Annotated in this window: 433 protein-coding genes, 4 tRNA genes, 2 other RNA genes and 2 riboswitches (2 of these 441 only partly in view); of the genes, 218 read left to right on the forward strand and 221 right to left on the reverse strand. The window is 42.6% G+C overall.

What is annotated here, in order from left to right:
- From ACYVNW_RS03775 to trpS, 4 genes are all read right to left on the reverse strand, one after another.
- Positions 1 to 294: the start of a hypothetical protein gene (locus tag ACYVNW_RS03775; RefSeq protein ID WP_460678509.1), read on the reverse strand. The gene continues 333 nt to the left of window position 1, outside the view; the window shows 294 of its 627 coding nt (coding positions 1-294); it begins with the start codon at positions 292 to 294; the stop codon falls past the left edge of the window.
- 16 nt (positions 295 to 310) lie between these two features.
- Entirely contained in the window at positions 311 to 1036 is a 726-nt protein-coding gene (kdsB, locus tag ACYVNW_RS03780; protein ID WP_460678510.1) for a 3-deoxy-manno-octulosonate cytidylyltransferase, read from the reverse strand.
- Between the two features lie 113 nt (positions 1037 to 1149).
- Positions 1150 to 1764, reverse strand: a complete 615-nt coding sequence (locus tag ACYVNW_RS03785) for a deoxynucleoside kinase (protein WP_460678511.1) — start codon at positions 1762 to 1764, stop codon at positions 1150 to 1152.
- Positions 1765 to 1943: 179 nt separating this feature from the next.
- A complete protein-coding gene (gene trpS, locus ACYVNW_RS03790) occupies positions 1944 to 2939 on the reverse strand; it encodes a tryptophan--tRNA ligase (RefSeq protein ID WP_460680995.1) in 996 nt (331 codons plus the stop codon).
- 41 nt (positions 2940 to 2980) lie between these two features.
- Here trpS and ACYVNW_RS03795 point away from each other — a divergent pair, with 41 nt between their 5' ends.
- Together ACYVNW_RS03795 and gatC are read left to right on the forward strand one after the other, a co-directional pair.
- Positions 2981 to 3718, forward strand: coding sequence for a lysophospholipid acyltransferase family protein (locus ACYVNW_RS03795; protein WP_460678512.1), 738 nt, complete (start codon positions 2981 to 2983; stop codon positions 3716 to 3718).
- Positions 3708 to 3998, forward strand: coding sequence for an Asp-tRNA(Asn)/Glu-tRNA(Gln) amidotransferase subunit GatC (gene gatC / locus ACYVNW_RS03800; RefSeq protein WP_460678513.1), 291 nt, complete (start codon positions 3708 to 3710; stop codon positions 3996 to 3998). Before ACYVNW_RS03795 ends, gatC begins: the two co-directional genes overlap by 11 nt.
- 59 nt (positions 3999 to 4057) lie before the next feature.
- Here the strand turns inward: gatC and ACYVNW_RS03805 are convergent, their stop codons facing one another.
- The gene (locus ACYVNW_RS03805; RefSeq protein ID WP_460678514.1) at positions 4058 to 4924 is read right to left on the reverse strand and encodes a hypothetical protein; all 867 of its coding nucleotides are present in this window, start codon (positions 4922 to 4924) and stop codon (positions 4058 to 4060) included.
- A 224-nt stretch (positions 4925 to 5148) separates the two neighbouring features.
- On the opposite strand from ACYVNW_RS03805, the gene ACYVNW_RS03810 reads away from it, so the two are divergent.
- Positions 5149 to 5703 (forward strand): arylesterase, encoded by a 555-nt coding sequence (locus ACYVNW_RS03810; protein WP_460678515.1) that lies wholly within the window; start codon positions 5149 to 5151, stop codon positions 5701 to 5703.
- A gap of 1 nt (position 5704) precedes the next feature.
- Here the strand turns inward: ACYVNW_RS03810 and ACYVNW_RS03815 are convergent, their stop codons facing one another.
- The 4 genes from ACYVNW_RS03815 to ACYVNW_RS03830 form a co-directional block, all read right to left on the reverse strand.
- Positions 5705 to 6427 carry a DUF92 domain-containing protein gene (locus ACYVNW_RS03815; RefSeq protein ID WP_460678516.1) on the reverse strand — a complete coding sequence of 241 codons (723 nt, stop codon included), beginning with the start codon at positions 6425 to 6427 and terminating at the stop codon, positions 5705 to 5707.
- A 355-nt stretch (positions 6428 to 6782) separates the two neighbouring features.
- A complete protein-coding gene (locus ACYVNW_RS03820; RefSeq protein WP_460678517.1) occupies positions 6783 to 7505 on the reverse strand; it encodes a DUF72 domain-containing protein in 723 nt (240 codons plus the stop codon).
- A 14-nt stretch (positions 7506 to 7519) separates the two neighbouring features.
- The gene (locus ACYVNW_RS03825; protein ID WP_460678518.1) at positions 7520 to 7729 is read right to left on the reverse strand and encodes a hypothetical protein; all 210 of its coding nucleotides are present in this window, start codon (positions 7727 to 7729) and stop codon (positions 7520 to 7522) included.
- A gap of 844 nt (positions 7730 to 8573) precedes the next feature.
- Positions 8574 to 10448: an SPFH domain-containing protein gene (locus tag ACYVNW_RS03830; protein WP_460678519.1), complete on the reverse strand. Its 1875-nt coding sequence runs from the start codon at positions 10446 to 10448 to the stop codon at positions 8574 to 8576.
- A gap of 473 nt (positions 10449 to 10921) precedes the next feature.
- Between ACYVNW_RS03830 and fabF the strand changes: the two genes are divergently transcribed.
- Positions 10922 to 12160, forward strand: a complete 1239-nt coding sequence (gene fabF / locus ACYVNW_RS03835) for a beta-ketoacyl-ACP synthase II (RefSeq protein ID WP_460678520.1) — start codon at positions 10922 to 10924, stop codon at positions 12158 to 12160.
- A 79-nt stretch (positions 12161 to 12239) separates the two neighbouring features.
- Here the strand turns inward: fabF and aroB are convergent, their stop codons facing one another.
- Positions 12240 to 13292, reverse strand: a complete 1053-nt coding sequence (gene aroB, locus ACYVNW_RS03840) for a 3-dehydroquinate synthase (protein ID WP_460678521.1) — start codon at positions 13290 to 13292, stop codon at positions 12240 to 12242.
- Positions 13293 to 13300: 8 nt separating this feature from the next.
- Positions 13301 to 13507: an RNA-binding S4 domain-containing protein gene (locus ACYVNW_RS03845; protein ID WP_460678522.1), complete on the reverse strand. Its 207-nt coding sequence runs from the start codon at positions 13505 to 13507 to the stop codon at positions 13301 to 13303.
- 68 nt (positions 13508 to 13575) lie between these two features.
- Here ACYVNW_RS03845 and ACYVNW_RS03850 point away from each other — a divergent pair, with 68 nt between their 5' ends.
- Complete coding sequence (locus ACYVNW_RS03850) at positions 13576 to 14787, forward strand: proline dehydrogenase family protein (protein ID WP_460678523.1); 1212 nt, start codon at positions 13576 to 13578, stop codon at positions 14785 to 14787.
- A 58-nt stretch (positions 14788 to 14845) separates the two neighbouring features.
- Here ACYVNW_RS03850 and ACYVNW_RS03855 read toward each other — a convergent pair whose 3' ends face one another.
- A complete protein-coding gene (locus ACYVNW_RS03855) occupies positions 14846 to 15481 on the reverse strand; it encodes an HAD family hydrolase (RefSeq protein WP_460678524.1) in 636 nt (211 codons plus the stop codon).
- A gap of 67 nt (positions 15482 to 15548) precedes the next feature.
- On the opposite strand from ACYVNW_RS03855, the gene ACYVNW_RS03860 reads away from it, so the two are divergent.
- Positions 15549 to 15622: transfer RNA gene (locus ACYVNW_RS03860), tRNA-Ile, on the forward strand.
- 449 nt (positions 15623 to 16071) lie between these two features.
- Here ACYVNW_RS03860 and ACYVNW_RS03865 read toward each other — a convergent pair.
- The gene (locus tag ACYVNW_RS03865) at positions 16072 to 17031 is read right to left on the reverse strand and encodes a helix-turn-helix domain-containing protein (RefSeq protein ID WP_460678525.1); all 960 of its coding nucleotides are present in this window, start codon (positions 17029 to 17031) and stop codon (positions 16072 to 16074) included.
- Positions 17032 to 17131: 100 nt separating this feature from the next.
- Between ACYVNW_RS03865 and ACYVNW_RS03870 the strand changes: the two genes are divergently transcribed.
- Positions 17132 to 18235, forward strand: a complete 1104-nt coding sequence (locus ACYVNW_RS03870; protein ID WP_460678526.1) for an FAD-dependent monooxygenase — start codon at positions 17132 to 17134, stop codon at positions 18233 to 18235.
- A gap of 188 nt (positions 18236 to 18423) precedes the next feature.
- Here ACYVNW_RS03870 and ACYVNW_RS03875 read toward each other — a convergent pair whose 3' ends face one another.
- The gene (locus ACYVNW_RS03875) at positions 18424 to 19290 is read right to left on the reverse strand and encodes an SDR family oxidoreductase (protein ID WP_460678527.1); all 867 of its coding nucleotides are present in this window, start codon (positions 19288 to 19290) and stop codon (positions 18424 to 18426) included.
- 123 nt (positions 19291 to 19413) lie between these two features.
- Complete coding sequence (locus ACYVNW_RS03880) at positions 19414 to 20031, reverse strand: TetR/AcrR family transcriptional regulator (RefSeq protein ID WP_460678528.1); 618 nt, start codon at positions 20029 to 20031, stop codon at positions 19414 to 19416.
- Between the two features lie 248 nt (positions 20032 to 20279).
- Between ACYVNW_RS03880 and ACYVNW_RS03885 the strand changes: the two genes are divergently transcribed.
- From ACYVNW_RS03885 to ACYVNW_RS03920, 8 genes are all read left to right on the forward strand, one after another.
- Positions 20280 to 20840, forward strand: a complete 561-nt coding sequence (locus ACYVNW_RS03885; RefSeq protein WP_460678529.1) for a Crp/Fnr family transcriptional regulator — start codon at positions 20280 to 20282, stop codon at positions 20838 to 20840.
- 73 nt (positions 20841 to 20913) lie between these two features.
- Complete coding sequence (locus ACYVNW_RS03890) at positions 20914 to 21822, forward strand: NmrA family NAD(P)-binding protein (RefSeq protein WP_460678530.1); 909 nt, start codon at positions 20914 to 20916, stop codon at positions 21820 to 21822.
- Between the two features lies 1 nt (position 21823).
- Positions 21824 to 22738: an alpha/beta fold hydrolase gene (locus tag ACYVNW_RS03895; RefSeq protein ID WP_460678531.1), complete on the forward strand. Its 915-nt coding sequence runs from the start codon at positions 21824 to 21826 to the stop codon at positions 22736 to 22738.
- Positions 22739 to 22905: 167 nt separating this feature from the next.
- A complete protein-coding gene (locus tag ACYVNW_RS03900; RefSeq protein ID WP_460678532.1) occupies positions 22906 to 23889 on the forward strand; it encodes a helix-turn-helix domain-containing protein in 984 nt (327 codons plus the stop codon).
- Between the two features lie 114 nt (positions 23890 to 24003).
- A complete protein-coding gene (locus ACYVNW_RS03905) occupies positions 24004 to 25068 on the forward strand; it encodes an alkene reductase (RefSeq protein ID WP_460678533.1) in 1065 nt (354 codons plus the stop codon).
- Positions 25069 to 25147: 79 nt separating this feature from the next.
- The gene (locus ACYVNW_RS03910; RefSeq protein ID WP_460678534.1) at positions 25148 to 26035 is read left to right on the forward strand and encodes an NmrA family NAD(P)-binding protein; all 888 of its coding nucleotides are present in this window, start codon (positions 25148 to 25150) and stop codon (positions 26033 to 26035) included.
- 246 nt (positions 26036 to 26281) lie between these two features.
- The gene (locus ACYVNW_RS03915; protein WP_460678535.1) at positions 26282 to 27115 is read left to right on the forward strand and encodes an AraC family transcriptional regulator; all 834 of its coding nucleotides are present in this window, start codon (positions 26282 to 26284) and stop codon (positions 27113 to 27115) included.
- Positions 27116 to 27161: 46 nt separating this feature from the next.
- Complete coding sequence (locus ACYVNW_RS03920; RefSeq protein WP_460678536.1) at positions 27162 to 28292, forward strand: FAD-dependent oxidoreductase; 1131 nt, start codon at positions 27162 to 27164, stop codon at positions 28290 to 28292.
- Positions 28293 to 28421: 129 nt separating this feature from the next.
- Here ACYVNW_RS03920 and ACYVNW_RS03925 read toward each other — a convergent pair whose 3' ends face one another.
- From ACYVNW_RS03925 to ACYVNW_RS03940, 4 genes are all read right to left on the reverse strand, one after another.
- Positions 28422 to 29834 carry an efflux transporter outer membrane subunit gene (locus ACYVNW_RS03925; protein WP_460678537.1) on the reverse strand — a complete coding sequence of 471 codons (1413 nt, stop codon included), beginning with the start codon at positions 29832 to 29834 and terminating at the stop codon, positions 28422 to 28424.
- Positions 29835 to 29852: 18 nt separating this feature from the next.
- Positions 29853 to 33056 carry an efflux RND transporter permease subunit gene (locus tag ACYVNW_RS03930; RefSeq protein WP_460678538.1) on the reverse strand — a complete coding sequence of 1068 codons (3204 nt, stop codon included), beginning with the start codon at positions 33054 to 33056 and terminating at the stop codon, positions 29853 to 29855.
- 12 nt (positions 33057 to 33068) lie between these two features.
- Positions 33069 to 34202 carry an efflux RND transporter periplasmic adaptor subunit gene (locus tag ACYVNW_RS03935; protein ID WP_460678539.1) on the reverse strand — a complete coding sequence of 378 codons (1134 nt, stop codon included), beginning with the start codon at positions 34200 to 34202 and terminating at the stop codon, positions 33069 to 33071.
- A gap of 192 nt (positions 34203 to 34394) precedes the next feature.
- Positions 34395 to 34994, reverse strand: coding sequence for a TetR/AcrR family transcriptional regulator (locus ACYVNW_RS03940; protein WP_460678540.1), 600 nt, complete (start codon positions 34992 to 34994; stop codon positions 34395 to 34397).
- Between the two features lie 183 nt (positions 34995 to 35177).
- On the opposite strand from ACYVNW_RS03940, the gene ACYVNW_RS03945 reads away from it, so the two are divergent.
- The 6 genes from ACYVNW_RS03945 to ACYVNW_RS03970 all read left to right on the forward strand — a co-directional run bounded on the left by ACYVNW_RS03945 (position 35178) and on the right by ACYVNW_RS03970 (position 45349).
- Positions 35178 to 37586 (forward strand): glycoside hydrolase family 3 N-terminal domain-containing protein, encoded by a 2409-nt coding sequence (locus ACYVNW_RS03945; protein WP_460678541.1) that lies wholly within the window; start codon positions 35178 to 35180, stop codon positions 37584 to 37586.
- Positions 37587 to 37769: 183 nt separating this feature from the next.
- The gene (locus tag ACYVNW_RS03950) at positions 37770 to 39635 is read left to right on the forward strand and encodes a glycoside hydrolase family 2 protein (RefSeq protein WP_460678542.1); all 1866 of its coding nucleotides are present in this window, start codon (positions 37770 to 37772) and stop codon (positions 39633 to 39635) included.
- Between the two features lie 602 nt (positions 39636 to 40237).
- A complete protein-coding gene (locus ACYVNW_RS03955; protein ID WP_460678543.1) occupies positions 40238 to 41128 on the forward strand; it encodes a glycosyltransferase in 891 nt (296 codons plus the stop codon).
- Positions 41129 to 41228: 100 nt separating this feature from the next.
- Entirely contained in the window at positions 41229 to 42461 is a 1233-nt protein-coding gene (locus ACYVNW_RS03960; RefSeq protein WP_460678544.1) for an MFS transporter, read from the forward strand.
- A 158-nt stretch (positions 42462 to 42619) separates the two neighbouring features.
- Positions 42620 to 44026, forward strand: coding sequence for a glucuronate isomerase (gene uxaC / locus ACYVNW_RS03965; RefSeq protein ID WP_460680996.1), 1407 nt, complete (start codon positions 42620 to 42622; stop codon positions 44024 to 44026).
- Between the two features lie 147 nt (positions 44027 to 44173).
- The gene (locus tag ACYVNW_RS03970) at positions 44174 to 45349 is read left to right on the forward strand and encodes a chondroitinase-B domain-containing protein (RefSeq protein ID WP_460678545.1); all 1176 of its coding nucleotides are present in this window, start codon (positions 44174 to 44176) and stop codon (positions 45347 to 45349) included.
- Between the two features lie 95 nt (positions 45350 to 45444).
- Here the strand turns inward: ACYVNW_RS03970 and ACYVNW_RS03975 are convergent, their stop codons facing one another.
- Complete coding sequence (locus ACYVNW_RS03975) at positions 45445 to 47868, reverse strand: glycoside hydrolase family 2 TIM barrel-domain containing protein (RefSeq protein WP_460678546.1); 2424 nt, start codon at positions 47866 to 47868, stop codon at positions 45445 to 45447.
- A gap of 276 nt (positions 47869 to 48144) precedes the next feature.
- On the reverse strand, positions 48145 to 49179 hold the full coding sequence (locus tag ACYVNW_RS03980; RefSeq protein ID WP_460678547.1) for a LacI family DNA-binding transcriptional regulator: 1035 nt from the start codon (positions 49177 to 49179) through the stop codon (positions 48145 to 48147).
- 327 nt (positions 49180 to 49506) lie between these two features.
- On the opposite strand from ACYVNW_RS03980, the gene ACYVNW_RS03985 reads away from it, so the two are divergent.
- The 3 genes from ACYVNW_RS03985 to ACYVNW_RS03995 all read left to right on the forward strand — a co-directional run bounded on the left by ACYVNW_RS03985 (position 49507) and on the right by ACYVNW_RS03995 (position 53163).
- Complete coding sequence (locus ACYVNW_RS03985) at positions 49507 to 49869, forward strand: cupin domain-containing protein (RefSeq protein ID WP_460678548.1); 363 nt, start codon at positions 49507 to 49509, stop codon at positions 49867 to 49869.
- A 37-nt stretch (positions 49870 to 49906) separates the two neighbouring features.
- A complete protein-coding gene (uxuA, locus tag ACYVNW_RS03990) occupies positions 49907 to 51094 on the forward strand; it encodes a mannonate dehydratase (protein WP_460678549.1) in 1188 nt (395 codons plus the stop codon).
- Between the two features lie 137 nt (positions 51095 to 51231).
- Positions 51232 to 53163: a 7TM diverse intracellular signaling domain-containing protein gene (locus ACYVNW_RS03995; protein ID WP_460678550.1), complete on the forward strand. Its 1932-nt coding sequence runs from the start codon at positions 51232 to 51234 to the stop codon at positions 53161 to 53163.
- Between the two features lie 35 nt (positions 53164 to 53198).
- Here the strand turns inward: ACYVNW_RS03995 and ACYVNW_RS04000 are convergent, their stop codons facing one another.
- From ACYVNW_RS04000 to ACYVNW_RS04010, 3 genes are all read right to left on the reverse strand, one after another.
- On the reverse strand, positions 53199 to 55895 hold the full coding sequence (locus tag ACYVNW_RS04000) for a glycoside hydrolase family 2 TIM barrel-domain containing protein (protein ID WP_460678551.1): 2697 nt from the start codon (positions 55893 to 55895) through the stop codon (positions 53199 to 53201).
- Positions 55896 to 56465: 570 nt separating this feature from the next.
- A complete protein-coding gene (locus tag ACYVNW_RS04005) occupies positions 56466 to 57335 on the reverse strand; it encodes a YitT family protein (RefSeq protein WP_460678552.1) in 870 nt (289 codons plus the stop codon).
- Positions 57336 to 57346: 11 nt separating this feature from the next.
- Positions 57347 to 57730 (reverse strand): hypothetical protein, encoded by a 384-nt coding sequence (locus tag ACYVNW_RS04010; protein WP_460678553.1) that lies wholly within the window; start codon positions 57728 to 57730, stop codon positions 57347 to 57349.
- Between the two features lie 411 nt (positions 57731 to 58141).
- Between ACYVNW_RS04010 and ACYVNW_RS04015 the strand changes: the two genes are divergently transcribed.
- From ACYVNW_RS04015 to ACYVNW_RS04025, 3 genes are read left to right on the forward strand one after another with little or no spacing between them, the layout of a single operon-like run.
- Positions 58142 to 59386 carry a sensor histidine kinase gene (locus ACYVNW_RS04015; protein ID WP_460678554.1) on the forward strand — a complete coding sequence of 415 codons (1245 nt, stop codon included), beginning with the start codon at positions 58142 to 58144 and terminating at the stop codon, positions 59384 to 59386.
- Between the two features lie 28 nt (positions 59387 to 59414).
- Positions 59415 to 59795 (forward strand): response regulator, encoded by a 381-nt coding sequence (locus tag ACYVNW_RS04020; protein WP_460678555.1) that lies wholly within the window; start codon positions 59415 to 59417, stop codon positions 59793 to 59795.
- The gene (locus ACYVNW_RS04025; RefSeq protein ID WP_460678556.1) at positions 59795 to 60838 is read left to right on the forward strand and encodes an adenylate/guanylate cyclase domain-containing protein; all 1044 of its coding nucleotides are present in this window, start codon (positions 59795 to 59797) and stop codon (positions 60836 to 60838) included. Before ACYVNW_RS04020 ends, ACYVNW_RS04025 begins: the two co-directional genes overlap by 1 nt.
- Positions 60839 to 60906: 68 nt before the next feature.
- On the opposite strand, the gene ACYVNW_RS04030 is transcribed toward ACYVNW_RS04025, so the two are convergent.
- From ACYVNW_RS04030 to ACYVNW_RS04040, 3 genes are all read right to left on the reverse strand, one after another.
- Positions 60907 to 61269 carry a VOC family protein gene (locus tag ACYVNW_RS04030; RefSeq protein ID WP_460678557.1) on the reverse strand — a complete coding sequence of 121 codons (363 nt, stop codon included), beginning with the start codon at positions 61267 to 61269 and terminating at the stop codon, positions 60907 to 60909.
- Between the two features lie 72 nt (positions 61270 to 61341).
- Positions 61342 to 62337 (reverse strand): glycosyltransferase family protein, encoded by a 996-nt coding sequence (locus ACYVNW_RS04035; RefSeq protein WP_460678558.1) that lies wholly within the window; start codon positions 62335 to 62337, stop codon positions 61342 to 61344.
- 85 nt (positions 62338 to 62422) lie between these two features.
- Positions 62423 to 62806 carry a sensory rhodopsin transducer gene (locus tag ACYVNW_RS04040; RefSeq protein WP_460678559.1) on the reverse strand — a complete coding sequence of 128 codons (384 nt, stop codon included), beginning with the start codon at positions 62804 to 62806 and terminating at the stop codon, positions 62423 to 62425.
- Positions 62807 to 63126: 320 nt separating this feature from the next.
- Here ACYVNW_RS04040 and ACYVNW_RS04045 point away from each other — a divergent pair, with 320 nt between their 5' ends.
- Positions 63127 to 65475 (forward strand): bifunctional YncE family protein/alkaline phosphatase family protein, encoded by a 2349-nt coding sequence (locus tag ACYVNW_RS04045; RefSeq protein ID WP_460678560.1) that lies wholly within the window; start codon positions 63127 to 63129, stop codon positions 65473 to 65475.
- Positions 65476 to 65562: 87 nt separating this feature from the next.
- Here ACYVNW_RS04045 and ACYVNW_RS04050 read toward each other — a convergent pair whose 3' ends face one another.
- A complete protein-coding gene (locus ACYVNW_RS04050) occupies positions 65563 to 65724 on the reverse strand; it encodes a hypothetical protein (protein WP_460678561.1) in 162 nt (53 codons plus the stop codon).
- A gap of 112 nt (positions 65725 to 65836) precedes the next feature.
- On the opposite strand from ACYVNW_RS04050, the gene ACYVNW_RS04055 reads away from it, so the two are divergent.
- Positions 65837 to 66454 (forward strand): 7TM diverse intracellular signaling domain-containing protein, encoded by a 618-nt coding sequence (locus ACYVNW_RS04055; protein ID WP_460678562.1) that lies wholly within the window; start codon positions 65837 to 65839, stop codon positions 66452 to 66454.
- A gap of 66 nt (positions 66455 to 66520) precedes the next feature.
- Complete coding sequence (locus tag ACYVNW_RS04060) at positions 66521 to 66661, forward strand: hypothetical protein (protein WP_460678563.1); 141 nt, start codon at positions 66521 to 66523, stop codon at positions 66659 to 66661.
- Between the two features lies 1 nt (position 66662).
- On the opposite strand, the gene ACYVNW_RS04065 is transcribed toward ACYVNW_RS04060, so the two are convergent.
- The 11 genes from ACYVNW_RS04065 to ACYVNW_RS04115 form a co-directional block, all read right to left on the reverse strand.
- Positions 66663 to 67445, reverse strand: coding sequence for a DUF4350 domain-containing protein (locus ACYVNW_RS04065; protein WP_460678564.1), 783 nt, complete (start codon positions 67443 to 67445; stop codon positions 66663 to 66665).
- A gap of 591 nt (positions 67446 to 68036) precedes the next feature.
- Positions 68037 to 68630: a bifunctional phosphoribosyl-AMP cyclohydrolase/phosphoribosyl-ATP diphosphatase HisIE gene (hisIE, locus tag ACYVNW_RS04070; RefSeq protein WP_460678565.1), complete on the reverse strand. Its 594-nt coding sequence runs from the start codon at positions 68628 to 68630 to the stop codon at positions 68037 to 68039.
- A 29-nt stretch (positions 68631 to 68659) separates the two neighbouring features.
- Positions 68660 to 69415, reverse strand: a complete 756-nt coding sequence (gene hisF / locus ACYVNW_RS04075; protein ID WP_460678566.1) for an imidazole glycerol phosphate synthase subunit HisF — start codon at positions 69413 to 69415, stop codon at positions 68660 to 68662.
- A 124-nt stretch (positions 69416 to 69539) separates the two neighbouring features.
- Positions 69540 to 70289, reverse strand: coding sequence for a 1-(5-phosphoribosyl)-5-[(5-phosphoribosylamino)methylideneamino]imidazole-4-carboxamide isomerase (locus ACYVNW_RS04080; protein ID WP_460678567.1), 750 nt, complete (start codon positions 70287 to 70289; stop codon positions 69540 to 69542).
- 6 nt (positions 70290 to 70295) lie between these two features.
- Positions 70296 to 70955: an imidazole glycerol phosphate synthase subunit HisH gene (hisH, locus tag ACYVNW_RS04085; protein ID WP_460680997.1), complete on the reverse strand. Its 660-nt coding sequence runs from the start codon at positions 70953 to 70955 to the stop codon at positions 70296 to 70298.
- Positions 70956 to 71010: 55 nt separating this feature from the next.
- Complete coding sequence (gene hisB, locus ACYVNW_RS04090) at positions 71011 to 72156, reverse strand: bifunctional histidinol-phosphatase/imidazoleglycerol-phosphate dehydratase HisB (RefSeq protein ID WP_460678568.1); 1146 nt, start codon at positions 72154 to 72156, stop codon at positions 71011 to 71013.
- Positions 72146 to 73198 carry a histidinol-phosphate transaminase gene (gene hisC / locus ACYVNW_RS04095; RefSeq protein WP_460678569.1) on the reverse strand — a complete coding sequence of 351 codons (1053 nt, stop codon included), beginning with the start codon at positions 73196 to 73198 and terminating at the stop codon, positions 72146 to 72148. Before hisC ends, hisB begins: the two co-directional genes overlap by 11 nt.
- Positions 73199 to 73222: 24 nt before the next feature.
- The gene (hisD, locus tag ACYVNW_RS04100; RefSeq protein ID WP_460678570.1) at positions 73223 to 74515 is read right to left on the reverse strand and encodes a histidinol dehydrogenase; all 1293 of its coding nucleotides are present in this window, start codon (positions 74513 to 74515) and stop codon (positions 73223 to 73225) included.
- 33 nt (positions 74516 to 74548) lie between these two features.
- Positions 74549 to 75400: an ATP phosphoribosyltransferase gene (gene hisG / locus ACYVNW_RS04105; RefSeq protein ID WP_460678571.1), complete on the reverse strand. Its 852-nt coding sequence runs from the start codon at positions 75398 to 75400 to the stop codon at positions 74549 to 74551.
- Between the two features lie 237 nt (positions 75401 to 75637).
- A complete protein-coding gene (locus ACYVNW_RS04110; protein WP_460678572.1) occupies positions 75638 to 76267 on the reverse strand; it encodes a hypothetical protein in 630 nt (209 codons plus the stop codon).
- Complete coding sequence (locus ACYVNW_RS04115; protein WP_460678573.1) at positions 76267 to 76761, reverse strand: D-glycero-alpha-D-manno-heptose-1,7-bisphosphate 7-phosphatase; 495 nt, start codon at positions 76759 to 76761, stop codon at positions 76267 to 76269. The genes ACYVNW_RS04110 and ACYVNW_RS04115 overlap by 1 nt, the downstream gene beginning before the upstream one ends.
- Positions 76762 to 76885: 124 nt before the next feature.
- On the opposite strand from ACYVNW_RS04115, the gene ACYVNW_RS04120 reads away from it, so the two are divergent.
- The 4 genes from ACYVNW_RS04120 (at position 76886) to ACYVNW_RS04135 (ending at position 85340) form a co-directional block, all read left to right on the forward strand.
- Entirely contained in the window at positions 76886 to 78268 is a 1383-nt protein-coding gene (locus ACYVNW_RS04120) for a S41 family peptidase (protein WP_460678574.1), read from the forward strand.
- A 144-nt stretch (positions 78269 to 78412) separates the two neighbouring features.
- A complete protein-coding gene (gltB, locus tag ACYVNW_RS04125) occupies positions 78413 to 82939 on the forward strand; it encodes a glutamate synthase large subunit (RefSeq protein ID WP_460678575.1) in 4527 nt (1508 codons plus the stop codon).
- 3 nt (positions 82940 to 82942) lie between these two features.
- Positions 82943 to 84418 (forward strand): glutamate synthase subunit beta, encoded by a 1476-nt coding sequence (locus tag ACYVNW_RS04130; protein WP_460678576.1) that lies wholly within the window; start codon positions 82943 to 82945, stop codon positions 84416 to 84418.
- Positions 84419 to 84614: 196 nt separating this feature from the next.
- Entirely contained in the window at positions 84615 to 85340 is a 726-nt protein-coding gene (locus ACYVNW_RS04135; protein ID WP_460678577.1) for an RluA family pseudouridine synthase, read from the forward strand.
- Positions 85341 to 85531: 191 nt separating this feature from the next.
- On the opposite strand, the gene ACYVNW_RS04140 is transcribed toward ACYVNW_RS04135, so the two are convergent.
- The 3 genes from ACYVNW_RS04140 to ACYVNW_RS04150 all read right to left on the reverse strand — a co-directional run bounded on the left by ACYVNW_RS04140 (position 85532) and on the right by ACYVNW_RS04150 (position 88345).
- Positions 85532 to 86257 (reverse strand): class I SAM-dependent methyltransferase, encoded by a 726-nt coding sequence (locus tag ACYVNW_RS04140; RefSeq protein WP_460678578.1) that lies wholly within the window; start codon positions 86255 to 86257, stop codon positions 85532 to 85534.
- 90 nt (positions 86258 to 86347) lie between these two features.
- Positions 86348 to 87742 (reverse strand): arginine decarboxylase, encoded by a 1395-nt coding sequence (locus ACYVNW_RS04145; protein ID WP_460678579.1) that lies wholly within the window; start codon positions 87740 to 87742, stop codon positions 86348 to 86350.
- 273 nt (positions 87743 to 88015) lie between these two features.
- Complete coding sequence (locus ACYVNW_RS04150; protein WP_460678580.1) at positions 88016 to 88345, reverse strand: YbjQ family protein; 330 nt, start codon at positions 88343 to 88345, stop codon at positions 88016 to 88018.
- A gap of 211 nt (positions 88346 to 88556) precedes the next feature.
- Between ACYVNW_RS04150 and ACYVNW_RS04155 the strand changes: the two genes are divergently transcribed.
- Positions 88557 to 88964: a DUF2147 domain-containing protein gene (locus tag ACYVNW_RS04155; protein ID WP_460678581.1), complete on the forward strand. Its 408-nt coding sequence runs from the start codon at positions 88557 to 88559 to the stop codon at positions 88962 to 88964.
- Between the two features lie 8 nt (positions 88965 to 88972).
- Here the strand turns inward: ACYVNW_RS04155 and ACYVNW_RS04160 are convergent, their stop codons facing one another.
- Positions 88973 to 89446, reverse strand: coding sequence for a DUF4112 domain-containing protein (locus ACYVNW_RS04160; RefSeq protein WP_460678582.1), 474 nt, complete (start codon positions 89444 to 89446; stop codon positions 88973 to 88975).
- 303 nt (positions 89447 to 89749) lie between these two features.
- Between ACYVNW_RS04160 and mutS the strand changes: the two genes are divergently transcribed.
- A complete protein-coding gene (mutS, locus tag ACYVNW_RS04165) occupies positions 89750 to 92356 on the forward strand; it encodes a DNA mismatch repair protein MutS (protein WP_460678583.1) in 2607 nt (868 codons plus the stop codon).
- A gap of 96 nt (positions 92357 to 92452) precedes the next feature.
- Here the strand turns inward: mutS and ACYVNW_RS04170 are convergent, their stop codons facing one another.
- The 3 genes from ACYVNW_RS04170 to queG form a co-directional block, all read right to left on the reverse strand.
- Positions 92453 to 93475, reverse strand: coding sequence for an exonuclease domain-containing protein (locus ACYVNW_RS04170; RefSeq protein WP_460678584.1), 1023 nt, complete (start codon positions 93473 to 93475; stop codon positions 92453 to 92455).
- A gap of 204 nt (positions 93476 to 93679) precedes the next feature.
- A complete protein-coding gene (locus tag ACYVNW_RS04175; protein ID WP_460678585.1) occupies positions 93680 to 94243 on the reverse strand; it encodes a C40 family peptidase in 564 nt (187 codons plus the stop codon).
- Between the two features lie 25 nt (positions 94244 to 94268).
- A complete protein-coding gene (gene queG / locus ACYVNW_RS04180; RefSeq protein ID WP_460678586.1) occupies positions 94269 to 95195 on the reverse strand; it encodes a tRNA epoxyqueuosine(34) reductase QueG in 927 nt (308 codons plus the stop codon).
- Between the two features lie 135 nt (positions 95196 to 95330).
- Between queG and ACYVNW_RS04185 the strand changes: the two genes are divergently transcribed.
- Positions 95331 to 95720, forward strand: coding sequence for a SpoIIAA family protein (locus ACYVNW_RS04185; RefSeq protein WP_460678587.1), 390 nt, complete (start codon positions 95331 to 95333; stop codon positions 95718 to 95720).
- A 55-nt stretch (positions 95721 to 95775) separates the two neighbouring features.
- Positions 95776 to 96018, forward strand: a complete 243-nt coding sequence (locus tag ACYVNW_RS04190; RefSeq protein ID WP_460678588.1) for a hypothetical protein — start codon at positions 95776 to 95778, stop codon at positions 96016 to 96018.
- Positions 96019 to 96095: 77 nt separating this feature from the next.
- On the opposite strand, the gene ACYVNW_RS04195 is transcribed toward ACYVNW_RS04190, so the two are convergent.
- The 6 genes from ACYVNW_RS04195 to ACYVNW_RS04220 form a co-directional block, all read right to left on the reverse strand.
- Entirely contained in the window at positions 96096 to 96959 is an 864-nt protein-coding gene (locus ACYVNW_RS04195; protein WP_460678589.1) for a polysaccharide deacetylase family protein, read from the reverse strand.
- Positions 96960 to 97169: 210 nt separating this feature from the next.
- Entirely contained in the window at positions 97170 to 98192 is a 1023-nt protein-coding gene (gene ruvB / locus ACYVNW_RS04200) for a Holliday junction branch migration DNA helicase RuvB (protein ID WP_460678590.1), read from the reverse strand.
- An 82-nt stretch (positions 98193 to 98274) separates the two neighbouring features.
- The gene (locus ACYVNW_RS04205) at positions 98275 to 98805 is read right to left on the reverse strand and encodes a GNAT family N-acetyltransferase (protein WP_460678591.1); all 531 of its coding nucleotides are present in this window, start codon (positions 98803 to 98805) and stop codon (positions 98275 to 98277) included.
- Positions 98805 to 99395 carry a hypothetical protein gene (locus ACYVNW_RS04210; RefSeq protein ID WP_460678592.1) on the reverse strand — a complete coding sequence of 197 codons (591 nt, stop codon included), beginning with the start codon at positions 99393 to 99395 and terminating at the stop codon, positions 98805 to 98807. Before ACYVNW_RS04210 ends, ACYVNW_RS04205 begins: the two co-directional genes overlap by 1 nt.
- Positions 99382 to 99879, reverse strand: a complete 498-nt coding sequence (locus ACYVNW_RS04215) for an RNA polymerase sigma factor (RefSeq protein ID WP_460678593.1) — start codon at positions 99877 to 99879, stop codon at positions 99382 to 99384. Before ACYVNW_RS04215 ends, ACYVNW_RS04210 begins: the two co-directional genes overlap by 14 nt.
- Before the next feature lie 53 nt (positions 99880 to 99932).
- A complete protein-coding gene (locus ACYVNW_RS04220; protein WP_460678594.1) occupies positions 99933 to 100454 on the reverse strand; it encodes a hypothetical protein in 522 nt (173 codons plus the stop codon).
- Between the two features lie 65 nt (positions 100455 to 100519).
- On the opposite strand from ACYVNW_RS04220, the gene ACYVNW_RS04225 reads away from it, so the two are divergent.
- The 4 genes from ACYVNW_RS04225 (at position 100520) to rpmA (ending at position 103392) form a co-directional block, all read left to right on the forward strand.
- Positions 100520 to 101914, forward strand: coding sequence for a dicarboxylate/amino acid:cation symporter (locus tag ACYVNW_RS04225; protein WP_460678595.1), 1395 nt, complete (start codon positions 100520 to 100522; stop codon positions 101912 to 101914).
- Between the two features lie 210 nt (positions 101915 to 102124).
- A complete protein-coding gene (locus tag ACYVNW_RS04230) occupies positions 102125 to 102547 on the forward strand; it encodes a hypothetical protein (RefSeq protein ID WP_460678596.1) in 423 nt (140 codons plus the stop codon).
- A gap of 76 nt (positions 102548 to 102623) precedes the next feature.
- The gene (gene rplU, locus ACYVNW_RS04235) at positions 102624 to 102932 is read left to right on the forward strand and encodes a 50S ribosomal protein L21 (RefSeq protein WP_460678597.1); all 309 of its coding nucleotides are present in this window, start codon (positions 102624 to 102626) and stop codon (positions 102930 to 102932) included.
- A 49-nt stretch (positions 102933 to 102981) separates the two neighbouring features.
- The gene (gene rpmA, locus ACYVNW_RS04240; RefSeq protein ID WP_460678598.1) at positions 102982 to 103392 is read left to right on the forward strand and encodes a 50S ribosomal protein L27; all 411 of its coding nucleotides are present in this window, start codon (positions 102982 to 102984) and stop codon (positions 103390 to 103392) included.
- Positions 103393 to 103452: 60 nt separating this feature from the next.
- Here rpmA and ACYVNW_RS04245 read toward each other — a convergent pair whose 3' ends face one another.
- From ACYVNW_RS04245 to ACYVNW_RS04265, 5 genes are all read right to left on the reverse strand, one after another.
- Positions 103453 to 103878: an energy transducer TonB gene (locus tag ACYVNW_RS04245; RefSeq protein ID WP_460678599.1), complete on the reverse strand. Its 426-nt coding sequence runs from the start codon at positions 103876 to 103878 to the stop codon at positions 103453 to 103455.
- Positions 103879 to 103927: 49 nt separating this feature from the next.
- The gene (locus tag ACYVNW_RS04250) at positions 103928 to 104902 is read right to left on the reverse strand and encodes a polyprenyl synthetase family protein (RefSeq protein WP_460678600.1); all 975 of its coding nucleotides are present in this window, start codon (positions 104900 to 104902) and stop codon (positions 103928 to 103930) included.
- A gap of 30 nt (positions 104903 to 104932) precedes the next feature.
- Positions 104933 to 107077, reverse strand: coding sequence for a ribonuclease R (rnr, locus tag ACYVNW_RS04255; RefSeq protein WP_460678601.1), 2145 nt, complete (start codon positions 107075 to 107077; stop codon positions 104933 to 104935).
- An 82-nt stretch (positions 107078 to 107159) separates the two neighbouring features.
- Positions 107160 to 108869, reverse strand: a complete 1710-nt coding sequence (locus ACYVNW_RS04260) for an ABC transporter ATP-binding protein (protein WP_460678602.1) — start codon at positions 108867 to 108869, stop codon at positions 107160 to 107162.
- The gene (locus ACYVNW_RS04265) at positions 108870 to 109577 is read right to left on the reverse strand and encodes a 3'-5' exonuclease (protein ID WP_460678603.1); all 708 of its coding nucleotides are present in this window, start codon (positions 109575 to 109577) and stop codon (positions 108870 to 108872) included.
- Between the two features lie 143 nt (positions 109578 to 109720).
- Here ACYVNW_RS04265 and ACYVNW_RS04270 point away from each other — a divergent pair, with 143 nt between their 5' ends.
- Positions 109721 to 110446: a glycosyltransferase family 2 protein gene (locus tag ACYVNW_RS04270; protein ID WP_460678604.1), complete on the forward strand. Its 726-nt coding sequence runs from the start codon at positions 109721 to 109723 to the stop codon at positions 110444 to 110446.
- Positions 110447 to 110477: 31 nt separating this feature from the next.
- On the opposite strand, the gene ACYVNW_RS04275 is transcribed toward ACYVNW_RS04270, so the two are convergent.
- From ACYVNW_RS04275 to ACYVNW_RS04305, 7 genes are all read right to left on the reverse strand, one after another.
- Positions 110478 to 110882 (reverse strand): hypothetical protein, encoded by a 405-nt coding sequence (locus ACYVNW_RS04275; protein WP_460678605.1) that lies wholly within the window; start codon positions 110880 to 110882, stop codon positions 110478 to 110480.
- 57 nt (positions 110883 to 110939) lie between these two features.
- Positions 110940 to 111455, reverse strand: a complete 516-nt coding sequence (locus tag ACYVNW_RS04280) for a hypothetical protein (RefSeq protein WP_460678606.1) — start codon at positions 111453 to 111455, stop codon at positions 110940 to 110942.
- A gap of 7 nt (positions 111456 to 111462) precedes the next feature.
- Complete coding sequence (locus ACYVNW_RS04285; RefSeq protein ID WP_460678607.1) at positions 111463 to 112461, reverse strand: PorP/SprF family type IX secretion system membrane protein; 999 nt, start codon at positions 112459 to 112461, stop codon at positions 111463 to 111465.
- 2 nt (positions 112462 to 112463) lie between these two features.
- Positions 112464 to 114722 carry a hypothetical protein gene (locus ACYVNW_RS04290; RefSeq protein WP_460678608.1) on the reverse strand — a complete coding sequence of 753 codons (2259 nt, stop codon included), beginning with the start codon at positions 114720 to 114722 and terminating at the stop codon, positions 112464 to 112466.
- Positions 114723 to 114994: 272 nt separating this feature from the next.
- Positions 114995 to 117376 carry a type I DNA topoisomerase gene (gene topA, locus ACYVNW_RS04295; RefSeq protein ID WP_460678609.1) on the reverse strand — a complete coding sequence of 794 codons (2382 nt, stop codon included), beginning with the start codon at positions 117374 to 117376 and terminating at the stop codon, positions 114995 to 114997.
- A gap of 132 nt (positions 117377 to 117508) precedes the next feature.
- Complete coding sequence (gene mnmA, locus ACYVNW_RS04300) at positions 117509 to 118597, reverse strand: tRNA 2-thiouridine(34) synthase MnmA (protein ID WP_460678610.1); 1089 nt, start codon at positions 118595 to 118597, stop codon at positions 117509 to 117511.
- A 148-nt stretch (positions 118598 to 118745) separates the two neighbouring features.
- The gene (locus ACYVNW_RS04305; RefSeq protein ID WP_460678611.1) at positions 118746 to 120113 is read right to left on the reverse strand and encodes an NAD-dependent succinate-semialdehyde dehydrogenase; all 1368 of its coding nucleotides are present in this window, start codon (positions 120111 to 120113) and stop codon (positions 118746 to 118748) included.
- A gap of 227 nt (positions 120114 to 120340) precedes the next feature.
- Here ACYVNW_RS04305 and ACYVNW_RS04310 point away from each other — a divergent pair, with 227 nt between their 5' ends.
- The 4 genes from ACYVNW_RS04310 to ACYVNW_RS04325 all read left to right on the forward strand — a co-directional run bounded on the left by ACYVNW_RS04310 (position 120341) and on the right by ACYVNW_RS04325 (position 122859).
- On the forward strand, positions 120341 to 120742 hold the full coding sequence (locus ACYVNW_RS04310) for a sugar 3,4-ketoisomerase (protein ID WP_460678612.1): 402 nt from the start codon (positions 120341 to 120343) through the stop codon (positions 120740 to 120742).
- Positions 120735 to 121157, forward strand: coding sequence for a sugar 3,4-ketoisomerase (locus ACYVNW_RS04315; protein ID WP_460678613.1), 423 nt, complete (start codon positions 120735 to 120737; stop codon positions 121155 to 121157). Before ACYVNW_RS04310 ends, ACYVNW_RS04315 begins: the two co-directional genes overlap by 8 nt.
- A 27-nt stretch (positions 121158 to 121184) precedes the next feature.
- Positions 121185 to 122288, forward strand: a complete 1104-nt coding sequence (locus tag ACYVNW_RS04320; protein ID WP_460678614.1) for a DegT/DnrJ/EryC1/StrS family aminotransferase — start codon at positions 121185 to 121187, stop codon at positions 122286 to 122288.
- A gap of 181 nt (positions 122289 to 122469) precedes the next feature.
- A complete protein-coding gene (locus ACYVNW_RS04325) occupies positions 122470 to 122859 on the forward strand; it encodes a hypothetical protein (RefSeq protein ID WP_460678615.1) in 390 nt (129 codons plus the stop codon).
- A 99-nt stretch (positions 122860 to 122958) separates the two neighbouring features.
- On the opposite strand, the gene bglX is transcribed toward ACYVNW_RS04325, so the two are convergent.
- The 5 genes from bglX to hscB form a co-directional block, all read right to left on the reverse strand.
- Complete coding sequence (bglX, locus tag ACYVNW_RS04330; protein WP_460678616.1) at positions 122959 to 125160, reverse strand: beta-glucosidase BglX; 2202 nt, start codon at positions 125158 to 125160, stop codon at positions 122959 to 122961.
- A 136-nt stretch (positions 125161 to 125296) separates the two neighbouring features.
- A complete protein-coding gene (locus tag ACYVNW_RS04335) occupies positions 125297 to 126031 on the reverse strand; it encodes an AAA family ATPase (protein WP_460678617.1) in 735 nt (244 codons plus the stop codon).
- Positions 126032 to 126107: 76 nt separating this feature from the next.
- On the reverse strand, positions 126108 to 128492 hold the full coding sequence (locus ACYVNW_RS04340; protein ID WP_460678618.1) for an ABC transporter permease: 2385 nt from the start codon (positions 128490 to 128492) through the stop codon (positions 126108 to 126110).
- Between the two features lie 222 nt (positions 128493 to 128714).
- A tRNA-Leu gene (locus ACYVNW_RS04345) sits at positions 128715 to 128798 on the reverse strand.
- Positions 128799 to 128809: 11 nt separating this feature from the next.
- On the reverse strand, positions 128810 to 129340 hold the full coding sequence (hscB, locus tag ACYVNW_RS04350) for a Fe-S protein assembly co-chaperone HscB (RefSeq protein ID WP_460678619.1): 531 nt from the start codon (positions 129338 to 129340) through the stop codon (positions 128810 to 128812).
- A gap of 509 nt (positions 129341 to 129849) precedes the next feature.
- Between hscB and ACYVNW_RS04355 the strand changes: the two genes are divergently transcribed.
- The 10 genes from ACYVNW_RS04355 (at position 129850) to ACYVNW_RS04400 (ending at position 138745) form a co-directional block, all read left to right on the forward strand.
- Positions 129850 to 130740 carry an alpha-1,2-fucosyltransferase gene (locus tag ACYVNW_RS04355; RefSeq protein WP_460678620.1) on the forward strand — a complete coding sequence of 297 codons (891 nt, stop codon included), beginning with the start codon at positions 129850 to 129852 and terminating at the stop codon, positions 130738 to 130740.
- 4 nt (positions 130741 to 130744) lie between these two features.
- Positions 130745 to 131551 carry a glycosyltransferase family 2 protein gene (locus tag ACYVNW_RS04360; RefSeq protein ID WP_460678621.1) on the forward strand — a complete coding sequence of 269 codons (807 nt, stop codon included), beginning with the start codon at positions 130745 to 130747 and terminating at the stop codon, positions 131549 to 131551.
- A gap of 78 nt (positions 131552 to 131629) precedes the next feature.
- Entirely contained in the window at positions 131630 to 132406 is a 777-nt protein-coding gene (gene kdsA, locus ACYVNW_RS04365) for a 3-deoxy-8-phosphooctulonate synthase (RefSeq protein WP_460678622.1), read from the forward strand.
- A 30-nt stretch (positions 132407 to 132436) separates the two neighbouring features.
- The gene (locus ACYVNW_RS04370; RefSeq protein WP_460678623.1) at positions 132437 to 133372 is read left to right on the forward strand and encodes a KpsF/GutQ family sugar-phosphate isomerase; all 936 of its coding nucleotides are present in this window, start codon (positions 132437 to 132439) and stop codon (positions 133370 to 133372) included.
- A 58-nt stretch (positions 133373 to 133430) separates the two neighbouring features.
- Positions 133431 to 133778, forward strand: coding sequence for a DUF3140 domain-containing protein (locus tag ACYVNW_RS04375; protein ID WP_460678624.1), 348 nt, complete (start codon positions 133431 to 133433; stop codon positions 133776 to 133778).
- A gap of 129 nt (positions 133779 to 133907) precedes the next feature.
- On the forward strand, positions 133908 to 135236 hold the full coding sequence (locus ACYVNW_RS04380; protein WP_460678625.1) for a nucleotide sugar dehydrogenase: 1329 nt from the start codon (positions 133908 to 133910) through the stop codon (positions 135234 to 135236).
- Between the two features lie 187 nt (positions 135237 to 135423).
- On the forward strand, positions 135424 to 136830 hold the full coding sequence (locus tag ACYVNW_RS04385; RefSeq protein ID WP_460678626.1) for an undecaprenyl-phosphate glucose phosphotransferase: 1407 nt from the start codon (positions 135424 to 135426) through the stop codon (positions 136828 to 136830).
- Between the two features lie 2 nt (positions 136831 to 136832).
- Positions 136833 to 137618 (forward strand): ABC transporter substrate-binding protein, encoded by a 786-nt coding sequence (locus ACYVNW_RS04390; RefSeq protein ID WP_460678627.1) that lies wholly within the window; start codon positions 136833 to 136835, stop codon positions 137616 to 137618.
- Positions 137619 to 137677: 59 nt separating this feature from the next.
- A tRNA-Leu gene (locus tag ACYVNW_RS04395) sits at positions 137678 to 137759 on the forward strand.
- 140 nt (positions 137760 to 137899) lie between these two features.
- Positions 137900 to 138745 carry an alpha-1,2-fucosyltransferase gene (locus ACYVNW_RS04400; protein ID WP_460678628.1) on the forward strand — a complete coding sequence of 282 codons (846 nt, stop codon included), beginning with the start codon at positions 137900 to 137902 and terminating at the stop codon, positions 138743 to 138745.
- Positions 138746 to 138956: 211 nt separating this feature from the next.
- Here ACYVNW_RS04400 and ACYVNW_RS04405 read toward each other — a convergent pair whose 3' ends face one another.
- Positions 138957 to 139403 carry a hypothetical protein gene (locus ACYVNW_RS04405; protein WP_460678629.1) on the reverse strand — a complete coding sequence of 149 codons (447 nt, stop codon included), beginning with the start codon at positions 139401 to 139403 and terminating at the stop codon, positions 138957 to 138959.
- A gap of 68 nt (positions 139404 to 139471) precedes the next feature.
- The gene (locus ACYVNW_RS04410; protein ID WP_460678630.1) at positions 139472 to 140794 is read right to left on the reverse strand and encodes an amino acid permease; all 1323 of its coding nucleotides are present in this window, start codon (positions 140792 to 140794) and stop codon (positions 139472 to 139474) included.
- Between the two features lie 394 nt (positions 140795 to 141188).
- Between ACYVNW_RS04410 and ACYVNW_RS04415 the strand changes: the two genes are divergently transcribed.
- The 6 genes from ACYVNW_RS04415 to rplT all read left to right on the forward strand — a co-directional run bounded on the left by ACYVNW_RS04415 (position 141189) and on the right by rplT (position 146581).
- Complete coding sequence (locus tag ACYVNW_RS04415) at positions 141189 to 142535, forward strand: MFS transporter (RefSeq protein ID WP_460678631.1); 1347 nt, start codon at positions 141189 to 141191, stop codon at positions 142533 to 142535.
- Entirely contained in the window at positions 142535 to 143263 is a 729-nt protein-coding gene (locus tag ACYVNW_RS04420) for a (Fe-S)-binding protein (protein ID WP_460678632.1), read from the forward strand. Before ACYVNW_RS04415 ends, ACYVNW_RS04420 begins: the two co-directional genes overlap by 1 nt.
- Before the next feature lie 131 nt (positions 143264 to 143394).
- Positions 143395 to 145320: a threonine--tRNA ligase gene (gene thrS / locus ACYVNW_RS04425; RefSeq protein ID WP_460678633.1), complete on the forward strand. Its 1926-nt coding sequence runs from the start codon at positions 143395 to 143397 to the stop codon at positions 145318 to 145320.
- 1 nt (position 145321) lies between these two features.
- Positions 145322 to 145891: a translation initiation factor IF-3 gene (gene infC, locus ACYVNW_RS04430; protein WP_460678634.1), complete on the forward strand. Its 570-nt coding sequence runs from the start codon at positions 145322 to 145324 to the stop codon at positions 145889 to 145891.
- Between the two features lie 64 nt (positions 145892 to 145955).
- Positions 145956 to 146156, forward strand: a complete 201-nt coding sequence (gene rpmI, locus ACYVNW_RS04435; protein WP_090525627.1) for a 50S ribosomal protein L35 — start codon at positions 145956 to 145958, stop codon at positions 146154 to 146156.
- An 80-nt stretch (positions 146157 to 146236) separates the two neighbouring features.
- Complete coding sequence (gene rplT / locus ACYVNW_RS04440) at positions 146237 to 146581, forward strand: 50S ribosomal protein L20 (protein WP_460678635.1); 345 nt, start codon at positions 146237 to 146239, stop codon at positions 146579 to 146581.
- A gap of 67 nt (positions 146582 to 146648) precedes the next feature.
- On the opposite strand, the gene ACYVNW_RS04445 is transcribed toward rplT, so the two are convergent.
- Entirely contained in the window at positions 146649 to 147410 is a 762-nt protein-coding gene (locus tag ACYVNW_RS04445) for an SRPBCC family protein (protein ID WP_460678636.1), read from the reverse strand.
- A 172-nt stretch (positions 147411 to 147582) separates the two neighbouring features.
- A riboswitch (cobalamin riboswitch) is annotated at positions 147583 to 147783 on the forward strand.
- Positions 147784 to 147895: 112 nt separating this feature from the next.
- Between ACYVNW_RS04445 and ACYVNW_RS04450 the strand changes: the two genes are divergently transcribed.
- From ACYVNW_RS04450 to ACYVNW_RS04470, 5 genes are all read left to right on the forward strand, one after another.
- Positions 147896 to 149923 (forward strand): TonB-dependent receptor plug domain-containing protein, encoded by a 2028-nt coding sequence (locus ACYVNW_RS04450; RefSeq protein ID WP_460678637.1) that lies wholly within the window; start codon positions 147896 to 147898, stop codon positions 149921 to 149923.
- A gap of 19 nt (positions 149924 to 149942) precedes the next feature.
- Positions 149943 to 151025 carry a DUF5074 domain-containing protein gene (locus ACYVNW_RS04455; RefSeq protein WP_460678638.1) on the forward strand — a complete coding sequence of 361 codons (1083 nt, stop codon included), beginning with the start codon at positions 149943 to 149945 and terminating at the stop codon, positions 151023 to 151025.
- Between the two features lie 57 nt (positions 151026 to 151082).
- Positions 151083 to 151664, forward strand: coding sequence for a DUF6580 family putative transport protein (locus ACYVNW_RS04460; protein WP_460678639.1), 582 nt, complete (start codon positions 151083 to 151085; stop codon positions 151662 to 151664).
- A gap of 71 nt (positions 151665 to 151735) precedes the next feature.
- Positions 151736 to 152422, forward strand: coding sequence for an SIR2 family NAD-dependent protein deacylase (locus tag ACYVNW_RS04465; RefSeq protein WP_460678640.1), 687 nt, complete (start codon positions 151736 to 151738; stop codon positions 152420 to 152422).
- Positions 152423 to 152427: 5 nt separating this feature from the next.
- Complete coding sequence (locus ACYVNW_RS04470; protein ID WP_460678641.1) at positions 152428 to 153153, forward strand: Dph6-related ATP pyrophosphatase; 726 nt, start codon at positions 152428 to 152430, stop codon at positions 153151 to 153153.
- On the opposite strand, the gene ACYVNW_RS04475 is transcribed toward ACYVNW_RS04470, so the two are convergent.
- Positions 153150 to 153398 (reverse strand): hypothetical protein, encoded by a 249-nt coding sequence (locus ACYVNW_RS04475; RefSeq protein ID WP_460678642.1) that lies wholly within the window; start codon positions 153396 to 153398, stop codon positions 153150 to 153152. The genes ACYVNW_RS04470 and ACYVNW_RS04475 overlap by 4 nt on opposite strands.
- Positions 153395 to 154105, reverse strand: coding sequence for a DUF3291 domain-containing protein (locus tag ACYVNW_RS04480; protein WP_460678643.1), 711 nt, complete (start codon positions 154103 to 154105; stop codon positions 153395 to 153397). The genes ACYVNW_RS04475 and ACYVNW_RS04480 overlap by 4 nt, the downstream gene beginning before the upstream one ends.
- 76 nt (positions 154106 to 154181) lie before the next feature.
- Between ACYVNW_RS04480 and ACYVNW_RS04485 the strand changes: the two genes are divergently transcribed.
- The 5 genes from ACYVNW_RS04485 (at position 154182) to ACYVNW_RS04505 (ending at position 158138) form a co-directional block, all read left to right on the forward strand.
- Positions 154182 to 154658: a GAF domain-containing protein gene (locus ACYVNW_RS04485; RefSeq protein ID WP_460678644.1), complete on the forward strand. Its 477-nt coding sequence runs from the start codon at positions 154182 to 154184 to the stop codon at positions 154656 to 154658.
- A gap of 68 nt (positions 154659 to 154726) precedes the next feature.
- Positions 154727 to 155332, forward strand: coding sequence for a DNA-3-methyladenine glycosylase (locus ACYVNW_RS04490; RefSeq protein WP_460678645.1), 606 nt, complete (start codon positions 154727 to 154729; stop codon positions 155330 to 155332).
- A gap of 55 nt (positions 155333 to 155387) precedes the next feature.
- On the forward strand, positions 155388 to 155891 hold the full coding sequence (locus tag ACYVNW_RS04495) for a pyridoxamine 5'-phosphate oxidase family protein (RefSeq protein ID WP_460678646.1): 504 nt from the start codon (positions 155388 to 155390) through the stop codon (positions 155889 to 155891).
- 49 nt (positions 155892 to 155940) lie between these two features.
- Positions 155941 to 157224, forward strand: coding sequence for a kynureninase (kynU, locus tag ACYVNW_RS04500; RefSeq protein ID WP_460678647.1), 1284 nt, complete (start codon positions 155941 to 155943; stop codon positions 157222 to 157224).
- Positions 157225 to 157235: 11 nt separating this feature from the next.
- Positions 157236 to 158138 (forward strand): histone deacetylase family protein, encoded by a 903-nt coding sequence (locus ACYVNW_RS04505; protein WP_460678648.1) that lies wholly within the window; start codon positions 157236 to 157238, stop codon positions 158136 to 158138.
- Here ACYVNW_RS04505 and ACYVNW_RS04510 read toward each other — a convergent pair.
- Genes ACYVNW_RS04510 through ACYVNW_RS04525 form a run of 4 tightly spaced genes read right to left on the reverse strand, consistent with a single transcriptional unit; the run spans position 158115 to position 161043 of the window.
- Positions 158115 to 159512 carry an MATE family efflux transporter gene (locus tag ACYVNW_RS04510; protein ID WP_460678649.1) on the reverse strand — a complete coding sequence of 466 codons (1398 nt, stop codon included), beginning with the start codon at positions 159510 to 159512 and terminating at the stop codon, positions 158115 to 158117. The genes ACYVNW_RS04505 and ACYVNW_RS04510 overlap by 24 nt on opposite strands.
- A 30-nt stretch (positions 159513 to 159542) precedes the next feature.
- Positions 159543 to 160166 (reverse strand): AlbA family DNA-binding domain-containing protein, encoded by a 624-nt coding sequence (locus ACYVNW_RS04515; RefSeq protein WP_460678650.1) that lies wholly within the window; start codon positions 160164 to 160166, stop codon positions 159543 to 159545.
- Between the two features lie 24 nt (positions 160167 to 160190).
- Complete coding sequence (locus tag ACYVNW_RS04520; protein ID WP_460678651.1) at positions 160191 to 160628, reverse strand: GNAT family N-acetyltransferase; 438 nt, start codon at positions 160626 to 160628, stop codon at positions 160191 to 160193.
- Positions 160618 to 161043, reverse strand: a complete 426-nt coding sequence (locus ACYVNW_RS04525) for a DUF4442 domain-containing protein (RefSeq protein ID WP_460678652.1) — start codon at positions 161041 to 161043, stop codon at positions 160618 to 160620. Before ACYVNW_RS04525 ends, ACYVNW_RS04520 begins: the two co-directional genes overlap by 11 nt.
- Before the next feature lie 174 nt (positions 161044 to 161217).
- Here ACYVNW_RS04525 and ACYVNW_RS04530 point away from each other — a divergent pair, with 174 nt between their 5' ends.
- A complete protein-coding gene (locus ACYVNW_RS04530) occupies positions 161218 to 161427 on the forward strand; it encodes a Vmc-like lipoprotein signal peptide domain-containing protein (RefSeq protein ID WP_460678653.1) in 210 nt (69 codons plus the stop codon).
- Positions 161428 to 161458: 31 nt separating this feature from the next.
- On the opposite strand, the gene ACYVNW_RS04535 is transcribed toward ACYVNW_RS04530, so the two are convergent.
- The 4 genes from ACYVNW_RS04535 to ACYVNW_RS04550 all read right to left on the reverse strand — a co-directional run bounded on the left by ACYVNW_RS04535 (position 161459) and on the right by ACYVNW_RS04550 (position 165015).
- Positions 161459 to 163054: an ArnT family glycosyltransferase gene (locus ACYVNW_RS04535; RefSeq protein WP_460678654.1), complete on the reverse strand. Its 1596-nt coding sequence runs from the start codon at positions 163052 to 163054 to the stop codon at positions 161459 to 161461.
- A 19-nt stretch (positions 163055 to 163073) separates the two neighbouring features.
- Positions 163074 to 164042 (reverse strand): glycosyltransferase family 2 protein, encoded by a 969-nt coding sequence (locus ACYVNW_RS04540; RefSeq protein WP_460678655.1) that lies wholly within the window; start codon positions 164040 to 164042, stop codon positions 163074 to 163076.
- Positions 164043 to 164160: 118 nt separating this feature from the next.
- Positions 164161 to 164517, reverse strand: coding sequence for a DUF4174 domain-containing protein (locus ACYVNW_RS04545; RefSeq protein WP_460678656.1), 357 nt, complete (start codon positions 164515 to 164517; stop codon positions 164161 to 164163).
- Between the two features lie 39 nt (positions 164518 to 164556).
- Positions 164557 to 165015 (reverse strand): DUF4268 domain-containing protein, encoded by a 459-nt coding sequence (locus ACYVNW_RS04550; protein WP_460678657.1) that lies wholly within the window; start codon positions 165013 to 165015, stop codon positions 164557 to 164559.
- A gap of 71 nt (positions 165016 to 165086) precedes the next feature.
- On the opposite strand from ACYVNW_RS04550, the gene ACYVNW_RS04555 reads away from it, so the two are divergent.
- Positions 165087 to 166043, forward strand: a complete 957-nt coding sequence (locus ACYVNW_RS04555; protein WP_460678658.1) for an SMP-30/gluconolactonase/LRE family protein — start codon at positions 165087 to 165089, stop codon at positions 166041 to 166043.
- A 61-nt stretch (positions 166044 to 166104) separates the two neighbouring features.
- Positions 166105 to 166914 carry a M90 family metallopeptidase gene (locus ACYVNW_RS04560; RefSeq protein WP_460678659.1) on the forward strand — a complete coding sequence of 270 codons (810 nt, stop codon included), beginning with the start codon at positions 166105 to 166107 and terminating at the stop codon, positions 166912 to 166914.
- Here ACYVNW_RS04560 and ACYVNW_RS04565 read toward each other — a convergent pair.
- Complete coding sequence (locus ACYVNW_RS04565) at positions 166901 to 167593, reverse strand: class I SAM-dependent methyltransferase (protein ID WP_460678660.1); 693 nt, start codon at positions 167591 to 167593, stop codon at positions 166901 to 166903. The genes ACYVNW_RS04560 and ACYVNW_RS04565 overlap by 14 nt on opposite strands.
- Before the next feature lie 161 nt (positions 167594 to 167754).
- On the opposite strand from ACYVNW_RS04565, the gene ACYVNW_RS04570 reads away from it, so the two are divergent.
- The 5 genes from ACYVNW_RS04570 (at position 167755) to trxA (ending at position 171289) form a co-directional block, all read left to right on the forward strand.
- Positions 167755 to 168234 (forward strand): hypothetical protein, encoded by a 480-nt coding sequence (locus ACYVNW_RS04570; RefSeq protein ID WP_460678661.1) that lies wholly within the window; start codon positions 167755 to 167757, stop codon positions 168232 to 168234.
- On the forward strand, positions 168224 to 168745 hold the full coding sequence (locus ACYVNW_RS04575) for a hypothetical protein (protein ID WP_460678662.1): 522 nt from the start codon (positions 168224 to 168226) through the stop codon (positions 168743 to 168745). The genes ACYVNW_RS04570 and ACYVNW_RS04575 overlap by 11 nt, the downstream gene beginning before the upstream one ends.
- A 185-nt stretch (positions 168746 to 168930) precedes the next feature.
- Positions 168931 to 170181, forward strand: coding sequence for a DUF2130 domain-containing protein (locus tag ACYVNW_RS04580; RefSeq protein ID WP_460678663.1), 1251 nt, complete (start codon positions 168931 to 168933; stop codon positions 170179 to 170181).
- A 48-nt stretch (positions 170182 to 170229) separates the two neighbouring features.
- Positions 170230 to 170931 carry a DUF481 domain-containing protein gene (locus ACYVNW_RS04585; protein WP_460678664.1) on the forward strand — a complete coding sequence of 234 codons (702 nt, stop codon included), beginning with the start codon at positions 170230 to 170232 and terminating at the stop codon, positions 170929 to 170931.
- Between the two features lie 61 nt (positions 170932 to 170992).
- On the forward strand, positions 170993 to 171289 hold the full coding sequence (gene trxA, locus ACYVNW_RS04590) for a thioredoxin (protein ID WP_460678665.1): 297 nt from the start codon (positions 170993 to 170995) through the stop codon (positions 171287 to 171289).
- Here the strand turns inward: trxA and ACYVNW_RS04595 are convergent.
- The 3 genes from ACYVNW_RS04595 to ACYVNW_RS04605 form a co-directional block, all read right to left on the reverse strand.
- A complete protein-coding gene (locus ACYVNW_RS04595; RefSeq protein ID WP_460678666.1) occupies positions 171286 to 171678 on the reverse strand; it encodes a DUF2147 domain-containing protein in 393 nt (130 codons plus the stop codon). The genes trxA and ACYVNW_RS04595 overlap by 4 nt on opposite strands.
- A gap of 186 nt (positions 171679 to 171864) precedes the next feature.
- Positions 171865 to 172344 (reverse strand): hypothetical protein, encoded by a 480-nt coding sequence (locus tag ACYVNW_RS04600; RefSeq protein WP_460678667.1) that lies wholly within the window; start codon positions 172342 to 172344, stop codon positions 171865 to 171867.
- 46 nt (positions 172345 to 172390) lie between these two features.
- Positions 172391 to 174601 carry a penicillin acylase family protein gene (locus tag ACYVNW_RS04605; RefSeq protein WP_460678668.1) on the reverse strand — a complete coding sequence of 737 codons (2211 nt, stop codon included), beginning with the start codon at positions 174599 to 174601 and terminating at the stop codon, positions 172391 to 172393.
- 99 nt (positions 174602 to 174700) lie between these two features.
- On the opposite strand from ACYVNW_RS04605, the gene ACYVNW_RS04610 reads away from it, so the two are divergent.
- Together ACYVNW_RS04610 and ACYVNW_RS04615 are read left to right on the forward strand one after the other, a co-directional pair.
- A complete protein-coding gene (locus ACYVNW_RS04610) occupies positions 174701 to 175819 on the forward strand; it encodes an alpha/beta hydrolase fold domain-containing protein (protein ID WP_460678669.1) in 1119 nt (372 codons plus the stop codon).
- Between the two features lie 74 nt (positions 175820 to 175893).
- On the forward strand, positions 175894 to 176412 hold the full coding sequence (locus ACYVNW_RS04615) for a hypothetical protein (RefSeq protein ID WP_460678670.1): 519 nt from the start codon (positions 175894 to 175896) through the stop codon (positions 176410 to 176412).
- Between the two features lie 70 nt (positions 176413 to 176482).
- On the opposite strand, the gene ACYVNW_RS04620 is transcribed toward ACYVNW_RS04615, so the two are convergent.
- The 3 genes from ACYVNW_RS04620 to ACYVNW_RS04630 are packed head-to-tail and all read right to left on the reverse strand — an operon-like array spanning position 176483 to position 179102.
- The gene (locus ACYVNW_RS04620; RefSeq protein ID WP_460678671.1) at positions 176483 to 177508 is read right to left on the reverse strand and encodes an MlaD family protein; all 1026 of its coding nucleotides are present in this window, start codon (positions 177506 to 177508) and stop codon (positions 176483 to 176485) included.
- Positions 177509 to 177511: 3 nt separating this feature from the next.
- Positions 177512 to 178285, reverse strand: coding sequence for an ABC transporter ATP-binding protein (locus tag ACYVNW_RS04625; protein ID WP_460678672.1), 774 nt, complete (start codon positions 178283 to 178285; stop codon positions 177512 to 177514).
- 10 nt (positions 178286 to 178295) lie between these two features.
- Positions 178296 to 179102 (reverse strand): MlaE family ABC transporter permease, encoded by an 807-nt coding sequence (locus tag ACYVNW_RS04630; RefSeq protein ID WP_460678673.1) that lies wholly within the window; start codon positions 179100 to 179102, stop codon positions 178296 to 178298.
- 263 nt (positions 179103 to 179365) lie between these two features.
- Here ACYVNW_RS04630 and ACYVNW_RS04635 point away from each other — a divergent pair, with 263 nt between their 5' ends.
- Positions 179366 to 180535, forward strand: a complete 1170-nt coding sequence (locus tag ACYVNW_RS04635) for an aldose epimerase family protein (RefSeq protein ID WP_460678674.1) — start codon at positions 179366 to 179368, stop codon at positions 180533 to 180535.
- Between the two features lie 115 nt (positions 180536 to 180650).
- On the forward strand, positions 180651 to 180929 hold the full coding sequence (locus ACYVNW_RS04640) for a hypothetical protein (protein WP_460678675.1): 279 nt from the start codon (positions 180651 to 180653) through the stop codon (positions 180927 to 180929).
- On the opposite strand, the gene ACYVNW_RS04645 is transcribed toward ACYVNW_RS04640, so the two are convergent.
- Positions 180926 to 182077, reverse strand: coding sequence for an MFS transporter (locus ACYVNW_RS04645; RefSeq protein WP_460678676.1), 1152 nt, complete (start codon positions 182075 to 182077; stop codon positions 180926 to 180928). The two genes, ACYVNW_RS04640 and ACYVNW_RS04645, sit on opposite strands and share 4 nt — an antisense overlap.
- A 158-nt stretch (positions 182078 to 182235) precedes the next feature.
- Here ACYVNW_RS04645 and ACYVNW_RS04650 point away from each other — a divergent pair, with 158 nt between their 5' ends.
- The 4 genes from ACYVNW_RS04650 to ACYVNW_RS04665 all read left to right on the forward strand — a co-directional run bounded on the left by ACYVNW_RS04650 (position 182236) and on the right by ACYVNW_RS04665 (position 187073).
- Positions 182236 to 183090, forward strand: coding sequence for a pirin family protein (locus ACYVNW_RS04650; RefSeq protein WP_460678677.1), 855 nt, complete (start codon positions 182236 to 182238; stop codon positions 183088 to 183090).
- A 100-nt stretch (positions 183091 to 183190) separates the two neighbouring features.
- Positions 183191 to 184648, forward strand: a complete 1458-nt coding sequence (locus tag ACYVNW_RS04655) for an aldehyde dehydrogenase family protein (protein WP_460678678.1) — start codon at positions 183191 to 183193, stop codon at positions 184646 to 184648.
- A gap of 203 nt (positions 184649 to 184851) precedes the next feature.
- Positions 184852 to 185850 (forward strand): SDR family oxidoreductase, encoded by a 999-nt coding sequence (locus ACYVNW_RS04660; protein WP_460678679.1) that lies wholly within the window; start codon positions 184852 to 184854, stop codon positions 185848 to 185850.
- Positions 185851 to 186050: 200 nt separating this feature from the next.
- Complete coding sequence (locus ACYVNW_RS04665) at positions 186051 to 187073, forward strand: fatty acid desaturase (protein ID WP_460678680.1); 1023 nt, start codon at positions 186051 to 186053, stop codon at positions 187071 to 187073.
- A gap of 80 nt (positions 187074 to 187153) precedes the next feature.
- Here ACYVNW_RS04665 and ACYVNW_RS04670 read toward each other — a convergent pair whose 3' ends face one another.
- Together ACYVNW_RS04670 and ACYVNW_RS04675 are read right to left on the reverse strand one after the other, a co-directional pair.
- On the reverse strand, positions 187154 to 187846 hold the full coding sequence (locus tag ACYVNW_RS04670) for a DsbA family oxidoreductase (RefSeq protein ID WP_460678681.1): 693 nt from the start codon (positions 187844 to 187846) through the stop codon (positions 187154 to 187156).
- An 86-nt stretch (positions 187847 to 187932) separates the two neighbouring features.
- The gene (locus ACYVNW_RS04675) at positions 187933 to 188832 is read right to left on the reverse strand and encodes a hypothetical protein (RefSeq protein WP_460678682.1); all 900 of its coding nucleotides are present in this window, start codon (positions 188830 to 188832) and stop codon (positions 187933 to 187935) included.
- 173 nt (positions 188833 to 189005) lie between these two features.
- Here ACYVNW_RS04675 and ACYVNW_RS04680 point away from each other — a divergent pair, with 173 nt between their 5' ends.
- The 7 genes from ACYVNW_RS04680 to ACYVNW_RS04710 all read left to right on the forward strand — a co-directional run bounded on the left by ACYVNW_RS04680 (position 189006) and on the right by ACYVNW_RS04710 (position 195237).
- On the forward strand, positions 189006 to 189203 hold the full coding sequence (locus ACYVNW_RS04680; RefSeq protein WP_460678683.1) for a hypothetical protein: 198 nt from the start codon (positions 189006 to 189008) through the stop codon (positions 189201 to 189203).
- 52 nt (positions 189204 to 189255) lie between these two features.
- A complete protein-coding gene (locus ACYVNW_RS04685; protein ID WP_460678684.1) occupies positions 189256 to 190299 on the forward strand; it encodes a DUF3810 domain-containing protein in 1044 nt (347 codons plus the stop codon).
- 59 nt (positions 190300 to 190358) lie between these two features.
- Positions 190359 to 190730, forward strand: a complete 372-nt coding sequence (locus ACYVNW_RS04690) for a hypothetical protein (RefSeq protein WP_460678685.1) — start codon at positions 190359 to 190361, stop codon at positions 190728 to 190730.
- A gap of 142 nt (positions 190731 to 190872) precedes the next feature.
- Positions 190873 to 193212, forward strand: coding sequence for a TonB-dependent receptor domain-containing protein (locus ACYVNW_RS04695; RefSeq protein WP_460678686.1), 2340 nt, complete (start codon positions 190873 to 190875; stop codon positions 193210 to 193212).
- Between the two features lie 4 nt (positions 193213 to 193216).
- On the forward strand, positions 193217 to 194689 hold the full coding sequence (locus ACYVNW_RS04700; RefSeq protein WP_460678687.1) for a hypothetical protein: 1473 nt from the start codon (positions 193217 to 193219) through the stop codon (positions 194687 to 194689).
- A gap of 5 nt (positions 194690 to 194694) precedes the next feature.
- Positions 194695 to 194898 (forward strand): heavy metal-binding domain-containing protein, encoded by a 204-nt coding sequence (locus tag ACYVNW_RS04705; protein ID WP_460678688.1) that lies wholly within the window; start codon positions 194695 to 194697, stop codon positions 194896 to 194898.
- A 114-nt stretch (positions 194899 to 195012) separates the two neighbouring features.
- On the forward strand, positions 195013 to 195237 hold the full coding sequence (locus tag ACYVNW_RS04710; protein WP_460678689.1) for a hypothetical protein: 225 nt from the start codon (positions 195013 to 195015) through the stop codon (positions 195235 to 195237).
- A gap of 74 nt (positions 195238 to 195311) precedes the next feature.
- Here ACYVNW_RS04710 and ACYVNW_RS04715 read toward each other — a convergent pair whose 3' ends face one another.
- Positions 195312 to 195959, reverse strand: coding sequence for a DUF47 domain-containing protein (locus ACYVNW_RS04715; RefSeq protein WP_460678690.1), 648 nt, complete (start codon positions 195957 to 195959; stop codon positions 195312 to 195314).
- A gap of 261 nt (positions 195960 to 196220) precedes the next feature.
- On the opposite strand from ACYVNW_RS04715, the gene ACYVNW_RS04720 reads away from it, so the two are divergent.
- The 13 genes from ACYVNW_RS04720 to ACYVNW_RS04780 all read left to right on the forward strand — a co-directional run bounded on the left by ACYVNW_RS04720 (position 196221) and on the right by ACYVNW_RS04780 (position 210721).
- Positions 196221 to 196778: a gluconate 2-dehydrogenase subunit 3 family protein gene (locus ACYVNW_RS04720; protein WP_460678691.1), complete on the forward strand. Its 558-nt coding sequence runs from the start codon at positions 196221 to 196223 to the stop codon at positions 196776 to 196778.
- The gene (locus ACYVNW_RS04725) at positions 196765 to 198480 is read left to right on the forward strand and encodes a GMC oxidoreductase (RefSeq protein WP_460678692.1); all 1716 of its coding nucleotides are present in this window, start codon (positions 196765 to 196767) and stop codon (positions 198478 to 198480) included. The genes ACYVNW_RS04720 and ACYVNW_RS04725 overlap by 14 nt, the downstream gene beginning before the upstream one ends.
- Positions 198481 to 198619: 139 nt before the next feature.
- Positions 198620 to 200299, forward strand: a complete 1680-nt coding sequence (locus ACYVNW_RS04730; RefSeq protein WP_460678693.1) for a GMC oxidoreductase — start codon at positions 198620 to 198622, stop codon at positions 200297 to 200299.
- 33 nt (positions 200300 to 200332) lie between these two features.
- The gene (locus ACYVNW_RS04735; protein WP_460678694.1) at positions 200333 to 201772 is read left to right on the forward strand and encodes a Gfo/Idh/MocA family protein; all 1440 of its coding nucleotides are present in this window, start codon (positions 200333 to 200335) and stop codon (positions 201770 to 201772) included.
- A gap of 53 nt (positions 201773 to 201825) precedes the next feature.
- The gene (locus tag ACYVNW_RS04740; protein WP_460678695.1) at positions 201826 to 202395 is read left to right on the forward strand and encodes a gluconate 2-dehydrogenase subunit 3 family protein; all 570 of its coding nucleotides are present in this window, start codon (positions 201826 to 201828) and stop codon (positions 202393 to 202395) included.
- A 152-nt stretch (positions 202396 to 202547) separates the two neighbouring features.
- Positions 202548 to 203603 carry a sugar phosphate isomerase/epimerase family protein gene (locus ACYVNW_RS04745; protein WP_460678696.1) on the forward strand — a complete coding sequence of 352 codons (1056 nt, stop codon included), beginning with the start codon at positions 202548 to 202550 and terminating at the stop codon, positions 203601 to 203603.
- Between the two features lie 18 nt (positions 203604 to 203621).
- Positions 203622 to 204068, forward strand: coding sequence for a c-type cytochrome (locus ACYVNW_RS04750; RefSeq protein WP_460678697.1), 447 nt, complete (start codon positions 203622 to 203624; stop codon positions 204066 to 204068).
- Positions 204069 to 204101: 33 nt separating this feature from the next.
- On the forward strand, positions 204102 to 205358 hold the full coding sequence (locus ACYVNW_RS04755; RefSeq protein WP_460678698.1) for a nucleoside permease: 1257 nt from the start codon (positions 204102 to 204104) through the stop codon (positions 205356 to 205358).
- 17 nt (positions 205359 to 205375) lie between these two features.
- A complete protein-coding gene (locus ACYVNW_RS04760; protein WP_460678699.1) occupies positions 205376 to 206257 on the forward strand; it encodes a hydroxypyruvate isomerase family protein in 882 nt (293 codons plus the stop codon).
- A 39-nt stretch (positions 206258 to 206296) separates the two neighbouring features.
- Positions 206297 to 207175 carry a sugar phosphate isomerase/epimerase family protein gene (locus ACYVNW_RS04765; RefSeq protein WP_460678700.1) on the forward strand — a complete coding sequence of 293 codons (879 nt, stop codon included), beginning with the start codon at positions 206297 to 206299 and terminating at the stop codon, positions 207173 to 207175.
- 21 nt (positions 207176 to 207196) lie between these two features.
- Positions 207197 to 207973, forward strand: a complete 777-nt coding sequence (locus ACYVNW_RS04770) for a 3-keto-disaccharide hydrolase (RefSeq protein WP_460678701.1) — start codon at positions 207197 to 207199, stop codon at positions 207971 to 207973.
- A 142-nt stretch (positions 207974 to 208115) separates the two neighbouring features.
- The gene (locus ACYVNW_RS04775) at positions 208116 to 208367 is read left to right on the forward strand and encodes a hypothetical protein (protein ID WP_460678702.1); all 252 of its coding nucleotides are present in this window, start codon (positions 208116 to 208118) and stop codon (positions 208365 to 208367) included.
- Positions 208368 to 208564: 197 nt separating this feature from the next.
- Entirely contained in the window at positions 208565 to 210721 is a 2157-nt protein-coding gene (locus ACYVNW_RS04780) for a family 1 glycosylhydrolase (protein ID WP_460678703.1), read from the forward strand.
- Positions 210722 to 210799: 78 nt separating this feature from the next.
- On the opposite strand, the gene ACYVNW_RS04785 is transcribed toward ACYVNW_RS04780, so the two are convergent.
- From ACYVNW_RS04785 to pncB, 8 genes are all read right to left on the reverse strand, one after another.
- On the reverse strand, positions 210800 to 212356 hold the full coding sequence (locus ACYVNW_RS04785; protein WP_460678704.1) for a vanadium-dependent haloperoxidase: 1557 nt from the start codon (positions 212354 to 212356) through the stop codon (positions 210800 to 210802).
- Positions 212357 to 212364: 8 nt separating this feature from the next.
- Positions 212365 to 213309, reverse strand: a complete 945-nt coding sequence (locus ACYVNW_RS04790; RefSeq protein WP_460678705.1) for a hypothetical protein — start codon at positions 213307 to 213309, stop codon at positions 212365 to 212367.
- A gap of 27 nt (positions 213310 to 213336) precedes the next feature.
- Positions 213337 to 214656, reverse strand: coding sequence for a vanadium-dependent haloperoxidase (locus tag ACYVNW_RS04795; protein ID WP_460678706.1), 1320 nt, complete (start codon positions 214654 to 214656; stop codon positions 213337 to 213339).
- Positions 214657 to 214673: 17 nt separating this feature from the next.
- A complete protein-coding gene (locus ACYVNW_RS04800) occupies positions 214674 to 215474 on the reverse strand; it encodes a hypothetical protein (RefSeq protein WP_460678707.1) in 801 nt (266 codons plus the stop codon).
- Between the two features lie 219 nt (positions 215475 to 215693).
- The gene (locus ACYVNW_RS04805) at positions 215694 to 216245 is read right to left on the reverse strand and encodes a hypothetical protein (RefSeq protein WP_460678708.1); all 552 of its coding nucleotides are present in this window, start codon (positions 216243 to 216245) and stop codon (positions 215694 to 215696) included.
- Positions 216246 to 216339: 94 nt separating this feature from the next.
- A complete protein-coding gene (locus ACYVNW_RS04810) occupies positions 216340 to 217197 on the reverse strand; it encodes a glycoside hydrolase family 25 protein (RefSeq protein ID WP_460678709.1) in 858 nt (285 codons plus the stop codon).
- Positions 217198 to 217281: 84 nt separating this feature from the next.
- Positions 217282 to 217404, reverse strand: a complete 123-nt coding sequence (locus ACYVNW_RS04815) for a hypothetical protein (RefSeq protein ID WP_460678710.1) — start codon at positions 217402 to 217404, stop codon at positions 217282 to 217284.
- A gap of 45 nt (positions 217405 to 217449) precedes the next feature.
- Complete coding sequence (gene pncB, locus ACYVNW_RS04820) at positions 217450 to 218616, reverse strand: nicotinate phosphoribosyltransferase (RefSeq protein WP_460678711.1); 1167 nt, start codon at positions 218614 to 218616, stop codon at positions 217450 to 217452.
- 126 nt (positions 218617 to 218742) lie between these two features.
- On the opposite strand from pncB, the gene ACYVNW_RS04825 reads away from it, so the two are divergent.
- Entirely contained in the window at positions 218743 to 220302 is a 1560-nt protein-coding gene (locus ACYVNW_RS04825; RefSeq protein WP_460678712.1) for a M20/M25/M40 family metallo-hydrolase, read from the forward strand.
- Positions 220303 to 220415: 113 nt separating this feature from the next.
- Here the strand turns inward: ACYVNW_RS04825 and ACYVNW_RS04830 are convergent, their stop codons facing one another.
- The 7 genes from ACYVNW_RS04830 to ACYVNW_RS04860 all read right to left on the reverse strand — a co-directional run bounded on the left by ACYVNW_RS04830 (position 220416) and on the right by ACYVNW_RS04860 (position 224931).
- Positions 220416 to 220937: a tetratricopeptide repeat protein gene (locus ACYVNW_RS04830; protein ID WP_460678713.1), complete on the reverse strand. Its 522-nt coding sequence runs from the start codon at positions 220935 to 220937 to the stop codon at positions 220416 to 220418.
- Positions 220938 to 221168: 231 nt separating this feature from the next.
- A tRNA-Ser gene (locus tag ACYVNW_RS04835) sits at positions 221169 to 221258 on the reverse strand.
- Between the two features lie 99 nt (positions 221259 to 221357).
- A complete protein-coding gene (locus ACYVNW_RS04840) occupies positions 221358 to 222326 on the reverse strand; it encodes a YihY/virulence factor BrkB family protein (RefSeq protein ID WP_460678714.1) in 969 nt (322 codons plus the stop codon).
- A 9-nt stretch (positions 222327 to 222335) separates the two neighbouring features.
- Positions 222336 to 222743 carry an acyl-CoA thioesterase gene (locus ACYVNW_RS04845; RefSeq protein ID WP_460678715.1) on the reverse strand — a complete coding sequence of 136 codons (408 nt, stop codon included), beginning with the start codon at positions 222741 to 222743 and terminating at the stop codon, positions 222336 to 222338.
- Between the two features lie 3 nt (positions 222744 to 222746).
- Entirely contained in the window at positions 222747 to 223805 is a 1059-nt protein-coding gene (mltG, locus tag ACYVNW_RS04850) for an endolytic transglycosylase MltG (RefSeq protein WP_460678716.1), read from the reverse strand.
- A gap of 27 nt (positions 223806 to 223832) precedes the next feature.
- Positions 223833 to 224159 (reverse strand): rhodanese-like domain-containing protein, encoded by a 327-nt coding sequence (locus ACYVNW_RS04855; protein ID WP_460678717.1) that lies wholly within the window; start codon positions 224157 to 224159, stop codon positions 223833 to 223835.
- Positions 224119 to 224931 (reverse strand): PASTA domain-containing protein, encoded by an 813-nt coding sequence (locus ACYVNW_RS04860; RefSeq protein WP_460678718.1) that lies wholly within the window; start codon positions 224929 to 224931, stop codon positions 224119 to 224121. Before ACYVNW_RS04860 ends, ACYVNW_RS04855 begins: the two co-directional genes overlap by 41 nt.
- Positions 224932 to 225011: 80 nt before the next feature.
- Between ACYVNW_RS04860 and fdhD the strand changes: the two genes are divergently transcribed.
- Genes fdhD through ACYVNW_RS04875 form a run of 3 tightly spaced genes read left to right on the forward strand, consistent with a single transcriptional unit; the run spans position 225012 to position 228617 of the window.
- On the forward strand, positions 225012 to 225938 hold the full coding sequence (fdhD, locus tag ACYVNW_RS04865; RefSeq protein ID WP_460678719.1) for a formate dehydrogenase accessory sulfurtransferase FdhD: 927 nt from the start codon (positions 225012 to 225014) through the stop codon (positions 225936 to 225938).
- A gap of 10 nt (positions 225939 to 225948) precedes the next feature.
- Positions 225949 to 226305 carry a DUF7009 family protein gene (locus ACYVNW_RS04870; RefSeq protein WP_460678720.1) on the forward strand — a complete coding sequence of 119 codons (357 nt, stop codon included), beginning with the start codon at positions 225949 to 225951 and terminating at the stop codon, positions 226303 to 226305.
- Positions 226302 to 228617: an FdhF/YdeP family oxidoreductase gene (locus ACYVNW_RS04875; protein ID WP_460678721.1), complete on the forward strand. Its 2316-nt coding sequence runs from the start codon at positions 226302 to 226304 to the stop codon at positions 228615 to 228617. The genes ACYVNW_RS04870 and ACYVNW_RS04875 overlap by 4 nt, the downstream gene beginning before the upstream one ends.
- Positions 228618 to 228658: 41 nt before the next feature.
- On the opposite strand, the gene ACYVNW_RS04880 is transcribed toward ACYVNW_RS04875, so the two are convergent.
- Together ACYVNW_RS04880 and htpG are read right to left on the reverse strand one after the other, a co-directional pair.
- Positions 228659 to 229168, reverse strand: a complete 510-nt coding sequence (locus ACYVNW_RS04880) for a DUF4251 domain-containing protein (protein WP_460678722.1) — start codon at positions 229166 to 229168, stop codon at positions 228659 to 228661.
- 122 nt (positions 229169 to 229290) lie between these two features.
- Complete coding sequence (gene htpG / locus ACYVNW_RS04885; protein ID WP_460678723.1) at positions 229291 to 231171, reverse strand: molecular chaperone HtpG; 1881 nt, start codon at positions 231169 to 231171, stop codon at positions 229291 to 229293.
- A 174-nt stretch (positions 231172 to 231345) separates the two neighbouring features.
- Between htpG and ACYVNW_RS04890 the strand changes: the two genes are divergently transcribed.
- Positions 231346 to 231987 (forward strand): porin family protein, encoded by a 642-nt coding sequence (locus ACYVNW_RS04890; RefSeq protein ID WP_460678724.1) that lies wholly within the window; start codon positions 231346 to 231348, stop codon positions 231985 to 231987.
- A gap of 106 nt (positions 231988 to 232093) precedes the next feature.
- Entirely contained in the window at positions 232094 to 233257 is a 1164-nt protein-coding gene (locus tag ACYVNW_RS04895; protein WP_460678725.1) for a zinc-dependent alcohol dehydrogenase, read from the forward strand.
- Between the two features lie 79 nt (positions 233258 to 233336).
- On the opposite strand, the gene ACYVNW_RS04900 is transcribed toward ACYVNW_RS04895, so the two are convergent.
- The 4 genes from ACYVNW_RS04900 to ACYVNW_RS04915 form a co-directional block, all read right to left on the reverse strand.
- The gene (locus ACYVNW_RS04900) at positions 233337 to 234593 is read right to left on the reverse strand and encodes a nucleoside permease (protein ID WP_460678726.1); all 1257 of its coding nucleotides are present in this window, start codon (positions 234591 to 234593) and stop codon (positions 233337 to 233339) included.
- Between the two features lie 175 nt (positions 234594 to 234768).
- Positions 234769 to 235368, reverse strand: a complete 600-nt coding sequence (locus ACYVNW_RS04905; RefSeq protein WP_460678727.1) for a bifunctional nuclease family protein — start codon at positions 235366 to 235368, stop codon at positions 234769 to 234771.
- A 35-nt stretch (positions 235369 to 235403) separates the two neighbouring features.
- Positions 235404 to 236381 carry an electron transfer flavoprotein subunit alpha/FixB family protein gene (locus tag ACYVNW_RS04910; RefSeq protein ID WP_460678728.1) on the reverse strand — a complete coding sequence of 326 codons (978 nt, stop codon included), beginning with the start codon at positions 236379 to 236381 and terminating at the stop codon, positions 235404 to 235406.
- Between the two features lie 32 nt (positions 236382 to 236413).
- Positions 236414 to 237151: an electron transfer flavoprotein subunit beta/FixA family protein gene (locus ACYVNW_RS04915; RefSeq protein WP_460678729.1), complete on the reverse strand. Its 738-nt coding sequence runs from the start codon at positions 237149 to 237151 to the stop codon at positions 236414 to 236416.
- 48 nt (positions 237152 to 237199) lie between these two features.
- On the opposite strand from ACYVNW_RS04915, the gene ACYVNW_RS04920 reads away from it, so the two are divergent.
- On the forward strand, positions 237200 to 237547 hold the full coding sequence (locus ACYVNW_RS04920; protein ID WP_460678730.1) for a tetratricopeptide repeat protein: 348 nt from the start codon (positions 237200 to 237202) through the stop codon (positions 237545 to 237547).
- Between the two features lie 19 nt (positions 237548 to 237566).
- Complete coding sequence (chrA, locus tag ACYVNW_RS04925) at positions 237567 to 238766, forward strand: chromate efflux transporter (protein WP_460678731.1); 1200 nt, start codon at positions 237567 to 237569, stop codon at positions 238764 to 238766.
- 51 nt (positions 238767 to 238817) lie between these two features.
- Here the strand turns inward: chrA and dnaB are convergent, their stop codons facing one another.
- Positions 238818 to 240380, reverse strand: a complete 1563-nt coding sequence (gene dnaB / locus ACYVNW_RS04930; RefSeq protein ID WP_460678732.1) for a replicative DNA helicase — start codon at positions 240378 to 240380, stop codon at positions 238818 to 238820.
- 281 nt (positions 240381 to 240661) lie between these two features.
- Between dnaB and rlmB the strand changes: the two genes are divergently transcribed.
- Positions 240662 to 241426: a 23S rRNA (guanosine(2251)-2'-O)-methyltransferase RlmB gene (rlmB, locus tag ACYVNW_RS04935; RefSeq protein ID WP_460678733.1), complete on the forward strand. Its 765-nt coding sequence runs from the start codon at positions 240662 to 240664 to the stop codon at positions 241424 to 241426.
- Between the two features lie 143 nt (positions 241427 to 241569).
- Here rlmB and ACYVNW_RS04940 read toward each other — a convergent pair whose 3' ends face one another.
- On the reverse strand, positions 241570 to 242655 hold the full coding sequence (locus ACYVNW_RS04940) for a mannose-1-phosphate guanylyltransferase (RefSeq protein WP_460678734.1): 1086 nt from the start codon (positions 242653 to 242655) through the stop codon (positions 241570 to 241572).
- Between the two features lie 230 nt (positions 242656 to 242885).
- Here ACYVNW_RS04940 and recQ point away from each other — a divergent pair, with 230 nt between their 5' ends.
- Positions 242886 to 245078: a DNA helicase RecQ gene (recQ, locus tag ACYVNW_RS04945; protein WP_460680998.1), complete on the forward strand. Its 2193-nt coding sequence runs from the start codon at positions 242886 to 242888 to the stop codon at positions 245076 to 245078.
- Positions 245079 to 245144: 66 nt separating this feature from the next.
- On the opposite strand, the gene ACYVNW_RS04950 is transcribed toward recQ, so the two are convergent.
- On the reverse strand, positions 245145 to 247046 hold the full coding sequence (locus ACYVNW_RS04950) for an OmpA family protein (RefSeq protein WP_460678735.1): 1902 nt from the start codon (positions 247044 to 247046) through the stop codon (positions 245145 to 245147).
- Positions 247047 to 247083: 37 nt separating this feature from the next.
- Complete coding sequence (locus tag ACYVNW_RS04955) at positions 247084 to 247707, reverse strand: 7-carboxy-7-deazaguanine synthase QueE (RefSeq protein ID WP_460678736.1); 624 nt, start codon at positions 247705 to 247707, stop codon at positions 247084 to 247086.
- Between the two features lie 101 nt (positions 247708 to 247808).
- Here ACYVNW_RS04955 and ACYVNW_RS04960 point away from each other — a divergent pair, with 101 nt between their 5' ends.
- The 3 genes from ACYVNW_RS04960 to ACYVNW_RS04970 are packed head-to-tail and all read left to right on the forward strand — an operon-like array spanning position 247809 to position 249395.
- On the forward strand, positions 247809 to 248579 hold the full coding sequence (locus ACYVNW_RS04960; protein WP_460678737.1) for a hypothetical protein: 771 nt from the start codon (positions 247809 to 247811) through the stop codon (positions 248577 to 248579).
- Positions 248580 to 248584: 5 nt separating this feature from the next.
- Entirely contained in the window at positions 248585 to 248941 is a 357-nt protein-coding gene (locus ACYVNW_RS04965) for a Rieske (2Fe-2S) protein (protein ID WP_460678738.1), read from the forward strand.
- Positions 248922 to 249395 (forward strand): hypothetical protein, encoded by a 474-nt coding sequence (locus ACYVNW_RS04970; RefSeq protein ID WP_460678739.1) that lies wholly within the window; start codon positions 248922 to 248924, stop codon positions 249393 to 249395. The genes ACYVNW_RS04965 and ACYVNW_RS04970 overlap by 20 nt, the downstream gene beginning before the upstream one ends.
- Positions 249396 to 249440: 45 nt before the next feature.
- Here the strand turns inward: ACYVNW_RS04970 and ACYVNW_RS04975 are convergent, their stop codons facing one another.
- Together ACYVNW_RS04975 and lepA are read right to left on the reverse strand one after the other, a co-directional pair.
- Entirely contained in the window at positions 249441 to 250322 is an 882-nt protein-coding gene (locus ACYVNW_RS04975) for a bifunctional 5,10-methylenetetrahydrofolate dehydrogenase/5,10-methenyltetrahydrofolate cyclohydrolase (RefSeq protein ID WP_460678740.1), read from the reverse strand.
- A 108-nt stretch (positions 250323 to 250430) separates the two neighbouring features.
- On the reverse strand, positions 250431 to 252218 hold the full coding sequence (gene lepA / locus ACYVNW_RS04980) for a translation elongation factor 4 (RefSeq protein ID WP_460678741.1): 1788 nt from the start codon (positions 252216 to 252218) through the stop codon (positions 250431 to 250433).
- 68 nt (positions 252219 to 252286) lie between these two features.
- On the opposite strand from lepA, the gene ACYVNW_RS04985 reads away from it, so the two are divergent.
- Positions 252287 to 253171 carry a fructosamine kinase family protein gene (locus ACYVNW_RS04985; RefSeq protein WP_460678742.1) on the forward strand — a complete coding sequence of 295 codons (885 nt, stop codon included), beginning with the start codon at positions 252287 to 252289 and terminating at the stop codon, positions 253169 to 253171.
- 1 nt (position 253172) lies between these two features.
- Here the strand turns inward: ACYVNW_RS04985 and ACYVNW_RS04990 are convergent, their stop codons facing one another.
- The 8 genes from ACYVNW_RS04990 to ACYVNW_RS05025 all read right to left on the reverse strand — a co-directional run bounded on the left by ACYVNW_RS04990 (position 253173) and on the right by ACYVNW_RS05025 (position 260288).
- Entirely contained in the window at positions 253173 to 254711 is a 1539-nt protein-coding gene (locus ACYVNW_RS04990) for a hypothetical protein (RefSeq protein ID WP_460678743.1), read from the reverse strand.
- A 93-nt stretch (positions 254712 to 254804) separates the two neighbouring features.
- Positions 254805 to 256091 carry a DNA polymerase Y family protein gene (locus ACYVNW_RS04995; RefSeq protein WP_460678744.1) on the reverse strand — a complete coding sequence of 429 codons (1287 nt, stop codon included), beginning with the start codon at positions 256089 to 256091 and terminating at the stop codon, positions 254805 to 254807.
- A 146-nt stretch (positions 256092 to 256237) separates the two neighbouring features.
- A complete protein-coding gene (locus ACYVNW_RS05000) occupies positions 256238 to 257620 on the reverse strand; it encodes a sigma-54-dependent transcriptional regulator (RefSeq protein WP_460678745.1) in 1383 nt (460 codons plus the stop codon).
- A 238-nt stretch (positions 257621 to 257858) separates the two neighbouring features.
- An RNA gene (gene rnpB, locus ACYVNW_RS05005) (RNase P RNA component class A) lies at positions 257859 to 258253 on the reverse strand.
- A 35-nt stretch (positions 258254 to 258288) separates the two neighbouring features.
- The gene (locus ACYVNW_RS05010) at positions 258289 to 258705 is read right to left on the reverse strand and encodes a c-type cytochrome (RefSeq protein ID WP_460678746.1); all 417 of its coding nucleotides are present in this window, start codon (positions 258703 to 258705) and stop codon (positions 258289 to 258291) included.
- The gene (locus tag ACYVNW_RS05015; RefSeq protein ID WP_460678747.1) at positions 258702 to 259364 is read right to left on the reverse strand and encodes an SCO family protein; all 663 of its coding nucleotides are present in this window, start codon (positions 259362 to 259364) and stop codon (positions 258702 to 258704) included. The genes ACYVNW_RS05010 and ACYVNW_RS05015 overlap by 4 nt, the downstream gene beginning before the upstream one ends.
- A complete protein-coding gene (locus tag ACYVNW_RS05020) occupies positions 259364 to 259765 on the reverse strand; it encodes a hypothetical protein (protein WP_460678748.1) in 402 nt (133 codons plus the stop codon). Before ACYVNW_RS05020 ends, ACYVNW_RS05015 begins: the two co-directional genes overlap by 1 nt.
- Positions 259766 to 259829: 64 nt before the next feature.
- Complete coding sequence (locus ACYVNW_RS05025; RefSeq protein WP_460678749.1) at positions 259830 to 260288, reverse strand: DinB family protein; 459 nt, start codon at positions 260286 to 260288, stop codon at positions 259830 to 259832.
- Between the two features lie 43 nt (positions 260289 to 260331).
- Here ACYVNW_RS05025 and ACYVNW_RS05030 point away from each other — a divergent pair, with 43 nt between their 5' ends.
- Entirely contained in the window at positions 260332 to 260826 is a 495-nt protein-coding gene (locus tag ACYVNW_RS05030) for an FUSC family protein (RefSeq protein WP_460678750.1), read from the forward strand.
- A 55-nt stretch (positions 260827 to 260881) separates the two neighbouring features.
- On the opposite strand, the gene ACYVNW_RS05035 is transcribed toward ACYVNW_RS05030, so the two are convergent.
- Positions 260882 to 262294 (reverse strand): phosphohexomutase domain-containing protein, encoded by a 1413-nt coding sequence (locus tag ACYVNW_RS05035; RefSeq protein WP_460678751.1) that lies wholly within the window; start codon positions 262292 to 262294, stop codon positions 260882 to 260884.
- A gap of 296 nt (positions 262295 to 262590) precedes the next feature.
- Here ACYVNW_RS05035 and lysA point away from each other — a divergent pair, with 296 nt between their 5' ends.
- Both lysA and ACYVNW_RS05045 read left to right on the forward strand, forming a co-directional pair.
- Positions 262591 to 263757, forward strand: coding sequence for a diaminopimelate decarboxylase (gene lysA / locus ACYVNW_RS05040; protein WP_460678752.1), 1167 nt, complete (start codon positions 262591 to 262593; stop codon positions 263755 to 263757).
- Between the two features lie 242 nt (positions 263758 to 263999).
- Complete coding sequence (locus ACYVNW_RS05045; RefSeq protein WP_460678753.1) at positions 264000 to 265346, forward strand: GH1 family beta-glucosidase; 1347 nt, start codon at positions 264000 to 264002, stop codon at positions 265344 to 265346.
- Positions 265347 to 265413: 67 nt separating this feature from the next.
- Here ACYVNW_RS05045 and ACYVNW_RS05050 read toward each other — a convergent pair whose 3' ends face one another.
- The 4 genes from ACYVNW_RS05050 to ACYVNW_RS05065 all read right to left on the reverse strand — a co-directional run bounded on the left by ACYVNW_RS05050 (position 265414) and on the right by ACYVNW_RS05065 (position 270350).
- On the reverse strand, positions 265414 to 266568 hold the full coding sequence (locus tag ACYVNW_RS05050; RefSeq protein WP_460678754.1) for a baeRF7 domain-containing protein: 1155 nt from the start codon (positions 266566 to 266568) through the stop codon (positions 265414 to 265416).
- Between the two features lie 26 nt (positions 266569 to 266594).
- Positions 266595 to 266837 (reverse strand): hypothetical protein, encoded by a 243-nt coding sequence (locus tag ACYVNW_RS05055; RefSeq protein ID WP_460678755.1) that lies wholly within the window; start codon positions 266835 to 266837, stop codon positions 266595 to 266597.
- 139 nt (positions 266838 to 266976) lie between these two features.
- On the reverse strand, positions 266977 to 268998 hold the full coding sequence (locus ACYVNW_RS05060) for a sensor histidine kinase (protein WP_460678756.1): 2022 nt from the start codon (positions 268996 to 268998) through the stop codon (positions 266977 to 266979).
- A gap of 170 nt (positions 268999 to 269168) precedes the next feature.
- On the reverse strand, positions 269169 to 270350 hold the full coding sequence (locus ACYVNW_RS05065) for an acyl-CoA dehydrogenase family protein (RefSeq protein WP_460678757.1): 1182 nt from the start codon (positions 270348 to 270350) through the stop codon (positions 269169 to 269171).
- 75 nt (positions 270351 to 270425) lie between these two features.
- Here ACYVNW_RS05065 and folB point away from each other — a divergent pair, with 75 nt between their 5' ends.
- The gene (gene folB / locus ACYVNW_RS05070; RefSeq protein ID WP_460678758.1) at positions 270426 to 270779 is read left to right on the forward strand and encodes a dihydroneopterin aldolase; all 354 of its coding nucleotides are present in this window, start codon (positions 270426 to 270428) and stop codon (positions 270777 to 270779) included.
- Positions 270780 to 270786: 7 nt separating this feature from the next.
- Positions 270787 to 272190, forward strand: coding sequence for an FAD-binding oxidoreductase (locus ACYVNW_RS05075; protein WP_460678759.1), 1404 nt, complete (start codon positions 270787 to 270789; stop codon positions 272188 to 272190).
- 116 nt (positions 272191 to 272306) lie between these two features.
- Here the strand turns inward: ACYVNW_RS05075 and ACYVNW_RS05080 are convergent, their stop codons facing one another.
- Positions 272307 to 272756: an acyl-CoA thioesterase gene (locus tag ACYVNW_RS05080; protein WP_460678760.1), complete on the reverse strand. Its 450-nt coding sequence runs from the start codon at positions 272754 to 272756 to the stop codon at positions 272307 to 272309.
- A gap of 133 nt (positions 272757 to 272889) precedes the next feature.
- Between ACYVNW_RS05080 and ACYVNW_RS05085 the strand changes: the two genes are divergently transcribed.
- Positions 272890 to 273327: an Hsp20/alpha crystallin family protein gene (locus tag ACYVNW_RS05085; RefSeq protein ID WP_460678761.1), complete on the forward strand. Its 438-nt coding sequence runs from the start codon at positions 272890 to 272892 to the stop codon at positions 273325 to 273327.
- Positions 273328 to 273696: 369 nt separating this feature from the next.
- Here the strand turns inward: ACYVNW_RS05085 and ACYVNW_RS05090 are convergent, their stop codons facing one another.
- The gene (locus ACYVNW_RS05090; protein WP_460678762.1) at positions 273697 to 274188 is read right to left on the reverse strand and encodes a YajQ family cyclic di-GMP-binding protein; all 492 of its coding nucleotides are present in this window, start codon (positions 274186 to 274188) and stop codon (positions 273697 to 273699) included.
- Positions 274189 to 274355: 167 nt separating this feature from the next.
- On the opposite strand from ACYVNW_RS05090, the gene ppk1 reads away from it, so the two are divergent.
- The 7 genes from ppk1 to ACYVNW_RS05125 all read left to right on the forward strand — a co-directional run bounded on the left by ppk1 (position 274356) and on the right by ACYVNW_RS05125 (position 281888).
- Positions 274356 to 276404, forward strand: a complete 2049-nt coding sequence (ppk1, locus tag ACYVNW_RS05095; RefSeq protein ID WP_460680999.1) for a polyphosphate kinase 1 — start codon at positions 274356 to 274358, stop codon at positions 276402 to 276404.
- Between the two features lie 2 nt (positions 276405 to 276406).
- Complete coding sequence (locus tag ACYVNW_RS05100; RefSeq protein ID WP_460678763.1) at positions 276407 to 277288, forward strand: Ppx/GppA phosphatase family protein; 882 nt, start codon at positions 276407 to 276409, stop codon at positions 277286 to 277288.
- A 163-nt stretch (positions 277289 to 277451) separates the two neighbouring features.
- Positions 277452 to 278018 carry a UbiX family flavin prenyltransferase gene (locus ACYVNW_RS05105; protein ID WP_460678764.1) on the forward strand — a complete coding sequence of 189 codons (567 nt, stop codon included), beginning with the start codon at positions 277452 to 277454 and terminating at the stop codon, positions 278016 to 278018.
- 102 nt (positions 278019 to 278120) lie between these two features.
- Positions 278121 to 279440: a tRNA (N(6)-L-threonylcarbamoyladenosine(37)-C(2))-methylthiotransferase MtaB gene (gene mtaB, locus ACYVNW_RS05110; protein ID WP_460678765.1), complete on the forward strand. Its 1320-nt coding sequence runs from the start codon at positions 278121 to 278123 to the stop codon at positions 279438 to 279440.
- A gap of 28 nt (positions 279441 to 279468) precedes the next feature.
- Positions 279469 to 280641 carry a prolipoprotein diacylglyceryl transferase gene (locus tag ACYVNW_RS05115; RefSeq protein WP_460678766.1) on the forward strand — a complete coding sequence of 391 codons (1173 nt, stop codon included), beginning with the start codon at positions 279469 to 279471 and terminating at the stop codon, positions 280639 to 280641.
- On the forward strand, positions 280634 to 281113 hold the full coding sequence (locus ACYVNW_RS05120; protein ID WP_460678767.1) for a GtrA family protein: 480 nt from the start codon (positions 280634 to 280636) through the stop codon (positions 281111 to 281113). Before ACYVNW_RS05115 ends, ACYVNW_RS05120 begins: the two co-directional genes overlap by 8 nt.
- Positions 281091 to 281888 carry an inositol monophosphatase family protein gene (locus ACYVNW_RS05125; protein WP_460678768.1) on the forward strand — a complete coding sequence of 266 codons (798 nt, stop codon included), beginning with the start codon at positions 281091 to 281093 and terminating at the stop codon, positions 281886 to 281888. Before ACYVNW_RS05120 ends, ACYVNW_RS05125 begins: the two co-directional genes overlap by 23 nt.
- Before the next feature lie 77 nt (positions 281889 to 281965).
- Here ACYVNW_RS05125 and ACYVNW_RS05130 read toward each other — a convergent pair whose 3' ends face one another.
- Together ACYVNW_RS05130 and purB are read right to left on the reverse strand one after the other, a co-directional pair.
- Positions 281966 to 282514 carry a NifU family protein gene (locus tag ACYVNW_RS05130; protein WP_460678769.1) on the reverse strand — a complete coding sequence of 183 codons (549 nt, stop codon included), beginning with the start codon at positions 282512 to 282514 and terminating at the stop codon, positions 281966 to 281968.
- 91 nt (positions 282515 to 282605) lie between these two features.
- Positions 282606 to 283961 (reverse strand): adenylosuccinate lyase, encoded by a 1356-nt coding sequence (purB, locus tag ACYVNW_RS05135; RefSeq protein ID WP_460678770.1) that lies wholly within the window; start codon positions 283959 to 283961, stop codon positions 282606 to 282608.
- A gap of 105 nt (positions 283962 to 284066) precedes the next feature.
- Here purB and ACYVNW_RS05140 point away from each other — a divergent pair, with 105 nt between their 5' ends.
- Genes ACYVNW_RS05140 through ACYVNW_RS05155 form a run of 4 tightly spaced genes read left to right on the forward strand, consistent with a single transcriptional unit; the run spans position 284067 to position 290311 of the window.
- A complete protein-coding gene (locus tag ACYVNW_RS05140; protein WP_460678771.1) occupies positions 284067 to 284684 on the forward strand; it encodes a TetR/AcrR family transcriptional regulator in 618 nt (205 codons plus the stop codon).
- A 40-nt stretch (positions 284685 to 284724) separates the two neighbouring features.
- Complete coding sequence (locus ACYVNW_RS05145; protein WP_460678772.1) at positions 284725 to 286062, forward strand: TolC family protein; 1338 nt, start codon at positions 284725 to 284727, stop codon at positions 286060 to 286062.
- A gap of 4 nt (positions 286063 to 286066) precedes the next feature.
- A complete protein-coding gene (locus ACYVNW_RS05150) occupies positions 286067 to 287128 on the forward strand; it encodes an efflux RND transporter periplasmic adaptor subunit (RefSeq protein ID WP_460678773.1) in 1062 nt (353 codons plus the stop codon).
- 6 nt (positions 287129 to 287134) lie between these two features.
- Entirely contained in the window at positions 287135 to 290311 is a 3177-nt protein-coding gene (locus ACYVNW_RS05155; protein ID WP_460678774.1) for an efflux RND transporter permease subunit, read from the forward strand.
- Between the two features lie 79 nt (positions 290312 to 290390).
- Here the strand turns inward: ACYVNW_RS05155 and ACYVNW_RS05160 are convergent, their stop codons facing one another.
- Positions 290391 to 290912 carry a hypothetical protein gene (locus ACYVNW_RS05160; RefSeq protein WP_460678775.1) on the reverse strand — a complete coding sequence of 174 codons (522 nt, stop codon included), beginning with the start codon at positions 290910 to 290912 and terminating at the stop codon, positions 290391 to 290393.
- Between the two features lie 122 nt (positions 290913 to 291034).
- On the opposite strand from ACYVNW_RS05160, the gene ACYVNW_RS05165 reads away from it, so the two are divergent.
- The gene (locus ACYVNW_RS05165; protein WP_460678776.1) at positions 291035 to 291541 is read left to right on the forward strand and encodes a DUF4126 family protein; all 507 of its coding nucleotides are present in this window, start codon (positions 291035 to 291037) and stop codon (positions 291539 to 291541) included.
- Here the strand turns inward: ACYVNW_RS05165 and ACYVNW_RS05170 are convergent.
- The 6 genes from ACYVNW_RS05170 to ACYVNW_RS05195 all read right to left on the reverse strand — a co-directional run bounded on the left by ACYVNW_RS05170 (position 291538) and on the right by ACYVNW_RS05195 (position 301630).
- Positions 291538 to 292653 carry a mechanosensitive ion channel family protein gene (locus ACYVNW_RS05170; protein WP_460678777.1) on the reverse strand — a complete coding sequence of 372 codons (1116 nt, stop codon included), beginning with the start codon at positions 292651 to 292653 and terminating at the stop codon, positions 291538 to 291540. The two genes, ACYVNW_RS05165 and ACYVNW_RS05170, sit on opposite strands and share 4 nt — an antisense overlap.
- A 381-nt stretch (positions 292654 to 293034) precedes the next feature.
- Positions 293035 to 293442, reverse strand: a complete 408-nt coding sequence (locus ACYVNW_RS05175) for an OsmC family protein (RefSeq protein ID WP_460678778.1) — start codon at positions 293440 to 293442, stop codon at positions 293035 to 293037.
- Positions 293443 to 293483: 41 nt separating this feature from the next.
- Entirely contained in the window at positions 293484 to 293891 is a 408-nt protein-coding gene (locus ACYVNW_RS05180; protein ID WP_460678779.1) for a hypothetical protein, read from the reverse strand.
- Positions 293892 to 293909: 18 nt separating this feature from the next.
- On the reverse strand, positions 293910 to 294938 hold the full coding sequence (locus ACYVNW_RS05185) for a PorP/SprF family type IX secretion system membrane protein (RefSeq protein WP_460678780.1): 1029 nt from the start codon (positions 294936 to 294938) through the stop codon (positions 293910 to 293912).
- A 10-nt stretch (positions 294939 to 294948) separates the two neighbouring features.
- Positions 294949 to 300120, reverse strand: coding sequence for a PKD domain-containing protein (locus ACYVNW_RS05190; protein ID WP_460678781.1), 5172 nt, complete (start codon positions 300118 to 300120; stop codon positions 294949 to 294951).
- A gap of 262 nt (positions 300121 to 300382) precedes the next feature.
- Entirely contained in the window at positions 300383 to 301630 is a 1248-nt protein-coding gene (locus ACYVNW_RS05195; protein WP_460678782.1) for a nucleoside recognition domain-containing protein, read from the reverse strand.
- Between the two features lie 90 nt (positions 301631 to 301720).
- Here ACYVNW_RS05195 and ACYVNW_RS05200 point away from each other — a divergent pair, with 90 nt between their 5' ends.
- The 3 genes from ACYVNW_RS05200 to ACYVNW_RS05210 all read left to right on the forward strand — a co-directional run bounded on the left by ACYVNW_RS05200 (position 301721) and on the right by ACYVNW_RS05210 (position 305029).
- A complete protein-coding gene (locus tag ACYVNW_RS05200) occupies positions 301721 to 302149 on the forward strand; it encodes an OsmC family protein (protein WP_460678783.1) in 429 nt (142 codons plus the stop codon).
- Between the two features lie 23 nt (positions 302150 to 302172).
- The gene (locus tag ACYVNW_RS05205) at positions 302173 to 303345 is read left to right on the forward strand and encodes a trans-sulfuration enzyme family protein (RefSeq protein ID WP_460678784.1); all 1173 of its coding nucleotides are present in this window, start codon (positions 302173 to 302175) and stop codon (positions 303343 to 303345) included.
- Between the two features lie 322 nt (positions 303346 to 303667).
- Entirely contained in the window at positions 303668 to 305029 is a 1362-nt protein-coding gene (locus ACYVNW_RS05210) for an OmpA family protein (RefSeq protein ID WP_460678785.1), read from the forward strand.
- A gap of 66 nt (positions 305030 to 305095) precedes the next feature.
- On the opposite strand, the gene ACYVNW_RS05215 is transcribed toward ACYVNW_RS05210, so the two are convergent.
- Entirely contained in the window at positions 305096 to 305476 is a 381-nt protein-coding gene (locus ACYVNW_RS05215) for an SRPBCC domain-containing protein (RefSeq protein WP_460678786.1), read from the reverse strand.
- 69 nt (positions 305477 to 305545) lie between these two features.
- Here ACYVNW_RS05215 and gpmA point away from each other — a divergent pair, with 69 nt between their 5' ends.
- Positions 305546 to 306235 (forward strand): 2,3-diphosphoglycerate-dependent phosphoglycerate mutase, encoded by a 690-nt coding sequence (gene gpmA / locus ACYVNW_RS05220; protein WP_460678787.1) that lies wholly within the window; start codon positions 305546 to 305548, stop codon positions 306233 to 306235.
- Positions 306236 to 306316: 81 nt separating this feature from the next.
- Here the strand turns inward: gpmA and ACYVNW_RS05225 are convergent, their stop codons facing one another.
- From ACYVNW_RS05225 to argB, 4 genes are all read right to left on the reverse strand, one after another.
- On the reverse strand, positions 306317 to 309163 hold the full coding sequence (locus ACYVNW_RS05225) for an alpha/beta hydrolase family protein (protein ID WP_460678788.1): 2847 nt from the start codon (positions 309161 to 309163) through the stop codon (positions 306317 to 306319).
- Positions 309164 to 309265: 102 nt separating this feature from the next.
- On the reverse strand, positions 309266 to 310654 hold the full coding sequence (locus tag ACYVNW_RS05230; protein WP_460678789.1) for an aspartate kinase: 1389 nt from the start codon (positions 310652 to 310654) through the stop codon (positions 309266 to 309268).
- A gap of 85 nt (positions 310655 to 310739) precedes the next feature.
- Positions 310740 to 311555, reverse strand: coding sequence for a pyrroline-5-carboxylate reductase (gene proC / locus ACYVNW_RS05235; RefSeq protein ID WP_460678790.1), 816 nt, complete (start codon positions 311553 to 311555; stop codon positions 310740 to 310742).
- Positions 311556 to 311558: 3 nt separating this feature from the next.
- Complete coding sequence (gene argB / locus ACYVNW_RS05240) at positions 311559 to 312368, reverse strand: acetylglutamate kinase (RefSeq protein ID WP_460678791.1); 810 nt, start codon at positions 312366 to 312368, stop codon at positions 311559 to 311561.
- Positions 312369 to 312530: 162 nt separating this feature from the next.
- Here argB and ACYVNW_RS05245 point away from each other — a divergent pair, with 162 nt between their 5' ends.
- Both ACYVNW_RS05245 and ACYVNW_RS05250 read left to right on the forward strand, forming a co-directional pair.
- On the forward strand, positions 312531 to 313835 hold the full coding sequence (locus ACYVNW_RS05245; RefSeq protein ID WP_460678792.1) for an NAD(P)/FAD-dependent oxidoreductase: 1305 nt from the start codon (positions 312531 to 312533) through the stop codon (positions 313833 to 313835).
- Between the two features lie 125 nt (positions 313836 to 313960).
- A complete protein-coding gene (locus tag ACYVNW_RS05250) occupies positions 313961 to 314209 on the forward strand; it encodes a hypothetical protein (protein ID WP_460678793.1) in 249 nt (82 codons plus the stop codon).
- Between the two features lie 36 nt (positions 314210 to 314245).
- On the opposite strand, the gene ACYVNW_RS05255 is transcribed toward ACYVNW_RS05250, so the two are convergent.
- Genes ACYVNW_RS05255 through ACYVNW_RS05280 form a run of 6 tightly spaced genes read right to left on the reverse strand, consistent with a single transcriptional unit; the run spans position 314246 to position 319913 of the window.
- Positions 314246 to 314863: an FMN-binding negative transcriptional regulator gene (locus tag ACYVNW_RS05255; RefSeq protein WP_460678794.1), complete on the reverse strand. Its 618-nt coding sequence runs from the start codon at positions 314861 to 314863 to the stop codon at positions 314246 to 314248.
- Positions 314864 to 314867: 4 nt separating this feature from the next.
- Positions 314868 to 315815: an N-acetylornithine carbamoyltransferase gene (locus ACYVNW_RS05260; RefSeq protein ID WP_460678795.1), complete on the reverse strand. Its 948-nt coding sequence runs from the start codon at positions 315813 to 315815 to the stop codon at positions 314868 to 314870.
- A gap of 51 nt (positions 315816 to 315866) precedes the next feature.
- Positions 315867 to 316994 (reverse strand): aspartate aminotransferase family protein, encoded by a 1128-nt coding sequence (locus tag ACYVNW_RS05265; RefSeq protein WP_460678796.1) that lies wholly within the window; start codon positions 316992 to 316994, stop codon positions 315867 to 315869.
- A 23-nt stretch (positions 316995 to 317017) separates the two neighbouring features.
- Entirely contained in the window at positions 317018 to 318037 is a 1020-nt protein-coding gene (gene argC / locus ACYVNW_RS05270; protein WP_460678797.1) for an N-acetyl-gamma-glutamyl-phosphate reductase, read from the reverse strand.
- Positions 318037 to 319227, reverse strand: coding sequence for an argininosuccinate synthase (gene argG, locus ACYVNW_RS05275; protein ID WP_460678798.1), 1191 nt, complete (start codon positions 319225 to 319227; stop codon positions 318037 to 318039). The genes argC and argG overlap by 1 nt, the downstream gene beginning before the upstream one ends.
- 8 nt (positions 319228 to 319235) lie before the next feature.
- The gene (locus tag ACYVNW_RS05280) at positions 319236 to 319913 is read right to left on the reverse strand and encodes a GNAT family N-acetyltransferase (RefSeq protein ID WP_460678799.1); all 678 of its coding nucleotides are present in this window, start codon (positions 319911 to 319913) and stop codon (positions 319236 to 319238) included.
- A gap of 49 nt (positions 319914 to 319962) precedes the next feature.
- Here ACYVNW_RS05280 and ACYVNW_RS05285 point away from each other — a divergent pair, with 49 nt between their 5' ends.
- The 4 genes from ACYVNW_RS05285 (at position 319963) to ACYVNW_RS05300 (ending at position 322073) form a co-directional block, all read left to right on the forward strand.
- A complete protein-coding gene (locus ACYVNW_RS05285) occupies positions 319963 to 320154 on the forward strand; it encodes a hypothetical protein (RefSeq protein ID WP_460678800.1) in 192 nt (63 codons plus the stop codon).
- Positions 320155 to 320274: 120 nt separating this feature from the next.
- Positions 320275 to 320868 (forward strand): Crp/Fnr family transcriptional regulator, encoded by a 594-nt coding sequence (locus ACYVNW_RS05290; protein ID WP_460678801.1) that lies wholly within the window; start codon positions 320275 to 320277, stop codon positions 320866 to 320868.
- Between the two features lie 63 nt (positions 320869 to 320931).
- Entirely contained in the window at positions 320932 to 321525 is a 594-nt protein-coding gene (locus ACYVNW_RS05295; RefSeq protein ID WP_460678802.1) for a DinB family protein, read from the forward strand.
- A 47-nt stretch (positions 321526 to 321572) separates the two neighbouring features.
- Entirely contained in the window at positions 321573 to 322073 is a 501-nt protein-coding gene (locus ACYVNW_RS05300; RefSeq protein ID WP_460678803.1) for a 2'-5' RNA ligase family protein, read from the forward strand.
- On the opposite strand, the gene ACYVNW_RS05305 is transcribed toward ACYVNW_RS05300, so the two are convergent.
- The 5 genes from ACYVNW_RS05305 to ACYVNW_RS05325 all read right to left on the reverse strand — a co-directional run bounded on the left by ACYVNW_RS05305 (position 322070) and on the right by ACYVNW_RS05325 (position 324901).
- Positions 322070 to 323032: a YpdA family putative bacillithiol disulfide reductase gene (locus ACYVNW_RS05305; protein WP_460678804.1), complete on the reverse strand. Its 963-nt coding sequence runs from the start codon at positions 323030 to 323032 to the stop codon at positions 322070 to 322072. The genes ACYVNW_RS05300 and ACYVNW_RS05305 overlap by 4 nt on opposite strands.
- A gap of 9 nt (positions 323033 to 323041) precedes the next feature.
- Positions 323042 to 323329 carry a GNAT family N-acetyltransferase gene (locus tag ACYVNW_RS05310; RefSeq protein WP_460678805.1) on the reverse strand — a complete coding sequence of 96 codons (288 nt, stop codon included), beginning with the start codon at positions 323327 to 323329 and terminating at the stop codon, positions 323042 to 323044.
- Between the two features lie 45 nt (positions 323330 to 323374).
- The gene (gene fsa / locus ACYVNW_RS05315) at positions 323375 to 324046 is read right to left on the reverse strand and encodes a fructose-6-phosphate aldolase (RefSeq protein WP_460678806.1); all 672 of its coding nucleotides are present in this window, start codon (positions 324044 to 324046) and stop codon (positions 323375 to 323377) included.
- Between the two features lie 97 nt (positions 324047 to 324143).
- Positions 324144 to 324243: signal recognition particle sRNA small type (gene ffs / locus ACYVNW_RS05320), an RNA gene on the reverse strand.
- A 100-nt stretch (positions 324244 to 324343) separates the two neighbouring features.
- Positions 324344 to 324901, reverse strand: coding sequence for a 2'-5' RNA ligase family protein (locus ACYVNW_RS05325; RefSeq protein ID WP_460678807.1), 558 nt, complete (start codon positions 324899 to 324901; stop codon positions 324344 to 324346).
- Positions 324902 to 324974: 73 nt separating this feature from the next.
- Here ACYVNW_RS05325 and dinB point away from each other — a divergent pair, with 73 nt between their 5' ends.
- On the forward strand, positions 324975 to 326159 hold the full coding sequence (gene dinB, locus ACYVNW_RS05330) for a DNA polymerase IV (protein WP_460678808.1): 1185 nt from the start codon (positions 324975 to 324977) through the stop codon (positions 326157 to 326159).
- A gap of 47 nt (positions 326160 to 326206) precedes the next feature.
- Here the strand turns inward: dinB and ACYVNW_RS05335 are convergent, their stop codons facing one another.
- The 5 genes from ACYVNW_RS05335 to ACYVNW_RS05355 form a co-directional block, all read right to left on the reverse strand.
- Positions 326207 to 327304, reverse strand: a complete 1098-nt coding sequence (locus tag ACYVNW_RS05335) for an L-dopachrome tautomerase-related protein (protein WP_460678809.1) — start codon at positions 327302 to 327304, stop codon at positions 326207 to 326209.
- 277 nt (positions 327305 to 327581) lie between these two features.
- Positions 327582 to 328508, reverse strand: coding sequence for a sugar phosphate isomerase/epimerase family protein (locus tag ACYVNW_RS05340; protein WP_460678810.1), 927 nt, complete (start codon positions 328506 to 328508; stop codon positions 327582 to 327584).
- A gap of 148 nt (positions 328509 to 328656) precedes the next feature.
- Complete coding sequence (locus ACYVNW_RS05345) at positions 328657 to 329304, reverse strand: hypothetical protein (RefSeq protein WP_460678811.1); 648 nt, start codon at positions 329302 to 329304, stop codon at positions 328657 to 328659.
- Between the two features lie 71 nt (positions 329305 to 329375).
- Positions 329376 to 331484 (reverse strand): ComEC/Rec2 family competence protein, encoded by a 2109-nt coding sequence (locus ACYVNW_RS05350; RefSeq protein ID WP_460678812.1) that lies wholly within the window; start codon positions 331482 to 331484, stop codon positions 329376 to 329378.
- Between the two features lie 51 nt (positions 331485 to 331535).
- Positions 331536 to 331871: a MerR family transcriptional regulator gene (locus tag ACYVNW_RS05355; RefSeq protein WP_460678813.1), complete on the reverse strand. Its 336-nt coding sequence runs from the start codon at positions 331869 to 331871 to the stop codon at positions 331536 to 331538.
- 127 nt (positions 331872 to 331998) lie between these two features.
- On the opposite strand from ACYVNW_RS05355, the gene ACYVNW_RS05360 reads away from it, so the two are divergent.
- On the forward strand, positions 331999 to 332988 hold the full coding sequence (locus ACYVNW_RS05360) for a D-alanine--D-alanine ligase (protein ID WP_460678814.1): 990 nt from the start codon (positions 331999 to 332001) through the stop codon (positions 332986 to 332988).
- A gap of 5 nt (positions 332989 to 332993) precedes the next feature.
- On the opposite strand, the gene ACYVNW_RS05365 is transcribed toward ACYVNW_RS05360, so the two are convergent.
- Positions 332994 to 333419 carry an acyl-CoA thioesterase gene (locus ACYVNW_RS05365; protein WP_460678815.1) on the reverse strand — a complete coding sequence of 142 codons (426 nt, stop codon included), beginning with the start codon at positions 333417 to 333419 and terminating at the stop codon, positions 332994 to 332996.
- A 149-nt stretch (positions 333420 to 333568) separates the two neighbouring features.
- Here ACYVNW_RS05365 and rpsO point away from each other — a divergent pair, with 149 nt between their 5' ends.
- From rpsO to ACYVNW_RS05395, 6 genes are all read left to right on the forward strand, one after another.
- Positions 333569 to 333847, forward strand: coding sequence for a 30S ribosomal protein S15 (gene rpsO / locus ACYVNW_RS05370; protein WP_460678816.1), 279 nt, complete (start codon positions 333569 to 333571; stop codon positions 333845 to 333847).
- Positions 333848 to 333976: 129 nt separating this feature from the next.
- Positions 333977 to 336142 (forward strand): polyribonucleotide nucleotidyltransferase, encoded by a 2166-nt coding sequence (gene pnp / locus ACYVNW_RS05375; protein WP_460678817.1) that lies wholly within the window; start codon positions 333977 to 333979, stop codon positions 336140 to 336142.
- Positions 336143 to 336284: 142 nt separating this feature from the next.
- Positions 336285 to 336554: a hypothetical protein gene (locus ACYVNW_RS05380; RefSeq protein ID WP_460678818.1), complete on the forward strand. Its 270-nt coding sequence runs from the start codon at positions 336285 to 336287 to the stop codon at positions 336552 to 336554.
- A 65-nt stretch (positions 336555 to 336619) separates the two neighbouring features.
- Positions 336620 to 337273 (forward strand): ribulose-phosphate 3-epimerase, encoded by a 654-nt coding sequence (rpe, locus tag ACYVNW_RS05385; protein WP_460678819.1) that lies wholly within the window; start codon positions 336620 to 336622, stop codon positions 337271 to 337273.
- Between the two features lie 130 nt (positions 337274 to 337403).
- The gene (gene serC / locus ACYVNW_RS05390) at positions 337404 to 338471 is read left to right on the forward strand and encodes a 3-phosphoserine/phosphohydroxythreonine transaminase (RefSeq protein ID WP_460678820.1); all 1068 of its coding nucleotides are present in this window, start codon (positions 337404 to 337406) and stop codon (positions 338469 to 338471) included.
- A 69-nt stretch (positions 338472 to 338540) separates the two neighbouring features.
- A complete protein-coding gene (locus ACYVNW_RS05395; protein WP_460678821.1) occupies positions 338541 to 339491 on the forward strand; it encodes a D-2-hydroxyacid dehydrogenase in 951 nt (316 codons plus the stop codon).
- A 49-nt stretch (positions 339492 to 339540) separates the two neighbouring features.
- Here ACYVNW_RS05395 and ACYVNW_RS05400 read toward each other — a convergent pair whose 3' ends face one another.
- The 4 genes from ACYVNW_RS05400 to ACYVNW_RS05415 all read right to left on the reverse strand — a co-directional run bounded on the left by ACYVNW_RS05400 (position 339541) and on the right by ACYVNW_RS05415 (position 344617).
- Positions 339541 to 340281: a hypothetical protein gene (locus ACYVNW_RS05400; protein ID WP_460678822.1), complete on the reverse strand. Its 741-nt coding sequence runs from the start codon at positions 340279 to 340281 to the stop codon at positions 339541 to 339543.
- Between the two features lie 96 nt (positions 340282 to 340377).
- Positions 340378 to 341772: an MBL fold metallo-hydrolase RNA specificity domain-containing protein gene (locus tag ACYVNW_RS05405; RefSeq protein WP_460678823.1), complete on the reverse strand. Its 1395-nt coding sequence runs from the start codon at positions 341770 to 341772 to the stop codon at positions 340378 to 340380.
- A 79-nt stretch (positions 341773 to 341851) separates the two neighbouring features.
- Positions 341852 to 343678 (reverse strand): ABC transporter ATP-binding protein, encoded by a 1827-nt coding sequence (locus tag ACYVNW_RS05410; RefSeq protein ID WP_460678824.1) that lies wholly within the window; start codon positions 343676 to 343678, stop codon positions 341852 to 341854.
- A 162-nt stretch (positions 343679 to 343840) separates the two neighbouring features.
- Positions 343841 to 344617, reverse strand: coding sequence for an SAM hydrolase/SAM-dependent halogenase family protein (locus tag ACYVNW_RS05415; protein WP_460678825.1), 777 nt, complete (start codon positions 344615 to 344617; stop codon positions 343841 to 343843).
- 105 nt (positions 344618 to 344722) lie between these two features.
- On the opposite strand from ACYVNW_RS05415, the gene ACYVNW_RS05420 reads away from it, so the two are divergent.
- The 4 genes from ACYVNW_RS05420 (at position 344723) to ACYVNW_RS05435 (ending at position 348114) form a co-directional block, all read left to right on the forward strand.
- Entirely contained in the window at positions 344723 to 345685 is a 963-nt protein-coding gene (locus ACYVNW_RS05420; protein ID WP_460678826.1) for a PhoH family protein, read from the forward strand.
- A 122-nt stretch (positions 345686 to 345807) separates the two neighbouring features.
- Positions 345808 to 346749 (forward strand): phosphoribosylaminoimidazolesuccinocarboxamide synthase, encoded by a 942-nt coding sequence (locus ACYVNW_RS05425; protein WP_460678827.1) that lies wholly within the window; start codon positions 345808 to 345810, stop codon positions 346747 to 346749.
- Between the two features lie 51 nt (positions 346750 to 346800).
- Complete coding sequence (locus ACYVNW_RS05430; protein ID WP_460678828.1) at positions 346801 to 347178, forward strand: STAS domain-containing protein; 378 nt, start codon at positions 346801 to 346803, stop codon at positions 347176 to 347178.
- 24 nt (positions 347179 to 347202) lie between these two features.
- Entirely contained in the window at positions 347203 to 348114 is a 912-nt protein-coding gene (locus ACYVNW_RS05435) for a ribonuclease Z (RefSeq protein ID WP_460678829.1), read from the forward strand.
- A 72-nt stretch (positions 348115 to 348186) separates the two neighbouring features.
- Here the strand turns inward: ACYVNW_RS05435 and ACYVNW_RS05440 are convergent, their stop codons facing one another.
- Positions 348187 to 349134, reverse strand: coding sequence for an MlaD family protein (locus ACYVNW_RS05440; RefSeq protein WP_460678830.1), 948 nt, complete (start codon positions 349132 to 349134; stop codon positions 348187 to 348189).
- A gap of 25 nt (positions 349135 to 349159) precedes the next feature.
- A complete protein-coding gene (locus ACYVNW_RS05445; RefSeq protein ID WP_460678831.1) occupies positions 349160 to 350023 on the reverse strand; it encodes an N-acetylmuramoyl-L-alanine amidase family protein in 864 nt (287 codons plus the stop codon).
- A 52-nt stretch (positions 350024 to 350075) separates the two neighbouring features.
- Here ACYVNW_RS05445 and ACYVNW_RS05450 point away from each other — a divergent pair, with 52 nt between their 5' ends.
- Genes ACYVNW_RS05450 through ACYVNW_RS05460 form a run of 3 tightly spaced genes read left to right on the forward strand, consistent with a single transcriptional unit; the run spans position 350076 to position 355502 of the window.
- A complete protein-coding gene (locus tag ACYVNW_RS05450; protein ID WP_460678832.1) occupies positions 350076 to 352754 on the forward strand; it encodes a putative LPS assembly protein LptD in 2679 nt (892 codons plus the stop codon).
- Entirely contained in the window at positions 352754 to 354004 is a 1251-nt protein-coding gene (locus ACYVNW_RS05455) for a competence/damage-inducible protein A (RefSeq protein WP_460678833.1), read from the forward strand. The genes ACYVNW_RS05450 and ACYVNW_RS05455 overlap by 1 nt, the downstream gene beginning before the upstream one ends.
- Before the next feature lie 31 nt (positions 354005 to 354035).
- Positions 354036 to 355502: a dihydrolipoamide acetyltransferase family protein gene (locus ACYVNW_RS05460; RefSeq protein WP_460678834.1), complete on the forward strand. Its 1467-nt coding sequence runs from the start codon at positions 354036 to 354038 to the stop codon at positions 355500 to 355502.
- 17 nt (positions 355503 to 355519) lie between these two features.
- On the opposite strand, the gene ACYVNW_RS05465 is transcribed toward ACYVNW_RS05460, so the two are convergent.
- The 4 genes from ACYVNW_RS05465 to ACYVNW_RS05480 form a co-directional block, all read right to left on the reverse strand.
- Positions 355520 to 356305 carry a polysaccharide deacetylase family protein gene (locus ACYVNW_RS05465; RefSeq protein ID WP_460678835.1) on the reverse strand — a complete coding sequence of 262 codons (786 nt, stop codon included), beginning with the start codon at positions 356303 to 356305 and terminating at the stop codon, positions 355520 to 355522.
- Complete coding sequence (locus ACYVNW_RS05470) at positions 356286 to 357239, reverse strand: glycosyltransferase family 2 protein (protein ID WP_460678836.1); 954 nt, start codon at positions 357237 to 357239, stop codon at positions 356286 to 356288. Before ACYVNW_RS05470 ends, ACYVNW_RS05465 begins: the two co-directional genes overlap by 20 nt.
- Positions 357240 to 357527: 288 nt before the next feature.
- Positions 357528 to 358763, reverse strand: a complete 1236-nt coding sequence (locus ACYVNW_RS05475) for a homoserine dehydrogenase (RefSeq protein ID WP_460678837.1) — start codon at positions 358761 to 358763, stop codon at positions 357528 to 357530.
- Positions 358763 to 359815: a homoserine O-acetyltransferase family protein gene (locus ACYVNW_RS05480; RefSeq protein ID WP_460678838.1), complete on the reverse strand. Its 1053-nt coding sequence runs from the start codon at positions 359813 to 359815 to the stop codon at positions 358763 to 358765. Before ACYVNW_RS05480 ends, ACYVNW_RS05475 begins: the two co-directional genes overlap by 1 nt.
- Positions 359816 to 360161: 346 nt before the next feature.
- Positions 360162 to 360276: riboswitch (SAM riboswitch) on the reverse strand.
- A gap of 538 nt (positions 360277 to 360814) precedes the next feature.
- On the opposite strand from ACYVNW_RS05480, the gene mqnE reads away from it, so the two are divergent.
- The 3 genes from mqnE to ACYVNW_RS05495 are packed head-to-tail and all read left to right on the forward strand — an operon-like array spanning position 360815 to position 363387.
- Complete coding sequence (mqnE, locus tag ACYVNW_RS05485; RefSeq protein ID WP_460678839.1) at positions 360815 to 362008, forward strand: aminofutalosine synthase MqnE; 1194 nt, start codon at positions 360815 to 360817, stop codon at positions 362006 to 362008.
- 6 nt (positions 362009 to 362014) lie between these two features.
- On the forward strand, positions 362015 to 362635 hold the full coding sequence (locus ACYVNW_RS05490) for a histidine phosphatase family protein (RefSeq protein WP_460678840.1): 621 nt from the start codon (positions 362015 to 362017) through the stop codon (positions 362633 to 362635).
- 8 nt (positions 362636 to 362643) lie between these two features.
- Entirely contained in the window at positions 362644 to 363387 is a 744-nt protein-coding gene (locus tag ACYVNW_RS05495) for a menaquinone biosynthetic enzyme MqnA/MqnD family protein (RefSeq protein ID WP_460678841.1), read from the forward strand.
- Positions 363388 to 363477: 90 nt separating this feature from the next.
- Here the strand turns inward: ACYVNW_RS05495 and ACYVNW_RS05500 are convergent, their stop codons facing one another.
- The 3 genes from ACYVNW_RS05500 to ACYVNW_RS05510 all read right to left on the reverse strand — a co-directional run bounded on the left by ACYVNW_RS05500 (position 363478) and on the right by ACYVNW_RS05510 (position 364788).
- Positions 363478 to 363918, reverse strand: coding sequence for a VOC family protein (locus ACYVNW_RS05500; RefSeq protein WP_460678842.1), 441 nt, complete (start codon positions 363916 to 363918; stop codon positions 363478 to 363480).
- A gap of 61 nt (positions 363919 to 363979) precedes the next feature.
- On the reverse strand, positions 363980 to 364474 hold the full coding sequence (locus ACYVNW_RS05505; protein WP_460678843.1) for an SRPBCC family protein: 495 nt from the start codon (positions 364472 to 364474) through the stop codon (positions 363980 to 363982).
- Positions 364471 to 364788 (reverse strand): ArsR/SmtB family transcription factor, encoded by a 318-nt coding sequence (locus ACYVNW_RS05510; RefSeq protein ID WP_460678844.1) that lies wholly within the window; start codon positions 364786 to 364788, stop codon positions 364471 to 364473. The genes ACYVNW_RS05505 and ACYVNW_RS05510 overlap by 4 nt, the downstream gene beginning before the upstream one ends.
- Positions 364789 to 365060: 272 nt before the next feature.
- Between ACYVNW_RS05510 and ACYVNW_RS05515 the strand changes: the two genes are divergently transcribed.
- Complete coding sequence (locus ACYVNW_RS05515) at positions 365061 to 367253, forward strand: bifunctional alpha,alpha-trehalose-phosphate synthase (UDP-forming)/trehalose-phosphatase (RefSeq protein ID WP_460678845.1); 2193 nt, start codon at positions 365061 to 365063, stop codon at positions 367251 to 367253.
- A gap of 74 nt (positions 367254 to 367327) precedes the next feature.
- Here ACYVNW_RS05515 and ACYVNW_RS05520 read toward each other — a convergent pair whose 3' ends face one another.
- A complete protein-coding gene (locus ACYVNW_RS05520) occupies positions 367328 to 369115 on the reverse strand; it encodes a glycoside hydrolase family 15 protein (RefSeq protein ID WP_460678846.1) in 1788 nt (595 codons plus the stop codon).
- Positions 369116 to 369554: 439 nt separating this feature from the next.
- Between ACYVNW_RS05520 and ACYVNW_RS05525 the strand changes: the two genes are divergently transcribed.
- From ACYVNW_RS05525 to ACYVNW_RS05560, 8 genes are all read left to right on the forward strand, one after another.
- The gene (locus ACYVNW_RS05525) at positions 369555 to 369752 is read left to right on the forward strand and encodes a cold-shock protein (protein WP_460678847.1); all 198 of its coding nucleotides are present in this window, start codon (positions 369555 to 369557) and stop codon (positions 369750 to 369752) included.
- Positions 369753 to 369861: 109 nt separating this feature from the next.
- A complete protein-coding gene (locus ACYVNW_RS05530) occupies positions 369862 to 371115 on the forward strand; it encodes an MFS transporter (RefSeq protein ID WP_460678848.1) in 1254 nt (417 codons plus the stop codon).
- Positions 371116 to 371164: 49 nt separating this feature from the next.
- Entirely contained in the window at positions 371165 to 372082 is a 918-nt protein-coding gene (gene hemF / locus ACYVNW_RS05535) for an oxygen-dependent coproporphyrinogen oxidase (RefSeq protein ID WP_460678849.1), read from the forward strand.
- A gap of 18 nt (positions 372083 to 372100) precedes the next feature.
- Positions 372101 to 372505, forward strand: a complete 405-nt coding sequence (locus ACYVNW_RS05540; RefSeq protein ID WP_460678850.1) for a hypothetical protein — start codon at positions 372101 to 372103, stop codon at positions 372503 to 372505.
- Between the two features lie 57 nt (positions 372506 to 372562).
- Positions 372563 to 373867 (forward strand): serine hydrolase domain-containing protein, encoded by a 1305-nt coding sequence (locus ACYVNW_RS05545; RefSeq protein WP_460678851.1) that lies wholly within the window; start codon positions 372563 to 372565, stop codon positions 373865 to 373867.
- Positions 373868 to 374111: 244 nt separating this feature from the next.
- The gene (gene gyrA / locus ACYVNW_RS05550) at positions 374112 to 376685 is read left to right on the forward strand and encodes a DNA gyrase subunit A (RefSeq protein WP_460678852.1); all 2574 of its coding nucleotides are present in this window, start codon (positions 374112 to 374114) and stop codon (positions 376683 to 376685) included.
- Positions 376686 to 376697: 12 nt separating this feature from the next.
- The gene (locus tag ACYVNW_RS05555; protein ID WP_460678853.1) at positions 376698 to 377804 is read left to right on the forward strand and encodes a tetratricopeptide repeat protein; all 1107 of its coding nucleotides are present in this window, start codon (positions 376698 to 376700) and stop codon (positions 377802 to 377804) included.
- Between the two features lie 5 nt (positions 377805 to 377809).
- A complete protein-coding gene (locus tag ACYVNW_RS05560) occupies positions 377810 to 379048 on the forward strand; it encodes a tetratricopeptide repeat protein (protein ID WP_460678854.1) in 1239 nt (412 codons plus the stop codon).
- Positions 379049 to 379172: 124 nt separating this feature from the next.
- Here the strand turns inward: ACYVNW_RS05560 and ACYVNW_RS05565 are convergent, their stop codons facing one another.
- Complete coding sequence (locus ACYVNW_RS05565) at positions 379173 to 379709, reverse strand: DUF4142 domain-containing protein (RefSeq protein ID WP_460678855.1); 537 nt, start codon at positions 379707 to 379709, stop codon at positions 379173 to 379175.
- A 133-nt stretch (positions 379710 to 379842) separates the two neighbouring features.
- Positions 379843 to 382437 carry a phosphoenolpyruvate carboxylase gene (locus tag ACYVNW_RS05570; RefSeq protein ID WP_460678856.1) on the reverse strand — a complete coding sequence of 865 codons (2595 nt, stop codon included), beginning with the start codon at positions 382435 to 382437 and terminating at the stop codon, positions 379843 to 379845.
- A gap of 165 nt (positions 382438 to 382602) precedes the next feature.
- Here ACYVNW_RS05570 and ACYVNW_RS05575 point away from each other — a divergent pair, with 165 nt between their 5' ends.
- Positions 382603 to 384789, forward strand: coding sequence for an FUSC family protein (locus ACYVNW_RS05575; protein WP_460678857.1), 2187 nt, complete (start codon positions 382603 to 382605; stop codon positions 384787 to 384789).
- Positions 384790 to 384798: 9 nt separating this feature from the next.
- Here the strand turns inward: ACYVNW_RS05575 and ACYVNW_RS05580 are convergent, their stop codons facing one another.
- Positions 384799 to 385554, reverse strand: coding sequence for a TIGR03915 family putative DNA repair protein (locus ACYVNW_RS05580; protein WP_460678858.1), 756 nt, complete (start codon positions 385552 to 385554; stop codon positions 384799 to 384801).
- A gap of 3 nt (positions 385555 to 385557) precedes the next feature.
- Entirely contained in the window at positions 385558 to 386814 is a 1257-nt protein-coding gene (locus ACYVNW_RS05585; RefSeq protein ID WP_460678859.1) for a putative DNA modification/repair radical SAM protein, read from the reverse strand.
- A gap of 95 nt (positions 386815 to 386909) precedes the next feature.
- Here ACYVNW_RS05585 and ACYVNW_RS05590 point away from each other — a divergent pair, with 95 nt between their 5' ends.
- Positions 386910 to 387323, forward strand: coding sequence for an organic hydroperoxide resistance protein (locus tag ACYVNW_RS05590; RefSeq protein WP_460678860.1), 414 nt, complete (start codon positions 386910 to 386912; stop codon positions 387321 to 387323).
- Between the two features lie 175 nt (positions 387324 to 387498).
- Here ACYVNW_RS05590 and bioB read toward each other — a convergent pair whose 3' ends face one another.
- The 6 genes from bioB to ribD all read right to left on the reverse strand — a co-directional run bounded on the left by bioB (position 387499) and on the right by ribD (position 392870).
- A complete protein-coding gene (gene bioB / locus ACYVNW_RS05595; protein ID WP_460678861.1) occupies positions 387499 to 388500 on the reverse strand; it encodes a biotin synthase BioB in 1002 nt (333 codons plus the stop codon).
- A gap of 26 nt (positions 388501 to 388526) precedes the next feature.
- On the reverse strand, positions 388527 to 389876 hold the full coding sequence (mgtE, locus tag ACYVNW_RS05600; RefSeq protein WP_460678862.1) for a magnesium transporter: 1350 nt from the start codon (positions 389874 to 389876) through the stop codon (positions 388527 to 388529).
- Positions 389877 to 389957: 81 nt separating this feature from the next.
- Positions 389958 to 390236, reverse strand: coding sequence for a hypothetical protein (locus ACYVNW_RS05605; RefSeq protein WP_460678863.1), 279 nt, complete (start codon positions 390234 to 390236; stop codon positions 389958 to 389960).
- Between the two features lie 101 nt (positions 390237 to 390337).
- On the reverse strand, positions 390338 to 390952 hold the full coding sequence (locus ACYVNW_RS05610) for an IMPACT family protein (protein ID WP_460678864.1): 615 nt from the start codon (positions 390950 to 390952) through the stop codon (positions 390338 to 390340).
- Positions 390952 to 391815, reverse strand: coding sequence for an EamA/RhaT family transporter (locus ACYVNW_RS05615; protein ID WP_460678865.1), 864 nt, complete (start codon positions 391813 to 391815; stop codon positions 390952 to 390954). Before ACYVNW_RS05615 ends, ACYVNW_RS05610 begins: the two co-directional genes overlap by 1 nt.
- Positions 391816 to 391823: 8 nt before the next feature.
- Entirely contained in the window at positions 391824 to 392870 is a 1047-nt protein-coding gene (gene ribD / locus ACYVNW_RS05620; RefSeq protein ID WP_460678866.1) for a bifunctional diaminohydroxyphosphoribosylaminopyrimidine deaminase/5-amino-6-(5-phosphoribosylamino)uracil reductase RibD, read from the reverse strand.
- 34 nt (positions 392871 to 392904) lie between these two features.
- Between ribD and prmC the strand changes: the two genes are divergently transcribed.
- Positions 392905 to 393777 carry a peptide chain release factor N(5)-glutamine methyltransferase gene (gene prmC, locus ACYVNW_RS05625; protein WP_460678867.1) on the forward strand — a complete coding sequence of 291 codons (873 nt, stop codon included), beginning with the start codon at positions 392905 to 392907 and terminating at the stop codon, positions 393775 to 393777.
- Here the strand turns inward: prmC and xerD are convergent.
- Positions 393762 to 394661 (reverse strand): site-specific tyrosine recombinase XerD, encoded by a 900-nt coding sequence (gene xerD / locus ACYVNW_RS05630; protein WP_460678868.1) that lies wholly within the window; start codon positions 394659 to 394661, stop codon positions 393762 to 393764. The genes prmC and xerD overlap by 16 nt on opposite strands.
- A 39-nt stretch (positions 394662 to 394700) precedes the next feature.
- Here xerD and aroQ point away from each other — a divergent pair, with 39 nt between their 5' ends.
- Entirely contained in the window at positions 394701 to 395138 is a 438-nt protein-coding gene (aroQ, locus tag ACYVNW_RS05635; protein WP_460678869.1) for a type II 3-dehydroquinate dehydratase, read from the forward strand.
- A 3-nt stretch (positions 395139 to 395141) separates the two neighbouring features.
- Here the strand turns inward: aroQ and ACYVNW_RS05640 are convergent, their stop codons facing one another.
- Together ACYVNW_RS05640 and ACYVNW_RS05645 are read right to left on the reverse strand one after the other, a co-directional pair.
- Positions 395142 to 396176: a glycosyltransferase family 2 protein gene (locus ACYVNW_RS05640; protein ID WP_460678870.1), complete on the reverse strand. Its 1035-nt coding sequence runs from the start codon at positions 396174 to 396176 to the stop codon at positions 395142 to 395144.
- Positions 396173 to 397054: a lysophospholipid acyltransferase family protein gene (locus ACYVNW_RS05645; RefSeq protein ID WP_460678871.1), complete on the reverse strand. Its 882-nt coding sequence runs from the start codon at positions 397052 to 397054 to the stop codon at positions 396173 to 396175. Before ACYVNW_RS05645 ends, ACYVNW_RS05640 begins: the two co-directional genes overlap by 4 nt.
- A 44-nt stretch (positions 397055 to 397098) precedes the next feature.
- On the opposite strand from ACYVNW_RS05645, the gene ACYVNW_RS05650 reads away from it, so the two are divergent.
- Positions 397099 to 397710, forward strand: coding sequence for a WbqC family protein (locus ACYVNW_RS05650; RefSeq protein ID WP_460678872.1), 612 nt, complete (start codon positions 397099 to 397101; stop codon positions 397708 to 397710).
- Positions 397711 to 398838, forward strand: a complete 1128-nt coding sequence (gene corA, locus ACYVNW_RS05655; RefSeq protein WP_460678873.1) for a magnesium/cobalt transporter CorA — start codon at positions 397711 to 397713, stop codon at positions 398836 to 398838. It begins immediately after the preceding gene.
- 1 nt (position 398839) lies between these two features.
- On the opposite strand, the gene msrA is transcribed toward corA, so the two are convergent.
- The 3 genes from msrA to ACYVNW_RS05670 are packed head-to-tail and all read right to left on the reverse strand — an operon-like array spanning position 398840 to position 400725.
- Positions 398840 to 399490 carry a peptide-methionine (S)-S-oxide reductase MsrA gene (msrA, locus tag ACYVNW_RS05660; protein WP_460678874.1) on the reverse strand — a complete coding sequence of 217 codons (651 nt, stop codon included), beginning with the start codon at positions 399488 to 399490 and terminating at the stop codon, positions 398840 to 398842.
- 23 nt (positions 399491 to 399513) lie between these two features.
- Complete coding sequence (locus ACYVNW_RS05665; protein ID WP_460678875.1) at positions 399514 to 399753, reverse strand: DUF3820 family protein; 240 nt, start codon at positions 399751 to 399753, stop codon at positions 399514 to 399516.
- An 18-nt stretch (positions 399754 to 399771) separates the two neighbouring features.
- Positions 399772 to 400725: an MBL fold metallo-hydrolase gene (locus ACYVNW_RS05670; protein ID WP_460678876.1), complete on the reverse strand. Its 954-nt coding sequence runs from the start codon at positions 400723 to 400725 to the stop codon at positions 399772 to 399774.
- Between the two features lie 171 nt (positions 400726 to 400896).
- Between ACYVNW_RS05670 and ACYVNW_RS05675 the strand changes: the two genes are divergently transcribed.
- The gene (locus tag ACYVNW_RS05675; RefSeq protein WP_460678877.1) at positions 400897 to 401145 is read left to right on the forward strand and encodes a hypothetical protein; all 249 of its coding nucleotides are present in this window, start codon (positions 400897 to 400899) and stop codon (positions 401143 to 401145) included.
- Entirely contained in the window at positions 401145 to 402095 is a 951-nt protein-coding gene (locus ACYVNW_RS05680) for an aldo/keto reductase (RefSeq protein ID WP_460678878.1), read from the forward strand. Before ACYVNW_RS05675 ends, ACYVNW_RS05680 begins: the two co-directional genes overlap by 1 nt.
- A gap of 81 nt (positions 402096 to 402176) precedes the next feature.
- Here the strand turns inward: ACYVNW_RS05680 and ACYVNW_RS05685 are convergent, their stop codons facing one another.
- On the reverse strand, positions 402177 to 403088 hold the full coding sequence (locus ACYVNW_RS05685) for a hypothetical protein (RefSeq protein WP_460678879.1): 912 nt from the start codon (positions 403086 to 403088) through the stop codon (positions 402177 to 402179).
- 251 nt (positions 403089 to 403339) lie between these two features.
- Between ACYVNW_RS05685 and ACYVNW_RS05690 the strand changes: the two genes are divergently transcribed.
- Positions 403340 to 404656 carry a PQQ-dependent sugar dehydrogenase gene (locus ACYVNW_RS05690; protein WP_460678880.1) on the forward strand — a complete coding sequence of 439 codons (1317 nt, stop codon included), beginning with the start codon at positions 403340 to 403342 and terminating at the stop codon, positions 404654 to 404656.
- A gap of 3 nt (positions 404657 to 404659) precedes the next feature.
- A complete protein-coding gene (locus ACYVNW_RS05695; protein ID WP_460678881.1) occupies positions 404660 to 405115 on the forward strand; it encodes a c-type cytochrome in 456 nt (151 codons plus the stop codon).
- A 67-nt stretch (positions 405116 to 405182) separates the two neighbouring features.
- Here the strand turns inward: ACYVNW_RS05695 and ACYVNW_RS05700 are convergent, their stop codons facing one another.
- Genes ACYVNW_RS05700 through ACYVNW_RS05715 form a run of 4 tightly spaced genes read right to left on the reverse strand, consistent with a single transcriptional unit; the run spans position 405183 to position 408103 of the window.
- Positions 405183 to 405464: a hypothetical protein gene (locus ACYVNW_RS05700; protein WP_460678882.1), complete on the reverse strand. Its 282-nt coding sequence runs from the start codon at positions 405462 to 405464 to the stop codon at positions 405183 to 405185.
- Between the two features lie 44 nt (positions 405465 to 405508).
- Entirely contained in the window at positions 405509 to 406258 is a 750-nt protein-coding gene (locus ACYVNW_RS05705) for an ABC transporter ATP-binding protein (RefSeq protein WP_460678883.1), read from the reverse strand.
- Positions 406251 to 407123 (reverse strand): ABC transporter permease, encoded by an 873-nt coding sequence (locus ACYVNW_RS05710; protein WP_460678884.1) that lies wholly within the window; start codon positions 407121 to 407123, stop codon positions 406251 to 406253. The genes ACYVNW_RS05705 and ACYVNW_RS05710 overlap by 8 nt, the downstream gene beginning before the upstream one ends.
- Positions 407123 to 408103 carry an ABC transporter substrate-binding protein gene (locus ACYVNW_RS05715; protein ID WP_460678885.1) on the reverse strand — a complete coding sequence of 327 codons (981 nt, stop codon included), beginning with the start codon at positions 408101 to 408103 and terminating at the stop codon, positions 407123 to 407125. The genes ACYVNW_RS05710 and ACYVNW_RS05715 overlap by 1 nt, the downstream gene beginning before the upstream one ends.
- A 91-nt stretch (positions 408104 to 408194) precedes the next feature.
- Here ACYVNW_RS05715 and ACYVNW_RS05720 point away from each other — a divergent pair, with 91 nt between their 5' ends.
- The 5 genes from ACYVNW_RS05720 (at position 408195) to ACYVNW_RS05740 (ending at position 416790) form a co-directional block, all read left to right on the forward strand.
- Complete coding sequence (locus ACYVNW_RS05720) at positions 408195 to 409349, forward strand: methionine aminotransferase (RefSeq protein WP_460678886.1); 1155 nt, start codon at positions 408195 to 408197, stop codon at positions 409347 to 409349.
- Positions 409350 to 409389: 40 nt separating this feature from the next.
- The gene (locus ACYVNW_RS05725; protein WP_460678887.1) at positions 409390 to 410169 is read left to right on the forward strand and encodes an amidohydrolase; all 780 of its coding nucleotides are present in this window, start codon (positions 409390 to 409392) and stop codon (positions 410167 to 410169) included.
- 75 nt (positions 410170 to 410244) lie between these two features.
- Positions 410245 to 412824 (forward strand): phosphatidylglycerol lysyltransferase domain-containing protein, encoded by a 2580-nt coding sequence (locus tag ACYVNW_RS05730; protein WP_460678888.1) that lies wholly within the window; start codon positions 410245 to 410247, stop codon positions 412822 to 412824.
- Between the two features lie 291 nt (positions 412825 to 413115).
- On the forward strand, positions 413116 to 413727 hold the full coding sequence (locus tag ACYVNW_RS05735; protein ID WP_460678889.1) for an AcvB/VirJ family lysyl-phosphatidylglycerol hydrolase: 612 nt from the start codon (positions 413116 to 413118) through the stop codon (positions 413725 to 413727).
- Between the two features lie 48 nt (positions 413728 to 413775).
- Positions 413776 to 416790 carry a GH92 family glycosyl hydrolase gene (locus tag ACYVNW_RS05740; protein WP_460678890.1) on the forward strand — a complete coding sequence of 1005 codons (3015 nt, stop codon included), beginning with the start codon at positions 413776 to 413778 and terminating at the stop codon, positions 416788 to 416790.
- 53 nt (positions 416791 to 416843) lie between these two features.
- Here the strand turns inward: ACYVNW_RS05740 and ACYVNW_RS05745 are convergent, their stop codons facing one another.
- Positions 416844 to 417722, reverse strand: a complete 879-nt coding sequence (locus ACYVNW_RS05745; RefSeq protein WP_460678891.1) for a polyphosphate kinase 2 family protein — start codon at positions 417720 to 417722, stop codon at positions 416844 to 416846.
- Positions 417723 to 417832: 110 nt separating this feature from the next.
- Here ACYVNW_RS05745 and ACYVNW_RS05750 point away from each other — a divergent pair, with 110 nt between their 5' ends.
- The 4 genes from ACYVNW_RS05750 to msrB all read left to right on the forward strand — a co-directional run bounded on the left by ACYVNW_RS05750 (position 417833) and on the right by msrB (position 424742).
- Positions 417833 to 420175 (forward strand): transglycosylase domain-containing protein, encoded by a 2343-nt coding sequence (locus ACYVNW_RS05750; RefSeq protein ID WP_460678892.1) that lies wholly within the window; start codon positions 417833 to 417835, stop codon positions 420173 to 420175.
- A 105-nt stretch (positions 420176 to 420280) separates the two neighbouring features.
- Positions 420281 to 423493: a DPP IV N-terminal domain-containing protein gene (locus ACYVNW_RS05755; RefSeq protein WP_460678893.1), complete on the forward strand. Its 3213-nt coding sequence runs from the start codon at positions 420281 to 420283 to the stop codon at positions 423491 to 423493.
- An 86-nt stretch (positions 423494 to 423579) separates the two neighbouring features.
- Positions 423580 to 424200, forward strand: coding sequence for a fasciclin domain-containing protein (locus tag ACYVNW_RS05760; RefSeq protein ID WP_460678894.1), 621 nt, complete (start codon positions 423580 to 423582; stop codon positions 424198 to 424200).
- A gap of 56 nt (positions 424201 to 424256) precedes the next feature.
- On the forward strand, positions 424257 to 424742 hold the full coding sequence (gene msrB, locus ACYVNW_RS05765; RefSeq protein ID WP_460678895.1) for a peptide-methionine (R)-S-oxide reductase MsrB: 486 nt from the start codon (positions 424257 to 424259) through the stop codon (positions 424740 to 424742).
- Here msrB and ACYVNW_RS05770 read toward each other — a convergent pair.
- Positions 424732 to 425085, reverse strand: a complete 354-nt coding sequence (locus tag ACYVNW_RS05770) for a GIY-YIG nuclease family protein (RefSeq protein WP_460678896.1) — start codon at positions 425083 to 425085, stop codon at positions 424732 to 424734. The genes msrB and ACYVNW_RS05770 overlap by 11 nt on opposite strands.
- 83 nt (positions 425086 to 425168) lie before the next feature.
- On the opposite strand from ACYVNW_RS05770, the gene ACYVNW_RS05775 reads away from it, so the two are divergent.
- The 4 genes from ACYVNW_RS05775 (at position 425169) to bioD (ending at position 428204) form a co-directional block, all read left to right on the forward strand.
- Positions 425169 to 425945: an XRE family transcriptional regulator gene (locus ACYVNW_RS05775; protein ID WP_460678897.1), complete on the forward strand. Its 777-nt coding sequence runs from the start codon at positions 425169 to 425171 to the stop codon at positions 425943 to 425945.
- Between the two features lie 72 nt (positions 425946 to 426017).
- Positions 426018 to 426389 carry a hypothetical protein gene (locus tag ACYVNW_RS05780; protein ID WP_460678898.1) on the forward strand — a complete coding sequence of 124 codons (372 nt, stop codon included), beginning with the start codon at positions 426018 to 426020 and terminating at the stop codon, positions 426387 to 426389.
- A 77-nt stretch (positions 426390 to 426466) separates the two neighbouring features.
- On the forward strand, positions 426467 to 427600 hold the full coding sequence (locus ACYVNW_RS05785) for an aminotransferase class I/II-fold pyridoxal phosphate-dependent enzyme (RefSeq protein ID WP_460678899.1): 1134 nt from the start codon (positions 426467 to 426469) through the stop codon (positions 427598 to 427600).
- Positions 427590 to 428204 (forward strand): dethiobiotin synthase, encoded by a 615-nt coding sequence (gene bioD, locus ACYVNW_RS05790; protein WP_460678900.1) that lies wholly within the window; start codon positions 427590 to 427592, stop codon positions 428202 to 428204. The genes ACYVNW_RS05785 and bioD overlap by 11 nt, the downstream gene beginning before the upstream one ends.
- Here bioD and ACYVNW_RS05795 read toward each other — a convergent pair.
- The 4 genes from ACYVNW_RS05795 to ACYVNW_RS05810 all read right to left on the reverse strand — a co-directional run bounded on the left by ACYVNW_RS05795 (position 428189) and on the right by ACYVNW_RS05810 (position 434052).
- Positions 428189 to 428860, reverse strand: coding sequence for a hypothetical protein (locus ACYVNW_RS05795; RefSeq protein ID WP_460678901.1), 672 nt, complete (start codon positions 428858 to 428860; stop codon positions 428189 to 428191). The two genes, bioD and ACYVNW_RS05795, sit on opposite strands and share 16 nt — an antisense overlap.
- An 83-nt stretch (positions 428861 to 428943) precedes the next feature.
- Entirely contained in the window at positions 428944 to 429492 is a 549-nt protein-coding gene (locus ACYVNW_RS05800; RefSeq protein WP_460678902.1) for a hypothetical protein, read from the reverse strand.
- A 10-nt stretch (positions 429493 to 429502) separates the two neighbouring features.
- Complete coding sequence (locus tag ACYVNW_RS05805) at positions 429503 to 431002, reverse strand: RagB/SusD family nutrient uptake outer membrane protein (protein WP_460678903.1); 1500 nt, start codon at positions 431000 to 431002, stop codon at positions 429503 to 429505.
- A 20-nt stretch (positions 431003 to 431022) separates the two neighbouring features.
- Positions 431023 to 434052, reverse strand: a complete 3030-nt coding sequence (locus ACYVNW_RS05810) for a SusC/RagA family TonB-linked outer membrane protein (RefSeq protein ID WP_460678904.1) — start codon at positions 434050 to 434052, stop codon at positions 431023 to 431025.
- Between the two features lie 160 nt (positions 434053 to 434212).
- Here ACYVNW_RS05810 and ACYVNW_RS05815 point away from each other — a divergent pair, with 160 nt between their 5' ends.
- Both ACYVNW_RS05815 and ACYVNW_RS05820 read left to right on the forward strand, forming a co-directional pair.
- Entirely contained in the window at positions 434213 to 435100 is an 888-nt protein-coding gene (locus ACYVNW_RS05815) for a 3-hydroxybutyryl-CoA dehydrogenase (protein ID WP_460678905.1), read from the forward strand.
- Between the two features lie 54 nt (positions 435101 to 435154).
- Positions 435155 to 435445: a hypothetical protein gene (locus tag ACYVNW_RS05820; protein ID WP_460678906.1), complete on the forward strand. Its 291-nt coding sequence runs from the start codon at positions 435155 to 435157 to the stop codon at positions 435443 to 435445.
- Positions 435446 to 435502: 57 nt separating this feature from the next.
- Here ACYVNW_RS05820 and argS read toward each other — a convergent pair whose 3' ends face one another.
- Entirely contained in the window at positions 435503 to 437272 is a 1770-nt protein-coding gene (gene argS / locus ACYVNW_RS05825) for an arginine--tRNA ligase (protein WP_460678907.1), read from the reverse strand.
- 84 nt (positions 437273 to 437356) lie between these two features.
- Between argS and ACYVNW_RS05830 the strand changes: the two genes are divergently transcribed.
- The 5 genes from ACYVNW_RS05830 to ACYVNW_RS05850 all read left to right on the forward strand — a co-directional run bounded on the left by ACYVNW_RS05830 (position 437357) and on the right by ACYVNW_RS05850 (position 441252).
- The gene (locus tag ACYVNW_RS05830) at positions 437357 to 438796 is read left to right on the forward strand and encodes an arginine deiminase family protein (protein ID WP_460678908.1); all 1440 of its coding nucleotides are present in this window, start codon (positions 437357 to 437359) and stop codon (positions 438794 to 438796) included.
- An 88-nt stretch (positions 438797 to 438884) separates the two neighbouring features.
- Positions 438885 to 439505: a DUF2975 domain-containing protein gene (locus ACYVNW_RS05835; RefSeq protein ID WP_460678909.1), complete on the forward strand. Its 621-nt coding sequence runs from the start codon at positions 438885 to 438887 to the stop codon at positions 439503 to 439505.
- Complete coding sequence (locus ACYVNW_RS05840; RefSeq protein ID WP_460678910.1) at positions 439505 to 439711, forward strand: helix-turn-helix domain-containing protein; 207 nt, start codon at positions 439505 to 439507, stop codon at positions 439709 to 439711. The genes ACYVNW_RS05835 and ACYVNW_RS05840 overlap by 1 nt, the downstream gene beginning before the upstream one ends.
- A gap of 50 nt (positions 439712 to 439761) precedes the next feature.
- Complete coding sequence (gene ctlX / locus ACYVNW_RS05845; RefSeq protein ID WP_460678911.1) at positions 439762 to 440682, forward strand: citrulline utilization hydrolase CtlX; 921 nt, start codon at positions 439762 to 439764, stop codon at positions 440680 to 440682.
- Positions 440683 to 440733: 51 nt separating this feature from the next.
- Positions 440734 to 441252 carry a GNAT family N-acetyltransferase gene (locus tag ACYVNW_RS05850; protein WP_460678912.1) on the forward strand — a complete coding sequence of 173 codons (519 nt, stop codon included), beginning with the start codon at positions 440734 to 440736 and terminating at the stop codon, positions 441250 to 441252.
- Between the two features lie 78 nt (positions 441253 to 441330).
- Here ACYVNW_RS05850 and ACYVNW_RS05855 read toward each other — a convergent pair whose 3' ends face one another.
- From ACYVNW_RS05855 to ACYVNW_RS05875, 5 genes are all read right to left on the reverse strand, one after another.
- Positions 441331 to 442206: a creatininase family protein gene (locus tag ACYVNW_RS05855; protein ID WP_460678913.1), complete on the reverse strand. Its 876-nt coding sequence runs from the start codon at positions 442204 to 442206 to the stop codon at positions 441331 to 441333.
- An 80-nt stretch (positions 442207 to 442286) separates the two neighbouring features.
- Positions 442287 to 442508, reverse strand: a complete 222-nt coding sequence (locus ACYVNW_RS05860; RefSeq protein ID WP_460678914.1) for a hypothetical protein — start codon at positions 442506 to 442508, stop codon at positions 442287 to 442289.
- A gap of 56 nt (positions 442509 to 442564) precedes the next feature.
- A complete protein-coding gene (locus ACYVNW_RS05865) occupies positions 442565 to 443032 on the reverse strand; it encodes a CYTH domain-containing protein (RefSeq protein ID WP_460678915.1) in 468 nt (155 codons plus the stop codon).
- A 4-nt stretch (positions 443033 to 443036) separates the two neighbouring features.
- Entirely contained in the window at positions 443037 to 443840 is an 804-nt protein-coding gene (locus tag ACYVNW_RS05870; protein WP_460678916.1) for a CHAD domain-containing protein, read from the reverse strand.
- A gap of 18 nt (positions 443841 to 443858) precedes the next feature.
- Complete coding sequence (locus ACYVNW_RS05875; RefSeq protein ID WP_460678917.1) at positions 443859 to 444353, reverse strand: hypothetical protein; 495 nt, start codon at positions 444351 to 444353, stop codon at positions 443859 to 443861.
- A 112-nt stretch (positions 444354 to 444465) separates the two neighbouring features.
- On the opposite strand from ACYVNW_RS05875, the gene ACYVNW_RS05880 reads away from it, so the two are divergent.
- From ACYVNW_RS05880 to ACYVNW_RS05890, 3 genes are all read left to right on the forward strand, one after another.
- On the forward strand, positions 444466 to 445953 hold the full coding sequence (locus ACYVNW_RS05880; protein WP_460678918.1) for a YfcC family protein: 1488 nt from the start codon (positions 444466 to 444468) through the stop codon (positions 445951 to 445953).
- Between the two features lie 79 nt (positions 445954 to 446032).
- A complete protein-coding gene (locus ACYVNW_RS05885) occupies positions 446033 to 446401 on the forward strand; it encodes an SPW repeat domain-containing protein (RefSeq protein ID WP_460678919.1) in 369 nt (122 codons plus the stop codon).
- A 122-nt stretch (positions 446402 to 446523) separates the two neighbouring features.
- A complete protein-coding gene (locus tag ACYVNW_RS05890) occupies positions 446524 to 447384 on the forward strand; it encodes an aldo/keto reductase (protein ID WP_460678920.1) in 861 nt (286 codons plus the stop codon).
- Between the two features lie 240 nt (positions 447385 to 447624).
- Here the strand turns inward: ACYVNW_RS05890 and ACYVNW_RS05895 are convergent, their stop codons facing one another.
- The gene (locus ACYVNW_RS05895; protein WP_460678921.1) at positions 447625 to 447915 is read right to left on the reverse strand and encodes a YciI family protein; all 291 of its coding nucleotides are present in this window, start codon (positions 447913 to 447915) and stop codon (positions 447625 to 447627) included.
- 215 nt (positions 447916 to 448130) lie between these two features.
- Between ACYVNW_RS05895 and ACYVNW_RS05900 the strand changes: the two genes are divergently transcribed.
- Positions 448131 to 449297 (forward strand): galactokinase, encoded by a 1167-nt coding sequence (locus ACYVNW_RS05900; RefSeq protein ID WP_460678922.1) that lies wholly within the window; start codon positions 448131 to 448133, stop codon positions 449295 to 449297.
- A 55-nt stretch (positions 449298 to 449352) separates the two neighbouring features.
- Positions 449353 to 449883, forward strand: coding sequence for an RNA methyltransferase (locus tag ACYVNW_RS05905; RefSeq protein WP_460678923.1), 531 nt, complete (start codon positions 449353 to 449355; stop codon positions 449881 to 449883).
- Positions 449884 to 449919: 36 nt separating this feature from the next.
- Here ACYVNW_RS05905 and ACYVNW_RS05910 read toward each other — a convergent pair whose 3' ends face one another.
- Positions 449920 to 450672 (reverse strand): class I SAM-dependent methyltransferase, encoded by a 753-nt coding sequence (locus tag ACYVNW_RS05910; protein ID WP_460678924.1) that lies wholly within the window; start codon positions 450670 to 450672, stop codon positions 449920 to 449922.
- A gap of 140 nt (positions 450673 to 450812) precedes the next feature.
- On the opposite strand from ACYVNW_RS05910, the gene ACYVNW_RS05915 reads away from it, so the two are divergent.
- Entirely contained in the window at positions 450813 to 451022 is a 210-nt protein-coding gene (locus tag ACYVNW_RS05915) for a hypothetical protein (protein WP_460678925.1), read from the forward strand.
- 57 nt (positions 451023 to 451079) lie between these two features.
- Here the strand turns inward: ACYVNW_RS05915 and ACYVNW_RS05920 are convergent, their stop codons facing one another.
- The 3 genes from ACYVNW_RS05920 to gatB all read right to left on the reverse strand — a co-directional run bounded on the left by ACYVNW_RS05920 (position 451080) and on the right by gatB (position 454457).
- Positions 451080 to 451769 (reverse strand): response regulator transcription factor, encoded by a 690-nt coding sequence (locus tag ACYVNW_RS05920; protein ID WP_460678926.1) that lies wholly within the window; start codon positions 451767 to 451769, stop codon positions 451080 to 451082.
- 95 nt (positions 451770 to 451864) lie between these two features.
- Positions 451865 to 452989 carry a redoxin domain-containing protein gene (locus ACYVNW_RS05925; RefSeq protein WP_460678927.1) on the reverse strand — a complete coding sequence of 375 codons (1125 nt, stop codon included), beginning with the start codon at positions 452987 to 452989 and terminating at the stop codon, positions 451865 to 451867.
- Between the two features lies 1 nt (position 452990).
- The gene (gatB, locus tag ACYVNW_RS05930; protein WP_460678928.1) at positions 452991 to 454457 is read right to left on the reverse strand and encodes an Asp-tRNA(Asn)/Glu-tRNA(Gln) amidotransferase subunit GatB; all 1467 of its coding nucleotides are present in this window, start codon (positions 454455 to 454457) and stop codon (positions 452991 to 452993) included.
- A gap of 329 nt (positions 454458 to 454786) precedes the next feature.
- Between gatB and ACYVNW_RS05935 the strand changes: the two genes are divergently transcribed.
- Positions 454787 to 455896 carry a fatty acid desaturase family protein gene (locus tag ACYVNW_RS05935; RefSeq protein WP_460678929.1) on the forward strand — a complete coding sequence of 370 codons (1110 nt, stop codon included), beginning with the start codon at positions 454787 to 454789 and terminating at the stop codon, positions 455894 to 455896.
- 37 nt (positions 455897 to 455933) lie between these two features.
- On the opposite strand, the gene ACYVNW_RS05940 is transcribed toward ACYVNW_RS05935, so the two are convergent.
- Positions 455934 to 457493 (reverse strand): glycosyltransferase family 39 protein, encoded by a 1560-nt coding sequence (locus ACYVNW_RS05940; RefSeq protein WP_460678930.1) that lies wholly within the window; start codon positions 457491 to 457493, stop codon positions 455934 to 455936.
- 61 nt (positions 457494 to 457554) lie between these two features.
- Here ACYVNW_RS05940 and ACYVNW_RS05945 point away from each other — a divergent pair, with 61 nt between their 5' ends.
- From ACYVNW_RS05945 to ACYVNW_RS05955, 3 genes are all read left to right on the forward strand, one after another.
- Complete coding sequence (locus ACYVNW_RS05945; RefSeq protein ID WP_460678931.1) at positions 457555 to 458115, forward strand: helix-turn-helix domain-containing protein; 561 nt, start codon at positions 457555 to 457557, stop codon at positions 458113 to 458115.
- A gap of 77 nt (positions 458116 to 458192) precedes the next feature.
- A complete protein-coding gene (locus ACYVNW_RS05950; protein ID WP_460678932.1) occupies positions 458193 to 458927 on the forward strand; it encodes a heavy-metal-associated domain-containing protein in 735 nt (244 codons plus the stop codon).
- Positions 458928 to 459034: 107 nt separating this feature from the next.
- Positions 459035 to 459853, forward strand: coding sequence for a hypothetical protein (locus ACYVNW_RS05955; RefSeq protein ID WP_460678933.1), 819 nt, complete (start codon positions 459035 to 459037; stop codon positions 459851 to 459853).
- Here ACYVNW_RS05955 and aroC read toward each other — a convergent pair whose 3' ends face one another.
- Positions 459854 to 460945, reverse strand: coding sequence for a chorismate synthase (aroC, locus tag ACYVNW_RS05960; protein WP_460678934.1), 1092 nt, complete (start codon positions 460943 to 460945; stop codon positions 459854 to 459856). It abuts the gene before it with no gap.
- Between the two features lie 142 nt (positions 460946 to 461087).
- Positions 461088 to 461373, reverse strand: the 3' end of a protein-coding gene (locus ACYVNW_RS05965; RefSeq protein WP_460678935.1) for a cystathionine beta-synthase. Its footprint extends 1076 nt past the window's final position; the window shows 286 of its 1362 coding nt (coding positions 1077-1362); its start codon lies off the right edge, out of view — the gene reads right to left on this strand; its stop codon occupies positions 461088 to 461090.

Consider the following 461373-nt stretch of genomic DNA (forward strand, 5'->3'; position numbering starts at 1 on the left):
GCCACGCTCAACAACCGACATAAACATAGGTTCGCTTTTGCCGTTTTTAAATACTGCCCGTTCATGCACGTTTTTGCGCGCTACAAAATATTCTTTGACCGATTCTGGTGTTATCTTTACTTTTTCGCCTGATGGATTAATTTTATAATTTTTACTACCCATAAATGGTGTGTTTATTTCACAATGCAGGGTATCGGTTCCTGTAAGTATTACAAAATCCTTTTGTTGCGCCTGGAGTTGGCTTGCTGTGCCTATCAAGGCACCAGCGAGGAGTAATTGTTTAAAAAGGTTCATGAAATTTGTTAGGTTGTTATTGTATTTTATGTAAGTCTTCGGGCGTATCAATAGCAATCGTTTCCAGCTCGGTTTCAGCCACCTTAATGCGGTAGCCATTTTCAATCCAGCGCAGCTGTTCCAGGCTTTCGGCTTTTTCAAGGCCTGATACAGGCAAACGGGTAATTTGCTGCAAAATATCGGCCCGGTAACCGTAGATGCCGATGTGTTTGAAATAGGTGAAGTGCTCCAGCCAATTTTTCTGCTCTGCGCCGCGAACATGCGGCAAGGGAGAGCGCGAAAAGTAAATGGCTTCTTGCTGTTTATTGATAAGTACTTTGGGCGAATTGGCATTTAACAGCTCCTCTGCCGATGTTATCTTCTTAATCAGTGTAACCAACTGCACCTCGCCGGTAGTAAAGCAGGCCGCAACTTTGGTAATTTGCTCCGGGTCGATGTAAGGCTCATCGCCCTGAATATTGATGATCACATCATACTCCGGGTGGGCAGCGGCAATTTCGGCGCAACGGTCGCTGCCGCTTTGGTGGCTGCTGTCGGTCATTACGGCTTTGCCGTCAAATTGAGTTACATGATTGAATATGCGGTAGTCATCTGTGGCTACAATTACTTCGCTCAAGCTATGGCACTTTTTAGCCTGCTCGTATACCCGCTGTATCATGCTTTTACCGGCAATATCTACCAATGGCTTGCCGGGAAAACGGGTAGAGGCATAGCGGGCAGGGATGATACCAAGGATTTTCATGGGTGTTGTTTGTAGCCAGTTATTGGTGCGAGTGGCCAAGATTGAATTAGATGATGATTTAGATTTAAAAAATATAATTTCCGGCAACAGGTATCAGCTACCGGCCACTGTTATTAAAACAAACCGTGCAACTCTCGTTCTATCAGCTGCACAATGGTAGCCAAGTCTTCAGTGTTACCGGTGAAATCAAGTTTATCTTTATCTAAAATCAGCAGTTTGCCTAAATTATAACCCTCAATCCACTTGTTATATTTATCATTTAGCTTGGATAAATAATCCAGCCGGATGCCGATCTCGTATTCGCGGCCACGTTTGTGAATATTGTTGACCAGTGTTGGAATAGAAGCTTTCAGGTAAACCAGTAAATCGGGTGGCTTAATAAAGGAGGTGATGTTGTCGAAAATATTTCGGTAGTTTTCAAAATCGCGGTCCTCCATCAGCTCCATATCATACAGGTTTTCGGCAAATATGTAAGCATCCTCATAAATGGTGCGGTCCTGAATCACATTGCGGCTGCTTTTTTGGATTTCCGATATCTGACGGAAGCGGCTATTGAGGAAATAAATTTGCAGGTTGAAGCTCCAGCGCTTCATATCTTTATAAAAGTCGTCGAGGTAGGGATTGTTATCTACCGCCTCATACATCGGCTCCCAGCCGTAATTTTTGGCCAGCAGCTCGGTTAAGGTGGTTTTACCGGCTCCTATATTTCCTACAATAGCAATATGCATGTGATAAAGTTAAAAGTCAAAATTAAAAAGTCAAAAAAGAAAAGCAGCTCAGTGAATACTACGTGCTCCTTATCGCGTCATTACGAAGAACGAAGCAATCTCTATACTTGCGTTGAGACATAGTGCAGAGAGATTGCTTCGTTCCTCGCAATAACGCGTATTGATGCAAGGGCGGAGTATTAAAACTTCCTAAACCCAATTAGCTCCCGTATTTCGCGTATGGTGCGTGAGGCGCTTTCACGGGCTTTAGCGGCACCATGCTTGGCTACCTGGCGCAGGTAAGATGCATCGCCGGCGATATCATTGATCCGGTCCCGAATGGGGGCGGTAGCAATAATCATATCTTCGGCCAGTTGCTTCTTCATATCGCCATAGCGTATCTGGCATTTGTTGTATAGTTCATCGAAATGTGCATAAGTATCGGCTGATGATACCACATTCATCAAATCAAACAAGTTTTGTATTTCTTGTGGTTTGGTTTGATTTTCTGCAGTCGGGCCGCTGTCGGTTACTGCGCGCATCACCTTTTTGCGTATAACTTCAGGGGTGTCTGATAAAAATACGGCGTTGCCTTCACCTTCTGATTTTCCCATTTTACCCTTACCATCCAAACCCGGAATTTTCACCAGGTTATTGCTATAATTAAAAGCATAAGGTTCAGGAAAATACTCATTATTGTACAAGCGGTTAAAACGGTTACCAAAGGTGCGCGCCATTTCCAGGTGTTGTTCCTGGTCTTTACCTACGGGTACTTTGGTGGCTTTATGTATCAGAATGTCAGCCGCCATCAATACCGGATAAGTAAGCAGTCCGGCATTCACATTGTCAGGCTGTGAGCGTACTTTATCTTTGAATGAGGTGCTGCGCTCCAGTTCTCCCAGGTAGGCATTCATGTTGAGGTACAAGTACAGTTCGGCTACTTCGGGCACGTCTGATTGTATATATATGGTAGCTTTCTCCGGGTCGATGCCCGCCGCCAGATATTCAATCAGCACTTGCTTTACAGCGCCGTGCAGGTTGGCAGGGGTGGGGTGGGTAGTCAGCGAATGCAAATCGGCAATAAAAAAGTAGCAGTTATATTCCTGCTGCATTTTTATAAAATTTTGAATCGCACCGTAATAGTTACCCAAATGCAGATTTCCGGTTGACCGGATGCCGCTAACAACAGTTTCCATCATGCCAGCGAAAGTAAGTATTTTTTATATTTTTGGTGCCGATGAAGTTGATATTGAAAAAAGCCCACAGCCATTTCTACCGCTACAGCGTAGGCTTTTTCTTTTACCTTTTCTGGCCTTTTCTGTATTACTTCTCGCGCAAGCCCGAGCGCTATCCGGCTATGAATGTTTTTCGCAAAATCTGCGCGTTTTGCAGTTCTACCATTTCGGGTATCATTTACAAAGTGAAGTACGAAGAACCTATCGACTGGAGCCGTACTTATATTATTTGTCCCAATCATACTTCCAATGTAGATATATCGGCTATGAGCCTGATTGTGAAAAATAACTTTTGCTTTATTGGCAAAGAAGAACTAATGCACAAACCGGTTACCGGCTTGTTTTTTAAAACAATTGATATCCCGGTAAACCGAGAAAGTAAAATGTCTTCTTTTCGCGCCTTCAAAAAGGCAGGAGAGCGGCTGCAAAGCGGTATGACCATGATTATCTTTCCAGAGGGGATGATACCGGATGATTACCCACCGCAGTTGCACCAGTTTAAGAACGGGCCTTTCCGGCTGGCTATTGAACTAAAGATACCTATTATCCCCATAAGCTCCTTAGATACCTGGAAGGTACTATGGGACACCGGCCTGGAGCGGGGCAGCAGGCCCGGTTTTTGCCACATTTATGTGCATAAACCAATAGAAACTGCCCATTTAACCTTGGATGATGCCGACCAGCTGCGCGATGACGTGTTCAGCCTCATTCAGCATAAAATTGAAAGCCATGAAAATTGATAAAGATACCGTTGATAAGATAGCTCACCTAGCGCGGCTCGAAGTAACCGAGCACGAGCGCGAAGAACTGATTGCTGACATGAACGAAATCCTAAGTTTTATGGATAAGCTGAACGAAGTGGATACCACCGGCGTTGAACCCCTGGTTTACATGACCGACGAAGTAAATGTATTGCGTGAAGATGTGGTGAAGCACCCAATCACACATGAGGAAGCTTTGAATAACGCACCCAAGCAGGACGGCGATTTCTTTTTAGTGCCCAAAGTGATTAAGAAATAGAATAGAGACTTATACTAAAAGCTTTCCTAAGCTTATTATTGGCCTTTAATAAAATAAATTTATTGTTCACCCTTGCGTATAAAGCCATGATTTGCTACCTGCTCACCTTCGGCCGGTATTTTCTGATAAGCCCTGTAAAACATATACTTGTTGCCTAATTTTAAACCACTGAATACTTTACCAATTTGTTGGTTTACGGCATCGCACTCTTTTGACAGTGCCAGGCTATCTTTTAGATTTACACCAGATTTATATAACACCATTGGAAAGTAACCCTCATTCATGCCTTGAGGAAAGATGCGAAATATTTGAGGGTGTGATGCTAAACCATTAAGCGTAAGCGGAAAGGTATAATTGTGATTTAAAGCCGCCGAGAGTTGCTTGTCGAAAGCTTTATACTTTTCTTCTTCGCTATAGCGCCAAAAGCTGTTGGCTGGCTGGCTTACCAGGTTGCAAATCACCATATCATTTGCCGCAGTAGCCAGGTAGCCCTTTGCAAAATCATGCTGTGCCTGTTCAAACCAATCATCAGCATCTTTATTGTTGATGCGCATCAAGCCCACTTGTAAGGCATTTAATTTCCAGTGATTTCCGTATTTGCCGTAAATGCAGGTTAAAGCTAAATCTTGCACTTTATTGTCAAAATACCCTACAGCTACAAATTGGGTTTCGTTAGCAGCCGGAAAGCTAAAAGTATATTGGCGCTTGCCTTGGCTAGTCTTTAATACTGTACTCGCGCCGGGTTTAGCATGCTGAATATAAAACTGGTTTTTAAGCTGAAACTTCGCAGCATCAAAATTTTTACCGACTTGCTGCATGATCGCTAAAAAAGAATTAGCCCCCTTTTTTGCCAGTTCTTCACTGCATAGGGGTAACACCTGTTCGGGTTGCTGAGAGGAGAAAGCGTTGATTACCTGTAAATTCATTGCTTTTAACTCATTCTGCAATGCAATATCAATCTGCCGATCTTGTTGAACAATAAGTGGTTTTTGATTGCATGCTGTAATGGTTAAAAATACAATTGCGAAGCAGAATAAGTAGTTGCGCATGAACAGTATTATGTTTAAGCAAAAGTACATCTTATTTAAGTAATGCGAATATGTGTTTGTATTCATTAAAACACGAGCTTGTTAATAACGGTTTACTTACCATGAAATCTGTTTTATTTTTCGGGGATAGCCTGACTGCCGGTTATGGGTTGCGTAACGTGGCAGAAGAATCATTTCCGGCCCTCATACAGCAGAAGATAAATGCCGCACAATTTAATTATAAAGTGATTAATGCCGGCGTAAGCGGCGATACCACTGCGGGCGGCTTAAACAGAATTGATTACTGGCTGGCTCAACCTGTGGATGTGTTTATTTTGGAATTAGGGGCTAATGATATTTTGCGGGGCATACCGCCGCAAACAACGGCAAAGAACCTGCAGGCCATTGTTGATAAGGTAAAAGCTAAATATCCACAGGTAAAAATGGCGCTAATGGGGATGGAACTGCCATCAATTATCCCCGTGCAGTTAGTGCGTGATTTTAGTTCGATATTTAAAACTGTAGCAGAAGCCAATCACATGGCTTTCGTGCCTTTCTTTTTAAAAGGCGTAGCCGGCCAATTTCACCTTAACCTGCCCGACCGCATACATCCCACTGCCGAAGGTTACAAAATTATAGCTTATGCCGTGTGGCCGGTAATTGAAGCTTTGCTTTAAATTAAAACCTCAACAGCAACATCAGCCATACACTTGCTGCAGCAATAACGGTACTTAAAAAATTAACCCAGTTATTGCTTAAAATGCTTTTGCGTTCGAGGGTCGCACCTAATACGGAGTCGGCATAATTACCAATGATACCGGATATTGTAATGATCAGTGTATTGGTCAAAAATACAGCGGGGGTGGAGCAAGTGGCAATTAAAGCAATTATTAAAGCGCCAGCCGCTCCGAAAAGCAAGCCTTCGGTACTGATTACTCCATCCAGCCCCTTAATGTCTGTTTTAAAAGTAAGGCAATTATAAAAACGTTTACTATATGCAGCGCCTAATTCAGATGCTAATGTATCAGCAGTTGCAGAAGCCAAACTGCCGGCCAGCATCAGGTTGAAAAGGGATTTATATTCTGGAATCAAGATAGCCAGCAGGCCCGTTATGGCTGCGGTGCCGGCATTGGCCAGTACCTGGCCTGATGTTCGGGCCTCGGCATTATCCTGAGTTGTTCCGGCAAATTTGGTGTCTCGCTTGTAACGGCTAGCCAACACACTTAGGCCGAAAAAAGCGCCCAGCATGAATACACCGCTCAGGCCAGCTGCTGCATAAATTGTGGCAGCTACTAAAAAGCCGGTTATACCGCCCCCGGTGGTTAGCTTATGGGCTTTTACACTTATCAGCGCCAGTAAGAAAAGGCCTGATGCTACAATTGCAGAAGTTATGCTAATCAAAATGCTTCAAATATAATCCAACACCTTTATTTATACTAATGCATAGATGAAGTAGTGTTGAGCTCAATCCATTTGATGGTACTGCTTCAAGGTGTAATCGCTGATATAAATGATTTTATAATTAGCAGTTACGAAATGAAAGTTGGAGTGAGTAATGGTTTAATTCATCTCAATTTTCAGGAAAGATGGTAGACGTTTCACCGTCTGTTTGAGACGGCACATTTCGTTTCATCAACAACGAAAGGTTGTCGTTCAGTAATTCAGTGCTGTTTTAAACTCATAAAATAAGTAAGATGGTGTAAACGGATGCTGCCGTTCTTTGAGTGATATTTATTCATTTGCAGTCTAATTGCAATTAGTAACCGGCAACTATTTTCATTAACTCTTTTGCATTCTCAACCGCTGCGCCGCCAATATCATTGTTAAAATAAACGAATACTTGTTTTGCTCCGGTTTGTATCACACAATCAACAAAACGTTTCAATTCATCCAATGTGTATTTAGATGTGTAAAGCTGCATATTACCATGAAAACGGTAATATAGCATGCCTGTGTTTTGTACCACAGTATCTGGCAGTGTAGGATGACTCAAGCCACAAAACGTAATGTTTTGCTCGGCCAAACGCTGGTAAACAGGGTATTGCCACCAGCTCTCGTGCCGCAGTTCCAATACATTTATATAATTGTGCTCTAAATTTTGCAGAATGCGGTTGAGCCGTTCTTCAGAATAACTAAAGCTGGGTGGTAGCTGAAACAGTACAGCGCCCAATTTTTCTTCTAATCCGCTATGTACCGCATCATAAAAATTACGAATGAGTTCGTGGCTGTTGTTGAACTGGCGGTAATGGGTAATGAGTCGTGGCGCTTTTACGGCGAATGTGAATTCCGGTGGGCTATCCTGATACCATTTACGAAGGCTTTCAGCTGTAGGGGCTTTATAAAAAGTACCGTTAATCTCAACAGTGCTAAAATGCTGCTGATAATAGTTGAACCACAATCGCTGCGGTAGCTTATGCGGATAGAAGATTTCTTTCCAATGCCGGTAGTAAAAGCCGGAACAACCAATGTGCCATTGCATACCTTCAAGTGTATTTACTCCATTCCGCCGCGCGGGTGCCCATCGCCCTGCATAGGAGCGTGGTTTCTATTGGTGGTGTCTACTTTTTCAGTATCTGCCTGGGTAACGTCTCTTGGTGCCGAATCGGCAGCTGTGGTATCAGTTGCTGATTTTGTTGTGGAACTGTAGTTGCAGGCCGTAGCCGATAGAACTAACCCAACGATGATGACACAGTGTTTAAACATTCTCCTCATAAACTAATAAATAAGGATTATCCCGAAATTGTTGTTAAGAAATTTTTATCGAATAACCTTCTTGTTCAGGCGGCAGACCCGTAAAATATACAAAAACAAGTTTCAGTGGATATGTTCTGATCAGCATTTGCAGCAGTTGGTATATAAAAATTACCTGAATGCCATGTTGATGTTGCGCGCCATGGAATTGGACTAAACCGTTACTAAAAATAAAGATAGCGACAGCGCTTCGTGGTGCTGAATGCAGTAGATGGAGCTACAACTCGGAAAACCATGCAATACTCACCGCACTGGCATAAAATTGTCAGTAATTCTCAAATTATAAATCCGCTTGATTTAGGTTTCAAAATTTTAAGAAAAGCGCGTTTCAAAAGCATCTATAACTATAAAAGCCGGCTCACTAAAGTGCCGGCTTTTATAATTTCTTTTAATGCTTTATGTAGCTTAAAAAGAATAAGTCTGGATATTATCGCTCAACGAAATTGAACAGACCGAGCAAGCGTCCGGCCAAAAGCAATACATTAACGACAATTAAAATGATGATTAGCTCTGTCATAATAAATAGTTTATAATTAGGTAATGCACAATTTACGCAGGCAATTATTACTTTGCAAGTGTGAATTTCATTTTTATGAAATTTATAAACAGATTATTAATTAGTTAATAATTTGATAATTATCGCGTTTTATCAAGCGATAATTTACAGGCCCTTACTTCATATGTACTGCTTTGTTATCGTACCGTTTAGCGTTTTAAAGCAGACATATTAATCAACTAATTAAAATTAAAACGGCGCACCACCCGGCGCGCCGTTTCGAACTAACTTAATAAAACATTACTCGGTTTTCGCTTCGTTTTCTTTTTGCAACTTTTTGAACATTTCGGTACCAATTAAGGCATCTACCAGTCCATTGCCGCCTTCCTTACCACCGTTTACCAATATTTCAGGTACCAATTTAATGCCGTTGGCAGCTAAAGCTTCGGCCACACGAACGATGGCATATTGCTCGGTACCCATAGCTTCGGTTTTTTGCTTGGTTACTTCGGCCTCGGCTAAACCAATAGCTTTTATTTTTCCCGCTTCGGCGGAACCGTTTACTTCAGTAGCGGCCGCATCAGCTTTGGCAATAATAGTCTTAGCTTCAGCATCGGCACGGGCATTAATGGTGCGGTTTTCGGCATCTGCTTTTGCGTTAATGGTACGAGCCTCGGCATCACCTTTGGCAGCGGCAACTTTACCTGCGGCCATCTGGGTGTTAATTTCTACCTGCCGTGTTGATTTTACAATCTCGGGCTGCATATCGGCGCCGGCACGGGCGCTTTCAAACTCTTTACGCTCAATTTGTGCATGGCGTTGTACTTCGTAAGTATGGCGCTCTTCTTCAGCCAGTTTACGATCAGTCATGGTTTTCATTAACGCTTCTGGTGGTATAATGTCACCAATCAGCGTATCTACGCCTACCACGTTATAATCTGCCAGTACCTGGCTGATATGCTCCTTGGCATCGTCCTGCCGTTGTGAACGGTTAGTTAAAAAGCCGATCACATCGCTTTTTTGTGCCGCATTACGGAAGTAGTTGGCAATGGTAGGCTCCAGCACTTGTGATACCAGATTTTTCATCTTACCAAACCTTGCAATCACTTTAGGGGCCTCATTGCGTGGCACGTGAATGATTTGTGATACATCCAGATTAAAGGTGAAACCATCAAACGAACGCACGCTGATTGTGCTGAGGTGTTTATCCAACTCATGTGCTTCCATACGGCTGTTAGCCCAGTTAAGTACAATGTTGGTGGTAGGTACTACCTCAACACCATGGGTATAAATGTTCACCGGGTGCTTGCCGGGGTCTAAAGGTTCGTCCCATACACCTTTTTGACCTTTGCGCACAATATTGCCATGTTTAAAATGATCGCCACTGGTATCGGTACCTTCAGGCCCAACAAATGAGTTGACTACGCCTACATAACCGATAGGGATATGCATCATATCTACCTGTTCTACCATCACAAACCACGGGTTAAGGTAGTAGGTACCCGCCAATATTACATCTTCCTGCAAACCTTTTTTGCCACCAGCATGAATAAAAGCCATTGGGTCCTGATAGTTGCGGTGCCCTACCACGGAGCCACCGGCAATATCTCCTTTTTCCAAAGGCTCACCATCGAGCGTGGTAATGATGCCCACCTTATTCTCATTAATCTGGGTGATGGGTACCATCACGATATCAAACAAAAAGGTGTTGATACGATAGCTACCTGGTGTCAGGAAAGCTGCCTGCGGGCCTTTTTGTCCGTTGCGTTCTAAAAACGCTTCGGCATCCTGAAACTTGTCGCACTCCACAGGGCGGCCCAATACACGGCCGGTGTCCAGCGGCGCACCATCTTTAGCTTTTACCAGTCCGAGTTTGTTTTGCTCAATGATGGTAAAAGGCTCTAAATTAATGCTGTACTGCCACGGCCACATATGCCAGTATAAGCCCGGGGCCAGCGGTTTGGCCTGCATACCAGCTTCACCTTTGGTAGCAATAATGCGTCCGTCGGGCAGGTGCCGGTCGGCCCCATAGAGCGAGAACTTTTTGATCACTAAACCGATACGGTCATCAGGAACGATTACCATACCGAAAAATACACGCAGTACAGATTTGTACAGCAACAGGGCAGCCAGCACAGGCAATACCCATAACCAATTAAAAATTAAATCAGCCATTGTTTTAAAGAAATAAATTGAATTTTGTTGTAAACGTGCGCCTTAAGGTGTGGCGACGCGGTGCTGCAAATCAGGTATATTGTGGAACCTCAGCCTGAAATACGATATATAGATGTTGGGCGCAGGTGTTTGTTACAGGAATTTTGAGAAATATTTTATGATAATACTTGCTTCATGAAAAGTACTCTTTTGTATTGCGGATGTAGTGTCATTCATAGGAATGGCCTGTGCGCCTATGCTTCGAGTGCCTCAGCATGACAAGGTTTGTGTTTTTACAAGTACTTGAATAAGGTAATCAGTTGCTGCTAGGCACCGCAAATAATGATACGTATATCAGTTTTCTGTTACTGCAAATCACTTAATTCATTCCCTCAATAATTAAAGCACGTTACCTATATTTGGCGCGCTATTAATTTAAACGAACACAAAGCACAATTAACCGCTTGTAAAGCAGTTAAGGTACAACACGGATAATGAAAAGAGTTGTGATTACAGGTATGGGCGTGATTACGCCTGCGGGCAATACCCTGGCCGATTTTTGGTATAATGTAGTAAACGGCAACAGCGGTGCCGCGCCTATTACCCGCTTTGATAATGCCCATTTCAAAACCAAATTTGCCGCGCAGGTGCGCAATTTTAATCCGGCTGATTTTCTGGATAAAAACGAAATCAGAAGAAGCGACCTCTATGTGCAGTATGCGTTGGTGGCAGCCGGGCAGGCCATTGCCGATTCGGGTTTTGATTTCAGCAAACTGTCGCCTTTTGATGTTGGGGTGATATTCGGCTCTGCGCAGGGCGGCTTTCAAACTTTTGAAGAGCAGGTAAAGGAATATGCAGCGAATGACCATCATCCGCATTTCAATCCCTTCTTTATTCCCAAAACGCTGGTCAATATGGCTTCTGGCTTAATTTCTATCAAGCATGGCTATATGGGTATTAATTATACGCCCGTTACTGCCTGTGCCAGTGCAACTACAGCTATTATGGATGCTTACAACTACATCCGACTTGGTAAAGCCAAAATCATCATATCCGGCGGTTCTGATGCACCAGTAACGGAAGCATCTATCGGAGGTTATAATGCTTTAAAGGCATTGTCAACCCGTAATGATGAACCTAAAGCGGCTTCAAGGCCCTTTGACGTGCACAGGGATGGTTTTGTAATGGGTGAAGGAGCCGGTGCTTTGGTATTGGAAGATTATGATTATGCCATAGCCCGTGGAGCGCACATTTATGCAGAAGTTGTGGGCGCTGCCATGACGGCCGATGCCTATCATATGACCGCTACTCATCCGGATGGAGCCGGTGCTATCCAAGCCATGAAATCGGCCCTGCATGATGCCGGTTTAAATACTGATGCGGTTAATTACCTGAATGCCCATGCCACCTCAACCCCTGTAGGTGATTTGAGCGAAACCAAAGCCATTAGCGCCGTATTTGGTGGGAGCAAAAGCCTGCATATCAGCTCAACCAAGTCAACCACCGGTCACTTGCTGGGTGCTGCAGGAGCCATAGAGGCGATTACAGCTATAAAATCCGTTCAGGAGAATGTAGTACCGCCAACCATTAATACCCAGGAGATTGACCCGGCCATACCTACTGATGTGCAGATTGTAACTGGCCAGGCTTTAGAGAAAACCGTGAATGTATCAGTGAGCAATACCTTCGGTTTCGGCGGTCACAATGGCGTAGTGGTTTTTAAAAAGTTTTAATAACAGATTTAAGTAAGTATATATTAAAACAAGAAAGCCGCATTTAGCGGCTTTCTTGTTTTAATGATTTTTAGCATTGTCAGAGTGAAGCGTAGTATTTCAAACTATCACAAAGTTCTTCTTCGGTACAAATATGGTCAATTGTACAATCGCCGATGCGGGTAAGCAAAGTACAGTTTACTTCAGCACCTTTGTTCTTTTTATCCTTTTTCATCAGTCCATGAAGTATGGTATGGCAGGTATCATCCAGATAGTATTTTGGATACCATTTCCTGATCACTTCCACAATTTGATCCAAAGCTTCGGCAGACAGCGTTGATTTTTTGTGTGATAGCCAAGCTTCGCAGATCATACCCATGGCAATGGCTTCGCCGTGAGTTAAATGATTGGCATCGTTTTCCAATGAATACGTTTCAACTGCATGGCCAATGGTGTGCCCAAAGTTGAGTGCCTTACGAAAGCCCCGCTCATGCGGGTCATCCATTACAATGCGGTTTTTAATTTCCACCGAACGGTTAACCAAATCTTCGGCAGGCATTTTCGGGCCGAGCGCAACCAAGTTATTCCAATACTCAGCATCGGCAATTAAGCCATGTTTCAGCATTTCTGCCAAGCCAGATAAGATTTGGCGCTTGGGTAACGTTTCCAAAAACTCATGAGCCACAAATACCGCTTTAGGCGAAGTAAAGGTACCGATGATGTTTTTGATATGATCCATATCAATGCCGGTCTTTCCACCAACCGAGGCATCCACCTGCGAAAGCAGGGTAGTGGGTACTTGTATGAAATCAATACCGCGTTTGTAAGTTGAGGCTGCAAAGCCGCCCATATCGGTAATCACACCACCACCCAGATTAATGAGCAATGCATGGCGGTCCGCTCCAAAATCAACCAGCATTTTCCAGATTCCGATGCAGAAATCAATATTTTTATTTTCCTCGCCTGAGGCAATTTCAATCAAATCATAAGCCGGCAGCTTATCCAGTACAGGCTGTATTAAAGGCAGACAATGCTTTGAGGTGAGTTCATCAGTTAGTACAAATATTTTGGAATATTGACCTTGCTGTATAAAATCGGCTAAATGTTGTAAAGTATTTTTAACATATACCGAATAATCGGTACTTTGAATCATATCCATTTTTAAACAATCTTGATTTTTTGACCCCGGAATTCTACAATATCTCCGGCCACAACTTTCAGGCGCTTGCGATAATCTACTTCACCATTCCATTTTACTTCACCTTCGGTTACTACAATTTGTGCTTCGCCGCCGGTTTGCACCAGGTTGGTGGCTTTAAGTAATTGGATGAGCGGGATATAATCGCCTTCGAGTTTAAATTCAATCATGACAGGGGCAAAAATAAACTATTCGAAGAATAATGAGTTATCTGCTTATCATTTTCTAATTTTGCAGTATGCTCAAACCCGATGGCCCGGCTACTAAGCGGGCACCTCAAACACTATCTTTCGAAGACACTGAAGTAGCGTTCAGGCATACTTCTAACGCCGACCTGACACGTGCTTACTGGTTGTTTACAGCTATCAACAACAATATGCTGGTAAAGGCAGGTCCGCCCATTACCAATTTCGCCATGAACATTGGTTTGCCTATCAAAGGCATCATCAAAGCTACTATATTCAAGCAGTTTTGCGGCGGCGAAACTATACAGGAATGTGATTCCACCATTAAAAACCTGCATGCTGGCGGTGTAGGTACAATTCTGGATTATTCTGTAGAGGGGGAGGAAGAAGAATCTGTTTTTGATTTTACCCGCGATGAAATCATTCGTACCATCAACCGCGCCACCGGTGATCCGGCTATCCCCATCACCGTTTTTAAAATTACAGGTGTTGGCCGCTTTTGCCTGCTGGAAAAGTTAGATGCAGGTACTTTATTAAGCGCTGAAGAAGAACAGGAATGGAAGCGTGTGCAGGGTAGGGTAGAAGATATTTGCAAAAAGGCATTTACCGCCGGTGTGCCGGTAATGATAGATGCCGAAGAAAGCTGGATACAATTAACCATTGATCAACTGGCGTTGGAAATGATGCGGCGATATAACCAGTTTAAGGTAATTGTATACAATACCTACCAGATTTACCGGCATGACAGGTTAGATTTATTAAAGAAGGATTTTGATGCTGCCCTAAGTGGCGGCTTCATGCTCGGTGCCAAGTTAGTACGTGGTGCTTATATGGAAAAAGAACGCAAGCGCGCCGGTGAGCATGGCTATCATTCACCCATACAGCCTGATAAGCAAGCCACAGACGACGATTACAATCAGGCATTACGATTTTGCATAGAACACATCGACCGAATTGCTGTAGTAGCCGGAACGCACAACGAGCAAAGCTGCCGCCTGCTTACCCAGTTGATGGAAGAAAAGCAGATAGCGCATAATAATCCTCATGTGTACTTTTCGCAGTTGTTGGGTATGAGTGATAATTTGAGCTTTAACCTTGCCAACGCAGGCTATAATGTAGCAAAATATGTACCCTACGGACCAGTAAAGGCAGTATTGCCATACTTGTTTCGCAGGGCGCAGGAGAATACCGCAATTGCCGGCCAGATGAGCCGCGAATTAAGTCTGATTATCAAAGAACGTAAACGGCGGAAAAGCACCAAATAATAAACAGGCGACAAGAAACAGGTGTCAAACCCAGTCACAGTTTCTTGTCGCTTGCCTTTTACTTTAGCAGGCCGTTGCGTTCAAAGTACTTTTGCAGGGTATCAGGAGCTTTCATTAAAAAAGTGTGGATGCCCAGTTTTTCAGCAGCAGCCAAATGCTGCGGACTGTCATCAATAAATAGCGTTTCTTCGGGCTTCAGGTTATTTTCTGCCAATACCTGCCCAAATATAGACGGCTCAGGCTTTCGTTTGCCCATGAAGTGAGAGTAATATACCTTTTCAAACAAGTGCTCATTGCCATCAAAACCAAACTCACGGTTCAGGTAATCCATAATGTAGCGGTAGTGAATATCGTTGATGTTGCTTAATAAAAATGTGCGGTATTGCTCTTTCACTCTAAGTAGCAATTCATGATTGCCGGGTGCAACGCCAAGTAGTAAGCTGTTCCAAGCGGCGTCAATCTGCTCATCTGTCAGGTCTGCACGGCCCACTTTTTCGCGGATTCCGTTGCGAAATTCTTCGGCACTAATATGACCGCGGTCGAACTGGTCAAAAAGCGGGTCCTGCTGCAAGTGGCCAAAGAACTGCTCGACGTTGGCAATACCTAAATCTTTCCAGGCCTGCTGTGTTTTTTCAAAATTGATGCTGAAGATGACGTTGCCGTAATCGAATATGATGTTTTTAATATTTTGCATAATTTGCTTTCAGATATGGGCGCAAATATGTAAAATTGCACCCGGAAAGCGAAAGCAATCTGTAACCGCGCCTATAGCTCAGTCGGTTAGAGTAGAAGACTCATAATCTTTTGGTCCCTGGTTCGAGCCCAGGTGGGCGCACAACATTAAAAGCCGTTTTACAGCAGTAAAGCGGCTTTTTTCGTTTTGAACAAGTGAGTTAAGAATAGCTACAGCACAGTGAGCGCTAAATCTGTGTATGGGATTAACATAATTTTTTATTGAACTTATGTTTCCGAGTAATTATGATGTACGAAGTTGGCGTCATAAGTTATTTAAATTATGGCTACTACCGAAGCTTAAAAGTGTATGCGCATCACGTAAGGCTATACAATACTCCTAATGTAAAGTACATCGTTTATCACAAAGTAGAACACAAATTCATGAACTCTCCCGGTTTAATTTTGCGGAGGCAGCTGATTAAGCACCAGAGATAAAAGGTAAGATTATGTTTTGCTGGCTGGATAACGCACTTTGACATACTTATCGAATACAATTAAACGATATTTTCACATTAAAATATTTGAAACAAGCATTTTACGTAATTCAATTTATTTCACGCTTTGCACATACTTTTTGGGTTTCTTGCCAATGTGCTTTTCAAACACTTTAGTGAAATGCCCCAGATTTTCGAATCCCATTGCGTAACCCGCTTCAGATACTGTTAAGCGCTCTTCGCGCATTAACCGCGCTGCCTCTTTCATGCGTAAGTGCTGATAATAGTCATAAATTCCCATCCCAAATACCTGCGTGAATATTTTTCGAAGTTTGAGCTCATTCATGCCGGCAATTTGTTTCAATTCAATAATAGTGCTTGGCTTATTAAGGGAGGAAACGATCTTATGGCGCACGAGGTAAACCGCCTTGATTTCTTTTATGTTAAGTTTTAAATTTGTGATGCTTTCGCGCTTCTTTAAGTTGGTGAACAAATGGTACAGCAGTTCCATCGCTTTGGTTTTGTAATAGAAGCTTTTCATGGAAGTTGGTTCTTCACTTTTTACGATGTCGTTAACAGTACGCAGGATGTCGTCTGTCATCAGTTCCTCTATCCAAAAGTTATTGGCGCTGTCAAACAAATAGTTAAAATGTGCTGCTTCTTCCTTTAAGAAGTTCCTCAAGTACCCGGCGCTTATACTGATAGAAACGTGAGACACTTTCGTGTTTTTATTAAAATTCAGAGACTGGCGAAGTGCGTAGGGAAAGATGCGTACATAAGACGGCTCCATGGGCAGTGTTGCTTTTTGCTTATTATTTAATGCATCCACATTCTCGAAGATATTGTGAAAAATGATGCCAATGCCATCTGTAATGTCTGATTGGCCGGTTATACGTGTAAAGTCGTTTTTTACGTAAAATGAACCAAAGTGCATGGCCATATCAGGCAAAAAAGTAAATCCTTCAAAGAACAGAACCTGAACGTGTTGCAGCACGTCTTCCAATACTACCCCTACCTTATTGGTGAATTCTACTATGTTTTTGGAATTGCCATTATTATCAGCACCAGTATTCATGTTTTCGATTAAAAATAATAGTTTATGGAGTATTTTACTTGTAAAGCTACATTTAGTTTTGCTTTATAAACAATTCATGTACGCATAAATAATTGTAGCAATGAAAAAACAAGTCTTGATATCTGGAGCCAGCTTTGCAGGATTAACGCTGGCTTACTGGTTGCATAAATATGGTTATGGCGTAACAGTGGTAGAATTAGGCAAAAATCTACGAACGGCCGGCTCGCCAATTGACGTCCGCGGCGACGCGCTGAAAGTAGCCATGGAAATGGGCTTATATGACCAAATAAAAGCTAACGAGTTTATACATACTGATGAGATAGTGGGTTCAGATGACCAAACACTGGCTAAATTTGCCATCAATAGTTTGCCTGAATATTTGGGGGATATTGAAATTCATCGTGGCGACCTTGTGAAAATTATATATAAAGCTATTTCAAAAAATGAGGTCGAAATCATTTTTGGGAATAGCATATCCGGATTGACACAGCATGATGAATATGTGGAAGTATCGTTCGAAAAAGGGGAAAGTAAAACATACCACTATGTGTTCGGCGCTGATGGCACCCATTCCACCGTCAGGAGACTTGTATTTGGCCCTGAAAATGAATTTAAAAAGTTCTTGGGCGTTTATTTTGCGTTTGCTGCTGCAGATCATATTCAAACCGGCCGGCCAAAATCAACAGGTATTGTTTACCGTGAATTGGGCAAGCAGGCAGTGATCTTTCAGTTTAAAGAAGCAGCTAATGCCATCCTTGTTTTCCGTGCGCCTAAACTGGATTGGCATTACCGCGATCGGGAACGGCCTAAACAAATTTTAAAGGAATTTTTCGCTGATGATACTAATTGGAAAATCCCTGAAATACTGGATGCCATGCTTAACGCCAATGATCTATATTTTGATGAGGCATGCCAAATACAAATGCCGAGCTGGACAAACGGGAGGGTAGCCTTGATTGGTGATGCCGCTTATGCACCAAGCTTTTTTACCGGCATGGGTACCAGTTTGGCCATGCAAGGCGCAACACTGTTGGCTAAAGAGATGCACGCTAACCACGATCATCGAATTGCTTTCAAAAATTACAATGAACTATTCAGGCCGTTTGTTGAAAGCATTCATGCGCGTGTTGACCGCTCACTTAGGGTACAGTTACCCGAAACACCAGAAGAATTGCAGGCATCATTTGACGCCTGGACCAATTAGCAACCTCATAACAAGGTGCGGTCTATATGACCGCACCTTGTTATGAGGTTTAGGCATCATTTTTTACTCAATATTAGCCAACGCTTAAAGCTAAATCTTTGTGCGTAATGGTTTGTTTTGTTTAACTCTAACCGCCTCCAAGATTTACAAAAGGTCTGAAGGATCACTGCCTCCAACTTCTTGTCACTTCAATTCGCAGTTGTAAGAAATTTGTCCTTATTTTCTTTTGCAAACTCACTAAAAGAATGAGGTTGATGGCCGGTCAGTCTTAATACTTCTTCGCCAAGATCATGATCATGATTTTTGGCAACCACCTCAGCATATTGTTCAATGAGGCCATTAGCTAACCATCGCGATGCCCCGGTTGCTCTTAATAGAATTCGAAAAGCAAACGAAGGCAGATTTACGTAGCGTACTCTTTTGCCAATGGCTTCTGATATTTTTAAAGCAATCTCTTTCATTTCTAAGGTCTCCGGGCCATTCAGATAGTAAGTAGCTTTCTTGTGATGTTCTTGTGTTAAAACATGATAAGCAACTTTTCCTATATCCTGCGCATCAATATACCCCACCAATCCTTTACCACCAACTTGTGGTAAGAAGCCTTTTGATATTGGCTTAGTTAAGGTTAAAAAGTTTTGCATGAATGCCGTAGGTTTGAGTATAGTCCACGCTATACCAGATTTGCGAAGATAGTGGTCAATATGAGCATGACTTTCTGCCCAGGGTACTGATGACCTTAAATTTGCATCAGATGCAGAAACCCTTACTATATAAGCTATATGTTCTTGTTTGGCCACATTGATGGCATTGATTTCAGATTCATATTGCTGCTCGTTAGGTGGACTAACCAAAAATAAACAAGTACAGCCCTTCATAGCCAATCTCAAGCTATTTAAATCTGAAAAATTGCCCAAAACCGCGTTTATGCCTTGTTGACGCAGTTTTTCTAATTGATCTTCTTTTCGGCACATAGCACGAAATGGTTTGTTGTTTTCAGCCAGTAATTGACATAGCTTTTGTCCAATAACGCTTGTTGCTCCGGTTACTAAAATCATAAGTTGTTAGTTTTTATTATCTGTTCTGTTTTCAAATACATGATTGAATGTTTTGTACTTATGCACATTAAACTCCAATCCAAAGCTTTAAAATGACCATTAGTCACTTTTTAATAAAAAAATTTAGCTTTTCATTCCTTTTATTAAAATTTCAGCATATAGTCTAAGCAAATCTTCACGTTGAAGCTTAACAATATCTTCTATAAATACTTTCTTAGCTTCAATAAAATTCATCAGTCCCATGCAACTTCCCCAAATCATGTAAGTACAATAGGAGGGGTCTAAATCTTTTCTGATCAGGCCAGCCGACTGGCATTGAATCAAATAGTTGGAAAAATAAGTTTTCAGTTTTAAACTTATATTTAAATAATTTTGAATAGTGGTACTAAAGTCAGGCCTTTCCATATAAATAAAAAGTTCGAAGTATTTTGGATATTTCAAGTAATACTTATAGAAGGCCATTATTAAAGCTCGCAAGGCTTCCATTGAATCATTCTCTTTTTCTGTTGCAGCTTTAAAATAATCAAGCAATGTATTTAATGCTCTAACACTCACTTCTGCAAGCACATCATCCTTGCTTTTATAATACTTATAAACAGTTCCTTTGGCAAGGCCCAAATGAGCTACCACCTTATCAATTGTAAAATCCCGGGCGCCAACACTTGTCAATACATCATTAGCTGCGTTGATAATCTGCTGCTCTCTGTGCAATTTTGGGAAGTGTTTAGTTTTAGTGCCCATAGAGTGACTGTTAGTCATTATAAGACCATTCTATTGTTGATTTGTTTTATTCTTTGTCGTAAAATGCATGTGAATATACTAGTAATCGCTATGTATTAAAGCGATTACTAATATTGTATATCCTAAGCTAATTAGCTTATGGAGTTAAATTTTACAGATTATTCTAATGTAAAAATGGTAGTAATAAAAGTTACTTCTAATACGGAATTATGTAAAATACCTCATTATCTTAACAGACGAAATCAATTATGCAAGAATTAAAAGGCTATTTACGTGCAGCCACAAAATTGACTGAAGATGAATTGGCAACTGTTATTGACTGCTTCAAAAGTAAAGCTTTAAACAAGGGGCAGTTGTTGCTGAAACGCGGACAGGTAGCTATGTATTATTATTTTTTGCAAAGCGGGGCGCTGAGATTTTATCATGATCAGGATAGCGAACTTACAGCATGGATTGTTCAACCCGGAGAATTTTTTACAGAAATTTCCAGCCTGAATCCTGAAGTGCCCACACGGTTTAACATTGAAGTAGTTGACTACGCTGAAGTGTTTTACATTAGTAAAATAGATATGGAAATGCTTTACAAGCAGATACCTGCCTGGCAGGAGTTTGGCCGCAAGATGTGGGAGGGAATGGCCATCCGCATGATTGATGAGATCATCCGCTTCCAAACCATGACGGTGGAAGAACGATACCTGGAATTTTTAAAAAAACCAGGCTTTATGCAGCTTATATCCGTAAAGCAAATGGCATCTTATCTGGGCATTACCCCCAATGCCTTAAGCCGTATACGTAAAAACCTGCGCTAATTTCATTAACTACCAAATGGTAGTTCTAAGCATTTAAATGGCCTGTAGTTTTGTATTATAAATACTTAAAACTATGGATAACATTATTTTAATAGCAGGTGCCACCGGCGATTTGGGTGGTAAAATATGTAAGCATCTACTCAGCAAGAAAGCAAAAGTAAAAGCGCTGGTTAGGCCCGAAAGTGACGAAGGTAAGGTAAACGAACTACGTAGTCTTGGAGTTGAAATTATAACTGCTGATTTTAAAGACGCTGCATCCCTAACAGCCGCATGTAAAGGGGTATCATGTGTTGTATCAGCACTTGCAGGCCTGCAAGATGTAATTATCACCGCACAAAGCCAGTTACTTGAAGCTGCTTTACACGCTGGGGTACCACGATTTATACCGTCGGATTTTTGTACAGATTTTACTCAACTTGAAAAAGGCGATAATCGCAATTTCGATCTGCGCAAAGAATTTCAGTTAATTATTGATGCCAGCGATATAAAGGCCACCTCTATTTTCAATGGCGCTTTTGCATATGTACTACAGTACAACATTCCTCTGTTGGATACCAAAAGTAAAACCATTACTTATTATGCATATAAGGCCGACTGGCAAATTGATTTTACAACGATAGATGATACCGCTGCTTATACAGCATTAGCCGCATTGGATGATGCTGCGCCACGCTTTCTGCACATTGCCGGTTTCAGAATCAGCCCGAATGAACTGGCTGAATTAGCCCGAAGTATATTTGATGAGCAGTTTGAATTAAAAGGGGCTGGCACTCTTGAGCAATTTGCATCCTACATAAAAACTATACGAAGTAAAAACCCAGAAGGTGAAAGCCAATTGTACCCGCAATGGCAGCAAATGCAATACCTGTATAGCATGTTTGCGGCACACAACAACGCACTTGACAATGACCGCTATCCCGGCTTAACCTGGCAAACGGCAGAGAATGTTCTTAAAGATATAAAAGACCAATCACACGCATAAAATGGAAGCTAATTTTCAAGACGAATTACTGATAAAAAATTGGCCGGGCTTTAGCAGCCAATACATTGAAGTTAACGGAACACAGCTGCATTATGTGGATGGCGGCACCGGGCCGGTGCTGATATGCCTGCCTGGTTGGCCGCAAACCTGGTATTCTTATCATTCCATCGCTCCTCAGTTAGCAACGCAATTCCGTGTTATAGTAGTTGATATACGCGGTATGGGCAGTTCGGCAACAACGGTATCGGGTTACGACAAAAAAACAATGGCTGCCGATATTTATGAGTTGATGCGAAAACTCGGCATTGAAAAAGCGCATGTATTAGGACATGACATTGGCGGAATGGTAGCAGCAAGCCTTGCGCATAATTATACTGATGCGGTGGAAAGCCTGATACTGGCTGATGGACTGCACCCAAGCGAGGGTATGATGCAAATGAGACTGATGCCATCTCCCGGAACCTTTGGAGAAAAAATTGACAACCAGCAACCCTACACCTGGTGGATGGGTTTCAACCAGGTAAAGGGACTACCAGAAAAATTGTTGGAAGGGCGCTTTCGTTATCTACTTGACTGGCTTTTCCACTATGTAATGACAGATGATAGCAAAATGACTGACTTTGACAGAAGCGTTTACGAGGCTGTTTACAATCAGCCGGAGCGCATTCGGGCATCCAATGCCTGGTACCAGGCATTCAATCAAGATATTGCAGATGCTAAAAGTTATTCAAAGCTAAACATGCCGGTTTTAGGCATTGCCAGCAATGTTTCTTACGGGTACTATCAATATGCTTTGCCCGGTATTGCAGATGATTATCAATTAATACATTTAGAAAATACCGGGCATTACATGTTTGAGGAAAATCCGGTGGAAATCATTGAAGCCATCACAAAGCATATTTCAAAAGAGGGATAAGCGTTGTATAACTATAAGTCATTAACTTTCAGGTTCCTGCTGTATGGAGCTTGAAAGTTAATAAAAATATAATCGGTTGATATTAAAGCACGACTATCCTAGATCAATCAGGTGATTGTTCAATTTTTGAGATTAATATATCATCAGCTAAATTATATCTTTAACAGATGATATTTTCATTTTCAGCAACTCCGGGCTTTGACTTTATGAGTCAGTTTGCCAGTCACATTGGGGTAAAGATAGAAGGCGATGTATTACCAATACCCGAACAATTGGGCCGTGGTTATATCCGCCGACTATCATTTCATGCTGATTTCAAAATAACTTTGCATCATTACGTGCTTAAAGAGGACCTGGTTATTAAACGCAACGCCTCCGGACTTGGTAATGAATTAATTACTATTTTCTTCTATAGCAATGAGCAAGTGCTGGGTATTGCGTATAACGATGGGCAGGATGTTCAATTCACTGAACGCAATGAATCGGCTATACAGGTAACCTCCAATGATCTGAACTCAACCATCCGTTTTCCGCAGGGGCATCAAATTCATTACGCGGTGGTTGCTGTTACCCCTGCATATCTTAAAGCTTTATTAAAACTGAACGAACTTAATTCCACTATAGAGACCATCACTACCAGCGGCAAAAGTTTTCTTTTTTTTGAGAATATGAATGCCGAAACCAAATTGTTACTTAAAAACCTAAGTACTGTAGATATGATGAACGGTTTAAATTTGTTTTTTATACATATTAAAGTACAGGAACTGCTTTACCAACTATTTCACAAATTGGCTCAACGTGATAGCGCGGCTCATCAGAACATTAACAACGCCGATGCTGCCAGGCTGCTTCATATCCGTAACGAGGTATTAAACGACTTGAGTACCCCACCAGTATTGCCCGAATTGGCAGCTATTGCCGCCATGAGCGAAACCAAATTAAAACAACTGTTTAAGCAGTTGTTCGGTGATACCATATACAATTACTTTCAGCACGCCCGCATGGAAGAAGCTGCTTTTTTATTGAAACAAGGCAAACGCTCTGTTGCCGAAGTTGGTTACGAACTTGGTTTTACGAACCTGAGTCATTTTAGTCGGCTTTTTGAAAAGCACTATGGAGCAACCCCTAAAAAGTTTTCATCGAAATCATAGATAGCGCAAGCTAATTCCCCCATTGTCGTATCCGACTGATTTTATGCCTTTTCGCGCTATTTGCGCTATGAAATAACATCCACCTTTGCTATGTAAACAATAATACATCGCAAAATGAAAATGTTATTTAATCCTTACAGCAAAGCTGCACTACAATTAAAAAACCATGTAGTTATGGCACCTATGACCCGGAGCCGGGCCATCAATAATATCCCCAATTCGTTAATGGCCGCTTACTACAAGCAACGATCAGGCGCTGGTTTAATCATTACCGAAGGTACATCACCCAGCCCCGAAGGCTTAGGCTATCCTCGCATCCCCGGTATTTTTAATAAAGAGCAAATTGACGGGTGGAAGCTGGTTACCGATGCTGTACGCGAAAATGGTTCAAAAATATTTTTGCAGATAATGCATACAGGCAGAGTTGCCAATAGTTCGAACCTGCCGGATGGCTATCAGGTGGTTGGCCTGTCAGATATAAAGGCAACTGGAGAAGTTTACACCGACAACGGCATGTTCGAATACTCGGCTCCCATAGCACTTGATGCAGAAGGCATTCAACAGGTGATCAGCCACCACGTAAGCGCTGCAGAAAATGCTATAGCGGCCGGATTTGATGGCGTTGAATTGCATGGTGCCCACGGTTACTTGTTAGATCAGTCTTTAAACCCGCTTATCAATAACCGCACTGATAGTTACGGCGGCTCAATTGAAAACAGGAGCCGGTTAACATTGGAAATTGTGCAGAAGATAACAGTGGCTATAGGTGCAGACAAAGTTGGCTTGCGCATTTCACCATATTTAGCCACTAATGGTATGCCTGCTTACAATGGGGCAGAGATACATGAAACTTACGCGTATCTTGCCAGAGAAGTTAACCGTTTGGATATTGCTTATCTGCATATATCTAATAATCCGGGTATACCCCAGGAAACACACGAAACTATCCGCAAAGCATTCTCAAACACCATTATTTATTGTAATGGCTTTACGCCAGAAACGGCTGAATCCAAATTACAGGACGGATCGGCTGATTTGGTTGCATTTGGTAGAAGCTTTCTGGCCAACCCCGATTTTATGAGGAGGATAGAAAAAAACGCCCCCTTAAATGAGCCGGATTATAACACACTATATACGCCCGGCGAAGAAGGATATACTGATTATCTTACGTTAGATTAAGCCTAACTATTTTCCAATACAAAGAACTACATATGCCGGTTAAGCCGGCGCAAATTCAAACTTTTAAGATATAAATACCATGAAAATTATAACAACAGGCTCATTAGGAAATGTAGCCAAACCATTAGTAAAAAAACTTGTAGCCGCAGGGCACGATGTTACTGTGATTACGACTAAAGATGACCGTAAGAACGAAATTGAAGCGTTAGGTGCCAAAGCAGCCATCGGTTCAATCAGCGATGCCGCATTTTTGACCAATACATTTTCAGGTGCCGATGCAGTATATGTGATGATGCCTCCATCAATAGGGAGTGAAAATTTTGTGCAAAATATTGTAGAAGCAGGGCAGGCTTGTGCGGAAGCTATAAAAGCTGCCGGTATACCCCGGGTAGTAATGTTGAGCAGTGTTGGTGCTGATGCACCGCAGGGGACAGGGCCGGTGAGAGGAGTTCACCAGGTAGAGCAAACCTTAAAACAGTTAGATGGGGTTAATATTACAGTTTTGAGATCAGGTTTCTTTTACGTGAATTTTTTGAGAGATATTCCATCTATCAAAAGCAGGGGTATATTCGGCAACAATTATAACGGCGAGGAAAAGTTAGCGCTTACTCACCCCGAAGATCTTTCTTCAGCCATTGCAGCGGAATTGCAGCACATCGGCAATGGCTTTGAAGTTAAATATGTGGTAAGCGATATTTCAACCGGCAATGAACTGGCAACTGTGCTTGGCCAAGCTATAGGTAAGCCAGAATTAACCTGGACAAATATCCCTGACGAACAACTGCAGCAAGGGATGGTGTCGGTCGGTATGTCACCAGAGTTGGTAGGGCTTATTGTTGAGATGGGTCAGGGGGTAAGAAACGGTATAATTACCCGGCACTTCTTCGAGCAAGGCGCAAAGGTAACTGGCAAAGTAAAATTGGAAGAATTTGCTGAGCAGTTTAAGTCAGTATATCTAAATGATTAAACACATGGCATACCACATCAAATGTGGATAAAAAACTTATAGAGAAAAAGAAACAAGCGCACCTGCATTATTAAAGGTGCGCTTGTTTTTAATTGGTATTTCCGTGCAAAGCTTTAAACCATTCATCCTTCTTTGAAAGCTAAGCTTCCGTCAAAATGTAAATGCAATGTGAAAAATCAAATAACTGCATCGCATTTATATTTTGAATAATTTTGTTACTGTCTAAAAATTATCCTATTCAAATCAATGCCCCTGTCACAAGCGCCATTCAGTATACCGGCACCTGATCAACTGATACATGCGATCAAAAATATTTGGTATACAACCATCGATTTTGCCAAAGTGCCATCGTTGGGTTTTGAGGTGTTGCCCGATGGATACGCAGAAATCATATTTTATATGGATGGCACGTGCAGTATGGAGACGGATGACGGGATCAAACCTTTATCATCTCCATTTTTGACCGGCTTGTTAAATCAGCCATTAATTTTACACACAAAGGGGCAGTTGCAGGTAATCGGTATTAAGTGTTATCCCTGGGCTGTGTTTGATTTGCTGAGTTTGCCGGCCGATAAAGACGGAGTAAGAGTTTTTGAGCACCCTATTGCCACGTTGCAACCTGTACTGGAAGCACACATACAGGCAAAACGAATAAACGAGGCGCTGATTGAGGTGAAAAAGTATCTAATAGACGCGGATGCAAAAAAGATTAACAATGCAGTAGTTAACAAAGCCGGTACAGCCATGCGTAAAGCCAATGGAATGCTGCCGGTAAAAAAAATAGCTGCTGAAGCCGACGCCACCATTCGTACACTGGAGCGGAAGTTTAAACAGGCATCAGGGTACAGTGTTAAAGATGTAGCCGGATTGATGCGTTTTGAACAGGTGCGGAACCGCTTATGGCTACAGCCTGAAAGCAGCCTTGCCCAGCTGGCGCCGGAACTGGGTTATACAGACCAGGCACACCTTAGCCGTGAATTTAAGCGCTATAGCGGATCTACACCGGCGGCCTTCGCCCGCAAGGCAAAAAAAGAGCAACTGGTAATGAATGATGTTTTTGTCGCGTTTGTACAAGCTTAGATTTTTTGAATGTATGAGTTTTGCAATTCATTAATAACGCAAGACCATGCTTTTAAAACATAAAAAAGTGGCCATTATTGGTGCAGGGCCGATAGGGCTCACTATGGCTAAACTACTAACTCAAAACGACGTATCGGTAACCGTTTACGAACGCGATCAAAATGAACGGGCCAGAATACAGGGCGGCACGCTTGATTTGCACATCAATTCTGGTCAGCTGGCTATGAAAAAAGCCGGCTTACTGGAAAGCTATTATACCAAAGCCATACCTATGGGCATAATTATGGCTGATGTACAGGGCCGCATATTATCAAAAAAGCCGGTTACACCTGAAAATCAGTATACAAATCCTGAAATTAACAGGAATGTGCTGCGAAAAATGCTGTTAGATAGCTTACCCGCAAATACTGTAGTTTGGAACAGGAGACTTAATTCACTCGAAGTGCGAAACGATAAATGGTTGTTGAATTTCCACCAACAGCCTGAGGCAAGCGCAGATATGGTTATCGTAGCCAATGGCGGCATGTCTAAAATAAGGAATTATGTTACTGATGCTCAAGTAGAGGATACCGGTACCGTCATCATCCAGGGAGATATTCCGCAGCCGGAAATAAACTGCCGCGAGTTTTACAATTGGTGTAATGGCAACCGGTTGATGGCAGCGCACCAAGGCATGTCGTTAGTGGCAAACCCTTATAATAACGGTCTTTTAAGCTACGGCATCATTTTTAAAGCTCCTACAGAGTGGACTGAAACCGAAAACTTTGATTTTACAGATACAGAAGCTGTGCATGATTATCTTTTAAACCGGTTTTCGCAATGGGATGAGCGGTATCAACAACTGCTGCGTTCAACTACATTTTTTTGGGGGCTACCCACTAAAAAACTGCCTTTGAATAATGCATGGAAAACAGACCGGCCCTTACCCATCACTTTAATTGGAGATGCTGCGCATTTGATGCCACCTTTTGCGGGTCAGGGCGTAAATACCGGATTGTTGGATGCATTGATTTTGGCTGAGAACCTGACAGGTGATCAATATAATTCTATCCCCGATGCAATCAGGGATTACGAACAGCAGATGTTTCGCTATGCCGGAGAAGCACAGCTCGAATCAAGTAAAAATGAATTGGAGATGCGTGCCCTCGATTTTACATTTCAAAAGTTTATCTATTGAAGAGTGAAATGGCAATCAGTGATATCAGCTTACAAAAAAAGGGCTCTAACCATTCAAGATTAGAGCCCTTTTTATTGTGTTTAGCTCATGGGCATGAAACTCTGCAGGAAATTACAGCAGTAACTGCTATTAGTTCCAGCCGCCCCCCAGCGAACGGTATAAATCTACCGCAGCGCTCAGTTGGGCTTTTTTAATGGAGGCCAGTTCCAATTCGCTTTGCAGCACGTTGCTTTGGGCGGTGATGACTTCCAGATAATTAGCCATACCATTTTTGAATAATAGGTTGGCATTCTGTGTAGCCTGCTGTAATGTTTTGGCCCGGTTGGCCGCTATGGCCTGCTGCTGGCTCAGTTTATCCATCGCCACAAGGGCATCAGATACCTCGCCGGCAGCCAGCAATACCTGCTGACGGAATTGAATTACCGATTTTTCACGATTGATTTTAGCTACTTCATAATTAGTTTTCAGTTCGCGGTGCTGTAATAGAGGTTGTACAATGCCACCGGTAACTAAACCAAATAACGATGCCGGAATGGTAAACCAGTTGCTGGCCTTAAAAGAGTTGACACCGCCTTGCGCTGTAATAGCGAGGGTAGGGTACATGCTGGCCTTAGTGTAACCCACCTGTGCATTGGCCCGGTCAAGTTCCAGTTCGGCGCTTCTTACATCCGGGCGCCAACTCAGTAACTGCGCGGGTACCCCAGCAGCCATTTGTTGTGGAACGTTTACATCAGTGAGCCTGCGTGTGCGTACTATGGCATCGGGCAGTTTTCCGGCCAGAATACTCAGTGCGTTTTCCTGTATTACAATTTGCTGTTCAAACTGGGGGATCAAACCGGCAGCTGTCAAGCGTTGTGCTTCGGCTTGTTGTAAGGCCAGCAATGTAGCTTGCCCGGCATTGTATTGCAGTTTAATAATCCGGATGGTGCTATCATTCAGTAATACATTCTTTTTGGCAATGTTTAACTGCTCATCCAGCATCAACAGGTTGTAATACCCGTCTGATACATTGGCTACTAACTGCGTTTGTACCGCTTTTCGGGCCTCGGCGGTTTGTAGGTAAACAGCCAGCGCTGCCGCTTTACGGCTGCTGATTTTACCCCAAATGTCGGCTTCCCATGATACGGTTACCGAAGCATTGTAATCCTCAATGTGCCTGCTGCCCAAAAACTGGCTCAGGCTAATGCCGTTTAAGCTGTTGTTGGATGGCCGGTTGATGGTCGCTGAAACACCTGCAGAAACGGTAGGGACATTGCCCCATTTAGCTTGCAACAGCGTTTGGCGGGCGGCTTCAATGTTCTTAACTGCCAGCTGCAAATCATTATTGCGTGTTAAGGCGCTGTCAATGAGTGCTTGAAGCGTGTTTTCGGTAAAAAAGCTTCTCCAGGGCAGGCGGCCAACCGAACTGGTGTCGGTATTCACTTCGGCCCGGTAGCTGCTCGGTAAGTTTAAATCGGGCAGCTTTGTATTTTTAGAAACCTTACAGGCGCTGAGCAACAGCATTGCGCCTGCAATAAGGTAACTTAATTTTATAGTTTTCATTTTGGTATGAATGCGTGATTAATGCAATGAAAGTTCAGTTTGGTTTTCAGGGGTCTGTTGTCCGTTGTTACGGCCGTCCTTATGTGGTACACTAACTGGCACACCGCTGATGCGCTCCTGCAGGTGCTGGAAGATGACGAACAGTACCGGGATGATGAACAAGCCTAATACTACACCACTAATCATACCACCCGCAGCACTGATGCTGATAGAATGGTTGCCCTGTGCTGATGGACCGGTAGCTGTCATCATCGGCACCAAGCCCACAATAAAGGCCAGCGAGGTCATGATGATTGGGCGCAGGCGTAATCTTGCCGCTTCAATGGCAGCAGTAACCAAACCTTCGCGGTTACGGCGGCGCTGTACGGCAAACTCCACAATCAGGATGGCATTCTTCGCCAGCAAGCCGATGAGCATGATGAGCGCTACCTGTACGTAAATGTTATTTTCGATGCCGGTAAAGCCCAGCACCACAAATACACCTAATATACCTGTAGGAATGGAAAGTATAACTGCTAAAGGCAACAGGTAACTTTCGTACTGTGCCGCCAGCAGGAAGTATACAAATACCAAACACAGCAGGAAGATAATAGCTGATTGTCCACCTGAGGAGATCTCTTCGCGGGTTTGGCCCGAAAATTCATAGGTGACGCCGGTAGGCAGCTGAGTTTTAGCGGTTTCTTCAATCGCTTTAATCGCATCACCAGAACTATAACCTGGTTTTGGAATAGCGTTAATGCTGATAGAGTTGAACAGGTTGTAACGTGATGCTGTTTCTGAGCCATAAACGCGTTTTAATTTTACCAGCGTTTTAATCGGCACCATTTCGCCGCTGCGGTTTTTAACAAACACCCGGTCAATAGCCGAAGGGTCGGTACGGTCGGCAACATCGGCCTGCATTACCACACGGTAATATTTACCAAACCGGTTAAAATCTGATGCCTGGGCACTACCAAAATAGGCCTGCATGGTTTGCAATATATCGCGCACGTTTACACCCAACTGGTTGGCTTTTTCATCATCTACTTCCAGTTGCAGTTGCGGGTAATCGGCTTTAAACTGCGTGAAGGCAAAGGCAATTTCTTTACGCTGCATCAGTTTACTGATAAACTCATTGGCAGTACCACTGAATTTGGCCAGGGTGCCGCCGGTTTTATCTTGCAATACAAAGTCGAGCGCTTCTACGTTGCTAAAGCCTGGTACGGTAGGGAAGCTGAATACGAAAAACGTTCCACCCGGTATAGCACCCATTTTTTGACGGATGATATCCTGTATGGCGTTAATATCTTTCACCGCCCCGCGTTCTTCATTCGGTTTTAACAGCACGAAGGCTACGGCTGCTGATGGACTGTTGGAGTTGGTTAACAAGTTAAATCCATCAATGGTAGTCACAAAGCGTGCGGCAGGTAAGGCACGTAATTCTTTCTCTGCCTGGTTGAGCACTTTGATAGTTTTATCCAGCGATGTTCCTGATGGCGTAGAGATAGATATCGCTACGAAGCCCTGATCTTCAGTTGGGATGAAGCCTGATTTGGTGCTGCGTACCATGTAGATAGTAACCGCAGTAACTAATGCCAAACCGGCAATGCCTACCCATTTACGGGCAATCAGGAATTTTACGCCGCTAATGTAACGCTCTGTTAGTTTGTTGAAGCCGCCATTGAAGCCAGCTGAAAATTTTTCCTTGAAAGTTTTCGGCTTTTCACCATCAGTTTTACCATGTGAGCTTTTTAATACCAGTGCAGCCAGCGCCGGGCTAAGGGTTAATGCGTTAACCGCAGAGATAACAATGGCGATAGACATGGTAAAGGCAAACTGCCGGTAGAATATGCCCGTTGAGCCGGTCATGAAACCTACAGGCAAGAACACTGCTGCCATTACCAAAGTGATGGAAATAATAGCGCCGGTGATTTCGCTCATGGCCGATAAGGTAGCACTGCGTGCAGGCAAGTGATCGTGTTCCATTTTGGCGTGCACGGCCTCAACTACTACAATGGCATCATCCACCACAATACCAATAGCCAGTACCAGCGCGAACAGCGTAAGCAGGTTGATAGAGAAGCCGAACAGGCTCATAAAGAAGAAAGTACCTACTACAGCTACAGGTACGGCTACTGCCGGAATGAGGGTAGAGCGTAAATCTTGCAAAAAAAGCAGTACTACGATGAATACCAAAATGAAGGCTTCAATCAGCGTATGTTTTACCTGCTCAATGGATTCATCCAATGCAGTTTTAGTGCGGTAAAACTGGTTGTATTTGATACCTTTCGGGAAATCCTTTGATACCTTTTCCATCAAATGGTCAATAGCAATCTGGATTTCGTTAGCGTTAGAACCGGCCAATTGAATTACACCAATACCGATACCATCTGCACCGTTCAGGTGGGTTAAGCTGGTATAGGAGTAAGCGCCCAGTTCCACACGGGCCACATCTTTCAAGCGCAGCACCGAGCCATCAGTATTGGCCCTAATAGTGATATTTCCATATTCCTCGGGTTTGGTGAGTTTACCTTTGTATTTAATGATATACTCAAAAGCTTCGGTACTGCGTTCGCCAAATTTACCGGGAGCAGCTTCCAGATTTTTATCCTGTATGGCAGCCATTACTTCGGCAGGAGTCACCTGGTAGGCAGCCATTTGACTGGGGTTCAGCCATACCCGCATCGAGTAATCTTTAACACCGCCGAATATGGTAGCCGAACCTACGCCGGGTATACGCTTAATTTCAGGAATAATGTTGATTTGCGCGTAGTTGGCAATAAATGTTTGGTCGTACTTTTTAGGGTCTTCGGTATATATACCAATAGCGCCAATCAGGCTGTTTTGCTGTTTGGTGGTGGTAATACCCTGTTGCACTACTTCCGCAGGCAACTGGCTGGTGGCCTGTGCCACACGGTTTTGTACATTCACCGCAGCCTGGTCGGGGTTGGTGCCCTGCTTAAAGTAAACGGTTATAGCCAAACTACCATCGTTGCTGGCGGTAGAGGTCATGTAACTCATGTTCTCCACACCGTTGATGGATTCTTCTAACGACGGAGCTACGGAGCGCAGTACGGTTTCGGCATTAGCGCCGGGGTACACCGCGGTTACCAGTACAGCCGGAGGCGCAATATCCGGAAACTGTTGCAGCGGTAGTTTAGTAAGGCCAAGTACCCCCAGTATCAGCAGCAATATGGATATTACCGTTGAGAGTACCGGCCGTTCGATAAATTTCTTTAACATGATAGTGTTGAATTAGTGTGATGAGTAGGCAAGAGCAGCATTTTTAACCGGTTCAGGTTTAATAGCCTGGCCTTCCTGTAAGTGGTCAATGCCTGCAGTTACAATGCGGTCGCCGGGTTTTACGCCCGATTTAACGAGGTAATTGTTGCCGCTTTTGCCTTCAATAATTATAGGTTGTTTGCTTACCTTATTGCTGTCGCCAACAGTGTATACAAACACTTTATCCTGCATTTCAAGTGTGGCATCCATTGGTATTACATTAACGTTGTTGTGATGTAATGCTAGCTTTACCTTACCTGTATTGCCAGAGCGTAAAATGCCGCCGGCATTAGGGAAACTTGCGCGCAAAGTAATGGCCGCAGTGCTTCTATTAAACTGGCCGTCTACCATATCTACCTTGCCGGGTACAGTATAAGCGCTGTCATCAGATAAAATCAGTTCTACCGGCGGCAGGTGTTTGATTTTTTCCTGAAGGTTGTTACCAGCGTAATTGGCTTTAAAACTTACAAATTCGTCCTCGCTGAGTGAAAAGTACACGTGTACATCGTGCACATCTGATAACTGGGTAAGCGCTATCGGATCGGCCGGGCCTACTAAACTACCTTGTTTCTTTTGCAGGCGGCCTAAATATCCGTTCACGGGTGCTTTAATTAAGGTATAACCCAAGTTGATTTGCGCGGTACCTACTTCAGCCTTTGCCTGCTCCAGGTTGGCCTTGGCAATGGTTAAGGCTGCTTTGGCAGCTTTGAGCTGATAATCTGATATAACTTTGTTTTGCACCAGCGGGGTGAGTTTTTCAACTTCAAGTTGAGCGTTGGCTAAAGCACCTTCTGCTGCATGCTGCGCCGCCCTGGCATTATTCAACCGCTCGGCATAGGGGCGGTCGTTAATTTTAAACAGTGGCTGACCTTTGGTTACATAAGCACCTTCGTCAACAAAGATGCGATCAAGTGTGCCGTCAACCTGCGGGCGTATCTCTACGTTAACAGCGCCTTCTACCGATGCTGGGTACTCTTGATAAGTGGTGGGATTACCGGCTTGTACTTCCATTACCGGAAGCGCAGGCACTACGGCCTGTGGTTGCTGCGGTGGCTGTGAGCAACCGTACATCACCGCTATCATTAAAATTAATACTGAAGCTTTCATGTGTTTGTTTTTTGTATTAAGGATTGAGATTTTGTTAAAAACTGTAGTGAATAGTGAAGATGATTTAAAATTAAAGTTGGTTTTGCCTGAAAAATTTAACATTAATAAAAAAGTTAACAGTGTTAAGTGATATGTTAAAAAGTTTTATAAGCGGAAATTGCCAATTATAAATAATAAGAAAATATGTGGTTACTAACGTTTGATAGCATGTATAATGCCGCCTATAGTATCTTTAAGTACCTGCTGGTTAATATCATCAGATACGTTTTGCCTTACCAGGTTGATTGAAATTAAGCCATGAAGTACGGACCAGAACGTATAATATCTCCGGCATATTTCGTCTTCTGTAGCATTTTTTTCACCTATCAACTGTTCAATTACCTCACTAATCATTGTAGCCGGTATTTCCGATTCGGGTATTTCATTGTCAAATACACAGCAGTTTACTTCTATACCAAACATCAGTTGGTAAAGCTCTTTGTTGGCAAATGCAAAATGCCAGTAGGTGAGCCACATGGCCTCCAGCTGCTTTTCCGGTAAACGGTGCTGGTCGCGCGCTACAGTCATTTCCCGGCTCAGCATACAATAACCCATTTTGGTTAACTCCAGCAGCAGTGCCTCCTTATTGGCGAAGTACTCATAGATTACAGGCGCTGTATACTCAATCACATCAGCAATTTTACGCATACTTAATGCCTGCCAGCCTTCCTTTTTGCCTATAGCCAGGGCAGCATCCAGAATATTGGTTCTGGTTTCATCTTTCAATCGTTGTTTACGCTCTTTGCTGCCCATTTCTTACGCTGTTTAATTTATCTAACAGTGTTAAGCAAAAGTATATTGTTTTGTTTGTGATAGTTTAATTTGAATGTCATTAAATAATTAATGAGATTAGGTCTTCTAATAGGCTTCAACAATGCAACACATAGCTTAAGCCCTTACATTATAGTGTTATCATCAAATTATATATCTATCATCTTGAAAAAAATCTTACTCACTTCAGCACTGATCAGTTTGAGCGCCACCTCGCTTTTCGCTCAAAACAAAAATATCTACTACACCGGCTGGATTGATTTTAATAAAAACGGCCGGATGGACGTGTTTGAAAATCCTAAAGAGCCGGTAGAAAAACGGGTAGCCGATTTGCTGTCGCAAATGACCCTTGAAGAGAAGACCTGTCAGCAAGCTACCCTGTATGGTTACAAGCGGGTATTGAAAGATGAGATGCCAACGCCCAACTGGAAAAATGAAATTTGGAAAGATGGTATTGCCAATATTGATGAAGAACTGAACAACCTCACCTCACATACCGATGATGCACCTACTCAATACAGCTTTCCGTATAGTAAACATGCTTCGGCGATTAATATTGTGCAAAAATGGTTTGTGGAGCAGACCCGACTGGGGATACCGGTTGATTTTACCAACGAGGGCATTCACGGCCTGAACCATGATCGCGCCACCCCATTGCCGGCGCCTATTGGGATTGGCAGCAGCTGGAACAAGCAGTTGGTCTACCATGCCGGTACTATAGTAGGCCGCGAGGCCAAAGCGCTGGGATATACAAATGTGTATGCCCCTATACTTGACCCCGCGCGCGATCAGCGCTGGGGCAGGGTGGTGGAATGCTATGGGGAAAATCCTTTTCTCATCGGCGCATTGGGTACCCAAATGGTAAGAGGCATTCAGGAGCAGGGCGTAGCTTCCACTTTAAAACATTATGCGGTGTATAGTGTGCCTAAAGGCGGCCGCGATGGTAATGCCCGTACCGACCCGCATGTAGCACCACGCGAAATGTATCAGCTGTATTTATATCCTTTTCAAAAAGTAATTCATGATGCCCAACCGATGGGGGTGATGAGCAGCTATAATGATTGGGATGGCGTGCCGATTACCGGCAGCTATTTCTTCCTGACCGAATTGCTGCGCCAGAAATTTGGCTTCACTGGTTATGTGGTATCAGACAGTGAGGCGGTTGAATTTCTGTATTCCAAACACCATGTAGCCGCCGATATGAAAGGCGCAGTAAAGCAGGCTATTGATGCAGGCCTTAATGTACGTACCAATTTCACCATGCCGCAAACTTACATTATGCCCCTGCGCGAATTGGTAAAAGAGGGGAGCGTAAGCATGCAAACATTAGACAAGAGCGTAGCCGATGTACTGCGCGTAAAGTTTAGGTTGGGCTTGTTTGACCACCCTTATGTGCAAGACCCTAAAGCTGCAGACCGTATTGTACACACTGCTGCTGACGAAAGTTTTGCCTTGCAACTTAACCGAGAATCAATGGTGTTACTAAAAAACGAAAACCATCTGCTGCCTCTGAATAAAACTAAACTTAAAAATATACTGGTTACCGGCCCGCTGGCTGCGGCAGAGAGTTATGCCATTAGCCGCTACGGCCCGTCACACAACAAAGTAACCAGCGTATTGGAAGGTATTCAAAAATACGCAGGTGCAGGTATAAGCGTAAACTATGCCAAAGGATGCGATGTAGTTGATGCCACCTGGCCCGAAAGCGAAATCATTACCACGCCTCTAACTCAACAAGAACAGGCTGATATAGATGCCGCCGTTGCCAAAGCCAAAAATGCCGATGTGGTGATTGCCGTGGTAGGAGAGGATGAAAAGCAAGTGGGCGAGAGCCTGTCACGCACCGGGCTCAATTTACCCGGCCGCCAATTGCAGTTATTGCAAGCTTTGCAAGCTACAGGCAAACCCGTGGTAATGGTGATGATTAACGGGCAGCCACTTACCATCAACTGGGAAAACCGCTATCTCCCGGCCATATTAGAAGCTTGGTTCCCTGGTCCGCAAGCGGGGCAGGCAGTGGCAGAAACCCTGTTTGGCGATAACAATCCGGGCGGTAAGTTATCCATCACTTTTCCGAAGACTACCGGGCAAATTGAATTGAACTTTCCATTCAAACCGGCGTCGCAGGCCAACCAGCCTACATCAGGGCCAAACGGCTATGGTAAAACCAGCGTAAACGGTGCTTTATATCCGTTTGGTTACGGTTTAAGTTACACCACCTTTGCATACCGTAATCTTAAAGTTGAACAACTTGCAAAACATAGTCAAAGTGATGTGATTGTAACTGTTGATATCACCAACACCGGGCAGGTGAAAGGTGACGAGGTGGTACAATTATATTTAAAAGATGTAGTAAGCAGTGTAACCACTTATGATTATGATTTGCGCGGCTTCGAACGTGTGCCCTTAGCGCCAGGTGAAACTAAAACGGTGAAATTCATACTTCATCCTGATGACCTGGCTTTACTGGATAAAAATATGAATTGGACAGTGGAACCCGGAAAGTTTAAGGTAATGATTGGCGCATCGAGCGAAGATATTAAACTAAGTACTGAATTTGAGGTAGAAGATTAAATTGCTTTATGGTGCACTTTGCACTATCGCTAATCGATGTAAATAATTGTAAATGAAGGTAAAATAGATTTTTTGCATTTCCAGGCACTTGCTGCGCTGCTTTGTACGTATATATTACGGTAATAAATGATTAAACATTTCGTTTTCGAACACGTATTAATGCAGTATTTGAATTTTTGAAATATGGAAATTGCAGAAGACAATCACCCTAATTATAGTTTAACCAAAAGCCGCGAGGAGGGATTTTACGAAGAAGATCATATCAACCCTTTACCGCGTGCAGTTATCCGCCCTAATTCGTTCAGCCTGTTGGATGGAGAGTGGAAATTTGCAACAGACCCTAATAACCGTGGTCTTACCGAAAACTGGTTTGTGAGTTATGATTACCCTGGCACTGCAAATTGGCCGGGCAGTGTGGAAACACATATGGCTAAAGCACAGCCCGAAGGTAAATCATGGCAGGATAATGTAATTGTTTGGTACGAACGAAGCTTTCCGTTGCCTGAGCTGGCCGATGGAGACGGTTCGCCTCGGGCGCAGCTACAGCTTACTTTTGGTGCCTGTGGTTACGAAACCATGGTTTGGCTGAATGGCCGCCCCTTAAAAACCATTGAAGGCGAAGATATGCATGTGGGGGAATATACCTCATTTTCATATGAGTTGGACGAAGCTGTACTACAGCCCATTAACCGCCTTACAGTACGTATTGCCAGCACCATGGATGCTGATACCACTCGTGGTAAACAAGAATCATTGGTATACAAACGCGGTGGTATATGGTACCAAACCTATACAGGCGCGGTGCGTAGCGTATGGCTGGAAAGTGTGGAGCGTAACCGACTGCGTTCGCGCGTAGGCGTAGTAAGTGTAATTGAAGATAACCTTGTCCGTTTCACTCTTACCACCCGTATTCATGATCCCGGTGCTTATACCATAAAGCTGAAAGTATATAACCGCCACCAAAATGTAGCCACTGATGCACCTATCGCTACTGATGAGTATCAGTTATTATTAGAAGCCGGGGAAAAGCAGCAGCGTCTGGTCATAGAAGTACCCGATGCCAAGCACTGGTCGCCAGAGTCGCCGCACTTGTATCGTTTGATTGCAGAATTGGTGGACAGCAATGGTTACAGCGCAAAAATTGAATCGCATTTTGGTATTCGTAAAATAGAAGCGCGGGGTAACTGCATATATTTGAATAACAAATCGGTTTATCTGGATGGTATATTGTACCAGCCTGGTATTGCCAGCTACGAAGAGATCAAACGGCATATGTATGCCATGAAGGAACTGGGCTGTAATCTGGTGCGCATCCATATTGCCGGTGTAGATCCGCGTATATATAATTTGGCAGATAAGCTGGGGATGCTGCTTTGGGTAGAGGTGCCAAGCCCGCATCGTTCTACTGCTAAAAGCCGGGCCAATCACCGTGCCGAATTACTGCGAATGCTGGCTATGATTTCAACTCATCCGTCGGTAATAATCTGGAGCCTGTACAATGAGGATTGGGGGGCACAGGATATTGCCACGAATCCCGAAACACGGGAGTACATTATTGAGCAATATCATTACATGCAAATCGTTCATCCGCAGTTTATAGTGGTTGATAATGATGGCTGGCAGCACATCTCGCACGAGGGCCGCTTAAAAAGCGATTTATTAACCGTACATATTTATACGCCGGAACTGGAACAGTGGAAAAAAACGCTGGATAACCTGGTAAGCGGTCAGCAAGTGGGTGTGGCGGCATTTCCGTTAATTGTTGGCGATCCGTTCTTCTACCGTAAGCAAGTGCCGTTGCTGGTAAGCGAATGGGGCGGTTTCGGTTTCGCTGATTACGGTGGCCCGCAAAGCAAGGAAGAGCGTACTAAAGATATTGCCGCCTATAAGCAGGAACTGCGTAAACGCCCGATTGCCGGAGATGTGTACACGCAAGCTACTGATATTGAAGATGAAGTAAATGGTATTATAGATTTTACTACGGGTAAGTTAAAAGTACCGTCAGGCTTGCTTAAATCCACTAACATAAATTCTGATTCAGAGGATTAAGTCACTTTCTTGAATATCGCGCTTTTCCACCTGTTTGTGGATCAACTTGCGATGTGTAATATGGCCCGCTGCTTATTAATCTATGGGGTTGGTAAGAAGCGAGCCATATGCTTTAGTTAGCATTTGTGTATCACCTTTTCAGGTACCCGGCCTATACAATCACTGATTTAAATATTATACAGTTTTTAATTTTTAAGAAAGCTTTTTATGGGATTATTAGCACCGGAAAATACAATAACTGCGTATAAATACGCATTATAGTGGGTTTTTATACTAAAGTTTAACTCAAAAGAAAACGGGGTATAGTTTCTGTTAGATTAATCAAAATCTCTTACAAATCATTTATACCCCGTATGAAGACCCTATCAAAATCATGCCCTTCAAATCTACTATGCTTTTCACATTTACGCTGGAATTTCGTTTTTCAGCGTCCCCAACATTTGTTAACCCGTTTCGCTGGTTACTTAAATGTATACTATATTGAAGAACCTATTTTTGACGCTGAAAAAGCTTATATATCATTCTCAACACAGGAAAACAATATAAAAGTTGGTGTTCCTCATCTACCTCAGGGATTAAACCCGCAGCAAGTTAATTTTGTAATGACTGCTCTGATAGATCAGTTTTTGGCGGGTAAGGATATGGATGATTTTGCTTTTTGGTATTACTCACCTATGGCGCTTGCGTTTACTGAAAAGCACATCCCGCGTGTAACCATCTTTGATTGCATGGATGAACTTTCGGCCTTCAAGAATGCGCCTGTAGAGTTAAAAGAGCAGGAAAGAAAATTAATGCAGCGCTCTGATGTAGTATTTACCGGAGGTTACTCGCTTTACGAAGCCAAAAAGAATCGCCATGCCAACATACATGCTTTCCCGAGCAGTATTGAAAAAGAACATTTTCAAACAGCCCGGAATGCGGCCGCCGAGCCAGAAGATCAGCGTAATATTGAAGGCGTCAAATTGGGTTTTTACGGCGTTATAGACGAGCGCTTTGATATTGACTTGATTAAAGGAATTGCCGATGCCAAACCCGAATGGCAAATTATTTTGCTGGGCCCGGTGGTAAAAATTGATCCGGCAACGTTACCTCAAAACAGTAACATACATTACCTGGGTCAGAAAAGTTATAAAGAATTACCGGCCTATCTTTCCGGCTGGGATATAGCGCTTATTCCTTTTGCAATGAATGAGTCTACACAATTCATTAGTCCAACTAAAACGCCTGAATATTTATCAGCAGGTAAGCCGGTGGTTTCTACGCCTATTAAAGATGTTATCAGGCCATACGGTAATCAAGAACTGGTTTATATTGCCAAAAATTCCGAGCAATTTGTACAAGCCATCGAGCAGGAGTTAGCCGTTACCGACAAATCGAAATGGTTAGCCGAAGTTGATGAGTTCCTGGCTGACCAGTCATGGGATCAAACTGCCGAAGATATGTTATTGCACATAAATAATGCTGCAAGCCGCAAGTATTCAATTGCCAGCTAAATTACATTGATTTACATGGCTGTATATTTAATTGCGGCCATGTAAACCATTTTAAATTCAACCAGGTTCAAAGTATTACGCTTAACAACAACACAGTGCAATGGCTGAACCTAAAAGCAGAGCCGGTATTAAAGCCTTAAACTGGCTGAATTTTTTTGCGGCAGATATCAGTACCGGTGTTGGCCCCTTCCTGGCCGTTTTTCTTACCGCCAACCAGCACTGGAAAGCAGGGCAAATCGGCATTGTTTTGTCTGCCATGAGTTTTTCGGCGGTTATCACACAGTCTATTGCAGGCTATGTGGTGGGCAAAACCAAATATAAACGCATCCCTATTATCATTGCCACCATTGTATTGGGGGTATTATCTTTTTCTATTCCGTTCTTCCCATCATTTAAGTATATCCTGTGCGTGCAAATAATAATGGGAGTCGCATCCGCATTTTATATGCCTACGCTGATTGCGCTGGCAGCCTCGTTGTCTGGTAAAGGTGAGTTTGATGGCGTAATCAGCAAAAATCAAGGCTTTAACCATGCAGGTAATGTAATAGCTGCAATTTTTATTGGTGTTGTTGGCAAGTATACCCATAACGAAGGTATATTTTATTGCTTGCTTACCTTAGCGGTCTTCTGTGTGATTAGCGCATTGTCTATTCCGCAAAATCAAATCAAGCAGTCCGCTTTACCGTCTTCAGAAAATGGCAAAAAAGAAATGTCATTCAAAGAGGTATTTAAATACAAACCTCTGCTTATTTTTTTGCTTACAGCTTTCAGTTTTCATTTAGCCAATGGCGCATTATTACCACTGGTGGGGCGTGATGTTTCTTTAGGTCGTAGCTCAAATTCATCGCTTTACCTCTCGGCTTGTGTAATAGTAGCGCAACTGGTGATGGTACCGGTATGCTATATCTGTGGTAAGCAGGTGCATAAAGGGCGAAAATGGCTGCTTATTATTGCGTTTACTATTTTACCCATCAGGGCTTTGTTGTACACCGTTAGCGCAAATCCGTATTATCTAATTTCGGTTCAGGTACTGGATGGTATAGCGGCTGGTATATTCGGGGTGGTTTCAATCCTGATGGTGGCTGACTTAATGGGTGAATCAGGTTCTGCAATTTTCGCCCAAGGGTTATTGGTTACCGTGGCAGATTTGGGCGGCTCGTTGAGTAACGTGATGTCGGGTTTCATTGTAGATGCCGCCGGCTTTACTACAGCCTTTATTGTATTGGCTTGCATTGCAGCAGGTGCTTTATTGTTGTTGTGGTTAGCCGTACCCGAAACGCTCAATTTCACAGAGCAAATCCCTGAGACAGCAAGGGCTAGGAGCCAGCGGTAACGATTGCGTGAATAATAAAGCCGGATTGTTTGGTAAACTGTAGGGTCAGTATTAAATTTAGCCGGCCTGGCAACATTTACCGCCGAGCAAACCATTGCCAAACCTATGTACTGTCAACTTCAAATCATCGGTAAAAATAACCGGTTAGCTGATACATGATGAAAAACTTTTTAGACGAGAATTTTTTACTGCGAAATAAAACAGCCGAGCATTTGTACCATACCTATGCCGCTGCCATGCCGATTATAGATTACCATTGCCACCTTGACCCTGCACAAATGGCCGGTAAAATCACCTTCAAAAATCTGACTGATGTTTGGCTGCGCGGCGACCATTATAAATGGCGGGCCATGCGGGCCAATGGTATTGCTGAGGAGTATATTACCGGGAACCGTACCGATTGGGAAAAGTTTGAAAAGTGGGCAGCAACTGTCCCTTATACGTTACGCAACCCGCTTTACCATTGGACGCACCTGGAATTGCAACGTTACTTTGGCATCCATGAGCTGTTGTCGCCTGAAACCGCCAGAACGATTTATGACAGTTGCACTGAGAAACTGCAAACACCTGCATATTCGGTACAAGGTTTGGTGTCTAAAATGAATGTAAAGGTGATTTGTACCACTGATGATCCTGTTGATAGCCTGGAATATCACCGCCAATTAAAGCAGAGCAACTGGGGCACTAAAGTTTTTCCGGCCTTCAGGCCCGATAAAGCTATGAACCCCGATGATGTTGCGGCATCGAATCAGTACATTGATCGGTTGGCAGCAGTAAGCGATATTCATATTGCTGATTACAGCGATTACCTGAAGGCCCTAAAAAGCCGTCATGATTACTTCGCCCAAAATGGCTGCTGTGTATCAGACCATGGTTTGGAGCATATTTACGCCGAAGATTATACAGATGAGGAGGTAAAAGGCATCTTCAACAAAATTCGCTCAAAGGTTGAGTTAACAACTGTTGAAGCGTTGAAGTTCAGGTCGGCATTGCTTTATGAGTTTGCCTTATGGGATCATGAAAAAGGCTGGGTGCAACAATATCACTTAGGTGCATTACGTAACAACAACATCAGGGCTTTTCAATTGCAGGGGCCCGATACCGGTTATGATTCTATTGGTGATTTTAAACAAGCCATGAGCTTGTCCAAATTTTTGAATCGCCTGCAAAGTACAAACCAACTGACTAAAACTATTTTGTATAACCTTAACCCGGCCGACAATGAGTTGATGGCCACTATGGTAGGTAATTATAATGATGGCAGTGTGGCCGGTAAAATACAATTCGGCTCGGCCTGGTGGTTTTTGGATCAAAAGGAAGGGATGACCCGGCAATTGAATGCCTTATCATCCATGGGGCTGCTGAGTAAACTGGTGGGCATGCTAACTGACTCGCGCAGTTTCTTGTCTTTCCCACGCCACGAATACTTCCGCCGCCTGTTATGCAACCTATTTGGCGAAGACATTGAAAACGGCGAGTTGCCTGATGATGTGGAATGGGTCGGAAAAATTATTAAAGATATCTGTTATTACAATGCGAAAGCTTATTTCCCTTTTAATGAATAAGAACAGTTGATTAGCAAGCAGGTGTGCTCTATCTCCCGAGATAAAATGTTAGTTATCAAGCAGAAGTGACAATTTTCACTTAAACGTTTTCGTAAATTTTCATTCAGTAAACGGCATCACAGGGTATGGCAATAAGTACATTAGTGCATGAAAACCATTGCTTTACTACTTTTCTTATGGCTGGGCCAGGCTGCTGTATTTGCTGAAACCTATACTATACATACCCAACAAGAGTTCAATATGGCAACGGCTGCAGTTCAGCCTGGCGATGTCATTGTCATCGCCAATGGTACTTATACCGGCTGGAGTGTAGATGTACCCACCATAGGCACAGCAGCACAGCTCATTACAATTAAGGCAGAAGAGGAAGGAAAAGTAATTCTTACTGGTAATAGTACTCAAACCATCTTTAAGCTTACAGGGAGATATACCACTTTAAGCGGTATCACTTTTACCGCTTGTAAGCTGATTAGAGCCGATAAGCGGTCAGGCGTTTTAGTTGAGCTAAATAAAAGCACACAGTGTCGCATTACGCAATGCAGTTTTACACAAAATGAAGCAACTATACAATATACGCCTTTGGTCATTGTATCGGGCAATGGTCAAAGCAACAGGATAGACCACTGTAATTTTGTGTCAAATCTTAATAATCAGGAAGTGCAGGTGAAGGTCACTAAAGAGGATTACCCTTTACACACGCTGATTGATCATAACCTGTTCAAGGATAAAGCTCACGTCACCTGGCCCAATTCGAACGGCGGCGAATGCGTGCAGATAGGGCAGGACCCCGTACTGCTTGGCACCATAGCCCCACTTACTACCGTGCGCGATAATCACTTTGTTAAATGCAACGGCGAACCTGAAGTTATTAGCAACAAATGCTCAGGTAATCAGTACATCAACAACGTTTTTGAAAATTGCGAAGGCGAACTGGTGATGCGTGGCGGCCACGATTGCCTGATTGATAGCAACACCATTAGCGGCGGTATTGGCGGTTTACGTATAAACGGAACCGGCCATACAATAACACATAACAAAATAAGTCAGGTAAAAACCGGCATACGCCTGATGTACGGAATGGCTAAAGGCAAAGAAGAAATTGGCTTTTATATTGCAGCGGCAAATTGTACCATTAAAAACAATGTAATCGAAAATTGCACTACCGCCATCCTGGTTGGTGACAGCAAGAATGCAGATTGGACAGGTAAGTTTGATACTCAACGCTATCCTTCACGCACTACACAGGATGTGGGGCCTGCGGATAATCAAATTGCGGATAATAAATTTGCCGGTAATCAAGCTAATGTCGTTACCAACAGATAACAAAGTTTGGTAAGGTAGCTGCAGCCGTAAAAATAGCAGCAAACTTTTACCTGCCATCTCACGGGTATTGCAGCAAACTACGAACTAACCAACAATCATAGTTCAACAAATGCGGTTGGTAAACCAGGTGATTGTACACCTACTACACTTTTGCCGCCATTGTTTTTTACCTGTATCAACGCACGCCCGTTAGCGGCCTGAATTTTACGCGAGCCATGGCTTGTTCCCAAGTCGTCCATCAAAATGCCATCGCCGCTTATTGAGAAATATATCCAATTGGCTGCATTAAGGCAGGGCGTTTGTTTAGCATCTACTAACTTGACTTCTATGGTGCTTATGCCTTGCGCTGTGCTGATTGCTTTAAGCTGAAGTTGTGCCGGTTTGTTCCATTTTTTGGTTTGGTAATATTGAGTCAAAGTATCAATCACCACAGATTGGCCGCGATGTGCTATAACTTTCAAATGGTTTTCACCTTCTTTTAGGGGCACCATCCAGCGTAGGCCGGCGGCCGGATAATCTTGGCTGTTGCGCATTTTCGTACCGTAGCTCTTACCATTTACCAGTAGTTCGGCTTGTTCGCAGTTAGCGTACACTTTTATCATTTTCAATTCGCCCTCATCACCCCAGCGCACAGGCCAGTTATTACCGAAAATATGGGCCATTGGTTTTTCTGACCAGTAAGATTGTACCACATAATAAGCTTCCTTTGTAGTTAGATCACTTTGCACCACGCCTTTCTGGTTCATGTAAGGGATAGGGTTATCTGGTCGCAGTGGGGTGGAAAAATCTTTAAATGTCCAAAAAGCAGAACCTGTTAAGGACGGCATGGTTTCTTGTTCCTTTAAATGCCAATCAAACAGGTTACAAATGTAACTTTCCGTCCAGTTGCCGTCTTTAGCAGCAGTAATCTTTGTTTTGCCTTTGAGTAGTGTATCAGCCGGGTAGGCTTTGCCATGGGCGATAATGGTGCCTGGTGGGTTAACATCATCTGCTTCATCAAAGCGCCCGGCATGGCTATCGCCACCCCATTCGGCATGAAAGAAATGATTTACTTTAGGAATTTCGTCTTTTGTAAACTTTTTGTATTGAGTATACACACCTTTGTACCAGCCTGCCCAAATAGAAGGCGAATACACGTCAGGTATGTCTTTACAAAAATCGCAGCGGCGTATAGTGGTTTTACGTGATGGGTCCAATCGGTGAGCCAAATCGTTTTGCGACTTCATAAATGTCCTGATTTTCTCTTTGTCAAATTCCGGAAAGTCGCCTTCCCAGTCATTTTCGTTGCCCAGGCCCCATAAGATAATGGAGGGATGATTGTAGTGCTGCTCAATCATGTGGGTAAGCATTTGCTGCGCCTGTGCCTGGTAAGTTTCGCCGCCCAGGCCACCACGGCACCAAGGCTCTTCTTCCCAGACCAGCAACCCTAAGCTGTCGCAAAGGTTGAGTACAATGCGTGATTGTTGGTAATGCCCCAGCCGGATAAAATTAGCCCCCATGTTTTTAATTAGCTGCATCTCCTGCCTAATCATATCTTCGGTCATGGCTGCAGCCACACCGGCATGATCTTCGTGCCGATGTGTACCGCGCAACAACAAGCGTTGACCGTTTAAATAAAATGGACCTTTATCAGCAAATTCAAAGCTACGAAATCCCACTTTTTCGGTTTTGGTGTAAGGTTGATTGTTGATGGTATAATTCAGCTTGACAGTATATAGTACCGGGTGCTGGGGCGACCATAGCAGCGGGTTGTTAAGTTTAATTGTTGCCAGTGCCTGGTTTTCATTTGCAGAAGGCGCTATATTTTTTAATTGCCGAACAAGTTTACCAGCCGGGTTGTACAGCGTGATTGTACACAATGGGGCTTGATTTTGCTGCGGATTGTAAAAGCGGGCTTTAATATCGATGGTACCTGTCTTATCTTTAATATTCGCAGCGGCAAATATATCCTCAACCGAAACAGCCGGTGTGTAAACTAAATTAAGGTAGCGATAAATACCTCCATAGACGTTAAAGTCTGACAGTCGGGAAGGTATGCTCTCCACATCGCGCGAGTTATCACAACGAATCTCAACAGGTATTTTACCTTTGAATTGTTGGGTATAAGCTTGCGTCTTTTTGAAATTTTCGATAGCTTCTGTTAAATCTACAGTCCATTCGTCGTACCCGCCATTATGGGAAGCAACCTTGGTCGTATATACATAGACTTCGGTCTTTTGTCCGGCACCTTCAAAGTGCAGTAGGGTGCGTCCGTTGGTGTAGGGGTTCTTTACCTCAATTTGCGTGCGGTACCAGCCCGGTCCTTGGTAGTAATTTAAGTCAGGGTCATAAGCATCGCGGGCGTTAAAACAGTGAGGCAGGGTTACGCTTTGCCATTGCGGCACAGTTTCAGGACCATCTTTAGTAATTGGGCGTACGGCTTCCCAGATACTGCCCAGATCCTGGCGCAAAAATTCCCAGCCATTGTTTAGCCTTATGCTTTGCTGCGCAAAAGATGGTTTTGCAAGAAGAAATAGCACAAAAAATAAAAATAACCTTGCTTTGTACGGCTTCACTTTAATGTTCAATAAATACATTACCTGCCAGAGATAAATAACTCAAACAGAAAGTAATAATGTGAGTGAAATAATTGGTTTACAGCTCAAACATGCTGACTTATGTGTTCAAAAATATCAGCAATGTCTGGCTATAAGTCATCCAAAGACGGTTTTATTTACGACATCGTTTTCGAATTCGTAATGTTTTCAAGGCATAGAAGAAGGGTATCTCCTTGTAGTAAGGGGCAGTAAACTTTCTTAATTTCTGGCTGCACTGGAATCTCGTATTACCAGTTGGGTAGGCAGCACACGTGTTTCAAAATGATCAACCGGACGCTTGCGCTGAATTAGGTCAATCAGCATTTGGGTTGCGGTTTTACCTATTTCAAAACCGGGTTGATAGATAGTGCTCAGGGCAGGATTCAGTACTTCGGCCTGAGCCGTATTGGTAAAGCCGATTAGCCCGATATCCTGCGGTATTTTAACTTTTAATTTGTGCAACAAGGCCAGCGTAGTGGTTGTGATACGGTCGGAGGCAGTGAATATCGCATCGGGGCGCTCTTTCAGGCTCAATAATTCCGTAAGTGCATTTTCAATTTCTTCTGTCAGCTTACCGCCGTGGGGGCAATATTTGATGTAATCGTCATCCACCTCAATTCCTTGGTTGGTTAAAGCTTTTTTGTAACCGGCCAGTCGCTCGCCGGTAATAGAAGTATTTGCTGAGCTGGTGATATGGGCAACGCGCTGATAACCCGATTCAAGCAAGTGCGCAGTGCCCTCATAAGCACCGCCAAAGTTGTCGGCAATCACCTTATGGGTATCCAACTCATTGCTGATGCGATCAAAAAAAACAATGGGCAAGCCTTGAGAATGCAATTTCTTTAAATACTCTATATCATTCGTTTCAGTAGATAGGGAAATCAGCAGCCCGTCAATAGACCGGTAGGTGAGGTGATTAACGTTGTTTACTTCCAGTTCAAATGATTCGTGGGTTTGTGTGATAATTACATTATACCCGTTCTGATAAGCAACCGATTCAATCCCGTTTATAACCTGCGCAAAAAAATGATTATCAATAGTAGATACCACAATACCGATGGATTTGCTGTTGCCTTTCTTCAAGCTTTGTGCAATCGGGTTAGGCCGGTAATTATGAGCGTCGGCATAATCAGTTACCCTTTTTTTGGTGGCGGCGCTTATCTCATAGCTATCGCGCAGTGCCTTTGATACCGTCGATACAGACAGCTTTAACGCTTTCGCAATGTCTTTAATAGTAATCGCCTCGAAATTCATAACTGGTATTTGGCCTGCAATACTCAATGCAAAGTAAGCAGGTAAAATTGATGCTTTAAATATATGATAAATTTTGTCAATTAACCGAGGATAGCTTTGCTGTGTTAACCTTTTGCTAACCTAAAATTTATGATGTGAGGGAATGCTTTTTGAAATAAATCGTTATTGAACAAGTCAGTAAATAACTTACAAAGTTCCTGTTGATTCACACATTATTACTAAAACGTTTGCGTAAATAATACTGCCTGTAAATGTTAAATTCAACAGAAATTGCATGTAATATTGAGTGGTCTGTTGCAGGCCAGCACTAATTAAAAAACTATTCGAATGATTTCAAGTGCCTTATTTCAAGAGGGAGTGCAAACCCAATGGCAGGATGCCGCCCCGGGTATACAGCGCCAACTATTAGGCTATGATGAAAAACTGATGCTGGTAAAAGTAAAGTTAGAAGCAGGCAGCGTGGGCAGAATGCATAGCCATCCACATTCGCAATCTACCTATGTAGAAAGCGGTGTGTTTGAGATTACTATAGGCGAAGCGAAGAAAGTGATCAGGGCAGGCGATGGCTATTATGTGCCGCCTTACACCGAGCACGAATGCACTTGCATAGAACCAGGAGTGCTTATCGATAGTTTCAGCCCTTGCCGGTGGGATTTTTTATCATCCGATCACAACCAATTTACGTTATAAAACTTTAGTTTAATGATTAAAATCTATACACCTTGATATGAGTTTAGAGCAAACGTGGCGCTGGTACGGGCCTAATGATCCGGTAAGTTTGTCGGACGTACGGCAGGCCGGGGCTACAGGCGTAGTTACGGCACTGCACCATATTCCTAACGGCGAAGTTTGGCCGGTAGAAGAGATACAGGAGCGCAAAGAAGTTATTGAAGCCGCAGGTTTAACATGGTCGGTGGTAGAAAGTGTGCCGGTGCATGAAGATATTAAACGACGAACCGGTAATTACCAGCGGTATCTGCAAAACTATCGTCAAACCTTACTGAATTTGGGTGCGTGCGGTATTGATATTGTGTGCTACAACTTTATGCCGGTGCTTGACTGGACACGTACCGACTTGGATTTTCTGATGCCGGACGGTTCTACAGCATTAAAGTTTGATGCTGTTGCGTTCGCTGCTTTTGAATTGTTTTTATTAAAAAGACCGGGAGCCGAAGACCTATATCCGCAAGATGTTCAAGAGAAAGCTAAAGCTTATGCTGATCGGTTAAGCGAAAGTGAAAAAGAAAAATTGATTCGCAATATTATTGCCGGTTTGCCAGGCGCTGAGGAAGGTTATACGCTGGAGCAATTTCTTGAAGTGCTGGCCGGCTACAACGGCATTGGCCCGACTGAGTTGAAAGCCAACCTATTTTATTTTTTACAGCAGGTGATACCTGCAGCTGAACAGGCAGGTGTATTGATGTGCATTCATCCTGATGACCCACCTTATCCGATACTGGGCTTGCCACGCGTGGTAAGTACTGAACAGGATATTTTGGATATATATCATGCTGTAGATAGTTTCAATAACGGACTTACCTTTTGTACCGGCTCTTTTGGCGTTCGGCCGGACAATGATTTGCCTGCAATGGTAAAGCAATTGGGCGGGCGCATCCATTTTATACACTTGCGCAGTACACAGCGAGATGCTGAAGGAAGCTTTTACGAGGCAGACCACTTGGCTGGCGATGTGGATATGTACGAAGTAATGAAAGCCTTGCTGGAAGAACAGCAAAAGCGAAAAGCGGGTGGCAGTAAACACCTTCGCATGCCCTTCAGACCTGATCATGGGCACAAAATGCTGGATGATTTACATAAAAAGACCAATCCCGGTTATTCGGCTATTGGCCGCCTGCGTGGCCTAGCCGAACTGCGTGGCCTGGAGTTAGGAATTATAAAAGCTTTAAAGCTGTAAAGTGATGTTTCAGCCGAATGCTCAATGCATCCGGCTGAAACATTTTGTTAAAAATAAACCAATACGTTTATTGCAATTAGCCGCCCGGTTTAGCGCAATAAATTCGATGATAAACCAATTATAAAATTTTTGTCCGAATGATTAGGGCCGTAATATACTATGTGGTATTGCTGCTGCTTTGCAGCCGCATTTGTGCCGCACAACAGCCAATTGCAATCAACGGTGATTTGTTGGAGCATATTTTTGTTAACAAAGAAATTAAATACTTGGAAGATGCCGGCGACAAATTGAATATCCAGCAAATCAGCAGTTCGGCTTATCAAAACCGGTTCAAATCCAATAAAGATTTTTATCCTAAAAACTATAATCACCATTGGGCTTACTGGTACAGGGTGAAGCTAAAATTCCCAGCAAAGCTGCCTTATAACAGTAGCATGTTTGAGTTTTTTGATCAAACGACTGATGAAGTCACTGCTTACCTTCCTGAACCGAATGGCGGCTATAGAGTGGAACATGCGGGAGAAAACCTGCTTTTCGACAAACGCCTGTTTAAACACAAGAATTTTGAGTTTCTGATCACTAATCTTTCCCCGGGAGAGCATACCTATTATTTCAAGATCAAATCCAAAAACAGAGTAAATGTTATTATCGTGTATCGCACATTTAAGCGGTTCATCTACTATACACTATCTGAGTATATGATTTACGGGCTTTTTTATGGCATGATCATCATTTTCTGCCTTCACAACCTTTTAATGTACCTGGCTGTAAAGCGGCGCCAATACCTCATCTATGTATTATATATCATCAGTATTGGCCTTTATGAGATGAGTGTAGACGGGATTGGTTTCCAGTACCTGTGGCCACAATGGCCGGAATTGAATGATTATGTATACGGCATTGCCTTGTATTGCGTAAGCTTATTTGCCTTAATTTTCACCCAAGAGTTACTGCAAGTAAAAGCCCGTCATTTACGTTTGTATCGTCTCATTAACGTAGTTATGCTACTGCGTACGTTGTTTTTTGTATACTGCCTGTGTTTCAACCGCGGCATGTTTATGCTGAAATACCTGGAATTCGTGCCATTGGCATTGGCATTTTACACCGGCATCACCATCTACAGAAATGGGTTTAAGCCGGCTCGTTTTTTTGTGGTGGGATATTCGGTATTATTTACGGGATTTTTAATTAAAGGAGCGTATGTGCTTGGCATCATACGTTTCTTGCCGGCACCTGCCGGGCATTATAGTATTACCATCAGCTTTGTAATCGAAATGATATTTTTATCCTTTTCCATTGGCGACCAGATCCGCATTCTACGCCGCGATAGCGACGAGGCCAAAGAGGAAGTGATACACCAGATGAAAATTAACGGCGAACTTAAAGATACACTTAACCGCGAACTGGAGCAGCAGGTGCAAGACCGCACCCGCGAGGTGGTAGAACAGGCGAAAGATATTCATAATAAAGCCGCAATCATTGAGCAGCAGAACGAAAGCCTGCTGCAGGTCAACCTGATACTGGAGCGACAGGCTGAAGAAATATGTAGGATGAATGTACTGTTGGAAAAAGACAACACCCAGCTCAAAACTCGTATTGCCAGTGTAACTGATGCCAGGGCGCTTTCAGCTGAATTAAGCTTTGAGGAATTTTGCACTAATTATCCTGATCCGGAAGCGTGCTATAAATTTCTGGGTGAATTAAAGTGGGCTAAGGGATACCGGTGCCTGCGCTGCGAAAACACCAAATACTGCAATGGAAGGGCTGCTTACAGCCGCCGCTGTACCAAATGCGCCTATGAAGAATCGGTGCTGCTAAATACAATCTTCCATAATACCCGCATTCCCATTATCAAAGCCTTTTACCTGGTGTATTTGATGTTTAACAGCAAAGGCAACATTTCTTCGCATCAGCTTTCCGAAAAGCTATCGTTGCGGCAAAGCACATGCTGGGCTTATGCATCAAGAGTAAAGCGTGCTATGGAAGACCAACGAAAACACCGAAGGAAGGGCACTAAAACTGGCTGGGCCAGCCTGGTACTGGAACCGGAAATGTCTGTGAAAGAATAAGTAATTATGTATTTAAACAGGCGCAACATATAAATTTATAACACACGTCTTATCTGCAAGGCATTTAGCACCGGTTCTCCTTTTACAGCCTCAAAGCGGATGGTGATGCCTTTTCCGCCGATTATATTTATGGGCAGCTTCTTGCTTATTGCCCAAGCATAGCCGTATTCAGCAGCTAAATTGAAATTTTTTAATACTAACTGGTTATTCACATATACATTGAAGATACGTTCTTTAAACGCAGCCGTGTGATTGGTGGTGCCAGTGCTTAGGTTATATGGCAAATCTTTAGCGCGTCCGCCTTCCAGTTCTGCAAAGTGCAGGGTAAGTTCATACTGTCCGTCGTGCACATCCATCCGGTACTGCTCAATACCCGTTTGCTGGGTTTGGTAAACCGGGTCATTGTCTGTTCCGGCAATGGCCTTATCAGAGCCGTAACTTTGCCGGCCGTTAGCCATTTGGTAGGGGTGACCGCCAATGCTCCCCCAACCTCCGGTTTGATAAGGCTGATCGGGCTGCCAAAGCTCCTGGGTCAATTCATCGGTAAAATATCGCTTGGCTCCAAGTAAAATGTTTACTCCATTAAATTGCGCTAATTGTTCATCCAAAGTATTATACTGGCCCACAAAAGTAATTTTCAGCATATCCTGGTAAGCATGACCATCATCATTTTCAGCAGCTATCAGTACGTTACTGCCGCTATTGAAAGGTACCTGAAAGATAAACTTATGCGCCTGCGCTTCGCCCTGTATAGCTTTGCCGTTTGCAGTAAGTGTAACACTTTTCAAATTGCTGAACACCGTTACCGGCTGCAGGTAAACACCATTAGCATTAGCCGGACCGCCAACCAAAGCAGGGGAGGCAATTTTTAAAAACGGTTCTTTCAATAATGCAGCCTGGTAAAAATAATAAGGTTCTTTCAGTTTACGATCCCAGGTGAGCAGGCCTTTATTATTGATGTGTGGCATGGTTTCCTCCCGGCTTTCTGAGTTAAAGTCGGCCAAGTTCCAAACTGCGCCACCTGCCACAAAGGATCGGCTTTGTATATCCTTTAAATAAACTTCGTGATAGTAAGTGGCATACTCCACGCTCTTGTCAAACCGGATAGGTTGTACGGCATGGATGCGCTCATCGGCATCGGCGCCATATTCAGTAACCAACATTGGTTTTTGCGGTAATTGCCGGTGGTGCTGATCCAGAAATTTACCAAAACCGTTAATATCGCCTCCGTACCAGCCCTGGTACAAATTCCAGCCTACAACCATAGGTATGCTGGTTAAGCCTGTGCGGTTATATAAATTGAAATCGCCATGGTTGGCAATCATTGTATACCGATAAGGATCCTCTTTACGGCAGATACTATCCAAACTTCTGGCCAATTCAGCTACATGGTTAAAGTACTGCTGCTGTCGAGGTTTGTCGTGCTGAAATTTGGGTTTGAGCAAAACCTCATTCATGTAAGCCCAAATAACCACACTTGGATGATTGAAGTTCTGATTAATCATTTCATGCAGCATGTGACGGCAATTTTCACTAAATGCCGGTGATTCGGTAATGGCATTTACCACCGGTATTTCTACGGAAGCAATGATGCCCAGTTTGTCGCACATTTCCAGAATAGCAGGGTCTTGTGGGTAATGGGCCACCCGCAAATAGTTGCCCCCCATTTGTTTCAGCAGTTCCACATCGCGAATGTGTAGGGCTTGAGGCAGGGCATTCCCTAAATCTTTATAATCCTGATGGCGGCTGGTGCCAATGAGTTTGCAGGGTTTGCCGTTGAGTATAAAGCCGCTATCGGCATTAAAGGTAAACCACCGTAAGCCCAAAGGGTTTACTGCCTCATCCAATATCTCACCGGTTTTGTTGTTTTCTAATCGGGTAACCACCCGGTACAAGTACGGGTGTTCTGGCGACCATAACTGAGGCTGAACAATGGGTTTTAAATTCTGTATGGCTTTGATTGTCTTACCTGCGGGTACTGCTATCGTAGCTCGCTGTTCGGTAACTGTCTTACCCGAAACATCATATATTGCAGTAGTTACACGCACCTTTCTTGGTTCTGTGCTGCTATTGGTCAGGCTGTTTTCAAGCTGAACTACGGCTTGCCCGGAGTTTACTGTAGGCGTAGTAATGTGTACTCCATTACCACCATACGCCTGAGTCGCAAAGTGAATCGGGGGTGTAGTCTCCAGAAATACATCACGGTAAATGCCGCCAAAAAAAGTAAAATCAGCAGTAAGGGGCGGAATGTTTTCATTGTAACGATTATCAACCCGCACTGCAACTTCGTTCTCCTGTCCGGCTTTCAAATAGGGTGTTACATCAATTGAAAACCCTGTGTAACCGCCGTTGTGGCTGCCCGCTTTTTTACCATTGATGTAAACTTCGGCCTGCTGGTTTACCCCGTTAAAGCGCAGAAATGTTTGTTGGCTTTGTGTGGGAAGGTTCAGGTAGATTTTTTTTCTGTACCAGCCAATGCCCCGGTAGTAGGATTGTTCGTCGCTCATTACATCGGCTGCATTCCAGGTATGGGGTAGGGTAACGTTAGTCCATGATTTCACTCGCGCCAAATCAGTATACTGTTGCGAATTGGAATCCAATATAAATTGCCATTTATCATTTATGCTGATTACTGAATGTCCGCCCTGGGTTGTTTTCGCAGGCTGCGCATATCCATTAAAAGCCAACAACAAAACATAAAAGGTGAGCAGCGATAAAAATTTCTTTAACATAGTAGATGCAGACGGTAACTTAACAAAACCAAAGTAAGGGTATTGTAACTGGTCGGGCAAATAAAAAGTTTAGGCTTGTGGTGTGAGTTTATTTACAGGCCATAAATTCTTAATTGTTGATGTAAAATTAGTTGCATGACAATAAAAAACAAGTAAAATTAATTATAAGTAATTGATAATTAATAATTTGTGTATAGACTTGATGCGGTTAATGCACAATGCAAAAGTCAATGAAACTGCCCTCAGTTATTTATAAAACAATTTTGCGATACCCAGGCAGTTATTGGGTGATACGGTTTACGAACAGTAAAATAAATTTTAAATAGTTGTTAAGCAAGCTTTAAGCAAAGGCTCTTTCAATACTTATGATAGGTGTATTTAATCGCTTAATGAGATTTAAATTAGAAGTAACAAAATGACTCATCATGCAACGAGTGCTATTAATTTGATTTACCGCAACATGCTAACCTATTATGAAACCTGCTTCTCTATCAAATATGCTGTGAGAAATTAAGCATAAAAAAGCCACCTTAGGGTTAAGGTGGCCGGTACCGTTATGGTGCAATTTTATTAATGCCGTGCGCGGCGTTTTAACACACCGCCGGCTGCTTCTTTTATAGTACTGGTAAATACAAATGCTTTCTCATCGATCTCATGTACCATGTTGCGGAGGCGGCGTACCTCAAAGCGGGTAACTACGGTAAATACAATATCAACCGGATGGCTGACATCAAAGCTGTTTTTCAAAAAGCCACGCTCACCTTTATATACGGTAATACCACGGCCCAGGCCCATTACCAAGCGTTCTTTCACCAATTCGCTCTGGCCCGAAATAATGGTGACACCTGTATATTCTTCCAAACCCTCGATGACAAAATTAATAGTACGCGAGGCGGTATAATAAGTGAGTATAGAATATAAAGCAGTAGGCAGACCTACTTCATAAGCCGCAATCAAAAATATTACAACGTTAATGCCTAATATAATTTCGCTGATGGTAAAACTAATGCGTTTACCTGTGTACAGGGCCAGCACTTCGATACCGTCCAGCGCACAACCACCGCGCATGGCCAAGCCTACGCCTATACCCATAAAAACACCACCGAAAATAGAAACCAATAATTTGTCAGATGTAATTTCGGGGTAAGGGATGAACTGCAAACATAAACCTAACCCTATCACTGCCGCGAGCGTTTTGTATGCAAACTTACGGTTTACTTGGAAGGCACCCATAATAATGAAAGGAATATTGACCAGTACAATCACATAGGCAATGTTTACCTCATACAGTTCATGGATTAACAAGGAAATACCGGTTACGCCGCCATCGAAAAAGTTATTGGGTACCAAAAAACCTTTAAGCGCAAAGCCGCAAAATAAAATGCCGATAACGGTATATAAGGTGTCGGTAAGCCAATTTGGTAAGTTCAGACCTTTCATTAAGGGCAAACTTACTTAATTTTAGCTTTCAGCAAAGCCAAATGTGCTTCTTTTTTAGCCTGCCTGCGCTGTAGGGCAGTTTGAGTAAAGTATTGATGATTTTCTAAAAAGCGTATCTGCATCATGTTCCATTCATCTTCAGTTTTTAAAATGCCAGCTGTTTGGAGTTCTTTGAAAAGCAGGTTGCCGATAGTAAAAAAGTCGTCACGGCCCAGATAGTCTAAATCTGCATCGGCAAGAATTTTATCCAGGTGGCTCTTGGGTGTTTGGGGTAGGTGAGTAGCCATAATCATTTGGTATATCTGGCTGATTTCTTCATCCGTATAGTTAAAGCCCGGCAGCAGTTTCTCCACTATCAGGCACGATTCAACTTCATGATTGGCCGCTGCTTTCAAAAAGCTGGCATCATGATAGGCGGCGGAGTAAGCAATAAATTCAGTTCTTGGCTATCAATCTTTTCTGCATTGCCAAACGCTTCAGCTGCTGCGTACACATCTCTTATATGGGCAATGTCATGATAGCTTAACTGAGCGGGCAGTTCATTAACTAACTGGTTGAATATATAATTTATAGCATTCTCAAATTGTATTCATGGTTTATAACGGTCTAAAATGTCAATTGTGAGCAAAATAAAGTAAAACCGCAGCTTACAACACTAAAATCAGGCTACATGTGTATAAAAAATGCTTTTCAGGTATGCCGGAAACTGTTACCTTTAATTCGCAACTCAAAACCGTCGCATATTTATGTATTTCTTTTCATATCTGGCCGCATTTTTATTTGTAAGAAATATCAGGAAAAGCTTAATGCCTACTGACGTTTACTCCAAATGGGATAACCAACTCCGTTTAGTGCTTATCCTTTTGGTTGTGGCCTGCTTGTTTTTAGATAATTTCCTGCCCGGAGGAGTCCCAGATGTAATTGCGGGCTTTGTGTTAATGGCCATGGTAAGTTATGTTGACCGCGAAGAGGACTTTCAACAATTCAGAGCTTACGCGCAAACCCATATACCGCTGGCCGCCGTTACTATGGCATACGGGGTAGCAGTTATGGTGCTGCCTGATGTGTTAAAGCCTTATGTAAAGTTTGGACAATTTGCTATTCTGGGTGCCTTTGCCTGGATTTTTGGCCGGGCAGGTACTTTCCGTAAGCAGCAGAAGCAGGTAGAAAAGGTAACCGAGAAGAACTCGGAACTGGAAATGCTGGTGGCGGAGCGTACTGCCGAACTTACCCGTCAAAAAGATGAACTGCAGCTTACCGTGCAGGAACTGAAAGCTACCCAGGCACAACTAATACAACAAGAAAAGCTGGCTTCGCTGGGTGAACTTACCGCTGGTATTGCCCACGAAATTCAGAATCCTTTAAATTTCGTTAATAATTTTTCTGAAGTAAGCGCGGAGCTGATTGATGAAATGGAAGCTGAGCTCAATAAAGGCGATATGGAAGAAGCCATGTTTATAGCTGCCGACATTAAACAGAACCTGGAAAAAATACGCCACCATGGTAAGCGTGCCGACGGCATTGTAAAAGGGATGCTGCAGCATAGCCGTGCCAGTACAGGTCAAAAGGAACCCACCGATATCAACGCACTGGCAGATGAGTATTTGCGCCTCTCATACCACGGGTTACGTGCAAAGGATAAATCTTTCAATGCAGAAATGATCACACACTTTGATCCGGCTATGCCCAAAGTAGCTATGGTAGGGCAGGATGTAGGCCGGGTATTGCTCAATTTATTCAATAATGCGTTTTATGCCGTGAAGCAAAAGCAGCAAACCTGCATAGCGGGTTTTAAACCTACCATTGAGGTAAGTACAGTAGTTAAAAACGGCAAAGCAGTAATTACAGTAAAAGATAACGGCACCGGCATACCCGAGGATGTACAGGATAAAATCTTACAGCCCTTTTTCACCACCAAGCCTACAGGCGAAGGGACAGGTTTAGGTCTTTCGTTGAGTTATGATATTATTGTAAAAGGGCATAAAGGCGAAATTGACATCAACTCCAAAGAAAATGAGGGCGCGGAGTTTATCATTACCTTGCCACTCTAATTAACTTATAATTATATTAGCCAACCGTATGAAAATATTAGTGGTAGATGATGAAGCCGATGTGCAGCCTTTGTTTTTGCAGCGATTCCGTAAAGAAATACGCAACGGTGAACTGAGCTTTAATTTTGCCTTATCGGGCGAGGAGGCTCTGGAGTACCTGCATGCCAACCCATCTGAAGTCGTATTGATCTTGTCCGACATCAACATGCCCGGTATGAGTGGTATCGAGCTACTAGGCCATATCCGCCATGATTATAATCAGCCGCCACCACCCGTTGTGATGATGGTGACGGCTTATGGCGACGATGAGAATTATAAGCAGGCCATTGACAACGGCGCTGATGATTTTTTGACCAAGCCGCTCGATTTCAATTTATTAAAAGAAAAACTTAAAAACCTGAACGCATAATGGCCAAGATATTGGTAGTGGATGATGAAGAGGACCTGGAAGTTCTGGTTAAACAGAAGTTTCGGCGTAAAATACGCGAGCAGGTGTATGAGTTTATTTTTGCCCGTAACGGTGAGGAAGCGTTACAGCAAGTGCAGGCGCATCCTGATCTGGATATCATATTATCCGATATAAACATGCCGGTAATGGATGGTTTAACCCTGTTGAGCCATTTGCCCGAAGCCAATCCGGTGCTGAAAGCTGTAGTAGTATCGGCCTATGGCGATATGCAGAACATCCGCACGGCCATGAACCGGGGAGCTTTTGACTTTGTGTGCAAGCCGGTTGATTTTGAAGACCTGGAGCTGACCATGCTTAAAACCATTGAACATGTAAAGCAATTACAGCAAACCCTGAAAGCCATCAAAGAAAACAACATCCTCAAGATGTATGTGGATGAAAATGTGCTCAAATTTATGACGCATAAGGAGTTTGAGCAAAGCTTGCTGAAAAATGAACTGCTTGAGGCTACTGTAATGTTTATTGATGTATGCGGGTTTACATCCATTACCGAACAGATACCGGCAAACCAGGTAGTAGAACTGTTAAACGGTTTGTTTGATAAAATTGTACAGGAAATTATTGCACAAGATGGCCATGTAGACAAATTTATGGGCGATGCCGTAATGGCGGTATTCAGGGGCGATTACCATCTCGATCGAGCCATTGATGCTGCCCTGGCCATTAAAGAACAAATTAAAGGTGTGCCAGCTATTAACGCCGGTGAACGCACCTACCAACCGCAGGTATCAGTAGGGATTAATTCAGGCGAAATGGTTTCAGGTAATATCGGCTCTGCTTCTTTAAAACGTTTGGACTATACTGTAATAGGCGATACGGTAAATTTATCACAGCGGCTGCAATCGGCTGCCAAAGCTGGGCAAATTTTAATAACTGAGCATACTTATCAAAAGGCTAAAACCTCCTTCAGCTGCGAACGTATAGGAGAAGTAACACTTAAAAACAAAGCGCAACCTGTAGTGGTGTACCAGGTGCTGGAATAAGTAACAACAGTTTAAAGCGGCGGTTCAGTTTATTTGAGCCGCAGTTTTTTTTTACACTCTTGCAATGTTTATTTGCTGAATTGCCCGAAGTGCAACAATGCACCGGCAGGGTCAATTAAAAAACATTCAGCGCCCCATTCTTCATATTTAATGGGCATTAGCTTCACACCTGCGTATTTTTGTTCTAAGCGCATCTCTTGTAACCAGGTGTAGCATTGTTCTACATCTGTTACCTCAATAAGAAGCATAGTGTTGTTGAGCCAATCCTGTACATAGGCATCCTGTAAATAAAAGCTCAACTCATTGATGCGGAGGAGTGAGAATCCTTTTGACAAGGGCACCTCTGTAAATCCAAGTTCCTGATAAAATGACCTTGAAATCTCAAAGTCTTTTGAGCCAATAAAAGTACGGAGCGATTTTACTTGAATCATGCTGTTTAGAGTTGGTTACTACCAAAGTAACAACGATTAAGTAAAGAATGCAAATAGGCCACATTTAATCTGTCAATGTAGCAACTGAGCTTCTTTAAGTATAAGTTCTATAATCTGGCGTGTTTCATCCGGATAATTTACCTCTACAATACTGCCCTTATTGAGCCAGGCCTCAATCACCGGCTCATGTTTTGATTTTAGGCTCTTGATCACCGGTACCCCCATAGATTTTAATGCAGCAGCATTCAACTGCTGTTCATATTGCGTTTTCATCGGAATAACCAATACTTTCTTTTTCATGAACAAAGCCTCAGCCGGGGTTTCAAAGCCTGCACCACATAATACACCGGCTGATGAAGCCATGCTTCTGACAAAATGTTCGTTGTGTATAGGCTGAATGGTAATGTGCCCATATTTAGCCGATTTTTTATTGTGCTTACTAAATACCTCCCAGCGCACGTTTTTAAATTTCGATAAGCGTTTCAATATACGTTCATCATCATAAGCCGGTAAGTAAACGGTATAGTGGCCGTCGTTTGTTACTTTTTGCTCTCGTATTTGGCGGCGGATAACAGGTGTAAAAATTCGCTCACCAAAAGCTTTGAAATGAAAACCGTATTGTACAGTAACAGGTGCATACTGCTTCAATACCAGTTTGCCGAATAGATCACTTTGATCGGGCAGGGGGGCTGCGGCTGATAGTACAGCTGCCTGATGGCTTAAGCCAATGCAGGGCTTATTTTTTAAATAACAGGCCCATGCCGATACCGGCTCAAAATCGGTGATGATCAGATCGTACTCATCAACCGGTAATTGGTTAACTTCTTTTAAAAATTTGCGGAAGTTTGACTTATAAAAACTTTTCCATAAATCTACCCCGCCGTTTTTTCCAAACACAAACCCCATACCATGAAACTTGTACTTTACCGGAAACGGAAGTGATAAATCGCCTTGTATACCGCTTACCAATACATCCACATCAGCAGTTTCCTGTAGCAATGGCACAATATCCATTGAGCGGCTTAAGTGGCCGTTCCCCGTTCCTTGTATAGCGTAAAGTATTCTCATTGTAGTATGTCTGTTAACGCCTAAAATACAATAAACATATTAAGGGAACATTATCAGAATATATACTTGTTAAGCGTATATAACATTACTCTGCATAAGCAATGGTGCTAACCAAAGCATTGGCTTCCTGTCGCGAATCAAGGCGGGTATGCTGGATGACTACGGGCACGTCAGATGTAAATACGCTAGCATAATCTGTACCTAATGGTATTTTTTCCGGGTTGGTAAGTTCGCCAAAGCGCAGATGAAGCGTGCGTTGAGCAGGCACTGTGATTAAGTAGGGACCGGCAGGAGCACGGTCAGTAAAGTAAACCACCAGTTCAATATGCGCATCCTGCATGCCTGTATTTAAAATGCAGGCCGTTTCGTGGCTGGTAAACTCCGGCTCCGGTCCGTTACTCCAGGCCGGAATATATCCCTCGGCAATGGCCCATACTTTCTTACCTATAAACGAAGTGTTACTATTCATATTCAATTTTTTACAACCATAAGTGGTTATAATTTTAACCAAAAAAGACAGGCTATGTTTAGTTACATACTTTTAAAACCATCACTAAGATTAATAGTATAATTATTTGGATGGTTACCTGAGCGCTATTTTAGCAAAGAGAACAGTAATGTTACATGATAAATTCAAAGCCTAACAATTTGTTAATGTTAGGGTGATACCTTCGGCTTAAATACACAGTTACTGCAATGAAAAAATGTATACTTCTCCTATTTGCGTCCTTAATTATAGGGCAGTTTTCTCGGGCACAGGTGCCCGGCAAAATTAAACAGACTCATCAGGTGTTACTGCCAAACGGGTGGAAGCTGAGCCCGGCCGGACGATCTTTACCCTTGGGCGATTTGCCATTAAACTTACAGCTAAGTGCATCCGGTAAATTACTGGCTGTTACCAATAACGGACAAAGCATCAATTCAATTCAACTAATTGACCCCAAAAGGGAAAAGTTGCTGGATGAAATGGTGGTAGACAAGTTATGGTACGGCTTAGCGTTTAGTCATGATGAAAAGCACTTATACGTATCGGGCGGAAATGATAACATAATTTTAGATTTTAATGTATCAGATAATAAACTGAATCGTCCGGACACGATCAAAATGGGCTTACCCTGGCCGCAAGGTAAAATTTCGTCTGCAGGTATGGTGCTGAGTAAAGATGACAGCCGCTTGTATACGGTAACCAAAGAAGATAGCAGTGTTTATGTGATTGACCTGAATAACCGGAAAATTATAAACCGCGTACAATTACCCACTATTGCTTACACTTGTGCACTTTCGCCCAATGAGCAAAGCCTATACATTTCATTATGGGGTGGTAATGAAGTAGCTATATACAATACAACAACTAATACCTTATCGGGCTCCATTAAAACCGGTAGTCATCCCAATGAATTGGTGATGAACAAAAAGGGTTCATTACTATATGTAGCCAACGCCAACGATAATACTGTTTCCATTATCAATACGGCACAAAATAAAGTGATAGAAACTTTATCTACCACCTTATTTCCAACCACTTTAACCGGCTCTACCACAAACGGACTTGCATTATCCGGGAACGAAAAGACACTTTACATTGCCAATGCCGACAACAATTGTTTGGGTGTGTTTGATGTAAGTGTAACCGGTAACAGCAAAAGCCGGGGCTTTATCCCGGCCGGCTGGTACCCTACTAATGTAAAAGTATTGGGTAATAAGATACTGGTGAGCAATGGCAAAGGCATTACCTCTATGGCCAACCCCGAAGGACCTCAGCCTATTTCTAAATATGATAATAGCGGTTATCAGACTGGTAGCACAGCCAACAGCAGGCTGCAGTATATTGCAGGTTTATTCAAAGGTACATTGTCGTTAATTGATGCACCGGATGATAACCAGTTAAAAGCCTACACCAAACAGGTTTACGCCAACACACCCTTTACTGGTCAGAAAGCAATTACAGCCGAAGGCGAGGCCGGTAATCCTATCCCTCGGAAACAAGGGGAGAAGTCACCAATTAAACATGTTTTTTACATTATCAAAGAGAACAGAACTTATGACCAGGTGCTGGGCGATTTACCCGCCGGAAACGGGGATAAATCATTGTGCTTATTTGGTGAAAACGTTACACCAAACCACCATGCTATAGCCAATGAATTTGTATTGTTGGATAATTTTTATGTAGATGCCGAAGTAAGCGCCGACGGGCACAATTGGAGTACTGCTGCTTATGCAACTGATGTAGTAGAAAAAACATGGCCGGCCAGTTACGGCAAGCGCGGTGGTACTACCAATTACGAAGGCGGCCGCCCGGCTACGTATCCGCGAGATGGTTTTATTTGGGATTACTGTAAGCGGGCCGGCATCAGCTACCGCAGTTACGGCGAATTTGCCGATTACGGACGGGCGCATTACAAAACGCTGCAAGGCCACGTTTGTCCGCAATCACCAGGCTTCGATTTGGATATTAAAGATCAGGTTCGGGTAGATGCTTGGCAGCATGATTTTGATTCTTTGGTTCAGGCTAACTCCGTACCGCAGTTTAATACGCTGCGCATTTCAAATGACCATACCAGTGGACAAAAGAAGGGAAAATACACACCAATTGCTGCAGTAGGCGACAATGATTTGGCGATAGGACGTATCCTGGAGCATTTATCAAAGAGTCCGATATGGAAAGAGTCAGTCGTATTTATGTTGGAAGATGATGCTCAAAACGGCCCCGACCATGTGGATGCGCATCGTTCACCGGTGTTTGTGGCAGGCCCGTATGTGAAGCGCAATGCAGTTGTACACAGTATGTATTCAACTTCGGGCGTATTGCGCACTATCGAACTCATTTTGGGATTGCCACCAATGAGCCAATACGATGCAGCAGCTCTGCCTATGTACGAATGTTTTACCAGTAAGCCCAATTTCTCGCCTTATGTATGCAAGCCCGCCCGTGTGGATTTAGACCGTCGGAACGTGGAGATAAACAAAAGCAGCAAACGTTCCGAAGCCTTTAATTTTAAGAAAGAAGATGCCGTTCCCGATCTGGATTTAAATGAAGTGATATGGAAATCAGTTAAAGGTGAGAACTCTGTAATGCCTGCCCCTAAACGTAGCGGGTTTGTGTTGTTGGAGAAGAAGAGAAAAGATGATGATGATTAAGCATCTTCTTTAATAAAATAGCATGTAAAAGCGGCGGTTGATGTATTAACCGCCGCTTTTGTGAAAGAACATTTCTTATTGGGTTACCTATTTAAGGTAGGCCAGCGTTTTCTTCATTTCATCAGAGTAGATGGCAATACGGTGATTGCGCACCAGGTAAGGCACCGCATTGGTTTTTCCTGCTGATTGTACCGTTATAGCACTTAATGGTTTTGGAATACAATGTATCGATCCGGTAAATGTCATCATTGTTTACCACTCGGTAGATTACTTCATATACTATACCTTAAATGAGTATTTCATGTTTGGCTTGTTTTAAGGCATCATTATTATTTTCAGTTTGCACAATTTGCTGATGTATATGGCCGTAAAGCAGCGCCAGTACTTAATTTATGTGATATACTTGTTAAGTATAGGCTTTTATCAAATGAGTACTGATGGTATCGCTTATCAATATTTGTGGCCGCATTCTCCACACTGGAATGAATATGCTTTCGAAGTAATCAGCAAATCAGAAAAGATTTACCAGCAGGTACATACTATTGAAGAACAAAACAAAGAATTATTAAGTATCAATCAATTGTTACAAAGTCAGGCGGCCGAAATATCACGGATGAATGTGCTGCTGGCCAATGATAATATAAAGCTTAAGCGAAATATTGAGCGGGTTACTGCAGCACGTATATTATCAACCGAACTGTCATTCGAGGAATTTAATATCAATTATCCTGACCAGGATGCTTGTTACAAGTTTCTGGCAGATTTGAAATGGTCGGCAGGCCAGTTTCATTGCGTAAAGTGTCACCATACGGCTTATAAAAAAGGCAAAACGCTGTACAGACGTCGCTGTACCAAGTGTAATTACGAGGAATCGGTGTTATATAATACCATTTTTGAAAATAACCGGATTCCGATTAATAAAGCTTTCTATTTGGTTTACTTGATTTATACCAGTAAAGGCAGTATATCTTCTTATTAATTATCCGAACGCCTGGAGATACGCCAGAGTACCTGCTGGCAATATTCTAGCAGGATAAAGAAGATTATGGAAGACCATAAAGCAAAGCCCCGGCGCAACGAACACCAAGGCTGGATCAATCTGATTTTGTCTGATAAATTATTAAAGCATAATCAGCCTGCGCCAATTACGCTTCATGATGCTAATGCGCAGCATACTGACCGATAGATTATTTTTTCACCTGTTTCAAAAGCCACTCAGTTAAATCCCGCATGGCTTTATCATTAGCAAAGCCGACAGGGAGGCGGCCATTCACATATTCGTTATATAGCCAGGGATCGCCCACTGCAAATACGGTACCTTTTCCATAAGTAACAGCAACTGCAATAGGGGCACCGCCTGGTGATTTTAATATTACATGGGCTGGAGCCAGAGCTTTAATACTGCATACATCCTTCAAAAAAAGTTGTTTTGCGGTTGGAAACACTAATGTGCTGGCAATAATTGGTATGCCATCATTGAAATGCTGGTCATCAGTTACACGGTTTTGTAAATCGTTGTTAAAATGCAGGCCAAATTTAGCAGCCAGTATGTTTAAGTGATTGAGTTCTACATTGGCGCTATCATTAGCCATCATTACCAAAACACCTCCTGCTTTTACCCAGGCAGCTATCCGTTTAGCATCTTTTGATTCGATATAATTCGGTTGCGCACTCTCCTTGGCATTATCTGGATCTACAATGATGTAAATATCACTGCCTTTTAAATTTTTGAGTGTTGGCGCCGCTTCAAGTGAGGCCAGGCGGGCACCTTGTTGCTTAAAAGCTTCAGCCCATTTCGAAAAGCCGGTGTTCCCAGTATCCTCCCACAAATAATGATAACGCTCTACCTGGCCAGCGGAAGATTTACGGGTTTCGTGATTAAAATAATAATCTAAAGTTACAGTTTGAGCTGTTGCAGCGCCCGTTGCAAACAGTGCATTTAAAAGGAAAATGAGTTTTAATTTAGACATCTCAGTTATGGGTTGTGCAGCTAATTTTATAATATTATCCGCAACGCCAAATTATCATGATTAACTTCGTTTATATCATGTAGTAGCGACATAATTTGCGCAATCGTTTTCGAGTTAAGGTTGTGGTGAATTCTATTGTTAGTGATGCATTTACTATGGGCTTTATCATAGCTGGCTTCCGTAGTATCATTTACGATGTTATCAACTTATAACTAACAGCGCTCTTACAGCGTATAAAAATGCGCTTAGGCTCTCACCCCCAAGCGCACAATGCTGTTGTAATCAACATTTCAACTAAATTCCGGCCTCATGCTCAAGCCGGCTTGCGGGCGTTACTCCGCAAGTTTTTTGAATATTTTGTAACGGCGAAATTAATTGTTTAAACACAAATCAAAATAAAAGTAAGTGTAATTGTTACACAAGGCAGTGTTTGCCGTATTACCTTTATAATAGTTTAAATAAATGTCGGTGATGTTAGCTTATACATCGCTAACAGTTGAAGAAGAATATATACTTGAGATAATCTAAAATTTTATCTCAAGTATATTAACTTAATAGCTACTCGCTATGCTGAATTACAAACAATAGAGGTTATTGTTTATGCCTGCTTTCTAAATGCTTGGCAATAGTTTCTAAACTAAGGTTTTTTTCACGCAGCAATACCAGCAGGTGAAAAATCAGGTCTGAGGTTTCACCAATCATTTCTTCTTCACTTTGTGCCAGAGCGGCAATTACAGTTTCCACGCCTTCTTCGCCTACTTTTTGCGCAATCTTATTCAGTCCTTTGTTGCGCAATTTGTTTACGTAAGAACCTTCTTGCGGATGAGTGTAACGGTCGGCAATAATGTTTTCCAGTTCGAGAATGAAGTTGCGGTTATATCCGGTTTTAAAACAACTGCGCTCGCCAGTATGGCAGGTCGGACCGTCGGCTTTCACCTTAATGAGTATAGTATCATTGTCGCAATCTAAATGTATACTTTTCACATGCAAAAAGTTATTACTGGTTTCACCTTTGGTCCACAACCTGTTTTTAGAACGTGAGTAAAACGTAACTTTATTTTCTCTGCTTGTTTTTTCATAAGCTTCGGCATTCATGTAACCCAACATTAGCACTTCTAATGTTCGCTCATCCTGAATTACAACCGGCACCAAACCATCCGGCGATTTATTGAAATCAATGTTCATATATAATGTAATATTAGGGTAGGGGCAAGTTACGCCCGCACCTGTATATGATTTTCTTTTAAAACAGCTTTTAAATCAGGGATCAAAATTTCTCCGTAATGGAATACTGACGCTGCCAAAGCTGCATCTACATTGGTTTGCTGAAACACTTCTGTAAAATGTTCAACCGAACCTGCACCGCCGGATGCAATAACAGGGATACGCACCGCATCATTCACCGTTTTTAACAAGCCGTTATCAAAACCGGCTTTGGTACCGTCGCGATCCATTGAGGTGAGCAGAATTTCACCTGCACCCCGGCTTTCGGCCTCAGTAATCCAACTTAATGTTTCTCTCTCGGTAGCAATGCGGCCGCCATTTAAATGTACCTGGTCAGTACCCTCAACATGCTTGGTATCAACAGCTACTACCACAAATTGGACCCCGAAAGCTTTAGCCAAGTCGTTTATCAGTTGGGGATTACGTACGGCAGCCGAATTGATGGAAATTTTATCTGCTCCTGCATTTAACAATGCATCTGCATCGGCGAGCTCATTAATGCCGCCACCAATTGTAAACGGGATATTTATTTGCCGGGCAACGGCTTTCACCAGTTCTACCATGGTTTTACGACGCTCGTGCGTAGCGGTGATGTCTAAAAATACCAGTTCATCTGCGCCCTGTTGTGAGTAATTCCAGGCCAGTTCAACCGGGTCGCCGGCATCGCGCAGGTCTACAAAGTTTACCCCTTTAACAGTTCGCCCGTCCTTAACGTCAAGGCAGGGGATGATTCGTTTAGCTAACATAGTGTTATTTGGCTCGTCATTGCGAGGAACGAAGCAATCTCTCTACACACAATCAAAGCATGATGTAGAGAGATTGCTTCGTTCCTCGCAATGACGTTGTTTTAACTTTATTGCTTCCGCTTGTTTATATAGAAATCAATGCTTGCAAATTCCAGTTCTTCACTTCCTCAATGGTAATCCGATCTTCATAAATAGCTTTACCTACCACGCATGATTCTACCTTTATTTTACTCAATTCTTCTACATCTTTCATGGAACTTACACCGCCTGAAGCAATTAATTTAATGAAAGGCGAATGGTCTAATAGTTTTTTGTAAAGCTCTACGCCTGCGCCACCCAGTTTTCCATCTTTGTTAATATCGGTACACAAAAAGCGATAGAAACCTAAATGAAGGCAACGGTCTACATAATCCAGTAGTTTTACCGGCGAGCTTTCCATCCAACCGGAGTATTTGATTACTTCGTCTAATACATCAATAGCTACCACCACCTGGTCCGAACATTTGGTTTTACCGCAAAGCTCTGCACCCAGCTCATCTAAAAATGTAGGGTTGGTAATGGCTTGGGTACCTACAATAACACGGTGAATACCAGCATCAATTAATTCTTTTACTTTATCAATGCTGCGAACGCCACCACCATACTGTATCTGCATTTTGGTGTGTTTCACCACATCAAACAAATATTGCTGGTTGCTGAAATCGCCTTTAGCACCATTCAAATCAATTATGTGTATGAAATTGGTGCCGTTAGATTGATAACGCTCAATCATTTCTTCGAGCGTAACATCGTATTGTGTCACCTGTTCGTAGTCGCCTTCGCGCAGCCTAACTACTTTTTTATTTAGGATATCTATTGCGGGGATAATGTACATGTTTGTCTATAGTTTTGAGAAGTTAATCAGCAGGGTTTCGCCATATGTTCCGGATTTTTCAGGGTGAAACTGAACGCCGTAAAAGTTCTGGTGACCGATAGCTGCTGAAAAGTTTAAACTGTATTGTGTTGATGCTATAGTGTAATCTGTATGATGCTCAATGAAATAAGAATGCACAAAGTAAAAGTACGAACCCAACGGAATGTTTTGAAATAGTGGATTTTCCTGGTCGACGTGCACCTGATTCCAGCCAGTATGCGGAACTTTATGGTGTTCGCTATCCTGAAAGCGTTTGGTTTTAATGGGGAACAGATCTAACAAGTGTGCATCACCTTCTTCAGAATGGGCCGTCATAAGCTGCATGCCTACGCAGATGCCTAATGTAGGTTTTTTGAGTGCCCGGATAGCAGGCACCAGCCCCGTATATTCCAGTTTATGCATAGCGGCACCGGCATGGCCCACACCCGGAATAATATAACGATCAAATTTTTCAAAGTCTTCTTCCCGGTCTATCATGCCATAGGTGATGTCTAAACGATCGAGCGCGGCAGTAAGGGAAAAGATATTGCCAGCACCATAACGAATGATGCCGATAGAAGCAAAATTTGGCCCCCCGGCCCCCTGAAGGGGGAGGTTAGCATCTTTTTGGTGTGAATTGCTTTCTATATTATTCATAGATATTTTTCATCTTTTAGTTCCCCTTTAGGGGGCGGAGGGGTGTCTACAATACGCCCTTCGTGCTCGGCAATATCATTTTATCTACATCGCGCTTCACCGCCATTTTTATGGCTTTTGCGAACGCTTTGAAAATAGCTTCAATTTTATGATGCTCATTTACGCCCTCGGCTTTAACATTCAGGTTGCATTTGGCAGCATCAGAAAATGATTTGAAAAAATGATAGAACATCTCAGTTGGCATGTCGCCCACTTTTTCACGTTTAAAATCAGCTTCCCACATCAGCCAGTTGCGGCCACCAAAATCAATGGCTGCCTGTGCCAGGCAATCGTCCATAGGCAGGCAAAAGCCGTAGCGTTCAATGCCGCGCTTATCGCCCAGCGCTGTGGCAAATATTTCACCTAAGGCAATACCTGTATCTTCAATGGTATGGTGCTCGTCAATATGAAGGTCGCCTTTAGCCATTACTTCCAAATCAATGCTACCGTGGCGGGCAATCTGATCCAGCATGTGATCGAAGAAATGCAGCCCGGTACTTACCTTGGCTTCGCCTGTACCATCCAGATTTAACTTGATGTAAATATCTGTTTCTTTAGTGGTACGGCGGTGTTCAATTACACGTTCGCCCACTTTTAAAAACTCATATATTTTTTGCCAGTCAATAGTTTCTAAAGCTACGGTTTGCTGTATGGCCTGGTTCTCCTGCTCAGTAAATTCTTTGCTGCCTAAGTTACTTTTGTTATTCAGCCATATGGCTTTAGCGCCTAAGTTTTTAGCCAGCAATACATCATTTTTGCGATCGCCTATTACATAAGACCCGGCCAAATCATATAACGTTGCATCAAGGTAAGCTGTTAACATGCCTGTACCGGGTTTGCGGGTTGGGGCATTATCAGCAGCAAAAGTGCGGTCAATGTATACGGCCTCAAAAGCAGCGCCTTCATTGGCGAAAGTTTTAATCACCAAATCCTGCACCGGCCAGAAGTTCTCGTCGGGGTGGCTCACTGTACCCAAGCCATCCTGATTGGTGACCATTACCAACTCAAAGTCTAGTTCTTTAGCAATGCGCGGAAGATATTGCAAAGCGCCGGGATAAAAAGTCAGCTTGTGGAAAGAGTCAATCTGCTCATCGGCTACCTCGTTGATCAGCGTACCATCGCGGTCAATAAACAATACTTTTTTAGACTTCATGATATTGCTGTAAGGTACTGATTAATTGCTTATTTTCTTGAGGTGTGCCAATGGTGATTCGAACTGAACCTTCGCAAAGCTCCACTTTGGAACGATCGCGTACAATGATGCCGTTTTCAACTAGGTAGTTATATATGCTTTTTGCATTAGTGGTTTTAACCAGGATGAAATTGGCATCAGACGGATAAATGTCCAACACGAAATCAAATTGCGCTAAAGCTTTTACCAGGTTATCACGCTCATTTAGTGTTTCCTTAATCCAGCCGTTTACCTGTTCTACGTTTTGCAAAGCTTGTAAAGCTAATTTTTGTGTAGCCTCGTTAATGTTGTAAGGTGGCTTAACTTTATTCATCACCTCAATTACTTCTTCGCTGGCAAAAGCCATGCCCAGGCGTAAACCGGCCAATCCCCAGGCTTTAGATAAGGTTTGCAACACCACCAGGTTACCATATTCGGTCAATTCCTGAATAAAGCTTTTTTGGCGACTAAAGTTGATATAAGCCTCGTCTACCACCACCAGGCCGTTGAAGTTGGTTAATATGGTTTCGATATCTTCACGATTAATGGAATTGCCCGTAGGGTTATTGGGCGAGCAGATAAAAAGCAGTTTGGTATTTTTATCGATGGCTTCGGCAATCCCTTCCAGGTTCAGTTGGTATTCTTCTGTAAGCGGCACTTTTTTGGCAGCTACATCATTAATGTTAGCTGATACCTCATACATGCCATAAGTGGGCGGAACGAGGATGACGTTATCTGCGCCCGGATTGCAAAAGCTGCGGAACAAAATATCGATGGCCTCATCGCTGCCGTTGCCTAAAAATATGTTGCGCGGGGGCACACCTTTAATTTCGCTCAGGCGTTTTTTCACCTGATACTGCATTGGGTCCGGGTAGCGGTTGTATTGCTCCGTCAGCGGTGATCCGAAAGCGTTCTCATTGGCGTCCAAATAAACACTGGCTTCGCCTTTAAACTCATCCCTTGCCGACGAATAAGGCGTCAAGTTTTTTATATTTTCTCTTAAGAGTTGGTTAATATCGAACATGGTAATTATGTGTTATTAATACCATTAATTGTTTTGGAGTCTGATGCTCACTGCATTTTTATGTGCATGCAAACCTTCCAGTTCGGCCAAAATCTCTACCGTTGGCCCTAAGTTTTGAATGCCCTGCGGCGACAGATGCTGAAAGGTGATTTTCTTCACGAAAGAATCTACCGATACACCTGAATAAGCCCGCGCGTAAGCGCTGGTTGGCAACGTATGATTAGTGCCCGATGCATAATCACCCGCACTTTCAGGCGTGAGGTTGCCTAAAAATACCGAACCTGCATTAATGATACTTTCAGTTACCAATTGCCATTTTTCGGTAGCGAGAATCAAATGCTCCGGTGCATATTGGTTACTAAACTGCATACCAATACTTAAATCATTAACTAATACCGCGTAGGAGTGTTCAATAGCTTTAGCAGCAATCTCCGCTCTGGGTAGTACAGCTAATTGCTTTTGCAACTCTTTATTCGTTTGTGCAATCAGTTCGGCAGAGGTGGATACCAATACTGCCTGACTGTCTATGCCATGTTCGGCCTGTGCCAGTAAATCGGCAGCTACATAGGCTGGGTTGGCGGTTTCGTCCGCTAATACCAATACCTCCGAAGGTCCGGCTGGCATATCAATAGCCGTTACCGTAGTACTTTGGATAATGGTTTTCGCTTTAGTAACGAACTGATTGCCGGGGCCAAATATCTTATCTGTTTTCGGGATGCTTTGCGTACCGTAAGCCATAGCGGCCACGGCTTGTGCACCACCCGCTAAATAAATACGATCAATATTTAATAACTGCGCTACGTAAGCAATAAAGGCATTCACCTTACCATTTTTTTGTGGCGGTGAACACACCACCAATTCGTGGCAGCCGGCTATACGAGCAGGTATGCCCAGCATTAAAAAAGTACTGGGTAAAACGGCGGTACCACCAGGGATGTACAAACCTACTTTTTCTATCGGCCTTGGTTCGCGCCAGCAAGTAACCCCAGGCATGGTTTCCACTTTGTCCTCAGCCTTCAACTGCGACTGGTGGAATTTATAAATGTTTTGGTAAGCGGTTTCAAGTGCTTCTTTCTGGTGCGGCAACAGGGCAGATGCAATTTCTGCTAACTCTTCTTTGTCCAGGTAGAGTTTTTCGAGTTGCACTTTATCAAATTGTTCAGCATAATTCAGCAGGGCATTGTCGCCATGCTGCTTAACCTGTTCAATAATATTTTCAACTACACTGCGTATTTCGTTGCCCGCGTCTACATTACGCTGAATAAGCTGCTGTATGACGGCATTATCAAGCGTGTTATAATCATATATCTTCAGCATTTTTCGGTGGGGTTGATGTGAAGTGATATGGGTTTATAAAATGATCTTTTCAATTGGCATCACTACAATGCCCTGTGCACCGGCTTGCTTCAATTGGCTGATGCGATCCCAAAAGTCGCGCTCCGGTATTACGGTATGTACGGCCACCCAATCGCTTTCGGCCAGAGGTACTACCGATGGGCTTTTTACACCGGGAAGCAACGCGGTAATCTGTTCCAGATTGGCTTTAGGCGCATTTAACACCACATACTTGGTTTCCTTAGCACGTAATACCGATTGAATACGCTGGATCAGTTCAACTACCAAGTCATCATTCGCTAGTTCATCGCGACTGATTAAAACGGCTTCTGATGACATTACATCGGCAAAAGGTTTCAGTCCGTTGCTTTTCAACGTGCCACCTGTAGATACCAAATCGCAAATAGCATCACTCAAACCCAGGCCCGGAGAAATTTCTACCGAACCTGAAATGGTACGGATATCTGCTTGGATATTATTCTGCTTTAAAAAGTTACCCAAGATGGCAGGGTAAGAGGTAGCTATAGATTTGCCTTGCAGTTGGCCCACAGTTTCAATATCACTGTTGTTCGGCACCGCAATTTTGAGTGAGCACTTGCCGAAGCCTAAACGTTGCAGATAATTAACCGATACCTCAGTTTCTTGTATTACATTTTCACCAACAATACCCAAATCGGCAATGCCGTCTTGTACATATTCGGGGATGTCATCATCGCGCAGAAAAAGGATTTCGAGCGGGAAGTTGGAAACTGGTGATATTAAAGAGCTTTTGTAGTTTTCGAAGTTCAATCCGCAATTTTTAAGCAGTTCAACGGATTTTTCGTTTAGCCGGCCAGATTTCTGGATAGCAATTTTAAGTGTTTTCACTAAGAGGTGGTATTAAATTAAACTATAATAAATATAACAACGGGGGTAGGTAAGTTCGCGTAGAACCATACATCATCAATTATCGCCGCAGGGGCGATGGTGCAAATGCAGTTGATGGATGTGTAAACCGTTCATTTAATTATAGCTAACTATATTGATGAGCTGCCGCAAATATAGGCAGTATATTTATAAATCAAATACCTAAACTGCAAAGCCCTGTAAAATGTTTGTGGCTTTTTATTTTGCTCTCAATACAGGTATGTTTTGCCCGAATTGCTTCAAATCATCGCCGCTAAGCGTGGCACGCAACAGGTCGTGCTCATCTCGGCCTATGCCAACCAATATTTCCAAATCATGCCCCTGTGCGTAATACCGGTAGGGGTAAGCGCCATAAATTTCTTTACTGATATCATCTTCGGGCGCTTCGGCGGCTAAAAAAAACATGGGGCTAAGCGTTGCTGTGCCTCGCTGCCTGTAAACCTCTTTATGGTTTTGGCTAATGATGCAGTTGAACTCGATATCAGTTAAATTAATGCGGGTGATCTGCAGTTCATAGTCAACCAAACCCTGATGTGCCGAAAAACGGTATAAGTTGCCTTCATTTAAATCAGCTGGAAACCGGGTGGTATCTGCGCCCACTATCATGTAATTATTTTCCAACTTCATGCTTCCCGGGTATTGGCTTCTTCGCAGGCTGTCCACAAACAGCGGAGCGTATCGGTTTCTGTCCTGAACGATGACCTGCTTCACCGGTTCAACCTCCTTATTTAAACGGGTGATGTATTGTTCAGTAAGTTTTTTGTCGTTATAATGGCAGCTACTTAAAACAATAAACAAAACACTGAAATGCCAACGCCTAAGTTTCATTACTTAATTAAGTGTAATACCTCACTAATAGGCTGATCGCTGTTAATTAAAATTCCGGTTACACCGGCTGCTTCTCCGGCTTCTACGTCGCGTTCGCGGTCGCCAATAAAGTACGATTGTGAGGGGTCTATATTATATTGCTCAATTCCGCGCAGCAACATACCGGGTTTGGGTTTTCGGCAGTCGCAGTCGCCGGTAAAGTTAGGGTGGTGCGGGCAATAGTAAATATCTTTAAAAGTAACGCCATGCTGGGCGTAAGTATCTTTTAAATGCTGATGCATTTCGGCCAGTTGGTCTTCGGTATACCATTGTTTAGCCAAGCCGCCCTGGTTGGTGGCTACAATTAACAGGTAGCCACGGTCCTGTAATTCTTTTAAAGGCTCAAAGTTGTGTTCGAGGATATGAAAGTCTTCAAACTTGCACACATAATCGCCCATTTCCTGGTTCAGTACTCCATCGCGATCTAAAAAAACAGCTTTATTTTTTTCAGGCATCAGATATATTTATAATAATTCAAGTGCAAAAGTAACAAGTTTGAGTAAACTCATAATTTTTGATGCGAATTGATGCAACATTTGGGTTTTTTAAGCATCTTGTTGTTGTTCAACCTTACAAATCATGAAATCAATCTGTTCCGCCATCGCCATTTTATTATTTTCATTACATGTTTCCGCCCAGATCGATACTGTTAGCAACCTGAGCGATCAGCAAAAACTGTATGGCTTGAGTAAATTCTGGTCAGAAGCCGCCTATAATTTTGCCTATTTCGATCATGCCAAAATTAACTGGGACAGCGCCTATCAGGCCTATATTCCCCGGGTGCTCGCCACTAAAAATACTTATGATTATTATCGCGAAATAGAACGCTTCTGCGCTTTGCTAAAGGACGGTCATACCAATGTGTACAAACCCAACAGCTTGTACAAGAAAACCACTTATCGCACAATAGACATGATGGCCGTTAATCATAAATTTTATGTGATGGATGTGCCTATGGAATACAAGGATGCCATACCACTGGGATCTGAACTGATAAGCGTAGATGGAACGGATGCAGTAACGTATGCAAAGCAAAACATTTTTCCTTATATCAGTTACGCTGCCGAACACCAGTTGTGGAATGATGCAGCAAGAAATATGTTTTATGGTAAAGATAGCAGCCAGGTTTGGCATCTGGTGCTGCGCTCGCCGCAGGGAAAATTGATTCAACACAATTACCAGTTCCGCACTACGGCGGTTAAATGGGTAAGAAGGTCGAATGCGGCACCCTGGAAACGTTTCAACTATCAGAAAATAGATAATGTAGGTTATATCACCATCAATACCTTTGGTGATGAGAAGGTGATCGATGATTTTAAGGCCATACTGCCCGACTTGTATACCTGTAAAGGCGTTATCATTGATCTACGGGGCAATGGCGGTGGCAGTAGTAGTATAGGCGCCGAAATATTAAAACACTTTACCACAGCAAAAGGGATGACAGGCTCGGCTTGGAAAACGCGCGATCACTTGGCTTCCTTTAAAGCTTGGGGGATATATGCCTTGAAAGATACTATGCCTTACGAGAAAAGAAGCGAATGGGATAAAAAGACCATTGATGTAGCACGGGGAACCTACTGGTATAATGGCGGTAATTCTTATTACAATAATACCGATACTGCGCGCAAAATTATGGTGCCGCTGGTGATATTGCAGGGAAACAACACGGCATCGGCAGCAGAAGACTTTCTGGTGATTTTAGATGGCCTGAAAGGGCGGGCGGTAACCATGGGCCAATACAGCTATGGCAGCACCGGCCAGCCCATGAACTTTGATTTGCCGGGCGGGGGCAGTGCGCGCATTTGCACCAAGCGAGATACATACCCTGACGGACGTGATTTTGTGGGTACCGGAATCAAACCACAGGTTGAAATTAACCCTACCATTAAGGATATCATTAATAACAACGATGTGGTTATGAAAGCTGCTGTAAAGAAAATAAATGCATTAGCTGCTAACTGATATCCCTTGTTGATAAATTGTTAATTCGTAGCGCTATTTTTTGTAAAAAATTGCCATTATCCTAAAAAATTATGTAAGTATTCAAATTTAGTTTTGCTTTATTTATATTCGTAATCACACCGTCTGATTAACCTCTTATTAACCATGACACCAACTGATTGCGACCAGCAGGGCTTATACCGCCCCGAATTTGAACACGACTCTTGCGGAACAGGTTTCATCACCAATATTGATGGGCATAAGCAGCACCGTATTTTGAGCGATGCGCTTACCATGCTCGAAAACATGGAACACCGTGGTGCATGCGGCTGTGATCCGGATAGTGGCGACGGAGCTGGTGTACTCATCCAGCTTCCGCATGAGTTTTTAATGGAAGAATGTGCTAATCTCGAAATTAGTTTGCCCGAACCAGGCGATTATGGCGTAGGTATGTTGTTTTTCCCCAAAGACTCTGCCTTAAAAAAGGCTTGCCGCACCATCATTGCCAATGCAACCGAAAAGATGGGCCTGCCTTTATTAGGTTTCCGAAAGGTACCGGTTGATGCCAGTGTAATAGGCGAAACCGCCCGCCAGGCCGAGCCGGATGTGGAGCAATTGTTTATATTAAAGCCGCATCATATTACAGATGCCGAAAGTTTTGAGCGCAAGTTGTACGTACTGCGCCGATATATTAATAAAACAGTAAATGAGACGATAAAGGCAGCCGCTGAGTATTTCTACTTCACATCGCTGTCTTGCAAAACTATAATTTACAAAGGGCAGGTAACCACCTACCAGTTGCGTAAATATTTCACCGATTTAATTGATGAGCGTGTGGTAACCGGCTTCGCCATGATTCACTCACGCTTTTCTACCAATACATTTCCGTCATGGAAGTTAGCGCAACCTTTTCGCCTGATTGCACATAACGGAGAGATCAATACTTTAACAGGTAACCTCAACTGGTTTTATTCTGGCGTAAAGTCGCTGGCTTCATCATACTTCACACGAGAAGAAATGGAGATGTTGCTGCCGGTAATTGACAATAACCAAAGTGACTCTGCCTGTTTGGATAATATCATCGAAATCCTGCTGCATAGCGGCCGCTCGTTACCTCATGTAATGATGATGCTGGTACCCGAAGCCTGGGATGGTAACGAGCAGATGGACCCGGTGAAGAAGGCTTTTTATGAATACCATGCCACATTAATGGAGCCATGGGATGGCCCGGCAGCCATTACCTTTACTGATGGCCGGCTGGTAGGTGCTTTATTAGACCGCAACGGTCTGCGCCCATTGCGCTATGTAATCACCAATGATGGCCGTGTTATTGCCGCATCAGAAGCGGGTGTATTGCCTATTAAGCCGGAAAGCGTTTTGCGCAAAGGGCGTTTACAGCCCGGCAAAATGTTGCTGATCGATACAGTTAAAGGGCAAATTATCTCCGACGAAGAAATTAAAAAACAAGTAACCTCTTGCCAGCCTTATGGGCAATGGCTCGAAAATTATAAAATCAGGCTGGATGATTTGGCCGAGCCACGTTTGGCTTTTGCCAGTTTATCGCCCGATGCGGTGTTTAAATATCAGGAGGTATTTGGCTATTCGCGTGAGGATTTAGATACCATTATTATGCCGATGGCATTGGATGCCAAAGAGCCTATCGGTTCCATGGGTACAGATGTGCCACTGGCGGTATTGTCCGACAAGCCGCAGCACTTATCCAGTTATTTCAAACAATTTTTTGCGCAGGTAACCAACCCCCCAATTGACCCGATACGTGAGCGGTTAATTATGAGTTTGGCCACCTTTATAGGTAACAATGGCAACCTGCTGGATGAAGACAAGATGCATTGCCATAGTGTGATGCTCAAACACCCGGTATTGCGCAACCACCAGCTCGAAAAATTGCGCTCTATTGATACTGGCTTGTTTCATGCTAAAACACTGTACACTTATTTTAAAGCCGATGGTCAGCCTGGTTCTTTGGAAAAGGGCCTGGAGCGCTTATGCCGCTATGCTGAAGATGCGGTGGATGACGGATTTGAAGTGCTGATTCTGTCCGACCGTTCCATTGATTCGGAACATGCGCCTATTCCCTCACTGTTAGCTGTTTCGGCCGTGCATCATCATTTGATTAAAATGGGTTGCCGTGGTTCGGTAGGTATTGTAGCCGAAGCTGGCGACGTATGGGAGGTACATCATTTTGCCTGTTTACTGGCTTTTGGCGCGAGTGCTATTAATCCTTACCTGGCGCTTTCTACCATTGATACTGCCAAAGCCAGCGGCGAATTAAAGACAGATTACGACCAAAGCAAACTGCAAAAGAATTATGTAAAAGCGGTTTGCGACGGCTTGTTGAAGATATTCTCTAAAATGGGTATTTCCACGCTGCAATCTTACCACGGTTCGCAGGTGTTTGAAATATTGGGTATCAACAAAGAGGTAGTCGATAAATACTTTGTAGGTGCCGTAAGCCGCATCGGCGGTTTGGGCTTGGATGAACTTGCCCGCGAGGCGCTGTGTAAGCACCGAATGGGTTTCAGCACTTCTAAAGAGCAAGCCAAACTGTTGCCCGAAGGCGGTATATATCAATGGAAACGCAGGGGAGAGGCGCATTTGTTTAACCCCGAAACTATCCACTTGCTGCAACACGCTACCCGTAGCAACAACTACGAGGTTTACAAAAAGTATGCGGCTCTGGTGAATGAGCAAACACAAAAACATTATACCATTCGTGGCTTGCTTGATTTTGCCCACCACCGCGAACCTATCCATATTGATGAGGTAGAGCCGGTGGAAAGCATTTTTAAACGCTTCGCTACCGGGGCGATGTCGTTCGGCTCTATTTCGCACGAGGCGCACAGTCTGCTGGCTATTGCCATGAACCGCATTGGCGGCAAGAGCAATACCGGCGAAGGCGGTGAAGACCCGATGCGTTACGAGCGCATGGAAAACGGCGACTCGATGCGTTCGGCTATTAAGCAGATTGCGTCGGCACGGTTCGGCGTTACCGCGCATTACTTAACTAATGCCGATGAGTTGCAGATTAAGATGGCGCAGGGTGCTAAACCCGGCGAGGGCGGACAGCTGCCCGGCCACAAGGTAGATGCCTGGATTGCCCGCACGCGGCACTCTACACCGGGCGTAGGTTTGATTTCGCCGCCGCCGCACCATGATATTTATTCAATTGAGGATTTAGCACAACTCATCTTCGACCTGAAAAATGCCAACCGCGCGGCACGCATCAATGTAAAGCTGGTATCGAAAGCTGGAGTAGGTACTATTGCAGCAGGTGTGGCCAAAGCTCATGCTGATGTAATACTGATTGCCGGTTATGACGGTGGTACCGGTGCATCGCCTATCAGTTCGGTTAAACACGCCGGTTTGCCATGGGAATTAGGCTTAAGCGAGGCACATCAGACCTTAGTACGCAATAAACTGCGCAGCCGTGTAGTGTTGCAGGCTGATGGGCAGATGAAAACAGGCCGGGATTTGGCTATTGCCGCTTTATTAGGAGCCGAAGAATGGGGCGTGGCTACGGCAGCTCTTGTGGCAGGTGGCTGTATCATGATGCGCAAATGTCATCTCAACACCTGCCCTGTAGGCGTAGCCACCCAAGACCCGGAATTGCGCAAGCTGTTCACCGGCAAGCCGGAACATGTAGTAAGCCTGTTCACCTTTATGGCACAGGAACTGCGCGAAGTAATGGCCGAGTTGGGTTTCCGTACCATTAACGAGATGGTTGGCCGTGTACAGTTTTTAAAAGTTAAAGAAAATATTGCCAGCTGGAAAGCCCGCAAGATTGACTTAAGCGGCATGTTGCACCCGGTAACCAATGCCAAAGGCGCTACATTGTATAACAGCGAACAGCAGGATCATGGCATGGACGAAATTTTAGACTGGCAACTGCTGGAACAGGCACAGCCCGCCTTGCAGGATAAATCGCCGGTTTATGGTTCATTTGAAATTAAGAATACCGACCGTACCGTAGGTACCCTGTTATCTAACGAAATTACCAAAAAGTTCGGCGCTGAGGGTTTACCACCGCATACACTGAATTATAAATTTACAGGTTCGGCCGGGCAAAGCTTTGGTGCGTTTTCTACCAAAGGCCTGTTCTTCGAGCTGGAAGGTGAAGCCAATGATTATGTAGGTAAAGGCTTATCAGGTGCCGAGCTAGCTATCTATCCCGCAGCTAACGCCACGTTTGTACCTGAGGATAATATGATTATCGGCAATGTGGCCTTGTATGGTGCCACCTCGGGAGAGGCTTTTATCAGGGGTATGGCCGGTGAACGTTTCGCTGTGCGCAACTCCGGCGCCACGGCAGTAGTGGAGGGCGTGGGCGACCATGGCTGCGAGTATATGACCGGCGGCCGGGCGCTGATTTTGGGCAAAACCGGTCGCAACTTTGCCGCTGGTATGAGCGGTGGTTTGGCTTGGGTATATGACCCGCAGCATGATTTAACTACCAATGTCAACCCCGAAATGGTAGACCTGGATCCGCTATCACCAGCCGATGAAGAGCAGATATTAACCTTACTGCGCAAACATGCTCAATTGACTGGCAGTGAAGTGGCACAACGCCTACTGGGCCAATGGGATGCTGCAAAGCTAAGCTTTGTAAAAGTGTTCCCGAAAGAGTATAAACGAGTATTACAGCAACAATTACAAACCCTTAGCTCTAACTAAAACATGGGAAAAGTTACAGGATTTCAAGAATATAACCGTGAGTTACCGCATAAAGATGCACCTGCCGAACGTATAAAAAATTATAGCGAGTTTGTGCATCTGTATTCGCCCGAGCAGTTGAACCACCAGTCGGCCCGGTGTATGGATTGCGGGGTGCCGTTCTGCCATTCGGGCTGCCCGCTGGGCAACGTGATACCGGAGTTTAATGACGCGGTATACCGCGAAAGCTGGGAGGAGGCATATTTGATTTTGTCTTCCACTAATAACTTCCCTGAGTTTACCGGCCGTATTTGCCCGGCTCCGTGCGAGTCTGCCTGCGTACTGGGCATCAACAAGCCACCGGTTACCATTGAGGAGATTGAAAAGCACATCATCGAGATTGCTTATCAAAAGAATTTGGTTAAGCCTTCGGCTCCATTAATAAAATCCGGTAAAAAGGTGGCTGTAGTAGGTTCTGGTCCTGCAGGTTTGGCTGCAGCTGCACAACTGGCTAAGGCAGGGCACTCTGTTACCGTTTTTGAAAGGGATGACAAACCCGGCGGCTTATTGCGCTATGGGATTCCTGATTTCAAACTGGAAAAATGGGTAATTGACCGCCGCATCAAAATCATGGAGCATGACGGTGTAATGTTTCAATGCAATACCGAAATTGGTAAAGATATACCAGCTGATGAGTTACAGCGTAGTTACGATGCCGTAGTGATGGCCGGTGGTTCTACTATCCCGCGTAACTTACCGGGGCCTGGCCGTGAGTTTAAAGGTATCCATTTTGCCATGGACTTTTTAAAACAGCAGAATAAGCGGGTAGGTCATTCTGCTATTGAGGTGGAAGAAATTGTGGCCACTGGCAAGCAGGTGATCGTTATTGGTGGCGGTGATACCGGCTCCGATTGTGTGGGCACTTCGAACCGCCAGGGAGCAGCATCGGTTACCCAGTTTGAGTTAATGGTGCAGCCGCCGCAGCAACGTACTTCCAATATGCCATGGCCAACGTACCCAATGGTATTGAAAACCAGCTCTTCGCACGAGGAAGGTTGCAGCCGCCATTGGGGTATCAATACTAAAGCTTTTATTGGCGATGAGCATGGCAGCCTAAAAGCCATTAAAGTAGCCGATGTGGTTTGGGAAACAGACTTTTTGAACCGCCCCATCAAGTTTGTGGAGGTTGAAGGTTCGGAACGCGAACTGCCCTGCGATCTGGTATTTTTAGCAATGGGCTTTGTGCACCCGCAGCACACCGGAATGCTGGAAAACTTGGGTGTAGAGCTTGATGAGCGTAAAAATGTAAAAGCGGCTGAAGGCAACTATCGTACGAATGTAAGTAAGGTATTTGCCTGCGGCGATATGCGCCGTGGCCAATCATTGGTAGTGTGGGCCATCTCTGAAGGACGGGAAGCAGCCCGTAAGGTAGACGAGTTTTTAATGGGGCATTCTACTTTGGAAAGCAAGGATAATGTTAACGCTTTCGAAATGTATTAGTGTGATGGGAATTGGTTCATTAGTTCATTAGGATATTAGGTTACAGCATTGAAAAACAAGATAAGGTTTATTAAATTCGCCTTAATGAACTAATGAACTAATGAACTAATGAACTAATGAACTAATGAACTAATGAACTAATGAACTAATCCACCTTCAATAAAATAACCGTAACTTTGCGGATTATTTATTTGAGATGAAGATTCCTAAGTTTGCCGACCTGATTTTGTTTGAAGACTATAACCTGTTCGTCATCAACAAGCCGCCCTTTTTCAGTACACTGGACGAGCGGGGCGAAAGCAGCGGCGAAATCAATATACTGCGTTTAGCTAAAAACTACTGGCCCGAGGCACAGATTTGCCACCGTTTGGATAAAGAGACTTCGGGTGCACTCATCATTGCCAAAAATCCGGAAGCTTACCGCTCGGTTTCCATGCAGTTTGAGCGTCGGCAGGTGAAGAAAGTGTACCATGCGGTAATTGACGGTACACATACCTTTGAAAATCTGTTAGTGGATTTACCTATCCTGAATACCGGCCGGGGTACGGTGACCATCAGCCGGCAAGAGGGGAAAAGGGCCGAAACCTGGTTTCAGTCGTTAAGATACTTTAAGCATTATACTTTGGTAGAGTGCCGCCCGGTAACCGGCCGTATGCACCAGATACGTATACATTTAGCTACCCAGCGGGCTTCTATTGCCGGTGACGAAACCTACAAAGGCAAGCCTGTATTCTTGTCTCAGTTGAAACGCAAGTATCATTTAGGTAAAGACCAGGAAGAGCTGCCGATTATGAAACGTTTTGCGCTGCATGCTTATGAGCTAACCTTCAAGTTACTGGATGGGACTGAAACCACGATACATGCACCATACCCCAAAGATTTTGAAACGCTGTTGAAGTTGCTGGATAAGTTTGACAGTTAATACCCAATCCGTCATGCTGAACTTGTTTCAGCACTTCACATGTTAAGTATGCGTTGAACTTATCCCCTTGCTTGTCCTGAGAGGTGCTGAAACAAGTTCAGCATGACAATATTTTTCTTATCCCTCGAAGAAGAATTTTCCCTACAGTCGAAATGACTAAATGATTAAAAGTGGTAGGGTAAAGCTACACGCTAATCCTTTTCGTACATCAAAAAGTGCTGTATCGGTAAAAACTCCTCGTCGCGCACCAGGTGAAAGCCATTTGCGGCCATTTCTTTATTGGCCTGTTGAATGCTCATTTTGTGCAGTGGCTTTATCGGGATAGAAGTATCCTCAGCACGGTATTCCACCAACAATACCTTACCATGCGGTTTAAGTGAGCGGCGCAGGGCCTGCATAATCTCATGCGGGTAACGCAATTCGTGGTAAGCATCCACCATAATCGCCAGGTCAATGCTGTTATCCGGCAGGTTAGGCGACTTTTCGGTGCCCTTTACTACAGTAACATTATCATGCTTTAATTCCTTGCACCGTTTCTTCAAGAAGTTAACTGCATCATCTTGAATTTCAACTGCATATACTTTACCTTTAATTAGCTTGGGTGCAATTTTAAAAGTATAATAGCCAGTGCCGGCACCTATATCTGCCACGCTGCTGCTGTCGGTAAGCGGTAGGCTTGATATTACTTTAGCGGTGTTTTCCTCTTTGGGCCTGGAGTTACGTTCCAGCCATTCTGCACCCTCAAAATCCATCACTTGTGCAATCTCACGGCCTTTATAAATTTTGCCGGTGCCACCTCTCGAAAACAAACGGTACTGATAGGTAGTATCAGAGGGGTGCTTCTGATTGGTCTTGGTATGGCAGGCACCCAACAGCAGGGCGGCAAAAACAGGTATGAGTTGAAATTTGGGCAGCATAGTTATTAAAGTTTAAATATGCGTATTTGTTTAATTTCAGGCAAGGGCGTTAAATAAAAAAGCCTCCCAACAATTGGGAGGCTTTTTTATTTATGTAGTGTAACCTAAAATTTTCATCACCTGCTTGCTGTTCTGTTCTTCGCCAAACACCTCGAAGTTAAACGTTTCATCGCGGTTGCGCCGAATAAGCACATGTTTTGGTGAAGGTAATAAGCAGTGGTGTATGCCACCGTAACCGCTCAATACTTCCTGGTAAGCGCCGGTGTTGAAAAAACCTAAATATTGTACCTTACGGGTTTTCGGCATGTATACACTGTTCATGTGCGCTTCCTGGTTGTAGTAATCCTGCCCATCGCAGGTAATACCGCCTAAGTTTACCCGCTCGTACTCAGCATCCCAGTTATTCACTGGCAGCAATACATACTTCTGGTTCAGCGCCCATACATCCGGCAGGTTGGTGATAAATGAGCCATCCAGCATCAACCAGCGTTCGCGATCATTTTGCTGCTTACGGCCTAATACTTTGTATAAGATACCTGATGCTTCGGCTACGGTATACTTGCCAAACTCGGTGATGATATCCGGTTCGATGACATCGTACTCCGCACAAATTTCTTTAATGCGGCTTACAATCTCATTGATCATATACTCATAATCAAAATCAAACACCAATGAATCTTTAAACGGCATACCACCACCAATGTCAAGCGTGTCCAGATCCGGATTAACTTTTTTAAACTTACAGTACAGCGTAACGTACTTCTCCAGCTCGTTCCAATAATAAGGAGTATCAGATATACCCGAATTGATGAAGAAGTGCAGCAGTTTTACTTTAAAACTCGGATTGTCTTTGATTTTACTGGTATAAAAGTCAATTACATCTTCCTGCCTTACACCCAAGCGCGAAGTATAAAACTGCGAATCCGGCTGTTCTTCAGAAGCAATGCGAATGCCCAGGTTGCACACCGTGTTCATCTCAATTTCATCATCATACATGTTAAATTCTTCCTTATTATCCAGCACCGGGATAATGTTAGAAAAACCATCGTGCAGCATATCAATGATGTATTGCTTGTACTGGTAAGGCTTAAAACCGTTGCATATAACGGTGATATCCTTTTTAACCACACCTTTTTTCTCCAGCGCATCAATCATGGGCATATCAAAGGCCGACGACGTTTCAAGGTGAATGTCGTTCTTCAGCGCTTCTTCAACCACATGCTTAAAGTGGGAGCTTTTAGTGCAATAGCAGTATTTATAACTACCGCGATAGTTGTTTTTGATAATAGCCTGCTGAAACAACAGCTTGGCCTGCTGTATTTTTTTAGAAATAATGGGCAAGTAAGTGAAACGCAGGGGCGTACCATACGTTTCAATCATTTCCATTAAATTAAGGTCATGAAAATATAATTCATCATCAATAATTTCAAAACCTTCTTGAGGGAAACCCACGCTCAGATCAAGAAACTCCTGGTAACTCTGCATTCTTTAGATTTTCCGCAAAAATGTAATTTTTTATTAAGAAAATTCCTATCGGTTCTCCACATTTTTATGTACCGAATGTAAGTTTTGGAAGGTTCACTGGTATGGATGTTCATTGGTTCATTTGTTTATTAATTCATTGAGTTGAAAACAAAAGTGTATGCTCCAAATTTTCCTTAATGAACCAATGAACCAATGAACCAATGAACCAATGAACCAATGAACCAATGAACCAATGAACCAATGAACCAATGAACCAATGAACCAATGAACCAGTTACACCTGCTCCACTACTACCGCTGTGCCGTAGGCCAGCACTTCTGTAATGCCTTGTGCAATTTCGTTGGCATCATAGCGCATGTTGATAATGGCATTGGCACCTACGCTCTGGGCATGTTGGGCCAGTAACACAAAAGCTTCTTCGCGTGCATTTTCGCAAAGCTCTACATAAATAGAAAGGCGGCCTCCGAATATACTTTGTATACCGCCGGCAAAGTTACCGATAACGCTACGGCTACGCACTGTAATGCCGCGCACTACGCCTAAATGCTTTACAATTTTGTAACCTTCTAAACCTGTACTGGTGGTGATTAATGCTCTGTCCATAATGATTGTTATTTTGTTGTGATTGTTTTATTGATTAGATAGAATTGAAATGAGTTTGTTACAAGATTGATGAATGATGCGTTCTGCTACAAAGTGCTATTGCTTCGTTCCTTGCAACAGACTTTGTAGAAAACTAATTAATACATTAATTAAAGATAATCTTCAAAACAAACTTCTTACCCATTGTTAATAAATAAATTATTCACAAAATATGATCAAAAAACTATACCTCATTGTATTACTGGCACTAATAGGAAGCGGCCTCAAAGCTCAGGAGGCAGACGCCATTGTGGGCAACTGGCAGATACCCGAGCAACAGGCCCAAATACATGTTGTACGTGATGGTGATGTGTACGAAGGCAAACTTACTCATGCCACCGTAACGTTAAAAAATAGCATCAGCCTGAGCTTGCCTGCCGGTTGGCTGGGTATATACATTTTGCGTAATGTTATGTACGACAAACCCAACCACTGGCATGGCCTTGTTTATAATCCCGAAGACAAGAAAATGTATACCTGCAAATTGGAGTTGAAAGAGGATGGGCGGTTAAAACTGAGGGCATATAAAGGCATACCTTTGTTAGGTAAAACAGTGTATCTGGAAAAGTTAAGCATGTAAAGATCGGTTTATATGTGCACCCACACCCAATGCACTAACGCATAAATTAAATACAAACACAAGCCAAATATACACGCTACTATTAATAGCAATACAATCAATAATCCGGTGCCTTTGCCGCTGTGCCTGCCTTCCACATAATGTTCTTGCAATAGTTTTAGGTTGCGGTTATTGGCTTTGTAGTAAAAATCGGTTACCCAGCCGATGATGGGTATAGCGCCCAGAATAGCATCAATAGTAATATTCATCACCATTAAAATCAGCACCTTGCGGCTTACGCCTTGCTTGGCCATTACCCACACCAGGGCAGCGCCTACCACAAAACCCGATACATCGCCGGCCACGGGAATGAAATTCAGGATGGGGTCGAGCCCAAAGCGAAAGTTGGTGCCGGGTACGCGAAAGGCACTGTCAAACAAATGCGCAATGCGCTGCACCCAAGCCAGACGCCCTGTAAGTTGTATATCTTTTTGCTGCGGCATAGCCAATCAACATTTCAAGGCACTGTAAGTTTTACAGCTAACCGTTAAACAATCCGGCGCTTCACAAAAACATAAAATTGGGTACTGACATGTTTATGCCACTGCTGCGGGTGCTGCACAGGTGCTGCGCCTGCTGCGCACTGCTTCAGGGTGCTGCGCCTGCTGCGTAGTGCTGCACATGCTGCACCCGCTGTACGCAGCACTCGCGCAACACCTGTGCTATTTATCCACACCCGCGCAAATGAGTTGCTTAAAAGCTTAAATTTACGTTTTCAAAATTAAACAGATAAGGAGCAAAAGGCTTTGAGCAAGACTGCCACCAAAGAAACGCCGCTAATGCAGCAGTACAACCAAATCAAGGTGAAATATCCTGGTGCACTGTTGTTGTTCCGCGTGGGCGATTTTTACGAAACCTTTGGCGAGGATGCCATCAAGGCTTCGCGAATATTGGGCATTGTGCTCACTAAGCGCAATAACGGCTCGGTAAACAATGAACTGGCTGGCTTCCCGCATCATTCGCTCGAAACCTATTTGCCCAAACTGGTACGTGCCGGTCAGCGTGTAGCCATCTGCGACCAGCTCGAAGACCCTAAGGCCACCAAAACTATCGTTAAGCGTGGCGTAACCGAGCTGGTAACGCCAGGCGTAGCCATTAACGATACCATCCTTCAGCAAAAAAGCAATAATTACCTAGCCTCGCTGTATTTTGAGAAAACCAGCCTGGGTTTGGCTTTGGTGGATGTATCTACCGGCGAGTTTTTAACCGCTCAGGGCAACATAGCATATATCGATAAATTGCTGCAAAGTTTTACACCGAGCGAAGTGGTATACCCTAAAAGCCGCCGCCAGGAGTTTGCAGATCTGTTTGGCGACCGCTATTACAGTTATCCGCTGGATGAATGGCCTTACAGTGGTGATTATGCCGAAGAAACCTTGCTAAAGCATTTCGGGGTAAAGTCACTCAAAGGTTTTGGCATTGAAAAGCTGAGTTTGGGCGTTATGGCCGCAGGGGTAGCTTTGCACTATCTTAACGAAACTGAGCATCGCAACCTGCAGCACATCAGCGCCATTAGTAGGATAGAGGAAGAAAACTATTTGTGGTTGGACCGCTTTAGCATCCGTAACCTCGAATTGGTGGGCTCTGCCAACGAAAATGCCCGCACCCTGGTTGATGTACTGGATGAAACCTGCTCGCCCATGGGCGCCCGCCTGCTGCGCCGCTGGATTGTAATGCCGCTTAAAGACATGAAGCCTATACAAGACCGGCTAAGTGTGGTACAACACCTGATTGAAAATGAAGACCTGCGTAATGAACTGCAGGCCTGCATCAGGCAAATCGGTGATTTAGAAAGGCTGATTTCAAAAATCAGCTTGCAGAAAGCTAATCCACGTGAGGTTTGCCAATTGCGTAAGGCGCTTACCGCCATTGAAAATATTAAGCACGTATGTGAGGCGGCGGATAATCAGTCGCTCAAGGCAATTGGCAGCCAATTAAATCCATGTACATTCATTTGCGATAAAATCGGCAAAGAACTGAATGCCGAGCCGCCGGTGTTAATTGCCAAGGGCGGTGTAATGGCTTCGGGTATAGATGAGGAACTGGACCGCCTGCGTAAGATTGCCTTTGGCGGTAAAGATTACCTGATTGAGATACAAAAGCGCGAAGCAGAGCATACAGATATACCTTCACTCAAAGTGGCATTCAATAATGTTTTCGGTTATTACCTGGAAGTAACTCATGCCCACCGTGATAAAGTACCTACCGAATGGATACGCAAGCAAACGCTGGTAAACGCCGAACGGTACATTACCCCCGAACTTAAGGAATATGAGGAGCAGATTTTAGGCGCTGAAGAGAAAATTCTGGCATTGGAAACCCGTTTATACAACGACCTGCTTTATGCGCTTGCTGAGTACATTAAACCGATACAATTGAATGCCCAGCTCATCGCCCGGTTGGATGTGCTATTAAATTTTGCTACCATTTCCATCCGCAATTATTATACAAAACCGGAGATTACCGAAGAACGAATTATCGATATCAAAGGTGGCCGGCATCCGGTGATTGAAAAGACGTTGCCAGTGGGCGAGGAGTATATCACCAATGATGTTTTCTTGGATTCGGACAGCCAGCAGATCATCATTATTACCGGTCCTAACATGGCAGGTAAATCAGCATTACTACGGCAAACCGGTTTAATGGTGCTAATGGCGCAAATGGGCTGTTATGTGCCGGCTAAAGAAGCGAGAATAGGCCTGGTAGATAAGATTTTTACCCGTGTGGGCGCATCGGATAACTTATCATCGGGCGAGTCAACCTTTATGGTGGAAATGAACGAGACGGCCAGTATTTTAAACAATGTCTCAGATCGAAGTTTAATTTTGCTGGACGAGATTGGCCGGGGTACTTCTACTTATGATGGCATCTCAATAGCCTGGGCCATTGCCGAATATTTGCATAATCACCCGCAAGCCAAAGCTAAAACGCTGTTTGCTACGCACTATCATGAGCTGAATGAATTAAGCAATACCTTCAACCGCATCAAAAATTACAATGTTACAGTGAAGGAAATTGGGCAGCAAATCATCTTTCTGCGCAAATTGGTGCCGGGTGGTAGTGAGCATAGTTTTGGTATACATGTGGCCAAACTGGCCGGTATGCCGCAGAAAGTACTGAGCCGGGCAAATGACATTTTGAAGAAACTGGAAGCCGAGCGCTCAGGCGGAGAGAACATCAAAGACAGTATCAAGAAAGTACAGAAACAAGCGGTACAACTGCAAATGTTCTCGATAGACGACCCGGTGCTGGTTAAAATACGCGATACCCTGAATAATCTGGATGTAAACACCCTTACGCCAGTTGAAGCCTTAATGAAGCTGGATGAAATACAGCGGCTAATTAAAGGGTAAACAAACGATGTCATTCTGAGCAGTTGCGAAGAATCTATACATTTATTAACTTAAGTACAGGTTCTTCGTTATGGCTCAGAATGACATTTTTATATCTTATCCTTTTTTGAATTTATTGGCCAGCATTTGCAACATATCTTCGTTCACAGGCTTGGCGGGCTCTTCATCACGTTTTTTAAATGGCTTATTGTGCTGATGATGTGGCTTGCCACCTTGTTGCGGTTTACCCTGATTTTGGTGATGGTTGTTTTTGAAATGCGGCTTGTTGTGTTGATTTTGCTGTTGGGCAGGTTTGGCCGGACGGCTGTCGCCACGGTTGGCCAGCCAGCGGTCGTGCACTTCGGCCAGCTTGCGTTTGGTGTATAAGGAAAAATCGCCGTTCATCATCCAGCCAAAATAGGCTGGCTCAATGTCAAATACATCAGTTACCAATTTGCCTTTGTGCTTACCAAAGTTAAATACCTCTTCGTTTTTATCATTGTATACCATGCGGCCTGCGAAATCAACAGTGCGGTGCATATTGCTAAAATGGTGCAGCGCTTCCACATCATTAACTACCGGTACGCTGCGGTTACCCTGGCGGTCTTCCCACTCAATGTTTTCGTAGCGTTGCAATTGTGCTAAAAACACTTCCATGGTGGCGCGGGTATCAGCCTCGGCGGTATGGGCATTTTTAATGTCCTTTTCGCAGTAAAATTTATAGGCGGCCTTAAGCGTACGCTGTTCCATCTGGTGAAAAATATTCTGCACATCTACAAAGTGTCGGCCTTCAATCTCAAACGGCTCATTAGTGCGCAAAAATTCTTCCAGCAGCATCGGTATATCAAACTTATTGGAGTTATACCCGGCCAGGTCGCAGCCCTCTAAAAATGCGGCTACTTCAGGAGCTATTGTTTTAAATACAGGTGCATCAGCAATATCATCGTCATAAATGCCATGAATCAATGAGGTTTCCAGTGGGATGGGCATTTCAGGGTTCACTCTCCAGGCTTTTACCTTTTCAGTGCCATCAGGCAATAATTTGATGATGGCAATTTCAACGATACGGTCTAAACCGATCATGGTTCCTGTAGTTTCCAGGTCAAAGAAAGCCAGGGGGCGTTTTAAATTTAATTTCATTATCAGGTAAATCTCACGGGCAAAGGTCGGTAAAAAGATGTGAATATTTCAGCGTACGGAGATTTTACAAACTCAAATAATAAGATTGATCTTCTAAACCTTAGTCAACTGTGAAATACAAAATATGTCATTTTTTGATTGTTTAGGCGTTGAGAGTAGAGTTAATTTACCCTCAACAGCCTATTCAATAGCAGTATTTTAATCCTATTCTTTTGCTGCCATTGTATTTGCCGGCATAATAGAACCTGCCCTCGAAAAATATTTATACATAGAAGGGTCGCGCAGGTTAACTATGATGACACCGCGCCTCGAGCTGGCATGTACTACATATCCGTTTTGCAGGTAAACGCCAACATGGCTAAACTTTTTGCCATCGAAGTCGAAAAAAACAAGATCGCCTTCCTGTAATTCGTCTTCGTATTTGCGCTTAATTATCTGTATTTGCTGGCTTGTCATGCGCGGAATGGTGGTGCCGTAAACCTGTTGCTCCAACAAGCAGGTTAATCCGGAACAATCAATACCATCTTTACTCATGCCACCAAATTGGTAGGGGGTACCGGCCCACTGCTCTATAAAATTATACAAGCGCCCGTTTTGTATGCTGCTTTTGTCTACCTGCATTAGGGCTGCGTATTTTTCGGCAATGAAACCCTGCGGTTTCACCACCTCGCCCGGTTCGCCTTTCAGCATGGCTTTTTTAGAATGACATGCGGCCAAAAACAGCATAGATGTGCATAATAACAGTATAAACCGGCGGGGATGAGTCATGAATTAAAGGTAATAAATTGATTGATTATTTACTCAAAAACTCAATGTTCCGTTTCAGGCCGGCAAATTTGGTACGCTTTACAGCCGATTTTTTGAACACTTTTTGAAATACTTCTTGTGTAATATCTTGCCAGTTCTTGCTGTTCATGCCTAAAAGATCTTCATGAGGTTGAAAGGCTGGTTCCTGGTGGGCAATGGAGAATCGGTTCCAGGGGCAAACGTTTTGGCAAACATCGCAGCCAAACATCCAGTTATCTGTTTGATTTTTGAACTCCTGAGGGATTTCATTTTTGAGCTCAATAGTAAGATAGGAAATGCAACGGCTACCATCCACTACATAGGGAGCAATGATTGCGTCTGTAGGGCAGGCGTCGATGCAACGGGTGCAAGTACCGCAGTGATCTACAGTGGGGGCAATATCATAGGCTAAGTCCAGGTCTACAATCAGCTCGGCCAAAAAGAAGAAGGAACCTGATTTCTTGTTAATCAAATTTGAGTTTTTGCCAACCCAGCCTAAACCGGCACGCTGCGCCCAGGCACGATCGAGCACCGGAGCTGAATCTACAAAGGCCCGGCCGCTTACTTCACCAATATTGTCTTGGATATAATTGAGCAGTTGTTTGAGTTTGTCTTTAATCACTTCATGATAGTCTAATCCGTAAGCATACTGAGAAATTTTAGGAGCCAGCGGATCGGTTTGCTTTTGAGGATTGTAATAATTGAGCGCCAATGAGATTACCGATTTTGCACCATCAACCAGCAGGCGAGGGTCCAGGCGTTTGTCGAAGTAATTTTCCATGTACTGCATTTCGCCATGCCGGCCCTGTTTAAGCCATGCTTCCAACCGTGGCGCTTCTTCCTCTAAAAAGTCAGCTTGGGCAATACCGCAAAACATAAAGCCAAGGCGTTTGGCCTCCTCTTTAATTAACTGGCTGTATGTTGCTTTGTGCATGTTCACTAATACAAATATACACAACGTTTAAGGCATAACTCAATACCAAGTTGTCAGGCATCATGTGTTAAAACTTTCAACATCAAACACTGCGTACAATTATGCGTTGTAATTAAAACTTAAATATTTAAAACGATGCTTCAATTTATAAATGACTTGCCCGACCATGTAGTAGGTATACACGCCATTGGCGAAGTAAGTAAAGAAGACTATGATAAAGTGCTGGCTCCACGTTTAGAAGACTTGGTAAAGCGCCAGGGAGAGATTAACTACCTGCTGGTGTTGGAAAATACCATTTCTGATTTTACTGCCGGCGCCTGGTACGATGAAGTGAAACTGGGCTTAAAACACTTTACCAAATGGAAGAAAATTGCTGTGGTAACCGACCAAAGCGGCATACAATGGTTTACCAGTGCTTTCAAATTGATCATTCCGGGTGAAGCCAAAGGTTTTAAGTTAGATGAGTTAGACCAAGCTGTGGCTTGGGTAACCGAAAAAGAAGAGAAGAAAGAAGAAACTAAGTAAGATTTCTCTTACCGCAAGTATTCAAATATCTATTAACAACTAAATACATATACCTATGTCAACTGATCCGAAAGACCAACAAGCAACAGATAATAATAACGCAAGTGCACACAACGACACTATTGGCGAAAACACTGGAGATTCTCAATTAGAAAAAGGAAGTGAACCTGGTGTTCAGGATAAACCGGATGATACCCGTGTAAAAACGGTAACGCCTGATAATGACAACGGCGATCCGGGACCATCAACAGAGCAAGCCTCTAATAAAGGTCAGGGCCCATCAGGAGAAAACCTGTAAGATTCTAATTACAGTTTTATGCAAAAAGGGATATGAGTAAGTACTCATATCCCTTTTTGCTTTATTTAGATGGTGTGTTAAAAGCTGTTTCTAATGCTGTTGCTTAATGTTTTGGTGCTCCAATAGCCACTATCCAAAATACGGCGAATGGTCATCAGCGGATCATTAGCATCACGTTTTTCGGCTAACTGGAAAGCTGCCTTGAAGCCGCGTTTATGGAGTTCAGGCAAACCCTGCTCATTCCAAAGGCCGAAGGGATAAGCAAAGTATTCAATTTTCTTGCCGGTAATTTCTTCTAATTTTTTAGTCGGTTTATCAATCTGTGTTTCCCAGTCTTTACCCGCAAACTTTTTGAAATTGTGGTGATCCCAGGTATGGCTTTCAATAGCGTTACCTTCATCTGCCAGTTGTTTAATCTGATCCTTATTCATGTAATGCGGGCGGCCGATAGAAACCGTCATGATAAAATAAACACCTTTAAAGCCATATTTTTTCAGCTCAGGGTTGGCGATGGTAAACTGGTCGAGGTCGGTATCGTCAAAAGTGAGCATGATGGGTTTGCTGGGCAGTGCAGAACCGTATACCAGGTAGTTATATAACTGGTCGGGCAGGATGGTGTGATAACCGCTGTCGGCCAGCATTTTGATATGCTCTTTGAATGCCGCTATTTGTACAATATAATCTTTAGCGCTTTTAGAATCTGTGGCGCGCCAGTCGCGTATTTGATGCCAGCATACGATGGGCACCTGCTTGCGCGTCATCATTTCGGCTTTGCTGGCCATTTTACCACCTGTTTTTTGTGCAGGGGCATCGCTGCCATTAGCAGTGGTGGTAGAGGTTTTTGTGATGGTACTATCTGTTTTAGTTACCGTAGTAGTACCCGAATTACAGGCCATTAAACCAATGGCAGCAGCGGCAAGTGCACAAATAAATTTAGACATCTTTTAATGGACAGGTTAAAAATCTATCCTGCGAATGTACTACTATTTAGTTTTGAGGCAAATTGGAAAAGTAAAAATGTAAACATATAGCCCAATTTAGTCATTGCAAGTGATAGCGTGGCAATCGCACAAAAGCATCTGCGCTTCTATACAACAAGCGGTTGCTGCGCTATCACTCGTGCTCGCGATAACAAAACTGGTTAATCTTATTTAAAACAGCGTTTGTGCGCCGCCAGCTCTTAAAATGCCCAGGTGTTTATAGGCATTATCAGTAGCTTCACGTCCCCGCGAAGTGCGCATTAAATATCCTTCCTGTATCAGGAAAGGTTCATACACTTCTTCAATGGTACCTTCATCTTCACCAACTGCAGTGGCAATGGTTTTTACACCCACTGGGCCGCCTTTAAATTTTTCAATGATGGTCATCAAAATTTTGTTGTCCATTTCGTCCAGGCCATGCTCATCTACGTTAAGCGCATTTAAGGCGTATTGGGCAATTTCGGTATCAATTTTTCCGTTGCCTTTTATTTGGGCAAAATCGCGGGTACGGCGCAGCAGGGCGTTGGCAATACGCGGGGTACCACGGCTGCGGCGGGCAATTTCAAAAGCGCCTTCATCTGTAATGGGAGTGCTCAAAATATCAGCCGAACGCATTACAATGGTAGTAAGCAGTTTGGCATCATAATATTCTAAACGCGAGTTGATACCAAAGCGCGCACGTAACGGGGCGGTGAGTAAACCTGAGCGGGTGGTAGCGCCCACCAGCGTAAAAGGATTTAATGAAATTTGCACAGAACGGGCATTGGGGCCGCTCTCCAGCATAATATCAATTTTAAAATCCTCCATCGCCGAATATAAATACTCTTCTACTAACGGGCTCAGGCGGTGTATCTCATCAATAAATAAAATGTCACCGGGTTCCAGGTTAGTCAACAGGCCGGCCAAATCACCGGGTTTGTCCAATACCGGGCCCGAAGTGATCTTAATACCAACACCCATCTCGTTGGCTATGATATGGGATAGCGTGGTTTTACCTAATCCCGGAGGGCCATGCAATAACACATGGTCCAGCGACTCGCCACGCTGGCGAGCTGCCTGTACAAATATCTTCAGGTTGGCTAATATCTTGTGCTGACCGGTAAAATCTTCAAACGCCTGCGGGCGTAATACCTTTTCAATATCACGTTCCGTATTGGTTAAACGTTCCTTTTCAGGATTTAAATTCTCGTTCATTTACCAACAAATTTAGCAAAAAAATATGTGTATTGGTAGTATAAAAGCGATAAAGATTGTGCAGATGATTGCCTGGCAATAACTAATAAGACAGTATTTTCTTCATCAGTAAATCGGTTTGCAGATCTGCCCCCAGCAGAAAATCGTGCTGACTGAATATCTCGAAGCCTTGCCGCTGATAAAAGCGGATGGCATTTACATTATGCTCCCAAACACCCAGCCAAGTGTAGGGGCAACGTTGTTCAAGTGCTTGTTGGATGGCAAACTGGATTAAACGCTCGCCAATTCGTTGTCCTTGAAAATCCTTGTACACATAAATGCGCTGCACTTCCATGGCATTGCTGGCTTCATTCTCTGTTTGTGCTACGCCTGTGTTAAGCTTCAGGTAACCGGCAATTCGTTTATCGAATTCAGCGAAATAAAAGGCAGAACCTTCTTGTTGTAACTCTTGCCGCAAATTAGACACCGTGTATGTATCATCCATATAAGATTGTACATCCGCCGCGTTGTTGAGATGCAAGAATGCATCGCTGAATGTTTGGCGGCTGATGGCCACTAATTCGGGAATATCTTTTTCGGTAACCCGCCGAATGTGAACTTGTGCATCAGTCATTACTCAAATTGCTGCTGCAAACGCTCTAACTGATCCAATAAATCTGCTACCCTGCGGTTCTCGCGTTCTATCAGTTTCTTTTTCAAAAAGAACAATACAAAAGCCAGGTATACTAACCAGCCCACGTAAAAGCCAATCATAATATAAATCGAACTGCGACTTATAAATTCGAAACTGTAAAACATCACCCCGAAGCTAACCGCCAAGGCGTAATAGTAAAAGAAACGACCATTCATTACAGCCCTGCGTTTTTTGTACAGCTTTAGATGGCTGATGTAAGTGGGAGGGTCGGTAGTGGCATCCAGGGTAGCAATGGTTCTATAATCGCCCATCTGCATTACAATTACAATGGCAAAGCTTACAATCCATACCGCAAGCCCTATATAAGTCAGCTGGCTCTTTATTGGCATAAACAGCGCCACAGCAACAATGACCGCCATAGATATGCCAACCGCTATCAGGCCAATCAAGGTTTTACTTTTCAGCTTGTTAACTCCTTTTTTTACTTGCTTCAGCACATCATCCACCGAAAGCCTTACCTGTTTGGGCTGTCCCTGCCAAACCGATAACAAGTCGTTAAAGTCTTTCATAGTGGTTATATAAGTCGGTTAATTTTTGTTTAATGCGGTAAATTTTCACCCTCAGGTTCCCTTCCGATATACCCGAAATATCAGCAATTTCAGGGTACGGCACTTCATCCATTACCATAGTAATAATAATCCTTTCCGATTCCTCCAGCTTCGAAATACACTTGTACAGTAGAGCTACCTGCTCATTTTTTTCAGAAACCTCTTCACGCTGTACCTCCGCCAGCTGCGGAGTCAGCTCTTCCTTGGCCTGGCGCTTTTCGCTGCGCAGGTAGGTAAGGCAGGTGTTCACCGCAATACGATAAATCCAGGTAGAAATCATAGCCTGATTTCTAAACTTGTCCAGGTTTTGCCAAACTTTCAGAAAAGTTTCCTGCAACAGGTCATGTGCAGCGTCTTCATCGCCGGCATAACCGTAACACAAGCGGTAAATCTTTTTTGAATTAGCTTCAAATATTTGCCTGAAGGCATCATCTTTAGCAGCCACGGGTCTCAGTTAATTGATATAAGGTTTGATGCGCCAACTTCAGTATTGTTACGCTAAAAATTATTTTTATTAAACCAACTCAATACCTGGTCGGCTGAAGTAAGCAGTGAGTTGAATTCGTCGCGGTAATCATATTGCAAATCTTCCGGCAGCTTGCCCAGCAGGGTAACGGCTTTTTGTATCTGCCGGATGAATAACATACGCAAGGGTTTGTAGCCGGTACGCCGGTCTACGTGCTCCAGGTACTTATCGCAAAAATGAATGGTCAGTTCCAGTTCGAAAGTTTTTGAAGCGGCAAACTTGCTGTATTTATTGTTAAGCTTTAATATTTTGCGAAGCGCTTTTGCAGCATTATAGCTATGCGAAGGCAGTTGATGAAAAAGCGTATCGTTCTCTTCTTTAGCCTCCTGCAAGTATGATTGCTCATCATGTGCCTGGAACATCAGGTAAGCCAGCAGTTCTTTATTCTCTTTTTTGTATCGCGCCAGGCGTACGCATAAATCAGCTACTTGTGTAGTGCTCAGGTGCTGTAATTCCTTTTTTATTTGTTGCAGACCATAGCTGCTCTGGCTCATGTGGATATCAAATTTTGCAGCAAAATAGGAAAATATTGTAGCTTTAGCGTTTCAAAAACCAATTAATGACCAGAAATAAACTCACCATATACATTTTTGTTGCCCTTTTGGCCGGTATTATTGCAGGCTATATTTATAACATTACAGTAATTGAAACTTACAATAAAAAAATAGCGACTGCTGATGCTGCTGTAAAAAAAGCCGACCTCCAGTTACTTAATTTTAAAGATACCACCGTTGCTGATTACCGCACTGTAAAAGCCGTTCGCACCGAACAGGCGAAAATACGTAAGGAGAATGACACTGCCCGTGAAGATAAGTTAGAAGGCTTTAGTATTCTCAGCGATATCTTTTTACGCCTCATTAAAATGATTGTGGCGCCGCTGGTGTTTACCACTTTGGTAGTAGGGGTAGCCAAGGTAGGTGATATTAAAGCGGTTGGGCGTATTGGTGGCAAAACCATGCTGTGGTTTTTGAGTGCTACTTTGGTTTCGTTGCTGTTGGGCATGATGCTGGTCAACTTTTTTGAACCGGGGAAAGCTATGCACCTGCCGTTGCCAGATAGTCATTTAGGTATTGATATTAAGAAAACTGCTATATCACTACGCGACTTTATAAGCCATGTATTTCCTAAAAGCTTTGTAGAATCTATGGCTAATAATGAGATTTTGCAAATTGTAGTTTTCGCCCTGTTTTTTGGCGTAGCAACTGCAGCCATTGGCGAAAAGGGGGAAATTGTAATTAAAGCCATGGATGCCTTTGCGCATGTAATACTGAAGATAACCGGGTATGTAATGCAATTGGCGCCGCTGGCTGTATTCGGTGCAATTACAGCTATTGTGGCCAAACAGGGTTTAGGCATCTTGTCTACTTATGCTATATTCATCGGCGAGTTCTACTTCTCTTTAGTGATACTGTGGCTGGTGATTGTATTAGCTGGTTTTGCTGTTTTAAAAGGCCGGGCATTCAACCTGATAAACAGCATTAAAGATGCGATGCTGATTGCTTTCAGTACCTCTACCAGTGAAGCGGCTTACCCACGGGTGCTGATAGAATTGGAGCGCTTTGGCTGCAATAACAAGATCGTAAGTTTTGTGCTGCCCCTGGGCTACTCATTTAATTTAGATGGTTCGATGATGTACATGACGTTTGCGTCTTTGTTTTTGGCGCAGTCATACGGCATTCATTTAAGTGTTCAACAGCAGCTATCTATGCTGCTGATACTGATGCTCACCAGTAAGGGTGTGGCTGGCGTACCACGTGCATCGTTGGTAGTTATTGCCGGCACTATTGCCATGTTTAATATACCCGAAGCAGGTTTGGCTTTACTAATCGGTATTGACCCATTGCTGGATATGGGCCGTTCGGCTACCAATGTATTAGGTAATGCCATGGCTACAGCTGTAGTTAGCAAGTGGGAAGGAGAGTTGAAGGGAAGTAGCGAGCAGTTGAGCAGTTAGTTTTGAATATGATAATACAATGAAGACAGCGGCTGCCAAAATGCTGCAAATTCATTTACATTTGCGCTGCAAAAACAGGTGATAATCACCCATTCATAAATTTGACTACTTCATTTATTATAAATTCCCATGTCCGACCGCGGTAAAAAGATATTTATTATCCTCACCATTGCTGTTCCTTTTTTATTGTATTGCGTATACTATTACAGCATGATGATTGGAAACGCGCCCTATAAATTCTCTGAGTTTAAATCCATCCAGTTTCGCTATGGTACAGGTGATACCCTGCTGAACCAGTACAACTCCTTAACCGGTGATTATCAATATTTAAACAACCGTGATTCGATCATCAAATCAAAAGCTATTTTAAAGAAAGATGATTTGCTGTACCTGCACCGCAAAGCGGCCGATTTAGGTTTTTGGAACTTCCCGTCGGATGAAACCGGCGATACTACATCTATTAATGGCCGTAAGGTGCCGCGTTTTTATATACAGTTTAATTACCAGCGTAAAAGCAAAACGGTAACCTATGAACCTACGTTTAACGGTGATACTAAACTGAAAGATGCCAACCAGCAATTAATCAAAGAAATTCAAAAAATATTAAATGAAGCAGAGTCCAGAGGAAATTAACCGGGCTATTGTTTTTCAGTATTTAAATGAATATCTTTGCACCTCAAATTTTTAACAACATAATTATTTAACAACAATGTACGCAATAGTAGATATAGCCGGACAGCAATTTAAAGTTGCAAAAGACCAGTATCTTTTTGTACACCGCTTACAGGGAGATGAGGGCGCTAGTATTGAATTTGACAAAGTATTATTGGCTGAAAACGAAGGTAACTTCAAATTAGGTGCTGACTTAAACGGCGCTAAAGTTTCTGCCAAAATCGTGTCTCATGTAAAAGGTGATAAAGTTTTAGTCTTCAAAAAGAAAAGAAGAAAAGGCTACAAAAAGAAAAACGGTCACCGCCAGCAGTTCACCAAGATTGAAATTACTGGTATTACATTATAATTAAGGTTAAACGTTGAAGCTTAAGCTTCGTTAAAAACACTGATAGAAAATGGCACACAAAAAAGGTGCGGGTAGTTCCAAGAACGGCCGCGAATCGCATAGCAAACGTTTAGGTATCAAAATTTTCGGTGGTCAGCCAGCTATTGCAGGCAACATCATCGTTCGTCAGCGTGGTACCAAACACAATCCAGGTCAGAACGTAGGTATCGGCCGTGATCACACCCTGTTCGCTTTAATCGACGGCCAGGTAGTGTTCCGCAAAAAAGCTGATAACCGCTCTTACGTTTCAGTATTACCTTTCGAGGGTGCTGAAGTAGCGCAAGAAGTTGCTCCGGTTGTAGCAGCACAATCTGAAGCCGCTGCTAAAAAAGCAACTAACGGTAAAGCTGTTGTAGCTCCTGTAGCTGAAGAGGCTCCTGCCACTGAAACCGCAACTGATAGCGAAGAAGTAGTAGCTTAATTTTTAAGCTTTCTTTATAAACATAAAAGGCTTGCATTATTTAATGCAAGCCTTTTATGTTTATAAATTGGGTGGGAATTGTATCGGTACTTTGAACCGCACCCGTACCGGATTTCCATTTTGGGAAGCCGGAATCCACTTTGGAGATATTTTGATTAGCCTTATAGCTTCGGCATCTGTATCAAAAGATAAACTTTTATCAACTTTTATATCATCTAAGCTTCCGTCTTTTTCAACTGTAAAAGCTACGATAACTTTTCCTACAATATTGTTGTCTTTAGCACTTTTAGGACACATTGTATTTCGATTAATGTATTGAAAGAATACATCCATACCGCCACGAGGTTCAGCCATAATTTCAACAGGAGTAAAAACTTCTTTAGGAAGTTTCACCGCGGGTTGGTTAAGGCTTGTGTCTCCTACCTGTGCTTGTGTAGAAAATGAATTGATTATAATAATCAGCCCTGTAAAAAATAAATATTTCATTGATTGGAAATTGGGATATTGTAAGGTTAAAAATATTATAGTTTAGGCACTAATTTTCTCTCACCATCAAGCTATCTGCAAAATCATGTAAATATTGCTTTCGTTCGGCAGATAACTGTATTTGATCTAAAGCTTTAAAAGCCTTATCAGTGTAAGCTTGCATAGCTTGCTCAGCATGTTGCTTAACTTCCAAATCGTTGTAAATACTGGTAACAGCGCTTACCTTTTCGGTTGCATCATAGTTGCCGGCGTTTAGCCAGTAATTGAGTTGGTTAGCCTGTTTGTCTTTGGCTAACTTTAAGGCTTTTATTAATAAAAAGGTTTTTTTGTTAGCTAAGATATCGCCTCCTACCTGCTTACCAAACTTTTCAGGGTCGCCGTACACATCTAAAATATCATCCTGAAGCTGAAAAGCTACGCCCAGGTGTTCACCGAAGTTGCACAGTAAATCGGCATCCTGCTCAGATGCGCCACCAATCAACGCACCGATTTTTAAAGCGCCACCCAATAGCACAGCCGTTTTTAACCGGATCATGTTCAAATAGGCATCAATGCTTACATCAGCGGTTTGCTCAAAATTCATATCATATTGCTGGCCTTCACAAACGCCAACAGCAGTATTATTGAATATAGTAAGCACCTGGCGTAAGAGATGATCTTCCACCTGCATGATGAGTTTGTAGGCTTCCACCAGCATCACATCTCCGGAAAGGATAGCGATATTCTGGTTCCATTTTTCATGCACGGTAGTTTTGCCCCGCCGCAATGGCGCTTTATCCATAATATCATCGTGCACCAACGAAAAATTGTGAAACACTTCAATAGCTAAAGCAGGTGATACAGCGGTTTGGGCATCGCCGCCAAAAAGTTCGCAAGCCATTAACAGCAATACAGGGCGCATGCGTTTGCCGCCAAGCGAAAGTATGTAGGTAATCGGCTCATATAACTCGGCTGGCTGTAAGGGAAAACCTAACTCACCAACGGCTTTGTTAATCAGGATCTGAAAATCTTTTACAGTATTCATATAAAGGAACAGATTGCAAAGTGCAGTTTGTTAGCGGTCTTGCACCAAAGTGAAGTCAATCTGTTTTTTCGTTAAATCTACGTTTTTTACTTTAATCTGCACCTCATCGCCCAATTGATACACCTTCTTTTTGCGCTGACCAATGATGGCATAGTTCTTCTCATCCAGAGTGTAAAAATCGTCCGAAATATCGCGTAAACGAATCATGCCCTCGCAATTGTTTTCGGTAATCTGCACATACATACCCCATTCGGTGACGCCCGAAATTACGCCGGCATACACTGTGCCAATATGGTCCTGCAGGTATTCGGCCTGTTTATATTTTACTGAGGCACGTTCAGCATCTGCAGCTTTCTTTTCCTTTTCAGAGCAATGTTTGCTCAAAACTTCGTAATGTTCAGCATTGGCCGACTGGCCACCTTCCAAATAATGCAGCAACAAGCGATGCACCATCACATCGGGGTAACGGCGTATAGGAGAAGTGAAGTGGGTATAATGGTCAAAAGCCAGGCCATAGTGGCTGCTGCTCTTGGTAGTATAAATGGCTTTAGCCATGGAGCGGATAGCCAGATGCGTTAGTACATTCTGTTCCTTTTTCCCTTCAACATCAGTCATTAAGTGATTGAGCGATTTCGCAATTTCGCGGTCGCTTTTCATATTAATGCGATACCCAAAACGGGCAGCGAATTGAGCAAAATTACCCAGAGTTTCTGGGTTGGGTGCGTCGTGTGCGCGGTAAACAAAGGTGTACTTCTTTTTACCTTTACCTTTTTTGCTTATAAATTCGGCCACCTTCCGGTTGGCCAGCAACATGAAATCTTCTATTAGCTTGTGGGCATCTTTGCGTTCTTTTACAAACACACCGATAGGTTTGCCCTGCTCATCCAGCTTAAACTTCACTTCCTGTGTTTCAAAACTGATGGCACCGTTTTTAAATTTACGGTAGCGCAGCTTGTGTGCCAGTTCGTTCAGCTTTTCTATTTCGGTTTGAAAATCGCCTTGTTGTGTTTCAATTACCTGTTGTACTTCTTCATAAGTAAAGCGGCGATCCGAGTGGATAATGGTTTTGCCAAACCATTCGTTTACAATTTGGGCTTCCTCATCCAATTCAAAAACAGCTGCGAAGCAAAGTTTGTCTTCATGTGGGCGCAAAGAACACAAACCGTTCGACAGGCGCTCTGGTAGCATCGGTATTACGCGGTCAACTAAATAAACAGATGTTGCACGGTCATAAGCTTCCTTGTCTAAAGCGGAATCCGGAATGATGTAATGCGCCACATCAGCAATGTGAATACCTACTTCATAATTGCCATTTTTTAACATTTTGAACGATAAAGCATCGTCAAAATCTTTGGCATCATATGGGTCAATAGTAAATGTGATGGTCTGACGAAAGTCCCGCCTTTTGGCAATTTCTTCCTCAGTTATGATATCTGAAATCGCCTCAGCTTCATTTTCAACTTCCTTAGGGAAAGAAAGCGGGAACCCATATTCAGCCAGGATGGCGTTCATTTCGGTATCATTCTCCCCCTGTGCACCCAGTATGTTTTTAATACGGCCGATAGGGTTCTTTGCGCCCGGCGGCCAATCGGTGATTTGGGCCACTGCTTTTACACCGTTTTTTGCACCGTTAAGGCCATCTGCCGGAATAAAAATATCGTGCAACATCTTGCGATCGTCGGGTACGAAGATGGCAAAGCGATCGGAAACCTTGACGATACCGGTAAACTCCATTTTGGCCCGGCTAATGATTTCAGTCACTTCACCTTCTTTTCGGCGGCCTTTGCTTTTGGCATATACGTAAACTTTCACTCGGTCGCCGTGCAAAGCAGTGCGCAGTTTACGAGGAGCAATGAAGATATCACTCTCAGCCTCGTCATCGGTTATAATAAAGGCAGAACCATCGGTAGTCATGTCTACCCGGCCTTCCACAAAAGTTTTCATTTCATGCAGCTGGTATTTGCCCCGGCTACTTTCTTTTAAAGTGCCTTTCTGATGCTCTTCTTTCAGTATCTCATCAATAATGGCCCTCGATTCCTGGTCACTAATATTGAGTTTTGCAGATACCTGAATATAATTAAGCGGCTCTTTACTGCCATGCTGCTCGAACACACCGAGCACCAACTGCGAGAGTACTTGCTTAAAAGAATTATTATTGCTTTTTCTTTTCGACATAAATAGATTGTGTGGCTAATATACACATCGCAAGTGAATCTAATACGCATGCGCCATCAGGTTGTAATGCAATATAGCTTTACTATATTGTATAACCCGGAATAGAGGCAATCAGTTTTTGTGTATACGCTTTTTGCGGATGATAATATATATCATCCGGATAGCCGCTTTCTTCTATCTGCCCCTTGTTCAATACAATCACCCGATCAGAGATGTGCTTGATTACTGATAAATCATGCGATATGAAGATATAAGTGAGTTGAAACTCGGCTTGCAGTTCTTTTAGCAGGTTGAGTACCTGCGCCTGAACCGAAACATCTAAAGCCGAAACTGATTCATCACATACCAAAAACTCGGGCTGAAGTATCAACGCTCGAGCGATAACGATACGCTGCCGCTGTCCGCCTGAAAACTCATGCGGATATCGGTTGAAATGTTCGGGTAACAAGTTTACCCGCTGAAGCATGTCCAGCACTTTTTGCTTGCGCTGGGTATCATTATCATACAGCCGATGAACTTGTAATGCTTCCATTATGGCCCGGCCTACCGTAATGCGTGGGTTGAGGGAAGAATAAGGGTCTTGAAAAATGAGCTGCATATTTCGGCGCATTTTTCTCAATTCGTTAGACTTTAATTTCAGCAAATCGGTGCCCTTATATTGAATTTGGCCCGATGTGGGTTCCATTAAGCGCAGTATACTTCGGCCTAAGGTGCTTTTGCCACTACCAGATTCGCCGACCAAACCCAATGTTTCACCGGGATAAACGTCGAAGCTTACCTCATTTACTGCTTTAATATAGTCTTTCGCTTTTCCGAACAATCCTTGTTTAACCGGGTACCAGGTACACAAGTTGCTCACGCGAAGCAGGGGAGGTGCTTGATATAGCTTTGACCGTCGTTCGTAAATTTCATTTTCGGGATATAAATGTTGCTGTAACACCTGTTGCACATCCGTTGTCGCGCTGTTGTCCGTTTGATAAAAGTCGGCTACAACAGGCAGCTTTTTCAAACGTATGGCAGGCGATGGACGGCAAGCCAGCAAACCCTTGGTATAAGGGTGCTGCGGGTGGGTCAGCAATTCTTCTACCTCATTTTCTTCAATACATTCGCCTTTGTACATCACCATCACGCGGTCGGCCACTTCGCTAATCACGCCGATATCGTGCGAGATAAAAATCAGGCTCATATTGCGCTCTGCTTTTAACTTCAGGAGCAATTCAATAATAGTTTTTTGTACAGTTACATCAAGGGCGGTGGTAGGTTCATCAGCAATCAGCAACTCCGGATTGCAGGCCAGGGCCATGGCAATCATTACCCGCTGTTTTTGTCCTCCAGATAATTGGTTAGGGTAACTTTTGTACATTAACTCGGGGCGGGGGAGCTGTACTTCATTAAATAAATCAACAACCGCTTGTCGGGCGGCTTTTTTGGAGATAGATTGATGAGTGAGTAAAGCTTCTTGCACCTGGTAACCGCAGGTAAGCACCGGGTTAAGGGAGGTCATGGGCTCTTGAAAAATCATAGCTATGCGGTTGCCACGGATGCTTTGCATCTGCTTTTCACTCAAACCAAGCAAATCCTGATCGTTCAGGTAAATATGACCTGTAATTTGAGTAGTGGCCGGATTGTGCAGGCGCATAACAGCCAGTGAGGTAACAGATTTACCCGAGCCCGACTCACCCACAATGCCTAGCGTTTCGCCTTTTTTAACTTGAAATGAAATGTTTTTTACAGCATGGTAATTGCCTTCGGCGGATAGAAACCTGATATCAAGATTTTCAACCTTCAGCATTTATGCGGGTACAATGTCAATAATATCTTCGGGCATCAGTTCTTCACCTCTGAAACGTCTTAAAACCTGCGCAGTGGTAATCACATCCTTTTGGCAGTAGGTGCAAATACGGTTCAGGTCATTGTCTACCCAGTAAACATCAGCCACCATGCTGCCGTCAATATCATCTTTTGGTGTGGGGATACCAAAGATAGCAGCCAGCAGATTTAAAGAAGTATAGTTTTTAAAATCGCCGCATTTCCATAGCTCCATGGTATCCAGGTGCTGTACTTCCCATGGTTTTTTGCCGCACAAATCCAGCTGGGCAGGCAGCTTTACGCCATTAACCAGCATGCGTCGGCAAATGTAAGGGAAGTCAAACTCCTTGGCATTATGTCCGCATAAAACCAGGTTTGCCGGGCACTTAGACAGCATATCGGCAAATTTCTGTAACATCGAGCCTTCATCATGCGAAGCAAAAGAAGTAAGCCGGAAGCCTTTATTTTTGGTAAGTATGCCTACCGAAATGCAGATGATCTTACCAAACTCCGCCTGAATGCCGGCGCAGCGATAAAACTCGGCTGGTGACTCATCTGGCTGGCGTTGCTTTCGGGTTTTTTCGTCCCAAAGTTTTTGCATCAACGGCGACAGCTCATCAAAGCTGCTGTACTGCGGAACGGTTTCAATGTCCAGCACCATTACATTGTGCAAATTCAAATTTTCAAGCATCGCCAGTTAATAGTCGGGTAAAAATATTAAAAATATGCTGATTAAAGCATAATGGTGGATAAGTTGCTGTCGTTTGGAGGTAGAACCCATAATTTTGTATTTTCGGTATTTAATTAGTTGCTCGTCCATCTGCGTATTTGCCTATGAATATTACCAAGCTTTCCATCATCATTCCGGCCTATAATGAGGAAGCAACTATTCATCTGATTTTGGATAAAATTAAAGTAGTACAACTTATAAATCAGATTGCGAAAGAAGTCATCATCGTAAACGATTGTTCAACTGACGGTACGGAACAAGTTATACAGCAGTACCAAAGCAATCATCCAGATTTAAATATTCGGTATTACAAACATGAGCACAATAGAGGTAAAGGTGCAGCGCTGCATACCGGCATTGCCAAAGCAACCGGCGAATATACCATCATTCAGGATGCAGATTTGGAATATGACCCTGCAGAATATAACGACTTATTGCGCCCCGTTTGCAACGGCTTTGCCGATGTGGTTTACGGCTCTCGCTTTATGGGCAATAACCCACACCGCATATTGTTCTTTTGGCATACTATAGGCAACCGCTGGCTCACCTTTATAACTAACATGTTTGCCAATTTAAACCTTACGGACATGGAGACTTGTTATAAGCTGTTCAATACGCAAATGCTGCAAAGCCTTCATTTACGCGAACAACGCTTTGGCTTTGAGCCGGAGGTGACATTGAAGATAGCACGTATCTCCAAATTGCGATTATACGAGGTAGGTATTTCCTACTACGGCCGAACGTATGATGAGGGGAAGAAAATAAACTGGCAGGATGGTGTAAGGGCTATATGGTGTATTATTAAATACGGGCTGTTCAAGTATAAATAACAAAGGCAACTCACTGAGTTGCCTTTGTTATTTATTTAATCATTACGCCTGGCTTATTTACCACCGGCAGCTTTATAAAGTTTGACTCAACGATACTTTCGGGCAGAAAGACGAATTTCTTATCATATATTTCCTTTCCAATATAGTAAGTAAGCCAATACTCATTGGTTAAGCCGAAAGTTTGCTCATCAATGGGCTCTATTAAAGCTTTGGACTGGCCTTCGAGCACCGGAATCATGTGGCGAAGGGTAGAAGTTTTTACCTGTTCACCGTCTTTTTCGCCATAGCCTTTTGAAGTAATTAAAACATTTTCAATCGGCTCATATTTAAGGTTAATCAGGTACACATACCATAGCTTACTTTCAATGCTTTCATTCTCGAGCGCTATGCCAATGGCGATGTCTTTTACAGTATAATCAGGAATATCTTTTAACATTGATGTTATCTTTCTTTAAACGTGCGAAGATAACAATGATAGCACGACTTTGTTAAACTATGAGTTTGATTTATTAGAGAGGCAAGCCAGTTGCTCCTGAAAGTTCCTTTCGTCATTTACAGGTATCTCGCTTATGATACTGTTTTGTGAATTCAAAATCAGCCAGCTTTTAACATGAAGATTTTGAAGTTTGTCTACATCAGCACTGGTCAAACTGGCTTCAAAATTGTCATCAGCCATGCGTTTATTGTCATTTGTAGATTTTTTTGTGTGCTTAATCGTTAATATTAAATTTGAGCCATCCGCCAGTTTTGCTCCAAATGCTATAGGTTTGATATTGATGCCAGTAGTAAGTCTCAATTTAAATTTGAGTTGGGCAGCCGATGATGATGTAATATTAACCATGATCATTTTGACTGCGCTGTATGATGCCGGGGTACGCACATAGAAATACAGCTCAGGCGTGCTTTGTATCAGCTTCCCGCTTTTAGTGGTAGTTATTAGATGACATTGCGCTTTTAACGAGCAAACAATTGTTAGAAAGAGAGAGAAGGTTAAGATAAGTCTTTTCATAAGTGTACTAAAATCTTGGGCAGCGAGGCTCTGCGTTATGTGCGCCTAAACGGTAGATTAAAGATATCTCATAGGTTTCAGGCTGATAATTTAAATTACCATTTGAAGCTTTGCTATAATTTAGCCCTAAACTGAAGTTCTGATAATCGGCACCAATGTATGGAATGAGTGCGTCTTCCAAACGTGTCCATAAGCCAAGGTATAACTTGAAGGCGGCATTATCAGTGCTGTTATTTTTAAAACCATAAGCGGCGCCTATCAGCTTGTCGCGCGCTGTGGACTGCTGCATATACAAACCGCTGAACAGCACGGAAGACTGTGGACTGATATTGATTTCGCCACCGGCATGAAAGGCTGTACGTATAGCTACCGAATTGCCGGCAGGGTTAAATAATGATTGTTTTGGGCGCGGAATGTGGTACATGGATGCCCCTGCATACAAATTTACATTTTCCAAATGGGCTGCATACAGCAGTCCGGCTTGTAAGTCAATGTAACTGCTGGATGAGTTAGCGTAATTAACATTAACAGGTAAAGATGGATCAAACCCCTGCCCGTTAAACTGCGAAGCAAAAGTGAGCCTGTTAAAATCCAGATATAGGTTTGAATATGTAAGCTGTATGCCCAATGCCAGTGTCTGCCGGCCCTGGTAATCCAGGCTTTTGTGATATGCTGTTGAAGCAGAAACATAATTGCTTTGCAAAGCGCCATTTAGTGATTGCTCGAACAAACCGCTTAAACCAACAGCCCATACATCATCTTCGGGAATTGAATTGGCTAATATTTTGGCATCTGCCGACAGGCTGGTGGTTGAGTACTTGTAACCTACGTTCCACCATTGGTTTCTTTGATTGGCTGATATGCGCACGTTGCCATCGAAAAAACCGGTATTGGCAGGGTTTAAACTTAAAGGGGAAGCAAAATATTGTGAGAAGTGTGGATCTTGTGCAATAGCCCATTGGCATAAAGCGATAATGAAGGCAGTAATATATAATCTTTTCATCATCGTTATTTTAATAAAATGGAATTACCGCTACGATGAACCAGATTGCCTACATAATCATACCCTTCGGCTTCCCAGGTAAATGTATCCATAAACTGGATAGCGCCTTTATAAACACCATCCCATCCTTTATCTGCCGAAGCATCTTTAGTTTCAAAAACAATGTTTCCCCATTTGTTATACACTCTGAAGTACTTAAATTGCTGAATGCCTACAAGAAAAGGATAAAGCTTTGAGTTGGTGAGTTGCGTGGGCGTAAATGCTTTTGGAACTAATATATTGGGTATAGGTGCAAGCACCAGATCAACAGGTGCCACACTTGTGCAGCCGTATGTGTTTTCGGCCATAATGTAGTAAGTACCTGTTTTAGCTACCGCCTCCGGATGGTCTACTTTTGTAGTAAATGATGTACTGGTCCAGTAAGTGAATTTTAAATTTGGCGAGCTGCCTGTGGTAAGGGCAGGCAAGGTGATGTTTATGGTACTGGGCTGATACAATTTGGCAGGCGGTGTTACAATAAGCACCGGAAGCTTATGTATTGTTACTAACACCGGTTTAACAGTTTCGCATCCTAATGATGTGGTAGCTTTAATATAATATAAGCCGCTATCAGCAACACTTTTAAAGTTAGATAATGGAACTGTTGCTTTTTCATCTCTCCAGTAAGTTAACTGCGCAACGTTTGAACTGCCAGCGGTAACAGCTGATGCGGACAGATTAACGGTAGCCGGCAAACAAACGTCTGCAGGATTGGTAACTACCAAATTTGGTAAAGGGTTAACAACCACATGTACCGGTAGCACTGTTTCGCATCCGTTAGCATTAGTGGCCTTTATATAATAAGTACCCGAAGCAGGTACAGCGTTAGGCGTATTTAAAACTTTAGTAGTTTGTGCATCAAGCCAGTATGTTAAAACTAAATTAGCATCGCTGCCGGTGGTGATAGCAGCAGTTGTAATATCAACGGTAGATGGATAACATACAGCCGCAGGATCGGTAATTTTTAATACAGGCAATGTATAAAAGCTTACATGAACCGGCTTAATAGTGAAACAGCCCGATGATGTGGTGCCTTTTATATAATACGTACCAGTTACCGTTACTGCAGCAGGCTTTGCCAAAGCTTTAGTGCAGGCCGCATCCGTCCAGTAAGTATAAATGAGGTTGGCTGTGCTGCCGGCGGTTACTGTTGGTTGGGTTAAATCAATAGCTACTACCGGGCAAATCTGAGGCGGATCTGTAATTTTTATATCGGGCAGGGCATTAACTACAACGTTCATGGGTTGTGTAGATACACAACCGGTTTTATTACTGGCCTTAACGTAATAAGTACCGCTCACGCTAACCGCCTTTGGGTTTGATAATGCTTGTGTGCCGGCAGCATCCGTCCAATAAGTAATGGTAGCGGTCGGGTCATCAATTTTAACCAGCTTGGAGTCAGTCAGATCTACTGTTAACGGAAAACAAACAGGTGCGGGGGCATTCACAACAAAATTAAAAGGCTGATATTGCATAACGGTGCTTGTTGAAGTTGGGCAACCGTAGCCGGCAAAAGGAATGATGTCCAGATTAATGATTGTACCATCGGCAGGGGGAGTGGCGAAGGTGAATGAACTTCCGGTGCCAAGCAACTTTGATTTATCGCTGTTGTACCAGTTGTACTTGTCGTAACCAAAAGGGCCATTCAACGTAACTTTGTTAGCATTGCCACAAAACACGTTACCGGTAATCAGATTCGAGCAGTTTTCGTTGACATCAATGTAGGCGTAACCAAAGTGCCCGCCCTGTGTACAGTCGGCTGTAGTAAATTCAAGGCGCAATTTTTTACCTTGATAACCTGTTAAATTAATGGTTACCGGCGTCCATGATTTGTAAACTACACCATTAGCGCTTTTAAATCCGGGCAGGCTTGAAGTGGCCACATAATCGAATGAAGCACATGTAATATACGTGTTTGAGTTTAAGTCAAGTACTTTAGCCGTAAAACGCGGTTGCTCGGAAGCTGTATGCTGTGGATCTTCTAGTACAACCGCATATTGATAAGTAAGTACAAAGTTGTTTTGCCCGGTGGGTACAACAAAATCATAGGTTACACGCTCGGCCTGTTGACCTGAACCATTATTACCCAATTTTATTATGGAATGACTGCCATCGGGTGCTGCCAGTGGAAAGCCGCCGTAAGGATCAACTCTTTTACTATCGGTCAGAATTTCATGTATACCGTTAATTGGGCTACTTGGAGTTACATTGATTACGTTAGTCATCCCAGTACTATAAGTACTGCCTATATAACACTGCCAGTTTTGGAAACTGCCCATCTCATAACCAATATTTAAAGGGCACGAGCCAGAAGAAGTTTGTGCAAACGAAAATGTAGATAATAATAGTAAGAGTAGGACGCTTGTTGTACAGAACCGGATTAACCGGCGCCTGTATGCAGGAACTGAAATATTCATTAACGATAAGGAGGTTGTTACACGGGCCACGTTGGATGTTAGCCCGTGTAAAACTAATGAATATTTTAAATATGAAAAAATTACTTTTTCCCGGAAGCTGCCTTTTTAGCGGGCGCTTTTTTTGCAGCAGATTTTTTTGTAGCTGCAGCCTTTGCTGATGCTTTAGTTTTAGACGCAGGTTCAACATTTCCAGCCAAAGCTTTGCAGTCTTCCAACGTTAGTGTTTGCGGGTCTTTATCTTTAGGAATTTTAACGTTTTGTTTGCCGTATTCAATATAAGGTCCCCAGCGTCCGTTCAGGATTTTTACATCAGGGTTCTCTTCAAATATCTTAATTATACGCTCGCTATCGCGCTTGCGTTTTTCGTTAATAATGTCAATGGCTTGCTCCTCAGTAATATCTAACGGGTCCAAGCCTTTGGGTAATGAATAAAAGGCGCTATTGTGGCTGATGTACGGGCCGAAACGGCCTACGGCAGCTTTCATGGGTTTGTCTTCGTAAGTACCAACCAGCTTTGGCAGCTTGAATAGTTCCAATGCTTCTTCAAGGGTGATGGTTTCAAGCATTTGTCCCGTGCGCAAGCTGGCATACAGTGGCTTTTCATCTTCCTCAGCATCTCCCACCTGCACGAAAGGGCCATAGCGACCTATGCGGACGGATATTTTTTTACCGGTCTCAGGGTGAACACCGAGTTCGCGTTCGCCCCGGGCTTTGTCGGCAGTTTGAATTGTACTTTGTACCTCTTTATGAAAAGGATCATAAAACTTGCGGATCATTTCTGTCCACTCGCTCATTCCCTGTGCTATCTCGTCAAATTGCTTTTCAACGTTGGCCGTAAAATGGTAGTCAACGATGCCTTCAAAATGCTGCACCAGAAAATCGTTTACCACTGCGCCAATATCTGTAGGGAACAGCTTACCTCGTTCGGCACCCGTATTCTCGGTGCGTTCTTCTTTTTGTATGGCGCCAGCTTTTAAAGTAAACACCTTAAAGTTGCGGGTTTTGCCATCGCGGTCCTCTTTTACCACATAGCCACGGTTCTGTATAGTAGAAATAGTAGGGGCGTAGGTAGATGGCCGGCCGATGCCCAACTCTTCCAGCTTTTTTACCAGGCTGGCTTCTGTGTAGCGCGGAGCAGGGCGAGAGTAACGCTCTGTGGCGGTCATTTGCTCTAAATCCAGTTGCTGGCCTTTGTTCAATGGTGGCAACATGGCTTCTTCACCCGAATTTTTGTTGTCATCCTCTTCATCAACCGATTCGAGGTATACTTTTAAAAAGCCGTCGAACTTCATCACTTCACCATTAGCCACCAGCTCTTCTTTACGGGTTGAGATACTGATCTTGGCAGTAGTTTTTTCAAACTGCGCTTCACTCATTTGCGAGGCAATGGCGCGTTTCCAAATTAAATCGTATAAACGCTTTTCAGCTGCATCGCCATCAACCGAGTGCTGGTTAAAGTAAGTAGGACGTATGGCCTCGTGCGCTTCCTGGGCACTGGCCGATTTGGTTTTATATTTTCGCTGCTGATGGTATTGGCTGCCGTAGGCGCTTACAATTTCCTGCGCGGCACTGTTCAGCGCCAAGTCAGATAAGTTTACGCTGTCGGTACGCATATAGGTAATCTTACCAGATTCATATAACTTTTGCGCTACCGACATGGTGCGGGAAACCGAAAAGCCCAGTTTTCGGCTGGCTTCCTGCTGCAGGGTAGAAGTAGTGAACGGCGCTGCGGGCGAACGCTTTGAAGGCCGGGTTTCCAGTGACTTTACTTCATAGATAGCTTGAATGCAATCCTGCAAAAACTTTTCAGCATCTTCCTGTTTGCTGAAGCGCTCGGGCAGCTCGGCATCAAAAGCCTGTTTGCCTTTGCCAAACCGGGCTACTACTTTAAATGCAGCCTCAGCTTTAAATTTGGTGATTTCACGTTCGCGTTCTACAATCAGGCGTACTGCTACTGACTGTACACGACCGGCAGACAGTGAAGGCTTTACCTTCTTCCATAATACTGGCGACAGTTCGAAGCCTACCAGGCGGTCAAGCACGCGACGTGCCTGCTGTGCATTTACCAAATCATAATCAATCTGGCGTGGGTTTTCAATAGCCTTTACAATAGCAGGCTTAGTAATTTCATGAAATACAATCCGCTTGGTACGGTCAGCTTTCAATCCCAGGGTTTCATATAAGTGCCAGGAGATCGCTTCACCCTCCCGGTCTTCATCGGAAGCTAACCAAACCGTTTCAGCATCTTTAGCTAATTTCTTTAACTCGTTAACTACATGCTTCTTATCAGCAGGTACCTCATATTTCTGTTGAAAGTTATTTTCAACATCTATAGCATCCTCCGATTTTTTTAAATCGCGGATATGGCCATAGCTGGACTTCACTACAAAGTCTTTGCCTAAGTAACCTTCTATTGTTTTCGCCTTAGCAGGCGACTCTACTATTAGTAAATTTTTAGCCATTAATGCTGATAAATATTCTGCAAATAAAGCACAAACCAAGCCAAACCCAAATTTATTTGGATTTAAATTTGCTAAATTTTTTAGAAATTAAGTTTTGATTAAGAAATTATGAACGCTATGTGTGCAGTTTTATTACATCAAAAAACCACCGCCCAGCAGGTCATTGCCTTCATAAAATACAGCCGACTGGCCCGGCGCTATTCCTGAAACCTGATGGTCAAAATCAACTTTCACATGCTCGCCCATTTGTACAACTGTACTTTGTGCGCCAGCATCTTTGTACCGTATTTTGGTTACGGCTTGTAACGGCTCAGTGATGCTTTCGTATTTCACCAGGTTTACATTGCGTATCCAGGCCTCTTTGCGCTCCAGCTCGTCTTGTGTGCCCAGGGTAACTGTATTGGTGGCAGCATCTATACGGGTAACAAACATAGGTTGCCCCAAGGCAATACCCAAGCCTTTACGCTGCCCGATGGTATAGAAAGGATATCCCTGATGTTTACCCACCACTTTACCGTTTGATAAAATGAAATTACCCGGTCCAACACGCTCATCCAAATCTTCCACCTTATGGCGTAAAAAAGCACGGTAATCGTTATCAGGTACAAAGCAAATTTCATAGCTCTCACTTTTACCGGCCAGTTCGGTTTGTCCCATATCTAAGGCCATCTGTCTGATTTCAGCCTTGGTAAAGCTGCCTAATGGAAATTTGGTACGTGCCAGGTTTTGCTGAGATACTCCCCAAAGCACATAAGACTGATCTTTATTTTCATCCAAGCCTTTTGATACCACATAACGGCCATTATCTTGCTGGCGAATATTAGCGTAGTGACCTGTGGCTATAAATTCGCAATCCAGTTTATCGGCGCGTTTCAATAAAGCTTCCCATTTAATGTGGGTGTTACAAAGTACGCATGGGTTAGGGGTGCGGCCGGCCAGGTACTCATCCACAAAGTTGTCAATTACAAAATTGCCGAATTCGTTCCGGATGTCCAGAATATAATGAGGGAAACCGTACCCTACAGCAAGTGCACGGGCATCATTGATGCTATCCAGACTACAGCAGCCGGTCTCTTTTGAGTTGGTGCCCGATGAGGCGTAATCCCATGTTTTCATGGTAAGGCCGATCACCTCGTAACCCTGCTCATGCAGCATGATGGAGGCTACCGAACTATCAACACCGCCACTCATGGCTACCAAAATTCTACCGTGCTTACTCATTGTTTTACAAATATACATATATACTACAAAGAGCTGAAAAGCGGTAGGTCAGGGTAGCGTCAAAACGTATAATGATATAAAGCGTTCTGTTTAACTTTAAAGAAATGCAAATTGTATTTCAGGATGTTACATAGTTCAGCTGCAGCGTTTATCTAACATAAACGGTTTTTACATTCATGAACTCACGGATACCATGTGCACCCAGTTCACGCCCGTAACCGGATTGTTTGATACCTCCGAAAGGAAGGCGAGGATCTGATTTTACCAATGAATTTACAAAACATGAACCTGCTTCCAGCCGGTTTGCCGCAATGTGTTCACCGCGCTCAATGTTGCGGGTAAACACAGCTGCACCCAGACCATAGATGTTGTCGTTAGCCAGTTGTATAGCTTCCTCTTCATCGGCCGCTTCAATGATAGCAGCAACCGGGCCGAACAGTTCCTCATCAAATGCCGGCATACCTTTTCGTACATTTGTAAGCACTGTTGGTGAATAAAAGGCCGTGCCATCATTAAGGTTGGTACCACCCAATTTGCATTCGGCACCTAACTCAATCGATTTCTTCACTTGCTCATGCAAACCATCTCGCAAGTCGATTCGTGCCTGTGGCCCAACCTCTGTTTCAGCACTCAGCGGATCGCCTACTTTCTTTTGCCTCATCATCTCAACAAAGCGTTCGGTGAACTGATGTATTACTTCTTTAACCACAATAAAGCGCTTGGCAGCTATACAGCTTTGCCCACTGTTAATCAGTCGGCTGTCAACGCAGGTTTTTACTGCTAATTCTAAATCAGCATCTGCAAGTACCACGTATGCATCGCTGCCGCCCAGTTCCATTACCGTTTTCTTGATATGTTCGCCGGCTTTTTGAGCGACTTTCGAGCCGGCTGCGTTGCTGCCGGTTAGCGTTACCGCTTTAATGTGTGGATGAGCAATGACGGCCTCTACAGCACTGCTATTGATTAACAAAGTTTGGAAGACGCCAGCAGGAAAGCCGGCCTGTTCCACAACCTCTTGTATAGCCAAAGCGCATCCGGGTACATTGGAGGCATGTTTAAGCACACCGCAGTTTCCTGCCGCTAAAGCGGGCGCTAAAAAGCGGAACACCTGCCAAAACGGAAAGTTCCAGGGCATTACAGCCAGTACAACACCTAAGGGTTTATAAGTAACATAGCTTTTTTGGGCTTCTGTGGTTATGATTTCATTTTTTAAGTGCTGCGCTGCATCATCTGCATAATAGGTGCAAACCGATGCGCATTTTTCTATCTCGCTTACGCCTTGTGCAACTGGTTTGCCCATTTCGTTGGCCATCAGTTCTGCCAGTTCCTGTTTGCGGTTTTGTAATACCTGGGCCATTTGTTTCAAAAGCAAGCTGCGTTGTTCAAAACCGGATTGCTGCCACTGTTGCCATGCCTGATGCGTAGCTTCAATCTTGGCTGCAACTTCTTCGGGCGTATGTAAAGTATAGGTTTTTAGAGGTGTGCCGCTGGCTGGGTTTATGGTGGTAATTTGCATCAGTGTTATGTTTATAGTTAAAACAGATATTAAGATATAATGCAACTAAAATAGTTTGGTTTGATTAAAACTAATAGTTTTAAAGAAGGCTATTATTCAATTATTTAAACCAGTATTTGCACATGTGGAATAAAATAAGGTTGTATTACCAGTGTATTATTATGAATAAATTTTAAATTGCAGCAGTTTTTAATAACTATTCTGGTTCAAAGTACATGTCCTTGCAAATGCCCGATCCCTGTTTGATACATCTTCCGAAAATACTGGATGACAGAGGCAATTTATCTTTTTTAGAAAATAACAATCAAATCCCTTTCGATATCAAGCGCGTATATTGGATATATGACGTACCAGGCGGTGAGGCATGGGGAGGACATGCTTACCACGAAACCAGTGAACTGATTATTGCACTTTCGGGAAGTATTGATATTGTAGTGGATAATGGCCGCGAGGCACAAAAATATTCACTTAACCGGTCTTATACAGCCTTGTTCCTGCCTCCTATGCACTGGAAAACTATGCAAAACTTTTCAACCAATTCCCTGGCATTGATTGTAACCAACAACTTTTATAATCCTGATGAATACATCAGGGATTGGGAGAAATTTAAACAGATGATTCATGCCTAAGCATACTGTATTTGATTGTTACACCCTCGAACTGCATCGTTACAAAGACCGTACAGGAAATTTAACCGCCGTGGAAAATCTGATTGATATTCCATTCGAAGTTAAACGGATTTATTATTTGTATGATGTTCCCGGAGGGGAATCCAGGGGGGCACATGGTCATAAAGACTTGCAGCAATTAATCGTTGCGGCCAGTGGTTCTTTTGATGTCAGCATTAGCGATGGTGTAAATAAAAAAACGGTAAGCCTGAACCGGCCTTATATTGGTTTATTTTTAAAACCTGGTATGTGGCGCGAACTACATAATTTTTCTTCTGGTGCCATTGTACTGGTTCTGGCATCAGGCTTATATAATGAAAATGATTATTTAAGAAACTATCAGGAATTTTTAGACTACAGGAAAACGCTGGGTTAATCCCGGATATTGATTAATATTATTACTATGCTTCCTTTCGTATCATTCGAACATTCGAACCAACAAATTAAGGCAGAGATTTTAGCGGCATTTGAAAGCTTTTTTGATCAGCGCAGGTATATTTTAGGCCCTACGGTTGAGCGCTTCGAACAAGAGTATGCTGCCTTTAACCGGGTAAATGCCTGTGTAGGCATCAGCAATGGTTTGGATGCCCTGCACATTGCTTTGCGGGCTGTAGGTGTTACCACAGGCGACGAAGTGATTGTACCTTCCAACACTTACATTGCTACAGCATTGGCCGTTTCCTATACCGGCGCAACCCCGGTGTTTGTGGAGCCGGATATGCAAACTTATAACATCACGGCTGCTGGCATTGAGGCGGCAATTACGCCTAAAACCAAGGCCATCATGCCCGTTCATCTTTACGGGCAATGCTGTGAGATGGAAGCCATTATGGCCCTGGCAGAAAAGCATAACCTGTATGTGATTGAAGATAACGCACAGGCACAAGGGGCAAGCTACAACGGAAAGCTTACCGGTAGTTGGGGCCATATTAATGGCACCAGTTTTTACCCGGGCAAAAACCTGGGCGCATTAGGCGATGCAGGTGCAGTAACCACTAACAATGCAGAACTTGCCAAACAGGCAGCTACACTGCGTAATTACGGCTCTCAGCAAAAATACCATAACGAGGTAATTGGTTACAATATGCGCCTGGATGAATGCCAGGCTGCATTTCTATCAGTAAAACTTAAATACTTACCCCTGTGGACCGCGCAACGCCAGCAGATTGCCGCCTGGTATAACGAAGCTTTGCAAGGCATTGCCGGACTTACCCTGCCTGTAATTGCCCCCGGTGCAACACACGTATACCACTTATATGTAGTGCGTTTGCAGGAGCGTGATGCATTGCAGAAGCATTTAGCCAATGCAAATATAAACTGCCTCATCCATTACCCAATTCCGCCCCATTTACAAGGTGCTTATGCAGATTTGGGATTTAGTAAAGGCAGCTTCCCGGTGGCTGAAGAGATAGCCGATACTTGCCTGAGCTTACCCTTATGGCCAGGCATGCAGCAGTCTGACGTAAAGTTAGTAGCAGATGAGATCAGAGCTTTTATGAAAGCTTAAAAAGCAAGATGTATAGCAACGGGTTAAAATTTTTAGACAAAATAGCTTACTATTTGCGCTGCTAACCGCAAACCAGTAATAATATAAACAGGTACATTTAATAGTAGTGTTGCCTGTTTTAAAACTGAATAGGCTTATATTTCGTTTATCTATTGCTCCCGTAGGATGAATGTAACTTGTTATGAATAGAATTTACTTGCTTTTATTTTTGTTAATTGGTTTCACCAGTTGCCGAAAATCAATAAAGGCACCAGATACTATTGAGAATAAATCTGTGCCTATACAATTCACCGCATCTGCATATGATGCAGCCGCGACGCTGAACGTGCAGATATACGACAACAATACAGGGCATGTATATTACACCGGTACCACATCTACCAATAGCTACTCGGGTGCTACAGATATACAGCAAGGCACTACGGTTACTTTTGTGGTATATTCAAGTGGTGTTACCAATATTACTTCGCAAATAGCTAACAATAATTCAGTGGTGGCTACAGGTAACTATAATGCCGCCCAGTCGCAAGGGCAGGATCCGAAGCTTGTTTTGTATTATAAAGTTCCTTAATTGTATTAGTACCAAATGGATTGGTAGTAATAAATTTTACTGCTAACAACAAAGCCCTTGCTCAATTGCAAGGGCTTTGTTGTTTTACAAGTTATTCGCTTATTCCGTAAGCTGGAATTTTATTTTTTGTTCACCAGCGTGAATATAAAAGTCACCGGCCTCAAGATGCATTTTTCCATCGGCATCCGGAAAGCTCAGATCGCGAATTGGGTCAATTTCAAAGCGGTAAACTACTGATTTACCCGCTTCAATTTGCTTCTTCTCAAAGTATTTTAACTCTTTCATCGGGCGTGAAATAGAAGCTGCCGGATCACTGATGTACCACAAAACGGTTTCTTTACCAGCCATGCTGCCAGTGTTGGCTACTTCAACTTCGGCCACCAGCTTTTGGGTCTTTTTAATAGTTGAAGCGGATAGTTTAACCGGACTGTATTGGTAGGTAGTATAACTTAAGCCATAACCAAACCAATACAGCGGGTTGGTAGATATATCTTGGTATTTACCTGAATTTGGTCTGGCGCTTTGGCGCATATCATAGTAAATTGGTATCTGGCCTGTAGACATAGGGAAGGTGATGGGTAATTTACCGCTGGGGTTAATGCGGCCTGATAGTATACCGGCTACAGGTGTACCACCGGCAATGCCAGGTTGCCACATTTCCACAATGGCATCAGCTTTAGGCTCCAGTTGCGATAAATCCAACGGGCGGCCATTTGATAATATCAAAACAATAGGTTTGCCTGTACTTTTTAAACGGGTTAGTAATTGTTCCTGAATAGCGGGCAGGGCGATAGTAGAACGTGAAGTGTTCTCACCGGTCCAGGCACGTTTTTCACCCAGGCATAAAATAATAACGTCTGATTTTTGTGCAGCTTCTGCAGCTGCTTCAAAACCCTGCTGGTCGTTTCCTTCAAAATCGCAGCCTTTGGCGTAATTGAGGGTTACTCCGTTACCAAATTCTTTTTGCAAACCTTCAAACACAGATTCTGCTTCGGCAGGGCGGCCCTGGGCATTCCATGCACCCGAAATGTTTTCCTGGTCTTTTGCAATTGGGCCTATGATCGCAATCTGCTTTAAATTATGCTTAAGGGGCAATGTTTGATTGCTGTTTTTCAACAACACCATCGTTTCTTCAGCCATTTTCTGCGCCACCGCTCTGCTCTCGAGTTGAAGGTAACGTTGCGACTCCTGTAATTCCTGGGTGTATGGATGTTCAAATAGGCCTAACTGAAACTTGATGCGCAAAATTCGTTTCACGGCATCATCAATACGGGCAATGGTTACTTTTTTGTCTTTAACCAACTGCTCCAGGTTTTCCTGGTACACACGGTCGCTCATGTCCATATCCACCCCGGCCATTAGTGCTTTTTGGCCAGCCTCTTTACGGTCGGCAGCTACGCCTTGCGGAATTAGTTGTTCAACCGAACCCCAGTCTGACACAACGAACCCTTTAAAGCCCCAGCGGTTCTTTAGTATCTCTGTTAAAGTATAGTAATTGGCCGATGCAGGTGTACCGCTGATATCATTAAAGCCGCTCATGATGGTTACCGCGCCCGCTTTAATACCTGCAAGGTAAGGCGGCAAATAAGTTTCCCACATGGATTGCGGTGATACATCAGCATAATGATAATCACGGCCTCCTTCAGATAGGCCATAGCCTACATAATGCTTCAGGCAGGCAGCAATGCTGTAGGGGTCTGTTAAACTTTTGCCCTGGTAACCTTGTACTGAGGCCGCAGCAAAACGGCCGTTAGTGTATGGGTCTTCACCATAGCCTTCCATTACCCGGCCCCAACGTGGGTCACGTGCTACGTCAATCATAGGAGAGAACGTCCAATCGATACCCGATAGCTTGGCCTCCTTAGCTGCAACAGCACAGGCCTGTGAAGCTAAATCCGTGTTGAAAGAGCTGGCTTGGGCAATAGAAACCGGGTATAGGGTGCGAAAGCCATGTATCACATCATACCCAAACAAAATAGGAATGCCCAGGCGCGATTGCTCTACAGCTTTTTTCTGTATCTGGTTTCGATAAACCGGATCGGAGCCGAAGTAGATTAATGAGCCAATAGCATCGGGTATAGCTTTAATACTGGCCTCCACATTATTCACGTTATTGTTACTGCCAGCGGTTGCCTGGGTAAGCTGCAACACTTTTTCGTGCAAGGTCATGCGGCGCAGCAAATCCTGCACACGGCTTTCCACCGGAGCATTTTTGTTTTTGTAAGCGGGCAGCGGGCTTTTTTGTGCAAACATGGGTTGCACGGCCAACAGCAGGAGGGCAGAGAGCGTAATTTTTTTCATCAAGACAGATACAATGGGTTAGTACACTGCAATAGCAGGCGGTGCCAAAAATATAAAATCAATCGAGATTATAAGGCCCGGTGTAGTAGCTAAAGCAAACTAATTATAATTCATTTTTGCGCCGAAAATACAACTCTTATCCGTTCATAAGATGATGCAGGTACAATGCCGGATTGTTTAAAAAAGATTTAGTGAGTGTATAGTGCTCTGTTTCCTGATAGGTTGTTTCGTGTACGCCGGTATCATCAAACTGATAGATGGTAGCGTTGGGGTAGCAAATTAAAATAGGGGAGTGCGTAGCAATTAAGAACTGCGCACGGCCGCTTTGTTCAAGCTGATGGATAATGGACATGAAGGCCAATATACGGGCTGGTGACAAAGCCGCTTCTGGCTCGTCCAGAATGTAAATGCCAGAGCTAAATTGATTATTGAACAATGCCAGAAAAGATTCGCCGTGCGATTGCTCATGCAGTGGTCGGCCGCCATAAGCTTGCATGAGTCTTGGATCGCTCATCGCCAAATCATCAATGTATGAGGCGAAATTAAAAAAGCTCTCCGCACGCATAAAAAAGCCATCGCTGATGCGGCGAGGTGTCCATTGCAGTTTCAGGTATGTAGCCAATGCAGATTCATAACCATCAAAACGGTGGCCTGTATTGAGATTGTGGTTACGGTTACCACCTCTTAAACTAAATCCACATTGCTCTGCAATACCTTCCAGCAATGTGGATTTACCTGAGCCATTTTCGCCCACAAAAAAAGTAACATTACTTCTCAGGTTCAGTTGTAACCCCTTATTCAGGCTCGAGACCTGCTGCAGGTAACCGCCGCTATGGAAAGGCGGAAGCGTTATTTGAGATAAAGGCGGCACTGGCTCAGCTTTATTAATATTAAGTAGCACTAATATATCAAGTTGCCATCAATTTTTTCGTCTTTTACCGACTAAATTAATTTTTAAGTTTCGCTGCCGGATTGAAATTTACTGCCCGGCCAAGTTGTAAAGTAACTGTTAAAACAGTAATCAATATAGACAAGAGCAGGGCAATAGCAAATGGAGTAAATGAAATGCCCACCCGGTAGGCAAACGTCTCCAGCCATTGGTGTGCCGTCCATAAAGCAATGGGCCAGGCTATGGCATTGGCTATTATAATTAAAACAAAAAATGGACGGCTTAAGGTTAATATGAGTTGCCGGGCGTTGGCACCAAGCACTTTCCGGATGGTCAATTCCTTGGTGCGTAAACGTATGGACTGCGCTGCCAGTGAGAAGAAGCCCAGTGATGCAATGCTTACAGCCAATACCGAGAAAAAAAACAGCACTGTTTGCAACTGTTCCTGTTTGACGAACAGCTGGCCGTACAATTCATCTAAAAAATGATAGTTAAAATTATCACCATCCAACTTATTTATCCCCGGCCATTCTTTGTTTAAAGTTTTAAGGATAGTTGGGATGTGCCTGTTTTCAGCATTGAACATAATTTGCGTTTTTGCAATCCCGCAATTACTGCTCATTAAATAAATAGTAGGCTGAATACCCTGCTCAAAACCATTAGCTTTAACATCATGTGTTATTCCAATAATCTTATACTGACTGCCGCAACCTTCAATGGTATGGCCAATCGGGTTGTCTATATTCAAAACTCTAGCCGCAGCTTCATTAATTATGGCATGTAAGGAATCAGATGGTGCAGCAGCGTTGAACAATTGCCCGCTTTTCAGTTTTATACTTAAGGTTTCAAAATATCCATAGTCAATCCCAACAGTACTCAGGGCATAAGGCCGACCTTGAACGTTATACTCATGCACAACCGGCATAATTCCACCCGGAACATTCGAAGCTACAGTTACCTGCTTTACGCCTTGAATAGATTTAATACGGTTTCTTACAACCTCAAATGTTTTCGGGTTATTATACAAAGCTAAATTATCAATATACAATACCTGTTTGGCAGAAAAGCCCGGATCGTCGGTTTTCATGTAGGTAACCTGCCTGTTGATTACGGTCAGGACAATCACAAACATAATGGCGAATGTAAATTGGAGTACTGTTATTCCGCTTCGTATCCAAGAAAGCTTTCCCCCGTAAGTCAACTGGTTGGCCCTGAGTACCTCAGTCGGCTTAAAACCTGCCATCATAAGCGCAGGGTATATACCCGCCAGCAGGATAAGCCCGATCAGGGCAAGTCCGAGCCGTGTAAGAATAGCAACATTGATTGATGAAAACAGCAGTTTTACCTGTAGTGCCTGGTTAAAGTAGGGCAGGCCTATAATTACCACTATAAAGGCCACAAATAACGCTACCATGCACTGCATGAAAATTTCAAGTAAAAACTGAAATGCGATGTGCTGTTTAATTACACCGTTTACCTTTTTAATACCTACCTCTTTAGAACGTTTGCCGGCCTGAGACATATAAAGGCTGGTAAAGTTCACAGCTGTTATAATGAGAATAATGATGGCTAAGGCGGCCAAACCGTTCACAATTTGGTTGTTTACATGTGAGCCATAATGCGGTTTTAAATGCAGGTTCTGCAGAGGGTCTAAATAAATAGCTGATGTATTGGGGCGGCTAATCACTTCTTTGGCTACCTCACTGGTGTCTGCCAAGGCTTCTTCACGGTATATGCGATCGATCTTTTTAGCGAGCAGCGCTACATTAGTATTGGGTTTAACCAGCAGGTACGTTTGGTAAATTTGTGTGGCGTAGCTTTGATCTTTGCCCGATGTAATATCGGGCGAGAAACCAATGCAGTCAAACTGCAAATTGGTATTGCCGGGTGCATCTGCCGCAACACCCGCCACAGGCATAGGCATGCCTGACCTTGACATCATGTTTACGGTTTTATTCTGTACAGATGCATCCCCCGGAAAAAGCACTGAAGCAGTTGCCGGTGAGAGGAGGATGGTAGGGACCGTATTTTGAGGATTCAACTGAAAACCTTTCGGCTTTACACCTAATATTTTAGCAATGGAGTAATCTGCGCCTACCCACTTCTTAATCAAAAACCTTCCGGAGGGCGTAAAAAATGGTATCTGAAACAAAGCAGTATTCATTCTTCCGGTTTCCTCAACTTCGGGGCACTGGCTTTTAATGGCCGAAGCCAGTTTACCGGGTGTGTAGGGCGAAGGGCCGGTAGGCATTTCCCGTTCAACTAAAAAAATGCGGTTTATATTTTTGTTCCAGGCGTCGTAGCTGGTTTCATTATCAATATATAAGCTCACCAAAATGAATGTTGCCAGGCCAATGGCTAAGCCGCCTATATTCAAAAAGTAGTAGGTTCTTCCTTTCAAAAAAGTACGAAACGCAATCTTAAAATCAAGTTTATTCATCATGATGAGCACTAAGGTAATTTGAATATGCCTTACCAGCTTTGTACTGGCTATTTTTGAGCCATCTTAATAATTGCCTAATCTTCAACTTTTTAAAGTAAGTACAAGTGTGCGATTTCGGACACTTGCGTTCGATTGTATTACATGATTTTTCAGTAAAGAAGTTTGTTGTTTAATGATAAGGTAATTAAACAACAAAGCCCGATACTTTCGTATCAGGCTTTGTACCCAGAGCCGGGGTCGAACCGGCACGGCCTTGCAGCCACAGGTGTTTGAGACCAGCGCGTCTACCGATTCCGCCATCTGGGCATCCGTTTCTGTCAGAAGTGGGATGCAAATGTATTTAAACTCTCCCTAATTCGCAACAAATATTTTTGCCGGTAATAAATATTTGCCACCTCATTTAAGCGGCTTTCTTTAGCTTTATCATCAAGCTGTTCATAATCAGCCGTTAGTGCACTCAGCTGACTTTGTAAATCATTTTCCACAGCCATCACTTCTGCCGAAATTTGTCCCAATTGTTCCGCGTCATCCACCTCCATTAGGCGTTCATTGATATCCATCATCTCCATTAAAAAGTCGGCAGGCAGCTGTGGCTTTGCGCCTTCGTTTACCAAATCATGCGACTTTAAAACATATTCCAACAGTTTACCAGGGTTAGATAGCGTATGGTAAGCTTTGTTGTTAATGGTGGAAAGTTCCAGTATTTCGCTTTGTTTTTCCTCGCTTTCATTGGCGTAAAAGTCGGGGTGGTACTTTTTGCTGTACTGATAGAACATTTTCTTAAGGGCGGCCTGGTCTATGTTAAAAGACTCGGGTATATTATAGAATTCAAAGTAATTGATCATCATATCTTGTAAATGATAAACGCAGTGGGTGATGTAATAATGACAAAAGGACGGCAAAGTTTATAGATATTCAAATTTTATTTTGCCTTTTGTCGATACTTGAATAGCGATTGTCAGATTGTCGACTATGACTAAAGTAAACTACATCCAAAGCTTCTTCTTGGTTTAAAGAGATGTCGAGGCTGTTTGTGATCTCAATCAAGCACTTTATGTTTTTTAAAGCTAACATTTATGAAGTTTAAGATAGTATAAGGGTTTTACCTCTATCATACTGTAGCGGCATACGTGGTTCTGAGGGATGCCAGCAATGATATAATAAGCATATGAACAAACCTTAAGTCTATTGCTTCTGCCCAAAAAGGTATATGGCGTCAGCAGATTTTCTTAACTTTGATGACAGAAACTCAAATCTTCTGGTATTGAGTAATTATATTTAATACCAGAAGAAAGTGTACACCTAAAATCATAATTGGCTGATATGATGCTGAAAAAACTAATATATATTAATTAAAATGATTTACAGCAGGCTCATCAGCGGTTTAGGTAACCAGCTTTTTCAATATGCAGTGGCAAGGCAGTTATCACTCCTGAAACAGGTGCCTTTAAAACTCGATGTTTCGTTTTATGAAACGCAAAGCCTGCGTGCTTACAAACTGAATCATTATAATATTAAGGCCGACTTAGCGACCCAAGAAGAACTGGATAGTTTTTTTTATGTATTAAGAAGCAAATCAATACCAGCCAGGCTTTACCGAAAAATACAGCGTTTAAAACCCCGTCATTTAAAGCGTAGCTTTAAAGAGCTCGAATCTTGGGTATATGAGCCTAAGCTTTACTCGGCCTGTTCAAACATATACCTGGATGGTTACTGGCAGCATTATAAATATTTTGAGCACATTGATCAGCGCATTTTTGATGAGCTCACCTTAAAAAACACGGAGGAACTAAATCAATATTCAATATTCGATAGCATAAAAAAAGATCAGCAATCGGTTTCAATTCATATACGCAGGGGGGATTATATCAGCGATCAGGATGCGTTCAACTTGCTTGGCGTAATGCCCTTAAGCTATTACAACAATGCTATAGCTCATATCAATAAAAAAGTAAAAGCTGCCAATTATTATGTTTTTTCCGATGACCTTAACTGGGCCAGTGAAAATCTGAAAATTGATGGCGAAGTTCAGTTCGTTGATATTGAAAACGGAGCAAAAGATTATTTGGAACTGGATGCCATGAGTAAATGCCGGCACCAAATTATCGCCAATAGTTCATTCAGCTGGTGGGGCGCGTTCTTAAACCGTAACCCCGACAAAATTGTAATTGCCCCCAAGCAGTGGGTTAAGCCTCAGCATATCAACAATAAGATACACATCCAGTTTCCTGAATGGATAAAACTCTAACTTAATGGAGCCTATTGTATCCGTAATCATTCCATACTTTAACGCAGCCAGCACACTGCCAGAAGCCGTGAACAGCGTAATGGCTTATCCTGATAAGTCAGTTTTCGAAATTATTATTGTGAATGATGGTTCTACACAAAGCATCGATTTACAAGTGTTAGAAGATATGGCTCGGCAGGGTTGCCGGGTGATCCACCAGGAAAATAAAGGCCAGGCCGCAGCCCGAAACGCCGGCATAAAAGTGGCCAGAGGCCGTTATATTCTATTTTTAGACAGTGACAACAAAATCAGGCCGGCCTATATCACAAAAGGAATTGAAGTACTGGATGCGCATAATGATATAGCTGTGGTATACGGGAAGCCTAATTTTTTTGGTGACACTACAACTCCACGTTTTACAACTGCAGCATTTGATTTACACAAATTGCTGGCAGGTAACTATATTGATATGTGCGCAGTGGTGAGGAAATCGATTTTTGAACAAATTGGCGGGCTGGACGAAAACCGTGAGGTGGGGCATGAAGACTATGATTTATGGATCAGAATTGCAAAAGCGGGTTGGAAACTGCATTTCATTGATACCGAGTTGTTCGATTACCGTATCAGCAATACTTCTCATTCAAGCGAATTTCAAAACCAGGAGAAGTACCTTAAAATGATGCAGTACCTGATGGCCAAACACGCCGACATTTACCTGCAATGCTACCGGGAGTTATACGAAAAAGATGTTTGGAAAAAGCAAAGACCTTTCAAAAGCTTGTGGTATCATATCAAGAATAAATACCTGAGTTCTGGCGAAGGGAAGCAATAAACGCGCACACACTACTACTTAAAACATCGTTTTAACAGAACGCATTATAATTAGCATATTTGCGAATTAATTATCATTATGCTGTTTGAACAATTAAGGCAAAAGCCATTTTTTATATTAGGCCCCTGTGTTATTGAGAACCAGGATTTATTATACACTGTAGCCGAAAAAGTAGCCGAACTTGGCGAAAAATACCAGGTGCCGGTAATCTTTAAATCTTCATTTGATAAAGCTAACCGCACATCCATAAAATCATACCGCGGGCCGGGTTTAGAAGCCGGGCTGGAAATGCTTAACAACGTTAAAGAGCGTTACCAACTACCGTTGCTTACTGATATTCATGAAAGCTATCAGGCAGCAAAAGCTGCCGAAGTGGTAGATGTGCTGCAGATCCCGGCATTTTTATGCCGCCAAACCGATTTGCTGGTAGCCGCTGCCGAAACCGGAAAGGTGGTTAATGTTAAGAAAGCACAATTCTTGTCAGGACAGGACATGTATTACCCGGCACAAAAGGTAGCTGATGCCGGTAATCCACAAGTGATTTTAACTGAGCGCGGTAATGTATTTGGTTATAATAATTTGGCTGTCGATTTCCGTAATATTTACGATATGAAAAAATTTGGTTACCCGGTGTGTATGGATTGCACGCACTCAGTTCAGCGCCCGGGTGCAGCCAATGGCACTACCGGCGGCGACCGTACCTTTGTACCAATGATGGCGCTGGCCGCTAAAGCCTTCGGCGCTGATGGCTACTTCATGGAGGTGCACCCTGATCCTGACCATGCGTTGAGCGACGGCCCGAACATGGTGAAGCTTCAAGATTTAGAGAACATCATCAAATCCTTGATTGACTAAATATCCCAGTTGCATCATAATCCAGCACACATGAAAGATATCGCTCGGCGCGTATTTGATATTGAAATAGAATCGCTCAAGCAAGTGGCTGCTGCCTTGGATGAGGAGTTTACGCAAATTATACAAGCTGTAAAGCAGGTAAAAGGCAAACTTATTGTAGCGGGTATAGGCAAGTCGGGAATTATTGGTAAAAAAATAGCCGCAACACTTTCCAGTACTGGTACGCCCAGTTTTTTTCTGCATCCGGGCGAAGCTTTTCATGGTGATTTAGGAATGGTGGGGCAGGAGGATGCGGTACTGCTCATTTCTTACTCTGGCGAAACGGATGAAGTCTTAAAAATTATTCCTTTTTTAAAGCACAACCATAACCTGCTTATCGGTATCACCGGCAACCCGGCATCCACCATTGCTAAAAACTGCGATTATCATCTGAATGTGCACATCAGCAATGAGGCCTGCCCGCTCGAATTGGCGCCTACTTCATCTACCACGGCTACGCTGGTGATGGGCGATGCGCTGGCCGTAGCTTTAATGACGGTGAAAAACTTTCAGCAGGAGGATTTTGCCCGCTATCATCCCGGTGGTAGCTTAGGCCGCAAACTGCTTACCCGCGTGCAGGATCAAATGCGAACCGAAGCACTGCCGTTTATCAATCCGGAAGCATCTTTTACCGAACTATTGCTGCGGATGTCAGAGGGACGGCTGGGCATGGTTGTGGTTGGTGATGCAACTCATGTACAAGGCATAGTTACCGATGGAGACTTGCGTCGTGCACTGTTGCATAATAGTAATATACATGAACTGCATATCCCAGAAATGATGACAACAAGTCCGGTCATTATAGCTGCAGATGAATTTGTAGCCACAGCAGAGCATCTGATGATTGAAAAGAAGATAACTACCTTATTGGTAGGTGACAATGAAGCCCGTACTGTATCAGGCGTTTACCAAATTTACAACGAGTAGTTGTTAAAGACAAACTTTCTGTTTTTCCGGTATGTTGCTTATTAAAACACAGTAAATTATGAGCACTACATTAGATGAAAAGCAGGAAAAGGAAATATATAAAGAATTTAAACACCTGGTGAATATGACGCCTGCCGCCATTGAAAAGTGGTTAAAAACTGAAGAGTCAAAAAAAGTAGGCTGGGATAGCGGCGATGGCGAATCGGTAGGGCATAAATCGGGTGAAAAGATTGTCAAGATATTGCATACGAAAGAAGCTGATTTAAAAGAAGCCGACTACAAGCATATGCAAAAAGTAAACAGCTACATCAAAAGGCACAGTGCCCAAAAACCTGATGGAGACGTATCGGAAACCAACTGGAATTACTCCCTGAAAAATTGGGGACATGATTACAGCAAAAAATAATAATAAGCGGTTAACAGCCGCTTATTTTGGTTGATGACATCCCATGGCTTTATATAACTCGTCTATCCTGCTCAAATAAACTTATATTTGCAGCTTATCTATCCAAAAAAACATAGTCTGCATTTAATAATGTTTGAGCAAACCACCCATCAGCCTTATAATACTTTTAAACATCCTGAAACCTCAAATATTGCTGTGATTGGCTTGGGGTATGTAGGTTTACCTTTGGCTGTTGAATTTGCTAAAAAGTATCCGGTGGTTGGTTTTGATACCAAAACCGAACGCATTGAAGAATTAAGCCGTGGCTTTGACCGTACTCTAGAAATTGAGATTGATGATTTAACAGCGGTGATAGGTTCAACTGTTAATGGCCTTACCTTTGCGGCAACAGCAGAGCACATTGCAGCTTGCAATATCTATATCGTTGCTGTACCTACCCCAACAGATGTTCATAACCGGCCCGATCTGACCTTGTTGAAACGTGCTACTGAAACAGTAGCCAGCGTGCTGAAAGTCGGCGATATAGTTATTTATGAATCCACGGTATATCCTGGCGCAACCGAAGAATTTTGCGTACCCATTATCGAGCAGGTATCAGGCTTAAAGTTTAATCATGACTTTTTTGCGGGTTATTCGCCGGAGCGCATCAATCCCGGAGATAAGGTGCATACACTTACCAACATTGTAAAAGTGACTTCCGGCTCCACACCCGAAGTGGCTGAATTTGTAGATGATTTATACAAAAGTATTGTAACAGCCGGTACTCACCGGGCGCCAACCATAAAAGTGGCCGAAGCCTGCAAGGTAATTGAAAATACCCAGCGCGATGTGAATATTGCCTTCGTAAATGAGCTGGCAAAAATTTTTAACCTGCTTAATATTGATAGTAATGCCGTATGGGAAGCTGCTGGCACCAAATGGAATTTTTTAAACTTCAGACCTGGCCTGGTAGGCGGACATTGCACCGGTGTTGATCCTTACTACCTGGCACAGCGTGCGCAGCAGGCAGGTTACCATCCCGAAATGATTTTGGCCGGCCGCAGGCTGAACGATGGCATGGGTACATACATTGCCCTCGAAGTGATTAAGCTGATGGTGAAGAAAGATATCGCGGTAAAAAATTCTAAAGTACTGGTGCTGGGTTTTACTTTTAAAGAAAACTGCCCCGATGTGCGGAACACAAGAGTAATTGATATACTGAAGGTATTTCAGGAATTTGAGATCAGTTTTGACGTTTATGACCCCTGGGCGAATCCTGATGAAGTAGAACAGGAATATCACATCAAAACTTTAAATGAGCCGAAACAAATGGCCGCTGCATATGATGCTGTTATACTGGCGGTGGCCCACCACCAGTTTGTACAGCTTGACTACCTGCAACTAAAGCGAAACACGCAATCAATTATCTATGATGTAAAAGGGATACTCAGTACCGAAATTGTAGATGGCCGCTTATGATTTATGCCAAATAAATACTTATTAGTTTAATAGCAATAAGTTTTGCCGCTGTTACGAAGTTGATTGATTGGGGCTATATTTGTAATGAAAATTATAATATCTACGCCGTTCATATTATAATTTAGTAATATAAGTTGTATATTTACAATCCTATACTTTAACGGCTATTGAAAGCGATCACGTATAAATGATACACAGGTATAATACATTTATTAAGGCCATCAACCTTACTATTGATTATATCATACTCAACATAAGTATGATTTTAGCTTACGCTATTGTAGGCCATACTTATCTTGTTTGGGAAAATAATGTTCACTATTTCCCTGTTGTTCTGGTTTTTAATTTAGTTTGGCTACTATCAGCTAATATAACTGGTATGTATGAGTCTGTGCTCAACCGCGACTCCATTTCCACCTACCGGTTAGTTATTAAAACCTATCTGCTTTTTGTTTCCTTTATTTGCGTTACCATCATTATTATCATAGGCATTAAAGCTTACTTCGTAACCCGTGAGTATCTGTTTTATGCCATCCTTTTATTTGGATTTTTCTTAAGCCTGTGGAAGCTCATCTTCTTAAGCATACGCAAATCCGAACGTAAGTTTTTGGGCGATTATCGCAATGTGATTATTGTAGGCAGCGGCCGGATAGCAAACGATGTTTATCAATATCTGAGTGATAACCTGGATAGGGGGTATCGCGTAGTGGGTTTCTTTGATGATGACCCGCTAACTGTTACTCATAAAGAACTTTATATGGGTAACACCAACGATTGTATAGAATTTGCGGTAACTAATGAGGTAGACGAAATATTTTGCACTTTACCAGATAGTTACGACGGCAAGATTCAGCAGCTAATGTTGGATGCGGATAAAAATCTCATCCGGTTCAAGTTTATTCCACAGTATTATAACTTTGGCCAGAAGCCAATGCAGGTACAAAGCATGGGGCACATTCCGGTGATTTCCATCCGCCAGGAGCCACTGGAGAACATGTTGAACCGTTTCACTAAACGGCTTTTCGATATTGTGTTTTCCATATTTGTTGTGGTGTTTTTGCTGAGCTGGCTGTTCCCTATACTGGCCATCATTATCAAGCTGGAATCGAAGGGGCCGGTATTGTTCGTGCAACTACGGGCTGGCCGAGATAACCTGCCATTCAAGTGCTTCAAGTTCAGGTCGATGTCGGTAACTGAAAACAAGGATGAATTTGTACAAGCTACTAAAAACGATGTGCGGGTTACCAAATCGGGCGCTTTTTTGCGTAAATCCAGCTTGGATGAACTGCCGCAGTTTATCAACGTAATTTTAGGCAACATGTCTGTTGTAGGTCCACGGCCGCATCCGCTTAAACTGAATGACAGCTATGTGGATATCATTAGCAGCTACAACGTACGGCACTTTTTAAAGCCGGGTATTACCGGCTGGGCGCAGGTAACCGGCCATCGGGGCGAAACGAAAACTACCGAGGATATGCTGGCCCGCGTAGAAGCCGATGTTTGGTACCTGGAAAACTGGTCTTTCCTGCTCGATCTGAAAATCATATTCCTTACTTTTTGGAATACCGTTAAAGGCGATAAGAAAGCGTTTTAAGTATGGCTGTATTTACAGACCAAATGCAGCGGGTTGTTGAACTGTCGCAACCGCCTCAGCGCATCATATCATTAGTGCCATCACAAACTGAACTTTTATTTGATTTAGGGCTGGAAAGCCGCATTGTTGGCTGTACTAAATTTTGCGTTCACCCAATTGATAAAACAAAGGCGCTCACAAAAGTAGGTGGCACCAAGCAGGTGCAACATAATTTGATCCGAGAGTTACACCCCGACCTGATTATTGCCAATAAAGAAGAAAATGAGCGCAGCGATATTGAAGCGCTGATGAACCATTACCCGGTTTGGCTAAGCGATATGTCTACCTGGGCCGATGCTCTGGAAATGATTGATATGGTTGGCGAACTAACATCAACGCAAACTCAAGCTCAACACTTGGTAAAAACTATTCGGCAAGAGTTTGATCATCTGTCTCGTACTGCACAAACGTTAAACGCTGTATATATGATTTGGCGTAAGCCATACATGGTAGCCGGCGCCGATACCTTTATTACAGATATGATGCAGTATTGCGGGTTCATTAACGCGGTTACTCAAAACCGGTACCCGGTTATGGATGTGGAGCAGCTTCAGGCAATTGCTCCTGATATCGTGTTATTATCATCAGAGCCTTATCCTTTCAAACAGAAGCATATTGATGAAATAAAGCATATTTTGCCCGATGCGCGGGTGATGCTTGTGGATGGCGAAATGTTTTCGTGGTATGGTAGTCGGCTGCAATATGTACCTGCTTATTTCAAAAAGCTGCAACAACGGGTATTTACATAAAATTAAAATTGCATTTGGGATTACAGCTTTAAAGCTTATCTTTGCCCCACAATCCTAATGCGGAAGTGGCGTAATTGGTAGCCGCACCAGACTTAGGATCTGGCGCCGCGAGGCGTGGGGGTTCGAGTCCCTTCTTCCGCACTAAACCGCGTTTTCATATTGAAAGCGCGGTTTTTTATTTTGCGCCAAAAATACTATCATTTTTCTTTCGAGCCAATTACCACTTAAACTAAACTGCTGTATAGGAAGGATTGATTACCTTCGTTTGAGATACCTTATGTATGATTATATTAAATGACCTACGTGGTCAGCTTGCTAACCGGCTGCATTTTATATCTTATTTTATAGCAAACAGCTTTCATCATAATTACGATTTATTGATTACCTGCTTTCCTGAATATCATGACTACTTTGCCTCCGGATTGAAGACGAGTCATCAAGTAAAGATTGTAAAACGAGGGCTGTTTCAGAAGATGATCCACAGATTGTTTAACAAACTGAGGACATTAAAATTTGTGCCGCCATATTTGAATTTTCATTCAATAGCCCAACTTGAGTCAAGACATATAGAGTTCGACATCAACAACGAGAGCTTTATTAAAGTTGCCAAAAAATCTGTTGTGCTACCTACAGGTTGGTTGTATAGAGACTACACCAATTTGAAACGATACAAAACAGAATTGAGAAGTTTCTTTTCACCGTTGCAGCAATTTCAAAGCATTGTTTGTCTTGAAAAGGAAAGAGCTTTGTTGCTCGGAGATACGCTGATTGGTGTTCACATTAGGCGCGGAGATTACGAAACTTTTAATGATGGAAAGTGGTTTTATAGCAACACGCTTTACAAACGCAAAATGGACGAGGTTTCAGCCATTTTTCCTGATAAAAATTGTGTTTTTGTAATCTGTTCCGACTGTGATATAGTTGAACAGGATTTTAAAGGCTACAACGTTTTGATCAATAAAAGAGCCGCAATTGTAGATCTTTATTTACTTTCAGCTTGCGATTATATCATTGGGCCGCCAAGTACCTTTTCCGAATGGGCATCGTTCTATAATGATGTTCCGTTGTGTTCTATCCTAAGCGCTGATCAAAAAATATCAAGAGGATGTTTTAAATCATTTATTTGATGTAGGCAGTTTTTACGACTTTTTGGTTTAAGTCCATTTTGCAAAGCAAAACTTAACACGAAGGTTGCCGCATTGCCCGACTTGAGTTTTCTATTTGTTGCAAAAGCGTAAGCCTGAAGAACGCGGCTATCATTCCAATAAGACTTCTGTTATTTTTGGCAGCCTAAAAGCAGATAGTTCGAATGATATCAGCGAATTGAAAATTTACTATCTACTTCCAATAATACCTTTTTACAATCCGCATCGCCTCTTTTTCATTTTCAGCACAAGCTTCACAAAAGGTGCCTACGCCGTTCACCGGGCCCTGATACTCCCAGGCTAATGTTTTACTGGTTTTTTTAACCGGGTCAACCACTTGTAGCTGATTACCAACGGGTGCAAAAAGCCTCATTGAATGATCAGGGAATATCACTTTAAAATATTTTTTGCCTTTATATATGGTGGTGCCAGCGTAAGTAAGCGCTATGGGCGAACCGCTATTGCCATAGGTGTAATCAATTGTAGTCCGGCGGTTGTGGTCTGCTACAAAACCGTAGGTTTCATAACCAGGCCTGCCATATTTTTTAAAAGCAAAATTAGCCACTTTTTGCGCCGAAGCCATTACAGACAAGCCGGTTAGCAACAGGAATAGCCAAAGTGACGAACGGGCAGCTTTCATAAATGAGTGAGTTAAATAGCTTACTTACAACAAGCAATGGTATGCATGTATTGTTTTCCGTTGTGAACTCAATTTAAGCCTTTGCTATACTTAATCCATACGTATACCGGCACGCTTAACATTAAGCCGATAAAGCCGTTAAATACAGCCTGTTCACCCGTGCCGATGATTGCCCACATTGAATAAGCAAAAGCCAGTAGTGACAGCGTAACTGCACCCGCCAGATTACCGGAAGCATTGGTTTTTGATTTGAGCCGTACCATCAGATATGATAGCGATGAAAACAGGTAGGGGATAAAAACCATAAATACTGCCAGCAGTAGCAGCGATTTAAACTGATCGGCCAAGCCTTTTGTATAATTCATCACCATAAATACGGAGACCAGCGTACTGTTAATGATCATGCCCATGTAAGGAACCTTGCGGCTATTCTCGCGGGCGAATAGGGCAGGGAACAGGTTATCTTTGGCAATGGCGTAGGGTATTTGTCCTTGTATCAGTATCCAGCCATTAAGCGCACCGAAAGCAGCAATGGCAATGCCTGCGCTCACCACATAACGCGCCGCCGGGCCAAACATTATTGCGCCTGCATCAGCATAAGGAGTTAAAGTGTGTTGTAATTGTTTGGCCGGTAACATACCCATTATACTGATGCTGCCCAGCAGGTAAACGAGCACAGCAATTAATAAACCCAATAAGGTAGCACGTGATATATTCTTTTCGGGATGGACCACGCTGGCGGCTGGAATAGAAGCACTTTCAATACCTACCATTGAAAACACAGTGACCGCTGCAGCAGCCGTTACTGCTGTAAACGCAGAGGTACCAGTGCTGTTGAATGGGTTAAAATTAGTTGCCTTAATCATGAAAAGTCCGCCGATGCCAATAATCAACAGGGGTAGTATCTTCAGGATAGTGGTAACGAGTTGTACCCGGCCAGATACAGCTACACCGCGAGTATTGAGCCAGGTAAGCAACCATATTGCACTCAGCCCGGTGCCAACCGCCGCCGCAGGGCTTTTGCCAATAACCGGAAAGAATGCGCTGAGTGCACTCACAAAGGAGATGACAATAGCGGCATTTGCCAGCGCAATACAGATCACGTAACTCCAGGCTACTAAAAAACCTGCAAAATCGCCAAAGCCGTGCCGGGTATAGGCATAAGGGCCTCCGGTAACCTGCGGCAATAGTTTGCTGAGATTACCAAACACCCGCGCCAAAAAAAATGTTCCTGCCGCAGAAAACACCCATCCCAGTAAACTGATGCTGCCAAAGCCGGCCAAAGTAACCGGAATCATGAATACGCCGGCACCAATCATATTACCTACCACCAATGATACGGCAGACCATAGTCCTAATTTGTTTGCAGCAGGTTGAGGTTGAGCACTCATGAATAGGGGAAATTTTTTGAGTACCGAATGTATAGAAAATATGTGACAAACCGCTTAACAGAACACATGCGTCTGCATATACACTACTGGTGTTCATGAACGTTCACGAGTGTTCACGCCTGTTCACGAGCGTTCACGCTACATAATACTTAAAGTTGGATGATATTCTTAATAGTCTTATCTACAATAAGATATGAAAGTTATATAATCAACACTGTATTTTCATCATTACTTAAACGTCATAATAAGCGTTCACAAGTGTTCACGTTTCGTGAACGTGAACACTTGCAGCGTTGCAATATGCTTCGGCATAGCTCAGCCACCTTGCACCGCTTTGAAATAAAGGAGATACATTTGAGATAACTTCCAAAAATATCTACTTTTAGCCTTCAACATGGAACAGAAAAACAATAAAAGGATGATCTGGGCATGGTCAATGTTCGACTGGGCCAATTCATCTTATAATCTGGTAATTACCTCAACCGTATTCCCGGCTTACTATAACGCTATTACTACACACAAAGTAAAAGGTAAGGAAGTGTATGATGTCAGTTTCTTCGGGCATACGTTTGTAAATACGGCCCTGTTCAGTTATGTACTGGCTTTTGCGTATCTGCTTATCGTGGTAATGCTTCCCATCTTAACTTCAATAGCCGATTATAAGGGTAACAAAAAATCATACCTCCAGATGTTTACCATTGTAGGCAGCATTGCCTGTTTAGGCTTGTATTTTCTGGAACCCAATAAACCCATCGAGTTAGGGATGATTTGTTTCGGCATAGCGGCTATTGGCTACAGCGGCGGCTTTGTATTTTACAACTCCTATCTGCCCCAAATTGCTACTGCTGACCAGCAGGATAATGTGAGTGCCAAAGGCTTTACCTACGGATATATCGGGAGCGTAATACTGCAAGTTGTGTGCTTCCTTATTATCTCATTCCCACAGGCATTTTTCCTTAAAGACGATACAGCAGGGGTAAGGGTGTCATTCCTCTTGGTAGGTCTATGGTGGATTGGCTTTTCACTTATTCCCTTCAAAATACTGCCTAAAGGCGAGCCAAATGCTGATGGCCATCAGCAAAATGTATTTACCGGTGGCTTTAAAGAGCTGGCCAAAGTATGGCGCAATGTAAAAGGTATGCCTTTGCTCAAACGCTATCTGCCCGCTTTCTTCTTCTACTCGGTAGGTGTACAAACCGTTATGCTGGTAGCTGCCAACTTCGGCGCCAAAATTTTGCACATGAGCGAAACCAGCCTGATTATTATCGTATTGATTATACAACTGGTGGCTGTAGTTGGGGCCTGGGTATTCTCCAAAATGTCGGCTAAATATGGCAATGTGAAGGCGCTTATTGCCATTGTATCCATATGGACTGTAGTTTGCATCGGCGCTTATTTCATTACCAAAGAAAGTGAATTCTATATTTTGGCTACTGTAGTAGGCGTAGTGATGGGCGGGGTACAATCGTTATCGCGCTCTACGTACTCCAAACTGATACCCGAAAACATACCTGACACTGCTTCATACTTCAGCTTTTATGATGTTACCGAGAAGCTGTCAATCGTTATTGGCTTATTTGCTTTCGGTTTTATTGAAGCCGTTACCGGTAGTATGCGCAATTCCATCATTGCGTTGGACATATTCTTTGTGTCTGGTTTGATACTGTTGTTGGCTTTACTTGCTGCCCAGCGAAAAAGTACTAATCTTGCAGCACTTAATATTGAGGAGGTAAAAGCTTAATGAAAGTTGAATTATTTGTGCCCTGTTTTATTGACCAGCTTTTCCCTGATACGGCATTTAGCACCTTAAAGGTACTCGAAAAGGCCGGATGCCAGGTGCATTACAACCCGGCACAAACTTGTTGCGGGCAGCCAGCTTTTAACGCCGGTTTTTGGGACGATGCGAAAGAAGTGGCTAAAAAGTTTATTGATGAATATGATGAAGATTCTATTGTTGTCGTACCTTCTGCCTCATGCACCGGCATGGTGAAAAATTATTATAACGATTTGTTTACTAATACTACTTCGCACAATAAATGCCGTACCCTGCAGGGCAGCATCTATGAGTTGTCGGATTTTTTGGTGAATATTTTACAGGTTGACTACTTTGGAGCTGAACTCGATGGCCGGGCCGTATATCACGATAGTTGCAGTGCTTTGCGCGAATGTCGTATCAAAGAAGAGCCCCGCCAGTTACTGGCGAAGGTGCACGGTTTAGAATTAGTTGACCTTAAAGCCAATGAAACCTGTTGCGGGTTCGGAGGTACCTTTGCGGTAAAATTTGATGCTATATCAAGCGCCATGGCTCAGCAAAAAGTGCACAACGCTTTAGATGCCGGTGCCGATTATATCATCTCTACTGATGCTTCCTGCCTGATGCATTTGCAGAACTATATTGATAAAAATGAACTGCCGTTAAAAACTATGCATCTGGCCGATGTGCTGGGCAATGGTTGGGGCAACGTGTAAACTGCACAATTTGCATTGAGACAATAAAGTCACAAATAATTATACCTTTGCCACCATATCAAAATCACTTTTGTAAGTGATGAATTTTTTAGTATATTTATTATATAACGAATCAAAAATCATAGTTGTAGATGATTAACATTACTCTTCCTGATGGTTCCGTTCGTCAGTACGACAAGGGAATCACTTCTTTGCAGATTGCACAGTCTATCTCCGAAGGTTTAGCACGAAATGTATTAGCGGCCGAAGTAAATGGCCAGGTCAGAGATGCCTCACGCCCGATTGAGGAAGATGCTCATGTCAAACTTCTGACTTGGAATGATGCTGATGGTAAATCCACCTTCTGGCATTCATCAGCTCACCTGATGGCCGAGGCTTTAGAAGCCTTGTATCCAGGTACAAAATTTGGTATTGGTCCGGCTATTGAAACCGGTTTTTATTACGATGTAGATTTCGGCGACCGCGAGTTCTCTTCTGACGATTTCAAACAGATAGAGGATAAGATTTTGGAACTGGCTAAAGCCAAAGAACAGTACATCCGCAAACCGGTAAGTAAAGAGGAGGCGATTGCCTACTTTACCGATAAAGGCGACGAGTACAAGCTGGATTTGATTAAAGACCTGCCTGACGGCTCTATTACCTTCTATAGCCAAGGTAATTTTACTGACTTGTGCCGCGGTCCGCATATACCAAACACCGGCTTTATCAAAGCGGTAAAGTTAATGAACGTGGCCGGTGCGTATTGGCGTGGTGATGAAACCCGCAAGCAGCTCACCCGAATTTACGGTGTAACTTACCCTAAGCAAAGCGAACTGACCGACTATCTGAAAATGATAGAAGAAGCTAAAAAACGCGATCACCGCAAGTTGGGTAAAGAACTGGAACTGTTTGCCTTCTCAGAAAAAGTAGGCATGGGATTACCATTGTGGTTACCCAAAGGTACCGCCTTGCGTGAGCGTTTGGTGAACTTTATGCAGAAAGCACAAACCCGCGCCGGATACGAACAGGTGATTACTCCTCACATTGGGCATAAGAATTTGTATGTAACTTCAGGCCACTACGAGAAGTACGGTAAAGACAGTTTTCAACCGATAAAAACCCCTCAGGAGGGAGAGGAGTTCTTTTTGAAACCGATGAACTGTCCTCATCACTGCGAAATATACAAAACTAAGCCACGTTCGTATAAAGACCTTCCGGTGCGCTTTGCCGAGTTTGGGACAGTATACAGGTATGAGCAAAGCGGTGAGTTGCATGGCTTAACCCGTGTACGTGGCTTCACTCAAGATGACGCCCACTTGTTCTGCCGCCCTGATCAGGTAAAAGATGAGTTTAAAAAAGTAATTGACCTGGTATTATACACTTTTTCGGCTTTAGGCTTTGATAATTATACTGCTCAGGTTTCTCTACGAGACCCGGACAACAAAGCGAAATATATTGGATCCGATGAAAATTGGGCGCTAGCAGAGAATGCCATTATGGAAGCAGCCGAAGAGAAAGGGTTGCCAACTGTAATAGAATATGGTGAGGCGGCTTTTTACGGTCCTAAACTGGATTTTATGGTGAAGGATGCCTTGGGCCGTAAATGGCAATTAGGTACCATACAGGTAGACTATAACCTGCCTGAGCGTTTCGAATTGGAATACAATGGCAGCGATAACCAGAAACACCGCCCGGTAATGATTCACCGCGCGCCGTTTGGCTCACTGGAGCGCTTTGTGGCCGTACTGATTGAGCACTGTGCCGGTAATTTCCCATTATGGCTATCGCCCGAACAATATGTGATTTTGCCTATATCTGAAAAATATGAGGATTATGCAAAAAAACTTTCAGAAGAGCTAAATATTTCCGATATTCGCGGGCTAATTGATTTCAGAGACGAGAAGATTGGAAGAAAAATTCGTGATGCTGAAATCAAAAAGATACCTTACATGTTAATTGTAGGCGAAAAAGAAGCAGCCGAAGGCACCGTTTCAGTTCGTAAACATGGGCATGGCGATTTAGGAAGCTTAACCATAGAAGAATTTAAACAACAAGTAATAAAAGAAACAACCGTATAACTTGGCATTAAATAAACCAAATTTCAGCAGAGGTCCGCGTCCTCCTTTTAAAAAGAAGGAAGCAGAACACAATATCAATCAATTCATCAGGGCTCAGGAAGTCCGTTTAGTAGGTGACAACGTAGAGCAGGGTATATTTTCGCTGCGCGATGCGTTGGCCATTGCCGAACAGCAGGAATTGGATTTGGTTGAAATTTCTCCAAATGCAGTTCCGCCTGTTTGCCGTGTAATAGACTATAACAAGTTTATTTACGAGCAAAAAAAGAAACTGAAAGAGATTAAAAACAACGCCAAGCAAACCATCATCAAAGAAATTCGCTTCGGACCTAACACAGATGACCATGACTTTAATTTTAAATTGAAGCACGCCATCAGCTTTTTAGAAGCAGGTGAAAAGGTGAGAGCTTACGTACACTTTAAAGGCCGTGCCATTGTGTACAAAGAGCAGGGCGAAATTTTGTTGCTTAAGTTTGCTCAGGCCCTCGAAGAAGTAGGTAAAGTAGAGCAGTTACCAAAGCTTGAAGGTAAGCGGATGTTTTTAACTGTAGCGCCTAAAGCAGCGAAGAAGTAGATTTGACTAAAGACAAAATGCAGGGCGGTTAAAATCCTGCATTCCATTTAAATAAATAACAGTTATGCCAAAAATGAAAACCAATTCCAGTGCCAAAAAGCGCTTTAAGCTTACTGGAACCGGTAAAATTGCCAGAAAAAACGCATACAAAAGCCACATCTTAACCAAGATGTCAACTAAACGTAAGCGTGCCTTAGGTCAGACCAGCTTAGTATCTGATGCTGACATGGGTAACGTAAAACGTATGCTTTGTATCGGTAAGTAATTCAACAAAATTTTTAACCAGGTATTAGAGTACAAAAGACCAGCACTTAAGCAGGCACTCACTACCAAAAACAAGAAAAAATGCCACGTTCAGTAAACGCAGTAGCGTCGAGAAGACGCAGAAAAAAAATCATGGACCTTGCAAAAGGTTACTATGGTTCACGTAGCAAGGTTTACACCATTGCAAAAAACACAGTAGAAAAAGGTTTACAGTATGCTTACCGCGACCGTAAAACCAAGAAAAGAGAGTTCCGCGCCCTGTGGATTCAGCGTATTAACGCTGGTGCACGCCAGTTAGGCATCTCTTATTCTCAACTGATGGGTAAGTTAGCCGCTAAAGAAATTGGTTTAAACCGTAAGGTATTAGCTGATTTAGCGATGAACAACCCTGAAGCTTTCAAAGCTGTTGTTGATGCAGTAAAGTAATTGCATAACTTATTTTTAACAGAAAAGCCGCTTGTTTAAGCGGCTTTTCTATTTTTTATACTGTATGTTATAATACGTGGTGATCGCTATTGTCAGTTACTGTGCTGCTATCACTAAACTGGTAAGGGTTTTCACCAATATCCATGTATTGCTTAAAGTTTCGTACATCATCGTCAACCATCTTTTTAAATACTGGGCTGAGGGCAGATGCTACACCTAAACCTACGCCGCCTGCAGGTGGTTGGTAAGATATGACTACGTCAATAATAGTTCCGTTTCCATCTTCGGCATCTTTAAAACGTACTTTACCGGCATTGTCAATCGTTGAGCCTTCAACCGAACTCCAGCCAATCATTTCATTAGGTTCATCCTTCACAATTTCAGCATCCCAGCTTACTTTGGCTACATTGGTAGGTAATTTCAGTACCCAGTGTGAGCGTTTCTCGTCAATCACTTCTACACTTTCCAGGTGCTTCATAAATAAAGGCAGATTATCCAGCTTTCTCCAAAATTGGTAAACTTCTTCCCGCGGTTTATTCACAGTGAATGATGAACGGATGTTAACGTTAACCGGGTCAGTGTTTACTTTACCTAAACGGGTATATAGTTCACAGTGGCCGGTAATGCCCCGGTTTAAGAGGTAGCCGCCTGCACCTAACTTTAATATGCTGCTAAATGGGCTTTTAAAAATATGGGTTAATCCTGAAAGCGCCAGTTTGGCTCCTGCTGCAATTGATACATAACGCTCGGGCCATTCTAAATTAATAGGGCCACTTTCGGTAGCTTCGGTATCTAATGCTAATGTGTTTCTAATTGCTAAATCTGCCATAGTGTTTGTTTTTAATAGGTAACTCATAAACACCCGGCAAAAGCAGTAGTTTTGTTTATCGTAAATTATTTAACTATATGGTTAATAAAAAATTTAACGATAATAAATACTATTATAAATGATAGTTTATAATTATCACCACGCTGCACTTGTATTTATAAAACCTTGTTGTACTTTTGCGCTCGCATTTGGTTCCTGATCTGCGGATCAGGATTAAAAGGGAATCCGGTGTAAATCCGGAGCTGTCGCGCAGCTGTAAGTTCCATTATGCTGATGCCCATTCTTTCGCCACTGATGTGTAACAAACAACCATCGGGAAGGCCGGGCATAAGCGGAACGAGCCAGAAGACCTGCCATGATGTATGATACAGTTCACAGCTTTCGCGGTATAGAGCTTTGGATATGAACGACCCATCTGATCAGTGTGTTTTCATTTCTGATGATTTTTGCTTTGGCGTGTACTGTAATGGCTTACAGTGTAAATAATGGCTACAGGTAAAGTGAATCAAACTCATATATTCAAGTGTTCTCCAAAGGGCCTGCTTACCTGCTTGTGCCTTGCTTTAGCTGTTGCTGCCAACGCACAAACAGACACAAGTAAAACCTTAAAGCCGGTAGTGGTTTCCACTTCTTCCATTCCTAAAGCCCCATCACTGTTACCGGTTCAGCAGGTTAAAAGCGAAGAATTTAAACAATACAGCGCTTACAATGTGGCCGATGCCATACGTAACTTCACCGGTGTAACGATTAAAGATTACGGCGGCATAGGTGGTTTAAAAACCATCTCAGTGCGCAGCCTGGGTGCCGAGCACACGGCATTGCTTTATGATGGCGTTCAGATTAACGATGCACAGAACGGGCAAATTGACCTGAGCAAGTTTAACCTAGAGAATATCAGTCAAATCAGCCTGTATAACAGTCAGCCACCACAATTATGCCAGCCGGCACGTGCTTTTGCAGCAGCCAGCGTATTATCAATTAAGCCTGTGTATCCGCATTTCTCGGCAAATAAGCCTTATCAACTTACAGCCGGCTTCAAAACCGGTTCATTCGGTTTAGTCAATCCTTATTTGCAATGGCAACAAAAATTGAGCAAGGATTGGGCCTTAGCCATAAATAGTAACTTTCAGTATGCCAATGGCCGGTATAAGTTCAAAACAACCGGAACAGGTGAAGACACCTTAGCTACCCGCTATAATACCGGAATAAAATCTATTCAAACCGATGCAGCACTTTATCGTATCAAAAATGATAGCAATACGCTGGTCATCAGGGTAAATGAAACTGCACAGAGCCAGGGTTTACCCAGCTACTACATCCCTTATGCAGCTACTGGGTCGCAGCATCTGTGGACTAATGATCTCTTTGGGCAGGTTTCGTATAACCGCCAGTGGCAAAGCAGTTTACACTTGTTGTTGAATACAAAGCTGAGCCGCAGCTACCTTCATTATCTCGATCCTGATTTTTTGAATGATATTCACCGTTTAGAGCAGTTTTATACACAGCGTGAAGTGTATCAGTCGGTTGCGCTGTCATATCAACTTTTTACCGGTTTCGAACTCGGTTATTCAACCGATTTTAGTTACGCCGATTTAAAAGCCAATAGTTATAACTATGCCCGCCCAGAGCGCTTTACTTTGCTGAATGTTATATCAGGAAAATTCAGTGCAGGCAAGTGGGTACTACAGGGAAATGTGCTCAACACTTATGTGAATGATAATGTGCAGCAGGGTAAAGCTCTACCAGCACGCTCTATTTACACGCCAGCCCTTGAAGTTGCATTTAAACCCTTTGGACAACCGAACTTTTTAATCAGGGCGTTTTATAAGAACATTTTCAGAAATCCAACCTTTAACGATTTGTATTACTCTGAAATTGGGCAGCGCAATTTAAAACCGGAGTTTGCGAAACAATATGATATAGGGGCGGAGTACATCAAAGCAGTATCAGGCGGTATACTTGATTTTGTTTCAACATCAGCAGATGTATATTATTTGAACGTAAAAGATAAAATCATCGCCATTCCCACACAAAACGCTTTTATCTGGTCCATTATAAATTACGGAAAAGTTGAAACCAAAGGTTTGAACGCAAGTGTTAAGGCGCAAACTAAAGAAATTGGAAGATTTAAATATAGCTTCTCAGTCAATTATACCTTCCAGCAGGCATTAAACACTACCGATGCCGGCGGCGGCACCTATAATAATCAGATTCCGTATACGCCCGAGCATGTGGTGAATTTAAATGCCGGGGTTATCTTTCAGCGCCTGAGCCTATATTATAACCAAATTATTTCATCACATCGTTACTACCTGAATGAGAATATAAATGATTATAAATTGCCTGGTTATACTATAAGCGATATTTCATTAAATTATAATACCCACCTGAGCACGAAGCCTTGTTACATAGGGATCGAAGTAAATAATCTGTTTAATAAGCAATACCAAGTGATACGCAGTTTTCCAATGCCAGGCACTTCCGTGCGTTTTGTATTTCAAATTACTATTTAATTCATATAACCCATTAAAAATGAAACATTTCAACAAAAAGTATTTAATCATTCTGCTAAGTGCTTTGAGCGTACTGGCTTCTTGTAAAAAAGACAAGAATAATCCCGAATCAGTTAAAACTGCAGCAGAACGGAAAGGACTCTATGTGCTGAACCAAGGTAACTTTGGTTCCTCTAACAGCACATTAACCTATTATAATTATGGCACTCAAACTTTAACAGCCGATTTTTTTGCGCCGGTGAATGGCCGGGTATTGGGCGGTGTAGGTAACGATGTTCAAATTTATGGCAGCAAAATGTACGTGGTGATGAATACTTCAAATACACTTGAAGTATTGAACCCGCAAACTGGTAAATCTATTAAACAAATATATTTCACATCTACAGGCACAGCTACCGGTCAGGGCCGCCAGCCGCGCTACGTAGTGTTCAATAAAAACAAAGCGTTTATATCATCATACGATGGTACGGTAGCAGTTTTAGATACCGCTTCGTTAAACATTGACAAGTTTATAAACGTAGGCCGCAATCCTGAGCACATGGCTGTTGCCAACAACAAGTTGTATGTAGCTAACTCTGGCGGGTTAAGTTATGCAACCGGTAACTATGATAATACAGTTTCGGTAATCGACCTGAACTCTTTAACCGAAACCAAAAAGATCACTGTGGTGATTAACCCTAACGGCTTGGTTGCTGACAAGAATGGAAACATTTATGTACAATCTACCGGTAATTACGGCAGCGTACCTAATAGTTTAACGATTATTGATTACAACACCGACCAGGTGAAAAGCTCGGCCGCTTTTGACGGAGGTTCATTATTTGTACAAGGTGATAACTTATATTGCATTACCGGCGACAAAAAAATTAAAATGATCAATACAAAAACACAGGCAGTAGCACATAATAATTTTATTACTGACGGAACTGTCATCAGCACACCTTACTTTGTTAGTGTTGATGGTGTTACCGGCGAAGTGTTTGTAACCGATGCTAAAGATTACGCCTCAAACGGCAGCATAACCGCATTTGACAAAAACGGAAAGAAAGAATACACTTTGACTACCGGAATAAGCCCGGGTAGTGTAGCCTTCTTATATTAATAAGGTGCCATTTTTAAGTTGTAAATTGATAACTTTGCAGTTCAATAAGATTAAACCATGCGTAAAATAAACCTAAGCATACCTGCTTTTGTGGCATTCGTAATTTCGGCTATAGTAGCAACCGGTGCTACACGTTTTATGAGTTATTGTGTTCCGGAGCTGAGTAACTTTACAGCTTTAGGTGCGATTGCCCTATTCGGCGGCGCCTGCTTAAACCAGAAATGGAAGCCTGTAGTAACTGTGGCTTTAGTGTTATTCGTTACTAATATTTTCATCAATTATCTGTACGTGCCCAAACTTACGTTCTGGACCAGCGGTTCATGGGCTGTGTATGTCAGCTTTATTGCCATGGTATTTATTGGCGGCTTAATGAAGAAAATTAACGTAACCAATGTAATGGTGATATCTTTAGCATCAGTGCTGCTGCATTGGCTTATCACAGATATTGAGCCATGGTTAAACAGCCCTCTTTATGCAAAAGGAATTGCCGGTTATTTTGAATCTTTAATTGCTGCCATTCCATTTGAGCGCAATATGCTGATTGCCGATGGTGTGTTTGGCGCTGTACTGTTTGGTGGTTACCAATGGTTAACCAGCAGAAACAAAGCTGTACAAATGCAAAAACCTTTAGCTGCTTAATCGGCTATTACTATACATTATTAAATAAAAAAAGCGATGAGCAATCATCGCTTTTTTTATAACTCTAAATTATGAAAAACATAGTAGTACTTACCGGAGCGGGCATCAGCGCCGAAAGCGGCTTACGTACATTCAGGGATACCGACGGCCTGTGGGAAGGTTATAATATTAAAGATGTAGCTACTCCTGAAGCCTGGCAACGCAACCCCGAATTGGTTCAGGATTTCTACAATATGCGCCGGCGCGATGTACTGGCAGCCAAACCCAATGCAGCACATGTAGCTTTAGCAAAATTGCAGGAAAAGTTTCAGGTGAATATCATTACCCAGAATATTGACGATCTGCACGAGCGGGCAGGTTCTGAAAACGTATTGCACCTGCACGGTATCATCACCCGCTCGCAAAGCAGCACGAATGCTAAATTAACTTATCCTATAAAAGGCAGCGAACTCAAAATGGGTGATCAATGTGAGTTAGGTTCACAGCTGCGTGCACACGTAGTTTGGTTTGGCGAAGCTGTACCCATGATGGAGCCCGCAATCGAACTGTGTCAGCAGGCGGATATCTTTATTATTGTTGGTACTTCCCTGGCTGTTTACCCGGCTGCAAGTTTGGTGCATTATGTGGATGATGACGTTCCGGTATACATTGTTGATCCTAAAATACCGGATGTGGGTTTACCCCAACGTTTCGTGAAAATTGAGAAGCCGGCCAGTGCAGGCGTTTCCCAATTGGTAACAGAACTCTTGGCGCAATAAAACTGATGAAGAATAAGATCAAATGTTTTTTTAGCTGGAGCGGCGGTAAAGACAGCAGCCTGGCCCTTTACCGGGTATTGCAAAATCCGGCTTATGAGATATGTTACCTGCTCACCACCGTTAATGATGCTGCCAATCGTATTTCCATGCACGGCGTGCGCGAAGAACTGCTCATGCAACAGGCTGAAAGCATTGGCATTCCACTATATCAGATCAGGCTACCGGAAATGCCCGATATGGAAACTTACGACCAGGTGATGCATCAGCATTATTTAAAATTTAAACAGGAAGGAATTACCCATGCGGTGTATGGCGATATCTTTCTGCAAGACTTAAAGGATTACCGGGATGCCCGCTTATCAGCAGCCGGAATTTCAGGCGTTTATCCACTATGGCAGCAAGATACCCGCGTGTTACTTGACGAATTTTGGAACTTAGGCTTCAGAACCATTATAGCTTGTACCCAAGCATCATTGGGTAACATAGCAGGAGAGGAGCTTACTGCTGACTTAATTGATTCATTACCTGCAAACGTAGACGTGTGTGGCGAAAACGGCGAGTTTCATACCTTTGCCTTTGAAGGGCCGATATTTAAAGAGCCTATCAAAGTGAAAAAAGGAGAAAAAGTGTTTAAGTCCTTTCAGGTGCCCAAACAACAGGATGGTGTTCATCAAAATACCCCATTGCCAGAGGTTGCCGGCTTTTGGTACTGCGACTTACTGCCTGCTTAGTAATTATAGCGTTTATAGGTTTCGCGCCAGCTTAACATCATTTCAGTAAAGCGGCTTGAAACAGATTTCAAAAAATCTTCGTCTAACAACTCAAAAACGCTGTTCACGCCGTCGGTTAAATCAAGTTCGGCTACCTTATAGGTCTGCTCAAAAACTCCTTTTTCAATTTTGATGATGTACTTCTGATTCATGCTCAAAATGGAAATTTTAAATTCCGGATGCGGGAGTTCTGCTATAATTCTCATGTAGTAGTTTTGTTTAATAAGCCATTCAATGGGTCTTTGCCGTGTAGTGTTCCCCATGCGGCTAAGGGTTTAAAACGGGCAAACATCTCTTCGCTGTACCAGCCTTCGGTTCTAGTCTTCTTTATCACATCCGCATGGTTACGGCTACGGTAAGCAAATGCCTTTACATCATCAACTGATTGCCATACAGAAAATGTAGCCTGCCGCAATACCGGCGCCTCACCAATACCTACCGAAGTAACATAGCCAGGCGCTGTGCTTAAAGGCGATGCTGCCTCATCTACATTAGCCCAGAAAGCTTTTGCCTTACTTAATTTAATGGTGGCACGGGTGAGTACCGCCACGGGGCCGGTGTAATCTTTATTATGGTTTGTACCAAAAGGCTGCTGCTTATCCCAAAGACCGTGGCTTTGTAAGGGTTCACAAAGTATGGTCCATTGCTCGGCGGTAAACCATTGCCACCAACGGGCAATAAACGAATTCTTGTTAAACCGGTTAAATGAGACTTGGTCTTTCCAAACGGCCAGCAAACCCCATTGCCGCCAGTCGGGGTTTAAATCAAAGCTGCCTTTATGTCCGCAGCCCAATAGCTTCCAAAAAGTGCAACCCCTATTTAACCATAGCGGCAGGCGGTGTAAGGCCATGGCCAGCAATGCAAAAGGTACAAATGCTTTACGATAGCGAACGATGGTTAAACTGACGAGCATTAATAAAGCGAAATAAAAGATTATTTATGAGATTACCATGTTTGCCTTTGCGCTTAAGCTATATACATTTGCATTTATGGCAGAAGATTTAACCATTTTACAATCTGCAGATAAAGCAGCACAGTATCAATCTTTGATTCCGCAGATAGAAGGCTTGTTATATGGTGAAACCGATTTGGTAGCTAACCTTGCAAACGTATGCGCTGCATTGAAAGAACAGTTCGGCTGGTTTTGGGTAGGGTTTTATTTAGTGAAGAACAATGAACTGGTGTTAGGTCCTTTTCAGGGGCCAGTGGCCTGCACACGTATTGCCAAGGGTAAAGGAGTTTGCGGTAGTGCCTGGCAGCAGGCAGAAACGTTGATAGTGCCCGACGTAGAGCAGTTTCCGGGGCACATTGCCTGCAGTTCACTGTCAAAGTCTGAGATCGTTTTGCCTTTGTTTCATGGTAATGAAGTAGTGGGTGTACTTGATGTGGACAGCGAAGAACTAAACCAGTTTGATGAAACCGACGCAAAATATTTAGCTCAAATCATTAAGTTGATTCAATTATAATTATTGAAGTCATAATATGATATTCAACAGAGCGGACAAAGTAAGTGCTGCTATCAAATCAATACTCGATGATGAAATTGCCTGAAAGTTTTTACACCAGTACCGATGTAGTCAGTATTGCCCGAAACTTACTGGGCAAATACTTATTTACCCGTTTAGATGGCGAAGTAACCGGTGGCATCATTGTAGAAACTGAAGCTTACAATGGTGTAATTGATAAAGCCTCACATGCGTATGGAAACCGCATTACCACACGCACGCAAACCATGTATGCCCATGGCGGTATTGCTTATGTGTACCTATGCTACGGCATACACGAAATGCTGAATGTAGTAACCTCCGTTGAGGGCCAGCCACATGCCGTACTCATACGCGCAGTTGAGCCAACCGAAGGTATTGATGCCATGCTCTACCGTCGCAATATGGCATTAGTGAAACCAAACATTACAGCGGGCCCGGGTTCAGTTGGTAAAGCTTTAGGCATTACCCGAAAGCTAAACGGGATTAGTTTACAAAGCAACGAATTGTGGATTGAAGACCGGGATTTGAGCTATCCGGATGAGCAAATAAAAACCGGGCCACGTATTGGCGTAGCTTACGCCGGCGCTGATGCGTTGCTGCCTTACCGCTTCTTTGTAAAAGGCAATCCATATGTGAGTAAGCCGAATCGTTAATTTTTCAATCAAAAATGCTTTTCAGTGGTTATACATCTAATTAGCATTTACGATTATGGATTACGAAAAAGACTTGAAAAAGCTGGAAACTATCGATTTCCTGCGCGATAAAATAAATGGCATCCGCAGCGGTATGCTCACTACTTTTACCACCGAAAAAGGCTTTCAAAGCCGCCCGATGGGCACGGCGGAAGTAGATGTAGATGGCAACATCTGGTTTTTTACCAATGAGTATTCCTCCAAAGTGGAAGAGATTTCGCACGAAAACAAAGTTTCTTTAACCTATTCGGACAAAGAAACTAGTTTCTGGCTGAGTATTAAAGGCGTTGCCAGTTTGGTAGACGACCGCCAGCGAATGCACGATTTGTGGAACCCCTTTATCGAAGCCTACTTTCCGGCCGGTATTGACGACCCTAAATTGATTTTATTAAAAATTGATCCGATGGAAGCCGAGTACTGGGAGGGCACCTCAAGCAAAATTGCTCTGGTGTTCCAGATGATTAAATCGGCTGTTACCGGAAAACCATCTACCGGTACTCACGAAGTAGTAGACCTGTAATTACAAAAAAGGCAGATGTTCGCATCTGCCTTTTTTGTATCATTGAATAATGAAATATCAAGATAACCTGCAGTTCGCCCAACAGCAGGATGAGCAGGATACGCTTCGTACTTTTCGTAACGAATTTTTGATACCCAAATACCAAGGCAAAGATGCTATCTACCTGTGTGGTAATTCGTTAGGATTGCAACCAAAACAAACACATAAGTATTTAAAAGACCAGTTGGAGGTTTGGCAGAACCTGGCCGTAGAAGGCTGGTTTCAGGGTGAGCAGCCATGGCTGAGTTATCATAAACAGCTGGTGCCAGCACTGGCGAACATTGTAGGCGCACGGCCGGCTGAGGTAACAGTGATGAACTCTCTTACCGTGAATTTGCATTTGCTGTTGGTAAGCTTTTACAAACCCACAGCCAAGCGGTTTAAAATTTTAATGGAAGGTGGCGCTTTCCCTTCAGATCAGTACGCGGTGGAAAGCCAGGTACGTTTTCATGGCTTTGATCCTTCCGAAGCTGTAATTGAAGTCTTCCCGCGCGAAGGTGAACACACCCTGCATACCCAGGATATTCTTCAGGCTATTCAGCAAAATGCCGACGAGCTGGCCTTGGTGCTTTTCAGCGGTATCAACTATTATTCAGGTCAGCGTTTCGACATGCCTGCCATCACCCAGGCGGCACATATGGTTGGCGCGTACGCGGGGTTAGATTTAGCACATGCCGCCGGTAATGTAGAGTTGCATTTGCACGATTGGGGCGTTGATTTTGCCAGCTGGTGTTCATACAAATATATGAACTCTGGCCCGGGCGGCATAAGTGGCATATTTGTTCACGAGAAACATTTCAATAACACTGAGCTTAAGCGCTTTGCAGGCTGGTGGGGTTATCGTAACGATACCCGGTTCAAAATGCAACCCGGCTTTCAGCCCGAGGCAGGAGCCGAAGGTTGGCAAGTGAGCACGAGCCCGATATTGTTAATGGCTGCACATAAAGCTTCGCTTGATGTATTTGAAAGGGCTGGAGGTATGTCTCTGCTCACCGCAAAAAGTGAAAGGCTGACTGGCTATTTGAGATACCTGCTTGAACAAATTTTAACCGAACACGCTGACGCTTTCAAAATAATTACACCTGATAGTTATCAAAATAGCGGCTGCCAGTTATCGCTTGTATTTATGAGTAAAGGGAAAGCAGTATTTAGTTATTTGACTGAAAATGGGGTTATAGGCGACTGGCGCGAGCCTGATGTTATACGGCTAAGTCCTGTTCCCTTATATAATAGCTTTATGGATGTGTATCAGGCGGTAAATACGCTCAAAGATGCTTTAAAAAAAACGCTATAAACCTGGGGCAAATGTTAAAAATTGCGTTCGATCCTATCTATGCTCATCCCTTGCCTGAGGGGCACCGTTTCCCGATGCTGAAATATGAGCTGATACCAGCGCAATTATTGTATGAAGGAGCGATATCAGCGGAGAATCTGTTCTCACCTAAGATATTACCTGAGGAAATGGTGTTATGGACGCATGATGCCACCTACTGGCACGAGTTGTCTACCCTAACACTTCCGGCCAAAGAACAGCGGCGTATTGGGTTCCCTTTAAACAAGGCATTGATTGAACGAGAATTACGCATAGCACAGGGCACTATTGATGGCTGCCATTATGCTTTTCAGTATCAGGTAGCATTTAATGTGGCCGGTGGTACACATCATGCCGGCAGCAACTGGGGCGAAGGCTTTTGTATGCTCAACGATCAGGCCATTGCTGCCAATTACTTGTTGCATAAAAATTTGGCTAAACAAATATTAATCGTCGACTTGGATGTACATCAGGGTAATGGCACCGCCCAAATATTTGAAAATGAGCCGAGGGTATTTACCTTTTCTATGCACGGAGAGAAAAATTTTCCATTCCGTAAAGAGAAATCAGATTTAGACGTCCCCTTGCCGGACCACATGCATGGCGACGAATATTTAGCTATCCTGTATCAAACCTTACCAAAATTGATAGACCATGTAAAACCCGATTTTATCTTCTATTTATCGGGTGTGGATGTATTGGAAACAGACAAGTTAGGCAAACTAAGCCTCACCAAAGATGAATGCGCCGCCCGTGATCGCTTTGTGTTTGAGCAGTGTAAAGCCAACAAGATACCGGTACAGGTGAGTATGGGCGGAGGCTATTCAGCACTAATCAAGGATATTGTGGAAGCCCATTGCAACACCTACCGTTTAGCCAATGATATCTATTTTTGATGTAATGGTACCAATCTCCATTTTATAAATATGTTTCTTACTCAGCAGCGTAAAGCGGACATATAGTAATATAGCTGCTACGAGCAAGCCTAAAGTTAAACCATACCAAACGCCATCTACTCCCCAGTTTAACTCGATGCCCAGCCAGTAGCCTACAGGCAACCCTACTACCCAATAAGCCAAAAAGGTAATTAAAGTGGGTATATTTACATCGCCCATGCCACGTAGTATTCCTAATCCTACCACCTGTGCACCATCAAACAGCTGGAATAAAGCAGCAATGAGCAGCAGATGCGATGCAATGCTGATTACGTTTAAATCATTGGTATAAATCCATGGCAGCAGGTGATTTGCCAGGGCGAATAATAAAGCGGTACACCCCATAAATGCAAGCGCCATATGGTAGCTGGACAGCGCCGATAACTTAAGCGTCTTAAAATCGCTGTTACCAAAAAAATTACCGCTTTTAATCGCTGCTGCGGCAGAGATTCCACTTGCCATCATATAAGTTATAGCTGCTAAACTAATGGCAACTTGGTGTGCTGCCTGAGGGATCACCCCAATACGGCCAATCATTATAGCGGCTCCGCCAAAGGCGCTTACCTCAAACAGGTATTGCATACCCACAGGCGCGCCTATCTTCAATATCTGGCGGCTTTGCAGCCAGTTTATACTTTTTGCTGCAAAGCCTTGTAAATAACTTTTAAAACGCTCAGATTTGAATACATACCAAGCCATAGCAATAGCCATTACGCAACGGTCAATCAACGTGCTATAACCCACGCCAGATACGCCCATGGGATGAATGCCGAATAGCCCTTTCACAAAAGTGACCCCTAAGCATATGTTGAGTACATTTCCCCAAATGGAGATCATCATGGCCTGTTTAGTAAAACCCAGGCCTTCGGTAAATTGCTTAAATGTATTGAACACCAGCAACGGCACCAATGACAGACCTAACAGAAATAAATAAGGTTTTGCCTGCTGTACAACTTCAGGCGACTGGTCGAGGTGGCTGATGGCATACATAGAACCGAAATAAACAATCACAAACAGAAATACGCCGCTAATAATGTTGATGAGTAAGCTGTTACTCAGTAGCTGACCGCACTCTTTATGCTCACCACGGCCGTTGTGCTGTGCAATGAGCGGAGTTATGCCATAAGAAATGCCAATGCCCAATACCAGCGTAATGATAAAGATACTGTTTACCAGCGCTACGGCCGCCAATGCTACCGTACCTGCAAAATGGCCTACAATTACGCTATCGGCAGTTTGCACCAGCGTATGGCCCAGTTGGGAAATAACCACAGGAAATGCAAGATGCAGATTGGCTTTATAATGTTCTTTATAACGTTGTAAAAATTGAGGCATAGGTTGAAGTAAACATCAGGGCAAGCTAAACTAACTGGCCGTATAAAACTCTTCTTTTTCGGTAGTATGAACGCGGATTACGCCCGATAGCACCAGGTTCACCATAATGCGCTGTGCACGCCTGCGGCTTAAGTTAAGCAAAGTACAATATTCTTTTACAGTGATGCGCTCATGGCTTTCTAAATATTCAAGGAGGGCTTTTTCTTTAGATGAGTATTCAATAAGTACACCCTCATTCTGATCCGACCGTTTAAGTACATCCACTACAATTTTACTGGCCAGCACGCTTTTGTCTTTAACCCTAATATAAACCCACCATTTGCCGTCATCGCCCAAGGCGTAATGGGGCTTGGTATCACTGGGCTCAATCTCTGCTACCAGTACTATTTTATCATCGTAATAAACCTCTTCAAAAGCTGGTTCAAGAGCAGGACGAGCGTAAAAATGGGCAGCTTTGGTAATCATGTAGCGTTCCTCATCTTCTGACTTTACACCTTTTATGGTTCCATCATCAGCCACGCCAATCAGCAAACGTCCGCCTTTGTTGTTGGCAAAAGATACCATCGTTTTAGCGATCTTCTCGCAGCTGGTAATGGTTTTCTTAAAATCTAATGTTACGCCTTCGCCTTCTGAGATGATCTTTCTTAAATTCATACGCTTTCCTCGGGTTTAAATTGGCTAAGGCCTGTAAATTTCCATCCACCGCTCCGGCTTGCTTAGTTCTGTAAAGCCAAACTGCCGGTACAATTCATGAGCATCGGCAGTGGCCAGCATAAACCTTCGCATTCCCTGCAGGGCAGGATGTTCGAGTATGGTTTGAAGCATCCACTTGGATAAACCTTGTTTTCGGTGCTCAGGTATGATAAATACGTCGCAAAGGTAGGCAAAGTTTGAGTAGTCTGTAATTACACGTGCAAAGCCAACCGTTTCATTCTCTCTATAAACGCCAAAGCATAACGAATTGTCTATGGCAATACGCAATTTTTCTGTAGTTAACTTTTGTGACCAGTACGATTCTTCTTTCAAAAATTTAAATATTGCTTTCTGGTTCAATAGTGCTTTGTCAGTTGAAATGTAATAACCCGCATGGGGTAAGCTTTCCATGTTAATGCTCATGTGTTGTAAAATTTAAGTTTCGAACATATACTTCGCTGCTTACGCTGGCACATAGCTCGCCGTTGGTGTTATATAGTTCGGTGAGATAGCTGCGAATAAATTTTCCTTCAGTATCTAATATATGTTTTGCTTCTGCTATTTGCTGCTGGTCAAGTTTAATTTCAAAATGCAAAGCAGATCTTCCCGGCTTGATGTAATGCACCTGTGCAGACTTTAACCAAACAATTACATGATAACCGGCATGTGTAAATAACTGGTGAAACAATACCGGGTAAAACGCATCAGTTGCGGCATAGATAGTACCACCAAATATGGATGAATTATAATTAATGTTCAAAAGGCTTTTGTTCAGCTTTACTTTGGCCGAAGTGAAATTCGTGCCAATATCAACTACCCATATTCTTTGAAGTAACAAGGGGGGATAAAAGCGTAAAAGCCATTTCAATATACCTGAAGATACTTTCAAAACAATAAAGTAAACATTTGTAAATAAATGGTTTAAGCGTATAGAATTGTCAATATCACAGAACAATACATAAGCACACCTGTTGAACAGATAACAAAGTAAGTTAAATTAATCTATCACGCTATGAAAAAGACCATGTTAAGTTTATTTGCTGTTGCCGCTTTAATAACGGCTACGGCAAGCAGTTGCAGTTCCGAGAAAGCAGCGGGCTCAAGTGCAGATAGTGCTGCTACAGTGGATTCGGCAAGTACCATGTCTACCGATACTACCCGTTCGGCAGCAACTGATACCGCACGCCGGGATACTACACGCAGTAATCCGCCAATACATTAATATTGGGGCCTGGTAATTAGCCAGGCCCTACTTATTTGTGTTCTAACAAACAAGTAGAATTATTTTCAAATACGTCCTTATCTTTGAAGTACAACTGCAAAGGCAGGTTACCCAGTTCCGTTAGCCTTTTTGCTCTGGTAACCACCTGGCAGTTTGGATGATGAATTAAGTAAGCTTTCAATTCCTCTATCTTCTCAATTCGTTTAACCGGCTGCTTCAAATAAAAATTGAAGGCTGGATTGTAAATCTGATAAGCAACCAATGGCTCCTGTATTTTCTTCATTTGTAAGCCTTTGCTTACAGGGTTTGAATTATATAGGTACGGATAAGCATAAAGATTCAAAACCCATGCTGTTGCAATAAAAGTGAATAAAACAGCGCTTATTGAGAAAACGCGGTGCTGATTGATATCTGCCTTTAAATACAATATAAGGGCTATAACAGATCCGACCGGCATCAATAAAAAAGCAAACCACAAACGTGGAAAGTCCATCATGCTCGGTTCGGTACGACTAAGGGTATAAATAATGGCGGGAATTACAATGCTGATGATTAATATTACCCAAAGGCTAACTTTAAACGAACGCCGGCGTTGCAATAGTTGTTTAAAATAGCAGGCTGCCACTATGCTCACAAAGGGGTAGCAAGGCATAGGATAGTTAGGTAACTGCGTTCGCGACAGCGTAAAAAAGGCGATAGTGGTGAGCACAACAATGCTTGAAAATTGCAACAGCAAATCCTTCGTGAAACTTTGCCTTACATATCGGGCTATTTGAACAATGAAAAATGTAACCGGCATCATACCCACCAACACATACAAAACCGAAAGGAGGAAAAAGCCGCCGTGCTTTTCCTTTATCCGTAGGAAACGGTTGTAATTATTTTTTACGAAGAAACCCTGGGTCCAGGCGCCATGCGTTTGAAGGTGCACGGCAAGATACCAGGGCAGGCAAATACCCAATACCAGCAACAAGCCATAACCTACCTTTAACTGCTTAAATACTGCTAAACTGAATTGCCTTTGCAAAATGAGAAAAACACCAACCGAGACTAAAGGCAGTATAAAGGCGATGGGGCCTTTGCTAAGCACACCTAAGCCCAGCAAAACATACATCAACCATAAATAAACCTGCTTGTTATAATGAGAGGTGTAAAAATTAAAAAAGCTATACCATATGCAGGTTAATATGAGTATGAGATAGGGGTCGGGCACGGCCAATCTCATTTCGAAATTTAAATGCCAAGAGGCCAGCAAAACTAAACCACTTAAAAATGCGGTGGCTGATGAGGTATGCTTTCGTGCAAACAGGTAGGTGATGATGATCAGCAACAGTCCGCACGCAGCCGAGAATAACCGGGCCGTATAAGGTGATATGCCCCAGCAGCGATAAGCAAGGCCCATAGCAAAATAATGCAACGGGGGTTTGTCGGTACGGATGTATTCATTAAAAGTAGGCACTACCCAGTCGTTACGCTGCATCATTTCGCGCGCGCATTGGGCATTTTTAGCTTCATCTAGAATGTAAACAGGCGCTTTGCCAAGATTTACAAAATAACTGATGAGGCTTAATGCAATGAGCACAAGCAGGCGTTTATCAGAAAAATATCTGATGACCGGTAAGGACATAGGTTGAGTTGAACTTTTTTTACTCGATGGTAACAGGCAATACCGCCGATAGTTTATTGCCAGTATATACTTTTCTCACCTGATACGTTTTCTTGTTTTGCGATTCGAAATAAGTTCGCACGTTAACCTCGGCCAGTATGCCCAAGGTAATTAATTGTATGCCACCCAAGAGAAAGATCAAACCCAATATTAATAAAGGTTTACCTCCGATATCATGGCCTAACAACTTCAGCACCAATAGATAAAAATTGATGATAATGCCCAGAAACAAAGATACAAAACCCATGCTGCCAAATAAATGCATTGGCTTTTGTATGTATTTACGCAAAAATACCATCAGCATCAAATCGCTGATAACTTTAAAAGTGCGGTTGATTCCATACTTGGACTTTCCGTGTATACGGGCATGGTGAGCTACATCTACCTGGGTGATACGTGCACCTTGTAACTTAGCTAACACCGGAATAAAGCGGTGTAATTCTCCGTATAATCCTAAGTTTTCAGCTATTTCGCGGCGAAAGATTTTCAATGTGCAACCGTAATCTTTAATGTATACCCCCGTCATGCGGCGGATGATAGCATTGGCAATCTTGCTCGGAATTTTACGCAGAAACATACCATCCTGGCGGTTTTTGCGGTTACCGGCTACCACGTCCCAATCCTCATCTTTTAGCTTGTTCAGCATCGAGGGAATATCATTAGGGTCATTCTGCAAATCGCCATCCAGCAATGCTACATACTCGCCGGTGGTATAATCAATACCGGCTGTCATTGCCGTGCTTTGTCCATAATTTTTACGCAGTTCTACCAGCTTGATACGATCATCAGCATGCGATATGATTTCCTTTTGGGTGCCGTCGTCCGAACCGTCATCAACAAAAACCACTTCATAATCAAGTGAAGACAAGGCAGACCTGATTTCGGCAATCAGTGGCTTGATGTTGTCTTTTTCGTTCAATACAGTAATAACCAATGAAAGTTCGGGCATACGCGTGGATTTGTAAAAACGCACAAATATAACAAAAACCACTGCTGCTTTATTGGGGTAGGTGTGATGTGTTTGTCAAATCGTTAACGAGGCTTATTATTAAGTGCTCTTGCAGCGTTTATTTATCCTTCATTTCCTGCTTACGCATTGGCATAGCGTCAACAACTGAAAAAAGTTGTTTGGCAGTTACTACCTGGTGAGTTCTTAGCTTCTCGCCGTTATCCTTCCCGATAAGTATAACAGTAAAATCTGAGCTTATATGCTTTTTGTTGAACTCTTTAGGCGATGTTGAGCGCAGGTATACTTTAACTGTAACATCTCGCTCGTTTAAACCGGTGGCGTTGCTTTTTAACAATTGTTGTTGCTGAATCAGGCTTGTATTGTTAGCCTGATCGGCGTAAATTAACAACAAGCGTTTGTTACTGAATTGAGTAGTAATGGTGAAAAGTATTGCGGTAATAATCAGCTTTGCCATAAGTTATTAACCCATGAGGCTCACGAAAGTTGCAGATCATTATTGCAGCGCTTCGAAACTGTATTTAGCCATGCTCCAAAATTCATCTAAAGCTATAATGCGGGGCTTAAAGAAGCTGATAAGCGTTGGCCAGTCGGTGCGATTGAATACGCTTACTTTTTCTATTCGGGTAAAAATTCGGCTAACTACTTTTCCGTCAGCATACGTATGCAATACCCAATTCCATTCTTCTTGTAATACATCTTGCAATACATTTTTCAATTCTTTAAACTGTTCAAAATAAAGCTCTTGCAATCCGGTATCTGGGTGAGAAATCTCAATAGCAACTTCAGCCATGTTGTCTTCAGCTACCATTCGGAAATTGATATGTTTGATGCCGGTTTTGTAATTAATCCAGTTAATCTTCAAACCATCAGCCAATGGGTGTGGTGCGATGTATTGACCGAAGGTTGTCCAGAAAGCCTGTCGCAGCGCTGATGCCTGTTCTTTTGAATACATAAAGCAAATTTAACAGTAAGCCGTTATAACAATCAGCAATTTATAATTAACGTTGTACTTTACATTCATCTATGCGTAATCTCCAAAAATTTAGTGTTGTTATACTGCTTGCCGTTGCTATCATTGAACCAAAATCAACGGTTGCGTTCTCCGCCTGCATGGTAAACCCAAGCGTTGAAAATTTTAAGGCGGCTGATACTACCGGATTATTTATCAATAACCAAACTCAACCAGAGTTGGTATCCGATCAATTTAGCTTTACGGAGGGGCCTTCGGTTGATCGGAAAGGAAACTTATACTTTACCGACCAGCCCAATAACAGAATATGGATGTATTCGGTTAGAGGAGATTTGAAGCTATTTAAAGAGGGAGCGGGGCGCTCAAACGGTACTTATATCGACCATGAGGGGAATCTTGTTACCTGCGCCGATGAAAATGACCAATTATGGGCCATCAGCCCCAAGGGCAAAGTTAAAGTGTTGATGGATAACCTTAATGGCAAGCGGTTAAATGGCCCTAACGACCTGTGGATAGACCCTCGTGATAATATCTACTTTACAGACCCATACTATCAGCGCGATTATTGGACCCGTAAGCAGAGTGAACTTGATGGACAAAAAGTATACAGGTTAGCCAAGGGGAGCACTGTTCCCGAAGTGTTAGCGGATGACCTGAAGAAACCCAACGGCATTGTTGGAACACCTGACGGCAAATATCTGTTTGTGGCCGATATAGAAGCCAACAAGACATACAAATATACCATCACCCAAGAGGGTAAGCTAAGCAACAAACAAATATTTGTCAATAAAGGCGCTGATGGAATCACGCTTGACAATCAGGGCAATTTGTATCTGGCCGGTAACGGTGTAACCATAGTTAACCCTCAGGGTAAAATTATTGCGCACATACCTGTGCCCCAACCCTGGGCAGCAAATGTATGCTTCGGGGGGCAAAACAAAAATATATTGTTTATTACGGCATCAAAAGCCCTGTACCGGTTGCCCATGAATGTGCATGGGGTGGAGTAGGTAGTTTTACCTGCTTAATGGTTCAAAATGTTTGTTTTCAATTAGTGATAACAATTTGATTATGGTTTATATACTTGTTTCTGTTATTGCAGTTATTGGCATAAGTGCATATTTTATATTCAAACGCAAAAACACACTTATTGCAGCGGTTGACACTAATATGGATTACGGGAAAGAGTTGGCTGCGCACATTCCTTATTACAGCAAGATCGACGCGCCTTTGAAAAAGCGGTTTATTGAAAAAGTGGAAAAGTTTTTGACCACCGTGAGGGTAGAGGGCATTGGTTTTGAACTTACCGACACAGATCGTATTATGGTTGCTGCCAGTGCAGTCATACCTATACTGAATTTTGATGACTGGAGTTACCCTAACCTAACCAATGTTATTGTTTATCCTGATACTTTCAATAACGATTTCCAGTTCGAAGGTGAGAATCGTAACATTATGGGCATGGTAGGTTCGGGGTTTATGAACGGGCAAATGCTTCTGTCGCGTGCGGCATTAATAAAAGGATTTGCCGGTGATTCGGGAAAGGAAAATGCAGCCATACATGAGTTTGTGCACTTGGTGGACGGAAGTGATGGTGCAATTGACGGCACGCCCGAGAACTTGATGGAACATAGCAGCACCATCCCATGGTTAAAAATGATTCATCAGGAGATGCACCGTATCGAGGCAGGCCATTCAGATATCAACCCGTATGCGTTAACTAACGAAGCCGAATTTTTGGCTGTTGTGGCTGAATACTTTTTCGAAAAGCCGGATCAGTTTAAAGTTAAACACCCTGATTTGTATGAGGCGCTGGCCAAAATGTTCAATCAGCACCCTGCAGAAGATGATACTGATAATACACCTGCTAAATCCGTGTAAGTTTAGCCAGGTACTGATCGTAACCATCATCAAATAATATTTCCGTTTGCCAGCCTTGTACGTTTGCAATACGGGTAAGTGTATCAGAATCTATATATAACCAGGTAAACCAATCCGTTTTACGCGATTTGTAGATATATTGGTAATCCACTTCACCATAATATTTATGCTTCGGTTTAGGTTGGTACCCGTACAGGTAACTCACATCGGAGGAATCTAACAGTATTTGCCCATCAGTGTTCATTAACAACTTAGCATGCTCCAAAAAACTCGATAATCCATCAAGCGTACCACTTAAACCTATTCCATTCATCAGGAGCAATAACGTATCGAAGGGGGGATTTTCATAGCTAAAGATATCAGCACAAACTGCATTGTTTACACCTCGGTCCTGCATTGTTTTTACTGAGAGTGGAGATATATCTAATGCAACCACATCAAAACCGCGCTGCTGTAGGATCAATGCATGACTTCCCGCACCGGCTCCAATATCTAATATATGACCTTTGCAGTGCTGTAAGGCCACTAATTCCAGTTCAGGCATGTCTTGCTCATTCCGAAAATAAGTAGACACCGGCATTTCTTCTTTTGAGCCATACTTGTTATTGATGAACAACTTTGCAGGTCGGTTAGCCGTAAAAAAGTCATGAATGGCCTGGCCGGTAACATCTATAAACATGCGAGCAAAGTAAATTTATTTTTACAATTTATCCCACTATCAGTTTTTGGTAACTCTTTTAACTCAAAGGAAAGTGTTTGTGAACTGTATAGATATTTTACGTTTTTTACTGTTATATTTGTTTAAGTTATAGTCAAGCCCTGATAATCAAAAACTATTAAGTGAAACTACAAACTATTGCAAAAGATTCACCTGCTTACAGTAATTTGTCGGCCACGCGTGAGATTTATGATCGCTATGGCGGTATGTTATTAGGTTACCTCACCGAGGTTTTACGCGACCGTCCGCAAGCTGAAGTTTTTTTAATTGACATTTTTAACGAGTTGCCTGCGTATTTAGACAACTTCCGTTCGTCGGAAAAAAGTGTTTGGGTGCAGCTCCAGTTATTGGCCAAATCTAAGCTGGCCAAATTTACCGCCTCGCGTACAGATTGCAATCAACTGGATGATGAACTGAACAGCCGTTGGAAACAAACGGGAAGTAACCTGGCGCAAATGAACTCCTTGCAGCGTACTGTTTTTTGTGGAATCTATTATCATAATAAATCCATTTCCACACTATCGTCAGAACTGAAAGAACCGGAGGACAGCATAAAACGTACTTTAAAAGAAGCATTCAATATCATTAAAAATGGCAGATAGCGTACAACATTATATATCAAGCGGCATACTCGAAGCTTATGTTGTGGGCTCGTTATCAGAGCCGGAAGAACAAGAGGTGATGAGGATGCGAAAGGAGTTTCCGGCAGTAAGGGAAGCCCTCAATCATTTGGAAGCCGACATGGAGGCACTGGCTATGCAAATGGCAATTCCCCCTCCGCCTGCTTTGTGGGGGCGAATTGAAGATAGTATTGATGGGTTGATAAAAACCCAGGAGGCCGAAGTCATTCCGTTCCGCAACAGGCAGGAGCAAAGGCAAGAAACGCATAACCGCAGCAATGAACCGCATTTTATCGAGGTAGAGGCGCAATCCAGCCATATGAAAATTCATAAGGCATGGCGCTGGGTGTTTGCGGCTGTATTTGTGTTGGGTAAAATATTTTTAGCTACAGCTATCTATTTTTACATAGAGAACCGCCACAATCAGCAACAAGTTCAGGAACTAAAAACGCAATTGCAACAGCTCCAACAAGTGCAGCAATTAAAGCGTTGATTGTACATAAGCATTCAATAAGGCATCAGGCAAAAGCTTGGTGCCTTTTTCATTTGACACCAGCCGAACAGCAATTACAACACGATTTAATATTCAACACCTTACCAGGTATGTTGATAACTTAAAGCTCTTCATTAACTACTTTTCCTTTAACTTCAACTTTAAATATTTAAAGGCAGCGGAGTATGGCTACTGAAGTAAAATGTCCTAAGTGTCAGCATGGGTTTCCTATTGAAGAGGTGATGACGGAAGAATACCGTAAACAGTTGCGCAATCAAATGCAGCAATACACTCAAAAAAAGGAAGAGGAGTTCAAGAAGAAGGAGGACGAATTTTCGGCTAAATACAAACAGCAGGAAGCGCAGTTTGAGCAACGTATAGCCCAAGAGAAAAGCCAGATGCAGGAGACGATGGAACAGCACCTGCGCCGCACTATTGCCTCTGATTACGAAACACAGCTGCAATTGCTGAATACTTCGGTAAAAGATGCGGAGGAAAAGTTAAAGCAGTCGCGGCAAAAAGAACTCGACTTTTTGCAAAAGGAACAAAGCCTGTTACAACGCGAGCAGGAACTCGAAATTATTACCCAACGCAAGTTACAGGAGCAGCGCCAGGAATTAGCAGAGCAGATCAGGAAACAGGAAGCAGAACGGTTTTTATTAAAGGATTCTGAATATCAGCTCAAACTCAAAGAACTTGAAATGCAGCTGGACGCGCAGAAAAAACTGGCTGATGAAATGAAGCGTAAGGCCGAACAGGGGTCTATGCAACTGCAAGGTGAAGCTCAGGAACTGATACTGGAAGAATTACTGCGCAGCTATTTCCCGTTTGATTTAGTAAATGAGGTAGGCAAGGGCATTCGGGGCGCCGATTGTGTGCAAACCGTACGAAATCAATTCGGGCAGGAATGTGGTAAGATTATCTATGAAAGCAAACGTACCAAAGAGTTTTCGCATGAGTGGATTGAGAAATTGAAAAAAGACATGCGAAACATCGGTGCTGACGTGGCCGTAATTGTAACGCAATGCTATCCGAAAGAAATGGATTGCTTTGGCGAAAAAGACGGCGTATGGATTTGCTCTTTTGAAGAAGTAAAACCGGTTTCTTACATTCTTCGCGACTGCATCATTAAAACCTCAAATTTAATTCGCTCGCAGGAGAATAAAGGCGATAAAATGCAGCTGCTGTATGATTACCTGATGAGCAATGAATTTTCGGAACAGTGGAAAGCGCTCCGCGAAGGCTTTATGAGTATGCGTATGTCTATCTTAAAGGAGCGCGATGCCATGGAGAAATTGTGGAAGATGCGTGAAAAACAACTGGAGAAAGTGTTGCTGAGTGCCACCCACATCAGAGGTTCTATAGAAGGAATTGCCGGAAGCGATGGGATAGAATTGAGCTTAACTGACGATGAAGAAGTATTGCTGATTAATTAAGATCTGTTGAGAATAAAAATAGCGAGGTACTTTATTGCATTTTTCAGTATGCTGGTTAGCTTAACTGCTAATGCACAATTTAACGATACTCTAACTCATCGCGTAAACTATGCGTCTACCGGGTCTATCAATAAGGCTGATAACGGCAGTTCTTATCTGCTGAACAACTCGTTATTATTTGAAATTAAGAAGAAAGATTTTTTATTCAACACTTCCAACAGTTGGGTTTACGGCAAGTCAAACCGTGTGTTAACCAATAATGATTACTCATCTTACCTCAATTTCAATCTGTATAAATCTTTCCCGCATTTTTACTATTGGGGATTGGCCAATTATAACACCAGCTACTCGTTAAAAATTAATGCACAGTTATTAGCTGGAGCAGGGGTAGCATATAGCTTGTTTGACCGGCCAAATGCCTATTTAAATATAAGCGATGGTATACTGTATGATCGCAGCGATTTGTATTTAACCGACTCCACCAGCAATGTATATTCTACGTACCGTAACTCGCTTCGTTTGCAGTTCAGATTTGTGGTTAAAAACATCATGACCATAAACAGTGGAAGCTTCCTGCAAAATTCACTTATTAAAGGCAGCGATTATATTATCAGAGCTAACATTGGTGTGGACTTCAAATTGCGCAAATGGTTAAGTTTAAACGCAGCATTTAATTATAACAAGATGAACCGCACACAAAGTGAAAACTTGTTGTTTACCTATGGCTTAACAGCTGACTATTACTTTTAAATAATAACCGGCAAACGCTTGTTGTAAAATTTTGTTAATCATAAAATTAAAAAACACAGCCATGGCAGCTTTTAATGAACTGATTAATTCCGATAAGCCAGTATTGATTGATTTTTCAGCCGAATGGTGCGGCCCATGCAAAATGATGGCTCCGATATTAAAACAGGTAAAGGATGCTGTAGGTGACAGCGTGACCATCCTCAAAATTGATATAGACAAAAATCCGGCAGTTGCCCAAGCCTACAATATACAAAGCGTGCCTACGCTGATGTTGTTTAAAAACGGGCAAACCAAATGGCGCCAAAGTGGGTTAGTTGCTGCTAACGATTTGAAGAATATTTTGGTAGCGAATGCTTAATCTGCCCGGGTAAAAGTAAGGGTGCGTCCTATCCATTTAAAGTGCCAGTAGCCGGTAACTTTTAGCTCGCCTTTATTATTGATATACGCAGCAGAACTCCATTTCCGGCCTGAAACAGCATCATAAATTTTGCCACCTTCCCATGAGTTTGTTTTGGGAACGTATACCATGTCTTCTAACACCGTCATACCAATGAGTTTGCGGGTTCTTAAGTTCTTGTCCGGGTTTTTGTAATCTACTCTGGTTTCAATGGGCCTCGAGGGATCATCCTTATCACTGAACCATAATATTTTGGCTTGGAAATAACTGCCATCTTTATATACCTGCACTAAAAGATTTTTCTCTGTCGACATCCATTTGCCAAGAACACGGTCGCTATCCGGCGTCATACGTTTGGCACTTGTACATAATATAAGTATTGCAGCAGTTAATAGAAGGCCTAATTGTTTAAAGTGCATAACTTACTGTAAGTGGTTTGTGATACGCTAAAATGCAATATAATCATTAAAGCGTCATGTATTGCAGTTTGTTTCAATTACAGCAAGCTTACAACGTCAGGCTATGGACAATTCGCTTTATCCGCCACTCAGGTCTTTTTCCCGAATTTCAACCAAGCCATAAGCTTTGTTAAAATTTAGGAAGATGCTGGCGCGATATAAGGTACTGTTGAAGAAATAGATGTTTTTATAATTGTCGTTGCCTTGAAAGTCCATTTGCAAACCGGATTTCTTGGCATTAGCGATCAGGTTGGTTATGTATTGAGCCGAATTGGTGGAATACCGGATGGTATGTAAAACGGTTCCATCGACCGCCTTACTGTTTTGGCCATATACTACAGTTTCTTGCTTGCCAGCCTGGGTTATTTCGAATTGATTTACGGTGAAGCCATCCACTTGTGAAATGATTTTTAACTTAAACCCTTTTGAGTTTAAGTACCCCTTGGCCTCATCTTCAGGCAGGTTAATCAGGCTCATCATGTCGGACATCATTATAGTTTGTGCACGCAGCATGAAATGACTGCCAAGCATAAGCAGCAACAGTAAAATTCGTTTCACTTCAATAAATTTCTACAAAGCTAATATACAATTGTTAAGCCTAATCTCATATAGCCGGATGAGACTCTCCGGGACGATAGCTCATTGTTTGGTGCTTTAGCACGTCCGTTTTATAAAACAGTACCTCCTTAAAATCCCCGTTGAGATAGCGTTGTGCCTGGTCAGTAAAATGTAGAGAATCACCATTGAAAGATTGCCCACCGGTAATTATGGACTTAGCTTTGATTTTCGGTCCGAACTCCACCGCAGCAATGAAGCTGTTCCCTGAGTAGCCATAGCGCTTAACAGTGTTTTGCGAGCGGCTTACAAAAGAAGGTAGCTGCCCGAATGTAGAAGCCACTGCACCAGCAGGTAAACTCGCTTTATTATCGTCAAATGTACCATCAGCTAAGCGCTGGTAACGATTAACGTCGCCCCATTTTATCTGCCAGCTACCATATTTTTGCGCTAATTGGTTTAATGCTGTTGTGAATAAAGTAAGTTGTTGTGCCTGACTTAAATTAGCCAGCAAAGTTTCAACCCTTTGAGTCTGATAAGTACCCGCCTCACTCGAAGCCGGGCGGGGCAGCAAACTAAAAACCAAAGTTCCATACTCATTAGCGAGGGTAGTAGCAATGGAGTTTGCAGAAGAATACCTCGACCAACGTTGCAGGGTATCTATTGCCGGTTTTAATTTTTGTTTTAGCGAATCGGCGGCGCTGGTGTAAGCTCTGAACAAAGGTGGCAATACGGCATCAAAAGCTGTTAAGTAATGGTCATACCCAGTACTGATCAACTGATCCAGGCTCAATTTCCCTGTACTGCTAAACAACTGTACGGCTCTTACACCCCGATAATTTTGCCCATCGGGTGCCATATAAGCGGGATATTTTTTACTTAAAGGACTGCTGCTGCCCGAGGCTGTAAAAGGAGTGGAGTTGCAATTTTGTATCCATCCGGTTTGGGGGTTTACAACCTGTACAATCTCTTTGAGCGGATGCAGACCCTGCCATTCAGTTTTTGACATGCTGCCGTCGACAGGCTGTGTCCAATCCAATGCCGGATCGCGCTTGGGCATGAAGTTGCCATACCAAAGTATAGTGTTGCCTTTGTCATCTGCGTACACCGTATTATTGGTTGTATTTTGCAGTAAATTCATGGCTTTTTTGTATTCAGCCAAATTATTGGCCTTTGTAATCAACCACGACTCCAGCAGCGCGTTGTACGAACGGTTGTTGTGCTTTAAAGCCAGCCATTTGCCATTGCGGCTGCCAAGTATGGGGCCATGATGCGTGTAATAACCGGTCTTTTGGATTTCAACAATCTGATCTTTTTCCTGTCTTACATAAAATTTAAGTTGCCGGGTTTTTACCGGTTTCAGTTGCCCGTCGTATTCATAATACCATTTGCCATTTTTCTGACTTACTTTTTCCGCATATAGGTCGGCAACGTCAGCATTGCTGCTGGTATGCATCCACCCGCAATGCTGGTTGAAGCCTTGGTAAACAAAAAACTGCCCCCATGTTACTGCGCCGTATACATTCAAGCCTTCATCGCTTACCATTTGCACCTCCGAACGAAAGTAAAACGGCACATGTGGGTTGATATACAACATAGCATGTCCGGATTTCGATTTAGATGGACTGATAGCAAAGCCATTAGAACCCACCTCCCTTGCATTTACCTGTTCCTCCAAACTCAAAAGCGGATGCGCTAAGGCACCGATTTGCATAAGTTCGCCGTTGTTATAAAACTTTTCTGTTTCAGACAGGGCAATGCCGCCTGTACTTGTGGCTGCTACGCTGCCATCTGTAAACATCAGCGCATACCAGGGCTCAAAGCGGGTGAGCACCATTGGCTTGGTTTCCGGATGTTTATAAAGGTAATAGTTTATCCCGTCGGCATAAGCATCCAATAACTTTTTAAACCATACAGGGCTGCGCTTATACTCCCGTATGGCATCCGTGCTATCGGCAATCAGTTGTAACTGAATGTCAGTATAAAGCGTGTTTTTTATACCTGCCTCAGCCTGTTTGCCTAATTGGTACAGATAATTGAGTTCAATGCCTTTAAAGTTTTCCTCGCACTGGCTGTACATCAATCCAAAAACGGCATTCGCATCGGTTTTACTGTAAATGTGAGGCACGCCCCACTGATCACGTATGATATTCACTTTCCGGGCTTGCTGTTCGTATCTTTTAATTTCTGATGCAGTAAACTTTTGTGCCGATGTAAATAGGGGTAGGCAAAGCGCAAAGCCAAGCAAAAATCTTTTCATGGTGTTTAGAGCTTAAACTGTGATGAATATAATAAAAATCAAGTCGCTAATAATAAAAAGGCGGTTTGCTCAAGTATATTTAGAAAATTCTAAAATTTTATGTCTCGCTTTATCGGCTTATTACTGCTTTTCTTGTTATCCCTACTTACTATATTTAAAGCGCCGGCTTATCCGTTTTGGATTGCAGCCATTTTTGTAGCAGAGTATGGATGGCTGTTTTTCCTGTTTACATTATTGCTGATAATTAGCGGCATATGGATACAAAAATTTAAAGTTTTGGGGACGGTATTCGGCATTTTAGCTATGCTGTTGTTTATAAGCCCGGTCATTAGAGCAGCTATTATTGCCAAAACTCTAGGCGCTGAAATGAATGCATCTTTTCAGAACAGTGGAAATGTTTCAGAGAAGGCATTTAGTATAAAAGCACTATTTAACAGTGATGCAAAGACAACTTACCATACATTTACTTACACAAAAAATAGCGATACCAGTCTGACACTTGATTATTATCAATCATCAATCCAAGGCAAACGGCCATGTGTCATCGTCATTCATGGCGGTTCCTGGAGTGGGGGAGATAGCCAGCAGTTGCCTGAATTGAATAGCGTATTGGCAAAAGCTGGATACCGGGTCGCATCTATTAATTACCGTCTTTCGCCAAAATATCGTTACCCGTCACCTCTGGAGGACACCCGGCTTGCGATTAGATATTTAAAACGGCATTGCGAGGAGTTAGCTATCGACACTAACCAATTGGTATTGTTAGGGCGATCGGCAGGAGGGCAGATTGCTTTGATGGCTGCTTATCAATCGCCAGATACCGGCATTAAAGGTATAATTGATTTCTATGGCCCCGCAGATATGGTTTGGGGCTACTCAGCGCCCGCCAATCCATTGGTATTTGATTCGAACAAAATCATGGAGCGCTATTTGGGAGGCACCTATGCACAAGTGCCACAACAATACAGAAACAGCTCGCCGCTCGAATTTGTGAATGCACATACAGTACCTACTTTAATTATACATGGCGAAAACGATGTACTGGTAGCTTATGAACATAGCCAGCGCTTAAATGCTAAATTACAGCAATATGGTATCAAGCATTATTTTCTGACTTTACCATGGGCAACGCACGGTTTTGATTATAATTTACGCGGGCCTGGAGGGCAGCTCTCCACTTACGCAGTATTGAGATTTTTAGAAGCTGTAACTCATTAGCTTCACCTGGAAATAGCTTAAAACATTTTGTAAAGATTGCTTATTACTTATGCATAAATTAAATACTTACTACCATGAAATATGCATTTGTATTAGCCAGTAACGTTTACATCAGCCACCAGCCGGTAATCAGCTATGCGGATAATGATACTCAGACCGAATTTTTGCGCGTTACTTCTTATAAACCGAATAAGAAGCATGATGCCCACCATACTGCTTTAACTATCGAAGCCAACTTTAATGTAGAAGGTGGCCAACCTGTAAAAGTGAGCACTAATGATTTTGATAACATTACCGGTTACCACACCCATGCGGCAGATGATATACTTACTTTAAGCAAAAACAACGATGTTGTATTTGAAATTCACCAACTGCCCGAAGAAGACTTTTCATCTTTGCAGAGCCATATTTATAATGAAATTGAAGCTCAGGGTGCAGATGCTGTATTTATCATTCGTGGCAATTTTTGGGTAAACGGCCATCACATTATTATTGATAATGAAAAGCTTTTTGTGGATGATGATAGTTATGCTACCGGCGTAACCAACAACCACGAAGGGGTACTACTTAGCCCTTACGGTATACTTTCATAAACAAAACTATATAGATATAAAAAAGGCTTCAGTTTAACTGAAGCCTTTTTTGTTTAAGATGTATTTGAGGTTAATTTTTTACTTTAATCTTTCTTGGTGCAATATGCATCGAATCGAGCATCTTCACTTTCTGTTCTTCTTTTTCACGTTTCTTGAAAAAGCCCTTTAACAGAAAATTATGCTGCACAGCTTCTAAATCGTCATTCAGTTTTACAGAACTTTCCTGTAGGTTGTTTAAAGTGCTTTTCAACTGCAAAGCGCTTGGGCCATCATTTAATAGTACGCCAAGTGCATTGTCGGTGCTGTTTAATTTAGAACTGGCGCGATTTAAGTTATCAACCACTGTATTGGCTTTAGCTGATGCGGCCTGAAAATTATTAGCCGAAGCTTGCAAGCGATTGAAAACTGAAGTATCAGTAAACACCTTATCTGCTAATCCGCCTCTGGTGTTCACTTTAGCGCTAAAGCGATCCAGTTGCTGCGCCATTACCTGCGTAGCTTGTGTAGTGTTCTGTAAATTCTGCACAATGCCTCTGAATTTATAGGCCATAGCCGAGTCAGTCATTAAAGCGCCAACTAAACCTTTACCTTCTACAATCTGCTGGCTTAATTTTTTAAAATTGCCCGTAATGGCTAACAGGTTTTGATTGTTCTGCTGTAGCGTTTTCATGATATCATCGGTTGATAGCATGGTTTGCGCTTTAATTAAATCACCATCCTGAATTTCAGGTGCGTCAGCGCTGCCACCATCCAGTACGATAATTTTGTTGCCGATGAAACCTTCAGAACCAATGCGGGCGCCGGTATTACGGTGAATATACTTTTGTACAGCACCATCTACGTTAAATTCCACATCTACCTGATGCGTACCCGTAAAAGAAATTTTCTTTACCGTTCCAACTTTAACCCCCGAAAACCATACATTATTACCTTTAATCAGGCCTGATACATCTGAAAAGCGGGCGGTGATATGTAATCCTTTTACAAAAGTTTTTTGCTGGCCGCCAAGGGTAAACACGCCAACTATCAAAATGGCAAGCCCGATAGCTATAAATAAGCCAACGATGGCTGCTCTTCCGTTACTTGAACTACTCATGTATTAATCAATAAAGTTATATTCATAAAAATGTTTTACTCGCTCATCGTCCGTATTAAACACCTCATCAAACGTTCCCTGGCGTTTAAACTGGCCGTCTAATAGCATTGCTATGCGGTCACCGGTGGTTTTAGCGCAGGTTAAGTCGTGGGTAATTATAATGGATGACGTATGAAAGCGTTCTTGAACACGATTAATTAGGTTGTTAATTTCAGTTGATGTAATAGGGTCAAGACCAGCGGTTGGCTCATCATACAGCATAATTTCTGGCCTTAAAATTAAGGTACGGGCAATACCGATACGTTTGCGCTGGCCACCTGATAGTTCGGCCGGCATCTGGTTAATGGTTTGCAGTAAACCTACCGCATCCAACACCCGCTCGGTCATTTCCTTTACTTCTTTGCGCTTTAAGTTTTTTTGGTTGCGCACCAACGGAAACTCCAGGTTCTCGCGTACGGTCATACTATCGTATAACGCGCTGTTTTGAAAAGAGAAGCCAATACGGCGGCGCAACTCTGTCAAATCCTGACCAGATATGTTATTCATATCATACCCCAGTACATTTACATTGCCGCTATCTGCTTTCAGCAATCCGGATATAATTTTGATCAGTACAGACTTACCAGTACCTGAACGGCCCAGTACAACCAGGTTTTCCCCTTGATGTAATTTCAGGTCGATGCCCTGCAACACATGATAATTGCCAAAGGATTTTTGTAATCCTTTGATATCAATAACCGGATTGTTGTAATCTATATTGGTGTTTTTCTTTTCCATAAAGATTATTTTATCTGAACCAGCCGGTAATTTGTACAATAATAATTTCTTCAATAAACACCAGGAACATGGCCGTAACTACTGCCGAGTTAGCAGCTTTGCCTACACCAGCCGTCCCGCTTGATGAATTCCATCCTTTATAACAGCCCACAATACCAACAGTGAAACCGAAAATGACACACTTGATAAATGACGAATAAAAGTCTATGAAACCAAGTGGCTGAAACACCTGCTGCATAAAAGTGCTGTAACTGGTACCCTCGTTTTGGGCTACGTTAAGATATCCACCCAATAAAGCTACAAAAGCTACATACATAGCCAGAATGGGGATACTTACAGTTGTGGCTAATACCCTGATACAAACCAAATACTTAAAGGGTTTGGTACCTGAAACTTCCATCGCATCAATTTGCTCGGTCACCCGCATGGAGGCAATTTCGGCACCGATACTTGAACCTACGCGCCCTGCCGATATTAAAGCGGTAATGAGCGGAGCCAAGGCACGCATGATAGCTATAGACACCAGCGAGGGTAACCATGATGTAGCGCCAAATTGTGATAACGAAGGGCGGGACTGCTTGGTAAATATCAAACCAACAATAAAACCGGTTAGCGTAATCAGTGCAAGAGAGCGAACACCAATCTGGTACAACTGCCTGATGAGTTCTCTGAATTCGTAAGGTGGGGTAAACGCCTCTTTAAAAAAACGCAAAATAAACTGATATACATCATAAACACCTGCAAAGGTATCTATGAACTTGTCTTTCAACGAGGGTTTGTTATCAGGTGCAGTTGTGCTGCTGTTTTGGTTGTCCATCAAGGGTACTGTAAATACGCGTAATATGCTGTTGTTTTGCTGTACACACTACAAATGTTGCCGAGTGTTGTTTTGCAAAGCTGTAGTACCTACGTAAAAATTGTGCATATAATTTTCGGCATAGGCATTCAGCTGCAAAAATACGCCTGTAAACGGTTTATGAAAATTAATACTGACATTTTACTGTTAAATGATGTTAACATTAAATGAGCGATGGATATTAAAATTTAACTTAACTTACACCCATCCTAAATTTAACTCAAATGAGATTGAATAAAACATTTTATCCACTTGCCGTTGCCGGAGCGCTGTTAGCGTTTTCACAAACGGCTTGCACATCCACTTCTTCCAATCAAACCATGAAAGACAGTACCACAGCGGGACAATTGCCAAAGCCTGACGGTTTTAATCAAACCAAGGAAGGTAAGAAAGTAACCTTATTTTATTTGAAAAATGCCGGCGGAGCACAAGCTGCCATTACTAACTTCGGCGGCCGTTTGGTAAGCCTGTTGGTGCCATCAGTATCGGGCAACACCGTTGATGTGGTAACCGGCTTCAATGATGTTGATGGTTACGAAAAATCTTCAACCAATTATTATGGTGCACTGATAGGCCGTTACGGTAACCGCCTGGCCAATGGGAAGTTTAAGTTGGAAGGAAAAGAATACTCCATACCGACCAATAACGGCCCCAATGCCTTACATGGAGGCAAAACCGGTTTTGACAGCCATGTATGGGATGCTAAACAGCTGGATGATCATACCCTGGAATTAACCTATGTATCAAAAGATGGTGAGGAAGGCTTTCCGGGAACGCTTACTTCAAAAGTTATATATGAATTAACTAATGATAACGCGCTTAAAATTACCTACGAAGCTACAACAGATAAACCTACGGTTTTAAACCTCACCAATCACTCGTATTTTAACCTCAACGGTTGCGGTGCAGGTACTATATTAGAACATACGCTAAAGATTGATGCTGATCAGTTTACACCTGTGGATGACAAATTAATTCCAACCGGTGAATTAAAAGTAGTAGAAAACGGACCTTTTGATTTTAGAAAGGCAGCCACCATCGGTTCAAGAATTAATGAGGGCGACCAGCAGCTCATCTTCGGTAAAGGATATGACCATAATTTTGTATTAAACAAACATACCCTTCAAATACCTGTCATCACTGTACAAGGCGATAAGAGTAAAATAAAAATGGAGGTGTATACCGATCAGCCAGGTGTGCAGTTTTACAGCGGTAATTTCATGAAAGGCGATTATACTTTCAAAAATGGAGTAAAGGATAGCCTGCGAACTGCATTCGCATTGGAAACCCAACACTTCCCGGATTCTCCGAATCATCCCTCATTTCCAACCACAGAATTGAAACCGGGCCAAACTTATAAGAGCATTACTATTTATAAGTTTTATAAGCAGTAGAAAGATATAACATAAAAAAGGGACGCTTTAATGGCGTCCCTTTTTTGTTTAGTGGTAATTACTAAACAAAATCTTTAAAAGATCATTATTACAAATACGTCAATACACAATACATATGAACGCCTACCAGGAAAAATGGATCCAAATAACAAATAATGCCAATGTGCCCAACTGGAAAATTTCTGCGCAAGGAGATGATATTTTAGTTGCTATACCCGAAACGCATAGCGTAAGCACAGTAATGGAAAACCTGCCCGATGTACTGGCTACGTTATCATTAGATATTGATTTGCCTAAAGAGCGACTTAAATTTATATTACAAAATGGCAGGGAAGTACACGAGTATGTCATTAATCCTACCGATGCAGATTTAAATACAGCCAAGCATTATTAATCAAGTTTTGCCTTAGTGGATACAGCCGCCACACATAATCCCATTACTGCAATCAGGGTAAATGAAACGCGCAAACTAAAAGCACCAGCCAGAAATCCAATGATGGGCGGCCCTGCCAAAAATCCGGCAAAGCCAATGGTTGAAACTGCTGCCAACGCCATACCGGGCGACATGGTTTTCGATTTGCCGGCTGCACTGTAAATGAGCGGCACTACTGATGATACCCCAAAACCCACCAGCAGGAACCCTGCCATTGCAGTATATAAATAAGGGAATAACACCGCTATAAATAAGCCCAATGCAGTAAGCAAACCACTTACCTGCAAAGTGAATTTTATGCCGAAACGGTGGGCAAAGCTGTCGGCTACGAAGCGGCCGGTAGCCATGGTGCACATAAATGCAGTATATCCGGCACCCATCCAGGCGCCTTGAGCCAACACAATTTTCTTAAAATAAATAACGCTCCAGTCAAACATAGCACCTTCGCATATTAATGAGCAAAAGGCAATCAGGCCGAGTTTTATCAGCGATTGGTCGGGCATCACAAAAGCAGGGCCGCTGTCTACCGGGCCTTTATCATTTGCTAATGATTTAACACTGAATACAACACCTATAATACTTATGCCCATTATCAGCATAAAATGATAGGAGGGAATGATGCCTTTACCAATCATCAAAGTGCCAATGCCCGCACCTGCAAAGCCTGCAAGGCTCCATAAGCCATGAAATGATGCCAATATTGGTCGGCTGTATAAATGTTCTGCGGCAACTGCTTGTGTATTTACCGCAATATTTACTGCGTTACTGGCAAAGCCAAATAGAACAAGGCATATAACAAGCACAGGCACAGTGGTTGCAGTTCCTAAGCCCACCAGTATAATACTATAAGCAACCAGTGCGGTTACCAGTAAATTACGACTGCCTATCTTACTGATAATCCATCCTGAAAAGGGGAGTGATAGCATTAACCCCACAGGAATGGAAAACAGTATAGCTCCTAATCCGGCATCAGATACACCTAAATGCTGTTGTATGGTAGCAATACGTGATGCCCAGCTGGCAAAGATCAGTCCGGCGCAAAAAAACATGGTGCCAACAGCTATCCGTAATACCAGTCTGTTATTTATTGCTAATGTATTTTTAGCCATGTTCAAAAGTGTATGAATTACACTAATACAAAAATAGGCAATTTGATTGACAAAGGTATAAGTTCAACAATTACATCACTTATTGTAAACACCATAAAGTTATAAAGGCACACAAAATTATCAGTTGTATGTAGCATAGATTATACTTTTATAACATCATGCGTACAATTAAAAAAATACATCAAGCGGTATATTCACCCATTGCGGATTTGGTAACTTACAGGGCGCTTCCAACCGCTTCAGTTCAATATATCGACCCTTTTTTGTTTTTAAACCATCACGGGCCGCAGGTTTACCCACCAAATAACAGCGGACTGCCCTTCGGCCCACATCCGCACCGCGGTATGGAAACGGTAACGTTTATCCTGGATGGTGATATCGCTCACAAGGATAGCAGTGGCCACGAAAGCGTAATCACCTCAGGTGGTGTACAATGGATGCGTGCGGGGCGAGGATTAATTCATGCGGAAATTTCTTCTGATGAATTCAAGCAGCAGGGTGGCCCAATGGAAATACTTCAACTTTGGATTAATCTGCCCGCCCGTCTTAAAATGTCTGAACCTTTTTACATTGGCAAGCAAAAAGCCGAAATACCGGAAATACCGCTTAGCCAAGGGAAAGTAAGGCTTAATCTCACATTTGGTGAATGGGAAGGAACTCAAGGAGCATTTAAACCAGAAATTGATATCTTTTTATGCACCATCTACATGAACGACGAAGGCGACATTACTCTTCCTGTTCCTGTTGAGCATAACATATTTTTTTATGTCATTACAGGAGAAGTAACCGTTAACGGCACTGCTGCAAAAGCATTACAATTAGTTGAATTTAACAACGATGGTAACGAAGTAACTATTAAGGCGGATGTAAACAGCGTCGTGCTATTCGGGCATGCCGAGCCATTTAATGAGCCGGTAGTATCTCAAGGGCCCTTTGTGATGAATACAGAACAGGAAATAAAAGAGGCCTACGATGATTATCGGAGGGGAAGGTTTGGTACTTGGGACCACTAATACACCAACCAGGTTATAATATAAGCCTTTAAAACTTGCTTGTTTAGAAACTCTTATCTGTTTAGTATGTTGATATTAACTAATAATTAATTATAACAATATGGAAAAGTACGCAGATTTGAATTTACAATACATAAATGGCGTTTGGCGGGAAGGCAAAACAGAAGATGTAATTGAAAACCTGAACCCTTACGACAATAGTTTAGTGAACAGTTTTAAAGCAGCAGGTAAAGATGATGTGGATGAGGCTTTTGCCGTAGCCAAAGAGGTATCAAAAACCTGGGCAAAAACTTATCCTTTGGTACGCCGCGACTTGATGCTGAAAGCTGCTGAGCTTCTATTACAGCGAAAAGACGAACTCGTCGAATGGATTATCAAAGAGGCCGGTGGCACTCATTTAAAAGCACAGGTAGAGATTACACAGTCATATAACATGCTGATAGAGGCGGCTGGGTACCCTACACGAGTAAACGGCTTAACCATCCCGTCATATACCGAGGGCAAGGAAACCTATGTATTTCGTAAAGCGCTGGGTGTAGTGAGCATGATAAGCCCCTGGAATTTTCCTTTATACTTATCCATGCGTACCATTGCGCCGGCTATTGCAGTAGGTAATACGATTGTTATTAAACCCGCATCACAATCGCCGGTTACCGGCGGTACCTTCATCGCAAAACTTTTTGAAGAAGCCGGCGCACCAGCCGGGGTATTTAACTGCGTTGTTGGCAAATCGGGTGAGATAGGTGACTATTTCGTAGCGCAGGAAGCATCAAGGCTGATTTCATTTACGGGCTCTACACCAGTAGGTAAGGGTATTGGTAAAATTGGTGGCGAGAACCTCAAAAAATTAGCCCTTGAACTCGGTGGTAATAACGCAATGATTATTCTGGACGATGCCGACGTAGACCGTGCTGTAGATTCCGCCATATTTGGCCGTTTTATGCACCAGGGACAAATCTGTATGTCAACCAACCGCATATTAGTGGCCGAGAATATTTATGACGAATTTAGAGACAAGTTTGTGAAACGCGCTGCCGCTTTACCTTTCGGTGACCCATCGGATAAAAACACCATCATCGGTCCGCTGATTGATCAAAAAGCTGTAAAGCACGTGCAGGATTTGATAGAGCGCTCAGTGCAGGCTGGTGCCAAACTCGAAACCGGCGGGAATGTACATGGCAATGTAGTAGAACCTACTGTACTTTCTGATGTGACCAAGGATATGCCGATTTTTCAGGAAGAAATATTTGGACCGGCAGTGGGCTTAGTGAAATTTAAGGACGATGCTGAGGCGCTTGATTTAGCAAATGGTACACAGTTCGGCCTGAGTGGCGCACTGCACACACGCGATTTACAAAGGGGTATACAGTTTGCCAAACAGGTAGAAACTGGTATGATTCATATTAACGACCAATCTGTAAACGATGAAATGAATACTCCGTTCGGCGGTGAGAAGAACTCTGGCGTAGGCCGTTTTGGTGGCGATTTTATTTTAGATGAACTTACTACTGTACAATGGATCAGCGTTCAGGTAGAACCACGGAAATATCCTTTTTAAATTGAGACAACCATTATTTCACAAGGGCAGCTTAATCGCTGCTTTTGTTTTTTACATACTGATTGAATACTTTATCCAACACATTAAGTTTCATAAATATCAACCACAAGGTAAACAAATGTTTTGGCTTGCCTGTATCTTACATGGCACATTCACAGCTTGTGTCTGATCTACTTAATTTGAAAAATACTTAACATCACTATATGAGTACCACTACGCAGTATTTTAAGCAAAACAAACCCTTACATAAGCAAACGATTGTTATTACCGGTGCATCAAGCGGTATTGGCCGGGCTACTGCACTGGCATTTGCCAACCACGGTGCCAAACTGGTACTGGCGGCCCGCCAGAAAGAAGCGCTCGATGAAGTGGTATCGGTTTGCGACCGCTTAGGGGCCAAAGCAATAGCTGTAGTTGCTGATGTAGGTGATGCCCAAGCGGTAAAGCAATTGGCGAAAGACGCCTGCCTGTTTGGAGGCACTATTGATGTTTGGGTGAACGTGGCCGGTATTGGTGCGTTAGGTGAATTCAATTCTATCCCGATTGAAGTGCATGAGCAAATAGTGCGTACCAATTTGTTGGGTTACATCAATGGTGCACACGCAGTTTTACCTTGTTTTAAAAAGCATGGCTCGGGTATTATCATCAATGTAAACTCGGTAGGCGGCTTTGTTGCGCTGCCGTATTCGGTAGGATATGCAGCAAGTAAATTTGGCGTTCGTGGGTACTCCGAAGCGCTGCGCGGAGAATTACAGTGCTACCCCGGAATACATATATGCGATGTTTACCCTTCGTTTGTTGATACGCCGGGACCGGCACATGCTGCCAACTATACAGGTAAAAAATTGAAGCCGATGAAACCTGTTACGCCTACATCAAAAGTAGCGAATACTATAGTCAAACTTGCCCAGGAGCCTAAAGGCAGTACTTTAGTAGGAGGGATGGCTTACCTGGCGCGTTTAAGCGCGCTGTTTGCTCCAAACATCACGCGTTTTTCGCTGGTGAAAATTATGGATTACTACTTTAAACAGGCAGAGCCGGTGCCCGTAACCAACGGCAGTATTTTTGAGCCCACAGGTGAAGATAATAAGATATCCGGCGGATACACCTCCAAAACCAAAACATCGTCTAAAGCAGTAAAAATTGCAGGCCTTGCCGGTTTTGCAATCGGCGGATTACTTGCATTAAGGAAATGGATGTAATGCTGTGATTTGCAATATATTCACTGCATTATAAAAAGATTTTCCTTTAATTTAAAAGCAGAAGTTCTACTCACTTCTGCTTTTTTTATGACTAAAAATTTTTTATTCAACTTTTTAAATGCATTTTTAGGGGACTAAACAATAAGATTAAACCTAACGCAGTTTTAACCCAATAAAACAGTAATTAATTTAATTAACTAATGGCGAAGAATAAAACCTTCAGATGGTCGGATGAGTGTGAACCGCATAAAGGCCGTACAAAATCTATAATAAAACAGCACCCCGAAATTCGTGAGCTGATTGGCCGTAATCCTTACACTTTTTTAATCATACTGGGATGTGTAGCCCTGCAGGTAGTACTGGCTTATGTATTGAAGGATGCCGCCTGGTGGATTAATGTACTGGTGGCCTACTGTGTTGGAGCCTTTGCTTGCCACACTTTGTATGTTTGCATCCATGAGTGTTCCCATAATTTGGTATTCAAAAACAAAACACTCAACCTTATAGCCGGCATGACCGCTAACTTGCCATTGTTATTACCAAGTTCAGTATCGTTTCAAAAATATCATTTAAAACATCACTCATTTCAGGGTGTTGAGGCGCTCGATGCAGATATGCCTTTCCATTGGGAAGCCCGGCTGATTGATAATTCAGCTTTTGGAAAAGCCGTATGGTTGCTGTTTTATCCTGTGTTTCAGGCACTTCGTCCATTCCGTTTAACCAAAGAGATTAAATTATTTGACCGCTGGACAGTGGTAAACTGGGTAGTTGAAATTGCTTTCGTGGCAGCGGTTGCCTATTTTTTAGGAGCAAAAGCTATTGTATTTTTATTATTGAGCTTCTTCTTTTCAGTAGGCTTACACCCACTGGGTGCACGTTGGGTGCAGGAGCACTTTTTAACCCATGGCGAACAGGAAACCAAAAGTTACTATGGCCGCTTAAACGTAGTTAACCTGAATGTAGGTTATCATAACGAGCACCACGATTTTCCATCTATTCCGTGGAACAGGTTACCAAAGATTAAGTCGCTTGGAGGTAAGCATTACGAAGATTTAGGATATCATACCTCTTACACCGGCTTGCTGTTTAAGTTTATATTCAACCGGGAACTGTCTGTGTTTTCACGTACGGCGCGTTCAAATCGCGGTAAAGAAGGCTCAGGTGCAATTAAAGCGCCTCGTACTTCATCTTTACCGAAAGATAACGTTGAAGCTGCTTTGTAAAGCCCTTTTATAAAATTAAATACAAAAGGCCTGATGTCATTACATCAGGCCTTTTGTATTTTAAGATATGATTTCAGCAACTAACACTCCCCGTCAGTTGCACACGCATTCCCTTCCTGATCTGCCTGTAAAGCAGGTAAACCCTCGGCGTAAGCTTTTTCAAGGGCTTGCAAAAATACAGCAGAAGGTTGAGCGCCCGAAACTGCATATTTATCATTCAGAACAAAAAAGGGCACCCCTCTAATGTTTAGCACTTGGGCTTCGTACATATCTCTGCGCACCGCATCAGCGTATATATTTTCAGCTAAATCTTTCCGAAGCGTATCTGTGTTTAAGTTGAGTTGTTCACCTATATCGATTAATACATTAGTATCGGCAATGTTTTTTCCTTCATGAAAATAAGCTTTGAACAACAATTCCTGAGCTTCGTTACCTTTACCATTCTCATCCGCTGCATGTGCAAATTGGTGAGCCGTAAAAGTATTGGCCACAACAGCGTCGTCCATGTGATATTCTAAACCTACCTCGGCTGCCATTTCGGTTACCTGTTGGTTAAGCTGTGCAGCATAATCTATGGTCCAACCCTTAGCTTCAGCAAGATACTCGTTGATGTTGATATTTGTATTGGTAACCAAATCAGGGTTTAACTGAAAACTTTTCCATTGTATATCTACTTCATCCCGGTGTTCAAATTCGGTCAGTGCCTGCTCAAAACGGCGTTTACCAATGTAGCAAAAAGGGCACTGTATATCAGACCATATTTCTATCTTCATTCTCGTTAAGTAAATTTGATAAAGGCTAAAGTAAGATAACTTGAATTAATAGTGGTTTTTGTAATGTAAAAATCCACTTCGGGTTTTTAAGGTATAGAGTAATGATAAATAGGTGCGTTTAAGCCCTCACTGGTGGTATAATAACTTTTGCCGTCGGGTGCAAAGCCAATAGCTTCGCCTTGCTTTTCCTGCTCGTAAGGCAGCTCCTGGGCTTTGCGCATCATGGCTTGCCATACAGGTTCCTTTCCATTACGCTTCCAGTAATATACTTTTACGTAACTCTTTAACAGAATTTGACTGCCATCTTTAGCTATATCTCCGGCTACAATCCACTTTAAGGGTTGCAGACCTTTAAAATGCAATTGGCAGCGGGGTATTAGTTTTAAAGTATCATTAGCTTTAAAATCAAGCGGGGCGGTATATACCGTTACGTTCCCGGTGCGCTTCGTTACAATATACAGCAGCTTCTCAACCGGATCAACCATCATTGCCTCCGCATCATGGGGCCGGTCAGGGTATACAAGATGTACAGGCACGGTATTAACAGTGCTATAGGTGCCTTTTGCATAAAGTTCACTTTCATCAAAACGATATACGGTGATAAACCTGCGGTTGGCACCATTGTCGCCTATATCGCCCATGTACAAATAACTTTTTCCAGCTTCCGGGCCTGGTCCAACCGCCATTTCTTCACAGTCTTGCACCCCTAATGCGCCGCCGGCAGTCCCCTGAAAGTGATAGGTTGTCTTTAAATGTCCTTGCGCGTTAATGGAAAAAAAACGACTGCTGTCGCCACTGTCATTGTGCACATAAAAGGTATTCGGGTACACAGATGAAGCTACCATATCAGAAACTTCGTTCATTTCTGCATTGTCAAGCTTGCCGGATATAGGTGGATGACCCTGCCGCTTGGTTTTGGCATAAGCAATAGCAAACCAAATTAGTGTAACAGCAATAATGATTCGTTTTTTGGGGATTCTTTTCATATAGGGTAGCAGCCTTCTTTGCATCGGGTTTTGTATAAACGAAGACTTCATAAATCTATTTTATGTTTGTATCTATCCGTGTTTTATTAACGTTAGTAAATATATACACGGTAAATTAAGTGAGTCAAAATTCGTAATTTTACTCAACGTTACTGCTCAAATTTTTTTTACCTATGGAAACCACAGCAAAACACTATAAGTTCATTAATGTAAACACTGGCAATGCCATTTACTATTATACCATAAATAGTGAACTTGATGCATCACAAACGCAGCAGCAGCTGGAAACCATTAAGGCGGAGGTAGCAGTATCAAACGGCGTTTTTTTTGATAATATATACTGGGAAGAAATCAAAGACGAGGCGTATTAATTAATTTTTTTCATCAATTCCCTTGTTTCTTCCACCGTTTAAAAAGATTGTTTTGTTTAGTATTCTGCTATCGCTGATAGCAGTGCTGTCGCGCTACCCTGCGTTTATTGAGCACTATTATACCCACGGCCTGTTTGTTTACATTTCTTCTCTGTTAAGGCTGGTACTCAATTATATTCCGTTCAGCGTTGGAGATATCGGTTACCTGGCTTTAGTTTTATGGGTTTTGTACAGTTTAATTGCTTGCATCAAATTAGCTACAAAGCGCAAATTTAAGCAGGTTGGTTCAAGGTTGCTGAATGGTATTTGGGTAATACAATTGCTTATTTTGATGTTCTACATATGTTGGGGCTTAAATTATTCGAGGTTGCCCGCATATCAGGTACTCAATCTGCGCGATACCGCTTACAACATGACTGATGTTAAGCAAGTAGCTACTCAACTGATAGATAGTTTAAACCGCAGCCGCTCCGATCTTAAAGCGGCTGACTGTCATCAAAGCAATAATCAAATCTATACCACTGCCGCAACAGCCGTAAATGCTTTGAAAAATAGAGAACTTCACCTTTCGGGCTGGAACCCTAAAGTAAAAAAATCATTATTTACACCGTTGATGAATTATATGGGCACTTCGGGATATAATAATCCGTTTACAGGCGAAGCTCAAATGAATACGCAAATGCCCTTGTTTGACCGCCCGGTCACTGCTTGTCACGAAATGGCGCATCAATTAGGTTTCGCCCGAGAAGATGAGGCTAATTTTTTAGGTTTTTTAGCAGGCATTCATTCTGCTGATGCGTTGCAGCGCTACTCAGCTTACTATTTAGCCAGCCAGGAGTTTTTATTTTACCTGCACCGGCGCGATAGTGTACAATATAATCTGTTCAGACAGCAGTTATCGCCGCAGGTAAAAGATGATTTTAAAGCTGATAGCGCATACTGGTCTAAATATGAAGGCCGGATGGAGCGCATTACGGGTATATTTTACAATGCATTTTTGAAAGCCAACAAACAACCGGAAGGTTTACGTACTTACAACCGCATGATTGTACTGACTATGGCTTATTACCGTAGGAGAAAAACAATCGGTAGCTGATAGAGGTATTACAGCTGATTATTACCTCCGCATCAATTAAGGTTACTATATTTGCCTCCATGTTACGTAAAGCAATTGCCTATGTTTTAATAACTGCGCTGTTAGCAGTTAATTGCGGGCGTTTTTTTGCGTATGCAGGCTACGAGCTAAACAAAAATTACATTACCACCAAACTTTGCGAAAATCGCAGCCGCCCATGGTTGCATTGCAATGGTAAATGTTACCTGATGAAAAAGCTGAAGCAAGCCGAAGAAAAGCAGAACAGCACAGAAAAAGAATCGCAAAAGAATCTTTTTCAAGAAGCTTTCTTTGCTGCCCAGCCTAAAGTAGTATTTTCATCACTACTTATTCAGGTGATTAACGCTCCGTACTGCGAAGCAACGCCCGAATCTGTTCCCGCCGCTATTATACATCCTCCCCAGCTTTCATAAAGTATTACCTCCAATTTCTTAATTAATGCGTCGTAACATATCAATGCAGCAGTGTTGATTGTGGTTAGGTTCTGCATTATAAGTATTTTCTATCCGCTTACTTAATTGCAAATAGTGGCTTTACTATGCCATGTAATATTTTATGAAATTATTTTTTACTTATTTGCTGCTGCTTACCGGCTTGGCCGGCTATGGTCAGCAAAATATAAAAGGTACCGTTACCGATGGTATCACTCATGAGTCGTTGGCTGGTGCCACTGTAGTATTGGTTGACACAGCACAGCATTCACAAATCTCTGCCACTACCAATACTGAAGGCCGCTTTAATTTGAACGGTCGGGGTGTTCAACTCAAAATCAGCATGATGGGTTATACTTCTGTAACCTTAAATGGCCCATTCAGAAATACATTAAACATACAGCTCAGCCCTTCGTCTTTAAGCCTTCAACCCATTGTGGTATCTGCCAGCAGGGAAGGGCAGGCCCGGCAGGATGCGCCAGTGGCCATCAGCAAAATTTCGCCAACTACCATTAAAGATACCAAAGCAACACAGGTTTATGAATTACTGAATAAAGTAGCCGGCGTAAACACTGTAAACCTGAATGCTGAACAGCACATGATGCAAATACGTCAGCCCATTACTACCCGTGCGCTGTATCTATACATGGAGGATGGGTTGCCCATCAGGCCGGTAGGTATTTTTAATCATAACTCGTTATATGAAATTAACATGGCAGGTGTGCGCGATATTGAAGTAATTAAAGGCCCAGCTTCATCATTATACGGCAGCAATGCGGTTGGCGGAGCAGTGAACTTTATTACGCAGGGCCCACCATCTGATTACGCCGGATATGTAAGCTTGCAAGAAGATAGCTACCATTACCGCCGTGCAGATGCAAGCGGAGGTTTCACCTCTGGTAAGTTTGGCTTGTACGCAGGCGGATATCTGGCCAAACAAGATCATGGCTGGCAAGATTATTCTGATTTTAACAAAAGCTCAGGTACTATCAAAACCACCTATGCTATTGATACAAATACGCACCTAACTGCTAAAGCATCGTATAATTATTTATATACCCAAACACCGGGAAGTTTAGATAGTGCGCATTTTTACAGCCAGGGATACAGCAGCAACCAAAAGTTTGCTTACCGGAAAGTTGAAGCTTTCAGGGCAGATGCCAGGCTGGATCATATTTGGAACAGCAAAAATTACAGTTTCTTAACTGTTTTTTATCGTAATAACTCTACAGCACAATTGCCCAGTTATTACATTTCAGATGTTCGGAGTACTACAGGACAGTACCTGCGTTCAACAGGACAGGTAAACGATCAAAGCTTTCACAGCTTTGGTTTGCTGGCCCAGCATCGTATTAACTTCAGCTTTCTAAATTCTCGTTTAATTGCCGGGGTATATGTGGACGACAGCCCAAGTTCATTTTACGCGAAATTTCTGAATATAAAGAAAGACGCAGCTACCAACTACTACACGGGTTATACCAATACAGATTCGTTGATTGATGACTACCGTATAAAGCTGCTTAATACCGCCGCTTATGTGCAATATGAATTACAACCAACCGCTGCCTTGCGTATAGTTACCGGCCTGCGGTATGATAGGGTTTTTTATGATTTTGACAATAATCTGCCTGCCAACCGCACCAAATACAAGCAGCAGCAAATCAACAGCTTTAATGTACTTGCCCCCAAAGCCGGCTTTACTTATAATCTCGGTAACAACAATGGTTTTTACGGTAATTTCAGTGTCGGTTTTCAGCCGCCTGAAACGAGTGATCTGTACAGTTCGAGACAGTTAAAGCAAGTAGGGCAGGCCACTTTTTATAATTATGAACTGGGCGGATGGATATCATCATTTAATAAAAAATTATACTTCGAGGTAAGCCTGTATGATATGGAAGGCCGCAACGAAATTGTAAGTGTTTTACAGCCCGATAATACTTCACAGAATGAAAATGCAGGCGCTACACGCCATAAAGGTATTGAGTATACACTAACCTATGCCCCGGCAAAGTCAATATTATTACGGTTCAGCGGTACCAATGCTCAACATACTTACATCACTTACAGCAGTACACAAACTATCGGCGGCCAAAACACTACGATATTCTACAATGGTAACCGCATGGTTAACGCACCGGCCTGGATTGCCAATGCCGAGGTTACGTATAAACCTTCTTTTTTTAGCGGCTTCAGGGCAGCATTAGAATGGCAGCATATCGGCAAATATTTTAAAGATAATGCCAACACCAAAACTTATGAAGGTTATGATATATTTAACCTGCGCACAGGTTATGAGTTTAAGGGAACAGCTGTAAAAGGTTTAGGTATATGGCTGAACATACTTAACCTCACCAATCGCCTCTATGCAACTAACGTAACCAGCAGTACCTATTCGGATACTTATTATGCGGCACCACCACGCATAACCACTTTGGGTATCAGTTATTCATTTGCTAAACATTAACACAATGGAACAAACCAAATCATCAACAATTGAAAATAAGCCAAAGTCAAGCGCTTGGGTTAAGCGTTTTTACAAATGGCACCGCATTTTAGGCCTTGTTGCATTGGTTCCGGTTATGATGTGGACGTTAAGTGGTACATTACATCCGCTCATGTCTAACTGGCTAAGGCCATCTATTCCCAATGAGGTGTTCAAGCCCAAAAGTTTAGCTCAGTTAAAATCCGATCTTACGCTTCAACGAGTACTCGAGGTTAATGGAATATCATCCATTCGAAATTTTGGCCTGGTTAATTTCAATCAGCATACTTACTATCAAATACTGTTGCCTGATAGCACTTATCAGTATTACAATGCCGATAATGCCCGCATTCTGCCGGATGGTGACAGGCAATATGCTATATATTTAGCCCGCTATTTTGCAGGTGATCAAACCTCAAAGCTGGCCAATGTAACGTTGCAAACCCAGTTTGATGATGTTTACCAACCTATCAACCGTTTACTGCCGGTATGGAAAATCAGTTTCCTGCGCCATGATGGAATGGATGTTTACATTGAAACTGCTCAAAGCCGGATGGGTACATTTAATAATAACACCCGTAAAAGCTTTCTGTCGTTGTTCAAGCAACTGCACACCTGGGGGTTTTTAGCTGCCTGGGGCGAACCGTTACGTATTGGTGTATTGTTGGTACTGGTGGGCGCCATGATATTTACATTAATCAGCGGACTTGTAATTTATGGGTTGCTCTGGAACCGGTTCAAAGCCATAACCGCAAAAAGAAAGCAAGAGGGGACACCGGATAGGCGTTTTACGCATCGCTTTCACCGGCAGTTAGGGCTCATTGTGTCTTTGGTAATGCTTACATTTACTACAAGTGCTTTTTTCCATTTGATGGTTAAGTTGCATAATTATCAAGAAGACGGTAACCACTATGCACAAACCATATCGGTAAATCATTTGAAATTTTCAAACCTGAATTTACCAGTTGCAGATAGCATGATCAGCCGCATGGCACTGGCAACTGTTAACCAGAAAAATTACTATCAAATTACTACTAAAAGCAAGCAAACGCTATATTTTGATACCCAAACCGGCACTGAATTAGCCAACGGCGATCGGTTGTATGCTGTATGGTTAGCCAATTATTATCGCAATACGCCCAATGCAACACCCCAAAACATTACCCTAACAAAGCAGTTTACAACAGAATATGGTTTCATCAATAAGCGCTTGCCTGTTGAAAAGGTAAGTTACCCGCAGCACGAAGATTGGTATATAGAAACCTCATCGGCCAAACTGGCTACAAAAGTGGCCGGCATTGACAGGGCAGAAGGATTTTCGTTTATCTTTTTGCACAAGTATTTTGGCATGACCTGGGCTGGTAAAGACGTACGCGATATTGTTTCCATGCTGACTGCATTTGGTATTTTTATGGCGTCAGTGTTTGGCTTTGCCGCATTTTTAAAAAGTAAAACTTAACAACTATGAAAAACCTGATAGTATTTATAATCATATTGATAGCTGCATCAGCCTGTCATCAGCAAAGGAAGCCTGCTGCCCGCCGCTCAGATAAAGCTGCACCAGTAGCTGCTGCAGTACAATACACCTGCCCGATGCATCCTGATGTGATTAGCCGGAAGCCGGGTGTGTGTCCAAAGTGTGGAATGGACTTGGTAGAAAAGGAGTAAAGCAGTAAATGTGAATAAGTTTTTGCTGCCCAGTGCTAATTGCTGTAAACAAAAGCAGTACACATATGTTGAACTCTAAACTTAACATTCACCAAGACATAATTTTTTGATACTATGGCAGCAAAAAAAGAAGAGCATAGCGGCATCACCGCTTACTCAGTAAAAACCAAAACTAAAAACGTACCGATGCAAGATGCGGTTATCGATGTAAAATCAGGCCGATACATTGCCACCGGTAAAGACAGTGAAGGCAATAAAATGGCAGCTATATTGGGTAAAGCCAAAGCAGAAGAGCATATTAAAAACGGCAATGCTAAAAAAGGCAGCGGCTGGAGTTAATCTTTACTATTTTGCAAATAAAAGAAAAGCGCCTGTATATTCTACAGGCGCTTTTCTTTTATTTGCTATTTTTTTTAAGAGTTTTTAATCAGAATAGTTTCCAATACTTTAGTGACGTGCTCACACCGGTCGGTAGCTTTCTCTAATGATGCGAGAACATCTGTATGCTTAATCATCTCCAACGTTTCCATTTGGTCAGACAGCAACTGATTTACTGCTTTGCTATGCAATTTGTCTGCATAATCCTCGTAGTTGCGTATGGTTTCGCAACCTGCTGCAATTGCTTCAGCCTGCTTTAAATCATGCAGCATCTGTATTACTTTCTCTAATTCACTGCAGCAATCCGAAATTACACCAGCCAGTTCTTTCGCAAAGGGTGTAATATCATTCTCTACATACAAATTAATACGCCTGGCCGAAACATCAATCATATTCGAAGTTTCATAGATAGCTAAAGCCAAATTACACATATCATTACGCTCGAAAGGAGAAACAAATGATCGGCTGGAAACCGCGTAAATCTGTTGCCTCAGCTCGCTCGCGGTTGCATTTAACCTGCTGATGTGGTTAAACATAGGGCGACGGTCTTCAGCATTATCTGTATTTAACGCTTTATATAGTAAACCGGCCATCGCCATGGTGTTGCTGGCCGACTGATTAAACAAGTTAAAAAAAACCTGATTAAAATCAGGCATGAATAAGTTCCAAATGTTTCTTTTCATAACGGCTTATATCCCGCTAATATAAAATTTCAATGTTAACTTTTTGTTAACTCGTGATATTATCATAAAAGCTTATCCTGTTTAAGCTAATTAAAGCACTATTTTAAATGTAACCAAAAACTTACTTCAAATTCTTTAATTTTTTTTGGCTTGTTTTAATGTAATATGATAAAAGTTTTTAAGTTTGAAAGTATTATAAACCTCAATATTGCGCAGGCACATCTTTCTGCTGTGTAATTTGATTTTTCATATTAAGTTTTAATGGACAGAAGAACCGCAGTACGAAATCTGGCATTGGTAATTGGTGGTGCGTTGGTATTACCAGCCTGCGACCGCAAAGCCGGTCAAGCTTCTATAGCGCTTAAGAAAGTGAATTTAGATGCCTCTGACGAAGCTTTGATTGCCGAAGTTGCAGAAACCATTATACCTAAAACAGACATACCCGGCGCCAAAGACTTAAATCTGCATCAGTTTATCATGAAAATGGTTGATGATTGCCTGAAAAAAGAAGACCAGGATGCGTTTATGGCTGGCATAAAGGATTTCAGTGCGGATGTAAAAAAGGTATACAATAAATCATTTGCTGAATTGCCGGCCAAACAACGCGAAGAATATTTAACGCGCTTTGAGCAGCCCGATCAGCCAAAGTCTAACCTGACTGCGTTTTATGGTACTACCAAGTGGTTAACTGTATATGGCTATACCAATTCTAAATTTTTCATGAATAAAGAAGTTGTTTATGAATTGGTACCCGGCCGGTACAATGGTTATTACCCTGTAAGTAAATTGAAGGAAAAACACAGATATGCCTCTTCTTAATATAGATAGTGCAAAAAATAATACCTATGACGCCATTGTTATCGGCTCAGGTATAAGCGGTGGCTGGGCAGCTAAAGAGTTAACGGGTAAAGGCCTGAAGACTTTAGTACTGGAGCGTGGCCGTGATGTAAAGCACTTACGCGATTATCCAACGACCAATATGTACCCCTGGGAGTTTCCGCACCGCGGTACCATGCCCATGGATATACAGGAAGCCAACCCTTCTATCAACCGTTGTTATGCATTCCACGAGGATGCCGCACACTTCTTTGTTAAAGATACCGAGCATCCATACCGGCAACCTAAACCTTTTGATTGGATTCGGGGTTACCAGGTAGGAGGTAAGTCGTTACTATGGGCCCGTCAAACGCAGCGATGGAGCGACTTTGATTTTGAAGGACCGGCCCGCGACGGTTTTGCTGTAGATTGGCCAATTCGTTACAAAGATTTGGCTCCATGGTATAGCTATGTAGAAAAGTTTGCCGGTATTGCTGGTAACCGAGATGGTTTAGCTGAGTTGCCGGATGGTGAATTTCTACCTGGCTTTCCTTTAAATGCGGTTGAAGATTATTTTAGCAAACATGTTAGTGGGAAATATAACGGACGGCATGTCATAAGTGCACGCTGTGCCCACTTATCGGTACCCCAAGCTATCCATTTTGAACAAGGGCGCGCACAATGCCAAAAGCGGGTGCTCTGCCAGCGGGGATGTCCATTCGGTGGTTATTTCAGCAGTAATTCAAGCACCATTCCCTGGGCAGAAAAAAGCGGTAAGATGACGCTTCGCCCATATTCTGTAGTACATTCTATATTGGTTGACGAAAAAACCGGCAAAGCTACAGGTGTGAAAGTCATTGATGCCAACACCAAGCAAGAACTGGAGTTTTATGCAAAAATCATTTTTGTTAATGCCGCGGCCTTAAATACAAACTTGATACTACTCAATTCGAAATCAAGCCGTTTCCCTAACGGTTTGGGTAATGATAGTGGTGTGCTGGGTAAATATGTGGCGTTTCATAATTATCGTGCCCGCATCAGTGCCGAACACGGTGGCCACAATGATTTAACCACAGATGGGCGCAACCCGGCTGGTGGTGGTTATATTCCCCGCTTCCGCAATGTTCATAAGCAGGAAACCGATTTTTTACGTGGATACGCCTGTGGTTTCAGTGCTTATCGTGGTTTCAAATCCGCTGAACATGGGGTAGGTGCTAATTTTAAAAATAGTTTGAATAACCCTGAACTGGGCGGATGGCGCGTAGGCTCGCACATGATGGGCGAAACCATACCTAAAGAAACCAATTTAGTAAGCCTGGATGGCAGTAAGAAAGACGCCTGGGGAATACCCCAGTTAAACATCAATATTGCTTATGATGATAATGATGAAAAGATGATCAAAGATTTTCATGAGCAAATGACGGAAATGTATACCTCAGCGGGCTTTACCAATATTCAAACTTATGACAGCAAGCAGGCTCCAGGTTTGGATATTCATGAAATGGGCGGCGTACGCATGGGTAAAGACCCCAAAACTTCAATGCTAAATGAATGGAACCAAATGCATGCCTGCAAAAATGTGTTTGTAACAGATGGTTCGGCAATGACATCTACTTCGTGCCAGAACCCATCGCTTACTTATATGGCGCTTACAGCACGCGCTGTTGACTATGCAGTTAATGAACTCAAACGCATGAATGTTTAACCAACACTTAAAATATATTCACAATTATAGGTGTGGATAAAAAACGATCAGATAAAATAAAAAAAAATGTATTTGATACATTTATAATAATTACTAATTCATACATTTAGACGAACTAACCAAAACAAACTATTTTCCTATGCCAGCAAATACTTATGATGCGATTGTAATTGGATCAGGCATTTCGGGTGGATGGGCTGCAAAAGAGCTTACCGAAAAAGGCTTGAAAACCATTGTACTGGAACGTGGCAAAAATATTGAGCATATCAAAGATTATGTGAACGCCAATAAAGCGCCGTGGGAGTTTCCTCACCGTGGTGGCCGTACCCAGGAAATGATTAAGGATTACCCTGTTTTAAAGCGCGATTATCCGCTTAATGAAACCAACCTTGATTATTGGACCAACGAAAAAGAAAGTCCCTATGTTGAAATTAAGCCTTTCGATTGGTTTCGTGGCTATCACGTAGGTGGGCGCTCACTAATGTGGGGCCGCCAGTCATACCGCTGGCACGATACCGATTTTGAAGCTAATTTAAAAGATGGTATCGCAGTAGACTGGCCTATCCGTTATAAAGACTTAGCTCCATGGTACAGCTATGCTGAAAAGTTTGCCGGTATTTCTGGTAACCGCGATGGTGTGCCTATCCTGCCCGATGGTGATTTTATGCCACCAATGGATATGAACGTTGTGGAAAAAGATGTTGCTGCACGTTTTAAGCAACATTATAAAGACCAGCGCCATTTCATTATTGGCCGTACAGCTAATATTACCGTTCCACATAATAATCGTACTAATTGCCAGTATCGTAATAAGTGCTGGTTGGGCTGTCCGTTCGGCGCTTATTTTAGTACACAATCAGCTACATTACCGGCTGCTGTAGCTACAGGTAATTTAACATTGCGTCCGTTCTCAATTGTAAAAGAAATTATTTACGACAAGAATACCAAAAAAGCAAAAGGTGTACGCATTATAGATGCCGAAAACCACAAAACTTACGAATATTTTGCAAAAATCATCTTCGTAAATGCTTCTGCGTTAAACTCAACCTGGGTGTTGATGAATTCAGCTACCGATGTTTGGGAAGGCGGCTTAGGCAGCAGCAGCGGCGAGTTGGGCCATAACATTATGGATCACCACTTAAATGTTGGCGCATCTGGCCAGGTAGATGGTTTCTTGGATAAATATGTATTTGGTCGTCGTGCCAATGGTATTTATATTCCACGCTACCGTAATTTAAATGGCGAAAAACGTGACTACATCCGTGGTTTTGGTTACCAGGGTGGTGCAAGCCGCGAGCGCTGGAGCCGTGACATTCCTGAAATGAGCATTGGCGCTAACTTTAAAGACGAACTTTCTGAACCAGGTGGCTGGACCATGGGTATTGGCGGTTTCGGTGAAACTCTGCCTTATCATGATAACAAAATCAGCTTGAGTAAAACCAAGAAAGACGCATGGGGCTTACCAGTACTCGAAATTGATGCCGTTATTCGTGACAATGAAAAGAAAATGCGCATTGATATGATGAACGATGCCAAAGAAATGCTGGAAGCTGCTGGTGTTAAAAATGTGAAAACTTACCAGGACGAAGCCGTTTTAGGTAAAGGTATTCACGAAATGGGTGGCGCTCGTATGGGCCGCGATCCAAAATCATCAGTGTTGAACGAGTGGAATCAGGTTTGGGATGCCAAAAACGTATTTGTTACTGATGGTGCGGCTATGGTTTCTTCAGCCTGTCAAAATCCATCGTTAACTTATATGGCCTTAACCGCACGTGCTGCTGCTCATGCCGTTGAGGAATTGAAAAAAGGTAACATCTAATTTCTGTTCGAACGATATTTAACAAATGAACCTATGAGTGAGAAAGAGAAAAAAGTAGAAACCAATAATTCCTCCAGAAGGGATTTCATTAAAAACAGCGCTGTTGCAGCTGCTGGTTTTATGATTGTGCCCCGCTTTGTGCTGGGTGGAAAGGGCTACACTGCACCAAGTGATAAATTAATGATAGCCGGTATAGGTGCCGGTGGTAAAGGAGAGAGCGATATTGCAGCTTTTGCAAAAAGCCCTCGTGCCGAAATAGCTTATCTATGTGATGTAGATGATCGCCGGGCTGCAAAATCACGTGCTCGTTTCCCTAAAGCTAAATATATTAAAGACTGGCGCGAACTGTTGGATAAAGAAGGTAAGCACATAGATGCTGTATCTGTATCAACGCCAGACCACAATCACGCCATTATTGCTTATCATGCTATGGCTATGGGCAAACATGTTTATGTGCAAAAGCCTTTAACCCATGATATTTATGAGGCCCGTATGCTTACCGAGGCTGCCAAAAAGTTCAAGGTTGTTACTCAAATGGGTAACCAAGGTGCTTCAAATGATGGTACCCGTCAGCTGGCCGAATGGTACGATGCAGGCCTTATTGGTGATGTGCATACAGTTTACGCCTGGACTAACCGCCCGGTTTGGCCTCAAGGTATTCCATGGCCTACAACTAAAAGCGAAGTGCCTAAGGAACTGGATTGGGACTTATGGTTGGGTACTGCACCTCAAAGAGATTATGTTGATAAACTGGTGCCATTTAACTGGCGCGGCTGGTGGGATTACGGTACCGGTGCATTAGGAGACATGGGTTGCCACCTGGTAGAAGCTCCGTTCCGTGTACTGGGCTTACAATACGCCAAGGATGTTCAGGCCAGCGTAGGTACGGTTTATGTAGATGAGTTTAAACAAGGTCACTTCCCTGAGAGCTGCCCGCCTTCAAGCCACATTACTTTAACTTTCCCTAAAACGAACAAGACCAAAGGTGATATCACCTTGCACTGGATGGACGGCGGTATTCAGCCTGAGCGCCCGGAAGAACTGGGTGCTAATGAGCGCTTTGGTGATGATGGTAACGGTACTTTATTTATTGGCACCAAAGGTAAAATGATGGCCAGCACATATTCACGCGATCCATTATTGTTGCCTACTTCACGTACCAAAGAAGTATCTGCTCCGCAAAAATACAAACGTGTACCTGGTCAGGAAGATGGCCACTACGTACAATGGGTAGATGCTTGTTTAGCCGGCTACGGTAAAATGGAAGTAAGCTCACCTTTCGAGGTAGCTGGTCCGTTAACCGAAGCTTTGCTGATGGCCAACTTAGCTGTACGCGGTCATGAGTTAAAAGGCGGTAGCAGCCTAAAGCTGATTTGGGATAATGCAAACATGCGGGTAACTAACTTTGAAGCTGCCAACCAGTTTGTAAAGCGCCAGTACCGCGAAGGCTGGAGTTTAACCGGCAAAGCATAACCAATTGTTAATCAATAAAATATTCACTCATAAATTCATTAAAACATCAACAAATGAATAGAAGAGATGCCATACAACGTGTAGCCCTGTTAATGGGTGGTACCATCATCGGTGCCGAAATGTTTATCTCCGGCTGTAAATCAACAGACGGTAAGGTAGATGACCTTTTTGATAAGGATCACGTGGCTTTTTATAACGAGGTAGGCGAAACCATTTTGCCTGCTACCAAAACCCCAGGTGCAAAAGCAGCCAATGTGGGCCAGTTTATGGCCGTTATGGTGAGAGATTGCTATGCACCTGAAGATCAAAAAACCTTTTTGACCAGCATGTCGAAGATCAATGATGCAAGCGACAAAAAATTCAAAAAGAAGTTTTTAGAAATCACCCCTCAGCAACGTACAGAAGTATTAATTGATTTGGACAATGAGGCTAAAGCTTATGCTAAAACTCAAAAGCCCGATCAGCAAAATCACTACTTCCGCATGGTGAAAGAGTTAACCTTACTGGGTTTCTTTACTTCGGAGGTAGGCTGTACCCAGGCGCTGCGTTATGTACCGGTACCTGGTAAATTTGACGGCAACTATCCTTACAAAAAAGGAGACAAAGCCTTTGCATTAGCGTAAGCTAACTAAAGTGTTACTTTATATTCGGCGCTAAATGCGCCGATCTTTAAACCACCTCTGAGCCCAATAAGTTCAGAGATGGTTTTTGCATATCTACCCTTGCTCATCATCTTTTTGTTGAGCGAGCTAATTTCGAACCTGAATAGAACTACATGGTAACTATAAAAGGCCCAGCTATATTTATTGCTCAATTCATTGGCGATCAGGCACCGTTTAACAGTCTGAAGTCTATCTGTGAATGGGCCGCCGGCTTAGGATACAAAGGCATACAACTACCCACCCAAGACGCTCGTTTTGTTGACCTGCAGCAAGCAGCCGAAAGCAAAACGTATGCAGATGAAATTAATGGCATAGTTAGCGAAAGCGGCTTGCAAATCACTGAGCTTTCTACACACCTTCAAGGTCAATTGGTAGCGGTTAACCCTGTTTACGATTCACTATTTGATGGATTTGCTCCCGAACATTTACGCGGTAACCCGCAAGGCCGTACTGAGTGGGCTATCCAACAACTAAAATATGCAGCAAAAGCTTCATCAAATTTAGGCCTGCAGTCACATGCTACTTTTAGTGGGGCCTTACTGTGGCCTATGGTTTACCCATGGCCTCAGCGCCCGGCAGGCTTGGTAGAAACCGGATTCACAGAACTGGCCAAACGCTGGTTACCCATCCTTAATGAATTTGATAACTGCGGCATTGATCTCTGTTATGAAATACATCCTGGAGAAGATCTGCATGATGGTATCAGTTTTGAAATGTTCTTGGATAAAGTAAACCAGCACCCGCGTGCTAATTTGCTTTACGATCCGTCACACCTGGTACTACAGGCCTTAGATTATCTGGAATATATTGATATCTATCACGAGCGCATCAAAATGTTCCATGTGAAAGATGCTGAGTTTAATCCAACTGGCAGACAAGGTGTTTATGGAGGTTATCAAAACTGGGTAGATCGTGCCGGTCGTTTCCGGTCGTTGGGAGACGGGCAGGTAGATTTTAAATCTATCTTCAGCAAAATGGCGCAATATGATTTCCCTGGTTGGGCAGTGCTGGAATGGGAGTGTGCTTTAAAACACCCCGAAGACGGTGCACGCGAGGGCGCACAATTTATAAAAGAACATATCATCCGGGTAACCGACCGTGTGTTCGATGACTTTGCCGCATCAGGCACTGATGAAGCATTGAACAAAAAAACTTTAGGTATTCAGTAAACAATCACTTCAACTCATATGAAAAAATTATTCATCATTTTAGCAATCAGTTCAGTGTTGGCAGCTTGTGGCCGTAGCGGCAGTGGCGACGGCACTTCTCAAAACAATAGCTACACCGAAGATCAGGGCGCAGCTGCACACCAGTCTGAAGCAGCACAAGAAACCACAATAAACAGCAACGGTACTGAAAAACCAATGAATGCCGTTAGCGAGCCAACCGACCCAGGTGCAAAATTAATTGCAAAAAACGATTGCCTTGGCTGCCACAAAGAACATGATAAATTAGTAGGCCCGGCTTATGCCGATGTTGCCAAAAAATACAAAGAATCAGACATTAATATGCTGGCTGAGCACATCATCAAAGGTGGTGCAGGTCATTGGGGCGATGTGGCTATGACTGCCCATCCTAACCTTTCACCAGACTCAGCAAAGTTGATGGTTAAATATATTTTAACCGTAAAATAATCTTAATAGCACTAACCTGTAAACCAATTAACCATGACCGCGACTACTAAGACCAAGTTATCCATCATGATGTTCCTGGAGTTTTTCATCTGGGGCGCATGGTTTGTAACTTTGGGGACCTATTTAACTAAAACCCTTAAAGCCACTGACGAGCAGAATGCAGTAGCTTATGCTACCCAATCTTTTGGTGCTATCATAGCACCCTTCATTATTGGTTTGATAGCTGATAAATTCTTCTCTGCACAGCGTATTTTAGGTGTACTTCATTTAATAGGCGGTGGTTTGTTATGGTATGCAACTACCATAACAAATTTCGATAGTTTCTATCCGATCTTGTTGGTTTACATGATTTTGTACATGCCAACGTTGGCACTGGTTAACTCCGTAGCGTTTAAGCAAATGGCTAACCCAAGCAAAGAATTCCCTCCAATACGGGTATTAGGAACTGCCGGCTGGATTATTGCAGGTTTAACCATAGGCTGGTTAGGTTGGGAGCAAAGCGGAAACCTGGTATTGACGTTTAAAATGGCAGGTACTGCTTCATTAATATTAGGATTCTTAAGCTTTACATTGCCTGATACCCCTCCGGTAAAAAAAGGTCAGAAAACTTCGTTTGGTGATATTATTGGTTTAGACGCAATCGGTTTGCTTAAAAACCGCTCTTACTTGGTGTTCTTTTTAGCCTCGGTAGCGATTTGTATTCCACTGGCTTTCTATTACAACTTCACCAACCCGTTCCTTAACGAACTGGGTATGCAAGGTGCAGCAAGTAAGCAAGCTTTAGGTCAGTTCTCGGAGCTGCTGTTTATGGCCTTAATGTCATTCTTCTTCGTACGCTTAGGTGTGAAAAAGATGCTGGCTGTTGGTATGCTGGCCTGGGTATTACGTTATGTGTTTTTTGCTTATGGCAACATCGAAGCAAATTACTGGATGCTGATTGGCGGGATTGTTTTGCATGGTGTATGCTATGACTTCTTCTTTGTAACCGGTCAGATTTATACTGATAACTTGGCTGGTGAGCGTTTCAAAAGTGCCGCTCAGGGCTTTATCACACTGGCCACTTATGGTGTAGGTATGTTAATTGGTTCATATTTATCAGGCCCGATTGTTGGCAATCATAAAACCTCTGCTACTATGCACGACTGGCAAACCATTTGGTTAATTCCTGCCGGTATTGCAGCAGTGGTGCTGGTGTTGTTCTTGTTATTCTTCCGTGATAGAAATAACATTGCAGCCAATGTTACCGATGAAACCTTAGGCGCTGATAAAGATATCCGTTTAGAAGTTTAAACTTATTGCTGCGATCTATGTCGAAACAATCAAGAAGAACGGTGATCAAGAGCGTGCTGGCTGGTACAGCCGCAGTAAGCTTAGCCGGTAAAGCAAACGCATTGGGTATTGCAAAAGAAGAGAGTAACTATGCTTTCAAAGGTGAAATGAATCAATCGGTAAGCCATTGGTGTTTCAATGAACTAACGCTCGACCAATTGTGTGTTGCAGCTAAGGGTATGGGCATCCGCGGCATTGATTTATGTAGTGTGAAGGAGTGGCCTATCCTCAAAAAGCATGGCATGGCTTCGCCCATGTGCAATGGTGCTGAGATCAGCTTAACGGATGGCTTCAATGAAAAACGTTTTCATCCCACACTGATAAAGAATTATACCGAGATGATTCCGCTGGTGGCTAAAGCTGGTCACAAAAACTTAATTTGCTTTAGCGGAAGCCGCAGGGGAATGGATGATGAGACCGGCTTGAAAAACTGTGAAGAAGGCTTGAAGCAACTACTACCCATTGCAGAAAAACATGGGGTAGTATTGGTAATGGAATTACTGAACAGCAAAAAAGATCATAAAGATTATCAATGCGACCGCCCTTACTGGGGTGCCGAACTGGCCAAACGTATGGGAAGTGAAAACTTTAAGTTACTGTTTGATATCTACCACATGCAAGTGCAAGTAGGCGACATCATACAGAACATCAACGATTTTCACCCTTACATTGCACATTACCATACCGCAGGTGTACCGGGACGCCATGAAATAGATGACACCCAGGAACTGTATTACCCGGCTGTAATGAAGGCCATAAAGGCAACTGGCTTTAAAGGCTTCGTAGGTCAGGAGTTTGTACCTCAGCAAAAGGACAAACTGGCATCATTAAAGCAAGCCGTACAAATTTGCGATGTATAAGCACAAAGCATTAAAATTATTATACTAACCATATTAACCATGACAAACAGAAGAACATTTTTAGCACAGGCAGGCTTGGCCTCGGCAAGTTTGCTGATGGCGCCGTCTTTGTTAAAAGCTGCTGCCGCGGCAACCGGCAGGCCGGGTATACAACTATACAGTTTACGCGATTTGTTACCAAAAGATGTAAAAGGTGTAATTGCTAAAGTAGCACAAGCTGGATTTAAGGAAATAGAGACTTTTGGTTACAATAAAGATAACGGCTATTGGGGCTTATCATCAAAAGAATTTAGCCAGTTGCTAAAATCACATGGCTTAACTACTCCAAGTGGCCACTATGGTTTAGACTCATTTTTCCGCGATGGTAGCCGTACTGATTTAGATACCTATATTGAAGTAGCACATACCACCGGACAGGAGTATATTATTGTTCCATCGCTTAATGAAAGTCTGATTAAAACCAAAGAGGACTTTGTACGCGTGGGGCAAAAAATGAATGAACTGGCTACATTGGTCGGTAAAGAAGGGCTGAAGATTGGTTACCACAACCACAACTTTGAATGGCATCCGGTAGATGGTACTACATTTTATGATACCTTATTGAAAGAAACCGACCCTAAGCTTGTACACATGGAGATGGATATTTACTGGGTAGTACGTGCCGGGCATAACCCTGTAGAAATTTTAAACAAGCATAAAGGCCGCTTTAAGTTTGCACACGTAAAAGACAGTAACAAACAAAACCCGAACGAAAACGAAGAAATAGGCAAAGGCGGAATTGATTTTAAAACAATCATACCGGCTGCAAAAGCGGCAGGCATTACGCACTTCATGATGGAACAGGAAAACCTGTCGGCTGATCCGTATGCAAGTTTAGCGGCAAGCGCCAGCTATATGAAGAAAACTTTGATGGTTTAATTATTTAAGCAATTGACACTTATGAAAAAACATAAAATCATTTTAGCTGCTTTATTAACAGGTACCTGTTATATGGCACAAGCACAACAGGGCGCAAAACCCGAGGATACCGAGGTTTATAAACCCGTTCCACCAGTAGTTACTCCAGGCAAAATGGCGTCTGATGCGCCCTCTGATGCAATTCAATTATTTAATGGAAAAGATTTAAGTGAATGGGTAATGACTGCCGATCGTGATAAGCCGGCAGACTGGATAGTATCAAAAGGCATTTTAACGGTAAACAAAGCATCTGGTAATATTGAAACCAAAAAGGCCTTTACGAATTACCAGTTACATATTGAATGGAGAATTCCTTCAAACATCACAGGAAAAGGACAAGCACGTGGCAATAGCGGCGTATTTTTGGCCTCTATTGGTAAAGGTGATGCCGGTTATGAATTACAGGTATTAGATTCTTATCAGAATGAGACCTATACCAATGGTATGGCCGGTAGTATTTATAAACAATTTGTACCGTTGGCCAACCCTGCCCGTAAACCAGGCGAATGGCAAACATATGATGTGATCTGGACTGCGCCAACCTTCAATACTGATGGAGCTGTTAAAACTCCGGCACGTGTTACTGTGTTGTTTAACGGTGTGTTGGTTGAAAACAATATTGAATTAAAAGGTCCTACTCAATATATTGGCCAGCCCGGCTACCGTCAACCTCATGGCCCTGCACCAATCAAATTGCAGGCGCATGGTGACAAAAGTGAGCCGCTTAGCTTCCGTAACATCTGGGTAAGAGAATTATAATATTCATATCCTATAATAAAAAAGCCTGATTGAATAGTCAATCAGGCTTTTTTATTTGCTAAGATTTTGAGTTGATTTTCTCTCGAAACATTCTTAAAACAGCTGTGGTGTAAATAATGTATCAATAATATATCTGATTGCTATGGAACTGGGAAGAGAAATGATGAAGTTATTAAGTAAAACTTACGAACCACAAACCACGATAGAGACCAAATTCAAACGTTATGATTTAGCTTTCAAGACTGATGATAAAGGAAGGCCTGTTTTATTATTTATGGGGCATAAAGATGCAAAGGGGAACATTGTAGGTGAACGTTTCGCAAGGCGGTTGAAAGAAGACGATCAAGGTATGCTGATCAAAGACCATTGGGAAAGCAAAGGAAAAGCATCATGAGCAAAATCAGTTATGTTGTTTAAAAGTAAATAGTTTTCAACTATTACTTAATTGCTAAACCAATTAGCCTGTTTGATTGTAGTATAAATAGTGACAGCAATATATAATTGCGCCGATACTCTTCTTGTTATTACAGCTTTATTGCAATGTCAGTAAGCCGGAAGGCGTAATAAAATATTGAACTATATCTATTATCTATGGAAATTTGGGGAGGGATGGAATGCACCATCAACCGCGTTGGTAGCGAATACTTCGACCAGCTGGACTATTCAGGACATTATATCCGAAACACGGATATTGCGTCTTTTGCAAATCTTGGAATTAAAAAAATTCGATATCCCGTTATCTGGGAAAAACATCAGCCGACTACAAGCACTGAAATCAATTGGCTTCCCACAGCTGAGAAATTACATGAATTGGTAGATGCCGGCATTCAACCCATAGCTGGTTTGGTGCATCATGGAAGCGGCCCTGCTTATGTAAGCTTTATGGACGATTCTTTTGCCGAAGGGCTGGCTGCATATGCATCGAAAGTTGCGCAGCAGTTTCCGTGGCTTGAGTATTATACGCCTATTAATGAGCCGCTCACTACCGCCAGGTTTTGTGGTCTCTATGGCGTGTGGTATCCACATGGGCACGATGATTATACTTTTTTGAAAGTATTGCTGAGTGAGTGCAAAGCTACTGTGCTGGCCATGCAGGCGATTAGAAAAGTTAACCCATCGGCAAAGCTGGTGCAAACCGACGATTTGGGGAAAATTCATAGCACGCCGCTTTTACAATATCAGGCAGATTTTGAAAATGAACGCCGTTGGTTATCTTATGATTTATTATGTGGTAAAGTAACGCCAGATCATGCCCTTTGGAATTATATCATTAACACAGGCATATCTAAAGAAGAGATAGAGTTTTTTATAGAGAACAATTGCCCGCCCGATATCATGGGCATTAACCATTATATCACTTCGGAACGGTTTTTAGACGAGAATACGTCGCATTACCCGCCGCATGTTATCGGCGGCAATGGTAAGCACCAATATGCCGACGTAGAAACCGTCAGAGTTGACAAAGCGCAGCCTGATGGTCCATACCGGTTAATTATGGAAGCATGGAAGCGCTATCAGCTACCTATTGCTATTACCGAAGTTCATTTGCATTGCACCCGGGAAGAACAACTGCGCTGGTTCAATTACATTTGGAAAGCCGCAAATAATCTGCAAAAAGATGGTGTAGATATGCGTGGCGTGACCTCATGGGCGCTGTTAGGATCATTTGGCTGGAACAAATTGCTAACTCAACCTAATGGTACTTACGAGGCTGGCGCTTTCGATGTAGTTTCTGGCACACCTCGTGCTACTGCCATTTGCCAAATGGTTTCAAAGTTGGCTAAAGGTGAAAGTTTTCAGCATCCGGTATTGTGCCAGGATGGCTGGTGGAACCGCGACAGCCGTATTATTTACCGCTTTAACCAGTTTTTAGACAAGCCTATTTACAAACAGGATAATTGTCCGCCACTATTAATTACAGGCAAAACCGGCACATTGGGTAAAGCATTTGCACGCATTTGCGAACAGCGTTCAATTAAATATGAACTGCTCGATCGTGAAGGGCTTGATATTACCAATCCTCTGCAAATTGAACAGGCCATACAAAGCAAGCAGCCATGGGCCATTATTAATACAGCTGGTTTTGTTCGTGTAGATGATGCAGAGGCTGAGCGCGATGCTTGCTTCCTATCGAACACAAATGGTCCCGAAAATTTAGCCATACTGTGCGAAAAATACGGGGTGAAACTGATGACTTTTTCAACAGATCTTGTTTTTGATGGCAGCAAAAACGATAGCTATCACGAACATGATTATACCAACCCGTTAAACGTATACGGGGAAAGTAAAGCAAGAGCCGAGTTATTGGTTAAAAAGCATAACCCCGAAGCATTGATTATCCGCACGAGCGCATTTTTTGGGCCGTGGGATGTATATAACTTTGCTTATGGCACAGTTAGAAGTTTGATAGCGGGTGAAGCCGTACATCCGGCTAATGATGTTTATATTTCCCCTACATATGTACCCGATCTGGTAAATACAAGTTTGGATTTATTGATAGATAACGAACAGGGAGTATGGCATCTGGCCAATAGCGGTACCATAAGCTGGACCGATTTAGCTTTAGAAATAGCACAACGCCAGCACCTGGACAAAGGACTGGTGGAAGGCGTAAACTTACAGGAGTTGGGCTTAAAGGCCAAACGCCCCAAATTCACATCCATGAAAAGTAACCGAGGTACTGTAATGCCATCAGTTGATGATGCACTTACCCGGTATTTTAATGAACAAGAAGTGTTGAAATTCTAAACACTTATAATTTAATTACCAGAAAGCCCGGTCAGAATTATACTGCCGGGCTTATCTGCTTAATCATATATCAACTAACTATTTTAAATCGGCTCCGTCATTTTGAGCTCTGGTTACGGCGTAAGCTCCAACTTTGGCCCCCGTTACTAAGCCAGCCTCACAATCAACACGAAAGTGTATACCACCGTACAGACGAGACATAGCTGCTTCATGTGCCAAATCAGTAAACTTCGTTCCGCGATCTGGCAGCAGATACGACAATACAGTTGCAGCAGCTGCACTAAAATTAGAGTGGCCTGATGTGTAAGCCGGAAAGTTGGGTACACCAGTAAGCGTTTTGATGCTGTTGTCCATCTGCGAAGGACGAGCATTAAAATAGAAGTATTTGGTATCCCAACACACAATTCCGGCATCCATCAAAGCCATATTCAACAAAGCCATGTTGCGGGCCCATCTTACCTCGCTGTAATTTTGTTTCACAAACTCATCAGCTGCAATAGCATTCCAGTGGCCGGCTGGCGTATAGGTTCCAACACCATCGGCCCAAAATGCTACCTGAGCATTTTGCTCGCGGGTAATATTTTTAGATACATTGGCTACTTCAGCTACTTCTTTTTTGAATTGCTCGGAATGAACAGATGGCGGAGCAGGTGGGCGTAACGAAATTACAGTTAAAGAATCAAACAAAAATGTTTTCACTTTGCTGAATAACGGCAGCATAGGCGGGCGTTTGGGTAACTCCAAACTCTCCCAGGCTGTTTCGCCGGTTGCGTTGGTTTGCTTAGCCATTTGCGCCCACAAGGCAGGGGTACCGATAGCTGCACCGGCGCGGTCACCACGTGCCCGGGCTACAAATTTAGCAGCTACCTGCTTACCTAAAGACTCACCTGCGTCCCAGTCGCTACGTGTATTGGCGCCTGATATCATGCGGTACATCTGCTCATCCCTTTCCTTTTGCTCGATATAAGCCACCTCGGTTGGGAAAAGTAATTTCATCATTTCAACCACCGTACTTGCAACAACGGCATCCTCACTTGGGTAAGCCGGCAAATCAGATTTCGGAATCAGGGCTTGTACATTGCTGTCGTTTTTGTAAGGAGCGGCACGATTAAATTTCTTTTTGAAGAACCAGGCAGCCACCAAAGCATCGTACTGTGCGGCACTGATATAAGCATAAGAGCGTGCAGCATACGGAGGGTTGGAAAAAGGAAACTGCGGATAGGCAAACGGGTTGGCCGCACTTGGTGCCGGATAGGTGCCATCATCATTTTGATAAGGCGGCAAGTTATACTTGGCTACCAGCTCGCGCATTATTTCATTCCATCTCAATACAGATCCGGCACTCCAATACTTAATAATTTCACGTTGTTCATTGGTGATGTTCCGTTGGTAGCCCTTGATTTCATTAATGTCGGCAATATAATTGTTGGAGGTAACTGCATCGGGCGTAGGCACGTTTAAATCGCTAAAACCAGTGAGCATTACAGGTTTCCAGCTATCCGCATTTAAATCCAGATTAGCAGGGGCCAAAGCCGGATAATTATTAACATGCTCTTCAATTGTTTTTTTACAGGAAGAGTTGAGTACCGCTGCAAGCAGCAGGGAAGATATAGCGAAGTAAAAATTTCTTTTCATAACTTTAATTAATTAGCTGATGCTTTAGTTTTCTTACCTAAATCGAATAAGTAATAAGCGCCTCCGTGGAACATGGTGCTTTGCCCCACGTTGCGGCCGGCCAGTACATAGCTGCTACCTGCGGTTAATTCTAAGCCGCTGTCAAATGAATATTTGAAGTTTACGCCTGCCGCAGTAGCGTTCATACGGTTGCTCGGAAATGGCATATCATTACGGCGAATATCAAAGCCACCATTGGAAGTATTGGTTTCTAATACCGCTTCTGCAATTAAAGATTCGCTGCGATATCCGGCACGGAAATTAAACACTGTTGCATTAGGTAAAGCTACCTGGTTACTGTAAATCATGGTTGTCGTGTAATAGGAGGTACGATCAATGGTAATATTGTTACGATTAACATATTGGCCAGAACCGGTAAAAAACAAATGATTATACTGATAGTCAACCATCGCCCTGAATTGAAAGCTGCGACAATGCAATCCAATCGACATCGGCATAAAATCGGCCACGTAATTTGTTAAGGGTAATACATAAGAGCCGATAGCATACAATGAAAATGTTCCGCTGGCCAGGCGTGTTTCCAGGGGCATCCATTTCAAGGTACCTGCCAAATCCTGAAAGCCCCGCTGGCCTGCCAGCGTACCGGCAGAGGCATGTGTGGTTACATAAGGCAAGCTTAGCATTACGTTTAGTTTATCGCTTATGCCGTAGTTAGCCATTGCCATGTATACATTTGTGTTTACGGTACCAATATTTAAATTATTACGCTTCAGGGTACCTTCCCAATAGTTGCTCCAGCTGCTGTTGCTGTACATGGCACCAGCACAAAAATAGTTTTTAGGGATCATGATGGCATCGGCGTCCGTTTGTGCAGATGCTTTGTTTATTAACGTACCCAAAAGTAACAAGCACAATACGCTTGCTTTTTTAATAGTGGATAAAGGTTTATTCATACAAGTTATTGTTTAAAATAAATTAGGTTAGTTGTAAAGTTTCAGTTTATTGATGATAAAGCTTCCTACCATTTTTCCCTGATCAGCACCCTTCAGGCAGCTGTTTTTATTATGTATTCCTCCATAAAACCGACTCATGGCTGTTTCTTCTGCTGCCTTTAAAAATGAAGGGAATTTGCGTTCAATACCCACGTACCTACGTTCGGTAGTATCCTGAAAAGAGAAGTTATCGCCAAAAATGTGTGTTAATACTGTAGCCGAAGCGCCACTAATGTCTGCATGACCTGCCGGGTATTCCGGAAAAGGCGGCGTTTGCAATAAAGGCATCCAATAGTGATCAATCATTTCGTTGATTTCAGATACCGGGCGGATGTAGCTGTAATCATATTTTGCCTGCCAGCTACAGATAAAACTATCGAATAAAGCAATTGAAGTGAGGGCATAAGCCAAAGCTGTTTTAGGTGCATCGGCTTTGGTTTGGCGGCAGGCAATGGCAGTAATACCAATCCAGTGGCCGCCGGGCGTAATCTTTTTGTTGGCAAATGTAACGTGACCGTTATGCTGGGTTACAAACGGATTATCATCCCAAAATTTAGCGACTTGCTTCTCCTCAGTTGTAAGCGTTTTGTTTTTGTGGTATACCTCTTTTGCCTGCTGATAATATACGCTATTGGTATCGGTACTATAAGCAGGTGGATGCGGCAAAGGAAATTGCTTTGAAGAATTGATAGCAAAAGGTTCCATGGTACCCCAGCAGTATTCTACGCCATCAAAATAATCGGGAGGGGTGGGGCGCCAGTCGGCTTTACCGTTATTGCCTAAATATTTGGGCTTACCGCGTGTTTGAGGATAGTTATCTACGGCAGCACGTTTCAAAATTAACTTGCCGATCTGCTCGCCAAAATTGATTGAGCGGGTATAAGTGGAGTCATCAAGTTTTTCCTGAAAGCGGGCATAAACACCGTCTTCATACTTTTTTAAAGTATCAATTGAAAAGGTGACTTTGTGTGCTACAGTAAACAATGCCTTAGTGGCTGCCAGTGCGTAGTTATATGATTTGCCTTTTTGCGGTACCGGTGGTTGGCCAAAGCCTTTTAACTGGGCAATCAAAGAAGCATACTTAGGGTCAGAATAGCGCGTGGCTTCATACGCTGCCAACGTGGTATAGCCATAAATGCGGCTGGCTACCGGTGGCGTAAATACGTCATAAATAATTACCTGGGTAAGCTTGTCCACATTGTTATGTAAAAGCTCGGCATCTGTTATGTCTGCTTTCTTTTTAGAATGACAGGCTGCACAAATACAAACAGTAATTACGGATATAAATAAGTATAAAAAACGTTTCATTAAAAAAGAATATGTGATTAAGCTATTGCTGTACGGCGGATAAAGAGTTTGGGCTTAAAGTTTTGATTATAGCGTACCAACCAAAGCGCTAAAATGCTTCCGTAACTGCCGCCACGCTCTATAAACTCAAATAATTCATAATGCGGATAAAAGAGTTCACTCAGCATTTTCCATATAAAAAATATAAAAAGTAGTGTATTTAATTCATCGAACCATACCATACCAGCAGCAGCAATTTCGGCTATACCTACCCAATAAGCAGTTTGAACTGAATTGTTGAAACCGATGGCCTGATACTGGCTAATCAACCCAGGTTTAGCAATCAGATTTAACCAGCCATGACCTAATAGTAAGAGAAATACCACCGCTTTCAAACACCATTGAACTTGCCGCGAGTTGTTTTGCGCCCACGGACCGATGGGGTTAATCAGTGAAAACCAGCCTTTAATAGACTTGCCTCCACCGCAAAGCAACAGCAATGCCAGCGGTGCACCAAAGTTACCGGCGCGTTCAAGAAATTCTGCAAATGGTTCGCCTGATAATGGCCGTAAGGAGGCTGTAACCAATCCCCAGCATACCAACCACAATGGAACAATGCGCATAGGATAAACCAGCATAATTATACCAAACGCAACGTCTGCCGCACCTACCCAGGGCATTAACTGGTAGGCCATGGTTTTGCCAATACCAAATACAGCAAAGTAGTTACACCAAACAGGTTTGGTAATAATGCCAAACGCTCCATGACCAATAAAGCACATGGCAACTGCCAGGCGCAACACAAAATACACCTTTTGCTGAGTTGTGAAGTTCAACATCGTTCATTCAATAAATTAATATAGAAAACAGCTGCTCAGGTGAGTTTAACACCCGATTCATTACAATAAGCTGTAACCCTATATACGTTTTCACTCTAATGCCTTTGCCGTAGGTCTGCTGTTAGCAGAGCAAATGCAATAGCATTTTATTATTCTGTTTTACAGATAGCAGGCAACCAACACAAATTATACTGTGTGGATATAATTGCAAATAATAAATTACCCGATCAGTTGAGGTGGCTGATCAAGGCTGTTAGTGAAACCGGTAGGTATGAAGGAGGGAACAAATGTGCTGTAAGTTTTAACCAGTATAACCGGCGGTTTAATTGAGTAGGTATAAGCAAAATGCTGATAAGCATTATAGCTGAATGTTTTTAATGTGGTAGTTGTACCCTTTTTATTTAAGGGCGTATCGCTTACCTGCCGGGCGTAAATTATATTAGCATTGGTTAAGCGGGTAGTTTTGTAATTGGGGATGCACATGATGTATAATGTATCACGTGTCATTTTCAGTTTAACATAGTTGTAGCATGAGCCGCCATTAAGTTGCACCTGACCGCTAACCGGTTCATATCCGTTCCAGTCTTCAATTTGCGGAAGATGTACAGGCACCTTTACTTCAACCAAATCATGGACATTATACAAGCCTTTGCTAATTTGCTGTTCAACAAAAGCGTCGGAGCGGTTAATGAGGTATTGGAACAGCACCATGTAGCCACCTGCGTTAAACAAGTGTACAAGTAGCAGCGCTATGGCAACTGTTTTTTTCAATACTGTAATAGTTAATTTGGGCTCGTATAATTAGTTAGCGTAAAGTTTAAAAATCCATTTCATTTTTCCAAGCAAATGAAACAAAAACATTACATCAATGTATCAGCATTTGCTGAAATGCAATGCTATCTCCCCTGAAAGCATCAAAATCAACCCGATGGTTGATACCACTTACCCGCGCGTGATCGGAGTGCTGCCAGAATTGCCAGCCTTCTGTACGACTCACTTTCAACTCGGGCTGGTTGTAATGGGCCAGCCACCACTGGTAATCTGCAAAATATCCTTTCAGATAATCCTGATAAAAACTCAGCCCGGAATAGATAATCGGTTTGGCTTGTGTGCGTTTTTCTATAGCGGTCAGAAAAGCCTGCAGTTCCTTACGCATAGCAGCAGGCGCAACGCCATCAAGCGTTTCTACGTCTACAACCATTGGCAGGTCGCCTTTTTCTAACTCAACGTTTTGCATGAAAAATCGGGCCTGCCACTTGCCATTAATGCGTGGCCTGAAATAGTGATACGCTCCGCAAACAATACCTGCTTTCGGAGCCTCACGCCAGTTACGTTTAAAATAAGGGTCAACTTTTAACAAACCTTCTGTAGCTTTAATGAAAGCAAAAGTGATGTGCACGCTGTCTTCACGCATGGTGCTTACCTTTTTCCAGTTAATGCGGCCCTGAGCGTAAGATACATCAATACCATGTATGGTGTATCGGCGGGGTATACGAATATTGAAGCTGCGATAAGTACGGTATTCAGGGTTTTCGCCAATATCTCTAACCCAGCGCCAGGCTGATACAAAAGTTTTAACTATATAGCCATAATAAAAAGGTGAAAGCAGGATCAGGAAAAAGGCTACAGCTAAACTTTTCCAGGGAAAGGTGGATGCCGTTTTCTTTTTTTTCTTAACCGGCGCTTTTCTTTTAGGGACGCTGGTAGCCGCCGGCTTTTTCACAGTTCTTGGCGCACGAGGTTTCGGCTTATCATTAGGGGGAATCACAACACAAATTTATGAAACAGATAATGGTGTGTGCTGTGGTTAACTAAATAAAATTATACCAACCACTATAAGCACAATCATCACTACATACATTAGCACTTCGGTACCAGCAAATTGCTTGTATCTTGTCCAGAATGAGTAGTCTTCCTTGGTATCTGACATCAGCCAAAGATACAATGAAAAATAAAACCTGTTGCAAGATTTGTATCAGGCAATCTCTAATATGGTTTTGGCCAATTGAATGGTTTTTTCATCCCCAGTGTACTTACCGTGCTCATCAGAAAGTTTAACCACAGGTGTCCACTCCCCATGTTCGGCATGTGCTTCGGTCATTTTAATCACAATATTCATTGGCTTCGGACCAGCATCGTTGGTCAGGCTGGTACCAATTCCGAACGACATGCCAATACGATTGCGACAATGCGCTACAATGCGGGCTACCTTCTCGTAATTTAATGCATCTGAAAAAATAATGGTCTTAGTTAGCGGATCGATACCCATTTGCTGGTAGTGCTCAATAACTCCATCTGCGAAAAGCAGTGGGTCACCACTATCATGTCGTACACCGTCAAATAGTTTTGAATACATTTTATCAAACTGCTTGAAAAATACGTTAGTGGTGTAAGTGTCTGATAAAGCAATGCCTAAATCGCCCCGATACACCTGTACCCAATGCTCCAAACCTAAAAGATTGGCCATCTTAAATCCGTAACGTGCGGCATGAAACATAAACCATTCGTGCGCATGTGTACCAATAGGCTTGGTTTGGTACTGCATGGCTAAGTGTACATTACTGCTGCCCACAAAAGCGCCTTCTCCATATTTTTTTAATGCCTCCACCACCAAGCGTTGCACCTGATAAGAATGCCGTCGACGGGTTCCAAATTCGGCGATGGTTACGCCTAAGCTTCGGTAGTTTTCAATTTTCTGACGCGTGCGTTCTTTAACTTCGTCATCAGTGATGCGGGGCAGGTGATTGAGTTCGTAATACAACTCACATATCATACTCATGAGCGGCACTTCCCATAAAATGGTACGGTACCATGAGCCCTCAACACTAACCTGTAACTGGTCGCCTTCTTGCCAGATGTTTACTTCAGAAGGGTTATACCTGTATCCTTCTAAAAAATCCAGATAAACAGGGTCTAAATAGGGACAGGTAATTGCCAGAAACCGCTTTTCTTCTGCTGTTAATCGCAAGCCGGCCATTTGTTGAACAGAATCTTGTAAGGCTTTTGCAAAACCCGGTGGAAAAGAATGCTGCCCTCTGTTGATAAATGCATAACGTGCCTTTGCACCCGGAAAAAGGCGGATGACGCCTTGCTGCATCGTAAATTTATAAAAGTCGTTATCTAAAATGGAAATTAGCTTCACAGTGGTTTATAGTTAGAGTAAAGAAGTAACCGCATTTGAGGCCAAACGGTTTGTTGGCTTAGATGGATCATTGCCATCTGAAAACTTTGATTAGGACAACTAAACCGAAATATGTAATTTGAGAGCATGAAATTTAATCGCCTTTATTCAAAATTCACAACTCAGGGTAAAACGCTTGTTTTAATAGCAGGTGCTGCTCTGCTTCATCAGACTGCTTTTGCGCAGTCAGGTAAAAATGTAATCAATTCAATGATGCAGGAAGAAACTGCTAATTCACAGCTCGAAAAGCTGGCACATGAACTGATTGACGGTATTGGCCCGCGTTTGGTAGGAACACCGCAAATGAAGCAGGCTAATGATTGGGCCGTAGCTAAATACAAAAGCTGGGGCGTAAGCGCCCGCAACGAAAAGTGGGGAGAGTGGCGCGGATGGGAGCGTGGCATATCACATATTGATATGGTTTCGCCCAGGGTAAAATCATTAGAAGGCACACAACTGGCCTGGAGCCCCGGCATGGGAAACAAAACAGTAACTGCTGAAGTAGTGGTATTGCCTGATTTGGCAGATTCAGTAGCTTACCAGCAGTGGATGAGTAGTGTTAAAGGTAAATTTGTAATGATATCAATGGCGCAGCCTACCGGCCGGCCAGATGAAAACTGGAAAGAATTTGCATTGCCATCCTCTTTTGAAAAAATGAAAGAGGATCGCGCATATATGAATACCGCATGGCGCAACCGAATTAAAAAAACAGGCTATAATGCCAGAACACTATCCATGGCATTAGAAAATGCCGGCGCCGCAGGCATACTTACCAATAACTGGTCTGCAGGTTTCGGGGTTGATAAAATCTTCAGCGCCTATACCAAAAAAGTACCTACAGTTGATATTGCTTTAGAAGATTATGGTTTACTATACCGCTTAAGCCAATCGGGCCGTAAACCAATGATTAGTATGCATACCGAATCTAGAGAATTGGGGGTGGTGCCTACTTTCAATACCATTGCCGAAATTAAGGGTAGTGAAAAGCCCAACGAGTACGTGATGCTTTCAGCACATTTTGATTCATGGGACGGTGCAACCGGAGCAACAGATAATGGTACCGGCACCCTTACCATGATGGAAGCAATGCGGCTGCTGAAGAAGTTTTACCCTCACCCTAAACGCACCATACTGGTAGGTCATTGGGGAAGCGAGGAAGAAGGATTGAACGGATCACGCGCTTTCGTAGAAGATCATCCTGAAATTGTTCAAAATCTGCAAGCCTTGTTTAATCAGGATAATGGTACCGGCCGGGTGGTGAATATATCGGGCCAGGGTTTTGCTGACGCCAAAAATTATATTACCCGTTGGCTCAATGCTGTACCCGATACAATTAAAAACCGTATTACAACAAGTTTCCCTGGTGCGCCGGGTGGTGGCGGATCAGATTTTGCATCTTTTGTAGCAGCAGGCGCCCCCGGGTTTTCTCTAAGTTCATTAAGTTGGTCATATGGTAACTATACTTGGCACACCAACCGCGACACTTATGATAAAATTGTATTTGATGATTTGAAAAATAACGCATTGTTAGCTGCCATTATGGTCTATATGGCAAGCGAAGACCCAGAAAGAGCTTCTAACACCAAAACAGAAGGCTTAAAGTGGCCAACTCCGGTGAAAGCAACCCGCAAGGGCGGCTTGGATTAAGCTATCTCATATCAACAAAAAAAAGCACTGCCATCCGCAGTGCTTTTTTGTTTTTGCCTTTCGTGTTGCCGAAGTGTCCGTAAATAGATGGGTTTATACATCTAAAGCACCGGCTATACCTGGTATGTGTACTTCATTCTCCTCAAACCATCTTGTTTTGATGCCAAGCGTTTAAGGTGATCCTGCGCAATGTTATACTGGCTGCTCTCTGCAGTTGATGAGCCGGCTTTTAAGTAATGCTGCTGAGCTTCCTTCCAGTTATGCTGGATTTCCTCGTAATTACCTAAAACAATATAAATATCGCTTTCACAAACGCCGGGAGTACGCAACGCATTATTTGCCGTCGGGTAAATGCTTTTATACATTTTTAAAGTAATCAGCAGGTTTAAATAATGAACATAAACATCCGGAAACTGCGGTTCAACAGTGATACACGTTTTATAATGATAACCGGCTGTTTGATAGTTTTTAAATTGATAGTGATATAAGCTGCCTAATTGATAATGAGCCCTGGCATGATCGGGTTCTGTATCAATGAGGTTGTTAAACAAGTGAAGAGCTTTAGGCAATTCGCCATATGTAAGCTCTTCAACCGCCTGCAGATATTTTTCGTCTGCCTGGTATAAGATGTCCATAAATATGGGATTATGGTTTGCAGATTGCTTGACAAATAAGCTGCAAACGATTAATTAATTAAATACTATAAAAAGATTACCCGCAAAGGGAGAGGGGAGGGAAACTTACCGCATGCCCAACCCCATCATCCGGGAAGACCCGATGCTGCGGTTAAATTGGATATGTGTAAATTTTAACATGAATGTATTGATTTTTATAATAAAAAAGCTGCTTGAATCAAGCAGCTTTTTTGGCGGAGAGTTAGGGATTCGAACCCCAGGAACCTTTCACAGTTCAACAGTTTTCAAGACTGCCGCAATCGACCACTCTGCCAACTCTCCGGGGACAAAAGTACAAATCCGGACTGAATTGGCAAATTTGATTTCACTTTTTTTTGAAATAATGGGAACTAAAATTTAAAGCGGCTCAAAATGAGCAATTTAAATTTTAGTATTGGCTCGAAATGCATTCGTTTTTGGCCTTTCTACCTTCACACTTCGCTTGGAAAGGTCAATGCTGGCGTTTAGTTCAAAGCCAATTAAGATGATAAATGAGTTCAAGTATAGCCAAAGCATCATTACAATCAATGTGCCAATAGAGCCGTATATCTTGTTGTAAGATGAAAAGTGATTGATATAATAACTAAAGCCCAATGAAGTAATTACTGCCAGTGTGGTTGCCAAAATAGACCCTGGGCTCGAAAATTTCCAGCGCCGTTTGTGCGCCGGCCCATAGCGGTATAGGATGGACACGGTTACATAAAAAATGGCAATGACTACCAACCAGCGCGACATGGTAACGAGCACTGCCCAGAAACTACCATGTGAAAACACCTTCGATTTAAAAAATTTAAGCAACCGCAACCCGGCAATTAGTACCGAAATGGCCAGCATAAAAGCAAAGCTAATCATCACCGTGAGCAGCAGCGATATACTGCGGCGCTTAACCCAACTACGGGTTTCTGTAATCAGCGATGATTTGTTGAATGCCCGCATTAATGTATATACGCCATTAGCCGCAAAATACAAGGCAGAAACAAAACCGAATGACAACAGCTTTCCGTTTTGATGTTTAACCATATCGTCGAGTGTGCCCCTCAATGCCAGGTAAGTATTACTGGGTAAAATTACCCGCAGTAATTGCAATAAATTGTCCTGAAAATGGGAGATAGGGATATAGGGAATCAGGGTGAACAAAAAGATAGTAGCCGGAAAAAGCGCCAGCATAAAATTAAAAGCCAACGTGGAGGCTTTATTTGCGAGTGATTCCTGTTGTATCTCTTTGAAGAAGAATACGGAAACAGTGTGCAATGGCAATGGCCTGAAGCCGGGCAAATACACGGTTTTAGTCCACTCCACAAAGTAGCGGTACCACGCAAAGTGGTTTAAAAACCGGTGCACCCATTTCATAAAGCGAATTTACGCAAAGAACGGCTTCAAACGCTCCATGAAATCTTGTGGAGGCAAACAGGGGCGGTTGCTTTGCATATTAACAAATACCAATAAGGTCTCGCCAATGTTTATAAGCTCATTAGCTTCATTATACAACTCATACCTGAAATGAATGCGTACCCCCGGCATCTTTTCCATAATCACTTTGAGTTGTAATTCTTCATCATAGCGGGCAGGCTTTATGTATTTGCATTTTAGCTCCAACACAGGCATCATAATACCCGAGGCTTCCATTTCCTTATAAGTCATGCCCAGGCTGCGCAGCATTTCTACCCGGCCAACCTCGTAAAACTCTGCGTAATTGCCATAGTAAACGTAGCCCATCTGATCGGTTTCGCCGTAACGCACCCGTATTTTGGTGGTATGCTCAAACATACTTTAACGCTTAATACCCCGCTCGTTTAAAGCCTGTTGAAAGCGGCGGGCATTTGCCTGGTGCTGCGCCATGTTATCAGCAAAGTTATGGTAACCAGAAAAATCTTCTTTGGCACACATATAAATATAATCGTGCTGTTTATAATTCAATACCGATTTCACGGCGTTAACCGAAGGCATCATGATGGGCCCCGGAGGCAGGCCGGTGTGCTGGTAAGTGTTATAGGGAGATGGGTTAACCAAGTATTTATTTAGTACCCGTTTAATGGTAAAATCTCCGGTGGCAAAAATTACGGTAGGGTCGGCTTCCAGTTTCATACCCTTTTTCAATCGGTTCAGATACAAGCCGGCAATAGTCGGCATTTCATCGTCATGCAAAGCTTCAGCATCTACTATAGAAGCCAGGATAGATACCTGTACGGGTGTTAAGTTTAGCGCTGCTGCTTTTTGCTTGCGTTCAGGTGTCCAAAATTTCTCATACTCGCTGTACATTCGTTTGAAAAACTTTTCGGGCGTAGTATTCCAGTACATCTGATAGCTATTGGGCAGGAACATGGTATACACATTATCAGTATTGAAACCGTATTTCTGAATAAAAGCGGTAGAATCAAGCAGGCGATTGATCGATGCACTGTCCGGCTCAAGTTGGGTAGAAATAAACTTGGCAAACTGGCTCTTCAAGCGCAGATTATGAAAGTTTAATGTTACCGGCTCCTGGTTCCCCGCCTTCAGCATATTAATGAAATGACGGTTGTTCATGCCTTCGGTTAATTTATATTTACCCGGTTTAATGTGCCCGTTTACGTAATTCATATTATGCGCCGACCATAAAAAGGTGGTAGTATCGCGTACGATGTTTTCTTTTTGAATAGTATGATACACATCATCAAATGTATCACCGGTATGAATGTACAAATACTGCTGATTGCCGGTTACGTTTGGCCCCCAATAACGTAAATAGTAGTTAATACCGGTTATAATTAATGCCAATATGATAACGCCCACTAGTGCGACCACAAACTTGCGGGTTTTACTGCCTGATGTATTTTGTTGTGCTGCCATGTTTGCCTTAAAAAGCTTTGTTTATTGTTATTTTATTTTCTGTATAGCCATAAGGCCACCTTCTAGATTTCTTACTTGTGTGTAGCCCAATTGCTGTAACACCTTTTGTGCTGTTTTGCTTCGAAGCCCAACCTTACACAGTACAATGATTTCCTGGTCTGTATTTATGTCCAAATCTTCAATTTGCTCATGTAACAGGCCTAATGGAATGTTCATACCACCAATATTGTAGGTGTGAAATTCAATTGGTTCCCGAACATCAATTAGCAACAGCTCTTCGCCCTGCCGCAAACGTTCAACCAATACAGATGCGTTAAGGTTGTTGCTGATTGGGTGGGGGTTGCTGTTGCTCATTTGTTTTTGGGGCCTGAGAAACGGTTAAATTAATACGGGTACCTATACTTGCTTTGGCTAAAGAATCACTTCGCATAGGTGATTGCGCAGTAACCACCAAAGTTGTAGAATCTGTAATGGTGCCTTCGTAAGTAATATCACCTAATGTGAAACCTGCACCTTTAATGGCAAATTTAGCAGCATCTAAATCCTGGTTGATTAAATCAGGAATATCTTGCTCGCTGGCGCCTGCACCATCACCCAGTACCAGGCTGATGCCGGAACCTTTCGGAATTTTGTCGCCCGCCTTTAACACCTGTCCGTTAAACTTAATAGCCAATACACGGTCGCGGGCAATGTCTGATGTATAAGTGGTATCACTCACCTTCAAGCCATAATTGGCTAAAATAGCTACAGCTTCCCGATAGGTGCTCTGATCTAAATCAGGCAGCGATACATCGGGTGCAATGCGGGTAACAATGGTAAGGTAAATTGTCCGTCCTTCCTTAACGTTAGTGCCTGCATCGGGGTCTTGTTCAAGTACAGTACCCGGAGCTTTATCTTGTATATAAACTGAATCTATCTGGTAGCGAAAGCCCTGCTCTTCCAGTTGCGCCATAGCGCGGTCAATAGTCAATCCTTTAAGTGCAGGCACTGGTACGCCAGAACCATGGCGAGTATAATAACCTAAGCTTAAATAAGCAATAATCAACACTGCAATCAGGGTTCCGATAGCAGCGATCAGGTTAACACGGAAATCCCGGGATTTTATATAAGTTCCAAATTTGCTCATGGAAAGTACTTGCAAGCGCTGTTGTTAATCAGCAATCAAACATAGGGATATTTTCTCATTTTTAGGAATATCGCATCAGCATGCATTATATCAAACCGGTTACAAAACCCGCAATACAGAACAAAGGCTATTCGTATTTTGTATTATATTTGATGATGCTCGTCCAAGCCGCTTCTGCCTTCCCAATCACCAAAGTGACAGCTGATTTAACAACTGTTGAGGTAGATGATATGCTTGCTACCGAAGAACCTTTGGAGATCAGGCTAACTTATAATAACGGCACCCATCAGCAAAATAAAACCATCGCTGTTACCATGCGCACGCCAGGTAACGATGCCGAACTGGCAACAGGTTTTCTATTTACCGAAGGAATAATCACTGGTGCGGATGCTATAGAAAGGGTAGAACAGGCTTTGTTTGCTTGTGCCGAAAATAGAGAAAACACTATTGAGGTTGTATTGAAACCCGGTTTTGAACCCAACCTGCATCAGGCCGACCGTAATTTTTACACCACCTCGAGCTGTGGCGTATGCGGTAAGTCATCTATAAACGCTATCCGCACAGTAAGTTCGTATAAAAACGATTTAGACGGATTGCAGATGTGGGCCTCCATTTTACACCAGCTTCCGGCTACTTTGCGTGCGCATCAGGAAATATTTTCAGATACCGGAGGCTTGCATGCTTCTGCTATATTTGATCAGCAAGGCCGTTTGCTCTTCGTACGTGAGGATGTAGGCCGGCATAACGCTTTGGATAAACTGATTGGTGCAGCATTGGCCAGTACGCTGCTCCCCTTAAACCAACATATCCTTTTACTTAGCGGAAGAGCCAGCTTTGAGTTGATACAAAAAGCAGCTATGGCAGGCATCCGTATGGTGGCTGCGGTAGGAGCACCCTCTACCTTGGCTGTACAATTAGCAAAAGAATTTAATATAACCCTGATTGGGTTCCTACGCCATCAACGCTTTAATATTTATACGGCGCCGCAGCGTGTCGTTATAGAATAAAAAATTTTATATGAAGATCCGACTGAAAAGTGATTCACTTAGGTTTCGCTTAACCCGTTCAGAAGTAGCGCGATTTGCCCACGAAGGTGTGGTAGTTGAAAAAGTACACATCGGCGATGAAACGCTTACCTATGTATTGCAGCGTTTTGCAGGCCCACAACTCACCGCCACTTTAAAGAATAACATTATTACGCTCAATGTTCCTGAGCAGATGGCCGATGAATGGATAAATACAGATCGTGTAGGCTTTGACTGCAAAGGCGATCCTTTGTATTTATTGGTTGAAAAAGATTTTACCTGCCTTGAAAATGTAGATGAAGATCAAAGCGACAATTATCCCAATCCCTTAGCCGAAAAACGATCATGAGCGAATTGAATGAAGTGCCTAACGCGGAAAACCCGGAACAGTTGTCGGACCTAAAGGTGACTGAACCTAAAACATGGGCGGCCGGTGTACCGGCTGTGATGGCTGCTTTTGAAGATATTTTGCAGGAAACCGGCCCGATACGGGGTATGGGGGCTTTGCTGAAAATGAATCAGAAGCATGGTTTCGACTGTTCGAGCTGCGCCTGGCCTGATCCGGATGATGACCGCTCACCCATTGCCGAATATTGCGAGAACGGTGCTAAAGCATTAGCGGAAGAAGCAACGTTAAAAAAGCTGACGCCTGAATTTTTTGCTAATAATGCCGTTGCTGATTTAGCGAAGCTAACGGATATGGAAATTGGCAAAAAGGGCCGCATTGCACAGCCGGTATACTTACCGGCCGGTGGTACACATTACCAGGCCATCAGTTGGGATGAGGCTTATCAAAAAATCGCGCAACATTTAAACGGACTGGCTTCGCCCAACGAAGCCGCATTTTATACTTCAGGCCGCACCAGTAACGAAGCTTCGTTTATGTACCAGTTGTTTGTACGCGAGTATGGTACTAATAATATGCCCGACTGTTCAAATATGTGCCACGAATCTACCAGTGTGGCCCTGGCTGAGGCTATTGGTATTGGCAAAGGTACTGTAACGCTGAATGATTTTTATGATACAGACGTCATTATCATTATGGGGCAAAACCCGGGCACCAATCACCCGCGAATGCTTACTGCGCTGGAGAAGGCCAAGAAAAACGGATCGAAAATAATTGCTGTTAACCCGTTGCACGAAGCTGGCCTGATTGCCTTTAAAAACCCGCAAGCGCCTAAGGGCATATTGGGTATCAGTACGGCATTGGCTGACTTATACCTGCAGGTTAAAATTAATGGCGACATGGCATTGCTTAAGGCTATCGAACTGTTGTTGCTCGAAGCCGAAAAAGCATCGCCTAAAAATGTCTTCGATCATGAGTTCATTGAGAACAAGACCGTAGGCTTCAACAAGTTTATTGAAAGTTTGGAGCGTTATAACCTCGAGGATTTGGCCCAGGCTGCCGGTGTACCTGTAGACCAGATACGCCAAGCTGCTAAGATGCTGGAAAATAAGAGCCGCATCATCATTTGTTGGGCAATGGGTATTACTCAACATGAAAACGGTGTAGATACCATTAAAGAAATTGTAAACCTGGCTATATTGAAGGGCAGCATCGGTAAGCCTGGCGCTGGTTTGTGCCCTGTTAGAGGGCACAGCAACGTGCAGGGTAACCGTACCATGTTAATTTACGATAAGCCATACGAAAAACAACTTAACAAACTTAAAGAAGTGTTCGGCTTCGAACCCCCACGCGAACATGGCTATGATGTTGTTGATAGCATTAAAGCCATGCACGAAGGTAAGTTGAAGGTATTCTTCGCAATGGGCGGCAACTTCTTGTCGGCAACGCCCGATACCACATTTACAGCAGAGGCGATGCGCAAACTGGATTTAAGCGTACACGTATCTACCAAACTCAATCGAAGCCATTTAGTGCATGGCAAAGAGGCGATCATTTTGCCAACTTTAGCCCGAAGCGATAAGGATTTAACCGGGAGAAAGGAACAGATTGTGAGCTGCGAGAACTCTATGGGTGTTGTGCAGCAATCAAAAGGAATGCTTGAGCCGGTATCAGATAACCTACGAAGCGAAACACGCATTTGTTGTGAACTGGCTAAAGCAGTTTTAGGAGACCGCACAGTTGTAGACTGGGACAAGTACGCCACTGATTATGACCATGTGCGTGACGTTATTGAAAAGGTAGTACCCGGCTTTGACAACTATAATAAGCAGGTGCGAAAACCTGGTGGCTTCTACTTACCCAATGCGCCGCGCATTGGCGATTTTGAGACCGACGAAACGCCCGGAAAAGTGCAGTTTACCATTACCCGCTTGCCGAAACATCACTTACGCAAAGGCGAGTACATGATGACCAGCATACGTAGCCACGACCAATTCAACACTACCATTTATGGACTGCAGGACAGATACCGCGGTATTCATGACGAGCGCCGCGTAATATTCATGAACCCTAAAGATATTGCTGAAGCAGGCTTTAAACCCGGAGATAAAGTAGATTTATATAATGTTTATGATGGTATAGAACGGGTGGCCCGCTTGTTCGTTATAGTAGAATATAACATTCCGGAGCGATGCACGGCCACTTATTATCCGGAAAGTAACGTGTTATTTCCAATTTCCAGTGTAGCCGTAAAAAGTAACACGCCAACAACAAAACTGATTATGATCAGGCTAAGACCTCATATTGAAGAATAGAACTCAATAAAAAGGCTGATGTACATTACATCAGCCTTTTTTTAATTAGCAGCCAGATCTTTTTTCTTGGGGGTGTCTGTAATATAACCATCGTAATTTATAGAAGTACGGTTGGTGATGAGGATTTGCAGGTTAGCATACCCACTGGTAGATGTAGTAAGCGTTAATCGCTGTATGTAACCTGCGTCTTTGGGTGTAATGGTAATAGTGTACTTGTTCTTCTTTTTTATCACCTGCTGGTAACCAAATTTTGTTGAGGTGAATTTAACACCATCATCAGTTGGGTTATAAGGCGCAGCGAACTGCACTACACCGAAATAAGGCAGATATGCAATTACAGAATCAGGCCTTACCCTTAAATCATAACTGTAATTCAAATACCGGTGCCCTCCGCCTAAGGGATTCGCATACTGAGCTACAAAGGTGTAATTTTTGCTCTCAATTAAAGTTTTGGTAGCGGCTTCTTTAGCCTGCTTATTATTTTGTGCTTTTAAACCTGTACTGCAAAGTAATGCAACAATCAATACAGCTGTATATCTTAGTGCGCTCATAATTAAATTGTTATTTAGTAGAATAACAGATAATTTGAGGTTTGTTGTATAATTTTATTAAAATAAAACGGGCTGCCTTTACAGGGCAGCCCGTTAATAATGTATAGATAAGCGTTATCTGATTATATTAAGCTTACACTACGGTTTACAAACTCGGTAAGCTCTGCACCGGTAAGTAAGCCTTGCGAAAGCAAGGCCAGGTCAAACGCTTGTTTGGCTAGTTGTGTCTGCGTAGCTTCATCAGCTTCGAGCATACGACTAATCAGTTTATGGTTGCCATTTACAATTACTTTATAATTGTCAGGCATATTACCATAAAAGCCCATGCCGCCACCCATAGCTGCCATATCTTTCATCCGTCGCATAAACTCATCCATGGTAACGGTAACAGGCAATTCTTCAGGGTTTAAGCTTTCCAATTCAACTCTGTAAGCAGGTTTATTAATAGCCTTGTCGAATATCGCTTTTACCTTATCAGTTTGCTCTTGGGTAAGTACGGTTTCTGGCGCCTCGTCTTTCTTAATCAGCTTGTCAGCAACATCTGCATCCACACGTTTCAATGAAGTTTTTTCGAGCTTCTGCTCTAATGAGCTAATAAAGTGATTGTCGATAGGAGAGTTCATCAACAACACATCATAACCCTTACGACCGGCAGATTGGATGAAAGCATCTTGTTTAGCCGGATCGTTAGTATATAAATATACCAACTGCCCGTCTTTATCAGTTTGCAAAGCCGAAACTCTTTCTTTGTATTCAGTAAGCGTATAGTTCTGTTTTTCGGTATTAGTCAGCAATACAAAGTCTTTAGCTTTTTCCTGGAACTTTTCATCGCTCAGGTAACCGTATTTTACAAACAAACCGATATCCGGCCATTTGTCTTCATACGCTTTACGGTCGGCTTTATATAATTCGCTCAGTTTGTCGGCTACCTTCTTGGTAATATAGGTGTTGATCTTCTTAACATTGCTGTCGGCTTGTAAAAAGCTGCGCGAAACATTAAGCGGAATATCCGGTGAATCAATTACACCGTGCAGCAGCATCAAAAACTCCGGAACAATATCTTTTACTTCATCAGTGATGAATACTTGGCGCGAGAACAACTTGATTTTGTTGCGTTGAAAATCAAAGTCGTTTTTTACTTTAGGAAAATACAATACCCCGGTAAGATTGAACGGATAATCTACATTCAGGTGAATCCAGAATAGCGGATCTTCTGAGAAAGGATACAATTCCTTATAAAAATTGAGGTAATCCTCATCCTTTAGTTCTGAAGGAGATTTGGTCCAAATAGGATTAGTATCATTGATAATGTTATCAACCTCAACCGACTTGTATTTGGCTTTGCCTTCTTCGTCCTCACCATCAGGTTCTTGTTCGGCTGTGGTACCAAACTTAATAGGCACAGGTAAGAATTTGGCATACTTATCCAGGATTTCCTGAAGCTTATGCTTGCTTAAAAACTCCTCAGACTCTGAATTAACATGTAGGATGATATCCGTACCGCGCTGAGTACGATTACCTTCTGTAATTTCAAATTGGGTGCTACCGTCACATACCCAACGGGCTGGTTCAGCGCCATCCTGATAAGACAACGTTTGAATTTCTACCTGGTCGGCCACCATAAAGGCAGAGTAAAAGCCTAAGCCGAAACGGCCGATAATTTCGTTCGCATCCTTGGCTTCTTTAAACTTTTCAACAAACTCGGTAGCGCCTGAGAAAGCAATCTGATTAATGTATTTCTTAATCTCGTCAGCTGTCATACCCAAACCATTGTCAGATATAGTAATGGTTTTGGCAGCTTCGTCGAACGCTACTTCCACCTGTAATTTACCCAATTCACCATTGTATTGACCTAAAGATGATAGGCGTTTTATTTTTTGAGTGGCATCTACTGCGTTTGATACCAATTCGCGCAAGAATATCTCATTGTCTGAGTATAAAAACTTCTTGATGATCGGGAAAATATTTTCCGTGTGAATCGATATGGTTCCTTTTTCCTGCATAATATTCTAAATGTTTATTTATGATTGATAATGCCCTTGCAACAAGCCTTGTTCCAAATCGCTTAGCTTGTCAAATTGTCAGTATGCTACCTGTTTTTTTCGTTTTAAAAAGTATTTTGTAGCACCCGAACTTATTTTTGCGTCATTTGTACTAAACTTAAATAACTTCACAGCATGAAAAAGATTCTACTTTCTGCATTTATCACCTTAGCTGCGGCAGCATCAGCCTCGGCACAATTATTACCCAGCTTTCAGTTTGGGGCTAAAGCCGGGGTTAACCTTACACATTTATCTGCTTCTGGTTTTAGCAATTTTAACAGCGAAAACAGAGCAGGCTTTTTGGCCGGCTTCTGGGCACGTATTGGAGGTGCAGGTATTCACTTTCAGCCTGAGTTATATTATGCCAGTAAAAATGCAAATGTAAGTGCTGCTGCCACTGCAACAACAGCAAATGGTTCCGGCACCGTTACAGCAGTTACCTTAGCCAAGGCTAATTTCAGAAGTATAGATCTACCGCTTTTAGTAGGAACTAAATTTGGTGTATTGGGTAACGGTGTGCGTTTGAACACCGGTCCGGTTATATCATTTGTAATTGATAAAGATAACAGCTTTAAAAACGCCTTAGGCAGTGCAACAAATTTTGATGCGAAAGGCCAAAATTATGCCTGGCAATTTGGTGTAGGTGCTGACATCCGTAGGGTGTCATTGGATCTAAGATATGAAGCTGGCATTAGCAAAGTCACTAACGATGACAATTACAAAACCCGCATCAACCTTTTTAACTTCACTTTAGGTTATCGCTTATTCTCTTTATAATAACCTAAATACGGCTGCTTTTAGTTAATAATTTTAAACATTAGTTTATAGTGCTTGTTGAAACTTGTAATAAACAGCATCTATATCAACTAATATTAATCTATTTATGAAAGCAGCCGTATTTCACAAACCTGGCGATATCAGGTATGAAACTGTAGACGATCCTCGTATTGAAGATGCCAATGATGTCATCCTACGTGTAACTTCAACTGCCATATGTGGCTCAGACTTACACATTTATGATGGCTTTATTCCGCAAACTGCCAACATGGTGCCCGGGCATGAGTTTATGGGCATTGTTGAAGAAGTAGGACCATCAGTAAAAAATTTAAAAAAGGGCGACAGGGTGGTAGTTCCATTCCCCATTTCCTGCGGCCATTGTTTCTTTTGTACGCATGGCGCCTCACCGCATTGCGAAAATTCAAACTATGAACATTACGGACCAGATGGCGGCCTATTAGATGAAAAGGGTGGCGCTCTATTCGGTTATACTGATTTATACGGCGGCTATAGTGGTGGCCAGGCCGAGTATGTAAGGGTGCCTTATGCCGATATCAGTCCACGTATTGTACCTGATAATATGAGCGATGAGCAGGTGCTCTTCTTAACTGACATTTTCCCTACAGGGTGGTCATCCATTGACTGGGCGCAGTTAAAAGGCGGTGAAACGGTAGCCATATTCGGTTGTGGGCCGGTAGGTTTGATGGCCCAAAAAGCTGCATGGATTAACGGTGCAGGCCGTGTAATTGCCATTGACCCGCTGAATTACCGTTTGCAAAAAGCAAAAGAAGTAAATAAGGTAGAAACGCTGAATCCTAATGATGTTGACGTAGTAGAAGCCATTCGCCAGATGACCAGCGGCCGTGGTGCCGATGTTTGTGTTGATGCGGTAGGTATGGAAGCTCATCGCGGTTTCCTCGACAAAGTGAAAGCAACATTGAACTTCGAAAAAGGTACAGATAGTGTAGTTGAACTTTGCTTGCGAGCTGTGCGCCGTGCCGGTACGGTAACTATGGTGGGTGTGTACGGAACACCCTTTGATAACTTCCCGCTGGGCCGTATGTTTGACAAAGGTGTTACCATTAAACAGGGCCAGGCACCGGTATTAAACTATGTAGATCACCTGCTTGATTTAGTGAAAAGCGAAAAAGTGGTGCTGGATGATATCATATCTCACCGATTGCCGCTAAGCGAAATTTCACGTGGCTATGATATCTTTAAAAACAAAGAAGAAGATTGTGTGAAGGTAGTACTTACACCAGGTGAATAACTAAATCATCAGCTTATAATACACAAAACGCCCGGTAGTTGCTACCGGGCGTTTTGTGTGTTTATACCATAGCATCTAACTATAGGTGGGCAATAGCGTTCTGAAGTTCTTTGTTGTGCTTATACTTAAACACAAATGGGAATATCACAGCAATTACCAACGCATAAATGGCGAATGTGAGCCATATGCCATGCCAGTCGTTATTGCCGTTAGCTGTAAAGTATTTGTCGATAATTACACCACTGCTTAAACTACCAAACAGCGCTCCAAATCCATTCACCATCATCATAAATACGCCTTGCGCACTGCCCCTGATATCGGGCGTGGTTTGTGTTTCCACGAATAATGAACCCGAGATATTAAAGAAATCAAATGCCATACCATACACGATGCACGACAGGATAATCATCCAAAAGCTATCGGCAGGGTTTCCGTAGGCAAATAATCCAAAACGCAATACCCAGGCCAGCATACTGATCAGCATCACATTCTTGATACCAAACTTTCTTAAAAAGAACGGAATTGCCAAAATAAACAGCGTTTCAGACATCTGCGAAATCGACATAATGATAGCCGGATATTTCACCATTGTGGTATTTTGATAAGCCGCTATATTGCCGAAACTATGCAGAAATGGATCGCCGTAGGCATTAGTTAACTGCAATGCAGCGCCTAACAACATTGAAAAAATAAAGAAGATTGCAAATTTAGGGGTTTTGAAAAGCGTAAATGCCTTAAGCCCTAAAAGGTCAACCATTGATTTATTATCCCGCGTTTTGAATAATGGCGGACATTTAGGCAAGCTAAATGCGTACAAGCCTAAAAGCATTGCAACCGTTGAAGCAATATAGAATTGATTTGCCGACTTTTCGTTATGTGTTAAGCTCACCACCCATAGTGCGGCAATAAAACCCACAGTGCCCCAGGTACGAATAGGAGGATAGGCCTTAACCACATCTTGCCCGTTACCTTTTAAGGCTGAATAAGCTACTGTAATGGACAAGGAAAGTGTAGGCATATAACAAATCATATTGAGCAGCATTACCCAGAAAAATACGGTTGGATCTGTTACCATGGGTAAGCTGAATAATACAATTGCTCCAAGAACATGCATAATGCCATACAGCTTCTCAGCATTTATATACTTATCGGCAATAATGCCGGTAAGCGCGGGCATAAAAATGGCAGAGATGCCCATGGTGGAGAAGATAGCGCCGAATTGCGTGAAGCTCCAATGTTTATTCTGAGAACAGTAGGTACCGATGGTAATGAGCCAGGCGCCCCAGATAAAAAACTGCATAAAGTTCATCGCTATCAAGCGAAGCTTAATATTCATACTGCTTTGGATTAACTCGAGTTATAGTTTATGTTAAATCAGACCGAAAAGTAGCAAAATAAAAAGGATTTGAGAAAGCTATCAAAAGAAATTATATTATACAAAAAAAGCATTGATAACAATGCTTTAATGCTTGAGCTTCAATTGAAAACTCAAATTCGATTATATCACTATTTTAGGATGCCTTCCTTTTATTGAGCTCATCCCGAAGTTTTGCTGCTTTTTCGTAAGCTTCATCCGCCAGGGCTTCCTGCAATTTCGACTTTAATTCTTCTTCACTTAATGACGAATAATTACCGGAAGGCGTAGGAGTTGCCTTTTCTTCCGGCGCTTCACTCATGTTTTCCAGGTAAACAAAATCATTACCTTCAATCACAATACCTGCTGTTGAGAGGATAAACTCATAGGTATAGATGGGGCAATTGAAGCGTACCGCCATAGCGATGGCATCAGACGTGCGGGCATCAATTTCTGTTACTTTTTTACCGTCAGAGCAAATCAACTTGGAATAAAAAATACCGTCTATCAGGTTGTATATAATAACCTCCTGTATTTGTATCTGGTAGGTTTGAGCAAAAGTTTTAAATAAATCATGCGTAAGCGGGCGGCTTGGTGTCATCTTCTCAATCTCAATGGCAATGGCTTGTGCCTCAAAGCTGCCAATAATTATAGGCAACCTACGGCGACCGCTCACCTCGCCCAATACCAAAGCATAAGCACCGGATTGTGTTTGGCTGTATGACAGGCCCACAATATCCAGCTTCAATTTCTTCATGTTATTACCCATCACAGTTCGCTCGTTTCTATCTTTTATGCTGATGCTTTGTAGGCTTTTACGGCCTCAGTCAGCTTTGGTAAAATCTCTGTTGCGTCGCCAACTATACCATAGTCGGCTACCTTATAAAACGGCGCTTCGGCATCTTTGTTGATAACCACTATAACTTTTGATGAGCTGATACCTGCCAGGTGCTGAATAGCACCGGATATTCCCACAGCAATGTACAGATTCGGACTTACGGTAATGCCGGTTTGACCAACGTGTTCGCTATGCGGGCGCCAGCCTGCATCAGACACCGGTTTGGAACAGGCAGTTGCAGCACCAAGGGCATCAGCCAGTTCTTCCAGCAAGTGCCAGTTTTCAGGGCCTTTTAATCCACGACCGCCAGACACCACAATTTCGGCATCAGGCAAGGAAACTTTATCAGCAGAGCGGACAATTTCCTTAATCATCGTTTTGAAATCATCAGGTCGCGTCTCAGGGGTAAAATTTTCAACAGGTACATTAGCGCTCTGCTCGTTAACCTGATAAGAATTGGGCGTAAGCGCAATTACCTTAACAGCTGAGGTTAGTTCAACAGTAGCAAACGCTTTCCCTGAAAAAGCTGTTTTTTTGACGGCGAATTTACCATTCGATTGATCTGGAAGTGATACAGCACCATCGGCCAAACCGGCTTCAAGTTTTACCGCAACGCGCGGTGCCAGCCCCCGGCCCGAGAATGAATTGGAGATTACAACCACATCGGCGCCTTCTTGCCTGGCAGCTGCAGCAATTACTGCTGCATAAGCCTGGTTCACGAAGTTTTTAAGCTGCTCATTAGAAACATTTAATACTTTTTGGGCACCATAATTACCTAAAGCCGCCAAATCATCTGCCGATACATCACCAATGGAAATAGCAGTTACTGTAGTTTGATTTTGCTCGGCAATAGCCCGGGCATAGGAAACGGCCTCGTAAATTGATTTTTTAAATTTACCCTCGGCGTTTTCCGCATATACTAAAACTGACATATATGAAAGTCTGGTCTTGTTTAATAAATAGATTAGATCACCTTAGCTTCGCTGTGCAACAAGCCGATTAATTGCTTCGCATCATCGGCAGGCAGCATTTTTACTTGTCCGCGTGGGGCAGGTGTCTCATAACTTACAATTTGTGAAAATGTTTTTACCGCAACCGGCTCAACTATGGCGAGCGGTTTGGTTCTGGCAGTCATGATACCTCTCATGTTAGGAATTTTCGGTTCAGCTACACCTTCAGCAGTACCGGCCACAAAAGGTAACGACAACGTAATCACCTCTTTACCGCCTTCTATCTCACGTTCCACAGTAGCTTCGCCTCCATTGATATCCAACTTTTTAATAATTGATACAGATGGTATATCCAACAGTTCGCCCAGCATAGCGGCTACTTTCGATCCATTATAATCAATAGACTCACGGCCCGTTAAAATCAAATCGAATGGATTGGCTTTTACATATTCGGCTACCTGGTAAGCCACATTATAAGCGTCTTGCGGTTGCTGATTGATGCGTACTGCATCAGTGGCGCCTATAGCTAAAGCTTTGCGAATTGTTGCCTCAGTTGCGGCTTCTCCAACATTGATTACAGTTACCGTACCTTTACCACCATCAGTTAGTTCAATAGCGCGGGCCAGTGCAATTTCATCGTAAGGATTAAGAATGAACTGTACTCCACTGGTATTAAATTGTGTGTTGTTGTCTGTAAAGGTTATTTTTGTAGTGGTATCAGGCACGTTACTGATACAAACTAATATCTTCATATCATAAATAGATTTACGCAAATCTAAATAAAAAACACATAGTTTAAAATGCAGGCAGACGGACGCTTAGCTAAGCTACTCGAATTTTTAAAAAATGAACCCAACGATGAGTTTCTGCAGTATGCACTTGCTACTGAGTACTTGCGGCTTAATAATACTGAACAGGCATTGTACTATTACGAAAAGTTAGTGAATGAGCACCCGAATTATGTAGGTACTTACTACCATTTAGGAAAGCTGTACGAAGCGCTTAACCGCAAGCCCGATGCTGTGGCCATTTATGAAAAGGGAATGACTGTTGCCCGGGCCGCGCGTGATAATCATGCGCTATCTGAACTGCAAAGTGTTTACAACTCGGCCACCGGTTTGTATGATGACGATGACGACGATTATTAATCACTAACACCCAGATCATTTGAACAGGCGATATCTGCTCTTTCTGCGCGATGCATTGGTTTACACCTTCACCTCATTTGGTGGTCCCCAGGCACATATCGCCATATTGCTGCGTGAGTTTGTAGAAAAGCGCAGATATATCACCGAAAGCGAGTTGATGGAGTTGAACGCGCTGTCGCAAATTTTGCCGGGACCGTCTTCAACTCAAACACTGGTAGGCGTAGCCTGGAAAGTGGGCGGCCTTAAACTCGCTGTTCTTACTTTTTTAATATGGGTGCTACCATCAGCCATCGTTATGTGCGTAGCGGCACTGAGTTATCAAATGCTGGCTGCAAGCGGTAAAGTATCGCACATCCTTATGTTTATCAGGCCGGCCGCTGTTGGTATTGTGGCTTATGCCGCTTACAATTTTGCTACACGCTTTTTAAACACACCTATTAATCGCGTACTTGCCATTTCATCGGTGGTTGCTACGCTTATCCTGCGCAATCCTTATGCGTTCCCTATTTTGGTTTTATTGGGCGGTATTATTTCCTCTGCCTTAGAAACCCAACCTCAGGAGAATCAATTACGGATAAATCTGTTTTCAAACGTAAACCCGAAAAAATTAGCTTACTTTCTGGGTATTCTGTTAGGATTTGCGGCACTTGGTGCTGTTGTTAACCGAACATCACCCTTTAGCTTGCCCATTCGTTTATTTGAAAATTTTTATCGCAACGGTATCCTCATTTTCGGCGGTGGGCAGGTATTGGTTCCACTGATGTTCACGGAATTTGTGGAACTTAAGCATTACCTGTCTGAGTCAGCTTTCCTATCTGGCTATGCGCTGCAACAAGCGCTGCCGGGGCCCACATTTGCTTTTACCTCATTTGTAGGTAGTTTGAGTATGGAAAGCCATGGTTACGGAATGGGCGGGCAAATTGTTGGAGCTATGGTTGCCGTTATTGGCATCAACCTGCCAGGTTTAATTTTAATTCTCTTCATCGTTCCGTTTTGGGAAGATTTGAAAAAAATCACCAGTATTAAAAACTCATTAAGCGGAATTAATGCGGTAGCCGTAGGATTTATGATTACAGCCCTGATACTGTTAATTACGCCATTTAATTTGGATTGGATGGCTTACCTGCTGATGATAGGGACGTTTTTATTACTGCGTTTCACAAAAATAAAAACGCCCATAGTCATTCTTATAGGAATTGCTTTGGGCTTTATATTCTAAACAAATGCATCTGCCACATTATGTTAAAGTTGTGGCAAAGTCTTCATTGCATTAAAACGGCGGCTCGTCGCTCATGTCATCCATGCGCGATGGACGAATGATCACGTTACCGGGATTGTCAAAATCAGTAGAAGGATTAAGGCCGGTGAATGCATTGCCGCCCGGTGGCAGGTAGTTGCCCATGCCTTGGTCAAGGTCGGTAAACTTCACATACTTACCCACAAACTTAAGGCGCACGGTACCAGTTTCGCCGTTACGGTGCTTGGCAATAATAACTTCACCTACACCTTGGGTGGGGTTATTATCTTCGTCAAATTCTAATCCGTAGTATTCAGGGCGATATAAAAACAACACCATGTCTGCATCCTGCTCAATTGAACCGGATTCACGTAAGTCAGAAAGCATTGGTTTTTTAGAGCCACCCGGACGATTTTCAACCGCACGACTCAATTGCGAAAGTGCAATTACCGGTACATTCAACTCTTTGGCCACCGTTTTTAATGAACGTGAAATCTGACCGATTTCCTGCTCACGGTTACCGCCTTTACCATCGGTTTTACCTTGCATCAACTGAAGGTAATCGATGATGACCATTTGAATATCATACTGCGATTTCAAACGGCGGCATTTGGCACGGAACTCAAAAATATTTAAAGCGGGAGTATCGTCTATAATTAGTGGTGCTTGTTCCAAACGGCCAATTTTGGAATGGATTTGCTGCCATTCCCATTCTTCCATTTTACCTTTACGAATCTTTTCCTGCTCAATCTCTGACTCGCCGGAAATCAAACGATTTACCAGCTGCACAGATGACATTTCGAGTGAAAACACTACCACAGGTTTATTAAAATCAACAGCAGCATTGCGGGCGCAGCTCAGTACAAACGCCGTTTTACCCATAGCCGGGCGGGCAGCAATAATGACTAAATCTGATTTTTGCCAACCCGAAGTCATACGGTCTAATTCGGTAAAGCCTGAGCCGATACCGGTTAAACCATCAGTTTTCTTACGCAGTTCCTCGATTTCTTTTAATGATTCGTGCAAGATGTCATCCATCTTTCTCGAATCGCGGCGCAGGTTGTTTTGGGCAATATCGAATAAGCCCTTTTCTGCCTTATCTAATAAGTCAAGTACGTCGGTAGTATCTTCGTAAGCGTTGTTAATAGTTTCTGAAGAAATGCGTATTAATTCCCGCTGAATATATTTTTGAATAATAATACGAGAGTGGTACTCAATATTGGCTGCGGAGGCTACACGGTTGGTAAGTTCGGTAATAGCATAGGCACCACCAACCATTTCTAATTCGCCCTGCTGGCGCAATTGTGCAGTAACGGTTAAAATATCAACGGGGGAGGTGCGCTCAAAAAGTGTGCGAATGGCATTAAAAATTTTTTGATGCGCTTCTACATAAAACACCTCCGGCTTCAAAACGTCAATAACCGATGACAACGCATCTTTTTCAAGCATTAACGCACCCAATACTGCTTCTTCCAAATCGCGGGCCTGGGGAGGTAACTTGCCTAAGTTAGCATTAGGCGTAGGGGCAAAATTTCTGCCTCTGCGCTCATTGCCGGTACCTGTTTTGCCGTAAGAATTTTCGCCTTCAAAAATCATATCACAACAAAAATAGCCAAAATTAGAATTGAGTTTTTATCGCTCATTCAAGCCACACCTTCAAGGTGTGGTTAACTCATTCCGTCATCCACAAGTTATCCACATGCAATGTGGATAACTTGAATAAAGTTAACTTAAAACCATACATTTAGCCATCTTTCATTCATTATTTATACCTTTAAATTTGTGGATAAATAAATAACACTCGCATATGCAGTAATATTTTATTAAATGTGTTCCGCAGAATTAACGTTACTTTTGCCGCTCATTCAAATTTAGATATGCCAGGAGGACACTTTAAGCCACGCCGTGAAAATAATAACCAGTTAGTATTCGGTATCCGTGCGGTAATAGAAGCCATAGCTTCAGGGAAAGAAATTGAAACTTTGTATTTACAGCGGGGCATCAGCGGTGGCTTGTTTCAGGAACTTAAAAGTGTTTTGCAAGAGCACGAGGTAAGTGCACAATATGTGCCGGTTGAAAAACTAAACCGTTTAACAACCAAAAACCACCAGGGGGCAGTTGCTTTTATATCCTCCATTACGTATCAAAAAATAGAAAACATCATTCCCGAAATCTTTGAGCGGGGAGAGGTGCCGCTTATATTGGTACTCGATAGCATTACAGATGTGCGCAACATGGGCGCTATTGCGCGTACTGCTGAATGCGCCGGCGTACATGCTATAGTAGTTCCATCCAAAGGCTCGGCGCAAATTAATGCGGATGCCATTAAAACTTCAGCCGGGGCATTATATAAAATACCTGTGTGCCGGCATGATAACTTAGTACATGTGGTAAAGTTTTTACAGGAGTCGGGCTTGCAGGCTGTGTGTTGTACCGAAAAAACCAGCGAGTATATTTACAAGCCCGATTATACTTTACCCACCGCCATCGTTATGGGGTCGGAGGATGAAGGCATACGTAATGAGATTATTCGTATAGCTGACCATCTGGCTAAAATTCCGATGCACGGCACTATTGAGTCGCTTAATGTATCAGTATCGGCAGGAGTAATTATTTATGAAGCCATACGTCAAAGAGCTTAGGCTCACTATTGCTGGAGAACCAATAAAACTCCGATAGGGATAAAATAAAGAAGGCAAAAGAAAGGAAAATCAATCCTTCATCTTTTGCCTTTTTTATTTAATCGGGTTTTCTATTTCTTTTTAAATAGGCTTAAAGCCTCCGTTTAGATGTATTTTGTACCGAATTTCTGCTTCACGTCGGCTACCACCTGTTTAACGTTTTGCTCCTGGTCGCGTGGGCAAATGAGGAGTGTATTGTTGGATTCAACCACAATATAGTCATGCAGCCCCTGTAAAACTACCAGCTTATCTTCGGGAACATTCACCATGCAGTTGGAAGAATCATACATAATTACTTTCTCTGCCGGTATAACGGCATTACCTACATAATCCTTTTCGGCCAGTTGATAAATGGATGCCCAGGTACCAAGGTCAGACCATCCAAATTCTGAAGGGAGCACGTATACATTTTCCGCCTTTTCCATTACACCATAATCTATCGATATGTTGGTACAGCGCTGGTAAGCCTGATTAATATGAACTTTTTCGTCGTCGGTATTATAAATAGTGCGTGCCTCTGCAAATATTTCGTGCATATCGGGCAAATGTGTACCAAAAGCGCTGACAATACTTTTGGCCGACCATACGAATATCCCTGCATTCCACAAGAAATCGCCGCTTTGAATGAAGGTTTTGGCCAAATCCAAAGTAGGCTTCTCAGTGAATGTTTTTACTTTATGAAATTCTTCATTAATCACATCTTCGGTATATTGAATATAACCATAGCCCGTATCCGGGCGCGATGGCTTGATGCCCAACGTGATCAGGTAATCATATTGTGAAGCCGTTTGCAACGATTTTTCGATAGCGCTAACAAAAGCATCCTCATTTAAAATCAAATGATCTGACGGGGCCACTACAATAGCTGCATCCGGGTTCAGGCTTTCTATTTTGAATGAGCCGTAAGCCACACAAGGGGCAGTATTGCGCATTACCGGTTCAGTAAGTATTTGCTGGTCGGTCATATCAGGCAACTGCTCTTTCACCAGATCGGTGTAGTTCTCGTTGGTGACCACGTAGATATTTTCTTTAGGGCATATTTTTAAGAAGCGCTCATAGGTGTTCTGAATAAGCGTTTTGCCGGTACCTAAAATGTCAATAAACTGTTTTGGATAAGATGTTCTGCTAATTGGCCAAAAGCGGCTTCCAATACCGCCGGCCATAATAATAGCATAGTAGTTGTTATTCATATGGTTGTATAGTAAACTGGTTGTTGGGCTGTGAAATTAAGTTATTCACGAAATAATAAAACAGTTTATAGCAGAGTTAATGTTAACGCTGATATGAAGCAACAAATGAACAAAATGTTTTGATTGAAAAATCATTTTTGTTCAATATTTTAACACCAAACCCCTCGGTGTTCAAAAAAATTTGTTATTTTGAACTTTTATTTAAATAAGGAAATTCGCGCAAAGAAATGATTGAAACTAAGAAATCGCTGTTTGATAATCTGCAAAACTTTTTCGGATTCGATAACTTTAAAGGTGAGCAGGAAGCGATTATTACAAACATACTTGCAGGCCGCGATACATTTGTGATTATGCCCACCGGTGGTGGTAAATCCATGTGCTACCAGCTGCCTGCTTTAATGAGCGAAGGTACGGCCATTGTGATTTCACCGCTGATTGCGCTAATGAAAAACCAGGTTGACCAGCTCCGGGCATTTGGCGGAACGGATAGCATTGCCCATTTTTTAAATTCCTCGTTAACCAAAGCAGAAGCCGCCCGTGTAAAAGAAGATGTACTGAGCGGGAAAACCAAACTATTATACGTAGCCCCGGAATCATTAACCAAGCAAGAAAATATTGATTTTTTACGTCTCAATCATGTATCGTTTGTTGCGGTAGATGAGGCGCACTGTATTTCAGAGTGGGGACATGATTTCCGCCCGGAGTATCGCAAAATACGCCAGGTAATCAGCAATATTGGTGAAAACATCCCGATTATTGCGCTAACCGCTACGGCAACACCAAAAGTTCAGCAGGACATTCAAAAAAACCTGCAAATGAACAACGCCACTGTATACAAATCTTCTTTTAACCGTTCGAACCTTTTTTACGAAGTACGGGCCAAGCGAAATGTGCTTAAGGAAATTATCAAATTTATTAAGCAAAACGCAGGCAAATCGGGTATTGTATACTGCCTGAGCCGCAAAAAAGTGGAGGAAGTTGCAGAGGCGCTAAACCTGAATGGCGTTAAAGCATTGCCTTACCATGCCGGTTTAGATGCGAAAGTTAGGGCCGATACACAAGACAAATTCCTGATGGAAGATGTGGAGGTGATTGTAGCTACCATTGCTTTCGGTATGGGTATTGACAAACCGGATGTTCGGTACGTTATTCACCATGATGTACCTAAAAGCATGGAAGGTTACTACCAGGAAACCGGACGCGCTGGCCGCGACGGCGGGGAAGGTGTATGCGTGGCTTTCTACTCACAAAAGGATGTAGACAAGCTGCAAAAATTCATGAAAGACAAGCCGGTTTCGGAACGCGAAATTGGCACTCAGATACTCAAAGAAGTTATTGATTACGCCGAATCATCGGTTTGCCGACGTAAACAGATATTGCATTACTTTGGCGAGAACTATGATGAAAGCGGATGCAATTGCATGTGCGACAATTGTGCCACCGCCAAACCACATTTTGATGGCGAAGCCCAGTTACACCAAGCTTTAAGTTTAATAAAGCAATTAGGGGAAAAGTTTGATGATCACCATGTGTTCAGTGTGTTGATGGGGCAGGATAACCCGCAGGTGCACCATTATGAGCATCATTTGCTGAACGTGTTTGGCGCCGGCAAGCAAGAAGGTGAAACCATCTGGAAATCGGTATTACGCCAAGCTTTGTTGGATAACTATCTTTCTAAAGATATTGATCATTATGGCTTACTGCGCTTAACTGAGAAAGGCCACAGTTTTATAGACAATCCTTACAGCATCCGCATGGTGCTCAACACACCATTTGAGGGCAGCGATGATGATGATAGCGAAGATGGGCCAAAGCAAGGCGGGAGTGCGTTAGATACGCAACTGCTGCAAATGCTGAAAGATTTGCGCAAAAAAATTGCAAAGCAAAAGAACCTTCCGCCGTTTGTTATCTTTCAGGATCCTTCATTAGAGGAGATGTGTACGCACTACCCTGTAAATACAGATGAGCTGAAGCAGATTTCGGGTGTAGGTGCTGGCAAAGCAGCTAAGTTTGGAGTTCCGTTTACTGAGCTGATTAAAAAATATGTGGAAGATCATGACATTGACCGTCCGGTTGATATGGTGATTAAAAGTGCGGCCAACAAATCAGCATTAAAGGTTTATATTATCCAAAATATCGACCGCCACCTGGATTTGGAAGATATTGCTTCATCAAAGGGTATATCTTATGAAGATATTTTGCGTGAGGTAGAGTCTATTGTTCACTCTGGCACCAAGCTGAATCTAAACTATTACATTGATGAGGTAATTGATGAAGATAAACAAGAGGAAGTTTATGATTACTTTCGCACCGCTGAAGACGATGACATTGACCACGCTTTACAAGAGTTAGGCCCCGGCGATTATACCCGTGAAGAAGTGCAGTTAATGCGCGTTAAGTTTTTGTCAGAGATGGGTAACTAAACACATCGAATTTTAACATACAACCATTAAAAGAAGAGGCCGGTAATTTACTACCGGCCTCTTCTTTTATTTAGCAATTACCTTAAACTCTGTCCGCCGGTTTTTGGCCCTGTTCTCCTCACTGTTGTTAGAAGCTACTGGTTGGGTTTTGCCGTAACCCTTATATACCAGTTTATCTGCACTAACGCCGTGGCTGGTTAAATAAGTATATACCGAATGTGCCCGGTTCTCTGATAATTTTTGATTCAGTAAATCGCTACCCACATTATCTGTATGGCCGGAAACCTCTATTCGTACTTTGGGATTAAGGCTCAAAAAGTCAGCAATCAACTGTAGCTCCGTTTTCGATTCGGGTTTTAGCGCGTAGCTATTGGTGTCAAAGAAAATATTCTTTAGCACTACTTTACCGCCAACCTCAATTGGGTTCATATTAACGGTAACATTGTAAGATTTAGTGGCATCGTGCCCCTTCAGCGAAAAGTTATCAGAATAAAATAGATAACCGCTTTTAGAAATATTCAGCAGGTAATTTTTTCCGCTGGTCAACGTTGCCAAAAAGTCGCCCTGAGCGGCCGAACTCAAATCTTTATATACCTGTTTATTTTGGTCTAAATCAATAATTTCTACCACTGCTTCAAGCGGCTTTTGAGTGCGACTATCGGTTACGCTTCCTTTTACATAAGTAACTGAATGGGGCCTCAGTTCAACCGGCAATTCAAAAGTATAGATATCATAACCGCCAAAGCCACCCAGGTTGTTGGAAGCAAAAAATGCATATTGCCCACCTGCAGTAAGGGTTAGCCCATTTTCATCGCCGCTTGAATTGATGGGGTAACCCAGATTTTTAGGTTTTCCCCACTTGCCATCCTTGCCTAAGCGGCTCACAAATAAGTCCTTACCCCCTAAGCCCGGCCAGCCATTGGAGCAAAAATAAAAAGTACTGTCATCGGGATGAATAAAAGGTGATTGCTCGTCTAAAGCTGTATTAATATTAGGACCTAAATTTTCAGGTTCGCCCCAGCCCCGGTCTGTAACAGTTGATTTCCAGATGTCGTAACCACCATATCCGCCTTTGCGGTTACTTACAAAATAAAGCGTACGTCCATCGGCACTTATAGATGGCTGAGACTCCCAGCCAGGGGAATTGATGGGCGTAGTCAAATCAAAGGGCTTGCTCCAGTCATCGCCATTGCGCTTAGACACATATATATCACAACGCCCTAATCCATCAGGCCGGTTACAACCGGTAAAAAACAGGTACTTGCCATCCTGTGAAATGGATTGAGCCCCTTCGTTGAAATCGGGCGTATTGATCTGCCTGCTCAAATTGGTAGCGGTAGTCCATTTGCTGCTTTGCTTGGCACTTTTATAAAAATCTTCGTTATTGCTTACTTTACGTGTAAAAATCAGTGTAGCTTCATCGGCTGTAGACACCGGGAGGTACTCATCGTGTTGTGTATTGATCTCTGCACCTAAATTAATGGGTTTAAAAGGTACCGGATGCTGTATAGCATCTAAACTATACTCACAATCGGCCAAAAGCTTGCGGGCATAATAGTTATCCTGCGAAGTAATATTAGGATAGGTGATATACTTTTCCAGATGCGTTTTAGCCTGACCATATTGCCCTGATGAAATTTCCATTTCTCCAAGTTTCAGATAAACTGCTCTGCTAAACTCAGGTTTTAACGTAATCACTTGCTGATACTCCTGCCTGGCTGCCGTATACTGCTGTTGCATGCGGTACACATCTCCCAACTGGGCATGAGCCTCTACAAAATTAGGATCGGCCTCGATAGCTTGTTTCAATAAATTAGCGGCCTCATCAAATTGGTGAAGGCTAATATTGTCACCCGCACGGGCATAGTATTTAATGGCAGTGCTGTTGGTGGTTGTATATTGCCGGGGCTGTGCTATGGCACAACAGGTACAACACAACAAAACAAATTGAAGTAATAGTCGCTTCATACCTTAGGTTTAAATCAGTAAGCTAAAGTTACTGATTTTAAGGAATATTCATATACTTATGCGTCTGTAACGAGACTTCCCATTTAGGATTGTTCATTACATAATCTACAATCAGTGGTGTAATTTCTTTTACCTTAGACCATTCGGGTTGCAAATACAGCTTACATTGGGGGCCTACTAAAGCGGCATGCTGCTCGGCCCATAAAAAATCTGATTTGTTAAACACAATAACTTTTAACTCATTCGCTTTCTGCGCTACATCAGTTAATGGTGCCTTAAACTTCTTAGGCGATAAACAAACCCAGTCCCAATGGCCGGACAGGGGATAAGCGCCAGATGTTTCAATAAAGGTTTGAATACCTTGCTGATGTAATTGGCCGGTTAAATACTCAAGGTTGTACATCAGGGGCTCACCTCCCGTAATTACAACTGCTTTTGCCGGATGCTGTGCAGCATGCTGTATAATTGTGTCGGCCGGGATAAGCGGATGTATCTCTGCATCCCAGCTTTCCTTTACATCGCACCAGTGGCAACCTACATCGCAGCCGGCCAGGCGTATAAAATAAGCTGCTTTACCGGTATTGTATCCTTCGCCTTGTATTGTATAGAATTCTTCCATCAACGGCAGCTGAGTGCCGTCTTCGGGGATAATATGTGCCATAACTTAATTTGCAAAGATACATAATACAGGCAGAGCAATATTTTGAAAAACAACTTGCTTTCATTATTATTTTGTATTATTACATAATAACCAGATAGCCTATGCGCAAACTTTACTTCTCATTGGTAATCATATTGATTACAGTGCTCAATTTCTCATGTGTTGATGTAGTGGAGCATTACGATTTTAAAGCCGACGGCACCTGCAAAGTGGTATATGATTTTGATATGAGCAAAGCCGTATCGGTGCTTATGAACCTGATGTCGGACTCAGTTGCCGCCACCCCTGAATTTTCGATGCGGAAAGATACCATGCTCAACTTTTACAGTGCCTTGCCCGATAGTTTACAGCAGCACATGAGCGCAGATGAAGTAAAGCTGGCAAAAGGCAGTAACCTGGCTATTAAAATGGACTTAAAGCAAAGCCTCATGAAGGCAAGCATTGTGCACGAAGCTAAAGATGTAGCCGAGCTGGAGTACTATTTGCAGCACATGTCGAACATTGCCAGCAACAGCCAGCTCACAAAGGCCGTGAAAGGTGGGCAGGAGAACGGCAAATTTAACCTGCAGCAACTCATTACCGGACAAGATTACTATGTATATCAGGTAACGCCTCACCGTTTTTACCGGATTATTGATATTGCTAAATTTCAAAAGTTCTTAAAGAAGACGCAGTCCACCTTAGCGATGGCCAAAGCCATGCTGATTGATATGCCCTATAAAGTAGTGCTTAACTTTGCAAAGCCGGTAAAAAAGATAAACAATTCCAAAGCCATGGTATCGGCCAACCGTAAACAGGTGGTGTTAGAAACCAATATGGATGAAATTATTCGTAATCCATCTATTATGAATCTTAAGATCGATTTTGAATAAGCCTTATGCCTTGGTATGATGTTGGTGAAGCCAGCCAGTTTGAAAGTGATCACATTTTTGAGATAAGAGCTGGCAAATCAAATTTATGCCTTATTAAATGCGAGGAGCAATTGGTGGCTACGCAACTCAAATGTCCGCATGCGGGCGCTTGGCTTAGTAATGGATGGTGCAAAGATGGTAAACTGGTATGCCCTTTACACCGGTACAGTTATGATTTGCAAAGCGGACGAGGGAGTGCTGGTCAGGGTGATTATATTGAGGTTTATCCGGTTAAGGTTGAGAATGGACGGGTTTTTGTAAACGTAAATTCTTTTACCGATACACTTAAACAATTATTAGGTTATGGAACTCAAAGAAATTGAAGCCCTTACTGCACGCTTTTACAAAGCCATTAGTTTTACGCATAACCATGTACCCAGTTTAGCTAACCTGCAATCCATGTTTTATGGTAGCGGTATACTGATTAATAACAGTTTTGCTACACCCATTGGGTATACTGTAGAAAGTTATTTGAATTATATTGAAGCCCAGGTTGCGGGAGCTGATATGAAGCAGTTGTTGCAACGCGAGGTAAGCGGACAAACTGAAGTGTTTGGAAAGGTCGCCCAGCGTATCAGTGTATATGAATATACTTTAGCAGAAATTATTCCGGCACAAATGCCACGAGGCGTTAACTATATACAATACATCCAAACAGATGCCGGTTGGCGCATAGTAAGCATGAGTTGGTGTGACGAGAACGAAAACCACCTGGTGCCTGATCGATATATTACGCCTAACACCAATAGTTTAGAAAGCGAGTACATGGACTCCTGAAAAATATAAAAGGGAAAGCTGATTGCTTTCCCTTTTATATTTTAATTATTGATAGACCTCTTTATTAGCAGAAGCTAAAGTGTTTTTTAACAAGCCGATAATCGTCATTAAGCCAACACCGCCCGGTACAGGGGTAATATAGGAGCATTTAGGTGCCACGTTTTCGAAATCAACATCACCATACAATTTATAACCCGATTTGGTTACGGTGCTGCTTTCGCGGTTCATGCCTACATCAATAATGACGGCACCTTCTTTTACCATATCAGCAGTGACAAAATTTTTCTTGCCGATGGCTACAATTAAAATATCAGCATCTAAAGTAAACTTCTTGATATCAGGTGTGCGGCTGTGGCATATGGTTACGGTACAGTTACCAGGTTGTGCGTTTCGCGCCATCAGTATACTCATGGGGGAGCCTACAATATTACTGCGGCCAACCACCACACAATGTTTCCCTGATGTTTCAACTCCATACTCCTGCAACATTAATGTAATGCCATAAGGGGTAGCCGGAATAAACGAGGGCAACCCACGCTGCATACGGCCCAAATTGATAGGATGAAAGCCGTCCACATCTTTACGCGGGTCTATTTTTTCAGTTACCTTTTCAGGGTCAATATGCTTAGGCAAAGGTAGTTGTACAATGATGCCGTCAATGTCCTCATCGGCGTTCAGCTCGGCTACTTTTGATAGCAATTCATCTTCTGTTACGGTGTCTTCATAGCGCACTAAGGTAGATTTAAAACCTACCTTTTCGCAGTTGCGCATTTTGCTGGCCACATAAGTTTCGCTGCCACCATCATGCCCAACCAATACCGCTACCAAATGCGGTTTGCGGCCGGTACGTGATAAGAGTTCTGCTGCCTGTTCGGCAATTTCTCCTTTTAATTTTTCTGAAACGTATTTTCCGTCGAGTAGTTGCATATTGCCCCCTAACCCCCTAAAGGGGGAATTGAAGTTTATTTGTTATAAATTGCTATATAAAAACTAAGCCCTCTCACTTAGTTCCCCTTTAGGGGGCGGAGGGGGCTTTTAATCTAATTTCAACACTGCCATAAACGCCGATTGCGGGATTTCTACGTTACCCACCTGGCGCATGCGCTTTTTACCTTTTTTCTGTTTCTCCAGCAGCTTACGCTTACGTGAGATATCACCGCCATAACACTTGGCGGTTACATCTTTACGTAAAGCCCGCACGTTTTCGCGTGCAATTACTTTGGCACCGATAGAAGCCTGAATTGCAATTTCAAACTGTTGGCGTGGTAAAAGCTCTTTCAGCTTTTCACATATCTTCTTACCAAAATCGTAAGAGTTGCTGCGGTGAATTAATGATGATAAAGCATCCACCGGTTCACCATTCAGCTTAATATCTAAACGTACCAGATCTGATTGGCGGTAACCTATTTGAGTATAGTCGAACGAGGCATAACCTTTGGAAATCGTTTTCAACTTATCATAAAAATCGAATACAATTTCGCCCATCGGCATCTCAAAAATGAGTTCCACGCGGTCGGCTGTCAAATACGACTGGTTAACAATAGTTCCACGCTTTTGGATACATAATGACATAACCGGGCCCACAAACTCAGCTTTGGTAATAATGTTAGCCTTAATGTAAGGCTCCTCTACATATTCCATTTTGCTGGGGTCTGGCAAGTCGGACGGGTTATTTACAATCAGCTCTTCCAGCTTTGTGGTATAGGCAATGTAAGATACGTTGGGAACGGTGGTAATTACCGTCATGTCAAACTCGCGCTCCAAGCGCTCCTGGATAATTTCCATGTGCAGCATGCCCAGGAAACCGCATCGGAAACCAAAGCCCAAAGCAGCGGATGATTCCGGCTCGAAAACCAATGAAGCATCGTTTAGTTGCAGTTTAGCCATAGACTCACGTAGCTCTTCATAGTCTTCAGTATCAACCGGATAGATACCGGCAAATACCATAGGCTTCACTTCTTCAAACCCCTGAATACCTTCGGCTGCAGGGCGCTCAACTAAAGTGATGGTATCACCAACTTTTACTTCTTTTGCTTCTTTTATGCCAGAGATGATGTAACCTACGTCGCCTGTTTTAATTACATCTTTAGGCAGCTGGTTAAGTTTTAAAGTGCCTACCTCATCGGCAAAATACTCTTTGCCGGTAGCCATAAACTTCACTTTGGTATTTTTCCTGATCTCGCCGTTTACCACCTTGAAGTAAGCAATAATACCACGAAAAGAGTTGAATACCGAGTCAAATATCAAAGCCTGCAATGGCGCTTCAGGATCGCCCACGGGTGCAGGTACACGCTCGATTATAGCACGCAATATATCGTTTACACCCATGCCGGTTTTACCGGAGGCGGCTAATATTTCTTCGCGTTTACAACCAATCAAATCTACAATCTGGTCCTTTACTTCCTCGGGCATAGCGCCGGGCAAGTCCATTTTGTTCAGCACAGGTATAATTTCCAGGTCGTTTTCCAGCGCCAGGTACAGGTTGGATATAGTTTGGGCCTGTATACCTTGCGAGGCATCAACAATCAATAATGCGCCCTCGCAGGCAGCTATTGAACGTGATACTTCGTAAGAGAAGTCAACGTGGCCGGGGGTGTCAATCAGGTTGAGTACATAATCCTGCCCGTCCAGTTTATAATTCATCTGGATGGCATGACTTTTAATGGTGATACCGCGCTCGCGTTCCAGGTCCATATCATCTAATAACTGGGCCTGTGCTTCGCGCTGGGTAATGGTATTGGTGTATTCAAGCAACCGGTCGGCAAGGGTACTTTTACCGTGGTCAATATGTGCTATGATACAAAAATTACGGATGTGCTTCATTTATACTGCAAAAATAACTTTTTAGGCGGATAATTGTGTATCACATCTTTGAATAAGCTAATTATACTATGCACATCAGTCATCAACTCATTCAATATTTACAAGAAAGTTTAAGTGTCACTTTAAATGTTGAAATTGAGATTAGGAAAGTAACGCAGGTAAATGGCGGAAGTATTAACCATGTTTACCAGTTACATACCTCACATTACAGCTTTTTGCTAAAATTAAACAGCAAGTATACTTACCCTAAGATGTTTGAACTGGAAGCTGCGGGATTACAGGCAATAAGCGATACAGGAACTATAAAAACTCCTGAAATAGTGCTTTGCAACAGTTACGAAAACCAAAGCTTTCTGCTACTCGAATGGATAGAAACAATAACACCAAGCTCCCGCAGTTCTGCTTTATTGGGTGAACAGCTGGCTGCCATGCACAAAAGCAGCAATGCATATTTCGGGTTTATGCATGATAATTATATGGGCTCATTGCCACAATCCAATACGCGGCGTAGCACTTGGGCCGACTTCTTTATTGTTGAACGCCTGCAACCTATGGTGCGTTTAGCGTTAAATAAAAATCTATTGTCTCCTGCTGATGCGGATGACTTCGAGCGGTTATATAAACAAGTACCGCAGCTTTTTGATGAAGAAGCCCCTTCTTTACTGCACGGCGATCTATGGAGCGGAAATTATATTATTGATGTTGAAGGTAAACCTTATTTAATCGACCCGGCTGTAAGCTATGGACACCGGGAGTTCGATATGGCCATGACCACCTTATTTGGTGGTTTTGAAAAGGATTTTTATCAAACTTATAACGAGAGTTACCCCTTAGCTACAGGGTGGCAGCAACGGGTGGATTTATGGAATCTTTATACCTTGCTATTGCACTTAAACCTGTTTGGTAAGAGCTATCTGAACCGGGTAAAATCTGCTTTACAGCAATATCTATAACTTACAATTCTTCCAACACTACCGGCGTACCGCTTAATTTAAGCGCTACCTGGTTTTTACTGGCGGTAAGTATTGTTTTAACCGCTGCATCTCCTCCGGCGTTTAACCGATATAATGCTACTTGCCTGTGGTTTAAAGTTTTAAAATTGTAGTTGATTTGATGTGCATCATCGGTATTGGTGATGACATACAACGTTTTGTTGCCTTGCCGGTAAATATCTATTAAAGGTTGTTGGTTAACTGTTTTCTCATAGCGGTAATTACCCATCAGTTTGCGCAATTGTAAAATGTAATCTGCCGCCGGTCTGAGTTTGGTTTCTTCGCTCAAGCCCGAGGTGGCAAAGCGTGCTTCGCTATTGGGTGTGTCATCAAATAACTGATAAAAAAACAGCCTGTTAATGCCATACCGTGCATACAACAGCGCCGTACGTACAATCCAATCAGCCTGAATCATTAATGCAGGTTTGCTTGGTGTAGCCGCTGCGCGCTGAATGCTTTTTTGATTAATATCGTAACCGGCCTCTGTAATCCATACCGGTGGTTTGTTAGTTAAACTATTTGCATAATTTACAAACTGGTTAGCCAGCTGCGCCGCCTGAGATGTTTCGGGTGAAATGCCTGTAGTTCCGAGTTCGTGCGTACTTAAATTATCATTTGCTGAATAGAAATGATAATTAACTACGTCAAAACACAAATCAACCTGCCCATTAGGTTTGTACCCGCGATGCTTTTTACACCATTCCACCATGGCTTTCAGGTAATCTAAGTTAGGGTCAGCCAAGCCGGCCATTACCACCTGCATCGATGGATCGGCGTTTTTAACACCTGCATTTTTACCCAAACGGCCCTGGTCGCCATCATAAAAGGCAGAGAGGTTAGCGGCATATTCTTCGGCGGTTTGGTGCGCTTTGTCACCTTTCCACCACTTGTCGCGCTCATTATCGCATTCCATATAATGCACGGTGTTCAAGCCGATTTTGATTTCATTAACCGCATCACCATTCCAGCGGCGGGTGGTATCAACTTTCACCAGTGCCCGGTTCACCTTTGTATTTGCACCATACCGTGCTGCAAACCGGAAAGCCATTTTAGCTTGCTGCAGGTAAGAAGCCGGCAGCGAGCGGTTGGCACCATAAGGAGCCGGCACATTCTCATTATCGCGCTGATCAGTAGGGTAGGTGTCTACCAGCCATTGCGGACAGGTCTTGATACAAGCCAGCACCAACATCCCTTCTTTTTTACAACGCTCATACATGGCATCATAATTCCAGCTGCCATTGCGCGAAGGGTTGAATGTATAATGATCTCGCTCCGGCTCCAGGTGCATCCAATCCAAATAATGCCGAACGCCCGTGAATGATTTAGCTAAAGCCATTTTAGGCTCATATATTTTATCTGCATCGGCAGGGTGTGCCGGGTCTTGCAGAAAGTTCCACTCGTAGGCATTAATGCCAAACATATTGTTGAGTTGAACCGTAGCAGGCCGGGTGGCTAAACTGCTGGGCTGGCTATAGCAGCTTTGCACTATTGTAATTAACAATGCTAAGAATATCACCGGTGGTTTCAATAGCAAGCAAGCACTGTTGGAGATTCGCATAATCACAAATATGACGAAACCCATTGGCAGCGGCAATTAAAAGGTATTATAATCCAAATCGCTCAAATCTTTTACCGAACCAAAGCCAATAACGTCTTTAACTACATTACTATCGGTTAACTCTACAGCGCGCACCAATTTATCGGCACCAAACTTATCTTTGATGGCATGCATGGTTTTTAAAGCAGTTTGGCGCTGCTCCATGTCTTCAAACAAGTTGAACAGTGCATCGCCGTTGTTTACAAAGTTGGTAACGGCCACACGCAAACCGGTTACTTGGTGATTAAATACCGGTGCGCTGGCGGTTACTTCTTCAAACTTCTCAATCCGTATGCGTATCATCCGCATCAAGCTGATGGCATCCTGTACAGGAGTAGTAATGGTGAAGGCATCATCCCAGCGGCTTCCATCTTCATAGTTAGCTGTAAAAGCTATGGCCTTACAGTAAAATTTGTGTCTCACCATTCGTTTTTCCAGGGTGAGGCACAAGGTCATAAACAGTTGTTCTAAATACTGCATGCTTTTCCGCTTCTCGCCCGAGATTTGGCGCATAGCCTGCATGCCCCGGTATTCGTGCGCTACAATATTGGTTTCAATAAAATTGAGGCGGCAGTGCCAATAATGCCCTTCAATACTTTTAAATACAGCTTTAAGGCGTTGCGCCGGGGTGTAGCGCATTTGCAGCGGCGTCATAATACCGGCGCGCTCAAGGCGATAAGCCATGTTGCGGCCAATACCGGGCAAATCGCCCAACTTTAGCGGGTGCAGTACTTCATCAATGTTTTGGGGAGTGATGAGCAGTAAGCCACCTTTCTTTTTTCCTAAGTCTGAGCCCAGTTTGGCCAAAAATGCATTGGGGGCAATGCCCACTGAGCAAGTGAGCCAATCGCCTACATTTCTTAAAATATCTTCTTTTATTTGCCTGGCCAACTCTACCGGGTGCTCATGCAGCCGCTCGTAGCCATTCAAATTTACAATAGCCTCGTCAATGCTTTTGGGTACTACATCTTTGCTATAGCCTTGCAGCACATGTATAATTTTTTTGTGAAATTCCCGGTAACGTGCCGGATTGCTTTCCAGCGGAATAAGATCAGGGCAAGTTTTAATGGCCTCATTGAGCCGCATACCGGCTTTTACGCCACGCTCTTTGGCTTCAGTTGATAGGGAGATAACACAGCCAAACTTACCTGTATACACACAAACCCCGACCGGCCGGTTGCGCAGCCAGTAATTTACCTGCTGCTCGCAACGGGCAAAAAAGCTGTTCATATCCACAAACAGCACTCTGGGTTCAGTTTTAGGTTGTAATGAATTTTGATTCATAAACAAAAATTGCTAATATTTTTAGCAATAACAACCCTTGATCCAGAATGTTGAAAAGTAATTTAAGCAGCTACACAAATACTCAAAAACGATAAGAGGCGGAAATGGTTAATTTCTGCCTCTTATAAATTTAGTTTCAGCAACTTTCATTCGCCTCTTTTCAAGCCAAATTTTTCAATCTTACTATATAAGTGACTGCGTTGAATATCGATGTCGTCTGCCGTTTTTGATACATTCCAGTTGTTTTTCTCCAACTTGAATTTGATATACTCACGTTCTGCGTAATCTTTATACTCCTGGAAGTTTTTGAATTGATCAAAATCTGTCTGCGGGGCCGCAGCTGCGCTTGCCGCAACAGCAGTTACCGGTGCCGATGGATTGGCGAATGCTTTTACATCAGTATCGGTGATTACCTTATCGCTCAAAATGATTAAACGCTCAATCATATTGCGCAACTCACGGATGTTACCCGTCCACGGCAAAGCTTTCAATGCTTCTAAAGCCGGCTCGCTGATGCGCTTGGTAGGCATACCGTACTCATTACAAATTTCCTCCAAAAAGCTTTGCGTTAACAGGGGTATATCATCGCGGCGCTCAGCCAGCGGAGGTACGTGAATTAAAATTACACTTAAACGGTGGTACAAGTCCATCCGGAAATTACCATCCTCAATTTCTTTTAATAAATCTTTATTGGTTGCCGCAACAACACGTACATCTACCTCAATTTCTTTTTCGCCGCCTACACGGGTAATGCGGCTTTCTTGCAGAGCACGAAGTACTTTAGCCTGGGCAGAATGGCTCATATCGCCAATCTCATCCAAAAACAAAGTACCACCACTGGCCGACTCGAATTTACCAATGCGTTGTTTAACTGCCGAAGTAAATGAGCCCTTTTCGTGACCAAACAATTCACTCTCAATCAGCTCTGATGGAATGGCCGCACAGTTAACTTCAATTAAAGGAGCATTGGCACGGTTTGATTTTTCGTGCAACCAGCGGGCTACCAATTCTTTACCACTACCATTGGCGCCGGTTACCAGTACCCGAGCCTCAGTAGGGGCTACGCGGTCTATGGTTTCTTTAATTTTCATGATGCCTTGTGAGTTACCCAAAATTGGGCGTACTTTAGACACCTTGCGTTTCAGCGTTTTGGCTTCTACCACCAACGAGCCACGGTCGAGCGCGTTGCGAACGGTAATGAGCAGGCGGTTTAGGTCAGGCGGTTTCGAGATAAAGTCGAAAGCTCCTTTTTTACTGGCTTCTACGGCAGTTTCTACCGTACCATGGCCAGAAATCATGATGAATGGCAGATCGGGTTTAATGGCTAAACCTTCGGTCAGCACTTCCATGCCGTCCATCCGGTTCATTTTGATATCACAAAGCACCAAATCATAGTCGTTTTTTTGAATCATGGTTAACCCATCAATTCCGTTGTCAACGTCTTCTACCTGATAATCTTCGTATTCCAGTATTTCGCGTAAAGTATTGCGGATGGCCCGCTCGTCGTCAATAATTAAAATTTTTGCCATTGTTGGTTGTTCAGTAGGTAGTAATGGAAACGCCGCTAATATAGGTAAATGTATAGAAAATGCAACACTTATTTTTTGAGATGAACGATGGTTAGTAGGAGAAAAGACAAAGAATGGAAGGTTGAAGAAAATTGAATTAAAGAGCAAGGAGACTTATATCTTATCGTCTTTTTTACTTTCTGCAACAGTCTTTCATCCCAACAAAAAACCCTCCCTGCATGAAGCAGAAAGGGTTGATATCAGCAGCAAAAGTGTAAGCCGGGTTCTGTTCTGCAGGCCGGGGCCCACAGCTTCTATCATTCATCTGGATACTGTTGTTACCAACAGCCTTTAGCAACCTACCCATTCTGACAACGGCAGCCGAAGCCACCAATAGGGAACGAGCCGTTCCGCGTTCAGAACCTATTTGGTTTTTCAACTCCTGAGGTTTACCGCAATTGCAGTTACCTGCAAAGGCCGTGGGCTCTTACCCCGCGTTTTCACCCTTACCTGCCCAAAGGCCGGCGGTTTATTTTCTGTGGCACTTGCTGTCGCCCGCTGACGAGGCGCCTTCCCGTTAGGAAGCAGGATGCTCTGTGTTGCCCGGACTTTCCTCCACCTGTATTGCAAGGCAGCGATAGAACGTTTTGCTTGGCAAAGGTACACAAATTATAGAGGATAACGCCTGTTTACTGACAGGCCGCTAAATCGTGGTTTACCTGCCCGGTGGTATAAGTACCCAATTTGTTGCCGAAAGAATTGGTGATATAAGTAATTACTTCCGCAATCTCAACCGGTGCCAACCCCGAAGGTGGCATTTTTTGGTAATAAGATTTTTTATTGATCAGCAGTGGTTGCTGCATGCCATTATTGATGATACAGGTAAGACTGCTCTTATTGCTTTTGATGTAAGCCGCATCTGTAAGCGGCGGAATCAAGGTGCCTAAACCTTCGCCGTTAGCGGCATGGCAGTTTTGGCAATGGCTTTGGTAAACCACTTTACCCGAAGTATAATACCGCTTAAATTCCAGTTCCTGTTCGCTCTGGCAGGAGCAAGCTATTGCCATTACGAAAGCGAACAGAAGGCCGGGTATCAGGAATTTCATTGGGCAATGGTTTGTTCCGGTTCCTGCTGTAAGGTTTTAATGTCGGCAATCAGTTTATCTACGTCATCGGGATTGGTGCCATTGTATACACTGCCCCTGATGCGCTTTTGCTTATCTATTAATATAAAATAACCGTCGTGCGTGTAGCCTCCGTTTTCGCCTTTGGTTTCGGCTACGCCCATCAGGTAGCTTTTGGCTAACTGGTAAGTTTCATCCTTGGTACCCTGTAACAACCACCAGGTATTACCACTAATACCCAAACCGTCGGCATATTTTTTTAATACGGCTACACTATCATGCTTGGGGTCAATGCTGTAGGAAATAATTTTGAAATTGCCATCCTTTTTAAATGCATTGTACACCTTCAGCATATTGCGGTGCATTACCGGGCATATAGAAGGGCAGGAGGTAAAGAAGAAATCAGCTACATAAATATCGCCATCCAATGATTTATTGGTAATGCTATCGCCGTACTGGTTTACAAACTTAAAGGCCGGTATAGTGGCATAGGCAGTGTCAGTAACCGTTTTACCGTCAACAGTTTTGGTTACGGGCGTGCGATTACCTAATACAGGAAGCTTTTGCTGGTTGGTTTGCTTTAAGTTACAGGCGGTTTGCAGCGCCATAGCTGCTAAAGCAAAGGCAAATATTCGTTTCATTATTTATATTTGGTAATAAACTGGGCTGCTTTGTCGTTAGCCGCTTGCAACTGGCCTTCCACTTTCGAGAGCTGCTTTTTTTGCTCGTTCAGGTATTGCTCAATTTCCTGATCAGATTTTCCCTTGTATTCCGGGTTGAAGTTATGCATCCACTCTTCCATGGTACTATCAGCAGCCATTAAATCAGATTTTACAAACGCGCCTTCCTGGTTTAAAGCCGGGTTCTGTTTCAGCATAGTGTCCAGCTTCATTTTTTGGGTTTGCGCCTTATCCTCACCAGACATGGCTTTATCATGCATCTTTATGATATCATCCAATAAAGCTTTTTGTTTAGCTTTTGGATCGGAACAGGAACTCAGGGCAAGCATTACTAATGCCGCTGCGATAAATGATTGTTTCATTACCTTAATTAAGTACAATGCAAACTTACAACAAGCAGGCTGTGATTACAAACCAACCCACCTATTAAAGTTCCCTGACGTAAAGGATATAGTCAGTAACGGGTAATTTTTCCAATCCATCTGCTTTAAGTTGCTGGCCGATCTGCGCCCGGTGATGCGTACCATGGTTAATAACATGACCTAATATATCCTGCAGTTGGTTGGAGAACATTTCTCCTTTAGAATTTTGGTAAGTGATGATGCTTTCAAAATCTTCTTCTTTCAGACCGGAAAGGTAGTTGAGCCATTGCATATGGTAATCATCAATCATGCTCTTCAGATCATCACTCTGCCCACCAGACCATAGTTCGCTGGTAGAAGAAGGTAAGCCCTGGCAGCGTTTTAGCCATATTTGTTGTGCTGCCAACAGGTGTGCCATCAGTCGTACTGCTTGTGCTGGTTTGTACCCGGCAAAGATGCTTTGCAGTAAGAGTTGGTTGGCGTATTTATCATAATTAAATAAGCGGATAAAATACTGTTTCATAGTTTTGCTTTGTTAAGCAAGTTAGTAAAACTCATCTTTTGCCATGACTATTAAGCAAGCTGATGTTCTTCTTTATATTTTGAAAAGCGTTATTGGCACCGCCATCGGCTATTACATCTATAGTGCCTACCCGGGGGTAGGTGCCTGGTGTTTGATATCTATTGTGCTGGTCTTAACGCCCGACCGTAAAGATGGTACTCAGTTAGCCATCAATCGCATTAAAGCCAATTTAATAGGTGCGGCCATAGGGCTGATATTGTTTTTCATTCATCCGATGAATTTACTGATGATGAGTATTGGCGTGGCACTGGCCATTATAATTTGCGAGCTATTGAAACTGCAGGCAGTTACCCGGTCGGCCGCGGTAGCAGTACTGATTATATTGGTGCACGAAAAAGGCAAATACTTTTGGGATGTTGCGCTTGAGCGTGCCGCCGGGGTAGTAGGCGGCTGCCTTATTGCCATACTGCTCACTTTAATTTTTCATGCTTTTGTAGATAAGGCCAAGCAAATACATCACGAAAACTTTACCGAATAAAAAATGCCTGCAAGTTTTGCAGGCATTTTTTATATGATGTGGCTTTAAGCAGTGACTACTTCAGCAACTCTGCCTTGGTGGCATCCAGAATTTTGAATGATTCTGCTGAGTTAGCGGCTTCAGCATATACACGCAATACCGGCTCAGTACCTGAAGGGCGTATCATTACCCATGATTCGTTTTCGAAGAAGAATTTGAAACCATCTAAATCTTCGGTTTTTACGATTCTAAAGTCGCCGAAACCGTTGTACTCACCCGATTTGCAGGCCGAAATAATTTGCTGTTTCTTCTCTTCGGTTACGTGCAAATCATAACGCTCAACAGCAAACGAACCTACTACGCTGTAAATTTCCTGAACCAAATCAGTTAAACTACGGCCGGTTTTCGCCATAAACTCCCAAATTACCAAGCCAATCCAGATACCGTCGCGCTCTGGGATATGACCCGCAACTGCTATACCGCCCGATTCTTCGCCACCCACCAGGAATGGATTGCCAGAATTCACAATTAAATCGCAAATGTATTTGAAACCGATTTTGGTAACGGTGTTATTAATGCCATAGGCATCACACAATTTCTGAATTTTGCTGGTACAAGAGAAAGTAGAGTAAACTTCGCCTTTCTCGCCTTTCACTTTATACATGTAGTGAATTAATAACAACAAAATATGGTGCGAGTCTACGAAGTTACCGTCCTGGTCATATAAGCCAATACGGTCGGCATCGCCATCAGTTACCAAACCCGAAGCAATCTCGCCTTCTGAAGCTTTAATCAGCTCTTCAAATGGTTGCAGGTTACGCTGGATAGGCTCGGGAGCCTGGCCACCAAAGCCCTCGTTATGATCGCAATGCATGAAGGTAATATCCGGGAACAGGCGCTGCATTACATTTTGGCCGGCACCATACATGGCATCATAAGCCCAGCTCATGCCGCTGTTGCGAATGGCATCAAGGTCGAACTTTGCCTCAATGTCTTCCACATACATATCTTCCAGATTGACGAATTCTACCAAACCATCTTTTTGATATTCGGCTACAGTTTTCAAATTTCCGTTAAAGGTTTCCGGAATCAGCGATTCTACTTTTTCAATAGTATCAGGCGTAGCCGGGCCACCATAGCTGGCTTTAATTTTATACCCGTTATATGCCGGAGGATTATGGCTTGCAGTGATGATGATACCTGCAGAGGCACCTTTACGCACAGTACCCAATGATATCATGGGGGTAGATACAAAAGTATTTTCGGCACGATATACTTTAACACCATGTGATGCCAATACGGTGGTAGTTACATCAGCAAATAAAGGTCCGCCGAAGCGGGGATCAGCACCTACAACGGCTGAAGGGTTATCAAAACTTTCTTTTAACCAAAGGGCAGTACCTTCGGCTACGCGTTTTACATTATCAACGGTAAAGTCGTCAGCTATAATAGCTCTCCAGCCATCGGTACCAAATTTAATTTTAGTCATGGTAGAATATAGTATGTTTAAAATCTTAATTTTAGGGCCTAAAAATTGGTTCGAAGTTAATAAGTTATCTCACAATTGCAATTAAGGTGTTGATAAATATCAATAGCTTAATATTTAATCAACTATATGTTAATCAGCGGCGTGCATATTATCGCTTCAGGCAATTTTCTCGCGCCAAACGTTTGTTATGTGGATTTTAACACGGTTGAGTAATTAATGTTTTAAAACCATTTGTCGAGATCAATTAAAAACATCTTTAGCAATAAGTATCATTAACATTCTGTATATCCACTTTCATGTTCAGCGAGCAAACCCTAAAAAAATTCGAAAATACCGAGACTCCATTTTACTATTATGATTTAAACCTGCTGCGCCAAACGCTGCAAGCGTGTAAGCAAGCAGCCGATCGTTATAACTATCACGTGCACTATGCGCTAAAAGCCAACTTTAATCCGGCCGTTTTAGAGGCCGTACAAGCTACAGGCTTTGGTGCCGATTGTGTAAGCGGTAATGAAGTTAAAGCAGCTATTGCTCATCAATTTACTGCCAGCAAAATAGTGTTTGCAGGTGTAGGTAAAAGCGATAAAGAAATTAATGCGGCATTGGATGCTGACATTTTTTGCTTCAACGTAGAATCGGTACAAGAACTTGTAGTGATTAATGATTTAGCTATAGCAAAAAATAAAACAGCGAAAGTGGCCATACGTATTAACCCGAATGTAGATGCGCATACCCACCGTTTTATTACTACAGGGTTGGACGAAAACAAATTTGGCATTAACACCTGGCAGCTAGATGATGTGGTGTTTACATTAGGCAATAGTACCAACTTACAATTTATTGGTATTCACTTTCACATTGGCTCACAAATTACCGAGCTGGATGTGTTTAAGGATTTGTGTGTAAAAGCGAATGAGTTGAGCGAATGGTTTGAACAGCGCGGATTGAATGTACAGGTGCTGAATGTAGGTGGCGGTTTAGGTATTGATTACCGCACGCATGAGGCACAGCCTGTAGCAGATTTTGACAATTATTTCCGCATTTTTAATGAAAACCTTATTGTAAAAGAGGGGCAGGAAGTACATTTTGAGTTAGGCAGGTCGCTGGTCGCTCATTCTGCCAGCCTGATTGCGCGGGTGCTGTATGTAAAAAATGGTATCAACAAAAACTTCCTGGTGCTGGATGCCGGTATGACGGAATTGATTCGCCCAATGCTATATCAAGCGTATCATCAGATTGAAAATTTAAGCAAGACAGTTGATGAAGGGAAGAAAATGGTAGGTTATGATGTAGTTGGCCCTATATGCGAGAGCACCGACTGTTTTCAAACCGACGTGCAACTGCCCGAATCGCAGCGCGGCGATTTGCTGGCCATCCGTACGGCCGGCGCTTATGGCGAAGTGATGGCGTCGGGCTATAACCTGCGCGACCGTGTGCAAAGTATCTATTCTGATGCGGAATGATACTTAACAAAAACATTATAGCTGGGTAATGATAACTTGATATGGTGCAGCTAATTTGGTATCAGTTAAATGATAATCATATGAAAGCTGCATCATTTTTGTTTAATATCATCAGAGGTATTCGCGAGCGTCTATTCATCAGTAACATCAAATCTTCGTTTATTCACTAATTTAAATCTTAACTTTTATTAGTTGATTTTAATTAGTCAATTTGAGCCGGTACAATTAATGGCCTATTATTAATGGAAGAAAACCGGCTGAACAGACAATTATTTGGCGATGATTTTGCGTGGGGTGTTTCGGCTGCTGCTTTTCAAACAGAAGGGGCATGGGACACCGACGGCAAAGGGCCGTCAATTTGGGATGCCTTTACCCACAAAAAGGGCAACGTAAAAAACAAGCAGAACGCCGATGTGGCCTGCGATTTTTATAACCGCTACCGGCAGGATATTGACCTCATTAAGCAGATGGGTATCCCCAATTTCCGTTTCTCCTTAAGCTGGTCACGCATTATTCCTCAAGGAACCGGGGCTATTAATAAATCCGGAGTTGATTTCTACAACCGGGTAATCAATTATTGTTTGGAGCAGGGTATTGAACCTTGGGTAACCATTTATCACTGGGATTTACCCTTAGCCCTTGAGTTAAAAGGCGGCTGGACTAACCGCGATATCATCAGCTGGTTTACAGAATATACGGCTGTTTGTGCTCATGCCTTCGGCGACAGGGTAAAGCATTGGATGGTAATGAATGAGCCGGCCGTATTTACCGGTGCGGGCTACTTTTTAGGCATACATGCGCCCGGCAAACGTGGCCTGCGTAACTTTTTGCCGGCAGTACACCATGCGGTTTTATGCATGAGCGCAGGAGCCAAACAATTACGTTCGCAATTGCCAAGTGCCAATATTGGAACCACTTTCTCTTGCTCGCATATTGAGCCCTACCGGCAAACAAAAAATGATGCAGAAGCTGCCAGCCGCGCTGATGCCCTGATCAACCGCCTGTTTATTGAACCTGTTTTAGGTTTGGGCTATCCGGTTAAAGAATTGCGGGTGCTAAAGCAATTGGACAAATACATTTTACCGGGCGACGAAGAACTGATGCCGTTTGAGTTTGATTTTATCGGCCTGCAGAATTACACACGCGAACTGGTAAAATATTCTTTTTTTGCCCCTTACATTGGTGCCAGCCTGGTTAAAGCGCAAAGCCGGAAAGTAGAGACTACGGAGATGGGCTGGGAGGTATATCCGCCAGCTATTTATTATATACTTAAAAAGTATGACCAGTACCCGCAGATCAAAAAAATGCTGATTACGGAAAATGGTGCAGCATTTAAAGATAATCTGATAAATGGGGAAGTAGATGACTTAAAGCGAACCGAATACTTAAAAAACAACATCGTCCAAGTGCTTAAAGCGCGCCAGGAGGGATGCAAGGTAGAAGGCTATTTCGTATGGACACTTACCGATAATTTTGAATGGGCCGAAGGCTATAACCCACGTTTTGGGCTCATTCACATCAATTTTGAAACCCAGCAACGTATCATCAAAAATTCGGGCCACTGGTATGGGAGGTTTTTAAAAGGTTGATGGTTTATAATTCATGGTATGTATATCTTTTCAACCATGAGCTATAAACCATCAACTATAAATTTCTCTAATACCTCATGAAAGCAGCAATAATGCTCTCTTTAGGCATGTGTTCTCTATCTAAAATGCTTACGCTGCCGCCATTCAGATACGTATTAATAGCAGCTCGATCAATCAAACATTCATCATCGTCCTGCTTTTCAGCATGGATTTCCAGTTTGCTGTCATCCTCGTTAAACTTACCCCAAATGTGTTCGTTTTCACAAATAAACAAGTCAGACACCTGCGCATAATAACTGGCCGGTATCACTTTTTCGGGCATAGATGACGTTAAAGGTGTGGCAATCTGGTTGTAGTAATTCTCCAGCGCTTTCCTGGTGCGTTGTTTGAAATATGGAGCCAATATTTCGCGGGCTTTCTCAAACAATACATTTTGGTTCTCATGCTCCTGGTTGCCGGTAATGCCTTCTTCGGCGATGTAATTGTATTTGGAAACGCTTTTGTAAATCGGAATCAAATACTCAACGCCGGCCAATACCAAAGGCACATGTTTATCATGCAGCACTTCGGTAAACAGCGTTTTGTCTACCTCTTGAAAATAGAGTGCAATATTAGTCTTATCTTCCAGCTGGCCCTCGCCATGGCCATGGAAATTAGCACCGCCGTTGCCACCTTTTCCGCCCTGACGGAATAGTTGCTGGTCTTCTTTCTCTTCAAAGTGAACTACGTCTTCCATACCGTTGGGCAAGCCCTCTACCTCCAGCTTTTGAATGCCAAATGCGTTGCCCTGATAAAATTTAGCATCGTGCTTACTTACTACCAGCAAGTAAAATTCCTCGTTGCTGGTAACTGACGGCAGTAAAGGGCTTACAAAGAAAGTATGATTAATCAACAATTCGTTTTTTACATTAAATGGCAGTTGCACCACTTTAAAATAGTCTTTGGCAATAAATACAGCCAAACCACTTTGCTGGTTATTCCAAAATAACTCATTTTTATACAGGTCGAAGCCCGGCTCAAGCAGTTGGTTTACACTTGTTACATCAAGCCCTTGCTTTTGCAGTTGGGCAGTTGCATCTTGCAGTGCATTTTTCAGTAGAATAGCATCCTGCTTTTCATTTACTTCAACACCAGAGCGGTGGGTAGGAATGTAAATTGAAACACAGCTTTCACCTTTAAAACCGGCTAACTCTTTTAATTCTTCTTTTGATATAATTTCCATAGGTAGTAGTTTATGAGTTGGCCTTATTAATTATTCTCTCCGTTTTCTGCACCCAGGTCTTCACCTTTATGCACATTACGGTTAGGGTGGCGCACATGCACATTGGCAGAAACCTCATCTGCGCCATCTTCAGTGTATTCGTCTGCAATCTTCTTTTCAGTTTCAGGGTCGGTTACAGCAAAAGCTTCTTTCAAGTTGTGTGTTTCTCTGCCGCTGCCGCTTGGCTTGCCTTTTGGTGGAACATATCCGCCGTTTTGATCTTTTCCCATAACAAATGATTTTATCTGATTGTACAATTATTCAAGTTACCATACGCCTGATATAAAGGGTATAGTACCTGAAACAACTTATAGAAATGGGGAAAGTTTTGGCAAATTTCACCAACAGTTAACAATAACTGACATACAGTTAATTATATTGCCTTGATGGTAGGGTGAAGTAAAAGGTGGTACCTTTATTCATTTCGCTCTCAAACCAGATTTTACCCGAATGCTGGTCAATAATTTGTTTGCAGATAGATAAACCCAGGCCGAAAGATTTTTCTCCTAAAGTACCTTCGCGCTTGGCATCAGTAAACATGTTGAATACCATTGGTTGCATATTTTCCGGAATACCGATACCGTTATCATGCACGGCTATCATTAAACCTTTGGGGCATTGCTCAACGTTCACTGTAATTTCATCATTAACCTTGCTGAACTTGATGGCATTACTGATGAGATTACTCAGCACCCGCCATATTTTTTCACGGCTGAGCCATATTTTTTGCGGCTCACCACTCAGATCGATTTTTATAGTCTGGTTCTTTTCTGCAGCTTTATAATTCAGCAGCTCAATGCAATTAATCACCAGTTGATTAATGTCTACTTCCTGCCGGTTCAAGTCTTTAGCTTGATTATCGGCAACTTCAAGCAATTCGCTGATCAGGATTAGTGAGTCATTCGCAGTGTCGCGTATGGCTTTTAGCAGGGCTTGCTGTTCTTCTGAGCATTCGCCTTCGCTAACCATTGTGCTGCTTAGCGAAGCAATACCACCAATAGGATTACGCAAATCATGCGCTACAGTATGCAGTATGCGGTCTTTTTCCTGGTTGCTGGTGTTTACTTTATTAAGGGCAACCTCCAGGTCTTCATTTTGGTGATTGATTTGCTTGTTCAGGGCATCCAGTATTCTGTTATTTCGGGCCGATTTACGCCAGTATTTAAATATGAGTACTGTAATGATTAAAACCAGCAATACAAAAGCTACGGCAACAATTAAGTAAATACGCTGTTCGCGGCTATGCCTTTTTAAGTTGTTCAGTTCGTTCTCTCGCTCGTACTGCGCCAGCTGAGCATCAACATCATGTTCTTTAAACCGGCGTTCGCTGCTGGCAACACTATCTTGCAGGCGATGGTAGTTTTTATAGTTCCGGTAAGCTTGCTGATAGTTACCTGCTTTACTATAATACTCGGCCAGCATTTTGTTCAACTCTGCTTCTGCCTTTAAGTTGGGGACTTTGGCTAAATGCTTCTGTAGCGAATCAACAGTTTGAAACAATGAGTCGGGCTGATTTTTTAAGATATATAAATTCGCCAGTTTTACTTCTGTTAGTTCGGCATCGGCATTATCATATCCCGGCTGGCAATTGATAGCAATACTTTGTTTATATAATGCAGCAGCTTTATTGTAATTGCGTTGCCGCACCAGTACTTCGGCCAGGTTGCCGGCTATTACGGCTTTACCCATTTCAATGGGCATAGTTACATTTATATAGCGATGGGCATTGGTTTCAATGTAAGTTAGTGCTTTGTTATAGTAATAAACCGCACTATCATTCATCCGCAGTTTGCTGTAACTAATGCCTGCATTATCAAGCATTTCCTGCTGGCGGTAAAAAGTGTTGAAAACCGGCTCACAGCTTTGCCGCTCTTTGAAACTAATTTTAAAGTAGGCAGCAGCTTTACGGTAATCATGCTGTTGAAACATAATCATGCCCATGCGGTACGTGTACTCACTGGTGCTGCAATTATCGAGTGTAGCGGCAGCAATTTGCTTGCCCTGGTAAAAATTATAATAAGCTTCCGATAGTTTGTTTTCAGCAAGTAGCAAATCTCCGCGCATGAAGAAAGTTTTACCATACATCTGCAGGTTTTGCTTTATCTTATCCTCTGTATTCAACTCCGCACGCATTTTATTCAAATACACGGCGGCTTTCTTATTATCATGTTTGGCCTGATAATAATAGCGGTAATATAGCAGGTAAGTAGCTTCTCTTTGGGGTAGTGTGGCAGTTTTAAGCAAATGTGAAGCACTATCCAAAAGCTGTATACCTTCATCTGCTTTGCTGATTTCGTACAAGCGACCGGCGCGGTCAAGTATAGCTTGATAATCTTTGTTGGCAGGAGTGTGAGGCGAAGACGTTTGACAGGCGCTTAAAAAAAACAACAAAAAAACACTTATGCAGGCAGCTTTAATAAGGCATAGACCTGAAAACCATTTATTTAGTTGATGACAAGGTGCTAACAAGTGGGAATATTTAGCGCTTGGTTGGATACAATATTATTTCACCAATTATAATTAAAATATTATTAAATATTCTTTAAAAGTGTAATTAAGTTTTATTTAAAAGCGTCTAACCCGGTAACATCCATACCCGTAATCAGCAGGTGAATGTCATGCGTACCTTCATAGGTCACTACCGATTCTAAATTCATCATGTGGCGCATAATGGGGTACTCGCCTGTAATGCCCATACCACCCAGCATCTGCCGGGCTTCACGTGCTACATTCAACGCCGTTTCAACGCTATTGCGCTTAGCCATGGATATTTGGGCAGCAGTAGCCCTGTTTTCATTTTTGAGCTGGCCAAGCCGCCACACTAACAATTGCCCTTTGGTAATTTCGGTAATCATTTCGGCCAGTTTTTTTTGCTGTAACTGAAAAGCGCCAATAGGCTTATTAAACTGATGGCGCTCTTTTGCATAGCGCAGAGCCGTATCATAGCAATCCATAGCAGCGCCTAAAGCTCCCCAGGCAATACCATACCGGGCTTGGTTAAGGCAGCCCAATGGTCCTTTTAAACCTGATACATTGGGTAGTACATTCTCTTTTGGTACCCTTACGTTATCAAATACCAATTCGCCGGTGGCCGATGCCCTCAACGACCACTTGTTGTGTGTTTCGGGCGTTGTAAAACCTTCCATGCCGCGCTCTACAATCAATCCGCGTATTTTTCCTTGTTCATCTCGGGCCCATACCACCGCAATGTCGGCAAATGGTGCATTCGAAATCCACATTTTTGCGCCATTTAAAATATAAAAATCGCCGTCTGGTTTAATGGTGGTGGCCATGCCGCCGGGGTTAGAACCATGGTCGGGTTCGGTTAAACCGAAGCAACCGATCAACTCCCCGGCCGCCAATTTAGGCAGGTATTTGTTGCGCTGCTCTTCAGAACCATAAGCGTATATAGGGTACATTACCAGCGATCCTTGTACCGATGCTGTAGAACGGATACCTGAATCACCTCGCTCAATTTCCTGCATCATCAGCCCGTAAGACATATAATCGAGCCCCGCACCACCATAAGTTTCGGGTATTGTAGGCCCAAAAGCGCCGATTTCGGCTAAGCCTTTCAGCAAATGCTTTGGGAACTCGGCGCGCTGCGCGTAATCCTCTATCACCGGACTCACATTTTGTTTCACCCAATTCCGTACAGTTTCCCGTATCAGTTTATGCTCATCAGTAAGTAATTCATCTAACAGGTAGTAATCCGGAGATTCAAATAAATCGGTACGGGGCATAATAATTGGTTTTGCGAATAACAAATTTAATGAAAGGCCTAACACTACAATGGCTTTTAATTTTATTTTTGGCAGATGCTGAGAGTAGGGATATACGATGCGGAATTTCACAGCCGCCATGGTTTTTATGAAGAAGAGCAGATCATCGGCAACCGTTTTTTGGTTACCATAGAAGTAGCTTTCCATACCGGTAAAAACCTCGCGGCTGACGAAATTAGCCATACGGTTAACTACGAGCAATTGTATGCCATTGCCCAAGAGCAAATGCAACAACCCAAAAAGCTATTAGAAACCGTAGGACAGGGAATTACTGATCAAATCATCACCTTGTTTCCGTTTATAAATAACCTGAGCGTAAGTATTAAAAAGTTAAATCCGCCGCTGAGCGGCCCTGTTGGGTACTCGGGCATTACCATATTATGGCCTTAATCATCTGATGGAAAATTACAGAAAAATCAACTCCGAAATATTGCTTCAAATACGCAGTATTGTTAGTAACGAACAGGTATACACCCGTAAAGAAGAACTGGAAAAATACAGTCATGATGAAACGGAAGACCTGAGCTATTACCCCGAGGTGGTGGCCTTGCCTGATACGCCCGAACAGGTGGCCGCACTGCTGAAACTCTGCAATTATTACCGCATTCCGGTAACGCCGCGCGGCGCAGGTACCGGTTTAAGCGGCGGCGCTTTGCCTGTATATGGTGGTTTGCTCATTTCAATGGAACGCTTTAACCGCATACTGGAAATTGACGAGCAAAATTTACAGGCCACAGTAGAGCCGGGCGTTATTACAGAAGCTTTTATAAATGCCGCCGCAGAAAAGGGCTTGCTATACCCGGTTGACCCGGCCAGCAAAGGCAGTTGCTTTATTGGTGGTAACGTATCGCACGGTTCGGGCGGACCAAGGGTAGTGAAGTATGGTACCATACGCGAATACATTTTGAACCTGCAAGTAGCTTTAACTTCGGGCGAGGTGATATGGACCGGGGCCAACACACTCAAATATTCATCGGGCTATAACTTAACGCAGTTAATGATCGGCTCGGAGGGTACATTAGGCATTGTAACCAAAATAGTTGCCAAATTGATTCCTAAACCTGCGCAGGATGTATTGCTGCTGGCCTCATTTAATTCAAACGAAGATGCCTGTGCTGCCGTATCTGCTATTTTCAGAGCAGGAGTGGTGCCTTCGGCTTTAGAATTTATGGAGCGCAGGGGAGTAGAGTGGGTGATAGAGCATGATGACATTGTATTCGATTTAAAAGACGATGTTCAGGCTTTTTTACTCATTGAAGTAGATGGCAACGAACAGGAAATGATGTTTGCTGATTGCGAAAAAATCAATAATGTACTGGAGCAGTTCAATTGCAAAGAAGTACTGTTTGCTGATACCTCAGCACAAAAAGAAGATTTGTGGCGACTGCGCCGTACCATGGCAGTCTCGGTGAAATCAAATTCAGTGTATAAGGAGGAAGATACAGTAGTACCCCGCGCTGCTTTACCGCAATTAATTAATGGTATAAAGGAGATCGGTAGCCGCTATGGCTTTGAGTCCGTTTGCTATGGCCATGCTGGTGATGGCAACCTGCACGTTAACATCATTAAGGCCGGCATGAGCGATGAAGACTGGAACAAGAAACTTAGCGGGGGTATCAAAGAAATTTTTGAGCTAACGGTTGCGCTGGGCGGCACGTTATCCGGCGAGCATGGCATTGGCCTGGTACAAAAAGATTATATGCCACTCAAATTTACCGATATGCACTTCGCACTATGGAAGGGCATTAAGGATGTATTCGACCCGAATCATATTTTAAATCCGGGGAAGATTTTTAATTGATTGGAGTAGAAACTTGTCATTGCGAGCGATAGCGTGGCAACCGCACGGAGGCATCTGCGCCTCTGTATAGCAAGCGGTTGCTACGCTAACGCTCGCAATGACAAGTTAAGTTTATGTTAATTCGTATTCGTAATCAGCCCCGGCTGGTCATAATCAATCATGCGGCTGCGCTCTTCTTCCGGTATCGCGATAGATTTATTGTTACCATAATCGTAACTGATACAAACCGTTTTGCCGGTAGTGCAAATTTCCTCGGTTCCATCAGCCGCAACGCGTGTAAGCAAATACAGCATATCAAAGCTGCTGTTGCCAATGCGCGATACGCGGGTATAGCAATAAATGATATCAGTAACGCTTAAAGGTTTTAAATAATTCACTTCTGAACGACCCAGAATAATTCCGGTTTTCTGCCGGTCCCATTTAGCAATTTCGCTCCAGTACGCCGAACGGGCAATTTCAAAATAAGTTAAATATATAGTATTGCTCACATTGCCGTAAGCGTCAATATCCGAGAAGCGGATAGGGATAGCGACTTTATAGCGATAATTGGTTAAATCTTCAGGCATATAATGTCAAGTTGACTGATGTAAAAATTTTTAAGCGACAAAATGGCTTAAAATATCGCTTTTTTGTTGCTGGTACAACAGTTGATTATATACTGACGAAGTTAAACAAATAAAAACTTTGGAGGATATAAAAATGACTTTAGTAAAATTTAATAACGGCCACAAAAATTTATCACAACCAAAATTCACTGATGTATTTGACTCAATTTTCAACGATCAGTTCTTTGGTCCTGCCCAATTTAACAAATTACCTGCGGTAAACATTGCCGAAACTGAAAACCAGTTTCATATTGAGTTGGTGGTACCCGGTTACAAAAAAGAAGATTTTAAAATTAATCTCGACAAGAACGTATTAAGCGTTTCAACCGAGAAAAAAGAAGAAGGGAAGGAAGAAGGTAAGAAGTATTTCAAACGCGAGCATACTTACACCGCTTTCACCCGTTCATTCACCTTACCTGAAACCGCAGACCAAGCCAACATTGAAGCTGAGTATGTAGATGGTATTTTGAAACTGAACATTGCCAAAAAAGAAGAAGCAAAAGTACAAGCCAGAGAAATTGCTGTAAAGTAATTAAGGTTTTGTTTTCATAAATAGAGGTTGTTGATTTAGTTGATAAGCCGTTACGGATAACCCGTAACGGCTTTTTTGTTGTGCTGCCTTTCCAATAGCAACAAAATGCCTTGTAAGTATTTCAATAACTTGAGCTGTAAATCGGTGTTCACGCTGCAAGCGTTCATGAACGTTCACGACTGTTCACGAGCGTTCACGCTGTACAAACAATTGAAGCATGGCAAATTTATAAGTTAATTAAATACAGTAACTTATGTAAGTAACCTAAATTTAAATGAACTTTTTCCACGTACTTAAACGTCATGAAAGCGTTCACGAGCGTTCACGACACATGAACGTGAACACCTGGTAGTAAACATGGTTATACCGTTAGTTGCGCATGTTGATATACTGCAAGGGCTGGCCAAAATCTTCGCCACGGCATAAGCTGATAACCGCCTGCAGGTCATCAATCTTTTTAGCCTGCACCCGCACCTGGTCGTCCATAATGGATGCCTGTACTTTAAGGCCGCTGTCTTTAATTTTCTTTACCACCTTTTTGGCGGCTTCCTTATCCAAGCCTTCCTTAATGCTGATTTCTTTACGAATCATATTGCCTGAAGCATACTGCTCTTTACCAAAGTCAAGCGCTTTAGGATCTAACTGTTGCTTCAACATGCGGCTGATAATTGAATCCTGAATCGCTTTCAGGCGCATATCGTTCTCGGTAACAATGGTTATTACATTGCTTTTTTTGTCAAGTTCAACCGTACTCTTCGAGTCGTTGAAATCGTACCGGTTTAAGATTTCCTTCTTGGCGTTATTAATGGCGTTATCTAACGTCTGGCCATCTATCTGGCTCACAATATCAAAAGAGGGCATAGGTAAATATTTAAATGAGTTGCAAATTTAACTTTTTATTAGCTTTAATACACAAGTGTATAAATTAGCTTTACATCCAAACACAGCAATTCATATATAGTTAATATTAACTTAACACTATAATGAGCAGATTTGCAGTAAAGCCTCCGATTGGCAAAAAGCACTTGATGATACTTAAAGATATTCCCTTAATTAACCGCGAAATCAGCTGGCTCTATTTCAACGACCGTGTATTACAGGAAGCGGCCGATGCTACCGTGCCGCTCATTGACCGTATACGTTTTCTGGCTATCTTTTCGTCTAACCTAGATGAATTTTACCGTGTACGGGTGGCTACGCTAAGCCGCCTGGCTAACCTGAATGAAAAATCAAAAGCTCTATTGGGATATAACCCCAAAAAAGTACTCAACCAGATAAAAACACTGGTAGTTAAGCTGGAAAAAAAGTTTAACAACCTGTATGAGAATATCATCATCAAACAGCTGGCCGAAAACAAAATATTCCTGTTGAACGAAAAGCAGCTGAACGTTACGCGGGGCACCTTTGTTAAAAGTTACTTTCGCGAAAAATTGTTGGCTACCCTTGTGCCTATCATGCTGGATGACCACATGCCGCTGCCCGAACTGCGCGACCGCGGTATTTATTTTTTCGTGAAGCTGATTAAAGGTAAAAAATCTCGTTTGGCCATGATTGAGATACCCGATAACTTGTCGCGGTTTATCATCCTGCCCGAAACCAATAATTTAAAATTTATCATCATGTTGGATGATGTCATCCGGTATAGTTTGGAAGACATCTTTTTCATTTTCGAGCACGACAGCATTGAAGCTTATTCCATTCAGTTGACACGCGATGCCGAATTGGATTTGGACAAAGTGGTAAGCGAAAAATTTATAGATGCACTCTCCAAAAGTTTAGCCAAGCGGCGCAAGGGTAAACCCATGCGATTGCTGTATGACTCAGATATGCCGGAAGATATGCTTAATTTTTTGGTGAGCCGCATGCATTTGCCCACTGATAGCCTCATTCCAGGCAACCGGTACCAGAATTTTAAGGATTTTATTAAGTTTCCGAATGTTGGCGGGCCCGAACTGGAATACAAAAACTATCCTGCACTTCCTGTGCATGGCTTGTCTTTCAATAAAAGCTTGATTCAGCAAATTGCACAGCGCGATTATTTAGTAAGCACGCCTTACCAATCATTTGATTACGTAATCCACTTTTTGCGTGAGGCAGCTATTGACCCTAAGGTAAAGGAGATCAGCATATCCGTTTACCGCTTGGCCGAAAACTCCCGGGTGATCCATGCCCTCATTAATGCCGCCCGAAACGGCAAAAAAGTTACCTGTTTGGTTGAGCTGCGTGCCCGTTTTGATGAGCAGAACAATATCCGCTGGAGCCGCCGGCTGGAGGAGGAAGGTATCAATGTAATTTATGGCATTGATGGTTATAAAGTACACGCTAAAATATGCTTGGTTACCCGTATGGAAAAGGGTAAACCGGTTTATTATGGATGCCTGTCGACCGGAAACTTTAATGAAAACACAGCGCGCATTTATGCCGACCATACGCTATTTACAGCAAACAAGAAGTATACGGCCGGAATGCTGGCAGTTTTCAGGGCTCTGCAAAAAGGTGTATTACCTCAAGATATCAAACATCTCATCATTTCTCCAATTGATTCAAGGCCGGCCATTATCAAATTGATCGACCAGGAAATTGCTAATGCACAAAACGGCAAAGACGCTTATATCATTTTAAAAATGAACAGCCTGGCCGATGAGCAGGTAATTACCAAACTTTACCAGGCCAGCAATGCCGGTGTGCGTGTGCAACTCATTGTTCGCGGCATGTGTTGCCTGGTACCCGGAATAAAGGGTTACAGCGAAAACATCAGCGTTATCAGTATTGTAGATAAATACCTGGAGCATGCACGGGTGTTGATATTTGGCAATAACGGTAAAGAATTATTGTATTTAACTTCGGCCGATATGATGACCCGTAATATTGATAACCGGGTAGAATGTGGGTTTATGATTTATGACCAGGCATTACACCAGGAAATAAGAGATATTATCGATATTCAGTTAGAAGATAACACCAAAGCCCGGGAAATTAATAGTGTGAACAATAACAAATATCATCGTACTGATGTGGAAATTCCGGTTCGAGCGCAGATAGACATTTATAATTATTTGAAATATAAAAACGACTAACCTTGAGATACGCAGCAATAGACACCGGTTCAAATGCAGTAAGGCTGCTGATTGCCGACATCATCAACAATAATGGTTCCATCTCTTTCAAAAAAAACACACTCATTCGGGTTCCGTTGCGTTTGGGAGATGATGCTTTTTTGCATAAGCATCTTTCCCAGAAAAAGGCAGATGATTTGGTGAAGACGATGCAGGCTTTCAAAAATTTAATTGATGTATACAAAGTAGATGATTACATGGCCTGCGCCACATCTGCTATGCGTGAGGCGAATAATGGCCCTGAAGTAGTAGCACGTATAAAAGAAGAAGCCAACCTCGATCTGGAAATTGTGCACGGTAGCCGTGAAGCCAATATCATCTACTCCAGTCATTTGGAGCAAAGCATCGATAAAAGCAAAAATTACTTATATATAGATGTTGGCGGCGGCAGTACAGAATTATCCTTGTTCTCGGAGGGTGAAATGTTGGCCTCGCAGTCGTTTAATATTGGTACTATCCGCATTCTCGACAATCAGGACAAGGAAGAAACATGGGATGAAATGAATGAATTTATCAGGTCCCATGTACGTAAGTTTAAAAACGTGTATGGGATAGGCACAGGCGGCAACATCAATAAACTGTTCCGTTTATCAAAAGAAAAGGAAGACGACCCGTTGAGTTATAATAAACTAAAGAACCTTTATCAATACTTAAACTCATTTTCCCTTAAAGATCGTATCAATGTATTAGGTTTAAATCAGGATAGGGCAGATGTGATTATCCCGGCTTGCGAGATCTATTTAAGCGTAATGAAATGGGCGAACATTAAAGACATTTTTGTACCCAGTGTGGGTATGGTAGATGGTATTATCCAGACCCTGATTGACAAAAATAACCTCAGATAAAATTTTTTTAATTTTTATTTTACAAACAAAAACTATTTTCTATCTTTGTTATGCCCTCCCAAAAGGGCATGTTTTTCATAGGTAGATGTAGGGTCGAGTACGAGTTATTCGACCCTTTTTTATTGCCTTAACTTTTCTATTTTCGCCTTGTTATCATCTGCGTATGCTTAAGAAAAAAATTGTTGTAGCCGTTACAGGTGCCAGTGGTGCCATTTATGCTAAATTACTGCTTGACAAGTTGCAGCAACTGCAGGAACAAATTATACAAGTGGCCATTGTCATGTCTGACAATGCAAAACAGGTTTGGCTGCACGAATTGAACAACGAAGATTACAAATTATATCCCTTCCATTTTTACGACAAACGAGATTTTAATGCACCATTTGCTTCCGGCTCTGCCCGGTTCGATACAATGGTGATTATCCCATGCTCCATGGGCACACTTGGCCGTATTGCAGGAGGGATATCAGATGACTTAATTACCCGCGCCGCAGATGTGGTTTTGAAAGAGCGACGTAAATTGATCTTAGCAGCCCGTGATACACCGCTAAGCCTGATTCACCTGCGTAACATGACGACCGTTACCGAGGCAGGCGGCATTATTTGCCCGGCAATACCTTCTTACTATAACCAGCCTAAAACCATTGAAGAGGCAGCCATGACGGTAGTAAACCGGGTAATTGACTTGATTGGCCTGGAGCATGAGAGTTACCGCTGGAATGAAAAGTAACTTGAAAGCATAACCATACAACTAATTTTTACAATAGATTGATAACCGCTATTCGCTAATTCTCAAAATTTTAGCTATTCTTCCTATCTTTGCGCCTTGCAAATGAATAAGAAAGTCGCTTTTTACACGCTGGGCTGTAAGCTCAATTATTCGGAAACTTCTACCATTGGCCGGCAGTTTAACCAGGCTGGTTTTGATACCGTAGAGTTTACCGACACGCCGGATGTTTATGTGATTAACACCTGCTCGGTAACAGAAAATGCAGACAAGAAGTGCAAGAAGATTGTTAAAGAAGCGCTTAAGGTTTCACCCAACGCTTACATTACCATTGTAGGTTGTTATGCGCAGTTAAAGCCGAAAGAGATTGCCGAGATACCAGGCGTTGACATGGTTTTAGGCGCGGCAGAAAAGTTTCAGCTGGTTGACCACATTACCGATTTGACCAAAGAGCCTAAAGCTAAAGTATTCAATCAGCCGATATCTGAAGCACAGCATTTTAATGCTTCTTATTCATTTGGCGACCGTACCCGCACCTTTTTAAAAGTACAGGATGGTTGTGATTACTCCTGCACCTTTTGCACCATACCTTTAGCACGGGGTGCCAGCCGCAGCGCAACCATTGAGAGTGTGGTACAGCAAGCTTACGCGATAGCTGCATCAGGCGTTAAAGAAATTGTGCTTACCGGTGTAAACATCGGTGATTTTGGTATTCGTGAGGGTAGCCGCCAAGACCGGTTTTTAGATTTGGTAAAAGCATTGGATGAGGTAGAGGGGATTGACCGTATTCGTATTTCATCTATTGAACCCAATCTGTTAACTGATGAAATAATTGCCTTTGTAGCACAATCCAAAAGGTTTGTGCCGCATTTTCATATTCCGCTGCAATCAGGATCCAATAAAATTTTGGGATTGATGCGCCGCCGCTATCGCCGCGAGTTATATGCCGACCGCGTGGCAACTATTAAACGCCTGATGCCCGATTGCTGTATTGGGGTAGATGTAATTGTAGGTTTTCCGGGCGAAACGCGCGAAGATTTTATTGATACTTATAATTTCCTGAACGAGTTAAGCATTTCATATCTGCACGTGTTCACCTACTCGGAACGTGAAAATACGCCAGCTGCCATTATGGAGGGTACCGTGCCCGGATCCACCCGTGCCGACCGGAGCAAGATGCTGCACATCCTTTCTGATAAAAAACGTCGTGCTTTTTACGAAACCCAGTTGGGAAAAAGCGACGAAGTTTTGTTTGAAGGGGATGTTAAAGAAGGCATCATGCATGGCTTTACCCGCAATTATGTTAAGGTGAGAGCCAAGTACGACCCGGTACTGGTTAACGAACTAAAAAAGGTGCTCTTAACCGAAATCAGTGCCGACGGCGAGGTCGAAATTGAGGAAATACAGGAAATATTGGTTCATTAATTCTATCTTCGCCGTAAAACTATAGCTGATGTTTCCAACCATATCCAGTCTTTTAGAATATCTTTTTCACGTCCATATACCACTTCCTGTACAAACTTTCGGCTTTTTTGTTGCGCTGGCATTTATAGCGGCCTACTGGGCTTTTGTACAGGAATTTAAGCGAAAAGAACAACTGGGCTATGTTCATCCTTTTAAACAACGCATCATTGTAGGCGAACCTGCTACCGCTGCTGAATTATTTGGCAACGGCCTCTTTGGTTTTATTATTGGTTATAAATTAGTAGACGCAGCTTTAAATTATAGCCTGATGGTGGCCAACCCCCAAGAGTTTCTGCTATCAACCCGTGGTAACTGGATTGGCGGTATTATAGGTGCTGCACTACTGGCCTATTGGGTTTACGCCGAAAAAAAGAAAACGCAGCTGGCTACACCAAAAGTAGAGGAGGTAACTGTACATCCTCATGAACTCATGAGCAGTATTTTAATCTGGGCAGCGGTGTTCGGATTTATAGGTGCTAAGGTGTTTAATGCACTGGAAAACTGGGGTGACTTTATGCGCGACCCGGTTGGAATGTTGATTGGTTTTAGCGGCTTAACCTTCTATGGCGGCCTGATTTGTGGTGGTGCTGCCGTTTTATATATAGCCAATAAACATGGCGTAAAACCATTAACCATGTTAGACATTGGCGGGCCGGGCATGATGTTGTCTTACGCCATTGGCCGTATTGGCTGCCAGATGTCGGGCGATGGGGATTGGGGTATTCCTAACCTGGCGCCCAAACCAGGTTGGTTAAGCTGGGCGCCCAATTGGATGTGGTCATTTAACTTTCCACACAATGTAAACCAAATGGACCCGAACAATCATATTCCGGGTTGTATAGGTAATTTTTGTAACCAGTTACTGCTGCCTGTTTATCCTACTTCGTTTTACGAGTGTATAGTTTGCCTCTTGTTATTCTTATTCCTTTGGCAAATCAGGCATAATATTAAAACACCGGGCGTACTTTTTGGCGTGTATTTAATATTAAATGGTTTAGAGCGTTTCTTCATTGAACTCATCCGTGTGAACACACGTTATACTATAGGCAGCTTATCTTTTACCCAGGCTGAGTTAATTGCTTTATTGTTAGTCATTGCAGGTATTGGCTTAATCATGTACGCACGCAAAAACTCGGGTAAGCCCGTAACTGCTAATGGTTAAAGATAACTGGTGGTACAAATTAATGCGAAATCAGGTGGTCCGCTTCCTGTTTTCTGCAGGGCTGGGTTTCATTGTTGATATAGTAGCATTCTATCTTTTATTTAACTACGTGTTTACATCTGCCCGTTACCATGTATTGGGCCAAAACATTACCAACAATAATCTGGCTTTCACCATCTCATTCTGCATGGGTGTAGTGGTAAACTTCCTGGTTAATCGTTACATGGTATTTACCGAATCTACGCTATCACCTTCCCGGCAATTCTTTCGTTTTATATCGGTTGCTTTTGTAGGTTACTTTGCCAATTTGGGCTTACTGAATTTATATGTCGACAACTTTCATATATATCCGCCAATAGCCCGGCCAGCCGCTGCATTAAGTCTGTTTGTGGCCAGCTTTTTTGTACATAAGTTTTTTTCTTTTAACCTGTCTTTAAGAAACCAACATCATGCCGCTAAATCAAATCGTTAATCAGGTAACCCATGTAGCCCGCGAGGTAGGTGATTTCATCCGCCAGGAACGTAAAAGTTTTGACCCTGAACGTATTGAATATAAGGGATTGAATGATTTGGTTACTTATGTAGATAAAACAGCTGAACAACAGATTGTAGCATCATTGCAGAAGATATTACCCGAAGCCGGCTTTTTTACTGAAGAAAAAACAACCACCAAAGTTGGCGAGCGCTATAACTGGATCATCGACCCTTTGGATGGCACTACTAATTTCATCCACGGATTGCCGGTATTTTCGGTAAGCATTGGTTTGCAGGAATATGATGAACTAGTAGGGGGAGTGGTGTATGAAGTAAACCAGGATGAATGCTTTTATGCCTGGAAAGATGCACCGGCATTGTTAAATGGAAAAGAAATTAAAGTAAGTAATGCCCCCACCATTAGCGACAGTTTAATTGCCACCGGCTTTCCATATTACGATTTTACGAAGCAGCCTCAGTATTTGAATTTATTTCAGGATTTGATGAGAAGTTGCCATGGTTTACGTCGCTTAGGTTCAGCAGCTGTAGATTTGGTGTATACTGCCTGTGGCCGCTTCGACGCTTACTACGAATACAACCTGAATGCCTGGGATGTGGCCGCTGGTATTGTAATTGTAAGACAGGCAGGGGGCCATGCTGTTAATTTCAGCGGCGGACAAGACTGCTGGAATATTCGCCAATTACTGGCTACCAATGGTAAAGTAACGGAAGAAATGCTGAACACCATCCAAAAATATTTTATTAATAACTAAAATTCAGGGTATTGAATAACAAAAAAGGCCGGATTTAATAATCCGGCCTTTTTTGTTAATGCTATTGGATTAAGCGCTTACAACGCTTCTGATACCACTTCAGTTACTTCCGGAACCATACGTTTAAGCAGGTTTTCGATACCAGCTTTTAAAGTAATGGTTGAAGATGGACAACCGCTGCACGAGCCGCGCAACTCTACAGTTACTATACCCTCGTTAAATGATTTATAGCTGATTGCACCGCCATCCTGCTCAACCGCAGGGCGAACATAATCGTGCAAAATTTGCTGAATTTTAACTTCGGCATCTGTGCCTTCAAAAGCTACTTCCTCATCAGCCACTTCCTGAACCTTCAATTCCGATTCTACTGCGCCTTTTACAAATTCTTTTAATATGGCTTCAATATCATCCCACTCAGTACCTTCGGTTTTGGTTACAGTTACAAAGTTGCTGGCAAAGAAAACGCCATTCACAAAAGAAAACTTGTACAACTCTTTGGCAAAAGGCGAAGTTTCAGCGCTTTCTTTGGTAGGGTAATCTACACTACCATTAATCAGCAACTTGTTTACAATAAACTTCATGGTTGCCGGGTTCGGGGTAGATTCGGTATATACGTTGATGTTCATGACAATCTTATTTGTTTTATTGAGATAACAACAAATTTAATCAGCTTTTTGATTTAAAGGAGCGGGCTGCTTAGTTTTTACTGCTGAATGACTATATACCTGTATAGCTCGAGGGGCTGATTTGACGCAACTCCGCTTTAATAGCATCATCAACGTTCAAAGTGTCAATAAACGAACTGATACTCGCCGCGTTGATGCCTTGGTTTGTACGGGTTAACTCTTTCAAAGCTTCATAAGGGTTTGGATAATTTTCACGGCGCAATATGGTTTGAATGGCCTCGGCCACTACAGCCCAGTTATCTTCCAGGTCCTGCCGAATAGCATCTTCATTGAGCAGCAGCTTATTCAAACCTTTTAAAGTTGATTTTAAAGCAATTAGAGTATGTGCTACAGGTACGCCAATATTACGCAGTACCGTAGAATCGGTTAAATCACGCTGCAAGCGCGAAATAGGTAATTTAGCTGCCAAGTGTTCAAACAGCGCATTGGCAATACCCAGGTTACCTTCCGAGTTTTCGAAATCAATAGGATTCACTTTATGCGGCATAGCCGATGAACCTACTTCGCCGGCTTTGATTTTCTGTTTGAAGTAATTCATGGAAATATATGTCCATATATCCCGGTCCAAATCAATAAGAATGGTATTGATGCGTTTTAACGCATCGCAATGTGCAGCGAAGTTATCGTAATGTTCAATTTGGGTAGTAAGTTGCGAGCGGGTAAGCCCCAATACATTATTAACAAAGTGATTACCGAATACCCGCCAGTCAATTTGCGGATAGGCTACATGGTGTGCATTGAAGTTGCCCGTTGCACCGCCAAACTTGGCAGAGAAAGGTACTTGCTTTAATAAAATCAACTGGTTTTCTAACCGCTCTACAAATACCATCAGCTCTTTTCCCAAGCGGGTGGGTGAGGCCGGCTGTCCATGCGTGCGCGCCAGCATCGGGATTGCAGCCCAGGCATTAGCTTGCTCTTTCAATAAATTAATTACCTGCTGCAAGGCGGGTAAGTAAACCTCATGTATGGCAAGTTTAAAATAATAAGGGGTAGCGGTATTGTTGATATCCTGAGAAGTAAGACCAAAATGGATGAACTCTTTATACTCGTTCAAGTTCAACTGATCAAACTTTCCTTTAATAAAATACTCAACCGCTTTAACGTCATGGTTAGTAGTTTTTTCTATCTCCTTTATTTGTTGGGCATCAGCTACAGAAAAATTTGATACAATTTGCCGTAACATTTCAAACTTACTTACGTCAAAATTTTGCAGCTGCGGTAACGGGTGCTCGCACAAGGCAATAAAGTATTCAATTTCTACAAATACACGGTATTTGATGAGTGCATACTCGGAGAAATATTCAGATAATAATTGCGTTGTGCTGTGATAACGGCCATCGATAGGTGAAATGGCGGTGAGTGCAGAAAGCTGATTTTCAGTATTCATATCGGCAAAGATAGTAAAGCGATAAGCATTTGTCGGTAAAAAGTAATAAACTATGGAAACTTTGTAATCAAAAAAAGTTTCCATAGTTTTGTTCCGGAAATCGAAATGGATACACTGGAAAGAATTGTAGAAGGAAGCGGAGAACTGTTTTTGCGTTCCGGAATCAAAAGCGTCACAATGGATGATATTGCCAGGAACTTGGGCATATCAAAGAAAACCATTTACCAGCATTTTGCCGATAAAAATGAGTTGGTCAATGCGGTGGTTAAACATAAGCTGCAGTATGACGAAAAGCAGATGCAGGAAATTATGCAGAGCACAGATAATGTAATTGAGCAATTGCACAGCATGACAAAGTGTTCTGAAGAAGTGTTGACTAAAATCAACGCTTCGGCTTTCCATGATATGAAGAAATATTATCCTGAGGCTTTCATAATTTTCCAGGAATTTAAACGCAACAACATCGTCAAGACTTTAGAGGACTTGCTTAATAAAGGCATTAAACAAGGATATATCCGCCCCGAAATAGATGTGAATGTAATGGCCCATATGCGAGTAAATCAGATAGAAATGGGCTTTGATAATGATCTTTTTCCACCGGCCTTATACAATGTCTGGCAGGTGCAGCAACAGTTTCAAGACCATTTCAACTATGGTATCTGTACTTTAAAAGGATACAAATTACTTAACCAGTATAAAGAAGCAACAGTAGCACAATCATAACAACCCCTGTCATAAATTTAAATCATCACTTAACCCAAAAATGAAAATCTGCACCAGAATACTTTTAGCAGTAATTTTACTTACCTCTCAGTTGGCTAAAGCCCAGCAACAGCCGGAAAGTGTACTTACCCTAAAAGATGCACTCAACTATTCGCTACGCAATAACAGCGCGGTAAACAAATCGCGGCTTGATATTGAGCGGGCCAGATATGTAGTGGAAGAAACCCGCGCTCAGGCCCTGCCACAATTGAATGTAAACGGCTCAATAACCGATCAGTTGATTATTCCGAAACTGGTATTTAATGGCCAGGTAGTAAGTTTAGGTACCAAGTACAACGCAATTGGTCAGGCCAACTTCAGTCAAAAATTATTTGATAAGCAGGTGTTTACCGGCTTGCAGGCTTCACAAGCCAGCGTTGATTTTTACCGCTTAACCAGCCAGCAAACCGAAGAAAACACCATTGAGCAGGTGGCCTCCGCTTACTACCAGTATTTGGTAACCCGCGAGCAACTGGCTGTGGTAGATTCCAACATCAATTCAACCCGCCGTGTAGAAAAAATTATTGCTACTCAATACAAGAACGGCTTAGCCAAAAAAATTGATTTAGACCGTGTTCAGGTAAACATTACCAATTTGAATACGCAACGTGAGCAATTGCTAAACGCTATTGCGCAAGGAGAAAATACCCTTAAGTACTATATGGGTATGTCGGTAAATGCAGTGATCAATATACCACAGGCTGAGCTTCAAAGCGTTAAAACGGCAGCTGCCCGCGATTTGGACAGCATCAACACCGCAAATTTGATTGACTATAAGGTACTTAAAAAGCAAGAGGAATTACTGCAGTATCAGAAAAAAGCCTATCAGGCACAATATTACCCCTCGTTATCTTTTACCGCCAATTATTCTCAAAACGGCTTAAGTCCGAATTTCGACCTCTTCAATTTTACCCGTAACAGCGGCGCCTATTGGTACGGCTCATCAGCTATCGGTCTAACTTTGAGTATCCCGGTATTTGATGGATTTGCCCGCCGTTCAAGGGTTAGGGAGGCTAATGTAGATATCTTGAAGATCCGTGAAGATATCAGAAATACATCCAATGCTTTGAACCTGGCACATAAAAATGCACAGATACAAATTAATAACAGCTTAAATACCATTTCGCTGCAAAACGCAAATGTGCGCCTGGCCAACGAGGTGTATACCAGCACCCAAAACAACTACAACAATGGCTTGGCTTCGTTAACTGATTTACTGGATGCACAAAATGCTTTAGTATCAGCACAAAACAGTTATAACCAGGCACTTTTGAATTACAAAATAGCTGAAATAGAATTAATCAAATCCAACGGAAACATCAAAACCTTATTAAACTAAACTAATGAAAAAAACCATTTTAACTATTGTTATTGTTGCCGCCATTTTAGCAGGAATAGTAGTTGTACTCAATAAAAATAAAAAGAAGAACGAATCGGTAACTGCAGAAGTAGCTAAAGGCAGCGGAGATGCCGTAGTAAACGTAGCCCAGGTTAAACGCACAGCCGTGGATTTAAACTTCAGCGTGAACGGAACTCTTGCTGCTGACCAGTCGCTTGATTTTATGGCAGAAAACTCCGGCCGTATTACCCGTCTGTTGGTAGATGTGGGCAGCCGCGTAAGCAGAGGGCAGGTAATTGCTGTATTAGATGCTGAATTATTACGCACTGACTTAGAAGCAGCCCAGGCTACTTACCAAAATGCCCAACGTGATGCACAACGTTATCAAAGCTCATTTACTACCGGCGGTGTAACCCAGCAACAACTGGATCGTGCTAATTTAGATTTGCGTACGGCCCAAACCCGTTTGCAAAGTGCGCGCCGCCGCATCAGCGATGCCAGCATCAAGGCGCCTATCAATGGCATTATCAACCAGCGTTATATTGAACAGGGCGCTTATGTTGGTCCTGGTACCAAATTATTTGAAATTGTTGATGCTTCTAAGCTGAAACTGAAAGTAAACGTAAACGAATCGCAGGTAGCCAACCTGAGGATGGGCCAATCGGCTAAGATTTTATCAGGCGTATTTCCGGACCAGCAGTTTAGCGGTACGGTAAGCTTTATTGCAGCCAAAGGCGATAATACATTGAATTTCCCGGTAGAAGTAAAATTAAACAGCAACCCCGGCAACAAACTAAAAGCCGGTATGTATGCCACCGCCGTTTTTGAATTTGCCAAAGAAAAACCGTCAATTACTGTCCCTCGTGGTGCCTTTGTAGGTAGTGTGAGTAGTAACGAAATTTATGTGTTGGACAACGGCAACACCGCCCGTACCCGCAAAGTCGTATCTGGCCGTATCATTGGCGACCAGGTAGAAATTTTACAAGGCCTTCAGGAAGGTGAAACTGTAATTACCAGCGGTCAGATCAATTTAACTGACGGCGCTAAAGTATCTATTCAAAAATAAAGCATTATGAAAATAGCTGAAATTTCAATTAAGCGCCCCAGTTTGGTTATCGTAGTGTTTACTGCGCTAACTTTGTTAGGGCTGCTGAGCTACTTTACTTTAAACTACGAGTTGCTGCCGAAGTTTACTTCTAACGTAGTCACCATCAGTACCATTTACCCCGGTGCTGCACCTTCTGAGGTAGAAAATACTGTAACTAAAAAGATTGAGGATGCGGTATCTACATTAGAGAACGTAAAACGCCTTAACTCTTCATCATTTGAGGGGCTATCGCTTGTAACCATCACTCTGAACACCGGCGCTGATGTAAACCAGGCGCTGAATGATGCGGTACGTAAGGTAAACGCTATACAGGCAGATCTACCGGCCACGGTGAAAACTCCGGCGCTGAACAAGTTTTCGTTAGATGACCTGCCGGTAATGACCTTATCTGCAACCTCATCGAAACTAAACAGTGCACAGTTTTATGATTTGATGGACAAACGTATTGCCCCAATCGTTTCGCGTGTAAAAGGGGTGGCTCAAGTGAACCTGGTTGGTGGACAAGAACGTGAGATTCAAGTAAACCTGGATGCCAACAAAGTTCAAGGTTACGGTCTGTCCGTACCTGCTATCCAAATGGCTATACTTAGTTCCAATTTGGATTTTCCTACTGGTGGTGTCAAAACTGCCAGCCAGAATATTCGCATCCGCTTGTCGGGCAAATACACCAGTTTAGACGATTTACGCAACTTGGTAGTTGGTAACTCTGTAAATGGCGGTCAGATTCGCTTAGGCGATATTGCCGAGATACAGGATACCCAGCAGGACGTAGATAAGATTGCCCGTTTTAACCGTACCAGCACCATCGTTATGCAGGTACTGAAGCAATCAGATGCCAACGCGGTAGGGGTAAGCGAGGGTATATCGAAAACACTGAAACAAGTTGAACAGGAGTATGCCAACACCGGTATAAAGCTAACTATCGCCAATGATACTTCGACTTATACCTTACAATCAGCAGAAGCCGTAATTCACGATTTAATATTGGCTGTAGTGCTGGTAGCATTCGTTATGTTGTTCTTCCTGCACAGCTTGCGTAACGCTTTGATTGTAATGGTTTCTATCCCGGCATCGTTAATAGCAACATTTATCGGGATGAGTATTTTCCACTATTCCTTAAACCTAATGTCACTGCTGGGCTTATCGCTGGTGGTAGGCATTTTGGTGGATGATGCCATTGTGGTACTGGAAAACATTTACCGCCACATGGAAATGGGTAAGAACCGTGTACGTGCGGCGTATGATGCCACCCGCGAGATTGGCTTTACCGTAATGTCTATCACCTTTGTAATTGTGGTGGTATTTTTACCTATCGCCATCAGTTCGGGCTTGGTAGCTGATATTTTGCGCCAGTTCTCTATGGTAATCGTAATTTCAACCTTACTGTCGTTGTTGTCATCATTTACCATCATTCCACTTTTATCATCGCGTTTCGGTAAGCTAGAGCACATTACCGGCAAAAACATTTTTGGCCGAATCATTTTAGGATTCGAAAAATTGCTGACCCGCTTTACCAACTTTATTACCGGAATTTTGGTGTGGTCATTAGCTCACCGTAAAACGGTATTAGGCTTAGTATTCCTGATGTTTATTGGTTCTTGCAGTATGCTGCCAGCCGGTTATATTGGTTCGGAGTTCTTCCCCAAAGGCGACCGCGGAGAGTTTTTAGTGCAGATTGAATTGCCTAAAGATGCCTCTATTGAGCAAAGTAACCAGATGATTCGCCGGGTAGAAAACTACCTGAGCAAACGCAAGGAGGTAACCTCAATGGTAACCACCGTTGGCCAGGCCAATGATGGTACTTTGGCTACCCAAGCCTCGCCTTACAAAGCCGAAGTCGACGTGAAGCTGGTACCCCGTACCGAGCGTGAAGACCAGTCGGATGTTTTGGCTGCTAAAATGAAACGCGAGATTGCACCGCTAGTGGTGGGAGCCAAATTGAAAACTGTTCCCGTAGGTATATTAGGTACAGCTGACCGTGCACCCATCGAGTTAGCCGTAATGGGACCTGAATTGGACAGCGTAATTGCTTTTGCTAAGGCGGCTGAAAGCAGTTTGGCTAAAATACCCGGCGCTACTGAAGTTAAACTTTCGGTGGAAACCGGTAACCCTGAAATTGACGTGAAGGTTGACCGCGATAAAATGGCAGCATTGGGATTAAGCTTGCAAACCGTAGGTGCTACTATGCAAACTGCATTCAGCGGAAACACCGACAGTAAATTTCGCGAAGGCGAATATGAATATGATATCGATATCAGGCTGCAAAATTTCAACCGTCGTAACATTGATGATGTGAAAAACCTGTTGTTTACCAACGCACAAGGCCAGCAAATCAAATTGGAGCAGTTTGCATCAGTCACCGTAGGTTCTGGCCCCAGCCAGTTGGACCGCCGCGATAAAATTACATCAGTATCTGTACAGGCACAAACCATTGGCCGCCCAACCGGTACGGTGGTATCTGAATGGACAGCCCAATTAGAAAAATTGAAGAAGCCGCTTGGTGTAAGCTATGTATTTGCCGGCGACCAGGAAAATCAGTCGGAAGGTTTTGGCTCATTAGGTTTAGCCTTATTAGCTTCTATCATGCTGGTATACTTTATTATGGTGGCTTTATATGACAACTTTATATATCCGTTTGTGGTAATGTTCTCTATACCGCTCTCGGTAATTGGTGCCTTGTTAGCCTTGGGCTTAACCAATAATGCGCTTAACATCTTTACGATTTTGGGTATGATTATGCTGATTGGTTTGGTAGCGAAGAACGCAATTATCCTGGTGGATTACACCAACCAAATGAAGGCTGAAGGCAAGTCGACATACGACGCTTTAATTTTAGCTAACCACGCACGTTTGCGCCCTATTTTGATGACTACCATCGCAATGGTAATTGGTATGGTGCCTATTGCAATTGCCAAAGGTGCCGGTGCCGAATGGAAAAACGGCCTGGCTTGGGTAATTATCGGTGGTTTATTGAGTTCCCTGTTCCTGACATTGATTATTGTACCGGTTATCTATCAGATTTTTGACCGCTGGGTATCCCGCGGCAAAGAGAAGAACAAAAAATCAATCGACGAGCTGATGCATGAAAATTATGAGCATCGCGATGTAAAAGAATATGAGCACGACCCCGAGTTGGTCTAAATCATAGTTTGTTTAATCTTAACGCAAAAGGCTGTTCGTTATATGAACAGCCTTTTGTTTTTATGCTTTAACTCACATGCTAAGCATGAAGCTTTTTCATTATAGCTTTTACCTTCTTTTGTCGCCTGCTACCTGCATCCAGCGCATCGTACACCAATCCGGCTGCAATTGCATACACTGCATGGTGTAAAACGTCTATGCCTATCTCTTTAGGTTCTTCTTCATTAATAGGAGGGGCCACATCATATTTTGGCAACATTACTTGCTCAGTTCCCCAAACTGCACCAAAGTGCAAAAGGGTAGCAGGGATGCCTTTCAAACCGGTTAAACCAATCAACCCGCGGGCCACGCCCCATGCTGTACCGTAAGCCCAATGTATTTCATTACTAAGCTTATCTTTTTCACCCTCGTTAGCAGGTGCTGCGCCGGTTACTTCAGATGCTACCTTAACAGGAGCCTCACTTGCTTCACGACCGGTAATTTTCATTTCAATGGCTTGCGATATACTGATGGCTAGGGTACCGGCCAGGCCGGCCAGTATGCCTTTGCCTATAGTGCTGCCTAATTCGCCAAATACATTTTCTTCTTTTAGCTTCATCATCAATTGTTTACAGCTAAACACAGCATCACCCAAATTGATTTAAGCAAACAAACTTACATGGTTTCTTTCAAACAAGCAACACTAACAGGTGTTAGTTCAACACATACATTAGAATGTTAACTATGGCAAATCAGTCAATCTCCAAAAAGATAAATTTTACCAAGCCATTCTGGCAATCACTGGGCTTAGGCCTGCTGGCTGGCATGCGTTCAGCATCGGCACCTGCCATAACCAGTCATATATTGAGCCACCATCAATCCGAAGCATTGGGAAACTCGCCACTTAAATTCATGCAGTCAGAAAAGGTAGCAACCGCCCTTAAGTTTTTTGCAGTGCAGGAATTTGTAGGTGATAAGATACCTGGCGTTCCCGATCGGATTAAGCCGCTCAGTGTTGGTTTCAGAGTCGCTTCAGGTGCACTGTCGGGCGCAAGTATTTATAAAGCTAATGGCAGTAATGCTGTAGCAGGCGCATTAATTGGTGGCTCGGCTGCCGCAATTTCTACTTTTGCATCTTTCTTCATTCGCAAATCAACGGTAAAGCACACTACGTTGATTGACCCGGTTGTGGGGAGTTTGGAAGATGCGCTGGTATTGGGTGCAGGCATAGGTTTAACGAAGGCCGCTTAATTTGTAACTGCTTGTATGGCTTGCTGAGAACTTTCTTCTGCATCAGTTCTGAATTTTGGAAGGCTGTGCGGATAATTTGTCTGGATAAATGTGATCAGGTTTTCGCGAATGTAGCAGCGCAGGTCAAACGCTTCTGATGAGTTTTTAGAGCTCATTAAAAAGCGTATTTCCATTGTTTTCTCTTTAGCATCAGTTACCTGCACGGCGTTTACTTTACCATCCCAAAGTGGAGATGCTGTTAGCAGACGCATAAATTCTGCCCTGATGGGCTCAAGCGGCAGGCTGTAATCCATGTACAAAAATACAGTCCCTAAAATTTCGGCCGAAATGCGTGTCCAGTTTTGAAAGGGTTTTTGAATAAAGTAATTGATAGGTAATATCAAGCGTCGCTGATCCCAAATGCGCAGCACTACATAAGTTAAAGTGATATCCTCCACACGGCCCCATTCGCCCTCTACTACCAGTACATCATCAATACGTATGGGTTGGGTAAAAGCAATCTGAAAGCCGGCCAACAAATTACCCAGCGAGGTTTGCGCCGCCAAACCCACAAATATACTACCTATGCCCACACCGGTTAGCAAGCCGGTACCAATCTTTCGCAGGCCGCTAAAGCTTAACAGAATAATGGCGATGGTTACGAAAATGATGACGATAACCAGCAGTTTGCGAATGAACTGTATCTGTGTGCGGATTTTCCGCTCCTTTAAATTGTCGGTTTTACTGAGGTCATAGGTATGATATACATAGTCTTCAAACACACGGATAGCCCTGATGAGCAAACTGGCAAAACTTATGGTGAGGGCAATGTCTACTATACGATCAAGCGGGGCGAAGTATAGTTTGTTCATCCGCATTAAAGGCAGCGTGATGTTGAGCACAAACAATGGAAAAAAATAAGTTACAACCGGGCCTAAATGTTTTTTCAGCGATAGGAGAAACGAATACTTTGCCTCCCGGTCTGCAAAGCTGCGAATTATTAAACCCAGGATTAGTTTAATTGCCAGACCGATAAAGAGGGAAGCCGCGATGACACCCAGATTCCAGATGAACGCTGGCATATGGATAAACAGTTCTTGCAAATCGGGCGGTAACTTGCTCGGAAAATTCATTAGGAGTGGAACAGTTTCAAGTAAAATATTTTATACAGAATGTGAAAATCACACTTTTGTTTTCAATTAAAGTTGATGAGGCCCAACACACCAAACTTATCGTTTAACTAACCATTTACCTCAAAGCAAATTAATTGCGATAATTAACAATATATCAATGAGTTAACCGTTTAATATTCGTAAGATTTTCAAGCTGATATCGAACAATTTTTTAACTGTCAACCATACGTAAAAACGGAGTTTCAAATGCGTTTAACCCCTGTCAGTTTCGTATATTTGTTGCAGCAAAAAAGCTAAAGATATTTAAAATACTTCTAAAGTTAGAGGTGATTGTTTTAGAGTGATTGAAACAGGTCGGGATTTATTTCCGGCCTGTTTTTTTTATGCCATTTTTGTTTCCACCATTACATTTCCAACCAGCACTTTGTGTATTGGGCAGGCATCGGCAATTTGCTCCAACCGCTTTTTCTGTTCTTCGGTCACGTTCCCCTTTACTTCAATGTTCCGGGTAATCAAAGTACCGCCTTCAACTTTGTAAATGGCCAGATCAATCAGTATCTCATCTACAATCCACATTTTGCGCTCAATGTACATGCGCAAAGTAATAGAGGTGCAGCTGCCTAAGCTGGCCAGCAACAGCCCGAATGGAGCCATACCGGTATCTGTACCTTGCATACTTTCAGGTTCATCGGCTATAAGGGTGTGGTGGCCGCTGCTAACAATGGTTTGGTATTGGGTACGTGCCATGCGCACACCGGCGGTAGCAATTGGCGCTGTTTGAGTGTTCATGATGTGATAAAGCAATAACCCGCGGGCATGTTTGCCGAAGATTAATTTTGAACCATATCCAGCAACGACCAGCTTTTCTGATCATCACGCGGTCCACCTCTGTATTTCATTTTCACAAAATACGAAATTCTGGTATTGTCGCCTTCCTGCGTTTCTGTTTCGGTTTTGATGGTATATACTGAATCGGCATCATGCGCAAACTGGTAACCCTCAGCAGAAAACTGCAAATACTCGCCGGATTTATCGCGGATGTATTGCTTCGCAACTGTGTAAGTTTCTTCGCTGTTGGGCATACCATTATCTGCAGCAGTGGAGGCTTCTGAATGCTCCGGAAAAACGAAACGGACAATTACAATACCAAACACGAGTAAACCAGCAAACAACAGCCATACGCCGTTACGTGCGGTTTTTTCATGATGTGATGGGGAAGGGTTAGGTTGATTTTGCATATATGGATGTATTATCTTTTAATAGAAATCATAACACCTGCGGGCGCCGTCAAACCTGCGGTCAACGTTGGCACGAGATGGTAACGTGGTTTGGTAGCTTAAACTTCCTTCGGAGGTTCCGCTGGTGTTACTATAATTGAGCCGCGATGTAGGCGCATCATGGCTTAAGCCAAAGCGAAGCTTTTCGCCACCTTCCCGGCTGATGGATAAATCAAATATTAAGGATAAGACCACGGCACTCGGGCCGCTTTGCCCGCCTGAGCGATACCATAAGCCGGCGCTTATGCTTCTGCGCTTATATTCCAAGCCGGCGTTGATTGATTGAGCCTGCGACTGCTTATACACTACCACGGACGGAATAATATAGGACTTATCGTCCTCATCATAATTTCCGTAAGGATCCAGATCCCAGCGATAGCTTAGATGACCGGTAACACGCATGGGCAATTTTGCCGGCGAACCGGTAAACGACTCGTTAGGACGGTTGATATGCTGCAAAGCGCCCCCCAGCATAAAACTGCCGGCTACCAGGTTGATACCTGCACCAGAGTCGAAGTAAAATCGATTATTAAATTGTGGTAAATCGGCCGAGGTTGCACTACCCGGTATATATCCCAACCGAGGGTCAATCTGATCACCGAATATGAGTTTACTGTAATCAACCGATCGGTTAGTTATCCCTGCCTGTAAGCCGAACGACAGTACAAAATCATCAGACCCCACACTATAAGAATAAATGGCCGCAATGTTATTTTTCTTGAGAAAAGCTGTTCCTTCGCTGCTGCGCGTAAACAACAGCCCTAGGCCACCACCAAATTGCGGAACATTATAATCGATTGATGCCGACACATAATTTAGCCCTCCGGGCACTGATGACCACTGGTTACGATAAATTAAGTTCATCCTCAAATCACCTTCAAACTGACCGTTAAGGGCGGGGTTTAAGTAAACAGGCGAATTAAAAAATTGCGAATACAAATGATCCTGCCCGAAACTATGCATTCGCCATAGGGTAAAAATTATCAATATCAATAACTTTCTTTTCATCTGCACTTATCTATCTTATCAAGTTGATTACACCTGTACGCTTTGGCACGCCGTTGTTATAGCTCATTCCTTTCCACTCGTTACCGTTGATGAATGTGGCCGACATTTGCCATATGTATACCCCTTGCTGTACCGGTTGCCCTTTAAAAGTACCATCCCAGCCCTCAATAGGTTCACCTTTGGCATCTAGTTTCGTAGATTCCCAAATCATCTGTCCGTAGTTATTAAATATTTGCAGACGATAAGCTTTAATGCCTGAGCCTTTTGCTTTGAATATGCGCAGCTCGTCGGTGGTACTGGTAGGAATAAATGCATTAGGCACAAATAACTGCCCCGGAACACCGGTGATGCGCACATGCCTTGTTTTGAATGAAGGGCAGCCTGAACCATCTGAAGTAGTTAAAGTAACCGAATAGCGCCCGGTATCAGCATACGTGTGTGTGGCATTACGGGTAAATTCCGCTGGTGAACCATCACCAAATGTCCATCGCCAATTGGTAGGCACTGTGCCGGACGTTTCATCCGTGAAAGTGAACTTGTAACTTGGTATGTTAATTACCGTATCAGGATTTACACTGAAATCGGTATTAGGTGGCGCCGAAACGGTGATGTAAGCCGATTTACGCACAATATCGGCGCAGCCTGTAACCATATTAGTAGCGGTTAAAGTAACTGTATACTTACCAGGCGCTGTATACGTATGTTTAGGAGCGAAGCTGTTATCTATTCCTTTGTTATCACCAAAATCCCATACATAAGTTAATGACTGCGCAGGCGTGCCGGCCGGGTCTTTTGGCGTTAGGTTGTTAAATTGTACCGTTAAACTGCTGCAAGCAGTAGTCTTATCAGCCGAAAAATTAGGAGCAGGCGCACCGTAAGCAGTTACGGTTTTTTCTGTAGAGGTTACACCGGCGGGCTTACAGGCACTTATTGCCGTAATTTTGATACCATATTTACCTGCCGTTTTCAAGGCGTATGACAGCTCTGCGGTGGTTGCCGGAATGGTTTCGGTAGCAGCAGTAGTCTGGTTAGTAATAGTATAATAATACTGCGTACCACCTGCAGTAGCGTTTTGTAAAATAATATTATCCCCTGCACAATATGATGTTTTAGGATCTTTAATGGCAAATATCGGCACTACATCAGGCGGCGATACGGTGTACTGGAAAGTAACGCTGTTGTTGGTATTGCCGCAATTGTCAGTCACTTTTAAATATATGCTATACTTTTTGCTGGTTGTGGTAGCCGTAAGCGGCGCTAATGTTGGTGGGGTAGCATCATTCATGATAACGCTGCGCGCAACACCGGTACTTAAATCAGTAATGATATACTCGTAAGATTTATTATTACTTCCTGGCAAAGGAGATTCAACCACCGGTGTAAAAGGAGAACAACCTGAAAGTACACCAGGGTTCAGCGATGCTACCGGTTTAGCCGGACTGATTAAAATTTCTTTTTCAGCAGTGGTGAGTATACTGCAGTTACTTGTAATTCTTAACGCCACCTTATAAGTTATGTCTTTAGAAGCGGATGCGGCAAAAGTGTAAGTCAGGTTAAACTGATTCGAAACTTTAACGCCATCTACATACCATTCAAAAGAAGTACCTGAAGGGGGAGTAGTAACATTACCGAAAGAAGTGTTTTTAAACGTGATAGACGTCGGGCCGCAGTTGCTGCTTAATGGCGAAGTAAAAGCAGGCTGTACATCCAGTCTGTCAGTAACGGTTATTTCATCAGACTGGATGCCACAGGTGGGAGTGGCAACTGTCCAACGGAACGTGTAAGTAACACCAGGGGTAATATTGTTCACGATAGTTGATGCATTATGTATATCAGCTATGGTGGCGCCTGAATTGGTCGGGGACACGATGCTCCAGGTACCGGTATATGTACCCGGATCGAGCGCGCTGAGTACCATTGATGTAACATTACAAGGCGGCACCACCGGATTGATTTTCACATTGGCCAGTGCCGGGTTAACTGTTACCACGCTCACAGTTGAGTAAGCAAAATTACAACTGCCACTTTTAACCACAGCACGATAGTAGGTAGTGCTGGTAAGATTATTAAAAGTTACTGAGTTATTGGTAGTAGCAATTGCCACTACAGACGAAACAAAGTTATCCGTTGAACCTTCCCATCTGATGACCGCCCCAGTATTACCGCTTAGGTTGATGGTGCCGCTGTTAGCCCCCGCACATACCGGCGCTACTGTAGAAGTGGCACCACCCACACTTTGCTTATCTACCTGCAAATTCAAAACATCTTCGGTTGGTGTACAACCTTCGGCTGCGTCTATCCTCCATCTCAGTTGATAAGCCGTTCCGGGTATTAAGTTTCTAACAATTGCTTTAGGATCATGAATATCTGAAAACTGCACTGTTTTGCCGGTAAGTTCTGTCCAGGTACCACTTCCAGGCCCGGCATCGTTACCCTGCAGCTGATAATCTGTTACGTTACAAACCGGTGTTCTTAAGTTGCTGATTACGGCCTGTACGGGTGCCGGTTTTAGTGTACGGGTAACGGTAATGGTATTTCCGGCACAGCCTGCACTATTATAAACCGTAATATTGTAAGTAACTACAGCAACATCGGTAGTACTGTTGTTGACTAACACATCGGCAATCGAAGTGCGACTTACAGGGTTAGTTGCTGAAGTATTACCGCTTACATTCCCGGTAACAGTGCTTGTCCAGGTATAACCTGCACCTGTGATGTTTGACGACAAATCGATATTAGCGGGCTGACCGCTGCAAATATCTAAGGCTAATTTCGTTGTTGTAACTGTGGGCAACGGCGATACTGTTACCGTTAATGTAAAGGGGGAACCTGTACATCCCTGGGCAATTGGTGTAATGATATAAGTTACGATTCCGGCTGTAGTGCCATTTACAGCGAGTATATCTTTAATACTACTACCACTGCCGCTGGCACTAAAGCCGCTCACATTGGCCGAACTGGCTGTCCAGCTAAAAGTGGCTGTGGCTACATTGCTGGTAATGGTATAATCCATGGCTTGCCCGCTGCAGCGCACATAAGTAGCCGGGCTGTTTATTACCGGCTGGGGCAGTATGTTAATGGTAACCGGCCTGTCAATCACACTGCAAACGCCTGATAGAGTAGTAGTGGCATGCAATGTTAAAGTCACCTTACCGGCTGCAATATCAGTTGCAGAAAATGTATAAGTCGGGTTCATTGCATTCGCATCAGAAAACTTGCCTCCGGTTGAAGTTTGCCATGTAAAAGTAGCACCACTACCCACTTTTGCATTGCTCAGTGCGATTAGCTTATCGCTGCTGCAAACCGGGTCATAGCTGCCGGGGTCAACCACGGGTGCATCCTGAAAGGTAAGCTGCTGGCTGGCCGTTACAGAGCCGCACTGGTTTTTATGAACTACCGAAACGGTATAAGTGGCATTATCATGAAAAATAATACTTGGATACTGGGTATTGGCATTCGTACCGGCTGTAAATTCGTAGTTACCGCCAGTTACGTTCCAGGTGTAAGTATCGGTTAGCGGCACTGCTGTACCTGTAAATACAGTTTTGGTATCCACAACATCGGGGCTAAAAGCAATAGCTACATCTTTACTACATAATGATTTGTTTCCGGTCATTACTGCGGTTGGAGGGGCATCAACAATAATCGTTTTTTCCGGGCTGAATACTTGCGCACAGTCGCCAGAGGTAATGGCTGAAGTAATTGTGTAAACTCCCGCAGCAGTAAATGCAAACTGAGGAGCAACACCAGTATAGGTTTTAGTAGTTGCCGCACCTTTCACTGTCCATGTATACACAGGTGCAACACCGCAACGGTTGTCTATCACCGATTTATCAACCGGGGTTACCGTTGAACTCAGGCAAATTCTGGCAGGCACCTCAAAGTCTGGCTTGGGAGGATCCTGAACGCAGAAATTGAAGGTAATGGGTGCAGCAAAATCACAAATACCGGTACTGCCCAGCAGTTCCAAAGAGAGTGTATGATTACCGGCTGGTATTAATTTTTTTAAGGAAGTAGTTAGCGGAACATTCCGCAATACATATTCACCATCCAGTTTCCAGTTATACCGGGCGCTGGTATTGATACAGTTTAATGCTCCGCCTGTTAAGTTCTGACCTGGGTAAGAATCATTGGTAAAAGTTATTTCTTTATTTGAGCAACCGTTGCTTGGCCCTGTAATTCTATTGTAGGGGTTGATGTATACCTTGGCAGCAGTATTAAAAGGCTGCCCGTAAACACCAGAACAATATGGAGTTTGAATATATTCGTTAATAGGATATCCTCCGCTTCCCTGCTTTCCGCACGAGCTTTCTGAGTACACATGTGATATATTGTAATTTGCAGCTTGCAGGTCGCATATGCTTAGCCTGGCAACTGTGCCATCCCCAAAATCTACATTATATATATTACCCGGATAGTTATCGGCAAGCCCGTCTGGTGAGATACGGATTACCGCTTTATTCCGGTTCTCAATCAGGCACAAATCAAGTGCACCCGATGCGCCAACGTTATTGGTTACAGTATTGTTAATCAGTTGATAAGCATAGGTTCCTACTGATACGCCGTTAAAAGCCTTCTCAATAATAGTATAATTTGTGGCATCGGCTGTGAAATCTACATAACCTCCCGCCGGGTACTTAACTGTGGATACCGAACTTTTTTCGTTATAAAAGAGAGTGGTTGCACTGCCTGACCCAATAGGCAAAGATGAACTTGAAGTTTCACTAAAAAAGAACTGCTTGTTTGCTTCACCGGCAGCGCAATACCCAAAAACCTGGTGAAAGTTTGGGCTGGTAGGGCTTTCATTAATAAAATTGCCTCCCAAACCAGCAGTTACCGAAGCGCCGGCATTAATAGTAATTGGATTTGATGCTGCGCTAATGGTAGCAGGCCTGGTTGTTTTGATACGCAGGCGATAACCCACCCCGGGAACAGTACCGGCCGGAATCACGCCGTTTACAAACGTGGCATAAAAGCCGGTAAACACCCCAATTCGTTTTTCAGCAGCAAAATTACCGGTGGCATCTGACAGGTAAAGTTCGTAAACGTTATCCTGGGCAACACAGCCGGTGCTGTAATCCACTTTAAAGGGTACTGCTATGGTTGAACCCGGCGTATACTGACCGGCATCTACATCATGAAAAGTAATAGTTTGTGCCGATGCAGATATAAGTGTAAACATTACACTAACGATGCATAAGCATAGTGTTCTCCATAACCCGGAAAATCTTTTGTGCATTAAAGGGTGCGCGTAAAAAGTTTAATCAATATACTTCAACTCAATCAGGACACTAAGAAACAAAAATATTATGGCTACTTATTATAATACTTAGCCTTTTATACAATATTTTTGAACTTAATTACTACTTTATACGGCAACCAACAAAAAATGTTACAGGAAGAAAAGATATATTTTGAAAAGAAATATGAATAATAATTAATAATTAATGACTGCTTCCAAAGAATAAATAGGCTACAAAAATGGCTGCTACAATTCCTGCTGCATCTGCTATCAGTCCGGCAGGAATGGCGTACCGTGATTTCTTTATACCCACAGAACCAAAATACAATGCCACTATGTAAAATGTGGTATCAGCCGAACCGTTGAAGATACTGCCCAGGCGCCCCGCGAAACTGTCGGGCCCAAAGGTTTTCATCACATCAATCATCATGGCCTTCGAACCTGAGCCGCTGAGGGGCTTCAGATAAGCTACCGGCATAGCATCTACAAAACGTGTATCAAGTCCGCATCGGGCAACAGCCCATTTCACACCACTATTTACATAATCCAAAGCACCACAGTTGCGAAATACGCTGATGGCTACCAGCATGGCAACCAGGTAGGGGATAATTTTAATAGTTACTTCGAAGCCGCTTTTGGCGCCATCAATAAAGGCTTCGAAAATATTTACCTTTTTACGCAATCCGCCTAAAATAAATATTACAGGAATGCTATATAATAGTACACTGCTAATTAATGTGGATACCAAAGTAATCTGCTCATGTGATAGCTGTGTGGTAAAATACCATATCAATAATGCGATAACTCCCGTTAAACCGCCCAGCCATAACAATATAACCCGGTCAAACAGATTAATTTTTTGCCTGATGGCTACGGCCAGCATGCCCACTACTGTAGCCACATAGGTGGCTATAATACATGGAAGAAATACATCCGCCGGATTTTGCGCATGTAATATAGCCCGCTGCGCAATAATGGTAACCGGCAACAATTGCAAACCAGAGGTATGCAGCACCAAAAACATAATCTGCGCATTAGATGCCGTCTCTTTGTTGGGATTTAACTCTTGTAAACTGGCCATTGCTTTTAAACCCAGCGGAGTAGCAGCATTATCCAAGCCCAGCAAATTGGCCGAAAAGTTCATCATCATTTGCCCGGTAGCAGGATGATTTTTGGGAACCTCCGGAAACAAACGTTGAAAAAAGGGGCCAACAATGCGGGATAAGAAGTTAATAGCTCCGGCTTTTTCTCCAATATTCATTACACCCAGCCAAAATACCATTACACCGGTTAAGGGCAAAGCAATATCCATAACTGCTGATTTGGATGAACTGAATAAGCCATCAACCAATACACTGAAAGCATCAGTTTGACCTAAAAGCGCCAGTTTAAATAGTGCAACAACAAATGCAACAATAAAGAAACCTACCCAGATATAATTTAAAGCCATGCTTCAATATTACTTCTTTTTACGATACAATTAATGTTCAGTCCTACTTTTTTGCTGTTCAAAAGCTTAATTTAGCACACACAATTAGCTATGGCAACAATAGAATTAAAAAGGGTATCGGGCTTATTTGGCTTCGAAGCCCATGACGAAAACGGACACACTGTTAAAATGGATAGCAGCCCCGAGAGTGGCGGCGAGAATTATGGCGTGCGCCCTATGCAAATGCTGCTGATGGGCTTGGGCGGCTGCTCAGCCATTGATGTGATCATGATCTTAAACAAGCAAAAGCAGCAGGTGCAGGATTACCGTATGGTGATTTCCGGTGATCGCGAACCGGGCAAAGAACCATCTTTATGGAAAAACGTCAATATTGAGTTTCACCTCTATGGCGATATCAATGAGGATAAAGCTAAAAAAGCAGTTGAGCTGTCTATAGATAAGTATTGTTCAGTGGCCGCCACTTTAGAAAAGTCGGGCACCGAAATCAAATGGCAGGTATTCATACATCCGGCTCAATAAGTTAAATCATTTTAAACTCTACTATGTCCAATACATCAGATAAGCTCAGCCAGGCTATCCGCATTCGTGCAGATAAAACACCGGAGCGTGAGCATTCTACGCCTTTATACTTAACCAGCAGCTTTACATTTGATGATGCCGAAAGCATGCGTGCGGCATTCGCCGAAGAAACAGACGATAACATTTACAGCCGCTACAGTAACCCTACGGTTGATGAATTTATAGATAAGATGTGCATGCTGGAAGGGGCTGAAGCCGGCTTTGCCACTTCATCGGGTATGAGCGCGGTGTTTGCTTCCATTTTTTCATTATTACAGCAGGGTGATCATTTGCTGTGCTGCAGTTCGGTTTTCGGCAGTACGTTTACTTTGGTTACCAAGTACCTGCCTAAATATGGCATCAGCTGCACATTAGTTCCAGCCAATGACAGCGACGCATGGGAAAAGGCCATTCAGCCCAATACTAAAATGATGTATCTGGAAACGCCAACTAATCCGCAGCTTGAGGTTATAGATTTAGAGTGGGCCGGCCAGTTTGCTCAAAAGCATAACATTATTCTTAATGTAGATAATTGCTTTGCCACCCCTTTATTACAACGCCCTATAGAGTACGGTGCACACCTGGTGGTGCACTCGGCTACTAAATGGATTGATGGGCAGGGCAGGGTTATGGGCGGCGTAATTGTTGGCAATGCCGATTTGGTTCGTGATATCTACTTATTTTGCCGCAACACCGGACCGTCACTATCGCCTTTCAATGCCTGGGTATTAAGCAAAAGCCTCGAAACTTTGGATGTGCGTATGCAAAGACACTGTGAGAACGCCATGAAAGTTGCAGAAGCTTTGCAAAGCATGCCACAAATTACCTGGGTGAAGTATCCGTTTTTGAAAGGACATCCGCAATATGATATTGCTGTTAAACAAATGAGTGCAGGCGGTGGTGTATTGTGTTTTGAACTGAAAGGTGGCTTAGATGCCGGTCGCAAATTTCTCGACAGTTTACAGATGCTCTCGGTAACACCAAATTTAGGTGATAGCCGTAGTATTGCATCTCATCCGGCCAGTACCACGCATTTCAAACTTACAGAGCAGGAACGCCTATCTGTAGGTATAACCCCTGGTTTAATACGTATTTCGGTAGGCTTGGAAAAAGTTGATGATATTATTAATGATATCGCCCAGGCAATGAACAGCTGATATAGCATTTTCAATACAGAAAATTAATGCCTTTGCCCGTTATGTGTTTAATTTGATACATATCGGGCATTTTGCTTTATGGAAACGTTTTTGAGTTTTCCACATACTTTTCTATCACAAGTCCGCAACTTTAGCTATTGTGTTATGTCTTCATTGTCAGCATGATATGCTTAAGTATTACAACTGTTAACATAATCTTAATACAGGAAACGAACGGCAATTGTAACATACCTGTTACCAAAACTGGCATTATGCTTGTCAAAAGGTGCTCGTGTTCGAATACATAATATGTATAACGAACCATCCACTTAATATCAAACATATGAACAGTACATTTAAAAAATCTGCTTTGATGGTAGCAGCGGTTCTTACCGGCAGCCAGTTGATGGCACAAACCATTACTTCAACTACAGACACTACTACTTACACTAAAGATTATGTACAGCCATTTGCAGGTGGCAGCGCTTACCGCAACTGGTCAATCGGTTTACATGGCGGCATGATCAGCCCATGGACTCCGTTGAGAGGCAAACAAGATTTTGTAACGCCTAATGAGCAATGGGGCTACGGTGGTTATGTAAAATATCAATTATTACCAGCTTTGGGTTTTCAGGCTGATTTCTTTAAAGGCCACCTGCAAGGTACTACGCCACAGCAACCAACCAACCTGGTTAAATTCAGAACTGATATTAAATATGCGGTTGACTTAAGCGCAAACATTACAATCGCTAACATCAACTGGCGCCACAATCATGGAGCTATTCAGCCTTATGTAACCGTTGGTGGTGGTTCTATCGCTTATGCGCCTAAATTATATACAGCTGATGGACGCACCGTTCAGTACAACAGCGATGGTCGCAACATCAACCAATTCTACATTCCGTTGGGTGTTGGCTTAAAAGTTGGTTTAGCGCCTGGTATCAATTTAGATTTGGGTTACCAGGTTAACTTTATGGATGGCGATAACATTGATGGTTATACTTACGGTGGCCGCAATGACCAGTTTGCTTATGCACACGCCGGTTTGGAATTTGCATTAGGCAAACGCTCAAAACCACAATTAGCTAATCACAACCCGGTATCTTCAATGCGTACTGAGTACTTAAGCAAAACCAATGCTTTAGCCGGTGAGTTGGCTCAACAGCGTATGATGAACGAACAATTACGCAATGATTTGAATACTACTAATGCAAACCTGGCTCGTTTAACCGCTGATACAGATGGCGATGGTGTACCTGATGCTTACGATAAATGCCCTAACACTCAAAGAGGTGTTAAAGTAGATGGTTCAGGTTGCCCACTGCCAACCCCTGTTACTAAAGTATATGTAACTGAAGAAGACCGCAAGGTGGTACGTGAAGCGATCAAAAACCTAGAGTTTGATTTTGGTAAAGCAACTATTAAAGAACATTCTCTGTCCAGTTTAGATCGTGTAGCTGACATTTTAACCAGCAAAAACTTTAGCTTGAAATTAGCAGGCCATACCGATAACGTAGGTTCTGATGCTGCTAACCTAAAATTATCTAAAGACCGTGCAGAATCAGTGAAAGAATATTTAGTAAGCAAAGGCGCCAATCCTTCACGAATAGAAGCGGTAGGTTATGGTGAAACACAACCAATTGCTTCTAATAAAACAGACGCCGGTCGTCAGAAAAACCGTCGTGTAGAGTTTACTTTATATTAATCAGTAAGCTTTTATAAAACACAAAAGGCCGCATAATGCGGCCTTTTGTGTTTTATAACTATTGGTTTAAAATTCAAAAAAGTCTGCCAAACCTCCCATATACACATCATTCCAGCCATCGGTAATATCTGTGTAGGCATCATCAGGAATATTGGTTTGCCTCACTTCAACAGAAGTTCCTTGCTTATCCGGGTGGAGTTTGATAGTCACGATGGAAGGTTCGTCCTGCCCATCAAAATACCATTGCTGCACTACTTTTTTATTGGTTTCAAACTCCAGATTTTTTCCTACAATACTGCCGTCCCACAAGGAAAACTCCGTGTTGGGCGTAGTTGACATTTGTGCCGGATCGCCCGTCCATAGCTGTAAAGTAACAGGATTGGTGATGGCGCTATATACATCCTCGGGTGGTGCCGGCAACAGGTAGTACTTCTTAAAATCTTTCATGCTGCAAGTTGCACATTTTAACATTTAAATTATAAACTCAATCTGCATTCGGCGGTTTATGTACATACTATGCAAAAAATTGTGCTGCTGCGCCACGGCGAAAGCTTATGGAACCAGGAAAACCGCTTTACAGGCTGGACGGATGTAGATTTATCGGAAGAAGGATTCAGGCAGGCCCGGCATGCCGGTCAGCTACTAAACAGTAACGGCTATAAGTTTGATATTGGCTTCACTTCCATTTTAAAGCGCTCGATTAAAACCATGCATACGGTGTTGGAGGAAATGGATTTGATGTGGATACCCGTGCAAAAATCATGGCGTTTAAATGAGCGTTTTTACGGCGCTTTGCAGGGCTTAAACAAGGCAGAAACCATTGCCAAGTATGGCGAAGAACAGGTTCATAAATGGCGCCGCGATCCGCATGAGCATCCGCCTGCCATAACTAAAGATGATGACCGTTACCCCGGCAATCATTATCGTTATAAAGACCTGACTGACCGCGAATTACCTCTTACGGAAAATTTGAGCGAAACCATGAACCGGGTGTTACCGTTCTGGCTGGAAACTATTGTAACCGCCATGCGGCAAAATTTAAAGGTTGTAGTTTGCGCACATGGCAACAGTTTAAGAGCGCTGATACAGTACATTGATAATTTAAGCGACGAAGAAGTAACCGATTTAGACATACCCACAGGCGTACCATTGGTCTATGAGCTGGATCATGGCCTGAACCGGATACAACATTACTACATTAAATGATTATAATTTTTATTATATCATTCTGTTATAATCTAAAAGAGCCATGCATGTGCATGGCTCTTTTAGATTATTTGGGTTTGATTACTCTTGAATAGCCAGGCCCCAATCACGCCCCTTATCTACAGCCGGAACACCTTTGTCCATCCAAACCGGCATCGGTGCACCTTTCAGGTAATGATCAAAAAACTGCGCTTCTCGGATAGAGATATCTTTGCGGTTTTTGCGTTGTACCAGGTTATGGGCTTCATCATTATATTGTAACAACCAAACCGGTTTACCTAAACGGCGCAATGCTGTAAACATCTCAATGCCCTGATACCATGGCACGGCGCCATCCGCATCGTTCGACATAATTACCACAGGCGTTTTCACCTTGGGTAACTGGAACAATGGCGAGTTTTCGATATAAAGATTAGTATTGCTCCACAAATCAGTACCAATACGGCTCTGGCCATGCTCATACTGCATTTCGCGGCTAATGCCGGTTTCCCAGCGTATGCCATCGTAAGCTGAAGTCATGTTGGCTACCGGGGCACCTGCCCATGCTGCTGCATACATATTAGTTTGCGTTATCAGATAAGCCACCTGATAACCGCCCCAGCTCTGACCTTGTATGCCAATGTGCGCTGCATCTACCCATGAATTTTTCTTTAAGCTTTCTACACCTGAATTAATGAATTCAACAGCTGATGCACCCGGGTGGCCAGTCTCGTAGCTCACATCAGGAGCAAACACCAGATATCCATTACTTACAAAATAGGAGATAGGCAAACGCGATGGTGTAGGTGCGGGCGGCACGTAGCTGTACAAACCTTCAGATAGCTTTTCATAAAAATATACCAGCATCGGGTATTTTTTCATTGGGTCGAAATTTTCAGGTTTGTATAAAATTCCGGCCGATTTATAACCTTTAGGCGTGGTCCAATGTACCAATTCTGCTGTACCCCAGTTGTATTGAGCTTGCTGAGGGTTTATAGCACTCAGTTGTGTTTCCTGTTTAAGGTTATCAGATAGATATAAATCAGGAGAGTTTTGATAATTGGCTTTAGTATAAATATATACGTTTGCATCTTTAGCTTTCACCAAACCGGCATAGCTGTAAGGGGCCATTACCAATTTTTCGGGTGCTTTACTACTGCCCAAAGTGGTTTTATAATATCCCCATTGTTTTGTGTCATCGTTTTGTGTGAGCAGGTACAGTGGTTTTTTTGTTGGAATTAACCGGTCATCGTCATCGCCGCCCCCAGCAAACCGACCACCTGCAGCAGCCGGATTGGTATAGCGGAATATCAAATGATTTTTACGGCCCATACCTTTTGTTAGATTAGCAGTAGCGCCGGTCGCCGGGTCAATGCCCCAGATGTCGTAGCGATCATACAACAGTACATATTTATCGCCTTCCGTCCATCCCGAAATGCCATAGGCTTTCGGATCATCCGGTACGTCATTATCTTCTTCGCCCATTTTTACACCGGTGCGCGAGGTGAGGTTTAGTACTTTGCCGGTAGCAATGGCATAGCTGTACCAGTTTTGGCTTTTAGGATCGAACCACACAACATAATTTCCGGCTGGCGATATACTGTAACGGGTTTTCATGCGGGTATTCATGCGCTTACGCTCACCCGTGCGGGTATCAATCAAAAACGCTTCCTGCCTGCTGCTGCCTTCCCATTGGGCCGGTACGCGTGCACCAGTATCAGTTACGCCCAAAGCATAGCGGCTATCATTGTTCATGGCCAGCATTACGTCTTGAATACCTTTATCAGCCAATGGTATGGTTCTTTTACCGGCTTCGCCGGGGTAAATAACCGCCAAATAGCTGCGGCGCAGCTCGCGCTGTAAGTTTTTCAACTGTTGCGGTTGCAGGTAATCATCTTTATAATTCCAAATATCCAGTTTGGCGGTTTCAAAATCAACCAGTGTGGTATCAATAGGTTTGGGGATAGGGGCAGTGCCAAAAAACAATTTGCTACCGTTTTTGCTGAAGTATACCCGCCCATCGCCGCTCACTGCCCATTTATCTGGCATACCTGCTGAACCGGGTGCGGCTAATACTGAGGCACTGTCGGCACCTACATGGTAGTAATATAATTTATAAGGTTTTACCGGTGCACGTTCGGGGTTCTTCTCGGCACAAAATGCCAGTTGCTTGCCATCTTCATCAAATGCTATTGATTTATATGTTCCACGACCGGTGCTTACTTCTTTCAGTTCATCCTTGTTGATATCATAGATATAAACACCCGATTTAACTTTTGCATTTCGGCGTGGCGCAGTAACTGCAAAAGCCAGCAGTTTACCATCTTTACTTAATTGATAATCGGTCACATAATCAAAGGTTCGGTATTTATTACTGGTCAGTTGCCTTACGGTTAAGTTAGCGCCTTCGCGGGTGGGCGCTGCAATGGTGGTGGCAATTGCCTTTCGGGATGTATCACCGGCTGCAGGTTTGCGTACAGTATCGGATGGTGCCAGGTAAGCAATTACAGAGGCCTTTTCGGCTACTTTAAATGAGCGTACGCCTGCAATTTTTGTGACGTTGTTGCTACCGAGTGTTATGATACCTAATGTATCTTTCGGAAACTCGTTTGGCTTTTTCTTTTTAATGCGCGCCTGGCGTGTATCGCTGTAAAAGGCCCGGATCAGGAAAATTCCGTATTTGGAATCGTTAGTAATACGCGCAGTATCACCTCTTGGTATTTGCAGTTTGCTGCTACCGTTTACATTGGTGATGTACAAGTTTGCATCACCCTGTTGTGGTTTTACTGCATATACCACCCATTTACCGTTATTACTGATGCGCTCGTTGCTGATGCTTTGCCAGCCATCATACACCGAATGGTCGATAGGTTTTTTGGGCGACGTTTGCGCAAAGCTTTGAAACGCTGTTGCTGCAATAAGCCCTGTGGTAAGTAAAAATTTATGCATATTTAGTTTAGCTGTAATTACGCTACTAAATATGCATAAATTTTAAGTTAGCATCTTAAATATTCAATATTGTTACAAGTAATCTGCCTTTGGTTTTAGATTTCAATGCGTTTGGTCAGACATAGCGGTGTTTAAGGCGATCACCGAATTTTTGAAATCTTCGCGAGCCACAATAAACTGGATATTTACTTTACGCAAGGCAAAACCGGCACTTTTAATATTGATGCCGCTTTCTGCAAATGCAGCGGCCGAACGCGCCAATAAACCCGGCTGATCAATGTTTGAACCTATCAAGCAAACCATGGCTACTTTTTCAACGGTTACTTTCTCAAACTTATCTTCCAGTGCCTGTATCAGTTTTTTGTTGTAGTCTTTTTCCCAGATTACAATTGAAATACTGTTGGCGCTGGTAGCCTTAAAATTGTAACTGGTTTTAAAGTCATAGAAGACCTGCATAATCTGCAAATCGGATCCTACATTGCCTACCATCAGGGGGTCATAAATATCTATCATCACCAACTTGTCCGTTCCCGTAATGACCTCCACACGCTTATGCTGGCAAACATAGTCCTGTGTTATCAAAGTACCCGGATGTTCAGGCTCAAAAGTATTTTTGATACGCAGATGAATGTTATTGATTTCTAATGGCTTTGATGCTTTAGGGTGAATAGCTTCCATACCCACATCGGCTAACTGGTCGGCCACGTCATAATTAGTGGAACCTACAGGTATGCAGTTGTTAATACCAACCATTACGGGGTCGGCAGAGCATAGGTGATATTCCTTGTGTATGACCACTTCCCGCGCTTTTACTGCAACTGCAATTTTACTGAAAGTTACCTCAGAGTAGCCGCGGTCAAACTCGCGCATAATACCTTCAGTACCCTTGGTATAGCCGGTGGCAATGCAAATGGTTTTGGCAAAATCAATGTCTTTAAAAGCGTGTTTAATGCGCTGGTCAATGGTATAAGGCTTGTGGTCATAAAAGCCGCTTAAATCAACCAGTGTAGCGCTGATACCCATGTTTTGTAGAATATTAGTGAACACGAAAGCGGAATGACTTTCACCTATAGAGGCTAATATTTCGCGTGCCGCCTGCAGTATACCTTCGCTGTTTACATACCCCGAAGCCAGAACATCAGAAAGATTTTCGAGGTAACCTTGCGCATCACGCACGTGCTTTTCAATAAACTGATCGGCCACGGCTAAATCCAAACCTAAGCTTTTGTATTGCTTATTGATTTGTTTTAGTTTAACAATCAAGTTATTTAACGGGCGGTGAAAATCCTGATACTTGGCAATACGATGGTAAACGCCAGGTTCGCCTGTTTTTTTATCTTCAAGCAATAAATTTGTAACGCCCGAAAATGCAGATACCACAAAGATGCGGTTATATAACTCATCGCCGGTACGCTTATACAGAATGATGTTTTTAATCACATCACCCAATGCACTCATAGAGGTACCGCCGATTTTTTCTACTGTTAACATTCGTTTAATATAAAAAGGATGCTAAAGTAAGCGAATTGGTACGCTAAAGCAAGTGTGACAGTCGCTTATGGTGTAAAACTTACAATCAGCTATTCTTGGTGTACAAGGCACCCGCTTTTTCTGCAGATGTTTTAATCCCTTTTATCATGGCAGAACTGAAACCATGATACTCCATATCATTCAATCCTGCAATGGTGCAACCTTTGGGCGAAGTTACTTTATCTATTTCCTGCTCAGGATGTGAGGCTAATTGCAGCAGTAAGTCGGCAGCACCTTTGGCGGTTTGTGCAGCCATTTTTAAAGCATCATGTGCGTGAAAACCAATTTCGGTACCACCCTGTGAAGCCGCACGTATAGAACGCAGAAAGAAGGCAATACCACAGGCACACAAGGCAGTAGCAGATGTCATCAACTCCTCGTTGATCTGCAAACTGATGCCAACGGTATTGAATAAAGAGGTAACCAGTTCCAAGTTCTCTTTTGTTGCAGTATCAGAAGCTAAGCAGGTCATGGAATGGCCTATGGCAATGGCGGTATTGGGCATGGCACGTATCACTTGCACTTCGGCACCCAGTTCCTGGCGAATGTCCCGGCAAGTTACACCTGAGACAATTGATACAAACAATTGCTTCTGCACGTTAACCCCCGGTTGTATTTCTTTTAAAACATCATTTAATTGCTGCGGCAGTACTGCCAGCACAATAATATCTGTGCTTTTAACAGCATCTACATTGTCATTGGTTACACTGTAGCCTTCATCACCATAGGTGGATAAGACTTTTACATTGCGCCGGGTGAGTGTAATTTGCTGAGGCTGACAAATACCAGCTTTTACCAATCCTTTAGCTAAAGCCAAACCAATGTTTCCGCTGCCAATTATGGCGATGTGATGTTCGATCATAACTTATTTTGTTAAACGGGTACCAAATGATTTCCCTTCTTTGCCTATATTTTTTAAATCGCCGGCATGGCCAATGATAACGGCGCTGACACCATTTGCAATAGCACCGAAAGCATTATCCATTTTGGGTAGCATTCCACTGTGAATAATCTGCTCTTTTTTCAATTCTTCATAATGCGCACGGTCAATGTCTTTAATTAATGAATCCTCATTGCTTAAATCCTTAAGCACTCCCTTTTTCTCAAAACAATAAATCAAAGTGGTTTCATACTGCTTAGCCATTGCCACTGCCAATGCTGAGGCAATAGTATCAGCATTGGTATTAAACAACTGACCATCGCCATCATGAGTTAACGCACAAAATGCAGGGGTAAAGCCAGCTTTTAACAAAGCATCTATGCTATCAATATTAATGGATTTATCGTTCAAATCGCCCACAAAGCCATAATCGATTTCCTTTACCTTACGTTTGGCAGCTATAATTGTATTACCGTCGGCACCGGTAAGTCCAATAGCATTGGTGCCGAAACGCTGCAGTTGCGCTACAATATTTTTATTGATCAGACCGCCGTACACCATAGTTACCATTTGCAGCGTATCTAAATCAGTGATGCGCCGGCCATCAATCATTTGAGTTTGGATACCCATTTTATCTGATAGTTGAGTAGCTACTTTTCCACCGCCATGTACCAATATTTTATGGCCTTTCAATGCAGTAAAATCTTTCAAAAAGTGATATAAATTTTCGGAATTGTCAATTACGTTACCGCCAATTTTAATAATGTATAAAGGGTGCTTTGATTGAGTTGCCATGTATGTATATATCGTTGTACAGCCAATGTTATATTCCAACATTGGCTAAATTATAACTTTTGCTGATAGTTTGTTACGATGAACGCCACATTGAACGAAACATATGGTAATTAAGGGAGTTTTACTTGCAGAAATTATTGAAAGCAGATTAGAACTATATACATGAATAACTTACAACAGACTTCGGGCAGGCCACGGGTAGTGATTATTGGCGGCGGGTTTGGTGGAATCAATACAGCTAAAAAGCTAAAAAATGCCGATGTAGACGTCATTATGGTGGATAAGCACAATTATCACACTTTTCAACCTTTGCTATATCAGGTGGCCATGGGTGAATTAGAGGCCGACTCAATCGGGTTTCCCATCAGGCGAATGTTTCACCGGCAGAAAAACTTTGATTTCCATTTGGCCGAAGTACAAAATATAGATGCGGTCAATAATACAGTTAACACCAGTATAGGCGGCGTAAAATACGACTACCTGGTTGTGGCAACCGGCGCAAACACAAATTTCTTCGGTAATAAGGAGTTGGAACACAATACCATGCCTATGAAAAATATTGCAGAGGCATTGAACATCCGCAGCCTGATTATTCAGAATTTGGAGAAAGCTGCCGTAACCGATGACGAAGCAGAGCGAAGAGCATTATTAACTTTTGTAGTGGTAGGAGGTGGCCCCACCGGAGCTGAGCTGGCCGGATCAATTGCCGAATTCAGGAAAGATATTTTCAGAGAAGAATTTCCTAAACTAAATCCTGATGAGATGCAGGTATATATTGCTGAAGGTAAGCCGGTACTGATTGCGGCTATGTCAGACCAGGCATCGATTAAAGCCAAGCAGTACTTAACAGAATTAGGGGTGATTATCTACAATAGTGTACATGTAACCAGTTACAACGGCGATATGCTGACTATTGATGACGGTAAAGTAATAAAAACCCGCAATGTATTTTGGGCCGCCGGTGTAAAAGGGGAAGCCCCCGCCGGCCTGGCTTCCGAAAGCATGGCTAAAGGTAATCGTATTATGGTGGATGAATTCAGTCGCGTTAAGGGATACCCCAATATATTTGCTATTGGTGACGTAGCGGCTATGTTAACCACTGATATGCCAAACGGAGTACCAGGAGTAGCTCAGGGGGCTATACAAACCGGGGCTAATGCTGCAAAAAACATACTACACACCATTAAAAAAGAACAGTTAGAAGCATTCAGATATAATGATAAGGGTTCTCTAGCTACCATAGGCCGCAATAAAGCAGTAGCTGATTTAGGAAAAGTGCACTTCGGTGGTTTTTTTGCATGGCTGCTCTGGGTGTTTGTACATATCATGACCCTTGCAGGTTTTAGCAACAAATTGATCGTGTTCTTTAGCTGGGCCATCAACTACTTTACTAAAAACAGCGACAACAGAGTGGTGGTAAGAAAATTTGATACATCTACCATGATGACTGACCCCATCTCAAGCTGAGACAGTATGGTTAAGCAAAAAGCCAACAATAGTAAAAGTTAATTTAATACATTAAAGTGAAAATTTATTTAACAATGTGCAATAAACGCTGTTAATCATTAAAGTAAACTCTAAAAAACATACAAATGCCAACGAACACCAATCCACAACATAGCGAAGGCAAAGTTGCCAAGGCTATCGAACAACAAACCGCCAAATTACCATCAGACCTGTTTTTATGGGCCGCTTTAGGTTCTATGGCAGCTTCAGCTACGTTGAAAATTTTGAAAAAAGACAAAACTGCATTATTTGTAGGCCAATGGGCAGCTCCGTTCTTGCTGTTAGGCCTTTACAACAAAGTTGTAAAGCTTGAAGGCTCTGAAGGTGCAAAATAAGATAAACAATAAAGGCTTACCCAATTTGGTAAGCCTTTATTGTTTTAGCTCTGCAGCCATATAGTCACCTACCTGGCTGACTACTTTGTTATTGTTAGATTGCAAGGCAGCAATTATCCGTTGTTGTTCGGGCAATGTTTTATTTTGGCTGAGTTTCTTTTTCCCTTGTAAATCGGTAACCTCAATTTTAAAAGAAACGATTCCGTTCAATAACCTGTTTTTATAATCATCAGGCAGTTTATCCCATTGTTGCAAATACGTTTGCTCGTACTGCTGTATCATATGCACCAGAACTTCCTTTTCCTCTGCACTATCATTAATTAACTGCGCTTTGCCGTAAGCGTGCACCGCTAAATAATTCCATGTTGGAACGTTCAGCTCCTTATCATACAAGGAAGGTGAAATATAGGCATGCGGCTCGTTAAATATAACCAGCGAAGTTTGCTTTTCGAGATGTTCTGCATGAGGGTTCGCTTTAGCTAAATGAGCAAGTAGTTGTATACTGCCATAATCAGAATGCTTTACTACAAAAGGTAAATGCGTGGCAAAGGGAATATCATCAATACTGGTTACCAATGTTGCAAAACTGTATTTCTGCATGAAAGCCACAGCTTCAGCAGCACTCGCCATTAAGTTTTGCTTTGGTATATACATCAGCCTATAACTCCTGAAGAATTGATTTTAATACCGCCTGTGCAGCCCATACGCGGTTACCGGCTTCATGAATTACAACAGAATGAGGTCCATCCAATACCTCATCTGATAATTCTACATTGCGGCGTACAGGAAGGCAATGCATCACTTTGGCATTATTGGTTATACTTAAACGCTCGTTGGTCAGCATCCAGTCTTCATTGCCTGGCAACACTTTACCGTAAGGTTCATAAGCCGACCAGTTCTTCACATAAATGAAATCGGCCCCGGCCAACGCTTCATTTTGGTTGTATGTAATTTCAGCACCCTGTGTAAAGCTTTTATCCAGCTCATAACCTTGTGGTTGGGTTATCATAAAATCAACATCAGCTTTGCACATCCATTCGGCAAACGAGTTGGGTACTGCCTGTGGAAGGGGCTTGATGTGTGGTGCCCACGTTAATACCACTTTAGGACGAACTGTAGTTTTCAACTCCTCAATAGTCACTAAATCAGCCAAGCTTTGCAATGGGTGGCGGGTAGCTGATTCCAGACTTACCACCGGAACACCGCAATACTTCACAAATTTGTTGAATATGATTTCGCTATAATCTTCATCCCTGTCTTTCAAACCCGGAAAAGAGCGAATGCCAATGATATCACAATATTGACCCATGACGGCAGCCGCTTCGCGAATGTGCTCGACAGAACTTCCGTTCATTACAGCGCCATCCTGCAATTCAAGCGCCCAGCCTTCCTTGTCCATGTTTAACACCATTACGTTCATGCCCAAATTGAGGCTCGCCTTTTGGGTACTCATACGGGTGCGCAAGCTTGGGTTTAAGAATACCAAGCCCAACGTTTTGTTTTTACCCAGTTGCTGATCAGTGTAGGGGCTGCGCTTTGCTGCCAAAGCTTCCGAAACTAATGCGTTTATGTTGGCAACATCATGAACGGATGTGAATTGCTTCATGTATATAAATTGAACAATTGCTTAAAGCAACGTTAAGTAAACTATTATTTATTAATTGTTTAAAACCTGGCTGAATGCTGATAAGAATTGATCAGCATGTGCTTTAGTTAAATTTAAGGCAGGCAACAACCTTACTACATTAGGCTTGGCTTCACCAGTAAATATATGATGTTTGAAAAGCAGATCTTTACGTACATGGCTCAGTTCCTGCGGCAACTCAATGCCAATCATTAAACCACGTCCGCGAACCTCGATTACTTGATCGAGCTTCTTTAGTTCATTAATCAGATAATTGCCTATTTCTTCAGCATTTTTTAGCAGGTTTTCTTGCTGAATGACTTCCAGTACTGCTAAACCCGCTGCGCAAGCTAAATGATTACCGCCAAAAGTGGTACCCAACATGCCATAAGCCGGTTGAATTTTTGGAGAAATAATAATGCCACCTATAGGAAAACCGTTACCCATACCTTTAGCCATGGTATAAATATCGGCATCTACGCCTGCATAATCAGTGGCGAAGAACTTGCCGCTACGGCCATAACCGCCTTGCACCTCATCGGCAATAAACACAGCATTATGCTGATCGCACAGCGAACGGATCTTTTGCAAAAAGGCCACTGGGGCTACCTGGATTCCGCCTACACCCTGAATGCCTTCAATAATCACTGAAGACACGTCACCGCTTTCAAAGGCTTCCTGTAATGCAACTTCGTCGCCCCAGGGCAAAAAGGTAACGTTAGTAGTTTCGTTTACCGGCGCTACAATTTTGGGGTTATCAGTTGCAGCAACAGCCAACGAGGTACGACCGTGAAAAGATTTTGTAAAAGCAATGATTCGCTTTTTACCATTATAAAATGAAGCCAGCTTTAATGCATTCTCATTAGCTTCTGCACCGGAGTTGCACAAAAATAATTGATAATCATTTTTACCTGATACCTGACCCAATAAATCAGCCAACTGTTTCTGAAGCGGTATTTCAATTGAGTTAGAATAAAAGCCTATTTTATGCAACTGGTTCACCAAACGCTCAACATAATGCGGATGAGTGTGACCAATTGAGATAACGGCATGACCTCCATATAAATCTAAGTATTCTGTACCCTCGGCATCATAAACCAGGCTACCAGCACCTTTTACAATTTCAATCGGGTTGATGGGGTAAACGTCAAATAATTTCATCTTTAGTAATTGCGGTTGTAGATTTAAAATCCGGTTGCTTTTAAACGTAATCCTGCTGTTTCAGGCAAACCAAAAATAAGGTCCATATTTTGAACTGCTTGCCCAGAAGCACCTTTAAGTAGATTATCTATAATACTGATAATAAACAACTTGTTATTATAGCGCTTAATTTGAATAAAGCATTTATTGGTGTTTACAACCTGCTTTAAATCAATATTACGAGTGGTAACATGCGTAAATGGGTGTACAGCATAATAATCCGTATACAACTTTAAAGCTTCTTCTGTTGACAAATCACTGTCCAAGTACATCGAGGCAATTATCCCACGGGTATAATCACCACGGTATGGAATAAAGTTGATTTGCTTAGAGAAGTCGGCCTGCAGTTGTGTTAACGACTCGCCAATCTCGTTTAAATGCTGATGCTCAAAAGCCTTGTATACAGACAGATTATCGTTACGCCAGGTAAAATGCGAAGTAGGAGATAAGCTTTGGCCTGCACCGGTTGAGCCTGTAGTTGCTGTAATATGCACTTCGCTGTTCAAGTGCTGATGTGCAGCTAAAGGCAGTAATCCTAACTGCAAACATGTTGCAAAGCAACCTGGATTTGCAATATTGTTAGCTTGTTTAATCGCTTCTAAGTTCAATTCTGGCAAACCATACACAAACCTTCGTCCATTTATTTCTGATTTTTCATTCAGGCGGAAATCCTGACTCAAATCAATAATTTTTACACGAGAGGGAATAGAGTTTACTTCTAAAAACTTACGGGCATCGCCATGTCCAACACATAAAAACAGCACATCAATATTGTCCGATAATTCACTGCTGAACCTTAGATCAGTATCGCCAAACAGGTCATTATGAACTTCATATACATAATTGCCAGCATTACTATTGCTATGTACAAATGCGATTTCTACATGAGGGTGATTGACCAGTAGACGCAGCAGTTCACCACCGGTATAGCCAGCACCGCCAATAATACCAACGTTTATTTTCTCAGCGCTCTTTATGGGCACTTCAACTGTAGGCACGTTCATTATTGTTGGTTTACTTTGTGGTAAATCATTACCTGATTACCGAAAATTTTTGAGAAGCCTTTCACATCTTCACCAGTCCAGGCATTATTCATTTCGCCATAGCTGCCAAATTTGTTAGACATCAAATCATGAGCCGATTCGATACCTGTAACCTGAAAGCGATAAGGGTTTAATTCAACCCATACTTTACCGGTTACGGTTTGCTGCGTGTCGGTTAAAAAAGCTTCTATATTGCGCATAATGGGGTCATGAAACTGGCCTTCATGCAGCCAGTTTCCATAGAATGAAGAAAGTTGGTCTTTCCATGATAACTGCCATTTGGTAAGCACATGCTTTTCTAAAGTATGGTGTGCCTTGATGATAACCATAGGTGCGGCTGCTTCAAAACCTACGCGGCCCTTAATGCCAATGATGGTATCACCTACATGTATATCACGGCCAATGCCATAAGGCTGGGCAATGGCTTGTAAGGCCTGGATAGCTTTAGTAGGATGATCGTACTTTTCACCATCAATGGCTACCAATTCACCTTTGTTGAATTCCAGTTCTAAAGTGCGGCTTTCAGTTGATGTTACCTGTGTTGGCCATGCATCTTCAGGCATGCCCAAATTGGAAGTCAACGTTTCTTTGCCACCCACTGAAGTACCCCAGATACCTTTATTGATAGAATACTTAGCTTTCTCAAAGTTCATTTCAACGCCATGCTCTTTCAGGTAAGTGATTTCCTCTTCACGGCTTAACTTTAAATCACGAATAGGCGTCAGAATTTTCACATCCGGAACGAGGATGTTAAAAATCATATCAAAGCGCACCTGGTCATTACCGGCGCCTGTACTACCATGTGCTACATAAGTAGCACCAATTTCTTTAGCATAGTTAGCAATAGCTGTTGCTTGGCTTACGCGTTCTGCGCTTACTGAAAGGGGATAAGTGTTATTTTTTAATACGTTACCATAAATGAGATAACGTACACAAGTATTGTAGAAGTTCTCAGTTTCATCAACAACATGATGCGACGTAACGCCCATTTGATAAGCACGCTGCTCCACCTGGTGCAACTCATCCTGACTGAAGCCACCCGTGTTTACAATTACCGAGTGCACCTCCAAGCCCAAATCCTGAGTTAAATAGATACAGCAGAATGAGGTATCTAAGCCGCCGCTATAAGCTAAAACTACTTTTTCTTTCATGTTATTAATTATCCTTTCAGGTGTAAAAAACCAACCATTAAACCAGCAAGCACTTTTAACGAATTTTTAAGTGCACTTTCTATACGCTCCAGCAAAGTTGCTTTATGCGTTATTTTCTTCATTTTTTCTTCGTATTCTTTCTGCTTCTCGGCAGGGTCCCAAAGCATAGCTGTACACAGGCAGTTCTTTCGGCCTTTTGCAGTTAAAATATCATAATTCACACAACTGCGGCAGCCTTGCCAAAAGGTTTCATCTTGCGTAAGCTCAGAATAGGTCACAGGCTCATATCCTAAATCCGAATTGATTTTCATTACAGCCAGACCAGTGGTTAAGCCGAAAATCTTTGCTTCAGGATATTTTTTGCGCGATAAATCGAATACTGCTTTTTTAATAGCCTTGGCCAAACCCGCTTTACGGTAGTTAGGGTTAACTATAAGTCCTGAATTAGCCACAAATTCCTCGTGGCTCCAGGTTTCAATATAGCAGAAACCGGCCCAAGTGCCATCTTTGTGCAAAGCAATAACAGCTTTGCCTTCCAGCATTTTATTAGCTACATACTCAGGCGAACGCTGGGCAATGCCTGTACCTCTGGCTTTAGCCGATTCGGCCATTTCATCACAAATGAGTGGTGCATAGTCGGCGTGCTTCTCTGAGGCAACGAGTATATCAAAATCTTGAATGGTCATTAAATAAATTCCCTTAAATCAGCCTCTGAGGCTATAAATAAAATAATAAATGAATTTGACCGAAGCAGAATACGCTTCAAGTTACAGGTTTAGACAGCAGGTCTATCTCAAACCCGGGGAATATATAATCGTCGTCGTGATGACGGGGAGTATACAAAAACAGCTGAAACCAAAGCAGCTTGAACCGGAGCAAAAAATGCTCGGGCGGTTGGCTTATGTATGCTTTGCAGATTCATTTTAAAATATATGTGTTTTTGCTTTTTTATTTTTTTGCAAAAAAGGGTATTAAATTTTATTTATGCAAATATTACATGTGAATAAATTGTAATGTTTTAGCGATGTTCCTTATCAGCAATTTTTCATGAAAGAAAAGCCGTCAGTAGAAGAGTATAATAAACTGCGTGAAGCGTTTATGGCATTTATACCCTTACCCGAATTGGTAACAGAAAGCTTGTTACAAAACTGGGTGGTATTAGAAGTAAAACGCAAGCAAATACTAACTGATGCCGGCAACAAAGAAAAGTATTTATATTTTGTAACGGAGGGCATCCAGCGCTGTTATGCAACTCATGGCCCAAAAGAGGCTACTGTTGTTTTTACTTATCCTTATAGCTTTTCGGGCGTAGTAGATAGCTTTTTGCTTCAGCAGCCATCATTATATAATTTTGAAACGCTAACTCAAAGCCGTTTACTGCGCATCAGTTATACCGATTTTTTCAAGCTTATAGATACTTATCCTGTTTTGGAAAAATGGTTGCGACTGGCTGCCACCCAAACACTGCATAATGTTCTAAAACGGCAGATGGAGCTCAGCATATTTTCGGCAATTGAAAAAATCAATATCCTTTATCAACGTAATCCGCAGCTTTTTAATCTGGTGGCACATAAATACATCGCTTCTTACTTAGGTATTGATCCGGCTACCTTTAGTAAATTATATAGTCAGCTGGGGTAAAATGATGGTAAATGTCAACTTTTTTCAAAAGCAGAGACATTTTCTTTGCAGAAAAGTTTAACCATGACAATCCATACCCAAACCTTGCTACAACAATTAAAAGTTACTGTTGAGAAAACACTTACTGAGGCGAAACAGCTGCAGCTGCTGCCGCTTGAGGTACTTGCCCACAAAGCTGATAACAGTAGTTGGAGTATACTACAGGTGATTGAGCATCTGAATACCTATAATTCTTATTACTTACCACTTATTACTAATGCGTTTTTAAAACACCCGGATGCCGGCACAACTTCAACACATTTTACAAGCAGTTGGTTAGGCAATTACTTTGTTAAACTGATGCAGCCTGATGCAAACGGACAAGTAACCAAGAAAATGAAAGCGGCTCCGCAGCATCAACCCGGGCAAGAACCGGATACTAAAACGATAATCAATAATTTTATCAGCGGTCAGCAGCAATTGCTGATTATACTGGAAACCTCGCATCAATATCCGCTCGAACGCATTAAAATTCCAATCAGCATTTTTAAACTTATTAAACTTAATTTGGGCGACGTAATGCGGTTTTTAGTTACTCATCAGCAGCGCCATTTTGTGCAAATTAATGACATCATTAATAGTTTTAAACAGAACAAACCGGCAGACCATTTAAATTAAAGTTAAAAGCTTATAAACAGAGCCCTGCAAAGCTTGTTGTTACGCTAATGCAGCCACTAATTTTAACATTAGCGCTTGATGATAAAAGTCAAGCTCTTTTCGATGACCTTCGCCAACAGTATTTCCCGCCCGAGCGCAACCACTTAAAAGCGCATCTGAGCTTGTTTCACCAGTTGCCGGCTCAGGAGGAAAAGATAATTAAAACCATTACAGATGCATGTAACCGGCATCAAAAAATTGAATTACAGGTATCTGAAGTCAGAAACATTGGCAGTGGCGTAGCTTACAAAATAGAAAGTGATAGGCTACTACAATTACACAAACATTTACAGCAGCAATGGCAAGAATGGTTGATCCCTCAAGATCAGCACAAATTATGGCCGCATATTACTATTCAAAATAAAGTAGAACCGGCTATGGCTGCCCAATTGCGCGAAGAACTGGCAGCGAAGTTTGAACCTTTTATCGCTTATGGAACAGGCTTGAGTTTGTGGGAATATTTAGGCGGCCCCTGGCGACATATAAACACGTATGAGTTTAAAGGTTAAGCGCGCCGCTTTGCCATAATATCATTGATAATCATATTAGCATGAATGCGCGAGTTTTCAATGAACCATAAGTGTGTATCCAACCCGCCAACAACCACACCGGCCAGGTACATGCCGGGCATATTGGTTTCCATCGTATTGGGGTTGTAGGTAGGAATAAATTTGTCTTCAGTTAACTGAACACCTGCTTTTTTCAAGAACTCGAAGTTGGGTTTATAACCAGTCATGGCCATTACAAAATCATTGGCAATGGTTACTTTGCCTTCAGGTGTTTCGATATCCACTTCATGTTCGCGTACAGCGCTTAAATTTGAGTTAAAATAAGCTTTAATACTGCCTTCCTCTATACGGTTGATGATATCGGGCCGTACCCAATATTTCACCCGTTTACTTATTTCGCTGCCGCGGATAACTAAAGTCACTTCAGCTCCTTTACGGTATGTTTCGAGTGCTACGTCAATGGCTGAGTTACTGGATCCTACTACGATTACCTTTTGCATGGTATAGTAGCTGGGATCCTTGTAATAATGCTTCACTTTTGGCAAGTTTTCGCCAAGAATATTTAGGTTTACAGCAATGTCATAAAAACCAGTAGCAATAACTACATATTTTGCTTGATAGGATGCTTTACAGGTTGTAACATGATAACCATCGTTCACTTTGCTTATCTGTTCCACCTCTTCAAACAGGTGGATTGGTAACTGATATTGAAAGGTTACACGGCGATAGTACTCCAATGCCTCAGCACGATTGGGCTTGTTATGAGTACTCATGAAAGGTATATTGCCAATTTCCAGCTTTTCAGAAGTAGAAAAAAAAGTCATGGTAGAAGGGTAGTTGTAAAGTGAATTTACCAAACAACCCTTTTCAATAATCAAAAAATTGAGCCCCGCGTTTTGAGCAGCAATACCACAAGCCAAACCTATAGGGCCGCCGCCTATAATGAGTACATCTAACATGAAACGAAATTATGATTTTGCCTGAATATCCTTAAATTCAGGGTGCCTTCCGAACATAGCCTGCGCAAACGAACAGCTTGGAGCAATTTTAAGTTGATGCTGTCTTGCGTAATCCACTGCAGCTTTAATTAATTCATCACCTAAATGCTGCCCTTGAAAATCATCGTCTACTTGAGTATGGTAGATATCCATCGTATCGGTACCAGTGATGATATAACGACTTTCAGCAACCTGGCTACCATCCTGTTCTATAAAAAAGCTGCCTTCCTGGCCGCTTTGCTGTTGTTCAACTTTCATATGATGAAGTAACAGCAAAACGGCCAGAATGATTAGCAGAAAAAATTAAATAGTAGCGCCTTGGGAAGCTGCTTTGGCATGGTCGGCCAGAAACTGGGCCAAGCCATTATCAGTTAACGGATGTTTTAACAGAGCAGTAATGGCGCTTAGCGGGCCCGTGATTACATCAGAACCAATTTTGGCACATTCTACAATATGCATCGGATGACGAACCGAGGCAGCCAAAATTTGTGTCTGGTAACCGTAGTTGTCATAAATCAGGCGGATGTCTTCAATCAGTTGCAAACCATCAGTTGAAATATCATCTAAGCGGCCGATGAAAGGAGAAACATAAGTAGCGCCTGCTTTTGCAGCTAAAAGGGCCTGGCCTGCAGAAAACACCAGGGTACAGTTGGTTTTAATACCTTTTTGCGTGAAATACTTAATTGCCTTAATACCGTCTTTAATCATTGGTACTTTTACCACAATACGCTCGTGTAATTTGGCCAGCTCTTCGCCTTCGGCAATCATTTCATCGAAAGTGGTGGCAATTACCTCGGCGCTTACATCGCCATCTGTAATTTCGCAAATAGCCTTGTAATGATTAGCCACGTTATCATGACCGGAAATGCCTTCTTTAGCCATCAGTGATGGATTGGTGGTTACACCATCCAAAACGCCTAATTCATGCGCTTCGGTGATTTGAGCCAAGTTGGCGGTATCAATAAAAAATTTCATATCAAAAGGAGGTTATGTGTGTGAAAGAAAAGACAGCGGTAAAATTTTGGGAGGCGATTTTCATTAAGCTGCGATTATCATCAGGCAGAAAATAAAAAATGGGTAAGCTACTTTTATCGCACCGCTACAACCTTTTACCCTTGCTGTGTTCCCACCCTGGGGGAGTTCAAAGGGAGCTGGTCGTAAAAGACTTACCCGCCACAAAGATAGAAAAAAGTTTAATTTCTGAATTAAAAGATGAAATATGGCTCAATTTTAACTTCATTAACCTGATAATCAATAACAATATTTTCAGATTTAGTTAATAATCCGGCTGCTGTCGAACTTTAAACTTTTGTATAATTTCCATTTGTCACCGGGTTTTAGCGTTTCGCGTTCCAAAATATGCAGGGTATCTACTAAAAATTGTTCCTCATATTTTTCGCAGTAGAAACGCGGCCACACTTTATAAAACTCATCTACCATAATAGTTTTAGCCACGGTGATGTGAGGGGTTACTGTTTGATTATGCTTTAAGCAGCGCCGTAAATCCAACAACCAATTGTCTACTTTATATGTACTTTTTATGGCAGCGTACATGGTCATACGTTCATCAGGATGAACGAAGTATTTAAAATTATCTATCTGTAAATTGATACAAGGTATACGTCGTATCTCCGCTTCAAGAGCATCTATGAAGGTTTCAATCATGTACGGTTTTTGCCGGTGATAATGTGCTATTGAAATGTGGGCCTTTGAGCCGGCGCTCGGAAAATCATTAATGTAAGATTTAGTTAAAAGCTTACAAAGGCGGATAGTGTCAATTACCCGCTCGCCTGGTGATAGGAGCAAAAAATAGTCTTTATAACCTGTCATAAGTTTGTCGAATTGAGCGGCCAAATTGCTAAATATATTAGCATTTTACAAATAGAATTTGTAAATTTGTTAGGTGAGTACTAAGCGATATATTGTACATATTGATCTTGATTCTTTCTTTGTTTCCGTAGAGCGGAAGTTTAACCCGAAGTTGATTGGTAAGCCTGTAATTATTGGCGGCTCGGCTGATCGGGGAGTAGTGGCTTCCTGCAGTTATGAGGCACGCCAATTCGGGATACATTCTGCCATGCCGACTAAGCAGGCTTTGCAGCTTTGCCCACGTGCTATTTTAATTAAGGGCACGCATGGCCGTTATTCTGAAGCGTCAGCACAGGTAACTAAAATTATTGAGGATGCCGTGCCTCTGTATCAAAAATCATCGGTTGATGAATTTTATATCGATTTAACCGGTACAGACCGCTTTTATAATCCTTATCAGATGGCTACCGAGCTTAGGCAGAAGATTATTAAGGAAACTGGTCTTCCCATTTCATTCGGAATGGCTTCCAGTAAAACAGTGGCTAAAATGGCTACCAATGCAGCCAAACCTAACGGGCAACTATACATACCACACGGACACGAAAAAGCCTTTATGGCCCCTTTTCATATCTCCAAAATACCGATGCTGGGTGAAAAGGCCTGTGAGAAGCTGCATACTTATGGCATTGATAAGATACGCGATTTGCAGAGGGCAGACTTGCGCTTTTTGCAAACCTTGTTCGGCAAAAATGGATTGATGATTTGGGAGAGGGCCAATGGGTTGGATGATGCAGAGGTCTCTCCGCACAGCGACCGTAAATCAATTTCTACTGAGCATACTTTTAACCACAACACTACCAACGCAAAAACCCTCGAAGCTATATTAATATCCATGGCCGAGGAACTGGCTTTTAAGCTGCGGTCTGAAGATAAGCTGGCTTCGTGTTTGGCTATTAAAATCAGGTATGCCAATTTTGAAACGCATACTTTTCAGCAAAAAATAGGATACACAGCAGCCGAGCATGTTTTACTGCCCGGTATTAAAAACTTGCTGCAGAAAGCCTGGAATGGTAAACGCCCTATACGCTTAATTGGCGTAAAGCTGAGTCAGCTATGCTCAGGCAACTATCAGATCAACTTATTTGAGGATGATGAGCAACAGTTGAAGCTTTACCAGGCATTGGATAGTATCAACTTTAAATACGGCAACAAAACAGTTTGCCGTGCTGCCGGAATGGAAATCGGGCAACGGAATTTCAATCCGTTTTTAAAGAATTAAAAAAGGCATAATAATTAATATTATGCCCTTTTTTAATCGATTCTTAGTTATTGTGGCAACTTAACTTTGTATACCATGTAGGGTGATGTACGCTTGTTTACACCATTGTTATAATCAGGCTGTTTATTTATTTGTGATGTAGTGATGTATAAATATCCGTCGTTAGAAATGGAATAAGTATCGGGCCAAATTAACTGTGAGCTTTTGAACCATGTAGTTGCTTTTAAATCGGGGCTTACTTTTACCATGCGGTAGTTAACCATATCGCCGAGGTAAAGGTTGCCTTTCTTGTCGAAAATCATACCATCGGTATTTACAATCTCTCCCAGGTTTTGCACTTCACCGGAAAGTTGTTGCTTAGTCAGCTTTTCATTCAACAATGATGAAGTTTTAATGCGGTATAGAATCTTATCATTAATGGTTTTGTAATACAACCAATCGGCATTGGGCGTTAAAGCAATACCATCGGAGTTAAACTTAGCTGGTTGGCCTTGCTTTTTAAATTCTTTGCCATCAATAATAAATTTATGGTTAGGGTCTGGCAGGGTAGACTTGTCAGCCTGCAAAACCTGGCGGGATTTGCCGGTTTTTAAATCCAGTATCACAATGCCACCAGTGCCAGAATTGGTGAGGTAAGCTACTTGTTTTTTAGTATCTACCCTGATATCATTTAAATAACTGCTATTATCAATGGTACCCTGAAAGCGATATGTTTGCACGGGTTTGTTGGTCTTCAAATCAAACTTGACCACTTTAGCGCTATTACCCACAACTTTGGCTAAAAACGGTGCGGCAGGATCAACGATATATAAAAAGTCGTTATCATCTACATAAGCCGTTTGTACACAAACCCATTTATTCATACCATCTTCGCCTTTTTTCCAGCTGTTCATGGTAGCATCGGGGTAGGGCTTGGCAGTTCCGTTAGGCAGCACTTCCACCACCGCATATTTATATGTATTTGACCAGTAGGGATAGGTAACAAATACCCGTCCGCTTTTAGATACGGCAACGCCGGTGAACTGGTAGGTATTGTCTGAGTAAACTTTTTGCAATTGAGGTACTTGCGCCTGCGCGCGCTGCGTTTTTGAAGCCATCCCGGCAACAGAAACAGCAGTCATGAGGTAGATGATTAGCTTTTTCATAAAGCTAATAACTTAAGTTGAAGTTAAAAGTTTCTAAGTAAGCCCTCAATCGGCAATTGTAACCCTTTTCCAGTATTTTCGAGTTGTTTATATCACTTTATTATCGCCATAACTTAGAAAATTCTAACCATGAAATAACTAAGCTATGGCGGTATAAAGGAGAATCAGATATTTAGCATTGTTACTACGCGCCCAATATTTCTATAAATCAAATAACAGCTTTCTTATTTATTTCGAAAGCTGCTTATAAGTGAATTTAAAAATTCAGTAATTCCTTTTAAACATGAATACTGCGCAGATACTTATAACTGGCGGTCATGCTACCATATGGATCAGCCGGCATATCATGCTCAATAAAAAAGTATTTCATGCCTGCGGTGGCGGCCTGTGCAAATACCGGTTTGTAATCTACGATGCCTTCTCCGGCAGGTACAATAGTGGTTAAATCTTTTTTCAGGTTTTTGATATGCCACAATGGGAATCGCCCCGGGTGCTTTTTAAACAGCGCTACAGGATCTGCGCCGCCTTTAACTGACCACACCACGTCCAACTCCATCTTCACATGCTCAGGATGGGTTTCGGCCAGAAATATATCATATGGCACTTTACCATCAACTTTCTTAAATTCCATATCGTGGTTGTGGTAACAGAACTGTATACCTGCCTTTTTACATGCCTCGCCTGCCTTATTCAACAAGGCCACCGCCGATTCAATATCTGCCATAGTCTCGAAAGGCAAACCACCTGCGCATACCAGATAGGGAACACCGCCTTCAGCCATATCATCTACAATTTGCTGCATGTTTTCGCGCAAATTGAACACCTTGGGCATCACCATCGGCTTACCATCAGCGCCTACCGGCATTTTTGTTCCGGGAGGCAACTTAAAAGGCTGGCCAATTACATGATGTGATTTCCAGGAAAGGCCTAAGCCGCCCAGCATCTGCGCAAACGATTTCGGTGTATAGCCATAGTATGGACCTTTGCTGCTGTAAGCAGACTCTATTTCTTTAATACCGATACCAGCTACCTTTTTCAGATTACCCACCACATCGTTATCAATCACATTAAACAAGGTGAAAAGCTGTAAACCAATTGGATGTGGCGCTGCACCAGCGGCCAGTGCAGAAGCAGCACCCGGCAATACAACAGCTGCAGCCGCAGCAGTACCGGCAGTTTGAATAAATTTTCTACGGTTGATCATAATTGAGGTTGAATTGATTGGTTTAAATTTAACGATTAACCGTAATTAAGTATAATAAATATGTTTTTTGATGTAAACAAAATACGTATAATCAACAAAGCCCTGTAATTTTCATTGCAGGGCTTTGTAAATATAGATTAAATACTGTTTAGCGACCGCCGCCACTCATTGATTTCAATTCTTCTAAAGTGATTTTGTCAAAATCAGCAGGGATGGCAAATGTACCTTTAGGTACAGTTTGCTCGGCAATTGATTTTAAAGTCACTTCGGTAGGGCGGCCCATTTGTACGGTAGTAAATTGTACAGGAAAGCCACCGGCACCAGCGAAATATTTAGACAGTGTGTTTGATGGAGCCGAGATATCTGTTGTTACCCAAGCTGCATAAGAAGCGTTATCTTTAGCATCTTTCACCATTACTTTTTTACAATTGAAACCGCTGATTTGCTTGGTTTCATTAGTAGGAGTAAAGCTGAACTTTGGTTCTTGCGCTTTAGCATCTTCCAATTCGGCAGGGGTGGCAACTGCTGCCTTTTTGATAGAGGCAATCGGCACATCTACCAATACGGCAAGAAATGAAGAATTTGCAGTACCAATGATTTTGATACTTGCCGGGCCCTGACTGAAAGAATATGCACTTGAATCGCCTTTGAAGTAAGTTTTGGCTTCAACGTTCTGACCTGCAGTAGAAACATTGTAAGTAGCCACGCCTTCAGTATACTTTTTTTGTGCGCTGGCTGATAATGCAGCAGCTGATAAAGCTACGCCTAAGGCAATGTTTAAAAATTTTGGAGTCATTGTTTTGTGTTTTGTTTTTGCTTGATTTTTAAAAATACAAGTATCAAATTTATCCCTAAGTTAATACTTTATTAATTAGATGCAACCACAAATGATTTGTTACGCTTTAAGCTTATAAAAATTTTATGCTGCTTTTCTGCTTCTTTCCTGTAACGTTCAATAGTTTGGTTCGAATTATTTGCACCTGCTATCACCGTGGTATAGATATAGCTATGTGCCAAAAGGTTTAAAGTGTATTTGGGCGAGTTTGTAATATAAAGATATTTAATTTTAACAGGATTTTGCAACGGCTGATAATGAAAAGAAGTATCTGCAATCAAAACTGCGTCAGTTATAAACTGAACATAATTTCCCTTTTTCCTGCAAATTGATTCGCTTACATTTTGTAATTGATTTACCACCGTTGTATGTTCAATCCTGCAGCTATCCAGATAGGGTTTCAAAGAATACAAGTATGCTTTATCATTCGTGTTCAAATCGGTAATGAGCACGCCTTTTTTGCCCGATTTAAGCAAAATTCCGGTATGATGTTTCAGATTGAAAAATGTAATATAACGAGATGATACAGCCTGATAATTTTTGAAAGCAGCTGTAATAAACAATACAAGTACACAAGCCAGGGTTGCTAATATGGTGCGGGCGTTACGTTGGTGTAGTGCAAGTATTATACACAACATTAGCACAACCAAAAACACCAGTTCCATTTCTGTAAACCATAAGCCGTTAATACTGGCAAATGGTAAACTTTCAATGTAAATAAGACAAATATTCATCCAGGTAATTACACACTTCAGTAACCAACCTAGTCCTGCCGCTATAATGCGAATTTGATAGAAAATCAGGTAAGCTCCACCAGCCACCATAATAATTTCGGTAGGTATAATGATGAGGAGATTGCTAATCAGGAAATAAATCGGGAATTGATGGAAGTAATAAACGCTTAATGGAAAAGTGGCCAGTTGCGCAGCAATTGATGCGGAGTTGACCAGCCAGAATTTATTAAGCCATTTATTGTCAAACTTAAACAGCTTGTAAATAACCGGCTGAAACACAAATAGCCCAAATACAGCACAATAGGAGAGCTGAAAGCCAACATCGGCCAGCAGGAGCGGCTGAAAGAGTAACAGAACGAATGCCGAGGCGGCTAACAAGTTCAGGCTACTTACCTGCCTGAAAAAGGTTCTACCTAAAATGTAAAATGTAATCATTAAAGCGGCCCTGCATACGGCAGGTGAAAATCCGGTAAGCAATGAGTAAGCCCAAATCAAGGCAACAGTTATTACAGCACTCCAAATATGGCCATAGTGGTAAGCTTTTAACCAGCTTAACAGCACCAAAATTAATGCATAGATAATGGCCACATGCGCACCCGAAACCGACAGTACATGTAAGGTTCCGGTTTTAGAGTAAGCTTGTATTATATCATTACTTAAATCTGCTTTGTAGCCTAATATAAGGGTAGAAGCTACTGCCGCAGCGCTGCTATCTTTAATACCTGCTTTAAAATGCTCTACACATGTTCTTCGAAGGTTTAGCGCATAAGCTATCAATGGATTGCCGGCGTTTCCTTTTATCATGCGCACTTCGCGAGGGTCGATGAACGCCTGGTAATGAATATTTTGATAAGCCAGGTACTGTTTATAGTTAAATTCAGCCGGATTGTAAGGAGCCGGAACAACATTAAAGTTGGCTTTGATCAAAAGCTGATCACCATAATTTAAGCCGGCAGATTTTTTTGATGCGGGAATAATAACCAGTAAATGACCTGATGCTTCTTTAGAATTTTTCTTTATAACGGTTTGTTTTACTGTTGCTGCAAAGCGGATATATCTGCCGCTTAGTTTGGGCTCATTACTGATTTGTATCAGCAACTGGTCGGCCTTGCGGTTGGCGAAAAAGGCAGTCTCGTTTAGTTCGCTGGCTTGCAAAGCAGCGATGTATCCCCCCATGAACAAGAACAAGGTTAATAACAGCCCACCCAGCCATTGCCTGCCCTTATCAATCTTCAGATGACGATATGCGATATTAAGGCTAATGAAAAACAGAGCTGATAAGCCGGCAAGAAGATACAAAAGGAGAGAAGTTGCATTCGGCCAAGCCCACAAATATGTGCTGATACCCGATACAAACGGCAGTAATAAAAATAAAAAGGGATGTTCGGTTTTAAGCCGGGTAAGCATGTAAAAGGCGTAGCGGTTGCAGGCAGCAATATAGGCTTTTCAGCCCACACCTTATAACTGATCGCGCACTTCGATCAAAAAATTACGCAAATGCTCTAATGCGCTAATTACGCTTTGCTGGTCTTTAGCGGTACCGATATTACCTTTTAAATGCTCTTTGGCACCATTTAATGTATAGCCTTTTTCGCGTATGAGATGGAAGATGATTTTTAAATTTTCTACATCCTCGGCAGTAAAGTAACGATTGCCCTTTTTATTTTTTTTAGGTTGCAGGATATCAAACTCTTTCTCATAATACCTTAACAAGGACTGGTTCACGTCAAACATGGCGGATACTTCGCCCATGGTATAATACATTTTATTAATGTCGCGTTCTTTGTAAGGCATATTGCAAAAGTATATTTTTTGCAATAAGGACGAAAAAATAAAAAGGCAAAGTCCACACCAGTAGCAATGGTTTCTGTTCAAAACATCATTTGATGAACACATCAACTAATCGTTATCTTTGACCGCCATGAATAAAAAGAACATTGCTTTAATTGCCGGCGGATATTCCGGAGAATACGAAGTTTCGATCAACAGCGCTAAAAACATAGCGGCTAATTTAGATGCCGGCAAATACAATGTTTACACTATACTGATCACCCGCGACCGTTGGTTCTATCAGGCCGAACATGAAGTAGTGGATATTGATAAAAACGATTTTAGCATAACACTTAATGGTAATAAAATAAATTTTGATACTGCTTTTATTACCGTACACGGCACTCCGGGCGAAGATGGTAAGCTGCAAGGTTACTTTGATATGCTGGGTATACCTTATAATACATGCGATGCTACTACATCTGCCATTACCATGAACAAGGCCTACACCAAGACCATTGTTCATACCATTAAAAACCTACATACTGCACGCTCTCTGCAACTGTTCAGGAAAGATATTCATGATATCGCTACAATTACTGCCGCATTGCATTTCCCGTTATTTATTAAGCCTAACAACGGAGGCAGCAGCGTAGGCATGAGTAAAGTGCATTATGTGGCTGCTTTGCCTGCAGCACTTGAGAAAGCATTTCATGAAGATGAGCAGATATTAATTGAGGAGTTTATACAAGGCCGCGAGTTCAGCATAGGCATTGCCAGCCTTAACGGTAAAGTTACGGTACTGCCGCCTACAGAGATTATCAGTTCAAAAGAGTTCTTCGATTACGAGGCCAAATATACACCTGGCGTGTCTGAAGAGATAACACCTGCAAATATCGAAACGGAAAAACTTGAGCAAATACAAGCTATAGTTAAAGAAGTATACCTGCGCCTGAATTGCCGTGGCATGGTAAGGGTTGATTTCATTCTACAAGAAAATACTAACGATTTTTATTTTATAGAAATCAATACTACCCCCGGTCAATCGGCTAATAGTTTGATACCTCAACAGGTAAGAGCAGCCGGTATGCAGGTGAGTGATTTTTACGAAGCTATTGTAGAAGGTTCAACAGGTCATTAACAAATTTATATGGAATAATGCTCGATGATATCTTCGGGCACTTTTGCCCCCCGGCCGGTTTTCATGTCAATCATGGTATAGTCAAACCAGCCATCACAGCATACTTTTTTGGTAGCCTTATTGGTGATCGTAAAAGCTACGCGGCAACCTTTCTCATTAATTTCGGCAATGCCGGTGCGTACTAAAAAATAATCGCCCATCACCAGCGGGCGTTTGTAGTTTACATGCGCGGTGCGCACCACCCAGCCAAAACCACGTTCCATAAACTTTTCCATAGCCATGCCGTAACAGGTATCCATCTGCTCGTAGCGGGCCGCCAGCACATAATCAAAATATTTACTGTTATGCACATGCTGAAACATATCTATATCATCGGGGCGCACCCGGTGCTCGGTTTCAAATGTGGTGTATGTTTTAGGCGTTGTTTCCATTCGTTAAGTCAAAAGTAAAAATTCAAAAGTCTAAGTGGCTTTATTTTCATAAATCAATTTACCTCATTCACTATTGCATGTTCGCATATATTTGCTTACCTTCGCGCACAATTAATTCAATTTATTTACGCTTTAATATTATTCAGGTAATGTATTTAAGTAAAGAAGCGAAAGCAGAAATTTTCGCACAACATGGTAAAGGTGCTACCGACACTGGTTCGGCAGAAGGACAGGTTGCATTGTTCACCACCCGTATTGCTCACTTAACCGGCCACTTAAAGTCAAATCGCAAAGACTTTAACACCCAGTTATCACTGCAAAAACTGGTAGGTAAACGTCGTGCATTATTGGCCTACCTTTACAAAAAAGACATCGGAAGATACCGTGCTATCATCAAGGCTTTATCGCTGCGTGATATCATTAAATAACGCTTTCCAGTTTTTAATAAAAAGCCATTTCTTATTTGAAATGGCTTTTTTACTTTTGCTAACAAGTAAAATAACATAAACAACCGGTGTGCTCTGAAAGATGAAAAGCACATCAATAATTAATTACAAATGAGTTACAATGCAATTAAAAAGGTATTCGATATAGGTGACGGCCGCACCATTGAGATCGAAACCGGTAAACTGGCCAAACAAGCTGATGGTTCAGTAGTGGTAAAAATGGGTGATACCATGTTACTGGCTACTGTAGTATCATCTCCCGAAGCAAAAGAAGGAATTGATTTCCTGCCTTTATCAGTTGACTATCAGGAGAAATATGCATCAACCGGACGTATTCCGGGTGGTTTCCTGCGCCGCGAGGCACGTTTATCAGATTATGAAATCCTGATTTCCCGTTTGGTTGACCGCGCCCTGCGCCCCTTATTCCCAGAAGATTATCATGCCGACACACAGGTAATGATTTCTTTAATCTCTGCCGATAAAAATATTATGCCTGATGCACTGGCTGGTTTAGCCGCCTCTGCAGCGCTGGCTGTTTCTGATATTCCGTTCAACGGCCCAATTTCTGAAGTTCGCGTAGCTAAGATTGATGGCAAATTAGTCATCAACCCATTACTGAGCGATTTGGAACGTGCTACATTAGAGTTCATCGTAGCCGGTTCTGAAAACGATGTAAACATGGTGGAAGGTGAAGCCAAAGAAATCCAGGAGGATGAAATGGTTGAAGCCATCAAATTTGCGCATGATGCCATTAAAATCCAGGTACAGGCGCAGAAAGAACTGGCTGCCGAAGTAGGTAAAACCGTTAAACGTACTTACAGCCATGAGCATAGCAATGAAGAACTGAAGAAACAGGTTTACGAAAAAACCTATAATCAGGTATATGCTATTGCCAAAGCTGGTTCAAGCAAAAACGAACGTGGCGAGAAATTCAAAGAAGTTCGTGATTCTTTCATTGGTACTTTAGGTGCTGATATTGATGATGTGACCAAAGGCTTAGCCAAAAAATACTTCCACGATGTGCAGTATGATGCCATTCGTAATTTGGTATTAGATGAAGGTATCCGTTTGGATGGCCGCAGCACAACGCAAATCCGCCCCATCTGGAGCGAGGTAAGCTACTTGCCGGCAGCGCACGGTTCGGCGGTATTCACCCGTGGTGAAACCCAATCATTAACAAGCGTTACCTTGGGTGCAAAAACTGATGAGCAGATGATTGATGGTGCGTTTATTAACGGTTACCAGAAATTCATTTTGCACTATAACTTCCCGGGCTTTTCTACCGGCGAGGTTCGCCCTAACCGCGGCCCGGGCCGTCGCGAAGTTGGTCATGGTAACCTGGCGCAGCGCTCATTAAAACGCGTATTGCCACCAGATGATCAGAACCCATATACAATCCGTATAGTATCTGATATTTTAGAATCAAATGGTTCTTCTTCTATGGCTACGGTTTGTGCGGGTACACTAGCGTTAATGGATGCAGGTATTAAAATTTCTGCGCCTGTTTCAGGTATTGCCATGGGTTTAATCACCAATGCTGAAGGCAGCAAATACGCTGTACTTTCAGACATTTTGGGCGATGAGGATCACTTGGGTGATATGGACTTCAAAGTAACCGGTACTGAAAAAGGTATTGTTGCCTGCCAGATGGACTTAAAGATCAATGGATTATCATACGAAGTATTAGCAAAAGCTTTGGATCAGGCAAAGGCAGGCCGTTTACACATTTTGAACGAGATGAGCAAAACCATCAGCGCACCTCGCGAAGATTATAAAGAATTTGCACCGCGCATTGTTCAATTAAAAATTGATAAAGAGTTTATTGGTGCAGTTATAGGCCCTGGTGGTAAAATCATTCAGGAAATGCAACGTGAAACCGGTGCTACTATCAATATCGAAGAGGTAGATAACCAAGGTATCGTTCAGATTTTTGCGGCTGATAAGGCTTCAATCGATGCCGCTGTTTCACGCATCCGCGCCATTGCTTCTAAACCAGAAATTGGTGAAGTATACGAAGGTAAAGTTAAAACCATTATGCCATTTGGTGCATTTGTTGAAATTATGCCAGGCAAAGATGGTTTACTGCACATTTCTGAAATTGACCACAAACGTTTGGAAACTATGGACGGAGTGTTCGAGGTAGGCGAAATAGTGAAAGTAAAATTATTGGATGTGGATAAGCAAGGAAAATTAAAGCTTTCAAGAAAAGCCTTGATACCAAAGCCACCACGCCCTGACCGCCCTGATGCGCCAAAAGCAGAGCAAAATAATGCTTAATTTTTAAACATATTAAATAATAACCCTGAGTATATCGGGGTTATTATTTATTTTAGGAACTTAAAATATTTTCAGATTTAAACATTTGTATGTAAGATAAGGCAAGAAACATTTACCACATCCGTTCCTACTACTGAAAAACATGACATCCTCTACCAATGATCCATTGGATTTTTTGGACAAAAACGCTGCTGGTACCAACAGTGAACAAGCTGATTTAATCCAGTCGTTACTGTACGAAATTATCCGGGTGAAAGAATTAATTAAATATTATGAAGCTATACCGAATGGCGCCGGCCAGTTAGGGGCTTCTATTCTGACTGAGCTGGTATCTGAAGCTTACAATTCTCTCGTGAATTATGATACCGAGCTAATGCGCAAATATTATGATTTGCTTCAAAATTGCGATTAATATCTTTGTTGCTATAATTTAGTTTTATCCTTCCTGTTCTGTGTATTGTGCCTATATTTGAGGGCATGAAGCACCTGATTGCACCTTCCATATTAGCCGCTGATTTTGCAAACCTGCAGCGCGATGTGGAACTCATCAACCAAAGTGAAGCCGACTGGATCCATGTTGATATTATGGATGGCATCTTTGTCCCTAACATCTCATTCGGCTTTCCGGTAATGCAGGCCATCAAAAAACATGCAACCAAACCGTTAGATGTCCATTTAATGATTGCAGACCCTGATCGTTACCTTCAGCAATTTGCTGATGCCGGAGCAGCGGTAATTACAGTACACCTCGAAGCCTGTAACCACTTGCACCGCACCATACAAGCCATAAAAGATTTAGGATGCAAAGCAGGAGTAGCACTCAATCCGCATACTTCCGTTTACCAGTTGGAAAACATTTTGTCGGATTTAGATTTGGTACTCCTGATGTCTGTTAATCCCGGTTTTGGTGGTCAGAAATTTATTAACACTACTTACCGGAAAATACACCAGCTTACCAGCATGTGCAGCGAATACCGCCCCGATTTACTGATTGAGATTGATGGTGGTGTGAATCAACAAAATGCCACCTCTCTGGTAGAGGCAGGGGCAAATGTATTAGTAGCCGGCAACTTTGTGTTTGCAGATGCTGACCCTAAAGCTGCCATATCGAGCATTAAACATTTAGGATAAGCATCCAATTTTGGATCTGCTATTATCTTTTAATAAAAAGCTACCAACTTAGTAGTTTAAATATCTAAATTCGGCTGCTGCAGATAATGGCGGCAGGTTTGATATAATCACTAAACTAATATCGTACTATATGAAACACAATTTTGGAGCCGGCCCTGGTATATTGCCGCAAGAGGTACTAAAACAGGCTGCTGAAGCTGCTGTTGATTTTAACGGAATCGGCTTGTCCATTTTGGAAATTTCACACCGTTCAGCTGAGTTTGAAGCCGTGCTTGATGAGGCCGTTGCTTTGGTAAAAGAACTCCTTGAAGTACCTGAAGGTTATTCTGTTTTGTTTTTACAAGGAGGAGCCAGTACCCAATTCGCTATGGTTCCATATAACCTTTTGCCCGAAGGTGGTAAAGCCGCTTACCTTGAAACCGGCGTTTGGGCCAACAAGGCAGTTAAAGAGGCCAAATTTTTTGGTTCAGTCCAAATTGTGGCTTCATCAAAAGAAAGCAACTTTACCTACATTCCAAAAGACTATGAGGTGCCGGCTGATGCAGCTTACTTCCATATCACTTCGAACAATACCATATATGGTACCCAGTTGCAACAGTTTCCAACTTCACCGGTGCCGATGGTGTGTGATATGTCTTCCGATATTTTCAGCCGCAAAATAAACGTGTCCGATTTTGGTTTGATCTATGCCGGTGCACAAAAAAACATGGGTCCGGCTGGCGTAACGTTGGTTGTTGTAAAAGACGATGTATTAGGCAACTCAGACCGTAATATCCCGGCTATGTTCAACTACCAGGTGCAGGCTGAGGGAGGCTCCATGTATAATACGCCGCCGGTGTTTGCCATTTATGTTTCGATGCTTACCCTGCGTTGGTTAAAAGCCAAAGGTGGCGTAGAAGCTATCCAACAAGAAAACGAAGCCAAAGCGCAGGCCTTGTATGCCGAAATTGACCGCAACCCACTGTTTAAAGCGGTAAGTATGCCGGAAGACCGCTCACGCATGAACGTATGTTTTGTGGCAGAGAACCCAGAACTGGAAAAGCCGTTTTTGAAATTGTGCGATGAAAAAGGCATTGTAGGCATTAAAGGCCATCGTAGTGTGGGTGGTTTCCGTGCGTCCATTTACAATGCACTGCCGCTAAGCAGCGTGCAGGTGCTGATTGATACCATGAAAGAATTTGAAGAAAAGAATAAATAATAGTTAGCCCCCTCCGTGAACATCAAGTTCCCCCTTTAGGGGGCGGAGGGGCTTATCATTTTAACAACCATGATCAGAATATTAGCCAACGATGGCATTGACCCGGTAGGAAAGCAAATGCTGGAGGCCGCAGGTTTCGAAATAGACACGAATACTATACCTCAGGCTGAACTTGCAGATAAGTTGCAGCACTATGATGGCATTACTGTACGCAGCGCCACCAAAGTACGAAAGGAATTAATAGATGCCTGCCCTAACCTGAAACTGATTGGCAGGGGCGGTGTTGGTATGGATAATATTGATGTAGAATACGCCCAACAAAAAGGCATTGGCGTTTACAACACACCAGCCTCGTCATCATTATCGGTTGCCGAACTGGTATTTGCGCATTTATTTACCGGAGTACGTTTTCTGCAAGACAGTAACCGCAAAATGCCGGTTGAGGGCAACACCAAGTTTAATGACCTTAAAAAGGCGTATGCCAAAGGCATTGAGCTAAGAGGAAAAACCTTGGGCATCATTGGCTTTGGCCGCATTGGCCGCGAAGTAGCCAAAATTGCTTTAGGCGTAGGCATGAAGGTATTAGCATTTGATTTGTATCCTTTTGCGCATGAATTGGAATTGATTTTGGGAGCGGATACTACGGTTAAGGTTCCGGTTACCGCTGCATCAGTTGAAGATATTATCACATCAAGTGATTTTATCACCCTGCATACACCTTTTATTGACCAGCCCTTATTAGGTGCAGCAGAATTTGAAAAAATGAAGAAAGGGGTAGGAGTAATTAATGCTTCGCGCGGTGGTTTGATTGACGAAGCTGCGCTGATTACTGCTTTAGATAGCGGTAAACTTTCTTTTGCCGCGCTTGATGTGTTTGACAATGAGCCCACACCAAGCGAAGATATTTTGAAGCATCCTAAAATTTCCTTAACGCCGCACATTGGTGCCTCAACTAACGAAGCCCAGGAGCGGATAGGAGTTGAATTAGCAACATTGATTATTGATCATTTCAAGAAATAAAAAAAGGCCGCTTTTATAAGCGGCCTTTTTTTATGAACAGAAAATTTGGTTACATGCTGATGTTATAAGAGCCAACCATTCTTGTTTCTTTAAAATCACCATCTATTACCTGTGCATCAAAAGTTCCTTGCATACTGCCGCGCGTAATATTGATGTAATTGTATTGAGTAACTTTTGTTTTACCAGTATTGATGAACGAAGCTCCCTGATAATGTACAGAGCCAATGGTTAACACTATGGTACTGATATTTTGAACGCCAACTTTACCATCATCTGCCACGAGGACAAAAGAATCCGTACCGCCTAAATTAAAAGCCGAGATACCAATTTCACCTGGCAACGTAGCCGAGCCGGTAGTAAGGCCGAATGCCAGAAGATAAGATGGAGATTTCAAAGTATAGGTTTTATTTTCTACTTTAATCACTATCGTGTTAGTAGGCCCTATAGGCACACCTCCATCTCCGGTGTTCGAGCTGCTTCCTGATGATGAACCTGTGCCGGTGCTACCAGTATTATCAGCACTGCCGCCTGTATTGCCGCCGCCACTAGTTGTTCCGCCGCTGTTAGTATCGGTAGAACCTCCACCGTTAGTTGTAGTCCCGCCTCCGGATGTTCCGGTTCCGCTTGTTTCGCCAGCTCCGGTTGGCCCGGTTCCGGCATTCATAGCTGGAATATCTTTGCTGCTAATTTTAATATCGCCATTGGGGTTGGGATTATTTTTTGAACATGAGCCCAAAAAAATAATGGCTGCAAAAGCCAGCCTACGCACCCTTGTGTGAAAGATGAGCATGTTGATAAGGATTTAGTTTTGAATATACGAATATATATACAAGCTTGTATTTATACAAATCCCTTATGAAGTTACTCAAATTGTTACAAAAGGATATTATAGCAAATATGCAATATCTTTTTCGGGTATTTCAACGGTATAACCCTCCTGGGTTAAAGTATCACTTAAAGCATCCATACTTGATGGCTCACCATGTACTAGAAATACTTTTTTTAAATGCTGAGGTTTGTGCTGCTTTACAGTATTCACCAAATCTTCATGGTCGCCATGTGCACTCAATAAATCAGTTTGTTTAATGGTAGCATATACTGCCAGTTCACGGTCTTTGATATGCACAATTGGGTCGCCGCGCAATAAACGGTGGCCTAATGTGCCTTTAGCACAATAACCGATGAACAGAATTGTACAATAATAATTAGAGATATTATAAAATAAGTGATCCTGTATACGCCCACCCTCCAGCATACCTGCTGATGATATGATGATACATGGCTCGAAGTAGTTGGATATTTGCTTACTGTCTTTTAAAGTTTCTACATACGTCAGGTTATCAAACTCAAACTCATCGCCTTTGTGCTGATAAAATGCCTGTGCTTCCTCATTAAGTAAGTGATGATACTTCCTGAATACATGTGTAGAGGCAGATGCCAGCGGACTATCTACAAAGACTTTAACCGGGGGCAAGCGCCTTTCGGTAAAAATTTTGTTTAAAGTATATACCAATGATTGTGTACGGCCAATACTAAATGCAGGGATAATCATGCGGCCCTGTTCTTTGATGCAGGCCTTTTCAATCATTTCTACCAACACATCCTCAATGGTTTTACCTTTGGTGTGTAAGCGGCCTCCATACGTACTTTCAGTCACCAGGTAATCCACCGGCAGCAACGGTTGAGGGTCGTTGAGTACCGGGTAATTGTGGCGGCCAATATCGCCTGTAAAAGCGATGGTTTTCTCTTCGCCCTGATCATTGATTTTTAGTACAGCAGCGGCGGCTCCCAGCAAGTGGCCAACCGGTATAAAAGTAAGTTCAACATCGCCATTCAGTTTAAATGGTTTGTTAAAGCCAATGGTTACAAACCGTTCCACCGTATCCATCACATGCTTTTGCAGATACAAAGGCTGGTTACTGCCGCTATTGAACTTGCTACGACCGTGCTTGCGCCTTTTATGCTGTTTGTGCATAAAAATACTCACCGAGTCCATCAACAGCAGTTCTGTTAAGTCGGCAGTGGGCGGGGTGCACAAAATCTGCCCCTCGAAGCCTAAACGCACCAAGGTAGGCAAGTTGCCTGAATGGTCAATATGTGCATGCGTCAAAATCACCACATCAATTTCTTCCGGGCGAAACGGAAAGTTCTCGTTGGCTTGCGTATTGCGGTCTTTTTCATAATCCAAGCCGCAATCAATTAATATTTTATATTGGTTCACCTCCAGCAAATGCATGCTGCCGGTTACCTGGCGGGCTGCCCCGTGTATAGTTAGTTTCATTAAAATTTAGTTCATTAGTCCACTGGTTCATTAGTTTACTGGTATTCCACCTAATGAACTAATAAACCAGTGAACATATCTAATTTGTTTCAAACTGTAACTGGCTCAAATACCTGTACAGTCCCGATTGATTGTTCATTAATTCTTCATGCGTACCACTCTCCAAAATTGTACCTTTTTCAAGCACAATGATTTTGTCGGCCTCACGTATAGTAGATAGGCGGTGGGCAATAATAATGGAAGTACGGTTTTTCATTAGTTCCTCTAAAGCTTCCTGCACCAAACGTTCAGATTCCGAGTCGAGCGATGAAGTAGCTTCATCCAAAATCAGTATGGATGGATTTTTTAATAATGCCCTCGCAATGGCAATGCGCTGTCGCTGACCGCCTGATAATTTAACGCCACGTTCGCCCACAATGGTATCATAACCTTCAGGAAAAGAAGTAATGAATTGATGGGCGTTTGCGCGCTTGGCAGCCTGTTCAATTTCTGCTGGCGTAGCATTGCGTTTTCCGTAGGCAATGTTTTCGGCAATAGTGCCGCCAAAAAGCAGTACATCCTGGGGCACTACTGCTACCTGGTTACGAATATCAGTAAGTTGGTAATCATGTGCAGGCACACCATCAAACAGCAGCTCTCCGTTTTGCGGAAGATAAAATTGCAAAATGAGTGCCGCCATAGTAGATTTACCCGAACCACTTGGACCTACAATAGCAATCTTCTGTCCGGCATCAGCAGTAAATGAAACGTTATTTAACACTGTAATTTCGGGGCGGGAAGGGTAATGAAAGTTAACATGCTGAAACTCTAAATTACCTTGAATTGGCTGCTGAATGGCGTTATCAGCTTCATGGATAGACACCGGCTCGCCGGTTTCACCCAAAATTTCGAGTACACGCTCACTGGCACCTACTGCCTTTTGCATATTGGCATACAGTTCCGGAAAGCTGCCCATAGCCGCAGCAACAAAAAGCGAATACAGAATAAACGTAGTCAAGCTACCTACTGATAACTCACCATTGCTTACCAGTATGGAACCGTACCATATAACGCCTACTATAGCGCCAAATAAGCAGAACACAATAAAAGAAGCAAACACCCCTCTGAACTTGGCACCTTTTACAGCAATGGCAACCACATCGCGCAAATTACGATCATACCTGCCGGCTTCATACGCTTCATTCACAAATGCCTTTACATTAGCAATTCCTTGTAAAGTTTCTTCAACTATGGTATTAGACTCAGCCAGTTTATCTTGCGCCTGGCGAGATAGTTTGCGAATAAAACGCCCAAAGAAAACAGCAAAAGCAATCAAAAAAGGTAAAATAACCAGCAGCGATAAAGTAAGTTTTACCGATACAATAGCCAATAGCGTAATGCCACCCACCATTAAAATCAACTGCCGGATCATCTCGGCAAGGGTAGTAGTAATGGCATCCTGAATTTGGGATAAATCTGCGGATATGCGGCTGTTCAATTCACCAACACGTCGGTTGGAAAAAAAGTCCATAGGTAGTGTAACCAATTTAAAATAAGTGTCGCGCCGGATGTCTGCCAGCGATCTCTCGGCCACCTGCACAAACCAAACTACCCTGAAAAATGAAACGAAGGCCTGGATAAATAAAACTCCGAATGCCAACAATCCTATACCATTTAAGGTAACCGGTAAAAAAGCATATTTGTGTTTTCCCTGAGCAGCATCTATCAAAGCACCTAAAAACGCTGGAAACGCCAATCCCACCAAACTTGATAAAAACAGGAATACCATACCAGCAATAAATTTATTACGGTAAGGTTTTACATAGGATAATAACCTGCTGATATTCTGCAGGCTCTGCTTATTTATTTTGGCTTTGGGCAATTCCTTTTCCGCCGCATTTCCACTATTTAACCGAGCTCTCGCCATTAATTATTTTGTAAGTAAAACATGTAAAGATAACGTATTCAGCTCCGCTATTTGTTTAAGCTTTGAGAACTTGACGTAGATATGAAAGTATGGCAGTACTTAATTCACGGATTTACAACAAGGTATATAAAAAATTGATTAACAGAACATTAAAAATATTACTTATTGAAAATCAATTATTACGCTGTCACCTAAACCTAATCCCAGCAGGCCACTTGCATTGCCTTTATTAATGGCTATTTCCAGGTGATCGCTTATGCCAAACAAGCATAGTTTTTCGCCTTCTTCTACTTCATTATAGTGCCAGCTAAGTTGCGTAATGGTCTCATTACGTTTAAAGTATAAAGTAAAGCGGCGGCCTTGCTGTACCCGGTTGAAAAACTCTTTGGTAATATTGGTAATGGCGTTCTGAAAGGTATCAATATAAATGACCATGCCTTTAATCAGGTTGCGCTCTATTACCGGTTGCAAATCGCGTTTTTGCTGCACTTCTTGCACTGGTATACCAATCTGGCTCAGGGTGCCGCCTTTGGCTAAATGGCAGGCCGCCTTAACAAATACATCGGCCAAAGGAAAGTGCAAAAATTTCATATCCTGCATAATGGTAATCTCTACCATTTGTTCAGGCTCTTCATTAAATATTAAAGAAAAAATACCGTTATCTGCCCCCACAAAATAGTGGTTACGATATCGGATAGCTAAAAAGCGAGTGTAGTCGTTATACACCGTATCTACACCAATCAAATGCACGGTATCATCCGGAAAATAATGATAGCTGTTTTTGATGATAAACGCTGCCTGCTGAATATTAAAAAGGGCTACTGAGTGCGTAATATCCACTATATTGACCGTTGGCAACAACTTGTAAATACTCCCTTTAAGGGCGGCCTGATAAATATCTTTATCGCCCAAATCGGTAGTTAATGTTATGATTGCCATTACAGAATTTTGAATATTTATTGCTAATCTTGTATCAGAGTTTAGCGGATGCAAATATTCAACTTTTCGTCCTAAAAACTGTTAACTAATTAAAATCTATCCTACTTGAACGAATTAAAAATATCCTTAGAGTCTGTTAACCCGGCAGTTTTGTGGGGGCCTAACAACGACCATTTTGAGATTATCAAAAAGCAATTTCCCAAGCTGAAACTGGTTGCCCGCGGTAGCGAACTGAAGGTGCTGGGCGATGAGCAGGAGCTTAATTTTTTTAGCGAAAAATTTGGTCAGCTGCTACATCACTTGGAAAAACATGAAAGTTTAAATGTTACCGATTTAGAGCGGTTTATGGGCGCTAAAGCCGGCGATTTTACGCAGGCCGAAGCGGATACTGATAAGCCCGGAAGCGGCGGCGAAGTGATTGTATACGGCCCCAACGGCATACTGGTTAAGGCCCGTACGGCTAACCAACGCCGTATGGTAAGCAGCATTGTAAAAAATGATATTATGTTTGCCATTGGCCCGGCAGGTACAGGTAAAACCTATACAGCTGTAGCCCTTGCAGTACGCGCCCTCAAAAACAAAGAGATTAAGCGAATCATTTTAACCCGGCCGGCGGTAGAGGCAGGGGAGAATTTGGGTTTCTTGCCAGGCGACCTCAAAGAAAAGATTGATCCATACCTGCGCCCTTTGTACGATGCACTGGATGATATGATACCGGCTGAAAAGCTTAAGACATATTTGGAGAACCGCACTATAGAAGTGGCACCACTGGCGTTTATGCGTGGCCGTACCCTGGATAATTGCTTTGTAATTTTGGATGAGGCACAGAACGCGACCGATATGCAGTTGAAAATGTTTTTAACCCGCATGGGGCCAACCGCCAAGTTTATTGTTACAGGTGATGTAACCCAAATTGACTTGCCTAAAAAACAGCAATCAGGCTTGCATACCGCTTTGCGCATCCTGTCAGATATTAAGGGACTAGAAATCATTTACCTGAGCGGCGAAGACGTAGTACGCCATAAATTAGTTAAACGAATTTTGGAAGCCTACGGCGATATCCAGTAATGGCTATTTGTGGCAACAGGTAATTTTTGAAGGTAAAAAGACATTTTTATCGGTTGCCTTACAAATAATCTTGCTAAACTTGCCGCTTAAAAATCAACACCCTAATCTCTAACTCAAAGCACGTGGCAGCTATTAAAGAAACGCATTTTACATTTCCCAATCAAACCAGCTTTTACAAAGGCAAAGTGCGGGATGTATACACCATAAACAACCAATACCTGGTGATGGTAGTTACCGACCGGATCTCCGCTTTTGATGTGGTGTTGCCGGAGGCTATTCCATACAAGGGCCAGGTGTTGAATCAAATTGCTGCGTACTTTTTAAAGAAAACCTCAGATATTCTGCCCAACTGGGTGCTTAATGTGCCGCACCCCTCGGTAACCATTGGCCGCATTTGCGAGCCGTTTAAAGTGGAGATGGTGGTGCGTGGCTATTTGGCAGGTCATGCATGGAGGGAATACAAAGCCGGAAAAAGGATGCTATGCGGTGTTAGTTTACCAGATGGGCTTAAAGAAAACGATAAACTACCCCAGCCCATTATTACCCCAACTACCAAAGCTGCGGTAGGGCACGACGAAGATATTTCGCGCGAGGAAATCTTAAGCCGTGGCATTGTGTATGAGGCAGATTATGTGAAACTGGAAAACTATACACTGCAACTGTTTGCACGCGGTACGGAGATAGCAGCCCAACAAGGCTTGATATTAGTTGACACTAAATATGAATTTGGAAAAGTAGCAGATCAGATTTATCTGATTGACGAAATACATACCCCTGATTCATCCAGGTATTATTACAAAGAAGGTTACGAAGACCGGCAGGCAAAAGGAGAGACCCAGAAGCAGTTATCGAAAGAATTCGTAAGACAATGGCTGATCGAGAACGGCTTTCAGGGAAAAGACGGGCAGCAAATACCGGAGATGACACCGCAGATTGTTGAATCTATATCTAACCGCTACATAGAATTGTACGAACACATTACCGGCCAAACTTTTGTAAAACAAGGTGATGAGCAGTTACAAGGCATGGAGCAAGATATTAACACAGCGATAGCCCAACTATAATTTTTATTACAACTAAAATAAGCTAACTTAGCATTATAATTCTGATAAGAGATGAAATTTACTGTTGATAAGCATGAGAAGTACGTTTTGATTAAACTGAATGAATCAAAATTAAACTCATTGATAACACCCCAACTTAAATCTGAACTGATATTGCTGAATACAGAAGGGCAACGCAATATTGTGTTGGATATGTGCCAGGTTAAGTTTGCTGATTCATCAGGCTTGAGCAGCTTATTGGTAGGCCACCGTTTATGCAAAAACTCTGAAGGTGTATTTGTACTGGCTTGTCTGAATGATGCCGTATCACGTTTGGTTACTATTTCTCAACTGGATAATGTTTTATCTATTGTTCCTTCAACTGAAGAAGCAATTGATTTAATATTTATGGAAGAAATAGAAAAAGAGCTAAAAAAAGAAGCAAAATAGTTATTTAGCTGTTGATTACTTCAAATGAAGTTTGAGGTAACCATACTGGGGAGCAGTTCAGCCACCCCGATTTATAACAGAAATCCTACAGCGCAGGCGCTCAATATCAATGAGCGCCTGTATTTGATAGACTGCGCCGAAGGCACACAGCAGCAAATGCTGCGCTTCGATATCAAGCCAAGCCGCATCGATCATATTTTCATCAGTCATCTTCACGGCGATCATTACCTAGGGCTTATGGGCCTGATTTCTTCTATGCACTTAAATGGGCGCAAAAAACCACTTTGCATATTTGGCCCGGCACCTTTAAAAGAAATTATTGATATCCAGTTTAAGTATTCTGAGACTACGCTGCGGTACGAAATCAAATTTACTGCCACTAACCCTAAAGAACGGCAGGTGATTATGGAGAACCGCGATGTTATCGTAGAAACCATTCCGCTGGACCACCGTATTGATTGTACCGGATTTTTCTTTAAGGAAAAAAAGCGCTTGCGTAGAATCATCAAAGAAAAAGTAGCTGGTCTGGACGTTCCGGTCAGTCATTACTCCTTATTAAAAAAGGGGTTTGATTACGAAACACCAAGCGGAAAGCTATACCGGAACGACGAGCTTACTACAGATCCCAGCGAACCGAAATGTTACGCTTACTGTTCTGATACAATATACAACCAGCAGTACTTTAAACAAATAGAAGGCGCGACTCTGTTATATCATGAAGCTACATTTTTGCATAATATGTTAGATCGGGCTAATGAAACGCACCATACCACCGCTTTACAAGCGGCTCAAGTAGCCTTGCAGACACGAGCCAAGCATTTATTAATAGGCCATTTTTCGGCCCGCTATAAAACTCTAAATGATTTATTAGATGAGGCCAGAGCCGTATTTCCTGACACAGACCTAGCTATTGAAGGCAATACTTACGAGATATAAGTGATCTGCCCTTATAAACAAGAAAGCCATTGCAAATTGCAATGGCTTTCTTGTTTATAATTAATTCTTGAGTTAATCGTTTTTCTTTCCTCCGAAAACTGAGAAACTTACATAACGCTTAGGGTGAGCTTTTAAATCAATAAACAAGCTGTTTAAATTAGCAGAAGCTGCATCCAGGTTATTATAGAGTTTAGTATCATTAAGGAGCAAGCCCAACGAACCATTCGGGCTGTTTAGGCGGGCAATTGTTGCTTGTAAATCAGCCATCGCCTTGTTGGCATTGTTTAACGTTTGCCCAATATTGGCACGCGCAATTTCATTGCTTACATTTTCAAAATTGGTAGCAATGCCGGTTAAATGGCCTGTACTGGTACGCAAATTGGCGGCTGCACCATTGGCATTCACCATAATAGCGTTAATATTGCTGGTTTGTGCGCCTACCAAGGCATCAACCTTTTTGGTTGTACCCTCTAAAGTTTGCAGTGAGTTTGCGATACTATTAAAGCTGCGGTCAACATTCTTTTGAAAATCCGGATTCAAAATTTTATTGATAGCCGCCAAAGACGAATCCATTTTGCTGATTAACCGCTCAGCTTTCTGCTGTACCGGCTGCAGGCTTTCAGCAAGGCTACCCTGAATGTCTGCCTGAAGTGTGTCCTGATCTTCGGCCATTTCTTTGCTGTTACCCAGTTGAAAAACCACAGCTTTACTGCCCAACAGGTCGGTGCTTGCTAATTTTGCAAGTGTGTTTGAGGGTACGCTATAGTCTGGGTTAATTTTAAATTCTACAACAGTATGCCCGTTGGGCAACAGTTTCATTTTAGATATCTGGCCAATCTGAAAGCCGTTTACCAGCACTGGTTTTGATACGGTTAAACCTTCTACACTCTGGTAAATGGCATAAAAGCGGTTTGATTTAGTAAATACATCGTTGCCGCGCAGGTAACTATAGCCTAAGACTAAAATGGTGATACCCACCACGGTCAGAATGCCAATTTTGGTTTCGTTTGATATTTTCAAGGTAGTTTAATTAAGTAACAGATGTTTAATTGGCAGCTCCCTGCTCAACTTCTTTTTTGTATTGTTTGATAGCTCTAACAATTGAAGCTACGATTTCGTTTTGACCATCATCTGAATTTAAGTATTGTTCATCATCCGGATTGTTAATAAAGCCGGTTTCTATCAGTACCGCAGGCATACCGCTATTGGCCAAAACGTGCAGGCTCTGCTCTTTTACACCATTACTTGACCGACCGTCATTATTCACAAACTCATCATTAATTAAATTAGCCAAGTGAATACTCTGTTTACGATACTTGTCTTTAAAGGCATTTAAAATCATCCCTGCGGTCGGATCATTTTCAACATTGTAGTTTGATTTATAATCTTTTTCTTGGTAAATAGAAGCGTTTTCTCTGATGGCTTCTAATTGCTCACCGGTACGTTTAAATCCATAAACCAATAATAAAACACCCTTACCCGACTTATTAGGCACTTTAACAGAGCGCCCGTTTATAACTCGTCTCAAATCAGGCAGGGAGTTACAATGTATAGAAACGAACATATTACCATGTTCATGATTGGCTATTTCGGCCCTTTTATGCAACTCCACAAAATCATCAGTGGTGCGTGTCATTATTGCATTTACTGAGGGAATTTCTTTTTCTATTGCCTTTTGCAATTTGTTGGCTATTGCAAGCGTTACTTTCTTTTCAGAAGAATATTCACCGAAAGCCCCAGGATCATGGCCGCCATGACCTGCATCAATTATTACAGTTTTAAACTTAAACCCACTACTAATCAACGAATCTTTCGGTGCCGGATGTTCTGCTGTAAAAGAACAAAGCATAAACATTAGAAGTAATGAAGGTAAACCTAAAATCAATCTTTTTAAACCTTTATTTTTCATTATTTTTGAACGCTGTTAACTGTATTCGCAAAAATAGTATTCATAATTAATTTTGAAATTTATCAGATTCTTTTTTCTGCTGGCTGTTGTTTTAATTATTAAAACCGTGGCCTTCGCCCATAACAGCAACAGCCTTACCGCTCGCAGTTTAGCAGATACCATTATTAAGCTTGATACCTTAAAAGACCGCAAGGTGCTTCGTAAAAAGCCATTGCCCGTCAATGATACGGTTAACCGCAGCAGTTTCAAATCTATCGGTAAAGCTACATCTGATGACTCATCTTATACCGACCGGTTACACAATATATCATATTTATGGGGAAATGCCAAAGTTACTTACGAAGATTTTGAACTGAACGCCGATTTTATCCGCATTGACGAAAATAAACACCTTATTTTTGCCAGCGGATTGATTGATCCTAAAACCCACCGTTATACCGGCCGGCCAATATCTATACAAAAAGGGCAGAAGCCAGCCATCTCCGACTCGATTTACTTTGATTATAAAACCAAGCGCGCTAAAGCATATAACACCTCTACCGAGCAGGAAGGTAATTTTATTACAGGCGGGCAGGCCAAAGTACTCAACGATCAGGAAGTAGCTTACCGAAATATCATTTTTAGTACCTGTAATTTGCCATACCCCGAAACGCACTTCGGTATTGTAATTACGAGGGGGATAGGTGAAAAGAAGCAAATTATTTCAGGCCCGGCTTACCTGGAGATTGAGGGTGTACCTTTGCCATTGGGGGTACCGTTCGGCTTTTTCCCCAAGCCCGATCATCAAACCTCCGGCGTTTTGCTGCCTACATTCGGGGAGGATGCACGCCTCGGCTTCTTTCTCCGGAATATTGGCTATTACCTGGCATTTGGCGACCACCTGGATTTAACCACATATGCTACTTTATATTCGAGAGGCGCATTTGAGCTTAGTACCACAGCACGTTATTTACAGCGTTACAAATACCAGGGGAGCTTTACATTCAGTTTCGGCTCACACAACTATGGTCTGGCCGGCGACCCTGCTACTAAAGATTTTAACCTGCAATGGTCGCACAGTCAAGACCCAAATGCACATCCCGGAACTACATTTTCTGCTTCAGTTAACGCAGGTACTTCAAGTTTCTATCGTAACAACCCGGCAACTACAAATTATAATCCACAGCAACTGGTACAAAGCTCTTTACGTTCCAGTATTGCATATGGAAAAGTTTGGGCGGGTACCCCGTTCAGCTTACAGGTGGCTTTATCGCACACTCAAAACATAGCCGACAAAACCATTACGCTCGAACTGCCCTCGGTAAACTTCAACATGACAACCATTAGCCCGTTTGATTCAAAGAACCGGGTAGGGGAACAAAGATGGTTTCAACGTATTACAGTGGGCTACTCTTTACAAGGTACCAACCGCTTAAATTCTTTTCCTGAAAGCCAGTTATTTAATGCCGAAAGGGTAGGTAAACGCCTGCAAAGTGGTGTATTGCATACCATACCACTAAGCTTCAACCAAACAGTGGCCAAATATTTCCAGTTCAATACCAGCGCTACTTATATTGATCACTGGAATTTTCAAACCGTACGTCGTTCTTATCCGCGCGGCGCTACCTCTAATTCTGATTATCTGGTCGATACCATATCCGGCTTTCGCCGTGCAGGTGAATATAACCTGAGTGCCGGGGTATCAACCAAAGTATACAGTTATTTAAGGTTCAGCAAGAAGAGCGAATATCCCCAGTTACGACTGGTGAGTACCCCCTCCATCAGCTTTAATTACCGCCCCGATTATACCGGTCTCGACCGTAGCTACAATCAAGCCATTGTGAGCGCTGCGAGTGTTCCTTACCCTTACTTTGCCAGCACTTATTCTATTTTCGAGCAATCCGCTGTGGGCGGGCCTACCGGAGGACGCTCGGCAGGTATCGGGTTCTCTTTGGATAATACGCTTGAAGCAAAAGTAAAGCCCCGTAGCACTGATACCTCAGGTGCAGCCCGGAAGGTTGCTATCCTGCAAGGTTTCACTATCTCTACTTTTTACAATTTTGCGGCCGACTCATTCCGACTATCTCCTATAAATTTAAATGCGCATACCGCCGTATTTAATCAAAAGCTTGGCATCAATGCTGTTGGTACTTTAGACCCCTATTCTTACGAATCCAGAGATTCGGTAGCCAATGGGCAATTGCAACGTTACGTTCGCAGAGTAAACGAATATTCCTTCCTGAAAGGTAAATTCCCACTGTTAACTGCGTTGTCTTTATCTATGGATGTAAGCTTAAATTCAGCTACCTTACATAAAGTAAGAAACATTGCACCTCCGGGCAGTACCGTACAAAACATGACGCAGAACCAAGCTGAACGACTGGCTCTCATCAACAGCGACCCTGCGGCATTTGTTGACTTTAATATTCCGTGGAACATTGTATTGAACTATAACTTTAATTATGCCAACAATGGGATACAGAGCACAGTTGCCAGTACGGTAAACGCCAGCGGCGACTTTAATTTAACCCCCAAGTGGAAGATACAATACACTACCGGTTATGATTTACGGGCAAGTAAAGTGAGCTTAACTACTTTCTCTATCTACCGTGATTTACATTGTTGGGATTTATCATTCCGTTGGGTACCTTTTGGTTTGTACAAATCTTTCAGTGTTGACTTAAAAGTAAAAGCCTCAATTTTGCAGGACTTAAAACTAAGTAAGCGGAAAGATTATTATAACAATCAATAATGCTTGCAGAAATTATAACCATAGGCGATGAAATACTCATTGGCCAAATCGTAGACACCAATTCGGCCTGGATGGCTCAGCAACTCAATGCCGCCGGCATCAGGGTAAAGCAAATATCATCAGTATCTGATGATAAACAACATATTGTAGCCGCCTTAAATGAGGCCCAACAACGCGCAGATATCATTTTGATTACGGGCGGCCTGGGCCCAACCAAAGATGATATCACCAAGACTACACTGGCTGAATATTTCGGAGTAGGTATGCGGCGTGATGCAGGCGCACTGGAGAACGTAAAGCGCATTTTTTCACGCTATAACAGACCACTGTTAGAGGAAAACATCAAGCAGGCTGATGTTCCGGCCAACTGCGAGGTGATACCGAATAAGAATGGCACCGCACCAGGTATGTGGTTCAACGAGAACGGCAAAGTGTTTGTTTCCATGCCGGGCGTACCCTTCGAAATGATGTATATGGTTGAAGAGGAAGTCATCCCCAAATTAAAACAAACGTTCACCTTACCTTTTATCTACCATCATACAATATTAACTGTAGGCGAAGGTGAGTCTTTTTTGGCTGAGCGGATTACAGATTTAGAGGAGGCATTACCGGCTCATATCAAATTAGCGTATCTGCCCAAATTAGGTTCAGTAAGACTTCGCCTGAGCGGATACGGCGACAACGAGACAACAATCAAACAACAGGTAAATGAATATGCCAGCCAGATAGCCGCACGTGTACGCAACGTGGTAGCTGCTGAAGAAGATATACCGCTCGAAAAAGCCATAATGAATAAGATGGCGGCTGCAGGTCTGAAACTTTCAGTAGCCGAAAGCTGTACAGGAGGCTACATTGCCCATTTATTTACACAGCATGCAGGCTCATCAGAAGTATTTTTAGGGGGAGCTGTTTCCTACTCCAACGAATTGAAGGAAAGTGTACTTGGCGTTACCGAAGAAACGTTGTGGCAGCACGGCGCAGTAAGTGAGCAAACAGTTACCGAAATGCTGCAAGGTGCACTGCTTAATTTTAAATCAGATTTTGCTATTGCGGTTACCGGCATTGCCGGGCCTGGCGGTGGTACCCCCGAAAAGCCGGTAGGCACAGTTTGGATAGGGGTAGGCAGCCAGGATAAACAAGTGATTAAAATGTTTACCTTTGGCAACAAGCGCACCCAAAATATTGAGCGCACCGCTATTACAGCTTTAGGTATGTTGAATACTTTACTACCTGATGTTAATAGTAAATAGCTACTTTTGGGCCGGGACATTATAAACCAATATGGCTAAATACCAACTTTTACTTCCTAAAATGGGTGAGAGCGTTGCTGAGGCAACCATCATTAAATGGGTAAAGATCCAGGGCGACCGAATTGAAGCAGATGATGCAGTTGTAGAGATTGCAACCGATAAAGTAGATTCTGAAGTACCTTCACCGGTATCTGGCATGCTGGTTGCACTTTTATGTAAAGAAAACGAAGTGGTACAGGTTGGTGACCCGATTGCCATTATTGAAACCGGCGAGGAAGAAGCCACGCCAGCGGCAGCCACAAGTCAGCCCGAACAGGAAACCACATCACAACCCGCTTCAAATACCGAAACACAACAGCCCGCCGCACATCCTGAACAACAAGCTATTACCGATGGCATACCTGGTATAGAGCAGTTAAGCAGCCGCTCCGAAACTGTACCGCAGGTAGTTCCGGCTACGTTCAGCAACGCGGCACGTTTTTACTCACCATTGGTTAAGAATATTGCCAATCAGGAAGGTATACCGGTACAGGAGCTGGATCAGATTGCGGGTACCGGGAACGAGGGGCGTTTAACCAAAGATGATCTGTTGAGTTATATTAAAACGCGGCAACAACCATCTGCTGCGCCTGTAGCGAATACTGCTACTACGGCCCAGCCTGCACCATCAAAACCAATTCAAGCTGAACAAGCTGGTGCAACGCCTGCAGCTAAATCTCCGTCAGCAGTTAAAGAAACCGCCTCACCAGCAATTAACGAACCGGCAAAACCGGCTGCATCGGTATCTGGCGGCGATGAAATTGTAGAAATGGACCGGATGCGCCGCTTAATTGCCGACCATATGGTAATGAGCAAGCAAACCTCACCGCATGTTACCTCATTTGTGGAAGCAGATGTAACCAACCTGGTGTTGTGGCGCGAAAAGATAAAGGGGGCGTTCGAGAAGCGTGAAGGAGAGAAGATTACTTTTACACCAATATTTATTGAAGCTGTTGCCAAAGCATTAAAAGATATGCCGATGGTAAACGTATCAGTTAACGGTACGCAAATCATCAAAAAGAAAGATATTAATATTGGTATGGCCACCGCTTTGCCAAGTGGTAACCTTATAGTGCCCGTAATACGTAAAGCCGACCAGTTAAATTTAGTAGGCATTACCAAAGCGGTAAATGGCCTGGCTAACCGTGCGCGTGGTAACAAACTTCAGCCCGATGAGGTAAAGGATGGAACTTTTACTATCACTAACGTAGGTTCTTTCGGAAATGTAATGGGTACACCTATTATTAATCAACCACAAGTGGCCATATTAGCTGTTGGTGCCATCAAGAAGAAACCTGCGGTATTGGAAACTCCAACCGGCGATGTAATAGCCATTCGCCACATGATGTTTCTATCCTTATCGTATGACCACAGAGTGGTAGACGGTGCCTTAGGCGGCGCCTTTGTAAAGCGGGTAGCCGATTACCTGGAGCAATGGGATATTAACAAATCGATATAAAAGCAAAAGCCGGATGATTATCCGGCTTTTTTTATTTGGTTTACAAAGCTACCTGTGGTGTCAAAAGTATAACTTTTAGCTTGCGCCCATTCTATAAACTCTCTTAAACGCGCCACAAAAGCATCACCTGTATTTTTAGTGACATAATTTGGAAAGCCAAAGCGCTCCGGCTGATTCAAATCTGTAAACTCCCAGGGGTGAAAGTACAAGTTTAAATAGCCATCTTTTTTATGGGTAATTTTACTCAACCATTTGAGTAGCCCCATGGGCAGATTATGAAAACTCAGCCAAAATAACGGAAAACGAATAAACGGCGAAACCGAGGACGGTAGTTGCAATACATTATGCAGGTAAAACCAGGTACGCGGTTTACCGAAATTATTATAACGCCCGGGCAAAAATGTAGGATTTATGGAAGAGTTATACAAATATCCGGCCTTTTCGATTTCCTGTTCATCCACCGGCATCATTCGGGCCATACGGTAACCCACAACCTCAACGCCGGCAATTTCCTGTAATTTCAAGCGCGATTGCAACAGATGCTCTGGCTTAAAATCAGAATGATAATATCCATGTGAAGCAATTTCGTGACCTTCAGCCACCATACGGCTAATCATTTCAGGGCGATGCTGCGCATAGTTGGCCGTACAGTAAAAAGTAGCTTTGATAGCTGCGTTTTTCAGTACATCTAAAATTTTTGTTGTGCCTTCTGTTGATATGGAAAGTTGCTCCTCGAAAGGCAGAGTTTTGCCATATTCAAAGGGCATATCAAATTCTTCAATATCAAAACTTAACAAGATCATCTTTAACACGAATAAGGTTGGTGGATCGTACAATATAGTTAGGCCGTTGCTTGGATTGCATAAACAGCTTGCCCAGATACATGCCGATAATACCTAATACCATCAGCTGCACGCCGCCAAAAAATACAATTGTAGCGAGGATAGAGGTCCAGCCGGATACGGCATGACCTGTAAAATAACTGATTAATATGTAGGGAATATACAGCACTGCTACCAGTGAAAAAAATAAGCCGATACCAGTAGCCATATACAAAGGCCTAACGCTGAATGCAGTAATGCCTTGCACTGCAAATTTCACCATTTTTTTCAGGTTGTATTTGCTTTTGCCAGAGAAACGTGCATCGCATTGATAATGAATAGCGTATTGCTTAAAGCCCAGCCATTTGATTAAACCACGAATAAACAAGCCATTTTCGTTCAGACTGGTTAAAATGTTAGCCACCTTGCGGTCAATTAATCTGAAATCTGCTGTGCCTTTTTCAAGCTTAGTGTCAGATAACGAATTAATCATCTTATAAAACAGGTCTGAAGATTTAGTTTTGAAGATTGTGGTTTCATCCTGATACTCGCGGCAGGTGTATACCACATCATAACCTTCTTCCCATTTTTGCAAAAATTGCTCAATCATCTCGGGCGGATGCTGCATATCACTATCCATACTGATAATACAATCGCCATCGGCATAATCATATCCGGCTTTCAGCGCGTTTTGGTGGCCAAAGTTTCTTGAAAGTTCTAAATAATATAGATTACCATCCAGATCGTTGATGTTTTTTAACCGCTCTAAAGTACAATCAGAACTTCCATCATCTACAAATATAACCTCATAATCGCACCTTAATTTTTTAAGCACGTTAATCAGGCGCATTGCCAGCACCTCAATATTTCCTTCTTCATTATAAGAAGGTACAACCACAGAAATCTTTTTCCTCATGCAGCAGCAGCGTAATTTATATTGATGTAGAAAATCCTAATTAAGGTTGAAGTGAAAGTTTTGCTCTTCAAGATTATTTCGCAGGAAACACTGCAAACAATGTGAGAAAAGTACACATCATAATCTTTTGAAGATGGAATGGATAGGGGCATTCATATTTGTAATAAATCCATTACAAATATAAAATAATCATTAAGCCTTTGCCAATATAAAGTTGTTGAGGGCACTTTTTTACACAAAAAAGGCGTTGAAAACAACGCCTTTTTAATTTCATCCGAAACAAATCTACTAAACAATTTCGGCTGATATAGTTGCCGTTTCAGCTAAACTGACCCCTGTCAGCTGATCGGCGAAGGCTACGAAAGCCTTTGTATCAGATATACGCTGCTGATTAGCAATCAGATTTCTTAAATTTATTTTTCCTGTCAGAAATTTAAATTCACCCGAATAGAAGCGTTCGTATACTTCTTCAAACTGTAAATCGTCTACCAACTGCTCATCTTCATAACGCAGGTAGATGGTGAGTGTAATGTTATCAGTGAACTGCAAGCCCTGCTCGCTGCGGGCCTTTTTGTACTCATATTGATATTGATAGCGCAATGCCGTAATATCTGACAATACCGCCGAACCGGTGGGATGGCCGCCGGCGCCTTTGCCGAAAAAGAATTGCTGGTCGGCAAAGGCGGCCTGTACAGTTACACCATTATATTCATATTCAACATTGTACAAAAACTCATTTTCTGTTACAAACTTGGGCAGCACAAACAAAGTTACATGGCGATCGCTTAGTTCTTTAGCCACCGGAACCAACTTAATTTTCAGTCGTTTTTCGCGCGCATACTGTAAATCTTTAGCACCAAGATTTTGAATGCCAAAATTGAAAACATCATTCGGCTTTACAACTACGCCATAAGCATGGGCGGCAGCAATTACCAATTTATATTTAGCATCAAAGCCGCCTACATCAGAAATGGGGTCAGTTTCTGCAAATCCCAAATCCTGGGCCTGCTTTAAAGCTTCATCATAACTCAGGTTTTCCAAAAAGCCTTTCGATAATATATAATTGGATGAACCATTGAAAATACCACTAACAGAATGCAGCAGCTCATTATCATAATACTCCTCCAGATTACGTATGATAGGAATACTGCCACATACCGAACCTTCATACAGCAACGATGTGCCATATTGGTGTTGGATATCAATCAGCTCCTGCAAATAAGTTGCCACCATCTTCTTGCTGGCAGACACTACATTTTTACCTGACTTCAATGCTCTTGACACAATTTCAAAAGCGGCCTCGGTATCATTAATCAGTTCTACAATAGTATTGATTTCAGGATTATTAAGAAGCTCGTCTTTGTCTGTAGTAAATAATGCTTCAGGCAGTGAGCGCTTTTTAGTTGGGTCTTTAATTGCTATTTTAACAATTTCGAGATTCAGGTTCTTGGTTCTGATGATATCATAAAGGCCTTGGCCAACCACGCCAAAGCCGAACAGTCCGATGGTGATTTTCTTACTCATTAAGCAATTTTCTGCAATTCAATAATTTTTCCTCTCACCTCAGTTTTAAAAAAGGTGGATATGATTTGTGTTAATTTATCTGTTTCAATTAGAAAGCCGTCGTGCCCGTAAAACGAATCAAACTCCGCATAGCTGGCATTAGGGACATGCCGGAAGAGGTACTGTTGTTCTTCAACCGGAAACAAGATATCCGAGTTGATACCGATAACCAAAGTTTTAGCGGTAATTACACTAAGCGCATGTTCCATACTTATACGGTTTCGCCCTGCGTGATGCGAGTCCATAGCTTTGGTTAAATACCAATAACAGTAAGCGTTAAAACGGTTCACCAGCTTTTCACCCTGGTAATTTTGATAGGAGGAGGCCCTGTATTGGTCAGTATTGTCTGCAGTTATTTCCTGTTGCGTAATGTTATACGCTTTATAACCACGGTAAGATAACAAGGCAATACTGCGCGCTGCTTTCAAACCAGCTTTGCCGCCATCGGGTTCACAATTAAAAGTCGGGTCGGCTTGCAGGGCCAGCCGTTGCGATTCGTTGAACGCAATACCCCAAGGCGAATGCCGGGCGTTGGTCGCAATCAAAATCAGGTTTTTGATTTGCTCCGGAGCCATGATGCTCCACTCCAGCGCCTGCTGGCCACCTAAAGAGCCACCAATCAGCACTTCAATTTGGGGTATACCTAAATGCTGTGCCAGTAGCTGGTGTGCCTTAACCATATCCCGGATAGTCACCTGCGGAAAATCAAGGCAATATGCTTTTTGGGTTATAGGGTTGATATTTAAGGGGTTGGTACTTCCATAGCAAGAACCCAATACATTAGCGCATACTATAAAGTGTTCGTTTGGGTTAAAGTATTCATCAGAACCAAACAGCCCTTTCCACCAGTCTAGTACATCAGAATTTGCAGTAAGGGCGTGGCATACCCATACTACATTGTTTTTCTCTTTATTTAAATTTCCGTAAGTATGAAACCCTATTTCAATACCGGGCAGTTCCCGGCCTGATTCGAGCTGAAAAGATTGAGGATATGTATAAGTTGAAGCGTTCATTTTAAAAAAGTTAAGCTCTCTTATAGGCATAAGAGAGCTATAACATTATTCACCATAAAAAACTAAAAAACAAGAATTTGAGTTACAACAAACCAATTGCTGCAAGCGATTGAATTGAACTGATAGAAATAAATTTTTATTGATCATTACTGTAAGGGCTGATATGAAAAGATGATGTGCTAAAGCCTTGCTTTCACTTTGGCTTGCAATAGATTATAACCTAATGTTGTTAATATCGCGTTATTAGCACATACAACAGTAGCGGCTGCACATCGAAGCTCTAAAGCCCAAGTGCTTACCAAACCCATAAGTTGCCGAAGCAGAAATTGAAATTATCATCTTTTTACATTTATATTTCCCGATACAACCATTTGCCCGGGGCAGGAATTGGCACCTTTTCCATTGTGGAGGGGTTGCCAGCGGGTCTTGGAGCCTGATCTCTCGCCGCTTCTATATAAACCAAAGCCTGAGTAGGAGTTGATTAAGGTATTGCTACCAAATAATGTTTCAAATATAGGAGCTTATTTCATATACTTCCAAATTAAATTTTATAAAAGGTTACAAGGCGGCTAATCCAGTTGCTACGGAACCAGCCTAAATAATACAGGTGTTCACGTTCACATGTCGTGAACGCTCGTGAACGCTTTTTATGACGTATAAGTATGTAAAAAACTGCTACTCCGTTTAAGTAAATATTGTAAGTAATTCATTATTATATATTTACAAATTTCACTCATATTAATTGCTTTCACAGCGTGAACACTCATGAACACCTGTGAACAAGCGTGAACGTTCATGAACACCAGCAGCGTGAACACTTGTAATTGTGAATATTTACCTTTAAACACTATATCATCATTTTAATCTCAAACATGCGTTTTTGAGCTTATGTTTCTTAATGCCTGTTTATTGTAATTCAGGCGTAAAACTAGCAGCATTGTAACGGTGGCAACTTTGTAATTGAATAGAAGGCAGTGTTATTTTTCGTAGTTTTGCAGCATGGAAACTGAGAATAATTTAAGTGTATTATTACAGAATCCGCACTTATCTGCTGATTTAAAATCTATAGCTCAAAAAGTACTGGCCGGTGAGCGCATCACTTTTGATGAAGGCGTTTTACTTTACGAAAAAGGCGAGCTAAGCTACTTAGGCGTTTTAGCCAATTATATACGCGAAAAGAAGAACGGCGATTATACTTACTTTAACCGCAACTTCCATATTGAGCCCACCAACCTCTGCGTATACGATTGTAAATTCTGCTCTTACTCACGCCTCATCAAACAGCGTGAAGATGGCTGGGAGTATACGATGGAGGATATGCTAAATATTGTGCGCAAGTATGATAACGAGCCGGTAACCGAGGTACATATTGTAGGTGGTGTATTACCGCAGTACAATATGCCTTTTTATCAGGAATTGTTTAGCCGCATTAAAGCGCACCGTCCGGAACTGCATGTTAAAGCGCTAACCCCGGTTGAATATCATTACATTTTCAAAAAAGCGAAAGTAGATTATGCCACCGGTATGCGCCTGATGAAAGAGTCGGGCCTGGAATCTATGCCGGGCGGCGGCGCAGAAATATTTCACCCCGAAATAAGGGAACAGATTGCCAAAGATAAATGTACGGCGGACCAGTGGCTGCAAATACACGAGGAGTGGCACAGGTTGGGCATGCGCTCAAACGCTACGATGCTGTATGGCCACATTGAAGAATACCGCCACCGGGTTGACCATATGGAGCGCCTTCGCCAGTTACAGGATCAAACCGGCGGATTCCAAACTTTTATCCCTTTAAAGTTCCGGAATAAGGACAACCAAATGTCTGACGTACCTGAGTCGTCTGTGGTGGAAGATTTGCGAAATTATGCCATTGCACGTATCTATCTGGACAACTTTGATCATATTAAAGCCTATTGGGCCATGATAAGCCGTACTACGGCACAGCTGTCATTAAATTTCGGTGTGGACGATATTGATGGTACCTTGGATGATACCACTAAAATTTATTCTATGGCAGGCGCTGAAGAGCAAAAACCAGCCATGAGTACCAAAGAGCTGGTTGAACTCATCAAAAATGCAGGTCGGCACCCCATTGAGCGCGACACATTATACAATGTAATTACCGATTACAATACTTATGAGTTTACTGAAGCAGAAAAGCCGCGCTTTTATCAGCTTCCGGTAATTAACTAAACGCACATGACTGAAAAAACGTTATACATTGTTCGGCATGGGCAAACCGATTTAAACAAACAGGGTATTGTACAGGGCCGGGGAATGAATACTGATTTGAACGATGAGGGCCGCAAACAGGCTGCCATGTTCTACAATGCTTATAAAAACGTTCCCTTTGATAAAATTTATGTTTCAACCCTGAAACGTACGCAACAAAGTATACAGCAGTTTATTGATGATGGTATTCCGTTTGAGAAATTGGAAGGCTTAGATGAGCTGGCCTGGGGCATACATGAAGGGCAAAAAAGCACACCTGATACCAAAGCCGCATTTTTGAAAATGATGCGCGAGTGGACCAGCGGCAACTTGGATGCGGCTTTTGAGAAAGGAGAGAGCCCTAACCAGGTAAAAGCCCGGCAGCAAGAGGCGCTCCGTTATATCATGAGCAAACCCGAAGAAAAGAATGTGCTGATTTGCATGCACGGCCGTGCGCTCCGGTTGCTGCTTTGCCTGCTTACCGGTAAACCGCTTACAGCAATGGATCAGTTTCCGCATCAAAATCTGGTGCTTTATAAAATCACTTACGATGGCCAGCAGTATCAAATTGCCGATTTTAATAATGCCATCCATTTAAAACTACATTAAATACTACCTTGAATAAAATAAGAATTTCGGCGGTTAGTTATACCAATACAAAACCGTTTTTATATGGGTTGCAGCACAGCGATATCCTTAATGATATTGATCTGAGCTTAGACCCACCGGCTGATTGTGCCCAAAAACTAATTGACGATCAGGTTGATATTGGCCTGATTCCGGTTGCAGCCGTATTAAACTTACCCGAGTGGCATATTATTTCCGACTATTGCATTGGCGCTGTAGGCGCTGTTAACTCTGTATTTATATTCAGCAACTGTGATATTACTGAGGTTAAACGTGTGCAGCTGGATCCGCAATCACGCTCGTCAAATAACCTGGCTAAGGTACTGCTTAAAAACTACTGGAAAATATCACCAGAACTGATAACCGGAGCTGATGATTACGCTGTATCTGCTGACCCTTATACCGCTTTTGTGCAAATAGGCGACCGTACTTTCGGTAAAAAAGATAATTACAAGTTTGTGTACGATATGGCAGAAGAGTGGCAGAATTTTACCGGTCTGCCTTTTATGTTCGCCGCCTGGATAGCTAACAAACCTATTGAACAAGCCTTTATAGACAGATTTAATGAGGCGCTAAAATATGGCCTTAATCACCGGCCTGAGTTATTTAAGAAACTTCCGCACCGCGATGATTTTGATGTTGAAGATTACCTGATGCACAAAATTGATTTTCCGCTTACAGATGCCAAGAAGAAGGCGTTTTACCTGTTTCTTGATTACATCAAAAACTTATAATATTAAAAGGCTGCCTTTTTGAGGCAGCCTTTTAATATTGATTAGACGCAGTTTATGAAACGATTTACGAATTGCAATAAAAAGCACGCCTTAAATTTTCTCTTTAGAACTTGGATCAAACTCAATTATCCATTCTATACCAAATTGATCTCTGAACATACCGGCATAGGTGCCCCACGGGCTATCCCCAATAGGGCCTTCTACAGCGCCACCGGCTGATAATCCATTGAATAATTTATCAGCTTCCTCTCGGCTTTCGGCTATAGCATAAATTTTCGAGCGGTTTTCGTTTTCGTTTACCCGCCCCATGAACTCCGGAACGTCGTTGGCTACCAATACGTTGTTTTTGCCGATAGGTAGCGAAATGTACATGAGTTTGTTAGCTTCATGTTCGGGCACCTGAAAATCATCACTTTGAAGTTCTTTGAAACGGACAATCTTTGTGAACTCACCGCCAAAAACTGATCTGTAAAATGTGAATGCTTCTTCGGCATTGCCGTTAAAGTTAATCCATGGATTAATTGCTCTCATTGTTGTTATAATTAGTGTTGAATTTGTGTATTTAAACTGTGGTTTAGCAATGCTGCGATAGCTAAGATAAACTGCTTAATAAATCTTCCAGATTTTTTAAAGTCATGGTGAAGCCAATCTTGAAACCCTCCAGTAATTTTTCCAAACGCTCAAAAGATTCATTGAAGATAACAATGTCAACCCGGGTGATGCCATTGTGCTCACTGAAATTATAATCCCAGTCCGATCCCGGCAGTTCTCTGTTTTCATCTTTGTCGGCAAAGGTGTTATACATTTTGAAATTGGTTTTCGGGGTGATGGATGTAAACTCCTGTAAAGCCCAGCGCTCCTGCCCGTCGGGGCTTATCATTGCATAAAACCTGCGCCCGCCTACTTCAAAATTCATGTATTTGGTTTTAGCTCGCATGGGGGCAGGGGCACCCCATTGGTCCAGCAGTTCCGGTTTGATAAAAGCATCCCATACCAACGCCTGCGGGGCGTTAAACTCCCTGGTGATGTATACCGTTTTGGCGGCCTTGTCAACGTTAAAATCGAATAGCAAATTGTTATTCATCATTTCTTTTCTTTAATTGTTGATAATAAATGGTCAAGCTGGTTGAATTGAGTTTCCCAGTTTTGCCTGAATTGCGCTAACCAGTGATCGAACTCCTGCATTTTTTTGGCATTAAAGTGATAATAAATTTCACGCCCGCTTTGCTCGGCTTTAATTAAATCACATTCCTGCAATACTTTAATATGTTTAGATACAGCCTGCCGGCTCATATCAAATTTTTCAGCCATCACATTTGGCGTGAGTGCCTGAGCGGCGAGCAGTATTAAAATCGCACGGCGTGTGGGGTCGGCTATGGCCTGAAATATATCGTTCTTCATGCTACGCTATTTGCAACTAATTGATTGCAAATATAATGCAACTATTCGGTTGCGAAAATTTTTTTGCTTTTTTTAACGACTTTAAAATGTGTGTTAAGAAATGATAGCCGCAAATAAGCCATTGATCTAAAAGTTACTACAGTATCACAATCCTTTGTTGCGACTTACATCTAAATATCAGTCATTCAATGCCCTGCATTTGATGTTAAAACAAGAAGCTTATTTATTTCTTTTATTACAACCGAACCACAAGTGCACTAAACGAATAAACTATGTCAAGAACTATTATTGTATCAAACCGGCTGCCCGTAAAAGTTATAAAAAATGAGGGCGGTTTTCAACTACAGCAAAGTGAAGGGGGTTTGGCTACAGGATTAGGCTCCATATACAAGCAAGATGATAATTGCTGGATTGGCTGGCCCGGATTAGAAATCACAGATGCGGAAGAGCAGCAGGAGGTGGGACGCCAACTGGCTGATTTAAGCTTGCAACCGGTTTATCTTACCCAAAATGAAATTGAAGAATATTATGAAGGGTTCTCAAACTCAGTACTCTGGCCGGTATTTCACTATTATGCCTCTACGTACGCCAGCTATAAGCAAAGTAATTGGGAGTACTACCAGCAGGTAAACCGGAAATTTTGCGAAGTGGTATTAGCCGCAGCGCAACCCGGCGATACCATTTGGGTGCATGATTATCAATTACTGCTATTACCCGAACTGATCAGGAAGCAATTACCCGATGTGTCCATCGGCTTTTTTCTGCATATCCCTTTTCCCTCGCACGAAATGTTCAGGCTCATTCCCTGGCGTGCTGAATTGTTGAAAGGGATGCTCGGTGCGGATTTGATCGGCTTTCATACATTTGATGATGAACGCCATTTTTTGAGTGCAGTTACCCGCGTGCTGCCGCTTTCTATATCGTCAAACAGCATTAATTGCGGTGATTATACTACGGTGGTCGAATCATTCCCGATGGGTATTGACGACAAACGTTATGCCGGCCTCCCTTTGCAGGATGATGTGCAAAAGCAAATTAAAGAAATCAGAGATATCTACAAGGATAACAAAATTGTATTGTCTATAGACCGCCTGGATTATAGCAAAGGCATTTTACAGCGGCTGCAAGCGTTTGAAATGCTGCTGGAACGCTATCCTGAATATATTGAAAAAATCACATTATACATGATTGTGGTACCATCGAGAGATGCTGTGCCCCAATACCGCGAACTACGCGATCAGATTGATAAACGTGCCGGAAACATTAACGGCAGGTATCGTACCATCAGCTGGTCGCCCATACAATACTATTACCGTTCGGTACCCATCGAAACGCTGTCGGCCCTGTATTCCTGTGCCGATGTATGCCTCGTAACCCCCATGCGCGATGGGATGAACCTGGTCAGTAAAGAATACGTTGCCAGCAGAATTAATAACGATGGCGTATTGATACTCAGCGAAATGGCAGGTGCATCTAAAGAACTGATAGACGCTATACTGGTGAACCCTAACAATGTAAATGAGGTTTGTGAAGCCATTGTTCAGGCGGTAAATATGCCCCTCGCCGAACAGGAAGAACGCATGAAGAGTATGCGTTATGAAGTAGCTAAATTTAATATCAACCACTGGGTAGAACTATTTATGGATCAATTACACGAAGTAAAATTAATGCAGCGCTCGTTATTGAGCCGCCATGTTGAATCGGTTACAGAACAATCTATTATCAACCGCTATCATAAAACCGGCAAGCGCATCATATTTTTGGATTATGATGGCACCCTTGTTGAATTTCAGGCCAACGTTAATGATGCCATACCCGATCAGGAACTGCGTACCATCCTGCAAAGTTTAATGAGCGACCCGGCTAACCAGGTAGTGCTCATCAGCGGGCGCAAACACGAAAATCTGGACGAATGGTTCGGTGATACCCCCCTGTATTTAATAGCCGAACACGGCGCCTGGTTTAAAAGCCCGGGCGAAGACTGGTATAAAATTTCAGGCCTGTCTACCCAGTGGAAAAAAGATATTTACCCCGTGTTGGAGAGATACGTTGACCGCACGCCTGGATCATTCATTGAAGAAAAAACTTATTCATTAGTATGGCATTATCGTAAAGCACAGGAAGGGTTAGGCGAATTACGCGCTAACGAGTTAATGAATACGCTTAAATATCTGGCTACCGACAAAGGCTTGCAGCTATTGCCCGGCGATAAGGTAGTTGAGGTAAAAAATATAGAAATCAACAAAGGAAAAGCAGCTTTAACTTTAGTTGAGAAAGAACATTACGATTTTGTAATGGCCCTGGGCGATGACTATACGGATGAAGACACTTTCAGAACCTTGCCTGACAGTGCCGTTACCATTAAAGTGGGCAACAAAATGTCGGCTGCTAAATTCTATCTGCGCAACCCCACAGAGGTAAGGCAAATGTTGAAAAACTTGGTAGCTAACAACACTGTTGTTTAACAATTTTACCGGTAGCTCAATAAAAAAGGGCAGCTGTATCATTCAGCTGCCCTTTTTATTGTTAAGTCTTGTGCTTATAAAAATATAGGCCTGTCCAGTTTCATGGCAATTCGGTAGGCAGCATTCATTAAGCCTACATGGCTGTAAGCCTGAGGGAAATTACCCCATTGGCTGCCATCTTCCTCAGCCACATCTTCACTGAACAACAGCAAGTGATTAGAAAACTGAAGCAGGTTCTCAAATTCTTTAATGGCATCATCCATACGGCCTACGCAAGCCAGGGCTTCTACATACCAAAAAGCGCAGATAAGAAATGTAGTTTTCGGTTTGCCAAAATCATCAGCATGAAGGTAGCGGTAAAACAAGCCGTTAGGTGTTTTCAATTCTTTTTCCAGCGCAATGAGATGGTCTTTAGCACGGTCGGAGGCCGGGTCCAAATAATTCATCATAATCAGCTGGAGCGTGCTGGCATCCAGCCAGCTTAAACCGGCAGCTGTAGTATATACCTTTCGTTCAGGGTCATAACAGCTTTCAATGTGCTCGGCAGCGCGGGCTTTCATTTTCAGCGCACGGTTCAGTAAATCGTCGTTCTCAATGGTGCGAGCCATTTTTTCGGCAGCACAGGCACCTGCCCATTGAAACAGGTTGCTGTAACAATGTACATTGGCCATATTACGAAACTCCCATATACCGGCATCCTTTTCGTCAATGGTTCGTTCAATTTTACTCAGCAAGTAATCCACCCAGCGGGCCGAATCTTTGCGCTCATCAAATACAAACCGATGATCTGTATACAATGGCAGGATAGACACCAGCACCTGGCCGTAAATATCATTCTGAATATGCTCAGAAGCTTGGTTGCCCACACGCACCGGCTGATTACCCTCGTAACCTTCCAAATCTGATAAAATCTTTTCTACCAAATCCTTCTGCCCGGTAATGCCATACAACGGCTGGTACCTGAATTCTTCGGAAAATGAAATATCGGTTAAGTAATTGAAATACCGCTCCATTTCCTCAAAATGCCCAATGTGGTTGAGCGAGGTAATTACATAATAAGTGTCGCGTAGCCAGCAGTAACGGTAATCCCAGTTACGGCCACTGCCCGGCGATTCGGGCAGGCTGGTGGTACTGGCCGCAATTACTGCACCGGTATCTTCATATTGGTGAATTTTAAGAGCCAAAGCTGCTCTGATCACATAAGGCTGATAAAAACCTGCAATACTAGAGTGCTTAATCCATGTACGCCAGTATAACTGCGTTTCACGTAAAAAACGCTCGGCGGTACTAATCAATGGCGCTTCCAGGGGTTCGCCATAAGTCATTACCAGGTACTTCTCTTCATTCAGTACAAAACACTGGCCGTCGAAAATGTAACTCACAGGGATATTTGTAGTTAAACGAATATTTTCGTCGCCACCCAAATATTGAATATGGTTGCTCCCCCGGTTAACGGTAAGCTTGATCTGACCATAATCAGATACCGGCTCGCACTTCACCAACAGGCGCGGATTGCCACTGATGGCTTCAATTTTACGGATCAGCATCAGCGGCTTATAATAACGCTCATGCTGGTGGAAACGCGGTGCAAAATCGGTTATCTTGTACTTAGCGCCTGCTTGGGTTGTAATTTCGGTAACCAGTATATTTGTATTTTCCTGATAATACTGGTGCGAAGTATATTCTTCACCGTTACCTGGCAGGATGGAAAATTCGCCACCCTTATCTTTATCCAGTAAGCCACCAAATATGAAAGTGCTATCAAAGCGTGGCCAGCACAGCCAATCAATATTTGTATTTTTATTTACATGTGCCAAAAAAGCACAGTTACCAATAATTCCGGTATTATACGTATGTCTCATTAATCAGCAGGATATATTTTAAATCGTATGCTTTAGTAATTAGGTTGGGAACAAAGTTAATCCCTTAAATGTTGTAAATATTATCACATAGCCCCGGCGTAATTGGTATGAACAACGTTTAGGAGTAATTATAAATAGGTTGCAGTTGCTCTCGAAAATACTGGTGTAATAATTACAATAAGTACTCGGATTACACTTTATGTTATTAAAATAATATCAGTACACTGCAGTTAAAGCCGAGGGTACAATGTTGTTTAAACACGAAATAAACAGCTTAAATATTTTGTTATCAGATTATTAAAATAAATTTGCTTATTTCAAAAAAATCATATCTTTGAAATATCAGTACAAACAAACTGGTACCTTTCTGATAATTAATGATATTTATTTTTCAGTTTGGAATATTAATTTAAACAGATACTAATCAACCTTTACGAGAATGAAAACTGGAAAAGTAAAATGGTTTAACACACAAAAAGGCTACGGCTTTATTATTACCGACGAAGGCAAAGACCTTTTTGTACATTTTAAAGATGTGCAGGGTGGTGTTAATGCACTCAAAGATAATGACAGCGTAGAATATGAAATAGCCGATGGCAAAAAAGGCCCTCAGGCAGTAAATGTTAAAAAAGTTTAACCCGTTATAAACCCTGTTTCGTAACCTCTGCTTCACAGCAGAGGTTTTTTTGTGCAAAAATTTTGAGTTCAACACGGCCTTTCCTACATTAGTGAGCCAATTTCAAATTATGTCCAATACTTCATCCGCCGCAAATCGTAATGTCATCTTCTTGGTTATTGTAGCCGCCTTAGGGTACTTTGTCGATATTTATGATTTGGTGGTGTTCTCCATCGTCCGCATCAAAAGTTTTCACGATTTAGGGATTATTGATCCGGAGCAAATCAAAAGCAATGGCGTATATGTGATCAATATGCAAATGTTCGGCTTGCTGTTGGGTGGCATACTGTGGGGAATCATCGGCGATAAACTGGGCCGGATCAAAGTGCTGTTCGGTTCCATTCTATTGTATTCGGTGGCTAATATTGTAAACGGCCTTGTTACTGATATTGACAGCTATGCCATCATCCGCCTCATCGCCGGCATCGGCCTGGCCGGAGAACTGGGTGCAGGTATTACCCTGGTAAGCGAAACCCTGAGCAAGGAAAACAGGGGATATGGCACCATGATTGTAGCCGTGATTGGCCTGTTTGGTGCGGTAGCCGCCAACTTGGTTGGCAAGTACGATTGGCATACAACCTATTTTGTGGGCGGAGGCTTAGGCATTGTATTACTACTTTTCCGGGTAGGCACTTTTGAATCAGGCATGTTTAAAAATACGGCAAAGGCCGAAGTTTCAAAAGGCAATATGCTGATGCTGTTCAACAACGGTACACGATTTAGAAAATATCTTTACTGCATTCTTATAGGGGCACCTTTGTGGTATGTAGTAGGAGTACTGATTACCCGTGCACCCGAATTTGGTGTAGCGCTTAAGGCAAAAGAAACATTGAGTGCAGGCGATGGCATCATGTTCGCTTATATAGGCATCTCCATTGGCGATGTGTTTGCAGGCTTGCTGGCTCAGGTAGCCAAATCACGCAAACTGGCCATGACGGTTTTTTTGCTGGTTTCGCTGGTAACCGTGGTTGCTTACCTGAGCGCCTATGGTCTATCTACCAAACATTTTATCTGGCTTTGCTTTTTTATGGGTATATCGGTTGGCTATTGGGCTACATTTGTTACCATCGCTTCTGAGCAGTTTGGCACCAACATCCGTGCTACAGTTACCACTACGGTGCCTAATTTTGTGCGTGGCGCTTTAATCCCTATCAACTGGGTGTTTGATGCCTTAACCAACCATTACGGCATGATATATAGCGGATATATTGTAATGATTGGCTTAACGCTGATCTCACTGTTCTCATTGAGCCGACTTAAAGAAAGCTTTGGCAAAGATTTAGATTATATTGAGGAAGATGAGCTTTTATATCCGCAGATATAAAGCGTAAATTTACTTTTACAGGCCCACATAATTCTGCACTTTTGCACCGATGATTACCAAAGAGCAGATTGCAGCAGATTATCAGCAAATACAAGACGAAATTTGTGCCGGCTTAGAACAACTGGACGGGCAAGCCAAATTTGAGCAGGAGTTGTGGGAGCGTGAAGGCGGCGGCGGCGGCCGTACCCGAATTATCCAAAACGGCAATGTACTCGAAAAAGGAGGCGTTAATTTTTCTGCCGTTTACGGCCATTTGCCCGAAGTCATCAAAAAATCACTGAAGGTAGATCAGGACGATTTTTTTGCCACCGGGGTTTCCATTGTAATGCATCCTAACCATCCCATGGTGCCTATCATTCACATGAATATTCGGTACTTCGAAATGCCATCTTCTTTTAATGGTGGCCAGCAACCGGTACGCTGGTTTGGCGGAGGTATTGATTTAACGCCACATTACATTTTTGACGAAGATGCCCGCTTTTTTCACTCACATTTAAAATCAGTTTGCGACCAGTATCACCATGAGTTTTACGAGCGGTTTAAAACATGGGCCGATAATTATTTCTTTATTAAGCACCGTGAAGAAACGCGCGGCATAGGCGGTATTTTTTATGATCGTTTAACTGCTAATGAGAATTTAAGTTGGGAACAGGTATTTGAATTTTCTAAAGCTGTAGGCCGTTCTTTCTTGCCGATGTACACCGAACTGGTAAACCGCAATCGCGGTAAAGCTTTTACCGAAGCCGAGCAGCAATGGCAATACATTCGCCGCAGCCGCTATGCAGAGTTTAATCTGGTATATGATGCAGGAACCAAGTTCGGATTGGAAACCAATGGCCGCATCGAATCAATTTTAATGAGCCTGCCACCTACAGCCAAGTGGGTATATGATTATAAACCGACTGCCGGTAGTACTGAAGAGCGGACACTATCATTATTGAAAAAAGGCATTGACTGGGCAGAATAAATTACATTGATACCACCTATGAATAAACATATTACAACTACATTATTTGCTGTTGTGCTATTGGCCTGTATTGCCTTTAATAAGGCGCCATCTTTGAAAGGCAATTGGCAATACTGCGGTGGAATTTATAATGGTAAAAAATCGGCTGCGCCAACAGGTTATCAATTGCAGCGCAAATATGATAAAGAACATTTCACTTTGCTTTTATTGGAGCCTGATACCACAGCCCAGCAAATAGCCCGAAGTGATTACCAGATAACGGCCGACAGTTGCCTTGAAACTGAAACTTTCAGCAAAATACCATCTAAGCTAACCGGCATTGTTGTTCACTACAGTTATACGCTAAAGCATGATACGCTCACTTTAAAAGGCAAACTGCCTACCGGCATGCAGGTAGAAGAATACTGGAAAAAGATGAAGTAGTAAAAAGCAGGTGTAACCTGCTTTTTCTTTTTGGTGTCATAGGTAGAAATTAACCAAATGAAATACCTACACCTCACCATTGCACTGATTTTTGCAGCATCAATCAGCAATGCACAGTCTGCCGCTCCAAAATCTTACACAAAAGATTTTTTTCAAAAATTAGTTCAGGTTTATAATACCGGAGACTCGGTTATTTACCAAAATTTTTATACCCAGCTCACGCCCGATCAGCAAAAAGCAAAAGCTAATGCCAGTCAGATGCTGCACGAGTTTCAGTTTACCGGCAAGGTGCAGCTTAAACAGGTAAAAAACACTTCGCCAACTGATGTAGAATTATTGTTTCAAACCGATAATTATCACTCCTGGTGGAATTATCTGTGGATCACAGATACTGCCAATAAATTTAAAGAGCACCATATGCGCCCGGTTCGCCTGTCGGGCGATTTCCTGAGCAGTGGCCAGCTTTCACAACAGCAGGTTTTGGCCGGCGTAAATAGCTACATCAAAAATTTAACTGATAGAAAGGTTTTTGCAGGTAACGTTTTCATTGCCAAAAAAGGCCAGATACTTTACAATAAATCGTTCGGTAATGACCCGCAGGGCCAAGCCAACTCGTTTCAGCAGCAATTTGATTTGGCGTCAATGGGTAAACTATTTACTACTGTCAGCATTCTGCAATTGGCTGATCAGCATAAGCTATCACTTAATGACAGCGTAGGTAAGCTGATGCCCGATTTAACCAACAAGGCATTAAGCGCCATTACAGTTAAGCAATTGCTCACCCACAGTTCTGGCATGGGCGATTTCTTCGAAGATCCGGCATATGAGCCGCAGCCAGGCAAAATGATTCCTCAAGTTGATTTCATGACGGCCATTGAAAAAGATAAGCTTCATTTCAACCCGGGTCAGGGCTTCAGGTATAGCAATACCGGCTTTCTGCTGTTAGGCTTAATTGTTGAGAAAGTATCCGGTCAAAAGTTTGACAATTACGTACAAGAGCATATTTTCGGCAAAGCCTCAATGCAACATTCCAAAGTAGGTACACCGGCTGGCGGCGGTTTATCAACCGTGACTGACCTCTACAATTTTTCAAAGGCTTTGAATGGTGGCAAACTGCTTAGCCAAGCAACTACAACCCAGTTTGCACATTACCATGATGCCAATTGGGGCTTGGGCCAGGAATACCAGGCACTGGGCAATGAAGTAGTAACCGGCCATAGCGGTGGTTTTATAGGGGTATGCACCGAGTTAAACATTTATCAGAAAAGTGGATACACAGTAATCATCTTATCGAATACCGAGCCGCCTTATGGGCATTTCTTATCAGACAGGATTAAAGAGTTAATCATCAGGAAAGCCTGATATGTTACATAACCTTCTTTTCGTAAGCCCCAAAGTTATTCGCAGTAACTTTGGGGTTTGCTGTTTAAAGTATAATTTCAGGGTGTGGCATATTTGTTTTAACTAACATATTTTTGAGCTCACAGCATGGCCGAATGTTAGTAAAAAGCTGTATTTTATAGCTAAAAATGCGTATATTCGCGTTGTATTTATCTACTAATTGAAAACTGAATCTCACAATTTAATTCTATTAAATTTTTAGTTAATGGCTGAAGATCATTCACAACCGGAAGACCGGATTATTTCAATAAATATTGACGAAGAGATGCGCTCGGCTTACATTGATTATTCAATGTCGGTTATCGTATCACGTGCCTTGCCTGATGTTCGCGACGGACTGAAGCCTGTGCACAGACGTGTACTTTTTGGTATGCTGGATTTAGGTTTGAACAACAACAAACCACATAAAAAATCGGCTCGTATTGTAGGCGAGGTACTGGGTAAATATCACCCGCACGGTGATAAATCGGTATATGATACCATGGTGCGTATGGCGCAGGACTGGAGCTTACGCTACCCGTTTGTTGATGGCCAGGGCAACTACGGCTCTATAGATGGCGATGAGCCTGCAGCGATGCGTTATACAGAGGCCAAACTGCAAAAAATTGCAGAGGAAATGCTGGCCGATATCAACAAAGACACTATTGACTATCAGCTGAATTTCGATGATTCGCTGGAAGAGCCAACGGTATTGCCGGCTAAAATACCTAACTTATTGGTTAACGGTGCCTCTGGTATTGCAGTAGGTATGGCCACCAACATGGCGCCTCATAATCTTACTGAGGTAATCAATGCCACCATTGCTTATATCGACAACCGCCAGATTGAGATCAGCGAAATGCTGAAATATATTAAAGGCCCCGACTTCCCGACAGGTGGTATTATTTATGGTGTTGAAGGAGCCCGCGAAGCGTTTGAAACCGGCCGTGGCCGTATTGTACTGAGAGCACGCGCCGAGATTGAAACTTACAACGGCGACCGTGAGCGTATCATTGTTACCGAAATGCCTTACCAGATTAACAAGGCGCAAATGATTGAGCGCACTGCTGAGCTGGTAAACGAAAAGAAAATTGAAGGTATCTCGGCTATCCGTGATGAATCTAACCGCGAGGGTATCCGCGTGGTGTACGAAATTAAGCGCGATGCCAATGCCTCCATTGTATTAAACAACCTTTATAAATATACCTCACTGCAAACCTCTTTCAGTGTAAACAACATTGCGCTGGTACATGGCCGCCCGATGCTGCTGAACCTGAAAGATATGATTCATCACTTTGTGGAACACCGCCACGAAGTAGTAATCCGCCGTACCAAGTTTGAACTTGCTGAGGCCGAAAAGCGCGCCCATATTCTGGAAGGTTTGCTGATTGCGCTCGATCACCTGGACGAAGTAATCCAGCTGATCCGTAGCTCAGCTACACCGGAAGAAGCCCGCGATGGTTTGATGCAGCGCTTTGGCTTGAGCGAGATTCAGGCCCGTGCTATTCTGGACATGACGCTGCGCCGCTTAACCGGTTTGGAGCGCGATAAGATTAAAGAAGAGTACGCCGAGCTAATGAAACAGATTGAATATTTACGTTCAATTCTGGCTGATGAAGGTTTGCGTATGCAAATCATTAAAGATGAGTTAATTGATGTACAAAACCGCTTTGGCGATGACCGTAAAACGGAGATTGTACACTCAGCAGCCGAAATGCAGACCGAAGACTTCATTGAAGATGAAAATGTGGTAATTACGGTTTCGCACGAAGGTTATATTAAACGTACGCCGTTAACCGAATATCGCCGGCAGGCGAGGGGCGGTAAGGGCGCCATTGGCAGCAACAGCCGCGATGAAGACTTCATTGAGCACTTATTAGTGGCCTCCAACCACAACTATATGTTGTTCTTTACCGAAGCCGGCCGTTGTTTCTGGCTGCGGGTATTTGAAATACCTGAAGGTACCCGTACTTCGAAAGGCCGTGCTATACAAAACATTATCAATATCCCGAAAGAAGAAAAGATAAAGGCCTATATCAAGGTAGTGAACCTGAAGGATCAGGAATACCTCGAGAACAACTTTATCATTATGTGTACCGCTAAAGGTATCATCAAGAAAACTTCCTTGGAAGCTTATTCTCGTCCGCGTGCCAATGGTATCAACGCCATTAACATTAACGATGGTGATACTCTGCTTGAGGCTACTTTAACTACCGGTAGCAGCGAAGTAGTAATGGCGTTAAAATCAGGCCGTGCTATCCGTTTCAATGAATCTACCGTACGTCCGATGGGCCGTACCGCCACTGGTGTAAAAGGTATCACCTTGGAAGATGCAAACGATGAGGTAGTGGGCATGATCGCTATTAACAGCCCCGAAACTACAGTATTGGTAGTATCAGAAAAAGGCTACGGTAAACGTACCGATATTGAAGACTACCGAGTAACCGGCAGGGGAGGTAAAGGTGTAAAAACCATTAGCATTACCGAAAAAACCGGAAAACTTGTTGCCATAAAAGATGTTACTGATACGGACGATTTAATGATTATCAATCGTTCAGGCATCATCATCCGCATTGCCATGAAAGACCTTCGGGTAATGGGCCGGGCCACACAAGGGGTAAGGCTGATTACATTAAAAGGTACGGATGAAATTGCATCAGTAGCCAAAATAGAGCACAGCGAGGAAGAAGAGCTGGAACAAGCGTTAGAATCTGCAATTGAAATCAGTGAAGAATCAGGCGCTGAAAACTTGGCTGATGAATCCGCTGCTGATGATGCTACAGAACCAGAAACTGAATAAAAATATGATGCTATGCGTAAAGCAGCAGTATTAGTTGCCTTGTTATTTACTACCCACTTAGTCTTCGGTCAATCGGAGGCTTTAAAAACGGTAGTAAATAACCTGGCTTTTTACAAACAAAAGGCAGATTTAGCGTACCTGAGTAAGGCTAAAAAATCGGTTGATAGCTTGATTGTCACCAAAAGAGATTCGCAAAATCTGCAAAAGAACGTTTACAAGGCTATTGTATACGCCAGCATTGCGTATACAGATTCAACCAACAAATTGCAGCAACCGGCAGACTTTGTTCCCCAAACCACTGTATTGGTTGACCGCCTGGCTGCTCGGCAGGGTATATATAAATATCAGTCTGAAATTGATTTTGCAAAGCGTTGCCTGGCCAACGTACTTATACGCCAGGGGTTTGAAAGCATTTACCGATCAGACTTCAATACCGCTTTACAACAATTTAAAAAAGCACAAACATATACGCCTGCGTTTATGCCGCTAAATGCATATATCGGTTATGCTTACAGCAAAAATGGTAACCTCACCGAGGCTGTAAAACATTATGAAACCCTGTTGAACCGCGACAGCACCCGAGCAGAATACGTTGAAGCTGCAGCCAATTTGTACAAGCAACTGGGGGATACCAGTAAGGCATTAAATGTACTTGAAAAAGGGCGCAAGCTTTTGCCCTTAGACAAAAACTTGTTGTTAGAGCAAGCCAACATTTACAGTAATCGCCGGGATTATAAAGCGCTGGAACCCTTAATTCCAAAATTGATGGATGCTAATCCTACCAATGCTGAAACCGCATTTATTGCCGCCAATTGTTATGACCACCTAAACAAGCAGGATAGGGCAGTATCATTGTACATGAGGGCTATTGAATTGAACAGTTCAGCATTTGCACCAATTTTTAACTTAGGGTTACTATATTTAAAGCAAAGTACACTAAAACCGTCTTCCGGCAGTTTAGAGAATATGAAACGCGCCGCGCAGTGGCTCGAAAAGGCGAATGAAATTTCGCCTTCAAATGTGCCATGCCTTCAAGCCTTGCACTTAATTTATGCTAAAACCGGCAATACGGAGCAATTAAACAAAATCGATTATAAACTACATCAATTAATCAATTAATGCATATGAAAATCAAATTTTTGATGGCAGGCCTGTTTGGCTTCATTTCGGCAACCACGTTTGCCCAAAAATCAGAGTTAAAAACGGCCCAAAGTGAATTCGACAAATATGAAACCATGCGGGGTAGTGCTGCCATGGCAACTATGGCTAACACCAGCTTAACTAATGCAAAAACATCTATAGATAAAGCAGCTGCCAACGAACAAACAGCTACTTTACCGCAAACTTACGCTCTACAAGGCGCTATATATTCCTCATTAGCTGTTAAGGATACCACAGCCGCTTCACAGCCATTATTTACTACAGCAGCTGAGGCATTGAAAAAAGCACAGGCAGCTGACACTAAGAAAGAATATGAAAAACTGATAAAGAATGCTAACCTGAATTTAGCACAGGTTTCGCTAAATCAAGGCGTTAGATACTATCAGGGACAAAAATATGCAGATGCTTATAAAGCATTTGATTATTATCGTACTGTATTACCTGAAGATACTAATGCGATCTATTACAGCGCCTTATCTGCCTATAATGCACAGAATTTTCCTGCTGCCATCAGCAATTACAGCAAATTGGTAACTACTAATTATTCTAAAAAAGCTTCAGCTTATAGCGAACTTACCAATGCTTACCTGAACAATAAAGATACCACAGGCGCATTGAAAGTAATTTCTGATGCTTTGGTAAAGTATCCGAACAGCGCTGATTTACGCCGTACTGAAATTGAAATCAATTTACAGCAAGGCAAGCAAAAAGAAGTGATTGATAAAACTTTGGCTGCTATTAACAACGATCCTAAAAATAAGTCTCTTTATTATTATGCTGGTTTAGCATATTCAGGCGCTGCAGAGGCGATTAAACCAGCCACTGGTAAAGATGCAGCCGCTAAAGCTGCCTTAGTTAAAAGCCAGGATGAGAATTTTGCCAAGGCTGCCGAAATGTACAAAAAAGCTATAGAGCTTGACCCAAGCTATTATGAAGCTAACTTAAACGCAGGCTATGTATTAATGGCACCAGCTATTACCATGTACAATGCTGCCAATAAATTAACTGCAACTGCTGCTTACAACGCGGCTATGGTAAAAGTAAATGCCCAGGTAGATAAAGCCAAACCATATCTGGACAAAGCTTTAGAGTCGCATCCTGACTCACAGGTAGCTCTATCAAATTTGAAGAACTACTATATTATTAAAAAAGATAATGCACACGTAGCTGAAATGACTAAACGTTTAGCTACAGCAAAATAATTTTATTCAAAAGTAAAGGCTCCACAAATAGGAGCCTTTACTTTTGAATTCTTTACTTAACATAATGTTAATTATGAGGATTATATTATTGTAAAAAAAGCACTGGCGAGACAGTGCTTTTTAATTATTTCAAAGACGCTAATATTGCTTTTGCTGAGTCCAGGTGCATTTTCAGTTTAGGCTCATTTTCTTTGGCAAAAGTATTTAATGCCTTATTGGTGTTATCAGTTGTATTGTGAAATAAACTTACCGCTTGCTGATGGTCAGTTACCATCATTTGCATATAAGCTTTGTCAAACGCCGGGCCTTGCTGGGCTGACAGCGTTTTGATCATCGTCTGATGTTCCGGCTCAATAGAATCCCCAACAGATACATACTTGTCAGCCGCTAACTTTTTTAAACCGTTGCCAACGGTGGTATGATCAGCAATCATCATCTTAGCAAAATTAACTACACGAGGATTTTGTGAGTTTTTAATAGCCACATTTGCTGCAGTAATCTCCGTTAAACCCGATTCGTTGGCATCATGTATAAACTTTAGCCCTTCGCTATCTACCAAAGTTTTATTATTATAATTTTTAGCCCTCCGGTTATCCTGACAGGCTTCCATGTAACAAAAAGAAAGAGCCAGTAAGCCCAATAGCATAGTTTTTTTGGTCATAGTAGTACCGATTGTTTAATGTGATACTGTATATAACAAGCTATGTACCTTCTGGTTTACAGTAATATTACATATTGGGCGACTATCTTATATAGCTAAACGTAATGTTGTTAACTTGACCTATAACCAGATTTTAAGCCAAGTTGCGGCCGGCATTTACAATACCATATACAGTTCTGACTACCAGTTTTTTATAGATTTCTTTTTGTTTATCGTCTTGGGCTAATTTTAACTGTTGCAGAGCGTAATGCTGGGTGGTTACCAACGGTAATATAATACGCTCACGCAAGGCAATAGATTTTTTCTCAACCGGATAATTCTGCATCAAGGTCTGTGTATCGGTTAATTCCAGCAGCAGGCTTTTCGTACGGTCAAACTCGTCTTTCAACATCTGCCAAAATTCACCATACGTTTTATCGTTTGCCAAGTATGCTGTAATCCTGAAATCTGATTTTGACATCGACATCATACAGTTATCAATCATGGTATTAAAAAAACCCGATTTTTGATATAATTCTTTAACTGACTGCCACTGCCCTTCTGCTTTAACCTTTTGCAACGCAGTACCTACACCATAAAACCCGGGCACATTTTGCTTTAACTGACTCCAAGAATTAACAAAGCTGATAGCTCTTAAATCCTCCAGTTTTAGCGGTCCATCACCACTGCTGCGCTTGGTAGGCCGGCTGCTGATGTTGACCTCCGAGAGCAGTTTAAGCGGACTTAAATTTTCCAAATAGGCTGTAAACGTAGGATGCTCACGTAACTGATTGAAAGCTTCATAACTTGCCTTTGCCATATTGGCAATCAATTCTTTATGGCCCGAATCTAACAAATCATTATGTTCGGGATGCAACGCTGATACCAAGCCGGCGTTTAATAGTTGTTCAATATTAAATTTAGCGGTTTCACCCGATCCGTATTGCGAGCTTACAGTTTGACCCTGTATGGTTAATTGAATATGTTCGTTTGCAATTTCGCGGCCCATGGCTGCGTAAAAGCGATGTGTTTTACCACCGCCACGCGCCGGAGGACCTCCTCTCCCATCAAAGAACGCCAAATCAATACCATACCTTTTGGCCAATGCAGTGAGTTCAACTTTTGCATTGTAAATTGACCAGTTGGCCATCAGGTAACCACCATCTTTAGTACTGTCAGAAAAACCGAGCATAATGCTCTGGTGATTTCCTCTCAGTCTTAAATGCTGCTGATATACAGGGTGTTGGTACAGGGTTTCCATTACCCTTGCGGCATTAGCCAAATCATTTACCGTTTCAAATAACGGCATAAAGTCAACGGTTAATTCCCCTTGTTTCCAACCCGACCATAAAAACAAGTTCATCAGTTGCAGTATATCCGATGCTTCCTGGCAATTGCTGATGATATATCGGTTACATGCCCGCTCGCCATTACTGCGCTGTATATCTTTCATCAGCATAATGGTACGATAAGTGTCTTTAACCAGTTCCTCAGCATCATTAGCCAAAATACCGTCAAAGTTGGCTTCATTAAAAGTAAGTTCTTTTAATTTATCCTCTTCACTCAAATCCATATAGGAAGCTTGCAAACCGGATTGAATTTCAGGTCGCTCGATACCATATTTAAATACGTCTCGCAGTACACGGCTATCCTGCCTGATATCTAATGTGGCAAAGTAGCAACCGTACAAGCGCACTTTATGAATCAGGTTGTTGACTACATCTACAAACAAGCCATCATGGTTATGAAGTAAAATATCATTGATAGCACCCAATGTTTGCAGCATTTCCTGCTGAAGGTTTTCAGAGCTTTCTGCCGGGTTGAATGCATTTTCATACAACATCTTCTCCAGCTTTTCCATGTACTCATCAACTCCCCTGAACGTAACACGCCGTTTCAACACCCTGAAATCACGATAGTAGCACCGGAAAATAATTTGCCTTAATGTAGCTGCTACGGTTTTAGTGTCATTCACATGCACATTGGGATTACCGTCTCTGTCGCCGCCTGGCCAAAAGCCCAGTTCGAGCACCTGATGTTGCTTGTCGTCAATACCAAATTCATCATCAACCCGCGCCTGTATGGCGGCTACAGTATGATAGAAAACGTTCTCCAGAAACCAGATCAAACTCAGTGCCTCATCAACCGGCGTAGGCGACTTATGGTTGAAAAACGGCGTTTTACCCAACTGCTGCAAAAGCAGGTGGATACTGCTGATATCATTATGTTTTAAAGCTTCAATTAAATCCGTCATGATACTCAACACCGTGCTCGGATAAAATTGGGTAGGATGCGCGGTAAGCACCAGCCGGAGTGACAGCTTTTTTAATTTTTCTTTTACTTTCTGATAATTAGATGCGCTGGTGCTGGTATGCTGAATTAAACTTGTAATGGTACCTGTTTCATCGGGCCGGTTTAATTTACTAAAGGATGAATCCTCAATAGCATCAAACAATACCACCTGCCGCTCTATATATTGGATGAATCGGAATAAACGGTTTAATCGCTCTTCATGGTCAAGATTTGGTGCATATTTATCAAAAAAGGAATCGATAATTTCGGTTGGCGACTGCAATTCGGCAGTGCCCTTTTCACAATGGGCGCTGAAGAAGGGCAATAGTATCCCTGTATCTTTAACCTGATAAAAAGGTAAGGTTAAGAATAAACTGTTGTACAGTTCAAACCGGGTAACTACTTCCTGATTAAAAATAGCTTCTTTAGGGGTAATGTTAGGCAGAGATGATGACATAAGGCGAATTAAGTATTATTTTATTCAAAAAACTACTTAGCGGCTAAATCGTAATATAAACTTAACCTTGTTTAAAGGGTTAATTTGGTACCAAATAGTTTTTGAAACATGCAAAACACATATTTGTGTAGTTTTGACCCTAAGATATATCCTTTTATTGAATACATGAAGATTAACAGCCGTGAATTTAAAAGCTTTTTTTATAGTCAGTACTTTTCTGATGGTTTGCGTATCACGGCAGGCTTACTTCTTCCGGCTGCGATTTTTGCCCAGCTTAACCGCCTCGATTTAGGTTTAACCTTATCCTTGGGTGCCATCAGCACCAGTGTGGTAGATACCCCAGGGCCGGTTGTTCATAAACGTACCGCACTACTCGTCAGCTCGTTATTAGCTTTTGTAATAGCAGTTATTACAGGCTTTGTACATTTTAGCGTACTGTTTTTGGGTATCGAAATTACCATATGCTGTTTTTTGTTTTCTATGCTTAATGTGTACGGCAACCGTGCAGCGTCTGTAGGTACGGCTGCTATTTTAACCATCATATTTGTGATGGACCGAGACCTGCAGTACAACCAGATTTTTGAGTATAGTTTCACCTTACTGGGTGGTGGTATATGGTATACATTAATGAGCTTGACTTTTTTTGGCATCAGGCCTTACCGCGCTGCGGAACAGGCACTGGCCGAAAACATCACTGATATTGTAAAGTTTTTACGTATTAAAGGCGATTTTTACTTACCCGAAACCAATATTGACGAAAACTATCATAAACTGGTAAACCAGCAGGTGTTGGTGAGCCAGCACCAGGACGTAGTGCGCGAACTGTTGTTTAAAAGCCGGTTGGTGGTTAAAGAATCGACCAATGTAAGCCGCATGCTCTTGCTGATGTTTGTAGATTTGGTAGACCTCTTTGAGCAGATTATGGCCACCCATTATGATTACGCCACCATCCGCGAGAAATTTGCCCACACGGGGGTACTGCCGCAAATAGGCAAGCTATCGCACCGTATGGCCGATGAGCTTGACAATGTAGGGTATGCACTGTTAACCGGCTCCAATTACAAGCCTGAAGCTGATTTCGGCAAGGAGCTGGAAGCACTGAAGTTAGGAATTGATGAGGCGGGAAATACTGAAGACGTAAGCAACCTGGTGCTAAAAAAAATACTCATCAACCTGCGCGACTTGAATCAGAAAATTATCAATATGGGCTATTATTACAATGCCCGGAGCGGTAAAAAACTGATAGAAACCAACCACCGCGAGCTACAATTTACCAGGTTCGTATCTCACCAGGATTACTCACCCCGGATACTGATTGATAATTTATCGTTTAAATCAGCAACGTTTAAGCACTCATTAAGGGTGAGTATGGCTTGCCTTGCAGGTTTCGTAATTACAAAAAGCAGTTTGCTAATTACCTGGGTGAACGCAATCACAGGCAAACACCTTGTATTCGGGCATCATAGCTATTGGGTAATTTTAACCATTATTGTAATTTTAAAGCCCGGCTTCAGTTTATCCAAGCAGCGTAATATTCAACGTTTAACGGGTACTATTGCCGGCGGGCTTATTGGTGTTCTGATTCTTACCGTAGTACACAACAGCTATGTGCAATTCCTGTTCCTGGCCATATTTATGATTGGTGCTTACAGTTTTAATCGTACCAATTATGTAATCAGTGTTATTTTCATGACCCCTTATGTACTTATTCTGTTCAAATTTTTAGGCGTGGGGCACCTTAATATTGCCGAAGAACGCATTGCAGACACTATTATAGGTTCGTTGCTTTCTTTTCTTGCCAGTTATCTGTTGTTCCCTTCATGGGAATCTGATCAGATTAAGCAAAACCTGGCCGATGTATTGAATGCCAATATCAACTACCTGATGAAAATTGCAGATGAAATTACCGGAACCCGTGTAAGCATCACTGATTTTAAACTGGCCCGTAAAGATGTATATGTAAAATCGGCCAACCTTTCGGCAGCATTCCAGCGCATGACTTCCGAGCCCAAAAGCAAGCAGCACCGCGCTAAAGATGTGCACAAGTTTGTAGTACTAAACCATATTCTGTCCTCTTACCTTGCAACCATTGCCTCGGGCTTTTCAGTAGCCGAACTGCACAAAGCGCAGGCCGGAAATTTAAAACTGGTAAAGCGCAGTATTAGCACCCTGGGTGAATGCAGCCGCAAGTTGGGCGGACAGCGCTTTGAATATACAGCTGAAAAGCCCTCCACCCCTGTTGTATCATCTGTAACTGAGGATGATAATTTGATTAAAGATCAATTAAACTTTATCACCAAGATTAGTAGTGATATTGCTAAAATCACTGAAAACATTTTGGCTGCAGCCTGATAAGCTCTCTTATATTTTTTCTGTCAAATGTTTCCAATATCGTTTTGGAATATGTCGCAGATGAAGCTTGGTATTTTTACGGGCCGGAATATTGGCGCTTTTGAAATAGTTTTTCCAAAGGTCCTGATATAAGCCTTCTTCATCAGTATAAGCATGCAAAGTATGATCAGGGTTTGCAGTAGCAAAATCAAGTGAAATGAATTGGGTATCGTGCAAATCATAATATAAGCCGTAGCATCGCTTCATATCGTAAATAATCCATTTTTGATCAGCGTACCGGCTTTTAAAGTGTTTAATGAGCAAAGGCAATACATTGAAATCAGGTTCGATAGCGGCATAATAAGTGTTATCTTTTAACAGTTTAAACCGTATAAACGCCTCCATGCGATGCTTTTCACGCCGCATCTTACTTACCAACTCTGATACACGCATCACATACTTATTTCCGTAATCTTCTTCAATATTCTGGGCAGAATCAAACACATAGCGAATATAACCCAGTATCATATTATCTTCCCCATCAATACCGCCCAGGTGAGCGGTATACAAACGCTGAAGCCCCATGGCCGACAAGCGCTGCTGCAAACCGCGCAACACCCGCATCGCCCGGTAATCATCAGTAACAATAGTCATTACCTCTTCAAACAGAGCTGTATTGCGCCATTCCTCCTTCTCCAATTTTACATGACCAAGGCGGCGGTCGTAAATATTAAATACCGCAGTAAGCAAACCCTCAAAAGTTCCGTCATATAATAAGGTTGTCATTCGTTAAAAAAGGTTGAGTTGAACGGTTGAATTTTTCAGGTATTTGCTATGTGATTCAGCTAAAATGTATTGCTTAATGTTCATCGGTGTTAAATCACGCCGTTCGAATTGCTGACTGTTGCAGGTAATAAAATAACGGGCACGATTTATAGCAATACCCATAGCTTTTAAGTGTTCCCAGTTTAATTTTCCGAATTGCCGCGCACTTACAATTTTTTGTGCCGATTGTACGCCGATACCCGGTACCCTCAAAATTAATTTTAAGTCCGCTTTGTTAATATCGATAGGAAATGCCTGCAGGTTACGCAAAGCCCAGCCTAACTTTGGATCAATATCTAAATCCAAATGCGGTTGTGCTGCATCCAATATTTCACTCACATGAAAGCCGTAATTTCTCATGAGCCAATCAGCCTGATACAACCGGTTTTCACGCACCATAGGTACGCTGGTGTGTAAAGCCGGCAGGCGGCTGTCGCTTAGTACCGGTACATAACCCGAATAGTACACGCGCTTCATGTTAAACTTCTGGTAAAAATGATTAGCCACATGCAAAATTTGCCTGTCGTTTTCTGGCGTTGCGCCGATGATAACCTGTGTACTCTGACCGGCCGGTGCAAATGTAGGTGTGCTCTTAAATAGCTTTTTTTCTTCGTTATGCAGTATGATCTCGTTTTTTAGATACCGCATAGGTTTAATCATTTCCTGGTGACTTTTATCAGGTGCCAGCAGCTTTAAACCCGCTTCGGTAGGCATTTCTAAATTTACGCTCAGGCGGTCGGCGTACAAGCCGGCTTCGTGCATCAGTTCATCACTCGCACCGGGGATAGACTTTAAATGAATATAGCCATTAAAATTATGCTCGGTACGCAGTTTTTTGGCTACACGCACCAGGCGCTCCATGGTATAGTCGGCATCCTTAAAAATTCCTGAACTTAAGAAGAGCCCTTCAATATAATTCCGGCGGTAAAAATTAATAGTGAGATCAACTACTTCCTGTACAGTGAAAGCTGCACGCTTAATATCGTTGCTTTTGCGCGATACACAATAGGCACAATCAAAAATGCAGTGATTAGTCAGCAATATCTTCAATAATGAAACGCAGCGGCCATCCTCAGTATAGGTATGGCAAATGCCGTTGCTGGCATTACCCAAACCTTTGTTCTTATTTTGCCGTTTACTCCCGCTCGATGCACAAGACACATCATATTTAGCAGCATCAGCCAGGATATTCAATTTTTCGGTAATACGGTCAGCGTTCATAACAATCAAAAATACTAAAATTATTAGCATTTCAAATAGCTTGCCAATAAAACTCTTTACCCTTTTTTGGAGTTAATCAATCAAAAGTAAATACAATGGAAAAAATATATACGGCGGTAGTAACCGCAAAAGGCGGCCGGGATGGCCATATCAAATCATCAGACGGTGTATTGGATTTAGATTTGCGCAAACCTACCGAAATGGGCGGTGAAGGCGGTAATTATACTAACCCAGAACAATTATTTGGCGCTGCTTATGGAGCCTGCTATTTAGGTGCCCTGGGTACGATAGCCAAGCATGATGGTGTAGATGTAAGCGAAGCGACGGCAGAAGTGCACATCGGTTTTAACAAGGATGGTAATGCGTATGCTTTATCAGCCGAATTGCATGTGCACATACCGGGTCAGTCACTGGAAGAAGCACAAAAGCTGGCAGACAAAGCACATCGGGCCTGCCCTTATTCTAAAGCAGTACGAGGAAATATTGAAGTGAAGGTAATGGCGGTTTAGCCCCCTATCCCCCTGAAGGGGGAATAGAAATTTGGAAATTTGATAAAAGACGAAAAGAGTAAGGACAAAAGATATTGGAATAAATCCAATATCTTTTGTCCTTACTCTTTTTATAAAAAATCCTGTTTTATGGAATCAGTTTTTCTCTTGTTCCCCCTTTAGGGGGCCGGGGCTTCTATACTACTTCCTCTTTCACCATCGTATGTTCAGGGCGGCCGTTTTTGAATGCTTTGCGTGGTGTTAAGCCCAAGAGTTCAAACATCGCCATATCAGTATCGAACGAAGGATTTGGTGTGGTTAACAACTTTTCACCGGCAAAAAGGGAATTGGCACCGGCCATAAAGCATAACGCCTGCTCAACAGTGCTCATTTCGGTACGGCCAGCTGATAGGCGTACTACCGTTTTAGGCATAATTATACGGGCGGTAGCAATCATGCGTACCATATCCCAAACCGATACACGTGGCTGCTCGGCTAAAGGCGTACCTTTCACCGGAACTAAAGCATTAATTGGCACCGATTCGGGGTGCTTTGGCAGGTTGCTTAGTGTTTTTAACATGGATATACGGTCTGCCTCTGTTTCGCCTAAACCGATAATACCGCCGCTGCAAACCGTCAGTTTAGCCTTGCGTACATTCTCTAATGTTTTTAAGCGGTCATCATAAGTACGGGTGGTGATAATGCGCTTGTAGTCATCCTCAGAGGTATCCAGATTATGGTTATACGCATACAAACCGGCATCGGCCAGGCGCTGGGCCTGCTGCTCGGTAAGCATACCTAAAGTACAGCATACCTCCATATCCATAGAGTTTACGGCCTGTACCATATCAATCACTTTGTCAAAATCGCGGTTATCACGCACTTCGCGCCAGGCAGCACCCATGCACAAGCGTGAAGCACCACCGGCTTTTGCTTTTTCTGCAGCAGCAATTACCTCTTCTTTCGGCATAATAGCATGCACGTCTACGCCAGTGTTGTAACGTGCAGCCTGCGGACAATAAGCGCAATCCTCAGGGCAACCTCCAGTTTTAATTGAGATTAGCGAGCTGATTTGTACTTCGCTGTAATCCTGATTTTCGCGGTGAATGGTAGCCGCACGATAAATTAAATCGAGCAGCGGCGTATGGTAGATTTCTGAAATTTCTTCTTTAGTCCAGTCGTTTCTGATTTCAGTCATGCTTAATGAATTTTAAAGCTTCAAAATTATAATAAAAGCTGGGTTGCCAGCCATAAAGGCAATAAAAAGCCGATACAATCTGTAAATGTAGTAATGATAATGGATGATGCTACAGCCGGATCGATGCCAAAGCGCTTTAGCATCAGTGGTATACTGGCTCCGGTTAAGCCGGCTACCACCAGGTTACCTGTCATGGCCAGAAACAGTACTAAGCCTAACAACGGGTTGCCATCATATAATAAGGCAACGCCAAATACAATCAGGCCATTGCTGGCGCCATTAATCAGGCCTACCAAAAACTCCTTTAAAACAGTTTTATAAGCTTGTTTGTCGGTTAAATCGCTTAGCGATATACGCCTTACCGTTACCGCCAATGCTTGGGTTGCCGAATTACCGCCCATACCGGCAATAATGGTCATGTATGCCGACATCACCGTAAGCTGTTTTAAAGTACCGTCGAAATGCCGGATTACAGAAGCTGCAAGAAAGGCTGTGCCCAAATTGAGTACCAGCCAAGGCAGGCGGCTCTTCACAGCATCCTGCCAGTTACCGGCAAGTTCTTCGTCTTCCGATACACCAGAAATTTTCAGAATATCCTCTGTATTTTCCTCTTCCAGTACGTCAATAATATCATCCACAGTTACACGGCCCAATAGCTTCATTTTACGATCAACTACCGGGATACTGGTTAAATTGTATTGCGAGATGAGTTTAGCTACTTCTTCCTGGTCGAGGCTTGATTCTACATATACAAAATCGGTGTTGAGCAATTCCTGAACCTGTACATCAGACCGGGCTTTAATGACATCTTTTATAGAAAGAATGCCCTGTAATACACCAGCTTCATCTACAGCGTAGATGGTATAAAACTCCTCCATTTCTTCCGACTGACGGATGATTTCGTCGAGCGCTTCCTTTTTGCTTTGATGAACACTAACCTTAATCAGGTCGGTGTTCATCAAACCACCGGCTGTATCTTCGGCATAGGTAAGCAAGCTGCGGATATTGGAAGCATCCTCCTCGTCAATTTTATCCAAAACCTCCTGCTGCTCATGCGCTTCTAACTGCGAAATAATATCGGTAGCATCATCATAATCCAGTTCCTCAATAATTTCAGATCGCTTTTCGGGATGCAGGCTGATTAAGAGGTCTTCGGGGTGATGCTCCTCTCCCATCTCCGACAGGATTTCTGAACCTGTCTCCGCTGGTAACATATTGATGATGCGTTCACGGCTGTCGGGCGAAAGGCTTTCGAAGAGAATAGCAATCTCAGAGGCATGATAATCTTCCAATACTTTCTTTACATCAGCATCGTTACCCTCCAGGGCAGCTTGCAGGCGAAGTAAATCGGCACGGTTTAGCTCAAAAGATTGCATTGGCACAAAATACGGATTATTGCCAAAAAGACACAAAAAAAGGGCAACCATAAGCGCCCTTTACCAAGTTTTGCTTACTGATTATGCCACCTTAGACAATTTATAAGAAGTGTTTTCGTGGTTAATAACCAGTTCGTTTTGCCCGATAGACTCAATCATGATTTTACGTTCACCTGAACGGTCATAATTGTGAATAAGCAAGTACAGATTATCAGCATTTTTTACTACACGGAACGGAGAAACAATAGTACCTGCAGGGCGCATTTCTTTAAAAAAAGAAATTTTCAATAAATGGGTTACAAAATCAAATTCGAATCTTCTCTCATCCTCGAGATAGATACCCATAGGTAGTGTATTCATGGCGGTTCATAGGTTTGTTTAGATGGTAGAAACTTATAGCATAAAAATAGCAAAACTTTTAATTCAAATGCAAAGCTTTGGATAAATATTTTGCCCGGAAATTAACTGGTGTAATTGTATGTGATAATAACGCCGCTAAAGCCATTTAGTTTTGACAGAATTGAGTTCACCTGCATTTTTCTAATAGCTACTTGAATGGACGACTGGTTATCAAAACTCTGACGCAGTACTGCCAGCTTTTCATCTTTAATTAACTTCATTACATTGTTCATCTGCAGGTAATCAAAGCTAATCGTATACACATCATTTACCGTTTCGGTAACTATTGCTGCAACATTCAGGGTTTGCTCTGCAGTAGTTTTATAAGCGTTGATCAAACCAGGTACACCCAGTAATGTGCCTCCAAAGTATCGTACCACAATCAGGCCTGTATTGGTAACATCTTTTGAAAGCAACATATTTAAAATAGGCCTGCCTGCTGTGCCAGAAGGTTCACCATCATCATTGAGTTTAAACACTGATCGGTCTGGACTTAAACGAAGCGCCCAGCAATGATGCGCAGCTTTGGGATGCTTCAACTTCACATTTGCCAGTATATCTTTAAATTGCTGCTCGGATTTAACAGGAAACGCAAGGCCGATAAATTTGCTGCCACGATCGGTAAATAAAGCCTCGGCAGGTTGCTGGATGGTTTGAAAGCTATCGTCGAACAGCATTAATAGGATGTAAAATAAATAATTAAAATGGATACTAAAGCCAATGCAATACCGGCTTTATTTAACCAGGTCAGCTTTTCGCGAAAAATAACCAGGCCTACTATAGTTCCTATGGCAATTACACCAATATTCATGGACGAAAATACCACCGACGGCTGAGTGGCCAAAGCCTGATGTGCTTTTAGATAAAACAGGATATTGCCAAAATTAATGATGCCCAGCAGCGCACCGCCGGCAATATAATGAGCCGCGAAGCGCTCATGCTTGATCAAAACCAGGTAGCCAAGGCGTATAAGGCATAACACAAAAGCCAGACTGTACACTATAAGCAGTGAGGTGTAGTAAGTGGTTTCTTTAAATAATGCCATTTGCTTAAAAAGCACATCAATAATACCCATTCCTATAAATACCACCATCAGGTATAACCAGGTATGCCGGCTTCCGCGCTCTGTACTGCGTTGCTTTTGCCACGGAATAAGGCAAAGCACCGCTGCTATACCCACCAGTATAGCTGCTGTTTTATAAACAGAGATACTTTCACCAAAAATTACAAATGAGGTAATTACAGGAATGAGCAATGATAAACGCTGCGCTACATCTGTACGTGCTATACCAGCATATTTTACAGCCAACCCGATAATCACAAATAAGGCAGGAAGTAAAATACCCAAAGCGGTATAAATATAGGCATGCCCTGCTGATACAGTATTGAGTTGTGGCTTTAAGAACAAAAAAGTAAGCAAAATGGCTACCAGATAATTCCAGGTAATGGCCTGAAAGATATCGATATGATACCGCCTGAACAGTTTGAGTAAAACTGATACACCTACACTACAACAAGCACTTATGAAAATGTAAAGCATGTATTGTTTTAATGTTGATAAAAAATCTGTAAACGGTCGGTGTCAATATAATGCTCTTCAATTGTTGCACCTCTAACTGTTGGTGCAGGTATACCGGATTGCAATACTGCTTTGCCTGTAAATACCCGGGCTTCATCCCACAAGCCGGCTTCTATAAATGAGTTTAAAGTAGCTGCCCCCCCTTCGATGATGATCGACTGAATGTCTTGCAAATACAGCTGATATAAAATGTATTGTGGTACATAACGGTTAAAGTCTTCTAAAGCGATGAATTTGATGTTACCTTCCAAATCAGTTTTCAATTCATTGAAGATAAAAGTTTCAACGGTTTGGTCATAAATATTCAAATCGCGGCTTAGTTCCAGTTTGCGGTCAATAATTACACGCTTGGGGCTTCTGCCACCGCCATATCTGACATTGAGCTGCGGATTATCAATCAGTACTGTATTCTTGCCCACCAATATGGCATCCTCCTCGCTACGCCATTGATGCACCAGGCGCTTGGATGCCTCATTGGTGATCCAGTATTGGCGGTTGCCATCCGGGGCAAAAAAACCATCAGCAGTTTGTGCCCATTTTAAAATGATATAAGGGCGATGCAAAGTCACGCGCGTGAAAAATCTTTTGTTTAACTCGCGGCATTCCTGTTCCAACATGCCTATTACAACTTCAACTCCCGCTTGCTGCAGTTTTTCAATACCCTTACCATTCACTGCATCAAACGGATCACGGCAACCTACTACTACTTTAGGAATACCATGCTGAAGAATTAAATCGGCACATGGTGGCGTTTTGCCATAATGTGCGCAAGGCTCGAGTGATACATACAAGGCAGATTGCTGCAATACATGCGCTGCATCAGCATGGTTCATCAATACCTGATTAATTGCATTTACTTCGGCATGCGCCTGACCATAACGCTGATGATAGCCCTCGCCAATGATTTGGCCATTATGCACGATAACGGCCCCTACCATAGGGTTAGGGCTTACTGCACCAGCGCCCAAACGGGCCAGCTCAATGCAACGGCGCATATATTTTTCGTCAGCAATCATCGCACAAAAATAGCTTTTTCTGTTTCTTTGTGGCATGAAAACCATTCAGGATGTATTTATACAATTTCGGCAACAGTTAGGTGCCTCGTATGAGGCCAGCGAACTGCAATCGGTCACCTTATTTACATTGAATGAGGTTACCGGCAAAAGCAATGCCCAATTAAAAGCTTTTCCTGAAACTGAATTGAGCGAAGCAGAACGGGCGAAATTAGAGGCTGTGTTAAAGCAACTTGCCGTCGGTATGCCGGTACAATATGCTGTAGGCCAAACTGAGTTTTATGGTTCACCATTTAAAGTAACTCCGGATGTACTCATTCCACGCCCCGAAACTGAAGAATTGGTAGATTGGATTCTGCGGGAAGCAGCCAAACGGCAATGGACCAAGCCCAACGTTATAGATATAGGAACTGGAAGCGGGTGTATTGCCATTACATTGCAGAAAAATATCTCACAAGCCACAGTTTCTGCAATTGATATTTCTGAAGCCGCCTTACAGGTGGCCAAAGAAAACGCAGCGATGAATAAAGTGGACGTCGATTTCATAAAGTCTGATATTTTGCAAGCCGATTTTGCAATGCGAAATCAATTCGACGTTATTGTTAGTAATCCGCCATATGTTACTCAACAAGACAAGCTACAAATGAACAACCGGGTAACTGATTTTGAACCACACACCGCTCTCTTCGTACCCGACGAGAATCCTTTGCTATTTTATAAAGCCATAGCCAACTTTGCAGTTCAGCACCTTAAACCACAAAGTTTACTTTTTTATGAAATTAACGAAAGCCTGGGTAACGAAACGGTAGAAATGCTTAGCCGTAAGGGTTTCATAAACATTGAATTAAAAAAAGATATGTTTGGAAAAGACCGAATGGTAAGAGCCTGCTATAATCAGCTGCGGGGATGAAATTCAACAATCGTACTACGTAGATAATCGCGGTCTAAATGGGTGTATATTTCTGTTGTGGTAATACTTTCGTGCCCCAGCATTTCCTGCACCGCGCGTAAATCAGCACCACCTTCAACTAAATGTGTAGCGAAAGAGTGGCGAAAGGTATGTGGACTGATTTTCTTTTTCAAGCTGATTTTTTCGGCCAGCTGTTTAATCATCATGAAAATAAACTCACGACTTAAGCGACTCCCTCGTCGATTCAGGAATACAATGTCTTCTTCCCCTTTTTTAACCGGAATATGAACCCTGGTTTGCTGTAACCATATCTGCAATGCTTTAATGGCTTGATTACCTATAGGCACCAGCCGCTCTTTGTTACCTTTACCGGTTACTTTTATAAATTCAATATCCAGATTCAGGTTAGATATTTTTAACTCTGTTAACTCACTTACCCTCAACCCACAACTGTACAACAATTCAATGATAGCTTTATTGCGTATCCCATCGGGCTTAGAGAGATCTATAGCTGCAAGTAATTTATCTATATCATCATTAGACAAAACATCAGGTAACTTGCGCTGCAACTTCGGTGCTTCCAAAAGCTCGCCAGGGCTGGCCACAATCTCATCTTCTATCAGTAAGTACTTATAAAAGGTTTTTATGCCCGACACCAAACGGGCTTGGGAAACCGGATGCATACCCAATTCATTTACCCACATCAAAAAATCCCTGAGGTTGGTAAGCGTTACCTTCAATGGAAAAACAACCGGAAGCTGCATTTCGCAATATTGCTGCAGTTTAATGAGATCACGTGTATAAGCAGCAACTGAATTTTCGGCCAGTGACTTTTCCAGCTTCAAATACGTTTGAAAGTTTTTTATGGCCGCGTTCCAGTTCAAGTAATTTTGCTTTTAACGTTTTATAGCTAAGTTTGAAGTATGAAGATTCAAATTATTAACGGCCCAAATTTAAACTTATTAGGTGTACGCGAAAAATCAATTTACGGGAGCAGTGATTTTGAATCGTATTTTAATCAGCTTAAACAACTGTATCCGAACCATCAGTTAGAGTACTTTCAAAGCAATACAGAAGGTGAACTGATTAATAAATTGCATGAGGTAGGATTTGATTATGATGGCATCATCCTTAACGCTGGCGCATACACCCATACTTCAATTGCCATAGCCGATGCCATTGCCACTATTCATACGCCCGTAATTGAGGTACATATTTCGAACGTATACAAACGCGAAGCGTTCAGGCATAAATCACTGCTGGCTGCAAATTGTTCAGGTGTGATCGCAGGCTTCGGGTTAAATTCTTACCGTTTGGCTTTAGATAGTTTAATTTACAAGATGGAAGCCACCGGCGAATAGCATTTACTCAAAAAGCTGTTGATTTAAGTCTTTAAATGTGGTTTTCTTGCGAATAAAGAAATCCACAATGATACTGCCCTTGTACAAACCTTTGGACGACTTCAAATTTTTAGGTGTCAGTCGGCTGCCTTTCTTAAAAATGGAGGCTACAAAGCTTTGATGTGCCCGGCTTACAGCCCAGGCATCTTTTCGCTTGCCTTCGGTCATAAAACGTATCAGAGCCAAAAAATCAAGAAAAAACAACCGGGTGCTTATCTTTAGGATGGATTTACCCAAAGGCAAATTATTCCTTAACAGCAACAAGTTATTACGAAAATTCAGATATGTTTTAAACGGATTCTCAGTATTCAACGTACCGCCGCCTACATGGTAAACGGTAGATTCGGCGCAATACATAACTTTGTAACCCATGTTCTTCAATCGCCAGCAGAGATCAATTTCTTCCATATGAGCAAAGAACTGTTCATCAAAGCCGCCGGATTGCTTCCAGTATTTACTTTTAATAAAAAGCGCGGCTCCTGATGCCCAAAACACTTCGCCCGACTGGTTATACTGACCATTATCCTGTTCAACCTCATTAAAGATCCGGCCGCGGCAAAAAGTATATCCGTAAGTATCCATAAAACCGCCGGCAGCACCGGCATGTTCAAAGCTGTTTTTATCAGCGTAAGACTTTATTTTAGGCGCAGCTACGGCAATCTGCCCGTCACTTTCCATCAAGCTGATAACCGGTGCTATCCAATTAGGGGTAACTTCAATATCGGAGTTTAACAGTACATAATAATCAGCTTCCACCTGCTCCAAAACCCGGTTATAGCCCCCAGTAAACCCATAGTTTTCGCTGTTGACGATAAGTTTAATTTGGGACCAATTTTCATTCAGATAATTTACAGAGCCATCCGTGGAGGCATTATCGCCTACAACTATCTCTAAATTTGGCCAATCGGACGCCGCAACGGATGGCAAAAACTTTTCAAGATATTTCTGTCCGTTCCAGTTTAGAATAACTATAGCAACCTTAGGTAAAAAAGTACTCAATGCAGATCCTCCGGCTTAAATTTCCACCTCCGGTGCGACCACAGCCAATATTGTGGCTCATGTTTAATCACCTCTTCGAGGTAACGCACATGTGCATTGGTAATTTCGTATTCAGCAGTTTGTTTAGGCTCAGTAAACATGGGCACAAATGTACATTTATAATGGCCTCTTTTTACCTGCCTCACATCACAAAAAACCACTTCACTACTGGTTAATTTGGCCAGCTTTTCCACTCCTAAAAATACAGCAGTGGGCTGATTTAAAAATTTGGTAAAATATTGAATTTCTGAATAAGCAGGCGTTTGATCACTTAATAAAACCGTAATGGTACGTTCGTTTTTGTATTCCACCAGTTTGCGCATAGTGCTTTTCATAGGCACCAACGTAGCGCCAAAACGCGAACGCATCTTTTTAAATAAATTATCGAAATAACTGTTAGATAATGGCTTATATATGATAATCCGTCGCTCATCAAATAATAAACTCAGACTTAATGCATTAAGCTCCCAGTTGCCATAATGCCCCAAAGCACCTATCACACTTTTGCCTTTCTTAAAAATATCGGTAACAACTTCGGGGTTTACAATGTGAACACGTTTAATGACTTCTTGCCTCGAGATGGTCAGCATTTTTATTGTTTCTACCATCAAATCGGCCAAATGACGGTAATATTTTTTTGCAATAGTTTTGTGTTCACCATCTGTTTTCTCCGGAAAAGCTTGCCTCAAATTTTCTTCTACCACTTTGCGCCGGTAACCGGTAACATAATAGAGTAAAACATAAAGTACATCGGCAATGAGATACAACAGCCAGAAGGGTAAAAAGGAAACCAAATAGAGCAAGCCAAAACCTAATACAGAAAACCCTTTTTTTATCATTATTTTCGGCGGTCAATTAAGGGTTACAAACATAAACATTATATATGAGTGATAAAGGTGCTGTTTTTCCGATGTTCTACCTGCCACCGGTTGAGTATTTTGCGAAGCTGAACCAGTATAAACATGAGGTACTGATTGAACGTGAAGAACACTTTCCGAAACAAACGTATCGCAACCGGGCAAGCGTTTATTCGCCTGATGGCATGCTCGATTTAGTGGTGCCTGTAGTTAAAGGTTCAAAAGTGCATACAAAGGTAAAAGATGTAAAAATCAGTTACGATTTCAGGTGGCAGCGTTTGCATTGGATGAGCCTGCAGGCCTGTTACCGCCGCTCGGCTTACTTTGAATTTTACGAGGATGATTTTGCGCCTTTTTACGAACGCCGATTTGACTTTTTATTTGATTATAATGAGCAGTTATTCAACCTTATACTTAAGTCAATAAAATTAAAACCTCAGCTCAACTACACTTCTGATTTTCAATCTGAATATTCAGACTTGCAAGATTTTCGGCAGTCCATTCATCCAAAAACAGAAGCCAGCTTTGAACAAAAACCCTACTTTCAGGTTTTTGAAGAGCGCAAAGGTTTCCTGAAAAATCTAAGTATCGTCGACTTACTTTTCAATCAGGGCCCGCAGGCAATAAACTATCTGTAAATGAGAACTGGAACTAACCGGATAAAGGCAAGACATGTAAAACGTATGGGTAATGTGGGCGATAGTCCCGGCACCATCCGCATTGCTGAAAATTCACTTAAACCGGTTATCCATATTTACTCTTACAATACCCAAGAATGCCTGGAAAGCAAGGGCAATGATATCTCTGTTATCCTGCACCAATTAAAAAAATGCACCGAGCATACGCATTGGATAAAAATAAACGGTTTGGGCGATGCTGATTTGTTTGAGCAGTTGGGCGAGTTAATGAATATCAACAAATTGGTGTTGGAGGATATCACCAACCTGCACCAGCGCCCTAAATATGATGAGTATGAGGGTTATATATTTGTGACCAGCCGCATCATTAAACTTACATCGAGCAAGGAGTTGTCCAATACCCAATTCTCAGCCATTGTTAAAGACAACATTATACTTTCTTTTGAAGAAACCTACGATAAGCACTTTGAAAGCGTTGAAGGGCGCTTACAGGCCGGTAAAGGCATCATTCGTACTGGTGGGCCTGGTTATATGTGCTATGCACTTACAGACACAATCATTGATGAATATTTCGTAATTCTGGCCGATATAGGCGACTCGCTGGACGAAGTGGAAGACCGCCTGTATGCCAGTGCAGATAAATCCATTATGTATGATGCCCAGCATCTTAAAAGAGCTACCATATTGATGCGACGGGCCTGCTGGCCGGAGCGCGATAAAATAAATGATATGCTGCGCAGCGATAGCCCGCTCATTACTGCCGAAGTCAAGCCATTTTTACGAGATGCTTACGACCACTGCATACAGATTATGGATTTGGTGGAAAGTTATAAGGAAATTACCTCAAGCATCATTGACTTGTACCTGTCAATGGTAAGCAACCGCATGAACGAGATCATGAAGGTGCTCACCATTATTTCAGTCATCTTTATTCCGCTCACCTTTATTGCCGGCATTTATGGCATGAACTTCTCACGCGAGGATCCGGTAACCCACCGCGTGATGCCAGCCAATATGCCTGAATTGTACAGTCCGCATGGTTACGTTTACGTAATTGGTGCCATGCTGCTGGTAGCAATTCTGCAAATAGTTTTCTTCTGGCGCAAAGGCTGGTTCAAAAACCTATAGCTTATTTATATTCTGGCTTCAGGTATGCAGACATAGCTTTCTCAAATTTTTTCACTTTGGGTTGCGAAACGCTTGTCAGATATGGGTTATCACCTAAATGTGCCCTGTAATATCCCTGATGATATTTTTCGGCCGGATAGAAAACCTTAAAAGGAACAATTTGAGTAACTACTTTACCACTGTAGTGTTTTGACACATTTACCTTAGCCACAGCCTGCTCAAGCATGGCCTTCTCCTGACCATTACGGTAAAACGCGATAGAACGGTAATCGGTTCCCTCATCAGGCCCCTGGCGATTTAACGTAGTAGGATCATGCGCAAAGAAAAAACCTTCAGCTAATGTTTCAAAATTCAGCACTTTAGGATCGTAATAAACCTGCACAACTTCTGCATGTCCGGTGGTACGGGTGCAAACGTCATCGTAGGTTGGATTCACGTTAGTGCCGCCAGCATAACCGGATACCACTTTATGTACACCTTTTAACTCGCTCAGCGCCTGGCTCATGCTCCAGAAGCAGCCTCCACCAAATGTGGCTACGGCTTCGCCTGTGGCAGGCTTAGGTACAGATGCAAAATTGGTTCTTGAAGTTTGTCCGTTGGCACAGCTGTACATCAGCATAATGCCGGCTATATAAAAAAATAACTTTTTCATATCAGTACTTACGTAAACGGTTGCTACCTGGTATGCACCTTGGCTTTAATTGACATTAAAATGGTATTTAACCCGTTGGTTTTCATTTCATAAACCGTACCTAATTGCATACCGAGCTTTCCTGGTGGCAAGCCTTTCGAATAAAGCCATTCCAGGTAGTGTACAGGCAAATCACAAATCAGTGTTCCCTTGTATTTGCCATAGGGCATGCGGCTGGTTACAGCCTGTATCAGCACCTGGGTATCGGGTTGTATAGGTTCCATGCGGCAAAGGTAGTAAAGCTATGCTGCCTTACCCCTTTGCTTTTTAATTTGCCTGCCAATAGCAAAACCAGCCAATGCCCCAGCCAACCCTACCCAAACCTTAAACTTAGTGCTGGTTTTAAATGGTGGTATATAATAAGTACCATCTTCATTGGCCCGGGCCGATTGCTTCACATATCGCCCACTGCCCGGCATCGCCATTTTTTCGAAATGATCGGCCAGATCCTTCAAAGCCTCTGTAGCTTCGCGGCCACGCATTACCGGACCATGGCCACTGGCAATAATCCTTGGCTCCAACGCCGCTAATTTGCGTACCGAAGCCGCTGCCGCAGGCCAGTTGGTGGTAAAATACATGGGCGGGCCAGATAACTTCTTGATGTTTGAGGTAGCGTAGATAGCCGACTCCACCTTAGTGGTCACAAAAGCATCACCGGCAATCAAGGTAGTATTCAGGGGTAAAAACAATGAGATATGACCTGGCGCATGTCCAGGTGTGTGAATTACTTTCCATTCAGGCAACTCGGGTATTCCTTTTTCCATATCAATTGCTTTTACCCTGCTGCCCAAATCAAGAGGCTCGCGGCGGAAAGCCACTGATAAAAAACTCATGATGCCGCCACCCACACTAAAATCTGGCGGTGGGTAAGCCGACTTTCCGGTAAGGTAAGGTAATTCCAGTTCGTGCGCATATACAGGCACATCCCACCTTTTTAATAAAGCTTCGAGGCTACCGGTATGATCACTGTGCCCATGGGTTAAAACTATGGCACTGGGCTTGGTTCCGGCACCAAATAACGACTCGGCCATGGCAATAATTTTGTCTTCCTGCCCTTGTATGCCGGTATCAACCAGTACCCAGCCTTTTGGAAAGCCCCGGCGGTTAGCGATGATAAACACATTTACGAACAGAATTTTCATGCCCCAAACTCCCTGGGCTACCTGAAAATATTTAGGATGGTTAGTTGTACTCATAGATAGATGTATACAGCTTTATATACAACTACTTTAAACAGATGGTTTTAACTATTGGCAATAACAGTGAGTTAAATGCTTTATTTACACCTGTCCGCTATAAGTTACTTATGCTTTGGTAAACACAAAGCCTGAAGTGGTGTTATTAAATTTCACCACTTAACGATACTTATGGAACAAGAATTTGAAGCGATACTTACCGGCTCAGACAGTCAGATTGAAGGCAACGTAGTACGTACCAATGCCGATAACTTTGGCGACGTGTATAAATTTACTTCCTTCGATGGTTCACTTGAACTGGTAATTGCAAAAAATGAAGGCACTAATTGGGAACGAGTAGCAGGCACAGACCCCTACTTTTCTGGTTGGGTGGATGAATTAGCCGAGCAAATTGAATCTAACAAGCAACAAATTATATAATGGAACAGCGGGCAATAGGAAAAACGGATATTAAGGTAGTTCCCTTTATGTTCGGCGGAAACGTGTTTGGCTGGACAGCAGACCAAAACACTTCTTTTACATTACTGGACGCTTTTATTGATTCGGGCTTTAATTTTATTGACACGGCCGATGTGTATTCCGCATGGGCACATGATGGTATCGGCGGACAATCGGAGACTGTAATTGGTAACTGGCTGAAACGTAAAGGCGGCCGCGATAAATTTGTTTTAGCTACTAAAGTTGGCAAACCGGTTGAACCAGGTAAAAAAGGACTTTCGGCTAAGTATGTCAAACAAGCCGTTGAAGCTTCTTTGAAACGATTGCAGACAGACTATATCGACCTTTATCAATCGCACGATGATGACCAGGAAACACCTTTGGAAGAAACATTAGGTGCGTATAATGATTTGATTAAAGAAGGCAAAGTACGCATAATAGGTGCTTCCAATTATTCAGCCGAAAGGCTGGCTGAGGCGCTGAAAGTAAGTGCAGCGCATCAACTACCTGCTTATCAAACACTACAGCCCGAGTACAATCTGTATGACCGGGAAGATTACGAAAAGAACCTGGAAGCTGTTTGTACTGAAAATGGGTTGGGCGTGGTTACTTATTTTTCATTGGCCAGTGGTTTCCTAACTGGTAAATACCGCTCAGAAAATGATTTGAACAAAAGCAAGCGTGGTGGCGGTATCAAAAAATACCTGAACCCACGTGGTATGGCTATTTTAGATGCCCTGGATAAGGCGGCTCAAGAATACAATGTTACCCCGGCAGCCATTGCGTTGGCGTGGGTTATAGCACGGCCAAGTATTACTGCTCCAATTGCAAGCGCGACCACTGTACAGCAATTACATGAATTGGCGAAAGCAGCAGAAATTAAACTGAGCAGCGAAACTATTAATGCTTTGAATACAGCAAGCGCTTATTAATTAACCTTTTATCAATAAGAAAGGCTGCTCTTTGGAGCAGCCTTTTTCGTGTGTTATATAGAGGAAAGGGAAAATAAGCAATTACATGCCGCGCTGGCGGAACATTCCGTTCTGGCGGTTATAGTTAGGGCCATTACTATCGGCAAAGCGCTGGCGTGGGCCATTGTTGCCACGCTCGCCGCCTTGGTTGTTTGAAGGGCGACCATATTGACCATCGCCTTGTTGCTGGCCACCTTGCTGGCCTCCCCAATTGTGGTTACCACCTTGCTGGCCGTTACCCCAGTTACCGCCTTGATTATACTGACCACCTTGCTGAGGTTGAGGCGCTGGCTGGCCCTGATTGTACTGGCCGCCTTGCTGACCTTGGTTTCCGCGGTTCCAGCCACCTCCGTTATTGCCTTGGTTATAGCCACCTTGTGGTTGCTGGTTTGGAGTATTGTCATAACCTCCTCCATTGTATCCGCCGCGGTTGCCTCTGTCGTAACCTCTGTTGGAACGATTATAATCACGGTTTGAACGATCAAAGCCTCCATCAGGACGCCCCCAACCACGATTCACCTCTACACGATGGGCAAAGCCATCCCGTTCAAACCGGTTGTCGTAACCACTTCTCCAGTTTGGATTGCCACCGGCAAAACCATTATAACGGCTGCGGTAAACATCGTGTTGCAGAAACGGACGGCGGCCCCTGATCTCATAACGACGGGCAGAACGCCAGTCAAAGTCGCGGAAGCGGCCAGGTAACTGAGGGGCGCTTACCCAGCGACTGCCATTCATGAAATAATACACATGCTCAGGAACACAGTAATAAGCATCGGCATCAGGCAAATAATAGTAATCATCTGCATCTGAGTACTGCACATCTGCAACAGGTGCAGGTGCATAAACAGGGGTACCAAAATTAAATCCTATATGTAACCGAACTTGTGCATCTGAAGCTTTAAAAGCTAAACCTGCTAAAGCTAATGTGGCGAAGAATACAGACTTTTTCATATTGTTTATTTTGATAATATGACGCTGCAAACAAGTAAAGGTTTAAACATATAAACCAATATTTCATTATTAATATTACAATCAACATAATATTTTAAAATACACATCTTATTCAAAACAAAATGCTTTGGTAACATTTTAATGAAGCGAATTTTTATAGCAGGAAATAATTAAATTTGGTTAAAGAAATTGCAGTTGATTAACTGCAACGCTTTTCAAGAAAATATCTACCCATTATTAACTCAAATTGCATGAAAACTAAAGTTTTACTTAGCTCATTTTTGCCCCTGGCAGCACTTGGCCTAATAGTGCTAAGGCCGCAAACCGAACACGCACCGCTGCCGCGAACTCATAACCATAACAAAATTGCAATAACGGCCGACCCTGACAATGCTGGTTTAACACTGCCAGCAGGTTTTGGAGCATTGGTGGCTGCTGATGGCACAGGGCGGGCACGCCATATTGCCATTACCCCTACCGGCGACGCCTATGTTAAATTAAACCGTGTGAAAAATGGCGGTGGTATTGTTTACCTGCATGATGCCAATGGCGATGGTAAGTATGAGGACGTGAAAACGTTTGGCAATTTTGGCGGCACCGGTATGTATATAAAAAATGGTTACCTGTATGCCTCATCAGATACAGAAGTTTTCCGTTATAAACTCGATGCACAAAACCATGTCATTGATCCCGAGCATCCTGAAAAAATTGTGACCGGCCTAATTAACCGCCGTCAGCACGAATCTAAATCTATTGTATTGGATAATGCCGGAAACCTGTATGTGAATGTAGGCGCTTACTCAAACTCCTGCCAGGTAAAAGACCGTGAGCCAGGTTCAATGGGACAAAAGGGCTGCCCTATTTTGGATTCGGCCGGTGGCATCTGGCAATTCAAAGCCGATAAACAGAATCAGACCTATGGTGATGGCGTACATTATGCCAGAGGCTTGCGCAATGTGGTTGGTTTGGACTGGAACCAGCAGAATAACCAGCTTTTTGTAATGCAGCACGGCCGCGATCAGTTGCATGACCTGTTTCCGCAGTATTATACCGTACAACAATCGGCCATATTACCTGCCGAGTGTATGTATGCTATTAAGAAAGGCGACAACGCCGGTTGGCCTTATATGTACTATGACCAACAGCAAAACAAAAAAATGCTGGCTCCTGAATATGGTGGTGATGGAAAAAAAGAAGGCGGGCAGGATGCCATTGATCCGGCTGCTGCCTATCCCGGCCACATGGCACCTAATGGTTTGTTGTTTTACACTGGCAATCAATTTCCTGAGAAATACAAAAATGGTGCATTCATTGCCTTCCATGGTTCATGGAACCGTGCACCAGAGCCGCAGGCAGGTTTCTTTGTTGTATTCCAGCCCTTTAAAAACGGCAAGCCAGATGGCAAATGGGAAGTTTTTGCTGAAGGCTTTTCAGGCGGCGCACAGCAAACTGCATCAGGCCGGGCCGAACACCGTCCATGTGGCTTAGCGCAGGGACCGGATGGATCCTTATATGTAACTGATGACAGCAAAGGCACCATTTATCGTATTGTTTACAACAAAAAATAACGGATGAAAAAATATAGCTTTATAGCGCTTTCTTTATTGCTAATCTTATCTTCAGGTTTATGGGCGCAAAAAACACAGCATAAAAAGCCGGTAGCAAAAACAAATGCTGCCGGAGCAGGCAATGTGTCAATGGCGAACGGTAAAGCCCTATACCTGAAATATTGCCTCACCTGCCATCAGGCGGATGGCGGTGGTGTACAAAATATGAACCCGCCCTTGATTAAAACCAGCTACGTACTTGGTGAAAAAGCGACGTTAGTTTCCATTTTGCAAAATGGGTTTAAAGAAGAGGTAGAAATCAATGGAGACACTTACTCTAATAACATGCCGTCTTTTAGTTATTTAACCGATAAAGAAATAGCAGACGTACTCACCTATGTACGTAATAGCTTTGGTAACAAAGCCAGTGCTGTTTCGGTAAAGGAAGTGACGACGATCAGACCAAAAGTAAAAAAGTAAGCTGATATAAAACACAAAAGCCGGACTGTTGTGAAGCAGTCCGGCTTTTGTGTTTTATGTTGAGAATTTATTTTCTAAATAAAGGTGCGGTAGATGATGTATGTTGAATGGAAGCTGCGGCAGCTTTTATCCCTTCTATTTCGTAATGATTCATGAGCTCTTTTTCAGATATAATTACGCTAAAGTCATCAAATTTTATCCCATCTTCATAAGGATATAAAGTATAACCGCGTTTAATTGGGTCATAGTGGCCTAATTCATATATCTCGTCTTGGTGTCTGCTTTTAATGCGGGCACCGGTAACCAATTGGTAAGCGTCTTTAATTAAGTTGAATGCAGTGTTTTTCATAGTGCATTAGCTTGTACAATTATGTTGCCATAATTGAAACTTAATTAACTAAACCATAAAAATAAATCATTTTGGGTTAATACCGATTTTTGATCATGAGATAAATCCTTAATTATTACTCCATCCTGCATGTGTAACAGGCGGTTACCATAGGTAAATGCATCTTTTAAATTATGAGTGATTAAAATTGCGGTCAAATTGAACTTTTTTATCAATTCATCGGCCGTTTGCATCACAATTTGAGCCGAACGTGGGTCTAATGCAGCACTGGGTTCATCCAAAAGCAAAATCTTACAGTCAGCCATTACACTCATGAGTAAGGTAAGTGCCTGCCGTTGCCCTCCGGATAAGGATCCCATCAACTGGTCTGTTTTATTTTCAAGCCCCATACCCAACGTCGCAATCCGCTCCTGCACCTCTTGCTTAAACTTAGTATTAGTGCCAACGCTTAAACCTTTATGTTTCACGCGTAAGGCCGCCAGGCGAAAGTTTTCCAGTATGGTTAACTCTGGGGCGGTACTACTTAGCGGATTTTGAAAAACTCTGGCCACCCATCGGCTACGCTGAAAGTCTTGCAGACGATTTACCTCGTTTCCTTCTATTATTATCTCACCTCCCGATGGGCGGATGTTACCAGCAATCAGATTAAGCAATGTAGATTTACCGGAACCATTGGCCCCTACCACCACTACATACTCCCCTGCATTGATATGGAGGTTTAGCTGATGAATAGCTTTTACCTCATTGGCCCTGCCGGCATTAAATATTTGGGTAACGTTAATTAATTCAATCATGCCGGTTGATGAGTTTTAATTGTGGAAGCCCAACAAATAACAAAACCAAGCCAGCCGTTACTAACTTAATTAGATTTGCATCTACTCCTAAACTTAGTGTAAAGGCTAATGCTAACCGAAATACAACGGCACCTAACATAACGAGTATCAAGCTTGTACTTATCGATCTCAGTTGCAAAAAGTTGATTATCGTCTCAGCAATAATTACCGACCCTAATCCTACAATTACAATTCCGATACCCATATTTATGTCGGCAAAGTTCTGAAATTGCACCGTGAGGTATCCGCTTAGCGCGGTTAGGGCATTGGCTAAAGCCAGCCCGGTAATTTTCATCCGGTCAGTGCTTACACCCAAGGCCCTGATCATGCTTTCGCTGCTACCGGTAGCACGCATCGCCAGGCCAAAATCAGTTTTTAGCAGGTAACATAACCCACCAATAAGTACCAAAACAAACAGCATTAACATCAACAGCGTATTCGCATTTGCATCAGCTGATATATGGATTACATTGAAAACAGATGCAGTATTCAACAGCGGAATATTGGACCTTCCTGCAATCACTAAATTAACTGAATATAATGCTGTCATGGTTAAAATGCCGGCAAGCAAAGCATTAACTTTTAGTTTGGTGTGAATGAAACCCGTTATTGCTCCGGCCAGTGCACCGCTCAGTACAACTAACGGTATGATCAGCCAGGCGGATGTTTGCTTGGTGAGCAGCACTGCCGTAACAATACCACCAAGGGTGTAACTACCATCGGTAGTGATATCAGGAATGTTAAATATTTTCATGGACAAATAGATGCCCAATGCCAGCCCGGAAAAGCAAAGTCCTTGTAGTATAGCGGTCAGGTAAAAATCCATTATTGAATAGCCTGAAAGTTTGAAGGTACAGTGATGTGATATTTAGCTGCCGCACCCGGGTTGTACACACGCTTTCTGATTTTAACCATTTCAGGTTTCAGTCCATCGGTTTTGTGTGTTTTCAAATATTGGGCCGCCTGTAGGCCGGCTTGATATCCCCACTGGTAAATATCTGCACCAAAAGCTGCTACAGCACCACGTTGTACCAAGCCTGCTTCACTGGTGAATACGGGTACGTTTTTATCATTACAGCTTTTTAATATAGTTTCAAACGCTGCAAACACAGTATTGTCCGGATTGGCAAAAAAAACATCAATATTTTTCTGTAACAGGGCTTGTGTTACCAATTGTGCATCGGCAGATGAATTTAAAGGTAAAGCTACCACATATACATTCATACCTTTAGCCAATTGCTGGATACGCCCCAATGCATCTGCCGATTGTGGTTCAGATTGATTATAAATCATTCCTACCCGCAGCTTTCGACCATTTACTTTGAGCATGGCCGGAATTAGGGCAAATGAAGTATCTATGTAATTCAAATCTTCAACGGCGCCAAACAGGTTGGCCGGTGCTTTACCATCAGCCCCGATCACTTTCATGCGCTGGGGTGTAGGTGATACCATTTCGAAGATGGGAATAGTTTTGGTGTTCTGCACTGCAGTTACTGAAGCCAGCGTAGTACAGGTAGCCAACAGTGTTACCTTATCGGCCACAAAATTATTTACAATTTGAGTGAGTGTTGGAATGTCTCCCTGTGCATTCTGATATTTTATCTCAACACTTCCTTTAGCTTCGCTAAATCCGTTTTTGGCTAAAGCATCAGTAAACCCCTTACGGGCCTGTGCAATAGTAGCATCTTCAAAGGCATCTACAAATCCAACTGCAGGAACATTGCCTTTGTTCTTTTGTGTATTTGATTTACAAGCGTTTAGTAGTAATACGCTTGTCAGCACCATTATAAAAATCCTAAACTTCATGTGGCTAAAATAACCATTTCAGATACAAAGCGGTTTGCGAATGCATTTGTTTAAGCAAACTTTTACCTTCAAATCACTATTTTAGTCGGGCATGATACCTTTAATCTCCAAACTCCCGCAAACCGGTACTACCATATTTACCACCATGTCAGCATTGGCAACAGAAACCGGCGCCATCAATCTATCACAGGGCTTTCCGGACTTTGATTGCGATCCCGCCCTTACCTCACTTGTTAACCAAGCGATGCAAAGCGGCTTAAACCAGTACGCCCCAATGGCAGGCTTGACTGTTTTGCGTGAAGAGATTGCAAAAAAGATGGAAAAATTGCATCAGGCAGTATATCATCCCGATACGGAGATTTCCATTACGGCCGGTGGTACGCAGGCAATATTTACGGCGATAAGTGCAGTCATTCACCCTAATGACGAGGTGATTGTTTTTGAACCCGCTTATGATTGCTATGCACCGGCCATTAAACTAATGGGCGGCATTGTCAAATCTTTGGAACTGGAACCTCCCGAATATAAAATTCCATGGCAGATGGTAAAGCGTTTGATTAATGCCAAAACGAGAATGATCATCCTGAACTCTCCACATAACCCTACGGCCACCGTATTGAGCCGCCAGGATATAGATGAGTTGACAGCCTTGGTAAAAGATACAGATATTTTAATATTGAGCGATGAAGTATACGAGCACATTATATTTGACGGCTTGCAGCACGAAAGCATGGCACGGTATACCCCCCTACGCGAGCGCAGTTTTATAGTGGCATCATTCGGAAAACTACTGCATACCACAGGATGGAAAATTGGTTACTGCCTTGCTCCTGCTTATTTAATGACAGAATTCAGGAAAATTCATCAGTATTTAGTGTTTAGTGTCAATACCCCAATGCAGGCCGGTATTGCTGCTTACCTTAAAGACGAGCGGACCTATTTGCAGCTTGCAGCTTTCTTTCAAGAAAAACGGGATTACTTTAAAAAAGGATTAGAAGCCACCCCTTTTCAACTTTTACCCTGCAGCGGCTCTTACTTTCAGTCGGTAAGTTACAGGCAGCTTTCGGACGAAAAGGATAAAGATTACGCGCTGCGATTGGTTAAGGAAGCTGGCGTGGCTACCATTCCGGTATCGGCCTTTTATACCAAAAACACCGATCATCACGTTATTAGATTTTGCTTCGCCAAAAAACAAGAGACGTTAGACAAAGCACTCGAACGATTGCTTTCTGTTAAAACCTATTGATACTTACTTACGTAAACCCATACTTATCAGCCGAAACTTTATGGAGAATTTAAAAATCACAGTATTTCAGGGACATTTATTTTGGGAGAATGTTGACAAAAATCTGCAAAATATTGGTTTGCGCTTATCTGGCTTACGCACCAAAACAGATATCATTATTTTACCAGAGATGTTCAGTACAGGCTTCACCATGAGTGCTGAAAAGTTGGCCGAACCCATGAATGGCAAAACCATGCAATGGATGCAGCAAACTGCCAGTAAGTACGGATGTGTAGTAACCGGCAGCATTATCATTAAAGAGGATAACAGATTTTATAACCGCCTCATTTGGATGCGTAGCGACGGCACCTTTGAGCACTATGATAAAAAGCATCTGTTTACTTTAGGTAAAGAGCCCGAGACCTATACAGCCGGAAATCAGCGGCTGATTGTTGAGCTCAATGGATGGAAGGTATGCCCAATGGTTTGTTATGACCTGCGCTTTCCGGCATGGCTGCGCAACAACCACCAGGCATACGATTTATTAATTATTGTAGCCAACTGGCCTGAACGCCGCGCGCTGCACTGGCGTTCATTACTGCCCGCCCGCGCCATCGAAAACCAGAGTTATGTTGTTGGAGTAAACCGGGTTGGGCATGATGGTAACCAGGTATATCACTCCGGAGATTCTACCTGCATTGACCCTAACGGCAATGTGATTTATTACAAGCGCGATGAAGAAGACCTCTATACTTTCACCATCAGTGCTGAAGAATTAATTAAAACACGCCGCTATATGCCATTCCTGAAGGATGCGGATGATTTTACATTTACGGAATAATATTTGTGCTCAGGTAACCTTAAGTTAAGCTGCATGTAGTAATATTGCAGCTGTTGCGTTACAGTTACACTGATAATGAAAATTAATCTGAACCTCAAAAGCCATAACTATTATTTTAAAGAGATTTTAGGATTTCTTTTCCTGCTGTTTGCTATCTACTTCATACGCAATCAATCATCAGAATTGAGAAATATGGGCGGTGTGCTAACAAGCAGCCGCATCAGCTGGATTGGCATTGGCCTGGCGCTGACCATTTTTTACATTGCCTGCCAGGGGCTTATGTATGTATACAGCTTTAGAACAGTTGGTGCGAAGGTAGATTTATGGAATTGTACCAAGCTTTTTCTTAAACGCAATCTCATCAGTGTATTTCTTCCTGGCGGCGGGGTAACATCGCTTGCTTTCTTTACGCGTGATATAGAACGCAGGCAGGTGAGTAAAACTAAAATCAACTTTGCCTCTTACATTTATGGTTTTGTAGGCATATTCACTGTCTTTTTGGTCGCCATACCGGTCATTATTTACCTGGTGCTTACTAACCAGCATTTTTCTGGTGAGCTATGGGCTTTCGGTTCATTAGGTGTGTTGATCATTATTTTAGGCTGGGGCACTTACTCATTACTTACCAAAGGCTGGGTATACCGGCTCATTTCCCGTTTTAACCCCGAGCTTGAACTGATCTGGACGGAAATACAAGCCGATGCGTTTTCTGTCCGCTATTTTATTTATACCATTCTTGCTTCATTACTAATAGAATTGATTGGTATAGCACATTTGATGATTGCTATGCTGGCCATAAATAAAGGTGCCAGCTTTGAAGCTGCGGCTATTGGCTACACCGTAGCTACGCTCTTTCTTATTATCTCACCCTTTTTGCGTGGAATGGGTGCTATAGAACTGTCTCTAACCATTCTGCTCAAAAATTATGGCTTTTCTACCACCGAGGCCGCCGCTATTACGTTGTTATACCGCTTATTTGAGTTTTGGCTTCCGTTGGTTGCGGGTATATTCAGCTTCGTTTTCAACCGGGGTAATATTTTGCTGAGGGTATTGCCGGCTTTTTTGCTGTTTGGCTTGGGCGTGGTTAATATTATTTCGGTGCTTACACCGGCCATTCATAACCGTTTAGAAATTTTAGAGCGTTTTTTACCACTGCAGACCATTAACCTATCCAATTATCTGGTGTTGCTCTTTGGTATTTTGCTCATCATTACCTCCGCCTTCCTGATCAGAGGTTTACGTAATGCCTGGTACCTTGCGCTGGCTTTATGCGCGTTTTCACTGATAGGTAACCTAACCAAGGCGTTTGATTATGAGGAGGCGCTGTTGGCATTAGTAGTTATTATTGCGCTGGCACTTACTCACCGTCAATACTACATCCGCACCAATCGTAAATTGCAAAGCCTCAGTTTAGGCGCTGCCTTGTGGATTTTTGCTGCCGTTACTATATATGGTATAGTAGGCTTCTACTTTTTAGACAAACGGCACTTCGGTATTGATTTCACGCTGACTGAATCTATCGCCAATACCTTTGATAATTTCATCCTGCTCAACCCGGAAAACATTGAGCCCAAAACTCGTTTTGGACATTTATTTCTGTATTCTATCAATCTTTTCGGCTTGGGTGCTATTGCACTTATTTTCTATTCATTCATCAAGCCGTACTTATTCGAACAGGAAATTGATGAATCGGAAATGGAGAAAGCCAGGTTACTGATTGAAGAATACGGTAACTCTCCGGTTGATTACTTTAAAACCTATCAGGACAAACTTTATTTCTTCTCTGAAAAGCAGGAAGCCTTTATCGCTTATAAAGCTGCCAATAATTTTGCCATTGTTTTAGAAGAGCCCGTATGTGAAAATAACACACGTATAAAAACAATAGTAGTGCGAGAGTTTGAGCGCTTTTGCCGGCAGCAGGGCCTAAAACCGGCCTATTACCGCATAAATGCTGAAAGCATAGATTTTTACGAACATCAACGAAAAAAATCGATGGTCATTGGACAGGAAGCGGTATTGGATTTAAGCACTTTTACTTTAGAAGGTAAGGACCGCAAATCAATGCGTAATGCCGTGAATAGCTTAACTAAAAAGGGCTTTACCTCTAAAGTTTATGAAGCGCCTATTAAAGATGGCCTGTTGCAAAAGTTAAAAGTAGTGAGCGACGAGTGGCTGCAAACCACTGACCGCGAAGAACTGGTGTTTTCTCAGGGAATGTTCGACTGGGATGAGTTAAAAAATCAAACCATCATTACCCTTGAGAATAGTGATGAAAAAGTGATTGCATTTTTGAATGTAATACCCGACATGGTAATCGGTGAAACCACTTACGATTTAATCCGGAAAACGGCTGATGCCCCCGGCGGCAACATGGATGTGCTGATAATTGAGTTGATTAATTATAGCAAGGCAAAAGGCTTTACCCACCTCAACTTTGGGTTAGCGCCAATGTCGGGTATTGATAAGGCGCGAGACCTGCCCGAGCGTACCATTAAGTTTGCTTACGAGAAGATTCAGCAGTTCAGGCATTATCGTGGGCTGCGCGATTTTAAAGAAAAGTTTAACCCTGACTGGCATAATAAATACTTAGTGTACGAAAATCATTACGATTTGCTGCAGTTACCGGGCGCCATCGCTAAGGTAATGAAGCCCTGACATCAGATTTCTGCAACTTTTTATACACAATACCACGTAAAACAAAGGGTCAGCGATTTTCGGCCTGCAAATTGATTAACAGAAGGTATTGCTGATTTTGACAATCTAAATCGGCAGATAATGATACCTGAGTTGATAATGTTACGGTCAGTTGTTTGCAGTATATTCATGATGATAATGGTAGGTGGCTTCAGCACTACTACAGGAGGAGTTAGTCGCCATAATAAGGCATCTGCTTCAACTGTGCGTTCTGCGTCTGTCTTCCGTGCAACTTCTTTTTCATCTGCACCTATGGAAACTGAACTTCCTGTAAACGAAACCCTTCCGGCCAAATCAACAGAGAATAAGACGTTGGTTTTTATGATTTCAGGTGATGCCGGCTGGACCAGTTTTGACCAGGGCAATGCCGACAAATTTGCCAGCCAGGGAATGCCTGTAATTGGTTTAAACGCCCGTAAATATTTCTGGAACAAAAAAACGCCGCAGCAGATCACTGATGATGCCTTGCGTTTAATTGAAAAATATACCGCTGTTTGGAATACAGAGCACCTGATTTTGGTTGGTTATTCTTTCGGCGCCGATGTAATGCCTTTCATATACAATCGTCTGCCCGAAAATGTGCGCAGCCGTGTCAAAAGTATTGGCTTACTTTCGCCATCTAAAAGTACCGATTTTAAAGTCCATTGGCTGGAAATGTTGAGCATTGTCACCCTTAAACACAAATACAATGTGCCCAGTGAAATCGCAAAAATTAAAGATGTGCCCGTGGCCTGCTTTTTTGGAAAACAGGAACAAGATATATCGGCAAGCCTTTTGCCCGAAAGCTGCAACATTGTATATGTAAACGGTGGCCACCGTTATGAGAACAGTTTTGCGGCTATCTATCAGAACATTGTAAAATAGGGTAAAAACAATGTATTTTGCGGCAGTGTATCATGCACTATCACAAATATGAAGCTTTCAGTTACTTCCGCATCAGCTTTAATTTTGCTGGTGCTGTCTCAGGTTGTTACAGCTCAAAAAACAAAAGATTATACCCGCCTGGTTAATCCATTCATCGGCACGGGCGGGCATGGGCATACGTATCCGGGTGCAACCACTCCATTTGGTATGGTGCAATTAAGCCCTGATACCCGGCTGGAAGGCTGGGACGGCTGTTCGGGTTATCACTACACCGATACGGTAGTTTATGGCTTTTCGCATACCCATTTAAGCGGCACCGGTATACCTGATTATTGCGATGTATTGTTCATGCCAACTACCGGGGCTCCCCGTTTCAACAACTCCGAATACAAGTCACCCTTCAGCAAAAAAGATGAAGAAGCATCTCCGGGCTATTACAGAACTGTATTAAGGAATGGCAACATCGAAGCTGAACTTACCGCCACCACAAGGGTTGGCGTGCATCGGTACCACTACTCATCTACCCAACAGGCTAATATTATTATCGACCTGAAGCACCGGGATAAAGTACTCGATTCATGGATTGAAGTTGTAAACGATCATGAAATCCGCGGCTATCGCCGCTCACAAAGTTGGGCGCAGGATCAGCATGTATATTTTTATGCTAAATTCTCGAAGCCATTTAAAGCTCTAACTAATAACAACAACCAGTTACAGCCTTTGCAGCAACTTAAAGGCACAGACGTAAAGCTATGCCTGCAATTTAATAATCCGGGCGAAGTAATTGCCAAGGTAGGCATCTCGGCGGTAAGTGCAGAGGGTGCGTTAAAAAATCTGGACACTGAGGTACCCGATTACAACTTCAAAAAGGTTCAGCAACAGGCTAAAGCACTATGGAATACCGAACTTTCGAAAATCCAGGTCGAAGGCGGAGGCCCAACGGCAGGCCAGCAGCGCGAAATGCAACAGGCCGACAATGTGTACCGTACCAAGGCCAAGCAAAAATCAACTCCTGTTGATTATGCTAAGCGCAAGCAAACTATATTTTATAGTGCGCTTTACCATACCATGCTGGCGCCCAATATTTATAGTGATGTGGATGGAAAGTACCGCGGTATGGACCAGCAGATACATACCGCCGAGGGGTTTAACTATTATACCGTTTTTTCTACCTGGGACACCTTTCGTGCCGAACACCCCTTGCTGGCTTTGATTGACCGTAAACGCACGTTAGATTTTGTAAAGAGCTTTTTAGCCATGTATGAGCAGGGTAACTTGCTGCCCATTTGGCCTTTGGCTTCAAACGAAACCTACTGCATGATCGGTAATCACTCTATTCCAATTATAGTGGATGCCTACAGCAAGGGCATTACCGGCTTTAATGCCGAAGAAGCGTTGACAGCTATGAAGGCTGCAGTAAACCGCAATCAATTTGGCTTAGCTGCTTACCGCCAATATGGGGCAGTACTGGCCGATGTAGAACACGAGTCGGTATCAAAAACTTTGGAGTATGCCTATGATGACTGGTGCATTGCACAGATAGCCAAAATGCTGAAACACGAGCAGGATTATAACGAATACATTAAACGTGCGCAGTATTGGAAAAACGTGTTCAATACCCAGAACACCTTTATGCAGGCCCGCCTGAATGGTGGATGGTACACGCCTTTTGAACCCACCGAAATTAATAATAATTACACAGAGGGCAATTCCTGGCAGTATACTTTCTTTGTTCCGCAGGATGTGCAAGGCTTGATTACGCGCATGGGCGGAATAAATAATTTTGAAGCCAAATTAGATGAGCTGTTTACTACCAATGCTAAGCTTTCGGGCCGGCAGCAGGATGATGTGACCGGCCTAATTGGTCAGTACGCTCATGGCAACGAACCCAGCCATCACATTGCCTACCTGTATAACTTTACCAATAACCCAGACAAAACACAGTTTTACGTCAATAAGATATTAAATGAGGAATATACAGATCATCCCGACGGACTGGCGGGTAACGAAGATTGTGGCCAGATGTCGGCTTGGTATGTAATGACCAGTTTAGGCCTGTATAATATTGCCCCCGGGCAGCAACAATTTCAAATCGGGCTACCTCAGTTTGATAAAGCTACTGTTAAATTAGAGAATGGCAAAGCGTTCATTATCAGTAATGCAGGAGCTTCGGTAAGCCGGGATAATGTTTACTTGCAGGGCATGAATTGGGGCAAAAAGCCTTACAACAAATTATTTCTGAATTATGCTGATTTCAGCAAGGGCGGCGAATTAGAAGTATTTACAGGTCGCTTGCCTAATAAAATTTTCATGCAGGAACTGGAAAAACCGACATCTAAAATTACAGACATGCCCATCGTGAGCAATCCCTACATGGTAGCGCCTTCAGCAAGTTTCAGGCAGCCTGTACAGATAGAAATCAAAAGTGATGAAGATGGTGCTGGCTTGTATTATACCACCGATGGAACAAACCCCACAGCAAAATCAACACCGTACACCAAGCCTATTACTATTGTAAACAGTACAACCATTAAAGCGATTGCTGTTAAAGATGGCATAAGCAGTTTCATTGACTCCGCACATTATTACAAAATTCAGGATAACATAAAGCTTATGTTAAACACCGCTTACCTGCCTAATTATGCAGCACAAGGCCGTGAGTCGCTTATTGACGGTATTCGTGGTACAACCAATTGGCGCTTAGGTAACTGGCAGGGTTTTCAGGGCAGAGATTTAGAAGCGATAATTGATTTAGGCGAACTCAAAACGGTGAAAGCAGTTAGCCTGGGCACCTTGCAGGACAGCCGTGCATGGGTGGTGTTCCCGCGTGAAGTGCAATACCTTCTCTCCATGGATGGCACCCATTTTAAATCTGCAGCTACGGTTACCAGCAAAATTGATATAAATGATTTGGAAGTGAAATTACAGGAATATACCGCCAGATTAAATACCACCGCCCGCTACATCAAAGTGATTGCAAAGCAATATGGACCGCTACCCAAATGGCATGAAAGCCAAGGCAAGCCCTCTTATATTTTTGCAGATGAGATTACAGTAAGATAATCACAAATCGCCCATTTAAACAATATCCAAACGGGCGATTTGTCATTTCAGAATTATTCTGCTTGCAACTGCTTTTTAATTTCCTGAAGTTTATCGGCTTCATCTTTCGGCAATTCGGGATATCTAAGCTTTAAGTTTTTGAGCGTATGCAGAATGATACTGGAAATAGCAATCCGGGTGAACCATTTTTTGTCAGCCGGAATGATATACCACGGGCTATCTGGTGTAGCTGTTGCACTAATAGCTTCTTCATAAGCTTTCATATAGTCTTTCCAATGATGTCGCTCGGCAATATCTGCTGATGAAAATTTCCAGTTTTTGGCCGGGTCATCTATGCGTTTGATAAAGCGCTCCTTTTGCTCATCGGCCGATACATGCAGAAAGAACTTAATAATGGCTGTACCATTGGATATCAGGTGGTCTTCAAAATTGCAGATGCTTTGATACCGCTTTTCCCAAAACTTCTTCTTCACATCGTCTACCCTAGTAATACCAGGCAGGTTTTCCTTCAATAAAAACTCAGGGTGAACTTTCGTTACCAACACGTTTTCGTAATGCGATCGGTTATGTATACCTATACGCCCGCGCTCGGGTAAAGCTTTGTAATGGCGCCACAAAAAATCATGCTCGTAATCTTCGGTGCTGGGTTGTTTAAAGCTATATACCTGGCAGCCTTGTGGGTTAATGCCCGACATGCTATGGTCAATTGCACTGTCTTTACCAGCAGCATCCATCGCCTGAAAGATGATAAGCAAGGCATATTTATTGGCGGCATACAGTTCGGTTTGCAGGTCGGCAATCTCCTTAATCATGTCATTCAGCACCTCTTCAGCATCTTCTTTTTGGTAATCGGCGGTGTATGCAGTATCGTAATCCTTCAGCAAAAACTTTTTGCCATCGGTCACTTTAAATTTATCAATCAAATTTTTCATAGATATATCTGCCTGAGTTTGATAGTAATTAAAATTTATCTGTTAAAATTGCGTTGGAACAAATTATAATCAGGTTATGATTTGCTCTCATAAATTCACATATTTACCCAATGTTTAAACGTATAAAGAACCCCATCTTAAGGTACTTTGTTATATTTATTTATTTTATAATCATATTTTTCTGTTGTATCGAACTCAATTTCCTGGGATTGTTCGGTTCTCTGCCTACTACAGAAGAAATCAAAAATCCAACTCTTTCTGTTTCATCCGAGGTATATTCGGCCGATGGCAAGTTGCTGGCCAAATACTATAAAGAAAACCGTTCGCCGGTTGATTATAAAGACATCTCCCCTAACTTAGTACATGCGCTTGTAGCCACCGAAGACGTTCGTTTTTATAGCCACAACGGCATTGATTTCTACGGCTTTGTTACCAGTATGGTATCTACAGCTAAAGGTGAACGCCGCGGGGGCAGTACAATCACCCAACAGTTGGCCAAAAACCTGTTTCAAACGCGAAAGAAAAAATCACAGGGTATTATAAGTCGTATACCCGTAATTAAAACCGTGGTGTACAAGTGCAAGGAATGGCTTACCGCGCTTAAAATTGAGCACAATTATGATAAAGCTACTATTTTAACCATGTACCTGAACACGGTGCCGTTTAATAATAACACCTTCGGCATCAAAACGGCTACTCTAAAATATTTCAATACCAATCCTAATAAAGTTACTGCCGCACAGGCAGCCACTTTAATCGGAATGCTGAAGGCTACCACTACTTACAATCCTATCCGCAATCCGGAACGCTCATTAGAGCGGCGGAATGTAGTTTTAAGCCAGATGCAGAAGTATGGTTATCTGAACAAGGCAGAATATACATCAAACACCCAGCAGCCCTTAAACCTTGACCTGACGCATAACGACATTGGTGAGCAAAACGACACTTATATTAAACGTGCGGTAGAAAAGTGGTTGGAAAAATGGTTAAAAGCCAATGATTACGATTTGTATGAAGACGGCCTGAAAATTTACACCACTATTGATTCGCGCCTGCAGCAATACGCAGAAGAGGCTGTTGCCGACAAGATGAAAATGCTGCAACGCCGCTTCAACAACATTTGGAAAGGCAAAAACCCTTGGCGCGATTCGAAGGGCAACGAGATAGTTGATTTTATATTAAAAGCCGAGCAACGCCTCCCTATTTATAATGTACTCGATAAAAAATATAATGGTGATACCACTCAAATTCAGGCCTACTTTAATAAAAAGAAGCGCATGAGAGTGTTCACCTGGAAGGGTGAGCAAGACACGACTTTCTCCAGTGTGGACTCTATTAATTACTACGCGCGTATTCTGAATACCGGTATGATGACTATTGAACCATCATCGGGCAAAATAAAAGTTTGGGTGGGTGGTATTGATAACAAGTATTTTAAATACGACCACGTTAACCAAGCCAAGCGGCAGGCAGGTTCCACCTTTAAACCTTTTGCTTATTTAACTGCTTTAGATAACGGCTTTAGCCCGTGCGATAAGTTTACAGACAAACCGGTATCCATTAAATACATGGATAAAGGCAAGCCAGATGTTTGGGAACCCAACAACGCCGATTTTCATTTTTCTTACCGCGAAATGTCATTACGCTGGGCCATGGGCAAGTCGGTAAACTCCATCACAGCCCAGTTAACTGAGCAGGTAGGTTGGGACAAAGTAGTAGATTATGCCCACCGCTGCGGAATTGAGAGCCCGCTTAAAGCAGTGCCATCAGTTTCATTAGGATCAAACGATGTATCGGTATATGAAATGGTTCGCGCATATAGCACATTCTTGAATCATGGCCGCAAGATTGAACCGCTATTGGTGACTAAAATTACCGACCAGGATAATAAAACGGTTGAAGAATTCACCTTGAAACAACAACAAGCCATCAGCGAAGAAACCGCCTGGTTAATGTTGTATATGTTCAGAGGCGGAATGGAAGAACCAGGCGGCACCTCGCAAGCGCTATGGGAGTACGACGACCTTTGGAAAGGCAACAACCAGATTGGTGGTAAAACCGGAACATCATCTGACTATGTGGACGGCTGGTATATGGGCATTACCAAAGATTTGGTTACCGGTATATGGGTAGGCGCTGATGACCGGAGCATCCACTTCAATTCATCAGAATCAGGCGAGGGATCGCATACGGCATTGCCGATATTCGGCGAGTTTATGACCAAAGTTTATGACGACCCAAAATCAGGTTATACTTACGGGCCGTTTCCAAAGCCCTGGGTGAAAATTACTAAAACTTATATGTGTCCGTCGCCACGCATCTCAACCCGTAGTGATTCATCATCAACAGATAGTTTGGATACCTCAGTTAGCGATACCACAGCGACGCCACAACCTGAGCCAACTGAGCCGCCGCCTGCTACCACCACACCTCCGCCGGTAAACCAACAGTAACTCTGCTTAAATAAATGATCAAGAACTCATATATTTAGCCTATAAAAAATGTCATCTCCCATTTATAACAGAGGTGACATTTTTTATAAGCAGTAAGCCTAAATTATGATTAAACTTTACTCAGACATCCGTAAATATCAATATCAGGTTATAGCAAATCTATTGGTGCTTTGCGCATTTTTTTGTGCTCAGCAAGCTTCAGCCCAATATTTCGGGCAGAACAAGGTGAGATATAAAAATTTAAAATTTAAAGTTTATCATACGCCCCACTTCGAAATTTATTATTACCTGAATAACGATAGTGTAATCAGGCGCTTTGCCCAGGAGAGCGAGCTTTGGTACAATTTGCATCAGCAGGTTTTTAGGGATACTTTTCGCCGGGCTAACCCCATCATTCTGTATGCTAACCACCCCGATTTCCAGCAAACTACAGCTATTGAGGGTGAAATTGGCGTAGGTACGGGTGGTGTAACCGAGGGTTTGAAAAACCGGGTGGTGATGCCGCTAATGGAAACTAATCAAACCACCCGTCACGTTATCGGGCATGAGTTGGTACATGCTTTTCAATACCATTTGCTGTTACGCTCCGATTCGGCAAACCTGGCCGCCCTGAATAACATCCCGCTATGGATGGTGGAAGGGATGGCCGAATATCTGTCTTTAGGCAAAAAAGATGCATACACCGCCATGTGGATGCGGGATGCTTATCTCAACAATGATATACCTACCCTACGGCAACTTACCGAAAGTAACAAATACTTTCCTTACCGCTACGGCGAGGCATTCTGGTCATATTTAAGTTCCACTTATGGCGACAGCATTGTGGTACCGTTTTTTAAAAATACGGCACGTTACGGTTTACAATATGGTATACGCCGCACTTTTGGATATGATGATAAAACACTTTCCAATCTTTGGAAGAATTCCATCATCAACACTTATCAGCCATATCTGAAAGACACTTCTCAGGCGCCTGCCGGTTTGCGCATTATTGATGATAAAAATTCTGGTAAGATGAATGTGGCACCGGCTATAAGTCCGGATGGTAGATACATTGCGTTTTTGTCGGAGCAGAATTTGTTTAGTGTCGATCTGTTCCTGGCCGATGCCAAAACAGGAAAAGTGATTAAAAAGCTGACCAGCAAAACATCAAATACCCACATTGATGAATTTAACTTTATTGAATCGGCAGGCACATGGTCGCCTGATGGTAAGCGGTTCGCTTTTAGCGTATTTAATAAAGGCCGTAACCGGATGCTGATTGTAGAGGTGCCAAGCGGACGGGTGATTGATGAGATCTCAATGGGTAACGTTGAACAATTCAGTAACCTTACCTGGTCGCCCAACGGGCATGATATTGCATTTCAGGGCATGGCCAATGGCCAAGGCGATTTGTATTTGTACAACCTGGAAAGCAAACAGCTGAAACAACTAACCAACGACAAGTATTCAGATTATCAGCCCAGCTTTTCGCATGATGGGAAAAAGATTGTTTTTGCCAGTGACCGTACCACGTACGATCAGTCTTTAGGTCAAACCATCACCTTCAATTTAGCAGAGTTGGATTTGACGACCGGTAAGGTTGCTGATATTAAAGTATTTGATGGCGCCAACAACCTCAATCCACAATATTCAGCCAACAATCAGCAAATTTATTTCCTGTCCAATCGGGACGGGTTCCGTAATTTATATCGTTATAACATTACTACCGGCTCTGTTGAACAAATGACTAAGTTATTTACCGGCATCAGTGGCATTACCGAATTTTCACCCGCGCTGAGTGTTTCATACAATGATGATATTGTGTACTCTTATTATCGCCGCCAGAAATATGCTTTATATAATGCAAGGCCATCCAATTTCAAACCCGAAGTAGTGAGCGGAAACGCTTTAAACTTTGATGCAGCCATGCTACCGCCGGCCAAATCAGTGGGCGTTGACCTGATTAATGCTAACCTGAATAACTTTTTAGCTTACCCCCGTATCCCCAACGATTCTATTCGTACCATTCCTTACCGGCCTCAGTTTAAGATGGATTATGTTGCCAGTTCGGGTGTGGGTGTAGGCGTAAACAGTGTATACGGCGCAGGCCTATCGAGCGGTGTGCAAGGCGTATTCAGTGATATTTTGGGCCGAAACCAGATATACGCCGGCGCTGCCGTAAACGGCCAGATTTATGATTTTGGCGCGCAGTTAGCTTTCATTAATCAAACCAGCCGTTGGAACCGCGGGGTAAGTCTATCACATATCCCCTACCAGTTTGCTAATTATACGGTTGTTCCTACTACTTATACTGTAGACAGCAAACCAACACCTGCTTATGAGTATAGGTATGATATCATTCGTATATTTCAGGATCAGTTGAATGGCTTCACTGCTTACCCGTTCTCCAGAGTATCTCGTGTGGAGTTTGGAGCTGGTGTATCGCGCTACTCTTACCGTGTAGACAGATATAGTACTTTTACCGATACCACAAATAACCGTAGCTATTTCGATTACAAGCATCGGCATGTATCAAACTCCGAATACACTAATGATCCTACCACCGCAAATTATTTTAATCTCAACGGCTTTACTGTTTTTCAGTTAAGTACTGCGCTCGTAGGAGATAATTCTTATTTCGGAGTAGCCTCTCCGCTTAGCGGCTTTAGATACCGCATACAGGCGGAATACGATTTAGGCACCTATAATTTCTTTTCGCCTACGGTTGATGTGCGTAAATATATACGCTTGTCTCCAATGACCATTGCCGGAAGGTTCACCGGCTTTGGGAGGTTTGGTAATTCGCAGGGCTTATACCCTTATTACCTGGGCTATCCCTTCCTTATCAGGGGTTATGAATCGCAAACATTCTACAGCAACAATAGCTTAAACCAGCCATCTAATGGGTTCACTATTGACCAACTATCAGGCACACGTATTGCCGTTGCTAATTTTGAGGTGCGTTTGCCTTTAACCGGTCCGGCCAAGTTATCGCAAATCGAATCCAAGTTTTTGTTTACCGAATTGAATTTCTTTTTTGATGCTGGTTTAGCCTGGAATGCAGGCAACCAGATTAAGTTTCAAAAAGCACCCGATTTAACAGGTTATGCGCCGGTACTGGATGCCAACAACAATCCGGTGCTTGATGCTAAAGGCAACCAGGTAACTACAGCGGTATACAACACTAATCAGCGCGTGCCGGCATTAAGTGCAGGTGTATCAGTACGGGTAAATTTACTGGGCGCTTTTGTGCTCGAACCATACCTGGCGATCCCCTTTAACCGCACTGATGTGAAGAAACCTGTATTTGGCCTCACATTTGCTCCGGGATGGTAAAAAGCAACAGCGTTAACAACTCACTGATTGTTTGCGCAATCAAAACCCAACGTTGCATTTTAAGTTAGTATGATATGATCAGCCGCATGAAATTTTTAGCCATTACTTTTTCGTTAGCCATTTTTAGTTCAATCGCTGTGGCACAGCGTGTAGCCACACCAGTTTCAGGCATTACAGATACGGTGAGAAGCGACGTTTACAAAGAAGGTAAAGTAAAAATGGTAAATGGCATTGCCATAAATTCAGGTCGTGATATTGTACAAAATTTAGCCAATGCTCCTGACTATAGTTTATATGTTAAAGCGTTGCGCGCCTGTGGTTTAATACAAACAGTTAAAAGCCGCGGGCCAATTACTTTTTTTGTACCTGATAATAAAGCATTCGCTTACCTGCCAGCAGGCAAAACCGATACATTACTGAGAAAATCGCATGTGTTGGAACTTACCAATATGATGGCTTATCATGCTGTAGCAGGTAATCTTTCGGCCAAGGATATCACCAAATTAATTAATGATAACAATGGCACTGCCGAACTGACTACAATTGCCGGAGGCAAACTTACAGCCCACATTGACGCAAACCGGAATATTGTACTGGTAGATGATAACGGTAATGAAAGCATCATCAGTAATTTTGATATTCCTCAAAACAATGGAATAGCACATTTAATTACACGTGTGCTGGTACCTAAATACAAAGTCATCTGAGTGTAGGAAAATTTTCGGCTGCAAACCTGCCCCATTTACTTTTCGTAAATTTAAGTATGAAAAAGATAATGCTATCTGTTAGTGCTATGGCTTTATTGTTGAGTATGGCCTGCCAGCAAATGAACGGACAAAATACACAACCGCCTAAAGGCAAATTGGCTAAAACCAATACCGAATGGAAAAAGCAGTTAAATGAAAACCAGTACCATATAATGGTTGAAAAGGGAACGGAGCCACCTTTTCATAATGCTTACTGGAACAACCATCAAAAGGGTGTTTATGTTAGTGCTGCTACGGGCGAAGTTTTATTCAGTTCGGCCAATAAGTTTGAAAGCGGAACAGGCTGGCCAAGTTTTACAAAGCCAATAGATGAAAGCAAAATAGCTATTGTACGAGACAATAGTTATGGTATGGTGCGTGAGGAAGTAATTGAGAAAAGCACCGGCCTGCACCTGGGCCACGTATTTGACGATGGCCCGGCCGACCAGGGCGGCAAACGCTACTGTATGAATTCGGGCGCTTTAAAGTTTGTTAAAAAGTAGCCCTTCTGTTCTGGCCTACTGACGGACGCATATGCGGGCGAACACGCAGGCCATTCTCAAAGTTTAAGCCGATGGTAAGGTCAATCCAATCCGGATTTACAGACCTTATCATCTTTTCCTTTTGTGGGCGGGTAAAAGTGCTTACAAATTTAAAGCGCTCCATTGCCTGCTCTTCTGTGTTAATCTCTTCAAAATATACTAAACGGTTTAGCTGTTTGGCAGAATCAAAAAACAGGGTAGGCATATCGCGGTAAAACTGCAGCGTTTTAAGCAGATCTGAGCACATACCTACGTGTAAATTAGTTCTGTTTCTGTCTGTAATGATATAAATAAACCGTTTCATACAATATAAATTTGCTGTTCGAAAAATAATTACTAACTTTATGAGCATAAAATTACTAACTAATTTAGTATTTGCAAATTTTTATGTCAATTATTTCATCTAATATTAAATTTCTACGGAAAAAGAAGGGATTAACTCAGCAACAGTTCGCTGATACTATTGGAATAAAACGCTCATTAGTAGGTGCTTACGAAGAGGACCGTGCAGACCCAAAATATGATTTACTAAAAAAAATAGCATTGTTTTTTGAGGTAAGCGTTGATGATTTTATTAATGAAACCATAAATGACAAGTGGTTGACCTCGGCCGCCAAGAAAACAGCTACAGGCCTGCGCATTTTAAGCATATCAGTAGATAAAGAAGATAACGAGAACATTGAAATGGTACCGGTTAAAGCCAGCGCCGGTTACCTGAACGGTTATGCCGATCCGGAATATGTATCAAAGTTGCCTAAATTTTATCTGCCTATGTTTAAGCAGGGTACTTACCGTGCTTTTGAAATAAAAGGCGACTCCATGCTGCCTTTACAGTCAGGCACCATTATAGTGGGTGAATACGTAGAGAACTGGGCTGACATTAAACCCAACGAAACCTACGTTATATTATCGCAAAGCGAAGGCGTAGTATATAAACGTATTGGCAATAAGTACAAAGAAAATAAAAAGCTGAAGTTGCTTTCTGATAACCCAGCTTATGATCCTTACGAAGTAAGCGCTGAGGATGTTTTGGAAGTATGGAAAGCGAAAGCCTATATATCAACCCAACTGCCTGAGCCCATGCCTAAGCCTACCATGGAAAGCTTAACCAGCATGATGGCAGATATGCAGCGCTCGATAGCTAAACTGCAAAGCAACAATTAAGTTACAAGTTTTGAATTAAACGATTACCGTCTATCTTTATCCTAAATAGAAAACTAAAAAACTTAATTTAATATGAAAAAAATGCTTTTAGTGTGCGGTTTGCTGTTAGGTATTTCAGCAACCACGTTTGCACAAGGCGGTATGCGCAGAAGCCCGGAAGAACGGGTGAAAGCAATGCAAACTCAGTTGAATCTAACTGATGACCAGGCGACAAAAGTTTTGGCTCTTTACAAAATGCAGGCTACCAAAATGGATAGCGTACGTAATGCAGCCAATGGCGACAGAGATGCAATGCGTTCAGCTATGCGCTCAATGCAGGCAGACATGACCACCAAAATTGGTGCTATTTTAACTGCTGACCAAAAAGCGGCTTACCAGAAAATGATGGATGAGCAACGTGCACGTATGCAGCAAGGCGGCGGTGCGCCACCATCACAAAGATAATTGATAACATTTATTTGTTTATTTTTAGAAAAGCGGTGTTATGCCGCTTTTCTTATTTTAGCGCAAATTTTTAGTTGTTGAACCACATCAATCAATATTTGGAAAGTCGCCTGCAACAGCGGCAGCAAAACGGCACCCTGCGGCAGTTGAAGCCGGAGCAGCCATTGGTTGACTTCTGTTCAAACGATTATCTGGGCTTTGCACGCTCTGCAGCTTTACAATCATCAATTGACGAAGAGTTGCAGTTGTTTGCTACTTCGCATGGCTCAACCGGCTCCAGGTTATTGGCCGGTAATAGCAATTATGTTATAGCACTTGAAAATTTCCTGGCTGAATTTTATAATGCCGAAGCAGCATTGCTATTCAATTCAGGGTACGATGCTAATGTTGGGCTGTTTTCTGCATTGCCCCAACGCGGAGATACCGTATTGCACGATGAGCTAATTCATGCTTCCATTATTGACGGCATCAGGTTAAGCTATGCACAACGGCAATCTTTCAGGCATAATGATCTGCAGCATCTCGAAGAAAAATTAAAAAAACACACTTCCGGCCGATGTTACGTGGCTGTAGAGAGTATTTATTCAATGGACGGTGATACTGCGCCTCTGCGTGAATTGGTATTACTTTGCGAGCAGTACCAGGCAGCTTTAATTGTAGATGAAGCACATGCTACTGGTGTTTTTGGCAATGGCATAGTGGCCACATTAGGCTTATCGCACCGGGTGCTGGCCCGGGTTGTTACCTTCGGAAAGGCACTGGGCTGCCATGGTGCTGCCGTAGTTGGCAGCACTGCGCTTATCGACTACCTTGTTAACTTTGCCCGCTCATTTATCTACACCACTGCCGCCCCTTTACACCAACTGGCAGCTATTAAAATGACCCATCAGCTGTTAAAAGGTAGCGATCACGAAGTGCAGGTGTTGAAAGATCATATCCACCTCTTTACCACAAACCTGCAACATTTACCATCGAATTATAAATTGGTGATGAGCCAAAGCCCTATACAATGCATTGTTATAGGCGATGTAGAAAAGACCAAAACTTTGGCGGCATACTTGCAGCAACAAAGTTTTGATGTGCGCCCTATCCTATCTCCAACTGTTGCGGCCGGAACCGAACGCTTGCGTATTTGCCTGCATGCATTCAACACTTCTCAAGAAATATCACGCTTAACCCAACTGATTAATAAATATAGCTATGAGCAGTAAACCATTGTTTGTAACCGGCATAGGCACCGATGTAGGCAAGACCATTGTATCGGCCATACTGGTAGAAAAGCTACAAGCCGATTACTGGAAGCCGGTACAATCAGGCGATCTGGACAACAGCGATACCATTAAAGTACAAAAGCTGGTATCAAATACGGTTTCAAAATTTCATCCCGAAGCGTATCGTCTCACACAGCCTTTCTCACCTCACAAATCGGCCGCATTAGATGGTATTACCATTGATCCTGCAAAGATCGTTTTGCCCCAAACCAGCAACCAACTCATCATCGAAGGGGCTGGAGGCTTGATGGTACCTTTAAACAATGATTTTTTTATTATAGATCTGATTCAACAATTGGATGCTGAAGTAGTGCTGGTATCGCGAAATTATTTGGGCAGCATCAATCATACGTTGTTGTCACTGGAGGTATTAAAACAAAAAAAGATTAAAGTACGAACTTTAATCTTCAATGGTGAGCCGGATGAATACTCGCAATCTGTTATTACTAATATGTTCAATGATATACAAGTAAGCCAAATACCTTTAGGTAAATCACTCGATACTAACTACATCACCTCACAAACAAATCAAATTGAATTATAATAGCTGACTATTTTTGTCAAATCTTCATCACTGTTTGAATGTATGCTTTCATTCTCGATATAAGATTTAAGTTGTGTTTGCTTATCTGCCAGAACCGTCAGCAGTGATTTTATATTAGGTTTAACTAAAACAGCTTTTCCGTTTGTGTATATAAAATATTTTACGGTTGATGCCATTTTTCGTTCAGTAATAGCCGAGCCATAGTTCTTTTGTTCTTCAATGGTATTGAATGTTTTTTTTAATAGCTGAACGTTACCATCAGCTAACACTTCAAAAAACGAGTTAACTATGGTTCCGGCAATACTTTTATATCCGTTTTTGTACCTTGAAGTATGCGGAATGCCGTCTAAATTATAGTTGATAGAAAACTCGGCGACCGGCTCTAGAAAGCTTAAAATCACGCCATTCTGACCTTTGAAGTATAATTGGTCGCTTTCCTGATTATATTTCAATAGCAAATTGGTATACGGTTTAGAGACATTTGCCAACTTAACGCTTCCAGTTGCCCATTCATCTGTTAAATATGGAGAACCGTCGACATTGTCATACTTCGTTAATGTAACTTGTACATTATTTACATCATTAAACGCCTGAGCTATAACTGTTGAATTTAATGCGATTAATACGAAAATTGTTGTCAGAAGTTTGGTGATCATTATGCTTTCAAACTTTGGTGTTTCATTAAAATTCTAAAAAAAAATAAGTACCCTGTTGGGTACTTATTTAATAAATGTAAACACTATTGTGCTCTGCGCAGTGTTAAAATAAATTTACTGTAATTAGGATTTGCTTTAACCTGATCATTGCCTATTAAGTCAACTGCCAATGCTCTACTGGTTTCTGCCACAGGAATACTGCCTGGAATCATGTTAACCAATATATATCCAAATGATGAATTGGCGGGGATTGTAATTTTGCGTGCTCCGTTTGGCACAAAGTTAAAATTCACCCCTTCAACTGCATTCAAAGCAGTACTAACAGGCCTTAGCGTATAAGCAATATCAATTGGAGTAGAACTTTGCGGCCCTACCAATTGTACTAATATACTATCCGTACCCCGACTTCCAATCAGTACGGTACGGCTTGAGTCTGTTTGTGTAGTTGTATATATACCTCTGGTGTTTAGTAATTTAGTGGCATTCATTCCCAACGTTTGATTTTTAATTTCAACAACTGTAGGGCCTTTATATACTAAAGCTTTATCTGCCTTTTCAGGTAGGCAACCAGTAAATATGCTGCCTAAACCCAAAACAAATAAGGTATTTATTATAGTTCTTTTAATGTTCATAATTTACAAATTAATAGTTAGGGTTTTGAGGTAAATTAGCGTTCAATGCAACTTCGGCAGTAGGAATTGGCGCCAATATTCTATAATCTACAGCACTTAACGTACCTGTACCTACGGCTGCAGGCTTGGTAACGCCTTGGCCTAAGCGCTTCAAGTCAAACCATCTGTGACCCTCAAAAAATAACTCTCTTCTTCTTTCTGCTTGAATATACGGAACAATAGAATTATCGTTAGGCACACCGAATGCTGTTGCGTTACGGTTAATTCTTAGTGTTCTTATCAATGCTGCTGCATCAGCATATTGAAGTTGTGCAGCCAAAGCTTCCGCTTTCATCAACACAACGTCAGAATAACGTATCAATGGAACATTATCTGTATATGCTCCGCCAGCACTTGAGTATTTGCTGCACCAAGTTAAAACTGCGGAAACTGTGGCAGATCTTGAATTGAAAAACATGGCCCTTCTGTCATCACCGCTTTCAAATGATGCAACAAGTTCAGCCGAGGCTGTACATGAGGCAAATGTTTGTAATGTTGATGTACCTGCATTTCCATAGCCAGTAGGTTGTGTGTAAGTATATAAAGCATCATTGATACCTCCCTGACCAATTTCTATAGCTTGATTAAAAGATAATTCTAACAATGATTCCGGATTAGGAATAGTTTTGAAAGCAGTTACATATTGACCTGCGGTCGCCATGCGTGCAGAGCCTGGCAATAATGATGCAGAAAGTGCATTATCAAACTCTGTTACTGCTGGTGCGTATTTACGTTCGTATAAATAAACTTTACCCAAAAGAGCGTGCGTAGCACTTTCTGAAAACCTATATGGTACAGTTGGTTTTGCATAACCAGCCATTGTAGTGGTAGCCTTAAACGCTGTAATAGCCGCATTCAGGTCAGTTTCAATTGCTGCGTAAGTTTCAGTAACCGTAGAACGTTTTCTTAAATCTGCATCAGTATTAACCAATGTTGGTGTAAGGCGAATTACAGCACTTTTATCAAAGCCTGAATTGGTTCCACTTGCAGGGATGGTATTCGGTTCATAGCCATAAACCCTGGCCAAGTCAAAATAAATCATACCACGCAATGCATATGCCTGCGCTTTGATCTGCTGTTTAGCCAATTTATCAGCATCAGAAACTACATTTAAGCCATCAATGCTGCTGATAATAATGTTTAATTCATTAATACCACCGTATGCGTTGCTCCAAATGTTATAATGCGAGTTGCGTGTATTGGTATTATTGGTTTGGTATCTGGTTCCATTAGCTGCGTTAACCGTAATATTGTCTGCCAAAGCATCACCCATCAATTGCAAGTCGCGGCCATAGTAACCATAAGATTGCAATCTATCATAAACTGAAGTAATTAAAGCCTGATAACCATTCACATCTTTCAGTGCTTCTGAAGCCGGAACTTGATTTTGTGGCGATAGTTCAACAAGTTTTTTACAAGAAGTAAATGCTACTCCCAGAGCAAACATTGATATAATAAATCTTTTCTTCATTTTCTTTAATGTATGCTAAATTAAAATTTAACGTTTATACCTCCGGTGTAAGTACGGGGATTTGGATAGAAGTTTAAGTTGTTACCAGTATTTTCCGGATCGTCACCTCTATAATTAGTGATTGTGGCTAAGTTAAGCCCTTGGAAAAACACTGAAATTGCCGGCATTTTAACATTTCCGAATAACGTACGCGGCAAAGTGTAATTTAAGGTTACTTGTTTCAGGCGGATATATGATGATCTTTCCACAAAACGAGATGATAACGTTTGGTAACTTAAACCACCAGGCGCTGTTGCAGTGTAATATGCTTGCGGCACTGAAGTAATCTGCCCTGGTGCTGTCCAGCGTTGTAATTGACTTTCTAATTGATTACTTGCAATTGAACCAGACTGCTCAATGTACTGAGCGCTTTGTAAGTAAGAATAGTTACCATACTGATATTGGAACAGTAAATCAAGGCTTAATCCTTTATAACTGAATGTATTGTCAAAGCCTCCATAGAATTTAGGAACTTGATTACCAACAATTCTTTGGTCAGCAGTTTTTGGAGAGTAAGTTATATTACCGTTTGCGTCATAGAACATCTGGCGACCATCGGCTGGGTTTACACCTGCCCATTGATAAGTATAAATTGCCGGAAAGCCACGGCCCACAGTGTAGGTATAAGTACCCGTTTGTGTTTGGCCGTTTACTAATGAAAGCAATTTATTTCTATTAAATGCAATATTGAAATTTGTACTCCATCTAAAACCATTTTTGCTGTCAAAGTTGATAGTATTCAAATCAATTTCAAGGCCTTCGCTTTTTGCAGAACCTGCATTTTGATTGTATGATGTAAAACCTGAATCACCAGGATAAGTCACTGGTAAAATCAAATCAGTGTTTTTCTTGCGGTAAACATCAACACTTAAAGCTATACGGTTATTGAAAAACCCGAGATCAACACCCAAATCAATCATTGCTGAGCGCTCCCAACTAAAATCGGCATTTGGCAACTGAGCAGGCCTTAATCCACCTAATAATGTAGTACCAGTAGAGCTGATATACTGGCCCCCACCTCCGTAAAGGTTTTGAGAAATAAAGTTGTAATCATTACCTGGCTGAGAACCTGTTACACCATAGCTGGCTTTAGGCTTCAATTGCGAAATAAAGCTTACATCTTTCATGAAATCTTCAGCAGTTACGTTCCAACCGGCTGAAAATCCATAGAATAATCCGTATTTTTTGTTTGAACCGAATCGAGATGAACCATCATCTCTGGCGTTAGCAGTTAGTAAGTATTTACCTTTATAATCATATTTTAACTGCCCCAAAATACCGGCAATACGATAACCTGTGTAGGTTGATGAGGTTGTAGTTGGCGTAGACGCTTGGCTTAATAAATTTAGCAAGGGACTTGGAAAACCTTGTGCAGAAGCAGATAGTACATTAAATCTCGCGCTTCTGTATTCAACACCTGCTAAAGCAGTCAAATTATGATTGCCGAATTTCTTGTTGAAATTAAGAGTTGCGCCTGTATTGTAATTAATATTTCTTCTGAACGTTTCAGTACCGGTGCCTAATACTGCTGCTGAGCTTGGGATTGTTGACGGCCGGTAGTTAAAATCTCTGGTGTCTGAGAAATCCAAACCACCAAATGCCCGCAGAGACAATTCTGGCAGTATATTGTAGGTCATGGTAATATTATCCACGGTCTGGAAAATACCAGTGTTACGCTGTTCCAAGTTGATATATTGAAGCGTATTGGTAGTATTTATACCAGATAATGTAGTGTTGTAAGTGCCATCGGGATTGTAAATAGCATTTACAGGTGCGGTAAGTAATGCTCCGGTAAATGGCGTATTGGTAAAGAACCCAACTGATGTACTTGGACCTGTTTGCTGAGAACCTGTTAAGTTTAACGAAGTAGATATACTAAATTTATCTGAAACTTTATGATCTATATTAGATCTGATAGTTCCCCGTTTAAACAACGAATTTTTAATGGTACCGTCTGTACTGTTATAAGACCCGGAGATGAAGAATTTCGTTTTAGCGTCACCACCATTCAAGGAAAGATCATATTGAGATACGTGCCCTGTTTGCGATATGGCTTTTATCCAGTCATTATTAGTTATTGAGGATGGCACACCTCCTGGATAAGAAGCTGCGTTAGCTGCTGCAATTGGATCATTACCCGCAAATGTAGTAGTTAATGTTCTGTTGTAATAATTAACATAGGCTTCACGTTGCAAATTTAAATACTCGGCAGCACCAAGCACTTTGTAGGGATTATATTGCTGAGAAGCACCAAATTGTGCAGAGGCTGAAATTTGAGTTTTGCCAACCCGTCCGCGTTTAGTGGTTACGATTACAACGCCATTTGCAGCCAGTGAACCATATACTGCAGATGAAGCGGCATCTTTCAAAATTTCGATGGACTCAATGTCATTAGGATTGATGGATGATAACGCATTTACTGAAGTGGTGCTTGATAAACCACCAGTATTTACCTGCACACCATCAATAATATATAACGGCTGGGTAGTACCATTAATAGTAGCAATACCACGAATGCGCACATCTATACCACCGCCCGGCTGACCACTGCTAGAGGTAACTTGTACACCCGCAGCACGGCCTTGCAGTGCCTTATCAATAGTTTGAATAGGGCGATCTTCAATTTGCGATGCTTTGATTGAAACAATTGAACCTGTGATTTCACGTTTTTGCTGCACCCCATATCCTGTTACAACAATTTCGCTTAATGCTTTGTTATCAGGCACCATCTTAATGTTGTATGTATTTGCATTGCCAATACGTACAGTTTGAGTTACATAACCGATGTAAGAGAACTGAATTGTTGAATTAGAACCAACATTAAGGGAGAAACCACCATCGGTAGAAGTTTGAGTGCCTACATTAGAGTTGAGTACCTTGATTGATACTCCAGGCAGTGATTGTCCGTCGTCTGAACTTACCACATTACCCGTAATTTTTCTGGTTTGAGCCCAGGCATTGGAGAATGCCAGCAACCCAACCAGAAGAAAAAATAGTAAATTTTTCTTCATTTGTTAATGATTTGGATTAATTAATAGTTTTACGGGGCTTAAGATATACAAAATTGTTACAAAACAATTACGATAAATTAATATTTGGAAAAAAATTTACAAATTCTACGTATTTAGTAGCTTATGATGATATTTAAACAGTTTTCATCACCTTTGATACATGGAGAAGATTACAGTAATTGGAAGTGGAACCATGGGAAATGGCATTGCCCACACGTTTGCACAATACGGTTTTAATGTAAATTTGGTAGATGTTAACGCCACCGCTTTAGAAAAAGCTCTGCTAACCATTAATAATAATTTAGACAGGCAGGTAAAAAAGGGCACACTTACTGAAGCGCAAAAACAACAAACATTATCCTGCATAACCACAGGTACAGATTTGAAATCAGCCGCGGAAACGGCCGACCTTGTGATAGAGGCAGCTACCGAGAACAGTGAAATCAAGCTTGGCTTATTTAAACAGTTGAGTGAATACTGTAAAGCCGACGCCATTCTGGCCAGCAACACCTCCTCAATTTCCATCACCAAAATTGCTTCGGTGGTAAATAATCCTGAACGAGTAATAGGCATGCACTTCATGAACCCGGTACCGGTAATGAAACTGGTAGAAGTAATCAGAGGTTATGCCACCAGTAATGAAGTCACGCATATAGTAATGAATTTATCGTGCCAACTGGAAAAGCAACCGGTTGAAGTGAATGATTATCCCGGCTTTGTGGCCAACCGCATATTAATGCCCATGATAAACGAGTCCATTTATACCTTATATGAAGGCGTGGCTGGTGTTAGTGAAATTGATACCGTAATGAAACTGGGCATGGCCCACCCGATGGGTCCTTTGCAACTGGCCGATTTTATAGGGCTTGATGTTTGCCTGGCGATACTAAATGTATTGCACCAGGGCTTTGGCAATCCAAAATACGCCCCCTGCCCCCTGCTGGTAAATATGGTTACTGCCGGTCAATTGGGCGCTAAATCAAACGTTGGTTTCTACAAGTACACTGCCGGAAGCAAGGAATTGGTAGTTGCTGATAAATTTAAGTGATAATAATGGCTAAACCTTTTGGATGGGTTGTTGTCCCATTTAAAAAGTATAACCATGAAACTTATTTATAAACTTATTGCTGGCCTGGCCTTGGCCGGCAGTATGCTAAGCTCATGCGCAGGAACTTATTATGTAACCGAACGCCCCGCCGAGCCTTATTATGCACGGCCATCCGCTCCATACCGGGGTGCGTATTGGGTACCGGGTGAATATGTTTGGCGTAATGGCCGCTATATTTATGTAAACGGCTACTGGACCCGCCCACGAACTAATCATACCTATATCCAGGGTTATTGGCAAGCAACACCTCGTGGTTACAGCTGGCATCGCGGTTATTGGCGTTAACATAAATGCCCGGCTTAAGCCGGGCATTTATGTTGTGATATTAAATTTAACAATGCTTTACATTTGCTCAGGCACCTCAATGCCCAGCAACTTCATGCTTTGTGCTATCAGGCTGGCGGTGGCCGATGACAATTTTAGCCTGAACAGTTTGGTGTTTTCATCGCCGGCCTGCAGCACAGAATTTTCCTGGTAGAACTTGTTATAAGATTTAGCCAATTCGTAACTGTAATTTGCTACAATGGCCGGACTGAAATCAGCCGCCGCCTGTTTAATCGTTTTTGAGTATTGGGTAAGCAGCACAATCAAATCACGCTCTGTGCTCGATAAGGTAACCGGCTCAATACTGGCTTTGCTGAAGTCTATACCAGCTTTCCGGAACAAAGATTTAATACGTGCATGTGTATACTGAATGAACGGACCTGTATGACCCTGTAACTCAATTGATTCATTAGGATTGAACAGCAAACGCTTCTTAGGTTCCACCTTTAACAAAAAGAATTTCAAAGCACCCATACCTATAATATGGTATAAATGCTGTTTTTCAGCATCGGTAAAGTCTTCAATTTTACCCAAGCTTTCTGCCTGTTCTTGGGCTGCCCTTTCCATATCAGCAATCAAATCATCGGCATCGACTACCGTACCCTCGCGAGATTTCATTTTGCCCGAAGGTAAATCTACCATGCCATATGATAAATGGTATAAGCCCTTAGCCCAGCTTTTGCCCAACTTTTGCAAAATCAGGAATAGTACTTTAAAATGGTAGTCCTGCTCGTTACCCACTACGTATACCGACTCGTCCATTTTATAATCGTTATACTTCAATTGAGCGGTACCCAAATCTTGGGTTATATACACTGAAGTGCCGTCGGCACGCAATACTAATTTTTGATCTAAGCCGTCCGCAGTCAAATCAATCCAAACAGAACCGTCTTCCTTTTTAAAGAATACGCCATTGGCTAAACCCTCCTCTATTATATCTTTACCCAATAAGTAGGTATTAGATTCATAATAGTACTTGTCGAAATTTACGCCCAGCTTTTTGTATGTTGATTCAAAGCCTTCATACACCCAGCCGTTCATTTTACTCCATAACTCTATAACTTCGGGTTTGCCGGCTTCCCAGTCTTGCAGCATTTGCTGCGCTTCTTGTGTCAAAGGCGCATTCTTTTTGGCTTCCTCTTCGGTTTGGCCTTGTGCTTTCAGGTCTTCTATCTGCTTCTTATATTCTTTATCAAAAAGCACATAATAGTTGCCTACCAGTTTATCCCCTTTCAAACCTGCGCTTTGCGGCGTTTCACCGTTGCCCCATTTTTGCCAGGCCAGCATTGATTTGCAAATATGGATACCCCTGTCATTTACCAGGTTGGCTTTAATCACTTCATATCCGCTAGCCGCTAAAATTTCGGCTATCGAATAACCCAACAAATTATTACGCACATGGCCCAAATGTAATGGCTTATTGGTATTAGGTGATGAATACTCCACCATTACCCGCTGACCATTCTGAGGTAGTAGGGTATACTCCGGCTGCATAACTTCGTTAATCAATTTACCTTGCCAGTAGCTATCGGCAATGCTGATATTCAAAAAGCCCTTAACCACATTAAAAGCTGATATTTCAGCCACTTGCTCTTGCAGATAAGCGCCTATGTCCTGCCCGGTTTGCTCGGGAGATTTACGTGATAAGCGGGTAATAGGAAATGTAACTACAGTAACCTGCCCCTCAAACTCTTTGCGTGTTTCCTGTAAATTAACGTCGGCTTCGGTAATTGTAACCTGGTATAAATGCTGAACGGCCGAAACTACGGCCCGGGTAATAAAATCCATCGGCCAAAATTAATTAAATTGCAGCACTTGCTGTAATACAAATTGCGCTGGCATCATTACCTATTCTTACAGCAGTACCTGAATATGAAAACCGAAAACGCATTTACCATTAATGTAACCTCCGAAATTGGCACACTACGGGCTTTGTTAGTGCACAGCCCAGACAGTGGCCTGGGTAAAGTAGTGCCCTCAAAAGCGCAGGACTGGCTTTTTGAAGACATTGTACACCTTGATACCATGCGCCGGCAAGAATATGATTACTACATCAAATTGCTGCTTTATTTTTTAGATGAAGACAAAATAAAAGGAAGGTTAAACGAAATTGACGCTGATGAAAGCCGCTCTTTTTTTATTCCGGAAAACTCGAATTTTCACAATTCAGTTAAAGTCATTGAAATTCAAAACCTGTTGGCTGATATTTTGAAAGATGAAGGCATCCGTAAAAAGCTGACTGCTTCGGTTTGTGCCATTGAAAATTGTACATACAGGTTGCAGTTGCAATTGATTGATACTGAACCTACAGAATTGGCAAAGATTTTAATCTCAGGAGCATTAAACAAGCAGGATATGATTTTTGCACCTATCCCAAATCTAATATTTTCGAGGGATATAGGCATTGCTGTTAATAATCACATCCTGATTAATAAACCTGCTAAAAAAGCCCGCTCGCGCGAAACCTTAATTGCCCGGTATGTTTTCTTTAATCATCCTTTGTTTAGTGCCTACCGTAATCATATCATAGAGATACCCGAAACGGTGCAGCATTTTTTGCGCCCCGGCGAAGACCATGAAGGTAAAACCACCATTGAGGGCGGCGATGTAATGGTTGTAAGCGCCAATCATGTACTTATTGGCTATAGCGAACGTACATCGATAAGTGGTGCCAATGAGGCCATCAAGCTGTTATTTGAAAATAAGGTAGTTGAAAAAGTGACTATTGTTAAAATACCGCATAAGCGCGACTATATGCATATAGATACCATTTTCACCCAGGTTAAACGCAATGTATGGGTGCTGTTGGGTTCATTATCAGCAACCGGTACACCTGATGCTACCGATGAGCCTATGGCCTGGTTCAGCGATAAAAAACAGAAGCACCATCTGGAAATTGTACAATTCAACCGTACAGGCCAGGCACCTAAAACTTTTAAAAGCCTCGAAGATTTGTTGATTGATATTAGTATCACCGATTTGCAGAGTGCTGAGCCGGTAGAATTTATATACTCGGGCAACAATGAATTTCCTTTTGACTCGCGTGAGCAATGGACTGATTCCTGCAATTTGCTTGCATTGCGCGAAGGTGTAGTATTGGGTTATGACCGAAATGACAAAACCGTACAAGCATTTAAGGATAAAGGCTTTCAAGTGATCAAAGTTGCTGATTTACTACAACAATTTGAAAAGAATGAGCTACACCCTCACCAAATGAAAGATACATTAATATTAATGCCTTCAGCAGAATTGTCAAGAGCAAGGGGCGGGTTTCATTGTATGAGCTTACCTATACTAAGAGACCCCATTTAGTCAAAACACAAATTATTTTATGTTTTACATAAAATAATTTGTGTTTAATAAAATCCTATAGTATATTTGTGTATCAATTACTACAAACATGAAAACTAATTCGCAATGGGTTCTTAAACTAATTAATGTATTACTGAAGTTAGCCTGGTATGCAACTGGTATAATTACCGTATTTGTATTAATTGTAGTCACCTGGCGGTTTTGTACAAGTGAGTTTTCAAATTATGATGCAGTAGTGCAATACTCCACACCTCCTAAGGCAAGTCACTTAAAGTCACTATCGCCTGATGCTGACAATATTATATTAGAACCTCAAGAGGCCGTTTTAAAAATGCAGCTTAAGGTAACATTATGGAGAAGCCTGCTTTTCTATGTAAGTTTTTTAGCTCTCCAATGCTTGGTAATGACTATTATTTACCAGCTCAGAAAGTTTTTTGGAACTTTAAAATCAGGCATCACCTTTAAATATGAGAACATCCGTCAGCTCAAAATTGCTGCATTGTGTTTTGCATTGCTTACACCACTGCATATGTGCGATGGCTTAATTACAGCTTTGATATTAAAACAGCATGTAAGAGATTTCAATTTAATGCATTTAGTTTGGAACGAGAGTTTTATTGGCCTTATGCTGGGAGCCGTTATTTATGTAATGGCAGATGTGTTTAAATATGGATTTGCTTTGCAGCAAGAAAATGAGGAGTTTGTATAATGCCGATTATTGTGAACCTCGACGTAGAGATGGCGAAAAAGAAAATGTCATTGAAAGAGTTGGCCGAACGGTTAGATATTAGCATGACTAACCTCTCCCTCCTCAAAACCGGGAAAGTAAAAGGTGTGCGCTTTGATACACTTGAAGCCCTTTGCCGCGAATTGAATTGTAAACCCGGCGATATATTAGATTATAAAGCTGATTAACATCCTATGCACAAAAGTGTTATTGATATATTAAGTATATAAATTGAACCATGCAGTTTACCTCAACAATATTAATGATACGCCCTGCGGCCTTTGGCTACAACGAACAAACCGCTGAAAGCAACGCTTTTCAAACCATTGGCAGCAACCAACAACAGGTACAGCAAGCAGCTTTGCAGGAGTTTGATGCGATGGTTAATTTATTGCGGCAGCATGATATTGATGTGATTGTACTAAATGATACGGATGAGCCGGTGAAACCGGATGCTATATTTCCAAATAATTGGGTAAGCTTTCACGAAAACGGGGATGTAATCCTTTACCCTATGCAGGCGCATAACCGGCGGCTTGAGCGCCGTGAAGATTTAATCAGGAAGCTGGAAGACCATTATCAGGTAAATCATATTATTGATTTGAGCAGGTTCGAAATACAGGATAAATACCTGGAAGGCACCGGCAGCATGGTACTCGACAGGGAAAACAAAATTGCTTATGCCTGCCTCTCACCACGCACAAATGAAGAAGCATTAGAAGAATTTTGCCGTTGTGCCGGCTACACAACTTTTACTTTTAATGGCGTTGATGCGAAAGGGCAGGCTATATATCACACCAACGTGTTAATGTGCATGGGCCATAAGTTTGCTGTAGTGTGCCTGGAGTGTGTAAAAGATGATAATGAGCGCCGAAGGTTAGCAGAGCAAATTCATCATACCGGAAAAGAAATTGTGGAAATCACATTTTCTCAACTGGCACAGTTCGCCGGTAATATGCTTGAGGTGGCCAATAAGCAAGGGCAACCGAAGCTGATTATGTCTTACCGTGCCTATCAATCACTAACAGAACTGCAAAAAGCTAAGTTGGGAAACTATGCTGAGTTATTGCATCCTGGTTTAGAAACCATTGAAAATAACGGTGGTGGCAGTGCCCGGTGCATGATGGCCGAAGTTTACTTACCGGTGGCCGAACATTAGTACAAAAAGTTTCTTGTTTCGATACTTTTGCAGCATTTATATATTGAATCAATGACTGATTTAAACCTTCGTTTAGCTACCGAAAATGACATTCCTCAACTGATGGATTTAGTTGCAGGCATAGTACCCCTGATGCAGGCAGCCGGTAATTTTCAATGGGACAGCACTTACCCGAATGCTACTGTATTTACAGAAGATATTAAGCTGAATCAGCTTTGGGTAGCTGAGGTAAACGGCCAGGTAGCCGGTGTAACAGCTATTACCACAGACCAGGACGATGAATATGCGGATGTGGGCTGGGATATTACAGAAACGGCCATTGTAACACATCGTTTAGCAGTTGGAGCAGATTATCAGGGCTTAGGTATTGCAAAAGCTTTGCTGCAAAAAGCTGAAGATGTAGCCCGCGATCGCGGTATACCTGTATTACGCATTGATACCAACAGCGAAAATAAAGCGACCCAAAAATTGTTTCCTAAGTTGGGATATAATTTGGCAGGCGAAATTACACTGGCGTTTCGAGAAGGGTTGAGGTTTTTTTGCTATGAGAAGCGATTGGATATTTTATAACATAATAACTAAACAAACAGAACTTGCCACTTCGACTATAATATGGCAATGGCAAGTTCTGTTTGTAGCTGCAAAACGTTAAGGCTTTTTATTTAAATTGTCTACCTTATCAAAGTATTCATCTTGTAGTTTCAGGGTTTGAGTATCTGCTTTAACGTTTTTAAGCACATCAGTAAATACCTGCACTTCGTGGTCAGCCATTAATTTGCCCAATTTAGCAGTAGCTGTAGCGCCCTCACCTGCATAATGATTAGGGTAACCTGCATACCACCATATAGGTGTATATAAATTTGGTGTTTTTAAACGATTTTGGTTTGCGCCGGATTCGCTTGCTGCTTTTTCCATCTGCATCAAATCCGGCCTTAAATAAAGCAAGGTGGAGGTTTCGTGCTCACCGGCATGCATGTCATTGGCAGCGTCAGATTTACGCATTTTGTTTACCTGCGCATTAAATGTAGGGTCACCATCCGGTTCAACTAAAAATACAGCATAATTACGCCGCTTATTTAATAGCGACTGCATAAAGAAATGTAGAAACTCCGGATTGCCACCATGACCGTTCAGGATCACGATTTTATTAAAACCATTCCGGCCAATTTCATCGCAAACGGCTTCAAGTAAAGGATAAATCACGTTACTGGGCAATGCAATTGTGCCATACTGCTGCCGGGCTTCGTTAATTTGCCCATAAAAATAATCAGGGAACACCACTGCATATTCATTTTGCGTAGCCCGCGCAGCTATCTCACGCACATGAATTAAATCGGTACCCAGAGGTGAATGCGGGCCATGCTTTTCTAAAATACCAATAGGCAGCACACACGTACGGTTAGATTGCTGTAAGGCTGCCGGAAAATCAGAAGCTGTAAGCTCATCCCAACGGGTATGCAATTTTTGCTGGGCATAAACAGCGCTGCTACCCAATAGCGCCAGGGCCAATAAAAGTTTTTTCATGAAGGGAGGTATATAAATGGTTTATGCTGTACAATATCGTTATTATACAAAGCATAACCTATACCTCATGTGAGATTTTATCATCCAAAAGACTGACGGAAAGCCACCAAAATGGCCAAAAAGGTATCACGGTCCAAATCAGGTTCTGCAGGGCGCTCAGGTTTCAACAGCTTGCCCTTCTCGTACTTTACCGGGAAAAGATTGATAAAGTCATGCAATGGCAATTCATACTTTAACCAAGTACTTTTATTATAAATCTCTGCTAGTTTCGATTCAAACTGACTTACCCGGGCTGCGTCCATAAAGCAAAGATAGCAAGAATAGCGGCTATGCTGTTAAATATTGGCCCCGCCCCGGCTTACCACTGCTGAAACGGATGTTCTGACAGGTAAGAATTGTAATACCGCTTATCGCCCGTTACTTCGGCATCTACCCAGGGCGGCAATTCAAATTTTTCGTCTTCGCTGTCCAGTTCCAGTTCCGCCATCAGTAAGCCTGCATTCTGATCCTTAAAATCATCTACCTCCCAGGTTTTGCCGGCATACTCAATACAATAACGTACTTTTTTTACGCTATTCTGTGTAAGGCGCTCAATCAATTCCCGGGCTTCAGTTACCGGTATTTCATACTCGTATTCGCTACGGCTAAAACCTTGCGTTGCACCTTTAATGGTGATGTACCCATGCTTGTCAGTTGCCCGCACCCTAACGGTGCGTTGCGCATCGCTTACCAGGTAACCTTGTTCAAAGGGCGTCCCCACAGGCTTGTCAAGCTGCTGCCATTGACCGGCGTTCACTAAAAATTTGCGTTCAATTTCAACTCCCATAACTTTAATTTGCCGGTACCAGCTCAGTACTTTCTCCAACCGGCGTAGTAGCTTTGTTCAAAAAATCACGCGTAAGCTCGGTTATGTTCTTTTCGGTTTTACGGTTTTCGCGTTTTATTTTGTTAACTACCGGTTTATCTTGAACTTCAGGCGAAGCAAACAGTTCAATGGCCAATACATGATCATGCCAATCGCCAATATGGCTTTGCAAATCATCAATATACTGCTCATTAAACTCTACCCTATCCTGCAACGCCTTTTCGGATAGGCTATGATTATACATCAATACTTTCATTTGCTTGCGGCAGTCGTGCAGGCCTTCGTCAAAGTGTGGTATGGCCAGACTGCTGGCAATTTGCTTTAGCTGATCCTTATAGAAACCAGCTACCGATTTATCGGGCACCCGCTTTAAACTATTTTTTATACGATGATTGGCCCGTTTTAACTTTTTTAGGTATTGAGGTGCCTTTTGCTTAAATTCTTCGGCACATTGCTCCATGTGCTGGCGCTGTGTATGCTCAAACTCATCATTATGCAACTGGTACTGCTGCGCTAACTCCAAATTAATTTGTGAATTTCTGATTTCGCCGGCATGCTTAAATACTGCTTTAACCGGTTTAAACAACTTGAGCAATTTTTTATTACGGGTAATGGTTTGCATCAGGGTAAGCATGGCCCGTAGCTTTTTCACTTCTACCCGTAAAGTATGCAGTTGCTCTTTATCATCTGTTTTTAGATAGGCTTTCAGCCCCTGCTGCATCTTTTTCCAGTGTTTTGCCAAATATTTCGATTCGTCTTTCCTTTTCATTTCTCCTACCTCATTTACCTATTTGCCGGTTTTGCAATCTATCTGCTTATAAACAATAGAATAGGGTGCGGTACTGTCCAGTTCCTCACGGCCATTGCTCGCGTTTACCTTCCAGGGTTGCTGGTACAAACCCTTATCGGTCAGCTTAAATTGTACCTTTATACTATCACGCACGCCCTCCTGCGTAAATCTCCACAGACCAGAAATCATACTGTCGCGCTTAGTGCCGGCAAAGTTTCCTTTGCGCTGGTCTTTGCCATCGGGTATCCATAGCATATCGCCATTTACATCGCCTTTGGTGATATGTAACGTGAGCCGCGTTGTATCCTGGTTAGCTGTCCCTGCAGTACTGATATAGCATAAGGTATCTGCTTGTGCTTCCTTACTGTCTTTATTTACCACGCCATATTTGCTGGGTGGCGGCTTTTGCTTCGAATCTTTATTATGACAGGCAACAGCAGCGATGGCAACTGCCGAAACAGTGATTATATTTCTTAATTGGGTTTTCCACATACCAAATACAACAAGTTGGTTTACATTCAGTTTGTAACAGCCATATTAATATCGTTTGTGAGATTTTGGCATAATTACATTTGGTTGTATCTTGCCTTTTTTTGACCGTTGCATGCTAAAAAAACTTCCGCACCCGATTACCCTGCTCATGCTTATTTTGTTGCTGGCCGCCATAGCTACCTGGCTGGTACCTGCCGGTAAATATGATACCCTGAGTTATAATCAGGGGAATAACTTTACCTATGCGCATGATAACGAAACCAAAGCGCTTCCATTTAGCCAGCGTATTTTGGATAGTTTACATATCCGCATCAGCATAAAAAGTTTTCAGCAGGGCAGCATCCGTAAGCCGGTATCGGTGCCTGGCAGTTACCATCATTTACCCCAGCAACGTCAAAGCTTCATTGAAGTGATCCAAGCGCCGCTGAGAGGCATTTATGATAGTGTGGACATTATGGTGTTTTTGCTGATGATAGGCGGCTTTATACAGGTATTTTATGCTACCGGTGCCATGGAAAGCGGCTTGAGCGCCCTGTCTGCACGCATGAAAAGGCACGAAGGCTGGCTTATTATTATCCTCACATTTTTGTTTTGTTTTGGCGGGGCATCTTACGGGATGGCCGAAGAAGGCCTGGCCTTTTATCCAATTTTAACGCCCTTGTTTTTGGCTGCGGGTTATGATGCGCTAATTCCGGTAGCTGTAATTTTTGGTGGAACCCAATTGGGTACGCTGGCTTCGTTCTCCAACCCTTTTGCTACCATTATTGCCTCCAATGCTGCAGGTATTAACTGGACCGATGGTTTGTATTTACGCTTAGGTGTTTTTGTGGCCAGTACCGCTTTTTACATCTACTATATTGTGCGCTATGCCAACAAAATACGTAGCCAACCTGAACTCTCGCTGGTTTACCGCCATAATGGAGCAGTTCCGGCTCTATTTGCAAACAATACTACTTCGGAAAAGCCGCTTCAGTTAAAAGTTAAATCGCAGCTTTTGTTATTGGTATTTCTGTTCACCTTTTTGGTGATGATTGGTGGAGTTATCTTTTTAGACTGGTGGTTACTTGAAATGTCGGCCGTATTTTTGGTGTCGTCTGTGCTGGTTGCACTCATTCAACGCATGAGCGAACCTGATTTTATTAGCAAGTTTATTCAAGGTGCTGAGGGTATGCTGGGTGTTTCACTCATTATTGCTACTGCCCGTGGCATTACGCAAATTCTCAACAACGGCAACATCAGCGATAGTATTTTATATTATACATCTCATGCAATCAGTCCATTGCCACATGCAGCTTTTATAATTTTATTGATGGTGCTGTACATGGTATTTAACTTATTTATTTCAAGCACCTCGGGTATGGCTGTGGTTACCATGCCGATTATTGCCCCATTGGGATATATGGTAGGCGTTCCGGGCTTTGTGATTGTAAATTGTTATTTGTTTGGAATGGGCATAATGGGTTTTTTATCCCCCACTGGCCTAATCTTGCCTAACCTCACCTTGGTAAATGTGAGTTTAAAAACATGGATCAAGTTCATTTGGCCTTTCCTTGTGTTTCTTTTCATTGGATGCAGCTTGATACTGGTAATGAGTTTATGATTACCACCACAATATGAATTTAACTAAAAATTAAAACCACTACCAGTTTGATAGGTTTTTCTAATAAATAACAACCACCATGGAAAAACCAATTTCAAGAAAAGAACACGGATTTACCGATTATTCTTACATACCATTAGCCCTGCTTGCACCAAAATTATTCGGTTTTAACAACGAAGATAAGGCAGTAACATTAACACGTGCGTTAGCCGGCAACATTATGGCCTCAAGTTTATTTACCCGCGCCGAATGGGGCTTGTTCAAAAAGATGCCTTATAAATATCATTTGGCTTTAGACGTAGCCGCAGGCGTATTTGCACTAAGCGCCCCCTGGCTATTTGGCTTTTCCAAAAATAAAAAAGCGCTCGGCACCTTTATTGGCTTAGGCTTGATGGGTATCATGGCCGGGAGCTTGTCGCGCGCCGAAGAGATGCCTGCGAAGAATTAGGCAGTAAAGTAACTTTCAAATGCTTGCAGCCCTTTAATGCTGTTGCAACACCTTTTCTGAAATAACTGTGAACAATAATTGCAGCAACCTGTTAGATAATTAACTCAAAGGAAATTATTTTTATGGAAAATACAGTGTCGTACGAAAAAACATTTTGGTTAGGCGGCGAATTCGAGGTGAACCGTTTAGGTTATGGTGCAATGCGCATTACAGGCAAAGGCATCTGGGGACCTCATGCCAATCATGATGAATCTATAAATGTGTTAAAACGTGCAGTTGAGTTGGGTGTGAATTTTATTGATACTGCCGACAGCTATGGCCCCAACGTATCTGAGGAATTAATTGCCGAAGCCCTGCATCCTTATAAAGAGAATCTGGTAATTGCTACCAAAGGTGGCTTACTACGTACAGGCCCGGATCAATGGCCGATTGATGCAAGCCCTGAACATTTGCAGGACGCTTTAGATGGAAGTTTAAAACGATTGAAAGTAGATCAGATTGATTTATACCAGTTGCATCGCATTGACTCTAAAGTGCCTGCCGAAAAAACTTTCGAATTTTTAAAAGGGATACAAGAACAGGGTAAAGTGAAGCACTTAGGTTTATCAGAAGTTTCAGTTGAAGATATACAACTCGCCCAGCAATACTTCGAAGTAGTTTCAGTGCAAAATATGTATAGCGTAGATAACCGAAAATGGGAATCTGTATTAGAGTATTGCGAAGAGCATAATATCGCCTTTATTCCCTGGTACCCGCTTAATGCAGGTAATGTAAAAAGCCAGGAAGTACTGCAGCGCGTGGCCGATCGCCGTGGCGCAACCGTACATCAGGTAGCTTTAAGTTGGCTGTTGCATCATTCTGATAATATCCTGCTGATACCAGGAACTTCAAGCGTAGCACACCTGGAAGAAAACATGAAAGCTGCAGGTGTTGAACTTACCGAGCAGGACATGGAAGAAATGAATGACATTTCTCAAGGCTAAAATATTGAGTTCGTACAGTGTTTGTTAAGTAGAGCGGGGTGTTGGGTAAACTAACATCCCGTTTTTTGTTCAGTGCGTTTAAATATACTACGAGGTGTGTATGATTGTTAACTACACTACTTTGTAAATCTTAAACTTTAAAATCAATTGATAAAATGCAGACACCGAGCAACAGATATATAATTCTGCAGTATATACCTTTACCGGGCGCAAAAATATATACTGCAGAATGTTTAAACGCTAAAAATTAGCTACCCTAAAAGGCTTTACATCTACGGTTTCCCATACTTTTTGGGTAATATAAGGCTCGTTCTGCTTCCATGCTTCCAGTTCTTCATCGCTTTCAAACTGCATCATCATTACCGAACCTATCATTTTGCCGTCTGCATTTAAAATTGCACCGCCCTGTATGTAGTTTCCTTTTTCTTTTAAAACCTTGGCACCATCCAAATGATGAGGACGCACGTCCATGCGGCGCTTTAGCGCATCTTCATCAGTATAGTCGTATCCTGTAATTAAATATTGATTCATTTTATTTTAAAGTTGAGTTATAGGTGAACAAGCAGGCTATACACCTGTTTTTAATTATTCAAACATATTAAAAGCTAAGTAAAACAGCGCTTCGGTATCACTATTTTAATTGAAATCCGTAGTAACTGTAATCAGTAACAATTAAAGATTAAAGCGAACTAGAGTGAAAGCTTAACAAATATTTTTATAACATTTGCCAATTATACATTTAACCAATGAACACCGACCAGCTTAAACAGAATTTCGAAGACATATACCAACATGCAGCGGCGCATATTTATTTTTCGCCGGGTCGTGTTAATCTGATAGGCGAACATATAGATTATAATGGCGGCCTGGTAATGCCCTGCGCTATTACATTCGGCACCTGGTTGCTCATTGCGCCCAATCAGGATCAGGTACTTCGTTTCCGGAGCGTAAATTTCGATGAGCAGGGAGAAGTCAAAGTGCAATCTTCCTACCAAAAACAACAGAAGAGCTGGTATAATTATCCCTTGGGGGTACTTCAGCATTTTGCTGAAGACGGGCACACATTGACCACAGGGTTCGATTTTCTGTACTTTGGCAATCTGCCGGTAGGTTCTGGGTTGTCATCTTCTGCTTCAATTGAAATTGTAACGGCTTTTGCTTTAAATGAAATACTGAACGCTGGTTATAAAAAAGTAGAACTGGTGAAGCTGGCCAAATGGGTGGAAAATAAGTTTATCGGGCTCAACAGCGGTATTATGGACCAGTTTGCTGTAGCCTTTGGCAGCGAAGGAAAAGCAATTGAACTGGACTGCGAAACATTGGATTACCACTTGGTAGATGTTGATTTAGGGGAATATCTGTTAGCCATTATTAATACGAACAAACCCCGCAAGCTGGCCGAATCTAAATACAACGAACGCGTGGCCGAATGCGCACAAGCCTTAGCTGCATTGCAACAAGAGTTACCGATCAAAAATTTGTGTGATATCAATGCTGACACTTTCAGGCAACACGCACATCTTATAACCGATGCTACAGTAGCTAAACGTGCACAACATGTAGTGGAGGAAAACGACCGGGTTAAACAGGCAGCCCAATTATTAAATAGTGGCGACTTAACAGGCTTTGGCCAGCTGATGTATGCCTCCCATCATTCTTTACGTGATTTATATGAGGTGAGCGGCATTGAACTTGATACCATTGAAGCTTTCAGCGAAACTTTTGACGGCGTAATTGGAGCCCGCATGACGGGTGCCGGTTTCGGCGGATGTGCTATTGCATTAGTTAAACGGGATGCTTTTGAAGATTACAGCTCAAAATTGACTGAACACTATACCCAAAAGATTGGCTATGCGCCAACAGTATATAGCTCTGTAATTGCTGATGGCGTGCACGAAGTAAAGGCGAATTAAGCCATGTATAAATATTTAAATTACTTTTGCTACCGCAATTGATCAGCACGTTACTATGCGCAAATTAAAGTTAGATGAACTAAACCGGGCCACTGTTGATGAATTTAAACAGCAGGATAAACTGAATATTGCAGTGGTGCTGGATAATGTGCGCAGCATGCATAATGTAGGCTCTATTTTTCGCACCTGTGATGGTTTTGCGGTAGAGCAGGTAGTGCTGTGCGGCATTACCGGCCAGCCTCCTCACCGTGAGATTGAAAAGACAGCATTGGGCGCTACCCAATCAGTATCCTGGACCTACGCAGCAGATACGCTAAGCGCTGTTAACCAACTACGCGCTGAAGGATATCGCATTGTTGCCATTGAACAGGCCGAAAACAGTGTGATGCTGAATGAGTTTCAGCCGCAGGACGACGTGAAATATGCCTTGATATTTGGTAATGAGGTAAATGGCGTGGATGACGAAGTAATGCAAACAATTGATACCTGTATTGAGATTCCACAGTTCGGTACCAAGCATTCATTTAATATCGTGGTATCAGCCGGTATTGTACTTTGGGACTTTTTCGCCAAGCTTAACTTTTAAAACACTTTTTACAAAGCAAAAGAGTAAGCTTTTGGCTTACTCTTCTCTATCCATTTCTTTTTTCAGTACTTTACTTTTAAATACCGTCTTTACAATATCGCTTAACGCAGCAAATGTGTTCTTTGCTTCCTGAGCCATACTGTGGGGAGCGAAAAAGCGGCTGTATACTTCCTTGCTCCAGGGCTTGGTGAATATGTCGTAATAATACTGCTCGTGTGGGTTTACCAGCACTTCAATATCATCTTTCCACTCATAGTTATTGGTGAGGAAGGTAGGATGTGTGCGGCACATAATTTTGTAGCCCATGGAGTGTCTGGGTAAATAATCCAGAAAAAAATCTCCAAAGTCCTGTTGTGGTTTGAACCCAATCACTTCTTTATCATACATCACCAGCTTTCCATCAATCTCCTGAATCAACCATTTATGCGAATCTTTGGGAATCAGGTACTCACCAAGTAATGACGGGGTTTCCATATAGCCGCGTGGCGATACACGGGTAATTTCACTTACAAAGGTAATGGGATCATCCACATGTTCCAGCACATGGCAGCAGGTACTGTAATCAAACTCTTTGTCTTTAAAAGGCAGGCTTTCACCATCGGCACAAACAAAAGTTTGATTGTTATAAACATACACATTACCGCTGCGGTGGGTATTATCGCTGGCATCGTATTTATCTACTACTACGTTAGCGCGCGGATGGGGATTATGACCACCGCCTACGTCCAGTACGCGATCGGTTTTTTTAACATTGATATGATATCGGTTTTTAGGTGTGCCAGTCTTCATGAAATAGCAATTATCAATCAGGATTTTACCGCCTAAAAGTAAACAATATTTCGTGATTGATTAATTTTTTAAATATTAATTTTCGGGAGACGATTTACCTTTTACACCACACATTAGGCGGCTGTTATTGTTGTATGGACATGGCAAAATTTATTGAACTGATAGACAAAAATAACCGGAACACATTAGTGAATGTAGACAACATTACCTCTGTGGTAATTTACAAAGACCCGGCAGAAGAGGTGAGAATTTACTTTTTAGGCAATGATGATTCGTACCTCACCATTAAAGAAACTTACGCCGAAATTAAGGAGATGCTGAAGGTAGTGACTGACGTGAGTACCAATTAAAATAAAAGAATCCATCAGGGTAAGCATATTAAAAACTTACCCTGATGAATATAGAAATTAAGCTTCAAATTTATAGCCTACTCCTTTTACCGTAGACACATAAGTGTCGCCAAGCTTTTCGCGCAGTTTGCGGATGTGTACATCAATGGTTCGGTTGGTTACCACTACCGAGTCTTCCCAGATGTTTTTCAAAATTACATCGCGGGTGTATACCTTACCGGGTTTTGATGCCAACAGATAAAGTAACTCGAATTCCTTTTTGGCTAACACCACTTTCTCGCCGTCTTTGAATACCAGATAAGCTTCGCGATCAATGGTAAGGTCTGATACTTGTAACTTATTTTCGGTGGTTTCTTCCGGTGCTGCGTTTCTGCGCAAAATAGCATTGATACGGCTTACCAGTGCACGTGGCTTTATGGGTTTGGCAATGTAGTCATCGGCACCCACATTAAAACCGGCAATTTCTGAATACTCTTCGCTGCGTGCAGTTAAAAACACCATGAAGGTATTTTTAAATTCGGGCATGGTACGCATAATGCGGCAGGCTTCAATGCCATCCATTTTAGGCATCATAATGTCCAGCACAATCAGGTCAGGCATAATGCGTTTGGCCTCGGCAACAGCTTCTTGTCCGTTGTGGGCTAAATAAACCTGGTATCCTTCCTTCTTTAAATTATATTCAATCAGCTCTAAAATATCAGGTTCGTCATCTACAATTAAAATCTTTTGTTTAGCGGTTGAACTCATAGAATAGTAATTTTGGTATAAAAGTAGCTGACTTTTGATTGCAAATGGTTAATACAATATTAACAAATTGTTAAAGGACACATTTTTTTAACCTTTTATTGAGCTTTAGTAAAAGTTTTGTTTAAAAACGCTTTCAAATCATCGCCGGTAATGTTTTTAGCCACGATAACTCCGTTCGGATCTATGATGAAATTAGAAGGTATAGCCTCTACCAAAAATTGTTTGGCTGTAGGATCATCCCACTTTTTCAGGTTTGAGGCCTGCTGCCAGGTGATATGATCGGCCTGAATAGCTTTCTGCCATGCAGCCTTGTCATCGTCTAATGACAGGCCCAGCACATTGAAGCCTTTATCTTTAAAAGCTGCATATTGCTTTACAATGTTTGGGTTTTCGGCGCGGCAAGGCGGGCACCACGAAGCCCAGAAATCCAGCATTACGTATTTGCCTTTGTAATCACTTAACTTAATTGGCTTGCCGTCAATAGTAGTTGAGGAAAAGTCAGGCGCCTTGTGCCCTATAGATACTGGTTTTACGCGTTCCATTTGCTGAATGAACTTTTGCACCAGCGGATCATGGTCAAACTTGCCTTTTATATCGTCAGCGTAGGTTACAAGTTGCTGCTCGTATCTGCTTGGGTCTACCGATAAAGCTGCATAAAATGCGGCCAGCGAATTTTTGTTTTTATCTATAAACTCAAGCGTAGCTTTACTACCCTCATCAATATTTTTTAAAAGTATTGGCCGGTAGACTTCTAACAGCGAATCGCGGTTCTTGTGTTCCTGCGCTTCGGCCTCAAACTGAGCGGTAAGTTTGGCGTTCTTAGCGGCATATACATTACCGATGCGGTTAAACTCCTGTATTTTTTCAGATTCAGGAGAACCAGTCACCTCGTAACTATGCGAGCTATCAGCCATGTCTGATTTGAAATTAATATCATCACCGTTCTTGGCAATAAAATCAAATATATTTTCGCCTATTTGTAATTTGAACAACTTATCATAAGGCGCTGCATGTTTGAACTGAAAGGTATGCTGGCCATTGATGGTTGCCGAATCTACCTTGCGCATTTCGGTACTGTCTATTTCAACCAAAAAAACAGTTTGATCAGGCTTAACATTATCTACATTGCCCGACACGGTAAATGTTTTTTCGTTTTTGCAGGATGATATTGCTGCCACGGCAGCCACCATCAGTCCGCACACATATAAAGGGGTTTTCATATTATTTACTTTCTAATGCTTTGGTTAATATACGGGTAGTTTCCTTAGGGTCGATTTTACCTTTCGAGCGTTTCATAATCTCGCCCATAAACAATCCTAATACGCCTTTTTTACCTTTTTGGTATTCCTTTACCTTATCCGGGTATTTTGCCAGCGCTTCAGAAACATACTGCTCCAGTTCGCTGGTATCATTACTTATGGTTAAGTTCAATTCAGCAGCCAGCTGCTTTACCTCTTTTCCGGGTTGTTTAATTAATGCCGGGAACAATTGCTGTGCCGCTGCGGTGTAGCTTACCTCATTGCTTTGCACCAGTTCAATAATTTCCGCCAGTTGTGACGGGGCTACTTCAAAATTGCTGATACTTTGAGCGGTTTCGTTGAGGTATGATTTAACAGGGCCCATTAACCAGTTGGCGGCTGATTTATAATGCGGAGTGGCAGCGATCAGGCTTTCAAAATAATAAGCTATATCAAATTCGGCCGTCAATACACCGGCATCATAAGCAGACAAGCCTAACTGCTGCGTGTACTTATCAAATAACTCGTTAGGCAGTGCAGGCATACTTTTTTTCACCTGTTCGAGGTACTCGGGGGTAAGTTGCACAGGTTGCAAATCGGGCTCCGGAAAGTAGCGATAATCATTAGCCATCTCTTTCGATCGCAGCACTGAGGTCTGACCGGTATCGGCATCAAAGTTCAGGGTATTTTGCTCTATGTAACCACCGGCTTCAATTACACTTACCTGCCGGGCAAATTCATGCTCAATAGCTCTCTGTAAATTGCGGATAGAGTTTAAGTTTTTAACCTCACAGCGGTTGCCCAATTTGGTTTCGCCTTTTAGCTTTACCGATATGTTGGCATCGCAGCGCATACTGCCCTCTTCCATATTACCATCACAAATGTTCAGGTAACGTACCAGCTTACGCAACTCGGTTAAATATTGTACAGCTTCTTCACTACTGCGAATATCGGGATCAGAAACAATTTCGAGCAGAGGCACTCCTGCCCTGTTCAAATCAATCATTGAATTTGCGCTGCCTTGCTCGTGTATACTTTTACCGGCATCTTCTTCCATATGAATATGGTGGATGGCGATATTCCGTTCAGTGCCATCAGCCAGCTTTACAGGCACATAACCTCCTACACAAATCGGGTATTGGTCTTGAGTTACCTGGTAGCCTTTAGGCAAATCGGCATAAAAATAATTTTTACGGGCGAAGGTATTGTACAAGCTGATCTCACAATGGCAGGCCAAACCCAATTTTACTGCATACTCAACTGCAGTTTTATTCAGTTTAGGTAAGGTACCCGGATGCCCTAATGACACGGCGCTTATGTGCTGATTGGGCCCTGCCCCATAAGCTGCGCTATCTGAAGAAAATATTTTGCTTTGTGTAGATAACTGTACGTGAACCTCGAGCCCTACCACCAATTCGTACTTTGGGTTTGTTGCAACCTGTTCTGCCATTCGATGTAGATAATTAGACACTTATGCGTTGCTGCATACCCGGCAAATGTAATTAATACTTACCAATTCTGCTTCATGCCGTCACATTCGGCATAAACGTTGAACACAGCACCTTAAACGCCTTTTAACTGATTCTACTTAAATAATATTACTAAGTTAATAACAACCGCTTGCGTTTATAGACAATACGGGTTTTATCAACAATTAAAATTGTTGATATTGAATAATAAACTATTCTGAAGAACTGCTGTTTGAACTCATAAATCTATCAATTAATTGACGTTGCTAATCATGTTTGCCTTTGGCTAACCTTTTTACTAACAGTGTTTATGAATACAGATACCATGATAAAACCTGCATTTAAAAAGGCAGGATCAGATGATTTTTTTAAGGAGCTCAATCAGGAAGTACAAAAACGAGTGCTTACCAATAAAAAAGTACAACAAAAAATAGTAATTAAGTCTGTTTTATTGGTGGTGCTATACTTTGCAATTTACAGTTGTATTCTTTTATTCGGGAATAATACCCAGCTACTTTTCTTCTTTTACATTGCCACCGGCTTTACCATGATTATGGTTTTCCTTAACGGATTTCATGATGCCGCGCATGGTGCTGTGTTTAAAAGCCGCCGCCATAACGAATGGTATACTTATGTGCTTGAACTATTCGGCAGCAATAGTTATATCTGGAAAAAGCGTCATTTATTGCTGCATCACCCCTATCCGAACATGCAGCACTGGGATATTGATGTAAAGCAAAGCGATATAGTACATATCTTCCCGGAAAGTCCGCGCAAAAGGGTGCATGAGTACCAGCACCTGTATATGTGGCCGCTTTACTTATTTTATACAATGAATTGGTTATTTGTACGCGATTTTAAGGATTTCTTCGGCACTAAAGACAATTACCTGAAGCGGGTAACCAAAATACCTGCCATTGAGTACGTAAAGCTGTTTGCGGCAAAAATTCTCAACCTGTTCTTATTATTGGGCTTACCCATCATGGTGCTTAATCAGCCCTGGTATATGGTATTGGCTGCATTTTTAGTAATGCACCTAACGGCAAGCGCCTTCGGTGTAACGGCGTTGCTTTCTACACACGCCGATGAGCATGCCGAATTTCCGCTGCCACCTGAGGACGGCCGCATAGACATGACATGGGCTATGTACCAGATACAGGAGACAAAAGATTTCAGTCCGGACAGCAAAGTAGCCAATTTCTTATTTGGAGGGTTCAACCATCATGTGGCCCATCATTTGTTCCCAACAGTGGCTCACACTTATTACCCGGCTATTACACCCATCATACGCGAGTTTGCTGAAAAGTATGACCTGCCTTATCGTTCGTACCCAATGGTAACTGCAATACGCTCACACTTTATGTTGTTAAAGAAAAGCGGTATACCGCACGAAAGCATTTTTGCTACAGGCGAACTTTAAAAGACATTTCGGAGCCGCAAAAGAGGCCAGTCAGTATTTACTGACTGGCCTCTTTTGCCCAGTGCTGATGGTAAATTGCCCCCAAACCGGGCTTAACATCCGTGATTAAAAATATACCGGTGCCGTACTCACGGGCGGTTTTGTTTTCAACACCACCAACCCTAACGATTTTGCCTGATAACGGCTGCAAATCACTTACATCGTTATCATCGCTGATATAAAGTATATGATTTGCTTTTAGCCAAGCCGGCGCCCAAAGCGCAAAGCTGCTGTTCAAACTTACCACATCAGGCAATTTGTATTGCTTATGGTAATAATGTATGGCTGCTGCTTCGCCGTAATTGTCGGTAAATATTACGGTTTGGCGTTGCTGTGCAGGTGATAGCTGATGATAAGCTGCTGCCGTTTTCTGAACCATTTCTTCCCAACCAAACATGTCGGCATAATCCTGGGTGATGGGATGTATTTTTTGATCTTCCCAGGTAGTAGTAAAGTTTAAAGATTTGAAGTGCTGATGAACATAAGTAAAAAAGCGCTTGGTTTGGCTAATAGGCAAAACAGGCAATACAATTGGCAGCAACAGCAGATTAGGAACTACCACTAAAAAAAGTAAACCTCCAAGTAAAACAGGTTTCCATTTATTGACCCAATGCGATAGTATTGCCCCTCCGGCAGCGAACAACATGGGATAAGCACCGAAGAGGTAATAAGCTTTACCATTCATCTTTAACAGGAAAATAAAAACTAACAAATAAGCCAGGCCAATAAACCTATAGGGTTTCAAATACCTGCTTGTTAGTACGGCAATTAAGCCTATCATCCAGATTAGCCCGGCTAAACCGTTTACCAAAAATTGCTGAATGATGAAATCAGCAGGGTTAACGTAATCCAGCTGTTCAGCTTTCAACTTGCGCATATGGGTAATTACCGGCCAGTGATGCAGGTACTGCCATATGATATTAGGTAAAAAAACGATGGCGGTTATGAGTAAGGCTAATAATGTAGTTTTGTTAAGAAACCGTTTACGTTGCGGTGTAGCCAATACGCCAATTAATAAAGCGAAGGCAAAAAACGCCATACTGTATTTGGTAAGCATACCTAAGCCAACAACCAGACCCAACTCGTATAAGTACATTCTTCGCCCGCTGTTTATACATTTCACAGTAAGCCATGCAGAAATTACCCACCATAGCTGATCAAATACCACAGGCTGAAACAGGTAATCGCTGGCAGAAAACGCAGGTGAAAAAATAAGGCTCAAACATGCCAGGGCTACAGCAAACCGGCCGCCGCCAAATTCTATCACCATTAAACCGGTAAACCACACTATTAATCCGGCAGCAATAGCAGGAAATATACGGGCTGCTATCAGCGATTTGCCGAATAACGTAATACTCAATTTAGCTAATAACCCAATTAATGGAGGCACCTCTTTATACCCCCAATCCAAATGGTCGCCCAAGGCTAAATGCAGCAGTTCATCCCGGTGAAAGCCAAAGTGCGGAGCGGCTAAAAAGTTAAGCAGTAATTTTAATGCAACAAACGCAAGTAAAAGAGTGTAGTAGCTTTGAAGCTTGTATTTTTGTAAGGCTGACATGGTTGTGTTGCCCTAAAATTATACATTACTTTCCATTATATAATGGGTCTATCTGCCTGATATGAAAATACATATTAAAAACATGGTTTGCCGCCGCTGCCTAATGGCTGTTGAGGATTTGCTCAGACAGGCAGGTTACACTGTTAAAGAAGTGCACTTGGGCGAGGCAATTATTGAAGAAAACCTCAGCGCTGATGATTTGCAGCAACTCAACCTAAAACTTAAGCATTTGGGGTTTGAATTGCTTGACAGTTATAAAGGCGGTATTGTTAACCAGATAAAAACCTTAATTATTGACCTGGTTCATCATCAAACCCAACCAATCAAAACCAATTTATCCGACTATTTAACAGCAAGAATACCTTACGAGTACAACTACCTCAGCAATACATTCTCTGAACTGGAAAGTAACACGGTAGAAAAATTTTATATTCAACAAAAGATAGAAAAAGCGAAGGAACTGCTTACATATGACGAGCTTACATTAAGCCAAATTGCCCACCAGCTGGGCTATAGCAGTGTAGCACATTTATCTAACCAGTTCAAAAGATTAACTGGCTTAACGCCCGGACATTTCAAAGCGATTGGAAGCAAAAAGCGGCATCGCATTGAAGACCTGTAAATAATGCAAAGAACACATAAAATTATGTAACAGTGTAAGCGCTGTTACCCCCTATCTTTGTGTTTATTAAATTAATTATGACACATACTTATCAAATCAGCGGCATGACATGTGCCGGCTGCCAATATAAAGTTCAACATTTACTGAGCCAGGTGCCCGGCGTTACCGGTACAGAGGTAGATTTGGCTAAAGGCGAGGCAACCATCGAAATGACCTCGCATTTGTCTGCCAGCACTTTTCAACTGGCGTTAAAAGATTATCCAAAATATCAATTAAGCGAAGCGGCTACTGAAACTTACCACGATAGTGCAACTAACGATGACACCCGCTCGTGGTTAGAAACGTATAAGCCTATTGTGCTCATATTTGGTTACTTGTTAACCATCTCGTTAATTGCCGGCAATACTGTTTTGGGTTTCGATTGGATAGTGGCTATGCGTGTGTTCATGGCGGGCTTCTTCCTTACATTTTCCTTCTTCAAATTATTAAACCTGGATGGCTTTGCCGACAGCTACCAGATGTATGATGTAGTTGCCCGTAAATTTAAAAGCTGGGGGTACATTTATGCGCTTATTGAACTGGCTTTGGGCATAGCTTATGCTACTGATTTTAACCCGGTAATTACTAATGGGGTGGCATTTATAGTAATGCTGGTAAGCATTGTAGGCGTATTGCAAACGGTATTGAATAAGCGTTCTATCCAGTGCGCCTGCTTGGGCGCCGTATTTAACCTGCCCATGAGTACTGTTACCATTATTGAAGACGGGCTGATGATTGCCATGAGTGGTATCATGTTATACCAGATGATATAGACGTTGGTATTTGCAGCTTTTGTTACATCATAAATTTAAATCCATTAAATAATAATGCTGTGCAATCTGTACTATTGCCCAGCATTATTATTTATTGCTCCGCCTCGATGAAATTTTTTCACCTTTGTTGTGCACTGTTACTTGTATGGACGGGTATATTCGGCCAGCAAAAGCTGAACAAAGAACCCAGTTTGGCCGAATACTCTTACTTGTTGTACGGTGACATTTATCCTGCCGTAAAACCTTACGGCATTGTAAAAGCTACCGGATTTTTTGTGAGCTATAATGGTAAAACTTATCTGGCTACTGCCAGCCACGTGTTTTCGGGCTGGAATGGCCATGATTATGAAACTTACTTCCCAAAACAGTGGTACATCAGATTATTAAAAAGAGGAAGCAGCACTTTTGACTTCTTTGCGTTGAATATTAGAAATGTTGTATACAAAAGCCCTTCTGTGCCCTATACACAAGAGCCGGATTTATGCCTGTATGAAGCACATATCCCGGCTGGCTATCAAATCAATCCGATCAATAAGTTTTTAAACGGCATTAGCAGTATTCCGGTTAGTGGTATATTAACCACTTATGGCTATCCGGCGCATTATTTAAAAACCAAGGCTGCTTCCCTGGCACTGCCGCCTGTCCGGTCAACACTCACCGCTTTAACCAGTATATCATCGAAATATGCCCTCCGTTTGGAAGATGGCAAAACCGACGAAGTTAACTACCGGGTAGGTTATGCTCGTTACGAACAAATAGGACCAGGATATTCAGGCAGCCCGGTATTTTATACGCAAAATAATCAAATTTACTTTGCAGGCATTTTAGCGTTCGGTAACTCACAGGTTGCCAATGTGGTTAAACCTCACTACCTGATGAAAGCGTTGAACAGCATTAAAGCGCAGGAAAAGAAATCAATTCGCTAATTATAACCTAACTGCCCTATCCCTTAAGAGATGGTCAGCCAATACCAAAGCAGCCATAGCTTCTACAATGGGTACGGCACGGGGAACCACACAGGGATCATGCCGGCCCTTACCCTGAATTTGGGCTGCATTACCTTCGGCATCAATGGTATTTTGGTTAGTCATGATGGTGGCCACAGGTTTAAAAGCAACTTTAAACTCAATAGGCATACCATTACTAATCCCGCCCTGAATGCCTCCTGAATAGTTAGTAAGCGTCTGCACAGCTCCTTCGCTGTTTCTGATGAAGATGTCGTTATGTTCAGAGCCCAGCATCTCGCTGCCTGTAAAACCCGAACCATATTCAAAACCATGTACGGCGTTGATGCTCAGCATGGCTTTACCTAAATCGGCATGCAGCTTATCAAACACCGGCTCGCCCAGGCCCACCGGGCAGCCGGTAATATAACAGCTCACTTTACCGCCAATAGTGTCGCCCTGCTTGCGTATTTCATCAATGCGTGCAATCATCTCTTCGGCAGTGGCCGGATCAGCACAGCGCACAATATTGCTTTCGCGAACCGAGATGAAATTTTCAGCGTTTTTGAAATCAACATTAGGCGCATCAATTTTACCAACACTGCTTACATGGGCCAGCACATCAATACCTGCCTGCTTAAGCAACAGTTTGGCAACAGCACCGGCTGCCACCCGCGCAGCGGTTTCACGGGCTGATGATCGACCTCCACCCCGATGGTCGCGGATGCCGTATTTAGTTTGGTAAGTATAGTCGGCATGTGATGGCCGGAAAACATCCTGGTTATGACTGTAATCTTTGGAGCGCTGGTCTTCATTCGGTATCAGCATGGCAATTGGGGTGCCCGTGCTTGTACCTTCAAACATACCCGAAAGTATTTGTACCGTATCACTCTCCTTACGCTGGGTGGTAATTTTTGATTGCCCCGGTTTACGCTTATCAAGCTCTGCCTGAATGTAATCCAGGTCTAACTCCACTCCTGCCGGACAACCATCAATAATAACCCCAATGGCTACGCCATGCGATTCGCCGAAGGTGGTAATACGAAATAATTGCCCGAAAGAATTGCCTGCCATAGTTGTACCGGATTATGAAGAAATATAGACAAAGGATAAAAGACTTTGCTATGCAAATATGTGAATTTTTGCGCAATAACCGTCCAGAACGTACAAAGGCCGGTAAATGCTTACCGGCCTTTGTGTTTCTTGCCTGATCGTACTAAACTGCCATTGCGTTCAGTATATCATATTGGGTAATTATTTCAATATTATCGTGTTCATCTTCTACCAGCACTGCGATGTTATCTTTATTAATCATTGCTGATATTTTATCGATAGATGTATTCAAATCCACAAAAGGAAACGGTGTGGTGGTGATGACCTTTACCGGTTGCGATTTCATTGACGGGTTTTCGAGCAACGAACTCAATATATCGCTCTCCGTGATTTTCCCAATCACCATGCCCTGCTGCGTAACCGGAATTTGAGAAATATTAAGCGTTTTT

Source organism: Mucilaginibacter koreensis, from assembly GCF_054783355.1.

Coding starts and splice junctions, on each gene's coding strand:
- kdsB (WP_460678510.1), bottom strand. CDS start 1,036: ATGAAAATCCTTGGTATCATCCCTGCCCGCTATGCCTCTACCCGTTTT.
- ACYVNW_RS03785 (WP_460678511.1), bottom strand. CDS start 1,764: ATGCATATTGCTATTGTAGGAAATATAGGAGCCGGTAAAACCACCTTA.
- trpS (WP_460680995.1), bottom strand. CDS start 2,939: ATGGAAACTGTTGTTAGCGGCATCCGGTCAACCGGAAATCTGCATTTG.
- ACYVNW_RS03795 (WP_460678512.1), top strand. CDS start 2,981: ATGAAGTTGATATTGAAAAAAGCCCACAGCCATTTCTACCGCTACAGC.
- gatC (WP_460678513.1), top strand. CDS start 3,708: ATGAAAATTGATAAAGATACCGTTGATAAGATAGCTCACCTAGCGCGG.
- ACYVNW_RS03805 (WP_460678514.1), bottom strand. CDS start 4,924: ATGAATTTACAGGTAATCAACGCTTTCTCCTCTCAGCAACCCGAACAG.
- ACYVNW_RS03810 (WP_460678515.1), top strand. CDS start 5,149: ATGAAATCTGTTTTATTTTTCGGGGATAGCCTGACTGCCGGTTATGGG.
- ACYVNW_RS03820 (WP_460678517.1), bottom strand. CDS start 7,505: ATGCAATGGCACATTGGTTGTTCCGGCTTTTACTACCGGCATTGGAAA.
- ACYVNW_RS03825 (WP_460678518.1), bottom strand. CDS start 7,729: ATGTTTAAACACTGTGTCATCATCGTTGGGTTAGTTCTATCGGCTACG.
- ACYVNW_RS03830 (WP_460678519.1), bottom strand. CDS start 10,448: ATGGCTGATTTAATTTTTAATTGGTTATGGGTATTGCCTGTGCTGGCT.
- fabF (WP_460678520.1), top strand. CDS start 10,922: ATGAAAAGAGTTGTGATTACAGGTATGGGCGTGATTACGCCTGCGGGC.
- aroB (WP_460678521.1), bottom strand. CDS start 13,292: ATGATTCAAAGTACCGATTATTCGGTATATGTTAAAAATACTTTACAA.
- ACYVNW_RS03845 (WP_460678522.1), bottom strand. CDS start 13,507: ATGATTGAATTTAAACTCGAAGGCGATTATATCCCGCTCATCCAATTA.
- ACYVNW_RS03850 (WP_460678523.1), top strand. CDS start 13,576: ATGCTCAAACCCGATGGCCCGGCTACTAAGCGGGCACCTCAAACACTA.
- ACYVNW_RS03855 (WP_460678524.1), bottom strand. CDS start 15,481: ATGCAAAATATTAAAAACATCATATTCGATTACGGCAACGTCATCTTC.
- ACYVNW_RS03865 (WP_460678525.1), bottom strand. CDS start 17,031: ATGAATACTGGTGCTGATAATAATGGCAATTCCAAAAACATAGTAGAA.
- ACYVNW_RS03870 (WP_460678526.1), top strand. CDS start 17,132: ATGAAAAAACAAGTCTTGATATCTGGAGCCAGCTTTGCAGGATTAACG.
- ACYVNW_RS03875 (WP_460678527.1), bottom strand. CDS start 19,290: ATGATTTTAGTAACCGGAGCAACAAGCGTTATTGGACAAAAGCTATGT.
- ACYVNW_RS03880 (WP_460678528.1), bottom strand. CDS start 20,031: ATGGGCACTAAAACTAAACACTTCCCAAAATTGCACAGAGAGCAGCAG.
- ACYVNW_RS03885 (WP_460678529.1), top strand. CDS start 20,280: ATGCAAGAATTAAAAGGCTATTTACGTGCAGCCACAAAATTGACTGAA.
- ACYVNW_RS03890 (WP_460678530.1), top strand. CDS start 20,914: ATGGATAACATTATTTTAATAGCAGGTGCCACCGGCGATTTGGGTGGT.
- ACYVNW_RS03895 (WP_460678531.1), top strand. CDS start 21,824: ATGGAAGCTAATTTTCAAGACGAATTACTGATAAAAAATTGGCCGGGC.
- ACYVNW_RS03900 (WP_460678532.1), top strand. CDS start 22,906: ATGATATTTTCATTTTCAGCAACTCCGGGCTTTGACTTTATGAGTCAG.
- ACYVNW_RS03905 (WP_460678533.1), top strand. CDS start 24,004: ATGAAAATGTTATTTAATCCTTACAGCAAAGCTGCACTACAATTAAAA.
- ACYVNW_RS03910 (WP_460678534.1), top strand. CDS start 25,148: ATGAAAATTATAACAACAGGCTCATTAGGAAATGTAGCCAAACCATTA.
- ACYVNW_RS03915 (WP_460678535.1), top strand. CDS start 26,282: ATGCCCCTGTCACAAGCGCCATTCAGTATACCGGCACCTGATCAACTG.
- ACYVNW_RS03920 (WP_460678536.1), top strand. CDS start 27,162: ATGCTTTTAAAACATAAAAAAGTGGCCATTATTGGTGCAGGGCCGATA.
- ACYVNW_RS03925 (WP_460678537.1), bottom strand. CDS start 29,834: ATGAAAACTATAAAATTAAGTTACCTTATTGCAGGCGCAATGCTGTTG.
- ACYVNW_RS03930 (WP_460678538.1), bottom strand. CDS start 33,056: ATGTTAAAGAAATTTATCGAACGGCCGGTACTCTCAACGGTAATATCC.
- ACYVNW_RS03935 (WP_460678539.1), bottom strand. CDS start 34,202: ATGAAAGCTTCAGTATTAATTTTAATGATAGCGGTGATGTACGGTTGC.
- ACYVNW_RS03940 (WP_460678540.1), bottom strand. CDS start 34,994: ATGGGCAGCAAAGAGCGTAAACAACGATTGAAAGATGAAACCAGAACC.
- ACYVNW_RS03950 (WP_460678542.1), top strand. CDS start 37,770: ATGGAAATTGCAGAAGACAATCACCCTAATTATAGTTTAACCAAAAGC.
- ACYVNW_RS03955 (WP_460678543.1), top strand. CDS start 40,238: ATGACTGCTCTGATAGATCAGTTTTTGGCGGGTAAGGATATGGATGAT.
- ACYVNW_RS03960 (WP_460678544.1), top strand. CDS start 41,229: ATGGCTGAACCTAAAAGCAGAGCCGGTATTAAAGCCTTAAACTGGCTG.
- uxaC (WP_460680996.1), top strand. CDS start 42,620: ATGAAAAACTTTTTAGACGAGAATTTTTTACTGCGAAATAAAACAGCC.
- ACYVNW_RS03970 (WP_460678545.1), top strand. CDS start 44,174: ATGAAAACCATTGCTTTACTACTTTTCTTATGGCTGGGCCAGGCTGCT.
- ACYVNW_RS03980 (WP_460678547.1), bottom strand. CDS start 49,179: ATGAATTTCGAGGCGATTACTATTAAAGACATTGCGAAAGCGTTAAAG.
- ACYVNW_RS03985 (WP_460678548.1), top strand. CDS start 49,507: ATGATTTCAAGTGCCTTATTTCAAGAGGGAGTGCAAACCCAATGGCAG.
- uxuA (WP_460678549.1), top strand. CDS start 49,907: ATGAGTTTAGAGCAAACGTGGCGCTGGTACGGGCCTAATGATCCGGTA.
- ACYVNW_RS03995 (WP_460678550.1), top strand. CDS start 51,232: ATGATTAGGGCCGTAATATACTATGTGGTATTGCTGCTGCTTTGCAGC.
- ACYVNW_RS04000 (WP_460678551.1), bottom strand. CDS start 55,895: ATGTTAAAGAAATTTTTATCGCTGCTCACCTTTTATGTTTTGTTGTTG.
- ACYVNW_RS04005 (WP_460678552.1), bottom strand. CDS start 57,335: ATGAAAGGTCTGAACTTACCAAATTGGCTTACCGACACCTTATATACC.
- ACYVNW_RS04015 (WP_460678554.1), top strand. CDS start 58,142: ATGCCTACTGACGTTTACTCCAAATGGGATAACCAACTCCGTTTAGTG.
- ACYVNW_RS04020 (WP_460678555.1), top strand. CDS start 59,415: ATGAAAATATTAGTGGTAGATGATGAAGCCGATGTGCAGCCTTTGTTT.
- ACYVNW_RS04025 (WP_460678556.1), top strand. CDS start 59,795: ATGGCCAAGATATTGGTAGTGGATGATGAAGAGGACCTGGAAGTTCTG.
- ACYVNW_RS04030 (WP_460678557.1), bottom strand. CDS start 61,269: ATGATTCAAGTAAAATCGCTCCGTACTTTTATTGGCTCAAAAGACTTT.
- ACYVNW_RS04035 (WP_460678558.1), bottom strand. CDS start 62,337: ATGAGAATACTTTACGCTATACAAGGAACGGGGAACGGCCACTTAAGC.
- ACYVNW_RS04040 (WP_460678559.1), bottom strand. CDS start 62,806: ATGAATAGTAACACTTCGTTTATAGGTAAGAAAGTATGGGCCATTGCC.
- ACYVNW_RS04050 (WP_460678561.1), bottom strand. CDS start 65,724: ATGATGACATTTACCGGATCGATACATTGTATTCCAAAACCATTAAGT.
- ACYVNW_RS04055 (WP_460678562.1), top strand. CDS start 65,837: ATGGCCGTAAAGCAGCGCCAGTACTTAATTTATGTGATATACTTGTTA.
- ACYVNW_RS04060 (WP_460678563.1), top strand. CDS start 66,521: ATGGAAGACCATAAAGCAAAGCCCCGGCGCAACGAACACCAAGGCTGG.
- ACYVNW_RS04065 (WP_460678564.1), bottom strand. CDS start 67,445: ATGTCTAAATTAAAACTCATTTTCCTTTTAAATGCACTGTTTGCAACG.
- hisIE (WP_460678565.1), bottom strand. CDS start 68,630: ATGAACATTGATTTCAATAAATCGCCGGATGGTTTGGTGCCGGTTGTA.
- hisF (WP_460678566.1), bottom strand. CDS start 69,415: ATGTTAGCTAAACGAATCATCCCCTGCCTTGACGTTAAGGACGGGCGA.
- ACYVNW_RS04080 (WP_460678567.1), bottom strand. CDS start 70,289: ATGTACATTATCCCCGCAATAGATATCCTAAATAAAAAAGTAGTTAGG.
- hisB (WP_460678568.1), bottom strand. CDS start 72,156: ATGAAGTCTAAAAAAGTATTGTTTATTGACCGCGATGGTACGCTGATC.
- hisC (WP_460678569.1), bottom strand. CDS start 73,198: ATGTTCGATATTAACCAACTCTTAAGAGAAAATATAAAAAACTTGACG.
- hisD (WP_460678570.1), bottom strand. CDS start 74,515: ATGCTGAAGATATATGATTATAACACGCTTGATAATGCCGTCATACAG.
- ACYVNW_RS04110 (WP_460678572.1), bottom strand. CDS start 76,267: ATGAAACTTAGGCGTTGGCATTTCAGTGTTTTGTTTATTGTTTTAAGT.
- ACYVNW_RS04115 (WP_460678573.1), bottom strand. CDS start 76,761: ATGCCTGAAAAAAATAAAGCTGTTTTTTTAGATCGCGATGGAGTACTG.
- ACYVNW_RS04120 (WP_460678574.1), top strand. CDS start 76,886: ATGAAATCAATCTGTTCCGCCATCGCCATTTTATTATTTTCATTACAT.
- gltB (WP_460678575.1), top strand. CDS start 78,413: ATGACACCAACTGATTGCGACCAGCAGGGCTTATACCGCCCCGAATTT.
- ACYVNW_RS04130 (WP_460678576.1), top strand. CDS start 82,943: ATGGGAAAAGTTACAGGATTTCAAGAATATAACCGTGAGTTACCGCAT.
- ACYVNW_RS04135 (WP_460678577.1), top strand. CDS start 84,615: ATGAAGATTCCTAAGTTTGCCGACCTGATTTTGTTTGAAGACTATAAC.
- ACYVNW_RS04140 (WP_460678578.1), bottom strand. CDS start 86,257: ATGCTGCCCAAATTTCAACTCATACCTGTTTTTGCCGCCCTGCTGTTG.
- ACYVNW_RS04145 (WP_460678579.1), bottom strand. CDS start 87,742: ATGCAGAGTTACCAGGAGTTTCTTGATCTGAGCGTGGGTTTCCCTCAA.
- ACYVNW_RS04150 (WP_460678580.1), bottom strand. CDS start 88,345: ATGGACAGAGCATTAATCACCACCAGTACAGGTTTAGAAGGTTACAAA.
- ACYVNW_RS04155 (WP_460678581.1), top strand. CDS start 88,557: ATGATCAAAAAACTATACCTCATTGTATTACTGGCACTAATAGGAAGC.
- ACYVNW_RS04160 (WP_460678582.1), bottom strand. CDS start 89,446: ATGCCGCAGCAAAAAGATATACAACTTACAGGGCGTCTGGCTTGGGTG.
- ACYVNW_RS04170 (WP_460678584.1), bottom strand. CDS start 93,475: ATGAAATTAAATTTAAAACGCCCCCTGGCTTTCTTTGACCTGGAAACT.
- ACYVNW_RS04175 (WP_460678585.1), bottom strand. CDS start 94,243: ATGACTCATCCCCGCCGGTTTATACTGTTATTATGCACATCTATGCTG.
- queG (WP_460678586.1), bottom strand. CDS start 95,195: ATGCACAAAGCAACATACAGCCAGTTAATTAAAGAGGAGGCCAAACGC.
- ACYVNW_RS04185 (WP_460678587.1), top strand. CDS start 95,331: ATGCTTCAATTTATAAATGACTTGCCCGACCATGTAGTAGGTATACAC.
- ACYVNW_RS04190 (WP_460678588.1), top strand. CDS start 95,776: ATGTCAACTGATCCGAAAGACCAACAAGCAACAGATAATAATAACGCA.
- ACYVNW_RS04195 (WP_460678589.1), bottom strand. CDS start 96,959: ATGTCTAAATTTATTTGTGCACTTGCCGCTGCTGCCATTGGTTTAATG.
- ruvB (WP_460678590.1), bottom strand. CDS start 98,192: ATGAACGAGAATTTAAATCCTGAAAAGGAACGTTTAACCAATACGGAA.
- ACYVNW_RS04205 (WP_460678591.1), bottom strand. CDS start 98,805: ATGACTGATGCACAAGTTCACATTCGGCGGGTTACCGAAAAAGATATT.
- ACYVNW_RS04210 (WP_460678592.1), bottom strand. CDS start 99,395: ATGAAAGACTTTAACGACTTGTTATCGGTTTGGCAGGGACAGCCCAAA.
- ACYVNW_RS04220 (WP_460678594.1), bottom strand. CDS start 100,454: ATGAGCCAGAGCAGCTATGGTCTGCAACAAATAAAAAAGGAATTACAG.
- ACYVNW_RS04225 (WP_460678595.1), top strand. CDS start 100,520: ATGACCAGAAATAAACTCACCATATACATTTTTGTTGCCCTTTTGGCC.
- ACYVNW_RS04230 (WP_460678596.1), top strand. CDS start 102,125: ATGATGATTGGAAACGCGCCCTATAAATTCTCTGAGTTTAAATCCATC.
- rplU (WP_460678597.1), top strand. CDS start 102,624: ATGTACGCAATAGTAGATATAGCCGGACAGCAATTTAAAGTTGCAAAA.
- rpmA (WP_460678598.1), top strand. CDS start 102,982: ATGGCACACAAAAAAGGTGCGGGTAGTTCCAAGAACGGCCGCGAATCG.
- ACYVNW_RS04245 (WP_460678599.1), bottom strand. CDS start 103,878: ATGAAATATTTATTTTTTACAGGGCTGATTATTATAATCAATTCATTT.
- ACYVNW_RS04250 (WP_460678600.1), bottom strand. CDS start 104,902: ATGAATACTGTAAAAGATTTTCAGATCCTGATTAACAAAGCCGTTGGT.
- rnr (WP_460678601.1), bottom strand. CDS start 107,077: ATGTCGAAAAGAAAAAGCAATAATAATTCTTTTAAGCAAGTACTCTCG.
- ACYVNW_RS04260 (WP_460678602.1), bottom strand. CDS start 108,869: ATGCTGAAGGTTGAAAATCTTGATATCAGGTTTCTATCCGCCGAAGGC.
- ACYVNW_RS04265 (WP_460678603.1), bottom strand. CDS start 109,577: ATGCTTGAAAATTTGAATTTGCACAATGTAATGGTGCTGGACATTGAA.
- ACYVNW_RS04270 (WP_460678604.1), top strand. CDS start 109,721: ATGAATATTACCAAGCTTTCCATCATCATTCCGGCCTATAATGAGGAA.
- ACYVNW_RS04275 (WP_460678605.1), bottom strand. CDS start 110,882: ATGTTAAAAGATATTCCTGATTATACTGTAAAAGACATCGCCATTGGC.
- ACYVNW_RS04280 (WP_460678606.1), bottom strand. CDS start 111,455: ATGAAAAGACTTATCTTAACCTTCTCTCTCTTTCTAACAATTGTTTGC.
- ACYVNW_RS04285 (WP_460678607.1), bottom strand. CDS start 112,461: ATGATGAAAAGATTATATATTACTGCCTTCATTATCGCTTTATGCCAA.
- ACYVNW_RS04290 (WP_460678608.1), bottom strand. CDS start 114,722: ATGACTAACGTAATCAATGTAACTCCAAGTAGCCCAATTAACGGTATA.
- topA (WP_460678609.1), bottom strand. CDS start 117,376: ATGGCTAAAAATTTACTAATAGTAGAGTCGCCTGCTAAGGCGAAAACA.
- mnmA (WP_460678610.1), bottom strand. CDS start 118,597: ATGAGTAAGCACGGTAGAATTTTGGTAGCCATGAGTGGCGGTGTTGAT.
- ACYVNW_RS04305 (WP_460678611.1), bottom strand. CDS start 120,113: ATGCAAATTACCACCATAAACCCAGCCAGCGGCACACCTCTAAAAACC.
- ACYVNW_RS04310 (WP_460678612.1), top strand. CDS start 120,341: ATGCCCGATCCCTGTTTGATACATCTTCCGAAAATACTGGATGACAGA.
- ACYVNW_RS04315 (WP_460678613.1), top strand. CDS start 120,735: ATGCCTAAGCATACTGTATTTGATTGTTACACCCTCGAACTGCATCGT.
- ACYVNW_RS04320 (WP_460678614.1), top strand. CDS start 121,185: ATGCTTCCTTTCGTATCATTCGAACATTCGAACCAACAAATTAAGGCA.
- ACYVNW_RS04325 (WP_460678615.1), top strand. CDS start 122,470: ATGAATAGAATTTACTTGCTTTTATTTTTGTTAATTGGTTTCACCAGT.
- bglX (WP_460678616.1), bottom strand. CDS start 125,160: ATGAAAAAAATTACGCTCTCTGCCCTCCTGCTGTTGGCCGTGCAACCC.
- ACYVNW_RS04340 (WP_460678618.1), bottom strand. CDS start 128,492: ATGATGAATAAACTTGATTTTAAGATTGCGTTTCGTACTTTTTTGAAA.
- hscB (WP_460678619.1), bottom strand. CDS start 129,340: ATGATGATCAATTACTTTGAATTCTATAATATACCCGAGTCTTTTAAC.
- ACYVNW_RS04355 (WP_460678620.1), top strand. CDS start 129,850: ATGATTTACAGCAGGCTCATCAGCGGTTTAGGTAACCAGCTTTTTCAA.
- ACYVNW_RS04360 (WP_460678621.1), top strand. CDS start 130,745: ATGGAGCCTATTGTATCCGTAATCATTCCATACTTTAACGCAGCCAGC.
- kdsA (WP_460678622.1), top strand. CDS start 131,630: ATGCTGTTTGAACAATTAAGGCAAAAGCCATTTTTTATATTAGGCCCC.
- ACYVNW_RS04370 (WP_460678623.1), top strand. CDS start 132,437: ATGAAAGATATCGCTCGGCGCGTATTTGATATTGAAATAGAATCGCTC.
- ACYVNW_RS04375 (WP_460678624.1), top strand. CDS start 133,431: ATGAGCACTACATTAGATGAAAAGCAGGAAAAGGAAATATATAAAGAA.
- ACYVNW_RS04380 (WP_460678625.1), top strand. CDS start 133,908: ATGTTTGAGCAAACCACCCATCAGCCTTATAATACTTTTAAACATCCT.
- ACYVNW_RS04385 (WP_460678626.1), top strand. CDS start 135,424: ATGATACACAGGTATAATACATTTATTAAGGCCATCAACCTTACTATT.
- ACYVNW_RS04390 (WP_460678627.1), top strand. CDS start 136,833: ATGGCTGTATTTACAGACCAAATGCAGCGGGTTGTTGAACTGTCGCAA.
- ACYVNW_RS04400 (WP_460678628.1), top strand. CDS start 137,900: ATGATTATATTAAATGACCTACGTGGTCAGCTTGCTAACCGGCTGCAT.
- ACYVNW_RS04405 (WP_460678629.1), bottom strand. CDS start 139,403: ATGAAAGCTGCCCGTTCGTCACTTTGGCTATTCCTGTTGCTAACCGGC.
- ACYVNW_RS04410 (WP_460678630.1), bottom strand. CDS start 140,794: ATGAGTGCTCAACCTCAACCTGCTGCAAACAAATTAGGACTATGGTCT.
- ACYVNW_RS04415 (WP_460678631.1), top strand. CDS start 141,189: ATGGAACAGAAAAACAATAAAAGGATGATCTGGGCATGGTCAATGTTC.
- ACYVNW_RS04420 (WP_460678632.1), top strand. CDS start 142,535: ATGAAAGTTGAATTATTTGTGCCCTGTTTTATTGACCAGCTTTTCCCT.
- thrS (WP_460678633.1), top strand. CDS start 143,395: ATGATTAACATTACTCTTCCTGATGGTTCCGTTCGTCAGTACGACAAG.
- rpmI (WP_090525627.1), top strand. CDS start 145,956: ATGCCAAAAATGAAAACCAATTCCAGTGCCAAAAAGCGCTTTAAGCTT.
- rplT (WP_460678635.1), top strand. CDS start 146,237: ATGCCACGTTCAGTAAACGCAGTAGCGTCGAGAAGACGCAGAAAAAAA.
- ACYVNW_RS04445 (WP_460678636.1), bottom strand. CDS start 147,410: ATGGCAGATTTAGCAATTAGAAACACATTAGCATTAGATACCGAAGCT.
- ACYVNW_RS04450 (WP_460678637.1), top strand. CDS start 147,896: ATGGCTACAGGTAAAGTGAATCAAACTCATATATTCAAGTGTTCTCCA.
- ACYVNW_RS04455 (WP_460678638.1), top strand. CDS start 149,943: ATGAAACATTTCAACAAAAAGTATTTAATCATTCTGCTAAGTGCTTTG.
- ACYVNW_RS04460 (WP_460678639.1), top strand. CDS start 151,083: ATGCGTAAAATAAACCTAAGCATACCTGCTTTTGTGGCATTCGTAATT.
- ACYVNW_RS04465 (WP_460678640.1), top strand. CDS start 151,736: ATGAAAAACATAGTAGTACTTACCGGAGCGGGCATCAGCGCCGAAAGC.
- ACYVNW_RS04470 (WP_460678641.1), top strand. CDS start 152,428: ATGAAGAATAAGATCAAATGTTTTTTTAGCTGGAGCGGCGGTAAAGAC.
- ACYVNW_RS04475 (WP_460678642.1), bottom strand. CDS start 153,398: ATGAGAATTATAGCAGAACTCCCGCATCCGGAATTTAAAATTTCCATT.
- ACYVNW_RS04480 (WP_460678643.1), bottom strand. CDS start 154,105: ATGCTCGTCAGTTTAACCATCGTTCGCTATCGTAAAGCATTTGTACCT.
- ACYVNW_RS04485 (WP_460678644.1), top strand. CDS start 154,182: ATGGCAGAAGATTTAACCATTTTACAATCTGCAGATAAAGCAGCACAG.
- ACYVNW_RS04490 (WP_460678645.1), top strand. CDS start 154,727: ATGATGAAATTGCCTGAAAGTTTTTACACCAGTACCGATGTAGTCAGT.
- ACYVNW_RS04495 (WP_460678646.1), top strand. CDS start 155,388: ATGGATTACGAAAAAGACTTGAAAAAGCTGGAAACTATCGATTTCCTG.
- kynU (WP_460678647.1), top strand. CDS start 155,941: ATGAAATATCAAGATAACCTGCAGTTCGCCCAACAGCAGGATGAGCAG.
- ACYVNW_RS04505 (WP_460678648.1), top strand. CDS start 157,236: ATGTTAAAAATTGCGTTCGATCCTATCTATGCTCATCCCTTGCCTGAG.
- ACYVNW_RS04510 (WP_460678649.1), bottom strand. CDS start 159,512: ATGCCTCAATTTTTACAACGTTATAAAGAACATTATAAAGCCAATCTG.
- ACYVNW_RS04515 (WP_460678650.1), bottom strand. CDS start 160,166: ATGAATTTAAGAAAGATCATCTCAGAAGGCGAAGGCGTAACATTAGAT.
- ACYVNW_RS04520 (WP_460678651.1), bottom strand. CDS start 160,628: ATGAGCATTAACATGGAAAGCTTACCCCATGCGGGTTATTACATTTCA.
- ACYVNW_RS04530 (WP_460678653.1), top strand. CDS start 161,218: ATGAAAAAGACCATGTTAAGTTTATTTGCTGTTGCCGCTTTAATAACG.
- ACYVNW_RS04535 (WP_460678654.1), bottom strand. CDS start 163,054: ATGTCCTTACCGGTCATCAGATATTTTTCTGATAAACGCCTGCTTGTG.
- ACYVNW_RS04540 (WP_460678655.1), bottom strand. CDS start 164,042: ATGCCCGAACTTTCATTGGTTATTACTGTATTGAACGAAAAAGACAAC.
- ACYVNW_RS04545 (WP_460678656.1), bottom strand. CDS start 164,517: ATGGCAAAGCTGATTATTACCGCAATACTTTTCACCATTACTACTCAA.
- ACYVNW_RS04550 (WP_460678657.1), bottom strand. CDS start 165,015: ATGTATTCAAAAGAACAGGCATCAGCGCTGCGACAGGCTTTCTGGACA.
- ACYVNW_RS04555 (WP_460678658.1), top strand. CDS start 165,087: ATGCGTAATCTCCAAAAATTTAGTGTTGTTATACTGCTTGCCGTTGCT.
- ACYVNW_RS04560 (WP_460678659.1), top strand. CDS start 166,105: ATGGTTTATATACTTGTTTCTGTTATTGCAGTTATTGGCATAAGTGCA.
- ACYVNW_RS04565 (WP_460678660.1), bottom strand. CDS start 167,593: ATGTTTATAGATGTTACCGGCCAGGCCATTCATGACTTTTTTACGGCT.
- ACYVNW_RS04575 (WP_460678662.1), top strand. CDS start 168,224: ATGGCAGATAGCGTACAACATTATATATCAAGCGGCATACTCGAAGCT.
- ACYVNW_RS04580 (WP_460678663.1), top strand. CDS start 168,931: ATGGCTACTGAAGTAAAATGTCCTAAGTGTCAGCATGGGTTTCCTATT.
- ACYVNW_RS04585 (WP_460678664.1), top strand. CDS start 170,230: ATGCTGGTTAGCTTAACTGCTAATGCACAATTTAACGATACTCTAACT.
- trxA (WP_460678665.1), top strand. CDS start 170,993: ATGGCAGCTTTTAATGAACTGATTAATTCCGATAAGCCAGTATTGATT.
- ACYVNW_RS04595 (WP_460678666.1), bottom strand. CDS start 171,678: ATGACGCCGGATAGCGACCGTGTTCTTGGCAAATGGATGTCGACAGAG.
- ACYVNW_RS04605 (WP_460678668.1), bottom strand. CDS start 174,601: ATGAAAAGATTTTTGCTTGGCTTTGCGCTTTGCCTACCCCTATTTACA.
- ACYVNW_RS04610 (WP_460678669.1), top strand. CDS start 174,701: ATGTCTCGCTTTATCGGCTTATTACTGCTTTTCTTGTTATCCCTACTT.
- ACYVNW_RS04615 (WP_460678670.1), top strand. CDS start 175,894: ATGAAATATGCATTTGTATTAGCCAGTAACGTTTACATCAGCCACCAG.
- ACYVNW_RS04620 (WP_460678671.1), bottom strand. CDS start 177,508: ATGAGTAGTTCAAGTAACGGAAGAGCAGCCATCGTTGGCTTATTTATA.
- ACYVNW_RS04625 (WP_460678672.1), bottom strand. CDS start 178,285: ATGGAAAAGAAAAACACCAATATAGATTACAACAATCCGGTTATTGAT.
- ACYVNW_RS04630 (WP_460678673.1), bottom strand. CDS start 179,102: ATGGACAACCAAAACAGCAGCACAACTGCACCTGATAACAAACCCTCG.
- ACYVNW_RS04635 (WP_460678674.1), top strand. CDS start 179,366: ATGAGATTGAATAAAACATTTTATCCACTTGCCGTTGCCGGAGCGCTG.
- ACYVNW_RS04640 (WP_460678675.1), top strand. CDS start 180,651: ATGAACGCCTACCAGGAAAAATGGATCCAAATAACAAATAATGCCAAT.
- ACYVNW_RS04645 (WP_460678676.1), bottom strand. CDS start 182,077: ATGGCTAAAAATACATTAGCAATAAATAACAGACTGGTATTACGGATA.
- ACYVNW_RS04650 (WP_460678677.1), top strand. CDS start 182,236: ATGCGTACAATTAAAAAAATACATCAAGCGGTATATTCACCCATTGCG.
- ACYVNW_RS04655 (WP_460678678.1), top strand. CDS start 183,191: ATGGAAAAGTACGCAGATTTGAATTTACAATACATAAATGGCGTTTGG.
- ACYVNW_RS04660 (WP_460678679.1), top strand. CDS start 184,852: ATGAGTACCACTACGCAGTATTTTAAGCAAAACAAACCCTTACATAAG.
- ACYVNW_RS04665 (WP_460678680.1), top strand. CDS start 186,051: ATGGCGAAGAATAAAACCTTCAGATGGTCGGATGAGTGTGAACCGCAT.
- ACYVNW_RS04670 (WP_460678681.1), bottom strand. CDS start 187,846: ATGAAGATAGAAATATGGTCTGATATACAGTGCCCTTTTTGCTACATT.
- ACYVNW_RS04675 (WP_460678682.1), bottom strand. CDS start 188,832: ATGAAAAGAATCCCCAAAAAACGAATCATTATTGCTGTTACACTAATT.
- ACYVNW_RS04680 (WP_460678683.1), top strand. CDS start 189,006: ATGGAAACCACAGCAAAACACTATAAGTTCATTAATGTAAACACTGGC.
- ACYVNW_RS04690 (WP_460678685.1), top strand. CDS start 190,359: ATGTTACGTAAAGCAATTGCCTATGTTTTAATAACTGCGCTGTTAGCA.
- ACYVNW_RS04695 (WP_460678686.1), top strand. CDS start 190,873: ATGAAATTATTTTTTACTTATTTGCTGCTGCTTACCGGCTTGGCCGGC.
- ACYVNW_RS04700 (WP_460678687.1), top strand. CDS start 193,217: ATGGAACAAACCAAATCATCAACAATTGAAAATAAGCCAAAGTCAAGC.
- ACYVNW_RS04705 (WP_460678688.1), top strand. CDS start 194,695: ATGAAAAACCTGATAGTATTTATAATCATATTGATAGCTGCATCAGCC.
- ACYVNW_RS04710 (WP_460678689.1), top strand. CDS start 195,013: ATGGCAGCAAAAAAAGAAGAGCATAGCGGCATCACCGCTTACTCAGTA.
- ACYVNW_RS04715 (WP_460678690.1), bottom strand. CDS start 195,959: ATGAAAAGAAACATTTGGAACTTATTCATGCCTGATTTTAATCAGGTT.
- ACYVNW_RS04720 (WP_460678691.1), top strand. CDS start 196,221: ATGGACAGAAGAACCGCAGTACGAAATCTGGCATTGGTAATTGGTGGT.
- ACYVNW_RS04725 (WP_460678692.1), top strand. CDS start 196,765: ATGCCTCTTCTTAATATAGATAGTGCAAAAAATAATACCTATGACGCC.
- ACYVNW_RS04730 (WP_460678693.1), top strand. CDS start 198,620: ATGCCAGCAAATACTTATGATGCGATTGTAATTGGATCAGGCATTTCG.
- ACYVNW_RS04735 (WP_460678694.1), top strand. CDS start 200,333: ATGAGTGAGAAAGAGAAAAAAGTAGAAACCAATAATTCCTCCAGAAGG.
- ACYVNW_RS04740 (WP_460678695.1), top strand. CDS start 201,826: ATGAATAGAAGAGATGCCATACAACGTGTAGCCCTGTTAATGGGTGGT.
- ACYVNW_RS04745 (WP_460678696.1), top strand. CDS start 202,548: ATGGTAACTATAAAAGGCCCAGCTATATTTATTGCTCAATTCATTGGC.
- ACYVNW_RS04750 (WP_460678697.1), top strand. CDS start 203,622: ATGAAAAAATTATTCATCATTTTAGCAATCAGTTCAGTGTTGGCAGCT.
- ACYVNW_RS04755 (WP_460678698.1), top strand. CDS start 204,102: ATGACCGCGACTACTAAGACCAAGTTATCCATCATGATGTTCCTGGAG.
- ACYVNW_RS04760 (WP_460678699.1), top strand. CDS start 205,376: ATGTCGAAACAATCAAGAAGAACGGTGATCAAGAGCGTGCTGGCTGGT.
- ACYVNW_RS04765 (WP_460678700.1), top strand. CDS start 206,297: ATGACAAACAGAAGAACATTTTTAGCACAGGCAGGCTTGGCCTCGGCA.
- ACYVNW_RS04770 (WP_460678701.1), top strand. CDS start 207,197: ATGAAAAAACATAAAATCATTTTAGCTGCTTTATTAACAGGTACCTGT.
- ACYVNW_RS04775 (WP_460678702.1), top strand. CDS start 208,116: ATGGAACTGGGAAGAGAAATGATGAAGTTATTAAGTAAAACTTACGAA.
- ACYVNW_RS04780 (WP_460678703.1), top strand. CDS start 208,565: ATGGAAATTTGGGGAGGGATGGAATGCACCATCAACCGCGTTGGTAGC.
- ACYVNW_RS04785 (WP_460678704.1), bottom strand. CDS start 212,356: ATGAAAAGAAATTTTTACTTCGCTATATCTTCCCTGCTGCTTGCAGCG.
- ACYVNW_RS04790 (WP_460678705.1), bottom strand. CDS start 213,309: ATGAATAAACCTTTATCCACTATTAAAAAAGCAAGCGTATTGTGCTTG.
- ACYVNW_RS04795 (WP_460678706.1), bottom strand. CDS start 214,656: ATGAAACGTTTTTTATACTTATTTATATCCGTAATTACTGTTTGTATT.
- ACYVNW_RS04800 (WP_460678707.1), bottom strand. CDS start 215,474: ATGTTGAACTTCACAACTCAGCAAAAGGTGTATTTTGTGTTGCGCCTG.
- ACYVNW_RS04815 (WP_460678710.1), bottom strand. CDS start 217,404: ATGTCAGATACCAAGGAAGACTACTCATTCTGGACAAGATACAAGCAA.
- ACYVNW_RS04825 (WP_460678712.1), top strand. CDS start 218,743: ATGAAATTTAATCGCCTTTATTCAAAATTCACAACTCAGGGTAAAACG.
- ACYVNW_RS04830 (WP_460678713.1), bottom strand. CDS start 220,937: ATGGACATCTTATACCAGGCAGACGAAAAATATCTGCAGGCGGTTGAA.
- ACYVNW_RS04840 (WP_460678714.1), bottom strand. CDS start 222,326: ATGAAATGGGTGCACCGGTTTTTAAACCACTTTGCGTGGTACCGCTAC.
- ACYVNW_RS04845 (WP_460678715.1), bottom strand. CDS start 222,743: ATGTTTGAGCATACCACCAAAATACGGGTGCGTTACGGCGAAACCGAT.
- mltG (WP_460678716.1), bottom strand. CDS start 223,805: ATGGCAGCACAACAAAATACATCAGGCAGTAAAACCCGCAAGTTTGTG.
- ACYVNW_RS04855 (WP_460678717.1), bottom strand. CDS start 224,159: ATGAGCAACAGCAACCCCCACCCAATCAGCAACAACCTTAACGCATCT.
- ACYVNW_RS04860 (WP_460678718.1), bottom strand. CDS start 224,931: ATGAGCAAATTTGGAACTTATATAAAATCCCGGGATTTCCGTGTTAAC.
- fdhD (WP_460678719.1), top strand. CDS start 225,012: ATGCATTATATCAAACCGGTTACAAAACCCGCAATACAGAACAAAGGC.
- ACYVNW_RS04870 (WP_460678720.1), top strand. CDS start 225,949: ATGAAGATCCGACTGAAAAGTGATTCACTTAGGTTTCGCTTAACCCGT.
- ACYVNW_RS04875 (WP_460678721.1), top strand. CDS start 226,302: ATGAGCGAATTGAATGAAGTGCCTAACGCGGAAAACCCGGAACAGTTG.
- ACYVNW_RS04880 (WP_460678722.1), bottom strand. CDS start 229,168: ATGAGCGCACTAAGATATACAGCTGTATTGATTGTTGCATTACTTTGC.
- htpG (WP_460678723.1), bottom strand. CDS start 231,171: ATGCAGGAAAAAGGAACCATATCGATTCACACGGAAAATATTTTCCCG.
- ACYVNW_RS04890 (WP_460678724.1), top strand. CDS start 231,346: ATGAAAAAGATTCTACTTTCTGCATTTATCACCTTAGCTGCGGCAGCA.
- ACYVNW_RS04895 (WP_460678725.1), top strand. CDS start 232,094: ATGAAAGCAGCCGTATTTCACAAACCTGGCGATATCAGGTATGAAACT.
- ACYVNW_RS04900 (WP_460678726.1), bottom strand. CDS start 234,593: ATGAATATTAAGCTTCGCTTGATAGCGATGAACTTTATGCAGTTTTTT.
- ACYVNW_RS04905 (WP_460678727.1), bottom strand. CDS start 235,368: ATGAAGAAATTGAAGCTGGATATTGTGGGCCTGTCATACAGCCAAACA.
- ACYVNW_RS04910 (WP_460678728.1), bottom strand. CDS start 236,381: ATGTCAGTTTTAGTATATGCGGAAAACGCCGAGGGTAAATTTAAAAAA.
- ACYVNW_RS04915 (WP_460678729.1), bottom strand. CDS start 237,151: ATGAAGATATTAGTTTGTATCAGTAACGTGCCTGATACCACTACAAAA.
- ACYVNW_RS04920 (WP_460678730.1), top strand. CDS start 237,200: ATGCAGGCAGACGGACGCTTAGCTAAGCTACTCGAATTTTTAAAAAAT.
- dnaB (WP_460678732.1), bottom strand. CDS start 240,380: ATGATTTTTGAAGGCGAAAATTCTTACGGCAAAACAGGTACCGGCAAT.
- rlmB (WP_460678733.1), top strand. CDS start 240,662: ATGCCAGGAGGACACTTTAAGCCACGCCGTGAAAATAATAACCAGTTA.
- ACYVNW_RS04940 (WP_460678734.1), bottom strand. CDS start 242,655: ATGAATAACAACTACTATGCTATTATTATGGCCGGCGGTATTGGAAGC.
- ACYVNW_RS04950 (WP_460678735.1), bottom strand. CDS start 247,046: ATGAAGCGACTATTACTTCAATTTGTTTTGTTGTGTTGTACCTGTTGT.
- ACYVNW_RS04955 (WP_460678736.1), bottom strand. CDS start 247,707: ATGGCACATATTATCCCCGAAGACGGCACTCAGCTGCCGTTGATGGAA.
- ACYVNW_RS04960 (WP_460678737.1), top strand. CDS start 247,809: ATGCGCAAACTTTACTTCTCATTGGTAATCATATTGATTACAGTGCTC.
- ACYVNW_RS04965 (WP_460678738.1), top strand. CDS start 248,585: ATGCCTTGGTATGATGTTGGTGAAGCCAGCCAGTTTGAAAGTGATCAC.
- ACYVNW_RS04970 (WP_460678739.1), top strand. CDS start 248,922: ATGGAACTCAAAGAAATTGAAGCCCTTACTGCACGCTTTTACAAAGCC.
- ACYVNW_RS04975 (WP_460678740.1), bottom strand. CDS start 250,322: ATGCAACTACTCGACGGAAAATACGTTTCAGAAAAATTAAAAGGAGAA.
- lepA (WP_460678741.1), bottom strand. CDS start 252,218: ATGAAGCACATCCGTAATTTTTGTATCATAGCACATATTGACCACGGT.
- ACYVNW_RS04985 (WP_460678742.1), top strand. CDS start 252,287: ATGCACATCAGTCATCAACTCATTCAATATTTACAAGAAAGTTTAAGT.
- ACYVNW_RS04995 (WP_460678744.1), bottom strand. CDS start 256,091: ATGAATCAAAATTCATTACAACCTAAAACTGAACCCAGAGTGCTGTTT.
- ACYVNW_RS05000 (WP_460678745.1), bottom strand. CDS start 257,620: ATGGCAAAAATTTTAATTATTGACGACGAGCGGGCCATCCGCAATACT.
- ACYVNW_RS05010 (WP_460678746.1), bottom strand. CDS start 258,705: ATGAAATTCCTGATACCCGGCCTTCTGTTCGCTTTCGTAATGGCAATA.
- ACYVNW_RS05015 (WP_460678747.1), bottom strand. CDS start 259,364: ATGAAACGAATATTTGCCTTTGCTTTAGCAGCTATGGCGCTGCAAACC.
- ACYVNW_RS05020 (WP_460678748.1), bottom strand. CDS start 259,765: ATGAAACAATCATTTATCGCAGCGGCATTAGTAATGCTTGCCCTGAGT.
- ACYVNW_RS05025 (WP_460678749.1), bottom strand. CDS start 260,288: ATGAAACAGTATTTTATCCGCTTATTTAATTATGATAAATACGCCAAC.
- ACYVNW_RS05030 (WP_460678750.1), top strand. CDS start 260,332: ATGACTATTAAGCAAGCTGATGTTCTTCTTTATATTTTGAAAAGCGTT.
- ACYVNW_RS05035 (WP_460678751.1), bottom strand. CDS start 262,294: ATGACTAAAATTAAATTTGGTACCGATGGCTGGAGAGCTATTATAGCT.
- lysA (WP_460678752.1), top strand. CDS start 262,591: ATGTTCAGCGAGCAAACCCTAAAAAAATTCGAAAATACCGAGACTCCA.
- ACYVNW_RS05045 (WP_460678753.1), top strand. CDS start 264,000: ATGGAAGAAAACCGGCTGAACAGACAATTATTTGGCGATGATTTTGCG.
- ACYVNW_RS05050 (WP_460678754.1), bottom strand. CDS start 266,568: ATGGAAATTATATCAAAAGAAGAATTAAAAGAGTTAGCCGGTTTTAAA.
- ACYVNW_RS05055 (WP_460678755.1), bottom strand. CDS start 266,837: ATGGGAAAAGATCAAAACGGCGGATATGTTCCACCAAAAGGCAAGCCA.
- ACYVNW_RS05065 (WP_460678757.1), bottom strand. CDS start 270,350: ATGCCCCGTACCGATTTATTTGAATCTCCGGATTACTACCTGTTAGAT.
- folB (WP_460678758.1), top strand. CDS start 270,426: ATGCTGAGAGTAGGGATATACGATGCGGAATTTCACAGCCGCCATGGT.
- ACYVNW_RS05075 (WP_460678759.1), top strand. CDS start 270,787: ATGGAAAATTACAGAAAAATCAACTCCGAAATATTGCTTCAAATACGC.
- ACYVNW_RS05080 (WP_460678760.1), bottom strand. CDS start 272,756: ATGCCTGAAGATTTAACCAATTATCGCTATAAAGTCGCTATCCCTATC.
- ACYVNW_RS05085 (WP_460678761.1), top strand. CDS start 272,890: ATGACTTTAGTAAAATTTAATAACGGCCACAAAAATTTATCACAACCA.
- ACYVNW_RS05090 (WP_460678762.1), bottom strand. CDS start 274,188: ATGCCCTCTTTTGATATTGTGAGCCAGATAGATGGCCAGACGTTAGAT.
- ppk1 (WP_460680999.1), top strand. CDS start 274,356: ATGATACTTAAAGATATTCCCTTAATTAACCGCGAAATCAGCTGGCTC.
- ACYVNW_RS05105 (WP_460678764.1), top strand. CDS start 277,452: ATGCTTAAGAAAAAAATTGTTGTAGCCGTTACAGGTGCCAGTGGTGCC.
- mtaB (WP_460678765.1), top strand. CDS start 278,121: ATGAATAAGAAAGTCGCTTTTTACACGCTGGGCTGTAAGCTCAATTAT.
- ACYVNW_RS05115 (WP_460678766.1), top strand. CDS start 279,469: ATGTTTCCAACCATATCCAGTCTTTTAGAATATCTTTTTCACGTCCAT.
- ACYVNW_RS05120 (WP_460678767.1), top strand. CDS start 280,634: ATGGTTAAAGATAACTGGTGGTACAAATTAATGCGAAATCAGGTGGTC.
- ACYVNW_RS05125 (WP_460678768.1), top strand. CDS start 281,091: ATGCCGCTAAATCAAATCGTTAATCAGGTAACCCATGTAGCCCGCGAG.
- ACYVNW_RS05130 (WP_460678769.1), bottom strand. CDS start 282,514: ATGAACATCAACGTATATACCGAATCTACCCCGAACCCGGCAACCATG.
- purB (WP_460678770.1), bottom strand. CDS start 283,961: ATGAATACTGAAAATCAGCTTTCTGCACTCACCGCCATTTCACCTATC.
- ACYVNW_RS05140 (WP_460678771.1), top strand. CDS start 284,067: ATGGATACACTGGAAAGAATTGTAGAAGGAAGCGGAGAACTGTTTTTG.
- ACYVNW_RS05145 (WP_460678772.1), top strand. CDS start 284,725: ATGAAAATCTGCACCAGAATACTTTTAGCAGTAATTTTACTTACCTCT.
- ACYVNW_RS05150 (WP_460678773.1), top strand. CDS start 286,067: ATGAAAAAAACCATTTTAACTATTGTTATTGTTGCCGCCATTTTAGCA.
- ACYVNW_RS05155 (WP_460678774.1), top strand. CDS start 287,135: ATGAAAATAGCTGAAATTTCAATTAAGCGCCCCAGTTTGGTTATCGTA.
- ACYVNW_RS05160 (WP_460678775.1), bottom strand. CDS start 290,912: ATGATGAAGCTAAAAGAAGAAAATGTATTTGGCGAATTAGGCAGCACT.
- ACYVNW_RS05165 (WP_460678776.1), top strand. CDS start 291,035: ATGGCAAATCAGTCAATCTCCAAAAAGATAAATTTTACCAAGCCATTC.
- ACYVNW_RS05170 (WP_460678777.1), bottom strand. CDS start 292,653: ATGAATTTTCCGAGCAAGTTACCGCCCGATTTGCAAGAACTGTTTATC.
- ACYVNW_RS05175 (WP_460678778.1), bottom strand. CDS start 293,442: ATGAACACTCAAACAGCGCCAATTGCTACCGCCGGTGTGCGCATGGCA.
- ACYVNW_RS05180 (WP_460678779.1), bottom strand. CDS start 293,891: ATGCAAAATCAACCTAACCCTTCCCCATCACATCATGAAAAAACCGCA.
- ACYVNW_RS05185 (WP_460678780.1), bottom strand. CDS start 294,938: ATGAAAAGAAAGTTATTGATATTGATAATTTTTACCCTATGGCGAATG.
- ACYVNW_RS05190 (WP_460678781.1), bottom strand. CDS start 300,120: ATGTTTACACTTATATCTGCATCGGCACAAACTATTACTTTTCATGAT.
- ACYVNW_RS05195 (WP_460678782.1), bottom strand. CDS start 301,630: ATGGCTTTAAATTATATCTGGGTAGGTTTCTTTATTGTTGCATTTGTT.
- ACYVNW_RS05200 (WP_460678783.1), top strand. CDS start 301,721: ATGGCAACAATAGAATTAAAAAGGGTATCGGGCTTATTTGGCTTCGAA.
- ACYVNW_RS05205 (WP_460678784.1), top strand. CDS start 302,173: ATGTCCAATACATCAGATAAGCTCAGCCAGGCTATCCGCATTCGTGCA.
- ACYVNW_RS05210 (WP_460678785.1), top strand. CDS start 303,668: ATGAACAGTACATTTAAAAAATCTGCTTTGATGGTAGCAGCGGTTCTT.
- ACYVNW_RS05215 (WP_460678786.1), bottom strand. CDS start 305,476: ATGAAAGATTTTAAGAAGTACTACCTGTTGCCGGCACCACCCGAGGAT.
- gpmA (WP_460678787.1), top strand. CDS start 305,546: ATGCAAAAAATTGTGCTGCTGCGCCACGGCGAAAGCTTATGGAACCAG.
- ACYVNW_RS05225 (WP_460678788.1), bottom strand. CDS start 309,163: ATGCATAAATTTTTACTTACCACAGGGCTTATTGCAGCAACAGCGTTT.
- ACYVNW_RS05230 (WP_460678789.1), bottom strand. CDS start 310,654: ATGTTAACAGTAGAAAAAATCGGCGGTACCTCTATGAGTGCATTGGGT.
- proC (WP_460678790.1), bottom strand. CDS start 311,555: ATGATCGAACATCACATCGCCATAATTGGCAGCGGAAACATTGGTTTG.
- argB (WP_460678791.1), bottom strand. CDS start 312,368: ATGGCAACTCAATCAAAGCACCCTTTATACATTATTAAAATTGGCGGT.
- ACYVNW_RS05245 (WP_460678792.1), top strand. CDS start 312,531: ATGAATAACTTACAACAGACTTCGGGCAGGCCACGGGTAGTGATTATT.
- ACYVNW_RS05250 (WP_460678793.1), top strand. CDS start 313,961: ATGCCAACGAACACCAATCCACAACATAGCGAAGGCAAAGTTGCCAAG.
- ACYVNW_RS05255 (WP_460678794.1), bottom strand. CDS start 314,863: ATGTATATACCAAAGCAAAACTTAATGGCGAGTGCTGCTGAAGCTGTG.
- ACYVNW_RS05260 (WP_460678795.1), bottom strand. CDS start 315,815: ATGAAGCAATTCACATCCGTTCATGATGTTGCCAACATAAACGCATTA.
- ACYVNW_RS05265 (WP_460678796.1), bottom strand. CDS start 316,994: ATGAAATTATTTGACGTTTACCCCATCAACCCGATTGAAATTGTAAAA.
- argC (WP_460678797.1), bottom strand. CDS start 318,037: ATGAACGTGCCTACAGTTGAAGTGCCCATAAAGAGCGCTGAGAAAATA.
- argG (WP_460678798.1), bottom strand. CDS start 319,227: ATGAAAGAAAAAGTAGTTTTAGCTTATAGCGGCGGCTTAGATACCTCA.
- ACYVNW_RS05280 (WP_460678799.1), bottom strand. CDS start 319,913: ATGACCATTCAAGATTTTGATATACTCGTTGCCTCAGAGAAGCACGCC.
- ACYVNW_RS05285 (WP_460678800.1), top strand. CDS start 319,963: ATGAATTTGACCGAAGCAGAATACGCTTCAAGTTACAGGTTTAGACAG.
- ACYVNW_RS05290 (WP_460678801.1), top strand. CDS start 320,275: ATGAAAGAAAAGCCGTCAGTAGAAGAGTATAATAAACTGCGTGAAGCG.
- ACYVNW_RS05295 (WP_460678802.1), top strand. CDS start 320,932: ATGACAATCCATACCCAAACCTTGCTACAACAATTAAAAGTTACTGTT.
- ACYVNW_RS05300 (WP_460678803.1), top strand. CDS start 321,573: ATGCAGCCACTAATTTTAACATTAGCGCTTGATGATAAAAGTCAAGCT.
- ACYVNW_RS05305 (WP_460678804.1), bottom strand. CDS start 323,032: ATGTTAGATGTACTCATTATAGGCGGCGGCCCTATAGGTTTGGCTTGT.
- ACYVNW_RS05310 (WP_460678805.1), bottom strand. CDS start 323,329: ATGAAAGTTGAACAACAGCAAAGCGGCCAGGAAGGCAGCTTTTTTATA.
- fsa (WP_460678806.1), bottom strand. CDS start 324,046: ATGAAATTTTTTATTGATACCGCCAACTTGGCTCAAATCACCGAAGCG.
- ACYVNW_RS05325 (WP_460678807.1), bottom strand. CDS start 324,901: ATGACAGGTTATAAAGACTATTTTTTGCTCCTATCACCAGGCGAGCGG.
- ACYVNW_RS05335 (WP_460678809.1), bottom strand. CDS start 327,304: ATGAAAAAGCTAATCATCTACCTCATGACTGCTGTTTCTGTTGCCGGG.
- ACYVNW_RS05340 (WP_460678810.1), bottom strand. CDS start 328,508: ATGATCAACCGTAGAAAATTTATTCAAACTGCCGGTACTGCTGCGGCT.
- ACYVNW_RS05345 (WP_460678811.1), bottom strand. CDS start 329,304: ATGACTCCAAAATTTTTAAACATTGCCTTAGGCGTAGCTTTATCAGCT.
- ACYVNW_RS05350 (WP_460678812.1), bottom strand. CDS start 331,484: ATGCTTACCCGGCTTAAAACCGAACATCCCTTTTTATTTTTATTACTG.
- ACYVNW_RS05355 (WP_460678813.1), bottom strand. CDS start 331,871: ATGCCTTACAAAGAACGCGACATTAATAAAATGTATTATACCATGGGC.
- ACYVNW_RS05360 (WP_460678814.1), top strand. CDS start 331,999: ATGAATAAAAAGAACATTGCTTTAATTGCCGGCGGATATTCCGGAGAA.
- ACYVNW_RS05365 (WP_460678815.1), bottom strand. CDS start 333,419: ATGGAAACAACGCCTAAAACATACACCACATTTGAAACCGAGCACCGG.
- rpsO (WP_460678816.1), top strand. CDS start 333,569: ATGTATTTAAGTAAAGAAGCGAAAGCAGAAATTTTCGCACAACATGGT.
- pnp (WP_460678817.1), top strand. CDS start 333,977: ATGAGTTACAATGCAATTAAAAAGGTATTCGATATAGGTGACGGCCGC.
- ACYVNW_RS05380 (WP_460678818.1), top strand. CDS start 336,285: ATGACATCCTCTACCAATGATCCATTGGATTTTTTGGACAAAAACGCT.
- rpe (WP_460678819.1), top strand. CDS start 336,620: ATGAAGCACCTGATTGCACCTTCCATATTAGCCGCTGATTTTGCAAAC.
- serC (WP_460678820.1), top strand. CDS start 337,404: ATGAAACACAATTTTGGAGCCGGCCCTGGTATATTGCCGCAAGAGGTA.
- ACYVNW_RS05395 (WP_460678821.1), top strand. CDS start 338,541: ATGATCAGAATATTAGCCAACGATGGCATTGACCCGGTAGGAAAGCAA.
- ACYVNW_RS05400 (WP_460678822.1), bottom strand. CDS start 340,281: ATGCTCATCTTTCACACAAGGGTGCGTAGGCTGGCTTTTGCAGCCATT.
- ACYVNW_RS05405 (WP_460678823.1), bottom strand. CDS start 341,772: ATGAAACTAACTATACACGGGGCAGCCCGCCAGGTAACCGGCAGCATG.
- ACYVNW_RS05410 (WP_460678824.1), bottom strand. CDS start 343,678: ATGGCGAGAGCTCGGTTAAATAGTGGAAATGCGGCGGAAAAGGAATTG.
- ACYVNW_RS05415 (WP_460678825.1), bottom strand. CDS start 344,617: ATGGCAATCATAACATTAACTACCGATTTGGGCGATAAAGATATTTAT.
- ACYVNW_RS05430 (WP_460678828.1), top strand. CDS start 346,801: ATGAAATTTACTGTTGATAAGCATGAGAAGTACGTTTTGATTAAACTG.
- ACYVNW_RS05435 (WP_460678829.1), top strand. CDS start 347,203: ATGAAGTTTGAGGTAACCATACTGGGGAGCAGTTCAGCCACCCCGATT.
- ACYVNW_RS05445 (WP_460678831.1), bottom strand. CDS start 350,023: ATGAAAAATAAAGGTTTAAAAAGATTGATTTTAGGTTTACCTTCATTA.
- ACYVNW_RS05455 (WP_460678833.1), top strand. CDS start 352,754: ATGCTTGCAGAAATTATAACCATAGGCGATGAAATACTCATTGGCCAA.
- ACYVNW_RS05460 (WP_460678834.1), top strand. CDS start 354,036: ATGGCTAAATACCAACTTTTACTTCCTAAAATGGGTGAGAGCGTTGCT.
- ACYVNW_RS05465 (WP_460678835.1), bottom strand. CDS start 356,305: ATGATCTTGTTAAGTTTTGATATTGAAGAATTTGATATGCCCTTTGAA.
- ACYVNW_RS05470 (WP_460678836.1), bottom strand. CDS start 357,239: ATGAGGAAAAAGATTTCTGTGGTTGTACCTTCTTATAATGAAGAAGGA.
- ACYVNW_RS05475 (WP_460678837.1), bottom strand. CDS start 358,763: ATGAGTAAGAAAATCACCATCGGACTGTTCGGCTTTGGCGTGGTTGGC.
- ACYVNW_RS05480 (WP_460678838.1), bottom strand. CDS start 359,815: ATGAACGCTTCAACTTATACATATCCTCAATCTTTTCAGCTCGAATCA.
- mqnE (WP_460678839.1), top strand. CDS start 360,815: ATGGAAACTGAGAATAATTTAAGTGTATTATTACAGAATCCGCACTTA.
- ACYVNW_RS05490 (WP_460678840.1), top strand. CDS start 362,015: ATGACTGAAAAAACGTTATACATTGTTCGGCATGGGCAAACCGATTTA.
- ACYVNW_RS05500 (WP_460678842.1), bottom strand. CDS start 363,918: ATGAGAGCAATTAATCCATGGATTAACTTTAACGGCAATGCCGAAGAA.
- ACYVNW_RS05505 (WP_460678843.1), bottom strand. CDS start 364,474: ATGATGAATAACAATTTGCTATTCGATTTTAACGTTGACAAGGCCGCC.
- ACYVNW_RS05510 (WP_460678844.1), bottom strand. CDS start 364,788: ATGAAGAACGATATATTTCAGGCCATAGCCGACCCCACACGCCGTGCG.
- ACYVNW_RS05515 (WP_460678845.1), top strand. CDS start 365,061: ATGTCAAGAACTATTATTGTATCAAACCGGCTGCCCGTAAAAGTTATA.
- ACYVNW_RS05520 (WP_460678846.1), bottom strand. CDS start 369,115: ATGAGACATACGTATAATACCGGAATTATTGGTAACTGTGCTTTTTTG.
- ACYVNW_RS05525 (WP_460678847.1), top strand. CDS start 369,555: ATGAAAACTGGAAAAGTAAAATGGTTTAACACACAAAAAGGCTACGGC.
- ACYVNW_RS05530 (WP_460678848.1), top strand. CDS start 369,862: ATGTCCAATACTTCATCCGCCGCAAATCGTAATGTCATCTTCTTGGTT.
- hemF (WP_460678849.1), top strand. CDS start 371,165: ATGATTACCAAAGAGCAGATTGCAGCAGATTATCAGCAAATACAAGAC.
- ACYVNW_RS05540 (WP_460678850.1), top strand. CDS start 372,101: ATGAATAAACATATTACAACTACATTATTTGCTGTTGTGCTATTGGCC.
- ACYVNW_RS05545 (WP_460678851.1), top strand. CDS start 372,563: ATGAAATACCTACACCTCACCATTGCACTGATTTTTGCAGCATCAATC.
- gyrA (WP_460678852.1), top strand. CDS start 374,112: ATGGCTGAAGATCATTCACAACCGGAAGACCGGATTATTTCAATAAAT.
- ACYVNW_RS05555 (WP_460678853.1), top strand. CDS start 376,698: ATGCGTAAAGCAGCAGTATTAGTTGCCTTGTTATTTACTACCCACTTA.
- ACYVNW_RS05560 (WP_460678854.1), top strand. CDS start 377,810: ATGAAAATCAAATTTTTGATGGCAGGCCTGTTTGGCTTCATTTCGGCA.
- ACYVNW_RS05565 (WP_460678855.1), bottom strand. CDS start 379,709: ATGACCAAAAAAACTATGCTATTGGGCTTACTGGCTCTTTCTTTTTGT.
- ACYVNW_RS05570 (WP_460678856.1), bottom strand. CDS start 382,437: ATGTCATCATCTCTGCCTAACATTACCCCTAAAGAAGCTATTTTTAAT.
- ACYVNW_RS05575 (WP_460678857.1), top strand. CDS start 382,603: ATGAAGATTAACAGCCGTGAATTTAAAAGCTTTTTTTATAGTCAGTAC.
- ACYVNW_RS05580 (WP_460678858.1), bottom strand. CDS start 385,554: ATGACAACCTTATTATATGACGGAACTTTTGAGGGTTTGCTTACTGCG.
- ACYVNW_RS05585 (WP_460678859.1), bottom strand. CDS start 386,814: ATGAACGCTGACCGTATTACCGAAAAATTGAATATCCTGGCTGATGCT.
- ACYVNW_RS05590 (WP_460678860.1), top strand. CDS start 386,910: ATGGAAAAAATATATACGGCGGTAGTAACCGCAAAAGGCGGCCGGGAT.
- bioB (WP_460678861.1), bottom strand. CDS start 388,500: ATGACTGAAATCAGAAACGACTGGACTAAAGAAGAAATTTCAGAAATC.
- mgtE (WP_460678862.1), bottom strand. CDS start 389,876: ATGCAATCTTTTGAGCTAAACCGTGCCGATTTACTTCGCCTGCAAGCT.
- ACYVNW_RS05605 (WP_460678863.1), bottom strand. CDS start 390,236: ATGAATACACTACCTATGGGTATCTATCTCGAGGATGAGAGAAGATTC.
- ACYVNW_RS05610 (WP_460678864.1), bottom strand. CDS start 390,952: ATGCTGTTCGACGATAGCTTTCAAACCATCCAGCAACCTGCCGAGGCT.
- ACYVNW_RS05615 (WP_460678865.1), bottom strand. CDS start 391,815: ATGCTTTACATTTTCATAAGTGCTTGTTGTAGTGTAGGTGTATCAGTT.
- ribD (WP_460678866.1), bottom strand. CDS start 392,870: ATGATTGCTGACGAAAAATATATGCGCCGTTGCATTGAGCTGGCCCGT.
- prmC (WP_460678867.1), top strand. CDS start 392,905: ATGAAAACCATTCAGGATGTATTTATACAATTTCGGCAACAGTTAGGT.
- aroQ (WP_460678869.1), top strand. CDS start 394,701: ATGAAGATTCAAATTATTAACGGCCCAAATTTAAACTTATTAGGTGTA.
- ACYVNW_RS05645 (WP_460678871.1), bottom strand. CDS start 397,054: ATGATAAAAAAAGGGTTTTCTGTATTAGGTTTTGGCTTGCTCTATTTG.
- ACYVNW_RS05650 (WP_460678872.1), top strand. CDS start 397,099: ATGAGTGATAAAGGTGCTGTTTTTCCGATGTTCTACCTGCCACCGGTT.
- corA (WP_460678873.1), top strand. CDS start 397,711: ATGAGAACTGGAACTAACCGGATAAAGGCAAGACATGTAAAACGTATG.
- msrA (WP_460678874.1), bottom strand. CDS start 399,490: ATGAAAAAGTTATTTTTTTATATAGCCGGCATTATGCTGATGTACAGC.
- ACYVNW_RS05665 (WP_460678875.1), bottom strand. CDS start 399,753: ATGGAACCTATACAACCCGATACCCAGGTGCTGATACAGGCTGTAACC.
- ACYVNW_RS05670 (WP_460678876.1), bottom strand. CDS start 400,725: ATGAGTACAACTAACCATCCTAAATATTTTCAGGTAGCCCAGGGAGTT.
- ACYVNW_RS05675 (WP_460678877.1), top strand. CDS start 400,897: ATGGAACAAGAATTTGAAGCGATACTTACCGGCTCAGACAGTCAGATT.
- ACYVNW_RS05680 (WP_460678878.1), top strand. CDS start 401,145: ATGGAACAGCGGGCAATAGGAAAAACGGATATTAAGGTAGTTCCCTTT.
- ACYVNW_RS05685 (WP_460678879.1), bottom strand. CDS start 403,088: ATGAAAAAGTCTGTATTCTTCGCCACATTAGCTTTAGCAGGTTTAGCT.
- ACYVNW_RS05690 (WP_460678880.1), top strand. CDS start 403,340: ATGAAAACTAAAGTTTTACTTAGCTCATTTTTGCCCCTGGCAGCACTT.
- ACYVNW_RS05695 (WP_460678881.1), top strand. CDS start 404,660: ATGAAAAAATATAGCTTTATAGCGCTTTCTTTATTGCTAATCTTATCT.
- ACYVNW_RS05700 (WP_460678882.1), bottom strand. CDS start 405,464: ATGAAAAACACTGCATTCAACTTAATTAAAGACGCTTACCAATTGGTT.
- ACYVNW_RS05705 (WP_460678883.1), bottom strand. CDS start 406,258: ATGATTGAATTAATTAACGTTACCCAAATATTTAATGCCGGCAGGGCC.
- ACYVNW_RS05710 (WP_460678884.1), bottom strand. CDS start 407,123: ATGGATTTTTACCTGACCGCTATACTACAAGGACTTTGCTTTTCCGGG.
- ACYVNW_RS05715 (WP_460678885.1), bottom strand. CDS start 408,103: ATGAAGTTTAGGATTTTTATAATGGTGCTGACAAGCGTATTACTACTA.
- ACYVNW_RS05720 (WP_460678886.1), top strand. CDS start 408,195: ATGATACCTTTAATCTCCAAACTCCCGCAAACCGGTACTACCATATTT.
- ACYVNW_RS05725 (WP_460678887.1), top strand. CDS start 409,390: ATGGAGAATTTAAAAATCACAGTATTTCAGGGACATTTATTTTGGGAG.
- ACYVNW_RS05730 (WP_460678888.1), top strand. CDS start 410,245: ATGAAAATTAATCTGAACCTCAAAAGCCATAACTATTATTTTAAAGAG.
- ACYVNW_RS05735 (WP_460678889.1), top strand. CDS start 413,116: ATGGAAACTGAACTTCCTGTAAACGAAACCCTTCCGGCCAAATCAACA.
- ACYVNW_RS05740 (WP_460678890.1), top strand. CDS start 413,776: ATGAAGCTTTCAGTTACTTCCGCATCAGCTTTAATTTTGCTGGTGCTG.
- ACYVNW_RS05745 (WP_460678891.1), bottom strand. CDS start 417,722: ATGAAAAATTTGATTGATAAATTTAAAGTGACCGATGGCAAAAAGTTT.
- ACYVNW_RS05750 (WP_460678892.1), top strand. CDS start 417,833: ATGTTTAAACGTATAAAGAACCCCATCTTAAGGTACTTTGTTATATTT.
- ACYVNW_RS05755 (WP_460678893.1), top strand. CDS start 420,281: ATGATTAAACTTTACTCAGACATCCGTAAATATCAATATCAGGTTATA.
- ACYVNW_RS05760 (WP_460678894.1), top strand. CDS start 423,580: ATGAAATTTTTAGCCATTACTTTTTCGTTAGCCATTTTTAGTTCAATC.
- msrB (WP_460678895.1), top strand. CDS start 424,257: ATGAAAAAGATAATGCTATCTGTTAGTGCTATGGCTTTATTGTTGAGT.
- ACYVNW_RS05770 (WP_460678896.1), bottom strand. CDS start 425,085: ATGAAACGGTTTATTTATATCATTACAGACAGAAACAGAACTAATTTA.
- ACYVNW_RS05775 (WP_460678897.1), top strand. CDS start 425,169: ATGTCAATTATTTCATCTAATATTAAATTTCTACGGAAAAAGAAGGGA.
- ACYVNW_RS05780 (WP_460678898.1), top strand. CDS start 426,018: ATGAAAAAAATGCTTTTAGTGTGCGGTTTGCTGTTAGGTATTTCAGCA.
- bioD (WP_460678900.1), top strand. CDS start 427,590: ATGAGCAGTAAACCATTGTTTGTAACCGGCATAGGCACCGATGTAGGC.
- ACYVNW_RS05795 (WP_460678901.1), bottom strand. CDS start 428,860: ATGATCACCAAACTTCTGACAACAATTTTCGTATTAATCGCATTAAAT.
- ACYVNW_RS05800 (WP_460678902.1), bottom strand. CDS start 429,492: ATGAACATTAAAAGAACTATAATAAATACCTTATTTGTTTTGGGTTTA.
- ACYVNW_RS05805 (WP_460678903.1), bottom strand. CDS start 431,002: ATGAAGAAAAGATTTATTATATCAATGTTTGCTCTGGGAGTAGCATTT.
- ACYVNW_RS05810 (WP_460678904.1), bottom strand. CDS start 434,052: ATGAAGAAAAATTTACTATTTTTTCTTCTGGTTGGGTTGCTGGCATTC.
- ACYVNW_RS05815 (WP_460678905.1), top strand. CDS start 434,213: ATGGAGAAGATTACAGTAATTGGAAGTGGAACCATGGGAAATGGCATT.
- ACYVNW_RS05820 (WP_460678906.1), top strand. CDS start 435,155: ATGAAACTTATTTATAAACTTATTGCTGGCCTGGCCTTGGCCGGCAGT.
- argS (WP_460678907.1), bottom strand. CDS start 437,272: ATGGATTTTATTACCCGGGCCGTAGTTTCGGCCGTTCAGCATTTATAC.
- ACYVNW_RS05830 (WP_460678908.1), top strand. CDS start 437,357: ATGAAAACCGAAAACGCATTTACCATTAATGTAACCTCCGAAATTGGC.
- ACYVNW_RS05835 (WP_460678909.1), top strand. CDS start 438,885: ATGAAAACTAATTCGCAATGGGTTCTTAAACTAATTAATGTATTACTG.
- ACYVNW_RS05840 (WP_460678910.1), top strand. CDS start 439,505: ATGCCGATTATTGTGAACCTCGACGTAGAGATGGCGAAAAAGAAAATG.
- ctlX (WP_460678911.1), top strand. CDS start 439,762: ATGCAGTTTACCTCAACAATATTAATGATACGCCCTGCGGCCTTTGGC.
- ACYVNW_RS05850 (WP_460678912.1), top strand. CDS start 440,734: ATGACTGATTTAAACCTTCGTTTAGCTACCGAAAATGACATTCCTCAA.
- ACYVNW_RS05855 (WP_460678913.1), bottom strand. CDS start 442,206: ATGAAAAAACTTTTATTGGCCCTGGCGCTATTGGGTAGCAGCGCTGTT.
- ACYVNW_RS05860 (WP_460678914.1), bottom strand. CDS start 442,508: ATGGACGCAGCCCGGGTAAGTCAGTTTGAATCGAAACTAGCAGAGATT.
- ACYVNW_RS05865 (WP_460678915.1), bottom strand. CDS start 443,032: ATGGGAGTTGAAATTGAACGCAAATTTTTAGTGAACGCCGGTCAATGG.
- ACYVNW_RS05870 (WP_460678916.1), bottom strand. CDS start 443,840: ATGAAAAGGAAAGACGAATCGAAATATTTGGCAAAACACTGGAAAAAG.
- ACYVNW_RS05875 (WP_460678917.1), bottom strand. CDS start 444,353: ATGTGGAAAACCCAATTAAGAAATATAATCACTGTTTCGGCAGTTGCC.
- ACYVNW_RS05880 (WP_460678918.1), top strand. CDS start 444,466: ATGCTAAAAAAACTTCCGCACCCGATTACCCTGCTCATGCTTATTTTG.
- ACYVNW_RS05885 (WP_460678919.1), top strand. CDS start 446,033: ATGGAAAAACCAATTTCAAGAAAAGAACACGGATTTACCGATTATTCT.
- ACYVNW_RS05890 (WP_460678920.1), top strand. CDS start 446,524: ATGGAAAATACAGTGTCGTACGAAAAAACATTTTGGTTAGGCGGCGAA.
- ACYVNW_RS05895 (WP_460678921.1), bottom strand. CDS start 447,915: ATGAATCAATATTTAATTACAGGATACGACTATACTGATGAAGATGCG.
- ACYVNW_RS05900 (WP_460678922.1), top strand. CDS start 448,131: ATGAACACCGACCAGCTTAAACAGAATTTCGAAGACATATACCAACAT.
- ACYVNW_RS05905 (WP_460678923.1), top strand. CDS start 449,353: ATGCGCAAATTAAAGTTAGATGAACTAAACCGGGCCACTGTTGATGAA.
- ACYVNW_RS05910 (WP_460678924.1), bottom strand. CDS start 450,672: ATGAAGACTGGCACACCTAAAAACCGATATCATATCAATGTTAAAAAA.
- ACYVNW_RS05915 (WP_460678925.1), top strand. CDS start 450,813: ATGGCAAAATTTATTGAACTGATAGACAAAAATAACCGGAACACATTA.
- ACYVNW_RS05920 (WP_460678926.1), bottom strand. CDS start 451,769: ATGAGTTCAACCGCTAAACAAAAGATTTTAATTGTAGATGACGAACCT.
- ACYVNW_RS05925 (WP_460678927.1), bottom strand. CDS start 452,989: ATGAAAACCCCTTTATATGTGTGCGGACTGATGGTGGCTGCCGTGGCA.
- gatB (WP_460678928.1), bottom strand. CDS start 454,457: ATGGCAGAACAGGTTGCAACAAACCCAAAGTACGAATTGGTGGTAGGG.
- ACYVNW_RS05935 (WP_460678929.1), top strand. CDS start 454,787: ATGAATACAGATACCATGATAAAACCTGCATTTAAAAAGGCAGGATCA.
- ACYVNW_RS05940 (WP_460678930.1), bottom strand. CDS start 457,493: ATGTCAGCCTTACAAAAATACAAGCTTCAAAGCTACTACACTCTTTTA.
- ACYVNW_RS05945 (WP_460678931.1), top strand. CDS start 457,555: ATGAAAATACATATTAAAAACATGGTTTGCCGCCGCTGCCTAATGGCT.
- ACYVNW_RS05950 (WP_460678932.1), top strand. CDS start 458,193: ATGACACATACTTATCAAATCAGCGGCATGACATGTGCCGGCTGCCAA.
- ACYVNW_RS05955 (WP_460678933.1), top strand. CDS start 459,035: ATGAAATTTTTTCACCTTTGTTGTGCACTGTTACTTGTATGGACGGGT.
- aroC (WP_460678934.1), bottom strand. CDS start 460,945: ATGGCAGGCAATTCTTTCGGGCAATTATTTCGTATTACCACCTTCGGC.